Origin of the sequence: Bradyrhizobium sp. WSM1417 (assembly GCF_000515415.1) — a bacterium.
Lineage (GTDB): Bacteria > Pseudomonadota > Alphaproteobacteria > Rhizobiales > Xanthobacteraceae > Bradyrhizobium.
In genome coordinates, this window is the sequence record NZ_KI911783.1 from 5,804,498 (window position 1) to 6,255,709 (window position 451,212).

Genomic DNA, 451,212 nt, shown 5'->3' on the forward strand with positions numbered 1-451,212 from the left:
GATCTCGGCCATGGCGATCCCGGCGTGTCCTACAGCGTGCTGCTGGCCGCCGACGCTGCCGGCGCGCTGCTCGCCGGCATCGCACTGGAATCCTGGGGACGCCTCAAGGGGACGCCGCGCACCGCCATCATGCTCGCCATGCTGTGGAGCGTAGCGCTGCTCGGCTTCGCCGCGATGCGGATCTATCCGGTCGCGATCGTGCTGCTGTTCTTTGCAGGCTTTTTCGAGCTGTCGTTCAACACCATGGCGCAGGCGCTGGTGCAGCTGAACGCGCCGCACGACATCCGCGGCCGAGTCGTCGGCCTCTACAACATGGCGGGCCTTGGCATGCGGGCCTTCAGCGGCATCACCGTCGGCGTGTTCGGCGCGGCGATCGGCATTCACTGGTCGCTCGGGCTCTCGGCCGCGGTGCTGCTGGCGCTGCTATGTCTTCTCTATGCGTGCGCGACGAGGAAGACGTAAGCTCAGAGCTTGCGGTTGACTCCGGCGTCTCCACACCGCACGCTCGATACAGGGTTTGGGGAGATGAGACGTTGCACAATCGCTGGGGCATACTTGCGATCCTGTTCGTCGTTCGCCTCACCATTGCGTTCCAGTTCCAGAGCGTGGCCGCGGTCGCGCCGCTGCTGCAACAGAGCTTCGGCGTCGGACTCGCCGATATCGGCATCCTGATCGGACTCTATTTCACACCGGGCATCGTGCTGGCGCTGCCGGGCGGCGCGATCGGCCGCACCCTCGGCGACAAGCCCACCACGATCGTGGCGCTGCTGCTGATGACGGCGGGCAGTCTCGTCATGGCCACCACCGACGTCTGGGGCTGGCAGATGGCGGGCCGGCTCGCCTCGGGCGCCGGCGGCGTGCTGCTGACCGTGCAACTCACCAAGATGGGCACCGACTGGTTTGCGGGGAAGGAGATCGCCACCGCGATGGCGATCTTCGTCAACTCCTGGCCGGCCGGCGTTGCGATCTCGCTGCTGGTGCTGCCGGCGATCGGCACGGCGTATGGCGCCGGCGCCGTGTTTCTCGTGGCCGGCGCGCTGACCGCGACCGGCATTGTGCTGATCATTTTCTACCAATCGCCGCCGGGAGCAACCGCCAGCGCGGCCGGCTCCGGGCGGCTCGATCCGCTCGCTCTCTTGGCGGTGATCGTCGCGGGTGCGATCTGGGGCCTTTATAATATCGGCTTCGCCATGATTTTCTCGTTCGGCCCCTCATTGCTCGTCGAGCGCGGCTGGAGCATTGCGGCGGCGGGCTCGGCGATCAGCCTCGTGATGTGGCTGTCGGTGATCTCGGTGCCATCAGGCGGATATCTCGCCGATCGCACCAAGCGCCCCTTTGTCGTGGCGATCGCGGCGAGCCTCGTGGTGGCCGGTCTGCTCGCCTGGCTGACCCGGTCCGACGCTGTGATCGCGATCCTGGTCCTGGGCGGCTTGATCGGTGGCCTTCCCGCCGGCCCGATCATGAGCCTGGCCGCCCGCGTGCTCGTGCCGGAGACGAGGGCGATCGGGATGGGCGTGTTCTACACGCTCTTCTATGCCGCGATGATGCTGGGGCCGGCGGTGGCGGGCCGGCTCGCCAAATCGGCCGGCACGGCCGCGGTCGCGCTCGACCTCGGTGCGCTGACGGTGCTGGCCTGCCCGCCCCTGATGTGGCTTTTCGAACGCATTGTGTCTGTTCGTCATCGCCGCGCCCGATCCTAACGGGGCATTAACCCTGTGCACCTTAGGGTCGTCCCGGACTCCGCCAGGCGGGGGGTCGGGTTGTGAAAATGGCGTTGGCGCACAAAAAATTTCTTCCGGCCGCCGAGGAACGTCGGCGTTTCCAGCGGGTGAAGGTTCACCTGCTCGGCCGCTACATGCTGCCGGACCGCCGGGAATTCCCCTGCCAGGTGATCAACATGTCGCCGGGCGGGCTGGCGCTGCTGGCCCCCGGCATCGGCAATGTCGGCGACCGCGTGGTCGCCTATCTCGACCATATCGGCCGCGTCGAAGGCAAGATCACCCGCATCATCGACAATGGCTTCGCCATGACGGTCGGCGCGACGCCGCGAAAGCGCGACAAGCTCGCCGCACAGCTGACCTGGCTGGCCAACCGCGACATCCTCAATTTGCCGGAAGACCGCCGCCACGATCGTATCGTGCCGCGTAACCCGATCGCGGTGCTGACGCTCGAGGACGGCACCAAGATGACCTGCCGCATCATCGACCTCTCGCTGTCGGGCGCAGCCATTGCCGCCGAGAACCGGCCGCCGCTGAAATCGACGGTTCTGCTCGGCCGGGTGCAGGGCCGCGTCGTCCGAAACCTCGAAGACGGCTTCGCGCTCGAGTTCATGCATTCGCAGCCGATTGAAACTCTCGAAGAGAGCGTTACCGCGCGGTAAAGCGCGAAGGCACCAAAACCACTGCATTTCCAGTACTGAAGGCGGCCTCCGCGATGCGGACGCCGCCTTTTTCATGGGTCGTGACGAGGCTCGCGCGGGTTAACGCGGGCACTGTGGTGCGTGCAAACAGCGGTTCCGCCAGCGTTTGCGCGTTAATCGATAAAATTTGAATCAATTGCAGTCATATCGATTTTTATTCAAGTTTGACTCAAGTATAGATCGAATTCGGCGCGTATTTTACTTGTATTCGTCTCGACTTGACTTGACTGACTTAGCGGCAACTCAAAAGCTCCCTGCGCAATGTGGTCCCAACAAGAAACGGGGGCCGCAATGTTTGATTTCAGGGGACAGGGGAAGGGAATGGCGCTGGCCGCCATGCTCTTCGGAATGAGCGCGGCAGCGCAGGCCGGCGAAGGCCGTCTGCTCTACGCAAGCCTCGGCGACACCACGCGTGCGCCGATCGGCTGGGTCGAGTTCTGTGCGGATAATGCCGCTCAGTGCCAGGGCGCACCGACGCAAGCGCGCGACATCGTGATGTCGCAGGCTGCATGGCGCGACCTCGTCAAGGTCAATCGCTGGGTCAACGAGACCGTCAAGCCTTTGACCGACCAGGAGCACTGGGGCGTGATCGAAAAGTGGTCGCTGCCGTCGGACGGTTACGGCGACTGTGAAGACTACGTGCTGTTGAAGCGCAAGATGCTGATCGATGCCGGATGGCCGCGCGAGGCCCTGCTCATCACCGTCGTGCGCGACAAGAAGGGCGAAGGACACGCGGTGCTGACGGTGAAGACCGACAAGGGCGAGTTCGTTCTCGACAATCAGAACGAGAACGTCGTTGCCTGGACGGAGACCGGCTACCGCTTCGTCAAGCGCCAGTCGCAGAGCGATCCCAACGTCTGGGTCTCGCTCGGCGACACCAAGCCGGCGGTCTCCACCGCCAGCGCGAGAGATCAGTAGAGACAAACGAAAGAGATACGCGACCCGGTCACATCCCCACCCCTCCCCGTCCCAGACCGGTTCGCGCGCGGCCAGCCATCCCCCAATGGCTGGCCGCAACTTTTTTGGGGGATGTACTTCGCTCAGTCCTGCGGCGTCTGCCGCGACCAGGGCACGCGCGCGGCGGTGAAATCGCGCCACGTGCTTTGCAAGGCAGGCTGCCTCCCGATCGACGCGCGCGCCTGCCACCCGGCAATCGCCGCCGCGGCAATGGCGCAGTCGGGCTCGGCACCGAGCCCGTCGAGCAATGATGCCGTCACCGCCATGTCGTTGAAGGCGCCGAGCTGCTCCTGCAGGCCGGCCAGCCTGCGCGAGAATTTTCGCGTGGATTTGCGGTCCGCGAACAGCGGCAGCAGAAACTCGCTGAGATAGCGCAGCCGCTTGGTCGCGAGCCGCACGCGGTGCAGACCTTCGGCGGAAAGCGACTTGAAGCGGCGGCCGCGCCTGAGCACCTTCGCATATTGCTCCGACAGAATGCGCTGCGCGAAATTGACGGCGGGTTCGGCGAGTTGGCCGAGATCCTGCGCGGCGACGTCGTTGCGCCAACCCCGCGTCTCGATCCAGCTGCCGAGGCCGATCAGGAACATCGCGCAGCGGCGATCTTCAAGCGCGCCATGCGCCTTGCGATAGGCATCCGACTGGCGCTCGGCCGCAACCAGGCCCAGCGCATCGAAGCCTGCGATCGACGGACAGGCCCTCGCGATGGTCGGCAAGGTCTCGAGCCGGAACACATCCCAGTCGCGCGCGGCGGACAAATCCTGCGCCAGCCATTTGGCTTCGGTTCGCAGCGTATCGACGTTGCTCGACACGCCCGCCGAACGCATCAGATCCAGCACCGATCGCAGCCGGCGTAGCGAGACGCGCAGCTGATGGATTCCTTCCGGATTGCGGCCATCCTCGGCAGCCGGCAGCGACTGAAGCAGATGGAGGAAGCAGGAACGCAGGATTGTCGCGAACGCCTCGTCCAATGTCACCGACGGATCGAGACGAAGTTTTCGCGGACGCCGCGCCGAGGGCGGCTTGTCGGCGCCAAGATCGAACCCGCGCGCCGATTTGGTGCGGATGGACGGCATTACGTCGCCGTGCTCTGCAAGCCGCAGCGCGATCTCGTAGATCGCGCTCGCGCTGCCGCTCTTGAGCTCCAGCTCGATCTCGCTCACGGGCAGTGAACGGTCGCCGGCCGTCAACTCGCCCCGGTCGAAGGCGATCTCGACCGTGCCTGACGGCAGGTCAATCATCCGCGCATGACGATGGACATCGGCGGTGACGACCGCTTCGAGCGGCCGCGCTTCCACTCGGCCGCGAAGCTTCTCCGGAATGAAGGGCATCGCGAGAGCCAGATCAGGCGCAAGCGACGGTACCCCCGTCTCCCACTCACCACGGCGCAGCGGATCGTCCGCCGCATCGGTCTTGACGGTTTGCACGAAGCGCGCACCGCTCTGACGAACACGCAAGCTCAAGCCGTTGCGACGCAACGTCCGCTCCGGCGTGTCGTAATAGACGGACTTGAGATGTTTGCGCGTGCCCTTGTTGCGCGCGTTCGCCGCGATCACGGGCGCAGCGTTGAAATGCGCCATGCGATCGGCATCGACGAGAAGCTTGAGTTCGATCTCGCCGGCGGCGTGCGCCGCAGCGCTCGACGGGATTGGTTCCGTTGCCGGTTCCGCGGCATGCAATGGCGTCTGATCGATCACAGCGCCCTCGACGATCCCAGGTTCCGCGACGAGCTCGGCGGGTTCACGCTGCCTGAAGAAGCCGGCTGCGACTTGCGTTCTCTTGTTGTCCTTCGCAGCAGGATTGCCATCCCGCGCGCTCGGATGCTTGCGAACCGGCGTTGCGTCTGACTTCAGCATTTACAGGTACATGACAGTTCAATGACAGAGCGTCATCGTATAGCCGGTGCGGCTCGCGAGCACTAGTCACGTGACGTCGCAGCGCCCGACTTCCACACGAGACTACGAGCGACTTGACCACAGGAACTAAATTGCCGCCGGGCGCAGCAAGCGATCGAATTGTCTGCGAATCCCGCCCTTCTCGAAACCGAGATGAACGCGTCAGCGAGCTTGACTCATGCCAGCCTTCCCGCAATCGGTAGCGATGGCGTCGAGCGCGCTGCCCTGTCCCTCCGGTTGCTTCATCGGCTAGCGGCACAGGCAATCACAAGGAGCTGCCATGACGTCGTTCCGTCCCGTCATCGCGTTGTCCAGGGGCCTCGAAGTCCTGCGGGTGATCAACCAGGAACGGCAGTCGACCGTCGGCTCGCTGCACAAGGCGACGGGGCTCAACAAGGCAACCATCGTCCGCATGCTCGAGACGCTGGAGCACGAAGGCTATGTGGTGCGCCGGACCGAGCCGGCCAGCTACGCGCCGACGGGACGCGCGCTGCTGCTGAGCGCAGGCTATGACGAGCCGACCTGGATTGGCGGCATCGCCGAACCCATCCTCAACAAATTCCGCAAGCAGATCCACTGGCCGTCAGACATTGCCGTGCTCGATCAGGAGTCTATGGTCATCGCCCACACGACGCGCGTGGATGGATCGCTGCTGTTCAGCCGTCCGCCGGGTTTTCGCTTTCCTGTTCTCGGCACCTCGATGGGGCGCGCCTATCTCGCCTTCTGCGAGCCCGCCGAGCAGGAGCGCATTGCCGCTCGCCTTGCCCTCGGTCCCGAGCCCTGGAACGATCTGGCGCGCAATCCCGTCAGGCTTGCCAAAGTGCTGCGCACGATCCGCGACGCCGGCTTCGCGGTCATGGATGAGACCTACAGCCGCCGCGTCTTCGGCGGCGCAGTGTGGGCGATTGGCGTACCCGTCGTTTTGCGGAATCGGCTGTTCGGCAGCATGAACGTGATGATGCTTCGCGAGGCGGTCGGTCTGGAGGACGGCGTGCGGCGCTTCGTACCTCCGATGAAGAAAGTCGCTTCCGCACTTGCGGAGGCGCTCGGCGCCAAGCTTGCCGCGCCGGGTTCTCCTGCAGGTCGGCGATAATCATTTCACACAGTGAAACGATATTTTGATTTCTTGACCCTCCTCCTTGCCCGTGTGACACCTCGTTGCGGTGGCTGCCGGCTGCCCAATGACACAGGGAAAAGGGGGAGGCCGAAGTGCGGACATCCGCGAGAATTTGGGCTGCCGCGATTGCATGCCTGACGATAGCCGCTTCTGAAACGGCTTGGGCCGAGGCCTGGCCGACCCGGGCCATCAAGATCGTCGTCTCCACGCCGGCAGGCGGCATCACCGATGCCTTCGCCCGCGCCTATGGCGACTATATCTCGCAGAAGCTTGGCCAGCCGGTCATTGTCGAAAACAAAACCGGAGCCAGCGGTGCGCTGGCAGCACAGTCGGTAAAGGATTCCCCGGCCGACGGTTACACGCTGATGTATACGATCTCGTCCACCTTGCTCGGTAACCGGCTGCTGCTGAAATCGCTGGCCTATGATCCGGACAAGGATTTCACGATCGTCGCGGTGACGCCTTCGGGGCATCTGCCGCTGGTGGTCCATTCCGCCACGAATGCAAAGACGATCGAAGAGTTCGTCGCGTACGCACGTGGCAACAAGGTCACGGCCGGCTCATACGGGATCGGCTCGTTCGCGCACATTGCGATCGCCGAGCTCAACCGGCAATTCGGTCTGGACATTTCCATCGTGCACTACCGCGGCGAAGCGCCGATGTGGCAGGATTTGGCCGCCGGGGTGATCCAGGCGGCGGTCGGCAGCTATCAGGCTGCGCTTCCGGTGCTCGATACCGGCATCGGCCGCCCGATTGCCGTGCCGACACCGGTGCGCATGAAGAAGCTGCCCGAGACCAAGACATTTGCCGAACAAGGGGTCACCGGCAATGTCTTCCAGCTCATCAGCTTTACCGCGCTGGTGGCGCCCGCTGCGATGCCGGCAGACCGGATCGACATACTTGCCAAGCTGATGGTCGAAGGCGGCAAGACGGAGCGCGTGCAGAAGCTGCTCGATGCCTTCGGCGTCGATCAGCCGGCCATGGATCGCGCGTCCTCGCTTGCGCTTTACGAAAAAGAAGGGCCGATCTGGCTCGAGTCGATCAAGACGCTCGGATTGGAGCCGCAATAGCCGCCGCCGCGCTCGCCCGGGTGCGGACACCTCCTGGAGGTCAGTCCCCGAGCACATCCGCGAGCCGCAACTCGTCGGCGGCGGGATCCTTCAGGAACAGCTCGGCCTCGATCTCGTTCAGATGCGACAACATCTGCGCGCGCGCGGCCTCCCTGTCGCCTTTGCGGATCGCGGCGACGATCCCGGCGTGATGATCGGTGCCGCAGGCCGGCGTGTCGTGCCGGCGGTAGAGCAGGATGATCAGCGAGGAGCGCGCAATCAGCTCCTTGAGAAAACCGAGATAGATGCTGTGGCCACTCATCTCGGCGACGAGTCGATGGAAGTCACCGGAGAGGCGGACCAAAGCACGCGCGTCGCCACGCAGCTCCGCCTCGCGCTCTTCGGCAAGATGCCGCTGGAGACGCCCGATCCAGGCCGGCGACACCGCGTCAACGGCGTGATCGACGATCGTCGGCTCGATCAGGCGGCGCGCCTCGAACACTTCGCGGGCGTCCGCAGGCGTCGGCCGCGCGACGAAGGCGCCGCGGTTCTTCTCGATGTTGACGATGCCCTCATGGGCGAGCTGTTGCAGCGCGGTGCGAACCAGCGTTCGGCTTGTGCCGTAGATCTCGCCGATCTCGTCCTCACCGAGTTTCGTGCCGGGCAGCAGGCGATGCTCGAGGATCGCCGCAGTCACGCCTTCCCGGATGCGGCTGACGCGATCGCTCGCATCTGGCGCGTCGGATTTCGGTCGGGACTTGGCGGCCATGGGGGTGAGGACTCGATCGTCGAAGATGGCGGTGAATCCTAATCGACCAGCTGTATCCAATCACAGGCGAAACTTTATACAATTCGCGCCTGTTTTGTGTGCACGCAACTGCGAAGGCAGCGAGCCACCCAGACCCATGCGATTCAATCTAACGATCTGACTCCGCTGTACTGTTTTGGAATTCGGCCGGCCGAGAACGATTCAAGCGGGATTGGCATGGACCTTGCGGAGAGAGGCGCAGCATCGCCCTCGCCCCGGACACGCCATGGCCACTCCCGCCGCCCTCGAACTGGTCGCCGTCACCAAGCGCTACGACACGACGCTGGCGGTCGACACCGTCAATTTGAAGATCCCGGCCGGCACCTATTGCTGCCTGCTCGGCCCCTCCGGCTGCGGCAAAACCTCGACCTTGCGCATGATCGCCGGCCACGAGGCGGTCAGCGAAGGCGACATCATCCTGGGCCCGCAGAACGTCACCGATCTCGAACCCGCCAAACGCGGCACGGCGATGATGTTCCAGTCCTACGCGCTGTTTCCGCACCTCACCGTGCTCGACAACGTGGCGTTTGCCCTGAAAATGCGCGGCATCGACCGGGTGACGCGGCACAAGCGCGCCGGCGAGTTGCTCGAGCTGGTCGCGATGACGCCCTACGCGGCCCGCCTCCCCGCGCAACTCTCCGGCGGCCAGCAGCAGCGCGTCGCGCTCGCCCGCGCGCTGATCACCGAGCCGCAGATCCTGTTGCTCGACGAGCCGCTCTCTGCGCTCGATCCGTTCCTGCGGGTGAAGATGCGGGGCGAATTGAAGCGGCTGCAGCGCGAGCTCGGCATCAGCTTCGTTCAGGTCACGCACGGCCAGGAAGAGGCGATGGCGCTCGCCGACCACATCGTGGTGATGAACCAGGGCAGAATCGAGCAGCAGGGAAGTGCCCGCGACATCTTCCATCATCCCCGCACCGAATTCGTGGCGCGCTTCATCGGCGGTCACAACGTCCTCAGCGACGCAGGCAAACTCATCGCCGTGCGCGCCGATCAGCTCGGCATCGTGCCGTTCACTGACGGTGCCTTCGGCGCGCCGGCGCTGCTGACCCAGACCGAGTACCAGGGCTCCTACATCGCCGTCTCGCTCACGCTCGAAGACGGGACCGCCCTGTTCTCCCACCTTCCCGAGGCCGCCTTCGACGTCCACCAGTTCCGGCCGGGCGATCGCGTGCTGGCCATTTGGGATCCCGCCAAGGCGCAACGTCTGCAATAGCGCCGATCAATCACCGGAATGCGCAACAGAGGAGCGAGTGATATGACCGAAACGACCAGGAAGAAGGGCCTTAGCCGCCGCACGCTACTGAAGAGCACCGCGGGTCTCGCCGGCCTTGCCGCCGGCTCCGGCGCCATCACCGGCTTCCCTTATGTCATGTCGGCCGAGCCGAAGGTGCTGCGCTATCTCGGCACCGCCGTGAACGAGGGCGACGAGATCTCCAAGCAATGCCTGAAGGACACCGGCATCAAGATCGAATACATCACCGCGACCACCGACGACGTCACCAAGCGCGTGATGACCCAGCCGAATTCCTTCGACGTGCTCGACACCGAATATTTCGCGCTGAAGAAGATCGTGCCCTCTGGCAACATCCTTGCGCTCGACGCCAGGAAGATCAAGGAATTCGACAACATCACGCCGGTCTTCACCAAGGGCGTCACTCCCGGCGGCAAGAAGATCGGCGGCCAGGGCACCGCGCCCTGGAAGGTGCTCTATCTCGAAGGCAAGGATTCCAAGAAGTTCGCGACGTCCGCCACCGAATTCGTCACCCTGATCCCGACCGTCTACAACGCCGACACGCTCGGTATCCGCCCCGATATCATCAAGCGTCCGATCAGCTCGTGGGCCGAGTTGCTCAACCCTGAGTTCAAGGGCAAGGCCTCGATCCTCAACATCCCCTCAATCGGCATCATGGATGCCGCGATGGTCGTGGAAGCCACCGGCAAGTACAAATATGCCGACAAGGGCAACATGACCAAGGAAGAGATCGATCTCACCATGAAGGTGATGACCGAGGCCAAGAAGGCCGGTCAGTTCCGCGCCTTCTGGAAAGACTTCAACGAGAGCGTCAACCTGATGGCCTCGGGCGAGACGGTCATCCAGTCGATGTGGTCGCCGGCGGTGACGAAGGTCCGTTCGATGGGCATTGCCTGCACCTTCCAACCGCTCAAGGAAGGCTATCGCTCCTGGGCCTCGGGCTTCTGCGTCTCCAAGGGCGTCTCGGGTGCGAAGCTCGAATGGGCCTATGAGTTCGTCAACTGGTTCCTGTCCGGCTACGCCGGCGCCTATCTCAACCGCCAGGGCTACTACTCAGCCGTGCTCTCCACCGCGAAGGCGCATATGGAGCCTTACGAGTGGGCCTATTGGATGGAAGGCAAGGCGGCCGAGAAGGACATCAAGGCGCCCGACGGCTCGCTGCTGGAAAAGGCCGGCGCCGTGCGCGACGGCGGCTCCTACGAGGACCGCATGGGCGGCGTCGCGTGCTGGAACGCCGTGATGGACGAGAACGACTACATGGTCCGCAAGTGGAACGAGTTCATCGCAGCGTAATCTGATGGACACGTCGGAGGACATTTTGCAACAGGTATCCCCGGACCTGGTCCGGGGATCGGAGACGGCGCGCCGCAGCAAAGCGGCGCGGCTGTCGCCCTCCTTCATCTCCTGGCTCCAGGCCGGGCCGATGATGCTGGTGTTCCTCGCCTTCTTCCTGATCCCGCTCGTCTTCGTCGTCATCGTCTCGTTCTGGGATTACAACGAATACCAGTTGCTGCCGGCCTTCTCGGGCCGCGGCTACACCGACACGTTCGAGGGCTGCATCGCGCAGCTTCCCGATCTCTGCACGATCGCCAAGACTTATCTGAAGACGCTGAAGCTTTGTTTCCTCGTATGGGTCATCACCCTCTTCATCGGCTTCTGGGTCGCCTACTTCCTCGCCTTCCACGTCAAGTCGAAGACCTGGCAGATGGGACTGTCGCTACTCTGTACGATCCCGTTCTGGACCTCCAACGTGATCCGCATGATTGCCTGGATCCCGCTGCTCGGGCGCAATGGCCTTGTCAACTCAGGCTTGGTGAAGACGGGGCTGATCAACCATCCCGTTGAATGGCTGCTGTTCTCCGAGTTCTCCGTGGTGCTGGCGCTGGTGCACCTTTTCACCTTCTTCATGGTGGTGCCGATCTTCAATTCGATGGTGCGCATCGACAAATCGCTGATCGAGGCCGCCTATGACGCCGGCGCGACCGGCTTCCAGACGCTCGTCAACGTCATCATCCCGCTCGCCAAGCCCGGCATCGTGATCGGCTCGATCTTCGTCATCACCATCGTGATGGGCGATTTCATCACCATCGGCGTCATGGGCGGGCAGCAGATCGCGGCCGCCGGCAAGATTATCGAAACGCGGGTGAACGCGCTGCAATTCCCGGCCGCCGCCGCCAACGCCGTGATCCTGCTCGTCATCACGTTCCTGATCATCACCATGATGTCGCGCATCGTCGACATCAAGAAGGAGCTCTAGAGCATGAAGGAAGGACGCCCGCGCTCTTTCTACGTGCTTGCGATCTTCTTCGCGGCCTACACGCTGTTTCTCTACGGTCCGATGATCGCGATCTACGTGCTGTCGTTCCAGGGGCCGCAGGGCGGCCTCACCTTCCCGATGAACGGCGTGTCGACTTTCTGGATCGCAAAACTGTTCCAGGGCACCGGCATCGTCGATCTCGGCGCGGCCTTTCGCCGTTCGCTGCTGCTCGGCATTATTGTAATGATCGTCACCGTCGTGCTGTCGGTTGCCGCCGGCATGGCGTTTCGCCGCAAGTTCAAAGCGCAAGGCATCCTGTTCTACTCGGCGATCGCGAGCCTCATCGTGCCCTCGATCATCACCTCGCTCGGCATCTCGCTCGAATTCCGCATCATCGACGATCTGATCAAGGGCACCTTCAACGAGAATTTCGAGACCTCGATGGGCCTGCTCACTTCGGGCCTCGGTGCACATCTGACCTGGACGCTGCCGTTCGGCCTGCTCATCATGTTCGCGATCTTCAACCGCTTCGACCCGCGGCTCGAGGAAGCCGCGCGCGATCTCGGCGCGACGCCGTGGCAGGCCTTCCGTCATGTCGTGCTGCCGATCATCCTGCCCTCCGTGATCGGCATTGGACTGTTCGGCTTCACGCTGTCCTGGGACGAACTCGCGCGTTCCAGCCAGGCGATCGGGGCGGTGAACACGCTGCCTCTCGATCTCCAGGGCCTCACCACCACCGTGACGAATCCCGACATCTACGCACTCGGCACCGTGATCTCGGCCGTCTCGTTCACGGTGATCGCGCTTGCGCTCGGCACCATCCACATGCTCAACAAGCGGCAGGCGGCCAAAGGCTCGGACGCCGGCAAAGGGCTTGTCTGATCTGATGCGGCTTCACGTCGTCAACCCCAACACCACGGCGTCCATGACGGCGAAGATCGCCGCTGCGGCGCGCAGCGTCGCCCTGCCCGACACATTGATCGATGCGCGCCAGCCCGCGATGGGCCCGGTCTCGATCGAGGGATTTTACGACGAGGCGTTCGCGGTGCCCGGCATGCTCGGCTGCATCCGCGAGGCCGATCGCGACGGCGCGGACGCGCACATCATCGCCTGCTTCGACGATACCGGCCTCGACGCCGCGCGCGCCGCGGCAAAGGCACCCGTGATCGGCATTGGCGAGGCGGGCTTCCACATGGCGAGCCTGATCGCCGCGCGCTTCGCCGTGGTGACGACACTCGGTGTCTCCATCGTGCCGATCGAACATAATTTGCGGAAATACGGCCTCGCCGATCGCTGCGTCCGCGTCCGCGCTGCCGAGATGCCGGTGCTCGCGTTGGAGGAGCGCAACACCGATGCGCTCGCAAAAATCTCCACGGAAATCACAGCCGCGATCCGCGACGACCGCGCAGAGGCCATCGTGCTCGGTTGCGCCGGCATGGCCGATCTCGCCAATGAACTCGCCGCCACTCACGGCCTGCCCGTGATCGACGGCGTCGCCGCCGCGGTGACCTTTGCGGAATCACTGGTGCGACTGGGACTGAAAACCTCCCGGCTCGGACCCTATGCGGCGCCCCGATCCAAGACCTATTCAGGTCCGTTTTCGCCGTTTCAGCCCTGATCTCTTGCCCCTGACGGGCGTTCGGAGGCCTCAAGGCCTCATGATTGTTGGTTTTTTTGCTCTTGGCCTCTTTTTGGTCCCATTCATTGCCGAAACGTAACGCTTTCGGGACCCCCGGTAACCTGAGGTTGCCGGTCTTCGCCACTCACCAAGTTTCAATTTGGGTTTTGTCAGCGATGATCGATCTCGCAGAGGACGCACCGTCCAACCCGCTTCTTCGCCTCGGCGCCCAGCCGATCGCGCTGACCGCCGCCGCCCTCCTCCTGCTGATCGCCGGCGTGACCTCGATCGCGATCTGGCGCGCCTATACCGGCTCAGCCCCCGAGACCGACCGGGTGGTGGCATCGCGGCAGCTGCAGGCTCGCACCGCCCAGGCCTCCGAGCAACTGGTCGAGAAGACCAAGGGGCTGGAAGCAACCCAGCAGGAATCGATTGACCAGCTCCAGGTCGTGCAGGACCAGCTTCAGAGTGTGAAGCGCTTGCTCGCATTCCAGCAGGCCGACACCAAGCGTCTGTCCGAGCAGGTCACGACACTCAATGAGTCCATCGACGGCCTGCGGCAATCCTTTGCCAGCGCCCGAGCGACCGAGGCGGAGGCTCCCTCGGTTACCCGCAGGAAACCTGCACGGCATCGCGTCCAGGCCAGTGCACGCAAGCGCTCGCGCGGCTGAGCAGTCGGCGCCGCCTAAATTTTTGGACTTGTGAACTGGATCACATTCGCCCGTATGATTCCAAGCGATGCTCGCCGTTACCGGATGGCGTGAGCCGATTTCAATGTCCGGGGCTGGCAAGGTCGTTGACGGTATATTGCGTCAGCGACCTTGTTTTTTAACGGGTCATTCGCAGACGTCGACGGCACGGAATCGCCAGCCCGACGGCGTCATGACGCGCTTGCGCACGACGTAGCAGCCGCCATAGCCACCATCGTCGTAACCGGTACCATAGTAATAGGGATCGCCGTAATACGGCTGGCCATAGCCGTAATAGCTGCCGTAATAACCCGCGCCGGCGATACCCGCCCCGATGGCGATTCCCGGCCAGAAGCCGCCGCCGCGCCAGTGGCCGCCGTGACCCCAGCCGCCACCGTGGCCCCAGCCGCCACCACCGTGGCCGAAACCGCCCCGCGCCTGGGCGGCCTGTGGGGCTGACAGCCCGACTATCGCGACGGCCAGCGCCGTCAACATCATCTTGCGTAACATCACTCGATCCTCCGCGTGGAGACGCTCCACGCTTCAAAGCACGACCAAGCTAATTGGCTTGCGTCGTTCCTGACAGCCTCACTGTCTCACTTCCCCGCGAGCATCAGCAGCCGCGGCAGATGCTCTTGAGCTTCTTGTCGAGCAGCCGGTCCTCGGCGTTGACGGCGGCATCGGTCCCCCTACCCCCGCCTGCGCCGGTGGTGCCTCCGGATGCAGCATTCGCACCGGACGATTGGGCGGTGCCCAGACTGTTGGTGCCGGGCGCAGTCGCCGGAGAATTGGCCACACCTCCGGCCGATCCCGCCGAGCCGCCGCTCGCTTGCGCGAACGCTACGGCCGGCATCGCGGCAAGGGCGAAGATCACGATCACAGTCTTGATTGAACGGGCTGTAGGCAATCCGGCCATTGAAATCTCCTTCGCCGGTCAACCGCCGCAGCAATGACCGGTTCCGGAACAAATGACGTCGCATCAGCTTGAAACCGGAAGGCTCCGGAAACAGGAAGGCGCAGTCACGATGAACGATCGCGATGCTTTTGCAGAAGGCGAACGCGCAGCGCGTCAAAACATTCCGGCGGAAGCCAATCCGTACCAGGACGGCAGCGACGAGCATGCCCTTTGGTCCGCGGGCCACGAGAAGGTCGCAAGCGCACTAGAAGCACGCGAGTCCGAAGGAAGCTGAGCTCACCCGATCCGCTTGAGGCCCTTGGTGAAGCGCGGGCCGTTCGCGACGTAGAACTTCGCCGCGCTCCCCATCTTCTGCACCTGGGCGTCGTCGAGCGTGCGGATGACCCGCGCCGGCGAGCCGATGATCAGGGACCGTTCGGGAAATTCCTTGCCCTCGGTGATGACGGAGCCGGCGCCGACGATGCTGTTGCGGCCGATCCTGGCGCCGTTCATCACGATGGAGCCCATGCCGACGAGTGCGCCCTCCTCGATGGTGCAGCCGTGCAGGATGACGTTATGGCCGATCGTACAGTTCCTGCCGATGTGAAGCGGAAAACCGAGATCGGTGTGGCAGGTCGAGCCGTCCTGCACGTTGGCGCCCTCGCCGATCTCGATCCACTCATTGTCGCCGCGCAGCACCGCACCGAACCAGACGCTCGCGCCCGGCTTCAGGCGCACGCGGCCGATCACGGTGGCGGTCTCGGCGATGAAGTAGTTGCCGTCGGCGGGAAGGTCGGGCGCCTGCCCGTCGAGCTCGTAGATCGCCATGAGGGTCTCCTGTCGGGTCAACCCCAGCCATAGCGAAACGGCAGCCTCGACGCAAAGGCCTGCCGCGCAGGCAGCCCTACAGCAGGCGCATCAGACCAGAACGCCGGCCGCGCGAAGCGTCATCAGGACGAAGGTGCCGCTCATCATGCTCCAGAAGCCGGCGATGACGGTGGCCATCATCACGAATTCGACGCGACGGCTCTCCAGCTGCCTGCCGCGCAGGGTGTTGCGCATGATGATGAAGGGCGCCGCGAACACCAGGAACGGAACCGCCGCGAAAGTCTTCGGCGCCACGCCGTCCTGCAACAGACCGAAGCCGGCGGGCCGCTGTGCGACGGTCTGGTATCCGCTCACGAGCGCTCCCGCGAGCGCGAAACCGATGCCGATCGAGAAGAATGTGTTGAGAGCTTCAGGTGCCATCGGAACGGTCCGCCCTTACGCAACGCGAGGTGCCTTCCTGTGACAAAGAGTGCCGGTTAACGCTACATTATCCTTAAGGGAAGGTTAACGCCGCCAGCCGTTCCACGCAGGCCTCTCTCCCTTCCCTGCAGCGGGTGAACGCTCCGCGAAACCACCGCCGCGTGGCATATTCGCCGCTGATTCGTCGGCCATCGGCCGACTTCCGGCTCATTCGCGGCTCATGACGGTGTTTTCGGCAATTTCCCCTCAGTCTCCCCGGGCGCGCAGCCGGGCCCACGTGGTCCCGATCGTGCTCGGCGGCATTGCCGCGGTGTGCGCCGTCGCGCTCGTCGCCTATTTGTTGTGGCCGACCTGGGGCCCGAGCGGCGCGAGCGCCCCGGACAAGCTGCCGGTGAGCGTCGGTGGCACGCTGTTCAACCTGCCGACCACCGCGATCCGCATGAAGATCCAGCGCCACTCCGGGCCGCAGGAGCGGATCGATCTCGACTTCCTGTACCCTTCGCTCGAGCCGCCGGGCGCGCCGAAGCACGTCACCGCCGACAGCGTGGACGCGGCGATGCAGCCGATCGACCGCATCTTCCTGTCGATCGCCGCGCATCGCGATGCGCTCTCGCCCGAGCAGCGCGTAGCCACGATCTATCCGCGCTATCTCGACCAGGCCGCGGCAACGCCCCAGGACGGGTTGACGATGCGGATGTTCCGCGCCGATACGCCCTACGGCAGCGAGGATCTCTATTCGGCCGCAAGCCCCTCGCTGACCGCGCGCTGCACCCGCGATGGGGCGACGCCCGGCATGTGCCTCGCCGAACGCCGTGTCGGCGGCGCCGACCTCACCTTCCGCTTTCCGCGCAGCTGGCTGTCGCAATGGCGGGATGCGGCGGAAGCGATGGAGAAGCTGACGGCGCAGTTGCGGGGACCAAAGGGGTAAGCGGCCGCGCGGCCCGCGAGCCTCCAAAACAAAACTGCGAAAACAACCCCATGCACAGTAGCCAAGTGCCTGGCATGACTTCGTATTTTTTGGGGAAACTCGATCCCCTCCGATAATTCGTATTTTTCGAAAAACATTTGACGCGTCGGGCAAAACAGAGGCAGAATGGCAGGGTGGGAAATTGATTGATGGTGCGTTGCCCTCAGAGCGAGGGCAGATCGTATGTCATGATGACCCGCGTCTTGCCGAGATAATCAAGCTCCTCGATCGGCTGCCAGCGACGGGACGCGTAATAGGCCGGCAACGTCCCGACGTGTAGAGGTACAGCCGTCGATAGCCCAGCTCCGCGGTGCGAGCCACGGCGGCATCGATGAGCGCGTTGCCAACTCCCCGACTGCGCTCCGTCGCGGGCACGAACAGTTGCGCCATCCACGGCGACAGCGCAGGGCGTATCGTCATCATCGCTACTTGGCCTTGCGCCGGAGCGCCTGCTTGATACCCTCGCCATTGAGAAACCGGTGCGGTGATCGATGTGAACGATGCAGCAGCAAACCTCCCGCCGGGCGCCCAGTTGCTGGGACGGGAATGGCTTGGCTTCGACGAGAGCGGGCATGCACTGATCCGCTTCCAGGCTCAGCCGGCTTTCACCAACAGGCACGGGACGATCCAGGGCGGATTTCTGGCCGCGATGCTGGATTCAGCCACGGGAATTACCGCGCTTGCGGCCATCGCTGCGGACCTCACGCTCGTGACACGGAGCCTCGACACGCATTTCCTGAAGCCCGTCGGCGTCGGGACGATTACGGCGAGAGCACGCATCGTCGAGAGAACGGAGCGCGAGATGGTCGTGCAAGCCGATCTCGTCGATGTGCACGGGGTGACGGTCGCGGATGCCACCGCGCGACTGCGCATTCTCAGGAAGAGCTAACGATCAAAGCCGCGGGCAATTCAAACGCCGATCTCCTTGTGATCGCGCCAGCGATAACTCGGCAGATCCAGCTTGTCGGCAAGGTCTCGGCCAATAGCGAGTCTCGCCGCGCCTGGCAAGGAGAACGCCCTCACGACCTGATTGCGAAACCACAATCCCCATGACGTCCGCGGTGCAAATGCCGCGGCGAAGCGCTCGGCTCCGCGCTGCTTGGCGCCGATATAGCTGCGAAGGCGGGTCTCATAGGCGCTGAATGCTTCCTCGTGGCGCCCGTCGGCGCGTGCGAGTTCTCCCGCAAGCACATAGGCAGAGATCATGGCCAGAGCCGAGCCCTGCCCGGCGACGAGCGAGACGCAGAACGCAGCGTCTCCAATCAGCGCGACGCGGCCCCGCGACCAGCCGTCCATCCTGATCTGGCTGACCCGGTCGCAATACAAATCGTCGGCGCGCTCGAGTTCGTTCAGAATGTCTGGGCATTCCCAGCCGGCGTCGCGATAGAGATCACGCAGCTGTGCCTTTGCGGCAGGCCCGCCTGCATCGCCGCGAAACACGAAGAGGAACAAGGTGCGATCATCGCGCAGCGCGAAAAGGCCAATCATACGGCCCGGCCGGTTGTGCATCAGATACACATTCTCGTCGCGACGGCGATAGCCGCGGGTTTCGAATGCCGCGACGCCATAGCCGAGATTCCTCTCGAATGTCTCGATCGAGCCGAACGCAAGGCTGCGTACCTGCGAATGCAGGCCGTCAGCACCGACGACGAGATCGAAACGTCGGCTCCCGCCGCGCCGCAACTGGACGTCGACCCATTCGGACTGCTGCTCCAGGCCAACGATCTCCTCATCGAAGATCGTTTCAACACCATCGCGGACCGTACCGTACAGCAGGCGCGACAGATCGCTTCGTGCCAGAGTGACGTAACGCCCGCCTGTGAGATCGTCGAGGACGTTCGTACCAAATCCGGCGACTCGCCGGCCGCGATCGTCGACGATCCGCATTTCCCTGACGCGATAGCCGGCGCTTTCGATCGCCGGCAACAGCCCCATCCGCTCGGCGATGTCGTAGCCCAGTCCCCAGAAATCGATCACGTAGCCGCCACGACGAAGCGCGGGCGCGCGCTCAACCAGCGTCGGCTCGTATCCTCCGGCACGCAGCCAATAAGCGAGCGTCGGCCCGGCAATCCCCGCCCCGGAGATCAGCACAGTTCGCATGGACGGAATGTGGGAAAAGCGCCGGCCGATCGCACCGCCGCGTCAAACACTAAATGGTGAGGGCGGGAAGTTCCGCCTCACCAATCGGGTCGCATCACTCCTGGTCGACCAGATCGTCCTCGAGGATCGCCATCTGGAACTGGAACGAGCGATCGTCGTCCTCGTCATCGACGAAGAGCACACCGATGAATTCCTCGCCGATATAGACCTCGGCGGAATCATCCTTCTTCGGCCGCGGCACGACGCGGATCTTGGGATTGCCGAATACGCGCTTCAAATACGCGTCGAGCTTCCTAACTTCCTTGACGTCCACGGCAAGTCTCCAATCGAAATCTGGGTTGGCGCGGGTTTTAGGACGAGACGCGACCAACCGCCAGCATGAATTGCCAAAAGAATTGAGGGACGAAAGGGACGGAAAATCCGCCCCCTTCCGACAAGCTCGAAGTCCCGCCTCAGAGTCCCACCTCAAAGTCCCATGGCGTTGATCATCTGATCCATGGTGCGCGACGGCTCGGCGCAGCCGGCTTCGCCGACGACCTTGGCGGGCACGCCTGCGACCGTCACGTTGTGCGGCACGGGTTTGACCACCACCGAGCCCGCCGCGATGCGCGCGCAGTGACCGATCTCGATGTTGCCGAGGATCTTCGCGCCGGCACCGATCAGGACGCCGTGACGGATTTTCGGATGGCGATCCTCATTCTCCTTGCCGGTGCCGCCGAGCGTGACGCCATGCAGGATCGAGACGTCGTCCTCGATCAGCGCCGTCTCACCGCAGACGAAGCCGGTGGCGTGGTCGAGGAAGATGCCGCGGCCGATGCGCGCGGCGGGATTGATGTCGGTCTGGAATACCGCAGACGCCCGGCTCTGCAGATAGTACGCAAAATCCTTGCGGCCCTTCAGATAGAGCCAATGCGCGAGGCGGTGGGTCTGGATGGCGTGAAAGCCCTTGAAATAGAGCAAGGGATCGATGAAGCGCGAAGTCGCGGGGTCGCGGTCGTAGACGGCCACGAGATCGGCGCGAAAGGCGTTGCCGAGATCGGGATCGTCGCGCAGCGCCTCGTCATAAGTCTGGCGCACGAGATCGCCCGACAGCGCGGAGTGATCGAGCCGGTCGGCGACCCGATGGATCACCGCATCTTCCAGGCGACTGTGATGCAGCACCGTCGAATAGATGAAGGTCGCAAGCTCCGGCTCGCGATGGACGATGTCCTCCGCTTCGCCGCGGATCCGATCCCAGATCGGATCGAGCGTTGCGAGCTTTCCTCCCGGATTGACCTGATGCACTGCCATGAGATCTGCTCTTTCGAATTGGCTCGTTTCGGTGGTTCTATAACACAGTCTAGGCGACAAAGTCCTGACGGGCTTGCCTGAGAGTGAACAGTGCGTTGCTCCGCCGGGCATGCCAACGCGTTGAATCGCAACAGTTTCTTCCGAGACCCCGGGCGGCAAGGTCGGCTCAAAATGGTCAGGGTTTCGCCAAATTCAAGCCGGGCGGTGTCAAACTATTGGTGAATTCCGCCTCAACGGTGATTGCGGGCATGGTCCGAGTGAGGACGGAGCGGATTTGACCATCACCACTGATCATGCGCGCGCGGGCGCCGCGGGCTCACTCTGGCTGCGGCTCGCCGCGGTCGCCCTGCCGCTCCTGTTGATCGCGCCGGCGTTCTGGAACGGCTATCCGCTGTTGCAATGGGATACCGGAGGCTATTTGGCGCGCTGGTACGAGGGCTATCTCGTCCCGAGCCGCTCCACCGTGTTCGGCATCTATCTGCACTATGGCGAGAGTTCTGGTTTCTGGATCAACCTCGCGGTCCAGTCGCTGGCGACGCTGTGGCTGTTGCAGCTCACCTTGCGCGTACTCTCGATGATGCAGACGGTCCGTTTCGTCGCGATCAGCCTGCTCCTGATCCTGTCGACCGCGCTGCCCTGGCTTGCGAGCATGTTGCTCACCGACATTTTTGCAGGCCTGTCGGTGCTGTCGCTATTCCTGCTGGTCATCGGTGGGCAGCGGACCTCGGTGCTCGAAAAAATCTCGCTGTTCGTCTTCACCGCCTTTGCCGCCGCGACCCACAGCGCCACGCTCGGCGTGCTGCTCGGGCTCTGCGTCGCCGGCTGGATGGCGCGACCGTTGCTGGGGGGCCGGCTTCCGACCGCCGGATTGGCCCAAGCGAGCCTCACCATCGTCGCCGGCGGCCTGATGCTGGTATCGGCGAACCATGCCTTGTCGGGCAAATGGGCCTGGACGCCCGGCGGCACCGGCGTCGCCTTCGGTCGCATGATGCAGGACGGCATCGTCGCGCGTTATCTCAACGACCACTGCCCCCGCGAAAAGCTCAAGCTCTGCCCCTATCGCGACCAATTGCCGGCGACCGCCGACGAATTCCTGTGGGGCAAGAGCATGTTCAACACGCTCGGCCGCTTCGAGGGCATGAACGACGAGATGGGCACCATCGTCGTGGGTTCGCTCAAAGACTATCCGGCCTGGCAGGCCGGCGCGGCGTTGCGGGCGATGGGCCAGCAATTGCTGCATGTCGCGACCGGCGAAGGCACCAATGGCTGGATCCCGCACACCCGCGGCATCATCGAGCGCTATATCCCCTCACAGGCCGCGCCTATGCGGGCGGCGCGCCAGCAGAATTGGGCCCTCGACTTCGACACCATCAACTGGCTGCACGTGCCCGTCGCGCTGGCCTCGATGCTGGCGCTCGTCGTGCTGCTCGGCCACGCGCTCACACATCGCCGGCTGGACGATCTGACGTTGCTGGCGGCGACAGTCACGCTTGCGCTGCTCGGCAACGCCTTCATCTGCGCCGTCATATCCGGCCCCCACGATCGCTACGGCGCGCGGATGGTGTGGGTTGCGACCTTCACAGTGCTGACGGCGCTCGGGCGGCGACTTGGCGACGATGCTAAAGCGCGATGAGATTAGGATGCATCGTCATCGCGCTTGGTTCTTGTTTACGGAAGATTTCCAAAGATCAGCGATCCCTTGCCTTGCAACCTACCATCTAGGCGGAACCCGGGAGTCCGATAACAGCCTTACCGGACCCTAGCACTCAATTCCTCCACGCCTGCGAGGTCAGCTCGTGACCCCGTTGCAGACTTGCGGCCGCCGATCCGACGTCGCCTTTGGGCCGACGCAGATCGTAGCGTGATCAGGGTCACAGACCCACCACTTGCCTTTAGGCAGGCTACTAATATTCTGCTCATATTGTGGTTTGGGGCTCCAAGTGGGCGCGCTTCGGTTATTGGTTTTATTGCTTTTTGCGATCTGGCTTGGCGCCGCTCCGGCGCAGGCCGAGCGGCGTGTCGCGCTCGTGATCGGCAACTCCGCCTACAAGAGCGTGCCCCGGCTCGCCAACCCCGTGAACGACGCCACGCTGGTCGGCGGCATGTTCAAAAAGGCAGGCTTCGACGTTGTCGATACCAAGCTCGATCTCAGCGTCGTCGACATGCGCAAGGCGCTTCGTGAGTTTGGGGCCAAAGCGCGCGATGCGGACGTGGCCGTGATCTACTACGCCGGCCACGGCATCGAGCTGGACGGCAACAATTATCTGATCCCCACGGACGCGGCGCTGGAGACCGACACCGACGTGTTCGACGAAACCTTCCCGCTGGATCGGGTGCTGTTTGCCATCGAACCGGCGAAGCAGCTCCGTCTCGTCATCCTGGACGCCTGCCGCGACAACCCGTTCGCCAAGACCATGAAGCGCACCGTGGCCTCGCGCGCGATCGGTCGCGGCCTTGCCAAGATCGAGCCGACCAGCCCGAACACCATGATCGCATTTGCGGCCAAGGCCGGCTCGACCGCCTCGGATGGCGACTCCAGGAACAGCCCGTTCTCGACAGCTCTGGTCGAGCGTCTGCCGACGCCGGGCCTCGACCTGCGCAAGGCCTTCGGCTTCGTCCGCGACGACGTCCTCAAGAACACCGGCTACAAGCAGGAGCCCTATGTATACGGCTCGCTCGGCGGCGACGACGTCCCGCTGGTCCCGGCGAAGCCGGCAGCCGCTCCTGGACCGCAGGCAAGCCCTCAGGATGCGGTTCGCAGAGACTACGAGCTGGCCTTGCAGGCAGGCGAGAAAGACGCATGGCAGGCCTTCCTGCGGACGTACCCGGATGGCTTCTATGCTGACCTCGCCAAGGTCCAGTTGAGGAAGATCGAAGCTGAGCAAGCACGCGCCTCCGCCGCCGACAGGGCCCGGCAGGCCGAAGATGAGAAAGCACGGCTCGCGGCGGACCGCGCCAAGAAGGCCGAGCAGGACAAGGCGGCGGCTGCCGCGAAACTCGCCGAGGACGCCCGGCTCGCGGCCGAGAAGGCCAAGCAGGTCGAGGAGGCGAGAGCTGCCGCTGCTGAGCAGCGAAGGAAAGAGGCGGAGACGGCCGTCGCCAAGGCGCTTGCCGACAAGCAGGCGGCTGAAAAGGCTCTCGCAGACAAGATCGCGAGCGACAAGGCAGCGGCTGATCAGTCCGCAAAACTCGCGGCCGAGAAGAAGGACCAGATCGACAGCGAGCAGAAGGTCGCGGCCGTTGCGCCAGCGTCGTCGCCGCCGAGCCTGTCGCCTCAGGAGACCGCAAGGCTGGTTCAGTCCGAGCTGCGCCGGGTCGGATGTCTGTCCGCGGCTGCTGACGGCGACTGGAACGCCTCATCGCAGAGGTCGCTCTCGACGTTCAACAAGTATGCCGGAACCAAGTTCGACGCCAAGCTCGCGAGCTTCGAAGCTCTCGATGCGATCAAGGCCAAACCGGGCCGGGTCTGCCCATTGATTTGTGATCACGGTTTCAGAGCCGATGGCGACGCCTGCGTCAAGATCGCCTGCCGCGCTGGTTATCGCGTGAACGACGACAATGAATGCGAAAAGGCGCAGGAGAAGAAGCCGGTTGCTACACGTGACGATGCACAGAAGAAGGACGCCGAGCGAAAGCAGTCCGAGGGCAGCCCCTCAAGACCGCAGGCCAAGTCCAATGGTCAGATATTTTGTTCGACAGCTGGTTGTCGCCCCGTTCGACCGGGATGCCACCTTGAATTGAGCCGCTTGGCTGGAGTCGGACAATGGGAGATCTGCAATTGAGCACAGCAACGATTGTATGACGTAGCTCTATTGGGCAACGTCAGCGTGTGGCGCCGCCCTTAGCGAACTTCCAAATTCTTTGCGCATAATGGAGTGGACAGCTGTCCTGAACGGGTTGGACGGCCCCTTTATGGTGCGAGATTCAAGATCGTTCGGCGACGACGGGCCTGCGGACGAAACCTCAAGCGCGGCGTGACAGGAAATCGAGCACGCCGGTCTTGTAGACCTTGTCGCCGACCGCCCGCATGTGATCGCGGTTCGGAATGTCGAGCACTTCCGAACCCGGGATGATGGCGCCGAGTGCGCTGGCGGATCCTGCGACGTCGTCGGCGCTGCCGACCGCGATCAGCACGGGCACGTCGATGCGCGCGGCTTCGTCCTTCGTCATGAGATCGCGCGTGCCGCGCAGGCAGGCGGCCAGCGCCTTGCGGTCGGAACGGGTCTGGTCTGCAAAAGCACGAAACGTGCGGCCGACGGGATCGGTGACGTCGTCGAGCGAGGGCGCTTCCAGCGCCTTCGCGACGTTCTCGCCGGGCCCGGTGCCCTCGATCAGGCCGCCGATGCCGATGCCGCCGAGGATTGCCGAACGCAGGCGCTGCGGCTCGTTGAGGGAGAGCCAGGCCGTCATCCGTCCGCCCATCGAATAGCCCATGAGATCGGCCTGCGGGATGGCGAGGTGATCCATCAGCGCGAGCACGTCGCCGGCCATGGTCGGGATCGAGTACTGCGCGGGCTCGTAGAGCTTTGCGCTTTCGCCATGGCCGCGATTGTCGAGCGCAATGACGCGGCGGCCGTTCTTGCGCAGCTCCGAGACCCAGGTCGGATAGACCCAGTTCACGTTCTTGCTGGAGGCAAAGCCGTGCACCAGGATGATCGGATCGCCCTCGCCTTCGTCGAGATAGGCAATTTCAACGGCGCCGTTGTGAAAGCTCGGCATCATCAGTTCCGCAATCTTGAGGGGAAGAGGTATCTTAGGCCGAGACGGCAGCGCTTGCCAGAACGGCTTCGGCGGAGATCCGGGCCTGGCGAAGTCGCCGCGCCCGTCTGCGATCGCACCAGGCCTGGGTCAGGCGCTCCGTGGTCGCCTTGATCGAGGACAACAGGCCGAACAGCGTCAAGGCTGCACCGAACAGCCAGAGTGCGAGATTGAACGCCCCGCCGATCAGCAGCAGCGCGCCGCGGCCGAGCAGCTTCAGGATCGCGCGCGTCTTGCCGCCCTGCGCTTCCGCGAGCCGCGCCGCGCGTGCGACGTCCTTCGGACCTTCAGCGATGCGCAAGCTATCCATTGCGCCGCGCGTGCCGGTCTTCTCGACGACGCGCGTGACATCCTTGCCGAGCCGAACCAGCGCGCCGGCCTTCTCGGCGCGGAACGCCGCCTTGATCGCGCTCAAGGTCTGGCTCGGCCGCAGCACCGAGCCGGAGGCAACCGCGTTCTGGAGCATCGGCGTATCGACGACCTCGCGCGCGGACCGGCCGGCCCATGCCGCCAGTCCCTCGCCGAGCCGGCCCACCTTGCGCGCGTCCTTCACCAGCGTCAGCCCGGCGCGAACCGGCGCGGCACCGCCGACGGAGACGTAGGTCACGGCCGTAACCGCGAGACCCGCGGCCGCGAGGCCCAGCACCAGGCGATCGGTCTCCTCGCCCATGGCGAGGTGCTTGCCCTCGCGCACGACGTCCCTGATATCGCCGATGACGAAGAGATCGCCGGCCACGGTTCCCGACAGGCTCGCAACATCGTCCGCGTTGCCGGTGACGAGACCGGTGGCAAACCGTTTTGCGAAATGCGAGGTGGAATTTTCGGCTTTGACCGCATCGCCGACACGGCTCAGGAGGTCGTCAGGCAGCGCGATGTTGCGGTCGCGCGCCAACGCGACAAAACTGTCGGCAAGATCGGCATCGCCCGATGCGAGCGCGATCTCGATGTTGTCCTGAATCAGGCGGTCGTTGTGCCGCAGCAGCGCGTCGAGCTTGATCTCGGAGAGCGCGGCGGGATCGTCCTGGGCGGCCAGAATCGCGCCGGCCTCGCGGGCATGGGGTGCTACCTGCGCGAGCATGAAGCCGCACGCCACGATACCGGTCAATGCTGTGCTGATTCGCAACCACTTCATGCGGAGAGCCTGGACGGTCCTGAGATCGTTGACGCCTGACGGTTCGTCTTTCGTCGCAATTACGCTCGTCCACAGACATAGTATGCCAGAATTGCGACACAACGTCCCCGACGAAAGAAGGGCTTCTCTCAGGCCGCAAGATTGTGTCGAATTTGCATGAGCAAATGAGCATGGGGCATTGCGGGGCTTTCGGTTCCGCTGGGCTAGCAATCATCCACACCCACCAGTATGGTCCGCGGCGCCTTAATAATGCCGCGTCAGTCGTGATTGTGTCTGCCGCCATTGCCACTCCAGGATGAGTACGATGTCCGACCATGTCGTCCCGCACTTCCACAACGATGCCGGTGTCCCCGTCATCGAAATCGGCTCGCAAGAGTTCATGTGCGTGGGCGCCAACCCTCCGTTCGATCATCCGCACGTCTTCCTCGACCTCGGCAACGACAACGAGATCATCTGCCCCTACTGCTCGACGCTGTACCGTTTCGCCGCCGACCTGAAGGCGGGCGAAGCCCGTCCGCCGGAATGCGTCCTGAAAGACAAGGTGGCCTGACCGCTTCCATCGGCCAGGGGTGGCGCTCTCCCGAACGATTGTCATCGCCGGTGCCGGCATCGGTGGACTGACCGCTGCGCTTGCGCTCGCGGCCCGCGGCTTCCGCATCGTCGTACTGGAAAAGGCCGAGCGGCTCGAGGAAGTCGGCGCCGGTCTGCAACTCTCTCCCAATGCCAGCCGCGTGCTGGCCGAGCTCGGCCTCACCGAGCGCCTCAAGCTGCGTACCGTGATCCCGGAGGCGGTCTCGATCATGAGCGCGCGGGCCGGCGGCGAACTCTTGCGCATGCCGCTGGGAGAAGCCGCCGCCGCCCGCGCCGGCGCTCCCTATTGGGTGGTGCACCGCGCCGACCTGCAATCCGCACTCGCCGGCGCAGTCTCCGACCATCCCGATATCGACCTGAAACTCGGCGCGACCTTCGAAGACGTCGCGCCTCACGCCAAGGGGCTGACGGTCGTCCATCGCAGCGGCACGATCCGGCGCAGCGATCTCGCCAGTGCGCTGATCGGCGCGGACGGCATCTGGTCGACGGTGCGCCAGCATCTGTTTCCCGAGGTGCAGCCGCGCTTCTCCGGGCTGATTGCCTGGCGCGGCACGCTCGATGCCACGCAGCTGCCGAAGGACTACACCGCGCGCCGGGTCCAGCTCTGGATGGGCCCGAATGCCCATCTCGTCGCCTACCCGATCGCGGGCGGACGCCAGATCAACGTGGTCGCGGTGCTGCCGGGCACCTGGAACAGACCTGGCTGGAGCACGCCCGGCGATCCCCGCGAGGTGATGGACGCCTTCGCCGCGCCACATTGGCCGGCAGCGGCGCGCATGATGCTCGCCACGGTCGATAGCTGGCGGAAATGGGCGCTGTTCGGCGTCCCCGACGACTGCCCCTGGAGCCAAGGCCCGGTCGCGCTGCTCGGCGACGCCGTGCATGCGATGCTGCCGTTTGCGGCGCAGGGCGCCGGCATGGCGATCGAGGATGCCGCCGTGCTCGCGCAGCATTTGAGCCCTGAGGGCGCCGAGAGCACCACGGGCATCACGGCTGCGCTCAGACAATACGGCCGTACGCGCCAGACGCGCGTGCGGCGGGTGCAGCGGACCGCGCGGCAGCAAGGCCGCATCTATCATTTCACTGGCCCGCTCGCATACGCGCGCGATCTTGCGGTCCGCGCCCTCGGCCCGGAACGCATGCTGGCACGGCAGGACTGGATTTACGGCTGGCGACCCTGATGCGAGGCGCTGGTTTCAGCGCACTGCTCTTGTCGATTTCGGGGCAGGCTTGATCGGGCCAGGATCGGCCGCGGGCGCAGCGGCCGGCTTCGCTTCGGGCGGCGTTTCCCGGCACTTGTTGCGGCGCCAAGCGTCCTCGGCCATCTGCGCCAGCCCGCGGACCGCGACGTAGTCGTTACGATAGGCAAGCTCCGACACGACGGCGCCGCCCGCACCGGTCTGCGCCTTGTCCATCAGCCTCTGCAAATCAGCGGTGCGGGTGGCGAGCGACTTGCGCTCGCCTTCGAGCTGCTTGCAATCGTACAATTCGTACCTGGCGGGATCGGCAAAGGCCGGAGCAACCGTCTCGCTCATGCCCGCGCAGCCGGACAGCGCGAAGCCGGCCGCGAGCAGCGTGACCGCCACGCAGCAGGTGCGCCGGGGATATTGGATCAAAGCAGGCATTGGATGAAAGCTGACATGCCGGATGAATAGCCCCCGTGGATTGAGAATGCCTAAAGCAACAACAGATGTCCGGATTGAGGCTTTGCCTTGTGCCGCCGGCTCGCCTAAGGAAGAACCGCCCCTCCGGCCTGCAAACGCCAATTCCAGGCGGCCGGTAAGGGTCTTAAGTGACTGATCTCGTTGGATCAAGCGGGCATGGCGGAATTGGTAGACGCAAGGGACTTAAAATCCCTCGGTGCGCAAGCGCTGTGCCGGTTCGACCCCGGCTGCCCGCACCACGAGAGCTGCGCGGATGATCTCGCCGCGCGCCGCGGCCCCGAGCGCTGATACCTCATCAATCCTGTCGGCTCCTGCTCCGCCTGCCAGCTATCCCGAAACGTCGCTTGTGCAACGCAGCATTGAAGATAGATAAGGGCCTCAAATCAGAGGTGAGCTTCTTGTCCGACGTCAATGCCGACGATTGGGTGTCCTCGGGACACCGGCCGATGGGTTTTCCCGAATTCGTCATCGTGATCGCGTCGATCATGGCGCTGAACCCGCTTGCGATGGACATGATGCTCCCGGCGCTGCCCAATATCGGGTCGGCCTTCAACATCCCCGTCGCCAACCACCTTCAGCTGGTGCTGTCGACCTTCCTGATCGGCTTTGGCGCGGGACAGTTCGTCATGGGCCCGCTATCGGACCGCTTCGGTCGCCGCCCGGTGCTGCTCGGCGGGATGGCGGTCTATGCGGTGGCGAGCGTGCTGGCGATTGCCGCGCCGTCGTTCGAGACGCTGCTGCTGGCGCGCGCACTGCAGGGCTTCGGCACCTCGGCGACGCGCGTGATCGCGACCTCGATCGTGCGCGACTGTTACGTCGGCCGCCGCATGGCGAGCGTGATGTCGCTTGCGATGATGATCTTCATCGCCGTCCCCGTGATCGCGCCCTCGTTCGGACAGGCGGTGCTGCTGGTGACGGCGTGGCGCGGCATCTTCGTCGTGCTGATGCTCTACGGTCTGCTCGCGCTTGCATGGTCCGTGCTGCGGCTTCCGGAGACCTTGCCTGAGAGCGAACGCAGGTCGCTTGCGCCGGCCGACGTGCTCAGGGCCTACTGGCACACCGTGACCCATCGCCAAACCCTCGGCTACGCGCTCGCAGCCGGTAGCGTCATGGGTGCGCTGTTCGCCTACGTATTTTCGGCCCAGCAAGTATTTGTCGGCATCTATCACCTCGGCCATTATTTTCCGCTCGCCTTCGCCGCGATCGCGGCCGGCACCGCCATTGCCGGCTTCCTCAATGCGAGATTCGTCGGGACCCTCGGCATGCGCGTGATCTCGCACGGCGCGCTGACGCTCTACACCGCGGTGGCCGGTGTGATGCTGCTGACCGAAAGCCTGGGCGCCTTGCCGCTTCCCCTGTTCATGGTGCTCTCGGCGCTGATGATGTTCTCTTTCGGCATGATGGTCGCCAACTTCACCGCACTCGCCATGGAGCCGCAGGGCCACATCGCCGGCACCGCGTCCTCGCTCTACGGCTCGATCACGACGCTGATCGGCATCGCCGTCGGCATGGCGATAGGACAAAGCTTCGACGGCACGTTGCTGCCGTTCTCGGTCGGCTTCTTCGTGTCTTCGCTCGCTGCGCTCGCGATCGTGCTGGTGGTGGAGAGGGGACGGCTGTTCAAGCCGCATCATCGCGCCATCGGGTGAGGAACTTCGCGGCGCTCTCGATGTTGTACTGCAACATTTGAAAAGGCGCTTCAATGGAACCGAACAACCGTAAAGACCACGACGCCGCGGAGCGGGCGAAGACGGAACGCACGCCGTCGAGCGCCGAAAAGACCGCCTTCACCGTGCCGTTCGCAAGCGAAGGGCTCGAGCGGGTCCGCGACAGCCACTGCTGAGCAAGACGCCTATTCCGTTGCCCGCCTGCTGGCGCTGAAATCGTCCGCAACGCCCTCGGGTGCCGCGCCGCTTCCATGGGGCGGCACCATCAGCACAACCACTTCCCGCGTGAGACCGGGCCGGCCCCATAGCTGCGCCTGGACGACAAATTCCCGCCTGATGAAGTGCCCGGCACGCCCGGCCACCCGGTCCATCCATCGGTTGCAATCATCCTGGTCGCGGAAACAGAGCGCGGCCCAGCCGAGGTCCAGCGTCGTCTTGCGCGGCAAGCCCCCGGGATATTGATCCTCGAACGGCCGCACGTAGTGCGGATGGTCCGGGCTGTAGAAGGCGGACGCGAAGGCCAGCGAATCGTCGCCGCTGACGGCCGCGAGCGGCTCGCCCGTCAGCTCGCGCCACTCGCGTGTCAATCGGTTCGCCGCCTGCGCGTAGAAATTGCGCCCCTCCTCGTATCCGTGATCGTTGCGATAGACGGCATGGATCGGCGCGGCGACGAGGACGGCCGTGAGCGCGACGCCGGCCACGACCAAGGTGAGGTTGACGGTGTAAAAGCGCTCGATTGGATAATTTGTGCCGCAGACCACGAGAATGGCGAACAGAAACACCCCCTGCAAGGCCCAGAGCGACGGCAGATCGGTGCCGATCACGAGCGAGATCAGAACCGGCAGCGCAATCGTGCCGACGGCAACGTAAAAGAGAAGCCGCAGGCCCGGATTCATCGCTGCGAAATCGTCCGGAAACTGCTTCAGTCGCGCGCCGGCGATCAACATCCAGACGACGGCAGACACGCTGATGGCCGCCAACAGCCCCAGAAGGAAGTTCCAGGCCTCAAACAGCGAGCTCACCGCAGTGCCGTTGGCATGGTTCAGCGCGTAGGTGAAGGTCGGCGCCCCCGTCGTGGCGAGCCAATGGACATGCGGTGACAGCGCCGCAAGCCCGACGACGGCCGAGATCCAGGGCGAGGCGGAGCTGAAATAGGCGCCTCGTGCCGGATGCGCCAGCGCGGCAAACGTGAAGCTCGCGACAAGGAAGATCGAATAATATTTGCCGGCCATGGCCAGCGCCGTCGTGAATCCCACGGCGATCGCCCACGACACCGCTCGGGTCTCGAATGCGCGCAGGAAGCACCACGTCGCCAGTGGCCAGACGGCCAGCAGCACCGCGTTGGCGTTGAAGCGCTGGGCATGGAATTGATAGGCCGGCGTCAGCATCAGGAGCAACAGCACCAGGACGCGCTTGTGCCCCGTCACGAATTGCCGCGCGATCCGGTCGACGAAGACCAGCGCAAGCCCGGCATTGGCCATCGCCATCAATTGCAGCGACCAGTCGGTGAGCGGAAAAATGGCGCTCCAGCTCGCGGCAACCCAGCCGGTCAATGGCGGATGCTTGGGATAGCCCCACGCGAAATGCCGCCCCAGCGTCCAGGCCTCCAGCGTATCGGGGTGCAGACCGCCGCCGGCATAGGCGACCGCCAGATAAAGTGTCCAGATCGCGACGAAGCAGGCGATGAGAAGCGGCACGGCCCAGCCCGTCTCGACGCCATCGAGCCAACGCAGGAATGGCAGGCGCCATCGCGCCGGCGTGCGATCGGACCGTTCGGCCATCGCCTGGAATGCAAAATCGATCGGCACTGGAATCAAATGGAGGAAGGAAGATGATGCGCAAGGACGGCACATCTAGTTCAGTACGGAAACAAATAGCAATGATTGGAAACTGGAAAAGTTTGAATTCACCGCCTTCTCAGCCGGCGCAAGGTCGACAAACGACCAAGATCGACAAACGACAACGGCGCCGCTGATGACAGCGGCGCCGCATGATGATCCGGACGAAAGGGAAGAGCCTTCGCCCTACTCCGACTTGTCGACGTTCCAGAACAGCGGGGTCGCGGGACCGTCGAGCACGCCGGTCAGCGATTTGCGCCAGCCGCTCGGCAGGAGATACTGCCCCAGCGGGATGTAAATCACCTGCTCATAGGCTTCCTTCTGGATGTCAGCAGCGATCTTCTTCTGATCGTCGAGCGAGGCGGCGCGAACGAAGTCGTCCTTGAGCTTTTCGATCTTGGCGTTCTCGGCCCAGCCGAACCAGCCCTTCTTGCCCTGGCCGCCGATCGAGAGATTGGCGATCGGGTTGGAGACGTCGGCCGCGACCCAGTTGGTGAAGAACATGTTCCAGCCGCCCTCCTTCGGAGGCTTCTGGCTGGCGCGGCGGCTCACCACCGTCTGCCAATCGGTCGCTTGCAGGTCGACTTTGAAGCCGGCCTCGCGCAGCAACTGAGCTGCAACGATCGGCTGCGCCTTCAGCGTCGTGACATCGCCGGGGGCCATGATCACGATCGGGGTGCCGTCATAGCCGGATTCGGCGAGCGCCTTCTTGGCTTCGGCCATGCCGTTGCCCTTCACCAGGGTCTCGGCACCGGCCTCGGTCGCGAACGGCGTATCGCACACGAAGAAGGCGCCACAGACCTTCTGATATTTGGCGTTGCCGACGAGCGCGTCGAGAACGTCCTTCTGGTTTATCGCCAGAAAGGCAGCACGGCGCACTTTGACATTATCGAACGGCGGATAAAGGAAGTTCATCCGGCCGAGCGTCTGGAAACCGAACTTGTTCGAGACCTCGATCGTGATCTCCTTGTTCGCTTCCAGCAACGGGAGCATGTCGTAAGGCAGGTTTTCCACGAAGTCGATGTCGCCCGACTGCAAGGCGTTCACCGCGGTCTGCGAGTCCGGCATGGTGATCCACTCGACGCGGTCGACCTTCACCACCTTGCCGCCGGAGGTCCAGCTCGACGGCTCCTTGCGCGGCACGTAGTCGGTGTTCTTGACGTAGACCGCCTTCACGCCCGGCTGGAATTCCGACTGCACGAACTTGAAAGGACCCGAGCCGATCTGCTCGGGGATCTGCTTGTCCGGCGGCGTCTCGGCGAGGCGCTTCGGCATCATGAAAGCAACGCGGGAGGACGGCTTGCCGATCGAGTCGAGCACGAGGCCGTAGGGCTCCTTCAGCTTCAGCGTGATGGTCTTGGCATCAGTCGCCTCGATGCTGGCGGTGAAGTCGAGCAGCTTCTGGCCCATGCCGTCGACTGCGGCCCAGCGCTTGAGCGAGGCAACGCAGTCCTCCGCCGTCACCGGCGCACCGTCATGCCACTTCAGGCCGTCGCGCAGCGTGAACGTGTAGGTGAGCTTGTCGTCCGAGATCTTCCAGTCCGCCATCTGCGGCTGGATCTTGAAGGTCGAATCGGGCGCCACGAGCGTGTCGTAGATCATGTAGCCATGGTCACGCGTGATGTAGGCCGTGGTGAAGATCGGATCGATAATGCGCAGATCCGAATGCATCACCGCCGTGATGGTCTTGCCGGCCGCAAGCACCGGCGAGGCCAGTGCAGTCGAAAGCGCGACGACCGACAGCGCAAGTTTGGAGGCGAACGCGCGAGGCCCCCGGCGCATCAACTTAAACATCAAAAGTTCTCCTGACGTGAAACTGTTCAAAGGCAGGTTATTGATTGAGCATCCGGTTCGTTCTTTAGGCGAACTAACCTCATGCAATGCCTTTATCTTTTCGAGACTTGCAGACAGTGCCGAGCGCGTCAATCCGGTTTCGCTGCAAGCCCAAGCGGCGCGCGCACGGGCTCCACAAGGATCGGTTTGGCTCTACAACGCTCTCCGCCTGTCCTGCCCCGCGCCGATGCAATGCGCGTTCCATGTTCCAAGCCCAAGAGACATTGGAGAGACATTGAGATGAATCCAGCCAATCTTCCCTTCGATTCCGAAGCGATGCTCCAGGGCCTGCGCGGCTGGGTGGAATGCGAAAGCCCGACCTGGGACGCGAGCGCCGTGAACCGCATGCTCGATATCGCAGCGCGGGAGATGGCGATCATGGGTGCGACGATCGAGCGCATCGCCGGTCGCCAGGGCTTTGGCGGCGTGATCCGCGCACGCTTTCCGCATCCGAAGCAAGGCGAGCCGGGCATCCTGATCGCCGGACACATGGATACCGTCCACCCCACGGGCACCATCGAGAAGCTGAAATGGCGCCGCGACGGCAGCAAGTGCTACGGACCCGGCATCTACGACATGAAGGGCGGCAATTATCTTTCGCTGGAAGCGATCCGCCAACTGGCCCGCGCCTCGTTCACGACGCCGCTGCCGATCACCGTGCTGTTCACGCCCGACGAGGAAGTCGGCACACCCTCCACGCGCGATATCATCGAGGCGGAAGCCGCGCGCAACAAATACGTGCTGGTGCCCGAGCCCGGCCGCGCCGACAACGGCGTCACCACCGGACGTTACGCCATCGCGCGGTTCAATCTCGAGGCGACCGGCCGACCCAGCCACGCCGGCGCGACCTTGTCGGCGGGCCGCTCGGCGATTCGCGAGATGGCGCGGCAAATCCTCGCCATCGACGCCATGACCAGCGACGACTGCACCTTCTCGGTCGGCGTCGTGCATGGCGGCCAATGGGTCAATTGCGTTGCCACGACCGCAACCGGCGAGGCGCTCTCCATGGCCAAGCGCCAGGCCGACCTCGATCGCGGCGTCGAGAGGATGCTGGCGCTCTCCGGTACAACCAATGATGTCGCCTTCAAGGTGACGCGCGGCGTGACACGTCCGGTCTGGGAGCCCGATGCCGGCACCATGGCGCTGTATGAAAAGGCGCGCGGGATCGCCAAGTCGCTCGGCGCAGAACTGCCGCATGCGAGCGCCGGCGGCGGCTCCGATGGCAATTTCACCGGCGCAATGGGCATCCCGACTCTCGACGGCCTGGGCGTGCGGGGCGGCAACGGCCACACGCTCGAAGAGTATATCGAGGTCGAAAGTCTGGTCGAACGCGGCCGGCTGATGGCGGGGCTGCTCGCAACTCTGGAGTAACGGCGCGAGCCACGTCACCAAAACCGGGCCAGGTCACCAAAACAAGGTGACCGCACTGCAAAAACCGTGGCCCGGATGGCATGGGAATTGCTGAAATGTTAGGCTGGTGGCAGAACGCAGCCCTTCAGCCGCTGTCTCTGATTTGACTCTAATCTGACGGGATCCAACTTGCTCGGATATCTCCTTCGCCGAATTCTCGCCGCCGTGCCCGTGATGGGCGTGGTGGCGCTGTTCGTCTTCCTCCTGCTCCGCCTCACCCCGGGCGATCCCGCCGCGATTCTTGCCGGCGACAACGCTACGCCGGAGCGGCTCGAGCGCATCCGGACCTCGCTCGGCCTCAACGAGCCGCTGATCGTGCAGTTCATCACCTGGCTGAACAAGCTGCTGCATGGCGATCTTGGAACGTCACTCATCTCCAACCTTCCGGTGATGAAGATGATCGGCCAGCGGGTCGAGCCGTCGATCTCGATCGCACTGTCGACCATCATCCTCGCCGTCATCGTCGCTGTTCCCCTGGGCGTGATCGCGGCCTGGAAGCACGGCACCTGGATCGACCGCTTCGTGATGGGCCTGTCCGTGCTCGGCTTCTCGGTGCCGGTGTTCGTGGTCGGCTACATCCTGATCGAGGTCTTCGCGATCGACCTGCGCTGGGTGCCGGTACAGGGCTTCCGCAGCATCTCGAACGGTTTTGGGCCGTTCTTCGAGCGCATCATCCTGCCCACCTGCGCGCTGTCCTTTATCTACATCGCGTTGATCGCGCGCATGACGCGCGCGGCGATGCTCGACGTGCTCGGCGAGGACTACGTCCGCACCGCGCGCGCAAAAGGCATCAACGAAGTCGCCGTGATGATGCGCCATGCGCTACGCAACGCCGCCGTGCCCGTGATCACAGTGATCGGGACCGGCTTTGCACTTTTGATCTCCGGGGTCGTCGTCACCGAGAGCGTGTTCAACATCCCCGGCATCGGCCGCCTCACGGTGGATGCGGTGCTGGCGCGGGACTATCCGGTGATCCAGGCGATGATCTTGCTGACGTCGTTGATCTATGTCGTCGTCAATCTCCTGATCGACGTCGCCTACACGCTGCTCGATCCCCGGATCCGGTACTAGGGCTAAGGATAACAACAAGAATGTCGGTCGATACCCTTCCCCAGTCCTCCATCCCGATCACGTCGCCGCTGCGGCCACGCTTCGGATTCCTGACATCGACGCCGATCATCGCGGCAGCGACCATCTGCCTCGCGTTGGTTGTGCTGATCTCGATCCTGGCGCCGTTGATCGCGCCGTATGATCCGATCCAGCTTGCGCCCTCGCAGCGGCTGAAGCCCTCTTCAGCGCAATTCCTGCTCGGCACCGACGCCTATGGCCGCGACCTGCTGTCGCGCGTCATGTATGGCGGACGCATTTCGCTTCTGATCGGCATCGGCTCGGCGATCATGTCGATCGTCATTGGTTTGGCGATCGGCCTCGTCTCCGGCTTCTTCAAGCTGGTCGATTCGGTCATGATGCGGATCATGGACGGACTGATGGCAATGCCGAGCATCCTGCTGGCAATCGCCGTAGTGTCGCTGTCCGGCGCCAGCCTCTGGACCGTGCTGATCGCGATCACGATCCCCGAAGTTCCGCGCGTGGCACGCCTGGTGCGCTCGGTCGTGCTATCGGCGCGCGAAGAGCCCTATGTTGAAGCGGCGATCTCGGTCGGCACATCCCTGCCAAAGATCATGTGGCGGCATTTGATGCCGAACACGATCGCACCGCTGATCGTGCAGGGCAGTTATGTCTGCGCATCCGCGATCCTCACCGAGGCCATCCTGTCCTTCCTCGGCGCCGGCATCTCGCCGGAAACGCCGACCTGGGGCAACATCATGGCCGAGGGTCGCCAGTACTTCCAGCTCAAGCCGACGCTGATCTTCTGGCCGGGCCTGCTGCTCTCGATCGCGATCCTCAGCATCAATTTGATCGGCGACGCCGCCCGCGACGCACTCGATCCGCGCATGAAGCAGCGGGAAGGCAAATGATGACCGATCAAGTGATGACCAGCCCGATCCTCGACATCAACAACCTCGTCGTCTCCGTCGGCAAGAAGCCGAATGCTGCAAACATCATCGACGGCATCTCGATCCAGGTGCACGAGCGCGAGACGCTGTGCCTCGTCGGCGAAAGCGGCTCGGGCAAGTCGGTGACCTCGCTGACCACGATGGGCCTGCTGCCGAAGGGCACGCTGATTCCCACCGGCGGCAGCGTCAAGCTGGTCGGCGAGGAGATTCTCACCGCGACCGACCGCCGCCTGCGGCAGCTCCGCGCGACCCGGATGGCGATGATCTTCCAGGAGCCGATGACCGCGCTCAATCCGGTGATGCCGGTCGGCCGCCAGATCGACGAGGTTCTCCGCGCGCACACCAAACTCGATGCGAAGGCGCGCAAGAAGCGTATCCTCGACATGATGGAGCAGGTGCGCCTGCCCCAGGTCGAGCGTATCTTTGCCTCCTACCCTCACCGCCTCTCCGGCGGTCAGCGCCAGCGCATCATGATCGCGATGGCACTCGTGCTCGAACCGAAGCTGCTCATCGCCGACGAGCCGACCACCGCGCTCGACGTCACGACGCAGAAGCAGATTTTGACCCTGATCCGCGACCTCCAGCGCGATCACGGAACCGCCGTGCTGTTCATCACCCACGACATGGGCGTGGTCGCCGAAATCGCTGACCGCGTCGCGGTGATGCGGCAGGGCCGACTGGTCGAGACCGGAACGCTGGATTCCATCCTGCGCAATCCGACCATGGAGTACACCCGCAACCTGCTCTCGGCAGTGCCGAGCCTGGTGCCGCGCGCGGCGCGGCCTGAGACCAAGGAACCGGTGGTGCTGGAAGCCAACGAGCTCGGCAAGGTCTACCGCGAGCGCGCGTTCTTCGGGAAAGGCCGCGAAGTCGTCGCCGCCGATAAGGTCACGCTGACGCTGCGCAAGGGCCGCACGCTCGGCATCGTCGGCGAGAGCGGCTCAGGCAAATCGACCGTGGCGCGCTGCATCGTCCGCCTGATCGACCCGACCTCCGGCGGCGTCCGCCTTTCCGGCCGCGAGATCTCGGACATCTCGCGGCGGCTGTTGCAGCCGCATCGCAAGAAGATCCAGATCGTATTCCAGGACCCCTACCGCTCGCTCAACCCGCGCGTCACTGTCGGCGAAAGCATCGCGGAAGGTCCGATCAATTACGGCGTGTCGCATGCCGACGCAATGAAGCGTGCGCGCGAATTGCTGGAGCTGGTCGGCCTGCCCGCCGATGCGGTCGCGCGCTATCCGCACCAATTCTCCGGCGGCCAGCGTCAGCGCATTGCGATCGCCCGCGCGCTCGCGCTCGATCCCGACGTGCTGGTCGCGGACGAGGCGGTCTCCGCCCTCGACGTCTCCGTGCAGGCGCAGGTGCTGGAACTGTTCGACGAGATCCAGAAGCGGCTCGGCATCGCCATCCTGTTCATCACGCACGATCTGCGCGTCGCCGCTCAGATCTGCGACGAGGTCGTGGTGATGCAACACGGCCGCGTCGTCGAGCAGGGCCCGGCCGCCGAAGTGCTGACGCATCCGAAGGAAGCCTACACCAGAGCCTTGCTCGAGGCAGCGCCAGGCCGCGGCTGGGATTTTGCGAACTTCCGGCCGGTGTCGGAGGGCGTGGCGGCCACGGCATAGCAGCATGCTCCGGCGTCGTCCCGGCGAAGGCCGGGACCCATACCGCGTGATCTATCCATCGCGTGTGGCGCTTATCCCAAACATCCAATCTTCGCCAAACTGCTCCCTGGGGTTATGGGTCCCGGCCTTCGCCGGGACGACCCCGAGAACTTGGTGGCGTCTTTGGCTCCAACTAACACCCCATCCGCAGCATTCCCAAAACGGCTTGACGCCATGCATGGCGCGATTGCTTCCCGGCTTGCTCTCGCCGCAAGCACAGGGCTAACGTCGCGCACTTTCAATTGCTGGACTTGAGTTGATGACACGTATCGCCGTCGGTGGCTTCCTGCACGAGACCAACACCTTCGCTCCGACGAAGGCGACCTTCGCGGACTTCCAGCACGGCGGCGGCTGGCCGGCGATGACGCAAGGTCCCGACGTACTGAAGGTGATGCGCCGCATCAATGTCGGCCTCGCCGGGTTCGTCGACAGCGCCCAGGCCAACGGCTGGGAACTCATTCCAACGATTGCCTGCGGCGCGAGCCCTTCGGCGCATGTCACCAAAGACGCCTTCGAGCGCATCGTGAAGGTCATGGTCGATGGCATTGCTGCCGCCGGCCCGATCGACGCCGTCTATCTCGATCTGCACGGCGCGATGGTCACGGAACATCTCGACGACGGCGAAGGCGAGATTCTCGCGCGCGTGCGCCGCGTCATCGGCAAGGATATTCCGCTGGTCACCAGCCTCGATCTCCACGCCAACGTCACGCCCGAGATGATGGAGCATGCGGACGCGCTGATCGCCTACCGCACCTATCCCCATGTCGACATGGCCGAGACCGGCCGCGCCTCCGCGCGACACCTCGCATTGCTTCTGAAGACAAAGCAGCGTTTCGCAAAGGCCTTCCGGCAATTGCCGTTCCTGATTCCGATCAGCTGGCAGTGCACCAACGACCAGCCCACCAAGGGCATCTACGAAAAGCTTGCCGCGCTGGAGAGCGACGTGGTCCCGACCCTGTCCTTCGCGCCCGGCTTCCCCGCCGCCGATTTCCGCGATTGCGGGCCGAGCGTGTTCGCCTATGGCAAGACGCAAGCCGATGCCGACAGCGCGGCGGATGCGATCGTGAGGCTGATCGAAGGCCACGAGGACGATTTCGACGGCAAGATCTGGTCACCCGATGACGGCGTGCGCCACGCGATGGAACTCTCGAAGGGCGCCAGCAGGCCGATCATCATCGCCGACACCCAGGACAATCCCGGCGCCGGCGGCGATTCCGATACCACGGGCATGTTGCGCGCGCTGGTCCGCAACAAGGCCAGCGCCGCGACCGGCGCGATCTACGATCCGGAATCGGCCAAGGCCGCGCATGCAGCCGGCGCCGGCGCCACCGTGACGCTGTCGCTCGGCGGCAAGTCCGGCATTCCCGGTGACGAGCCCTATCGTGAGACCTTCGTGGTCGAAAAACTCTCCGACGGCCGCTTCATCGCGCCCGGGCCCTACTATGGCGGCCGCGAGATGGAGATGGGCCCGTCCGCCTGCCTTCGGATCGGCGACGTCCGAATCGTCGTGAGCTCGCACAAGGCCCAGCTCGCCGACCAGGCCATGTACCGCTATGTCGGCATCGAGCCGACCGAACAAAAGATTTTGGTCAACAAGAGCTCGGTGCACTTCCGCGCCGATTTCGAGCCGATCGCGGAAAAGCTGATGATCTGCGCCGCACCCGGCGCGATGCCCGCGGACACAGCCACGCTGCCATGGACGCGCCTGCGGCCGGGCATCCGCATCAAGCCGAACGGCCCCGTTTTCACTCCCTCCTCACGCTAACTGGACAGAACACATGCCCACGATCGATCGCATCGACGGCTATGCCGACGAACTCACCGCTATCAGGCGCGACCTTCATGCCCATCCGGAAATCGGCTTCGAGGAAGTGCGCACCTCCGGCATCGTCGCGGACAAGCTGAAGAGCTGGGGCATCGAGGTGCATCGCGGTCTCGGCGGCACCGGCGTGATCGGCGTCATCAAAGGCAAGGGTTCGAGCGGCAAGCGTATCGGGCTTCGCGCCGACATGGACGCGCTGCCGATGGAGGAGAACACCAATCTGAAATGGAGCTCGAAGATCCCGGGCCGCTTCCACGGCTGTGGCCATGACGGCCACACCACCATGCTGCTCGGCACCGCGCGCTACCTCGCCGAAACCAAGAATTTCGACGGCACAGTGCACCTGATCTTCCAGCCGGCCGAGGAAGGCCTCGGCGGCGCCCGCGCGATGATCAAGGACGGACTGTTCGAGAAGTTTCCCTGCGACGAGCTCTACGGCCTGCACAACGCGCCCGACCTGAACCATGGCGAGATCGCGATCCTGCCCGGCCCCGCGATGGCCAGTGCCGACTTCTTCGACCTCCGCATCACCGGCTACGGCGCGCATGGCGCGATGCCGGAGCGCTCCAAGGACGCGGTGATCATCGCGACCACGCTGGCGCAGGCGATCCAGACCATCGTCAGCCGCAACGTCGAGCCGCTGCAGGCCGCAGTCGTCTCGATCACGCAGATCCATGCCGGCTCCGCCTACAACGTCATCCCCGGCGAAGCGCATCTCTGCGGCACCATCCGCACCTTCTCGAAAGAAGTCCGCACCCTGATCAGCGAACGCATTCGCACGATCTGCGCCGGCATCGCGAGCGCCTATCAGTGCGTGATCGACGTCGATATCCGCGACACCTTCGATGTGCTGGTCAACCAAGTCGAGCAGTCCAAGGTGGTCGAGGAGGTCGCGCGCACCATCGTCGACCCCGCCAACGTGATAACCCGCGCCCAGCCGAAGATGGGCAGCGAGGATTTTGCCGACATGCTGCAAACCATTCCCGGCGCCTATTTCTGGGTCGGCCACGACGGCTCCGTGCCCGTGCACAATCCCGGCTTCGTGCTCGACGACAAGATTCTGCCGATCGGTGCCAGCATGTTCGCCCGGATCATCGAGACCCGGATGCCGGTGGGTGCCCATGCATAAAAAGGGTGTCGAAGAGGAAGTCACCTCGCTGCACGATCTCTCCGCGGTCGACCTGATCGCGGGCTATCGCGCCAAGCAGTTCTCGCCGAGCGAGGTGCTGGAAGACGTGCTCGCGCACGTCGCCGCGTGGGAGCCGCACCTCAAGGCGCTTTATGCATTCGATCCCGACGGCGCGCGCGAGACCGCGAAGGCTTCGACCGCGCGCTGGTCCGGGGGCGAGCCCTCCGGCGCGCTCGACGGCGTGCCGGTGACGGTGAAGGACAACATCGCGACCAAGGGCGTGCCGGTGCCGCTGGGCGCGGCCAGCGTCAAGCTCGTGCCGGCGGAGAAGGACGCACCACCCGCCGCGCGCCTGCGCGAAGCCGGTGCGATCATCTTCGCCAAGACCACCATGCCCGACTACGGCATGCTGTCCTCGGGGCTGTCCTCTTTCCATGCGCTCGCGCGCAATCCCTGGGACCTCTCCAAGAACCCCGGCGGCTCGAGCGCCGGCGCGGGCGCCGCGGCCGCGGCCGGCTATGGTCCGCTGCATCTCGGCACCGATATCGGCGGCTCGGTCCGCCTGCCCGCCGGCTGGTGCGGCCTCGTCGGATTGAAGCCGAGCTTTGGCCGCGTGCCGATCGATCCCGCCTATGTCGGCCGCGTCGCCGGTCCCATGACCCGCACCGTCGACGATTGCGCGCTGATGATGAGCGCGATCGCGAAACCCGACCGGCGCGACGGCACGAGCCTGCCCGCGGAGCCCCTCAACTGGAAGGGGCTGGAGAAATCCGTGCGCAAACTCCGCATCGGCTTGATGCTCGATCCCGGCGTTGGCCTCGCGCTGGAGAAAACGGTGCGCGAGGTCGCGGTGAAGGCGGCGAAAGCGTTCGAATCCGCAGGCGCCGTCGTCACCGAAGTCGACGGCATCCTCACGCGCGAGATGCTCGACGGCCTCGACAACTTTTGGCGCGCGCGGATGTGGGATGATCTGTCGAAGCTGACGCCCGCCGAACAGGCCAAGGTGCTCCCCTACATTTTCAAGTGGGGCGAGTCCGGCGCGAAGCTCTCGGGCGTCGACGTCATCCGCGGCTTCAACCAGACCATGGCAATCCGCGCGGCGGCATCAAAGCTGTTCTGCGAGCTCGACTATGTGATCTCGCCGACCGCGCCGAACGTGAATTATCCGGCGGAGTGGGCCTCGCCGACCAACGATCCCATGAAGCCGTTTGAGCACATCGCCTATACCGTCCCGTGGAATATGTCGGAGAATCCGGCGGTCTCCATCAACGGCGGCTTCGACGCCAAGGGTTTTCCCATCGGCGTGCAGATCGTCGGCCGCCGCTTCGACGATATCGGCGTGCTTGGCATGGCCAAGGCTTTTGAGAGCCTGCGCGGGCCACAGAGACCTTGGCCGAGCCCGCCGGCGAAGTAGAGCCTGGCCACCAAACGCCCAGTCCGCGCAAGACGGACGCTGGCGTCCATGCATGACGTCTCTTCGAGACAGAATTCAGGACAGGGAAGGAAACCACCATGGCGTATGAGACGATCAAATACGAGGTCGCCGAGCAGATCCTGACCATCACGCTGAACCGGCCCGACAAGCTCAACGCCTTCAACGCGCAGATGCAAGGAGAGCTGATCGACGCGTTCGACGCCGCCGACAAGGACGACGACGTCCGCGCCATCATCGTCACAGGCGCCGGCCGCGGTTTTTGCGCGGGCGCAGACCTGTCGTCGGGCGCCGACACCTTTGATCGCGACGCACGGCGCGGGCCCGTAAAACGCTTCGCCGACGGAAAGGCCGATTACAGCGATTCCCAGGTGCGCGACGGCGGTGGCCAGGTGACCCTGCGCATCTTCAAATGCCTCAAGCCTGTGATCGCTGCGGTCAACGGTCCCGCGGTCGGCATCGGCGTCACCATGCAGCTCGCGATGGACATCCGCATCGCCTCCGATGCCGCGCGCTTCGGCTTCGTGTTCTCCCAGCGCGGCATCGTGCCGGAGGCCGCCTCGAGCTGGTTCCTGCCGCGCATCGTCGGCATCTCGCAGGCGCTGGAGTGGTGCTATTCGGGCCGCGTCTTCCCGGCGCAGGAAGCCCTCGCCGGACGCCTCGTCAGCAAGGTCGTAGCTCCTGATGATCTGCTGCCGACCGCCCGCGCGCTCGCCAAGGAATTCGCGGCGAAGACGGCGCCGGTGTCGGTGGCACTGATCCGCCAGATGATGTGGCGCATGATGGGCGCCGACGATCCGATGGAGGCCCACAAGGTCGACAGCCGCGGCATCTACGCCCGCGGCCGTTCGGACGATGTGAAGGAAGGCGTGGTGTCGTTCCTGGAAAAGCGCCCCGCGCAGTTCAAGAACAAGGTGTCGAGCGACATGCCGGATTATTTCCCGTGGTGGACGGAGCGGGAGTACAAGTGACGGGAATGGGATCTTCTTGCTCCGCTGTCATCACCCGCGAAGGCGGGTGATCCAAGTATCCACCGGCGGACATTATCGCGATCGCTGGCGATTACTGGATGCCCCGCCTGCGCGGGGCATGACAGCCTTAGTCCATCAACAACGCCACGCGCCCGATCGCCTTGCGGTCGAGCAACAGCCGCATCGCCTTCGCAACGTCCTCCAGCGGCAGGCGGTGCGAGACGTTGGGGCGCAACTTGCCCTCCTCGGCCCATTGGACCAGCGCCTTCAGGCGCACCTCGCCGAGTGCGGGATTTTTCCGTACCGCTTCGCCCGCTCGCACGCCGAGCACGCTGGCGCCCTTGATCAGCAGGAGATTGGTTTTCGCCGAGCCGATGCCGCCGGTGAAGCCGATCACCAGCAGCCGCGCACCCCAGGCGATGCAACGCATCGAGCTCTCGAACACTTCGCCGCCAACGGGATCGAACACGACGTCGGCACCGCGACCGTCGGTGATCCGTTTGACAGCATCACGAAACGGCTCGCGGTCGTAGCGCACGAGATGATCGGCGCCCCGCGCCTTGGCGATCGCGAGCTTTTCGTCGCTGGACGCCGTCGCGATCACGGTCGCACCCAGCATCTTGCCGATCTCCACGGCAGCAAGGCCCACGCCCCCGCCGGCGCCATGCACCAGCAGCACCTCGCCCGGCGCAACCCGGCCGCGGTCGATCAGCGCGTGATAGGCGGTGCCGTGCCCGGCGAGATAGGTCGCGGCTTCCGCATAGTCGAACGTCGACGGCATCGGCGTGAGCTGCGACGGCATCACCACTGCTTCATCCGTGAAGGCACCGTGCCGCATCTTGACGATGACCTTGTCGCCGACGGCGACGCCGCTCGCCCCTGCGCCGACCTCGGTCACGTAGCCGGCCGCCTCCACGCCCGGCGTGAACGGCAGCTCCGGCTTGAGCTGGTATTCGCCAGCCGCCATCAGCACGTCGGGAAAATTCAAGCCGGCGGCAAGGATCGCGACGCGCACTTCGCCCGGCTTCAGGTCGCGCGACGGAAACTCTTCGAGCTGCAATTTTTCGGGCGCGCCGAGCGCGCGGCAGACGACAGCCCGCACCATCAGGCCGCGCTCGCCTTGCCGCGCAGCAGCGCCTCGCGGATCAACGGCAGGCGGTCGTTGCCGAAATACATGTCGGTCTTGCCGACAAAGATCGTCGGCGAGCCAAAGCCGCCGCGGGCGACGACCTCTTCGGTGTTGGCCTTGAGCTGGTCCTTGATCCCCTGCCCCGAAATGCCGGCGAAGAATTTCTGCTCGTCGACGCCGACCTTCCTGCAGATCTCGGCGAGCACCGCGTCCTGCGAGATGTCCTTGTCCTCGCCCCAATAGGTCTCGAACACCGCCGTGGCGAAAGGCACGGATTCCTGCCCGAGCCAGATGCAGCCGCGCATCGCTTTGACGCTGTTGACCGGAAATACCGTCGGCGGCATCTTGATCGCCAGACCGGCCGAGCGCGACCAGTCGGCGAGGTCCTTTTTCATGTAGCGCGCCTTCAGCGGCACCGGTGTCTCACGCTGCGCATAGACACTTGGGTTGACCGTATTGAAGATGCCGCCCACCAGGATCGGCCGCCAGATGATCTCCGCGCCAACCTCCCTGGCCAGCGGCTGGATGTTGTGGAAGGCGAGATAGGTCCAGGGGCTGGAACAGTCGAAGAAGAATTCGATCATGGCGTTTCCGGTCCGGCGCCGCCGGTTTCAAGGCGACTTTTGTTGTTCTGTACCTCGACGTTAAGACATGGCAGGAAGGGGCGCAATCATAACCCGCCGAGAGGGCCGCCATGCTGTTTCCAACCACGATCGCCGGCTCCTTGCCGAAACCGGAATGGCTCGCCGAACCCAACATGCTCTGGGCGCCCTGGAAGTCGCAAGGCGACGAGCTCGTCCGCGCCAAGCGCGATGCGACGATGCTTGCCGTCAAAGTCCAGGAGGATGCCGGCATCGACATCGTCACCGAGGGCGAGCAGGCCCGGCAACATTTCGTCCACGGTTTTCTGGAGAAGATCGAGGGCATCGATTTCGCCCACAAGGTCGAGATGGGCATCCGCAAGGATCGCTACAAGGCGATGGTGCCGCAGGTCGTCGCCCCGCTCCGGCTGAAGAGCCGCGTCCACGCCGACGAGGCGCGCGTCGCCCGCGCGCACACGAGGAAGAAGCTGAAATTCACCCTGCCCGGCCCGATGACGATCATCGACACCATTGCCGATCGCTACTATGGCGATCGCGTCAAGATGGCCTTTGCATTCGCCGAACTCCTCAACGAGGAAGCCAAGGCGCTCCAGGCCGACGGCGTCGATCTCGTGCAGTTCGACGAACCCGCGTTCAACGTCTACATGGACGAGGTCAACGATTGGGGCATCAAGGCGCTGGAGCGCGCCGCGCAGGGCCTGACCTGCGCCACCGCCGTGCATATCTGCTACGGCTACGGTATCAAGGCCAACACCGACTGGAAGGAAACGCTCGGCACGCAATGGCGGCAGTACGAGCAGATCTTTCCCGCGATCGACGCCAGCCCGATTCAGCAGGTCGCGATCGAGTGCCGCAACTCGAAAGTCCCGCTTGACCTGCTTGCCCTGCTCAAGACCAAGATCGTGCAGGCCGGCGTAATCGACGTCGCCAGCGACACGGTCGAGACCGCCGAGGATGTCGTGCAGGTCATCGACGCGGTGTCGAAATTCGTACCCAAGAGCAACATCATCGCCACCACCAATTGCGGCATGGCGCCGATGCGGCGCGATATCGCCGAAGCCAAGCTGATGGCGCTCGGCGCCGGTGCCGCGCTGGCACGCGAGAAGCTGGGTTAAGGATGTGATCCGACTGGCGTTCACCATCGCAGCGCTTGCAGCGTTGGCGCTGTCGGCGCGCGCAGAGGATCGTTCCGTACTTCTCAATTGCAAAGCAATCGTGGAGCGTACGTCGAAGGATGCGAATGTTGCGAGCGAAGCCGAGCTGACGCGCTGCCGCCAAGTGATCCGCGAATGGGCGTTACGGGATGCGCGGACGACAGTGGATGAAAACGGTAAGCCGCTGCGCTAGCTGCGCGCGGTCGGATGCAGCACAGGCTGATATCCAGCGATGATCGCGCGCAGCGTGGAAGGCGGCGTCAGCAACAACGGATCATCGAGGGCGCTCGGATGCGCGGCGTAGCCCGCAAATGACCACAGCAGCGCCTTGCCCTGCGCGATGAGGAAGCAGTCATCGCCCTGTTGCACCATCGCGCCGTCTGGCAATTCCGCGAGCGGCCTCGGCAGCGCATGCAGCCGTTTCTTGCCACGATCGAGCCGTTCCCGATGCAATACGGCATCCATCGCCTTGGCGCTGATGCCGCTGGCGCCGTTGCCCGTCTCCCATGCAACGCGAAAGCGTTTGGCATCGTCGCGGCGGCAGAAGAAGCAGGGACGGTGGCCTGCGGCAAAGGCGGTGGCCTCGTCGAGGAAGAACAGCTCGGTCCAGCTCCGCCGCGCCATCACCGGCCGCCGCCAGCCCCGGAATTCACACAGACAAACGATCCAGGCCGGCGACGACCAGCGCTTCTTCAGTAGCGTCTTGGTCGCGGGATCGTGGATGATGCCGCGATTGCCGGTGAACAGGCCGCGGTGCGGCGTCGCGATGATCTCGCCAGTCGGCGTGACGCGATTTTGCAGGGGCATGGTCGCCTCCGCCCGTCATTGCGAGGAGCGAAGCGACGACGCAATCCAGACTGTTTCCGCGGACACATTTCTGGATTGCTTCGCTGCGCTCGCAATGACGGCGATAATCACGCCGCCCCGTCGCGAAGCGGCGGGTGATAGGACAGCGCGGTGTCCCAGGGGAAGAAGATCCAGGTGTCCTGCGAGACTTCGGTGATGAAGGTGTCGACCAGGGGACGTCCCTTCGGCTTGGCGTAGACCGTGGCGAAATGCGCATCGGGCAGCATCGCGCGCACCAGCTTGCCGGTCTTGCCGGTGTCGACGAGGTCGTCGACGATCAGGAGCCCCTTGCCGGTGCCGCCGCCAAGCTTCATCACGTCTTCGGAGATGCCCTTCAGCACTTTGAGGTCGCCCTGCTTGTCGTGGTCGTAGCTGGCGATGCAGACCGTATCGATCACGCGCACGCCGAGTTCGCGCGCCACGATCGCGGCCGGCACCAGGCCGCCGCGGGTGATCGCGATCACCGCATGAAACGGACCAACCTCGTTAAGCCGCCAGGTCAGCGCCCGGCAATCCCGGTGGAACTGGTCCCACGACACCGGAAAGGGGCGGCCCGCCCGTTCTTCCGCACTCAGTTCCGGTGCTTCACCAGCCATCGTCGTCTCCTGCTTCGTCTGCCGGCAGCTAGGTTGCTAGCGGGTGATATTCAATCCCGCCAGCATTTCCTTCACCGCCGCCATTGCGGCTGCGAGCTTGTCCGCATCGCGCGAGCGCACCACCAGATTGGTGTTCGGCTTCTGCTCTTCATCCATGAAGGGATAGCTGCCGATGATGGTGTCGGGATGAGCGGCGGCGATCGCCCGCAAGGGGCTGCCGATGTCGCCTTCCCGCGCATTGGCGCGGACCGATTCGGAGAGCATGCGGACGCCCGATTTCAGCTTGGGCGAGACGATGTCCATCATCGCCTGCATGATCGACGGCACGCCCGCCATCACGATGACATTGCCGATCTTGAAGCCGGGGGCGAGGATGGTGGCGCTCTGGATCAACTCGGCACCATCGGGAATGCGGGCCATGCGCAACCGGGCCTCATTGAGGTCCTGCTCGCTCCAGCGCTCGCGGAAACGGGCGACCACCTCCGGATGATGGTCGATGCCGACGCCGAACGCCTTGGCGACGCTGTCGGCGGTGATGTCATCATGGGTCGGCCCGATGCCGCCGGTGGTGAAGACATAGGTGTAGCGATGCCGCAGCGCATCCAACGCGGCAATGATGTCGGGCTCGTCGTCGGAGACAACCCGGACCTCCTTCAGGTCGATGCCGATATTGGTCAGGTATTCGGCGATGAAGCCGATGTTCTTGTCCTTGGTCCGGCCGGACAGGATTTCGTCCCCAATGACCAGAATACCCGCCGTGACGATCTCGCTCATACCTCAAGTCCCTCACCTATCAGTCCGACTTTGCCGAGGTAACGCGTTGAAGTCACGCGGTTTTGCTGCCGAAATAAGCAGTCCTCAGCCATTTTTTCAGGCAAGCCGCCGGCCATCCCCGGCAAATGTCCTCTCCCCATGCTTTATCGCGCTGGCCCGGCCCTTGCTACCGCATGAAAGTCATGCACTCTTGCCGCATGGCCAGGACGTTGCGGTCTTCACCAGGGCCTCGCGGCCTGTCGAATGGCGCAACGCCTTGCGGAGACAAGTCGGGATCTATGGCAGTCGCGTTTGATGAAATGAATATTCCCGGTGGGGACCTTCGCCCTGCCTATCAGGAGCTGGCGCGCTGGCTCAAGGAGACGCCTCCCGAGGCGCTCGAATATCGACGCCAGGAGGCCGAGCTCCTGTTCCGCCGCATCGGCATTACCTTCGCGGTCTATGGGGACTCTGAGTCCACGGAGCGCCTGATCCCCTTCGACGTGATCCCGCGGATCATGTCCGGCAAGGAATGGTCGCTGCTGGAGAAGGGCCTGAAGCAGCGCGTGCGCGCGCTCAACATGTTCCTGCGCGACATCTATCACGGCCGCGACATCCTCCGCGCCGAGATCGTACCCGACGACCTCATCTTTCAGAACCCGGTCTTCCGTCCCGAAATGAACGGCCAGCAGGTGCCGCACGACGTCTACGTGCACATTGCCGGCATCGACATCGTCCGGGTCGATGCCGAGGACTTCATCGTGCTGGAGGACAATGCGCGTACGCCCTCCGGCGTGTCCTACATGCTGGAAAATCGCGAGATCATGATGCGGCTGTTTCCGGACCTGTTCGCCCGCCACAGGGTGGCTCCGGTCGAACGCTATCCGGACGAGTTGCTATCGGCCCTGCGCTCGGTGGCGCCGCAAAGCGCCTCCGGCGAGCCGACCGTCGCGTTGCTCACGCCGGGCGTCTACAACTCGGCTTATTACGAGCACTCCTTCCTCGCCGACAAGCTCGGTATCGAGCTGGTCGAGGGCCGCGATCTCATCGTCAAGAACAACGAAGTGTTCATGCGGACGACCGAGGGCGTGAAACGGGTCGACGTGATCTACCGCCGCGTCGACGACGACTACCTCGATCCCCTCACCTTCCGCCCCGACTCCGCGCTCGGCGTGCCCGGGCTGATGTCGGCCTATGCGGCCGGCAACATCACGCTCGCCAACGCCGTCGGCACCGGCATCGCCGACGACAAGGCGATCTACTCCTACATGCCGGACATCGTAAAATTCTATCTCGGCGAGGAGCCGATCCTGAAGAACGTGCAGACCTGGCGCTGCCGCGAGCCGAAGGACCTCGCCTATGTGCTGGACCATCTGAGCGAACTCGTCGTGAAGGAGGTGCACGGCTCCGGCGGCTACGGCATGCTGATCGGACCTGCCGCGACCAAGGCGACGATTGAAGCCTTCCGCGAAAAGCTCAAGCGCGAGCCCGAAGGCTTCATTGCGCAGCCGACGCTGGCGCTCTCGACCTGCCCGACCTGCACGGCATCCGGCCTCGCGCCGCGCCACGTCGACCTGCGACCGTTCGTGCTCACCGGCAGCAAGAGCACGACGATCGTGCCCGGCGGGTTGACACGCGTCGCCCTGAAGGAAGGCTCCCTGGTGGTGAATTCGAGCCAGGGCGGCGGCACCAAAGATACCTGGATCCTGGACGAGTAGAGAGATGCTGTCGCGTACCGCCGAAAACCTCTATTGGCTCGCCCGCTATGTCGAACGGGCCGAGTATCTCGCGCGCACCATCGATGCAACGCTGCGCGTCACCGCGCTTCCCGCCGCCTATATCGGCAAGACCAACGAATGGGACTCGGCGCTTTTGACTGCCGGCGTCGCCGCAAGCTTCTATCAGCAGTACGAAGAAGCCAACGAACGTAACGTCGTCGATTATCTCTCGTTCTCGGCGGACAATCCGTCCTCGATCAGGAATTGCATCGAGGCGGCGCGGCTGAATTCGCGCTCGGTGCGCACAGCGCTGACGAGCGAGATGTGGGACACCATCAACTCGGCCTGGATCGAATTGCAGGAAGTCTGGAGCAGAGGGACCTCCACGCGCGAGGACCTCGCGAAGTTCCTGCGCTTCGTGCAGGAGACCTCGCTGCGTTTCGACGGCTCGGCCTACCGGACCATGTTGCGCAACGACGCCTACTGGTTTTCGCGGATGGGCCTGCATCTCGAACGCGCCGACAACACCGCGCGCATTCTCGACGTGAAATACCATGTGCTGCTGCCCGAGGAGGAGCATATCGGCGGCCCGCTCGATTTCTACCAGTGGACCTCGATCCTGCGCTCGGTTTCGGCGCTGACGGCCTATCACTGGGTCTATCGCGAGACGCTGAAACCCTGGCTCATCGCGGATTTGCTCATCCTCAACGATTCGCTGCCGCGTTCGCTCGCAAGCTGCTACGGCAATCTCGTGCGCAATCTCGATCAGATCGGGGTCGCCTATGGCCGCCAGGGCCCAGCCCAGCGCCATGCCCGCGGCATCCGCAACCGGCTGGAACACAGCAATATGAACGACATTTTCCAGCACGGCGTGCATGAATTCATTCAGGAATTCATCTCGGACAATTCCAGACTGGGCGAAATCATCACGAAGCAGTATTTGATCTGATGTCCCCCGACTGATGAAAACGGGATATCGTCATGGCCGGGCTTGTCCCGGCTATCTACGTTCTTGCTTTCGCGTGCGAAGAAGATCGTGGATGCCCGGGACAAGCCCGGGCATGACGAGCTTCTTTGCGGCGGCAGTCGGGCCTAACCACTAACTTCACGGTCCACCATGCGCCTGCGAATCCTGCACACCACAACCTATCGCTACGAGCCGCAGGCCACGAGCGTCATCCAGATCCTGCGCATGACACCCGGCAGCCATGACGGGCAATATGTGGCGGAGTGGCAGATCGACGTGTCGACCGATACCAAGCTCGACACCCATGAGGACGCGTTCGGCAACGTCACCCATGTGCTGTCCTGCGGACCCGTCGGCGACATCAAGATCACCGCCGAGGGCCTGATCGAGACCCACGACACCGGTGGCGTTCTGCGCGGCGCCGACGAGCGCTTTCCGGCCGGCATGTTCTTGCGCGCCACCGACCTTACCACGGTCAATCCGGCGATGAATGCGGTCGCGCGCCAGCTGCGCAGCGAGGCCGAGAGCGACACGCTCGGCTTCCTGCACACGCTGATGACGCAAATCAGCGATCACATGACCTTCGACGAGGACCCGACCAACAGCGGCACGTCGGCGGCGGAAGCGTTCACGCTCAAGCGCGGCGTCTGCCAGGACTACGCGCACATCTTCATCGCCTGCGCCCGCAGCGGAGGCGTGCCGGCGCGCTTCGTCTCCGGCCATTTCCTGCGCTCCGACGGCACGGTGCATCAGGACGCGGGCCATGCCTGGGCGGAGGCCTATGTCGACGGTCTCGGCTGGGTCGGCTTCGATCCCGCCAACAGCATCTGCGCCACCGACGCCCATGTCCGCGTCGCGATCGGCCTCGATTATCTCGGCGCCGCCCCCGTGCGCGGCACCCGCTATGGCGGCGGCGCGGAGACGCTGTCGGTGACAGTCAAGGTCGAGCAGGCCGGCCGCGGCGGCCAGTCGCAATCGCAGTCCCAGCGGCAGAGCTGAACCACGCCACGCAAGCCCCTCGCCCGCGCACAGCTTCACCCTGCCGCCCCGCGGCAATCGGGGGTTGGAGCGGCCCTTGAAATTGGCTAGTAATTCGGCGCAAACGCGTTCGGGGACTGGAAATGACCTATTGTTGCGGAATTCTGGTTCGGGACGGTCTGGTGATGATCGCCGACACGCGCACCAATGCGGGCCTCGACAACGTCTCGACCTTCCGCAAGCTTCACATCTTCTCCAAACCCGGCGACCGCATCATGGCGATCGCCAGCGCCGGCAACCTCGCCGTCAGCCAATCGGTGCTCTCGACGCTGACTGAGGGCCTCGAAGACCCCAACACGGGTGAGATCGAGACGCTGATGAATGCGCCGACCATGTTCCAGGCCGCCCAGCGCATTGGCCGGGCGATCCGGGCCGTGCACGCGACCGAAGGGCCGGCGCTCAAATCCGAGGACGTGTCGTTCGACGTCTCCTTCCTGTTCGGCGGCCAGATCAGCGGCGCGCGCATGCGCCTGTTCATGGTCTACACCGCCGGCAATTTCATCGAATGCACCACCGATACACCCTATCTGCAGATCGGCGAGCACAAATACGGCAAGCCGGTGCTCGACCGCGCCATGCATTACGACGTCGAACTCTACGAGGCGCTGAAGACCGGGCTGATCTCGATGGATTCGACCATGCGCTCGAATCTCGGCGTCGGCCTGCCGATCGACGTGCTGGTGGTGCGCGCCGACGCCTGTGAGGCCGATCTCAACCACCGTATCGAGGCGGGCGAGCCCTATTTCCACGATTTGCGCTCGCGCTGGTCGGCGGCCTTGCGCGCCGCGCACCAGAACATTCCGCGGCCGCCCTACAAGAACGAAAAAGAATCCAAAACCTGACAGCTCAAGAGAAAAGGCAGGAAACGATGAGTGAAGCGAAAAAGATCGCAGTGGTGACGGGCGCCGGCACTGGAGTCGGGCGCGCGGCGTCACTGGCGCTGATGAACACAGGCTTCACCGTGGTGCTCGTCGGGCGCCGGCCCGAGATGCTCGAGGAGACGGCCAAGCTCGGCCCCGCCGGAAAGAGCCTCTGCGTCACCGCCGACATGACCAAGCCGGACTCGATCGCCGCACTGTTCGACAAGGTCAAGGCCACCTATGGCCGGCTCGACGTGCTCTTCAACAATGCCGGGATGGGCGCACCGCCGGTGAATTTCGAGGATCTCAGCCTCGAGCAGTGGCAGGCGGTGGTGAACACCAACCTCACCGGACCGTTCCTGTGCACCCAGCACGCCTTCCGCATCATGAAGGACCAGACCCCGCGCGGCGGCCGCATCATCAACAACGGCTCGATCTCGGCGCATGCGCCGCGGCCATTCTCGGCTGCCTATACCTCGACCAAGCACGCCATCACCGGCCTCACCAAGGCGTCTAACCTCGACGGGCGCATGTACGACATCGCGGTCGGCCAGGTCGACATCGGCAATGCCGCAACGCCCATGACCGACCGCATGGTCAACGGCCCCGGCGTGCTGCAGCCCGACGGCACGTCGAAGCAGGAGCCGCGCATGGATGCGAAAGCGGTCGGCGACGCCGTCGCCTACATGGCCGGCCTGCCGCTCGACGCCAACGTGCTGACCATGACCGTCATGGCCACCAAGATGCCGTTCGTGGGACGGGGCTGAACAACAAACGCGAAAACAACCCCATGCACAGTAGGCGCCCTATTGATTCATCTACGGTATTTCCGCAGTCGTCATTGCGCGCAAAGCTCTCTCCTTCGCCCTCTCCCCGTTCTTACGGGGAGAGGGTTGGGGTGAGGGGCTGCTTCAGCAAATCACGGTAGCAACTAGACTCGCGGAGAGTCCCCCTCACCCGGAATCCGCGCTACGCGCGAATTCCGGCCTCTCCCCGCAAGCGGGGAGAGGCGAAGAGTCCCTACTCCAGCCTCTCCACCTGCCGAAGGCTCGGAAACAGCTTCATCCACAGCAGCGCCACCGCGACCGTGCAGACGCCGCCCAGCACGGCTGCCGGCATGGCGCCGAACAGTGCGGCTGCAACCCCGCTCTCGAACTGGCCGAGCTGGTTGGAGGCGTTGATGAAGAGGAAGTTCACCGCACCGACCCGGCCGCGCATCTCGTCGGGGGTCGCGAGTTGCACCAGCGAGAAACGGATCACGACGCTGATCGTATCGGCCGCGCCGAGAACGGCGAGCGCGAGCACCGACAGCCACATCCAGGACGACAGCGCGAACACGACCGTTGCGACGCCGAACACGATCACGGCCTGAAACATGCGCAGGCCCACATGCCGCGAAATGGCGTGACGGGCCAGCACCATGGTCATCAGCAGCGCGCCGACCGCGGGCGCGGCGCGGAGGATTCCGAGTCCCATCGGACCAGTCTGGAGGATGTCGCGGGCATAGATCGGCAGAAGCGCGGTGACGCCGCCGAACAGCACCGCGAACAGATCGAGCGAGATGGTGCCGAGGATCGCCGGATTGCTGCGAATGAAGCGGACGCCGGCGAAGATATTGTCGGCTCCCGCCATATCCTTGGCGATCGCCTGCGGGCGCGGGCGGATGAAGCCGGTCAAGATCATCCCAAAGATCCAGAACAGCACCATCACCGCGTAGGCAAGATGCGGCGCGACCGCGTAGGCAAAACCGCCGAGCGCCGGCCCTGTGATGGTCGCGACCTGCGCCGCACCGCTGGAGACGGCGGTGGCGCGCTGGAGCGAGCCCTGCGGCGCAATCGCCGGCAGCAGCGCGGCAGTGGTCGGACTTTCGAAGGCTCCGGCAATGCCGAGCACGAAGGTGGCCAGGAAAATCTGAACTTCGCTGACCACCCCGAGATAAGTGATGATTCCGAGATAGAGTGCAGTCGCCGCCTCCACCAACTGGCAGAGCTGAACCACGCGCTTGCGCTCGTAGCGATCGGCGGCATGGCCTGCGACGAACACCAGCAGTGCCGTGGGCAAGAACTGCACGAGACCGACCATGCCGAGGTCGAAGGCCGAGCCGGTGAGGTCGTAGATCTGCCAGCCGATCGCGACCGCCGCGATCTGGCTGGAGAATCGCGACAGGCTGCGCGAGAGCAGAAAGAACAGGAAGGCGCGATGGGAGAGGAGCGCCCGGGCACTGACCGGCGGGTTTCTCGATATTGGCTGGTCTGGCATCGCCTCTTCGGTCACGCTCGGACTATCCGGCTCATGATGTCGACTTGCTCCGGGTGGCTGACGCGGACCTGCTTGTCAACAGCGGGAGGCTCCGACAATCTCCCGGCATTGCGTTTGCAACGCAGGGGTGGCCATAATCATCGGGGTTTGGGGACATCATGCTGCGGCTGCAATCGGCACTCGGCGTTTTCGCATTGCTGTTGATCGCCTTGGTCCTGAGCGAGAACCGCCGCGCGGCCTCGCTGCGCCAGGCGGCGATCGGCCTCGTCGCCACCTTCGTCACCGCGATCGTTCTGCTGAAGGTGCCTGTCGTCGCGCGCGCCTTCGGTGCCATCAACGACGCCGTGGGCGCGATCTCGGCGGCCTCGCGCGCCGGCTCCTCATTCGTGTTCGGCTATGTCGGCGGCGGTCCCCTGCCCTTCGACCTGAAAGCACCGGGTGCCGATTTCGTCCTGGCGTTTCAGGCGCTGCCGATCGTGCTGGTCATGAGCGTGCTGACGACGCTCTTGTTCTATTGGCGCGTGCTGCCGCCGGTCGTGCGCGGCATGGCCTGGCTGCTGGAGCGGACGCTCGGCGTCGGCGGCGCGGTCGGACTCTCGACAGCCGCCAACATCTTTCTCGGCATGGTCGAGGCGCCGCTGTTCGTGCGGCCTTATCTCGCGCGGATGACCCGCAGCGAGTTATTCCTGGTGATGACCGGTGGCATGGCCGGCATCGCCGGCACGGTGCTGGTGCTGTATGCGACGCTCCTTGCTCCCCTCATTCCCGACGCAGCGGCGCATTTCGTCATCGCCTCGGTGCTGGGCGCGCCGGCCGCGATCCTGGTTAGCCTGATCATGGTGCCCGAGACATCCGACAAGCGCACCGGCGGCGCACTGGAAGATCCCGACATGGAATTCTCCGGCACGACGGATGCGATCGTGAAAGGGACCGGCGCGGGGATCGAGCTGCTGATCAACATCGTCGCAATGCTGCTGGTGCTGGTGGCGCTGGTCTACCTCGTCAATGCGATCCTTGGCCTGCTGCCTGATATCGGCGGCGCCGCGATCTCGTTGCAGCGCCTGCTCGGCCTCGTGATGGCGCCGGTGTGCTGGCTGATGGGATTGCCGTGGGACCAGGCGATCACCGCCGGCGGCCTGATGGGCACGAAAACCGTGCTCAACGAGCTGATCGCCTATGTCGACTTCTCGAAGCTGCCGCCCGGCACGCTCGATCCGCGCTCGCGCCTGATCATGCTCTACGCGATGTGCGGCTTCGCCAATTTCGCCAGCCTCGGCATCATGATCGGCGGTCTCGGCGTGATGGCGCCGGAGCGGCGCGAGGAAATCAATGCGCTCGGGCTGAAGTCGATCGTGTCGGGAACGCTGACGACGTGTCTGATGGGAGCAGTGGTGGGGGTGTTGAGCTAGCTCTCTCCGCTCGTCACTCCGGTCGACCGCACAACTTCGACTTCTGCAATATACGCCGCACCTCAGGCAGCTTGGCACGGCACGGCTCGACCGCCATGGCCTTCGCCTCACCGTTTCGTCCCTGCGCCCACAGCAACACCGCCATCAAGCCCTGCGCCCCGATGCGCACCGGTCCACCCGCGACATCCGAAGCGGCGAGCGACATGGCAGTTCGCGCTTCTGTTTCAGCGGCACTGAGGTTCGCTTTTTCAAGGAAGAAGACCGCACGGAACAGATGAGCCCGCGGGTCTTTCGGATAGCGGGTGACGAGATCTGAAGACCGGCTCGTCATCTCGCCAGCGCTCGGCGGCACTTCCGATACGCGGATATACTGCACGGCATCAGCCATATAGGACGAATAATGAGCGGCGGCGAAGCCGGCGCAGATCAGAGATCCGACGAATCCTCCGAGCAACACCATGCCGGTGCTCCGCGGCAGGCTGTCATAGGACCAGAAGGCGAGCCACGGCACGATGGCAAGCGCACCGCCGGCCAGCGCACCACCTGCATGGGCAAAATAGTTGACATTGCCGGAGGCTCCAAAGGCAAGCGGCAGCAGAGCGGGAACACCAAAGAAGAGCGACGTCTTCAGTCTCGACATTGTTTGCTCGGCGTCCGCCTCTGGCTCGAAGCTCGCGACGAACAGCGCCGCGATGAGCCCGGTAATGGCGCCGGACGCACCGACGCTCACCGTGCCGGGGCCGTTGCCCAGAAGCGAGCCGGCCTCCCCGGCCACTGCACTGGCGACGAAGATCAGCGAAAACCAGCCACGACCGATCAGGCTCTCCAGCCTGACGCCGACGATGAACAGCGCAACGCAGTTGCCTATGAGGTGCCCATTGCTGCCATGCAGAAGCGGCGCAAGGCCGATCCGCCACCACTCGTTCCTTCCGACAACCAGATCGTAGCCGGACGCGCCCTGAGCGATCAGCGAACGGACATCGAGCGAGCCGTCCGGCCCAATGTCCATGGCGAGACTGCGTTGCAGAGCGTAGATCAGGAGCAGACAGAAAATCAGGCCGATGGTGAGGAAAGGGATATCGGCCAGAAGCTTGTTATCGCCCAAAAGCGTCCCTTCACTGGGCAGGGGCCGGGGAGCGATCGGTGCGGCGACGGGTTGAAGCGGCGCGGTTGAAATGATCCTCTTGGAGAAGGCGCTACGACGCCGCGTCGGCCAAAAGTGTTTGTCGCCATGAAAACATTTCCCGCATTTTCACAGCCTTGAGTTGATGCGAGAGGTATTTTCGACTGGTTACCGCCCGCCCTGCGGACGGCTGAAGCCATCCGTTTGGTAACTGCGCGGTTTCACGGATCGGGCGCCTTCTAACGATCGGCTGATTGTGGGAGTGCTGAGTAAGCCCTCTCTAAGCCAAAACTCCAGCCACGGTGCGAAATGCCATGACCGCGCGATCAATATCCGCATCGTCGATATGGCGATGGGTCACGCAACGCAATCGACGCCTGCCCCAGGGCCTCGCCCTCAGGCCCGCCCTTTCGAGAGCCCCCGACCACACGGCGCTGTCGCGCCCGGAGAGAGAGACATCAACCTGCACGATATTCGTCTGCGGGATTGTCGCGCTGATCTTTGGATGCATCCCGTTCAACGCATCACTCAGGACCCGCGCGCGCCGGTGATCCTCCGCCAGACGCGTCCCCATGACCTGAACCGCCTCCAGGCCGGCCGCGGCCAGGACGCCGATCTGACGCTGCGTACCTCCCAGCATGCGACGAAACCTGCGGCTGCTGTCGATCACTGCGCGTCGCCCGGCGAGCACGGCACCGGCGGGTGCGCTCAGGCCCTTCGACAAACACAGAGAAACCGTGTCGCAATGTCTCGCAATTTCGGCCGGCGCCGTTTCAAGGGCGACGGCGGCGTTGAACAGCCGCGCGCCGTCGAGATGCACCGGGACACCGCGGGCCGAGGCCATGGCGTGCACGGCCTGCATATGATCCAGCGGCAATACGGCGCCGCTCGCGTTGTTGTGCGAGGTTTCCATTGCGACAAGAGCGGTCCCGAGCTTGAGCCCTTCGCCCTGCAGGGCATCCTCCAGCAAGTTCAGGTCCATTGCGCCGGCGGTGCCGGCAATGGCGAGATAGAACTGCCCCGTAAACGTCGCCGCCCCTCGTTCCGAGGTGTACATATGAGCATTCGATTCCAGCACGATCTGTTCGCTGCGCTGGGACTGCGCCAGCGTCGCCAGCAGATTGGCCATGGTGCAGCTCGGCACAAACAGGCCGGCGTCCTTGCCCAACGCCGCAGCCGCGACGGCCTCCAGCTCCTGCACCGTGGGGTCACCGTCCAGCCCGTCATCGCCGAGCGGCGCAGAGGCCATGCGGGCATACATCGCCTCGGTCGGCTTGGTGACGGTATCGCTGCGCAGGTCGATGGGTGGCAACCCGGCGCCCGCCGGACTCGTGTCGTGTTGTTGTGCCATTGCGAGACCTTTAGAGCGCTTGTCGCGTCATTCGTAGACTGCCGGGTCGCCGGAATCGGTCGGGTTGGCCAGCGCCCGCTTGAGGGCGGCGCTCATCGGGAATTTCAGGTTGAGGCCATGCGGTGGAATTGGTGAATTGAAATATTTGTCGTAGAGCGCCGCAATCTGCCCGCTCTTCATCAGGTCGATCACGGCCTCGTCGACCATCTTTTTGAAAGCAGGATCATCCTTGGGTTGGACGATACCATAGGGCGCCGTCTCGAGACTCTTGCTCCCGATCAGGAAGTCATCCGGCGTTCTGGAGGAGGCGACCGTGGCATAGGCGAGACCGTCATCGTTGGCGGTGCCGGCCACCCGGCCCGTCGACACCAACAGGAAAGTCTCGGCGGTGTCCTTGGCCGGCACCACCGTGATGCTGAGATTTTCCCTGGCGTTGATCAGCGTAATCACCTTGAAAGTCTGACCGCCGGCCTGGGCGGCGATGGCCTTGCCGCGAAACGAAGCCGGGTCGTTGACATCGACGCCGCCATCCTTGCGCGCGACGAGGACGACCTGCGCAACGAAGGTGGTGGGGGCAAAGGCAACGAGTTTATGCCGCTCGATGTTATTGGTCGTGTTGCCGCATTCGAGATCGATCGTACCGTTGGCGAGCAGCTGAATACGTGTCGCCGAGGTTATGGGGTTGTAGCGAACCTCGAGCTTGGGAAGCTTGAGGGCCGTCTTGATCGCCTGCACCACCTGTTCACAGATTTCCACGGTGTAACCGATCGGCTTCTGGTTACTGTCGAGATAGGCGAAGGGCACCGAGGTCTCGGGGTACCCCAATGTGATCGAGCCGCTCTCACGGATCTTGTCCAGCCTGCCCGCGGCCAGTGCCTTGATCATCGTCGCTTTCATATGTCCCCCTCTTGTCGCGAATGCCGGTGACGCCGTCCACGGCGGGTGAGCAACCCCAGGACAGCTCCGTGCGAACAGCTCCGTGCTCTGGACTATCGTCCAAAAGCCCGATCTGATGAAATTCCAGTTTCATACTCTCCTATACGGAATTGATATGGCGACCAGACGCATGGGTCTGAAGCATGTGGAGGCTTTTCGGGCGGTCTTCGTGACGGGATCGATGACGCAGGCGGCTCAGCGCATGCATACTTCGCAACCCCAGATCAGCCGCCTGATCGGACAGCTGGAAGCGATCACGCAGTTTCCGCTGTTCGACCGCAGTGGCGGCCGCCTCCGCCCGACGGTGGATGGATCGCGCTTTTTCCAGGAGGTCGAGAAGACTTTCATCGGCCTGGCGGGACTGGAGGCCAGCGCAGCCAGCATCCGCTCGTTCGGCATGGGTCGGTTAAGTGTTGCGGCGATGCCGCGCCTGGCCGGCGGCCTGCTGACACGCATCGCGGCACGCTTCAAGGTGGACTATCCGCATGTGATGATCTCGATCCGATCCGGCACGGCGAGCGCCGTGCACGACTGGGTCAGTTCCGGGCTTTGCGACACCGGATTGGCAATGCTCTACGGCGAGGTTGCGGGGGTGCATGTCGAGCCGGTGCTCAAGACGCGTTGCGTCGCGATCATGCCGAAGACGCATCGTCTTGCGCAGAAGAAGACGCTGCGCCCTGGCGATTTCGCCGACGAGGCCTTCATCTCCTTCGCCACGGGGAGCCCACTCTACGATCGCATCGATACGATCTTCGCGCAGGCGGGCGTCACGCGCCGCATCGTTGCGGAGACCGATCTGGGCGCATCGGTCTGTGCCCTGGTCGCCGCAGGCCTCGGCATCAGCATTATCAACCCGATTGCCGCGCATGACGAAAGCTCTGGCGCGGCTCTGATCACGCGCCCCTTCAACCCGGCTGTCCCCGTTACGATCGCACTGCTCTATCCACCTTATGCCGCGCGCGCCCGGTTGATCGATGCCTTCAGCGAATACGCTCGCAAGGTCATGAGCGCGGAACTGGGCTATCTCGAGCGGTAGTGGACCGATCCGCCGCGAAGCTTGTGTGAGGCTGGTGCCCTCGCAGCTCCGATGGAGCGCAGCGCAATCCGGACAATCCTTCCATGTTAATCTCTTCAGGAGATTCGGGTGGAATTGATTCATGAGCAACAGCGCAGGCCAGCGTGCATTTCAAAATGCCCGACTTCAGAAACGGCAAAAAGCCGAGGTCGGGCCGTTGCTCGCGCGCGCCCTCCAGCTGCACAAGGCGGGACTTTTGCGCGAGGCAAAGGCGGGCTATCGCGAACTCCTGGAGCTCGCGCCCAACCAATTCATCGCGCTTCATTTTGCTGGGCGCCTTGGAGGCTGAAGCCAAAAACTATCAGCAAGCGCAAGTTCTGCTGAGCCGAGCGGTGGCCGTGGATCCACGATCTGCCGAAGCTCATATGAGCCTGGGCGTCGCGCTCAACGGGTTAAAACGTCACAATGAGGCCCGCGAGAGCTATCGAAAGGCCCTCGCCCTCCGACCCAACTACGCCTTGGCCCTGTCTAATCTCGGTAACGCAAGCGCGGCCCTTGAACTCTACCAGGAAGCGCTCGAGAGCTACGACAAGGCGCTCGCAATCGACGGAAAACTTTCCGAAGCCCATAACGGCCGGGGTTGGGCGCTCTGCCGTCTGCGCGCCTATGACGAGGCTGTCGCAAGCTTAAACCGCGCGCTATCGATCAAGCCTGACTATGCCTCGGCGCTGTCGAGCCGCGCCGTTGCATTGCGGGAGCTTCAGCGATTCGAGGAAGCCATGGCGGATTGCAATCGCGCAATCGCCCTGGCACCCGACGACGCGAATGGATGGCTCTGGCGGGCCAGCATCTTGCTCCTGACCCGGCAAGTTGCCGAAGCCTTGTCCGATTGCGAGAAGGCTCTCGCGGCCGATCCCGGCTTCTCTCAGGCCCACAGCCTGCTCGGCCAATGTCTCGCGGCACTTGGCCGGGTCGACGAAGCGCTCGCCAGTTTCGACAGAGCTCTCGACATCGAGCCGGATCAGAGCACGATCTCCAGCAAGATATTCACCCTCGACTTTATGGCCGACGCCAGCGTTGCGCAGCATCAGCAAGCGCGACGTGTATGGTGGGAGCAGATCGGTGCGAAGATCGCCTCAGCAGCGGCGGGACCACATGACAACAGCCGCGATCCGGATCGCCGTCTGGTGCTGGGTTATGTCTCGTCGGATTTTCATGCACATTCGGCGGCGTTCATTTTCAAGCCGGTCCTGCAGCACCATGATCGGGCACAGTTCGAGATCGTGTGCTACGCTTGTTCATCGAAAACGGATGCGACGACCCGCGAATTTCAGGGGATCGCCAATCGCTGGCGCGACGCCTCGCAATGGTCCGACGATCGCCTCGCCGCCCAGATCCGCGCCGATGGTGTCGATATCCTGATCGATCTGTCCGGCCATACCAGTGGAAACCGCCTCGGTGTGTTTGCGCGCAAGCCGGCTCCAGTTCAGGTGCATGGCTGGGGCCACGGCACCGGCACCGGGCTGCCAACGATCGATTATCTGTTCTCGGATCCGGTCGCGATTCCTGCCGCGGTTCGGCATCTGTTTGCGGAGACCATCGTTGACCTGCCGTGCTTTGTGACGCTGGCGCCGTTGCCGGCCGGGATTGCGCGGGCGCCGACGCCGGCGATTGCGAACGGCTTCATCACATTCGGTGTCTTCAACCGCATCAGCAAGATTTCAAACGAGGCGGTGGAAATCTGGTCCAGGATTCTCGAGCGGGTGGCGGGTTCGCGACTGCTGATCAAGGATACTGCGCTGGATGCTCAGCTGGTCCGCGACAATCTGCTGGCGCGGTTTGCGGCTTGCCGGCTGCCGGCCGAACGCGTCGATCTGCTCGGAGCCACGTCGCGAGACGAACATCTGGCGACGTTCAATCGCGTCGATATTGGCCTCGACCCATTCCCGCAGAATGGCGGCGTCAGCACGTGGGAAGCCTTGCAGATGGGCGTGCCGGTCGTGGCGAAGCTCGGTCATAGTCTGCCGAGCCGTGCTGCCGGCTCCATCCTCGCCGCACTGGGCCTGCCGGACTGGGTCGCGGATAGCGATGAGGCCTATGTCGAAATCGCAGCGAGCCGTGGGTCGCAGATCGGCGAGCTCGATAAGTTGCGCCGCGAACTGCCCGGACAGATCAGGGCTGCCGCCGCCGGCAACCCAATCTCATACGCGCAAGCGGTGGACGATGCCTATCGCGCGATGTGGAAACGCTATTGCAACGACGGCGGCTGATCTCCGCTTTGCCTACGCCTTCAACTCCACCGTCCTGAACTCCGCCGGCAGGATCACCTCCAGCAGCTCGACGTCGTCCGAATAGTCCAGGATCATGTGCTTGATCTTCGGCGGCTGGGTCCAGGCGCTGCCTTCTTTCATCAGCGTCTCGCCCTCTCCGTCCATATAGGTCTTTACCCAGCCCTTGAGCACGTAGACCATCTGGAATTCGACGTCGTGGAAGTGCAGCTTCGACACCTCGTCCGGATTGCAGGGGCCTTGCAGCCGGATCACGTGCGCTTGCGCCAGCCCGTGGCTCGCGGCGGCGATGCCGAGATCGCGATATTTCGCGTAGGTGCGCAGACCGTCGGCCTTGAAGTCTTCCTCACGGTGATGGCTGATGGCGATGCGCTGCTTGGGCCGCGCCGGTTTCTTGACGGATGACTTTACGGATGACTTGGCCGGTGTCGCGCGAGCTTTCGCCTCCACCGCCTTGCGCGCCGTGGATCGTGCTGCGGGTTTGGCCCCGCTTCGCTTCTTCACCGCCGCCTGCGATGCGCTACGCGATTTTGCTTTCTTGGCCATGGGCGGTCTCCCCTGTTGTTATGGGGAGAGGTTAGCACGGAATGCGAAATCATAGGACGGGTTAGCGTCAGCGTAACCCACCCCACAGCACCGCGCTCGCCTTCAATGCAGCCGGAATACGCCGTCGACCGCGCGCAGCTCGGCCGGCTTGATCAGCTTGGAATGCGCGACCGTGACCGAGAACAGCGGACCGTCGAGCTTCTTCTGCCAGAACGCCAGGAAATCCGTCAGCGCCGGAAATTTCGGAAACATGTCGTAGTTCTGCCAGACATAGGTCTGGAGCAGCGAGCGATGATCCGGCATCCGGTAGAGAATTTCGGCCGTCGTCAGCCCGTAACCCAGCACCTGTTTCCGGAAGTCGTCGGAAACAACCCCAACTCGCGAGACCATGCCAACCTCCTTTGCAGGAGCGCATATTCAAGGGGTGGCTTTCCGGTACGCGCCCTACGAGCCACCCGGTGGAGATGCGCTCACATGAGTGAAATGTGACGCAAACTGACAATCCATCTCAAGCCCAAAAGTTTAACAAGCTGTTGAAATTCAATGCGTTAGCAGCAGACGCGGCTCCGTGCTAATACGGGCGCCGAGCGCGATTAACGATGGAAAGAGATTTTGGCAGGCGGCACTTCCGAGTGCTATTTTTCTGCTACAAGCCCTTGCTCCCGCCAAAATCCTGCCCTATCTCAGCAGTGCCTGTGCTAGCACTCGCGGGCGCAGACTGCTAACAACCCAAAATTCCCTACTAATCCAAAAGCTTAGGAGAACTGCATGAAATTCCGTCCGCTTCACGACCGCGTCGTGGTCAAGCGCATCGACGCAGAAGAGAAGACCGCTGGCGGCATCATCATTCCCGACACGGCCAAGGAAAAGCCCTCGCAGGGCGAGATCGTCGCCGTGGGCCCGGGTGGCCGCGACGAAGCAGGCAAGCTGATCCCGATCGACCTGAAGGTCGGCGACCGCGTGCTGTTCGGCAAGTGGTCCGGCACTGAGGTCAAGATCGACAACGTCGATCTGCTGATCATGAAGGAAAGCGACATCATGGGCGTCCTCGACGTCCCCGCTTCCAAGAAGAAGGCGGCCTAAGCGCCCCTCTCTTATCCAGCTAAATACCTAAGGAAAAAATCCAGATGGCAGCAAAAGAAGTTAAATTCTCGGTCGATGCGCGCGACAAGATGCTTCGCGGCGTCGACATTCTCGCCAACGCGGTGAAGGTCACGCTCGGTCCGAAGGGCCGCAACGTCGTGCTCGACAAGTCGTTCGGCGCTCCCCGCATCACCAAGGACGGCGTCACCGTCGCCAAGGAGATCGAGCTCGAGGACAAGTTCGAGAACATGGGCGCGCAGATGGTGCGCGAAGTCGCCTCCAAGTCCGCTGACGCGGCCGGCGACGGCACCACCACCGCCACCGTGCTGGCTCAGGCGATCGTGCGCGAAGGCGCCAAGTCGGTTGCCGCCGGCATGAACCCGATGGACCTCAAGCGCGGTATCGACCTCGCGGTCGAAGCCGTCGTTGCGGACCTCGTCAAGAACTCCAAGAAGGTCACCTCGAACGACGAGATCGCCCAGGTCGGCACCATCTCGGCCAACGGTGACGCGGAGATCGGCAAGTTCCTCGCCGACGCCATGAAGAAGGTCGGCAACGAGGGTGTCATCACCGTCGAGGAAGCCAAGTCGCTCGAGACCGAGCTCGACGTCGTCGAGGGCATGCAGTTCGACCGCGGCTACATCTCGCCCTACTTCGTCACCAACGCCGACAAGATGCGCGTTGAGATGGACGACGCCTACATCCTCATCAACGAGAAGAAGCTCTCCTCGCTGAACGAGCTGCTGCCGCTGCTCGAGGCCGTGGTGCAGACCGGCAAGCCGCTGGTCATCGTCGCCGAGGACGTCGAAGGCGAAGCGCTTGCGACCCTGGTCGTGAACCGTCTCCGTGGCGGCCTGAAGGTCGCGGCCGTCAAGGCTCCGGGCTTCGGCGATCGCCGCAAGGCCATGCTGCAGGACATCGCGATCCTGACCGGCGGCCAAGCGATCTCGGAAGATCTCGGCATCAAGCTCGAGAACGTCACGCTCAACATGCTCGGTCGCGCCAAGAAGGTGATGATCGACAAGGAGAACACCACGATCGTCAACGGCGCCGGCAAGAAGGCCGACATCGAAGCGCGCGTGTCGCAGATCAAGGCGCAGATCGAGGAGACCACCTCGGACTACGACCGTGAGAAGCTCCAGGAGCGTCTTGCCAAGCTCGCAGGCGGCGTCGCGGTGATCCGCGTCGGCGGCGCGACCGAGGTCGAGGTGAAGGAGCGCAAGGATCGCGTTGATGACGCGATGCATGCGACCCGCGCGGCTGTGGAAGAAGGCATCGTCCCGGGCGGCGGCGTCGCCCTGCTCCGTGCCTCCGAGCAGCTCAAGGGCCTGCGCACCAAGAACGACGACCAGAAGACCGGCGTCGAGATCGTGCGCAAGGCGCTCTCCGCCCCCGCTCGCCAGATCGCGATCAATGCCGGTGAAGACGGCTCCGTGATCGTCGGCAAGGTCCTCGAGAACAAGTCGTACGCCTACGGCTTCGACTCCCAGACCGGCGAATATGTCGATCTCGTCAAGAAGGGCATCATCGACCCGACCAAGGTGGTCCGTACCGCGATCCAGAACGCAGCCTCGGTTGCGGCTCTCTTGATCACCACGGAAGCCATGGTCGCCGAGCTGCCCAAGAAGGGCGGCGCCGGTCCGGCGATGCCCCCGGGCGGCGGCATGGGCGGCATGGACTTCTGATCCAGCCACTCAGGCACAATACGAAATGCGAAACCCCGGCAGCGATGCCGGGGTTTTTGTTTTCTCCGCTCCTCATTCCGGAGCGGCGCGCAGCGCCGGGCCCGGAATGACGGGACGGCCTCACCACACCTTTCCCAGCCGCTCCATGTGCGGCTCGCCCTCTTGGTCGAGCGACCAGAATATCCGCGTCACCTTGCCGACCAGATTGTCCATCGGCACGAATCCGATCGACGACATCACGCGGCTGTCGCTCGAGTTGTCGCGATTGTCGCCGAGCACGAAGAAATGGCCCGGCGGCACGGTGTAGACGTCGGTGTTGTCGTAGTAGCCGTTGTCGACGCAGTCCTGCGTGACATAGAACGCGCCGTTCGGCAGCGTCTCGCGCCAGCGCTTGGCCTTTGCACCGTCATCCACGCCGCAGGTTGAGCCGGCAACCACCGCCTTCAGGGCAACGCGCGTCACCGGGCGATCGTTGAGGATGAGTTGGCCCTGCCGCATCTGGATGCGATCACCAGGCAGCCCGACCACGCGCTTGACATAGTCGACCGAGGTGTCCTTCGGCGTCCGGAACACGACGACGTCGCCATGCTCGGGCTCGGCGGCCCGGAAACGCCCGGATATCCATGACGGCGCGAACGGAAACGAATAGCGGTCATAGCCATAGGCATATTTTGCGGCAAAGACGTAGTCGCCGACGACCAGCGTCGGCGTCATCGAGCCGGACGGGATGTTGAACGGCTGGAACAGGAAGATGCGAAACAGAAACGGCGGCGACCACAGCACCGGGATCAGGAGGATCAGGATGACGATCGCCTTCCATTCCCGCACTTTGGCCTGCGGGTGGATGGTTTCGTGAAGAGTAGTCATGCGCCTGCCCTGATCAAGCCCGTGGTCGTCGCGAGATTACGCAACCTTTGCGCGCGCGCAATCCCATAACTTGGTCGCGCCGCGCACGGATCGCGTTCACGCCGCAATCAGCCGCGCGCGAGATCGCTGAAGCAGCGGCGGATCCATTCGATGGTGAGCCGCGTCGCCGGATCGCGCTTGAGATGGTTCTGCACCAGCAGCCAGACGTCGCGGCGCCCAGGCAGCAGTGTGGCGCGCAGCCGGCGATCGCCGAGCAAGTCGGCGCAGACGTGCTCCGGCAACACGCCCGCGGCCTGATGCGCGCGGATCAGGTTACGGATGACGCGAACGTTGTCGGTGACGCAGCGCGCATGGGCCTGCTTCATACGCAGGAACTGCATCTCGGGAATGGCACCGAGTTCGTCCGGATAGGCGCACAGCACCGGCTCGCCCTCGGTCGCAACAGGCTCGAAATAATAGAGCTTGACGTCACCGAGCCTGGAGATCGCGAAGTCGCCCTTGTCGGGCTTGCGCAGCCGGATAGCGAGATCGGCTTCCCAGCGCGAGAACTTGACGTTCTCGCTCGAGGTCAGGAATTGCAGCGTCAGGCCGGGATTGGCGCGCAGGAAGTCACTCGCGCGCGGCGACAGAACCTCCTCGGCGACCGTGTTGGTCGAGGCGATACGCAGACGTCCCACCGGGCCCGCCAGACTCTCGCCGACGCGACCGATCTCGGCGGCATGTGCGGCCATCGCCTCGACATGCGCCAGCACCGCCTCGCAATGCCGCGTCGGCCGACGCTGGCCGTCCACCGCATCGAACAGCGGCACGCCGAGATCGCGCTGGATGCGTGCGAGCCTGCGGCCGACGGTGGTCTCGTCGATGCGCAGCCGCGCGCTGGCGCCGGCATAGGTGCCCTCGTCCCTGACCGCGGCAATGATGCGCAGATCGTCCCAGTTCATGGCGATGAGCCTAGCAGGCACGAGCGGCACCTGCAAATTTGCAGCCATATGCTGCAATAGTCCTGCACATCGGCAGGCCGCCGCCGCGCTAGTGTCGTGCCATCCGATACCGCCAGGAAAGCCCGACCCGCATGACCGCCCCAAAAACCCTGCTTGAATTGTCCGGCGCCGATCTCAATTCGCCCAGGCTCGCCGATTCCTGCCTCGTGCTGATCGACATCCAGAATGAATATTGCGCCGGCCCGCTTGCCTTGCCGGATGCGGAGCCCGCGATCGCCGCCGCCGCACGCCTGCTCGCCCGCGCGAGGGCGAGCGGTGCTGCGATCTTCCATATCGCGCACAAGGGACGTGCCGGCAGTCTGTTCGACCGCGAGGCCGCGCGCGGCGCGATCGTCAGGCACCTGGCGCCGCTCGCCAGCGAAGCCGTGATCGAAAAGACGCTGCCGAACGCTTTTGCCGGCACGGACCTTCAGGTCCGACTGGCCGCAACCGGACGCAACAACATCGTGCTGGCCGGCTTCATGACCCATATGTGCGTTAGCTCGACCGCGCGCGCCGCGCTCGACCTCGGCCTGCGCACGACGATCGCAGCCGATGCCTGCGCCACACGCGATCTTCCCGACGGCTGCGGCGGAGCGCTCTCCGCAAGGACCATCCACGAGGTCGCCCTGGCCGAATTGTCGGATCGGTTTGCGATCATCGCGCAAACCGAGGCGCTGACCTGAGGGAGCGTGGGCGATGCTGCAACTCTATTTCTCCCCGATGGCCTGCTCGCTTGCGAGCCGCATCGCGCTGATGGAAGCGGGCCTCGATGCCCGCTATCATCCGGTCCATCTCCAGACCAAGCAGGTCGTGGAAAACGGCAGCGACTTTCGCGCAATTTCGCCGAAGGGCGCGGTGCCGGTCCTGGTGCTGGAGAATGGCGAACGGCTGACCGAAAGCGCGGCGGTGCTGCAATACATCGCTGATCTGAAGCCGCAGGCGGGCCTTGCACCCGCGTTCGGAGATCCCGACCGCTATCGGCTTCAGGAATGGCTCAGCTTCGTCGGGGCCGAGATCCACAAGGCGTTCCTGTTTCCAACCTTCTGGTACAAGGACGACGCCTCGCTCGCCAAGCCGCGTGCAAGGATAGCGCAGACATTGTCGATGCCTGCCACGCATCTGGCGGACCGCGAATTCCTCGTCGGCAACAGCTTCACCGTCGCGGATGCCCACCTCACCTGGGCTTTGCTGCTGCTCCGGCCGGCGGGAATCGACATCGCGCAATGGCCATCGTTGTCGGCCTATCTCGCGCGCATGCAGGCGCGGCCAGCCGTGCGCGACGCGATTGCGGCCGAAATGGCCGTGCGCAAGACGATGGCGGCGAGCCCAGCGTGACAGGATGTCACGGCCGGGAAATCCGAGCGTTTTCTCTGGCAGGGCATTGATGTCGGCGCGGCATGCGCTAATCTGGAGGGATATTTTTCGACATTTCCTTGGAAGGCATTCATGCGTGCTCTTTCCAGATTTCGCCTTGCCAGACGTTGTCTCGCCAAACTCTGCCTCGCCCTCCTCGCCTGCTGGCTGTGCCCTGGACCTGCATCGGCGGAAACGCGCGTCGCGCTGGTGATCGGCAACGGCGCCTATGCCAGTACGGCGAAGCTTCCCAATCCGTCGCACGATGCCGAAGACGTCGCCGCCTCGCTCAAGCGCAGCGGCTTCGAAGTGCTCCAGGGCATCGACCTGCGGCAGACCGATATGCAGGACCTGACCATCCGCTTCGCGCGCGCCGCGAGCAAAGCCGACGTCGCCATGTTCTACTACAGCGGCCATGCGATGCAGTACAACGGCGTGAACTATCTGATGCCTGTCGACGCCGTGCTGAGCGATGAAGCGGATCTGAAGCGCTTCGTGCGGGTCGACGATATCGTGAACGATCTGCAGCAGGCCAAGAACCTGCGCATCCTCATCCTCGATTCCTGCCGCGACAATCCGCTGGCCGAAACCTTGAAACGCTCCGCCGGCATGACGCGCGCTGCCTCGATCGGGCGGGGCTTGTCGAAAGTCGAAGCACCACGCGGCACGATCGTATCCTTCTCAACCCAGTCCGGGCAGACGGCGGCTGATGGCAACGGCCGCAACAGCCCCTATACGACGGCGTTCCTGAAGCACATCGAGGAGCCGCAGGAGATCGGCGAGGTCTTTCGCGACATCAGCAGCGACGTCTACGATTCCAGCGGCAAGACCCAGCTCCCGGAACTGTCGCTGTCGATCATCGGCAAGTTCTACCTGAACGGGCCGGTGTCGGTTACGGTGGCGCCAGCGGCTCCACAAGCTGCCCCCCGGGCTGACCCTTGCGCGGCAGCAGAGGCGCACTGGAAGGCCGCGGACGGCATCGGCACCCTTGGCGCCTACGAGGACCATCTCACGAGATTCCCGAATTGCATCTTCGCCACGCTTGCCAAGGCCCGAATTGAAGGTCTGAAGCAGAAGGTGGCGCTCGCGCCGGCAAGCGGCAACGCCCGTACCGCGAAGGACTTCGACGGCAATTGGGACGTGACGTTGAACTGCCCGCCTACCGGCAAGGCACAGGGCTTCACCCGGGCCCTGTCTGCCACGGTTGCGAACGGCGTCTTTCATGCCGACGCCCAGAGCCAGGGCGCCGTCAACCGCCTGGAGATCGACGGCCAGATCCCCGCGGACGGCAAGACGACCTTGAGCGCGCGCGGAACGACGGGGGCGAGCACCTACACGCTCAACAACCTCGCGCCCGGCTCGCCCTACGCCTTTACGGTGGATGCGCAGTTCGATCGCACCCGCGGCACCGGCAAGCGCAACGAGGCACGCGCCTGCGGCCTGGTCTTCGTCAAACGCTGATCGTGCATCGTGCAGCGTTCACACGCCGGTCTGGCTGATGAACTTGGTGTTGAAATAGCCCTCCATCGCCTCGGTGCCGCCTTCCGAGCCGTAGCCGGAATCCTTGATGCCGCCGAACGGCACTTCGGGCAGCGCGAGACCAAAACTGTTGATCGACATCATGCCGGCTTCGATCGCCGAGCCGATCGCGGCCGCCGTCTTGGCCGAGCTGGTGAAGGCGTAGGACGCTAGCCCAAAAGGCAGCCGGTTGGCCTCCTCCACTACCTCGTCGAAGGACGAGAACCGCGAGATCAGCGCGAGCGGGCCGAACGGCTCCTCGTTCATGGCGCGCGCATCCTTCGGCACGTCGCTGACCACGGTCGGCTCGAAGAAATGACCCTTGTTGCCGACGCGTTTGCCGCCGGTCTCCAGCTTTGCACCCTTGCCGACGGCATCCTGCACCATGCCTTCGATGGCGGTGACGCGGCGGGGGTTGGCGAGCGAACCCATTTTGGAGTCGGGATCGAGGCCGTTGCCGACCTTGAAGGACTTGGCGCTGTCGACAAAGGTGTCGACGAATTCACGGAACACGTCGTCCTCCACCAGCATCCTCGTCGGCGAGATGCAAACCTGCCCGGCATTGCGATATTTTGCTGCCGCCAGAATCTTGGCCGCCGATGCGACGTCGGCGTCCTTGAAAACGATCGCCGGCGCATGACCGCCGAGCTCCATGGTGGCGCGCTTCATGTGCAGGCCGGCGAGCGCATTGAGCTGCTTGCCGACATGAGTCGAGCCCGTGAACGAAATCTTGCGGATCACCGGATGCGGAATGAGATATTCGGAGATCTCCGAGGGAATACCGTAGACCAGGTTGATGACGCCGTCGGGCACGCCCGCGTCCGCAAACGCGCGGATCAGCTGTGCGGGCGAGGCCGGCGTCTCCTCCGGCGCCTTGACGATGATCGAGCAGCCGGCGCCGAGTGCGGCGGAGAGCTTGCGCACGACCTGATTGATCGGAAAATTCCAGGGCGTGAACGCCGCGACCGGGCCGACCGGCTCCTTGATCGCGAGCTGGTAGATGCCCGGCCCGCGCGCGGGGATCAGCCGGCCATAGGCGCGTTTGGCTTCTTCCGCAAACCACTCGATCACGTCGGCGGCGGCCATCGCCTCCATTTTGGCTTCGCCGAGAGTCTTGCCCTGCTCCATCGTAAGCAACGGTGCGATCTCGTCATTGCGCTCGCGCATGATCGCGGCGGCCTTGCGCATGATCCGGCAGCGCTCGAAGGGAGCAACGTTTCGCCAGATCTTGAAGCCGGCGCTGGCTGCGGCCAGCGCCTCGTCGAGGTCGGACCGTCCGGCATGGGCGACGGTGCCGATCACCTCTTCGGTCGCGGGATTACGCACCTCGATCACCTTCCCCGAATGGGCCGGTCGCCATTTGCCGCCAATGAAAAGCTGGGTGTTCGAATAGGCCAACGGATTCTCCTTTTAGGTCGAGCGGTGGACGGCCTCGTGACAAATCGCGTCCGCCGCCTTTGTCATGTCCGGCCCGAGATAAGCGCGACAGCGCGGATCTGCGACGAGCGCGCCAAAATTCGCCATGGGTGTTACGCCGCCGCCGGCCACGAACAGGAATCGTCCGGCGATCTCGGCGAGGATCTCGAGGTGCCAGGCGGCGGTCGGGTGCATGCAGAGCACGACCAGCCGGCCCTCGTCGCGCAGCTTGCGGAAGAAATCGAGCATGAAGCCGATATAACCATCCTGCAGGTTGAACTGCGGTTCGTCGAACAGGTGAACCAGCGGCGTCCGGGTCGGCGACGGCGCCAGGAAGGCGGACGGAATGCGCTTGCGGAAGCGCCTGACCTGATACGACTGATGATAGTGGATCGCGAGCCGGTCGCGCTCACGATATTTGACGCCAAGGATATCGGTGCCCGCGACCAGCACGCGCCCCGAGGTCGGCGCGTTCGAGCCTGTCATCATCTCAAACAAGGTTGTCTTGCCGGCGCCATTCGGGCCGACGACACCGACGATGTCAGGTTCGTCCAGCGACAGGTTTGCCTGCAGCGTGAATGACGGTCGGCGTATCACGCGGCCCCTTGTATAGACCTTCCGAACGTCGTCGAGAACGAGCAGCGGTGCGGCCACTTATTGTACTCCCAGCAAGCGCTGACGAAGCCCGCGGTCATCGCGCAAGGCCGCGGCCTCCCCGCTCCAGACGACCCGGCCGCGATCGATCACCGCGGCATGGTCCGCGACCGACAGCGCGATCTCGGCGTTCTGCTCCACGACCAGCGAGGCAATGCCCTCGTCCTTCATGCGCAGGATCGTCGCAAGCACGTCGCCGACGATTTTCGGGGCCAGTCCCTGGCTCGGCTCGTCGAACAGCACCAGTCCCGGCGAGCCGACCAGCGCGCGGGCGATCGCCACCATCTGCATTTCGCCGCCCGACAGATTTTCGCAGTCGCGCTCCATGAGATATTCGAGCGGCGAGAAGATCGCAGCGGCCTCCTTGAGGCTCCAGTGGCGAAAGCGCGTGCGCTTTTGCGCGATCGACAGGTTGCGCGCGACCGTCAATGTCGGACACAGCCGGCGGTCGTCGGGCACCCAGCCGATGCCGGCGCGCGCAATCTCGTGGGTCGGATCGCGCGTGACGTCGTGACCGTCGAAACAAACGGAGCCGCGGCGCGGACGCGTCAGCCCGAGAATCGAGCGGAGCATGGTCGTCTTGCCGGCGCCGTTAGGGCCGAGCAGCGCAAACACCTTGGCGTGCTCGATCGCGAGCGAGGCGCCGAACAGCGCCTGGGTCTCGCCGTAGAAGGTATCGATCGCGTCCACTTCGAGGATCATGCGAACTTCCCGAGATTGGAGCGCCGCACCCATTCGTTCTGCTGCAGTTCGTGTGGCGTTCCGCGCGCCACCACCTGGCCCCAATGGATGACCGAGATGCGGTCAGCCAACGAGAACAGGAACTCCATATCGTGCTCGATGGCGACGATGGTCAGCCGCCCCTTCAGGCGAGCAATCAGGGTTGCGAGCCGTTGCACCCCATCGGAGCCGAGACCGGAGGTCGGCTCGTCCAGGCACAGCACGCGGGGCGCCTGCGCCAGGGCGACCGCGATCTCCAGCGCACGCCGGTCGCCATAGGACAGGTCCTTGGCGCGGATGCCGCCCTTGTCTGCAAGCCCGACCGCTGCGAGCGCTTCGGAAGACTTCGCGGCAAACCGGCTGTCGCCCGCCGCTGCGCGCGCGACATCGTGGCCACGGGCGCGAAACTCGGGCAAGCCCATCATGACGTTGTCACGCGCGGAGAATTCGTCGAACAGGGTCATGATCTGAAACGAGCGAGCGATGCCCTTGGCGGCGATGCGATGCGGGCTGAGGCCCGTGACATCCTCGCCGCCGAGCAGGACCCGGCCCCGGTTCGGCTTCACCCGGCCGGTGAGGACATTGAAGAATGTGGTCTTGCCGGCGCCGTTTGGACCCATCACACCGTGAAACTCGCCCTCCGCAACCGCGAGATCGACGCTCTCCAGCACGACGCGATCGCCGAAGCGGACATGAACGGCCGCGGCTTCGATCATGTTCATCGCCCGCTCCCGAACAGCAGCCGCATCGCCGAGGTACCGCGCTGCCGTAAGGCGCCGAGTGAGTGCTGCTGCACGGCCGCGGAGATCGCGCCGGCAATGCCTTCGGGGCGGAACAGCACGATCGCGATGAACAGCAGACCAAAATAGAGCATCCAGGCATTGGTCAGCGCGCCGATCACGTCGCGGGCGGTCAGGAAGAGAAACACGCCGATCACCGGCCCCCAAAAGCTGACAAGCCCACCGCCGACGAGCGTCATCATCACGACGTAGCCGGATTGATGCAGGCTCATGACGTCAGGGAATGCGGCGAGCTGCGCCATGGCGAACAATCCGCCGGCAAAGCCCGAGACCGCGGCCGACAGCGCAAAGACCGCGACCTTGTAGAGCCAAACATTATAGCCGAGATGGCTTGCACGAACTTCGCTCTGCCTGATCGCGGCGACCACGCGGCCATAGGGCGAGTTCACCAGCCGCCACAAGGCAGCGGTGCCGACTGCAAAGACGGCGAGCACGAAATAGTAGAACGCAACATTGTCGGTGAGATCGAAAGACACCAGCCCGAAATCGGCCGGCAACCGTTTGATCTTGAGTAGGCCGTCTTCGCCGCCGGTGATCCGGTGCGATTTGATCGCCAGTGTCCAGAAGATCTGGCCGAAGGCAATCGTCATGAAGGCATAATAGATGCCGCGCCTGTGCGAGATGAACAGCGCCACCAGCACGCCGGCGAGGCCCGCCCCCGCGGCCGCGGCCATCAGACAAATCCAGAGATTTGCAACGATTTCGAGCTGACAGAGACCGAACGCGTAGGCGCCGATGCCGAAATACGCACCATGACCGAACGACGGAAGGCCGGCAGTGCCGAGCACCAGGTTGAACGCGAGCGCATAGAGCGACCAGATCAGGATCTCGATCCCCAGATAGGGATAGAGCCCGATCCGCGTGATCCAGAGCGGCACCGTTGCAAGCACGAGCCAGAGCACCAGCATCGTCGGCGTCACGAGGCGCGCGGCGTCCGGTGAAGATTTTGATTCCACAATCATTCCCTTTAGGCCTCGAGCACGCTCTTCTTGCCCCAGAGGCCACGCGCGCGGAACGTCACGACGGCAACAAGCAAGATGTACATCGACAACAGCGACCATTCGGACGCGTAAGCGCCGGCGAGGCCGACACACAGCCCGGCCAAAAGACCCGCCACGACCGCACCCCAAAAGCTGCCGACGCCCCCGAGCACGATCACCAGGAATGCAGGAATGACGGCATCGACGCCCATATGCGGGCGAATGCCCCAGATCGGTGCGACGATGATGCCCGCGATCGCGGCCAGCATCGTGCCGAACACGAACACCAGCAGCCGCAATCGTGACAGGTTGATGCCGAGCGCGCGAACGATCTCGCTGTCATGCGCGCCGGCTTTGACCGTCGCGCCGAACGAGGTCTTTTCGATCAACAGCCAGACCAGGCCGATGACCCCGGCGGAGATGCCCGCTGCGTAGAAGCGATAGGTCGACCAGATCAGGTCACCGAACAGGAAGCCGCCATTGATGGCGGACGGCACCTGCAGCACGTAATCGCGCGTGCCCCAGACCAGGCGGATCATCTCTTCGATCACCATCGCGGCGCCGAAGGTCAGGAGCAGCCCGTACAGCGGATCCTTGCCGTAAGTGCGCCGCATGCAGAGCTCGATCAGCATGCCGACCAAACTCACGATCACGGGCGCGATGACCAACGTGGCGGCATAGCGCCAGCCGAGCGGCAGCGCCAGCCACGCTTTCGCAAGTTCCGCCGGCAATGGCGGGCGCGGCCCGGTGAGCTGCATGGCGACATAAGCCCCGAGCGCGAACAGCGAACCGTGCGCGAGGTTGATCTGCTCCATCAGCCCGACGATGAGCATGAAGCCGAGCGCGATCAGCGCGAACAGCAGGCCGAGCGTCAGGCCGTTCAGGAGATGCGGAAGAAGGTCGAACAAGGTTTTTGGCTCTCGCAACTGGCATGTGTCACCCGGGACGCTGATGGTCCCGGTGCGCGGCGCGCGAGATTGCGCGCCGCTCGTTCTGCGACGTGACGCGCCGTCTCTAGGAGTCGACGGTCGGCACCTGGTCGTAGGGCGTGAGCTTGCACTTGCCAGGTGCCGCATCGTCAGCGGCGGATTTCGGCTCCGTCCAGCTGATGATCTCGAACAGATCGGTATTGTCGGCCGGTTTGGCGTTGCGTCGCGCTAGGTAGATCGCCTGCTGCATCTGGTGCGTCATCGGATCCATATAGGCGTCGAAATGCTGCATGCGGTCGGTCGCCGAGACCTTCAGGTTCTCAAGCTCCTTGATGATCTTGACGTTGTTGGTCGACCCAGCCCGCTCGATCGCACGAAGCAGTTCGCGCGTGGACATGTAGCCGTTGTAGGAGACATTGCCCGGCACCGGGATCGGGCCGTCCTTGTTGGCGGCCTGCCACTTCTTGACGAATTCGGCGACGCCGGGCAGCGGCAGCTTGTGATACCAGGTCGTGCCGAACACGCCGAACAGGCTGTCGGGCGCACCCCACACGTCGGGCCAGTCCTGCTGGTTGTTGATCCAGGCCGGCTTGCCGTCGAGCTTGAGCTGCGCCACCTGCTCGCGCAATGCCTTGATGTCGTCGCCGCCAACCGCGGTCGCCACAACGTCGGGCTTGGCCTGCTGGATCTTCAGCAGGTAGGCGGTGAAGTCGCGCGTGTTCTGCGGCACCAGCAGATTGTCGAGGATCTTGCCGCCGGCGCTCTCGACCTGCGTTCTTGTCGCGGCAGACGTCGTGTGACCCCAGACATAGTCGTTGGTCAGCAGCATCCAGTTCTTGCCGATGGAGTCCACCGCGTTCTTGACCGACGCTTTGGAAAAATTGGTGCCGTTGCCGTCCCAGACGAATTTCACGCGTGAGCAATTCTCCCCGGCTTCGCTCGGCGCCGAGGAGTTGGTGTTCATGTAGATCACACCGTATTTGCTGGCGACCTGCGTGATGGCGTTGGCGACACCCGAATGCAGCGCGCCGATCAGGATGGTGCAGTCCTCGCGGGTGATGAAGCGTTCGGCGACGCGGCTGCCGGTGGCTGGCGTCGTCTCGGTGTCCGCGGTGATGAACGTGACCTGGCGCCCGAGTACGCCACCTTTGGCGTTGATCTCGTCGATCGCCATCTTGATGCCGCGGAAATCATCCTGGCCGCTGTTGCCGTATTGACCGCTGGCATCGCAGGTCAGGCCAAGCTTGATCGGTTTGGCGCCTTGCGCCCAGGCATGATTCTCCCTCCACGGCCCAAAGAAGCTGCCGGTGCCGCCGATGACACTCGCCATCAAGCTGCCCTTCAGAACGCTTCGCCGTGAGATCTGACGCCCTCTCATCGTGTCCTCCCGTTTTCGAAGTCTTTTGCTTTTTTGTGGGATTAGAATATTCATTCCATCTCTTATGTAAAGTAGAATATTTGATCCAAACGATGAAATGCCGTTAAACAGGCGACCGATCCGGAGATCCGACTCGATGAACAAGGCGGCTGGCGCCATGAGTTATGACGAACTGCGCGGCGCGATTGCGCAGCGGCACCGGGCGCTGTCCGGCCGGCTGCAGCAGATCGCGGAGTTCGTGCTCGATCACCCGACCGACGTCGCGCTCGGCACCGTGGCGGAGGTGGCGCAGCGCTCCGGGGTGCCGCCGTCGGCAATCGTTCGCTTCGCGCATGCGCTCGGGTTCGGCGGCTTCACCGAGATGCAGCAGGTGTTCCGCTCACGCCTCGTTGCCGGCGTCGCGCCGAGCTACAAGTCGCGCCTCGCCCGCATGAAGAGCCAGGAGAAGTCAGTGCTCGGCCGCCAGCCGGCCGCGGTATTGTCGCGCTTCGTCTCGGAAGCCCAATCAGCGCTGGTCACGCTCAGCCAATCCGTCCATGCGCGTGAACTCGACGCCGCAACCGCGATCCTTGCCAAGGCACGTGATATCTATCTGCTCGGTCTGGGCGGCTCGTTCCCGGTTGCGATCCACCTCGCCTACGTGCTGCGCAAGCTCGGACGGCGCGTCGTCCTGCTCGACGGTCTTGGCGGCAGCATCCACGAGCAGTCGCACGCGGCGACATCAGACGACGCGCTGGTCGCGATCAGCTTCCGAAATTACTATCCGGATACGGCGCGGTTGTTTCCTGAACTCGTCGCGCGGGGCGTGCCCACGATTTCCATCACCGACAGCCTTTTGAGCCCGATCGTCGAGGGCGCGAGCGTCGTGTTCGAGATCCAGGATATGCCTGAGCCTGCGCTGCGTACGCTTGTCGCACCGATGTGCCTCGTGCAGGCGTTGGCGATCGGCCTCGACCTCGCAGCAGACTGACATTCACAACAGGAACAAGATCATGACATCGCATGACACCAACAAGCTTCTGGCAGGCAAAGTTGCGCTGGTGACCGGCGCGGGACGCGGGCTCGGCCGCGCTTTTGCAGAGAAGCTTGCCGCGCTCGGCGCTGACGTCGCTATCCACGGCATGCGTGAGAACGGGCCGGCCGAGTATGGCGAGGGCACCACGCTTACCGCGGTCGCCGCCGAGATCGGCCGCGAATTCGGCGTTCGCAGCCAGCGCGTGCTCGGCGATCTCACCAAGGGCGAGGACATCGCACGCGTCATCGCGGAGACCGAAGCGGCACTCGGCCCGATCGACATCCTCGTGCACAATGCCGGCGGCGATATCGCGGCTGGCGGCGGCAAGCCCGATCCGAACGATGCGGTGAACATCAAGGAGGCGGATGTGCGCGCGGTGCTGGAGCGCAATCTGCTCTCCACCATCCTGACATGCCAGGCGGTCGCGCGCGGCATGATGGAGCGCCGGCGCGGCCGCATCGTCACGCTTGGCTCCGTCGCCGCGTTCAAGGGGCGTACCCAGGGCTCGATCTATGCGGTGTCGAAGGCCGGGGTGACCCATTACACGCGATGCCTGGCCGACCAGCTCCGCCCCTACGACATCGCCGTCAATTGCATCGCGCCCGGGGATACCCGTACCGGCCGCTTTCTCGGCACGCGCGCGGTGGACCCGGATCGAATGGTCGAGACCGGCACACTCGACCGCATCGCGACCGTCGACGAGGTCGCGCGCGTTGTCGAGTTTTTCGCCGGTCCCATGGGCGCCTTCGTTTCCGGTCAGGTGCTGCGGATCGACGGCGGCGGGCAGTGCTGGCCGGGCTAAAACGCACCCGCGAGCGAAACAGAAAAGGGCCGCTGCAAGCGGCCCTTTTGCGTGATCTCGAATTGACTGAAGCTAGTCCACCCGCGCCAGCACCGCGAGCTTGCGGATGCCCTTGTTGCGGTAGGCGTCGAGGAACGCGTAATAATCCTTGAACGACACGCAGCCGTTGGAATCGCCGTTTGGCCCGAGCATGAAGGTGTGCGCGAGCAGGCCGTCGCGGCCGTAGATCGCGCTCTCGCCGCCAATCGGGGTCAGGCGCAGCGCAGGCACGCCGTGAAACAGTGCCTCGCGCGGCTTCAGCGTGTAGATGTGCGGCGGCGTCACGCCGCGCATGCGGACGCGCGAGGAGCGCGGGTCGTCGAGGTTGGAGCCGAGGCCGGAATGCGCCTCGAGTTTGGTGCCGTCGGGCAAGTAAACCGTTTTAGCGGAGATGTCGTAGACCGCGGTGTCGCGCTCATAGGGCGCCGAACCACCGAGCATGGGGTTCTGCTCCCTCGGCGCGATGGACGCGGTCACGCTGGCGTCGGCCGAGGCATAGGCGAGCAGCCCGCCGGACGGCTCGCGCTTGCCCCAGAGCTTTTCCACCATCGACTGGCGCGGTCCGGTAATCGACATCACCGCAGCCTTGGCGCGATCGGCAATCGATTTTGGCTTCGCCTCAGGCGCCGGCACGATCTCGGCCGGATCTGCCGAGGCCAGCTGCACCGGCGCGTCAGCGCCGCGCTTGGACTTCGCAGCATCAGCGATCTTGGCGGGACCTGGCTTCAGGACTTCCGCGACCCTCGCGATTACGCTCGGCTTCGGCGCGTCCTTGGCTTCGGCGACCTTGGTTGCGGGTGCGGCGCTGGCCGCATTCGATGTCACGCCTTGGGTCGCAGCCGCGGCAAAGCGATCATTGAACATCTCGCGCGAGATCGGCGCTGCCACCTGCAAGCGGTCGGGCAAGAGCGCAAAGGCGTCCTTGACGGCCTCACCGGCCTCGCGCAGCGCGAGCCTGGGCGCCCGTTTGATCACGGGCTCGTCGTAGCCGCTGCTGCCGACGGTCGGATAGACGCTGGCGGCAAAGATGTTGCTGTAGATGGTCCAGCCGGCGCCAATCACGACGCAGCCGATCACGGCGGCGCCAAGCACGTTTTGGGTGGTCATTTTCCGGGAAGGCTTCCGATAAGAAGTGCTCGAGAACCCTTTGGACTTTCGTGCCGCGATGCCTTGCGCAGCGATACTCGTACTCATTCGCCTTGCGTCCAGAACGGTGTCACTCAGTCCCCCTTCGAAGCGCCGCTGGTCACGATCCGGGAACAGCATTTCGCAGAGGGTCGGAGCGTCATTAGGGCCACTTTTAGTTAAATGCGGATTAAGTTCGGGCGGATGTGAGGCAACCCGTTCACGTCGTCCCATTTCGAGATAAAAGCCCGCAGAAGTACGGACTTAGGCGAAGCTGTTAACCATAATTCTCGGCCGGTTCGGCACCGTCATCGGACGTCCCCGGCCGCATCTCTAAACGCACCAACCAAGTCGTTTTCGTGGTCTCCAATACCCGGACGTTAACGGGGAATCATTGCGTGAGGCTGGTGCGCAATAGCCCGCTTCCACCTCTCGTGGCACGCCGCTCGCGCATCGCACCGGGCGCTCGCGCGGCACTGCGCCTTGACCGAAAGTTGATCGCGGCAGGCTGGAAAAGGCCGCAGCAAGGAAATAGCTGCGAGAGCGGCACTTTTCAGCAGCCTCCGCGTGTGATACGGTGCCGTATCAACATCGCCTTGAACTGTGCCGAGCACGCAAACGGAGGCTGGCATGAGAGAGTTCGTGCGCGCAGGGTTTTTCACTCTGGCGGGGTCGTTTCTGTTGATCGGACATGCGATTGCCCAGCCTGCTGCCAATGTTGGCTGTACGGCGGCGCCGTCTGCTGCCGGTACGCAGACCTGGCGCTGCGACAACGGCATCACGATCGTTGCGGAAAGCGGCGCCAGATTTAAACTTAAGGACGCCAACCGCGACGGACATATAGACTCCGTGGAGTTGAGCAGCAAAGCACTGCTGGTCGAGGTGCCCAAAAAGCCCGGCGGCACCCCCTTCAAGGTGCTGACGCCGCAGGCGATCGCCGCGGTGCGCGGCACGAAATGGGCGGTCGATGTCGCAGAGGCCAAGACGTCCGTGTTCGTCGCCGACGGTCGTGTCGGCGTGAGCCGCAGGAGCGGCGGGCGCGGCGTGGTATTGGGCCGCGGCGAAGGCGTCGATGTGGAAGCGACAGGCCCGTTGACGGTGAAGACATGGGGTCAGCCGCGCGTCGACGCATTGATGACAAGACTAGGTCAATAGACTAGGCCATAAGTTCGGATCACCGGGGCTCGGCCAACAGCATTTGGACGATAGAGAAAATTGCACACGACCACATGAGTAGCCGACGCGTTCAGATCCTGATGGCACTCGTCCTCACCGCGCTGTGGGGCGCGAGCATCTATGGCGGCCACGCCAACGGTCGTCTGCGCTTTCTCGATCGCCTCGAGGCGACGCTAACGGATTGGCGGACGCAGGTCCGCGGCGTGCGGGTCCCGCCCGATCTCGTCACCATCGTCGCGATCGACGACACCGTCGTGAAGCGCGGCGGCAGCTATCCGTTGCCGCGCGCCGATCTCGCCCGCGTCGTCGACACCATCGTGCAGTTCAAGCCGAAGGTCGTCGCGATCGACCTGCTGCTGGTCGACCGCAGCGCTGCGATCGGCGACGCCACGCTGGCAAATACGTTGGCTACGGGTCCCATGGTCCTTGCCGCCGCGGCGATCTTCCCGTCCGCCAGCGAGACCGTGGAGACCAGCGGCCAAGGCCCCCTCGCCGCCCTACCGCAGGCGGAACGATTCCTGCTGCCCTTGCCGGCGTTCGCCGATCATGCCGAGGTCGGCGTCGTCAACGTTGCGACCGGCCAGTCTGGCTCGCCGCTTTCGGTGCCGATGCTGTTCCGGACCAGCGACAAGGTCGAGCTGTCATTCCCGTTGCGGGTCGCGGCGCGCGCGCTCGACAAGTCGCTGACGATCGCGCCGGACCATCTGATGCTCGGCGACCGCGCAGTGCCCACCGATACCGACTTCGCGCTGCCGATCACCTATTACGGCCCGCGCCGGACCATCCGCACCGTCAGCGCGCAAAGCATCTTCGACGGCACGTTAAGTCGTGCGGCGATCGAGAACCGGATCGTCGTGATCGGCGCCTCGGTCGCCGGCGGCGGTGATTTCTACCCAACGCCGTTCGATTCCCTGATGCCCGGCGTCGAAGTGGTCTCCACCGCGATCACCCATCTCGTCGCCGGCGACAGCATCGTGCGCGACCGCAAGGTCCACATCGCCGACGCGCTCATCGCGATCCTGTTGCCGATGCTGCTGGTGGGCCTGCTCGCCTGGCGGCGCAGCGCGCTAGGCATCGTCGCTGCGGCCGCGGTGATGATCGCCTGGGCCGGCCTCAATCTGTTCGCGTTTACGCACGGCGTCTGGCTGAACGCCGCGACCACGCTCGCCGCCGCGGTGCCGCCGGTTGCGGTCTTTGCTGGCGTGCAATTGTGGGCCGGAGGCCGCCGCACGCAATATTTCGCCGCCAAGAGCCGGTCGCTCGCGCAATTCCAGGCGCCGGCCGTGCAGGAGTGGCTGGCGCGCGATCCGAACTTCCTGTCAACACCCGTCCGGCAGGACGCAGCAATGCTCTTCATCGATCTCTCCGGCTTCACGGCGCTGAGCGAGCGGATCGATCCGGGCGAACTCCAGGACATTCTGAAGGCGTTTCACGCGCTGATCGAGAAGACCGCGGTCGATTGCGGCGGCATGATCAGCGGCTTTCTCGGCGACGGCGCCATGATCCTGTTCGGCCTGCCCGGCGCGATGCCCGACGACGCCGCACGCGCGCTGAAATGCGCGATCGACCTGCATCGCGGCGTCGAACGCTGGATCGCATCGTTGCCGCCTGCGATGCGGGATCAGCTCGGCTTCAAGATCGGCGCGCATTTCGGCCCGATCGTCGCCTCTCGCCTCGGCGAAAACCATCAGCACATCACGGCGACGGGCGACACCGTCAACGTCGCGAGTCGGTTGATGGAGGTCGCCGTCCAGAACGGCGCGCGGCTCGCGCTCAGCGATACGCTGCTGGATGCAGCCGACTTCCAGGGCGCTCCCGACGGCGTTCTGTCGGGCCCCCTGCTGACGCAGGTCCGCGGCCGCTCCGGCGTCGTGACCGTCTGGTTCTGGCGCGACCAGGACAGGCCGAACCAAGCCGCGACCAAGGCCGAGATGATCGACTGAACCTTCGCCGTCGTCCCGACGAAGAGCTACCGCGCTTCCGGCGGTGGCGAGCGATCCAGCACGTCGCCCTTGGCGCCTTCGAGCAGATCGATGGCATAAGTCTCGATCACGAGCGGGCCGCGCTTGCGCTGCAATTGCGCGACCTGCGTCACCTTCGCAAAGAGGTCGTGGACGGCGGGATGGCCGTCAGAGCGCAGCTCGTCGACATAGATCAGCTTGCCCGCAAGCAGCTTTGGATCGGGCTCGGGCATGTTGGCCCAGCGGATGCGCTGGTTCTGCTGCGCCACGCAGCTGCCGCGCGGCAGATAGAAGGCGAGCCAGCCCGTCGTGCCGTAGTCCGGCGCAAGCACGCAGGTTGCACCATTGCGGGTGCGCACCGCTTCGATTTCGGCGGCGAGCTCGCGCCAGCCGACGCCGACGCTGCGCACGGTCGCATCGCGGCGATAGCCGGACAGCCAGCCCGTATTGGCCTGCACGATCAGCGCGGAAAACATCACGATGCCGGTGGGTGCGGCCCAGCGCAGGCAGAAATCCACCAGGCGGCGCTGACGCGGCTTCCACTGCACGAGATTGGTGGCGGCGGCCGCCGCGATGACGAAGGGCGGATAGACCGGCGCAAACCAGTTGGCCTCGACGCGGGCATGCAGGGAATGCCAGACGAAATAAATGACGATGGTCCAGAACATCGTCTCGATCAGCACGCGCGAGGCCAGCGCGCCGGCCCGGCGCCAGGTCAGCGCGTGCAGCCCCATCGCGCCGAGGATGAACACCAGCGGGGTTGCGAACGCGATTTGGGTCGGGATCAGCTCGGCAATGAAGACCGGACGAAAATCCTCGATCCTGGCGCGCCCGAGCTGCTTTGCGAACGAGACCCATTGATGATCGGCATTCCAGAGGATCACCGGCGCGAACAGCGCGAGCGCAACGAAACCGCCGAGATACGGCCAGGGTGAGAGAAACCAGTGCCGCAGTTTCGGCACGGCCGCGATCCAGATCAGGATCGCCAGCCCAAAAAACATCGCGGTGTATTTCGACAGGAGCGCCGCGCCGACGGCTGCGCCGACCGCGAGCCACCAGACGCCGCGGCCGCTCTCCAGCACTTTCGCGAGAAAGAACAGCACGAAGCTGGAGGCAACCAGAAGCGGCGCATCGGGCGTGACGATCAGCGTGCCGACCGAGGCCAGCAGCGTCACGTTGAGCAGGATGGCGCTGGTCGCCGCCACCCGCGCACCGCCGAACAGGATCGCGGCGGAGCGATAGACCGCATAGCTCATCGGCAGCGCGAGCAGGATCGAGACCAGGCGGACGCCGAGTTCGGTATCGCCGGCGATCAGGGTGCCGGCGCGGATGACGTAGGCAACCATCGGGGGGTGGTCGTAATATCCCCCGGCGAGGTTCTGCGACCACATCCAGTAATAGGCTTCGTCGAAGGTGATCGGCGTGAATGCGGCTGCGACGAGCCGCAAGCCGACCAGCGCAAGGATCACCAGCGCCGTATTGCGGACGATCCGCGCGTCAGCCCCGCCCATCGTGAGCTATTTCTTGCGCCAGACGAACAGTCCGGACATCGCGTAGTTCCACACCACGCCCATCAGCGCCCCGGCCGCACCAGCAAGCCACCAGATCGGCTCCTGGTCATAGACCGAGAAGGCGACGCCGACATTGGCGAGCAGGCCGACGCTGCACACGACGTAGAACGCGATCAGGCCGCGCAGCAGCGCAAAGCCCTTCAGCCGCTGGTCGCGATAAGTGAGGAAGTTGTTGAGGACGAAATTGCTGGTCATTGCGACGATGGCGCCGGAGGCCTGCGCTTCCGCGAACGGCTCCTTGAACAGCTCGAGCGATATGAACAGCGTCGTGAGATGCACCACGAGGCCGATCCCACCGACCATCGCGAACAGCAGGAAGCGTAACGAGACAGCATCGTTGGTGAACTTCGCCAGCACCAGGCCGAGAAAATCCAGCGCGACCATGGAATCGAGCTTGCTTTCGCCGTGCTGGCGCTCACCGAACGTGTAGGGGATTTCGATGGCGCGCAAGGTGCCGTTGGCGCTTGCGACGAGGTCGAGCAGGATCTTGAAGCCGTGCACGGAAAGTTTCGGCGCCAGCTGCTCGAAACGGTCGCGGCGAACCATGAAGAAGCCGCTCATGGGATCGGCGATCTCGACCCGCAGCATCTTCCTTGCGACCTCGGTCGCCAGTGCACTGGCGCCGGCACGCTGCTTGTTGAAGCCTTCGCTCTTGTAGCCCTCGATGTAGCGGCTGCCGACCACGAGCTCGGCCTGTCCGCTCGCGAGCAGCGACAGCATCTTCGGCAGTTGCGTCTCGTCGTGCTGGAGATCGGCGTCGATCACGGCCGCATAGGGCGCGCTGGAGGCCAGGATGCCCTCGATGCAGGCCCCCGACAGGCCGCGGCGGCCGATGCGGCGGACACAGCGCACGCGGCTGTCGCGCTGGGCCAGCGCGCGCACGACGTCCCAGGTGCCATCAGGTGAATTATCGTCGACGAACACGACCTCCCAAGCGATGCCGGCCAGCACTGCCTCCAGCCGCCGGTACAGCACCGTGACATTGTCGCGCTCGTTGAAGGTCGGGACGACGACCGACAATTCGGGCGCCGGCAAAGCCGCTTGTGGGACGTCGGAGCCCGGTCTGATCGCTTCATTCATGACGGCAGCGTATATCCGCCGCGTCCTGTGCTGCCAAGAACTTGTGCTGACAAGAACTTGCGCCAGCGAGCCGGGGTTTGTCTGGGGAGCGGCCCAAAAGGGGCCCAAAAATGCCAACGACCCCGGAACGGCGGGCCGCGCGTACATCCGGCGCAGCCTATGCTATTCCAAGGTCGTTCCAGCGCCGGAGTTTTTCGCTCAACGTCGCCGTTAGAGGCTAAATGGGAACGGCAACGCCGCTTTACAAGGGGCGAAAGAGGCCTTTTTCACGCCCTTATTGGTTCGGGACTTCCTTGATCACCGGCCCTCGCGGCACGGGCGCGGCAGGGGCCGCCGGCGCTGTAACGGCGGCCGGGTCGACTTTCGCGGGCCTGGGCGGCTTGCCGTATTGGCCGATCGGCCCGAAAACGACGGCCACCGCAAGCACGATCGCCGCGACGATCGCGCCCAAAATGCCCCCCACCGACTCAGACGACATGGAAACCCATCCCTGTTCCAGATGCGCTCAGTAATACCATGGATGAGCGCGCTGCCGGAAGGGCTTGCCGGAGGCGCCAGCCCAGGGGGCTATTTCTGCGGCGGCTTGTGCTTGACGAAGGCCATCACGATGTCCTTTTGCGCCGCCTCCACCGCCCTGTTCGCGGTCGCGAGATGGGCGCCGGCATCAATATCTGGATATTGCGTGGTGAGATAATCGAGCAGTGCCACCCGGTAGTATTGTCGCTCCGACGGACAGGCTCCGGCGACGGAGCGGCCAAAATCCTGTTCCGACAGGCCCTGATTGCCGTCGCGCGAATATTCCCGCGCCAGGCAATGCCAATAATCGTCGCGGCCCTGCATGGCGAGCTTCTGCGCACCCTTGGCATCGTCATCGTCGGCCATGACTGAAGATATCATGGCAGCAGATGTCATCATGACGAGCGCCGCTCCCACCATCAGCATCCGCATCTTGTTCTCCATTTTTCGCAGATCCCGTCGCGAGCTTAGACGGGACGTCGCAACTGGCCAATCACAACCGGTTTGATTAGGATGGAGGCCCTCCTCCCGTCATCCGAGATCCTCCCGTGGCCAAAGCAAAAACCGCGTCCAAAAAATCCGGCAATATCTTCATCGGCATCGGCGGCTGGACCTTCGAACCCTGGCGCGGGGTGTTCTATCCGGAGAAGCTCACGCAAGCCAAGGAGCTGTCCTACGCCGCCTCGAAGGTGACCTCGATCGAGATCAACGGCACCTATTATGGCTCGCAGAAACCGGAGAGCTTTCGCAAATGGGCGAGCGAGGTGCCTGATGGTTTCGTGTTCTCGGTCAAGGGGCCGCGCTTCGCCACCAATCGGCGCGTGCTGGCCGAGGCTGGGGATTCGATCAAACGTTTCTATGATTCCGGCGTGCTGGAACTCGGCGATCATCTTGGGCCGGTGCTGTGGCAGTTCGCGCCGACCAAGAAATTCGACGGCGCCGATTTCGGCAAATTCCTCGAGCTGTTGCCGCGCAAGCTCGACGGACGCGCCCTGCGCCACGTCGTCGAGGTCCGTCACGACAGTTTCTGCACGCCGGATTTCGTCGCGCTGATCCGCGAATTCGAGACGCCGGTCGTGTTCGCCGAGCACGGCAAATATCCAGCGATCGCCGACGTCGCCGGCGATTTCGTCTATGCCAGGCTGCAGAAAGGCAATGACGAGATCAAGACCTGCTATCCACCGAAGCAGCTCGATGCCTGGGCCAAGCGCTTTCAGGACTGGGCCGAGGGAAGCGAACCCGACGACCTGCCGAAGGTCGATAAGGCCAAGCCGAAGAAGGAGCCGCGCGACGTGTTCGCCTATGTCATCCACGAGGGCAAGGTGCGCGCGCCGGCCGGCGCCATGGAACTGATCGCGCGGGTGAGCTGAGGTGTTCCGCTGAAGGTGTCTCATGGCAAAGGCCAAAAAACTCTTCACCATCGGCTATGAGCAGACGCCGCCCAAGGCCGTATTGGACGAGCTAGAGCGATCCGGTGTCAAGCTCGTCGTCGACGTGCGCGCGGTGACGTCATCGCGCCGGCCCGGCTTTTCCAAGAGGCAGCTCGCCGCAGGGCTCGACGAACGCGGCATCGCCTATGTCCATCTGGCAGCGCTCGGCACGCCGAAGGAAGGCCGCCTCGCCGCCCGCAGCGGGCAATACGATGTGCTGGAGAAGGTTTTCTCAAAGCACCTGAAGACGCCGGAGGCCAGGGAGCAGATGGACGAACTCTCGGCGCTAGTGAAGAAAGCAGGTCCGGTCTGTCTGCTTTGCTACGAGCGCGATCACACCCACTGTCACCGCCAGATGATCGCGGAGATCATCGAGGAGCGCGATGGGGTAACGGTGAAGAATTTGGCGGGACGGCAAGCCTGAACGACTCTCTCCGTCATGGCCGGGAACAGAGAGTTACCCTTCTCCCGCCAGCCTAAACGTCCCTTCCATCATCTGCACGCATTGCCCGCCGACATGGGCGGAGACGATCTTGCTGTCCTGCTTGCGCACGCGCGTCTGCAGGATGCTCGGCCGACCCATGTCAAAGCCCTGCCCGACCGTGAGCTTCAATTCGCCATCGCGGATAGGATCGAGCTCGGCGAACAGCGCAGCCGCGGCGACCGTCGCGCTGCCGGTGGCGGGATCCTCGGCGAGGCCGCTGGCGCCGCGCATGAACATGCGCGCCTGCCGCTCGCAAGACGCCTCCGCCGCGGGCACATCGCGCGTATAGAACCACGCCGCGAAGGCGCCGTCGCACGGAAATACCTTGCCGAAGGCCGCCGCGTCGGACCTCGCCCGTTTGAGCGCATCGCGCGAGTGCACCTCAATCACCAGAAACGGCGTTCCAACACTGACAACCTGCGGCGCATGACGGTCGATCTTGATGTCGTCTGCACTGAGCGAGATGCAGCTCGCGGCATCAGCGGCAGACAATTGCGACAGGCGCGCCAGAGGTTGCGGCGCGGTGAGCTCAGTGCTGATCACGCGGCCCTGCTCTCGCGAGATATCGACCGGCACCAGCCCCGCCTTCTCCTCGAACCGCAGGCGCGGCTTCGGCTCCTTCGCGATCGTCGCAAGCACGAAGGCGGTACCGACATTGGGATGGCCCGCGAAAGGAAGCTCCCTGACAGGCGTGAAGATGCGCACCTCGGCATCGTTCGCCTTGTCGCGCGGCGGCAGCACGAAAGTCGTCTCGGAATAGTTGAACTCGGTCGCGATCGCCTGCATTTGCGTGGTCGACAACCCGCCGGCATCGAGCACCACGGCGAGCTGGTTGCCGCCGAAGGCGCGATCGGTGAACACGTCGACGGTGATGTAGCGGCGCTGCATCTTTATTTCCCTTACGCAATCGCAGCCGCAATCGACCGCGTCGCCGGCACTCTACAAGCCGGCGGCATCGTCCGTCATGCCCCAAAATTGAGTGCAATCGGAGCAATCGCGGTGATGCGTTGGAAGCCGAGAAGCGGCTTCCACAATGCAAGACCCAAAGGCTAGCAGAGATATTTCATCACACGCGCCTTCAACGAAACGCGCCCCCCTTCAACGAAACGCGACTCACATTTGAACGCGCAGGAGGCGGCCTCAACCCAGCTGAAAGACGAGCACCTTCTGCTCATAGCCGCGCACCTGGACCTCGCCGAGCGCGACGGCATCGCTGCCGTCCTCGCCCAGCGCCTCGCGAACGGCCGCCGAGATCAACAGTTGGGACCCGAACTCCTTGTTCAGCGCCTCCAGCCGGGAGGCGAAGTTCACGGTGTCGCCGATGACGGTGTATTCCTTGCGCCGGGGCGAGCCGATATTGCCGGCCACGACCTCGCCGAAATGGATGCCGATTCCGATTCTGAGCGGCCAGCTCGTCTGCGCGTTGATGCGCTCCATCGCGGTTAGCATCTCGCGGCCCGCGGCGACCGCGCGGTGCGCGGCGTCGGAAGTCTCCAGCGGCGCACCGAACAGGGCGAGAAAGCCGTCGCCCAAAAACTTGTTCACGATGCCACCCTCACGGTCGAGGATGTCGACCAGCACGGCGAAGGCGCCGTCGAGCCGGTCGACCACCTCCTGCGGGGTCCGCGACTGCGCGCCGGCGGTGAAGCCGCGGAAGTCGACGAACATCACGGCGACGCGGCGGAGGTCGCCGGCGGCGCTCGTGCCCGCCGCCATCAGCCGCTCCACCACCTGCGGCGAAACGTGCTGGCCGAACAGGTTGGTCACCCGGTCGCGCGCGGTCGCTGCGGCAATGCTGGCGGCGAACTGGCGGCGGAGTTGCGCACCGACCGCGCCTGCAAGCACGCCGCAGATCAGGATGATGGTGCTTCGCACCGCGTGGAAGTAGATCTGCGGCTCGCCGCTCCCGCTGGCGGGATCGAAAATCAGCGCCACGGTGAGCAACTCACCCGCAGCGACGAAGCCGGTGAAGGTGGACAGCCAGAAGTCGAGCCGCAGGGTCGAAAGAATGACGAAAATGAAATAGATCAGCGGTACGACGAAGCCGAGCGCCTGGCTCGCGCCCATACTGCGGATCTGCAGGATCAGGATGACAGTCGGCAGCGAGGTCTCGATCAGCGCGCCGATATAGCGCCGGATCACCGGCAGATCGCGGTCGAGCTTGAGGTTTCGCCTGATCTGGCTGTGGACCCAGACTTCGAACAGGATGAAGCCGGTCAGGAGACCATAGACCTCGGCAAGCCCCTCCGTGCCTCGCCAGACCCGCTGCACCACGGAGGAATCGACGAGATAGATCGCGGTGAGGAACACGACGATGACGCAGCCCGTCGTGATCAGCGCCCTCACCCGCACGAGTTCGGTCCGCAGCACTTCGCGCGTCAGCTCGCGCTCGAAGTCTTCGGACATCACGGCATGCTGCCGGGCCTTCCTGCTCGCAAAACTGACCATTCCGCCCCCTTGATTCCGGGGCATCTTGCCTCAATCCAGCGTGCGGCGGAAGCGCGTCACGGCGATGGTCATGGCGAGCAGCATCAGGACCGCCAGCGCCAGCGCGTCGAAACGCAAATTTTGCATGCTCGCGCCCTTCAGCATGATGGCGCGGACGATGCGCAAATAATGCGTCAATGGCAGGCACTCGCCGACATATTGCGCCCAGGCCGGCATCCCGGCGAACGGGAACATGAAGCCGGACAGCAAGATGCTCGGTAGGAAGAACATCATCGACATCTGCATGGCCTGAAGCTGGTTCTGCACCAGCGTCGAGATCGTGTACCCGATCGCCAAATTGGTCGTGATGAACAGCGTCGAGAGCAGCGCCAGCAGGAACAGATTGCCGAGCACCGGCACGCCGAATAGGCCGACCCCGATGCCGATGATGAGGAACGCCTGCACGAACCCGACCAGCACGTAAGGGATGATCTTGCCGAACATCACCTCGACCGGCCTGATCGGCATCGACAGCAGGGCCTCCATGGTACCGCGCTCGACCTCCCGCGTGACCGAGAGCGCGGTGAAGATGAGCATGGTCATGGTGAGGATGGTGCCGACGAGGCCCGGCACGATGTTGAGGCTCGACGCGGCGGCGGGGTTGTAGCGGGCATGCGCGCGTATCTCGAACGGCATCTCCGGGGGATCTCCGATGTAGAGATCGTGCTTGAGTGCGGTCTGCACGATCATGCCGAGCGAGCCGATCGCCGCGCTCGCTGCAACCGGATCGGTGGCGTCGGCCGCGACCAGCAGCGCCGGCTTATCGCCGCGCCGCACCGCCCGCTCGAAGCCGCGCGGGATCTCGACGCCGAACAGAACCTTGCCGGATTTCAGGAGATTGTCGAAATCCTCGACGTCGTGCACTTCGTAGAGAAAGCGGAAATAGGCGGTGTTCTCCAGCGCCTTCAGGATCGAGCGGGCGAGATCGGAATCCTCCTGAAGCAGCACCGCGCTCGGTAGATTGTGCGGCGTGGTGTTGATGGCATAGCCGAACAGGAGCAGCTGCATCACCGGCAGCATCACGATCATCGCAAACGACACCCGGTCGCGCCTGAGCTGGATGAATTCCTTGATCAGCATCGCATAGGAGCGCCTCCAGAAGCCGAAGCGCTCCCGGATCGCCTGCTGGGGTTCGGGACGATCGACCGCGCTCATTGGAAATTGTCCTTGGAACGGCCCATCAATTCGATGAACACGTCTTCCAATGACGGCGATGATTTGTGCCAATGCAGTCCGCTTTTTTCGCGCCACGGCGCGATGCTGGCCTCGAGCGCGGCGACGTCGCGGCCGGAGACGTGCAGCGACGTGCCGAACGGCGCCACCATGTCGATCCCGGCCTTGCCGGTGAGCGCAGCGGTGAGCTCGTTCAGGTCCTCGCCTGTCACAGTGTAGGTCGTCAACGCGGATTTCGCGATCACCTCGTCCACGGTGCCATGCACAAGCAGATGGCCATAGGCGATATAAGCGATCTCGTGACAGCGCTCGGCCTCGTCCATGTAGTGTGTCGAGACCAGCACGGTGAGACCGTCGGCCGCCAGTGCATGAATCTCGTTCCAGAAATCGCGCCGCGCTTTGGGATCGACGCCGGCGGTCGGCTCGTCGAGCAGCAGCAGTTTCGGATTGGGCAGCGTGCAGGCGCCCAACGCCAGCCGCTGCTTCCAGCCGCCGGAGAGCTCGCCCGCGAGCTGCTCCTCGCGGCCCGAGAGCCCCAGCCGCTTGATCATGTCGCGCGCGGCGCCGCGTGCATCGCGAAGGCCGTATAGGCGCGCGACGAATTCGAGGTTTTCGCGGACAGAGAGATCCTGATAGAGGCTGAAGCGCTGGGTCATGTAGCCGACCTGGCGCTTGATCTTTTCCGCATCGCGCCTGATGTCGTAGCCGAGGCAGGTGCCCTCGCCGCTGTCGGGCGTGAGCAGGCCGCAGAGGATGCGGATGGTCGTCGTCTTGCCCGAGCCGTTGGGGCCGAGGAAGCCGTAGATCGAACCCCGCTTCACCTGCATCGACAAATCGTGCACGACCTCGCGGCCGCCGAACGACTTGCTCAGGCCCTTGACGTCGACCGCAATGCCATTGCCGCCGTTCATCGCTTGTCCGCCACGGGGGTTTTTGGATTGAGATGGACGTCGATCGGTTGTCCGACACGCAGCGCATCGGGGCGCGACGGCCGCGCCTGGATCAGGTAGACGAGCTTGTTGCGCTCCTCGAGGCTGTAGATGACAGGCGGGGTGTATTCGGCCGATGTCGCGATGAAATAGATCTTTGCGGTGAGATCGGCGGCGCAATTGTCGCACGCGATCCGCACCGTGTCGCCGATCGCAAGCTTCGGCAGCTCGGTCTCCGGCACGAAGAAACGCAGCTTCATGTTGCCGGGAGGCATGATCGAGAGCACAGGCCGCTGCGCTGCCACCATCTCGCCCTCGCGAAAATAGATCTGCTGGATGGTACCAGCCACGGGCGCAAAGCCCTTGCGCCGCGCCATCCGCGTCTCCGAGGTCGCCACCCGCGCCTCGGCGACGCGCAAGGCAGAGACGGCCGAGTCGAGATTGGCCTGCGTGCCCGAGCCGGTCTTGCTCAGCGAGGCCGCGCGGTCATAGGTCTGCTGCGCGTTGGCAAGCGTCGCCTTGTTCTGGTTGAGATCGGCAAGCTGGAGATCGTCGTCAACGGAATAGAGGTGATCTCCGACCTTGACCTCGTCGCCCTCGCGGATGTTCAGCTTGGTCACGCGGCCCGCCTCGTCCGGGCTGACGAAGATCATGTCGGCCTCGACCCAGCCCTGGAAGCCGGGCTCGCGCTTCTCCTTGCAGCCGGCAAGACCGGTCGCGAGGACGACAACCGCGATAGCACAGAGGCGCGGCAGGTGATTCTGTCGAACCCTCACCCTGAGGAGCCGCGAAGCGGCGTCTCGAAGGGCGAGGAGCCACAGCCGGGCCTGCATCCTTCGAGACGCGCGTTCCGCGCTCCTCAGGATGAGGTGAGAGATGGTTCGTGACGACCTCATGTCGTGCTCCGCTCGCCAAAAATCAAATCGAGATGAACGCGCAGCATGTCCTGTGCGTCGAGCGGCGCGTGCCGCGCAAACAGGCTGTGCCAGATCACCGCGATCATCGCCGGCGCGACCAGGATCTGCGGATAGCGCGCAAGGTCCTTCTCGCGGATCTCGCCGCGGGCAACGCCGAGCTCGATCAGCGCGCGCATGCCCGCCATCCCGCGCGAAACCACCTCGCGGTAGTAGAAATCGGCTACGGAGGGAAACCGCGGCCCCTCGGCCACGATCAGGCGCACGAGATCTCCGCGCCTGGTGCCGATCACCTCCTTGAGGAAGTTGCTGGCAAACGTCTCGACGAGATCACGCACCGAGCCCGCCGGCGGCGGCAATGCCGTCAACCGGGTCACGACAGGCACGATCACGGTCCGGACCAGCTCCTCGAACATCGATTCCTTGTCCTTGAAGTGCAGGTAGATGGTGCCCTTGGCGACACCCGCGCGCTTCGCGATGTCGTCGAGCCGCGTGGCGGCAAAGCCCCGCGCGATGAACTCCTCCATCGCGGCTTCCACGATCGCCGCACGCCGTTCCGCCGCGCGCGTGGCACGGCTCGGTGCGGGCGCCGCGTCGTTGCCAGCGCGTGAATTGGACTTCGCGTTGGCGCGATCTGCGGACGGCGCGGCGGCTTTGGTCGGCTTCCTCGTCATTTGCTGTATATGACTGACCGGTCAGTCATAGTCAAGACAAGGATACAGACCCAATCAGCCAACAAATTAGTATTGACTAATTCATTAGCGCGCACTAATCTAATCTCATGATCGCAGCCTCTCCAAATCCCATCACCACCGTGATGCGCGCCCTTGCCGACCCGACCCGACGCGCGGTGTTCGAGCGCGTCTTCGAGAGCAAGGAGATCAGCGTCGCCGAGCTCACGCGCGGAAGCGGCGTGACGCAAGGCGCGATCTCGCAACATTTGAAGTCCCTCAAGCAGGCCGGCCTCGTCGCCGAGCGTGCCGAGGGCCGCAACGTCTATTACCGTGCCGCGCCTGAAGGACTCGAACCGCTGGTCTCCTGGATGGACCATTACGGCGTGTTCTGGCGCGAGCGCTTCCAGAACCTGCGTGACCTCTTGAAGGAGATCGATCCGTGAGTGCTGTTGCTTCCAACGTTCAAACCCAGGACATCGTTATTGACGAGGTCTTCCCTCATGCGACCGCGACGATCTGGAGGGCGCTGACCAGTGCCCAGCTCATTGCGCGCTGGCTGATGCCGCCGGCCGGTTTCGAGGCCGTCGAAGGCAACACTTTCACGTTCAAGACCAACCCGGCCGGCGCGTGGGATGGCACGATCCATTGCCGCGTTCTGGAGGTCGTGCCGAACCGGCGGTTCGCTTACGCCTGGAAGGGCGGTGACGAGGGCAATACCGGCTACGGCTCGGCGCTCGACACCGTCGTCACCTGGTCCCTCACGCCGGTCGAGGCAGGGACGCGCGTGCGTGTGGTGCATTCGGGCTTCGTGATGTCGAAGAACGACACCGCCTATCGCAACATGAGCGACGGCTGGGTGAAGGTGGTGCAGCGACTCGACGCCATCACCGGCGAAGACCAGTAAGGGGCATCGCGATGGACAAACCTTACACCGGCGGCTGCGCCTGCGGCGCGATCCGCTATTCGATCACGAGTGAGCCCCTGTTCAGCAATCACTGCCAATGCCGGGACTGCCAGCGCGAAAGCGGCAGCGGCCACGGCTCGTACATGACCTTCGCGCGCGCCGGCGTCACGGTGACGGGCGAGGCGAAGCACTGGGAGATGGTCGGCGACAGCGGCAATGTAAAGACGCGCGGTTTCTGCGCCCGGTGCGGCTTGCCTGTTTACCTGACCTTCGCGGCCATGCCCGACATCTTCACCATCCGCGCCGCAAGCCTTGACGAACCCGCCCGCTACGAGCCGCAAGTGGTGACTTATGCCGCGCGCGGACATGCGTGGGATCGCCTCGATCCCGACCTGCCGAAGTTCGCAGGCATGCCGCCGGGGTAAGGCATCGCAATTGGAAGCGCGCGCAAAAACCGCGCGCAGCGTCAGCTATGGAATTTCAAGCCGTCGACGATCTTGTCGATCACCTTGCGCTCGGCGCGCACGGCGAGACCGACGAGGTTGAGATCGGCCCGCGCCACCGCCCTCACCGCTTCGCGATTGGCGGCATCATGTGTGGTCTTGAACATGTCCTCGGTATAGACCGCCGGCTTGACGCTGCGCGTCAGCGCCCGATCGAGCGCCCGCGTCAATGCGGAACCGTCGGCACCATAGATCAGGATCGGCTGTCCGATCAGCGCGTGATAGTTCGTGCCCGACGCGTCTTCATAGGGGTCGCCAATGCAATCGGGAAACGCAGCCGCGATGCCGCTGGTGAGGAAGGCCGCGACGTTGAGCTTCTGCCAGGCTTGAAGATCGGTGCGGATCACGATGGCGATCTTGGTATCGAACTGCATGCAACTCCTCGACTGTCATTCCGGACTCGATGCTACGCAACATCGGAATGACGGCAACAGGAATCAACCCTTTGCGTCGCAGGCCCAGGCGCGGATCACGCATTCCTTGCCGCCATATTTGTAGCATTCGCGCGTCGCGGCATTGAGCGTGGCCGAGATCTTCGGCTTGACGGCATAGCCATAGGCGCCGCAGGGATTGGACAGATCGACCGACATCGCGGCGCAGGCGCGCTTCATCGTCACGGTCGTGCAATCGCCCTTGCACTGCTTCTGCGCCGCCGCACGCGCTTCGTGCTCGGCGCCATAATCAAAGGCCTGGCCATAGGCGCCGCACTTGCCGACCGCAAATGCGCCGGCGGCTTGCGCATCCGTGATATGGCGAGCGCCCGCGACGCAGACGGACAGCGCAAAGAAAAACATCGCGCAACGGCGCGCGACGACGTTCGAAGCCATGGAAAAACCCCTCCCCCCAAGGCAGGTGAAGTGGACTGTAAGCGCCGGTCGTTTCCAGATAGTGAACGGGGCGTTGAAATTGAGGCGTGCCACCAATTTCAGATCGCAGTCTGGGAAATGGTGGGCATGGCGCTACGCGCCTTAGTCCACCCTAGCTCAGCGTCAGCCCCGCCGTGCCGTTTCCAACGCCTGCGGCGTGTCGATGTCGAGGAAGGCGCTCTCGCCGTCGACCGGCACTTCGGCGACCGCTTCGGTGTGCTTGGCGATGAGATGGCGCGCGCCGACGTCGCCGTCGAGCGTCATCAACTCCTTGAAGAAGCGGCGCGACCACAGCACGGGATTGCCGCGGCGCCCCTCGCTGACGGGCACGACGATGAGATTGCCGCGGTCCGGTGCGAAGGCTTCGATGAGACGGTCGATCAGGCCAGCATCGATCAGCGGCATGTCGCCGAGGCAGACCACAGCGCCGTCGCAAGCTTCTGGAACGGCCGCGATCCCGGCCTTGACCGAGCTTGCGATGCCGCCGGCAAAATCCGGATTGTTGACGAAACGCACCTTCAGGCCTTGCAGGGCTTGCTCGATCAGCTCGGTCTGATGGCCGGTGACGACGATCACCTCGGACGCCTTGGAGGCCAGCGCCTGCTCGGTCGCGATCCGCACTAGCTTCTTGCCGTCGAGCTCGGCGAGAAGCTTGTTCGGTCCGCCCATCCGGGTCGAGCGGCCTGCTGCGAGCACGATGACCGCGACCTGGTTGTTGCCTTCGATCTCCGGTTTTGCGCGCGGCTGTGGACGCGTGACGATCTCCATCAGGAGGCCGCCAACGCCCATGCCCATCAGCTCGGACCGCGTCACCTTGATGCCGGCCAGCAGCCGCATCAGCACCCAGTCAAAGCCGTTCTCGACCGGCGAGCGCGCGCAGCCGGGCGCCCCCAGCACAGGCACGGTGCCGGCCCGGGCAATCAGCAGCAGATTGCCGGGATCGACCGGCATGCCGAAATGCTCGATCTCGCCGCCGATGCCGGTCACGGCCGCAGGGATCACGTCGCGGCGATCGGCGATCGCGGATGCCCCGAACACGATCACGAGCTCGGCGCCAAGGCCCAGCAATTCCTTGATCGCAGCCGACAGCGCCTGCTCCTCATGGGGGACCCGCCGCTCGGCGATGATGCCAGCGCCGGCTGGCGCCAGCCGCTCGGCGGTGACGCGCAACGTCTTGTCGATCACCTTGGATGACAGGCCGGGCAGCAGCGTCGAGACCACGCCGACACGCTTGATCACGTAAGGCGCGACCTTCAGAACGTCGCGACCCGCGGCCTTCACCGCGGCATCACGCAAATTTCCTTTGACGCCGAACGGGATGATCTTGACGGTGCCGACCATCTCACCCTCGACCACCGGCTTGAAGGCCGAGAGCGTGGCAAAGGTAATCGCCTCGTCGATATTGTTGATGCGGTCCACCGCGGCGCGATCGATCACCAGCACGCCCGCCCGCGAAGCGAACAGATTGGCGCGACCGGTGAAGGCACGCTCGACATGAATGCCATCGCCGCCGACGGCGAGCGCGATGCTTGCGGCAGCGATGTCCTCAGAGACATCGCCCGCCTCCATCCGCACCACCACGATGTCCTTGATGCCGGCGCGCTCCAGCGCCTCGACCTCGGTGGGCCCGATCGTCGTGCCCTTCTTCAGCACCAGGGGTCCCTGGCGCAGGGTGTGGACGGTCACCCCGCCGATCGCATCCCTGGGGCTCGCCGGGCCGAATTTCATGCGGCTTCTTCTTTTTCTTTGGGCGGCAGGCGAAGCACCGCCGTGATCTCGGCCATGATCGACACCGCAATCTCGGACGGCGAGACCGCGCCGATCGCAAGCCCGATCGGCGCGTGGATGCGCGCGATGTCAGAGTCCTTGGCGCCCTGCGCCCGCAGCCGGTCGCCACGCTTGGCGTGCGTCTTCCGCGATCCGAGCGCGCCGATATAGAAGCAGTTGCGCTCGAAGGCGTGCAGCAGCGCGGGATCGTCGATCTTTGGATCGTGCGTCACTGCGACGAAAGCGGTGTAGGCATCGACGTTGAGTGGCGGCAGCGCCGTGTCGGGCCATTCCGCGACCAAGGGAACGTCGGGGAAGCGCTCGGGGCTCGCAAAGGCCGTGCGCGGATCGACCACGGTGACGTCGTAGCCGAGCGAGCGCGCCAGCGGCGCCAGCGCCTGACTGATATGGACAGCGCCGACGATGACGAGCTTTGCGGTCGGCGCATAGACGTTGAGGAAGAGCTTCTTGCCGCCGGCCTCGACACTGGCGCTTTTGCCCATGCGAAGCTGCTTGTCGAGTTCAGCGCCCAAGGGATCCTTGGCGAAATCCTTGGCTTTCACCAGGCGCTGCTCGCCACTCTCGGTGTCGGTCACCAGGATCACCGGGCGGCGCGCGGCGCGCTCAGCATTGAGTTCGTGCAGGATCTCGAGCTTCACGGCTAACCGACCTTCTCGACGAAGACACGGATGGTGCCGCCGCAGGACAGCCCGACATTCCAGGCAGTCTCGTCGGCAACGCCAAACTCGAGCATCCGGGGCTTGCCGCTCTGGATCACATCCATGGCCTCGGTGACCACGGCGCCCTCAACGCAGCCGCCGGAGACGGACCCCAGGAACGTGCCCTCGTCGTTGATGACGAGGCTCGAGCCCGCCGGACGCGGTGCCGAGCCCCAGGTCTCCACCACTGTGGCGAGCGCGACGCCACGGCCGGCCTTCTGCCAGTCCTCCGCCGCCTTCAGAATATCCTCGTCGCGATCGAGCATGGCTACCTCTCAGGCTGCGGAGCGGATCAGGCTGCGGTGATGCGGCGGCAGCGGCCGGGAGAGCGTGGCGATCAGCTCCTGGATCGAGCTCAAATTATGTACGGGGCGGAATTCGTCAACGTGCGGCAGCATCATTTTGATGCCTTGGGCCTTGGCCTCGAAGCCGCCAAACCGCAGCAGGGGGTTGAGCCAAATCAGCCGCCGGCAGGAACGGTGCAGCCGGTCCATCTCGAAGGCGAGCTTGGAATCGGCTTCCCGCTCCAGCCCGTCGGAGATCAGCAGCACGATGGCGCCCTGGCTCAGCACGCGCCGCGCCCACAATTTGTTGAAATTGTGCAGGGAGGCCGAGATCCGCGTGCCGCCGGCCCAGTCCTCCACCGAGGCCGAGCAGCTCGCCAGCGCCTCGTCGGGATCGCGCTGGCGCAGCGCCCGGGTCACGTTGGTGAGGCGAGTGCCGAACAGGAACACCGAGACACGTTTCCGCGCGTCCCCTATGGCATGCAGGAAATGCAGGAACAGGCGGGTGTACTCGCTCATCGAACCCGAGATGTCGAGCAGTGCGACGATCGGCGCCGGTTTCTCGATCCGCCCGAGGCGATGGATGTCGATGATGTCGCCGCCGGTGCGCAACGAGGCGCGCAGCGTGCGGCGGATATCGAGGCGCAGGCCCCGGGGATCGGGCCGGTGCCGGCGCGTCAGAAGCTCGGCCTGCGGCAACCGCATCCGCTCGACGGCGCGGAGCGCTTCGGTGATCTCGGCCGCGCTCATCTGCGCAAAATCCTTTTTCTGAAGGATTTCCTTGTCCGAAACCGACAGGCGCAAATCCTGCTCCTGGTGCTGCGGCGTCTCCGTCATGCGCGGCTGCGACATCGCCTCCTGCACACGGCGCGAGCCTGCCTGCGGCTTCTTCTTGGCCTGCTCCGGCAACGGTACCGAATCCAGCATGTGCTTCCACTCTTCCGAGGCGCGGAAGAACAGGTTGAAAGCCTGTTTGAAGATCAGCGCATGCTCGTGGCGCTTGACGAAAATCGCCTCCAGGGTGGTGAAGACGTCGGCGCGGTTGCCGATGTCGATCACCTCAAGCGCGCTCATGGCATCGATGACCGCACCCGGCCCGACCGGCATGCCCGCCGAACGCAGCGCGCGGGCGAAGCCGACGATGTTATCGGCGAATTGCTCGGTTTGCTCAGGCGCAAGGTGGTTGATGGCCATGGTTCATCACTCTCAGCCGTCATTCCGGGGCGCGCCCTCATGGGCGCGAGCCGGGAATCCATTCAATCTACTCACTCTGCGGCCCAATGGATTTCGGGTTCGCGCTTCGCGCGCCCCGGAATGACGGCTAGTCGCTCGTCGCGTCCTTCAGTACCTTCTGCAAGGTATCGCCCTGCATCCGCGTGATGTCGTCCTGGTATTTGAGCAGCGCGCCCAGCGTGTCGCCGACCACTTGCGGGGTCAGCGAGCGGGCGTCGAGCTCCGACAGCGCGGTGGCCCAATCGATGGTCTCGGCAACGCCCGGCGATTTGTAGAAATCCTGATTGCGCAGTGCCTGGACGAAGCGCACGACCTGCTGCGACAATTTTGCGGAGATGCCCGGCACGCGCGACTTGACGATCGCGAGCTCGCGGTCGGCGTCGGGATAATCGACCCAGTGATAGAGACAACGCCGCTTCAGCGCGTCGTGGATCTCGCGGGTGCGGTTGGAGGTGATGATGACGATCGGCGGGCTCGGCGCCTTCACGGTGCCGAATTCGGGGATCGTCACCTGGAAGTCGCTGAGGATTTCGAGCAGATACGCCTCGAACGCCTCGTCGGCGCGGTCGAGCTCGTCGATCAGCAGCACCGGCGGCCCGGCCACGTCGGGCTCGAGCGCCTGGAGCAGCGGTCGCTTGATCATGTAGCGATCGGCGAAGATGTCGGACGACAATTGATCGCGATCGGTGTCGCCGGCGGCTTCCGCCATCCGGATCGCGATCATCTGCGCGGCACTATTCCACTCGTAGACCGCCGAGGAGACATCGAGGCCTTCGTAACACTGCAGGCGGATCAGCTTCCGCCCCAGGGCAGCCGACAGCACTTTTGCGATCTCGGTCTTGCCGACGCCGGCCTCGCCCTCCAAAAACAGCGGCCGGCCCATGCGCAGCGACAGATAGGTCACCGTGGCCAGCGATCGCTCGGCCAGATAGCCGCGCGACGTCAGGAGTTCGAGCATCGAATCGACCGATGCCGGCAATGCACCGGACGTAGTGGCCGCTGAGGTCATGAAAAAACCAGTCTCGCTACGCCCTCACCGGGGACAAGTTTGGGCCGAGGCGTGAGGATCACTCACTCCTTGGCGTTGGCGGCGTCAAGGGCACGCCGCGTCAGCACGCCGATGAGGTGCGCGCGGTATTCGGCGCTGCCATGGATATCGCTGTTGAGGCCGTCCGCCGGCACCTCGATGCCGTCAAGCGCCTTCGCGGCGAAACGCTTCTTCAGGGCTTCCTCGAACGCGGTGACACGGAACACGCCTTCGGAGCCGGCGCCGGTGACCGCGACCCGGACGTCGGAGGGACGCCGCGCCACGAACACGCCGACCAGCGCGTAACGCGAAGCCTGGTTGCGAAACTTGATGTAGGCCGCCTTCTTCGGTAGCGGGAACATCACCTTGGTGATGATCTCGTCGGCTTCGAGCGCCGTCGTGAACAGGCCCTGGAAAAACTCTTCCGCCTTGAGGCGGCGCTTGTTGGTGACGATGGTGGCGCCGAGCGCGAGCACTGCAGCCGGATAGTCCGCCGTCGGGTCGTTGTTGGCGAGCGAGCCGCCGATCGTGCCCTTGTGGCGCACGGCGGGATCGCCGATCTGGCCGGCAAGGTTCGCAAGCGCTGGGATCGCCTCGCCGACGATGGCCGAGCTTGCGACCTCGGCATGCCTGGCGGTGGCACCGATCACGAGCGCGCGGCCCTTCATCTCGATCGTGTTGAGACCATCGATATGGGAGAGGTCGACCAGATGCGGCGGGCTGGCGAGGCGCTGCTTCATGACGGGAATCAGCGTGTGGCCGCCGGCGATCACCTTGGCGTCTTCGTTCTTCACCAGGAGGTTGGCGGCCTGCCGAACGGTCCCGGGGCGATGGTATTTGAAGTCGTACATCTGAATGTCCTGATCGCAGAGTGCGCGCGAGGTTTACGCGAGATCGGATTTCGCCATCGCCTTGGCGCCGGCGGAGATCGAGGTGACGATGTTCTGGTAGCCGGTGCACCGGCAGAGATTGCCTTCCAGCTCCTCGCGGATGGTGTGGTCGTCAAGCTCGTTGCCCTTGCGATGGACGATGTCGATCGCGGTCATGATCATGCCGGGCGTGCAGAAACCGCATTGCAGGCCATGGTGTTCGCGGAAGGCCTCCTGCATCGGATGCAGCGGCGCGCCGTCGGCGGCCAACCCCTCGATCGTCTTGACCTCGTGGCCATCGGCCATCACGGCGAGCGTGGTGCAGGACTTCACGGCCTTGCCGTCCAGATGCACGACGCAAGCGCCGCACTGCGAGGTGTCGCAGCCGACATGGGTGCCGGTGAGCCGCAGATTCTCGCGCAGGAACTGCACCAGCAGGGTGCGGGGATCGACGTTGGCCGTGACAGGATTGCCGTTCACGATGAGGGAGATTTTTGCCATAAGCACTCTCTATCAGCGCCCCGACGGGTCCCGTCGAAGCGGTTCTTATAATTATTCCAACCCATCATATGGGCCATTATGCCCCGGGGCAACATCACCGGGAATGCAAGGCGCCATGACAAAACGCGGTATGCCGGAAGGCGATAGCGTTCAGCCCTGTACCGCCTTGGCGAAGTTCGCGAAAAATTCGTCGGCCAGTTTCTTGGCGGCGCCGTTGATCAGGCGCTGGCCGAGCTGCGCCAACTTGCCGCCGATCTGCGCCTCGACCTCGTAGGACAAAAGCGTGCCGCCGTCCTTCTCCGCAAGCTTGACCACGGCGCCGCCCTTGGCGAAGCCGGCCACCCCGCCCTCGCCTTCGCCGGAGATCTTGTAGCCGTTCGGCGGGTCGAGATCGGACAGCGTGACCTTGCCCTTGAAGCGCGCCGACACCGGACCGACCTTCATTTTCGCCGTCGCACGAAAGCCGCCATCGTCGGTCTTCTCCAGCTCCTCGCAGCCGGGGATGCAGGCCTTCAGCACCTCGGCATCGTTGAGCTTGGCCCACACGGCCTCGCGCGGCGCCGCAAGCTGGACTTCGCCGTTCATCGTCATGGCCATTGGGTGCCTCCCGGGATACCGAACTTGGATCGCGCAACTATAATGCAGCTCAAGTACCGCACGGAGGCGGCAAAAGAAAGGGTGGCCTCGGTCACGTGCAATGCATATTCGCAACTGCAAAAAGCTTGCGCCGCCGGTTTGGGATTGGCACAGGCGGGTCATGGTGGTTAGGTCCCGCACGATATGAGCACATCCCTCTCCCCCCTGCTCGCGCCGATGCTGTCGAGCGTGGCCATGCGCGCGGTCTGCGACGACCGGTCGACCCTCCAGAACATGCTCGATTTCGAGGCAGCCCTGGCCCGAGCCGAGGCGGGCACGGGTGTGATTCCCGCGGCCGCGGTGGGCCCAATCGAAGCCGCGTGTAAGGCCGATGCCTTTGACATGGCTGCGCTGGCCGAGGCCGCCACACGATCCGGCAATCTCGCGATCCCCCTGGTCAAGACGCTGACCGCCAATATCGGCAGGGCCGACGCAGGCGCCGCACGCTACGTGCATTGGGGCGCGACCAGCCAGGACGTCATCGACACCGCGACCATGCTCACGCTTCGCGCCGGCATCGATGCATTGGACGCCGATCTCAGCCGCGCCATCAAAGGCTTTGCCGCGCTGGCACGAGCCCACCGCAACACGGCCATGGTGGCGCGAACCTGGCTCCAGCATGCCCTGCCGATGCCATTCGGGCTGAAGGCCGCCGAATACGCAGCAAGCCTTGCCCGCGCCCGCTGCCGCTTGAGGCGGCTCTCCCGCGAGGGCCTCGCACTGCAATTCGGCGGCGCGGCCGGCACGCTTGCAGCACTTGGCGATAAGGGGCTCGTGATTTCCGAACGGCTGGCGCAGGAGCTGAATTTGCCGCTGCCCGAAGCGCCCTGGCACACCCATCGCGACCGCATCGCGGAAGCCGCATCGAGCTTTGCGATTCTCGCCGGCAGCTGCGGCAAGATCGCGCGCGACGTCTCGCTGCTGATGCAGACCGACGTCGCCGAGGCGTTCGAGCCTGCCGGCGAAGGCCGCGGCGGCTCCTCGACCATGCCGCACAAGCGCAACCCGGTGGCCGCCGCAAGCGCGCTGGGCTGCGCAACCATGGCGCCCCAGCTCGCCGCGACGATATTCGCGGCCCAGGTGCAGGACCACGAGCGCAGCGCCGGGCCGTGGCACGCGGAATGGCCGACACTGCCGCAATTGATGCTGGTCACCTCCGGTGCCCTCGCCGCCATCGTCGACATCGCCGAAGGCCTCGATGTCGATGCGGCGCGCATGCGCAGCAATCTCGATGCGACCCACGGCCTGATCATGGCGGAAGCGGTCACCTTTGCGCTGGCCGAGACGATCGGCAAGAGCGATGCGCATCATCTGATCGAGGCCGCGAGCAAACGCGCGGTGGCCGAGAAGAAGCATCTGCGCGAAGTGTTGTCGGCTGATTCGCAGGTCACCGCGCATCTGTCGCCGGAAAGAATTGCGGCATTGTTCGAGCCGATGGCCTATCAAGGCGCTTCCCAAGCCCTGATCGACCGCCTGCTCGACAGCCTCGAACGCGAATAAAGCAGTCCTGAGCGCAAATAAAACGGAGACGCCCGCATGCCCATGATCGATGCCGACGGTTGCCTGATCAACGTCTCCGTCGAGGGCCGCGACGGCGGGCCGACCTTGATGCTCTCGAACTCGCTCGGCTGCACGCTGCAGATGTGGGAGCCGCAGATGAAGGCGCTGACGCAGATATTCCGCGTCATCCGCTACGACCGCCGTGGCCATGGCAAGTCCAACGTTCCGCCCGGCCCCTATTCGATGGAGCGCTTCGGCCGCGACGTGCTCGCGATCCTCGACGACCTCAATATCGAGAAAGTGCACTGGTGCGGCCTGTCGATGGGCGGCATGGTCGGGCAATGGCTGGGCGCGAACGCGCCGGAGCGCTTCGGCAAGCTCATCCTCGCGAACACCTCCTGCTACTATGCCGAGCCGACCAAATGGCTCGAGCGCATCGATGCCGTGAAGAAGGGCGGCATCGCCGCCGTCGCCGACGCCGTTATTGCCGGCTGGCTCACCCAGGATTTCCGCGAGCGCGCGCCCGACATCACCGCCAGAATGAAGGCGATGCTGTTGGCCTCGCAGGTCGAAGGGTATCTCGCCTGCTGCGAGGCGCTGTCGACGCTCGACCAGCGCGCGCTGCTGCCGAAGATCAAGAGCCCGACGCTCGTGATCGCCGGCCGCCACGACATGGCGACGCCGATTTCGGCGGGTGAAATGATCCGCTCAAGCATTCCCGGCGCGAGCATGACCATCATCGACGCCGCCCACATTTCCAATGTCGAGCAGCCGCACGCGTTCACCGACGCGGTGGTAGGCTTTTTGACGCAACGCTGATTTCATAACGCCGTCATTGCGAGCGCAGCGAAGCAATCCAGAATCCCTCCGCGGCCACACTCTGGATTGCTTCGCTACGTTCGCAATGACGGAGAGGAGGATAGACCATGGACGACCAGAAACGCCGCGATGCCGGCATGAACGTGCGCCGAAAAGTGCTGGGTAATGCCTGGGTCGACAAGTCGATCGCGGGTCGCAATGCGTTCAACACCGATTTCCAGGACATGATCACGCGTTACGCCTGGGGCGAGATCTGGACGCGGCCGCATTTCGACGAGCGCACGCGGCGGGTGCTGGTGATCGGCACCATGGTTGCGCTTGGCCAATGGGACGAATTCCGCCTGCATGTGCGCGCGGCCCTCGCCGAGGGCGGCTTCACGCCCGACGACATCAAGGAAATCCTGCTGCAGCAGGCGATCTATTGCGGTGTGCCGGCGGCGAACCACGCCGTCAAGGAAGCCTCAGGGATTGTGCAGGAGCTCGGCCTGCTCAAGACCTAGCGGCGGGGTGGCCTCCACGGGCTTCTGAACGATCTTGGGCGCCGCCTCGGGCCGTTCGACCACCACGACGATGGCGGCACCGAGCAGGAGCAGAAGTTCGGTGGCGTGCAGCCGGAGAGCGGCCATCTCGCCGACCTTCGAAGCCATGATCATGCTCGCAAACGAGATCAGGCTGCCGATCGCAAGCGCGATGCCGAGCGCTTCGTCGCTGCCGCCGTTCTTGCGGATGCGGGGGATGCAGAGCAGCGCAAGGTAGATCGCAAAGAACGCCACCACCGTCACTCGCCCCAGTGCCAGCAGCCAGGCGGCGCGCACCGTGTCCATCCCCGCCATCTGGAGATGGTCGCTGAGGAAAAGCGCAACTGCGACGCTCGGCCGCTCATAGAGGCCGTGCACCGGCGCCACCATGATGTTGAAGGCAACGAGGGTCCAGACCGGGATGAAATAGGCCGCCAGAAGTGCGCCGTTGACCGAACCGATCCGCCAGTTTCCGAACATGCCGCTTCCCGCTTCGTTTGGCCCGCGCCTTCGATGGAAGGCCTTGCCGGGAGCTAACTCGCATCAGACTGTGGCGGCAATTTAAACCCTTTGTTTACCTTAATTGCCTCCCGATAGGCCTCTAATTGGGCGCCGGTTCCGCCCATTGCGGGGAACCGGAGCGCCCAAATGATCTCTGTAAAAGCCTTGATGCGGAGGCAGGGCCGGTTGCAGCCGCCAGTTCCCTCCTGTTACAAAACGAGAATGCTTAAGGGCTGCCGGGGCCCGAGAAGAAACAGCACTCTCTCTCGAAGAGCTCCCTTTGAGCCGCGTCAGATTTGGGTACGGCAGCCTATGGATTATTTCGCCCAGCAGCTCATCAACGGCCTCGTGCTCGGCTCGATCTACGGGCTGATCGCGATCGGCTACACGATGGTCTACGGCATCGTCGGCATGATCAACTTCGCCCATGGCGATGTCTTCATGATCGGCGGCTTCATCGCGCTGATCACCTTCCTTCTCCTGGTCTCGACCGGCCTGACTGCGGTCCCGGTGATCCTGTTGATCGTGATCCTGGTCTCGATGGCGGTCACCGCCCTGTATGGCTGGACCATCGAGCGCATCGCCTACCGTCCGCTGCGCCACTCCTTCCGCCTCGCGCCGATGCTGTCGGCGATCGGCATGTCGTTCGTGCTGACCAACTATTCGCAGGTGGCGCAAGGCGCACGGGTGAAGCCAGTGCCGCCAGTGATCACCGGCGGATATACGCTGCACGAGAGCGCCGATGGCTTCGTCATCCAGCTCTCCAACATCCAGATCGTGGTGGTCATCACCACCATCGTGCTGCTGGCGATCTTCACCTGGCTGGTGTCGCGCACACGGCTCGGGCGCGACATGCGCGCCTGCGAGCAGGACCAGACCATGGCGGCGCTGCTCGGCGTCAACGTCGACCGCACCATCTCCATGACTTTCGTGATCGGCGCTGCGCTCGCCGCAGTGGCCGGGCTGATGTACCTGCTCTATTACGGCCTGGTCGATTTCTTCATGGGCTTCGTCGCCGGCATCAAGGCGTTCACCGCGGCCGTACTCGGCGGCATCGGCTCGCTCCCTGGCGCCATGCTCGGGGGGCTCGCGATCGGGCTGATCGAGACGTTCTGGTCGGCCTATTTCTCGGTCGAGTACAAGGACGTCGCCGCGTTCTCGATCCTGATCGTCGTGCTGATCTTCATGCCGACCGGCCTGCTCGGCCGCCCCGAAGTCGAAAAAGTCTGACGGGACGCGCGCGTGAACACTCCCTCGATCAATACGGCCAAAGCTGCATCGGGCATCCCCGCTCTCCTGAAGACCGCCGGCGTCAACGCACTGATCGCGCTGGTGCTGTTCTCGCTGATGGTCGGAGTCCGCACCGAAGCCGGTTCCGACGGCCAGCTCACCTATTGGACGCGCTTCGGCGAGGTCGCCTCCCTCGTTGCCGCAGTATTCGGCGGCTCGATCATGCTCGAGCTGCTCAAGCAATGGATCGGTCCGAGCGGCGCTGAGAAGCTGGTGCCGCCGGCGGTGCAGAGCGGAATGTCGTTCCTCGGCCGCTATCTCGCACCGGCGCTCCTGATCTTCACGCTGCTGGTGCCCGTGATCTTCTATGACCAGCGCTACATCCTCGATCTCGCCATCCTCGTGCTCACCTATGTGATGCTGGGCTGGGGGTTGAACGTCGTGGTTGGCCTCGCCGGCCTGCTCGATCTCGGCTACGTCGCCTTCTATGCGGTCGGCGCCTATTCCTACGCGCTGCTTGCGACCAATTTCGGCTGGTCATTCTGGATCTGCCTGCCGCTAGCGGGCGTCCTCGCCGCATTCTGGGGCGTGCTGCTCGGCTTTCCCGTGCTGCGCCTGCGCGGCGACTATCTCGCGATCGTGACGCTCGCCTTCGGCGAGATCATCCGCCTCGTCATCATCAATTGGCAGGATCTGACTGGCGGTCCCAACGGCGTCTCCAGCATTCCCCGCCCCTCGTTCTTCGGCATCCCGCTCGACAACAGCGACAACGGGCTCGCCGCCAGGCTCGGCATCGAATATTCGCCGACCCACCGCATCGTCTTCCTGTTCTACCTGATCCTGGCGCTCGCGCTGCTCACCAACTGGGTGACGATCCGGCTGCGCCGCCTGCCGATCGGCCGCGCCTGGGAAGCCCTACGCGAGGACGAGGTCGCCTGCCGCGCGCTCGGCATCAACACCACGACTACCAAGCTCACGGCATTCGCGACCGGTGCGATGTTCGGCGGCTTTGCCGGGGCGTTCTTCGCGACCCGCCAGGGCTTCATCAGCCCGGAATCCTTCACCTTCCAGGAATCGGCGCTGGTGCTCGCCATCGTCGTGCTCGGCGGCATGGGCTCGCAGCTTGGGGTTGCGCTCTCCGCGCTCGCCATGATCGGCGGTTTCGAGCTGTTCCGCAGCCTCGAGAGCTATCGCATGCTGGTGTTCGGCATGGCCATGGTGCTGATCATGATCTGGCGGCCGCGCGGCCTGATCGGGCATCGCGCGCCGACCGTATATCTGACCAAGGCCCACGCGATCTCATCCGACCTCGTCAAGGAGGGGCACGGATGAGCCGCGACCAGATTCTCGAGGTCGACCGGCTCACCATGCGCTTCGGCGGCATCGTCGCGGTGCAGGACCTGTCGTTTGCCGCCGAGCGGAACAAGATCACCGCGCTGATCGGACCCAACGGCGCCGGTAAGACGACGGTGTTCAACTGCATCACCGGGTTCTACAAGCCGAGCGGCGGCGCCATCCGCCTCAGCCATGACGATGGCAAGGTGATCGCGCTGGAGCGGCTGAACGATTTCCGCATCGCCAAGCAGGCCAAAGTCGCGCGCACCTTCCAGAACATCCGCCTGTTTCCCGGCATGACCGCGCTGGAAAACCTGATGGTGGCGCAGCACAACGCGCTGATGCGCGCCTCCGGCTTCACCTTGCTCGGGCTCGTTGGCGCGCCCGTCTACCGCGACGCCGAGAAGCGGGCGATCGATCTCGCCACCGACTGGCTCAAGCGGGTCAATCTGCTCGATCGCGCCGACGATGCCGCCGGTAATTTTGCCTATGGCGACCAGCGACGGCTCGAGATCGCACGCGCGATGTGCACCGAGCCGGCGCTCCTGTGCCTGGACGAACCCGCCGCCGGCCTCAATGCGCGCGAGAGTGCCGCCCTGAGCGAGCTGCTGCTGTCGATCCGCAACGAACTCGGCACCTCGATCCTGCTGATCGAGCACGACATGTCTGTGGTGATGGAGATCTCCGACCACATCGTTGTGATGGACCACGGTGTGAAGATCTCTGAAGGCTCCCCGCGCGAGGTTCGCGACGATCCAAAGGTGATCGCCGCCTATCTCGGCACCGATGAGGAAGAGGCGGCGGCCGTGATGGAGGGCGGGTCGTGACGTCGCCCACTGCCCTGCTCGCGATCCGCGGCCTTCGCGCCGCCTACGGCAAGATCGAGGCGCTGAAGGGCGTCGACCTCGAGATCACTGCCGGCGAGATCGTGGCGCTGATCGGCGCCAACGGTGCCGGCAAGTCGACGCTGATGATGACGATCTTCGGCAAGCCGCGCGCCCGCGCCGGCCAGATCCTGTACGAAGGCCGTGACATCACCGAAGTGCCCACCCACGAGATCGCGCATTTGCGCATCGCGCAATCGCCGGAAGGCCGCCGCATCTTCCCGCGCATGAGCGTGGCGGAAAATCTCCAGATGGGGGCGGACGCCACCGAATGCACTGACGCGGAACGCGAGGCGACGCTACAACGCGTGTTCACGCTGTTTCCGCGGCTGAAGGAACGCTACGCGCAGCGTGGCGGAACCCTGTCCGGCGGCGAGCAGCAGATGCTGGCCATCGGCCGCGCCTTGATGAGCCGTCCTCGCCTGCTCCTGCTCGACGAGCCCTCGCTTGGTCTGGCGCCGCTGATCGCGCGCCAGATTTTCGATGCGATCCGCACCCTGAACCGCCAGGACGGCCTGACCGTGCTGATCGTCGAGCAGAACGCCAACCACGCGCTCAAGCTCGCCCATCGCGGCTATGTCATGGTCAATGGCCTGATCACCCTGGCCGGGACCGGTGCCGAGTTGTTGCAGCGCCCCGAGATTCGCGCCGCCTACCTGGAAGGCGGCCGGCACGGCTGAGGCCCCAAAGACGAACCCATGCTGCCGAATGTGGCGAGATATCTCTGCCCATGCCCGTATTTTGCCGGTGACTTCTCCTCGAATTCATTCAAGAATGGCGCCGGTTTGAACCGGGCATGCCCGGTAACTTCCACAGGCGACCACCCTCGAGGTATCTCATGAAATCACTGAAGCTCATCGGTCTGGCATTCGGCGCGTCGATTGCGCTGTCGAGCGCGGCATTCGCGCAGGATGTCACCGTCGCAGTCGCAGGTCCGATGACCGGCGGCGAGTCCGCTTTCGGCCGCCAAATGAAGAACGGCGCCGAGATGGCCGTAGCCGACATCAACGCCGCCGGCGGCCTCAACGGCAAGAAGCTCGCGCTGTCCGTCGAGGACGACGCCTGCGACCCGAAGCAGGCGCGCTCGATCGCAGAGAAGATCGCCGGCGCGAAGATCCCCTTCGTGGCCGGGCATTATTGCTCGTCGTCGTCGATCCCGGCTTCGGAAGCCTATGCCGACGGCAACGTGCTCCAGATTACTCCCGCCTCCACCAATCCGAAGTTCACCGATAGCGGACTGTGGAACGTGGCGCGCGTCTGCGGCCGTGACGACCAGCAGGGCCTGGTCGCCGCCCAGTACATCGCCAAGAACTACAAGGGCAAGAACATCGCCATCCTCAACGACAAGACCACCTACGGCAAGGGTCTTGCGGACGAGACCAAGAAAGCGCTCAACAAGGCCGGCGTCACCGAGAAGATGTACGAGTCCTACAACAAGGGCGACAAGGACTTCAACGCGATCGTCTCGCGGCTGAAGCGCGACAACATCGATCTCGTCTATGTCGGGGGCTACCATCAGGAGAGCGGCCTGATCCTGCGCCAGATGCGCGACCAGGGCCTCAAGACCGTGCTGATGGCCGGCGACGCGCTCGCCGACAAGGAATATGCCTCCATCACCGGCCCTGCCGGCGAAGGCACGCTGTTCACCTTCGGCCCCGATCCGCGCAATAAGCCGACCGCGAAGAAGATCGTCGAGGCTTTCAAGGCCAAGAACATCGACCCCGAGGGCTACACGCTCTACACCTATGCGGCGATGCAGGTCTGGTCGCAGGCGGCCAAGAAGGCCGGCACCACCGATGCCAAGAAGGTCATGGCGGCCATCAAGGCCGGGAAGTGGGACACCGTGATCGGGCCGATCGAGTATGACGCCAAGGGCGACATCAAGCAGCTCGATTACGTCGTCTACAAGTGGGACGCCAAGGGCGGCTACGCCGCGATCAGCGGCAACGGCACCTAAGCACGGTTGCCGGGGCCTGAAGGCCTCCTCTAATCATCATCGCGCCCCGGCTTGCCCCGGGGCGTTTCTTCCTGCGTCAGGGTCAGACGGCTGCAGGCAGCGCGCCATCCGCCGCGGCTTGGGCGTTCCTTAGTGCTTGAAGAAGATCGTTTGGCCGAAACGGCTTTTGCAGGCAGACCACGTTGGCGAGGTGGGGCGATTGTTCCATGAAGTCCAGCGCCGTCATCCCCGACACGGCAACGACTGGGAGGTTCGGTGCAAGCTCGCGCAGCGTCGTGATGACCTCGACGCCGTTGGTATCGCCAAGGAAAATGTCCACGATTGCCGCGTCGAAGCAGGTCTCGGTGAAGGCTTTCACCCCGGCTGCGCCGCTATCGGCCTCAACGACGTCGTAACGGTTGACGCGCAGCACGATCGCGACCATCGCACGGACGTCCTTCTGGTCGTCGATGATGAGAACGCGGGGCATAGGGAACAACTCCCGGATCCTGAATTCAAAATGCGTGATTCAAACCTGGAACCCGTAGCAGCGGGAGAGCATTATGGCACCGTCCAGTAAAGCGCATCTTACCCGATCCCCCGTGCGCGTTCTCCACAAAATTAAGTAAACTGTAACCTTCGGTTGAGTCGCGGTGGGTTTTGTCATGATGCGTGCCCAGAACCCGCTACCATGGACCAAAATTGATTGGGCCAAATGAGATTGGCAAAGATGCTCAAGACCGATCTGCGAGAGCTGCACGTGTCCGCGCCGACCGATCGGAGCACATTCCTTTCGACGCTGCCGGCCACCCCGAAAGATCGCACTGCAGCATTGGCGATCGTGGGCATCTCATCGATCCTGTTCGCAGTGGCCGTGCCCTTCGCAGGTATCCCGCTGCTGCCCGTGCCAGCCTTCGTCGCGAGCTATCAATCCGCGCTCGTCGTCGCGGACATCGTCACCGCGGTCCTGCTGCTGTCGCAGTTTGCGGTGCTCAGGACCCGCGCGCTGCTCGTGCTCGCGACGGGCTATCTGTTCACCGCTGCCGCGGCCGTGGTCCATGCCCTCACCTTCCCCGGACTTTTTTCGCCGACCGGGCTGCTGGGAGCCAACCAGCAGACCACGGTCTGGCTCTACATGATCTGGCACGGCGGCTTCCCGCTCTGCGTGCTGGCCTATGCCTGGCTGAAGGAGGCCGACGGCGGCGCCCGGATCGCGGGCTCGGCAAGCAAGGCGATCTACGCCAGCGCGGCCGGCGTCGCCGCGGTCATGATCGTCTTGACCTGGATCGTCACTGCCCAGCACGACCTGCTTCCGGTCCTGCTGCGCGATGGCCGTTACACGCAGATCATGATCGGCGTGGTGGCGTTTGTCTGGTCCTTGAGCTTTGCCGCGCTGGTCTCGCTGTGGTTCCGCCGTCCGCATTCGGTCATCGACGTCTGGCTCATGGTGGTGATGTGCGCCTGGCTGTTCGACATCGCGCTGTCGGCGATCGTCAACGTCGCGCGCTTCGATCTCGGCTTCTACGCCGGCCGCGTCTACGGCCTCTGCGCGGCGACCTTCGTGCTCGCAGTGCTTTTGATCGAAAATGTCCGCCTCCAGGCGCACACTCTGGGGCTCGTCGGCAGGTTGCGCCAGCAGTCGGCATTGGATCGCGACTATTATGGCAAGCGCCTGGCGCTGTACGGGGCCGTCGTCGAATCCGCCAATGATGCCATCATTACGAAGACCCTCGACGGTGTCATCACGGGCTGGAACAAGGCCGCCGAACATCTGTTCGGCTATGCCGCCGCGGAGGCCATCGGCCAGCCGATCGACATCATCGTGCCGGAGGACCGCAAGGCCGAGGTCAGGGGTATCCTGAACAGGGTCGGCGGCAATGAAACGATCGCCCAGCATGAAACGGTCCGAATTCGGAAGGACGGCCGGCCGCTCGACGTCGTTCTCAACGTTTCTCCGCTCAAATCAGCCAACGGACAGATCATCGGCGCTTCCAAGATCGCCCACGACATCACGGAAGAGAAGCAGGCACGAGAAAAACTGCGCCGCGAGGTCGAGGAGCGCCAGCGGATCTTCGAGACCTCGCAGGACCTGATCCTGGTCACCGACGGTTTTGGCAATTTCATCCAGGTCAGCCCCAGCGTGAAGACTATTCTCGGCTTGAGTCCGGAGGACATGATCGGGCACAGCGCCACCGAGTTCATTCATCCCGACGACCTCCAGAAGACGCGCGACGAGATGCGCGCGGCGCGGCGCGGCGCGGTCAAGCGCAGCTTCGAGGCGCGCTACTATCACTACGACGGTCACGAGGTCACGCTGAACTGGATGGGCACCTGGTCCGAGCCGGTCAAGCGCCATTTCTTCATCGGCCGCGACCTCACCGAGAAGCAGGCCGCCGAGGCGCAGTTCAGGCACGTCCAGAAGATGGATTCCATCGGTCAATTGACCGGCGGTGTCGCGCACGACTTCAACAATGTGCTGACTGTCATCACCGGCACGATCGGCATTTTGGCGGACGCGGTCGCTGATCGTCCCGAGCTCGCCGCCATCACCAAGCTGATCGACGACGCCGCCGAGCGCGGCGCGCAACTGACCAAGCATCTGCTCGCCTTCGCCCGCAAGCAGCCGCTCCAACCGCGCGAAATCGACGTCAACGCATTGACGCTCGAGGCCGCAAAGCTCCTGCATCCCACGCTCGGCGAGCAGATCACCATCATGCCGCAACTCACCGAGGATGCGTGGCCGGCACTGATCGACCCGGGCCAGCTTTCCACCGCGATCCTCAATCTCGCGCTGAACGCGCGAGATGCGATGCCCAACGGCGGCACGCTGGTGCTGGAGACCCGCAACATCTTTCTTGACGACGGCTATGCCAGCATGAATCCCGACGTGGTGGCTGGCAATTACGTCATGATCGCCGTCAGCGATACCGGCTCCGGAATCCCGCCGGAGTTGATCGACCGGGTATTCGATCCCTTCTTCACCACCAAGGAGGTCGGCAAGGGCACCGGCCTCGGGCTCAGCATGGTGTTCGGCTTCGTCAAGCAGTCCGGCGGACACATCAAGATCTACAGCGAGGAAGGTCACGGCACGAGCGTGAAGATCTACCTGCCGCGCTCGAGCGGCGTGCAGGAGACCGAATTCGAGGCGCTCCAGAACGCGCCCGTCACCGGCGGCCACGAAAAGATCCTGATCGTCGAGGACGACGCGCTGGTGCGCCAATATGTCGTCACCCAGATCAAGAGCCTGGGCTATACCGCCCTCGAAGCCGCCAACGCGGCCGAGGCCCTCGTCATCATCGACGCCGACAAGGACATCGACCTGCTGTTCACGGACGTCATCATGCCCGGCAACATGAATGGTCGCCAGCTCGCCGATGAGGCGGCTCGCCGCCGCCCCGACCTGAAGACGCTGTTCACCTCGGGCTACACCGAGAACGCCATCGTCCATCACGGGCGGCTCGATTCCGGCGTGCTGCTGCTGGCAAAGCCCTACCGCAAGTCCGAGCTCGCCAAGATGCTGAGGACCGCGCTCGCGGGTTGAGCCTGCGGCGCCCCTGCGATATCGCTGAAGCGGACGCCTTTCAGCCTGCGGAGCCGCCTTGAAAAACCTTCTCACCGATATCGCCGGCGTCCGCGTCGGCCATGCCGAGAATGCGAAAATTGCCACTGGCACGACCGCGATCATCTTCGACGCCCCCGCGGTTGCGGCCATCGATGTTCGCGGCGGCGGACCCGGCACGCGCGAAGACGCGTTGCTCGACCTCGCCAGCACCGTCGATCGCGTTGACGCCATTGCGCTGTCCGGCGGCTCCGCCTTTGGAATCGACGCCGGCGGCGGCATCCAGGCCTGGCTCGCCGAACAAGGCCGCGGCTTGCGGATTCGCGAGGCGGTGATTCCGATCGTCCCGGGCGCGATCGTTTTCGACCTGCTCAACGGTGGCGACAAGAGCTGGGGACGCTTCGCGCCCTATCGCGATCTCGGCTACGCCGCAGCGTTGGCAGCCAGCGACGATTTCGCACTGGGCAGCGTCGGGGCCGGCCTTGGAGCCACCACCGCAACCTTCAAGGGCGGACTGGGATCGGCCTCCGCAGTCCTGGCCAATGGTATCAAGGTCGCCGCGATCATGGTCGTCAACGCGGTCGGCAGCACAACCGTTGGCGAGGGGCCTTGGTTCTGGGCTGCGCCGTTCGAGGAGAACGGCGAGTTCGGCGGGCGCGGCCTGCCGTCCGCGTTCACGCCGGACATGCTGGCGATGCGTATCAAGGGCGGGCCTGCTGCGAGCGCGCGTGAGAACACCACGATCGGCCTCGTCGTCACCGATGCCACGCTGACCAAGGCCCAGGCCAAGCGGCTTGCGATGATCGCGCATACCGGGTTCGCCCGTGCGATTTATCCGGTGCATGCCCCGACCGACGGTGATGTGCTGTTCGCCGCCGCAACTGGCGAGAAGCCGATCGAGCCGCTGGTCGGCCTTACCGAACTGGGAACCGTCGCCGCCAACGTGGTCGCACGCGCGATCGCTCGCGGCGTCTACAATGCGACGGCCCTGCCGTTTGCCGGCGCAATGCCGGCGTGGAAGAATCGGTTCGAGTAGAAACGAAACGGTGGGCACGGCGTTTCCGTTTCCCTAACGGGCCAAGGTGCACCGCCATGCCGTCTTCCGTGATCCGGTTTTTCCGTTATGCGCCCGAGACGCGCGAGCTGAAAGTGACTTTCGTCAGCGGACGCCTCTATGTCTACGAGGAGGTTCCGCCCGAGGTCGCCGCTGCGTTCAGGAATGCGCGCTCAAAGGGTACGTTCTTCAACCACGAAATCCGCGACCGTTATCTCTACCGTGACATCACGCACGAATATGCCGGCTAGCCGTGAGCAAGGTTACACGCTCATCGACATCGACGAACCGACAGCCGCTGAGGCGCCTTGTCCCTGCCCGCCCTGCCGCTGCATCAACTGCGCGAACAGATCGTACGCCGAATTACGGGGGCTGGAGGCGCCCGGGACCGTCGTCGACATCTTGAAGCCGTCGGCGTAGGTGACGGTGGTGGTGGTCGAGCCGTCGGCGCCGGTCGTCGAGGTCGAGGTCGAGCCGCCGCTGGAGGGCGAGGAGGAATTCGAACCGCTGCCGGACGCATCGCCCGCACCTTGCGCGTGATGGTGGCCGCGATGGCCGCTCTTCAGTGCCTTCGACATCTCATCGAGGCTGACGCTGCCGTCGGTATTCGTATCCAGCTTCGAGAACACGTCGCCGGCCTGCGCGAGGTTGGTGCCGCCGGCGCCGAGCGCATTCTCGAATTCCGACTTGGTGATCTTGCCGTCACCGTCCCCATCGATCTGCGAGAACAGATCCTTCAGAGCGGCGTCGCGGCGCGTCGAAGACGAGGACGAGGACGAGAACGTCGAGCCCGCTGTGCTGCTCGTACTGTCCGCCGACTGCCTCTGCGCGGCGAACAGCGCGTTCATGGTCTCCGGCGAGATCTGCGGGGTCTTGCCCGCATTGACCGACGAGGTCGCGCCGGTCGTGCTGTTGCTGCCACTCTCGATCGCGAACGGATTGGTCGCAGGCTTTTGCGAGGACCCCGTCTTCTGCGTCGACGAGGACGATTTCGAATTCGTCAGCGACTGGATCGCGTCGAGCGCGCTCGATACGGCCCCAAGAGCGAACAACATTGCACAACTCCAACCGATGCGGCATGCCGCGGCCAATGTTCTGTTCAGGTGAAGTCAGCAAGCGCCGTGCCAGCGCAAAAAGCTCAATGAAATCCGCTTTCACCGCATTTTGCACGGCCGGGAACACCGGCAATTCATGCCGGTCGCGGCAGAAATTTCCGCCCACAGGAAGCACGCCGCCCCTGCATTGCCCGGCTGAGAGGCCCATGTTAGGCGAGTCCATCTTTCACGGCCGCCACGGGAAACAGCCATGACCCAAGCCTTCGCTCCCCGCCCCCTGGCAATCGCGCCCTCGATCCTGGCCTCGGATTTCTCCAGGCTTGGCGAGGAGGTGCGCGCCGTGGACGCCGCCGGAGCCGACTGGATCCATCTCGACGTCATGGACGGGCACTTCGTTCCCAACATCTCGTATGGCCCCGACGTCATCAAGGCGATGCGCCCGCACACCAAGAAGATCTTCGACGCGCATCTGATGATCTCGCCCTGCGATCCCTATCTGGAGGCCTTCGCGAAAGCCGGCTGCGACCACATCACCGTGCATGCCGAGGCCGGTCCCCATCTGCACCGCTCGCTTCAGGCGATCCGCGCTCTCGGCAAGAAGGCCGGCGTTTCGCTCAATCCGGGCACGCCGATCAGCGCACTCGAATACGTTCTGGACCTGGTCGACCTCGTGCTGGTGATGTCGGTCAATCCCGGCTTCGGCGGCCAAGCCTTCATCCCCTCCGCGATCGGCAAGATCCGCGACATCCGCGCGATGACGGCGGGCCGTCCGATCGACATCGAAGTCGACGGCGGCGTCGGCGCCGACGTCGCAGGTCCCCTGGCCGCAGCCGGGGCCAACGCCTTCGTCGCCGGCACGTCCGTGTTCAGGGGCGGCACGCAGGCCGCCTACAAGACCAACATCGCCGCAATCCGCAACGCCGCCGCGGGTGCACGCGGCGAGGCGATCTGAGGGCCCGCTCGGCTCCGCAGACGTACGGCTTCTACGGGTGTTGCGGCGCGCAATGCCTAAATTTGCAACCTTGATCCGTACTCCTCCGGGCTTCCCTGATTCGCGCAAATCACCGCTAGTGATTCTTGCCTGTTTTCGCGGGAGCACATCATGACGACGACCCTGGTTTGGACTGGCGTGGCGTTGTGGCTTGGTTTTTGTCCGTTTGTTGTGTTTGGTCCATCAGCCGGACCGGTGAAGGTCTCGGTACGCTCGGCCCGCATCGCCCGTCGCGACTGGTATCGGGCCTGACCCCATGCAGATCGCGCTCGTGAAGCGTCAGCCGAAGCGCCGGTGCCGCATCCCGCGGCGCCCGCATCCTGACCTCGATTTTTTCTTCGGTCGGCTCGAACGCACCGAAGGCGAGATGCGCGACGACACCGGGCCCGAGACGGACCTGGATCACCCGCTCCGGTCACCGCGCCGGCATTGAATTCTTTTCTGGACCAAGCACATGAAGCCGCATTGCCCGAACTGCCTGAAGGAAATGACCAAGGCATCCGCGTCGCGTAACCTGTTCAACTGCGAGCCCTGCCGCGAGATCATCCAGTTCTTCGGCGGTAGCGCGGATCACGGCGAGCCCGGCCCGCAATTCTCCTGGCCGATCCGCCGCAAGCGCTCCGTCCACACCGCTCACGCGGCCTGAACCTTCCAGGATCCAGAGCGCGGCCCTATCCGGCCTCTTCCCCCGCATCCGCAGCCATTCGCGGCGGCCGTACCACGGTGACGGTGCAGGCCGCTTCCGAGGCCACCTTGGCCGAGACGCTGCCGAGCAGCGTGCGGCGGAACGAGGTCTGCCGCGCGCCGATGATGACGTGGTCGACGTGGTTGACCTCGCAGAACTCCAGGATGGCCGCGGCGGGATCGACGGCTTCCAGCACGTGAGCCGACAGCCGGCTCTCATCCAGCTTGAGCGGCGTGGCCCAGTGTCTGAGCGCCACCAACCGGTCGATATGCTTGTTGGAGCCCTGCTCATCCAGCGTCCTGTCAATCGCGATGCGGTTGAGCTTCAGCACGTTGAGACATGCGAGCCGCGCCGACGGCAGCGTGGCGAGAATGCGTTCGGTGGTGACGCGCAACGCTTCGTTCAGCTCGGGGGCGCCTTCCACCGTGTCGAGCGCGACCGCGAGGATCGGGCTTGATGCGATCTGGGCTGCGACATCCGATTTCGCGCGCGGCTGCATGACGCCCTGGTTGAAGCGGCGCCGCCAAGCGACGCTTAACGGATCGCGCTTCATTCGCTCCGAGCGTGTGGTGAGCCTGATCTGGTCCGGATGGGTCAGATCGAAGGCGAGCTGCGACGCCGTCGGATAGCGCCGCACCGGCTCGATCTCAAGGCACCGCAGCACCACCTCCTGGAGCCAGGGCGGATAGTCGGCGCGCAAGCCGCGCGGCGGGTGCGGATCGCGCCACAGCCGGCGCCGCATCGCACGCAGCGTCTCGCCCTCGCCGAACGGCCGCTCGCCGGTCGTGAAAAAATACAGCAGCACGCCGAGCGAGAACAGATCGCTGCGCGGATCGTCGCGCACCCCTGACAGCCGTTCCGGCGCCATATAGGGCGCGGTGCCGTAAGGCAGGCGGAATTCCTCCTGCAACAGGTCCGGCAGATGGTTGTGATGCGACAGGCCATAGTCGATCAGCACCGCCTCGCCGCTCTCGCGGAACATGATGCTGCTCGGCTTGATGTCGTGATGGATCACGTTCTGCCGGTGCAAATCCGCCAGCCCCGTCGCGATCCTGGCGACGAGTTGCCGCGCCTCGTCATACGGCAGCGGCAGGTCGGGCAGCCGCTTGTAGAGCGTGGTCCCGGAGATGCGCTCAATCACGACATAGGCCTGGTGGGCGAAATCGCCGGTGCCGAAACATGAAGGCACGTGCGGCCCGGCCAGCCGCGGCAGGATCATCATCTCCATTTCGAAGGAGACGATCGCCGCAGGGTCCTCGCCCTCCGACACCCGCGGAATCTTCATCAGCAGCGGCACCTCGATGCCGGGATGGGTGACCGTCCACAGCGTCGCCATTCCGCCGGCATGGACGCATTCGCCGATCGTGTAGCCGTCGATCTCTGCGCCCGATTTGACGAGGGGTTTCGGCATCGGCCTCTAGCGCCCCTGCGACAGCCGGTCGGCGAGCCAGTGCGGCAGGCCGTTCTCACGGATCCGGTTCGCGGCCGTCTCGACATCATAGGGCGCGCGGCAATAGGTGATCAGGCATGAGACCGTGTCGAACAGCGCGAAAGCTGCGGATGGATCGCTATCGCGGGGCTGGCCGACCGAGCCGAGCACCGCAAGCCATTGCCGCCCGCGCAGCAGCGGTACGGAGACTTCGGTCTTGGGCACGAGTCCCGACATCTTCGCCGTCACCGACATCGAATAGATCGCCGGGCGGTGGATGTGGCCGCAGAAGGTGACATGAGCTGGCGTCGCGATCAGGCTCTTGGCGGCGTCCGTCGTCGATCGGACATAGTGCCAGCTTCGGGGGCTGGAGGCTTCCGAATGCACGAACAGGCGATCGCCGTCCTCCACCAGCATCGGCAATTCCGCCAGGAACCGCCGCTGCGCGGTGTCGAGCCGGCCGCGGGTCCATTCGATCGCGATTTGCGCCTCGGCATTCATGGTCTCGGCGGAGGAATTCACCGCCTGGTCATGATTGCCGCGCACAGCGACGGCGCCCTGGGCGACCAGCTCCATCGCGGTGTCCACTACCCATTCCGGATCGGCCCCATAGCCCACGAAGTCGCCAAGCAGGATGAACCGCTCGGCGCCACGCGCCCGCGCGACTTTCAGGCACGCTTCGAACGCCTGCCGATTGCCGTGGATATCCGAGAAAACCGCGAGAAGCACGCACCCTCCACCCTCGAACCTTATTGGGAGCCGATAAGGCCAAATTGAGGGAGGTCAAGAACATGCGCCAGCGGCGCGCGGTTTGCCAGCGCTGCCCTGTCGCGATGGTGAAGAGCCTATTGCTCGTCCTTCGGCGGCATCCGGGGCGGCGGAATCGGGGTGAACACGGCGCCCTGCGCGCCGGCCGGTGGCGCCAGGAATTCGCCGGTCGAGGAATCGCCTCCGCTCGTCTCCAGGATGGTCTTGGGCGTCACATATTCCCTGACCATGTCGATGAGGCTGCCATCGCCGCCGCCGAAATCGGCAGCCCGGCCGCCTTGCGGATGTCCCAGCGCGATCTCGTTCTCCGCCGCATGGGTCTTGTCGGCCAGCCTGTCATTGTAGGGCACACGAAAGGCGCGCGGTATGCCGCTCGGGCGATTGTCATCGTCGAGCTGCTCGACCCAGAGATAGATCGAGCCGGGATCGCCTTCCAGCGAATGCGGCTCGACGATGCGGGCCTTCAGCAGCTTGAAGGAGGTCGGCAGCCGGTCGGCGCTGGCCCAGCCGAGCAGCCCGCGCATTTCCGTGAAGCTGACGACATAGAAGGCGCTGGTCACGACCACCGCAACGGCCTTGATCGACCAGTGCAGCCGCGCATAGACCAACACGACCAGCAGCAGCGCGCCGATGACGGCGTAAGCTATCGAGAGCGTGAGGATGACCGTCTGCAGGCTAGTCACGGCGCACCCTCACAGCGTTCCTGCTCACGCCGGTGCTCGGGTCGAGATCGGCGCCGTTGCGCCAGCCGCTGCGGAACGTCTCGAGCAGCGATTTCGGCCGCTGGTCCACATTGACGACCTTGCCTTCGGCATCGAGCCGGAACCGCACCGCGGTCTTCTCGTCGCCGGTGTGATCGACCGTGAACTTGTTGTCGAAGATCACCTGCGCCGTCGGATTGAGTTTTTGCACCTTCACATTGGCCGTCACAGGCTCGCCGGTCGTCGCCACGAAATGTGAGACATTGACGGTGTATTCGCCGGGAACGATGCCCCGCACCGTGACGATCTCCTCGCGGATCGGCGAGGCAATCTTCTTGCCGTTGACCACAATGAAATCGTTGGCTCCGCCGCGATCGTCGCGGTCGAGCGTGAGGAAGCCGGCCTCGCGGTGGCGATACCAGGCGATATTGCCCACGGGATCCTGCACGAACAGGTCGAGATCGTCGGGGTGGCTGTCGGGCCAGTCCAGTGTGATCATGAACTCGGCCTTGGAGTCGATCTTCCCGTCCTTGGCGTCCGGCGAGACCGCGAGCAGCGCGAGGAAGAACAGGAAAGCGATCACCTGCAGCGCCTTGAACAGCATCACGCCAAGGGGATCGAACGGCTCCTCGCGCGGATAGAGACCGAAATCATCCATCATGGCGCGATTCCAGAACCCTTGCGCTCAAGCACCGGCGTCACATAGGTCTCGGTCAGCACCACCGCATCCGAGAACACCTTCTGGGTCGCGGCATCCAGCATGTAATACTGGATGCGGACCAGGATCGAACCGACCAGGCCCGCCAGCGTCGTGTACATCGCGACCGCCATGCCGTCGCTCATCAGCCCCATCGAGGACCGCATCGCGACCTTGTCGGCGGCATCCAACCCCGCGATCGGCGCCAGCATGATGATGAAACCGACGATGGTGCCGAGCAGGCCGAGCTTCATCAGCGTATCCGAGACGAAAGCCCCGAAGCCGTTGGAGCCGCGCAGCCGGTCGGCGAGCGTCCGCAGCAACAGCGTCTGGTCGACCGGGCGGTAGTCCTGCGCCGCAGCTTTGGTCACGAGGCTCTCGATGTGGTCCCGCACCAGCCCGCTCGGCAGCGCGACTGCCCCCGCGTCAAGCGCCCTGCCGCCCTCGGGCGCCGCGAGCACCGCGCGGCAGCGCCGGGCCGCCGCGCCCTCGCGGGCAATGGCCCGCGTGCGCAGGAAGCAATGACCGCAGGTGACGACATAGAGCAGCGCGATCACGCTGGAAATGTAGGTCCGGTCCGAGGTCAGCATCAGGCGGATCAGGCCGAACCGCCACAGCAGCACGACGGCGAAGATCGAAAGCCCGGTGAAGATCATCCAGAACAGGAGCGCGCTGCGCTCGGATGGGTCGGCAGCGGGCCCCGCGATCGGCCCAATCGTCATCGAACTCATGCTGCACTGCTCCTGGCCGTAAATTCCGCCCATTAGATCAAAGCCGCCGCGCCCGGTCCAAAGAGCCATGCCCAATCCGACTTGGGAAATTTGCCCGAGCTGCCATCTTGCCGTGCCTCGCAATTGGCAAGGCGCGGCGGCGTTGTTAGGCTGACCTTACCAAACTTTGGGGTGATCGCATGCGCCTTGTGCTTCAGCTTGTCGCCCGTCTGCTTCTCATCGTCGCGCTTTGCCTCGGGGCGGCGACCATCTGGGCCACGTTCGACGCCTATCGCAGCGTCGACCGGGCGACTGCGGCCTCCGCGCAGCGGGTCGCCCAGGCGCTGCAGGCCCTGTACTGGCACGAATTCCTGTTGCGTAGCAGCAGAACACGCGAACAGCTTCTGCCGGTTCCGGAGTGGCGCACGCTGGAGACGATGAAGCTGATCTCACCCGGCGTCTGCGTCGAATTCCAACCGGCCGTCGCATTCGAAAAGCCGCTCTGCGGCCAGAGCGAGGGGCTCGGCAAGACGCCGCCGCGCTGGTTCGCGTCGATTGTGCCGACCTTCCTCGGCAGCCATGCCGAAGTGATACGGCCCGTCAGTCCCCGCGCGGCGACCGCCGGAGCAGTGGTCGCGACGCCGGATGAAGCGGCCGCCATCTCGCTCGCCTGGGAGTACATCCTCAACGTGATCGACGTCGCGCTTTTGATGGCGGCGGCGATCGCGCTGCTGGCCTCGCTCGCGATCGCGCATGCGCTGGCGCCGGCGCGCACGATCGTGATCGCCTTGCAGCGCATGGCCCGCGGTCAGTATCGCACGAAACTGCCGCGCTTCCGCTCGATGGAGCTGGCGATGATCGGCAGCGCCGTCGGCGAACTCGGCGGCCGGTTGGAGGAAGCGACCGAGCAACGCGCGGCGCTGACGCGGCGCCTGATCGAGATCCGGGACGACGAACGCCGCGCGCTCGCCCGCGAGCTGCACGACGAGTTCGGACAAAATCTCTCGGCCATCCTCGCCTTCGCCAACACCATCGAGACGGCGAGCACGAAGGCAGACAAGCAAAACGATATCGTGCAGGACGCGCGGATGATCTCGCAGGCCACGCATCATCTGATGGCCTCGCTGCGCGACGCGCTGAAGCGCCTGCGCAATCCCCTGCCCGCCGAGCTTGGACTGGAGGCGAGCCTCGTGAATTTGGTGGATAGCTGGCGCTCGCAGAGCTCGGCGCGGCCGACGATCCAGCTCGATCTTAAGGGCGACCTCACCGACATCAGCGGCCCGGCTGCCACTGCCGCCTATCGCGTCGCGCAGGAATGCCTGACCAACGCGCTGCGCCACGGCGCGGCACGCGAGATTTCTCTGCACGTCGAGCGGCGCACGGGCGACGACGATGCATTGCTGATCCGTGTCGACGACGATGGCGGCGGCGACGCGGCACGCGTTGCGCAGTCGGCGGGCTTCGGCCTCACCGGCATCCGCGAGCGCGTCGCAGCGGCCGGCGGCTCAATCTCGATCCTGCCCGCCCGAGGCGGACTCAGCGTCGCCGCCACCATCCCGCTCGCCGCGTGAGGCCGGCATGAACGAGATTACGACAACAGGCATCTCCGTGCTGCTGGTCGATGACCATCCGATCGTACGGCAAGGCTATCGGCGCGTGCTGGAAAGCCAGGGCGATCTGCATGTCGTGGCGGAAGCCGACAACGCCGCGGACGCCTACAGCGCCTTCAAGGCGCGCGATCCCGACGTGGTCTTGCTGGATATCTCGATGCCCGGCGCGAGCGGGCTGGAAGCCATCCGCAACATCCGCGCGCGCAGCCGGCGGGCGCGAATCCTCGTTTTCACCATGCACAACGAGGCCGTGCTGGTGAAGGCAGCCTTCAGTGCCGGCGCCAGCGGCTTCGTCACCAAGAGTAGCGAGCCGTCCGCGGTCGTGTCCGCGATCCGCAGCGTCGCGCGCGGCGAACGCGCCATGAGCGACGACATCGCGCACATCCTGGCCGAGGACAGCCTGTCGGCGGGCTCGGCGCTGGATCAACTGGGCGAACGCGAGATCGAGATCCTGCGCCAGTTCGCCGGCGGCGCCACGACCGAACAGATCGCCGCGCATCTCAATCTCAGCGTCAAGACGGTGCAGAACTATCACTATCTGATCAAGACCAAGACCGGCGCGCGCACGGATGCGCAGCTCGTGCGGTTAGCGGCCAATTGTGGGCTGACGAAAATCTAGAGCGTGACGGCGAGCCGTTTACTGCGACCAGAATAACTGGTTCCCAACTGGCCATCCCAACGAAGGTCTCCAAATCTCTCTTAGATTGTGCTAGGCTTCACCACAGGCACCGCATCCAGCACCAAGCGGCCAGTGGATGTGTGTCCGGCTCGGATCTTTCGTCGAGAGCCAGTTTGGACGGCTCTCGAGGCCGCCCTCGTTCCCGTTGTATGTCTTGCACGACAACAGGAGACGCTTTCATGAACATCAGGGACAGTCTTCTTGCAGCACTGATCGCCTTCAGCGCTTTCGCGGCCGGGCTCACCGAAAGCGCGGCAGCTGACGCGAAAAACCAGATCACGATTCTCTATGACGCCTTCGGCACCAATGACGCGATGACAAAGGACTGGGGTTTCTCCGCCCTTGTCGAAATCGCGGGAAAACGCATCCTGTTCGATACGGGTAACGATCCCGAAATCTTCGCGGCGAACGTGAAAGCCAAGGGAGTTGATCTCTCGGACCTCGACTTTGTCGTTCTTTCGCACCGCCACTCCGATCATATGGCGGGCTTGTCCTACCTCCTGAGCATCAATCCGACCGTCAAGATCTACGCGCCAAAGGAAGGATTTGGCATCTACGGCTCGTCTCTGCCGTCCGGCTTCTACCGCAAGGACGAGGCTTTGCCGCCTGAGATGCGGTACTATGCAGGCAAGCCGCCCGCGGTGATGAAGTTCGGCAGGGCATGGGCACACGCGAACTTCGAACTGATCGATCAGACCACCGAGATTGCTCCCGGTATCACACTTATCTCGCTGATTTCCGACGCACCGGGCACGAGAGAGCTCAAGGAGCTGTCCTTGGCCGTCAACACGGCCGACGGCATGGTCCTTCTGGTCGGTTGCTCGCACCCCGGGATCGAGCGCATCGTCGAAGCGGCGACGGCTATCAATCCCAGGATTCATCTCATCGCGGGAGGATTTCATCTGGTCGTCGCACCTGACGAAGCGATCGCGAAAGTCGTTACCGCCCTGAAGGACAGGTTCAAGGTCGACAGCGTAGCCCCGGGACATTGCACCGGTGAGCCGACTTTTGCCGCGCTCAAGAAGGCTTTCGGCGACAATTATCTCTACGCAGGCCTCGGCACGTCGATTCCGGTTGCAACGGTTGCGGGCGTGAATGTCAGACGCGGGGAAGGTCCGACGCTTGACGACCTTGCGACCTACCGCAAACTCGCTGGGCGCGAAGACCCGTTCGGCATATTGCGGTTGCGCAGCTCGCATTTGGCACCCGCGCTTTAGGGCGCTGGCGCGCGGCTCGCACCTTTAGATTATGTATGGCCGGATGGGATTGGAACTGACGCCGTCGCGCGGTGGTTAGTAGCGGAGTGAGGGAGTTGCGCCATGAGTAAGGCTATCCGCGAAGCCATCCATCATCCCCCGATCATCACTGTCGGCGAGCTCATCGATGAACTCTGCCGTCTGCCAGACACAGCGACGATCCAATTCCACTGCCCCATTCTCGAACAGGAACTTGCGTTCTACCGCCTTCGAAAACGGTCAAAAGACGTGGTCGAAATCGAAGTCAATACCTATCCGGAAAGCCCGTCGGTCGTGCCATCGGCCAACGTCGCCTTACGTGCGCGAAAAAAGACCCATCATCCGCGCTCGCTCGGCAATGGCAGCGTTGCCCATAAGGTCTGAGATAGAACCGCGACAGGTCACGTCAGGTGTGACGGCTTCGGAACGCGTGAAGGAAGTTGGCCTACGCCTTCAGCCCGCGCAATACCAGCGCCAGCGTCGCATCGACCCGCGCCGAGAGATCGGCATCCTTCCACTCGTCGGCGTGGGCCGGATGGTGGAAGCGGACGGTGGCATCGAAGATCGCACGCGCGGTGGTCTTGACATCGTCCACGGCGAACACGCCCTGCGTCACGCCATCGGACAGGATCGCCGCGATCTGGTCGATCATGGTGTCCTTGTGACATTTGACGGCTGCACAGGCCTCACGCGCAAGGGTCAGATAGGTGTCGAACATCTCGGGGTCGTCGAGCACGCGCGAACGCTTGGCGGCGAACAGGGTGCGCAGCCAGCGGTCGAGCCGCGCCGGAGCCGGGCCCTGCTCTTCGGCGAGCTGGCGTAAGGGCGCATCGATCCGGTCCAGCCAGCGTTTGGCGACGGCCTCGCGCAGCGAGGCCTTGCTCGGAAAATGGCGGTAGACGCTGCCGTGGCTCACATCGAGCGCACGGGCCACGTCGACGACGGTGGCCTTGGCGAGTCCGTAACGTCGCAGCACGTCCTCGGTGACTTCGAGGATCCGCTCCGGCGTCAAGATAACGGCTTCGTTCATGCCAGCACCATGTTCCCGTTGAGGGCTCAGTTACCCGGCGATGGGGCTGCTTCCGAAGCGCCCGTACCGGTCGTTTCGGAAAGCTCTCGCCTTAATGAGGCAGTTTTGCAGCCTGCGCCGCGATCTGGCGCGCCACCAGTAAATTGAGCCAGTGCCCAATCGTCCCGGTCAAATTGATGATTTCGGTCGTCATTGTCGTAAGTCTCCAATCAACTGGCGGTCCCCGTTGTTCAATTGCGACCCTCAATCCGCCATTTGGGACGTTGGGCTTCCGGGATGCCGCCAGACGCCCAATCGGAGCGTCCGAGAACGGATATACACGTCTCGCTGACAGATTTCAATATCTGTCAGTCAATGATCCGTGATTGACAGTTAATATCTGCGAGCTTCCCCCTGAGGCCGGCCACCCATCGCCCCACCGCCGCCGGGCCGATGATCCTGTCCAGTCCAATCATCCCCCGCTACGTTGCCGGCGCCGTTTGTTTCGCCCTCCCCGCTCTGCTAGATCACGGCGTAAAAAGCATTTTGGCAGGTCGCCCCTTCCGGGTCGCCCGCCCACCTTCCTGGAGCAGTCCAATGATCCCCCGCTATACCCGCCCGGAAATGGCCTCGATCTGGGAGCCGCAGACCCGGTTCAAGATCTGGTTCGAGATCGAGGCGCATGCGGCGGACGCCCTTGCCGAGCTCGGCACAATCCCCAAGGAGGCCGCCAAAACGGTCTGGGCCAAGGCCAAGGACGCCAGTTTCGACGTCGCCCGCATCGACGAGATCGAGCGCGAGACCAAGCACGACGTCATCGCCTTCCTCACCCACCTCGCCGAGATCGTCGGCCCCGAGGCGCGCTTCGTCCATCAGGGCATGACCTCCTCCGACGTGCTCGACACCTGCCTCAACGTCCAGCTCACCCGCGCCGCCGACCTGCTGCTCGCCGACCTCGACAAGGTGCTGGCGGCGCTGAAGAAGCGCGCCCTCGAGCACAAGATGACGCCGACCATCGGCCGCAGCCACGGCATCCACGCCGAACCCGTGACCTTCGGCCTCAAGCTTGCCTATGCCTATGCGGAATTCTCGCGCGCCAAGGAGCGCCTGATCGCGGCGCGCAAGGAAGTCGCCACCTGCGCCATCTCCGGTGCGGTCGGCACTTTTGCCCAGATCGATCCGCGCGTCGAACAGCATGTTGCCAAGGCCATGGGCCTCGTCCCCGAGCCGATCTCGACGCAGGTCATCCCCCGCGACCGCCACGCGATGTACTTCTCGACGCTCGGCGTGATCGCGTCCTCGGTCGAGCGTTTCGCGGTGGAGATCCGCCACATGCAGCGCACCGAAGTGCTGGAAGCCGAGGAGTTCTTCTCCGAAGGGCAGAAGGGTTCGTCTGCGATGCCGCACAAGCGCAACCCGGTGCTCTCGGAAAACCTCACGGGCCTGTCGCGCATGGTGCGCGCCTATGTGACGCCGGCACTGGAAAACGTCGTGCTCTGGCACGAGCGCGACATCTCGCATTCCTCCGCCGAGCGCATGATGGGTCCCGACGCGACCGTGACGCTCGACTTCGCGCTGGTCCGCCTCGCCGGCCTGATCGACAAGCTGCTGGTGTACCCCGCCAACATGCAGAAGAACCTCGACCGCCTCGGTGGCCTCGTGCATTCGCAGCGCGTGCTGCTGGCGCTGACGCAGAAGGGCGCAAGCCGCGAGGACGCCTACAAGCTCGTGCAGCGCAACGCCATGCCGGTCTGGCGCGGCGAAGGCGACTTCCTCCAGCTTCTGAAGAAGGACGCTGACGTGAAGAAGTATCTCACGGACGCCGAGATCGAGGAGCAGTTCGACCTCGGCTATCACTTCAAGCACGTCGACACGATCTTCAAGCGCGTGTTCGGCGAAAGCTGAACGTCATCCCTAGCCCTGGTGAGCGCAGCGATACCCGGGACTTCTTCTTGCAAAGATCCCGGATGTTGCCTCGCTCATCCGGCAACAACAACAGAGACGGAGCCTCCATGCCCATCGTCAACCGCGTTGCCGCCCTCTCCGACGAAATGGCCGCCTGGCGCCATGACTTCCACGAGAACCCGGAGCTGCAATATGACGTCCACCGCACCGCCGGCATCGTCGCCGACCGCTTGCGCGAGTTCGGCTGCGACGAGGTGGTGACGGGCATCGGCCGCACCGGCGTCGTCGGTGTGATCCGCGGACGCAAATCCGCCTCGGGCAAGACCATTGGTCTGCGTGCCGACATGGACGCGCTGCCGATCATGGAGACCTCAGGGGTTGCCTACGCCTCCAAGGTCCCCGGCAAGATGCACGCTTGCGGCCATGACGGCCACACCGCCATGCTGCTCGGCGCCGCCAAATATCTCGCCGAGACCCGCAACTTCGACGGCAACGCGGTCGTGATCTTCCAGCCCGCGGAAGAAGGCGGCGGCGGCGGCAAGGCGATGGTCGAGGACGGACTGATGACGCGCTGGAACATCCAGGAGGTCTACGGCATGCACAACATGCCGGGCCTGCCCGAAGGACATTTCGCGACCACGCCCGGCGCGATGCTCGCCTCCTCCGACAACATCCAGATCACCGTCCACGGCAAAGGCGGCCACGCCGGTGCGGGTCCGCACAAGTCGATCGACAGCGTGCTGATCGGCGCACAGATCGTCAACGCGCTGCAATCGATCGTCGCGCGCAACGTCGATCCGCTGAAGTCCGCGGTCATCTCGATCACGCAATTCCACTCCGGCACGGCCTTCAACATCATCCCGGAGATCGCCGAGCTCGGCGGCACCGTGCGCACGCTCGATCCTGAAGTGCGCGATCTGGTCGAGCGCCGTATCGGCGAGGTCGCCGACAGCGTTGCGCGCGCCTATGGCGGTTCGGCGGAGACCAAGTACACGCGCATGTACCCGGTGACGATGAACCATGCGCGCGAGGCTGGCCTCGCCGCCGACGTCGCCCGCGACATTGTCGGTGCCGAGCGCGTCAACGACAAGTTCATTCCCATGATGGGCGCCGAAGACTTCTCCTTCATGCTGGAAGCGCGCCCCGGCGCGATGATCCTGGTCGGCATGGGCGACGGCAACGAGTGCCACCACCCGGCTTACGTCTTCAACGACAACATCTTGGGCCACGGCGCGTCCTATTGGGCGCGACTCGTCGAAACGCGGATGCCGGCGGGGTAGCGCAGGTCTCGTAGGGTGGACAAAGCGAAAGCGTGCCCACCAGAGCCTTCTCCGCTACGAATGGGGGCACGGCGCTTCGCGCCTTTGCCTACCCTACAACACCGCTCATCCCTGATATTGCAGCACGTGCATGCCGGCGTTCCAATCGGAGACAAACATCAGTCCGTCCGGCCGAACATAGGCGTCACAGGTCTTGGCCGCGAGCGCAACGTTCGGGCGCGGGTCGATGAGCTTTTTCGGTGTCGGCGGCACCCAATAAGCGATCTCCTTCGGTGCGAAGGCGTCCCTGATGTCGAACACCCTGACGCCGGCATTGTTGTAGGTCGCGAAGATCGTCTCCTCGCTCTGGAACGAGCCCGGGCGGTTCTCGTGCAGATTATGCGGCCCGAAGGTGCCGTTCGTGCAGAAGTCGCGGTCGCGCGGGGTCGGCAGGGTTGCAATCGGCACCGGGTTTCCAGGCGCGCGCACGTCGAGAACGAATGTATGGAACAGGCCCTTGGCGCAATTGTCCGCATTCGCTTCGTCCGCGACGATTGCGAGCTGTCGCTTGGGCAGCGGCAGCGGCGTATGCGTGCCGCCGGCGAAGGGCGGCGACCAGTTGATGTGGGACAGCAGCCTTGGATTCATGGGATCGCTGATGTCATGAATGGTGAAGCCGCCATCGCGCCAGGCGGCATAGCCGCGATCACCCGCCGTGATCATGTGATGGAGCGCAAAGCGCTTGCCCTTGGGCGTCGCCGGCTCGCCCGCCGCGCGGTTCATGCCCGGCAGCCACCATTTCGCGACGATCTCCGGCTTCGTGATGGTCTTGAGATCGACCACGCAAAGGATATGGTCGGTGAACTCGTCGAGATGCGCCGACACATAGGCGTAGCGGCCGCCCGGCCACCACAGCCGGTTGATGCCGAAGCCAGGCATTTCGAGGAACGCGATCTCGCGCATCTCGCCCGGTTTCGAGATGTCGTGGATCGAGAGGCCGCAGCTGAATTTCTTGGCCTTGGTGATGCTGTCGACCAGCGTGTTCTCGAAATAGCCGCGCATGTTGTCGTAGGACTGCATCGCGACGATGTTGGCGCCGTTCGCAAGCAGCAGCAAATCTTCCGCCACCTGCAAATGGTGGGTGCGGGTGTATTGTCCTGCGGTGAAGAAATTGACCGGCTTCAGCGCACGCGGATCGGATGCGTCCAGGATCGTCACGCCGTCGCTGAACATGTGCCCGACATAGACGTGCTGCCGGTTGAACATCACTTGCACGCTGTCGGGCCGTCCGCCGATGTCGCTGTAGGAGATGTGCTTGATGCCCTTGCCGATGCCCTCGGGCGGAATGTCTGCCTCTGAAGCCGATGCCGGCCTCGACCACCCGGACAGCGCGGCGGATCCGAACACGGCCGACAATTGCTGAAGGTGGCGGCGGCGAGAGAGTTGTGGCATCGGTTTTCCCCTTTTTTGGAGAATGATGCTCGCATGCGGCGAGGCATGCAAGCCTCGTGTCCTCGGCTCTCACCCGAGCATGCACCACCTCGCGCTGCATCATGAGCGGATCGCAACGATGATGCCGTCGATCTAATTGCACATCTCGGTGGTAACCATGACCCCGCGGAGGTCCTTCACCGTTCCGAGACGGCACCCCTTTCCGACCGGCCTGCATCCCGCATTGTTGCAGACCATCTGCCCGGTCGCTTGCGACTTTGGCGCTGCGGACTCGGCGTCTTTCCGGTCCTGATCTCGCCTTCTTGAATCTTCGCGCGTCGCCACCGGCTTCTTCTCCGGCACCTTCTCGCATTCGTTGTCGTCGCCGACGTGATAGCCGGCGCGGCAGGTGATCTTCGCGCATTGATCGCCGTCGGCTTTGAAGCCGAAATTGCATACGAGCGGGCAGACACGTCCCGGCTTCGCCTTCAGCGCATCGAGCGCGTCGACACTTGCAAGCTTCGCGTCGAACTGGGTGCCGGCATATTTGTTGAACAGCGTCAGCGAGCGCTGCGACGCGGCGTTCCAATCGCCGTCGGCGGTAGACGAAAGGCAACCGACACGGCGCAGTTCGCTCTGAACGGATTTCGCGAGATCACCGGGCGGCGGGGAACTTGGCGGCGGCGACAGCGCGGCCACCTTCCTGCTTTCGGCATCAGCCGCCTGCTTCTCCGCCGCCTGCTTCGCTGCGGCCTCACTCGCCGCCTTCTCAAGCGCCCGCTTCTCCGCCAGCGACTTGGCCGCGGCAGCTTCCGCCGCCTTTCGATCTCGTTCGGCCGCCTCCGCCTTGGCCTGCTCGATCTGCTTGGCCTTCTCGGCCGCGATCCTCGCCTCTTCCGCGACTTTGGCAGCGGCGGCGGCTTTCTCCTGCTCGGCCTTCTGGGCTCGTTCGGTCGCGAGCCTCGCCTTCTCCTGTTCGGCCAGACGCGCCTTCTCCGTCGCCAGCGTGCGATCCTCCTCGGCGGCAATCTTCTTCAGCTGGACACGGGCGAGGTTGGCGTAAAAGCCGTCCGGATAGGTCTGGAGGAATGCTTCCCAAGCCTCGCGCAGGCCGGCCTGAAGGGCAAGCTCGTAGTCTTTGCGCACACTGTCCTGCGGATTTGCCTGCGGACCGGCTGCCGCGGCCGGCCTTGCCGGCACCAGCGGCACATCGCTGCCGCCCAGGGAGCCATAGACATACGGCTCCTGCTTGTTGCCGGTCTTCTTCAAGACGTCGTCACGGACGAACCCGAACGCCTTGCGCAAGTCGAGCCCGGGCTTCGGCAGATGATCGGTCAGCGCGACCGCAAACGGGCTGTTGCGGGAGTCGCCATCCGACGCCGTCGATCCCGCCTTGGCCGCAAACGCGATCATCGTGTTCGGACTGGTCGGCTCGACCTTGGCAAGGCCGCCCCCAATCGCGCGCGAGGCCAGAGTGCGCTTCATCGTCTTGGCGAAGGGATTGTCGCGGCACGCATCGAGGATGACGAGCCGGAGTTGTTTGGCCGGTTCGACCGCATACAGCGCGCGATCCAGCGCGATCGTCTCGTCGAGGACATCGCCGTCGGTTTCCAGCATGGCATCGGTCGGAACGAGATAGTTGCTGCCGTCCAGCTCGATGCCGTGGCCCGCATAGTAGATCACCGCCATGTCGGCATCGCGCGTCCTGGCCGCGAACTCGCGTAGCGATCGCCGCATTTCGCTGGCATTGAGGTCCAGCCTGATCTCGACCGTATCGAAGCCCGCATTCCTGAACATGCCGCCGACCAGACCGGCGTCGTTCACCGGGTTCGCGAGCCGCGGCGCGTTCTTGTAGGCGGAATTGCCGATGACGAGCGCGACGCGCTTCTCCGCCTGCGCCGGCGCGCAGGCGCACAAAGCCGTAAATATGAATAGGAAGAGATATCGGGCGATTTTCACGCAATTCATCCGCGGTTTTGGATCGACTGCACGATCAGTTGCAGACTTCATAATTGCCGCTTCCTACGGAGGCGTTATATCTTCCGGGCGTGGCCCCGGCCACGAGTCTGCATCCTTTCTGCACCGGACGACAGCCGGACGAACTGCAAAAAATCTGCCCACTGGCTTCGGGCTTCGAGGGCGCCGATTCCGAGGCCTTCCGGTCCTGGTCGCGCCTCTTCGAATCCTCGCGCGTCGCCACCGGCTTTTTCTCCTGAATCTTTTCGCACTCGTTGTCGTCACCAACGCGATAGCCGGCGCGGCAGGCGATCTTCACGCATTGATCGCCGTCGGCCTTGGAGCCGAAATTGCAAATGAGCGGGCAGACCCGTCCCGGCTTCGCTTTCAGTGCGTCGAGCGCGTCGACGCTTGCGAGCTTGGCGTCGAATTGGGTGCCGGCATATTTGTTGAACAGGGTCAGCGAACGCTGCGATGCTGCGCTCCAGTCGCCGTCAGCGGTGGCGGACAGGCAGCCGACGCGGCGCAATTCACTCTGCACGGATTTTGTCAGATCAGCCGCCGACAATGTGGATGCCGGCGCCGGTGAAAGGGCTGCGACTTTTTGCTCGGCCTCAGGCATCTGCCGATCGGCCACAGGCTTTGCCGCCTGCTCCGCCTTCTCGGCGGCCTGCCTGGCAACAAGCTCGGCCTTGGCCTTCTCCGTCGCCTGCTTCTCGGCCTGTGCTTTTGCCGCGGCGGCTTCGGCCAGCTTGCGCTGCTGCTCCGCTGCCTCCGTCCTCGCCTGCTCGATCTGCTTCTGTTTCTCCGCTGCGACACGTGCCTCTTCGGCGGCCTTGGCCGCCGCGACCGCCTTGTCCTGCTCGGCCTTCTGGGCGCGTTCGGCAATGAGCCTTGCCTTCTGCTGCTCGGCCGCATTCGCTTTTTGCTCGGCCGACACGCGCGTCTCCTCGGCGCCGATCTTGTTCAACTGGCCCTTGGCGAGATTCGCATAGAACCCCTCGGGATATTGCGCCAGAAACGCTTCCCAACCGTCCCGCGTGGCCAGCTGCAGCGCGAGCTCGTAATCCCTGCGAATAGAATCCTGCGGGTTGGCCTGCGGCCCGGTCGCGGCCGGCTTGGTCGCAACCAGCGGCACATCGTCGCCGCCGAGCGAGCCGTAGACATAGGGCTCCTGCTTGTAGCCGGTGCTCTTGAGCACGTCGTCGCGCACGAATCCGAACGCCTTGCGCAAATCGAGGCCCGGCTTGGGCAAGTGCTCGACCAAAGCAACGGCGAACGGGCTATTCCTGGAGTCACCGTCAGACGCGGTCGAACCGGCCTTTGCCGCAAACGCAATCATGGTGTTGGGGCTGGTCGGCTCGACCTTGGCAAGCCCGCGTCCGATCGCGCGCGAGGCCAGCGTCCGCTTCATGGTCTTGGAAAACGGATTGTCGCGGCAGGCATCCAGGATGATCAGGCGCAGCTGCTTGGCCGGCTCGACTGCGAACAGCGCGCGCTCGACCGGGATGGTTTCGTCGAGCACGTCGCCATCCGTCTCCAGCGTCGCGTCGATCGGAATGAGATAGTTGGTGCCTTCCAGCTCGATGCCGTGGCCGGCGTAATAGATCACCGCCATATCGGCATCGCGGGTCCTGCCGGCGAACTCACGCAACATGCGCCGCATCTCGCTGGCGCTGAGATCCAGCCTGACATCGACGGAATCAAAGCCCGCCTTCTTGAACATGCCGCCGACCAGAGTGGCATCGTTGACGGGATTGCCGAGCTTGGGCGCGCTCTTGTAGGCGGAATTGCCGATGACAAGCGCAACCCGCCGGTCCGCATGGGCCGGTCCGCAGGCGAGGCCCATCGCCAAAATCAACAGAGCAAATATCCGAAACGGAATCACTTGCGTCCCCCCGGATGCAATTCCACGAGACTATTCGGACCATGGCTCAATTACCAATTCTTCCTATGTGATATTTGTCACATAAGGGGCTCTATCGGGGGTATGGATAATGCGGCGAAGCCTCGCCCTGCTTTCGAGCTGACGCCAAAGCCGTCTGTTTGGTCCGTTACGTTTGCACGACCTCGTGGCGCATCACGAACGGTGCAAGCAGTGCGTGCACCTCGCGGGCAACCGCCTCGCGCTGATCCGCCGGCAGGCCCGCCAGCGTCACGGTGGCGATCGAACCGTGGCTGCCGTGAGCGCCGACCCTGACCTTGCAGTCGATGCCGCGCTCGGTGAGCGGTGTCAGCACCTTCGTGAACACGCGCTGGGCTGCGTCCCAGCGCAGCTGCGGCTTGAACACTTTGCCGACGCCCGTCACCGGCATCGGATCGATCGGGATGACCTGCACCGGGACAGCCGCGCGCTCCGGCGTACGCTCGCGGACCCACGTCTCCAGCTCGCCCGGCTCGACAGTCGCGCCCGGCTTCAGCTGCACATAGCCCACCGGCAGCTCGCCGGCATAGGCGTCGGGCTGGCCGACCACCGCGGCAAAGCCGACGGCGGGATGGCGGAACATGATCTCCTCGATCGGGGCCGGATCGATGTTGTGGCCGCCGCGGATCACGAGATCCTTGGCGCGGCCGGTGATCCAGAGATAACCGTCAGCATCGAGCCGGCCAAGATCGCCGGAATTGACCCAGACCTCGTCGACGAAAGCACCCTTGTTGTGCTCGTCGTTGAGATAGCCGCCGAACACGCCGGGCCCGGCCATGATGACGACGCCGATCTCGTCCGGCGCGCAGTCGCGGTTCAGCTTGCCGTCGGCATCGAGCTGGACGATGCGGACCCGCGCGTAGGGCATGGGCAGGCCGACCGAACCGAGCCGGATCGGCCGCGACGGATAGGCCAGCGTGTGCACGCTCGAGGTCTCGGTCATGCCATAGACCTCGACGACCGGCAGCTTGAGCTTGTCCTGGATCGCAGACCCCACCGCGACCGGGATCGCCGAGCCGCCACCGGCTGCATATTTCAGGCTGGAGATATCGGCGTTGCCAGGCGGCACCGCGAGCGTCGCGGCGAGTACCGTCGGGACGCTCGAGAGCGCCTCCGGCTTGAAGCGCTCGACCAGTTGCCAGATGTTCTTCACCGCATTCGGATTGCGCCATCCGCTCGGCGACAACACGACCAGCGAACCGCCGGCCGACAGCGTCGTCAGCACCTGCGTCAACGAGCCTCCGACGTGAAACAGCGGCATGCCGAACAGCATGTTGGCGCCCGGCTTCGACTTCAGCAGCAGATTGAGTGCCCAGGCCTGATAGACTTGGTTGGCGTGGGTGTGCCGCACCAGCTTTGGCGTGCCCGTGGTGCCGCCGGTGTGGAAATAGGCGGCGATGTCGCTGCCCAGAATCTTGCGCCCGCTGTTAAGGTGGTCCGAAGGCTGCTGCTTGATCAGGTCGCTCAAGGCAAAGACTCCCTTCCCCGGATCACCGCCGCCAAACACCTGTACGATCGCCTTGAGATGCTTGAGTTGCGGCCTGATCTGCTCGACTTTCTGCCAGATGTCCGTGCCCGGCATCGGCCCGAGCGCCACCAAAATTTTCGTATTCGCAGCCTCGAGGATCTCGGCGATCTGGTGCGGCTCCAGCAGCGGATTGACGGGATTGGCGATGCCGGCGGCCTCCGCGCCGAACAGCGTTACGAACGCGTCCGGCACCAGCGGCAGCATGAAGCTGACGACGTCGCCCTTCTCCACGCCAAGTGCGTGAAACATGTTGGCGGCCTGCGTGACGCGCGCGATGAAGTCGCGGTACGTGACCACGACCGGCGTGTCGGCGGGATCGGCATTTTGCAGGAACTGGATCGCTGGCCCGTCGGGATTGCGGTCAGCCCCGAGCCTGATGGCGTCATAGGTGCTGTCGGCCGCGACCCGCTCGGCGTAAGGGACCTGCTCGAAGGCCCGGACCTCTTTGTCAGTCGCCAATTCCGGATAGTCGTCGCCGATGAACCGATCGAGCGCGTGGATGCCCGCCATGGAATTCCGTCCTCCCTCAGATGCATTTCCCCGCCCCCTGTCTTTTGACATTTTGGTTTGGCGAGACGCCGACCAGTCACCGGTCGCGCACCGATAGAATGATCGATGATTTGGCGTTCGTCCATGACTTAAGGCTACGGCAGTCGCATTCGGATAAGAGGCTTTGAACCTCCGCGTCCGGTCCGGGGACCAAGAACATGCATCGGACTCGCCTGCCAGCGCCCTGCCGCAAGACTCGAGGAAATCATGACGACGCCCCTGCGGGACCGCGCCACACGGCTGATCGTCGCACTCGCCATGATGGCCGTGCTCGCGCCGACCAGCGCGGCGCTTGCCGAGGACAGCCAGATCGACAAGATGCGCGCCAAGATCTCGGCCTTCATCAGCGACAAGATGGAGAAACTCGGCGGATCGCGCATCGTCTACAAGGTGGACACCGATGGCCTGCGCGCGAGCGTCGTCACGGATTTGCGCGACGACGTCTACAAGAACCTGCGCGAGGGCAAGATCGCCTTCTCCGGTCTCGCGATCCGCGACGGCGGCGTCGAGTTGAAGATTGCCGACGTCAAGGGCCGCGAGCAACTCGCACGCAAGCTCGCCTCGGCCGCGGAGGGATTGCCGTCGCATACACTCGCCGTGACCGACGGCGGCGACGGACTGGTCAGGCTCGCGCCAACCAATGCGGCATCCGCCGCGCGGCTGCACGAACTCGTCGAAGATGCCATCGCGATGATCGAGCAGCGTCTGAAGGAGGCCGGCGTCCAGCTCGCCAGCGTCCAGCCCGATGGCACCGACCGCATCCGCATCTTCCTGCCCGGTGTGATGGAGCCCGAGCGCGTCACCGCGGTCTTCGCCCGAAGGGTCAGGGTCGGCTTCCGCCTGATCGACCTCTCGATGCCGCCGGACCAGGCGCAATCCGGCACGCCGCCGGCAGGCACGGAAGTCCTGCCCGGCTTCAAGGATAAGAGCCTTTATCTCGTCGCCAAGGACAGCGTGCTCGACGGCGACGACATCAGCTATGCGGGCCCCGGGTTTGCGAGCGCCACGAAAGAGCCGATCGCCTCGTTCCGCTTCAACGGGCGCGGCACGCGGCGCTTTGCCCACATCACCGAAGAGAATATCGCAAAGCCCTTCGCCATCGTGCTCGACGGCAAGGTGATCTCCGCCCCCGTGATCCGCGAGCCCATCACCGGCGGGACGGGCCAGATCTCCGGCAATTTCACCCTGGAGGAAGCAAACAGCGTCGCCATGCTGCTGCGCGCCGGTTCGCTGCCCGGCCACCTCGGCCTGGTCGAGCAGCAGGTCGTGCCACCCGCCGCCAAGCCCTGAGGCGGGAGATCGCCCTACGCCCACGCCTGGTCCCGCCCGTCGGCCGCCGAGGTCCACCACGCCGAGGCTCCCAGCCGCTAGCCCCGAATCGCGGGCGCGCCACGGCCATACGCACCGCCAAACAGGCAATTGCCGAAACGCCCGATCAGGCTAAAATTTGCCCCTTGCGGCACGGCGGCCGAAAGCTTCATTCAAGCGGTCGTCGTTCGATTTCGGCTATGGTGTCGAGAATACGACCGTGACTGAAGGCCTTACGCGGGGATAGTACCATGCCGTCCGGCAGCGCAGACATTTCGTCGATCCTCGACCGCATTCTCGAGGCGGCGACGGATAACCTCAGGATCGCGAAGATCCTGGTCCAGATGGGCCTCGATCCGAACAACGTCACCTATGACTCGATATTCAATCGGATGCTGGAGATCTTCGTCCAGAACATCACGCTGGCCAATATGTTCGCCGCGGTCGGGGCCGGCTTCTTCGTCGCAACTCTTCTGATGCGGACCATGGTGCCGCTGCGCGTCGCCAACATGGTCGGCTGCGCGTTCTTCGCCGTCTTCGGCGCGCTCTCCGCCAACGTCTCGACCTTCCTGCTCTATCTCCTGCTGCTACCGATCAACGCCCTGCGCCTGCGGCAGATGCTCAAGCTCGTCAAGAAGGCGCGCCATGCGGCCGAAGGCGACATGTCCATCGAATGGCTCAAGCCGTTCATGACCGAACGCAAATATCGCCGCGGCGACACGCTGTTCAAGCTGCGCGATCCGGCCAACGAGATGTTCCTCACGGTCACCGGCAAGTTCCTGGTCAAAGAGATCAACATCGAGATCCTGCCCGGAACGCTCATGGGCGAGCTCGGGTTCCTCACGCCGGACAACCGGCGCACCGGAACGGTCGAGTGCATCGAGGACGGCCAGGTGCTGACGATCACCTATGACCGGTTGCTCGAGATCTACTTCCAGGATCCGCAGTTCGGCTATTACTTCCTGGTGCTGACCAGCCAGCGGTTGCTGCAGAACATCGAGCGCCTGCAGAAGCAGCTGGCAACCGAAAGGGCCGCCACCACGAACAGGATCGCGTGATCGATCGCCTCACCACTCAGTTCAACAGCAGCGCCATGCCCGGGTCGCCCTTCTCCATCGCACGCCGATAGCCCGCCCGCGCGCCGATGCAGCCGAGATATTTGATGACGCTCGGACAGCGCGACAAGTCATAGGGCTGGAAGTAGCGCATCGTCGTGAGCGAGAAAACTGTCATGATGTCGGCGGTCGTGAAGGCGCTGCCTGCAAGATGTTCGGCCTCGCGAAGCCTCGCGTCGAGAAGGTCGTAGGCTCGATCGAGACGCCCCTTCATCGCGAGCAGGGTCGGATTGTCCTTGGCGAGATCGAGCCGGCTCAGGATCATCATCCGCCCCATGCCGGGTTGCAGGGTGCCATTGGCGAAATGAAGCCAATACAGAAACTGCGCGAAGGCGGGATCAGTGGGACCGAGCACGAGTCGGCCGTTGCCATATTTCGCAACGATGTAGTCGACGACCGCGCCGGATTCCGCGAGCACCAGCTCGCCATCGGTGATCACAGGCGCCGTGCCGGCCGGATGCAGCGCCTTGTACTCGGCCGGAGCCAGCATGGTGACAGGATCGCGCGTATAGCGCTTCAGCTCGTAGGGGATCTCCAGCTCCTCACACAGCCAGACGATACGCTCGGACTGCGACTTGCCGAGATGATGGACGGTGAGCATGAGGCCTCCTGAAGACATGAAGCAGAACGTGGGATGCGCCACGAGAACGCACAGGTGCGGTTGCGACTACGCCTCGTCCGTCACCATCCGCGCCATGACGCGGTCGCGGCGGATGAAATGGTGCCACAGGGCGGCGATCACGTGAATGGCGATCAAGGCGAGCAGCACATAGGCAAAGAGGATGTGGCGGTCTTCATAGGCGCCCGCTGCCGCGCGGTCGGGAGCGGTGAATTGCGGCACGTGAAACAGGCCGAAGAAGTCCGAATAGTCAGGCGCGTGCGCACCGGAATGCGCCCAGCCGAGCATGGTGACGACGATGACGGCGAGGTAGAGCGCGCCGTGGCTGACATGGGCCGTGACCTTCTGCCAGCGCGAGGTCTCGGCCGGCATGGTCGGCGTCGGGTTGACGAGGCGCCAGACCAGGCGCAGCACCGTGAGCAGCAGGATCACATAGCCGATATCGGCGTGGATCGAACGGTAGAAAAAGCGTTCGGGACGCGCCGGGATGTGGTTCATCCACCACCCGAAGCCGATCATGCCGATGATGGTCAGCGCCAGAACCCAGTGCAGCCATCGGGAAATGCTGCCCCAGCCGTGACTGGTATTTCTGATCATGTCGGCTCTCCGGAGTTTTGCGGGCCTGTCCCTATCTGCGCCGCAGTCCGGCAGCTGATATCGGGTCCATGCGGCAATCGCGAAATCGAATCGGTCCAAATTAGCCCTAAGCGCCCCTGCCGCAAAACCGCCCCAAAAACCGAATGGTAACCATGTCGGGCTAGGGTGATCACGTGACCAATTCCCCGACGATTCTGGTGTTCGATTCCGGCCTTGGCGGGCTCACGGTCCTGCGTGAGGTCGTGGCCGCGCGCTCCGACGCGCATTACGTCTACGTCGCGGACGACGCCTTCTTTCCCTACGGCCACCACAGCGAGGACGAGATCATCGCCCGCGTGGTGCCGCTGATGGGGGAATTGGTCGGCACGCACGATCCTGACCTCGTCGTCATCGCCTGCAACACGGCGTCCACTTTGGTCCTATCGCATCTGCGCGCCGCTTATTCCCTGCCCTTCGTCGGCACCGTGCCGGCGATCAAGCCGGCCTGCGCGCAGTCGAGGAGCCGGCGCGTGTCGGTGCTCGGCACCAAGGGCACGGTGAAGCGCGAATATACCAAGGCGCTGATCCGCGATTTCGCGCAAGGCTGCGAGGTGACGCTGGTCGGTTCGCCGGAGCTGGCCGCGCTGGCCGAAGCAGAGCTCAGCGGCTCTCCCGTCAGCGACGACGCCATCCTCGCGGAGCTCGCCCCGTGTTTCGTCGGCGATGCCGGGGACGCCGGCGCACGCACCGATACCGTGGTGCTCGCCTGCACGCATTATCCGCTGCTGCTCGACCGGCTGAAAAAGCTCGCGCCCTGGCCGGTGGACTGGATCGATCCGGCGCCCGCGATCGCCCGCCGCGTCTCGGATCTGCTCGGCCCGCACACCGGCGGCATCGCGCAATCCGGCGCCGAAATGATCTTCACGTCGAACCGCGTGCATGGCCTTTCGGCCACGCTGACGCCGTTCTTCGGCGGCCGCATTCCGGCCTGACCTTGCGCCTCGACGGCGCGCTGCTAGGCTCCGCCGTCGTCGTTTCCTGCAGGTTCTTCCCATGTCCGTCCCGACCACGCCCCTCAACCGTCTCCGCCAGCTCTGGCGCGAGGGTCGTCCTGCCTTCGGCGCGATCGCGACGATCCCGAGCGTGCAGACCGTGCAGATCATGGCGCGCTCACTCGACTGGATCATCGTCGATCTCGAGCATGGGCCGATTGGACTGACCGAAGCACATGCGATGATCGCAGCCACGACCGGCACACCGTGCACCCCGCTGGTGCGGATCGCGGCGAACGAACCGTGGCTTGCGAAGGCACCGATGGACATCGGTGCCTTCGGCATCAATTTCCCGATGATCACCAATCGTGCGGAGGCCGAGAAAGCGGTGCGCAGCGTGCGCTATCCGCCACGCGGCGATCGGCTCTGGGGTCCGTTCCATGCGCCATTCCGCTGGGGCCAGTCGATGCCGGACTACATGGCCAGCGCCGACGACGAGATGATCTGCATGATCACCATCGAGCACGTCGACGCCGTCAACCGCATCGACGAGATCATGGCCACGCCCGGCATCGACGTTGCTGTGATCGGGCCCGGCGATCTCGCCACCTCCATCAACAAGCGCGGCCAGATGGACGATCCGGAATTGCTGGAGCTGGTGGCGCGGGCCGAGGCCGGCATCCTCAGAAGCGGCGTGCCGATCGGCGGTGTGGCGCGTACCGCAGACCAGGCCAATGCCCTGGTCGACCGCGGCTACCGCGCGATCGCGCTCGGTTTCGACTGGTCGCTATTCCAGCGCGGCATTATGGCAGCGTTCGAGGGGATCAAGCGCTAGCCTTGAGCCTTGCCGGGAGTTTTGCCGAGAGTCTTGCCGGGAACCACGGCGCTGCTAGGCTCAGTCGTTCCAGGGAGGAAAAACCATGCTCAAAAAGACTTTGCTCGCTCTCGCCTTCACCGGCCTCGCGGTTGCGGCCTTCGCCCAGCAGCCCGGCATCAAGCGCACCCCGCTCCAGAAGGTCGAATTTCCCGATGGCTACAACACCATCACGGCCATCGCGGAGGTCCCGGCGGGCGGCGCGGCCGGTCGCCATACCCATCCGGGCATCGAGACCGGCTACGTGCTCGAAGGCGAGCTCAATCTCCTCATCGACGGGCAGCCGGAAAAGACGCTGAAGGCCGGCGATTCCTACCAGATCCCGGCAGGCGTCGTGCATGACGCCAAAGCCCACGGCGATAAGGCTATGAAGGTGCTTGGGGTTTACGTCGTCGACAAGACCAAGCCGCTGGCCTCGCCGGCGCCCTGATGCGGCGAACCGACCGGCCCCACGCGGGTTGGTTCGTGCTAGAGCAGGCGGCGAGCGGGACCCCGCTCGCTGCACAAACTTTAATCAGGGGAAACCAAAGAGCGATGCGCGGGACGCCCAACACCATTTCGCTGCCGCGTCGCCTGATTATCGACCTCATGCACGCCTCGATGGGCGTGCCCTTCGTGTCTCTGTCCCGATCGCTCGATATCGGCCCTCTGCTGGAGGCCCGCGCGGGCGCGATGGCGCCAGCCGGCTGGGCGGCCATGTTCGTCAAGGCTTTTGCCCTGGTCGCCAGGGACGAGCCGGTCCTGCGTACCGTCTATGCCAAATGGCCCTGGCCGTCGCTCTACGAGCTGCCGAAGAGCGTGGCCTCGGTGGCCATCGCTCGGGTCGAGGGCGGCGAGGAATGCGTGATCCCGCAGCGAATCGTGGCTCCCGAGGCCATGCCCCTGGCTGCGGTCGACGCCGAGATCCGGCGCGCCAAGACCGCCCCGATCGACGAAATTCCCATGTTCCGCAAGATCATGCGGGTGACCCGTCTGCCGCTGCCGCTGCGGCGGCTGTCCTGGGCGATAGGACTGAGTTTCGGCCGGCAGCGCGGCAACTGGTTCGGCAGCTTCGCGGTGAGCTCGGTGGCCGCCTATGGTGGCGGCGAGCTTCACCCGATCACGCCCGGCCCCTTCATCGTCAGCTATGGGATGGTCGGGCCTGAGCAGACCATCCATGTCGTGATCCGCTGGGATCACCGGATCACCGATGCCGCCCCGATCGCCCGGGTCCTGACCCGGCTGGAACAGGTCCTGAACACTGAAATCGCTGCCGAATTGCGTGCGGCCGGGTCGAAGCCGATCCGGGCGGTCGGGACGTGAGTCCGGGCCATTCGCATTGACAGCGAGCCCCAAATCCTCCTAAAAGCCGCTTGCTCGCGGGCCGATTTCGGCCCGCGAAGCGTTTCGCGACCCGTGGTCCTGTCCCTTAAGCTTTGGGATTGGACCTGTCAGTGCCGGGCTAGCCCGTCACACAGGAGGGCGCGTTTCCTCAAACCATGTACCTGAAGAGGACGCGATGACTAAGCGCAGTGAGGCGAAGTACAAACTCGATCGCCGTATGGGCCAGAACATCTGGGGCCGCCCGAAGAGCCCCGTGAACCGCCGCGAGTACGGCCCCGGCCAGCACGGCCAGCGCCGCAAGGGCAAGCTCTCCGACTTCGGCGTGCAGCTGCGCGCCAAGCAGAAGCTGAAGGGTTACTACGCCAACATCTCCGAGCGTCAGTTCCACAGCATCTACGTCGAGGCCAGCCGCCTCAAGGGTGATACCGGCGAGAACCTGATCGGCCTGCTCGAGCGCCGTCTCGACGCGGTCGTGTACCGCGCCAAGTTCGTCTCGACGATCTTCGCCGCGCGCCAGTTCATCAACCACGGCCACGTCAAGGTGAACGGCCGCAAGGTCAACATCTCGAGCTATCTGGTCAAGCTCGGCGACGTGATCGAGGTCAAGGAATCCTCGAAACAGCTCGCCCACGTCCTCGAAGCCAGCCAGCTCTCCGAGCGCGACACCCCCGACTATCTCGAAGTCGACCACGGCAAGATGACCGCGAAATACATTCGCATCCCCCATCTCTCCGACGTGCCGTTCCCGGTGCAGATGGAGCCGCATCTGGTCGTCGAATTCTATTCGCGCTAAGATCTGAATATCGAAAGGCCCCGGTTCGCCGGGGCCTTTTTGCTTAAAGAGCCACACTTCAGTGGCCGTTTACTTTCAGGAGGCGTCGCATGCTCTACACCCCTCCCCCGATCGATCCCAAAGCGCCGCCGGTGCGCATCAATCTGCTGTCGGACACACAGACAAAGCCGACACCCGCAATGCGCGAGGCGATGGCGCGGGCGGAGGTCGGCGACGAGCAGGTCGGCGACGATCCGACCGTGAACGCGCTGTGCGAGCGCGTCGCCGAGCTGCTCGGCAAGGAGGCAGCCGTGTACATGCCGTCAGGCACGATGTGCAACGTCACCGCAACGCTGGTGCATTGCCGTCCTGGCGACGAGATCCTGGCGCACGAGAGCGCGCACATCATCGCCCGTGAAGGCGGCGCGCATGCCGCGATCGGCGGCTTTCAAGTCACGCAATTGAAGGGACCCGACGGCCAGTTCACGCCGGAGACCTTTCGCAGAGCGCTGCATCCGCGCACCCGCTACCAGCCGCCGCAGACGGTGGTCAGCGTCGAGCAGACGGCCAATATCGGTGGCGGCACGATCTGGAAGAAAGCCGCGCTCGACGAGATCGTGGCTATCGCGAACCACCATGGCCTCGTCACCCACATGGACGGCGCGCGCCTGCTCAACGCCACTGTCGCGAGCGGCATCTCCCCGCGCGACATGACCGCGGGCTGGGATTCGGCCTGGATCGACTTCTCGAAGGGCTTGGGCGCGCCGATCGGCGGCGTGCTGGCGGGCTCGCGCGCCTTCATCGATGCGGTCTGGCAGTGGAAGCAGCGGCTCGGCGGCTCGATGCGACAGGCCGGAATCTGCGCGGCGGCTTGCATCTACGCGCTCGACCATCACGTCGAGCGGCTTGCCGACGATCACGCCAATGCGCGCGCGCTCGCCCGCGGATTGGCGCAGATCGCAGGCGTCGAGGTGCAGGAGCCCGAGACCAACCTGGTGTTCTTCAAGCCCGATGGTGCCGGTATTCCCGGCGACAAGGTGGTCGCGGCGCTGCGCCAGCGCGGCGTGACGCTTGCGATGATGGACGGCCGCATCCGCGCCTGCACCCATCTCGACGTCAATGCGAGCCAGGTCGAGGAGACGATCGGATATATCCGCGAGATCGTGCGCGGAGCGTAATCACCGCCCCATCGCCTGGTAGATCAGCGTCTTCAGCGCCAGTTGAATCCGGCCGCGCTGCGTCGGGGTCTGCACCATGAAGATCCCGAACAGATCGTCCTCGGGATCGATGAAGAAGAACGTGCCGCCGACGCCGTCCCAGCGATATTCGCCGAGCGGCCACGCAGTTCCAGGGGGCACCGAGGTGCGCACGGCGAAGCCGAGACCGAAGCCGGAAGACCCGCCCGGATAATAGTTCTGGTCGCGCGCGATCTTCGTCTCCGGCCCGATATGATCCGAGGCCATCAGCGCGATGGTCTCCGGTTTGAGATAGCGCCGGCCCTCAAAAGTGCCGCCGTTGAGCAGCATCTGGGCGAAGCGGGCGTAGTCGCCGACCGTGCCGACCATGCCGCCGCCGCCCGATTCCCATGTCGCGGGCCGCCTGATATCGCGGACCTGCGTCGTCGGATTGATGTTGCGATCCTCCGGCATCGGCTCGGCGATGCGCGGGAATTTGGCGGGATCGGCAACGAAGAAGGCCGTCTCGATCATGCCGAGCGGATCGAGCAGCCGCTCCTTCTCGAACTGCAGCAGCGTCTTTCCGGCAATGATTTCGACGACGCGGCCAAGCACGTCGGTGGAATAGCCATAGTCCCACACCGTGCCGGGCTGCTCGACCAGCGGCAGCGTGGCGATCTTAGCGGCGAATTCGGCGTTGGTCAGATTGCTGTTGAAGAGATTGGCGTCCGCGTAGACCTCGCGCACCATACCGCCTCCGTAATAGCCGTAAGGCAGCCCCGCGGTGTGACGCAGCAGATCCTTGATCGTGATGGGTCGCTCCAGCGGCTCCAGCGCCAGCGCGACTTTGCCGTCCTCCGCCTTCTTCTCGATGCCGACCTTCATGCCGGCGAAGGCCGGAATGTATTTCGAGACGGGATCGTTGAGCGACAGCTTGCCCTCCTCGACCAGCATCATCGCCATCACGGAGGTGACCGGCTTCGACATCGAGTAGAGGCGGAAGATCGTATCCGCGCTCATCGATAACTCGGTCGCGACGTCGCGGACGCCGAAATTCTGGTAATAGACCGCCTTGCCGTGCTGCTGAAGCAGCAGGATGGCGCCGGGAATCTTGCCGGTGGCGACCTCGTTGCGGATGTAGTCGGAAACCTTCGCCAGCCCCGCGGGCGAGAGCGTGTGGACCGCACGCCCCTCGGAACCCGCCTTCGCAACGATGCCGCCGGCGAGAAGAACGAGCGCCGCGATCAATGCGCGGCGCCCGAACATGTCAATTCTCCATCGCTTCATAAACCAGCTGCTTCAATGTCCGCTGCACGCGCTGGCGCTCGGTCGGGGTCTGCTCCAGCAGCACGAAGAACATGTCCTGCTTGGGGTCGATCACGAAATAGCAGCCGGAGGCGCCGTCCCATTTCAATTCGCCGAGATCGCCGGGAGGCGGCGGTTTTGCGTTGCCGGGATCGGTGCGCACCGCAAGTCCGAGACCGAAGCCGAAACCATCGCCGGGGAAGTAGAAATAATCGCGATCGACGCCCGACTTGGGGCCGATCTGATCGGTCACCATCAGCTTGAACGTCTCGGGCTTGAGAATCGTCTTGCCGTCGAGGCTGCCGCCGTTGAGCAGCATCTGCGTAAAGCGCTCATAATCGGCCATGGTCGTCACCATACCGCCGCTGGCGAACTGGATCTTCTTAACCACCGTCGGATCGTTGATCCGCCCGACCCGGAAATCGCTGTCGTTCGGCACCGGCTGCGCCAGCAGCTTCTGCTTCTCGGGATCGGTGACGAAGAAGCCGGTGTCGACCATTCCGAGCGGGGCGAGCAGCTTCTCCCGCTCGATCTCGATGAGCGGCTTGCCGGCCGCGACCTCCATGACCCGGGCCAGGATGTCGGTGGAATGGCCATATTGCCACAGCGCGCCCGGCTGGTTGTGCAGCGGCAGTTTTGCGATGCGCTCGGCGAACTCCGCGAGGTCGAAATCGCCGGCATAGATGTTGGCGTCGCGATAGGCCTTGCGGACGAGGCTGTCGCCGTAGAAGCCGTAGGTGACGCCCGAAGTGTGCGTCATCAAATCGTGCACCGTCATCGGCCGGTTCGGCGGCACCAGCTCGAGCGACTTGGTGCCGTCCTCGGCCTTCTTCTCGACGCCGACTTTCACGTTGGCGAAGGACGGAATGTATTTCGAGACGGGATCGTCGAGCTTGATCGTACCTTCCTCGATCAACTTCACTGCGACGACGGAAGTGATCGCCTTGCTCATCGAGAACAGGCGGAAGATCGTCTTGTCCGTGATCGGCGCCTTGCTGGCCGCGTCCTGCACGCCGAAGACTTCGTGGTAGACCGGCTTGCCATGTTGCTTGATGAGGACGTTTGCCCCGGCGATCTTGCCGGTCGCGACCTCGTTCTTGAAGAACTCGGTGATCCTTGCGAGCTTGTCCTTGTTGAAATGCGCGCCGGCCGGAATCTCGTAGGTGCCCTCCGCCCGCGCAAGCGACATCGTACCCAACGACACAAGCGCGGCGCAGACCAGCGCGCGCAGTCCAGATCGTGAAATCATATCCCCTCCCCGGAACATGGCCGGGCGGAGTGTACCGACCGCGTCATCAGGCACAAGGGCCGCCGTGCCGCGCCAAAACGTCCGCGTGCAGAGCCGCGCTCTTTTCCGAGAAACAACAAAATATGACGTCGACGACCAGCGGCGCGGCGGGAAGGGCTTGAATGGTCGCATGGACCGCAATCTTCGCTGCCTGGTCGGCCGGAAAGCCGTAAACTCCGGTCGAAATCGCGGAGAACGCCACGGAGGTCAGCTGATTGGCCCCACAGAGCTCAAGCGCACGGCGGTAGCATGAGCCCAGCGCCTGCGCCTCACCGCGAGTGCCGCCGTGCCAGACCGGGCCGACCGCATGGATCACATGGGGCGCAGGGAGAAGGTAGCCCTTGGTGATCTTGGCATCGCCGGTCGCGCATCCTCCGAGCTTCCGACACTCGGCCAGAAGCTCGGGCCCGGCCGCCCGATGGATCGCGCCATCGACGCCGCCCCCACCCAGCAGCGACGTGTTGGCCGCGTTGACGATGGCGTCAACGCTCAGCGTGGTGATGTCAGCAACGATGACCTTGAGCTCCGCGCCGCCGATCCGGCGCGTCAGCTGGGTCACCTATCAGGCCGCGACAGCGACGCCCTTTTCGGTGAACAGCTGCTGCAATTCACCGGCCTGAAACATCTCGCGGACAATGTCGCAGCCGCCGACGAACTCGCCCTTGACATAGAGCTGCGGGATGGTCGGCCAGTTCGAAAAGTCCTTGATGCCGTTGCGGAGTTCGGCGGATTCGAGAACGTTGAGGCCCTTATAGCCGACGCCGATGTGGTCGAGAATCTGGACGACCTGGCCGGAGAACCCGCACTGCGGAAATTGCGGTGTGCCCTTCATGAACAGAACCACGTCGTTCGACTTCACTTCGTTGGCGATGAATTCCTCGATGCTCATATCCGTGTCCTTCTGGGGCGGAGCCCACTCCAATCGCTTCGGGCTGGCTCAGCCGATTTAACCCGATCCTTGCCTATATATGTAGCCCAAACCGTTGTGCATCCAAAGTAAAATGGCGGCGAGCGGCCCCTGGGCGGACCGCTCTAGGCAGCACCGGCCCATTGCATGATGGCACGAATATCATCGCCGGGGAGGACTTTCATACCGTCACGGAGCCCCTATCTAGGACGAACCCGGCGTTTTGGAACCCGGCAACGCCAACAACGTTCTCTTGTCCTGTCTGGAGAAAAACGTGACGAAACCAGCCTCCGCTACGGCCAGTCCGCCGCTTTCGTCACCGTCGGTCGACCCGAGCAACCTCGCCCGGCGGCTTGAGGATGCCTTTCTCACCGTCCGCAACGAGACCGAGCGCCGGGCCGCGCCGCTGTCGCCGGAGGACCAGCAGATCCAGTCCATGCCGGATGCGAGCCCGACGAAATGGCACCGCGCGCACACCACCTGGTTCTGGGAGCAGTTCGTGCTCGGCGAGCACTGTGCGGACTACCGGCCCTTTCACCCGGACTTCGCCTTCCTGTTCAATTCCTATTACGTCAGCGCCGGCCCGCGCCATTCCCGCAACCACCGCGGTGATATCACCCGTCCGAGCGCCGATCAGGTCGGCGCCTATCGAAAACATGTCGACGCTGCCGTCGTGACATTCTTCCGCGACGCCGGTGAGGACAAGCTTCGCGAGATCGCGCCGCTGGTCGAGGTCGGCCTCAACCACGAGCAGCAGCATCAGGAATTGATGTTCACCGACATCCTGCACGCCTTCGCGCAGAACCCGATCCCGCCGGCCTATGATCCGGACTGGCGCTTCCCGGCCGCAACGCCGGCCGGCGAGGATTGGCTGACGCTGAACGAAGGCATCCACACCGTCGGTCATGTCGACGAGAGTTTTCATTTCGACAACGAGAGGCCGGCGCATCGCGCCCTCGTCGGCCCGGTCAAGCTCGCACGCAATCTCGTCACCAATGGCGAATGGCTCGCCTTCATGCGCGACGGTGGCTACCGGACCGCAACGCTGTGGCTGATGGACGGTTTTGCGGCCGTGAACAACGAGGGCTGGGATGCCCCCGGCCATTGGCGCGAGATCGACGGCCAGTGGCATGTCATGACGCTGGCCGGCCTCAAGCCGGTCGATCCCGACGCGCCCGTCTGCCACGTCAGCTATTATGAGGCCGACGCCTTCGCGCGCTGGGCCGGAAAACATCTGCCGACCGAGATGGAATGGGAGGTCGCGGCCCGCGCGGGCCAGCTCAACGATGCCTTCGGCATCGTCTGGCAGTGGACGCGATCGTCCTACTCGCCCTACCCCGGCTATCGCGCCATCGAAGGCGCGCTCGGCGAATACAACGGCAAGTTCATGGTCAACCAGCTGGTGCTGCGCGGCTCTTCGCTTGCAACCCCGGAGGGGCACAGCCGTATCACCTATCGTAACTTCTTTTATCCGCACCACCGCTGGCAATTCACGGGACTGCGGCTCGCCGACTACGAGTAAATTCTCATCCGACGACAAATGCGCGCCGGACAGCGCGTTCAGGAGAGTATCATGAATGTGCACGCCAGCGCTTTGGCCGAAGCCCATCTTCCCGACGAGCAGACCACCGCCTTTGCCCGCGAGGCCATCGAGGATCTCTCGCAGCAACCGAAAAAGCTGTCGCCTAAATATTTCTATGATGCGGCCGGATCGGAATTGTTCGAGGCGATTACCCGCCTGCCGGAATATTACCCGACGCGCACGGAGCTTGCGATCCTGAAGGAGCGCGGCAGCGAGATCGCAAAGCTCATTCCGGAGCACGCGGCCCTGGTCGAATTCGGCGCAGGCGCGACCACAAAGGTTCGCCTGCTGCTCAGCCACTGCAAGTTTGCGGCCTATGTGCCCGTCGATATCTCCGGCGACTTCCTGACGGCGCAGGCGAACGGCCTGAAGCGGGATTTTCCGTCACTCGGCATCTACCCGGTGGCGGCCGACTTCACCACGCCTTTCGAGCTTCCCAAGGCGGTGGCGACGATGCCCAAGGTCGGGTTCTTCCCGGGCTCGACGATCGGCAATTTCGAGCCGCATGAAGCGCAGGCCTTCCTGAAGAGCGCACGCGCTATTCTGGGCCAGGGCGCGCAGATGATCATCGGCGCCGATCTCGAGAAGGAGGAGCGCCTGCTCCACGACGCCTATAACGATGCCGCCGGCGTCACCGCGCGCTTCAACCTCAATGTGCTGGTGCGGATCAACCGCGAGCTCGGCGGCAATTTCGACCTCTCCGCCTTCACCCATCGCGCGATCTACAATCGCGAGCGGCACCGCATCGAGATGCACCTGATCAGCAAGAAGAGCCAGACCGTGCGCCTGCTCGGCACCAGCTTTTCGTTCCGCGCGGGCGAGAGCATCCACACCGAGAACAGCTACAAATACAGCCTCGAACGTTTCGCCGCGCTGGCGCAGGGCGCAGGCTGGCGGGTGCGCGAGAGCTGGACGGATGCGGCGAAGATGTTCTCGGTGCACGCACTGGAGGCGGCGGAGTAAGCGCTCCGGCGCCAATGGTGCCGGCTCAATGCTCCTCGGCCTCTTCCACCTTCGATCCCAGCGAGACCGACTCCCACACCGCAACAACGATCATGATCACCGTCGCAGCGACCGACAGCCATAGCGGGGACAGTTCTGCGGCGAACCACCACAGCACCAGAAGCAGGATGATGCCAATCCCGTGCGAGAGCTGGAGGAAGCCGCGGATCGCGTGCTTGAACAGGATGGTGCCGACCAGGAACAGCAAGGGACCGCCGATCGTGCTGACGATGATCCTGATATCGGAATGCCCGACCGGATGCTTCAGCACCAGCTCGTCGGAGACCGCGGTCAGGATGATACCACCGACGATCGGCATGTGCAGATAGGTGTAGGCGAGCCGCGCCAACCGGCCGGATTCGGCGGATTTCGAGATGCGCTCGGCGCCGGCCTCGGCCCCCCTATGGAAATAGACCCACCACATCGCAATGCTGCCGACCAGCGCGGAGACGAAGGCCAGCATGTTATCCGCGGTCCAGTCCAGCTCGGCAAAGGTGGCGCCGTTGACGACGACGGCCTCGCCGAGCGCGATGATGACGAAGAGCGAGCAGCGCTCGGCCATGTGGCCGCCCTCGACGGCCCAGGCCTCGACCGACGAGAAGCCCAGCTTCGGCACCCAGAAGCGCACTGCCGGCGAGATGTATTCGATCGTCAGTGCCACGATCCAGAACCACAGCCGCGCCTCGTCATGGGCGAAGCCGCCGAGGATCCAGAAGATCGCGGAGACCGAGAGCCACGTCAGGATGCGGATCGCATTGTGCCGGACCGCCGTCCGGTGGCGCGGAGTCGCAAACATCCAGAAGGCGGTGCGCCCGACCTGCATCGTTGCGTAGGCGATCGCGAACCACAGGCCCCTTCCCTCGAAGGCGGTCGGGATCGTCGTCGACAGCACGAGGCCGCCCAGCATCATCAGGAAGATCAGGATCCGAACCGGCGTCAGTTCCGGATCGAGCCAGTTGGTAACCCAGGCGGTGTAGACCCACACCCACCATACCGCGAGAAACAGCACCGCGACGTGCACCGCACCGAGCGGCGTGAAATGGTGCAGCAGTGTGTGCGAGACCTGCGTGATCGCGAAAACGAAGACCAGGTCGAAGAACAGCTCGGCATTGGTGACGCGGCTGTGCTGGTTCGGCAGGATGACGCGAAACATCGCGCCGCGCGGATTGTCCGCAGCCATCGTCATGCCCCCGTCACGATCGGATCAGGCGCCCGGCACCCCGGTTTGCAGCGCCAGCGCATGCAACACGCCGCCCATCTGGCCGCGCAGCGATTGATAGACGATCTGGTGCTGCTGGACGCGGGACTTGCCGCGGAAGGTCTCCGAAATCACGGTCGCGGCATAGTGATCGCCGTCCCCGGCGAGGTCACGGATGGTCACCTCGGCATCGGGGATCGCCGCCTTGATCATCGCCTCGATATCGTGGGCGTCCATAGGCATTCGGGTCGTGCTCCTGTCTCGGCTGCAATCAGCCTTGTCGTCGAATCGCTGCCGGGGTCCGGATCTGCAAAGCCAAACTTGCCGGCGGGGCCAAACTTAGCGTGAACGGCCTTCTACGTCACGCCTTGCGGCACTATATCGGTGATCCGATCTGGATAAAGCCACGACAAAGTGCCGCGCGCGGCAGAGTGATCGAAAAAGGCGTGAAATCATGAAGCTTCCAGGGCCCGACCACCCCATCACCATCACCCCAAATCCCCGGCGCATCCGCGTCACGGCCGGCGATATCGTGATCGCCGAGACCACCAAGGCGCTGACGCTGAAAGAGGCGAAATATCCGGCGGTGCAATATGTGCCGCGACAGGACGCCAACATGGCGCTGCTGGAGCGGACCGACCGCGTCACCCACTGCCCCTACAAGGGGGATGCGAGCTATTACAGCGTCAAGGCCGACGGCAAGACGCTGGATAACGCGATCTGGACCTATGAGGCGCCATTCCCCGCGATGACCGAGATTTCCGGTCACCTCGCCTTCTATCCGGACAAGGTGAAGATCGAGGAAGTGGGGTAAGCCCACATAGGGCCTGCCGTCATGGCCGGGCTCGTCCCGGCCATCCACGCCCTTGGCTGCCGGCAAGCCCGGGCACGACGACTGGGAATGCCGACGCGAGCCCCGCTACGCCCTGAATATCGTGAGCCCGAGTATCAGCAGCACCAGGAAGATCACGACGAACACGTAGAACAGGAAGCGGGCGATGTCGGCGGAGGCGGCCGAGATGCCGGTAAAGCCGAGCACGCCGGCTACGATCGAGACAAGTAAGAAGATCAGCGCCCATTTCAGGATCGTCATCGCCAGCTCCGAAATTGTACCGCCTGCCGCGGTTCCCAAGCCCTTTTGGCGAACGCTAACTGCGTCGTAGGGAACTGGTTCCTAGCGGTCTCGGGAGCCTGCGGACGTCTCAAACGACCCTTGCTGAATCCGGTTCCCGGCGGCAAAGTCCGGCCGGGACGGAAAGCGCGACCGGGGCGGCCACGATGACGATGTCACATTCAGCGACGATCGGCGCAGAGGTGCACGCAGCGCCGAAGGCCAAGGCGCGCAATCTGTCGCTCGATCGCGCCCGCACCTTCCTCACGCTGGTGGTGCTGCTGCACCACGCCGTGATTCCCTACACCTATTTCGGGCACACCGATCCGGCGTCCTGGGCCGGTTTCGACGTGATCGTGCTGGCCACCGACAGCTTCTTCATGGCCATGTTCTTCTTCCTGTCGGGACTGTTCACCTGGCCTGGCATCGCGCGCAAGGCGCCGTCCGTTTTTCTCCGCGATCGCCTGTTGCGGCTCGGGCTGCCGTTCGCGGTCGCGGCGTTCACCGTCATCCCGCTCGCCTATTACGCGATCGCGCTGCGGCACGATCCCGGGCTGAGCTTCACGGCATTCTGGTGGAAGACGATCACGGTTGGCCCGTGGCCGAGCGGCCCGATCTGGTTCGTGTGGGTGCTGCTGGCGTTCGACCTGACCGCGAGCCTGCTGTACCGGGTCTCCGCGCATCTGGTCGACCCGGGCAACCGCGTGTCGCTGCGCGGATTCGACCAGCCGGCCGTATTCTGGCTGCTGCTCGTCGTCGTCACGATAATCGCCTACGTGCCGGCGCTGCTCTATTTCGGCGGCAGCAAATGGTTCGAGCTCGGGCCGTTCTCGGTGCAGGCCAGCCGCATCCCGCTTTACTTCGCCTATTTCTTCATCGGCGTCAGCGTTGGAGCCGCGAATTTCGATCGCGGCATCCTCAGCGCCGGCGGCCAGTTGCCGAAACAGCGCTGGCTGTGGCTGATCGCCACGCTGATCCCCTACTGCCTGATGTGGGTCATGATCTACATCAAGCGCGAGATACTCGGTAATCCAGACCCGCAGCCGCACTGGTACCAGGCCATCTACGGCACGTTCTTCGTGCTGTTTTCAGGCTCGATCCTGCTCGCGATTCTCGCCTTCTTCCTGCACCAGAAGTCGCCGGGACCGAACCTGCTCGACCGCATGCAGGCGGATGCCTACGGCATCTTCCTGGTGCACTACCCGATCGCGTTGTGGATCCAGTACGCGCTGTTCGATTACAGCTGGCCTGCGATCGCGAAGGCCGCGATCGGCTTCGTGCTCACGGTGATCCTGAGCTGGGGACTGACGGCGGCGTTGCGGAAGATTCCGGGGGCCTCGCACGTGTTGTGAGGCCGAGCTCTTTCCATTCGTCATTGCGAGGAGCTCTTGCGACGAAGCAATCCAGAGTGCCTCAGCGGTGAGGCTCTGGATTGCTTCGCTGCGCTCGCAATGACGGAGTGTGCGGCAGCCCCTCAGGCTGCCTTGCCGCCCATATACTCCGGCAGCCAGCGCTCAAACGAGGTCCGCAGCGCCTCGATCGTTACAGGCGCCTCGCCAGCGATCGCGACGGCGTCTCCGCCGGTGGTGCCGATCCGCACGCAGGGCACCTCGCAGCCGCGCATCTTGGCGAGCACGCGGCCGGCCTCGGCTTCAGGCACGGTGACGAGATAGCGCGCCTGGTCCTCGCCGAACCAATAGGCCTGCGGCACCAGCGCGGTGGGCGCCGCCAGCAGTTTGGCGCCGATGCCGCTCGCCATCGCCATCTCGGCGAGCGCGATCAGCAGGCCACCGTCGGAGAGATCGTGCACGGCGGTCGCGGTGCCCGCATGGATCATGCCGCGCACGCAGTCGCCGTTGCGCTTCTCGGCCGCGAGGTCGACCGGCGGCGGCGCGCCCTCCTCGCGACCGCAGATGTCGCGCAGGTAAACCGACTGGCCGAGCCAGCCGTGAGTTTCGCCGATCAGGAGGATCGCCTCGCCTTCGGCCTTGAACGCGAGCGAGGCCGATTTGGTGAAGTCATCGAGCAAACCGACGCCGCCGATCGAGGGCGTCGGCAGGATCGCGCGGCCATTGGTCTCGTTGTAGAGCGAGACGTTGCCTGAGACGACCGGGAAGTCGAGCGTGCGGCAGGCTTCCGAGATGCCCTTCAGGCAGCCGACGAACTGGCCCATGATCTCGGGCCGCTCAGGATTGCCGAAATTGAGATTGTCGGTGATCGCGAGCGGCTTGCCGCCGACCGCAGTGATGTTGCGCCAGGCTTCCGCCACCGCCTGCATGCCGCCTTGATAGGGATCGGCCTCGCAATAGCGCGGCGTCACATCGACGGTCAGTGCCAGGCCCTTCGGGCCGTCCTGCACGCGCACCACGGCGGCATCGCCGCCGGGACGCTGCATGGTGTTGCCGAGAATGACGTGGTCGTACTGCTCCCAGACCCAGCGCTTGCTGCACATGTCGGGCGTGCCGATCAGCTTTTCGAGCGCGGCACCGAGACCCATCGGCGCCGCCACCTCGCGCGCATGCACGACCGGCAGCGCGGCGGAGGGGACATGCGGGCGATCATAGAGCGGCGCCTCATCGCCGAGCTCCTTGATCGGCAAATCGGCCATGACGTCGCCGCCATGCTTGACCACAAAGCGCTTGCTCGGTGTGGTGTAGCCGACCACGGCGAAATCGAGGCCCCACTTCTTGAAGATCGCCTCGGCCTCTTTCTCCTTCTCGGGCTTGAGCACCATGAGCATGCGCTCCTGGCTCTCCGAGAGCATCATCTCGTAGGCGCTCATTCCGATCTCGCGCGTCGGTACCGCATCGAGATCGAGATCGACGCCGAGATCGCCCTTGGCGCCCATCTCGACCGCCGAACAGGTCAGACCCGCCGCGCCCATGTCCTGGATCGCGATGACGCAGCCCTTCTCCATGATCTCGAGACAGGCCTCGAGCAGCAGCTTTTCGGCGAAGGGATCGCCGACCTGAACGGTCGGACGCTTCTCTTCGGACTTGTCGTCGAACTCGGCCGACGCCATCGAGGCGCCGTGGATGCCGTCGCGCCCGGTCTTAGAGCCGAGATAGACGATCGGCATGTTCACGCCGGAGGCGGCCGCATAGAAGATCTTGTCGGTATCGGCGAGGCCGACCGCCATCGCGTTGACGAGAATGTTGCCGTCATAGCGGGTGTGGAAACGGACCTGGCCGCCGACCGTCGGAACGCCGAAGGAATTGCCGTAGCCGCCGACCCCGGCGACGACGCCGGAGACGAGATGCCTGGTTCTGGCATGCTCAGGCGCGCCGAAGCTCAGCGCGTTGAGGCAGGCGATTGGCCGCGCACCCATGGTGAAGACGTCGCGCAAGATGCCGCCGACGCCGGTGGTGGCGCCCTGGTACGGCTCGATGTAGCTCGGGTGGTTGTGGCTCTCCATCTTGAAGACCACGGCCTGGCCGTCGCCGATGTCGATCACGCCGGCGTTCTCGCCAGGACCCTGGATCACCCAGGGCGCCTTAGTCGGCAGACCCTTCAGATGGAGGCGCGAGGATTTGTACGAGCAGTGCTCGTTCCACATCGCCGAGAAGATGCCGAGCTCGGTGAAGGTCGGCTCCCGCCCGATCAGCTTCAGAATGCGCTCATACTCGTCGGGCTTGAGCCCGTGGGCGGCAATCAGCTCGGGGGTGATCTTGGGTTCGTTCTTCATGGATTCGAGGCTTTCGACGGCGGTGGGCCGTTCTTAGGAACATCGGACGGCTTGGAAAAGCCCTTTATGGCGCATTTTCCCGCTGTCCCACGTTTTGCGGCCGGGGGCTGCGGGAACAGGAATTGCACAGCGCGGACAGATCGGATTTAAGGGCAAACGACCCGCAATTGAAGGCCCATTTCCTTGCACGAATTGACCAAAGCGCCCCCGCCTCGCCGCCCCGACCTCCACGTCGCCACCGATGGGGAATTCCAGGGCTGGCGAACCTGGATTCGCGACAGTTTTGAGAGCCATATCGGCCCGTTCTGGCACAAGATCGAGGACGACGGCAGCGTCCGCTCGGCGTTCCGGGTCGAGAAAAAGCACCTCAACGGCTCCGGAAACGTCCATGGCGGCTGCTTCATGGCGTTTGCCGACTATTGCCTGTTCGCCATCGCCACCCACGAGCTGGATGGGCCGGCGGTGACCACCAATTTCGCCTGCGACTTCCTCGACGCGGCGCGCGAAGGCGAGCTGATCGAATGCGTCGGCGAGGTCTCCCGCGCCGGCGGCTCGCTGATCTTCCTGCGCGGCAAGCTGACATCAGGCGGGCGCCCCCTGTTCACCTTCTCCGGCACGATCAAGCGGGTGAAGCGGAAGCCGGCACCGCAGCCAAACGCATAGCTCGCCGCCTTCCCTTTTGGCGCCCCCTCGCCCAGACTTGTGTCCAGCGCTGTCGCGCCGGGGAGCAATATCAAGGTGCCGCAGAGCACATCGCCGACGGGTCGCGCAACGACCTCGCAATTGCCGTCCATGGCTGCCACAGGCGCGCGCAACTGGCGCGACTATGCGCTGCTGGTCGCGCTCGCTTGCTGCTGGAGCTCAACCTATCCGCTGGCCAAGCTCGCGCTGGATACGATCCCGCCTGTGACCTTCATCTCGGCGCGGTCGCTGATCGCGGCCGCGTTTCTGTTCGCGATCCTGTGGATGCGCGGCGTCAGGATCCCGACCGACGGGAAGGCCTGGAAGCTGTTCGCGACCCAGCAATTGATCAACTCGACCTTCCCCTTCCTGATCATCACCTGGTCGCAGCTCTATGTGCCGGCGTCGAACACGGTGGTGCTGGCTTCGACCACGCCGATCTTCGCCTTCCTGATCACCTCGCTGATCACGCGGCACGAGCCGGCCACGCTGCTGAAGCTCGCGGGCGCGCTCCTCGGCCTTGCCGGCACTATCGTCATCGTCGGCCTCGATGCGCTGCGCGGCTTCGGTAGCGAGATCGTGGCGGAGATCGCCATCCTGCTCGCCACCATCTCGTTCGCCTGCGCGACCATCTTCGGCCTGCGGCTGTCCGAATACGACCCGATGGTGGTGGCGGCCGGTTCGCTGCTGTTCGGCGGCCTCGTTCTGCTGCCGCCTTCGCTGATCATCGACCAGCCCTGGACGCTGCACCCGACGCCGACCGCGATCATAGCCACCATCGTCATGGGCATCGTCTCCAGCGCCCTGGGGCTGATGCTGTTCTACATGTGCCTGGGACGGCTCGGCACGTTGACGACGAACGCGCAAGGCTATCTGCGCATCCCGATCGGCGTCGGCCTCTCCGTGCTGCTGCTCGGCGAGAGCGTGCCGTCGAACCTGGCGCTGGGACTGGTGCTGGTCATGGCGGGCGTCGCCGCGATGACGGTGCCGACGGAGCGGCTGAAACGACGCTAGCTATTACTTGGCGTCGTCGGCCAGCATCTTGCGATACTTCTCGACGTCGCGCGTCACGAGCTTTTGCAGGACCTCGGGCGTGTGTTCGTCGGCGTCGGGTGCCACGGTCGAGAGATCGGCGAACCGTTTCTTCACCGCGTCGGTTTCGACCGCCGTGCGTGCGGCGGCATTCAGCTTGGCGATGACCGCCGACGGGGTGCCTTTCGGCGCGAACAGGCCGTTCCAGCCCTGCGCTTCGAATTCGGGCAGGCCGGCTTCGGCCGACGTCGGCAGGTCGGGCACTGTGGCGAGCCGGACGGTCGAGCCGACCACGAGCCCGCGCGCCAGCTTCTCGTTGATCGACTGCGAGACGGAGGCTGCCGCATCGCAGACGCCGTCGATCTGACCGCCGATCGCATCGGTGAGCGCGGGCGCGGCGCCGCGATAGCCAACCAGCGTCGCGTCGATCCCCGCGGCCGTGACGAAGCTCTTGCAGATCAGGTAGTTCGAGGAGCCGACGCCGGCATGGCCGAGATTGATCTTGCCCGGATTGGCCTTGGCGTATGCGATGAACTCTTTCAGGTCCTTCGCCGGAAAATCCTTGCGCACGGCGATGATGCCGAACGTCTTCGCCACCATGGCGATCGGCACGAAGGAGTCCGGCGTGAACGGCAGCTTTGGATAGATCGTATAGGTCGCGGCGTTGGTGCCGGCATTGCCGATCGCAATGGTGTAGCCGTCGGGCTCGGCACGGGAGGCACGCGCCAGTGCGGTCGAGCCGCCGGCGCCTGCGACGTTCTCGATCACGATGGTCTGCCCGAGCGCGATGCCCATCTGCTCGGCAACCGTGCGCGCGATCACGTCGGACGTGCCGCCGGCCGCGAACGGCACGATCATGGTGACCGGACGCTTGGGGAAATCCTGCGCGAACGCGGCCGTCGCGAACGCAACGACGGCGACAGCGGCCGACAGCCGCTTCAGCACGAACCTAATCACGCGGCCTTTTCCAGATGCGCGGTGAGGCCGGCGAACAGGCCGCGGCCGTCGGTGCAGCCCATGATGTCTTCGACGTGGTTTTCCGGATGCGGCATCATGCCGAGCACGTTGCCCTTGTCGTTGACGATGCCGGCGATGGATTGCGCGGCGCCATTGATGTTGCTGATATCGTCGATCGCGCCGTCGGCCGAGCAATAGCGGTAAAGCACGCGCCCCTCGCCTTCGAGCCGCTTGATGGTTTCGGCGTCCGCCGCATAATTGCCCTCGCCATGCGCGATGGGCACGCGGATCACCTGCCCTGCATTGTAGCCGCGCGTGAACGGTGTGTCGGAGCGCTCGACACGGAGATGCACGTCGTGGCAGATGAATTTCAGCCGTGCATTGCGCATCAGGACGCCGGGCAAGAGGCCGGATTCGCAGAGGATCTGAAAACCGTTGCAGACGCCGAGCACGAGGCCGCCTTTGGCCGCATAGTCGCGCACCGCGTCCATCACCGGCGCCCGCGCCGCAATCGCGCCGCAGCGCAGATAATCTCCATAGGAGAACCCGCCGGGGACCACCACGAGATCGGTCCCCGCAGGTAGCGAGGTCTCGGCGTGCCAGACCATCGCGGGCTCGCTGCCCGAGATCAGCCTCAAGGCACGCGCCATGTCGCGCTCGCGGTTGATTCCGGGAAAGACGAGGATGGCGGCTTTCATGGCAGAGGTTCCGAACGACGATTGAATGGGGTTGGCACGGCTGCCAAATCGGCAGCAGACATAACCATTTGACGGGGATTTTACCAGTGCTAGCCTTGCCCGCGAGCGTTGTGCACAGGCCATAGCCCGCCATTCGGCCGATCGATTCGCCCGGGATTAAAGCCATGAATGTCCCCTCGCTGCCCGCATCCCTCTCCGAGCCGGTGTCCACCGAGGGCGTCATCGCCGCCGGCGCCTATGTCGACGGCCGGCGTGTCGCTAATATCGCCATCAGCGAGGCCTCGAGCTGGCGGGCGAAGCCCGGCCACGTGGTCTGGATCGGGCTGCACGAGCCCGACATGGCGCTGCTCAGCGCGGTGCAGAAGCAGTTCGACCTGCACGAGCTCGCCATCGAGGACGCCAACCACGCCCATCAGCGACCGAAGATCGAGCAATATGGCGAGGCCCTGTTCATCGTGGCGCGTACCGCCCAACTGATCGAGGGCCGGATCGCCTTCGGCGAGACGCACATCTTCGTCGGAGAAGGCTATCTGGTCTCGGTGCGCCACGGCGCCTCGACGTCGTACACGCCGGTGCGCGAACGCTGCGAAAGCTGCCCGCGCGCGCTCGCGCGCGGCGAGGACTACATCCTCTACGCCATCCTCGATTTCATCGTCGACAACTACTCGCCCGTGCTGGAGAGCATTCACGAAGAGGTCGAAAGCATCGAGGACGACGTGCTCTCCAAGGCGATCAGCAAGGCGCAGATCGAACGGCTCTACATGCTGCGCCGCGACCTGCTGCGGCTCAGGACTGCAATCGGACCGCTGGTGGAGGTCTGCCGCCGGCTCGAGCATGACGAGCTGGCGATGGTGCGCGCGACGATGCAGCCGCTGTTCCGCGACGTCACCGACCACGTCAGGAACATCCAGGAGCGGATCGATTCAATGCGCGAGGTGCTGGCCTTTGCCTTCGAAGCAAGCCTGCTGGTCGGCCAGGCCCAGGAGACGGCGGTCTCCAAGAAACTCGCCTCCTGGCTCGCGATCATCGCGATCCCGACCGCGCTTGCCGGCATCTACGGCATGAACTTCAAGCACATGCCGGAGCTGGACTGGGAGTACGGCTATTACACGCTGCTCGGCGTGATGCTGACGGCGTGCGGTGCGCTGTACTGGCGTTTTCGTCGGGTCGGATGGCTGTGAGCCATCCCGTTCACCCGATCAGCTCGACCCGATAATTCTCGATCACGGTGTTCGCCAGCAGCTTGTCGGCGGCGTCCTTCAACGCCGCCTCTGCCTTGGCCTTGTCCGCGCCGGCGAGCTCGATGTCGAACACCTTGCCTTGGCGAACGCTGGCGACGCCGTCGACGCCGAGCGACTTCAACGCACCCTCGATCGCCTTACCCTGCGGATCGAGGATGCCCGTTTTCAACGTAACGGTGACACGTGCCTTCACGTCAGATCCCTCTTAGCTCTTCACCAGCACCGGGCCGGAACCGGCCGGACGCTCGTTCTCCATGAGAATGCCGAGACGCTTGGCGACTTCGGTATAGGCCTCGAGCAGCCCACCGAGATCCCTGCGGAAACGGTCCTTGTCGAGCTTCTCGTTCGACTTGATGTCCCACAGACGGCAGCTATCCGGCGAGATCTCGTCGGCGACGATGATCCGCATCATGTCGTTCTCGAACAATCGGCCGCACTCCATCTTGAAGTCGACGAGTCGGATGCCGATGCCGAGGAAGAGACCGGTGAGGAAGTCGTTGACACGGATGGCAAGCGCCATGATGTCGTCGATCTCCTGCGGTGTCGCCCACCCGAAAGCGGTGATGTGCTCTTCCGATACCATGGGGTCGTTGAGCTGGTCGTTCTTGTAATAGAACTCGATGATCGAGCGGGGCAGCTGCGTACCCTCCTCGATGCCGAGGCGCTGCGACAGCGAGCCGGCGGCAACGTTCCGCACCACCACTTCCAGCGGCACGATCTCGACTTCGCGAATCAACTGCTCGCGCATGTTGAGGCGGCGGATGAAATGGGTCGGCACCCCGATGTCATTGAGGTGCTGAAACAGGTACTCCGAGATCCGGTTGTTGAGGACACCCTTGCCCTCGATCACCTGATGCTTTTTCGCATTGAACGCGGTGGCGTCATCCTTGAAGTGCTGGATCAGGGTACCGGGCTCCGGGCCTTCGTAAAGAACCTTTGCCTTGCCTTCATAAATGCGACGCCGACGGCTCATGGGGATGTACCGTGTTTTGTTGAAATCCATGTATCTGGTGTGCTCCGGTTGACGAGACTACGACCCACAGCGGAGCTGCCGTGAACGGCCCGGAACCCCTGGAAACAGAACGGGAACCCAGCCCTAGGCAACCTATCCGATTGGCCGTCCCAGCACAATCGATCCGGCCGTCCGGCATCAAACTTATACCGTCTTGCCTGCGGCTTAACGGCTCGTTGTTTTGCCGATTCGTGCCCCCTATCTAGGCATGCACCGGGGCTCTCGCAACGAGGGCCAGCCGGGTCCATTCAGCAGGGAATTGGAAAAGGCATGAGCACGTTGGACAAGCGCGAGGAAGGCTTCGAGAAGAAGTTTGCCCTCGACGAGGAGCAGAAATTCAAGGCGGAAGCCCGCCGCAACCGGCTGCTCGGTCTGTGGGCGGCCGAAAAGCTCGGCATCAGCGGCGATGCCGCCACGGCCTATGCCAAGGAGGTGGTCGCGGCCGATTTCGAGGAAGCCGGTGACGCCGACGTCCTGCGCAAGGTCATGGCCGATTTCGCCGCCAAGAACGTCGCCGTCACCGAACAGGCGATTCGCGCCAAGATGAACGAGCTGATCGCGGTGGCGGCGGCCGAGGTGAAGGCCGGGAAATAAGGCGAAGCATCATTCCGGGGCCACGTCTGCGACGCGCCCCCGGAATGCCAACTAGCTATCCCTCCTTGAACCCGTATTCCGGCACGTTGCCGCTGGCGCCGTAATATTTGTACGGCAGGAATTTGCCGCTCATGGTGATCTTGACGCGGTCGCCCTTCGGGTTGGGCAGGCGCTCCATCACCATGTCGAAATCGATCGCCGACATGATGCCGTCGCCGTACTCCTCCTCGATCAGCGCCTTCCAGGCCGGACCGTTGACCATGACCAGCTCGTAGAAGCGATAGATCAAAGGATCGGTCGGCGGCATCGGCATGCCGCGCATCGGCGTCTCGTTCAGCATCGCGGTCTCGGCCTTCGTCAGGCCGAAAAGTTCAGCGGCGTTTGCTGCCTGCGGCTTGGTCAATTTCATCTGGCCGAGGATCGCACCTGTTATCAGCACCTCGGAATAGCCGCCGATCTGCTCGCAGATATATTTCCAGGTCCAGCCCTTCTCGCGCTTGATGTCGAGCAGCTTCTCGGTGAGGTCTTCGCGTTTCATGTCAGGGTCTCCCTTCAAAAGCATGATCCGGAAAAGTGTGAAGCGGTTTTCCCTAGATCATGCGTCTCCAAATTAGGCAGTCAGCCCGGGACTGGTCCCGGGTATCCAGGTCTGTCGTTGCTCGTCGCCACCGGACGCGACGGTCAGTCCGGGCTTGCCGATATGCACCACCGGCACATTGCGCGGATCGTGGCCGGGCGTCTCGGCTGCGAAAGTCTTGCTGCGCGTCACCAGGAAATCGACGATGTGGTTGCGCAGCGCGTAGTACAGCGGATGGCGGTGCAAATCGGTGCGGCCGCGGTCCCTCGGCAGCGGGTTCTCGACAACTTCCGCCAGCACCGCGCCGGGACCGTTGGTCATCAGGAAGATCTTGTCGGCGAGATAGATCGCCTCGTCGACGTCATGGGTGATCATGAACGCGGTCTGCCCGGTCTCGAGACAGATGCGCCGCACCTCGTCCTGCAGCGTGCCGCGCGTCAGCGCGTCGAGTGCCGAGAACGGCTCGTCCATCAGCATCATCTTTGGCGTAATGGAGAGCGCACGCGCGATGCCGACGCGCTGCTTCATGCCGCCGGAAAGCTCGGAAGGTCGCTTGTGTTCCGAACCCGTCAGGCCGACGAGATCGATGAACGTCTGCGCATGCGCCTTCACCTTGGCGCGATTCCAGCTCCGCCATTTCGAGCTCACGGCGTAGGCAACGTTGCCGAGCACGGTGCGCCAGGGCAGCAGCGCGTGGCTTTGGAAGATCACGGCGCGATCGAGGCTCGTCCCTGAAATGGCCTGCCCGTCAACGATCACCGCGCCCTCGCTCGGCGCGTCGAGGCCGGCGAGGATGTTGAGCACCGTGGTCTTGCCGCAGCCGGAATGGCCGATCACGCAGCAGAACTCACCGCGCGCCATCGACAGCCACAGATTCTCGAAGATCGTCGTTGTCGCGCCGCCCGCGCCCGGGTAGCGCTTTGCGATGGCTTCGATGGAGATGAATTTTTCGGTCACGGCCCTACTCCGGAAACGTGACCATGCGCGTGAAACGCGCGAGGATCTGGTCGAGCAGCATGCCGACCACCCCGATCAGGAGGATCGCGATGATCACATTGGTGATCGACAAATTGTTCCACTCGTTCCAGACGAAATAGCCGATGCCGGTGCCGCCGACGAGCATTTCGGCGGCGACGATCACGAGCCAGGCGATGCCGATCGAGATGCGCATGCCGGTCAAAATCGTCGGCGCCGCTGCCGGCAGGATCACGGTGAAGGCGCGCCTGATGGTTCCGACCTCGAGCGTTCGCGCGACGTTGATCCATTCCTTGCGTACGCTCGCGACCCCGAACACGGTGTTGAGCAGCATCGGCCAGATCGAGCAGATGAAGATGACGAAGATCGCGGAGATCGAGGAATCCTTGATGGTGTAGAGCGCGAGCGGCATCCACGCCAGCGGCGAGATCGGCTTCAGCACCTGGATGAAGGGATCGAGCGCCTTACTCAGCAGCGGCGACATGCCGATCAGGAAACCGAGCGGGATGGCGACCAGCACGGCGAGCAGATAGCCGGCGCCGACGCGCGCGATCGAGTAGCCGAGCTGGATGCCGAGCCCCTTGTCGTTAGGTCCGTTATCGTAGAACGGCCTCCTCACATGCTCCCAGAGTTTTGCGCCGACGTCGAGCGGCCCGGGCATGGCGGATTTGCCCTGGGTCGCGGTCAGGCCCATCAGCTTGGCGTATTCCGGGCTCATCGTAGCCACCGGTGCGGTCGAGCGCACGGCGAGATGCCAGACGCCAAGGAACGCGACGAGCAGCACGATCGAGACCAGGCCGGCGCGGACGCGAAGCGACGAGGTCACGACGCCTTCCTGATCTTGAAGCCCGCCAAGTAATCCTCCGGCTTGGCAGGATCGAAAGTCTTGCCCATCACCGCGAACGATTTGTAGCTGCCGGCTGGCGGCGCCAGGCCCATCTCGGTCATCAGCTTCCTGGTGTCGGTGGCGAGATACACCTGCTCGGCAACCGCCTTGTAGTCGACGTCGCCCTTGATCTGGCCCCAGCGCTTCATCTGCGTCAGCATCCACACCGCGAAGGACTGCCAGGGGAACGGGTCGAAATCGACGCGCTTTTCATCCGTCTTCACGCCGCCGAGGCCATCGGCATAGGTGCCGGTCAGGACCTGTTCCAGCACCGTGACCGGCGCGTTGATGTAGTTCGCCGGCGCGATCGCCTCGGCGATCTGCTTGCGATTCTCCGCCTTCGACGCATAGGCGGTGGCATCGACGATCGCGCGCGTCAGCGCGGCAAAGCTGTTCGGCGCCGTCGTGATGAACTCGCGGCTGGCGGCGAAGCTGCAGCAGGGATGTCCGTCCCAGATTTCCTTGGACAAGAGATGCATGAAGCCGACGCCGTCATAGATCGCGCGCTGGCAGATGTTGTCGGGCGCGAGGAAGCCGTCGATGTTGTCGGCGCGCAGGTTTGCCACCATTTCCGGCGGCGGTACCGAACGCAGCTGCACGTCGGCGTCGGGGTCGATCCCGTGTTCGGCGAGATAGTAGCGCAGCAGATAATTGTGCATGGAATAGTCGAAGGGGATGGCGAACTTCATGCCCTTCCAGTCCTTCGGGTCGCGCTTGTCCTTGTGCTTGCTCGCCAGCACGATGCCCTGGCCGTTGATGTTCTCGATCGCGGGCACCGCGAACGGAATGGCGTTGGCACCCAAGCCAAGCGAAATCGCGAGCGGCATCGGCGCCAGCATGTGCGCGGCGTCGTATTCCTTGTTGATGGTCTTGTCGCGGATCACGGCCCAGCCCGCCGTCTTGACCACGTCGACGTTGAGGCCGTGCTTGGCATAGAAGCCCAGCGGCGCCGCCATGATGATCGGCGTGGCGCAGGTGATCGGGATGAAGCCGACCTTGAGGTCCTTCTTTTCCGGCGCGCCGGCTTGCGCAAAGACTTCGGTGGCGGTCTGAAGCGGGAAGAACTGCGACAGCGCGGCCAGCGCGGTTGAGGCACCGACCGACTTCAGGAATGCGCGCCGCGCAACGTCCTGCGGAAACATCGCGCGCATCACGGCAGAGGCGACCACGCCCTCGTAGCGCTTCTCCTCGCTCTCGACGGGATCACAGCGCAATGCGGTGGCCTGCTCGTGCTCAGCCGCGGATTGATGCTGACCACAGGCACAGCCGGCTCGCAGGTTGCGATCGGGATCAAACGGATTGTCGAAAGTGGACATCGGACCTCCTGCGCGTCATTGCGAGGAGAATTACGCAAGGAGCATGCCATCACCTTCAGGCCGGCCAGTGCCTTGATGACGCAGCACTTTCACTCGCACTTGGTCATTACGAAAATTCGTGATAAACGATATTTCGTAGTTGAATAACGAGATTTCGTAATGGCAACGACGCCAATACTTGCCCACGACGATGTGGCCCCGAGCATCGATCCGCGCGTCGCGGCTTTCGAATCCTCGGTCGAAGCGACGCTGCTGATCGACCCCTTCGGCGACCAGATCGTCGATGCCAATCCCGCCGCATGCGCCCTGCTCGGCTACGACCGCGCGCTGCTGCGCCAGACCAGGGCGAGCACGCTGCATGCCGGTGAGCTTCCGGCGCTGACCGTGTTCACCCAGGCCGTGCTGCACAAGGGCGCCTACTGGACCACGGCGCTCAACCCGCGCCATGCCACCGGGCAAAATCTCCGGCTCGAATATGCGGGAAGCGTCCTGCCCCATGACGGGCGCACGCTGGTCCAGCTCACCCTCACCGATCTCGAAGCGCGCCGCCGCCGCAATGTCGATGCCGCAGCTGAAGACCACATGCGCAGCGGCATCTCGACCTGGCAGCGGGTCGAGCGCGTATTCCAGGACATCGAGCGCGAGAACCAGCTGATCCTGCGCGCCGCCGGCGAAGGCATTTACGGCGTCAACGCGGAAGGAAAGACCACCTTCGTGAACCCCGCCGCCGAGCGGATGCTGGGCTGGACGGCCGAGGAGCTGGTCGGCAAGGAAATCCATCCCATCATGCACCACACCCACCATGACGGGCGGCACTATCACAACCATGATTGCCCGATCTACGCGGCGTTCCGCGACGGCGCCGTGCACCAGGTCGACGGTGAGGTGTTCTGGCGCAAGGACGGCTCGCCGGCCTGGGTCGAATACACCTCCACGCCGATCCGCGATCGCGGCGTGGTGGTCGGCGCCGTCGTGGTGTTTCGCGACGTCAGCCAGCGCCGCGAGGCCGACGAGAAGCTGCACGCCGCGCTGGCCGAGGTCGATCGCCTCCGCGAGCGGCTCGAGCTCGAAAACGCCTACCTCCAGGAAGAAATCCGCATCGAGACCAATCCGCGCGGCATCATCGGTGGCAGCGAGGCGATCCAGACGACGCTGCGCCAGGTCAAGCTGGTGGCGCCGACCAGCGCGGCGGTGATGATCACCGGGGAATCCGGCACCGGCAAGGAGCTGATCGCGCGCGCCATACACGAGGATTCTACCCGCAGAGACCGGCCGCTGATCCGCGTCAACTGCGCCGCGATCCCGCGCGAACTGTTCGAAAGCGAATTCTTCGGCCATGTCCGCGGCGCCTTCACCGGCGCGACGCGCGACCGCATCGGCCGCTTCGAGCTTGCCGATGGCGGCACGCTGTTCCTCGACGAGGTCGGCGAGATCCCGCTCGAATTGCAAGGCAAGCTGCTGCGCGTGTTGCAGGAGGGCAATTTCGAGCGCGTCGGCCAAGAGCGCACCCGCGCGGTCGACGTCCGCGTCATCGCCGCCACCAATCGCGACCTCAAGCAGGAGGTGCAGCGCGGCCGTTTTCGCGAGGACCTCTACTTCCGCCTCAACGTGTTTCCGATCGAGACGGTGCCCCTGCGCGAACGGCGCGAGGACATTCCTCTGCTCGCCCAGCATTTTCTCACGCGCGAGAGCAAGGCGCTGAAATCGAATCTGCGGCTGTCGGAAGGCGATGCGCGGCGGCTCGCTCGCTACGACTGGCCCGGCAATGTCCGCGAACTCCAGAACGTGATCGAGCGCGCCGCGATCCTGTCGCAGAACGGCCGTTTGCGGATTGATCTGCCCGACTCCTCTGGCACGCAGACCCCAGCTGGCGCCACGCGGCAGAAGGCTGACGCGCGGCCCGCTGTGATGACGTCATCCGAAATGCGCGACCACGAGCGCGCCAACATCCTGGCCGCGCTCGAGAGCTGCGCCGGAAAAGTGTTCGGCCCCGGTGGTGCGGCCGAGATGCTCGACATCAAGCCGACCACGCTGGCCTCGCGAATCAAGGCGCTGGGAATCGCGCCCCGTCCGCGGGCCGGCGGCTAGCGGCGATCACGCCGCCTTGGTCGTCACCTCCGATGCGATCGGCAATCCCTGCTCGATCGGCAGCGACGGATCGCGCGACCATTCGTTCCAGGAGCCGAAATACATCCGCACGTCCTTCACGCCGGCGTTCTTGAGCGCCAGGAACGTGTTCGAGGCGCGAGCCCCCTTGAAGCAGTAGAGATAGACCGGCGTGGAGGGCGAGATGCCGACCGTGGCGCATTCCGCCAGGATCTCGTCCTTGGATTTGAAGCGCGGTCCCTCGGCGGTCGGCTTCATCATGCGATACCATTCCAGCCACACCGCACCGGGAATGCGGCCCTTGCGCGGGCAGAAATCCTTCCCATAAGGCGACGAGCTGTCGCCGATCCACTCGTCGACGTCGCGCACGTCGAGGATGGCGACACCCGGCTTGCCGACGGCCGCCAGCATGGTCTTGGCGTCGATCAGGATCTCACCCGCTTCAGGCACGAGTCCGAACGACGCCTTCACCGGCGCCGGGACATCCTTCGTCACCGGAAGACCTGCGGCCACCCAGGCATCGAAGCCACCATGCAGCACCTTGATCTTGGGATAGCCGAGCATGGTGAGCAGGTAGTAGCCGCGGCAGGACTGGCCGAAGCCGGAGTTCATCGACTGCTCGTAGATCACGGCTGTTTCCTTGCCGGACAGGCCCGCGCCGCCAAAGGCGTCGGCGAATTTGGTCTTCAGCTCGGCCATTCCCTCCGGAGTCGAGGTCGCAAGAAACGTGAATATCTCATGCACGTTCACGGCATTGGGAAGGTGCCCGGCGCCATAGGTGTCGGGGTTGCGGGTGTCGATTACGACACAGGGCTCGGTCTTCAAGAGATCGGCAAGTTCGCTGGCAGAGATCAGAACGTCCGTCATTGGCAGCCTCTCCGTTGAGGTTAGATGGTGGGTGGGCTCGTAGAACTCAGGAATCGGCGAGCATCTTGCGCAGCTGCTTGGTGGCAGGCGTGACGATCGCGACGAAATAGGCCTCGCGCAGGCGGCGCTGCGCGCGGTGGGACTTGAGGTAGCCGCGCGCGCCACAATGCAGCATCGCCGCATGCGCCGCGGCGACGCTGGCCTCGCCGGCGCGAAGTCGCAGCGCGATCACCTTGCGCCAGTAGGTCTCCTCTTCATTGTAGGGATCGCGCGCCAGCGCCATGGTCTCGGTCTCGAGCTCGGCGGCGAGTTCGCGGAAGTGCACCGGCTGTTGCGGCAAATAGCGGTTGATGTGACCGAGGGGATTGTCGACCTCGTCCATGATGTTGATGCAGTCCTTGATGAGCCCGAGCGCCATGCCGGCCTGCAGCAGGATGAATCCGGCGCGGATCTTCTTCACGAAGGGGCCGGCGGGATCGGCCAGGATCAGCTCGTCAGGCACAAAGGCGTCGCGGAACTGCACGCCGTAAGTGCCGGTACCGTCCATGGCGAGAAACGGCTTGCATGGCGTCAGCGTGATTGCGGGGTCGGAGCAGTCCGCGAGGAACATGACAGTGCCAGGCTCGTCCTCGCGTTCGAAGATGGTGCCGAAATAATGGCCCGGGCCGAGATTGGAGACCCAGGGCAGCGCGCCGCGCACGATGTAGCCGCCCTCGACCTTGCGCCCCTTCAGCTTGAGCTTTTCGATGCCGAAAAAGCTCTTCATCGGATTGGAAAGCCCGGTGCCGCCGAGCACGCGACCGGTCGAGAACGCATCGCCGAAACGCTTTGCCAGCTTCATGTTGGTGGAGTTGGCGGCGTACCAGACCAGTGTGTTCTGGCACCACGCCATGAAGGCGGTGCTGCCGCAGACCTCGCCGATCGCCGACATGGCCTGGATCGCACAGCGCAAGTCTGCGGGCCCTTCGTGCGGCACGTGACTGCCCCAGGCGCCGACCTCGCCGAATTGGCGCAGCACCTCGGCGGGATAGATGGTGCCGTCATCGATGCCGGCGGCGAGCGGCGCGAGCTGCTCCCGCGCAATCCGCGCCACCTCGCCTGCAATGGACGGTGCGGGCTGATCCAAAACTTCGGCCCGTGATAAAGCCAGTGAACCCATGGTCGTCTCCCGCACCTTGTCCTGTTGCCGTCTACGAGATGCCGACCTCGAGATTGACCGGGCGGGTGAAGGTGTTGGCGACCGGCGACCATTGCTTCACATGGGCGACCAGCGCATTGATCTCGTCCGGCGAGATCCCCTCACATTCCATGTCGACCTTGACGCGCACATCCGTAAATCCAACGGGCTTGTCCGAGATGTCACCGGTGCCCCACACCGCAGTGATGTTGAGGTCGCCCTCGAGCTCGAGCTCGAGCTTGTTGACGATCCAGCCGCGATGCACGGCGTTGGCGTGCAGGCCGACGGCGAGGCAGGAGCCGAGCGCGGCGAGCGAGGCTTCGGACGGATTGGGCGCGGTGTCGTCGCCCAGAAGCCCCGGCGGCTCGTCGACGATGTAGGGCGGCAGACTGCGGATATAGTTGGCGTGGCGGAATTTTCCTTCCGCGACCGTCTTGCACTTCAAGGTCTTGATGACCTTCGGATTGGCCTTGCCGTTGGCGATCAGTTGCTCGAGGCCATTCTTGTCGATGGGCGCGAGGCAACCCGTCAGCACTGTCTTTTGAACGACGGCAGTCATCATCTTCTCCCTGGCAGAAGTGGAAATCGGCAGGATACCGAACGGTCTGTTTCCTTGCACGGAGCGTGCCAGATGAGGCCAAAATCAAAAGGCGAAGTATTGGAGCCTCTTAGCGAACACTGCCTGCGGATTGATCAGCCGCCGTTTGCCCAAAGGCGATGCAGACGGGCTTTCCCGTGCGAATCTTTTCAGCGCGAACAGATGCGGCTTGCTGATGCGGCGCGGCTGCGGGTAAGTTTGGACTCATGGCCAAGCTTTCACTGAACAAGCCCTCCCCGAACAAGACGTCAAAGAAGAAGTCTCATTCGCCGCACGGCGGCGCCAGTGACGACGAGTCCGCGCGCGGACGCCTGCTCAACGCGGCGACGCATCTGTTCTGCAAGAACGGCATCAACGCCACCGGCATCGACGCGATCATCGCGGAAGCCGGCACCGCGAAGACCACGCTCTATAAATTGTTCGGCTCCAAGACCAATCTCATCAACGCGGTGCTGGAGAGCGAAGGCAAGCAGTGGCGCGAATGGTTCATCGGCGCCATGGAAGAAGGCGGCGGCGACGCCCAGGCCAAGCTCACGCGCATCTTCCCGGCCCTGAAGAGCTGGTTCGCGGAGGAGCGCTTCTACGGCTGCCCCTTCATCAACGCGGTCGGCGAGCACGACAAGGACGCCAAGCAGTTCCGCAACATCGCGCTGAAGCACAAGAAGATCGTGCTCGGCCACATCGAGAAGCTCGCCGGCGAGCTCGGATCGAACGAGCCCGTCGTGCTCGCGCACCAGCTCGGGCTGTTGATAGACGGCGCCATCGTCGCCGCGATGGTGTCGCGCGATCCGGGCGTGGCGGATACGGCAGCGCTGACGGCGGGTCCCCTGCTCAGCCAGCCCAAGGCAAAGAAGAAGCGCGCGGCGGATCAGTTAGAGGCGGTGTAGGTCGCCGGCCTCGTAGCCCGCATGGAGCGCAGCGGAATGCGGGGACACTGTCCCGGATTGCGCTCCGCTCCATCCGGGCTACAGCACTTTACGGCCCGCTCTCGCCTCGCGCGGCAACATATCTATGAATCTTTTGATCGCCTCCAGCACCGGTCCTTGATCGCCCGCAAAGAACCAATGATCATTGCCGTCGAGCTCGACGAATTGCGCACCTTTGATCCGGCTCGCCACATCGCGGCCGGCCGCGATCCGTACCGCCTTGTCGTCCCGACGGTGCAGCACCAGAGTCGGCATGGCAATCTGCGGCAAAAGCTGCCGCACGTCGGCGTCGCGAAACGCCTCAAGCACCGCCGAGATGCCGCCGGGACTTGAGGCCGCGCGCAATAGCCCGGCCCACCAGGCGCGGGCCTGGGGATCGCTCGCAAGGCTGGGCGCAAAGGTTTCAATCTCCACCGGACCTCCCCATTGCGCGATGAGGTGCTTGCTCCAGGCGTCGTACTGGCTTGCGCGCAACGCGTGCGGATAATCCTGCGACCAGCAGCCCTTGGCCAAGGCACCGAACAGGATGAGTCCGGCCACGAGACGCGGCTCGTCGACCGCAAATTTGATGCAGGCCGGCCCGCACTCGGATGCGCCGAACAGCACGACGCGGCGCGCATCCACTACCTGCAGCACGGTGCCGATGTCCTCCGCGGTGACGTCGATACCGGGGGCCGATCCAACCCGGTCGGACAACCCGATGCCGCGGCGATCGAACACGATCAGGCGCCCAAGCTTCATCAGCGAGGCCAGAAACGCCCGGCTTGCGGGGTGCTCCCAGGCGCGTTCCACATGCGACACGAAGCCAGGCATGACCAGGATATCGAGCGGACCGCTGCCATAGGCCTGATACGCCAGATGCACGCCGGCGCCCTTCACGTAGCGCGTCGCTGGAACGGCGTGTGCCGCCGCGGGACTCATTAACGCCTCGGTCTCGGCTTCGGGCCTAACACCAAGCTCGTCACGCAGCCGCTGCGTCAGTGCCGCGTGGTGCCGCTCTGCCGCGCTGCGGTCGCCCGCCACCAGCAGGCTGCGGATCAGATGCCGGCCGTAGACCTCGCTCAAAGGATCGAGCTCGACCAGGCGGGTCGCATGCGCGGCCGCGGCAAAGTAGTCGCCGCCGGCAGTCTTGTCCTGCACCAGACGCTCCAGCGCATGCATCAGCCGTCCCCGCAGCGCCTCGCGGCGGAAGAACGCCCAATCGTCGAATTCCGGACAATCCTCCGGCGAGAAGCCTGCGAGGAAATCTCCCCCGTAGACCTGGCAGGCCTCGTCAAAGTCACCGCGATCGCAGGCGCTCTCGAACAGATGTGCATCGACCGTCAAAGCCATTGCCGGAGACCATTGCAGACTGGTCCGGTCGGTCTCGAACACCTGCTGACCGAGCGTCAGCTCGACCCGGTGAAGCAGGCGCCGCAATCGCGCAAGCCCGGTCTCGCGGTCAGTTTCAGGCCACAGCAGCGTCGCCATGATTTCGCGGGCCACAGCGCCCTTGGCCTCCGCGAGATAGACCAGCAGCGCGAGGCCCTTGCGCAAGGCCAGCTTGATCGGGCGGCCGTCGGCGTGGACCTCCGGGAACCCGAACGTCCCCAGCGAGAAAGCCGTCATGAAAGTCCTCCCTCCCCTCGCGGCGCCCCCGGGGACGTACAGGGGACGGTCCAGCAGTAGCAATCGGGGCAGATCGAGCCTGCTCGCCGGCGAGCAATTCAGGCTCCTGCATGCGGCACGGCTGCATTAGGCACAATAGGAAAAAACATGATCTCGCGCCTCCTGATCCTGCTCTACGCCATCGTGAGCTACGTCATCTTCACGGTCTCATTTCTCTATGCGCTCGGTTTCGTCGGCAATTATGTCGTGCCCAAGTCGATAGATATGTCGATCGACGTCGGCAACTCGACGGACCTGAGCGTGGCCGTCGTCGTCAACCTGCTGCTGATGAGCCTGTTTGCAATCCAGCACAGCGTCATGGCGCGCCCGGCCTTCAAGCGATGGTCGGCAAAATTCCTTTCCCCCGCCTGCCAGCGCAGCACCTATGTGCTGCTCTCCAGCCTGATCCTGCTGCTCCTGTTCTGGCAGTGGCGCCCGATTCCGGCGCCGGTCTGGCAAACGAGCGGAACGGTGGCCTGGTTGCTGATCGGCGTGCATTGGCTTGGCTGGCTGATCGCGTTCGCCTCGACCCACATGATCGATCATTTCGATCTGTTCGGCCTCCGCCAGGCCTTCGTCGCGTTCCGCGGGAGCGAGATACCAGGTCAATCGTTCAGGACGCCGCTGCTCTACAAGATCGTGCGGCATCCCATCATGCTCGGCTTTCTGCTCGCGTTCTGGGCCACGCCCGAGATGACCGTCGGCCACTTTCTGTTTGCGCTCGCAAACACCGCCTACATCCTGGCCGCGCTTCAGTTCGAGGAGCGCGACCTGATCGCCGAGTTCGGCGCGACTTACCAGGACTATCGCCGGCGTGTTCCCATGCTGCTGCCGCGTCTCTTCGGAGCGCCCCGATGAAAGCGATTCTGTGCACAGCGTTCACCGGACCCGGCGATTTACGCCTCGGCGAGATCGACGAGCCGAAGCCCTCCGGCGACGAGATCCTGATCGAGGTCCATGCGGCCTCCGTCAGTTTCATGGACCAGTTGATGGTCTCGGGGCTCTACCAGATGCGGCCGCCGACGCCCTTCGTGCCCGGCACGGAAGCATCCGGTGTCGTCATCGCGGTGGGCGGCGCGGTCACGGCATTCGCTCCCGGCGACCGCGTGGCATGCAGCGCCTGGACCGGCGGCTACGCCGAACGGATGATAGCGAAGGACTCAAAGTGCGTGCTTCTGCCGGAAGGCGTCGCGTTCGAGGCCGCGGCGACGGTCCTGCACAATTACGGCACGGCCTATTATGCGCTGGTCGAGCGGGCCAGGGCGCAGCGCGGCGAAACGCTGTTCGTCACGGGCGCTGCCGGCGGAGTTGGCCTCGCCGCCGTCGATCTCGGCCGCCATTTGGGCTTGCGCGTCGTCGCCGGTATCGGCTCCGATGACAAGGCCGCCCTGGTTCGCAATTATGGAGCCAGCGACATCGTCAATTATCGTAGCGAGGATCTGCGCGACCGGATCAAGGCGATCACCGGCGGCGAAGGGATCGATGTCGGCTTCGACAATGTCGGCGGCGCGATATTCCAGCAGATGGCCCGGTCGATGAAGTGGGGCGGCCGGCTGATGCCGATCGGCTTCACCAGCGGCGAGATTCCTCAGCTCCCGATGAACCTTCCGCTGCTGAAGAACTATTCCATCCTCGGGGTCTTCCTCGGCGCCTGGGCGGAGAAATTCTCGCTCGAAGCGGCGCGCATGAACGCCACACTGATGCAACTGCTGGCCGGCGGGAAAATCCGTCCGCACGTCGACCGCGTCCTCCCTTTGGAGGAGGCCGGCGAAGCCATGCGTGCCGTGGCCAACCGAACGGTTCAGGGGCGAATTGTCCTCAAGATCAGGTAAAGTGCACGGGGAAGAGAGAACAAAACCGATGACACAGATCATCATCGACAAACGCTTTTGCGGTCCTCCGAACTCCGGCAACGGCGGCTATGTCTGCGGCCGGCTGGCCTGCCACATTCCCGGCGCCGCGGAGATCACGCTGCGCGCACCGCCGCCGCTGGACACGCCGCTCGATGCGGTCGCAACGGACGACGGCACATGGGAGCTTCGCGACGGCGACAAGATCGTCGCGACCGGGCGGCCGGCAAGCGTCGAGCTTGCGCGCGTGGAAACAGCCAGCTTCGAGGAGGCGTGCGCGGCCGAATTGTTGACCCCGGTGAAGCCGCACGAGCATCCGCTGCCGACATGTTTCGTGTGCGGGCCCGCTAGGGCAAAAGGCGACGGCCTGCGCATTTTTGCCGGCTCGTTCGCAGGTCATGCGCAGAAGGCCGTTCTCGCGGCGAGCTGGATCCCGGATCAGAATCTGGCCGCCGAGGACGGCCTGGTCGCCTCTGAATTTCTCTGGTCGGCACTCGATTGCCCCACCGGCTTTGCCTGCAATTGCGATCAGCAGAGCGGCAGCTTCGACAAGGCACCGTTGCTGCTGGGCCGGATGTCGGCGCGGATCGAGGCCCGCCCGCACCCCGGCGAGCCATGCATCATCACCGCCTGGCCGACGGGCCGCGACGGCCGCAAACGCACGGCCGAGGCGGCGCTTCACGATGAAGCGGGGAGATTGCTGGCGGTGGCGAAGGCAACGTGGATCGCGGTCGATCGCCAAGTGCAGCTCGGGCGTCCTTCGTAGGGTGACCACAGGCGCGCAGCGCCATGCCCACCGCTTCCGTCTAGCTACGTGAGATGGCGGCACGCTTCGCTTTGCCCGCCTTAGGAAGCCTGATCGAGGTCAGCGGCTCGCTCGCAGCGAAATGAGCTCAACGTCGGCTGCCTGCTTCTCGATGAAGGTCTTCGGGCAATCGGCCGCCGCCTGATCCAAGAGCCTAAGCGCCTCTTCCTTGGAGCCGTCTTGCAATGCGCGCTCGGCAATATAGAAATTTGCCTCGCAAAACTGCCACTTTCTCTTCATCGGGTCGGCGTCGTCCGCCGCGCTGAGCACTTGCTCCGGCGTCATCGTGCCAAGAAAGAGATTGACGATCGGCGTGGGCCATTTCGTCGCGTCCAGCTGCTTCGCAGCCTCGCTCAGCCGGCTCTGTTGGTCACTGCGCCTTGCAACGATTTCGCGCCACAAAACCGGATAGGCATCCTTTGGATTGAGCTGGATTGATTGATCGAGGTCAGCCAGCGATTTCGCGAAAGAGGCATTCTGCCAATAGACCCTTGCACGATGAAAGTACGCGCGCGCATCCTTGGCATCGAGTTGCACGAGTTGATCGTAGTCCGCAAGCGACCGGCCGAAGTCTCCTTTGGCCCTGTACGCGTTGCCGCGAGACGATATTGCATCCTTGTCCCTGGGATTGAGGCGAATCGCCTCATCGTAATCTGCGATGGCGCGGTCAAGATCGCCTTTCGCATAGTAGGCTACCCCCCGAGCGCGGAGCACGGGCCCGTCCCCTGAAGCGAGTGCAATTGATTCACCCGCGACGGACGTGGAAATGGGGTCACTTTCCTGACCTTGAATCCGCGTCTGCCGACCGCCCGAGATTCCTTGATCCTGATGTAGCAGCTGGATCACCCGGTCGTAATCGGCGATGGCGCGATCATAGTCGCCTTTTTGAGCATAGACGACGCCGCGGCAGCCGTAGGCAGTCCGGCTTTGTGGATTCAGCTCGATGACCCGGTCATAGTCGGCGATAGCGCGGTCGAGTTCGCCCAGCTGAGAAAAGGACTCGGCTCGGAAGTAGTAAAAATTCTCCTTCGTGGGCCTGATCGGCATGGTTTGAGCGAGTTCGGCCAATGCACGTTCTCTATTGCCCTTGGCGAAATAAACCCGACCACGGCACAGTTGGCCGCCGCCGGTTTGGGGGCTGATCTCGACCGCTCGATCACAGTCGGCCATGGCCCGATCCGGATCTCCCTTGCGAACGTAAGCAAGGCCTCGCTCGACATACGCTATGACATTGTCGGGATGGATCAGGAGAGCCTGATCATAGTCGGCGATGGCGCGAACGAAGTCGCGTCTCGCCGAATAGACGTGAGCACGTCCGATATATGCGTAGGTACTCTTCGGATCGAGCTCGATTGCCTTGGCGTAATCTGACAGCGCGGCCTCGGGCTGTCGCTTTTGAATAAACGCAGAGGCCCTCGCGATACGGGCGTTCAGATTGCCCGGATCGCGCTCGATGATCTGATTGTAGTCCGCGATCGCAAAGTCGATTTCGCCCTTCTGGCGGTAGAACACGGCGCGGCGGAAACGCGCCATGATCACAGCTGGCTGCATACCGGTCGCTGCCTCGATCATGGCAGTGCAGCCCGCAATGCGGTCATCGACACTGAAATTGCCGGCCGCGTTGCACTTCGCGCTCAAGAGCATTTCCGCACGAGCGCCCGATATTTCGAGCAAGGTCGCCGACGCCAATGCGCTTACGCCTGCTGCCGCACAGACGAGCGCGCGGCCTATCATTCCGAACATGCAGTCCCCAACTCAATTCCCGGGGACGATATTAGCAACCGATTATGCTGTTGCACAGCCCTCGGTTGCAGCGCTCGCAAACCGCGGCGTGCCCAAAGTCATGTTGTTTCCGCCATCATCCCCTGCAGCCGCACCAGCTCCGCCTCCAGATCCCGCTCCACGTCCGCGGCCCGCATCTCGATCACCCGATAGTCCCGCGCCTCCAGCCACGCCCGCCTCGCCGCACGATCCGCGACGATCGCCTCGTTCTCACCCGCGTTCACCAGCTCGATCGCGATCCGGTGCGGGAACGAGACGAAGTCCGGGATGTGCCGCCCCACAGGGGTCTGGCGCTTGAACCCGCCTGCAAAACGGCGATCGCGGGTCAGGGCTTGCCAGAGCAGACGCTCGGCATCGGTCGGGTTGCGGCGGAGCAGGCGGGCGAGTCCGCGCACGGTGGAGCCGCTGTCGGGCACCCCGCCGCCCTGCCCGTGCTCGGCCAAAAGCGCGCGCAGCCGCGTGGCCTGCTCGCCGTCGAGCACGCCGCCCTTGGCGGGGCCCTTGCGCCCTTCTGCGATCGCCATCACCACCCCGTGCAGGGTGTGCATGTCCTGCTTGGTCGGCTCCATCCGGCTGAAGATGTTGCGCAGATTGACGAGCATGGTGTCGCGCTTCTCGGCCGGGCGCAGAAATTCCACCCGGTCGAGCTCGCGGATCAGATTGTCGAAGAAGGCCTGCATCTGGTGCTGCGAGGCACGCTCGGAGCGCTCCGGCATGGCGTGCGGCAGCTCACCGGAGGTTGCCCGCTTGAACCATTCGTAGCCGACCAGCAGCACGGCCTGGGCGAGGTTGAGCGAGGCAAAGCCCGGATTGACCGGGAAGGTGATGATGCGGTTGGCGAGCCCGACCTCCTCGTTGGTGAGGCCCCAGCGCTCCCGGCCGAACAGGATACCGGCCTTGCCGCCGGCCGCGACGTGCCCGGAAATCTCGCTAGCAGCGGCTTCCGGCCCCACCACCGGCTTGGCTTGGTCGTGGGGGCGCGCGGTGGTGGCGAACAGCAGGTCGAGGTCGGCGACCGCCTCACCGACCGTGTCGAACAATTCGACCTTATCCAGAATATGGTCGGCCCCGGCTGCGGCGCGCTGGGCAGCGATATTCGGCCAGCCGTCGCGCGGGTTGACGATGCGCAAGGCGCCAAGCGCGAAGTTGCCCATGGCGCGCGCGGCCATGCCGATGTTTTCGCCAAGCTGCGGCTCGACCAGGATCACGATGGGACCGTCGAGGGAAAGGCCCGCCTTGCTCTTGTCAGTCCCGGACATCTCGCTTCGCTTTCACACTGGTTCTCAAGGTCTTGGACAGGCGCTCTTGATGCATTGATTCAAGGCCGGTCTTGACCCGGTCCTGACCTAGTCTCGACCCGGCTGCCCGTTCGCCTGTCGTTTGCCTGTCCTGACGAAATTCTCAAGGGAAATAACGGGTTGGATTCGACTTTTGAATCTCGCCGGAAACCTCAGCCCGGTCCCCGCGGCAGGGCTGCTCCCGCCCCCCATCTAGGGAGGCTGGATGAGCTAAAAGTGCATAATCCCTTGGCTTTCGCCGGGCGCGTCCCGGTGCTAAGAGGCGGCGGATATTCCCGTGGCGCGCCAAAGCGCCGTTCCCAAGAGGCTTCCCCGATCATGGCAAAAATCAAGGTGTCCAACCCCGTCGTCGAACTCGATGGCGACGAGATGACCCGGATCATCTGGCAGTACATCAAGGACAAGCTGATCAACCCGTTCCTGGATGTCGAGCTGCTCTATTTCGACCTGGGCATGGAGTACCGTGACGAGACCAACGATCAGGTGACGATCGACGCTGCCGAGGCCATCAAGAAGGTCGGCGTCGGCGTCAAGTGCGCCACCATCACTCCGGACGAGGCCCGGGTGAAGGAGTTCAACCTCAAGCAGATGTGGAAGTCGCCGAACGGCACCATCCGCAACATCCTCGGCGGCGTGATCTTCCGCGAGCCGATCATCTGCAAGAACGTGCCGCGCCTGGTTCCCGGCTGGACCAAGCCGATCATCATCGGCCGCCACGCCTATGGCGACCAGTATCGCGCCACCGACATCAAGTTCCCGGGCAAGGGCACGCTGACGATGAAGTTCGTCGGCGAGGACGGCACCGTCATCGAGAAGGAAGTGTTCAAGACCCCGGGCGCCGGCGTCGCGATGCAGATGTACAATCTCGACGATTCCATCATCGACTTCGCCCGCGCGTCGTTGAACTACGGCCTGTTGCGCAACTACCCGGTCTATCTCTCGACCAAGAACACGATCATGAAGATCTATGATGGTCGGTTCAAGGACATCTTCCAGGACATCTACGAGCGCGAGTTCAAGAAGGAATTCGACGCCAAGGGCCTGACCTACGAGCACCGCCTGATCGACGACATGGTCGCTTCGGCGCTGAAATGGTCCGGCGGCTATGTCTGGGCCTGCAAGAACTACGACGGCGACGTGCAGTCCGACACGGTCGCACAGGGTTACGGCTCGCTCGGCCTGATGACCTCGGTCCTCCTCACTCCCGACGGCAAGACGGTGGAAGCCGAAGCCGCCCACGGCACGGTGACCCGCCACTACCGCGAGCACCAGAAGGGCAAGGAGACCTCGACCAACTCGATCGCGTCGATCTTCGCCTGGACCCGCGGCCTGTCGCACCGCGCCAAGCTCGACAACAATGCCGAGCTCGCCAAGTTCGCGAACACCCTGGAGAAGGTCTGCGTCGACACCGTCGAGGAAGGCTACATGACCAAGGACCTCGCGCTCCTGGTCGGCGCCGACCAGCGCTGGCTCTCGACCACCGGCTTCCTCGACAAGGTCGCCGAGAACCTGGGGAAGGCGCTGGCGGCGTAAGCCGTCCGCAATTTCGCCCGACTGGGCCGGACATCATCACGGGCCGCGTCGCAAGCGCGGCCCGTTCGCTTATTTGGACCTTTGCGCGGAGATGCGACCATGTCGATCAAGCTTGCCGTCCCCTGCCTGTTGCTGCTCGCTGGACCGGCGCTGGCCGCCGACCCGCTCCCCGACGCCATCGCCGCGCCCGGCGAGACTGTCGTGCTCAGTGTCCACGCCGAGGGCGCGCAGGTCTATGAGTGCAAGGCCGGCGCCGACGGCAAGCTCGCCTGGGCCTTCCGCGAGCCGATCGCGACGCTGCTGTCCGAGGGCAAGACGGTCGGGCGGCACTATGCCGGACCTAATTGGGAGCATGCCGACGGCAGCGCCGTGGCAGCGAAGGCGGCCGGCAATGCGCCTGGCGCGACCGCAGCCGACATTCCCTGGCTGAAACTGGAAGTGACGACCCACCGCGGCAGCGGCGTCCTCACGCCGGTTACGACGGTTCAGCGCATCAACACCCATGGCGGCAAGCTCGAGGGTTCTTGCGACAAGGCCGGCGATTTCAAGAGCGCGCCCTATTCGGCCGAGTACGTCTTCCTGAAGAAAGGCTGAGCCCTCAGCGGTCGTTGGCCTCCTTCTCCGCCTGCGCCAGCTCCGCCACCGCAAGGTCGCCGCTGCCCTCCAACCGCGCCTTTGCCGTCCTGTGGACGTGCGCGGCGAGCGTCGGCATGCGTTCGATCAGGGCGTGAAAATCCTGGGCATCGAGCACCAGCAGGCGGGTCTTGCGCGTCGCCGTCACCGTGCCGCTGCGTTTTGTCTTATGCAGCAGCGCGATCTCGCCGAAGAAGGTGCCGTCCGCGAGCCGCACCTGCTGGTTCGGCAGCGCGATCTCGACCTCGCCGGCGGTGATGAAATACATCGACGAAGCCGCATCGCCCCGCCGCACCAGGATCTCGCCCTGCTCGATCGTGCGCGCCCGCAGCAGCCGCATGATGTCAGCGATCTCGGATGCGCTGAGATGCGAGAACAGCGGCACCCGCGCCAGCATGCCCCAGGTGACCACGAAGTCGCGCCGCTTCACCTCTTCCGCAAAGGCCGTCGAGATGATCGCGACCGGCAGCGCGATCATGGCAAAGCCGCTGATGATGGTGAAGACGGAGATGAACTTTCCGAGCGCCGTCACCGGCACGACGTCGCCATAGCCGACGGTGCCGAGCGTCACGATCGCCCACCACATCGCCTGCGGAATGGTGCCGAGCTTGTCCGGCTGCACGTCGCGCTCGATGGCGTAGAGTAGCGAGGCAAACGTCAGCACCGCGCCGATCAGGATGACGATGCAGCCGATCAGCGCCCGCCGCTCCGCATGCACGGCCGCGAGCAGCGAACGCATCGCTGGCGAATAGCGCACCAGCTTGAAGAACGGCAGCACGCCGAGGGCAGCCAGCGTCGCGTGCCGGCCCGTCGCCAGCACGATCGCGGCCGGCACGAACGCGAGCAGATCGATGATGCCGAGTGCGGAGAAGACATAGCCGATCCGGTCCGACAGCGCGGACGCCGGGCGCTGGGTATGGCCCGCCACGGTCCACAGCCGCGCCGCATATTCCAGCGCGAACACGATCACGGACAGGATGGTGATCGCCGAAAACAGCGCGCCGAATTGCGCGTCCAGCTCCGGCACCGAGGCAAGGATCATGGCGGCGACGTCGAGCACGATGACGCCAATGATCAGCTGGATGAAGCGCGACCCGACCGAGTAGGCCAGCGGATCGTGCTCCAGCAATTCGTAGAGGCGATCCCTCAGATTGGGATCGGTTGAGCCACGTCCTCGCGGAACGGGGCGCACCTGCTTACGCGCCGGCCGATTTTTGTTCAGTCATGGCTTTTTCGATCGCCGTGAGCGCCGCGGCCGCATTCGCGCCATCGGGGCCGCCGGCCTGGGCCATGTCGGGACGGCCGCCGCCGCCCTTGCCGCCGAGCGCTTCGGAGGCGACCTTCACCAGATTGACCGCATTGAAACGCGAGGTGAGATCGGCGGTGACGCCGACAACCACGCCAGCCTTGCCGTCCTCGGTCACGCCGACGATCGCGACGACGCCGGAGCCGATCTGCTTCTTGCCGTCATCGGCAAGGCTCTTGAGATCCTTCATCTCGATGCCCTCGACGGCGCGCGCCATCAACTTGACGTCGCCAACCTCGCGCACGCCGGAGGCCGCGCCGTTGCTCGAAGATGCACCCCCGCCCATCGCCAGCTTCTTGCGGGCGTCGGAGAGCTCGCGCTCGAGTTTCTTGCGCTCCTCCATCAGCGCGGCAATGCGCGCCGGGACGTCGTCGATCGAGGTTCGCAGTTCGTGGGCCGCGGTCTTCGCCAGCGCCATGGTGTCGTTGGCGTGTTTTCGCGCGTAGTTGCCGGTTAAAGCCTCGATGCGGCGCACGCCGGAGGCGACCGCGCTCTCGCCGGTCAGCGTGATCAGGCCGATGTCGCCGGTGCGCCTGACATGGGTGCCGCCGCACAGCTCGACCGACCAGCCGAGCGCGTTGGCGCCGCGCTCGCGCGCGGTCCGGCCCATCGAGACGACGCGAACCTCGTCGCCATATTTCTCGCCGAACAGCGCGCGTGCGCCGGCCTCGCGGGCCTCGTCCACGCCCATGACGCGGGTCGAGACCTCGTCATTCTCCAGCACCACGTCGTTGGCGATGTCCTCGACACGCGCGAGCTCTTCCGCCGTGATCGGCTTCGGATGCACGAAGTCGAAACGTAAACGATCCGGCGCGACCATCGAGCCGCGCTGTGCGATATGGTCGCCGAGCACCTGGCGCAGCGCCTCGTGGATGAGATGCGTGGCCGAGTGATGCGCGCGGATCGAAAAGCGCCTGCCGTGATCCACTTCGAGCTGCAGCGCGGTGCCGAGCTTCAGCTCGCCGCTCTCGACCGTGCCGACGTGAACGAAGAAATCGCCGAGCTTCTTCTGCGTATCGGTGACGCGGAATTTGATGCCGCCCTCGCCGGTCAATACGCCGGTGTCGCCGACCTGGCCGCCGGACTCCGCGTAGAACGGCGTCTGGTTCAGCACGATCGCGCCGGTGTCGCCGGCCTTGAGGCTCGTGGCTTCCTTGCCGTCCTTGACCAGCGCGGTCACCACGCCTTCGGCGCTCTCGGTCTCGTAACCGAGGAATTCGGTTGCGCCCAGCTTCTCACGCAGCGGGAACCAGATCGCCTCGGAAGCCGCTTCGCCAGACCCTTTCCAGGATTCGCGCGCCTTGGCCTTCTGACGCTCCATCGCATCGGTGAAGGAAGCCTGGTCGACGCTGATGCCGCGCGACTTCAGCGCGTCCTGCGTCAAATCGAGCGGGAAGCCGTAGGTGTCGTACAGCGTGAACGCGACGTCGCCGTCGAACATGTCGCCCTTCTTCAAGGAAGCGCTCTTCTCGTCGAGAATGGCGAGGCCGCGCGTCAGCGTCTTGCGGAAGCGGGTCTCTTCCAGCCGCAGCGTTTCCTCGATCAAATTTTCCGCGCGCATCAGATCCGGATAGGCCTGGCCCATCTCGCGCACCAGCGCCCAGACCAGGCGATGCATCAGCGGCTCTTGCGCACCGAGCAGCTGCGCATGGCGCATCGCGCGACGCATGATCCGGCGCAGCACATAGCCGCGGCCCTCGTTCGAGGGCAGCACGCCGTCGGCGACCAGGAAGGCCGACGAACGCAGATGGTCGGCGATGACGCGGAACGAGGCCACCGTCTTCTCGTCAGGTCCGCTTCCGAGCGCGGACGCCGTCGCATCGATCAAATGACGGAACAGGTCGGTCTCGAACACGCTGTCGACGCCCTGCATGATGCAGGCCATGCGCTCCAGCCCCATGCCGGTGTCGATCGAGGGACGCGGCAGCGCCACGCGCTCCTCCTTCGTCACCTGCTCGTACTGCATGAACACCAAATTCCAGAATTCGAGGAAGCGGTCGCCGTCCTCTTCCGGGGAGCCCGGAGGCCCGCCCCAGATGTGCTCGCCGCGATCGATGAAGATCTCCGAGCACGGGCCGCACGGGCCGGTGTCGCCCATCGCCCAGAAATTGTCCGAGGTCGGGATGCGGATAATGCGATCCTCGGAGAAGCCCGCGATCTTCTTCCACAGTCCGGCCGCCTCGTCGTCGGTGTGGTAGACCGTGACGAGCAGCTTGTCCTTCTTGAGCCCGAACTCCTTCGTGATGAGCGTCCAGGCCAGCTCGATCGCGCGCTCCTTGAAATAGTCGCCGAACGAGAAGTTGCCGAGCATCTCGAAGAAGGTGAGATGGCGCGCGGTGTAGCCGACATTGTCGAGATCGTTGTGCTTGCCGCCGGCGCGCACGCATTTCTGCGACGTGGTGGCGCGCTGATAGGGCCGCTTCTCGACGCCGGTGAAGACGTTCTTGAACTGCACCATGCCGGCATTGGTGAACATCAACGTCGGGTCGTTGCGCGGCACCAATGGCGAGGACGACACGATCTCGTGGCCGTTCTCGGCAAAGAAGTTCAGAAAGGTCGACCTGATCTCGTTGACGCCGCTCATGTTCATCCAATCGGGTGTGCTTGGACCCGCTGACTTGCCATCCAAACCGGTGATCTGGGCTGATATCTGCGGGTCAAAGCGCTTTTAGACAAGGCCAGCTTCGCTGTCCAGAAACTGTGCAGCCAGATCAAGGCGTTGCCGCAGTCGCGCAATCCCGTTGGAAAGCCGCCGATGCCGCGTTGACAGGCTTGGCCGGCCTGTGGTCTTTACCCATCTGTATCGTACGGCCACGTCGGGAGAGACCGGCACTGGTAGCCGGCGCCGAAGGAGCAACCGCCCCGGAAACTCTCAGGCAAAAGGACCGCGTGGCTTTGACAGCATCTGGAAAGAGGCGCCGACGGGTTTAGGTCCGGACAGCGTCCGCCGACGGGATAATACTCTCAGGCACAGCGACAGATGGGGCTTCGACTGGTGTCCACGGGAAATCGTTCCCGGGGAACCGCCGAGGGCCCCCCGATGCTTGCGCGTGACGACAAAGACTCCCTGAAACGTACCCCCCTTTACGATCTTCATGTTTCGCTCGGCGGCAAGATGGTGCCGTTCGCCGGCTATGACATGCCGGTGCAATATCCGGCCGGAGTCCTGAAGGAGCACCTTCATACCCGCAACGCAGCCGGCCTGTTCGACGTCTCCCACATGGGCCAGATCGCGCTCAGGCCGAAATCGGGCAAGGTCGAGGACGCCGCCCGCGCGCTGGAACGGCTGGTGCCGCAGGATATGTTGGCGATCGCGCCGGGCCGGCAGCGCTACGCCCAGTTCACCAATGCCGAGGGCGGGATTCTGGACGATCTGATGGTCGCCAATTTCGGCGATCACCTCTTCCTGGTCGTCAACGCCGCCTGCAAGGCCGAGGACGAGGCGCATCTCCGCGCGAATCTCTCGGACGACTGCGTCATCGAGCAGCTTGCCGACCGCGCGCTGATCGCGCTGCAGGGGCCGAAGGCGGAATCGGCGCTGACGAAATTATGTGCAGAAGCGCCCGCCATGAAATTCATGGATTCCGGCCCGCACAAGGTCGCCGGCCTCGACTGCTTCGTCTCGCGCTCCGGCTATACCGGCGAGGACGGCTTCGAGATTTCGGTTCCTGCCGGCGATGCCGAGCGCCTCGCCAAAACGCTGCTGGAAAACCCTGACGTGATGCCGATCGGCCTCGGCGCCCGCGACAGCCTGCGGCTGGAAGGCGGTCTCTGCCTCTATGGCCACGACATCGACACCGAAACCACGCCGGTCGAGGCCGCACTGGAATGGTCAGTGCAGAAGAGCCGCCGCACCGGCGGCGCGCGTGCCGGCGGCTTTCCCGGCGCGGCAAAGATTCTCGCCCATTTCGACCACGGCGCATCCCGCCGCCGCGTCGGCTTGCGCACCGAGGGCCGCGCGCCGGTGCGCGAGGGCGCGCTGCTGTTTGCGGATGCGACCTCCGCCGAGCCGATCGGAAAGGTCACCTCGGGCGGTTTCGGCCCGAGCCTGAATGTGCCCGTCGCGATGGGCTATGTGCCGACCGCCTCGAGCGCGATCGACACAAAACTCTTCGCCGAGGTGCGCGGCCAGCGCCTGCCGCTCACCGTCGCCGCCATGCCCTTCGTGAAAAACACCTACAAACGCTGAGGACTGAGAAAATGACCACGACGCTCTACACCTCCGACCACGAATGGCTCGCGATCGACGGCGATGTCGCCACCGTCGGGATCACCGACTACGCGCAGTCGCAGCTCGGCGATGTCGTATTCGTCGAATTGCCCAAGCTCGGCCGCACGCTGAAGAAGGCCGAAGCCGCCGCCGTCGTGGAATCGGTCAAGGCCGCCTCGGACGTCTACGCGCCCGTGACGGGCGAGGTGCTCGAGACCAACGCCGCGCTCGCCGCCGAGCCCGCGCTGGTGAACTCGGATGCGCAAGGCGCGGCCTGGTTCTTCAAGATCAAGATGGCCGACAAGAGCGAGCTCGGCGGTCTGATGGACGAAGCGGCGTACAAGGCCCACACGGCGTGAGATGATGCAGACCCAACCGATCGTCATGCCCCGCGAAGGCGGGGCATCCAGTAGCCACCGGCAGCACGGATTGAACCGAGAAGCCGCGGCGTACTGGATCGTCCGCCTTCGCGGACGATGACGACGACGACAGATGATCTAAAGCGAGGACCCATGATGACCGCGCACCGCAAATCCAACGGCGACACCACCGGCTTCGTTCGCCGCCACATCGGCCCCTCGGCGCGCGACGTCACCGCGATGCTCGAGGCCGTCGGCGCAAACAGCGTCGATGCGCTGATGGCGCAGACGCTGCCCGCTTCGATCCGGCAGACGACTCCACTCGATCTCGGCAGGCCGTTCAGCGAGACCGAGGCCATCGCGCATATGGGCGAGCTTGCCGCCCAGAACCAGGTCTTCACCTCGCTGATCGGCCGAGGCTATTCCGGCACGATCTTGCCCGCGGTGATCCAGCGCAACATCTTGGAGAACCCGGCCTGGTACACGGCGTACACGCCCTACCAGCCCGAGATCAGCCAGGGCCGGCTCGAGGCGCTGCTCAACTTCCAGACCATGATCTGCGACCTCACCGGGCTCGACGTCGCCAACGCCTCGCTGCTCGACGAGGCGACCGCGGCAGCCGAAGCGATGGCGCTCGCGGAGCGGCACTCACGGGTCGAAGCAAAGGCCTTCTTCGTCGACAAGGACGTGCATCCGCAGACGCTCGCCGTGATGCGCACCCGCGCGGAGCCGTTGGGCTGGACCCTGGTCGTCGGCGATCCCCTCACCGATCTCGACAAGACCGACGTGCTCGGCGCGCTGCTGCAATATCCGGGCAGTTCAGGCGCCGTGCGCGACCTCAGGCCCGCGATCGCCAGCCTCAAGGCCAGGGGCGCGCTCGCGATCATCGCCGCCGATCTGCTGGCCCTGACACTGCTCGCCTCGCCCGGCGAGCTCGGCGCGGACATCGCCATCGGCTCGGCGCAACGTTTTGGCGTGCCGATGGGTTATGGCGGGCCGCACGCGGCCTATATGGCGGTGCGCGATGCGCTCAAGCGTTCACTGCCCGGCCGCATTGTCGGCCTCTCCGTGGATTCGCGCGGGATGCCGGCCTACCGTCTCGCGCTGCAGACCCGCGAGCAGCATATCCGCCGCGAGAAGGCGACCTCCAACATCTGCACCGCGCAGGTGCTGCTCGCCGTGATCGCCTCGATGTATGCGGTCTATCACGGCCCCGAAGGCCTTTCGCAGATCGCACGCAACGTGCATCGCCGCGCGGCCGTGCTCGCCGCGGGCCTGCGCAAGATCGGCTTTGCGCTGCAGTCCGACAGTTTCTTCGACACGCTCAGCGTGGATGCAGGTAGCAAACGCGCCGAAATCGTCGCGCGCGCCGCTGCCGAAAAGATCAACCTTGGCGTCGGCGAAACTGCATTGCGGATCGCGCTCGACGAGACCACCACGCCCGCGACGGTCGAAGCGGTCTGGCGCGCCTTCGGCGGCCAGCTTGCCTATGCCGAGATCGACGCGACCACGCGCGAGGCGCTGCCGGAGGCGCTGAAGCGCGCGACCGCCTTCCTCACCCACCCTGTCTTCCATGCGCATCGCTCGGAGACCGAGATGCTGCGCTACATGCGCAAGCTCAGCGACCGCGACCTCGCGCTCGACCGCGCGATGATTCCGCTCGGCTCGTGCACCATGAAGCTGAACGCGACCACCGAGATGATGCCGCTGACCTGGCCCGAATTCGGCTCGCTGCATCCTTTCGCCCCGCGTGAGCAGGCCCGCGGCTATCACGCGCTGTTCGCGCGCCTGGAGACATGGCTGTGCGACATCACCGGCTATGACGCGATCTCGCTGCAGCCGAATTCGGGCGCGCAGGGCGAATATGCCGGGCTTCTGGCCATCCGCGGCTATCACGCGGCGCGTGGCGAGACGCATCGCAAGATCTGCCTGATCCCCTCCTCCGCCCACGGCACCAACCCGGCCTCGGCCGCGATGGTCGGCATGGACGTGGTGGTGGTCGCCTGCGAGAAGAACGGCGACGTCGACGTCAGCGATCTCCGCGCCAAGGCCGAGAAGCACTCGAACGACCTCGCCGCTGTCATGATCACCTATCCCTCGACCCACGGCGTGTTCGAGGAGCATATCCGCGAGATCTGCGACGTCGTGCATGGCCATGGCGGCCAGGTCTATCTCGACGGCGCCAACCTCAACGCGCAGGTCGGCCTTAGCAGGCCCGGCGATTACGGCGCCGACGTCAGCCATCTCAATCTGCACAAGACCTTCTGCATCCCGCATGGCGGCGGTGGCCCGGGCATGGGTCCGATCGGCGTCAAGGCGCATCTCGCGCCGTTCCTGCCGGGTCATCCCGCGACAGATGGGAACGCGCCGGTCGGCCCGGTCTCGGCCGCGCCGTTCGGCTCAGCCTCGATCCTGACCATCTCCTACATCTACATCCTGATGATGGGCGGCGAAGGCCTCAAGCGCGCCACAGAGATCGCGATCCTCAACGCCAACTACGTCGCAGCAAGGCTCGATGCGCACTTCCCGGTTCTCTACAAGAACGAAAAGGGCCGCGTCGCGCATGAATGCATCGTCGACCCCCGCGCGCTGAAGACGACGTCCGGCGTCACCGTCGACGACATCGCAAAACGCCTGATCGACTACGGTTTCCATGCGCCGACCATGAGTTTTCCGGTGCCGGGCACGCTGATGATCGAGCCGACCGAATCGGAATCCAAGGCGGAGCTCGATCGTTTCTGCGATGCCATGATCGCGATCCGCAAGGAAATCGCCGAGGTCGAGGCTGGCCGCTTCAAGATCGAGGCGTCGCCGCTCCGCCACGCCCCCCACACCGTGCACGACATCGCGGACGATGATTGGAAGCGTGCCTACACCCGCGCCGAAGGCTGCTTCCCCGCAGGCACCTCGCGCACCGACAAATACTGGAGCCCGGTCGGACGCGTCGACAACGTCTATGGCGACCGTAATCTGGTGTGCTCCTGCCCGCCTGTGAGCGATTACGCGGAGGCGGCGGAGTAAGATGCTGCGTAGGATGGGTAGAGCGTAGCGAAACCCATCTCTGCATTCCGTTCTAAGGATGGAAAGTGCGATGGGGTTCGCTTCGCTCTACCCATCCTACAGCCTACGGCACACGATTTATTTATCTAAGGCGCAACCAGCAATCGGCTTTCGCGATCCCATCGCCAAAGCCGTTCGTTGGTCAGTTCCGTGCCACCCCACCAGCGATAGATCCGGTTGTGGCGCCACATGTCGTCTTCGCGGGCAAAAAGTGAACGCCCGAGTTCAGTCAGCGTGACCTTCCACTCGCTCTTGCCGAAGTAGCGGGCCTCATTGTCGAACGCCGGATCGCCCAAGAGGACCGCCGGCGTCGAATGTGCCCCCAATTCGAGCAAAGCATCGCGCGCGTCGTTTTCGTCGAACACATCGCGCATCCACCACGCTTCGGTGACACGCCTCGGGTCCGTGTGCCCGTCGTTCACAAAGTCCAGAATATCCATTTCGCTGGCACCTAGGCCCGTCACGCTGTCCGGAAGCTCTTCGAGCAACGCAATGAGCGCCGGTCGAAGTCTCGGCAGCATCGTCAGATCCGTCATCAGAAGATCGAAACAGGGCTTTGGCGTTTCAGCCCGATAGGCCTGCCAGGCGCGGCTGGCCGTCACCAAATGGTTGTCGGTCACCTTGAAGCCCGGCAGCTTCCATTTTGCGACAGACTCTGCAGCATAGCTCGCGGCATGATCGTCTGTATGCACCAGGCTCAGCTTCGTTGTGATCTCCTTGTAGGGGCGAAGTAGGTCCAGCAGCCAGACCAGCACGAGCTGATCGTTTGGTCGAGGATCAACCCACAATTCGATCGAGTCAAACTTCGTGCAGAGTTCGAAGAAACCGATATCGCGCGTGCCGAAACCTTCCAGCCAGTCTCGACAAACGTCGTCGAGCCAATGATCGCCTGGATTGCAGTGCTTTGCCGACCGCCGCTCCAGCCCCATCAAAAGCTGCTCTGCGGAAGGCAATTTCCTCCAGACGAAGCGCGTGCAGAAGCCGAGCGCGATATTCGCCAGTTTGGACTGGCGCAGCGTGTCTGCCGCAAGATGGTTCGTGGTCAAAATCAAATGTGACAAGGTGATTTCTCAATCAAAAGACAACATGACAATCAGGGATGCCATCAGCAGCGCCCTCACATCACGTCGGCGCGATCAACGAGCGGGTCTCGGGGTCCCACCGCCAGAGTCGCTCGTTGGTCAGGTGAGTGCCGCCCCACCAGCGATCAATCCGGTTGTACCGGCGGAAATTCTGGTCGCCTCCCAGCACCGCCTTACCGAACTCGGTCAGCGTCAATTGCGACCGCTTGTACCGATCGAACTGACTGGAATCGTCGTGCATCTCTAGCGAAAACGGACCTTGATCCAGTCCGGACACCGCCGGCCTCTCGCACCGCGCAAGGCCGTCAAGCAGCGCTCCAACTTCCCAATAACCATACACATCCAGCTCGTTGCACTTCTGGTGGCCCGGAAAGACATCGAAAGGCTGCATGCCGCCTCGCCCGATGAGTTGGAGTATCCGCGCTTCCGTGGCTCCAAGGCCTGAGGCAGGACGCGGAAGTTCGTTGAGGAGAGCCCTCACGTGAGGGGCGAGTTGTGGCAACCAGCTCAAATTGGTCTTGAAGAGATCCCTCCAACCTTGCGGGGTCGGCGCGCGATAGGCCCGCCATGCACGCCTGGCCGATTTGAGTTGACGAGGTGTGATCGCAACAGCCGGCGGGTAGAGTTCGCTTCGCGGTGGGTCGACATCCCTGACACCCAAGAACAGGGAGCGCACGACAAAGTCGGGATTTGCATCGTGTCGGCGGGCCCAATGATCGAGCAGCCAGAGCAGGATCAATTGCGCATTTGGCTCCGGCCCTCGCCAAAACTCGACCGAGCCATATTCCGCGAGCAGTTCGATCAGTCCTCGATCCTTCGCGCCTGATTCCTCGAGACGCCAGGACGGCGTATCGTCGAGCCAATGAAGCCCGCGGGGCTGTGTCGTACGCGGCGCAAAGAATGCGTCCAGCTCTGCATCGGCCGGCAACGGTCCCCAGACCAGCCGGCGCTCGATGGCAATCACGAGGTCGGCAAGGCCCGCTTGTTGAATGGCGCCGGCGATGGACGAGTCTGTCGTGACAATGAGCCGCGTCATACCGTGGCCTCAAGGCTTCATCAAAACATGGCCGTAACGCCACAGCCGGTCGTTGGTCAGGTGCGTGCCGCCCCACCAGCGGTCGATCGGATTGTGGCGACTGAAATCTTCCTGATGGGCCAGGACAGCCTTGCCGAACTCGGTCAATGACAACCGGCTGCGGAGATAGACCTCGTGCCGAGCTCTTAAATTTTCGCGATCGATTGTGCGCAGTTCGTCGCCCAGCCCGGCCACTACGGGCCTGGGGCCGAGCGCGAGCCCCTCGAGCAACGAACCCAACTCAAATTCTCCGAACACATATGTTCGCCGTTGCGAGCGCAGGTGAAACAACGCATTCGTGTTCGCAAACCCTCTGGCAAGCATCTCCAAGAACCGCATCTCGGTCGCACCGAGTCCCGTCGAAGGCGACGGCAGTTCTGCCATGAGATCGAGCAAGGCCGGGCGCAGCATCAGCAATGCACTGAGATCCTGGTGAAGGAGATCGACGCACGCCTCAGGGGTCATTGCGCGGTAGGCCGACCACGCCAACCGGGCAGTCTCGAACTCTTGGGCCCTAACAGGCACGACATGAATGTGCGGCTCGGATGCAGCGAGATCCTCACCGTGTGCTGTCGTCAGCTCGGATGAGACAAGTCGAAGTCGAAGCTTTGGCACCAGCGAGGAGCAGGAGCTGAGGTGGTCCAGCAGGCAGACGAGCTGCAATTGATCCCGGGGAGCTGGGTCGAACCAAAGTTCAACCACGTCATATCGCTCGCAGAAGTCGGCAAGGGACAAATCTTTGCGGTCCTTGATGCCCTTGGGCCAGCGGATGCCCCAATCGGACCAATGATCACCCGGCCCGAGATTCGCCGAACGCGCCGCGAAATAGGCTGCGAGCTTCTCGGGCGAGGGCAGAGGTCCCCACTCAAAGTGAAACGAGTATGAGATGACAATCTCCGCCAACCCGGATCGTGCGAGCTGGCCTCCGGACGAACTGGTCAAGATCAGACGCTTCATCGCACCACCTGATCAACGCAAACGAAACAGGCGCCGAAGACGTCGGCAACTCAACGTCCTCAGCGCCCGCTCCTCGCGAAATCTATTCGACTAAGGCTTACTCGTCCGCCGGCTCCTCGCCGTCGGCGTCACGCTCGGGACTGCCGGCGAGAATCTGCTCGGCGATCAGGCCGGAGTTCTGACGGATCGAGGTCTCGATCTTGGCGGTGATGTCGGGGTTGGCCTTCAGGAACGCTTTCGAATTCTCGCGGCCCTGGCCAAGACGCTGGCTGTCATAGGAGAACCATGCGCCGGATTTCTCGACGATGCCGGCCTTGACGCCGAGATCGAGGATCTCGCCCATCTTGGAGACGCCCTCGCCGTACATGATGTCGAATTCGACCTGCTTGAACGGCGGTGCCAGCTTGTTCTTGACGACCTTGACGCGCGTGGTGTTGCCGACCACTTCGTCGCGCTCCTTGATCGCGCCGATGCGGCGGATGTCGAGGCGGACGGAGGCATAGAATTTCAGCGCGTTGCCGCCGGTGGTGGTTTCCGGCGAGCCGTACATCACACCGATCTTCATGCGGATCTGGTTGATGAAGATCACCATGGTATTGGACTTGTTGATGGACGCCGTCAGCTTGCGCAGCGCCTGGCTCATCAGGCGGGCCTGCAGACCCGGCAGCGCATCGCCCATCTCACCCTCGAGTTCGGCCTTCGGCACCAGCGCCGCGACCGAATCGATCACCAGCACGTCGACCGCGCCGGAGCGCACCAGCGTGTCGCAGATTTCCAGCGCCTGCTCGCCGGTGTCCGGCTGCGAGATCAGAAGCTCGTCGATGTTGACGCCCAGCTTGCGCGCATAGACCGGGTCGAGCGCGTGCTCGGCGTCGATGAAAGCGCAGATGCCGCCCTTCTTCTGTCCTTCCGCAACCGTGTGCAGCGCCAGCGTGGTCTTGCCCGAGGATTCCGGCCCGTAGATCTCCACGACGCGCCCCTTCGGCAGGCCGCCGATCCCGAGCGCGATATCGAGCCCGAGCGAGCCCGAGGAGACCGCCTCGACATCCATCGAGCGGTCGTTCTTGCCGAGCTTCATCACCGAGCCCTTGCCGAACTGCCGCTCGATCTGGGAGAGCGCGGCGGCCAGAGCTTTACTCTTGTCCATGGAAGATCCTTCGACGATACGCAGGGCAGTGGTGGACATTGGGTCGTGCTCCTTATGGCGAGGATTCGCTAGAGGGACAAACGGCTGGCGAGGCGGCGCGGCGATAAAATCAATGTACCCTATTTGTTCTAGGTTCGCAATATGTTCTTTTGCGGATTTGCGCGTTAAATGACGCGTATCAAGCCGGATGAGCTGCGCGCCGTGAGAATTCCGTAATCCTGCGGCACCGAACCTTTCGCGGTCTGCGGTCTTCTCTTGGACGGGACCGCAACTCTGGGGACCTCAGTAATGACGAACAACACGCATCACGATACGAACCGGCGCATTCCGCTGCTGGAAGCGGCGCGGGAGGAGATGAGCAAGTTCGAGCGCAAGGAAAACGAGTTCCGCAAGAAGGACCGCGAAGAGCGTGCCGCCGAACTCCATTTGCCGCTGGACGCGATCAGGGTTCATTAGGCCGCCGCGACGAGGGCATAGGAGCCGAGGCCGGCCCGGCGGACGCGCTAGGCGGTGGCGATGTTTGCCAGCGGCAACGCGCTGGCGACGGTGCCGGAGCGGCCGGGGGAATCGGCACGGGAATTGGGATTCGGATGGCCGTGAAGGCGAGTCCGAGCCAATATGGTATCTAAATACTACCAGTAAGCTATTGATTAAACGACGGAATTTTCTGACGGGCTACTGTGCATGGGGTTGTTTTCGCGTTTTTGAAAGGCGCGCATGGGCCTTTCCACCCCCAGAGCCGTATCCCGGCACCCAACCCCGCCTACAGCAGAACCAGCAACCCGATGCCGATCACCAGCACTACGAAGCCAGCCGCCGTCGCGGCGGCGAATGACCGCTCTACGTTGTCCATGATGCCACCCCGTTGCCGGTGGGCCACGTTTCCCCCATGGCAGCACCGTCGTTGCGAAATCTCGCCTGCGGTTGTGTCCTGAGTTGTGCGAACGGATGTCGAAATTGGGACCGGTGCGGGGCCAGTGTGCGGCCCCGAGCTCCGGCTTTCGCTGTCGCCGTCAAGCCTTGTCAGGCTGTCGTAAGCTGAGCCGGCTAGGGTCGCTTGGCTATGGTGTTGCAGCCCAGCACCTCAGCCTCCAATAACCTTTCCCCGCTTGGTTCTCCCAAGCGGGGTTTTTTCATTCCGGTTTTCTTGCCGATTTTCATGCCGGCCGGCCGGTTTGCGAGCCGCCCTCCTCCTGCGTCAGACGCAGCGAGAAGGCGCGGATCGCCGGCGCTGCGAGCAGCACGATCGGCAGCATCGCCGCCCATGCGATCAGCCACGACACCATCCAGTGCGCGAGGAAGTCCAGCGCGTTCCCTGCCGGAAAGCTCGCGATGCCCGCGGCGATCAGCGAGGTCAGTCCGGACTGGATGATTCCGAACACGAAATGAGAATAGCGGCGGGGAATGCCCGGCATGACGCGCCCATGTTGCTGACCGTGATCGGGCCAAGCAAGGCACATGCCGCCGCGTTCCGGAAGGCGCCCTTACCCATCCCAGGAACTCTGTTCTTGGCCGGAGAACCACGGGAGAGGTCTCGCGCCGCGGCTGGGCGGCCGGCGCGTGCGCTTGCGAGATAGCCGTGGGCTATCCGGGACTTACCGACAGATTTGGCTTTCCCTGGAATATTATGCCGCCCAGCATGTTCTCAGTGATGGAAGTGAATCGTGGGAGAAGGCCATGAATCACAGGGGCGTCGAGTTCACCGTCGCCAAGACGGCAATTCCCGGCATCTGGCAGTGGCAGTTCCGGATCGGCGAGCAGATCAAGACTGGCCAGACAGAGACCAAGATCGATCTGTTGGCGATCCGGCGGGTGCAGCTGCGGATCGATCGGGAGCTGAAGGCGATCGGGCGCAAAACCGCCTGAGCGGCCGGATCGAGATCGACGGCGGGCTGGCGCGCCCCGACGCGCCGCAGCCGTCATGGCCTAAAGCAGCGGCGCCCATGGGGCTATTCCGTAGCCGACCGGAATTGATCTGCCGACGGTTTGGGATTGGACTGCCAGCGATTATGGCCGTGGGGACGGAGCCATCAGGCGCGATCGGTGCGAACCATGCCGCTCTACTTTTTTCGAATCCGGAACGGCAGCTATTCCGGCTGCGCCGACCAGGCGTCGGAATTTGCCGATCGCGATCTGGCCTGGAAGGAGATGACCAGCGTCTGCGCCGACATGGCCGCCGGCATCGCCCGCAAGCTCCAGGAAAATTCCGAATGGAATATGGAGCTGCTGGACGAGGCCAAGGAGCCCGTGTTCCGGATCCGCATCACATCCGAAACCTTCGAATAGGGGCCGGCCCTAATCCGCGCTGGGCAGCCGCCGCATCGTGAATTCGATATCACCGCCGGGCAGCTCGCGCCAGGTCTCGACCGCGCTCATATAGCCGGCCTTGGGGTAGCGGGTGAAGAAAGCCTGCGCCCTCTCCCGTGCCGCCGCGCGTGGCAGCGTGAAGGTCTCGCGCAGATAACCGTCGCCGGCCGTCACGCCGGCCTTGCCGCCCATCCTGCGCCGGCGCGCCATCCGCTCGGCGAGATCCCGCGGACGATCGGCCATGTCCCGCCTCCTTTACGCAATACGCTCTCGCGCAATGTAGGAAGCAAGCCGGCCGAAGGGGAGTCCCGGCCGGAGGCCTCAGCCGCCTCCGATCGGGCAGAAGGTCAATTGGCAGCCGTGCCGGATTTCTTCTTCGGCGCACCGGTCGCGGCCGAGGCCTTTGGCGCTGCCGACGGCTTCGGCGGGTCGGAGCGCATGCCGCCCCAGGGATCGTTGGACGCCTTGGAATCCGGAATCTTCTTCAGCGTTTCCTTGTAGGCCCTGTCACGCTCGGCTTCCGCGGCCTTCTCCTCTGGAGTCTTGCCCGGGCCGTCCTGCAGCAAATTGAGATTGGGCATTTGCGCAGAGGCCGGTCCCGCCAGCACGGTCGGTCCCGCCAGAACAGCCAGCACCGCGGCCACACGGAAAAGCTTCATCATCGACTCCTTGATCATCCATGGCGGCGCGGGTCGCCCGCGCCTTGTCACCCCTGGCACAACGGCAGGGGCCGCTCGGCCCGCTAGAGCCGGTCCGATTTGCACGATTTCGGCGCGTGGAGCCAGTCGTCCCAGATCGGGCCGCACTTGGTGCACCCGTTCAGCAACAGGCCGAGCCCGGCCAGACAAAACACGAGGACATACCGACGCAACATCACCCACCCATACCCACTCCGTGGCATCATACCGGGCGAAGTCAGGCATTTTCAAGCCGACGGGACCCGCGGCAGACCGGCGACTTTGCCGCGCCGGTCCGCTCGAAACGCCGAACATCCGGCAATACAGGAGGGAACGACAGCAATGCCATCGCAGCCAGAAGCCGAGTTCGGCATCAGTGAGGCCCGACGCATCCTCGGCGAGGTCTTTGCGCCCTGGGTCCAGGATCTCAATTTGTCGGTCGAGCGCATCGAGCACCTGCCGCCGCCGGACGTGCCGGACTGGCAGCCGGCAGCGCTCCTGCGCATGCCGTTCTCGGATCGCCTGTGCCGCAACGGCGGCGTGGTCTGCGGCCAGGCGCTGATGGCGCTCGCCGACACCGCGATGGTGATCGCGAACCTCGCCGCCAACCGCGGCTATCGTCCGATGACGACGGTCGACCAGACCACGCATTTCATGCGCGCCGTCTCCTCGTCGGACGTGCTGGCCGACGCCCGCGTGGTGCGACTCGGACGCACCATGAGCTTTGGCCGCGTCACGCTGCTCTCGGCTACCGACAACAAGCCGGTGGCGATGGTGTCGAGCGCGTTCGCGATGCTGCCGGGGTGAGCATCATCCGAAAGAAGAAAGCCGCGTGAGCGCAAAGCGCACCGCGGCTCTCAATGGCGTCATGTCGAGACGGGAAACGCGGTTGTGATCGCGCGTCGTGCCGTCACGCGGGGGATGTTACTTGCCGAGCACTTCGTCAGCCGCGGTGACGATGCTGACGTTCGGATTTTTTCCGCAATAGCTGCCGAACTGCTTGGCGTTCTCGACGAATACGTCGGTATCGATGATCGCGTTCTCTTCGTCGCCCTTGTACCAGCCGTCCATCCAGGTCAGCACCATCTTGATGGTGTCGTCGCCGCTCTCCAGGAACTGCTTGCAGCTCATGGTCGCGAGATCGAGCTTGGTGGCGTGGGCGGGCATGGACGACAGCGAGAGCGCTGCAGCGAACAGAAGCGAAAACGTGGTCTTCATCAATATCTCCATCGGCGCGTAGCGCCACAAAGGACGGCTTGGGGGAATATCGGCGGAGTGACTTCCGCTTCGACGTCGTAAACGAAATCTGAAGCGCTGTGCAAGTAGCGCCAGTATTGAGTTTAGTTCAACGTAATTTCTATGCACTACTTCACAAATATCATTATGGATTAACGCGGATGATCGAGAAGCGTGCAGCGCAGCGGTACCGTGTTTTCAAGGGTGGAACGATCACCTTTGAAAACTGCGGCATCACGTGCACGGTGCGAAACATGTCGGCGAACGGCGCCGCAATCGAGCTCGACTCCACCGTCACAGTGCCGCAATTGTTCACGCTCGCGATCGCGCGCGACAATTTCGTGCGCAAATGCCGCCCCGTCTGGCGTAGCGAGAGGCGCATCGGCCTCGCTTTCGTACAGTAGTGCATACGATGTGAATGATCGTTCGCATCACATCCACAACACGATGATGATCACTTTGATACGAGGGCGATGGCCCGCGCGCAGACTCACATCGGCTTGCCGGTGTCGCGGTCGAGCACGACGACGAAACCTCGCCTGGCCAGCCTACTCGCTACCGGCCAACCGTTTGCCGCGCGATGCCTGGCCGCGACGAGAACAAAAGGAGCGTGATGAGAGCGGCCAAATAGCAACGGCGGCTCGCCAACGCCCGCCTCACCTATTTCGGCTTCTTGGCAGGTTCAGGCGGACGCGCCCCGCTCCATGGATCATACTTCTCCTTGGACTCCGGAATGCGCTCGAGTGCGGCCTTGTAGGCCTTCTCGTCGACCTTGGGCTTGTTGTCCGACTTCTGGCCGCCCTCGTTAGGCTGACGCCTGCCGCCGCCCATCTGCGCCTGCGCGGAGGTAACCGCCAGCACCAGCACGGCGGCCGCTATGACCAAAATCCTCATGGGCGCAATCCCCCTCGTCTGGGGCACAAACTAGCCGGCAATTATGGAATAGCCAATGCCGCGGGCTCCAGGGCCCCAGGAAATCTGGCTCCAAGAAATCCTGGCTCCAAGAAATCTTGGGTCCAAGAAATCTTGGGTCCAAGAAATCCTGGCTTCAGCAAATCTTGATCGGCCGGGTCTTCGTCGGATCGCATTCGTGCCTATGTTTTGGCCCGCAGGGGACCCTCACGGATGTTACGGATTATTGCTCATGCCGCGCTGCTGGCCAGTGCGCTCGCGCTCGGGGCCTGCGGCTTTGCCGACAGCCGCGCACCGGTGCCCGAGTTCATGCGCATGAAGGAAGCCGAGCAGCCGCCGCCCGAACCGCCCCCCGACGTCAGACGCGTCGTGCGCGGGCAGATCGAATTCGTCTTCCTCAGCACGTCCAACCCGCGTGAGGTGCATGTCGCCCCACCCCATCGTGAGGTGCGGGGACCGGGCTGGACAGCTTGCGTCCGCGCCCAGCTCACCTCGGCGACCGGCTCGCCGCTCGGTCCGCAGACCTACATCGTGACCATATCAGGCGGAAAGGTGATCGATCGCCGCCGCGCCGAAGCGGACGACATCTGCGGATCGGAAAGCTACGAGCCGATCTAGGAACAATCACGCCGACACGCGATCCAGTTCCGGGAAAAACCTGTAATTTTGCCGGAACGATCACGGCCTCCCCTTCTTGTTACCGCCGAGGGCAGTTTCGAGGAGGACATGATGAGGACATTCACGATTGCATTGCTGGCTGGTGTCGGAGCCTTGGCAGCGGTGAGCGGCGCGAAGGCCGCCGACGTTTACACGACCCGCGAATACACCAGCCCCGATCTCGTCCAGCAAGTGCGGCTGGTCTGTGACGATTCGGGCAATTGCTATCGCACCCGCGGCGGCTCGCGCGTGATCGTGCGCGACTCCTACGCGACCATGCCGCGCGACCGTTACTACGAGCGCCGCACCTATCGTGACTGGGACGATGGTCCGCGCGCCGGCGTCGGCATCCGCGCGCCCGGCGTCAGTGTTGGCGTCGGTGTCGGCGATCGCTGGTAGTCGATGAAGCCATGACAGACGGGACCGGACGAGATAACTCGCCCGGTCCTGCCTCTGCGATTCGCATCGCTGACATCAGGCGGCAAGCGTCTGCTGCTGGAACTGCTCGTAGGCCGCGATCGCGTCCGCGGCATACATCAGCGACGGCCCACCGCCCATATAGACGGCCATGCCGAGCGTTTCCTCGACCTCCTCGCGCGTTGCACCGAGCTTGACCAGGGCTTCGGTATGGAAGCCGATGCAGCCGTCGCAATGCGCGGCAACGCCGAGCGCGAGCGCAATCATTTCCTTCGTCTTCTTGTCCAGCGCGCCGTCGCGCGTGGCGGCCTGGGCAAGCGCGGCAAATCCCTTCATGGTATCGGGAATGTCACTGCGCAGCTTGCGCAGGTTGGCGGAGATTTGGCGGGTGATCTCGGGGTAATTCTTGTCCATGACCTACTCTCTGCGTTTACTCTAGGTGTCGAACGGGTCGGCCGGCGTAACGAGGCGCGTCAACGACGGCAGGTGAGCGATGAAGCGGGCGAGCACCATGCCTGCACTCATCGCAGCGACGAAGATGACGGCGGACACGGAGCCAAATCCGAGCGCGGTTAGCGCCGGCCCCGGACAGAAGCCCGCCAATCCCCAACCCACACCGAAGATCGCGGGACCTGCGATGATCCTGGGATCGATGTCGCTTCGCGTCGGAAGATAAAATCGTTCGGCGAAGTAGGGACGCGCGAGCTTTAGGACGCGTTTGAATCCGGTGAAAGTCACGGCCACCGCGCCGGCCATCACGAAGGCAAGGCTCGCATCCCACGTCCCCGCAGGAATGCCGCCGACGTCGAGGAAGTTCAGGACCTTCGCCGGATTCGCCATGCCCGAGACGATCAGGCCGAGGCCGAAGATCACGCCGATTAGGAATTGAACCGGTATAGCCATCGCCATCAGTTCCAGTGCCGCATCACGAGGACCGTCGCCATGCCGGCCGCCATGAAGGTCATGGTCGCGACCAGCGAGCGCGCCGAGAGCCGCGACAGGCCGCAGACGCCGTGGCCGGAGGTACAGCCACTGCCCCAGACCGAACCGAAACCCGTGAGCAAGCCGCCGACAATCAAAACGACCGGGGTCGCCTCGATCGTCTGCGCCGGCAGACTTCCGGTGACGAGCAGCACCAGCACGGGCGCGGAGACGAGACCTGCGACGAAGGCAAGCCGGCCCGGAAATTGACGGTCCTCATAAGGGGGAAACAGCCGCGCGGCGATGCCGCTGACGCCGGCGATCCGCCCCGTCGCCCACATCAGCAGAACGGCAGACAAGCCGATCAGCGCACCACCAACAAGGGAGGCGATCGGCGTAAATGATGTTGAGACCATGCGACCTCCGGATCGAGAGTACGCCCGGCGCGGGCACTGGATACCGTTACTTTAGCGCTTTCGTAATTTCGAATATACTAATATATAACTGGCCATGAAACGCAAGGTCCGCAATCAAGAGTTGGTCGCGCTTGAGGAGAAGGCCGAGGAGGCTTCCCGCCTCCTCACGGCCATGGGCAATCCGAAGCGGCTGCTGGTCCTCTGCAACATGCTGGACGGCGAGAAGTCGGTCGGCGAACTCGCCGACATCGCGGGCCTGTCGTCGGCCGCACTATCTCAGCATCTCGGCAAGATGCGTGCATTGAGCCTGGTCAAACCCAGAAGGGATGGTCAGACGGTATACTACAGCATCGCGAGCCAGGAAGTCCGCGCGTTGCTGGAGACGCTGTACCGCCTCTTCTGCACTTCCGGATAGGGTCCTCGCCCGCGCTAGACGCGAGGAACGCAGGATGACCGACGACACCATCATCGAAGGCCCGCTCTACGAGAAGCGGAAGAAGGTCTACCCGCAATCGGTCCAAGGGCCGTTCCGCCGCATCAAATGGGCGATCCTCTGCGTCACGCTCGGCACCTATTACCTGTTGCCCTTCATTCGCTGGAACCGCGGACCCGGCCTGCCGAACCAGGCTGTCCTGGTCGACTTGCCGCATCGCCGCTTCTATTTCTTCTTCATCGAACTGTGGCCGCAGGAGGTCTATTACTTCACGGGCCTGCTCATCATTGCCGCCATGGTGCTGTTCCTGATGAACGCGGTGGCCGGTCGTATCTGGTGCGGCTACATGTGCCCACAGACGTTATGGACCGATTTGTTCTATGCAGTGGAACGCTGGGTCGAGGGCGACCGGCGCGAGCGCATGCTAGGCGACAAGCGCTACTGGACCTTTGGTCACATCCGGAAGGTCGCAACCAAGCACTTTCTCTGGATCATGATCGCCTGGTGGACCGGCGGCGCCTGGGTGCTCTATTTCGCTGACGCGCCGACGCTGGTGAAGGAGCTCGCCACTTTCCAGGCCCCCTTCATCGCCTATCTCTGGATCGGCATCCTGACCGCAACGACCTACGTCTTTGCAGGTCACGCCCGCGAGCAGATGTGCATCTACATGTGTCCCTGGCCGCGCATCCAGGCGGCGCTGACCGATGAATGGGCACTCAACGTCACGTATCGCCGCGACCGTGGCGAGCCACGCATGTCGGTGAAGAAGGCGCAGGTCGCCCGCACCCATGGCGACATCGCGGGCGACTGCATCGACTGCCACCAGTGCATCAATGTCTGCCCGACCGGCGTCGACATCCGGCACGGCATCCAGCTCGGCTGCATCCAATGCGGCCTGTGCATCGACGCCTGCGACAGCGTCATGCGGGAGATCGGCCGGCGCGCCGGCCTGATCGGCTACGATACCGACATCAACCTGCAGCGCCGGAGCGAGGGCAAGGCGCCGATTTACCGCATCATCCGCGCGCGTACCCTGATCTATACCGCGGCCATTGCCGTCGTCGGCGGCATCATGCTCTACGCGCTCGCCACGCGCGCGACGATGGACGTCAACGTGCTGCACGAGCGTAATCCGCTCTTCGTTCAGCTCGCCGGTGGCGGCGTCCGCAACGACTACACCGTGCGCATCCTCAACAAGGGTGCACAGCGGTCGTTCGCGCTTGAGGTCTCCGGCCTGCCGGGCGCGACAATTCGCGTCGCCGGCATCGAGGCTGGAGCTGACGGCAAGCCCGTCGTCGAGGTTGGGCAGGATCAGACCCGCGAGGTCCGGCTGTCGGTGCAGGTCGACCCGACGCAGCTGCCGCAGACATCGCGCGACATCGACATCGGGATCACCGACACCGCCGGCGGCGGACGTGCAAGCGCCCGCGACCATTTCGTGCCGGGTGACCACTAGGCACTATCTCCCGCGGCATCCGGCGGCTCGCGGCCGGATGCTCAACGAGACGTTAATATTACCACTCGAATTGAAGCGGCGTCCCAACGGTATTTTCCAATCTTTGCGCTAAGCATGGCCTCCTGAACGGGGACGACGGGACGTGGTCGACATCGCGCACCAGGCTGCGATCAATCCGGCATCGGCAAAGCCTGCCGCGGCCTCGCGCGCGCGCGTCCCGCTTACGGCGATCGAGCCCGGCCAGTGGCGCGCACTCGCGCAGCGCGCGATCGAGCCGAACGGATATTACCTGCCGGGCTGGGAGCTCGCTGTGAGCGCAACCGCGCGCGGCCGCACCGATGCCTCGGCGCTTCCCGCATACGATGGATCGCGGCTGATCGGGCTGATGCCGGTGATCTCGCTCTGGCGTGCATGGAAGATCCCTCTGCCCGCGCTGGTGAGTGCGCACCCCTATGGCACGCTTTGCAGCCCGCTGATCGACCGCGATGCCCCGATCGAGGCAGTGACGCGCCTGTTGCAGCAGGCCCGAGCGACCGGAGCGCATGCGCTCGTGCTGAACGATGTGGCGCTCGATGGGGCGGCGATGACCGCCCTCAACCAGGTTCTGAATCGCGACGGCCTGAAGCCGCGCCTCCTCAGCTCCTACATCCGCGCCAGCCTCGACGCGACCCAGGACGGTGAGACGCTGCTACGCGACGCGCTCGGCACCAAAAAGCTCAAGGAGCTGCGCCGCCAACGGCATCGTCTCGAAGACCACGGCGCCGTCGTGTTCGATGTCGCGCACAGCCCCGACGAGATCAGGCCCGCGCTCGAGACATTTTTGCAGCTCGAAGCCAGTGGCTGGAAGGGCAAGCGCGGAACCGCGCTGGTCCAGCATGCCGGCGATGCAAGCTTCATCCGCCGCGCCGTTCCCGCGCTGGCAGAAACCGCGCAATGCGAGATCGTCACCCTTCGCGCCGGCGCGACGCCGGTAGCCGCTGGGATCGTGCTGCGCCATCAGGACCGCGCCTTCTTCTTCAAGCTCGGCATTGACGAGCGCTTTGCAAGATATTCGCCGGGCGTGCAGCTTACGCTCGAGCTCACCCGCCGCCTCTGCGCCGACCCGGCCATCGCCAGCGCGGACTCCACGGCGAGCGCCGATCACCCCATGATCAACCCGATCTGGCGCGGGCGCTTCGCCGTCGGCGACGTGCTGATACCGTTGCGGCGGAACGACCCCATCGTGGCGCTCGTTCACGGAGCGCTCGCGGCGCACGGCATCGCCTACGCGGCGGCGCGCCGCGCAGTTCGCCTGCTTCGTAAATAGGATGGCTCCTATTCCGCCGCCTGGGCGTTGATCTCCGCCGAAACTTCGCGGATGGCCCGCGCGAGCATGTTGGGATCCTGCGCGCCGGAGACGGCGTATTTTTGCGCGAACACGTAGGTCGGCACGCCGGAGATGCCTTTCTCGGCGGCTTCCTGCGCGTCCGCCGATACGCGCGCGACGTCCTCGTCGGTCACGAGTCGCTTGCGCACGTCGTCGGCATCGAGGCCGACATCGGCAGCCGCCTGCACCAGCACGTTCAAATCGGTGAGGTCGCCGCCGTCGCGGAAGTAGAGCTCCATCAGGCGCTGCTTCATCTCGGGCGCCTTGCCGATCGCCTCGGCCCAGAGGATCAGGCGGTGGCAGTCGGTGGTGTTGGGCTGACGCGCGACAAGCTCGGGCCGATAGACGAGCCCCTCTTCGCCCGCGGCCGCAACGACGCGTCCCGCAATGCCCTTATAGGCCTCGACCGAGCCGAACTTCTTGGTGAGATACTCCTCCCGGCTGATGCCCTCGGACGGCACCCAGGGATTGAGGAAGAAGGGACGGAAATTGAGCTTGATCGGAACGTCGGGCACCAGCGCCAGCGCGCTCTCGATCCGGTGCTTGCCGATATAGCACCAGGGGCACACCACGTCGGAAACGACGTCGATCTGGAGCGGCTTTAGGTTGCTCATGAGCGCCTCCTTCGGGCGTTGCGGGTTGTGCCCAAAGATAAGCCGAACCCATTCCGAGGCAAGGCCGCTAGCTCATGGCTGCTGCCATTTGTCGGAGCCGCTCGGCAGTGCGCTCGTCGGCCGGGAAGAAGGTTTCCAGGGCCAGCTCCGACAGCGTGATATCGACCGGCGTGCCAAACACCATGGTGGTGGAGAAGAAACTGAGTATCTCCCCCTCGTGGCGCAGCTTGAAGGGGATCGCGACATTGTCGCTCGACAGCGGCGCCGCGCGCGCCGGGATCGGATAGCTCTTCAGGTCGTTGTACAGCTTGATCAGCTCGGGATCGGCGGTCGCCTCGCATTGCCGGTGCAGCCGCTCCAAAAGATGCCCGCACCATTCCGCGAGATTGACCGTGCGCGGCGCCAGCGCCTCGGGATGGAAGGCAAGCCTCAGCACGTTGAAGGGCTGGCCGAGCAGTCGCTGCGGAATGCCGGCGAGCAGCGGCGCGAGCATGCGGTTGGCGGAGACCAGATTCCAGTGCCGGTCATAAGCCAGCGCCGGATTGGGCTCGTGCGCCCTGAGGACGAGGTCGATCGCCTGGCGGGCTGATTTCAAGGCGGGATCCTCCAGCGGGCGCTGTGGAAAGGCCGGGGCATAGCCGGCGGCGACCAGCAGCACGTTGCGTTCGCGCAATGGCACGTCGAGCCGCTCGGCGAGTCTGAGCACCATGTCGCGCGAGGGTGCGGCACGGCCGGTCTCGACGAAGCTCAAATGGCGCGCCGAGATTTCGGCCTCGCCGGCGAGATCGAGCTGGCTCATGCGGCGGCGCTGCCGCCATTCGCGCAAATGGTCGCCGATATGGACCGGTTGGCTGCGTTCGGCCTGCGCCGTGGATGCATGTGCGTTCATGGTCGAAAACCTACCACGCAGATTTCGGCCCTTCCATTACGTCGGAGGTAATCGAATTGGTCCTCGGGCCGGCGCATCTTGGGTCGCAACAGGAGACGACCATGATCGCACTGCTGCTCTACCGGACCGTCACAGACCAGCTAGTTCCCTGGGCCATGGCGCTCGCAACCCGGATGCTGGCGCGCAGCCTCAACATGCCCGAGCCGCTGGTGCATTCGGCCGGCGACTACGTCGTCGCGCAGGTCACGGCCTTCGAGCACAGCGTCGGCAGGAGCCTCTGCCCGTTCCGCCTCGCCCGCCTGCTTCGGGCCTGGTGGCGCGGATTGCACTGAGTTTCACCTCGAGCCCACCCCAACCATGGAGACCCACGATGATCGACGCATCCACCTTCCTTCGCCGCGCGCTTCTTGCCGACGCGATCTTCAGCGGCGTCGCCGCTCTCGGCTTCACGTTCGGCGCCAGCGCGTTCGCCTCGCTGTTCAACCTGCCCGAAGCGCTGCTGCGCGAGACCGGCTTGTTCCTGATCGCCTACACCGCGCTCGTCGGCTGGCTCGCCTCCCGCGCCTTGGTGGCAAAGCCGCTCGTGCTGCTGGTCGTGGTCGGCAACGCGGCCTGGACGGCCGGCAGCATCGCGCTGCTGCTCTCGGGCGCGGTGTCGCCGAACCTTGCCGGCGAGCTCATGGTCGTGGCACAGGCGATCGCGACCGGCGTGTTTGCCGAACTGCAATATGTGGGATTGCGCAGGAGCGGGAGTGCGTTGGCCGCGTGATGCCACATCACTTGCTGTCGTCGCATACGGAGAGGCCGCGGCGTACTGGATGCCCCGCTTTCGCGGGGCATGACAGCTGTGCCAGAAGCTCGAAATCAGGCTAGGCCCGCGCGCGGCCGTTCGCCTTGCCAACAGCGACGCCGTTGAGCTTCTTCTTTTTGGCGGCCGTCGCGCCCGCCTTCTGCGCTTTACGCTCCGCGCGCGCCTTCACCTTGGCGCGTTCGGTCCGCGCCTCGGCGCGCAGCTTCTTGCGCTTCTTCTCGCAAGATTCGCACTTGCAGCCGATCGGCTTCAGGTAGGCTTTGAAATAATCGGTGCCGTAGTCGTAATTGATCTCGTCGCCCGGCTCGATGTTCTTGATGGCGCGGATGAAAACCTTGCGCTCACGCGGCCGGACGTCGGATTCGGCGTTGGGCCGGCACGAGTGGTTGATATAGCGCGCGAGGTTCTTGCGCACCGAGCCGTCAATGGTCCAGCGGCCGTTGAGCTCGAACAGGTATTTGTTCTCGATGTCGTCGTGCTCGGGAATCCGGGAGTCCAGGATCGGTCCGTAATAACGGATGATCCGGGTGCCCTTCTTGATCGGCTTGGTGGCGAAGAGGCCGAGCCCGGTTTTCGAGCGGCCGACGCGATAAGGTTTGTTGGACGAGGTGGCTGGCATGATCACGAAAAACGAGGACGCGAACGAGGCTGAAAGAGCCCAAGCGAAGCCGCTCTTCTAGAACGATTCCGCGCCGCTGTCAGGTGTCTGTCGACCCTGTTTGAACCTTGCCCACAATCAAGACGTCTGATGGTACGGAGTTCCCGCTCGACAAAAGGCGTCGTCATGTTCCGCATCACCACCGCAGGCTTGGCCATATTGCTCCTGGCCATGTTGCTGATGTGCAGCGGTCTCGGCCGCGCCGACGCCCAATCCGTGGGCAGCCAATATACCTCGACGGCCCCGAAGGATTGCCGCCAGATCGGCAAGCCCAGCGAGCTCGACGGCAGCACCACGCGGGTCTGCGAGGGCAAGGATGGCCTCGTGGTCCTGATCGCCGAGGATGATCTTCGCGAAGTCGTCTCCGTCGGCCGCAATCGCAAGGCCGCGGCCGAGGAACCGGCGGCTAAAGTCTGGTTCGCTCCGTTCAACTCGTCCGAAACCACCGTCGAATGGCGCACCGCTGGGGCCAAGCCGTTTGCGATGATCCAGCGCTGGCACATCGCCGATGGCACCGATCCCGACAAGCAGGGGCGGCCGAACACCAAGGCCATGCTCATCGTGACCCGGCTGCCACCCGGCCCCGTCTGCCATGTCGCCTATGTCGACGCGATCGCCAATCCGAACGCCAATGAGCTCGCGCGCAAGGCCGCGGACGAGTCCGCCCGCAGCTTTACCTGCGGCAAGGACGACGTGAAGATCGTTGGTGCCAGCGGCCGCGCCGTCGAGCTTGCGACGATGCGGTAGGCGCCCGCTTGCAATCGATCAGGGACCCGGCGGCTTCCCCGTCACCGGCGACATCAGCATCGCCTCGAGCAGGCGTTCGGGAGTCGTGCCCTCGGGCAGGCGCCCCAGAATATCCTCAAGCCGCCCATCGAGCAGCAGCATGGTAAAACCGTGGACCATCGACCAGGCGCGCGCGATCGCGGCGCCCTGATTGAGCGTCAGCGCGTCGCCGCTGATCTGCTCCTGCCGCATCATGCCGACGGCATTGGCAAGCCCCGCGAAGGACGCCTCGGCGGCCTCGTGCAGCGACGGCCTGGAATAGTCGAGGCGCTCGGTACGGAACATGATGCCGTACATGCCGGGATGAGCCTGGGCGTAGGCGACATAGGCTTTCGGCCGCGCCAGCGCGCGCTCGAGCGGGGTGGTGGCGCTGTCAGAGGACGAGGCCATCGCCGCATTGAACTGGCGGAAGCCGACCGCCGCGAGCTCACTGAGAAGCCCGGTGAGGTCACCGAAATGATGGGTAGGCGCCGCATGCGAGACCCCCGCTTCGCGCGCCACCGCGCGCAATGTCAGGCCCGCGAGCCCGTCCCGCTCCAGCACCCGCTCGGCGGCCTGGAGCAGCGCCTCGCGCAGCGCGCCGTGATGATAGGGCGCCTCTGACTTGACGCTCGCCGGTCGTCGCGCGGGACGCGCCGGCGCACTCGCCTTTTTTGCGGTGCGCGCACCGCGCGCAGTTTCTGTCCTGATTTCGCTCTTGCCCATCGGCCAGCTATAGGACGCCATATTGACAGTGTAAAGATTTCGCTTGACCAAGCCCCCTCACACGGCTATTTCATCTTTACGATGTAAAGATAAGGAGGGATACGCCGTGCAGCAGGACGCCGTTGCCGAACGCCGCCACAACCTCGGTCCGATCCCATTCGAGGCCGACGCGCCCTTCCTGAAAATCATCGGTGAATTGCCGCGCGACCTGAACGGCACGCTCTATCGCAATGGCCCCAACCCGCAGTTCGACTCGCCTGGCGCGCACTGGTTCGTCGGCGACGGCATGCTGCACGCCTTTCATCTCGAGAATGGCCGCGCCAGTTATCGCAACCGCTGGATCCGCACGCCGAAATGGCTGGCCGAGCACGATGCCGGCCGCGCGCTGTTCGGCGGCTTCGGCCGCAAGCTGCCGGATGCGCCGGCGAACCTGACCGATGGCGGGGTTGCGAATACCAACATCATCTTCCATGCCGGCAAGCTGCTTGCGCTGGAGGAAGCGCATCTCCCGACCGAGATCGAACCGGGCACGCTCGCAACGCGCGGCTATCACAATTATCACGGCCGCGTCGCCGGCAGCTTCACGGCGCATCCCAAGATCGATCCCCTCACGGGCGAGCTGGTGTTCTTCGGCTACAACGCCGCGGGACCGCTGACGCCTGCCCTCTCCTACGGGTCGATCGACGCGTCCGGCAAGGCGACGCGCTTCGAACGATTCGAGGCGCCCTATGCCAGCATGGTGCACGACTTCATCGTCACCGAGAATCATGTGCTGTTTCCGATCCTGCCCATCACCGGCAGCATGGAGCGCGCGATGAGCGGCCGGCCGCCCTACGCCTGGGAGCCGGACAAGGGCGCCTATGTCGGCGTGATCAAGCGCAAGGGCAGCGCGAAGGACATCGTCTGGTTTCGCGCTGAAGCCTGCTACGTCTTCCACGTCATGAATGCGTGGGAGGACGGTGACCGCATCATCGCCGACGTCATGCAATTCGAGGAAGCGCCGCTGTTTCCGCATCCCGATGGGCGGCCGACCGATCCGGAGAAGTCGCGCGCCCGCCATTGCCGCTGGACGTTCGATCTCTCAGGCGACACCGACCGCTTCCAGCAGAGCTATCTCGACGATCTCACCGGCGAATTCCCGCGCATCGACGACCGCCGCGCCGGATTGAGGAGCCGTCACGGCTGGTACGCCTACGCCAATCCGAAGCTGCCGATGTTCGGCGCGCTATCCGGCGTCGTTCACGTCGATGGCAATGGCAAGCGCCTCGGCCATTATCTGCTGCCGGCCGGCGACACCATTTCCGAACCGGTGTTCGTCGAGCGGTCGAAAGATGCGGCGGAAGGTGATGGCTGGCTGCTGGCGGTGGTCTGGCGCGCGCGGGAGAACCGCAGCGACCTCGCCGTGTTCAACGCCGGAGATGTCGAGGCCGGCCCCGTCGCGCTAGTGCAGCTCGGCCATCGCGTGCCCGACGGTTTTCACGGCAATTGGGTCGGCGCGACCTAGTTCTCCTCTCGACATCGCTGATGTCACCAAAAGGTCTCTCATGCCTATGCCCTCGATCGCCGCGGACGGCCTCGCTGTCCTGATCCTGTTCCTGATCTGCGCCGGGCTCACGCTCCAGATGATCCGGCCGCGGCGGAGCGGCCAGACCGTCTTCAACGGCGGTATCTTGCTCGCCTTCGTCCTCTCGGTCGCCTGCGCGTTACCTGTCCTGTCGCACCTGTCCTGGGCGGGCTTAATCGATGAGATGGCCGATCAAGCCGTTGCAGCAATTCAATTTTTGGAAGTCGCCTACGTCATTTTTACACTGTAAAGATTTTGCTTGACCCCGGCTCGCTCCTGGCCTATTGATCTTTACATCGTAAAGATAAGGCCTGACCGAGGCGGACCATGGCGATTTTCCTGATCCTCGCGCCCTACGGCGCCTTCACCTTCCTGATGCTGATGACATCGGCCACGATCAGCGTGTTCGTGGCCTCGGCAATCTGTCTCGCGACCGTCGCGATCGATGTCGCGCGCGGCCGCTCGGTCAAGATCCTGGCTATGGGCTCGGCGCTGCTATTCGCCGCAATCGGCCTCCACCTCGCGCTGTTCGACCCGGCGCTCGGCACGCTCGGTGTCAAGCTGTCGGTCGACATCGGCATCTTCGTCATCTCGCTCGGCTCGATGCTGGTCCGCCGTCCCTTCACGCTGCAATACGCGCTCGAGGCCGTGCCGCCCGAGACCGCGGCGATGCCCGGCTTTCTCTACGCCAATTACGTCATCACCGGCGCATGGACCGCGGCTGCGCTGCTGATGGCGGCCGCCAATCTCGTGCTGCTCTATGTCCCCGGCCTGCCGCTCTGGTCGAGCCTTGCGGTTGCCTTCGCCGCCCGCAACAGCGCGATCTACTTCACAAAATGGTATCCCGAATATCGGCAGATCAAGTACGGTGCGCCGGCCAGCGCAATGCCCAACTCCCGCTGAACAGGATCGACGATGAAGGACGTATTCGCCCGCCTCGCCTCCGACCTCTTCTCCGCCATCGTCTTCCTGGTCATCTACCTCGTGACCGACAACGTCGTCCTGGCAACGTCGGTGGCGATTGCCGGAGCGATCGCGCAAGTGATCTATGCACGCGTCAAGGGGCAGCAGCTCAATTACATGACCTATGCGAGCGTCGCGCTCGTCGTCGTGCTCGGCACGGTCACGCTGCTGACCAACGATCCCCGCTTCATGCTCGCAAAGCCCTCGATCGCGCATTTCGCGATCGGCGCCATCATGCTCAAGCGGGGCTGGATGCTGCGCTACATGCCATCGATCGTCGTCGAGACCGTTCCGGAATATGTGACGGCTGCGGGCTATGCCTGGGCCGCGCTGATGTTCGTGATCGGCGCCGGCATGATCGCCGTCGCCTCCACAGGCGATCTGAAGCTGTGGGCGTTCTACATCACGGTGGTCGCGGGCGGCGCCAAGATCCTCGCCTTCGCCGTGCAATATGTCGTGCTTCGCCTCATCGTCACCAGCCGACGGCGCGCCGCCGCCCGCGCCTGAATGCCTCCAACGGAGCGTTAGGCGCGGGCGGCGAGTTGCGCTATACGCTCGGCCGGGACTGGTCCGCGGATCATCGCGGTCCGCCGGGATATTGGGAGACGCGAATGGCCGTCGACGGCAACTGGACTCTGACCCTGACGACCCCCATGGGCGAGCGTAAGGCGACGCTGAGCCTGACGGCTGCCGGCGGCACGCTCACGGGGACACAGGGTGCGGAAGGCGATACAGCCGAGATCTTCGACGGCACCGTCAGCGGCGACGCCGTCAACTGGAAGGTCTCGATCACCAATCCGATGCCGTTGACGCTCGAATTCATAGGAACCGTCTCCGGCGATAGCATGAGCGGGGAGATGGGCATCGGCCCGATGGGCAGCTTCCCATTCACGGGCACGCGCGCCTAAGCCGCGCGGCAACCGTGCGCGCGGTCCGTCTCATCGCGGCGGCGATCCTGTGTGTCGCGACCCAAGCGGCGCGCGCGGACGATGCCGAACCGGCGTGGCGGGCAAGCGCGCTCGCCATGGTGCCGGCAGGCTATGTCGCCGGCACCGCCTATCGCACCGAAGGGTCGACGGGCTACCTCGCTGTCTATCCGATCTCGTCGAACGATCCGAAGTCACCGGCAAGCGTGTTCGCTACGCGCCAAGCTCTCGTGGTCGCGCTGACGCCGGATGCGACACGCGCAGTCTCAGCCGAATTGAAGCCGCGTAGCGGGCCGGATCCTGACAACGACGACACTGAGTTCGCAAAGCTGCACGCCGATCTCGCCGCCAGGCGCTCAACGCTCCCCGACGGCACCGAGCCCTGCGATCTCGGCGCCTGGTCCGTGGACAAGGATCCCAGCGGCCTCAACGTGCGTGCCGAACCATCGATCAAGGCGCGTGTGCTCGGCACGCTTCCGCCGCCCTACCGGCTCAAGCTCGGCGGCAGCGAGAACACGCCCGATGGCGGCTGGCTCACCGAATTCCGCATCATCGGCTTCAAGAGCGGCTGGTTTCTGATCGAAGGCGCCAAGCCGCCGGGCAAGGACTACGAGGACGACAAGAAATACCCGCGCAGCGCGCCAAAGCCCTATGCCGGACGCGGCTGGGTCGCCTCCAACAAGGTCGGCGCGTCCTACGCCAATGGCGCGACACGCATGGGCGGCCTGTTCCAGGCGCCCTTCGTCGACGCGCAATGGATTCCGGCCCAGCGCGAGCTCGGCGGCCCGATCGACACCGACGGCGGACCGAAGCACATCTTTGCCTGCAGCGGCCTCTGGGGCCTTGTCGAGAGCCAGGACGGCGTCCGCGGCTGGTGGCGCGGGCTGTGCTCCAACCAGGTCACGAATTGCAGTTAGCTCTTCTCCCTCGCCCCGCTTGCGGGGAGAGGGTCGGGGTGAGGGGGAGTCTCCACAAGGACGGTGAGAGTCGGTCTCGCGGAGACTCCCCTCACCCGGATTGCTCCGGACGATGCTTCGCATCGCCGAGCGCAATCCGACCTCTCCCCGCAAGCGGGGCGAGGTGAAGAACTAACCCAGATTCAACTCCTTGAAGAAGTCGTTGCCCTTGTCGTCGATGATGATGAACGCCGGGAAGTCGACGACCTCGATGCGCCAGATCGCTTCCATGCCGAGCTCGGGATATTCGAGCACCTCGACCTTCTTGATGCAGTGCTCGGCAAGATTCGCCGCGGCGCCGCCGATCGAGCCGAGATAGAAGCCGCCATATTTCTTGCAGGCCTCACGCACGGCCGGCGCCCGGTTGCCCTTGGCAACCATCACCATCGAGCCGCCGGCGGCCTGGAACTGATCGACGAAGGAATCCATACGGCCCGCAGTGGTCGGGCCGAACGCACCGGAGGCGTAGCCCTCGGGCGTCTTGGCCGGGCCGGCGTAATAGACCGGATGGTTCTTGAAATAATCCGGCAGCGGCTCGCCCTTGTCGAGCCGTTCGCGCAGCTTGGCATGCGCGGAATCCCGCGCAACGATCATGGTGCCGGTCATCGAGACCCGGGTCTTGGTCGGGTACTTCGAGAACGTGGCAAGGATATCCTTCATCGGCTGGTTGAGGTCGATCTTGACGACCTCGCCGCCGAGCGACTGCTCGACCTCAGGGAGATACTGCGCCGGGTTGTGCTCGAGCTCTTCGAGATAGACGCCGTCCTTGGTGATCTTGCCGAGCACCTGGCGATCGGCCGAGCACGACACGCCAAGCCCGATCGGGAGCGAGGCGCCATGACGCGGCATGCGGATCACGCGCACGTCGTGGCAGAAATATTTCCCGCCGAACTGCGCGCCGACGCCGAGCGACTGCGTCATCTTCAGGATTTCCTGCTCCATTTCGAGATCGCGGAACGCGTTGCCGTCGGGCGAGCCGTGGGTCGGCAGCGCATCGAGATAGCGGGCGGAGGCGAGCTTCACCGTCTTCATGCATAGCTCGGCCGAGGTACCGCCGATCACGATCGCGAGGTGATAGGGCGGGCAGGCCGCAGTGCCCAGCGTCAACACTTTCTCCTTGAGGAAGGCGAGCAGCCGGTCCTTGGTCAGCACCGAAGGCGTCGCCTGGAACAGGAAGCTCTTGTTGGCGCTGCCCCCGCCCTTCGCCATGAACATGAACTTGTAGGCGTCATCACCTTCGGCGTAGATCTCGCACTGCGCCGGCATGTTGTTGGCGGTGTTCTTCTCCTCGTACATCGACAAGGGCGCGACCTGCGAGTAGCGCAGATTGCGGCGCAGGTAAGCATCGCGCGCGCCTTCCGACAGCGCCGCCTCGTCGTCACCGTCGGTGATGACGTTGCAGCCCTTCTTGCCCATGATGATCGCGGTGCCGGTGTCCTGGCACATCGGCAGCACGCCGCCGGCGGCGATGTTGGCGTTCTTGAGAAAGTCCAGCGCGACGAACTTGTCGTTCGGGCTCGCCTCGCCGTCCTCCAGGATCGCGCGGAGCTGCTTCAGATGACCCGGCCGCAGATAGTGGTTGATGTCGCCAAAGGCCGCTTCCGACAAGGCCCGCAGCGCCTCCCGCGACACCACCAGCATGTCTTTCCCCAGGACCTTCTCGACCCGCACGCCCTCGGCCGTGATCTTCTTGTAGGGCGTCTCGTCCTTGCCCAGCGGAAACAGCGGCGTGTGCTTGTAGGGCGGAACGGGCTTTGCGGGATCGGGGAAGGCGGTGGGAGCGTTCATGGGCTGGAATCTCGGGGTTTTGGGGCCCTCGCATGGGCCCCTTTCATAGAAGCGTTCTAAGCTTTTTTGCCGCAAAGGGAAGGCGCTCTGGTGCGGTCAGGGCATCCGGATTCGGCGGCTGGCGGCGGACACCAGGCCCTCATGATGCCAGTGAAGACCCTGGGTGCACCCCTTGCGCTACGCGCGGGACGACGGTTGAATGCGCCCGCTAAGGGGCTTTTCATCATGACATTGAACTTGCACGTCCGCGGCGCGATCCTGGTCGCCGCCGCCATCACCGGCCTTGTGACCCTCGCCTCGCCCGCTCGCGCGGACCGCTGCGACGACAGCGCCAAGGAGCTGGCGAACCAAGTCGATCGCCTCAAGGTGAATTTCCGCGCCGCGAATGTCGTCTACCTGACGCACCCCGCGGCCAAGGAATTGTCCGTGGCTTGCCGTGGCGACAAATATTCGATCGAGCTCTATGCCAAGGGCGATCGCAAGCCGAAACCGGAGTTCTTTGCGCTGGTGGGGTCGATGGCGGCGATCGTCTTCACCGTGACCAAGGACGATACGACGACGGGCGCGACACGTTGCCTGAAGCGGATGGGGCTCTTGCGCGGCGACAAGATCAGCATGCGTTACCGGCGTCTCAACATGGAATGCACCCGCACCAAGACGGATGCGTCCATCGCCATCACGCGCAGCAAGGACGAATAGGCGGCTCCCCGCGGGGTGTGCGTCTGACAGCACACCGCCCACTACAGACTCCGTCATTGCGAGCGTAGCGCAGCAATCCAGAATCCCTCCGCGGAGACAGACTGGATTGATTCGCTGCGCTCGCAATGACGAGGAGAGGTCCGAGAGCACATTCTAGCGCACCGGATCCCTCGCATTTTAACGATTGGCTTGAAGGAAATTTCGCTCCTCGCGGCGCAGGGTCAATGTTTCCATGTGCGAGGATTTCTGGATGAGCGTTTCCACCGTTTCGCCGCCGCCGATCGCGATCGTGGTGCCGAGCTACGACACGACCAAGCAGCAGGACGATCAGATCAAGACCAAGGACAACGACCCGACCTACAAGCCGCCGCCGCCTGCGCCGCTGCCGCCGGGTCAGGGTACGCGGATCGATCAGCTCGCCTGATCAGCCGCGTCGAAGATGAAATGCCCGATCCGGTCGATCGGGCCTTTCGCGTGTCCGGCCGCAACTTCGCCGGATAGCGGGACCAACATCGTGCGCGGCTACCCCGAGACCTGCGCATGATCGCAAGACTGCTGTTGCAGAGCACGATCATCACCGCCGCCATGGGCGCGCTGCTGTTCGCGTCCGCCGGCACCCTGCATTGGCCGTCCGCCTGGGTGTTCCTCGCGACCTCCGCCCTGCTCGGCCCGCTCTGCGGGTGGTGGCTTTACCGGGTCGACCCCGCACTGCTTGCCGAACGCCTGCGGCCGGTCCTGCAAAAGGACCAGCCCGCTGCCGACAAGGTGTTCATGACCGTCTTCGTCGTCGCGATGCTGGTCTGGCTGGCGGCGATGGGGCTCGACCGGCGCACGCTGTCCTCCGACATGCCGATGGCGCTGCAGATGCTCGGCCTCGCCGTGTTCCTGCTTTCGACGCTGTTCATCCTCTGGGTCTTCCGCGAGAACTCGTTCGCGGCGCCCGTGGTGAAGCTGCAAGCCGAGCGCGCGCAGCGCGTGATCTCGACGGGGCCTTATGCCCATGTGCGCCATCCCATGTACAGCGGCATGATCCTGTTCTTCGCCGGCGTGCCGCTGCTTCTGGGCTCATGGTGGGGACTTATGATGGTGCCGCTATTCCTCGTCTTGTTTGCGGTCCGCATTCGCATCGAGGAGCGCACGCTGCGCGAGGGCCTGCCGGGCTATGCCGACTATGTGACGCGCGTGCGCTATCGCCTGTTTCCTGGCGTCTGGTGAGCGCGCATCACTCTGCTGTGCACTTCCCGCCGGACCGGCTAACCATCCAATTCGCGGTAGCGGCGGAAGATGCCCTGCTCGTTGAAGGGAATACGGCGCTCGCTTTCGAGATACGCCTTGATGTTCGGCCGCGCCGCGACGCGATCGTGCAGGCCGACGAGGCCCGGGATATCGGCCTCGAACGCCTTCATCCGCTTCGGAAACGAATAGCGCAGCCCCGCGACGATCTGGAACAGCGAGAGATCGACATAGGTCAGCCTGCGACCGGTGACATAGGCGCCGCCATTGTCCTGAAGGAGCTGCTCGAAATAGCCGAGATATTTCGGCACGCGCTCGCCCCAGAAGTCGGCCGTGCGCTTCTTCGCCGGCGGCTTCTGATCTTCGTAGTAGAGCGAGGGCCCGAGCGGGTGATGGGTGTCGTGAATCTCGACCACGAAATCGGTGATCGTGAGCTGAAGCTGATGCACCCAGAGTTGACCGGCCTCCGACTTCGGGGCGAGGGCGTGGCGGGCGCCGAGATAGAGCAGGATATTCGCGGTCTGGCCGACGACGAGCTTGCCGCCTTTGAGGAACGGCGGCGCAAAGGGCGGCGTGCCCTCGTGCGCGTCCATCATCTTCATCATCGCAGCTGTGCCGCGTGGGCCGCGCGCCACGTCGACGTAGGCCGCGCCCGCCTCCTCCAGCGCCAGCCGCACATATTCACCGCGGCCCTGGATCTCGGGCCAATAATAGAGCTCGTATTTCATGGAAAGGGTCCGTGATTGCGTGGTGGCGAGTGTAGCACGCAACCACGAACGCCATGACGGCGGAACGAGTTCCGCGTCTCAATTCGACGCGAAGCAATACAGCAGGCCGTCGCCGCCGGTGCTCTTCAGATCGGCCTGCGAGCAGCCGCCGTCGGGGCCCCGCGAGGGATGCGAGCTGTTCCACGATTTCGACGGCTCGTCATCGCGCAGGCCTTGACGATCGGCATGGCCGACGACCGCCGCGCCTTGCGTGCTCGACGTCCAGTTCTTGCAGGTCTTGTCGTCATCCGCAGGAAATGCGCTGCCGTCGGCTTGCGAACCCGTGAGGATGTCGTGCCGGTTCGGCGTGTCGCCGCGGCCATTGATGACCTCGCCCTTCTCGCTGAGCGCGGTCTGCTTGGTGAGGTTATTGGCCGCCCCGTGCAGGTCGGCAACGTCCTTTGCGATCACAGCGCCCTTGGCGTTCTGCCACGGTCCCTTGCCGATGCGGTCGCGCGCGTTGACAGCCGGCTTGCCGTCGGCGGCCTGCGTGGAGAGATAAGCGCGCCAGGTTTTGCTGCCGGCGCCGCCGGTCTGGGCCAGCTTCTGGCACTGCGCATCGGCCCCCTCCAGGCCGCCGAGATCGGCGCCTTTACCAGGACCGTTGGAGGTCACGAAGAACGTCATGTCGGCCGACTGCGCCTGCGCCGATGGCGCTGCAAGCAAGGCCGCGGCGAGCGCGAGGCCTGAAATCGTCACGGATCTCTCAATGCGGATCATCCTGTCCTCCCTTTGTGTTGTCGTTGGCCGCCAGATTTCAACCCGACGCAGGCCCGCTTATTCCGATGCCGCGATGCGAGAGGCCCAAAAGAAAAAGGCGCCGTGCAAGAAGCACGACGCCTTGTTTCTCATGTCGTCTGCGATCAGTTGGTCTGCTGGATCGCCGACAATTCCCAAGAGCCGCCCGGACGTCGGGCAAAGGTCCAGACTTCGGTGGCCTCGCCCGGCTGCTCGCTGCCAGCGACAATTGCGCCGGTATTACGGTCGAGCGTCTTGTCGGTCAGCGCGAAGCGCAGCGCCACCGTCGCGTAATCGGTCTCGCCTTCGCGCCAGGATTCCGCGAGGTCGCCCTGCAACAGCTTCACGCCGCTGACCTTGTTGACGACATTGCGCGCGCGGTTCTGGCCGAGGTCCTGCTCGAAATAGGAGACCATTTCCGGCGTCGCCAGCGTGTGCAGCTTGGCCACGTCCTCGTTGGACCATGCGGACTGAACGTCGCCGAGCAGGCGCTCGAACGCTTCGTAGTCGTCCGGCTTGATCTCGAGCGGCGCGTTGTTATTAGCGCCGAAGCCGAAGCCGCCGCCAAGACCACTACCAAGACCACTGCGGTTATTCGCCTGCGGTCCCGGACCGGCACTGGCGTCAGCGTTGGCATAGGCCGCCTGCGGGGTGTGGCGGCGCTGCCACCACGACATCGCCAGCCGAACCACGACCACCACGAGCACGATCTGGATGATCAGGCCGATGATCGACGACAGGCCGCCGAGCCCGCCGAACAGGCCACCGCCGAACAGCATGCCGAGCAGGCCCGCGCCAAGGAAGCCGGCCGCAAGGCCGCCCATGAAGCCGCCGGCCCGGCCGAACAGGCCGCCACGCGCGGGGGCGGCGGCAGCCGAATTCATGCCTGCGCCCGGCTGGGTGTAGGTCCGATTGAACTGCGAGGTCGAGCCCGGCGCGGTCGTGGTCGATGGCGGGGCCGAATAGGTGCGCGAACCGCGCGAGCCAGACGACATGCCGCCACCGACGCGCGCGTCGGCGGACGAGATCGCCAGCGCAGTCGGCAGCGCAAGCGCCAGCACGACGGCAATCGTCTTGAAGATGCTGCGGGAGCGTTGCGAGAAATTCATGTTCGTTTCCCAGATCCCCGGCATGGGGACGTGCCCCTAAGATGGGCAGCCTTCCGTAAAAAGGAAGCCACTATCGGAACTTATGGCTGCGGCCCTCAGTCGCGGGGATGTGGCAAAAGCCCATATTTGGCGGCAGCTTGGCTGGCTGAGCGAAGGAGCCACGGTCGCGGGTTACCGGTCGCTTTGGTGCCGGCAGTTCCGCTTCCCATCGTCAATGCTTTGAAGCCCTCACCCCGCCTTCGCCATCGTCTCCTTCACGGCCGCCACGAGCTGGCTCAGCGTGAACGGCTTGGGCAGGAAGTCGAACTGCTGGCCTTCGGGCAGGCTCTTCTCGAACGCGTCTTCGGCGTAGCCGGAGACGAAGATGAACTTGATGTCGGGATTCTTCTCGCGCATCGCCTTGAGCAGCGTCGGGCCGTCCATCTCCGGCATCACGACGTCGGACACGACGAGATCGATTCCGCCGCTCTGCTCTTCCAGCACCTCCAGCGCCTCGACGCCGTTCTCGGCCTCGACGACGGTGTAGCCGCGCGAGCGCAGACCGCGTGCGTTGAGCGCGCGCAGGCCCTCTTCGTCCTCGACCAGGAGGATGGTGCCCTGTCCGGTGAGATCGGTGCGGGGCTTGGCGTCCGCCGCGGACCCGGCTTCCTTCGCGGCACCATTGCCGGCGCCAACGACCGGCGCCGGCTGCTCGACCTGCACCTCCGGCTCGGCGTGATGGCGCGGCAGGAAGATCTGGAATGAGGTGCCCTGCCCCGGTTCGGAGTCCACGTAAATGAAGCCACCGGTCTGCTTGACGATGCCGTAGACGGTGGAGAGCCCGAGGCCGGTACCCTTGCCGACTTCCTTGGTCGAGAAAAACGGCTCGAAGATCTTGTCGCGGATATCGGCGGGGATGCCGGTACCGGTGTCGGCGACCTCGATCCGCACGTAGTCCGCTGCCGGCATGCCCTTGTAGGCCAGCCTGGCCGCCTCCTCGGCGGTGACGTTGGCGGTGCGGATGATCAGCTTGCCGCCGTCGGGCATCGCGTCGCGCGCGTTGACCGCGAGATTGACGATGACCTGCTCGAACTGGGAGACGTCGACCTTGACCGGCCAGAGATCGCGGCCGTGGATGGTCTCGTGCTTGACCTTCTCGCCGATCAGGCGGCGCAGCAGCATGGCGAGGTCGGAGAGCGCATCGCCGAGGTCGAGCACCTGCGGCCGCAGCGTCTGCCGGCGCGAGAACGCCAGCAACTGCCGCACCAGCGTGGCGGCCCGCGTCGCGTTCTGCTTGATCTGCATGATGTCCTGGAACGACGGATCGGTCGGCTTGTGCGCGTTCAGCAGGAAGTCGTTCGCCATCATGATGGCGGAGAGCACGTTGTTGAAGTCGTGGGCGATGCCGCCGGCGAGCTGGCCGACAGTCTCCATCTTCTGCGACTGGTTGATCTGGTTCTCCAGCGCGCGCCGCTCGGTGGTCTCGAGCATGTGCACGATGGCGGCTTCCGCGTCGTTCTCACCCCCGTCGACCGGCGTGACGAAGAACTGGCCCCAGCGCTCCTTGGAGCCTTCCAGCGCGACCTCGACCGGCGCGATGTCGGCCTGATTCTCGGCGGCCTGGTTGATGGCCGCGATCAGCAAATGACGGTCGCGCGAATTGACGGCGCGGAAGATCGACTTGCTGGCGCTGTCGAGTCCCAGTGCCTGCCCGAGCTTGGCGTAACGCGCATTGGCGCGCACGACATTGCCGCCGCGGTCGACCGTCGCGATCGCCATCGGGGTGTGGTCGAAGAAGCGCATGAAGCGCACTTCGGCGGCGCGGTCCGGATCGCTGCGCTCGTCGCGGGCGCGGCTGATCACCAGCGTGCGCGACGGGCCTGGCGCACCGTCGGCGCCGAAGGCGAGCTTGTGATAGAGCCGCACCGGCATGGTCTTGCCGGTGCGCATGCGCAGGTCGATGTCGAAGACTTCCGTCTTGACCTCGCCCGGCACCGCCACGATCGCGGTCAGCAGCGAAGCGCCGTCGCCGGAGACGATGTCGGTCAGCTTCAGCCCGCCCGAGCCGATCTCGGCGAGGTCGTAGTCGAGCCAGTTCGCCAGCGTCGCGTTGACATAAGCGAGCTCGCCGGCCGGATTGACCGAGAAGAAACCGCAGGGCGCGTGGTCGAGATATTCGATCGCGTGCTGGAGTTCCTGGAACACGTCCTCCTGGCGCTCGCGGTCGCGGGTGATGTCGGCGATCGACCACACCGCGTATCTCGTCTCGCGCTTGCCGGTGCCGAGGGGCCGCACCCGCATGCGCAGCCAGCGGCCCTGGCTGCCGTCATGGCCGGAGATGCGCACCTCTTCCTGCTGCCGCTTGCCTTCGCGCGCGGCTTTCAACAGGCGGAACACCGCTTCGGAGACGTCGGGGTTGCCGATGAAGACGCGCTCGACGGGACGCACGTCCTGTGGGCCGGCAGCGCCGGTCAGCGTCAGATAGGCCGCATTGGAATAGACCACATGGCCCCGCGGGTCGGTCACTGCGAGGCCGTCGAAGGCGTGGTCGGCGATGCGCCCCATCACGGGATCGTCGAGATTGCGATCGACGAAGCGGATGATGCCGGCGGCGAAGGCGAACAGGTTGAACAGGCCGACCATCGCCAGCACGGCGAGGATGCCGAGGATATAGGGCTGGGCCTGCGCGCGCCCGAGCGTCATCAACCCGACGGCAACGGCGACGAGGCCGGCGGCCACCAGCAGCACCAGCGCAATGCTGCCCGAGCGCGGCGACGGCTCGTGCGCCGCAACGGGCTCGCGTGTGAGGTCGTGGTCGGTCTCGGCAGTCATCTCAAGCTGGCACAGCCTGTCGGCAGAGAATCAACGCGCTACAGGGCGCGCAGGGTCCTCCCTGCCTGAATCGGACCCGCAGGCGCAAGGGCAGCAGGGGCGAAAGGTACGCTGATTCCCAGATTACGGCCATTTCCAGTACTTTTCAGGGGTTTTATTGCCGGCTGGCACCGAATCCGCTCTTCAGACGCATGACATAGCCGATGACTTCGGCGACCGCATGGTAGTGCTCGGTCGGGATTTCCTCGTCGATCTCGACGGTGGCGTAGAGCGCGCGGGCGAGCGGCACGTTCTCGACGATCGGGATGTCGTGCTCGCGCGCGATCTCCCGGATCTTGAAAGCGAGGTTATCGACGCCCTTGGCGACGCAGATCGGCGCCGACATGCCGCGCTCGTAGGACAGCGCGATCGAATAGTGGGTCGGGTTGGTGATGATCACGGAGGCTTTGGGAACCGCCGCCATCATGCGCTTCTTGGAGCGCTGCTGGCGCAACTGCCTGAGCTTGCCCTTGATGTGCGGGTCGCCTTCGGACTGCTTGTACTCTTCCTTGATCTCCTGGAGCGACATCTTCTGCCGCTGGAACCAGCTGCGATACTGGAAGAAATAGTCGCCAATGGCGATGATCGCGAGCGCCGCGACCACCGCGGCGAGCAGATGAATGGTCAGGCTGGTGGAGGCGCCGAGCAGGGCGGCCGGATCGAGTCTGACCATCGCCTCCATGCGATGCCGCTCCGGCCACAGGATCACGGTCATGACCGCGCCGAGCACGATCAGCTTGCCGAGTCCCTTGAGGAAGTTCGCCGCCGCTTGCTTGCCGAAGATGCGCTTGAGGCCCTCGGCAGGCGACAACTTGCTGAACTTGGGCTTGAGGGATTCGGCCGACCAGACCAGTCGGTGCTGCAGCACGTTGCCGGCAATTGCCGCCAGCACCAGCATCAGCAGCGGCACGCCCACCGCCGCGAGCACCGCGACTTCGATCTGCTGCATCAGGGCGAGCAGAGCCCTGCCGTCGGTCTTGATCATCCAGGAATTGGCGAGCAGGTTGCGCATCGGCGCCAACAGCCCGCTGCCGACCGATCCCGAGAAGCTCGAGACCACGAGCGTGGCGCCCGCGATCATGAACCAGGTGTTGATCTCCTGGCTCTTGGCGACGTCACCGCGTTCGAGCGCCTCTTCGAGACGTTTTTGCGTCGGGTCTTCTGTTTGACTCTCTGGATCGTTGTCTTCCGCCATCGATCACCCGGTCACTTGAGTGGCATCATCTGGTGCATGACACCGATGAAATAGTCGAGATAGGTGCCCATCATCGCCGTGAGCACCACGGCGAGCACCAGGAAGCCGGCGAAGATCGAGAGTGGCACGCCGACGAAATAGACCTGCATCTGCGGCATCAGCCGCGCCAGCACGCCGAGCCCGATGTTGAAGACCAGGCCGAACACCAGGAACGGGCCGGAAAGTTGCAAGCCCAGGCGGAACGCGGCGGCAAAGGCGCGCGTCGCCAGCGCGGCGACATCGCCGCTCGACACGGTCTCGCCCGGCGCGAAGATCGTATAGCTGTCGTTCAGCGCCGCGATCACCAGATGATGGCTGTCGGTGGCAAACAGCAGCGTCACCCCCAGGATCGTCAGGAAGTTGCCGACCAGCACGCCCTGCTGTCCCTGCGTCGGGTCGACCGAGGTGACGAAGCCGAGCCCCATCTGCTGCGCGATCACGGCACCGGCAACCTGCAGCGCCGACAACGTCACCCGCGCGGTCGCCCCCAGCACGATGCCGATCACGATCTCATGCAGCATGAGGACCAGCAGCGGCGCGATCGAGCCCATATCGACCTGATAGGCGTTGCGATGCAGCGGCAGGATGATCAGCGTGAGCAGCAGCGCGATCGACAGTTTGATCCGTGTCGGGATATTGGTCTCGCCCAGGCCCGGCAACAGCATCACCATCGCGCCGACCCGGGCAAAGGCGAGCATGAAGGAGGCGGCAAGCGCCGGCAGCAGCGAGACGTCGATGCGCATGACGGGCGCATAGTGCCTCAGCCGCCGATGATTCGCGACGATATCCGCAGCATGTGGGAATGCAGCGCGTCGGCCATGAACGGCAAGGCCAACAGCATTGTGGCAAAGATGGCCAGGATCTTCGGCACGTAGATCAGCGTCTGCTCCTGGATCTGCGTCAGCGCCTGGAACAGCGACACGACGACGCCGACCACGAGGCCGACCACCATCAGGGGCGACGACACGATCACGATGGTCCAGATCGCATCACGCGCGACGTCGAGGGTTTCCGGTCCGGTCATTTCGCAGTTCCTTTGTCTTATTCCTCGCCTCCCACCGCTCTTGTGAGCGATGCGAAGGCCTATCCCCCGTCATTGCGAGCGTAGCGAAGCAATCCAGACTGCCGCTTCGGAAAGATTCTGGATTGCTTCGCTGCGCTCGCAATGACGATTGGGGCGGGCGCGAGCGCCAAAAATCAGATCGGCATCTTCATGATGTCTTCATAGGCTGCGATCACGCGGTCTCGGACCGAGACCAGCGTGGACACGGCGACGTCGGTGTCTGCGACCGCCGTCACCACGTCCATCACGTTGGCCTTGCCGGCGGCCATCGCCACCGTCTGCGCATCGGATTTGCGGCCGGACTCCAGGACGCTGCCGACAGTGTCTTTCAGAAGCGAGGCGAAGGACTGGCCGCTCGGCTCGCTGCCCTTGCCGGCGCCGCTGTTCTCCAGCACGCGAGCGAGGTTTGCATAGGCGTTGGCGGCAATTGTCGGTGTTGCCATGGTTCAAATGTCCTGTTCAGCTCTTGAGGATGTCGAGGGTGCGCTGGATCATCCGGCGCGTCGCGCTGATGATGTTGAGATTGGCCTCGTACGACCGCTGCGCGTCGCGCATGTCGGTCATCTCGACCACCGAGTTCACGTTGGGATATTTGACGTTGCCGGTCGCATCCGCCGCCGGATTGTTCGGCTCGTATTTGGTGCGGAAATTGGACTGGTCGGGCTTGATCCTGCCGAGGGTGACGACCTGCGCGTCGAGTGTACGGTCGAGCGCGGAGGAGAAGGTCGGCACCTTGCGCCGGTAAGGATCGCCGCCGGCGGTCGGCGACGTCGAATCCGCGTTCGCGATGTTCTCGGAGATCACCCGCATGCGCCCGGCCTGCGCCCGCAGACCGGAGGTCGCGATAGCCATCGAACGGGCAAAGTCGCTGCTGTCATTCGCCATGATCCGCTTCCTCTAGCTCTAGCCTTTGCCGATCGCAGTCTTGAGCAGGTGTAGGCTCTTCGAATAGAGCGAGGTCGCCGCCGCATAATCCATCTGGTTGCTGGCGGCCTTCATCATCTCCTCTTCGAGATTGACGGCGTTGCCCGCGGGGCGGGTCTCAAAACCCGCATTCTTGTTCTGGTCGAATCCGGAGGCCGCGCCTGACGGCGCCATGTGGGAACCGCTGGTGCGGGTAAGCGCCAAGGGGCCCATCGAACCCGTGACGGCGCCAGCCTTGTCCAGTTTCGGCTCGACCAGGTCGCGCGGCCGGAATTTGGGCGTATCGGAATTGGAGACGTTCTCGGACAGGACGCGCTGGCGCTCCTGGTGCCATTGCATCTTGGTGCGAAGCGCCGATAGCACCGGAAGATCGTTGATGGACATCGTTGCGGCTCCTTCCGCCTCGCAGGACCCATGGTCCGAAGCTAGGCAGAATTTGCCGCCTGTATGGTTAACAGCTGGTTAAGGAGGTCGCAGGCAGTTGTCCCCCGCCAGGACACCAATGCGCGTGCCCCGTGATTCTACGCCTCCAAAAGCGGCATTAACCCAACCGCTTGGCGGCGCGTGCACAGGCCAAGAAGTCGTTTTGGATCGAGCGATTCATGGGTTATTAAGAGTTGGGGACGGCAAAACTTGCCGTGGGACGTTAAGAAATCGCAGTTTGGGGCAACGTAAGCCGGTGGTTGGCGCATCTGACCACGGGCCCGAGACAAGCGCCATTTGTCGGGGACAAGTATGCAAGGCAGCCCTATCACCTTCATCGTCGCGTTCATCGTCGTTCTGGCGTTGATCGGCGTCGCTGCATGGCTGGTTCGCCGATTCGCCACCAGCCGGCTCGGCGCCAACACCCAGCGCGGCCGGATGCCCCGACTCGCCGTGATCGATGCCGCCGCGGTCGACGGCCGCCGCCGCCTGGTGCTGGTCCGGCGCGACAATGTCGAGCATCTGCTGATGATCGGCGGCCCCACCGACATCGTCGTCGAACCCAACATCGTGCGCGCAGCGCCCGGCCGCGACCAGCTCCCGCAGCGTCCCAACGCGGCCGAGCCGCCGCGTCTTGCGCCGATGCATGATACCAGCAGCTGGGCCGACGAAGCACCGCGGCCCGAGCTGCTCGATCATCCCGAGCCGCACATGCCCGAGCCGCCACCACGGCCCACGCGACCCTCCTTCGCCGACGAAGTGCGCCGACCGGCTCCCGCGATGGCCGAACGCCGCAACGAGCCGCCATTGGGCGGCTTCACCTCCGAGCCGATCGCGCCGCGCCCCGAGCGCGAGCTGCGTCCCGAACCTGTTCCGCCGCGCGTTGCGCGCAACGAACCTCCTCTGATGCCGCGTCCGCCGCGCCAGAGCGAGCCGGTGAAGGCGCCTCCAGTGCGCGCCGAGCGCGTCGCCGCGCCTCCTCCGCCTGTGCCGCAGGCTCCGCCCGTTCCGCCGCCGGCGCCCGCTCCCGCGGCGCCATCGAGCGCCGAGCAGAATCTCGCCGAGATGGCGCAGCGGCTCGAAGCAGCACTCCGTCGCCCCGCCGGCGAGACGCTTGCTCCTCCGGTCGCGCCGGAGCCCCCGGCCGCTCCTCCGCGTGTGGCCCGCAGCGAGCCGCCGGCACCACCGGCCGCTCCCGCAAAGCCGGCTCCGGAAAAGACCAGCTTTGAAAATCTTGAAGACGAGATGGCCTCGTTGCTCGGCCGTCCGAAGCCGTCTTCGTGAGGCTGCCGGCCCTCCCGCGTAGAGTTTTTCTTCTTTCTGTCCTGATGGGCGCGGCTTCGCTCGCGATGCCGGCGCATGCGCAGGACATCAGCATCAATCTCGGCGGCGGAGGCGCTGGCGGTGGCGGCGTCACCGAGCGCGCGATCCAGCTGATCGCGCTGCTGACGGTGCTGTCGATCGCCCCGTCGATCCTGATCATGATGACCTCGTTCACGCGCATCGTGGTCGTGCTCTCGCTGCTGCGCACCGCGATGGGCACCGCGACCGCCCCGCCGAACTCGGTGATCATCGCGTTGGCGATGTTCCTCACCTTCTTCGTGATGGGACCCGTCCTGCAAAAATCCTACGACGAAGGCATCCGTCCGCTGGTCGCCAATCAGCTCGGCGTCGAGGACGCGCTTCAACGCGCCTCCGTCCCCCTGCGCGGCTTCATGCAGAAGAACGTGCGCGAGAAGGACCTCAAGCTGTTCCTGGATCTCTCCGGCGAGCCGCCGCCCGCCACTCCCGACGAGCTCGGCTTACGCATTCTCGTCCCTGCCTTCATGATCTCGGAGCTGAAGCGCGCCTTCGAGATCGGCTTTCTGCTGTTCCTTCCCTTCCTGATCATCGACCTCGTCGTCGCCTCCGTGCTGATGTCGATGGGCATGATGATGCTGCCGCCCGCAACGATCTCGCTGCCGTTCAAGCTGATCTTCTTCGTGCTGGTCGACGGCTGGTCGCTGGTGGCAGGCAGCCTGGTGCAGAGTTACGGGGGGTAGCGGCGACCATGCACGCGACGCTCACCCGGCATGAAGATGCATCAGGTTGTCACCTTCGGCACCTCTCGAGAGGCGAGAGCTAGCGGGTTCCTACCGCGTCATCTTGATCTGCCGCACGACGGGGATCGTGGGCAGCGAGCCGGTGTGGTCGGACTCGTCCTTGGCCTGCGGAGAGGCCGGCGCGCGGGCGGTGGCGTCGGGGAAGCGCTGCTTCATCTCGCGCAGGAAGCCGTCGAGCGTGTCGACGCTGGCAGCCAGCTTGGCGATATCGGCGAATTCGGCGCTGGAGGCGCCGGTCGGCTTGCTCGCGATGTCGAAGGCGAGCCGATCGGCGCTCTCGCTCATCAGCGGCGCATATTTCTCGCGGAAGCGCGACATGCCGATCGAGTCGTCGGCGAGCGCATACCCGACGGCCGCGCGGATGATATCGCTTTTCTCCACCGCGTTGAGCGGCTTGAAGTCGCGGAAGCGCTCGCCGTAATAAAGCTCGATCTGCTCGGCGGATTCACGCCAGCGCCGCGCCGCCCAGAAGATGTCGGAGCGTAGCCGCAGCACTTCGCGCCCTGTAACGTTGGAGACGATGTCGAGCGCGAGATCGTGGCGGCCGACGTCGCTCTGGGCACGCGCCTCCAGCAGCAGGCGCTGCTGCCTGAGCTCGCCGGAGAGGTCGCTGATACGGCTCGCGCGCAACGCCGTGATCGCCATGTCGGGTCTGCGGTTGGCGAGATAGATCATGGACAGGCGTGCGGCGACCTGTGCACGCGCCGCGCCTTCGAGGCGGTGGTCCACCTGGTATTGCAGGAGCTCGGCGGCCTGGTCGAGCAGATCGATCGAGGCGAGACGGTCGGAGAGGCGCCGGATCAGTTCGTCGCCGCGGCGGCCGATCGGCGTCAACTCGCGGAACTCGTAGAACATCCCGAGCGCTTCGATCGGCGGCAGCTCGTCGCCCTTGGGCCCCAGGAAGATCTGCGTGAACAGGTCGGAGGCGAGGTCCTGCGCTTGGCGCGAGGCTTCCGCGTTCGGCTGCAGCTTTGTCGCGGTACGCGCCGCGGTGAGCGCGTCCCGGTAGCGCCCGTTCTCGGCAAACATCTGCGACAGCATCTGCAGCGTCTTGACCTCGATCGAGTCGCCGCGCCAGGTCATCGCGAGCGTTTCGAGCTCGCGCAACGCGTCTTCCTTGCTGATCTCGTCGCGCTTCTGCCGCAGCGCGACTTCGAGCTGCTTGGCCTCGGCCGCAGCCGGCCGGTCGGACGAGCCGACCGCGAACTTGTAGTCGTCGAGCGCGTCCTTGTCGTGGCCGAGCGCCTCGGCGAGCCGGCCGCGCAGCACGGCGAAGCCGGGCGCAGCCTCGGGCGAGACGCCGACCACCTCGAGCTCGCTGCGGCGCTTGGAGGCGCCGGCATAGTCCTTCACCTCGAGCGAAGCGCGCATCGCCTCCATCGTCACGATGCGCTGGATGTCGAGCGGCAGCGAGGCGATGGCGAATTCGACGTTCTTGAACTTCTCGCGCGCGTCCGCCCATTTGCCCTGGCGCGCATAGGCGAGCGCCTTCCAAAGCTGGGAATCGTGGCTGTTGCCGATCACGGGGTTGGCGAGGTCCTTCAGGCCCTGCGCCGGCCGGCCGATCAGGATGCTCGCGATCGCATGCATGATCAGCGCACCGCTCTCCTCCTTGTTGAGGGGATCGGCCAGCATCAATTCGGTGACGGCCTTGGCCTCGTGATACATCGCGCGCGACATGTAGAATTGCGCGAGGTCGAGCCGCGGCAGCGAACGCATCGCCGGCTCGACGTTGGAGATCGCAGTAATCAGCTCGTTCTGGCGCGCTATGAAATTTTCCGACTGGCCCTTGCGCCAGCCTTCGGGGCTGAAGACCGGCCGCACTGCGGTCGGCGCGCGCTCGGCGGAGATGTCGACCGGTGACAGCGTCAGCCCGCCCTTTTTGCCGAGGATGACCTTGTCGGCCCCGACCTCGACGCCGACCTCGTCGGAATTCGGCCGGATCGCGATGCCATGCGCGGATTCCAGCAGCGCGAGATCAACGAGATCCTGCCGCTTGATGAAGCCGCGCACCGGCCGCTGCGCGGTGATGATATAGAGCGTGTCGCCGGCGTCGGGATCGGTGAGCTTGTGCAGGAGCCCCGGATTGGCGAAGGGGATCGCGATGTTGGCAAGCGCTGGGTCGGTGATGTTGCGCGAGATCATCAGCGGCAGCGGCGTCGCCTGGATCTTGTCGGCGAGGGTCAAGAGCCAGTTGGTCTGTTTGCCGACCTCCTCGCTCGTCAACGAATAGACCAGCGGCCGGGTGAGACGGATGCGCACCGCCTGTCCCTTCTCGAGCGGGACGCGGCCGACCTCGCCAATCATCGCACCGCCCTTGGTGCGGATCGCCTCGATGTCGATCGGCTTCGCCGTATCGAACACCAGCCAGACGGTGTCGCCACGGCGGAACGCGGCCGCAGGCGTTGCGACCTGTAGCGGGAAGGTCACGCGCAGGCCGTCGCTGTCGCGGCGGACATCGACGCTGGCACCACTCGGCTGCGGAGCTGCGGGCGCCTCTGCTGGAGCAGCCTTGACGGCCTCCGTGGCCGGCTCCTTGACGGGTTCCTTGGCAGCTTCCTTCACGACCGCTTGAGGCGCGTCGGCCATGACCGGCTTGGCGGGCGCGACCGCAGTTTCTGCAACTGGCGCGACCGTCTTCGAAACTTCCTTGGGCGCTTGCGCGGCGGGCGCGGCTTCGGACGCAGGAGCCGGCACCGATTTCGGCGCTTCAGCGGGCGGCATGGCGGCGGGCGGTTCCGGCTTCACCTCGGGCTTGACGTCGATCCTGGCTTCGCGCGCGATCGTCTCGGACGTCGGCGGCGCGATCTCGCGATGCGCGTCCTTCGGCTTCTCGGCGGCCGGCTTTTCAGGCGCAGGCGCCGGTCCATGGGCGGCGGGCTTGGCTTGCGCGATCGCAGCTTCCGCCGAATTGGCCATCTTGCCCTTGTCCGGCTGGAAGGAGATGTCGACGACGTAGTTCTTCTCGTCGCGGAACGAATGCACGTCGGAATCGCCGATCAGCGCGATCTCGACACTGGTCTGGTCGATGTCGGCCTTCTGCTTGATCGAGGCGACGTTCGGCGGCGCTGCGACGACCGCGTCCGCCAGATCGAAATTGAGGTTGGCGTTGAAAGCGAGCGTGAGCTTCTGCTCGTTGAGCACGGAGGACACACCGACGCCGTCGGGCATCTCGAACACGAAGCGGACGAAGGTCGGCTGCACCGAGGCGCGCACGCGGATCTGCGGACGCTTCTTGCTCTCCGCTGCGGCGCGCTGGGCGCGTAACGCGCGTTCGGCGACGCGCGCGCGCTCGGCGAGTTCCTTGACCACGTCCATCGGCAGGCTTGGCGGCGGCCCCTTCCAACCCTCCGGCAAGAGGTCGATGAAGGTTCGTTCGCCGGCATTCATGGTGTTGACGGTAACGCGCCGCGCCAGCGACAGGCGGATGGCGCCGCCGTCGGGATCGCGGCGGGCGGAGTTGACGTAATCGGGCGCGCCTTCCGGGACGCGGTCGACGGGAACGTCGACCGCCCGGTCGAAGCGGATGACGAGAATCGAGCCGGCCGTCGTCACCTCTGACGGAACGTCCTCCCCGAGCTTGATCACGAGACGGGCAAAGCCGCCGCTGGCCGAGAAAGTCGCCTCGCCGCGGATAGCATCGGCCGCCCGGACAGGCGCCGTGACGCCGATCAGCAGGCTGGCTGCCAGCAGCGGCCCCGCGCGGACATGACGCGACAGCCTCCGCGCCAGGGCGCGGGCTCGCGACACAAATCCAGCGGCAGCCTCTCGCGCCATTGGCGGCATTTCTTCCGGTTCGACGGTCCACGCCGGCATTGCTACCGGCCCCTGCCCCAGACTGTAGATTTTGGCAATTAAGGACTTCTTAAGTATGAGCCCTCAATTCGGCTTTTGCGTCGGCTTGCCGTCGATCTTGGGCAGTTCGCCGGCCGAGGCGGACTGATCGCCGCCGCCATTGGCCCGGCGGGCCATCTCGACCGTCAGCCGCTCGGCGGCCTCCGGCGACATCAGTCCCATGATGTCCGACATTTTTCGCGGCGCGATCTGCGAGGCGATCTCGATCAGCACGCCCATCTCGAGCCGGTCAAAGACTCGCGCGGCGTCCTTGGGTTTCATGCCCTCATACATGGTCACGAGGCCCTTCATGCGCTGGGCTTCGGCGGCCTTCTGCTCGGCCTGCGTCGCGGAGATACGGGTTTCCACCGCCTTCATCTCCTCGACCTTGTTTTCGATGCGCTTCTCGGCGGATTTCAACAGGCTCTCGCGGATGTCGATCTCGCGCTGGCGGGCCTCGATCTCCTGGCGGCGCGACTGCAGGCGTTCCAGGATCGCGCGCTCCGAGGCGGAGATCTGCGGCTGGGCTTCCTCCTTGACCGCGGCGCCTTCGGACTTGGTATCGGGTGCGGCCGGCTTCGGCGCCTCCTTTGGCGCGCCATGGGTCGAGCCGGTGATGTCGGGATCCTCGCGGCCGGCCGGGAAGTTCAGATTCTCCTGCGCCCAGGATTTTTTGACCTGGCTCGGCTTGTAGTCGAAGACATAGCCGCCATTGATCACAAGACCCGTGACCTTCAGCGCGGCGAGGCCAGCGACGGCAACCAGCACAATCGGAATGACGCGGATGTTGCGAAAAGACTTCATACCCTGACTTTATGCCGCAAGACCGTTGGATCGCCGGCGTTCGGAGAAGGCTTCGGCCGCAGCCGCCACCGCCTTCGCCGACGAGGGCTTGGCTGCGGGCGCAGCGACCATTTCCGGGTTCGTCACGGGGCGCGCGGCGATCGCGATCTTGGACAGCCGCCGCACCACGTTGTCGGCTTCGCCGAGTTGCTTGTAGAGCTGCTCGGACATCTGGGTCGCCGCCGCAAGCTGGCTGCCGAGGTTCTCGTTGACGTCGCGCACGGCGAGCTTCAGCCCGCCGATCGCGCGCTCGGCGATCTCGGTTGCGGTGATCAGCTCGCCGATGACCGCCTTCAGCGAATGCTCGTCCGCCTTCAGTCGCGTCAGTCGCTTGTTGAGCGTGACGCAGTAGACGATGGTCAGCATCAGCAGAATAGCCACCAGCGTCTCGATCGCCATTCCTAGGGAGTGGTTCATGGGGCCTCCATCATCTTGTTCTGCTCGTCGACCTTTTCGAACATCGCAAGTGTCGTACTTGGCTTGCGCAAGGGTTTCGTCACCCGTATCGCGACGCGGTCGCCGACCCGGCCCATGCGTCCTTCGGTGATGGTAACGTCGCCGCAGCGGACGGTGACGCTGGCATCCGCGCGCATGTCCAGCGGCAGCGTGTCGCCGACCTTCAGCCGCATCAGCTGCTTGAGCGGAATGTCGGCTTCGTAGAGCACGGCGTCGACGGAGATCTCGGCCTGGACGATCTCGGTGGCGAAATGGCCTTCCCAGATCTGGTCGCGGCCGAACTTTTCGCCCATGAACATCTGGAGCAGGACGCCCCGAATCGGCTCGATGGTCGCGTAAGGCAGCAGGAGCTCGATGTTGCCGCCGCGATCTTCCATGTCGATGCGCAGGCGCACCAGGATCGCGGCGTTGGCAGGACGGCTGATCGCGGCGAAACGCGGGTTGGTCTCGAGCCGGTCGATGGTGAAGGTCACCGGCGACAGCGGCCGAAACGCCTGTTCGGCATCAGTCATGACGACTTCGACGAGCCGCTTGACCAATTCTGTCTCGATGGTGGTGTAGGGCCGGCCCTCGATGCGTAGCTGGCTCGAGCCGCGGCGGCCGCCGAGCAGCACGTCGATCATCGAGTAGATCAGGCTGGAATCGACCACAGCCATGCCGAAATTGTCCCACTCTTCGGCCTTGAAGACAGTGAGGACGGCGGGCAACGGGATCGAGTTCATGTAGTCGCCGAAGCGCACCGAAGTGATGCGGTCGAGCGAGACTTCGACGTTGTCGGAGGTGAAATTGCGTAAGGAGGTCGTCAGCAACCGCACCAGGCGGTCGAAGACGATTTCGAGCATCGGTAGACGCTCGTAGGAGACCATCGCCGAATCGATGATGGCGCGAATGCCGGAATGGTCGTCGAGCGTGACGTCGCCGACCGCGAAGCCGAGGAGGTTGTCGATCTCCTCCTGCGACAGCACGCGTTCGCCGGAATTCTTGCCGGCGCCGAGATCGCGGCTGCCATCCTCGACCATGGCGGCCCATTGCAGGGCCATGGTTTCGGATAGTTCGTTTTCGGCAGCAGCCTTCGCGGCCTCGGCGGGATCCTCGGAATCGAGCGAGGCCTCCCATTGGGCGGCAATTGCATCCTGGTCTGGTTGGTCGGTGCCTGCCATGATCCCTAGCCCGTCATGCTCACTGGATCACGACTTCCTTGAACAGCACCGCGCTGACCTGGACCGGAGCGACCGCCGCGTTGACGCGCTTGGTCAGCTCTTCCTTGAGGCGGAAGATGCCGGCGGAACCGTTGAGGTCCGAGGAGCGCAGCTCGCGTGCATAGGTCTGGAAGATGTCGGTGATGCGCGGCATCGTCGGCTTGATCGCCTCGACCTGCTTCTCTTCCTTCAGCTCCAGCACGATCTTGAGCTTCAGATATTGCACGCGCTCGCCCGGCGCGCCGGCGAGGTTGACCATGATGTCTGGAACCTCGACGAAAGACGGCGGCTTCGGCGGAGGCGCCGCCTCGGCGTGATGCTCGTCGTCGCCGTGACGGAAAAAGAAGAACCAGGTCGCGGCGCCGCCGCCGAGAACGGCGAGCAGGCCCACGGCCATGATCATCAGCTTGAACTTGTTCTTGGGCGGAGCCGCTTCCGCGCCCTCAGTGGCTGCGCCGCCTTCCGCTTCATTCTCTGCCATGATCGCCGCGCTCGCTCATCTCTCAAAGGGGTCGAAAGAGCGAAGCTCCTGGCAGACAGTGACGCGATACAAGTGCCCCAGCGCAGTGCTCCTCTTACGTCCAAACGCTACGGTAATAATGGTTAACGGAACCTTTCCATTGGGCCTTCGCTAGGAAAAATCTGCCGGGCAAACATGGCTAACAGATCCTTTCTGCCGCCTCCCCGCCCTCTCGAAAAACAGTCAAAATATTGAAAACACACCATTTTTCAGCTTGGCACGAGTTTCGCTGAGAAAAGATCGAGACCCAAGGTTTGGGAGAACCCGAGGTCTCGTTCACGGGATCGGCCAATGCGCTTGGGAGAGCGAGCTGGCGGATCTCACTCAGGGGAGATTTCCGATGCAGAACGCGCTTCTGATCGGCTTGTCACGACAGATGACGTTGGAACGGCAGATGGATGTCATCGCCAACAACGTCGCCAACGCCAACACCAACGGCTTCAAGGCCGACCACTCGCTGTTCGAGGAGTACCTCAACTCGAACGCACGTGAGGACAATTTCGTCGGCTCCGACCGCCGGGTCTCTTATGTGCAGGACCGCGGCACCTTCCGCGACGTCGGCCAGGGGCCGATGGAGCCGACCAAGAATCCGCTGGACATGGCGATCAGCGGCAACGCCTATTTCGCGGTTCAGGCCAATGGCGCCGAGCGCTACACCCGCGACGGCAAATTCTCGCTCAACAGCACCGGCCAGCTCGTCACCTCCGACGGCAACCTCGTGCTGGGCACCAGCGGCCCGATCACCTTCCAGCCGACCGACCACGACATCAACGTCGCGCCGGACGGCACCGTCACGGTGCTCGAGGGCACGGCCAAGAACGACTCGATCCGCGGCAAGATCCGCATGGCCTCGTTCGACGATCCGGCCAAGCTGACCAAGCTCGGCGCCAACCTTTACAACATCGGCTCCGCGGTCCCGCAGGCCGACACCAAGTCGACCGTGCAGCAGGGCTATGTCGAGAAGTCGAACGTGAACTCGGTCGGTGAGATGAGCCGCATGGTCGAAGTCATGCGCAGCTACACCGCCATGGCCACCCTGCTCCAGCAGCAGAGTGACATGCACAAATCGGCGATCGAGAAGCTCGCCGACGTTCCGGCCTGATTGAGGGAGAACTGACATGCAGGCGCTTCACACCGCAGCAACCGGAATGGCGGCACAGGAACTCAACGTTCAGGTGATCTCCAATAACATCGCGAACCTGCGCACCACCGGCTTCAAGAAGCAGACCGCGGCGTTCCAGGACCTGATCTACGAACACGTCCGCCGCGTCGGCGCCCAGTCGTCCGACCAGGGCACCATCCTGCCGGTCGGCGTCGACATCGGCGGCGGCGTCAAGACCGTCGGCACGCCGCGCAGCATGACCCAGGGTACCCTGTCGCAGACCGGCAACGACCTCGACATGGCCATCACGGGCGAAGGCTTCTTCAAGATCCTGATGCCCGACGGCAGCTATCAGTACACCCGCGACGGCACCTTCCAAATGGACAATCAGGGACGCATCGTCACGGCGCAGGGCAACCCGGTGCAACCGACGATCACGATCCCGAACAACGCCTCGGGCCTCACCATCAACGTGCAGGGCCAGGTCTCGGTGACGCTGCCGGGTTCGTCGACCTCGGCCGTCCAGGGCCAGATCGGCCTGACCCGATTCATCAACAAGGCGGGCCTCCAGCCGGTCGGCAACAATCAGTTCACCGAAACGCCCTCCTCCGGCCCGCCGCAGGACGGCACCGCCAGCTCCGAGGGTTTCGGCAACATCACCCAGAGCAGCCTCGAGCAGGCCAATGTCGACGTTGTCTCGGAAATGAGCGACCTGATCGCCGCCCAGCGCGCCTACGAAATGAACGCCAAGGTGATCAGCGCCGCCGACCAGATGATGCAGTCGACCACGGCGCTGTTCCGCTGAGGTAATGACGATGATCCGCACCACCCTCGCCACGATCTCCGCTCTCCTCGTGCTGGCACTGCCCGCACGGGCCGCCGACGATTTCATCGCGACGCCGACGCTGCGCGCGAGCATCACCGTGACCTCGGACGTGGTGCGGGTCGGCGATCTCATCGACAATGCCGGCTCGGCCGCGCTGATCCCCCTCTACCGCTCGCCCGATCTCGGCACCACCGGTGCGCTGCCGGTCGCGCAGGTGCTGGCGGTGTTGCGCGCAAAGCAGGTGATCGGCGTGATGACCGGCGACATCAAGGAGGTCCAGGTCACCCGCCTCGCCCGCACGCTCGTGAACAAGGACCTCGAAACCGCGGTCGCCTCGGCGCTCGAGCGCCGCTTCGGACTTGGCGATGCCGCCAACATCACCGTCACGTTCGACCGCGGCATTGCCGACATGCGGTTGGATGCCTCCAACACCGGCGTGCTGCAGCCGGTCGCAACCCGCTACGACGCCCGCAGCGGCCGTTTCGACATCGCCTTCGAGATCAACAACGACAACAATCCGGCGCCGACCAAGCTGCGTTTCACCGGCACCGCGATCGAAACGGTGGAAGTGGCCGTGCTGACGCGCGACATCGATCGCGTCGATCTTCTGAAGGCCTCCGACGTCGCCATGGAACGCCGGCCGAAGGCCGAGGTCACGGGTGAGGCCGCCTCGCGCGATCGCACGCTCGGTATGCAGCTCCGCCGGCCGATGCGGGCGGGGACGCCGATCCGCGTCGCCGACATCGTCAAGCCCGACTTCGTGCAACGCGACCAGAACGTCACCGTCATCTATCAGGTCCCCGGAATCTATCTCACCACGCGCGGCAAGGCGATCGAGAGCGGCGCCGAGGGCGACACCATCAGCGTGCTCAACCTGCAGACCAAGCGCACGCTGAGCGGCGTCGTCACCGGCCGCGGCCAGGTGACGGTCCAGGGCGCCAGCCAGGCCGCGCCGATGCCGGCCGCGGTCGAGCAGACCTCCTCGCTCAAGCGCGACGAGGCGCCCGCCCCCGTCGATACCGCAGCCCTCGTCCGGAACCTGGTCCAGACCCCGGCATCCCCGGCCCAGATCGCACAAGCCCAGATCCCGCAAGTTCGCGTTTCGCAAGCTCCAGCCAAGTCAGAGTAAGTCATGTCCACGTTCAGTTCGGCTTTTCGTCTCCGTCGCATCGCGATCTCCGCCCTGCTGCTGGCGACTTGCGCGCTGGCGAGCGGCTGCTCATCGATCGACCGTTTGTCGCAGATCGGCGAGCAGCCGAAATTGTCGGCGATCGACAATCCCACGACGCAGCCCGGTTACAAGCCGGTGCAGATGCCGATGCCGAAGCCGGAAGTCGCCTCCTACAATCCGAACTCGCTGTGGCGGAACGGCAGCCGCGCCTTCTTCAAGGACCAACGCGCCCATCAGGTCGGCGATCTCCTGACGGTGGCCGTGAACATCACCGACAAGGCCAATATCGAAAACGACACCCAGCGCAGCCGCACCAACAAGGAAGATTCCGGGATCACCGACTTCATCGGCGCCAAGACATTGGGCGCCCAAGCGCAGAAGGTGTTGCCCGGCCGCATCCTCACCGCCGACTCGACCGCGTCCAGCGAGGGCAAAGGAAGCGTGGACCGCAAGGAAGCGTTGCAGACCAACGTCGCCGCCGTCGTCACCCAGGTCCTGCCCAACGGCAACCTCGTTGTCGAAGGCAAGCAGGAGATCCGCGTCAACTACGAGATCCGCGAGCTCATCGTCGCCGGCATCGTCCGTCCCGAAGACATCCAGAGCGACAACACCATCGATTCCACCAAGATCGCGCAGGCCCGAATCGCCTACGGCGGCCGCGGCCAGATCATGGACGTGCAGCAACCGCGCTACGGCCAGCAAGTCATGGACGTACTGCTGCCCTTCTAGCCTTCTCCCGAGCTCCCACATCGTGTTCGCGAACCTAGGCGCGGACGACGATGTACGACGCGGCCCTCGCCAGCTCCCCTGGCGAGGGCCGCATGTATTTTGGCGATGGCTGCATGCAGCGCTCAGGCACGCGCGATTGTAGCGAAGCCGCTATCCCCCTCTCCGCCCTCTCAGCTGTCATCGCCCGCGAAGGCGGGCGATCCAGTATTTCGAGACGTCAGTGATGAACCGAGAAGCCGCGGCGTACTGGATTCCCTGCCTTCGCGGGGAATGACTGCGGAGAGTAACGCAGCGCCCTCACGTAAACTCCGCCTCCACGGTCCCCAACCCGTCCAGCTCCATCCGCACCTTGTCGCCGGCCTTCAGCCACAGCGTCTTCACCAGGCTCCCGGTGAGAACGAGCTGTCCTGCGTGCAGACCCTTGCCCTCGGCGGCGAGATGGTTGGCGAGCCAGGCGAGTGCGTTATGGGGATGGCCGAGCACGTCGGCGCCGGTGCCGTGGCTGACCTCCTCGCCGTTGACGATGGCGCGGCCTTTGACCGCCTTCAGGTCCGGCACCGACGAGCGCGGCACGACCTCGCCCAGCACGCAGCCGGCGGCGAAGAAATCGTCGGCGATCAGCGTCGGCGCGCCCATTGTTTCCCACTTCACATAGCGGTCGTCGACGATTTCGATCGCGGGATGATAGGCCTCGACGGCTTCGCCGACCCATTCGGCCGTGAACGGCGCCTCGCCGGCGGCGAGATTGCGCTTCAGCCGCACCGCGATCTCGCATTCGACGCCGACGCGGACATAGTCGGCAGCCGCGAGCTGCACGCCGCTGTCGTGCACGCCCTTCTGGAACACGCCGCCGCCGCATGGATGTGGAATGCCGATGTAATCCTGCATCACCTGGCTGGTGCAGCCGATCTTGTAGCCGACCAGCGGACCGGCATGCGGCAGCAGCAGATCGTGCACCGCGCGCTGGACCTGATAGCCCTCGGCTTCGTCAGCCGGAGGAACTTCGAGCGCCGCGAGCGGCGCATGGTTGCGGCGCGCCAGCGCGATCGCCTTTGCGGCTGCGAGAATTGTGTCCATCGGCGCCCGCTCCTACACACCACAATCAAGGGCGGTACTTCAGCATCCCCGCCGGGGCGTGACAAGCGCGAGGGCCGCGCGGCCGCACGTCATTGCCAGCCCGAGCTGGAATGAGCTACGGACGCTGATCGGCCACATCACGGCAAGCCTCATCGGCTGCGCTGGCGTTTAAGGAAATATTGAGCTGGTCCGGGCTTTATGGGGAACGCGCGCCTTGTAGCGTCGCACCAGGCCTGATTGCGGCGATGCTTGAAGCTGCTGGATCAGTGCCTCAGCATTCGAGTCGATGTCCTTGATGCGACTCGCAAAACCTCCCGCACTTGAACTGAAGGCTGTTTCTCATCCAAACTCACGTGAGCTCGGAGGAGTTGAGTCTAGCCCATTGATCGCGATTCACTTTTCGTGATTGCGCTCGCGCGCCGAACGCGCGGTTGCAAGCGACAGGCAAAACGCTGGCCACGGCGCGAAAAGGAGCGCCTTGCGTCCAAAAAACAAAGAACCGCATCGCTGCGGCTCGGACTCTATTCGTCGCGATAGACCTTCTCGCGTTTCTCGTGGCGCTCCTGCGCCTCCACCGAGAGCGTCGCGATGGGCCGGGCCTCGAGCCGCTTCAACGAGATCGGCTCGCCGGTGTCCTCGCAATAGCCGTAGGTGTTGTCCTCGATACGCTGGAGCGCGGCGTCGATCTTGGCGATCAACTTGCGCTGGCGGTCGCGGGCACGGAGTTCGATAGCGCGATCGGTTTCGGACGATGCCCGATCGGCGAGATCGGGGTGGTTCACGTTCTCCTCCTGCAGGGCCTGCAGGGTGAGTTTGGACTCTTTGAGGATCTCATCCTTCCAGGCGAGGAGCTTCAAGCGGAAGTACTCCTTCTGCCTATCGTTCATGAAAGGCTCTTTTTCGGTCGGTCGGTAGTTTTTCAACTTTTCCAAGGGCGGCCTATCTGTCTAAGCAACGACTCGTACGCGGAACGGGGTCCGCTGAGCGGGGCGTTATATAGCGGCCTCCTGTGACAGACAATGCTTCCCTGATCGCCCGACCGGCGCCCCCAAGCCCTTGCACAGGAAGGTTTATCCTGGAGGGCCCGGGAGCGGCCGACGGCCTAGTAGCCGACCGTGAAGCGCCGCCTCTCATGGGCCGGCCGCTCGATTTCGTCGGCGAGCGCGATGGCGTAATCCGCGAAGCTGATCCAGCTCTTCCCGTTCGCATCTGCGAGAAGCTGATCGTTGCCAAGCCGGAACTTGCCGGTGCGCTCCCCCTCGACGAACAGGGCCGACGGCGAGATGAAGGTCCAGTTCAGCTCCTTTTCCTGCCGCAGCAGGTCGAGAAAGGCCGAACCCGCCTCCGCTTCAGCCTTGTACTGAGCCGGAAAACCGGGAGTTGTCACCAGCTTGACGCCCGGAGCGACCTCCAGGCTGCCGGCTCCGCCGACGACGAGGTAACGGCCGACCTTGGAGTCCTTGGCCGCGCCGATCAGCTTGAGCGCGTCGCTGGCCAGGAAGTGCACGGAACTCACGGCGACGTCGTGCCCGGCCCACAGTTTGGTAAGGCCTGGCTGGTCGAGCACGTCCCCCTTGGTGGGGGTGACGTTCGGCAAGGCCGCGATCTTCTCGGGGTTGCGGGCGATGGCCGTGACCGCATGGCCGCGGCGGGACAGTTCCTTGGTGATCTCCGACCCGGCCCGGCCCGAGGCGCCGGCAACTGCGATTTGCATGGAAGGCTCCTGTGCTGTTTAGTAACCAATAGTTACTAGATATCGCAAAGAGCGCTGGTGTTAAGAGAGCACTTTGTGCTTACCTGATTACACAGAAGTAACCGGCGGCGGCCGGCCCATGAGCGGAATGGATCGCGAGGACCCGACGATGAAGCCAGACGTCTATGCAGCGAACTGCCCCACGCGACAGATCCTCGACCGTGTCGGCGACAAATGGGCGGTGCTGATCCTGCTGCTGCTGCGCGAGGAGCCGATGCGCTTCAATCAGTTGCGCCGCACGATCGAAGGCATTTCGCAGAAGATGCTGAGCCAGGTTCTCAAGTCGCTCGAGCGCGACGGATTGATCAAGCGTCACGCCATCGCAACCGTGCCGGTGACCGTGGAATACTCGATCACGCAGCTCGGCGTGACGCTCGCCGCAGCCGTCGATCCGCTGCGCGATTGGGCCGAACAGAATCTGAAAGACGTGCTCGCCGCCCAGCGCCGCTACGACGCGCAGCTGAAGGATGAAGCGGCGTAGGACGCTAGGCCTGCCCGGCCTTGGCGAGTTCGACCTCGACGCGCAGCTCGATCTCGGACAGCACCGAATCCAGGCCGGGATCGCCGGAGGACGATTTCAGGTTCGCCGCAGCATCACGCAGCCGCATCACGGTCGAGGCGTCGAGCTTGCCGGAGAGAAGCCCCATCTTGAGATCGTCAAGCACGTCGAGCGCGGTCTTTCCGCGCACGACCGAGCGCTTGCGACGCTCGACGGGATCCTCCTCGATGCCTTGCAGCGCGAGCAGCCCGTCGATGTTGGCGGCGGCCTTCGGTGCGGCGGCGCCCCGCGTCTCCGGCGCCGACGAGGTGTCGGGCAGCACGAAGCCGCCGGAGCTCGTCCGCCTGGCCTGGCTGGCCGGCGTTCCAAGCGTGGTGCCGTTCGGTCCGTAGATGCGCATCGGAAGCAATCCGGGTGATCGATGCGCCACATTCGCCGTTTTATGGTTAACGGCCCGTAAACAGCCCGGCAAAATCTGCCGACAGGCGGCAGTTTCGCTCCTCAGGGACAACACAGGCTGAGGTCGCTCGAAACAGATTTATTCAACCTAATCAGCGACCTACCCCCGCTGCCCCGAGTTGGCACAGCGCTCGCAAGGACAGCGTCGGACCAGCTCGTCATGGGAGTGTCGTGATGGTCCTTTGATTTGAGGAGCCTCGGGGAGCAGAGGATGCCAAGCGTTCGTTGGGTGAGACTTGTGGGGGTGGCCTGCGCCGCGCTGTCAGCGCTGGTGCTCTCGGTCAATTCTGCAAGCGCGACATCGCGCATCAAGGATCTCGCCAACATCGAAGGCGTGCGGCAGAACCAGCTCATCGGCTACGGCCTCGTCGTCGGCCTCAACGGCACCGGCGACACGCTCAACAACATCCCCTTCACCAAGCAGTCGCTGCAAGCGATGCTCGAACGCATGGGCGTCAACATCCGCGGCGCCACCATCCGCACCGGCAACGTCGCCGCCGTGATGGTGACCGGCAATCTGCCGGCCTTCGCCACCCAGGGCACGCGCATGGACGTCACCGTCTCCGCGCTCGGCGACGCCAAGAATCTCCAGGGCGGCACCCTGCTCGTCACCCCCCTCCTCGGCGCGGACGGCAACGTCTATTCGGTCGCACAGGGCTCGCTCGCGATCTCCGGCTTCCAGGCCGAGGGCGAGGCGGCGAAAATCGTGCGTGGCGTTCCGACCGTCGGACGCATTGTCAACGGTGCCATCATCGAGCGCGAGATCGAGTTCGCGCTAAATCGCCTGCCGAACGTCCGCCTTGCGCTGCGCAATGCCGACTTCACCACGGCCAAGCGGATCGCCGCCGCGATCAATGACTATCTCGGCGTCAAGACCGCCGAGCCGATCGACCCATCGACCGTGCAGCTTGCGATCCCGCCGGAGTTCAAGGGCAACGTCGTCGCCTTTCTCACCGAGATCGAGCAGCTCCAGGTCGATCCGGATCTCGCCGCCAAGATCATCATCGACGAACGCAGCGGCATCATCGTGATGGGCCGCGACGTCCGCGTCGCCACCGTTGCGGTCGCACAGGGCAACCTCACCGTCACGATCTCCGAGAGCCCGCAGGTCAGCCAGCCCAACCCGCTGTCCCGAGGCCGGACCGTGGTCGCGCCGCGCAGCAGCGTCAGCGTCACCGAGGACGGCAAGAAGTTCGCCGTGGTCAAGGACGGCGTCTCGCTTCAGCAGCTCGTCGACGGCCTCAATGGTCTCGGCATCGGCCCGCGCGATCTCATCAGCATCCTGCAGGCGATCAAGGCCGCCGGTGCGATCGAAGCCGACATCGAGGTGATGTGATGCAGACCGGCATGGTCAACACAGCACGGCTCGCCAGCTCCGCCTTCTCGGTAGAGAGCCGCAATGGCCGGCCGGACTTCGATCTCGCCGCGGCACTGCAAAAGGTCTCGCCGAAGCAGCAGGCCAAGGCGCAGAAGATCGCCACCGACTTCGAGGCGATGTTCCTCAACAGCATGTTCTCGCAGATGACCTCCGGCCTGAAGGGCGAAGGCCCGTTCGGCGACACCCCTGGCACCGGCGTGTGGCGCTCGATGCTGACCGAGCAATATTCCAAGAACTTCGCCAACGCCGGCGGCGTCGGCATCGCCACCGACGTCTATCGCACCCTGATCATGCAGCAGGCAAAAACGATCCGCACGGCATAAGGTCAAACGAGATGAACCACTTCAACGCCTCGCGTCAGCCGGTGCAAGCGCAGCGCCCGAACACCGCACCCGGCAGCGCCGAGGCGCGCAAGATCGCCGAGCAGCTGATGGATGCGATGAGTGCCCTGCTCGGCCTGATCGAGCGCGAGACCGAGCTCGTGCGCGCCGGCCAGGTCCGCGAGGCAATGACCCTCGAGAGCAAGAAGCAGGAGCTGTCGCGAAACTATGTCGGAGCCGTCACCCAGTTGAAGGCGAACCAGGCCCAGCTCGCCAAATCCGCGCCCGAGCTGCTCTCGACGCTGCATCGGCACCACGATGCATTCCGCGCGATGCTCCAGGTCAATCTCACCGTGCTCGCAACCGCTCACGCCGTCTCGGAGAGCGTCGTGCGCGGCGTCAACGCCGAGATCCAGAAGCGCAACGTGCCGAACACCTACACGGCCGCGGGACGCCGCGCCACGCCGGGCCCGCGCCACATCACGCCGCTCGCGGTCAGCCGCTCGCTCTGAGCGCGCGCAACAACAAGCGACAATTTTACGAAAAACCGCGCGACAACATCGTCGCGCGGTTAGGCACGTTTCCTTACCGGATGTTCAATCCCGGTGTTCCATGGTTGCGTATTGAGAGGGGTTGGGATTTGACTCACGTGAGGCAACCAGGAGGCTGCCATGAGTACAGATTTCAGCATCAGGCCGGTGGGGATACCGGTTGCCGTGCAGATCGTAACGACGTCGAATGCGGCGGCGAACGAGGCCGTGCAAACCGATCTGCCCGTGAGCCAGACAGTGGCTGCTGGCGATGCGAGCGCGCCTGCACGCAATGATTTGCGAAGCAACGAGAACGTCTCACGCCAGGTCGTGTTCGACCAGGCGGCGGCGTCGTTCGTCTTCCAGGTCGTCAACGACAGGACCGACGCGGTGGTGAACCAGTTCCCCGACGAAGCAATGCTGCGCCGGCGGGCCTATTTCCATGCGCAGGATTTGAAATCCGAGCCCTCGCGTCCGGCCAGCACGGACCGCAGCGCCTGACAATCAGGCGTCGAGCGTCGCAACGGCAACATCGAGATCGCTCGAACCGGTCGCGGGACCGGTGACGACGTTGTTGATCTGCGCCTTGCCGCTATCCGTCACTTGAACTTGATATTGCCGCCGCGGAACGAGCCGTGCTCGATCACGGACGGCCGGACAGACCAGCGGCGATATTGCGGTTGATCTCGATCAGCGGACGGAAGTGATCGAACTGCGGGCTCATCTGCAGCGCGGCGGTCTGGCTCAGCACGAACACGCTGATGTTGGCGATCTTCTGCCGGACCTCGATCGGCTGCGGATTGTTCTCGCGCATGGCCTCGCCCAGAAAGATCGTCCAGAGCTTGCGATTGAACATCAGGGCCTGCGTGGTCTGCTCGCTGAACGGCTCGGCGCTGTTGATCGCATCCTGAAGCTTGTTCGCGGCCTTGAGCAGGGTCTGCGCTTCGATGTCGCGAGGAGATGCGGTGGTCGTTGCAACACGCGCGTAGGCCGAGGCAGCGGAATTCGACATCAATCACACCCTGGAGGTTACCTAGCCCGTTGAACGCGCTTAAGGATTTCTTTTCCGACCCTAGGCAGCACCGCTTAAGATTTGCTTACATGTGTGCTTGGAAGCACTCCGGATTATTACGGGTCTCGGAGTTCTTCGTCATCGTGAAGCTAGACGCGCATGTGCACGCTGTAAACACGTCACGCGCGGTGTGCGTCGATCTCAGCTAATCCCGCCTTAGCGATCTCCGTAAAATGAACGGCGGAGCGTTAGCCCCGCCGCGAAATCGATGAGAGACCTTTCGCCGCGAAACTAGCGGAGCAGCTGCAGCACGCTTTGTTGCGACTGGTTGGCCAGCGACAGCGCGGACACCGCGATCGACTGGCGGGTCGACAGCGCCTGGCTGTTGGCCGCTTCCTCGTTGGTGTCGGCGAGCGTCAGGTTGGACGAGCCGGTCTGCAGCACGTTGATCAGGTTCTTGGAGAAGTCCTGACGCACCTGCACGATCGAGAGATTCGAACCGAGCGCCGAGCCTTCCGAGCGCAGCGTGCTCGAGGCGGCGTTGAGGCTCGCCAGCACCCTGTTGGTGGCACCGTTGTCGATGAAGTCGATACCGTTGACGAGGTTGCTGAGACCGAGGCCCGCCGCGTTGAAGACCACGCCGTTGATGCCGAGCGTGGAGCTGCCGGTCTCGTTGAAGATCAGTTTCAGCGTATCGCCGTTGAGCAGGTTGACGCCGTTGAAGGAGGCATCCTGCGAAGTCGTATCGATCTGCGCCAGGATGTTGTTGAACTGGTTGACCAAGTTCGAGCGCGCCGTCTGCGCGACCGGATCCTGGATCGGCGGCTGCGCGGTCGTGAACGCGACCACGCCCGTGATCGTGCCGGCGACCGCGCCCCCGGCGGTCACTGAACCTAGCGTCGAGGAAGCATACTCGTTGACGGTGGTGATCGTGAGCACGCCGTTGGCGTCGATCGTCGCGGTCAGATGGTTCGCCTGCAGCTGAGAATTCAGTTGATCGAGCGTCTTGACGGTGCCGTTGGTACCGTCACCGAAGGTCACGTTGACCGGCGTGCCGCCGTTGAACGAGGTAAAGGTCAGGGTCTTGCCCGAGATGCTGCCCGCTCCGGGCGCGCGACCAGCCGTGAAGGCCGTGCCAGTGCCAGTCGGACCGGTCAGTCCGAACGCGGACAGCGCGTTGCCCGTGCCGGTGATCGACAAATCCGCCGAGGTGCCGGTGCTGAGCTTGAGAGCTCCGTTGACGACCGAAGAAAGTGACGAACCGCTCGCCGCTGCCACGGCGCTGCCGCTGACGATGCCGGCACCCGAAGCCAGGTCGATCGCATTCAGCGAGTCCTGAACGCTTGCGCCCTGGAGATAAACGATGGAGTTGCCGTTGTTGTCGGTGACGATGTTGCCGATCTTGGTGGACCCCGTCGGAGCCGTAGCAGGAACCGCCGCGTTCTTGAACGACACCGTCTTGCCGTCAACGTTCAGCGTGGAGCCGTCATTGATGAGCGAGCCCAGCGTCGTGGGGCTCGTCAGACGTGCCTTGGTCACATTGACGTTGCCGGAACCGGTCGCGGTCGTCAGACCAAGCGCCTTGAGGAAGTCGGCCTTGCCGGTGATGCTGAGGTCGGCGCCCGTGCCGGTGGTGAGGGTGAGCTGGCCGCCGGCGACGGAGGCGACGGCGCCCGACGAGAGCGACAACACCGCAGTGCCGCCGGCGATGGCCGCCTTTTGCACGCCGGTCGCAAGATCGATCGCGTCCATCACGTCCTGGACGTTTGCAGCCGGGGCTGCGTTTGTCCCGAGGTAAACGGTCGAATTGCCATTGCCGTCGGTAACGACGTTGTTGTTCTTGCCGGAACCGGCGGGAACGCTGGCCGCCGCGGGCGCAGCGCCGGCCCGGAACGTGATGGTCTTGCCGTCGACGATCACGACGTCGCCGTCCGACGGCGCACCGTTCGCCGCAATGGTGGTGCCGCTCGGCGCGCCAAGCAGAGTCAGGCCCACGGCCAGGCTTGCTACCGTGCCGGCACCGTCGGGAGCGGCATTGCCGGTCAGGGCTTGCGAAATGCCGCCGAGCGTGGTCGTGCCAGTGATCGGAGTCGTACCGCCGGCAGTACCGTTGGTGACGACATTGCCGGTTGCGGTTGCGTAGGTGTAGCTCGTGGTGCCGCGAAGATCGGCTGGCGTAGCCCCCGGGATCGTGGTCGTGATGTTCGATTTGGTCGAATAGCCGACCGTGGTCTGAAGCGCCTGGTTCGCGATCGATTTGGCGCTGTCGATGAGCTTTTGCAGCGAGGTGATGCCGGTGTTGGCGGCCTGCAGCACCTGCACACCGTTGTTGATGCCGTCGAGCAGGTTGCTGATGTCGCTCGCCCGGTTGTCCAACCCTTGCGCGGTGAAGAAGTTGGTGGGATTGTCGAGCGCCGTGTTGACCTTCTTGCCGGTCGAGAGGCGCTGCTGCGTCGTGGCCAGCAGGTCGGCCGTCGACTGCAGTGACAACAGGTTCTGGCGAACGGACGCCGAGAGAACGATGTTGGACATTGGCTGGTCTTCCTCTTGAACCGGGTACGAATCGGGGCTCGCCGATCTGGAAAGCGGGCTTTTGTCCACTTTTAGGGGCTGTCCTTTAAAGTATGGTTAACGACGGTTTAAGGGATACGGTTAATGCCGAGTTAGCGCCCCCCTCCCGGCCCCGGCTGCACGTCTGCACGGTCTCCGCACACGCAAAAAAGCGGCGGAGCCGAGGCCCCGCCGCCATATTTATCTTGTGATTTCAGTTGCTTATTAACGGAGCAGCTGGAGCACGCTCTGCTGTGAGGTGTTGGCCAGCGACAGCGCGGAGACCGCGATCGACTGGCGTGTCGACAACGCCTGGCTGTTGGCCGCTTCCTCGTTGGTGTCGGCCAGCGTCAGGTTGGACGAGCCGGTCTGGAGCACGTTGATCAGGTTCTTGTTGAAGTCCTGACGCACCTGCACCACCGACAGGTTCGAACCGAGGGTCGAGGCTTGCGAGCGCAGCGTGCTCGAGGCCGCGTTGAGACTGGTGAGCACCCGGTTGGTCGCCGCGTTGTCGATGAAGTCGGTGCCCCGTACCAGCGAGGCCAGACCCAGCCCCTTCGAGTTGAAGGTCACACCGGTGATGCTCAGGCTCGACTTCGCAGTCTCGTCGAACACCAGCTTGAGCTGATCGCCGTTGAGCAGGTTCACGCCGTTGAAGGACGAGTCGACCGAGGTCGTGTCGATCTGCGACAGGATGTTGTTGTACTGGGCGACCAGGTTGGAACGGCTGGCCTGGGCAACAGCATCGACCGTCGGCGCGGTCGCGTTGGTCCAGGTCAGGGCCGTCGTGATCGTGCCGCCGATTCCGCCGCCAGCGACAGCCGATCCGATCGTCGAGGATGCGTAGTCGTTGATCGCGGAGACCGTGAGCAGCCCGTTGGCGTCGATCGTGGCGGCCAGGTTGTTGGCCTGAAGCGCCGTGTTGAGCTGATCGAGCGTCTTGACCGTGCCACCGGTGCCGTCGCCGAAGGTGACATTGACCGCCGTGCCGCCGTTGAAGGAGGCGAAGGTCAAGGTCTTGCCCGAGACACCGCCGGCCGACGCCGAGCGGGTCGCCGAGAAAGCGGTGCCGGTGCCGGTCGAGCCGGTGAGGCCGAGCACGGACAAGGCATTGCCTGAGCCGGTGATCGACAGATCCGAGTTCGCGCCCGTCGAGATGTGGAGCGAACCGGCAACCAGCGAGGACGCGGTCTGGCCGCTGGCTGTCGCCAGGGTTGCAGCACCCGAAGCGATGGTTGCTGCCTGAACGCCGGTGGCGAGATCGACCGCGCTCAGAATGTCGGCGACGGTGCCCTTGTTCAGGTAGACGATCGAGTTGCCGTTGCCATCGGTGACCACGTTGCCGGTGACGCCGGATCCCGTCGGCACGTTTGCCGCAAGCGGCGTGCCGCCGTTCTTGAACGTGATGGTCTTGCCGTTGACGTTCAGGGTCGATCCGTCGGTGATCAGCGAACCAAGGCTGCCCGAGACGGTTGTGCGGGCCGCCGTCAGGGTCGCGTTGCCGGAGCCGGTCGCGGTGGTCAGGCCGAGCGCCTTCAACAGGTCAGCCTTGCCGATCACGCTGAGATCGGCGCCGGTCGAACTATCCAGCGTGATCTTGCCGGCGGTGATGGCAGCCGGGGTCTGGCTGGTGTTGTTGGCGTTGATGGTGGCCACACCGGCCGCGATCGTGGCGCCGCGGGTGCCCGCCGCAAGGTCGATCGCCTTCAGGACGTCGCCGACCGTTGCGGTCGAGTTCGCCGCACCGCTGCCGAGGTAGATGACCGAGTTGCCATTGCCGTCAGTCGCGATGCTGCCGGTACCGCCGCCATCCACGCCGTAGCCGCTCGGCAGGCTGTTGGTCGATCCCGTGACGCCCGGAGCGGCGCCGGCCTTGAAGGTGATGCTGTGGCCGTCGACCGTGAGGGTCGTGCCGTCGGTGAACTGAGTGGCGCCAATCAGGCCCAGGCCGCTCGTTGCACCAGCCAGGCCGTCACCGTAGAGCAGCGTGCTCGCGGTGATGGCTGCCGCACCGCCGCCGTTGTTGTCGTTGACCGCAGCGGTTCCGACATACGCAGCGGCCGTACCACCAAGCGTGGTCGTCCCGGTCGCCGCGGTGACGCCGCCGGCAGCGCCGGAGAACAGCACGTTGGATTGCGCGGTCGCGCTGGTGTAGGTCGTGGTGCCGCGCAGGTCGGAAGCGGTCGCACCGGCGATTGTGGTCGAGACGTTCGACTTGCTGGAGTATCCGACCGTGGTCTGCAGCGCCTGGTTTGCGATCGACTTGGCGGAGTCCAGCAGCTTCGACAGCGAGGTGATGCCGGTATTGGCGGCCTGGAGCACCTGCACGCCGTTGGCAATGCCATCGAGCAGATTGTTGATGTCGCTGGCGCGGTTGTCGAGCGACTGGGCCGTGAAGAAGTTGGTGGGGTTGTCGAGCGCCGAGTTCACCTTCTTGCCGGTCGACAGACGCGACTGAGTGGTGGCGAGGAGATCGGCGGTGGACTGGAGCGAGAGCAGGTTCTGGCGAACCGACGCAGAGAGAACAATACCGGACATAACTCTTACCCTTCTGGTTTACGCGTCTTCGTTCGATCGCTTCGGATCGAGTGACGGGCACAGCCTGAGGGGACATGGCTAACAAAAAGTGAAACCTGGTCTCGCACCGTAAGCGCCGGTTCACCATAAGTCTCCAGGAGCACGCGGGATCAGCGATGATAACCTTGAAATTCCTCGCTTTTTGCGGCGTTTGCCTCTCGTTAACCATAACCAACGGTTACTTTTCGAGCTGACGGTTTGCCTCTCCATCGGAGCGCGCAAAAAGAAAGCGGCGGGGCCGAAGCCCCGCCGCCATGTCTTGATTGCGATGTCAGCCGCTATTAGCGGAGCAGCTGCAGCACGCTCTGCTGCGACTGGTTGGCCAGCGACAGCGCGGACACCGCGATCGACTGGCGGGTCGACAGCGCCTGGCTGTTGGCCGCTTCCTCGTTGGTGTCCGCCAGAGTCAGGTTGGACGAACCGGTCTGCAGCACGTTGATCAGGTTCTTGTTGAAGTCCTGACGCACCTGCACGATGGAGAGGTTCGAACCGAGGGTCGAAGCTTCCGAGCGCAGGGTGCTCGAGGCCGAGTTCAGGCTGGTGAGTACCTTGTTGGTCGCGGCGTTGTCGATGAAGTCGGTACCCTGCACCAGGCCGGCCAGACCCAGACCCTTCGAGTTGAAGGTCACGCCGGTGATGTTGAGGTTGGACTTGCCGGTTTCGTCGAACACCAGCTTGAGCTGGTCGCCGTTCAGCAGGTTGACGCCGTTGAACGAAGCATCCAGCGAGGTCGTGTCGATCTGCGTCAGGATGTTGTTGTACTGGGACACCAGGTTGGTACGGGTAGCCTGGGCAACAGCATCCGCAACCGGAGAGGTGGCGTTCGACCACGTCAGCGCCGATGTGAGCGTGCCACCGATGGTGCCACCCGCAGCAGCCGAACCGATCGTCGAGGAGGCGTAGTCGTTGGTCGCCGAGACCGTGAGCAGGCCATTGGCGTCGATCGTGGCGCTCAGGTTGTTGGCCTGAAGAGCCGTGTTGAGCTGATCGAGCGTCTTGACCGTGCCGCCAGTGCCGTCGCCGAAGGTGACGTTGACCGCCGCGCCGCCGTTGAAGGCGGAGAAGGTCAAGGTCTTGCCCGAGACGCCGCCCGACGCCGCAGAACGGCTTGCGGTGAAGGCGGTTCCGGTGCCGGTCGAACCGGTCAGACCGAGCGAGGACAGCGCATTGCCCGTGCCGGTGACCGACAGATCCGCATTGGCACCGGTCGAGATGTGCAGAGCGCCGGCGACGATCGAAGACGCCGTCTGGCCGGTGGCAGTGCTCAGGGTCGCCGTACCGCTGGCGTTGGACGCCGTCTGCACGCCGGTGGCGAGATCAACGGCGGTCAGGATGTCGGCGACGGTGCCCTTGTTCAGGTACACGGTCGAGTTGCCGCTGCCGTCGGTGACGACGTTGCCGGTGACGCCAGATCCGGTCGGCACGTTCGCAGCAGCGGGCGTACCGCCGTTCTTGAACGTGATGGTCTTGCCGTTGACGTTTAGCGTCGAACCATCGTTGATCAGCGAGGCAAGGCTGCCCGTAGCCGTCGTGCGGCTCGCGGTGACCGTTGCATTGCCGGAGCCGGTGGCACCGGTCAGACCGAGAGTCTTCAGCAGGTCGGCCTTGCCGGTGACGCTGAGATCGGCGCCCGTCGAGGTTTCGAGGGTGATCTTGCCGGCTGCGATCGCCGATGGGGTCTGGCTGGTGTTGGTCGTGATCGTTGCAGCACCCGCGGCGACGACAGCGTTCTTGACGCCGCTGGCGAGGTCGATTGCGGTGAGGACATCGCCGACGGTCGCCGTCGAGTTCGCCGCACCCGAACCAAGATAGATGATCGAGTTGCCACTGCCGTCAGCAGCGACATTGCCGCTGATGCCGTAGCCGCTCGGAACAGTCGCCGCGGTCGGAGCAGCGCCTGTCTTGAAGGTGATCGAGTGACCGTTGACGGTGAAGCTCGAGCCGTCGGTGAACTGCGTGGCGCCAATCAGGCTCAGACCTCCAGTCGCCGGGGCGGCGCCGTCACCGTAGAGCAGCGTGGTCGCGGAGATTGCAGCGGGCGTACCCTGGTTGTCGTTCACAACGCTGCCGGTGACTGCCCCGATGGTGCCGCCGAGAGTGGTGGTGCCGGTCGCCGCCGTCACGCCGCCAGCCGCGCCGGAGAACAGCACGTTGGAGAGCGCGGTCGCGCTGGAGTAGGTCGTGGTGCCGCGCAGGTCGGAAGAAGTCGCGCCGGCGATCGTGGTCGAGACGTTCGACTTGGTCGAGTAACCGACCGTGGTCTGCAGCGCCTGGTTGGCGATCGACTTGGCGGAGTCCAGCAGCTTCTGGAGCGAGGTGATGCCGGTGTTGGCGGCCTGAAGCACCTGCACGCCGTTGGCAATGCCATCGAGCAGATTGTTGATGTCGCTGGCGCGGTTGTCGAGCGACTGTGCCGTGAAGAAGTTGGTGGGGTTGTCGAGCGCCGAGTTCACCTTCTTGCCAGTCGACAGGCGGGACTGGGTGGTGGCGAGGAGGTCGGCGGTGGACTGGAGGGAGAGCAGGTTCTGGCGAACCGAAGAGGAGAGAACGATACCGGACATACTGTTACCTTTCTGGTAGCTACGCGTCCTGTCTGACCGAGATTGATCAAACGACGGGCGGACGGTTGCGTCCAAGCCTCTAACAATCCGTGAAATGAAACTCCGGGTTTGTCTGCTTCAGGCCTTCAAACCCGGTCCGAAGGCGCCAGTCCGAAATTTAGCCCGGAACCAGCGCCTTGAAATCCTTCACGTTTCCACGACGGCGGCCGGCGTTTACAACCCGTTAACCACATTGAGCAAGGATTGGACCCAAATCAGAGCCGGCAGCCGTCAGCGGGGGCACGCACGAGGCTCGTTACAAAAGGGTTGATGGAGAACAGGCATGGCTCTCAAGGTCGAACTCAAACCACACGAACGCATCATCGTAGGCAATTCGGTGATCACCAACACGGATCAGCGCGCGCGTCTTCTGATCGACGGCGAGAACGTGCCGATTCTGCGCGAGCGCGACATCCTCACGCCGGAGACCGCCGATACGCCGGCCAAGCTCGTCTATTTAGCGGTGCAGCTCATGTACATCTCGCCGGACCCGCAGACCCAGCACGGCACCTATTTCAACCTCGTGCGTGACATCGTCACCGCGGTGCCCAGCTCCTGGCCGATCATCGAGGGCATCAACAACAACATCATGAGCGGCGACCTCTACAGGGCGCTCAAGGAGGCTCGCAAGCTGATCGCTTATGAAGACAAGCTGCGCGACCAGTACGAAGCCAGCCATCTCAAGAGCGACGTCAGCTCGGCCGCCTGAGCACTTCCCAACATCTGAAACAAAACCGCCCCGGACCAGGTCCGGGGCGGTTTTGTTTTGAAGGAACCGCCATCACTGCGCCGCGAGCGGCGGTGCCTCGACCTCGATCACGCCGCCGCTGCGCCGGGCACCGAACTCCAGCACGGCCGCGACCAGCGCATCGATATCCCTCTCCTCGGTGCGGTGATTGACGATCGCGGCGCGGATCGCAAACCTGCTGTCCAGCGTCGTGCTCGAGGGCGCCGCGATACCGGACTCCTGGATGTCGGCAACGATCTCGCGATTGACCTCGTCGGCGGCGCGGTAACGGAAGCAGACGATGTTGAGATTGACCGACGCCAGCAATTCCAGCCGCGGCTCGGCGAGAACGCGCGTCTCCAGATATTTCGCCAGCGCACAGCTTCGCGCGATCACCGCACCGAGCCGATTTGTGCCGAACGTCTTCAGCGTGAACCAGGTCTTCAGTGCACGGAAGCCGCGCGACAGATCGGGGCCGAGATCGCAGGGCCAGATCGCGCCGGCCGCAAGTCCCCTCGCCTCGCGGCGCAGATAGGCCGCGGGCTGCGCAAAGGCCTGCCGATGCTGCTCGCCGTCACGCACCAGCAGGAAGCCGGCGTCATAAGGCACTTGTCCCCATTTGTGGAAGTCCAGCGCAATGGAATCCGCAAGCTCGATGCCGCCGAGCAGCGGCGCAAGTTCGGGGGACAGGACCGCGAGCGCACCGAAGGCGCCATCGATGTGAAACCAGATTCCCTCCTCGCCACACAGCTGCGCGATCGCCTTGAGATCGTCGACCGCGCCGATATCGACAGTACCGGCGGATGCGACGACCAGGAACGGTTTGAAGCCGACCTCGCGATCGATCGCGATCTGCGCACGTAGCGCGGCAACGTCCATGCGATGCTCGGCATCGACGCCGATCTTGCGCAGCGCATCGGTCCCGAGGCCGGCGATGTCCATCGCCCTCGAGACGCAGCCATGCGCGGCCTGCGATGTATAGGCGGTGAGAAGCGCACCGTCATTGCCGATGCCGTATTGCCGCGCCAGCGCGCCGAGCGCGCTCGTACGTGCCACCAGCACGGCCATCAGATTGGCCATCGACGTGCCCGTCACGAAGATGCCGCTCGCGCTTTCCGGGAAGGCGAACAGGCTGCGCATCCAGCGGACGATCTGGCGCTCGACTTCGATCGGCATGTGATCGCGGCCGCCGAGATTGGCGTTGAGGCCTGCCGCGAGCATTTCCGCGACCATGCCGACCGCGGTGCCGCCGCCATGCACCCAGCCCATGAAACCGGGATGGACGTTCCCGGTCGCATAGGGCGCGACATGTTCGGAGAAGTCGCGATAGACGTCGGCGAGATTGCTCGCCTCGCGCGGCACGTCGGCCTCGAATGCCGCGCGGACGCCGTCGGGAATCGGCTGCCACACCGGACGCGCGCGAACGTTGGCGATGCTGTCGATCGTCTCGTCGAGCATGCGATGGGCGAGCGCGCGAAACTCGCTCCAGTCCTGCGGATCGAGCGAAGTGTGCGTGACGGAGCTTTGCGTGTTGCGAATGATCTCGTTCATGCTGCACTCCCCTCACCCGCTCTTGCGTGCCGCGACAGCATCGTCGTGAATGCCGCGAAAATCTTGCGCATCTGCGGCGGCTTGTAGGGAAACACGGCGGGCGGATCCATGTTGTGCACGACAGCGGTGTTGTCGGCTTCGAACACCAGCAGTTCGCCGTTGCTGTTTTCGGCGCAATCGACGATGAAATAGTCGAGGCCGACACGCTTGCTCATCTCGTCAAGCGCGCTGCGATGACGCGCAGCGAAAGCGCCGTCGAAGTCGAGCATGAAGGCGGCTTCTTCGGCTCGCTTCTCCTCGCTGAACGCCATGTAGGCGTTGAGATACCAGATGTCCCAGCGGTCCGCGATCGCCATGTGGCAGGCGTAAGGCTTGCCGTCGACCATGGCGAGGCGATATTTGCGATAGAGCCCGTCGGGGTTCGCATAATCGACGAAGCGCGCGACGAAGAAGTTCTGCTCCTCGCGCTCGGCAAGGTAGGCTTTGAGCGCCGCGGCATCGTCGATCTTCGCGAGCCCGACACCGGCATGCGTGCCGCGTGGCCGCACGATCATCGGAAAGCGCAGCTCCCCCGTAATGCTCTCGCAGGCGATCTTGCCTTGCGAAAGCTCCAACAACTGCGCGCGCGTCGCGTGCGCGGTCACGGGAATGTCGAGACCGGGGATGCCCGCCAGCAACCGGAACAGTTTGTCGCGATCGAGATTGCCGATCAGCTCTGGACGATTGAGCAGTGGCCGCGGCCAGCGCGGCGCGGCCTGCTTGATGGCGGCGAGTGTCTCACGGCATTCCTCGGAATCAGAAGCGACCACGATGGCGATGTCGTGCTCGGGCAACGTCTCGGGAAGGCCGACGCCCTTGATGACGTAGAGCGTCAGCAGCTCGATATCGGAGCCTTCGAGCAGGAATTCGATCGGGGTATTGCCGCCCATGTCGATGTCAGCCGCGAGCGCGAGCACCCGCAGGCGGGGCTTCGCGACCGCGCAAGGGGTACGAAACAATTGGTGGAAGGAGAGCACCTCGCTCTGGATCACCAGCCCGGCCTCCTTCTCGCCGAGGAGCTGGGCGATCAGCGACAGATCCAGGCCCTCGCCGGCCTCAGCCGTCCCCTCCGCGATCCGCGCCAGAAGATGTTCGCGTAGCGGGTGCAAATCGCCGCCCTCGAAGGCCCGGCGCGTCAACTGCGCAAAGCCGATGCGGTCGGAATAGTTCGGCGTGGAAACGGAATGCTGCATCTCAAACCTCGAACGCGGATTTTTCCGGCATGGCCGCAGCAGCGGCACGGTCAAGCAGCAGTTCGATCTTAGCCAGGACGTGAGCGATACGATCGAGAATGTGCTGCAAATTGTGTTGCGCCTGCGCGGCGTCGGCGGACCAGGCTTCGGTGACGAGCCGCGCGCCCACACAGAGGCGCAGCACGGCCTGCGCGCATCGTCCGGCCGCTCCAGCCTGACCGGCTGTCCAATGAGACAGCGCTGCGCGGCGACCTGCCGGTCCGCCGCGCTGCCGCCGATCTCCTGGTTGATGTCGCGCTCCAGCGCGCGATGAACGGCGCCGGTCTCGGCGATCGAGACAGGCTTGCCCTCGCGCAGCAGCGTGAATGGAAAGATCGAACGTTGCGCGAACTCCTCGTCGTCCGCGACGCTCGTCTCGATTGCGCTTGGAACGGCGCGAAGCGCCGGCGACAACGCGATCATGCTGTCGATGCCGGCGGCAAGCTCGGCCAGCGCCCTGGCGCGAAACGCGCCGGGCACGGCATAATAGCTGCCGATCTCGCTGAGCGCCGCCTCCCAGCGCAGCCATTGACCGAAATTCGGCCGGCGCTCGAAGCGCGAGCGCAGTGCCGTCCAGGCCATCGGCCAGTCGCAGCGGCCGGCATAGTCGAAGATGCCGGGCGCAATCGTGCCGATCCGGCCGAGTGACCGCGACAGACCTTTCGGCACCAGCAGCGCACCGCTGAAGGCCGGCCCGCCGAAAAACTTCGAGCCGGTCATCAGCACCATAAAGCCGCGATCGAGATAGCAGCGCAGCCGGCGGCGGCCGAGCCGCGCCTGGCAGGCATCGACCACCACCTGAACCTTGCGCGGCCAGCGCCGCGCGATCTCATCGAGGCAGGCAGCACTCGGCGCGCGCCAGCCGAGTTTTGACGAATCCATGATCTGCAACAGAACGCGGCGGCCTTGCGCGAGGCTGTTCTCGACGGCACGCATGACCGCAGCATCTGCATCGGCGCACATCGCGAGGCCGGACGCGACATCGAGCAGCGGCACCGCGATGCTGTCGCCGGCGAGGCCCGCGACCGCGGCATCCTTGCGCACGACAATGCCGCTTGCCTTCATCGCGCTGAAATGATGTCCGCGCGCGGTATGGACCGTGCCGCTGCCGGTCTGGTCGGCGCCGACCACGATCGTCACCGGCGAGGCGCCGAGCACCGCGCGCGCCAGGAACAACGCGTGGAGCTGGGAATCCGTGCCGGACGGCGAGAACACGATATCGACACGCGGCGGGAGCTGGAGATGGCTGCGCAATTCCTCGCGCATGTCCTCGCAGCGCGCGTCGAACGCGATCTCGACCTCGTCGAAAAGGCACCTGTGCATCAGTTCTTCGCGCGCCAGGGCGGCGCGGTCATAGGCGGCTTGCGAGATGGTCGAGGCGGTCGAGGAGGCGAAATTCCAGATCTCCGGCTTCGGCGAGGCCGCACAGCCATAGGCGTTGACGCGATCACTCGGGTCGAGCGCCAGCCGTAGGTCTCCACCAGAGATCAGCAACGTATCCAGCGGCGTGAAGAGATCGCGCAGGCGATAGCGCGAGCCGCCGTCGAAGGCGCGATCCGTGCCCGACACACGGGAGGCGCCGACGTTCATCCCGAAAGGCTCACGCCGCATCGGCCGCCGCCGGCGCGGCTGCGAATTGCGAAGCGACGTCGCCGCGGAACACCGACGGCCCGACGTGATCGAGCGAGCTCTGGATGTCGGCCCAGATATCGCCGCCGATATCGGTCCAGCGCTTGCAGAAGGCGAAGTCCTCGGAAAGATAGGTGCCGGTGGCGGGGTCGATCATACACTCGAATAGCGCGAAGCGGTTGCGGCTCCCCGCCAGGGTATCGTGCGAATGCTCGCGGAAGAACTGCAGGGCCGCATAGTCCGGATGACGGCACATCGTCTCCAGCACGTGGCGCCGGATCATCAGGAAACCGGTCCCGGCGTAGCGAACGCGGGTAAAACCGTTGACCACCACGATGCGATCGGGGTCCTCGATCTCGAGCACATAGTCGAGCGAGGCGGCCGGCACATCGGCCCGGCCGGCCTGGATCGCCCGCTTCGCCTTGTCCCAGTTGACCCGCTTGATCGGATAGCAGCCGGCAACGACGTCCGCGCCGCACTCGATCAGCCGGAACACCTGCTCGGGCTTGAATCCGATGTCGGCGTCGATGAACAGGAAATGCGTCGCCTTGGGATCGTCCAGGAACATCGCGGCCAGGTTGGCCCGCGCGCGCGTGATCAGCGCGTCTCCATCGCGCAGCAGCACCGTGAGCTCGAGATTGGGCACGCCATGCACGGCGCGCTGGAGCGCGAAGATCGAGCTGGCGTAGATGCTCGACACCTGCCCGCCGAAACAGGGCGTCGCCACCACCAGCTGCATCTTGTCCGACATTGACGGCTCCGCCCCGCTCCAATCCTCACCAAGAGGTAAAGAGGCATGGTTAACGGCGCCTTAACGCACCCTTACAGGAACTTGACGAGCGAGAGCTGCGAGAGGTTCGAGGTCACCTGGTAGGACGCCTGCAGCGCGTTCTGGAGCGACAGGATCTCGCTCGCGACCTGGTCCGGCGAGGCCGATTCCGCCTGGTCGATGATGGTCTGGAGCTGCGCCTTGGCCTGGGTCTGGCGCGTGCCTGCGTCCTTCATCGTGTTCTGGGCCATCGCGAGGTCGGTCTGGATGTCCTCGATGCGCTGCTGGCCGGGCTGCTTGGTCAGGGCCTGCGTCACCCGCAGGCTCAGCGCGGCGACCTGCCCGCCCGAATATTGCCCGGTCGGCGAGGTCGAGAACGTCCCGAACACGGCGACCGCCTGCAGCTGCTTGCGGATCGCGTCCTCGTTCGCCTGCGCGCCATACTGCACCGTGACGGAATCATCGACCCGGGCCATCGCGGTGGAGCGCGGCGAGCCGGGGCCGTCATTGCCCAGGTACCATTGCACGGTGGTGGCCGAGCCGTTCACCAGCGTCGTCGCCGAGCCGAGGGGCGAAGAGCCGACGCGCAGCGGAGCCTTTGCCGCCGTGACCGGGGAGGTCGTGAAGCCGAGCGCCGCGAACGCCGTGCTGTTCGAGCTCGTGATGTTGAGGCTCCCGGGATCGTCGGTGTTGATCGTGATCACGCCGCCATGGATGGTCGACGGCTTCGTGGTGCCGGTGATCTGATCGATCTTGCCAAGCAGAGTTGTGATGTCGTCGGTGATGTTGATCTGGTTCGAGCCGCTGGCGCCCGAGGCGACAAAAGTCAGCGTCTGACCGTTCACCGTGATCGTATCGGGATTAACGACAGGCGGACCCGCCGACCCCGCCTGGAACGCCGCTGAGAGGACTTCCGGGCCGCCCGTGGTCGCAGTGCCGCTCAGCACAGTTGAACCGGTGATCTGAGGCGTCGACGCCACGCTGCCGCGCGTCACGCTGCTGAGACCGAGCGCCGTGGCCGCTGCGCCGCCGGTGACCGCGACGTCCGTGCCGGTGCCGGTCGCGATCTGGATATTGCCGCCGGCGCTCAGAGTCACGTTGGCGGCGGGGATGCCGGCGGCCGTCGCGATTGCATTCAAGATATCAGACACGTTCGCGGCGCTGCCCGAAGCCAATCCGATCGTGGTATTGCCGCTGGCCGTCGCGACCGTGGTGACGGTAGGGTCGAAGGTAATGGTATGGGCGCCGCTCGCGCCGGTGATGGTCAGGGTGGTACCGGTCGGAGCGTTGGCGAGCGCGGTGAGAATGGCTCCATTGAGATGGGGTGTCGCCGAAGGATCGAGCGACGTGGTCGTCGACGCAGCCGCCGGCGCGCTGTCCTGCAACGCGACCGAGCCCGTCCCGGTCGTCGAGGTATAGGAGCGCAGATTGCCGGTGGCCGCCACATTCGCGGTGGCTGATCCCGCCGTATTGAAGAAGTTGTCGCCGGCGGTGACGGCGGAGGCCGCTACCAACGAGGTGCCGGCAAGCTTCTTGATCGCGGTGTTTAGCGCGGTATTGAGGTTGGTCGCGGTGTTGTTCGGGTTGACCGGGACGCTTGCATCGATCGCAAAGCTGCCGACGGGCGTCGGTGTAGCGGTGGACGCCGTCAGGTCGATCTGCTCGGTCGAGCCGTCGGGCAGCGTGAACTGCACGCTGAGCTTGTCGCCATTTTTCGGATTGACGCCGTTGAGGTCGACCGAGAACGACACCGGCGAGCCGCTCGGGCCGGTGACCGTCGCGCCGGTCAGCGTCGAGGAGACTGCGGCGATCTTCAGGCCGAATGGCGATGCGGGCGCGTCCTCAGAAACCTTCACCGAGCTTGGCGTCGGCTGTGGCGTCGCCAGCACCAAACGGCCCATGCCGTTGGCGCCGAGGTCGGCGGCCTGGCGCTCCGCCATGACGGTCTTGAAGCCCGCCTGCGTCGTGGTGCCGTTGATGATGTCGCCGGCATTCGCGACCGACGGCGTGTTGAAGGCGGTGCCGGAGAACAGATAGCGGTTGCCGGATTGCGTGTTGAGAACGCCGACCATCGAGCCGAATTGCGCGGCTGCGGTGTTCTGCGCAACCGTCTGGCCGTTGACGTTGAGATCCTGCGCGGTGTTGGCCGAGCCCGTCTGCACCGTGTTGCGGATCGTGGTCAGCGACTGCAAAGCCGTATTTGCGAGGTTGATGCTGACGTTGACGTTGGTCATCGTGTCGGTATAGGCCGCGATGTTGGAGAGCTGCGCGCGCCCGGCGATCGCAAAGCCCTCGTTGGTCCCCATGCCGGAATAGTTCTGTGACAGCTTGCCGGTCGAGAGCTGCGTCGACAGATCGGTGAGCTGCTGGTTGATGTTGCGGATCTGCGAGCCGAGAACCGACGAGGAATAGTTGATGCTGCTGATCGACATGTTTCAGAGCCCTGTTACTTGTTACACTTGAGCCTGGAGCAGCGTATTCATCATGCTCTGCACCACCGACATGACATGAGCGTTGGCGGCATAGGCATTCTGCAGCTGGATCAGGTTCGACATCTCCGAGTCCAGGTTGACGCTGGCGGTCGAGTTGAACTTGGCCTGTAGTGTCGAGACCACGACGCTCTGGCCCTGCTGGAGCTGGGTCGCCTGGGTCGCGGCATTGGCCTGGACGCTCAGGAACTGCTGGAGGTAGTTCGAGACGCTGCCGGTGAAGGGCTGGCTCGCCGATCCCAAACCGGATTGCGGCGAATAGGAGAACACCGCCGAGGTGAGCTGCGAGTAGAGATAGTCCGAGCGCGTGGTGTCGCCGGTGGGAGTCACCGGCGAGGTGTTGTAGACCGACAGCCTGGTCGGATCGGTGGCGAGCTGCGTGTTCACGGCGATGCGCCCGGCAAGGCCGGTCATCTGCGAACCCGATGCCGTGATCGCGCCGGTGTAGAGCGCCTGCCCGCCATCGGTAAACAGCGGCAATTGCGGACTGCCCGAGGTCAGCGACGAGATCGTCTTGGTGATCGAGGCCGAATTGACCTTGGCGAGGCCGCTGTTGTCGTCGGTCACCCGCAATGTGGAGGCCGTCGCCGGCGACGGGGCGGCGGCGAACGACAGATGCGAGCCGGAAAGCGCGGTGTTGAGCGCCGAGGCGATCGCGCTCATGCCGCCGGAGAAGTTCACCCCGATCTGCATCGGATTGGCGTTGGTGGGGTTCTGCAGCGGCAGCGCCGCCGGATCAGTCACGTTGACCAGCGTGACCTGTCGCTTCGTGTTGGTGGTCGTGTCGGTGTAGCTGAAGTTGACGCTGTTGCCCGGCGCCGCCCCGGCAAGGTCGAGATCGAAGCCGGCCGGCGGGCCGGTGACCGTGCTGCCGGCCGTGGTCTTGTCCGACAACGCGCTCGACATCGTGGCGGCGAACTGGTCGATCTGGTTCTGCGCCTGCACCAGTGTCTGGTCGCGCAGCTTCAGATCGGCCGCGATCTGGCCCGAAGACACCACGTTGTTGGCGACGACGTCGACCGACGATCCGTTCGGGAGCTTGATGTTGAACGCGCCGACGCCGGATTTGGCCGGATCGATGTTGTAGAGCGAGGTCGCCGACAGCGCGCCGGCGGACGCAAAGGTGAATTGCGAGGCCAGCCCGGCGCCGACCAGCTGGATGCCGGTGGTGGTGTAGATGTTGGCCTGATTGGACCCGTCGGTGGTGACGTGGACGTCGACATATTTCGACAGATTGTTGATGGCTTGGTCGCGCTGGTCCATCAGCGTCGCGGCCGAGGGGTCGTGTTCCGACAGGCCCTGGAGTTTGGAGTTGATGTCGGCGACTTGCTGCATTGCCGCGTTGGCAGCTAGCGCCGAGGTGCTGAGATCCTGCTCGACGTTGGAGCGCAGCGACTGGATGCCCTTGGTGGTGAGGTTGAGCTGCTGCGCCAGCGTCTGCGCGGCGCCGAGCGCAACCGTTTGGGCCGACGACGAGCCCGCGTTGGTCGACAACGCCTGCAGCGCCGTGGTGAAACTGTTCAGCGCGGTTTCGAGCGTACCGCTGTTGCCGGGCGTGCCATAGACATTCTGAAGCTGCTTCAGAATGTTGGCCATCTGGTCGGCGTAGCCGCCGCCGCCGGTCTCGGTGCGCAGCTGCTTCTGCACATAGGTGTCGAGCTCGCGGCTGACGCCGGTCGTCGTCACCGTCGAGCCGAAGTCGCCGGTGGTGACCTCGATCTGGTTCGGCGTCTGGACGACGTAACCCGGCGTCTGCGAGTTGGCGACGTTCGAGGAAACGATCGAGAGCGCAGCCTGATTGGCACGCAGACCGCTCATCGCACTGGCGAGGGCTGAACTCAAACCCATGTTGACTTGCCGCCTTTGGTTACGTCACGCCCCAATCAGCGCAACACGTTCAAGAGGTCCTGCACCATCGTATTCGCCGTCGTGATCACCTTGGTGTTGGCCGAATAGGCCTGCTGGGTCACGATCAGCTTGGTGAATTCGTCGGCGATGTCGGTGTTCGAGCCTTCCAGCGACGAGCCGCTGATCGAACCGGAAGCGCCATCGATCGCGGCGCCCGACTGTTCGGTCGCTGAGTAAGCGCCGCCGTCCTGCGCCTTCAGGTAGTTGGTGCCGTTGAAGTGCGACAACGAGACCTGTGCGAGGTCGAGGTTCTGGCCGTTGGAGAAAGTACCGACCACGAGGCCGTTGTTGTTGACGGCGACCGAGCGAAGCTGACCGGCGGCATAGCCGTTCTGGGTGATGGTGTTGATGGTGACCGCGCCGCTGGTGCTGGCATATTGCGTCAGTCCGCCCGAGGAGATGTTGAAAGAGACCGAGCCCAGCGATTGGCCGCTGACGCTGACATTGTTGATGGTGATACCCGAGCCGCTCGGCGAGGTCAGCGAGCCGTCGGCGGCAAAGGTGAAGGCCTGGCCGGTATTGACCCAGCCGACGGTCGTGCCGGTCGCATTCGGGTCGGTCTGGTAGAACATGTTCCAGCTATCGGCATGGCCCGCGCCCAGCGAGGCGCTGTCGGTCTTGGCCCAGCGCAGTTGCAGGTTCACCGGCGTGCCGGCCGCGTTGTAGGCGGTCACCGCGCCACCGCTGATCGATTCCTTGGTGAAGGTGGCGATGTCATTGCCGATCACGCCGCCGGTACCGGCAACGCCACCACCGTCACGATTCTTGGTGATGGTCGAGGTGAAGCCGAGCGCGGCGAAGGCTGCGCTGTTGGAGCTCGCCACCGTCAGGTTGGAAGCTGTGCCGGTGTTCAGCGTGATCACGCCGCCACTGCTGACCGACGACCCCGTTGCACCGGAGAGCGCGTCGATCTTGCCGAGCAGCATCGTGATGTTGTCGGTGACGTTGATTTGGTTCGGGCCTGACGCGCCGGAGGCCATGAAGGTCAGCGGCTGACCATTGACCGTGATGACGTCGCCGGCGGAGAAGCCCGATGTGATCACCTCGGCGCCGCCGGCCGCCGCCGCGCCGCTCAGCACCGTGGCGCCCGAGATTGCTGGGGAGGACAGCACGTTGCCGCCGCGCGTTACGCTGCTGATGCCGAGCGCCGTGGCCGCCTGGCCGCTACCAACCGGTACGTCGGTGCTGGTGCCGCTGGAGATCACGATGTTGCCGCTGGGGTTGAGCGATGCGGTAACGCCGGGGCCGCCGGCCAACTGGATGGCGGAGATGATGCTGGCCACCGTGGCAGTCGTGCCCGCGCCGAGACCGATCGTGGTGTTGCTGCCGGCCGTCGTGACGGTGGTGCCGCCGTTGAACGTGATCGTGTTGCCGTTGACGGTCAGCACCTGGCCGCTGAGCGCGGTGAGGGTGGTGGAGGCGAGATGCGTACCCAGGGCGTTGTCGAGCGAAGTTGTGGTCGATGCGACCGCCGCAGAGTTGTTCTGGAGCGCCGCTGTGCCGGTCGCAGTGGTCGACGAGTACGGCGAGCGGATATTGCCGGTTGCGGCAGCGCCGGACGTTGTGGCGTTTGCATAGGGCGGAGGCGGCGTGCCGACCGGCAGCGGGTTGGCCGCGAAGTCCGATGGGTTCAGTCCGCCGGCCGCCAGCAGCGTCTTGGTCGCCGCCGTCGTGCTCGCCACGGTGTTCGGCTGGGTCGGCAGGTTCGCCGCGTACTGGATCGAGGTGGTCGCCTGCGCCGGAATGAAGTTGTTCTGGAATTTCAATACTGTCGCAACGTTGCCTTGCGGGTTGCCGGTCTTCGGGTCGACCGTAACACCCATCAAATAGTAGCCGGCGCCGTTGACCAGATTGCCGTTGGCATTGAGCTGGAAGTCGCCACGCCGCGTGTAATAGGTGACGCCGCTGAACACCGGCGCGTTGTCGACGACGCCCGTCGCCTTCTGGATCGAGAAGAAGCCGTCACCGGTGATCGCCATGTTGGTGGCGACGCTGGAGCCCGAGATGGTACCCTGCGTGGTGATGGTGGCCTTGGCGTTGGCTGTCACGCCGCCCGCGACCTGCTTGCTCGGGACCGAAGAGTCGGGAATGAGATCGACGAAGCTGGTGCCGATGCCCTTGTAGGCGGTGGTGGATGAGTTCGCGATGTTGCCGGAAATGTTCTGCAGCGCGTAGGACTGCGCCTGCAGGCCACCCACAGAGGTGTTCATTGCATCGAAGATACCCATAACTTTGTCTCCAGATCCGATCTCGGCGGCCGGTCGACCATGGCCGCAGTCGGAGGAGACTGTCGCAAGGGCTATGCCAATGCGGGTTTTCTCATGAAATCAATCGTTTAACGAAAAAGCCCCGGTCTGATGACCGGGGCACAATTGCCGGGAGCGGCAACAATTGCCGGGACGAAACCTAGGTTGCGGACGCCGCCGCGGGATGGAAGACCAGCCCGAAACCGTCGATGCAGTAGCGCAATCCGGTCGGCTTCGGACCGTCGTCGAAGACGTGGCCGAGATGGCCGCCGCAGCGCCGGCAATGCACCTCGGTGCGGAGCATGCCGTAGGTCCGGTCCTCGGTCTTGCCGACATTGCCCTCGATCGGCTGGTAGAAGCTCGGCCAGCCCGTGCCGCTCTCGAATTTGGTGTCGGAGGCGAACAGCGGCAGGTCGCAGCCGGCGCAGGCGAAGATGCCCTTGCGGTGCTCCTTGAGCAGCGGGCTGGAGCCCGGCCGCTCGGTGCCCTCCTTGCGCAGGATCTCATATTGCTGCGGCGTGAGCTGGGCACGCCATTCGGCGTCCGTCTTCTCGATCTCGAATTTCTGCGCGGCTTTCTCTCCAGCCTCCGCGGGCGATGCTCTGAGCCAGCGGAAGGCCGCAAGGCCGAACAGGCCGGCGACAGTCGTCAACAGGATGCGGCGGTCAAACATCTCATTCTCCATGCGGGAGCGTCTACGCCCTGAGATACGGGCTCTCACGGCCGACGTTACACGTCCGGGCGGAGTTTTTCTCACCTTATCGCGAGGCGCCGTCGTCCTGCGGGACCGGTTCCGCGGCTTCCGCCACAGGCTTCGGCGGTGGGGCCGGCCGGGGCCGAACCCCGGGCAGCGGACGGCGCGGACCGGTCCCGGCGGCCCGGTTGGCTTCGGCCAGCCGCGCCTCGCGTTCCCGGTCCTTGACCCTGGCACGCTCGCGGTAGCGGGCAAGCGAGCCTGCGGCGGCGGAACTCGCCCTACCCCAGATTCCGACCAATTGCCCGGCAACCCGCCCCGTCGTTCCCCCCGCCCAGACCAGCTCGAACGGTGAGAACAGCTTCCAGCGCTCGTCGCCCCACAGGATGCTGCGCGCGATCATCTGCCCGGCCATGGCCGAGATGTTCATGCCCTGGCGGCCAAACCCGCTTGCCACCCACAGGCCTTTGCGCAACTGGCCGATCTGCGGCATGCCATGCACGGTCTGGCCCGTGGCGCCGCCGAACATGTCGGTGATCTCGACATTGCCGAACTGAGGGAAGATCGACCGGATCCGCCGCCTGACGGCGCCTGCCAAGCGCTGCGGCCGCGCGGCCCAGGTGGTCTCCGGACTTTCCCACATCAGCCGGTCGCCGTCGACGATCCGGAAATGATCGACGCCGTCGGAATCCATCACCGATCCCTTGAAGGCGATGATCTCGTGCACGCGCTCGCCGAGCGGCGCGGTGATGCCGGCATAGCGCCAGACCGGCAGCAGCGTTTCCGACAGGCGCCGCAACGGCGCACCGAGATGGATGTTGCCGGCGAGCACGATATGGGTAGCGCGCAGCCGCGCCGACGGCGTGACGATCCGCTTGCGGATGCCGGAATGATCGATGCTGACCACCGGCGTATCCTCGAAGATGCGGGCGCCTGCGCGCCGCGCCAGCGCCGCAAGCCCATGCACATATTTGCGGCCGTCGACCTGGAAGGCCTTGGGATAGTAGACGCCGTGAAAGTAGTGATCGGTCTTGAGCACCGCGCGGACGCGATCGACCTGCCAGCCCTCGGCCTCGGTGTCGAAATCCTCGTTCAGCATCTGCAAGCGGCTGATCAGCCGGTCGCCGGCATCGACGTTGGAGACCTCGAGCACGCCGTCGGTCGGGCCGATCCCGGGCATGTTCTCCTCGGTGGCGTTGGCCCGGACGAACTCGGCGCCCTCTTTCGACAGCGTCCACAATTCCCGCGCGTCCTCGAAGCCGATCCGCTCGATCAGCTCGGCGAGCGGCAGCGCGAAGCCCGGCATCACGGTGCCGAGCTGGTTGCCGGAAGCGTTCCAGCCGATATGGCGGCCCTCGAGCACGGCGACACTGGCCCCCAGCCGGGCCGCCTCCAGCGCGATGGAGAGCCCTGCAAGCCCCGCCCCGATCACGCAGATGTCGGCGTCGAGATCAAACGACAGTCGCGCGCGTTCACGAAAGCCGGCTTCTTCCTGGGACACGCTTGTGAAAGTCTCGCTCATGTCGTTTCTTAGAGCATGATCCGGAAAAGTGTGCAGCGGTTTTCCGAAAAGACCATGCTCAAAACAAAAATTTAAAGCGCGATGGGAATTTGTCCTAATCTCATCGCGCTTTAGAGGACCGTGCAGGCCCTTGTCACCTTGCCCTCAACCGGCACCTGTAGATTATTCTGGACGCGTAACGATTCGAGAGTGCCATGCGCCGTTTGATGCTGCTGCGTCACGCCAAGACCGAGACCGACGCGCCGAGCGGCCGCGACCAGGACCGCCGGCTCGACGACCGCGGCCACAAGGATGCCGCCGAGATCGGCGACTGGATGGCCTCCCATCCCCCGTTTCCCGAGGCCGTACTGGTATCGCATGCCGTCCGGGCCCGGCAGACCTGGGACATTGCCTGGGAGACCATGAAGGACCGCGTCGCCGCGCCGCAGGTGGAGGTCCTGCCGGAACTCTACGCCGCCGATCCCGCCCAGATCCTGGAATCCATTCGCACTGCAACCATTCCGGCTGATCCAAGACAATTGCTGCTGGTCGGCCACAATCCGGGGATGCACGAGATCGCCCTGATGCTGACAGGCGGCGGCGATCCAGCCGCCGCCAAGGCGCTCACCGACAACCTGCCCACGTCGGGGCTTGCGATCTTCGATTTTGACGTCAAGGATTGGGGTGACGTGGCTTACCGCCGCGGCAAGCTGGTGCTGTTCGTCAGTCCAAAGCTGCTTCGAAGTTAAGGCTGCTTCGATCGGGTTGATCGCGCGACGTGCCAGCAAGACGTCCTGACTGGAAGATTTGGAGGCGCAGATGTTCAAGTCCATCCTCGTGCCCATCGACCTCGCCGACACCGACCTGGCCAAGCCGGCGATCGCGACCGCGGCAACGCTGTCGGAGACCTGGAGCGGCGTGGTGCGCCTGCTCAACGTGCTGCCGATGACGCCGGTGATGCTGGCCGAATACGTGCCGGCCGATTTTGACGAACAGCAGCGCCAGACCTCGGAAGAAGCCCTCGCCATCGTCGCACGCGAGTCCGGCATCGAGCCTTCCCGCATCTCCAGCGTGGTGCGCCAGGGCGGCATCTACCACGAGATCCTGGAGGAAGCCGTGCACATGAAGGCCGACCTGATCGTGATGACCTCGCACCGGCCGGCGATGCGCACCTATTTCCTGGGCTCCAATGCCGGGCATGTCGTGCGCTACGCAAAATGCTCGGTGCTGGTAGTGAGGCACTGAAGGTCGGAGCAATGTCGTGAGGCAATGGTGGCGGAGATGGACGTACGAGATCCCGCTCGCGATCGGCGGTGCTTTATGGGAGGTGCTGGTCGTGCAACTGGCCGCACTGCTGGACAGGCTGACGGTGCGGAAGGTGATCGCCTTCATCCCCGTCGTGATCCTCGTACTGGCTTACTACCACAGGATCCCAATCCCGCCGGAATTGATGCTCGTCGGCGACTTCCTCGCCTATATCGACATCTTTTCGGTGCTGATCCTGCTCGGCGTGCTTAGCCGCGTCACGACGATGCTGTTCGTCGTTAAACAGGCCGCCGCGCGTATCGCCAGGTTCGCAGGCAATTTCGCTGCACATTTGCCGCGCCGGGATGTCCGGCATCGGCGCCAACGCGGCGCAGCGACACCACCTCGCCGCAAGCCCGAGCACTCCGAAGACGATCGAGCTCTCGGCGGTGTTTGGGGCCAGGCGGCCTTCGCCTGAGCCATATACAAGCTCGTAGCCCGGGTGAGCGAAGCGAGACCCGGGACAGCTCGTGTCACGATTCCCGGATATCGCTTCGCTCATCCGGGCTACCATTGCATTGCCCGTCGGGCAAAACAGCCAAGCTGTCGGTCAACCCGCACCGCCAAAAATATTCCACTTTACCGAAATTCGGAAATCACGTATGTGTCACCGCAACCCGGCCCAAGGAAGAGGGGCGTATCGCGATCGTCACGAACGCGGGCCGGACAGCGGCGGACGCTGGGCCACACCGGCGCGAATGGCTTCGCAGGGCGGGCAACCGTGAGCGAAAGCGTCGCGCACACGACCGGTGTGATCCGCGTACGGCAAAACCGTGTCGTCCTGACGCCCGGGGTCTGTGCGTCAAGTCTTGTGGTGATGTAGCGGCCCGACCGGGCACGCAGCATCAGCGATCCATGAGGCGACGGGGGCAATAGTGCATCGCTCCCCGGGGAGAGCACGGCATAAGCCGTAAAACCGCTGCGCAGGGAAGGCCGGACGTTTTGGCTTCACCTGTATGCCGCTGTGCAGATTTTCCTACTGCAACCTCGCACAGTGGACCGCGGGTGCCAGCCGGCGCCCGGTCTTCCCTGCGCCCTCTTTCAACTGAGGGCAAGGCGATGAAGCAAAGCTCGGGCGAAACAAGCCGCGAGGATGCGAAGCTGTATCTACGATGAAGCGCGAGCTAAAGGAGCGACAGTGCTACCCACAAACGCCGTCATTGCGAGCGCAGCGAAGCAATCCAGAGTCTTTCCGCGGTGGGATTCTGGGATTGCTTCGCTGCGCTCGCAATGACGATGTCGAAGCAGGTGTGCTTGAAAACTCAGTCTGGTGCCCCGGACGCATCGCGTCCGAGACAAGAGCGAAGCGCTTACAGATACCGCGTCAGCTCTGCTTTGGCCTGACCGTAGACCGCGTCCTCGATCTGGCTGCGCGTGATCCCGATGTCGCGCAAGGCGCGGTCATCGAGGTCGTTCAGCGTCTTGACGGCGGAGCGGCGCTCCAGGGCGTCGAACAGCGCATAGGCGCCGTGGGCCAGCTTGCGGAAAAATCCGTCCGACGAGGATGAGCGTAAACTCCGCCCGGCGGTCTGCGAGATCGTGGTCATTGTCCTTCTCCGGCCTGTTGTCCACGCGGCGAAGCGGATGCCGTTGGCGCAAGCGCCCGAGCGCCTGCACCTCATTTGCCTCGGATTGCTCTCGCTCTCCTCGGCTCAATCGTGAAGCTTGATGGAACTTAAATGCTCCACTACACTACTCGGAGCAAGTGAAACATTGCTCTCGGTGCAATAATGTCCAAGTTCGAATACGTGAAGCTTGCCGATGCCATTGCTCTCGATATCTCTAACGGCACGTTAAGGCCGGGCGACCGGCTGCCGCCGCAGCGCAATTTTGCCTATGACCGTGGCATTGCGGTCTCGACCGCGAGCCGGGTTTATACGGAGTTGCTCCGCCGCGGCCTCGTCGTCGGCGAAGTCGGCCGCGGCACCTTCATCTCCGGCGCCATCAGGCGCGAGGTCGAGGCGCTGAGCGAGCCGCGCGACGCGCGGATCGATTTCGAGGTCAATTATCCGCTGCTGCCGCAGCAATGGGCGATGATCGCCAAGAGCCTTGCGGGCCTCGAGCGCGTCGACGCGCTCGAATCCGCACTGCGCGTCTCCACCAGCACGGGCACCAAGAGCGCGCGTAATGCAGCCGCCGCCTATCTCGCGCGCAAGGATTTCGCGCCGCAGGCCGAGCAGATCGTCTTCACCGCCAACGGCAAGCAGTCGCTCGCGGCCGCCCTCGCAGCCCTCGTTCCCACCGGCGGCCGCTGCGGCGTCGAGGCGCTGACCTATCCTTACGTCAAGAGCATCGCCGCGCGGCTCGGCGTGACGCTGGTCCCGATACCGATCGACGAATTTGGCGCGCGCCCCGACGCCGTCCAGAAGGCGCATCGCGAGGCGCATCTGTCGGCGCTGTATCTCCAGCCCATCATCCAGAACCCGCTCGGCGTCACTATGAACGCGACACGGCGCGCGGACATCATGCGCGTCGCCGAGAAGCTCGATCTCACCATCATCGAGGATGCCGTCTACGGCTTCCTGGCCGACGACACGCCGCTGGCCGCGCTCGACCCCGACCGCTGCATCGTGATCGACAGCCTGTCCAAGAAGGTCGCGCCGGGCCTTGCGCTCGGCATCCTAGTCGCGCCGCCGCGATTGCGTGAGAGCGTGATGAGCGCGGTCCGCACCGGCGGCTGGATCGCGTCCGGCCATGCGCTGGCGTCCGGGCAGCGGCTGATGGCAGACGGCACCGTCGCCGAGCTGACGCGGCTGAAACGCGTCGACGCCGCGCGCCGCCAGCAGGCCGCGGCAAGGCTGCTCGCCGGCTACCAGCTCTCCGCCGATCCACGCTCCTATCACCTCTGGCTCACGCTGCCGGCACACTGGCGCTCGCAGACCTTCGTCGCCGCAGCAGCACGGCGCGGCATCGCGCTGACACCGTCCTCGACCTTCGCGATCGCCCATGGCCACGCACCGAACGCAGTGCGGCTCGCGCTCGCCCCGCCCTCGTTCGAGCAGCTCGATTCCGGCCTGCGCACGATCGCGTCGCTGCTCGGCACCAAGGAAGAGGATTTCGACTCGACGGAGTAGCTCACGCTTGCCCCAAGCTCAGGCCTCCGGCCATTCCGCGATGAAGCCCCTCGCCTTGTAAGGCTCGATCTTGTCCCATTCGTGCAGCATGCGGCGGCGAAATTCGGGATCGGTGTGCCAGAGCGTCCGCGGCGTCACAAAGCTGTCGACCGTGAGCAGCATTTTCTCGACCTCCGGCCAATGCCGGTGCAGCGTCATCGGATAACGCCGCGCGGTCCAGGTGTTGCCGAGGCAAATCACGCTGCGGACATTGTGCAGCCCGAGCGCGGCGTCAATGATCGGCAGCGAGAGGATCACGTTCTCGCCGGTGTTTTGGGCACGATGTTCCTCGAGAATTCGATCAGCCGGAATACCCGTCGCGACCATCGCCGCCTTGATGATCGTGCACTCGGATTGCTCCGAGCCCGCCGTCAGACCGCCGCTGACAATCGACCAGCGGAACAAGCCCTCGCGCCACAGCCGCGCCGCAGTATCGGCGCGCAAGCCGACGTCCTCGCGGGTGCCGAATATGAACAGCAGGTCGGCCGGCCGCAGCGGCGTGTCGGTCAGATGCGTACGGTTGATCTCGGCGATCTCATCTGCCGAAGGCCTCCGCGTGCTGCGATCCATGGCTGACATGGCCGCAAGATGCGACACCGACGCAGGGGCGCGAAGTCACATTTGGTTGCGGCCCATTGCAGCTAGGGCAGCAAGGCGCTCGGCACGCGATCGAAGCTGTAGCTCCGCGGCTGGTTACGCCGCACGAAGCTGCCGATCTGCCAGGCGAACAGCGCTGCAAAACCGATGATGAACAGCGCGCCGGCGAATTCGCCGATCGCAAGCGCCCGGACCAGGAGCCCCGTCATCGCCACCGCAAGCACCGCAAGAAAAGCCAGCATCGTCGCGTAGGTCCTGCGGCCAAGGCCCGCGGTCAACTCGGCGCGGCTGCCGGCCTGCGCCATGCGCGCGTGCAACGCGACGATGAAATTGCGAAAACCATTGTCCTGCGGCGCCATCAGGGCCGCGGTCTGCCAGCTCGTCGAGAGGATCGCAATGCGGCCGCCACTGGCATGGCTGACATCGGCGCGAAAGCGGTGCTGCTGCATCGACACGGGGCGGAACGACAGCCGGATTGCACTGATCTCGTCATAACGCCACACCGAGCTACGGCCGGCGATGTGCCAGGACAGCCCCTGCTCCGTCAGCTCGAAGCGATGCGCCGAGCCGATCAGCGACGCCTTGTAGGCATAGCTCGCGCCCGCAGCCGCCTCAGCTCCCAAATCCTGCATCGTCACAATCGATCCAATCCGGGCGATCCAGTCTGCGATCCGCTTGCGTGAGCGCCCTGCCCCATCCTACAAGCGGGACATGGCTGAGACGATTTTTTTTCCGCGCCGCCTGATACTCGGCGCCGCCGTGATCTCCGGCGTGCTGCTCGCTCTCGCGGTGCACATGCTGGGCGCGCGCTACGGGCTCGACCTCGGCGGCCTCTGGCACTCGGACACCCACGAGTTCATACCGGCGGGCGCGGCGATCGCCTGGTGGCTGATCGCCTCCGTCGGCTTCTCCGGCGGCTATTTCACGGCGACCTTGATGCAGAGCGCCGTCTCGGGCCAGATCCCGCCGCGGATGCGGCAATTCCTGATCGCAGTCGGCGTGCTGCTGCTTGCGGGCGCGGGCCAGGTGGCCTCGGCGCCGAGCCCGGTGCCGACGGTCTCGGGCGTGCTGGCGGGGATTGCCGCGCTGGGCCTCGGTGCCGTGATGGCGTTCTGCGGCGCGCATTTCGCACTGCGCCGCGGCTGACCTCAGGCGGTCGCGCGCAACGGCGGCCGGTCCAGCATGATCGCGACATCGGAAGCGGGCCGCGGCTTGCTGAACAGATAGCCCTGCGCCTGGGTGCAGCCTTCGCGCCGGAGCAGCTCGAGTTGCCCGTCGTTCTCAACCCCCTCTGCCGTGGTGACGATGCCGAGGCTGCGGCCGAGGCCAGTCACGGCACGGATGATGGCCATGGAATCCTCGCGCGTCGCGAGTTCCGACACGAAGGAGCGGTCGATCTTGATCTTGTCGAACGGGAAGCTGCGCAGATAACTCAGGGACGAATAGCCGGTGCCGAAATCGTCGAGCGAGATGCGCACGCCCATTGCGCGCAGCTCGTGCAGGGTGGTCAGCGTCGCCTCGCTGTTCTGCAGCAGCACGGATTCGGTGATTTCGAGTTCGAGGCGGCGCGCGTCGAAGCCCGACAACGTCAACGCCTCGGTCACGGATGCGATCAGATTTGGGTTCCTGAACTGCACGGGCGACAGGTTGACCGCGACGTCGACATCGTCAGGCCAGGTGGCGGCGTCGGTGCAGGCGGAGCGTAGCACGAAATCGCCGAGATGGATGATGAGCCCGGTCTCCTCGGCCAATGGAATGAAGCTGAGGGGCGCGATCAGGCCGCGCTGCGGATGATTCCAGCGCAGCAGCGCCTCGAACGCGACGACGCGACCGCTGGCGACGTCGCGGATCGGCTGGTAGTACGGCTGGAACTCGTCACGTTGCAGCGCCGCGCGCATATCCATCTCCAGCAGACGCCGTGCTTGTGCGCGCGCATCCATGCCGGTCTCGAAGAACCGATAGGTGCCGCGGCCGTCAGCCTTGGCGCGATACAGCGCGAGGTCGGCGTTCTTCAACAGCTCGTCGGGATTGTCGCCGTCCTGCGGGGATAGCGAGATGCCGATCGAGACACCGATGATGATCTGATGGTCGTCGATCTCGTAAGGCGCCGAGATCACCTCGACCAGGCGGCCGGCAAGGGACCTTGCCGCGGTTTCCTCCGAACGTCCGATCTGGACCACGGCGAACTCGTCGCCACCGAGCCGCGCCACGGTGTCGCTCTCGCCGACAGTGGCCTTCAGCCTGCGCCCGACCTCCTTGAGCAGCGCGTCGCCGATGGGGTGGCCGAGCGAGTCGTTGATGTCCTTGAAGTGATCGAGATCGAGACAAAGCACCGCGAGTTGGTCGCCCGATGTGGTCCGTCGCAGTCCCTGCACGAGCTGCTCGTGGAACAGCACACGGTTCGGCAGGCTGGTGAGCGCGTCATGGCGGGCCATGTGCGAGATCTTGGCCTGGGCCTCCAGCCATTCGGTAATATCCTCGAAGGTCGCGACCCAGCCGCCACCCTGCATCGGCTGGTTGACGACCCGGATGGAGCGGCCGAACCTGGTCACGATGTCGGTCGTGGTGCGGCTCTCGCGCGCGTCGGCGACGAGGCGCGCGAAGAATTCGCCGGCATCGCCCTGCCACTGGCCCTTCGCCTGCTCCTCCCGCAGCACGTCGACCAGCAGTCGGCCGGTGAGCAGGATGTCGGTGCGGCCAAGCATCGCAGCATAACGCTCGTTGAACAGGATGATCTTGCCGTCCGCATCAAACATGCACAGTCCCTGCGACATGTTCTCGAGCGCGGTATCCAGCACGACCTGCTGGCGGCCCAATTCGCCCTTGGCGCGGCGGTCGAGCAGTGCGGCCACCAGCGCAATCGCGATGATCGCGACCGCGGCACCCGCGGTGAAGAAGGACAACGAGGCCGGCGGGATCGATAACCCGCTGGTCGCGAGCGTCGGATCCGGCGTCAGAACGACGGCGCCCATTGCGGTAAAATGATGTGCGACGATGGCGACCGTCAGCAGTGTGCTCGCGGTCAGCGCATGGAAGAGGTCGTCGCGCCGCGCAGCGACGAACAGCGCGAGCGCCGCGAAAACAATTCCGAACAGCACCGAAGCGGCAACCGTGCTCCCGATCCAGTCGACCCGTGCCGGCATCTCCAGCGCCGCCATTCCGGTATAATGCATCGTCGCGACCGCGGCGCCGACGATGGCACCGCCGAGCACGATCCACGGCGCGCGCGCGGAGGATGCCGCCAGACTCAGCCCCACGAAGGTTAAGGAGATCGCGAAGATCAGCGAAAGGATCGTCACCGGGATGTTGTAGGCGCCGGCACCGCCCGGCCCGTAGGCGAGCATCGCAATGAAATGCGTCGCCCAGATGCCGCAGCCGCTGACGGCGGCATCCAGGGCGATCCAGACCAGGCGCCCGGAGCCGTGCGTCGCGCGCGCCCGGTGAAACAGGCTGATCGCCGCCGCGCTTGCGAGCAGGCACACCGCGCCGCCAAGCGCGACGAGCCGCCAGTCGTGCTCCTCGGTGAGACAGTAGAGAACTTGATGCATTGCGGGCCCCTATCGACCCACACTTGAACCGACAGAGATGGACAGTCGGTAACCGGCTACGTGCCTGTTTCGGGGATGGTGAACGGAAGCTGTGTGCATTCGCTCGGATTGTTCATCCGCGCGCCGGCGCGCCGAGGCCGATCACGGCGGCGGCGAGCAGCAGCACGGCCGCCGACACGACCAGCGACAGGTGCAGGCCGGTCATGAACGCGCCCTCCGAGGCCACCAGCGAACCGAACAGCGCAACGCCGAGCACGCTGCCGGTTTGCCGCGTCGCGTTCAGGACGCCGGCCGCGATGCCGGAGCGCGCCTTCTCGACGCTGCCCAGCAGGGTCGAGGTCAGCGGCGGCACCAGCAGCCCAAGTCCGCTGCTGATCGCGATCATCTGCGCAAAGATCGCCCAATAGCTCGTGCCGGCTTCGATCCAGAGCAGGCCAACGCAACCGAGCGCCGACACGCAGGCACCGACGACGATGGTCGGGCACGCCCCGATACGCTCGGCCAGGCGCGGCGCCAGCAGATTGACCGGAAGCACCACGCCCATCATGGGCACGAAGGCGAGACCGGTCCACCACGCCGACAGGCCGTTGATCCTCTGGAAGTACAGGCTGAGCACGAAGATCAGGCCATAGATCGCGACGTTGACGAGCAGGCCGACGAGCGAGGTCAGCGCGAACAGCCGGTGGCCGAACAGCGACAGCGGCAACATCGGCTGTGCCGCACGGCTCTCGCGCCAGACGAAGAGCACGGCGAGAATTGCGGCTGCGACGAAGGCCGCGACCACGGCTGGATGGTCCCAGCCAAGCGCGCCACCTTCGATGATCGCGCCGGCGAGCGCCCCCAGCGCACCAATTGCCGCGAGCTGGCCCGGCAGATCGATCTCGCGCGAGCGCGCCCGCGTGGTTTCGCTGGCGTAACGCCAGCTCAACCACAGGCCAACGAGCCCGACCGGCAGATTGACCAGGAAGATCGCGCGCCAGCCGACCAGCGTGATCAGCGCGCCGCCGACGAAGGGGCCGGCAGTGAGCGCGAGGCTCGCACCGGCGGCCCAGATCGCAACGGCGCGGCCGCGCGCGCGGTCGTCCGGATAGGCATGATTGAGCAGGGCAAGAGAGTTCGGCACCAGGATCGCCGCCGCCAGCCCCTGGATCAGCCGCGCTGCGATCAGGGCAGCCGCATTGGGCGACAATGCGCAGGCGAGCGAGGCCGCGGTGAAGATGGCAAACCCCGCCATGAAGACGCGCTTGGCGCCGATCCGGTCGCCGAGCGCGCCGGCCGTCAGGATGAAGGCGGCAAAGGCAATGGTGTAGGCGCTGACAACCCATTGCAGCTCGGCGACGCCGCCGCCGAGCGTCCTGCCCATCGCGTCGAGCGCGGTGTTGACGATGGTGACGTCGAGCTGCACCACGCCATAGCCTAGGCTCATCGCGGCAAGGGTGAGGGACGTTGCGAGGCGGGAGCCGGCATGCGCCGCGCCGGCTCCGAAGGCTTCATATTTGAATTTGGCGGTGCTTACTCGCATGCTGCCACCTCGGTTGCAGCCCCATGCGAACGATACGCTTGCAGCCCCTCATCATGTTACGACAAGGATCGAATGATGGATGCTTGACGGATGCGTCATGTGCGAGCGTCGCGCGGACGACCGCGCGACGCTCTCTGCTGATCCTGGCTACGCCTGGTCCTAGCTGGCCGCGCGCAGATTCACCTTGCTCTCGGCGATCGTGGTCAGCTTCTTGTCGGTGGCCTTCTCCTCCTCGAGCGTCTTGGCGAGGACGCTGGCGCAGTCGTTCCGGCCGAGTTGCTTGGCCCAGGCGATCAGGCTGCCGTAGCGGACGATCTCGTAATGCTCCGCCGCCTGTGCCGCGTTGATCAGCGCGGCGTCGAGCACCGCCTTGTCGGCGACTTCGCCGGCGGTCTCGTCGGCTTCCTCGATGATGCCGTCGATCGCGGGGCAATCGACCGCCTTCACCTGCGCACCGTGCATCTTGAACACTTCCTCGAGCCGCTTGACGTGCTCCCTGGTTTCTTCAAGGTGCGTCAAAAAGCCCTGCTTCAGCTGCGGATCGGTCGCCTTATCCGCCATTTTCGGCAGAGCCTTGGTGAGCTGCTGCTCGGCGTAGTAGATGTCCTGGAGCTGATGCACGAACAGGTCGTTCATGGTTTTGATGTCTTTTGTGAACAATCCCATCGGTCCGATCCTCTCGGGTTGTGGGAACACGGAGGCACCGGCTCGCAGGAGGAGCCGGTTATTCCGCCATGTTCGATTGCTGATGCGGCACTAACGAGCGCGCGGCATCGTCGTTCCAAAAAAGCCCGCATCTCTTGCTGAACAATGCCGGCCATGCAGGATCTGAGACTATGTCACGGACGGACGCGACCGATCCCACGACTCATATGCTTAACGCGCGTCCGATGTGAACCGCGTATGACAAAGTCGCTGGTCCAAGCTGGTCCAAGGCAGAACCTATCCTTGTCAAGGGCTGCACAAGTCACTGTTTTTGCCTTAAATGAGCTACATCATGCCTAGCGATCCAAGCCCACATCGGGCACTGATCGCATCCGACCAGCCAATGTCTGGCCTGGTCGGTCTTGCCCCCCGCCGGGAGGATGAATGCACGGACTGCTGACCGCGCTGAAGCGCGGCTTCAAGAGATGGATCGGCTGGCGGCGACTCGGCGTTGCGGCGAGCGTCTTCATCATTGCGTTCGCGATCACCACGCTGGTACGGACGCTCAAGGGCATCGACACCGGGGTCATCCTGACCGCGCTGACCGAGATCCCCCGCGGTAACATCGGGCTGGCGGCGATCTGCGTATGCTTCGCGTTCTGTACGCTGACCTTCTACGATTTTTTTGCACTGCGAACGATCGGCAAGAAGCACGTGCCCTATCGCATCGCAGCGCTCTCCAGCTTCACATCGTATTCGATCGGCCACAATATCGGTGCCACCGTCTTCACCGGCGGCGCGATCCGCTTCCGGATCTATTCGGATTACGGGCTGAATGCGATCGACGTCGCAAAAATCTGCTTCCTGTCGGGCCTGACCTTCTGGCTCGGTAACATCTTCGTGCTCTCGATCGGCATGGCCATCCATCCGGATGCCGCCTCCTACATGGATCAGCTGCCGTCGTCGATCAACCGGCTGATTGCGATCGGCGGCCTCGCCTCGATCGGCGCGTATCTGGTCTGGCTGTGCATGGGCGAGAAGCGCCGCGAACTCGGCCAGAAGGGCTGGAAGGTGGTGCTGCCGTCAGCGCCGCTGACGCTTGTGCAGATCCTGATCGGCGTCGTCGATCTCGGATTCTGCGCGCTGGCGATGTACCTTCTGGTGCCGGCCACGCCGCAGATCGACTTCCTGTCGCTCTCCGTGGTGTTCATTCTGGCGACATTGCTCGGCTTTGCCAGCCACGCCCCCGGTTCGCTCGGCGTGTTCGACGCCGCCATGCTGGTGGCGCTGCCGGAGTTCGGCCGCGAGCAGCTTCTGGCCACGCTCCTTGTCTTCCGCATTCTCTATTTCGTGATCCCGTTCGGACTGGCCATCTCCATCATGGGCACACGCGAGCTCTGGATGAATGTGGTGGAGCCCTGGCAGGAGCGCCGAAGGCTGGCGGAGGCCTGCGCGCAGGCCAACCTGCCCAAGCAGGTGGCGGCGATGGAGCGCGAGCGGTCGCTGCGGCAGGCCAGCAAACGCTGAGCATGATCCGGAAAGCTGCGAAGCAGTTTCCCGAAAAGATCATGCGCCAACGATCGTCCGCTAGACGCCGGCCGACAAAACCGTCAGACCGATGTTGCAGGCGGAGAGCAGCTCTCTTATTTCCGCCTCAACTTTGCCGTTGAAAATGCGGGCCATGATCCCTGTATCACTTCGCCGTTTCCTCGCTTGTGCCCTGCTGCTCGCCGGGCTCCTGACCGCCTTGCCGCTGAAACAGGCGGCCGCGCAGGACGCGGGCGCAATGCAGATCAGCTGGGAGGTACGCAACCGCTTCCGGCTGTTCCGCGAGGAGCGCGACTTCCTGCTCCATGTCGAGAACGCGCGTAACCGCAGCATCCTCGCCGCCGAGCAATCGCTGGAGCTCCAGAGCGAGGGCCGCGGCTGGGCCCGCAACATGGTCAACCGGCTCTGCATCGACCTCCAGGGCCGGGTCAACCAGCCCTGCACCCGCGACAACACGAAGGAAAACTACCTCACCCCCCTCGACCATCCCGTCACTGTGCGCCTCGCCGGCGCGGTGCCGGTCGGCGCCACCTGCGCCTGGTCGTTCGACGACGGCGACGGGCCGCAACAATCCACCTTCGACTGCGCCGAGCCGATCAATCTGCGGGTCCGCTACGGCAAGCAGACGGTCGCGAGCGTCGACGTCTCCTCCGGCTCCGATCCGACCCAGCGGGTCCAGACCGAGATCCAGGTCCGCGACATCTTCGTCGCTGGTCTCGGAGACAGCATCGCCTCGGGCGAAGGCAATCCGGACCGGCCGCTGGCGCTGTCGGACGAAGGTTTTTGCTTCCGCTCCTATCTGGGCACCGCGGGCGCGCAGTATTACCGGCCGAGTCGCGCCGGCTTCAAGGGCGGCCGCGCCTGCGAAGCGCCCGATACGCTTGCCAACTGGCAGCGCTACAGCGCGCTCTGGTTCAACTCGCCCTGCCACCGATCGCTCTACAGCTACCAGGCCCGCACCGCGCTGGCGCTCGCGGTACGCTACACCCACGTCGCGGTAACCTTTCTGCCGCTCGCCTGCACCGGCGCCAGCATCAGCGACGGGCTGCTCGGCTCGCAGCGCGCCCGCGAATGCCCGCCCGGCAAGACCGGCGTCTGCAACATCAGCGTGAACGCGCAGGTCGCCGAGCTGCGCGAGGCGCTCACCGCCGCCAGGAAACGCCAGCCCGAGCGCACGCTCGACCTCGTGCTGCTCTCGGTCGGCGCCAACGACGTCTATTTCTCGGGCCTCGTCGCCGACGTGATCGTCGAGACCGCAACCGAGCGCGCGATATTCCGGCGCTCCGGCGTGATGGCGAGCGTCGATGATTCCCGCGATGCGCTGGCGCGCGAGCTGCCGCAGAATTTCGTCAAGCTGCGCGAGGCGCTGAAGCCGCTGGTCGGCGGCGACCTCTCGCACGTGGTCTACGTCTCCTACGCCAACCCGGCGCTCGCCGACGGCGGCGTGCCCTGCCGCGGCGGCCGCGCCGGCTTCGACATCCATCCGTCCTTCAACGCCGATCCGCAGCGCCTCGCCCGCGTCTCGACCTTCGTCGACACCGAATTCCTGCCGCAACTGAAGGGACTCGCCACCTGCACCCGCGGCGCGCTGTGCCGCGATCCCGAGGCCGACCGCATGACCTTCGTGGATTCGCATCAGGCGGCGTTCGCCGATCACGGCTTCTGCGCGCATTCGGGCAACGATCCCGAATTCGACCGCACCTGCTTTGCCGAGAACGGCCAGAGCTTCAATCCCGACATCGTGAGCGCGGCGAGCCAGCCGATGCTGTGCGGCCGCGGCGCCTCCGAATTCCGCGCCTATCTGCCGCGCGCGCGCTGGATCCGCGACGCCAATGACAGCTATTTCGCCGCGATGACCTATCCGCAAGGCTTGCCGGCAGCAAGCCAGCCGACCGACATCCACGACGCGACCTGGGGCGTGCTCTCCGCCGTCTATGGCGGCGCCGTGCATCCGAGCGCCGAAGGCCACGCCGCGATGGCGGACGCGGCACTGCCGGCCGCAAGCGCCGTGCTGGGGCTGGATGCGGCACCGCCGGGCGTGACACGCGGGCTGCTCGCGCCGCTGCTGCCGGGCGCGCGGCAGTAGACCGCAAAGCGGGCTCTCTCCACATCGTCATTGCGAGCGCAGCGAAGCAATCCAAAGTCTTTCCGCGGTGGAATTCTGGATTGCTTCGCTGCGCTCGCAATGACGAGATTGGGGCTCACGTCTCGGCACTCTCTCACAATCGTTCCTCCCACCTGCCGTTCCATCCATCCAAAAACGGCATCGATCGATACTGCCTTGAACTTGGACACTCTGCCGCGCGCACCTCTAGGAGTCGAAGGGGGAAACGTTTCGAGTTCTAAGGAGGCGCGCAATGAGCGCAGTGATGTCCGCAGCGGACGTGAGAAGGTCTCGCGTCAGGCTGTTCATCGTGACCATGCTGTTCCTGGTCACGACCGTCAATTATGCCGATCGCGCCACGCTGTCGATCGCGGGCCCCGCGCTCTCCAAGGAGCTGCATCTCGATCCCGTCGCGATGGGCTACATCTTCTCGGCTTTCGGCTGGTCCTATGTGGTCGCGCAGGTGCCGGGCGGCTGGCTGCTCGACCGCTACGGCTCCCGCCTCGTCTATGCCTTCAGCATCATCGTCTGGTCGCTGTTCACGACGCTGCAGGGCTGGGTCGGCTTCTTCAGCGCCGGCACCGCGATCACCGTGCTGTTCGGACTGCGCTTCCTGGTCGGTATCGCCGAAGCGCCCTCGTTCCCCGCCAATGCTCGCATCGTCGCGGCCTGGTTTCCGAGCAACGAGCGCGGGACCGCGTCGGCCTTCTTCAATTCCGGACAGTATTTCGCAACAGTGATTTTCGCGCCGCTGATGGGCTGGATCGCGCATGATTACGGCTGGCGCTACGTGTTCTTCGTGATGGGCGCGCTCGGAATCATCATGGGCCTGGTCTGGATCAAGACCGTCTACGGGCCGAAAGAGCACCCCGGCGTCAACGAGGCCGAATTCGACTACATCAAGGACGGCGGCGCGCTGGTCGATCTCGACGCGCCAAGAGACGATCTGAAGCAAGAGCGCGCGCCCGAGGCCGGCTCCGGGTGGGACCACATCCGCCAGCTGCTCTCCAACCGCATGATGCTCGGCGTCTATCTCGGCCAGTATTGCATCAACACGCTGACCTATTTCTTCCTGACCTGGTTCCCGGTCTACCTCGTCAAGGAGCGCGGCCTGTCGATCCTGCAAGCCGGCTTCGTCGCGACGCTGCCGGCGCTGTGCGGATTCATCGGCGGCGTGCTTGGCGGCGTCATTTCCGACGCCATCCTGCGCAAGACCGGCTCGCTGACGATGGCGCGCAAGATCCCGATCGTCGGCGGCATGCTGCTGTCGATGTCGATCATCGCCTGCAACTATGTCGACGGCCAGGCGCTGGTAGTCGGCTTCATGGCGCTCGCCTTCTTCGGCAAGGGCATCGGCGCGCTCGGCTGGGCTGTCGTCTCAGACACCTCGCCGAAGGAAGCCGGCGGCGTCTCGGGCGGCCTGTTCAACACCTTCGGCAACCTCTCCTCGATCAGCACCCCGATCGTGATCGGCTACATCCTGGCCGCGACCGGCTCGTTCAACGGCGCGCTGATATTCGTCGGCGGCAATGCGCTGGTGGCCGCATTCGCTTATCTCGTGGTTGTCGGCAAGATCGAGCGCGTGGTGCTCAAACGTTCCTCCTGAGGGCTCCCATGGGAGCTTGACCAGGCAACTTAACGGCGGCTTCACGGCCGCCGTCTTTGTTTTGGGAGTAATCGATGCTAGAAGCGCCGGGGAAACGCCTTATCCATCTAAGGCATGTATCGATGTTCGACCTCAATCAGCTCCGCTGTTTCGTCACGGTGGCGGAGGAATTGCATTTCGGCCGCGCCGCCGCGCGGCTGAACATGACCCAGCCGCCGCTGTCCCGGCAGATCCAGGTGCTCGAGCACATCATCGATGCGCCGCTGCTGGAGCGTACCAGCCGCTCGGTGCGCCTGACGCCGGCCGGCCGCAGCTTCCTGCCGGAAGCGCGGCGCATCCTGAAGCTTGCGGAAAGCGCCTCGCAGGTCGCCCGCCGTATCGCGCTGGGCAAGTCCGGCTCGCTGAAGATCGGCTTCACCGCGGCTGCCGCCTACGGCTTCCTCCCCGAGCTGGTCGCCGCCTGCCGCGCCAAGCTGCCCGAGGTGGACTTCTCACTGAAGGAGATGGTGTCGGGCGACCAATTCGAGGCGCTGACCTCGGGCCAGATCGATGCCGGCCTGCTCAGGCCCCCGATCGCGCGCCCCGAAATCGCCAGCCGCCGTGTCGTCGCCGAGCCCCTGCTCGCCGCGATCCCGAAAAAGCATCCGCTGGCGAATGCCGAGACCATCACGATCAAGGATTTCGACAACCAGCCCTTCGTGATGTATTCGCCCTATGAGAGCCGCTACTTTCACGACGTGCTGGTGGCGCTGTTCACCCGCGCCGACATCCTGCCGCGCTATGTCCAGCACCTGAGCCAGATCCACTCGATCCTCGCCATGGTGCGCGCCGGCCTCGGCCTCGCCATCGTGCCGGCGGCGGCGGCGAGCCTGAAGATCGCGGACGTCCGCCTGCGGCCGCTGAAGCTGCGCACCCGCGTCCCGGTCGAGCTGTTCATGGTCTGGCGACGCGACGACGAAAATCCGCTGCTATCGGCCCTCGTCAAGATCGCGAGCGAATTGTCCTCGGCGGAGGTGATGGAAGATTGATGCTGATTTCGCATCGGTCGATATAGGCTTTGGCTTGGACCCGCATCGAACGGTCTCCTAAACCACGGCGCATGGACGCGCAGCCTTTGCGTCCTCCACAACACGAGACCAGGGAGCAGCGCCCATGAGCAAGATGACCCCGCAGGAAATGGCCCAGAAGATCGGATCCGGCCTGCTGTCTTTCCCCGTCACGCCATTCAAGGCGGACTACTCCTTCGACGAGACGACCTACCGCGCCAACATGGACTGGCTCTGCGGCTATGACGTCGCAGGCCTGTTCGCCGCCGGCGGTACCGGCGAGTTCTTCTCGCTGACGGCGGCCGAGGTTCCGCAGGTCGTCAAGATCGCCGTCGACGAGACCAAGGGCCGCGTTCCCGTTCTCGCCGGCACCGGCTACGGCACCGCCACCGCGCGCGAGATCGCGATCGGCGCAGAGAAGGCCGGCGCCGACGGCTTGTTGCTGCTGCCGCCTTATCTCACCCATGCCGAGCAGGACGGCCTCGCCGCCCACGTGGAAGCGATCTGCGCCTCCGTGAAGATCGGCGTCATCGTCTACAACCGCGACAACGCCATCCTCCAGCCCGATACGCTCGCCCGCCTCGCGGAACGCTGCCCGAACCTCGTCGGCTACAAGGACGGCATCGGCGACATCGAGCTGATGACCCGCGTCTACACCAAGCTCGGCGACCGCCTGACCTATATCGGTGGCCTGCCGACCGCGGAGACCTTCGCGCTGCCCTATCTCGACATGGGCGTGACCACCTACTCCTCGGCGGTGTTCAACTTCGTTCCGGAATTCGCCACCAACTTCTACGCCGCCGTGCGCAAGCGCGACCACGCGACGATCCACGCCGGTCTGAAGGACTTCATCCTGCCGCTGATCGCGATCCGCAACCGCAAGAAGGGCTATGCGGTCTCGATCATCAAGGCCGGCATGAAGGTGATCGGCCGCGATTCCGGCCCGGTCCGCCCGCCGCTGACCGATCTCACCGAGCAGGAGATCGCGGAAGTCACGGCGCTGGTGAAAAATCTGCCCGCCATCCGATCGTCACAACAGGCTGCAGAATAACGGACGACACAGGGAGGAGCCTGCGATGGCCAAGACCGAGATCACTGGCGCACCGGTCGTCACCGCCATGCAGGTGATCCCGGTCGCGGGCCGTGACAGCATGCTCCTCAATCTGAGCGGCGCGCATGCGCCGTTCTTCACCCGCAACATCGTCATCCTCACCGACAATGCTGGTCACACCGGCGTCGGCGAGGTGCCTGGCGGGCAGAAGATCTGGCAGACGCTGCAAGACGCCCGTGATCTCGTGATCGGCAAGACCGTCGGCGCGATGAACAACATCCTCGCCGATATCAGGACCGCCTTCGCCGATCGCGATGCTGGCGGCCGCGGCAAGCAGACTTTCGATCTCCGCGTCATGATCCACGCCGTCACGGCCGTGGAGTCGGCGCTGCTCGATCTGCTCGGTCAGCATCTCAACCTGCCCGTCGCAGCCCTGCTCGGCGAAGGCCAGCAGCGCAACAGCGTCGAGACCCTCGGCTATCTCTTCTTCGTCGGCGACCGGCGCAAAACCAAGCTCGACTATGTCAGCGGCGAGACCGGCAAGAGCGAATGGTTCAACCTCCGCCATCAGGAGGCGATGACGCCGGACACCGTGGTGCGGCTCGCGGAAGCCACCCACGACCATTACGGCTTCGCCGATTTCAAGCTCAAGGGCGGCGTGCTGCGCGGCGAGCAGGAGATCGAGGCCGTCACCGCAATCGCCAAGCGCTTTCCGAATGCGCGGGTGACCCTGGATCCGAACGGCGCATGGTCGCTCGACGAGGCCGTCAGCCTCTGCAAGGACATGCACGGCATCCTCGCCTATGCCGAGGACCCCTGCGGCGCCGAAGGCGGCTTCTCCGGCCGTGAGATCATGGCCGAGTTCCGCCGTGCAACGGGCCTGCCGACCGCGACCAACATGATCGCGACCGATTGGCGGCAACTCTCTCATGCATTGCGTCTCGGCGCAGTGGACATTCCGCTGGCCGATCCCCATTTCTGGACCATGCAAGGCTCGGTGCGCGTGGCTCAGACCTGCCGCGACAACGGCCTGACCTGGGGTTCGCACTCCAACAACCATTTCGACATCTCGCTCGCCATGTTCACCCATGTCGGCGCCGCCGCCCCCGGCAAGGTCACTGCGATCGACACACACTGGATCTGGCAGGACGGTCAGGCCCTGACCAAGGAGCCGCTCCAGATCAAGGCCGGCAAGATCGCCGTGCCGGATAGGCCGGGCCTGGGTATCGAAATCGACAGGGCCGCCATCGACGCCGCGCATGACCTTTACAAGCAGCATGGACTCGGCGCCCGTGATGACGCTATTGCCATGCAGGACCTGATCCCCGGCTGGACCTTCGACGACAAGCGTCCCTGCCTGGTTCGTTAAAAACTCTGGAGGAAGCTATGACTGCGATCCTGAAGAACTTCATCGGCGGCGAATGGGTCGATGGCTCCGGCGTCACCAAGAACATCAATCCCTCCAACACCAATGATCTGGTCGGCGAATACGCCAAGGCCGACAAGGCGCAGACCGAGAAGGCCATCGCAGCCGCCAAGGCCGCCTTCCCCGCCTGGGCGCAGTCGACGCCGCAGGCGCGCTACGACGCGCTGAACAAGATTTCGCTCGAGATCATCGCCCGCAAGGAAGAGCTCGGCCGCCTGCTCGCTCGCGAGGAAGGCAAGACGCTGCCCGAGGGCATCGGCGAGGTCGCCCGCGCCGGCCAGATTTTTGCGTTCTTCGCCGGCGAGGCGCTGCGCATGATCGGCGAAAAGGGCGCCTCGGTACGTCCCGGCATCGACGTCGAGCTGACCCGTGAGCCGATGGGCGTCGTCGGCATGATCACGCCCTGGAATTTCCCGATCGCGATCCCCGCCTGGAAGATCGCCCCGGCGCTCTGCTATGGCAACACCGTGGTGTTCAAGCCTGCCGAACTGGTGCCGGGCTCGGCGCATGCGCTGTCCGAGATCATCACCCGTTCCGGCATTCCCGCCGGCGTGTTCAACCTCGTGGTCGGCTCGGGCTCCGTTGTCGGCCAGACCCTGATCGAGCATCCCGACGTCGCCGCGATCACCTTCACCGGTTCGGTGCAGACCGGGCGCAAGATCGCGCAGGCCTGCGTGACCTCGAGCAACATGAAGAAATTCCAGCTCGAGATGGGCGGCAAGAACCCGCTGGTGGTGCTCGACGACGCCGATCTGAAGACCGCCGTCGAAGTCGCCGTCAACGGCGCCTATTTCTCCACCGGCCAGCGCTGCACCGCGTCCTCGCGCCTGATCGTCACCGAAGGTATTCACGACCGTTTCGTTGCGGCGGTGACCGAGCGCCTGAAAGGCCTCACGGTGGACGACGCGCTCAAGGCCGGCGTGCATATCGGTCCGGTGGTCGACCAGAGCCAGCTCGACCAGGACCTGCGCTACATCAAGATCGGCCAGGACGAGGGTGCCAAGCTCGCCTGGGGCGGCGAGTTGCTCAAGCGCGAAACGCCCGGCCACTACCTCCAGCCCGCGCTGTTCACCGAGGCCAACAACAACATGCGCATTTCGCGCGAGGAGGTCTTCGGCCCGGTCGCCGCCGTCATTCGCGCCAAGAACTACGAGGAGGCGCTCGCGATCTCCAACGACACCGAGTTCGGCCTTGCCTCCGGCATCTGCACCAGCAGCCTGAAATACGCCTCGCACTACAAGCGCAACAGCGAGTCCGGCATGGTGATGGTCAATCTGCCGACCGCCGGCGTCGATTATCACGTGCCGTTCGGTGGCCGGAAGGGTTCGAGCTACGGTGCCCGCGAGCAGGGCTCCTATGCCCGCGAGTTCTACACGACGGTGAAGACCGCCTATACCTTCCCCGGTTGATAGATCGTGGATGTCGTAGGGTGGGTTAGCGCAGCGTAACCCACCTCTTCTGGTTCGACGGATGCAGACGGTGGTGGGTTACGCTGCGCTAACCCACCCTACACTTCGGAGTCCTTCCATGGACCAGTCAGTCGCAGCGAAAGAGCAGCCCCGCTACATCAAGCTCAACGATCGCGACAATGTCGCGATCGTGGTCAATGATTTCGGGCTTCCCGCCGGCTCCCGCTTCGCCAGCGGGTTGACGCTGCGCGCCTTCGTGCCGCAAGGCCACAAGACGGCACTGGTCGACATCCCGCAGGACGCCCCGATCATCCGCTATGGCGAGGTGATCGGCCATGCGCTCGCGCCGATCCTGGCCGGCGAATGGGTGGACGAAGCCCGCATCCGCATGCCGGAGGCCCCTGCCCTCGACAAGCTGGAAATCTCGACCGCTGTGCCCGCGCCGCTGCCGCCGCTGGAAGGTTTTACGTTCGAGGGCTTTCGCAATTCCGACGGCTCGGTCGGCACCAAGAACATCCTCGGCATCTCCTCCTCCGTGCAATGCGTCAAGGGCACGATGGAATATGCGGTGAAGCGCATCCGCGCCGAGCTGCTGCCGAAATATCCGAATGTCGACGACGTCGTGCCGCTGACGCATGCCTATGGCTGTGGCGTCGCCATCAACGCGCCTGATGCTGTGATTCCGATCCGCACGCTGCAAAACATCGCACAGAATCCGAATTTCGGCGGCGAGATCCTGGTCATCAGCCTCGGCTGCGAGAAGCTTGCGCCCGAGCGTCTGGTGCCGGAAGGCGTCAGCGATGCCATCGTCCGCATGCAGGACGAAGCGTTCGACGGCTTTGGCGCCATCGTCGACGCGATCATGACCCAGGCCGAAGCCCGCCTGAAGATCCTCAACACGCGCACCCGCGAAACCTGCCCGGCCGCCGATCTCGTCATCGGCCTGCAATGCGGCGGTAGCGACGCCTTCTCCGGCGTCACCGCGAACCCCGCGGTCGGCTTCGCCGCCGACCTGCTGGTGCGCGCCGGCGCAACGGTGATGTTCTCGGAAGTCACCGAAGTACGCGATGCGATCCAGCTGCTCACGCGGCGCGCCATCAACGAGGACGTCGGCCGCGCGCTGGTTCGCGAGATGGCCTGGTACGATTCCTATCTCGCCCGCGGCGGCGCCGACCGCAGCGCCAACACCACGCCGGGCAACAAGAAGGGCGGGCTTGCCAACATCGTCGAGAAGTCGCTCGGCTCGATCGTCAAGTCCGGATCAAGCGCGATCACCGGCGTGCTCTCGCCCGGCGAAAAGGCGACGCAGAAGGGCATGCTGTTTGCCGCAACGCCGGCGTCCGACTTCATCTGCGGCACGCTCCAGCTCGCCTCCGGCATGACGCTGCAGGTGTTCACCACCGGCCGCGGCACGCCCTACGGCCTTGCGGCTGCGCCCGTGATCAAGGTCGCGACCCGCAGCGAGCTGGCGCGACGCTGGAAGGACCTGATCGATTTCGATGCGGGAGGCATCGCCACTGGCGAGAAGACCATCGAGGAAACGGGCTGGGACCTGTTCCGCCTGATCCTCGACGTCGCCAGCGGCCGCACCAAGCCGTGGTCGGATCGCTGGGGCATCCACAACGATTTGACGCTGTTCAATCCGGCGCCAGTGACCTGAGCGCCGCGCGCGGACGCTGCCTCGCCGCGTGGATGCATTGGTGCCGTTTCGGCACGTAGGGCACCGACACGTCACCGCGCGACCACTCCCGCGAAACCGTCCGGAAACATTGGCGCGGAAAACTTCTTCCACGCTTCGTCGCTTCGACATCACGCAATCAAATATATCGAACGACGGCAATCGAATGTTCGCATACGAGCGAACCTGTTGCGGCATCGTCGCGACCTAACCTCCGATTGCCACTTCTCACGGAGATTTTCCAATGCGCGTTCTATCGATGATTGCCGTTGCCGCAGCGATGATTGCCAACTCGTCAGGCGCGTTCGCCGGCGAGCTTCCCTCTTACGAAGTGACGTCGTTTCCGATCTCGGCGACGCAAGTCCAGGTGCTCGGCGGTGCCGGCGTCGAGGAGCAGTCGACTGCGCCCGCGATGATCGTCGCCGGCATGCCCGCCTCGCCCGCGCAGATGTCGGTGCTGTCGCCACGCGTGAAGCGGCTTGCGAGCGTCAGCGCGAACAACGAGGCGCGCTAAGCCTCGACGTCATTCCGGGTTCGACGCTGCGCGTCGCCCGGGATGACGTTTCACTCTAGGTCATGCTGCCCGGCATGAAGCAGCGCACCCGCGGATGGCCGTCGATGTAGTGCTTCCACACCATGGTGCGGCCGATCTTGTTCGGCTCGGTGATGACGGCGCCGTCGGGCACGACCACCCATTCGCCTTCGAGATGCACGCGATAGCGGCCCTTGTCGGATTCCCAGTCGACATCAGCGACCACGTAGCCGTCGGCATCCGAGCAGCATTGGCCGTATTCGCTGTGCAGGCTCTCGAACCAGGGCTTTAACGGCGAGTTGGCGTAACGGCCGTCGTCGCGCGCCATCGTCGGGGCGGTCAGCAGCACCGTCAGAACCAGCAGCATGGCGGCACGCGGTATTGCACGTCTCATGTCGACTCCGCGGATCGAGGTCATCGCCGCGGGGCGATAGTTACCGTCCGCCTTTCGCGACTCGGCGAAGGCGTCAAGGACGGCGACTCATTCCCCCAACAGCTTTGCGGATAGCTATGCAAATCCGGCGCCACCGCGCATTCCGGGGAACTACTGGCGCGCGTCCGGCAGGCATTGGTCTTTCGACGGGTATGACCGCTACTCGCGCGCCAAGATCTCCGCTGTCTCAGCCGGCCGCCTGCGCGATTGCGCACGGGGGCCACGGACACCGCGCAAGAACGCGCAGAGGCTGCGGCGTACTGGAGTCCCCCGCCTTCGCGAGCAATGACGGCGGTGTATGGAGCTACGGAAGTTCAGACGGCACAGCGCGCGACGTAGACCCTACTGCTTCGGCGCCGGCGCCATCATCGCGCCGCCCTTCTTCGCCGCGGGCACGGGCTTGGTCGCGGCGGTCGCTTGCGCCGGGAGATATTTCGCGACGATGGCGGGATCGACCTGCGCGATGTTGGCGTCGGGAAGACGCGTCCAGGTCTCGTCCTTGCCGAACAGGGAAATGCCGAGGAAGCCGCGCATCGTCAGGGTCTGCCCATCCGGGCTGACCGACATCTTGGCCTTCCAGATGTTGCCGTCACGCGGATTGACCACGTTGCCGCCGTCATACTTCAAGCCGTCGCGCTTCATGTCGCGGATGAAGGAGAGGCCAAGCACCGGCGCGTTCTTGCGATCGTCCGTGCATTTCGCGCAGACCTCGTTCGGGTCGTCGCCTGGCCGCGGAAAGGTTTTTGCGATGACGCCTTCGAAGATGCCGTTGTGGTCGATGAAGAGAAACCATCCCACCGTCTTGCCGTCTTCGACCTTCTGCCAGAGGCCTGCGGCGGTCGGCTGCTGCACTTGCGCTGCAACGGGGCTCACCGCACCGAGCGACATCGCGAGCGCGAGGAGCGAGAACAGCCGAAAGCTGGAAAAGAGAGTCCGCATTATCATCACCTTGCTGAGCCAATCGCCTTGCTAAGCCGCCTACTGCAATGGCCGCAGACTACGGCGATTTCGCGAACTGTTCCAGCGCCAGAAACATGGGGCATTGCCCCCCGCCGTCAGTTGACGCCGAGCTTCTTTTGCAGGCTGGAGGACGAGGTCGTGTACTGGAACACGAGCCGCTTCTCCGGATAGACGTAGCGATGGGCTTTTTGCGACATCAGCGCGCCCTCGTGGAAGCCGCACAGGATCAGCTTGATCTTGCCGGGATAGGTGTTGATGTCGCCGATCGCGAAGATGCCCGGCACGTTGGTCTCGAACGCGGACGTCTCGACCGGCACCAGATTGTTCTCCAGCGCGATGCCCCAGTTCGCGACCGGACCGAGCTTCATGGTCAGCCCGAAGAACGGCAGCATGGTGTCGCAGGTGATTTCGGTCACGCTGTTGTCGTTGCCCTTGACGGTGGCGCCGCTCAGCTTGCCCTCGTTGCCCGACAACGCGGTGACCTGGCCGAGGCGCAGATCCATCTTGCCGGCTGCGACCAGCGCGCGCATCTGCTCGACGCTGTGGGGCGCGGCGCGAAAATCGTCGCGACGGTGCAACAGCGTGATGCGCTTTGCAATCGGATGCAGATTGAGGGTCCAGTCGAGCGCGGAATCGCCGCCGCCTACGATCAGCACGTTCTTGTCGCGGAACGTCTCCATCTTGCGCACGGCGTAGTGCACCGAGCTTCCTTCATAGGCTTCGATCCCCGGCACCGGCGGACGCTTGGGCTGGAACGAGCCGCCGCCGGCAGCGATCACCAGCACCTTGCATTCGAACACCTTGCCGGCGTCCGTGGTGCAGCGGAACAGGGGATCGCCGATCTTCTCCACGGTCTCGATCATCTCGCCGAGATGGAAGGTCGGATGGAACGGCTTGATCTGCTCCATCAGCGCGTCGGTGAGGCCCTGCCCCGAAACCTGCGGAATGCCGGGAATGTCGTAGATCGGTTTTTCCGGATAGAGTTCTGCGCACTGGCCGCCGACCTTGTCGAGGATGTCGACGAAATGCGTCTTCATGTCGAGAAGGCCCAGCTCGAAGGCGGCGAACAGACCGCAGGGGCCGGCACCAATAATCAGCACATCGGTTGTGATCGCGTCGCTCATGTCGTCTCTTTATCGGTGGATATCGGTGGGACGGCGCCCTGTGGGCCGAGGGGACCCTGCCTGTCTAGCCAACGGGGATGGATCAGGGAAGGCATAAAAGCGGGAGCGCCCCGCAGCCGCGCCCACTTGCCGGGTCAGGATAACTGGGCTGTAACGGGCAACGCTATGACGGAGATCAATCGGTGAACGCACCAAGCCGCCTCGATACGACGCCGCGCCTGGAGGATTATCCTTTTCGCCTCAGCGACAACGTCCGCTTCGGCGATCTCGACCCCAACCAGCACGTCAACAACGCGGTCTACGCCACCTATTTCGAGACCGGCCGTGTCACGCTGATGAAGCTCCCGGAATACGGCCTGACGCCGCCCGGACTTGCCTGGATCATGGTGCGGCTCGACATCCATTTTCGCGCAGAGCTGCACTGGCCGAACACAATCGAGCTCGGTCTCGGCGTCGTGAAGCTGGGACGAACGTCGGTGACGTTCGAGCAGGTGGTGTTTTCGGAAGGGAAGTGCATTGCATCGGCGACATCGGTCGCCGTGATGATCGACGAATCGTCGCGGCGGCCAACGCCGCTGATCGCGGAAGTGCTCGAGAAGCTCAGGCCCTGGCACAAGCGCGGCATCGAGGTCGCGCCGCCGAGCACATGATAGCTAAGAAAGTTAGGCCTGGCGTTCCGGCGTCGCCACCACGAGGCCGTCGAGATCGTCGGAGACCTTGATCTGGCAGGACAGGCGCGAGTTCGGGCGCACGTCGAAGCCGAAGTCGAGCATGTCCTCTTCCATCGGCGTCGGGCTGCCGACCTTCTCGCGCCACGCTTCATCGACATAGACATGGCAGGTGGCGCAGGCGCAGGCGCCGCCGCATTCGGCCTCGATACCGGGAATGCTGTTGCGGATGGCGGCTTCCATCACAGTCGCGCCGTTCTCGACGTCCACCGTACGGGTTTCGCCCTTGTGATCGACAAAGTGAATTTTGGCCATGTGTGCTCGTGCTGCCGCGATCTAGGGAATGAAGGAGGGTCCGGGCTGTCCTATAACGGGTCGATCAGCCCGGCGCCATAGCGTTTTGTTGAAGTCGAGAATACCGTTTCGCGGTAAGAAAACCCGTCAAAACAAAAGACTAGAGCACAGTTGTGGCCCTGTCGCCCTAAGGGTTCAGGATCGCCTCGATGGCGGCGCGCGCCTCGGTCACCGCCTCTTTCAGCGCGGCGAAGGCGTGTGCCCGGCCCTGGCCGGTCTGAATCGCGGTCTCCAGGCTGGCGGCGGCATCCGCGACCGCAAAGGCGCCGATCCCGCGCGCCGAGCCCTTGAGCTTGTGGGCCAGTGCGCCAGCCTCAGCCGGGAGCGCTGCCATTGCCGCGATCAGGCGCACCGCCTGCTCGGCAAACATCCCCAGTACTTCCTGTTTCAGCTCGGAATCGCCGAGCGTCATGCGGGAGAGATGATCGAGGTCGAGCGGGCTGTCGATGGGTGCAAGCGGCGGCGAGGGCATCCAGTCCATCCGTTGCAGTTCAGGCATCATGGCGCAGGCCCCGGCATCGCGCGATGTCCGCCGGTCCGGCGGCCAAGTTCCCTCCACCCAAGCACGGAAATGGTTAACGAAATGTTCCGGCCGTTTTGCGCAAATCTGCCTGTTTATTGACGAAAAGTTGCCGCAATCCGGCGAGTCCGGTGGAGAATTGCATTTATTGCTAAGGCCTTACGGCGCGATCCTGTTAACGATGATTAAGAATGTCTTAATCCCGGGCATTTCATTCGCGACGCTCTGCCAATAGGATGTTGGAGAAATTGGCGGACAAGCCGTCCGGGTGGGGATGGCTCGGAGATCCGCGCAAGCGGCATGATCCGGACTGTGGGCTTGCGTAGCGCGCAGAGCTTGCGGGGGGACGCGTACAAGTAACGAGGGCTCGGACTGAACATGGCAAACACTCCGAAAAAGGTCAAAGACCCCACAGAAGATGCGCTTTCTGCAATCCAGGAAGCCCTGAACATCAGCGACACGGCGGCGGACACCAGCCGCAACGCCACGATGCGCAGCGAAACGTCGCCCCCGGTCGCGCCACCGGCTCCCCCGATGTTCGACGAACCGAGCTTCGACGCGCGCCCCGCCGCGAACGAACGCGCGATGTTCGACCAGGTCGAGGAGCCGCGCTCCTCGCGCCGCGCCGCCAATGACGACCGTGCGACCATCGGCCAGCTCTTGCAGACGTTGCAGACGGGACGCCCGACCCGCAACATCTACACCGGCGCGACGATCTTCACCATCATCTGGCTGGCGGCCTGCGCCGCGCTGACGGTCGGCTTCCTGCCTTCTATCCAGGCGGCGATGGGCCAGAGCGGCGGCGTGTTGGCCATTGCCGGCCTCGTCACGATGTTCTTCGCGCCGATCATGCTGTTCTTCTTTCTGGCGAGCCTCGTCTGGCGCGGCCAGCAAATGAGCTCGGTCGCGCAGGCGATGGCGCAGGTTGCGATCCGCTTCTCCGAGCCGGAAGGCTCGGCTTCGGATTCGATGGTGACCGTCGGCCAGGCCATCCGCCGCGAGGTTGCGGCGATGGGCGACGGCATCGAGCGCGCCATCGCGCGCGCCGGTGAGCTCGAGACGCTGGTGGCCAACGAGGTCGCGGCGCTTGAACGCGCCTATTCCGACAATGAAGTGCGCATCCGCGCCCTGCTGCAGGACATCGCGCATCAGCGCGACAATCTGGTCGGCCAGGCCGAGCAGGTCCGCAGCGCCATCTCCGGCGTGCAGATCGATTTGCGCCATGACATCGCGCTGATCTCGGACGCGATCGCCTCGCGCGTCGACGAGGTCGCCAAGTCCATCACCGGCGCGCTCGAAGAGCGCGGCGCCCACATCACCGGTGCACTCAGCAACGCCGGCGACAACATGATCCTCGCGCTCGGCGAGCGCGGCGGCGACCTGCTCGACCGCCTCGAGGAGGCCAGCAACGAGACCACGCGCGCCGTGCTCGATGCCAGCGAGCGGCTGACCACCAGCCTCAACTTCAAGACCGGCCACGTTCACGACGAGTTCGTCGACCTCGCCGACCGCGTCCACGAAATGCTCAACGAGCGCATCGACCGCATCACCGGCGAGTTCGAGCAGCGCTCCGCCGCGATCGTCGACGGCATCTCCGAGCGCACCGAGCAGGTGCACGATAGCCTGAAGAATTCGTCGGACTCGCTGCTGCTCGAGCTCGAGCTGCGCTCCAACGATCTCTCCGCCAAGATCGACGACGCCGGCAACCGCCTCGCCGGCCAGATCATGACCTCCGGCGACAAGGCGAGCGAGGCGCTTGACGCCACCGTCAACACGCTGGTCGCCAAGGTCGTCAGCCAGACCGAGACCGCGCACGATTCGCTGTCGCTGCAGATGAGCGCCTTCGACGAGCTGGTGAAGAACCAGGGCACCGAGCTGGTCGAGAAGTTCGCCCGCGACTCCGGCACGCTGGGCGCATTGATCACCCGCCACATCTCCGAGTTCGACCGCACCGTGAAAACCTTCGGCGGCGAAATTGTCGATCGGATGGGGCAGCGTACGCAGGACATCCATGAGTCGCTGAAGACCTATGTCGACAATTTCGACACCCGCTTCACCTCCAACGGTGGCGCGATTACGGCTGTGCTCGACCAGCGCCTGGTGCAGTTCGAGACCACGGTCGGCGAGCGCGTCAGCAACCTCGATGCCTCGCTGAACGGCAAGATCTCCAGCCTCGACTCGACGATCGACGGTCACATCAAGACCTTCGACGAGCAGCTCGTCGGCCGCGTCGCTGCGCTCGAACAGTCGTTCGATACCCGTGCGAAGTCGGTCACCGAGACCATTGACGGACGGCTCAACACGCTCGCCTCGTCGCTGACCGACGGTGCCGCGCAGGCGATCCAGTCGATCGACTCCCGCCTCACCCATCTCACGACGTCGCTGACCGACGGCGCATCGCAGGCGATCGAGACGATCGACAACCGCCTCAACCACCTCACGACGTCGCTGACGGATGGCGCATCGCAGACCATCCAGACGATCGACACGCGCCTCACGCATCTGACGACCACCCTCACCGGCGGCGCGTCGCAGGCGCTCGAGTCCATCGACACGCGCCTCACCTACCTGACCACCGCGGTGACGAACGGCGCCTCGCAGGCCGTGCAGTCGATCGATACCCGCCTCACCCTCCTGACCTCGACGCTCACGGACGGCACCGCGCAGGCGATCGAGGCGGTCGACCGCCGCATCACCGGCGTTACCGAGATCATCGACGGCCGCAGCATGCACCTGACCGACACGGTCACGGCGCGCTTCCAGGACATCCAGCAGGCCATCGAGACCAAGGTCGGCTCGGTCGCCAGCGACATCGACGTGCGCGTGGCGCAGTTCGAGGACCTGCTCGGCTCGCGCGTCGAGGCCGTCGCCGGCCGCATCGAGAGCAGCGGACGCCAGGCCAGCGAGGACATGATGTCCCGTGCCGAGATGATCTCCACCGCGATCCGCTCGCATGTCGAGGACGCCGAGCGCTCGCTCACCAACCTCGTGGTCAACACCAGCGAGACCATCCAGACCGGTGCGCGCACCGCGCAGCAGTCGCTGATGACGGTTTCCTCCGACGTCAACGCCCAGCTCAAGATGACCTCCGCCGAGGTCGAGCGCGCGCTGACCGCGGTCGGCACCGGTGCCGCGAACTCGATCCTGACCAGCGCCCGCGAAGCGCAGTCGACGCTGGTCGCAGCATCCGGCGATGCCTCCAACCAGATCAAGGGGCTCGCGGCCGACGTCGAACGCACGCTGTCGTCGGCTGGCTCGGCGACCGCCGCCTCGATCCTGGCCGGTGCCCGCGAGGTGCAGACCACGCTCGTCACGGCGTCCTCGGATGCGGCCAACCACGTCAAGACCCTCACCGCCGACGTGCAGCGCTCGCTGTCGATGGCCGGCACCACCACGGCGGAATCGATCACCGCCGGCGCCCGCGATGCGCAGAGTGCGTTGATTGCGGCCTCGAGCGAGACCGCCAACCAGATCAAGGCGCTGTCCTCGGACGTGCAGCGCTCGCTCTCGATGGCCGGCACCGCGACGGCAGAGACCATCATGACCGGCGCCCGCGAAGCCCAGAGCACGCTCGTCAACGCGTCCTCGGATGCGGCGAGCCAGGTCAAGTCCCTCGCCGCCGAAGTGCATCGCTCGCTCTCGCAGGTCGGCCAGTCGACCGCCGAGACGATCACGACCAGCGCCCGCGATGCCCAGAGCACCCTGCTGGCGGTCTCCGCCGAACAGACCGGCCAGGTCCGTTCGCTGGCGGCCGAGATGCAGCGCGCGCTGGCGACCGCCGGCGGCGCCACCATCGAGGCGCTCACCAGCGGCGTACGCGAGGCCCAGGGCACGCTGATCTCCGCCTCGACGGACGCTGCGAGCCAGATCAAGTCGCTGACCATCGACATCGAGCGCACGCTGACCTCGGTCGGCGCCGACACCGCCTCCACCATCCTCAACAGCGCGCGTGAGGCGCAGACCTCGCTGACCTCGACCTCGGCGGATGCCGCAAGCCAGATCCGCACGATCTCGAGCGAGATCGAGCGTACGCTGAGCACGGCCACCGCGAACGCGACCAACGACATCCAGACCAGCGCGCTCAACGCCCAGAACGCGTTGATCAACGCCTCCAACGAGGCGAGCTCGCGGGTCAAGTCGAGCTCGGCGGACGTCGAGCGCTCGGTGCTCGCCGCCAGCAGCAGCTTCGGCCAGGCCATGACCGGCAAGACCGACGAGATCGTCACCTACGTGCAGCAGCAGTCCGACCGTCTCGCCAACATGATCGACGCCAAGCGCGGCTCGCTCGTGGACGCGATCGGCTCCAAGACCAGCCAGCTCACGCTCGACATCGACCGCGTCACGTCCGACGCGCTGAAGTCGATCGAGACGCGCGGACATGCGTTCTCGCAGACCATGATGGGCAACGGCTCCGAAGTGGCGCGGACCATCAACTCGGCGAGCGAGATGGCGACGGGTGCCGTCAACAAGTCGCTCAAGGACCTCGAGCAGGCCTCCCGCGCGGCAATCGACCAGTCGCGCCAGGTCTCGATCGCGGCCGTCACCGAGATGCAGGAGACCAGCAAGATCCTGCGCACCGACACGGTCGCCCTGTTCGAGCGCCTGCGCGAAGGCAACATCCTGCTCCAGGAGGTGCTGACCGGTGCGCACGACAACCTCAACTCGCTCGAGCGGGCGCTGGTGACGCGCGTCGCCGACTTCGTCTCGGCGATGAACGACGTCACCTCGCGCAACGGCGCTGCGACGCAGAACCTGGAAGACCAGCTCAACGTCTTCAACAGCAAGACCACGCGGGCGCTTCAGGATCTCGGCGAGCTGTCGACCCAGTTCGACGCGCACGGCAAGGCACTGGTCGAGGCCGCGCAGGTCGTCGAGCAGAGCAACAAGAACACCACCGCCTCGCTCGCCGAACGCAAGGAGGCGCTGGAATCGCTCGTCACCACGATCGACCTGCGCACGGCCGATCTCGATCAGCGCCTGTCGCGCTTCACCGGTCTGCTCGATGAATCGCTGGCGGCCGCCGAAGAGCGTGCCCGCGACATCGCCCGCGTCGTGGCCGAGACCGCCGGCGCAGGTTCCGCCGCAATCACCCGCCAGTTCGAGGCGGTGCGGTCGGCCTCCGAAGAGGAGCACCGGCAGACCGTCGAGGCCATGCACGACATCTACCGCCAGACCACCGACGAGGCGGATGCGATGTTCAAGCAGTCGACCGAGAAGTTCACCAACCTCGTCTCCAGCATGAAGCAGATGGCGTTCGAGATGCACAACGAGCTCGAAGCCACCCGCAACGAGCTGCGCCGCGGCGTGCTCGAGATGCCGCAGGAGGCCGCCGAGAGCACTGCGCAGATGCGCAAGGTGATCGTCGACCAGATCGAGGCGCTCGCCGAGCTCAACCGCATCGTGGCCCAGCACGGCCGCGGCCTCGACGTCTCCACGACGGGCCGCGCCAGCGTGCAGCGGCAGGAAGAGCCGATGCTGGCGGCCGTCGGCGCGCGCAGCACCGAGACGCGCATGCGCGAGAGCGCCAGCGCCTCGACGCTGCCGCCGCCGGATCTCGGCATGCCCGCCTCCTCGCGCCGCACCGAAGCTCCGCCGGTTGCACCCGCGGGCAACGACCAGGGCCGCGACGGCTGGCTGTCGGACCTGTTGAGCCGCACGGACGCCAACCAGGGTGCGCCGACCGGACGTGAGCCCCAGCGCGGCCGCCAGGCTGCACCGGCGCCGCAGCCGCAGGCTCCGCAAGGTGGCGGCAATCCGCTGGAATCGTTGTCGCTCGACATCGGCCGGCTGATGGACCGCAACCTCGCGTCCGAGATGTGGGACCGCTACCAGCGCGGCGAGAACAAGGCCTTCACCAAGCGCCTCTACACGCCCGCCGGCCAGAAGGCCTTTGACGAGGTCGCCCGCAAGTATCGCTCCGACCGCAACTTCAAGGCCACGGTCGATCGCTATGTCGCCGAGTTCGAACGCCTTCTCGACGAAGTCGCCCGCGACGGCCGCGGTCCGCAGGAGCTGCGCAACCACCTGACCTCCGAGACGGGCCTGGTGTACACGCTGCTTGCGCACGCAGCGGGCCGGCTGGGGTAAGCGGTTCGCAGCGATAGCGAACAGCGAATGAAAGACGGAGCCCTCGCGGGCTCCGTTTTGTTTTGGGAACGTCGTTGCGCCTCCACAAACTCGTCATTGCGAGGAGCTCTTGCGACGAAGCAATCCAGACTGCTTATGCGGAGGCAGTCTGGATTGCTTCGCTTCGCTCGCAATGACGGAGGAGAGGGTCGAGTGCAACGCGCCTACTACCGCCTGCGCTCCGGCACCGCAGGTTTCGGCGGCTCGGGCGGCGGTGGCGGCGCAGCCGCCGGTGCGTTGTTGCTGGCGCCGAACAGGACGCGGGTCGGATTGCGGTCGAAATTGTTGACGGCGCGGCTGATGTCGCCGAGCGTGCGGCGGCCGTCGGTCATCAATGCGCCGGAGCGCTTGTCGAAATCGTCGGCCAGTTCGCGGATCGACTTCACCGCCTGGAACAGCTCGCCGCCGTCCTTGCCGCCGGCGAGCGTGTTGAGGCCGAGCATGAGGCTGTCGGCCTTGAGCATGACGCCGTCGACCTTGGCCATCACGCCGTCGATCTTCTCCGAGTTGCGGGCGAGCGAGTTGGTGAAGGTCTCGAGATTCTTCAGCGAGTTCTTCACCGACTCCTGATTGTCGGCGACGATCTTGTTGATGTTCTGGAGCGTGCCGCGGATCGCCTCGGTGACGTCCTGGAGCTTGTTGGGATCGGCCGTCAGCGTGGGGATGCCGTCCTCGTCGAGCGGCGGCGACGGCGCGGCCTCCTCGCCGCCCTTGAGCGAGATCGCGGCAACGCCGGTCAGGCCCTGGAATTCGAGGCCGACCAGGGTGTCCTTGCGGATCGGGGCGTTGTTCTCGACCATGGCGAGTGCGACAACCCGCCGCGGGTTGTCGAGCTTCACCGAGACCACCTCGCCCACCCGGATACCATTGAAATTGACGCTGCCGCCGTTGCGCAGGCCCGCGGCCGGGCCCTCGAACACCACGCGCAGCGGGCTGCGCTGCTTGGTCGTGTGCAACGACTGAAACCACAGCACGAAGCCGATCGCGGCGGCGATCACCGCCAGCGTGAACGACCCGATCAGCACGTAATTTGCGCGCGTTTCCATCAGCTACTCCGGCACCTCAGCCCATCACCGCGCGAGCGCGCTTGCCATGGAAATATTGCCTCAGCCAGGGATGCTGCGAGGCCTGCATGTCGGCGATCGACCCTGCCGCAATGATCTTACCGTTGCCTAAAACGGCGATGCGGTCACATGCTGTGTAAAGGCTATCGAGGTCGTGGGTTACCATGAAAACGGTCAGCCCCAAAGTCCGCTGCAGCGTCCTGACCAGCTCGTCGAAGTCGCCGGCGCCGATCGGGTCCAGGCCCGAGGTCGGTTCGTCCAGGAAGACGAGATCCGGGTCGAGCGACAGCGCGCGCGCCAGCGCCACGCGCTTGATCATGCCGCCCGATAGTTCCGAGGGAAAGCGATCGGCGACCTCGGGCTTGAGACCCACCATGGTGAGCTTGGCGATGGTGATCTCGTCCATCAGCCGCTGCGACACCCGCAGATATTCGCGCATCGGAAACTGGATGTTCTGCCGCACCGTGAGCGAGGAGAACAGCGCGCCCTGCTGAAACAGCACGCCCCAGCGCCGCTCCACGTTGCGACGCTGCGATGTATTGGAGGCATCCAGGTCGACGCCGAACACCTCGATGCTGCCTGCGACCTTCGGCACGAGGCCGATGATCGTGCGTGTCAGCACGGACTTGCCCGCGCCGGAAGGGCCGACGAAGCCCAAAATCTCGCCGCGCCTGACGTCGAGGTCCAGCCCGTCGAGCACGCGCGTCGCGCCGAATTGCACGGTGATGTCGCGGACGCGAATGATCGGGTTCTGAATTTCGGGAGCCATCGTCACATCCCGATCGCGGCGAAGAAGATGGCGAACACGCCGTCCATGACAATGACGAAAAAGATTCCTTTCACGACAGACGACGTCGTGTGCTGCCCGAGCGATTCCGCGCTGCCCTGCACCGCCAGCCCCTCGACGCAGGCGACGATGCCGATCACCGCGGCCATGACAGGTGCCTTGACGATGCCGACGATGAAATGGTCGATCGAGATGGCGTCGCGCAGCCGCAGCAGGAAAGCCTCCGGCTGCACGCCCCCATAGAGCCAGGCGACGAGGCCGCCGCCATAAAGCGCGGCCATCGCGCCGAGGAAGGCCAGGATCGGCAGCGCCAGCACCAGCGCAAGCATGCGCGGCAGCACCAGTACCTCGATCGGGTCGAAACCCATGGTGCGCAGCGCGTCGATTTCCTCGCGCATCTTCATCGAGCCGAGTTCGGCGGTGTAGGCGCTGCCCGAGCGGCCCGCGACCATGATCGCGACCAGCAGCACGCCGATCTCGCGCAGCACCAGCACGCCGAGCATGTCGACGACGAACAGGTCGGCGCCGAACCTGCGGAAATGGAAGATGCCCTGCTGGGCGATGATGCAGCCGATCAGGAAGGTGATCAGCACGACGATCGGCACCGCGCGCCAGCAGACCTGCTCCAGATGATGCACGGTCGAGGTCAGGCGGAACGAGCGCGGATGAATCAGGGTGCGCGCGACCGCCGCGAGCACCGCGCCGAGCATGTCGATCAGGCCTGCGACCGTGCCGGCAACCCCGGCCACGGCCCGGCCGATCTGCTCCAGCATGCCGGTGATGGTGATCGTGCTGGGGTCGATGACGGGCGTCGCCCTGACCCGCCGCACCTCGTCCACGAGGCTCGAATAATTGGCGGAGAGGCCGGCGATCTGCGCCTCGACGGCGCCCTGCGTCAGGCTGCGGCGCAGCCGCTCGATCAGCCAGGCGCCGAAGGTGTCGAGCTTGGAGACCTCGGAAACGTCGATGAAGATGCTTTGCGGGCCGCCGGCGAGCTTCTCGGCGTCGGCCACCATCCGCTCCAGGACCGGCGCGAAGCTCGCGGTCCAGGTTCCGGTGGCGCAGAGTGCCAGCGCATTGCCCTTTGCAATCCGTTCCAGCTTCGGATCGCCGTTCAAGATGTCCGCTCCCGTGCCGGGGCGCGAGAAACGGTTGAAATCAGATGGTTGCGCACGCGCCCTTACCCGGAGAAGGTATCCCCAACTGGTTAACCTTAGTTGCTAGAGGTAACCAGCAGGTTCAGATTTCGCCAGAGTTCAAAATGACTTCCAGCAAAGTTCCTGCCCTCGCTGCGCGAATCGAGCGCTTTCCCATCGCGGGCAGTTTCACCATCAGCCGGGGCGCCAAGACCGAGGCCGTGACGGTCGTGGCCGAGGTCAGCCGGGACGGCCTGACCGGCCGCGGCGAATGCGTGCCCTATTCCCGCTATGGCGAGACGCCCGAGGCGACCCTTGCCGCCATCCAGGCCATGCAGGCGGCCGTGGCCCGCGGCCTCACCCGCGAGGCCCTGCAAGCCGCCATGAAGCCTGGAGCGGCCCGCAATGCCCTGGACTGTGCCCTGATCGATCTGGAAGCCAAGACGGCCGGCTTGCGGGCCTGGAGCCTGCTCGACCGCCCCGCGCCGGGCGAGCGCACCACGGCCTACACGATCTCGCTGGGCACGCCCGAGGCCATGGCGGCGGCGACTGCCAAAGCGGCGCACCGGCCGCTGCTCAAGATCAAGCTCGGCGGCGACGGCGATCCGGAGCGGATCACGGCGGTGCGCGAGGCGGCGCCCGAATCCGAGTTGATCGTGGATGCCAACGAGGCCTGGACCGAGGCCAATCTGGAGCACAATCTTGCCGCCTGCGAGGCCGTCGGCGTCACCCTGGTCGAGCAACCGCTGCCCGCCGGCAAAGACGACGCGCTGGCGCGGATCAAGCGGCCGCTCGTGGTCTGCGCCGACGAAAGCGTGCACGACCGCAACTCGCTCGCAGCCTTGCGCGAGCGCTACGACGCCGTGAACATCAAGCTCGACAAGACCGGCGGCCTCACCGAGGCGCTGGCCATGGCGGACGCCGCGCAAGCGCTCGGCTTCGAGATCATGATCGGCTGCATGGTCGCAACCTCGCTGTCGATGGCGCCTGCAATGCTGGTGACGCCGCAGGCGCGCTTCGTCGATCTCGACGGCCCGCTGCTGCTGGCGCACGACCGCGATCATGGCCTGCGTTATGATGACAGCCTGGTCTATCCGCCGGACTCGTCGCTCTGGGGGTGAGCTTTCAGACGGTGCCGCGCCGACCAGATCAGCAGCGCGCCGGCAGCGGCCATTGCGGCCATGACGTAATAGAGGCCGTCGCCGATGCGGGCGTAAATCGCGCCTGACGCGATCGAAGTTGTCGCACCCAGAAGCCCGTTGCACGCGGCGTAGTAGCCCTGCCCCCGCGCGATCTGATGCGACGGCACGCGCTGCACCAGCAGACTCATGGTGCCGAGAATGGTCATCCCGAAGGTCAGGCCGTGGCCGAGCTGCACGACCGCCAGCAGCACGAGCGGCGGATCGTGCGCGGTGACGACCCAGCGCACAACCGCGCTCGCGCCCCCGATCGCCATGAGCGCGGACGGATGCAGCGAGAAGCGCGGCGACAGCGCGAACACGATGATCTCGGCGATCACCCCCAACGTCCAGAGCCCCGCGATCGTCAGCCCGCCGAGACCCTGGGCCTGCCAATTGATGGCCGAGAACGTATAATACGCGACATGACTGCCCTGGATCAGCGCGGCCGAAACGATGATGGCCCAGAAGCCGGCATCACGCAGCAGCGCCTTGCCGGCATGCGCCACTGTCGTCCTTGGCCTGACATCGTCGAGCGGCTGCAGCAGCATGCCGGCGGCGACCGCAACAACAGCCCAGGCGACGATGATCCAGATCAGATCGCGCGCCGCGATGTGGTCCACGAGATAGCCGCAGGCGAGCGAGCCGGCCGCGAAGGCTGCCGAGCCCCACAGCCGCACCGGCCCGTAATCGAGGCCGTAGCGGGCGACACCACGCAGCGCATAGGCGTCGGTCAGCGGCATGGTCGGCGTCCACATTATGCAGGTCAGCGCATAGATCAGGAACAGCGCCAGCGGCTGCTGCTGCAAGCCGACCGCCGTAAACCCGATCGCCGTCGCCAGCACGGACACCATCATGCCGGCGCGAATCGCATGTCGCTTTTCGGCAAAGGCGGTGACCTGCGGCAGCGTGGTGAAGCGTGTGATCGCAGGCAGCGCGTTGATGAGGCCGATCCAGGCCGCGTCGATGCCGATCGCCTTCAGCCAGACCGGAAAGAACGGCAGATGCGTTCCCGACACCGCGAACACGGCCGAATAGAAGAGCGCGAGGCTCACGGCGAATCGCCGCTTCCGAGATGCTGCGATGGGGATTTGTGATTCGCCTGCCATCAAACCAATTGCGATTCGGCCGATATCGTGGTGATCGTTACAGTAACGCGTACTGATTTGCGCGACGAGATTGACATGGCCAACGAAGCATTCGCCCTCTCGCCTATGTCTGCCCGCGCGGCCGAGCCGAACGAGCAGGATTACGACGCGATCCGCGAAGCCTTCCTGGAGACCGCACGCGGCCGCTGGTTCCTCGGCGAATACGCCAAGCGCAACCGCAATGCGGATACCCGCATGGTGCTCGACGCGGTCGCGAAAATCGAAGAAACCCTTGCGGCACAGCGCCAACCCGTGGTCGAGGACCGCCTGCCCCAGGCGCTGGTCGCGATCCGGCACGCGATCCGCGAAGCCGAGACGATCGCGATCGCGGCGTTCGATCCCGGGGCGATCGAGGCGAGCCTCGCACCGATCCCGCGCGGCCTGCGCATCATCAAGGAGATCTCCTGGCGCTGGCGCGAGATCGGCGCCGACGGGCGAATCTGCGACCTGATTGATTCGCAGCTCGCCTCGATCGAGGCGGCCTGTGCGCAGGTTGCGACCATCGACCCCCGCGCCGACCTCAAGGCCGCATTCGATCTGCTCAAGAACCGGATCGACCAGACCGACGCTGACGCAACGCCGCAGGCCGCGCCCCCCTCGCCGGCTCCGGTGCAGGACGCACCCTCGCCCGTTGCGGAAGCTCCGCCTGCCGAGGCCGCGCCTGCGGCGATGGCCAGCGAAGCAACCGTGGCTTTTACGGAGGCGCCGCAGGACATCGCGGAGGCGATCGGGCCCGAAGCCGCCGTGGAGGCGGTCGACGTCGCTGCTGCCTTCTCTGTTGCCGAGCAGGCGACGGACGTCGCCCTGGAGCAGGCGACCCTCGCCGAGAGCCGGATCGCGCCTGAAGACATCGCTTTTGAAGAGCCGGCCACTGAGGCCTTCGCGGAGGTGACGGACGAATTTTCGCTCGACGCCGCCGCCGAGGACGAAGCCATCCTCGAGGCCATCGCGCTGGAGATGGCCGCGCCAGATCCGGAATTCGACGAGATCATCGAACCGGTCGAGATGGAAGCGACGGTTCCGGAGCCGGTGGTTGTGGAGGCCGCAGCGCCCATCGCAGCCGAGATACCGGAGCCGATCGCACCAGAGCCGGTCGCACCGGAGCCAGTCGCCGCCGCAGCGATCGTGGAGGAGCCTGTAGAGGAAGCGCCGATCGCGATGGAATCGCTGGCGCGCCTCACCAACGCCATTGCGGAAGCCGCCGCCGAAGTGATGGAGCAGCCGGCGCCGGTGATGGCCGCCACCGCCACATTCGGCGCGGCGCAGGCCACGACGCTGCCGATGCCCTCGCCGGTTCCGGAAGCCTCGCTCGGCGCCACCATCCTCGCCAGCGGCATCCTGCAAAAGCCCCGCGCCGCCGCCAACGATCCCATGGCGCCCATCCGCCGCATGACCCAGGCCGAGAAGATCGCGTTCTTCTCGTAAGGGGGCAACCATCTCCTCCACCGCAGACACCCTCACCCTCTGGCGTCCCGTCGGTCCGAAAGAGCTGGAGCTGATCCAGCAAACGGGCATGCGCGCGTTTCCGCCGCGCCTGCCCGACCAGCCGATCTTCTATCCAGTCTTGACCGAAGACTACGCCATCAAGATCGCGCGCGACTGGAATGTCCCGGCGAGCGGCTCGGGCTTCGTGACACGTTTCGAGGTCGAGCGCAGTTTCGTCGCCAAGTACGACGTGCAGGAGGCGGGCGGCCGCTCACATCTGGAGTACTGGATTCCGGCCGAAGACATCGGTGCCTTCAACGCCGCAATCGTCGGCCTGATTGAGGTCGTCCGCAGCTTCCCTTAGCCGCCGCGCGCTCAGACCATCACCCGCAATTCCACACCGCACCGATCGGCGTCCGCGTCCAGCACGGCCCAAAACTGCCGCCATTGTAGCGGCCGCCGCCGAAGCCGGGCCGGCCGAAATAGCGCCACTCACCATCCCAGCCGTAATATTGCGGGACCGGATCGATGTACCAATGGCGCCGGTCGCTGGGCGACATCCGCCGCATCGCTTCCTTCTGCTTATAGAGCGGAATGCTGTTGCTCAGCGGCTGGCGATAGCCGGGCAGGAAGCCATAGCCATGCCAGGCTTGCTTGGGACGCTTTTGGATCGAAGCAGCCGGCGCGACAGCCGGCAGCAGCGACAGGACGATAGCGACAGATAGACACATAAGGCGCGACATGGACCGACCATAAACAGTCGGATGCCGGCAGGCCATTCAAATTCGGGTGGGCGATGTAACAAAGCCCATCGCGAAACCGAAGAGATCGGGAACGGAAATCCATCACCGAGGGTCAGGGAAACATGATTGGCGAAGTGATTGTCATTGGCGATCTGCAATTGCGTGACGGCGCCTCTGTCGACGAACACGACCGGCTCGGCGCGCGCATGTACGACATCGTCAGCCGCCTCCCCGGCTTTCTGTCGGTCAAGTCGTTCAAGGCCGACGACGGCGAGGAGCTTACCGTCTTCCGTTTTGCCTCGGAGGAAGCGCTCGAAGCCTGGCGCACCCATCCCGAACATGTCGAGACGATGAAGCGGGGACATGCCGAATTCTATGCCAGCGGCTTCCTGCAGATCTGCAAGGTGATCCGCGAGGTCGGACCGTTCGCGCACGCGTGACGCGGTTCCGCATCGTTCGATCGTGCGCTACTAGCTGATCACGCCCTTCCTGATCAGGAAGCATCCATAGCCCCTGCTGTCGCCGACCTGCACGACGCCAAAGCTCGCCGCCGCCGCGCGATAAAAATCCGGCCGCGAGAGTTTTCCGGGCGTGACCGGCCGGCCGGCGGCGCGTTCGATTTCGGCGAGCACCGCGCGCTGCACGTCGGGGACGCGGTCGGGATCGTCGACCGGCATCATCACGCGCACCGGATCGGGATCGAAATCGTCGAGCGGATAGACCGACATGATGGCGCGGATCGCGGTCTCCATGCGCATGCCCGGCAACTGGATCAGGCGCCGCGAATGCGTGCTCTGCGCGATGCGTGCCGCCGGGTGATTGGCATCGACGAAAACGAGGTCGTCGCCATGGCCCATGGAAGCCAGCAGCCAGAGCAGGTCGGGCGTGAGGATCGGATCGATCGATTTCAGCATGTGACGGACTGTCCTCCCATTGCGCGCCCACCTTGGCAGGTTCCAAGCGTGATTCAGATCACGCAGCCTAGCATGGTGATGGGGATCACGGACCTCAAACTCGAACGCGGCCAAGCTTCCCGGCAACCAATCTCGTATCGAGATCAGTGCCAAAGGAGCACGCCATGTTCCGCCTAAAACCCTTCCTGATGACGGCCAGCCTGCTGGGAAGCCTGTTCGGCTTCGCCTGCGGCCCTGTTTCCGCGCAAGTCGCCCCGGTCGAGCCGGCCCCCACCGCGCTGCAAGGCCCGGAACAGCGGGTGGCGCTGGTGATCGGCAATTCGAACTACCAGAACGCGCCGCAGCTCGCCAACCCCGACAATGACGCGGAGTCGATGGCGAAGTTCCTGAATTCGGCCGGGTTCGAAGTGGTCGCCGCGACCGACCTCACCCAGAACGACATGCTCCGCGTGGTGCAGGACTTCTCCGCCAAAGTGTCAGCGCGCGGTCCGAACACGGTTGCGATGGTCTACTACGCCGGTCACGGCGTGCAGCTCGCCGGCGAGAACTACCTCGTTCCCGTCGACGCCAAGGTCTCGAGCCAGACAGAGCTCGTCAACAACTCCGTCCGCCTGGTCGACGTGATGTCGACGCTGGAGACGATCCCGAGCCGTATGCGCATCGTCATCCTCGATGCCTGCCGCAACAACCCGTTCCCGAACGTGAATGATGCCGGTCGCGGCTTGGCCATTGTCGATGCGCCGAACGGTTCGATTGTCGGTTACTCGACCGCGCCGGGCGCGGAAGCGCAGGACGGCACCGGCGGCCACAGCCCCTACACGCAGGCCTTCCTGAACGTCGCGCGCGAGCCCAACGTGCCGATCGAACAGCTGTTCAAGCGCGTGCGCCTCGAAGTGAACCAGACCACCAGCGGCGCGCAGATCCCGTGGGAGAGTTCGTCGCTGACGTCAGACTTCACCTTCTTCGGCGACACCGCTGTTGCCGCCAACCGCGCGCCGGTGAATGCGCCTGTGGTGCAGATGGCCTCCAACCTGCCGAGCCGCTCGACCCGCCAAGCCTATGATTACGTCGTGTCCGAAGCCCGGCCGGAGTACTATCAGGAGTTCATCACGATGTATCCGCACGACCCGCTGTGTGATCACGTCCGCTGGCTGCTCAACAACCTGCTGCTCACGCAGGCCTGGCACAAGACGGTGCTCGCGAACTCGCCGGTCGCCTACAAGAACTTCTACGACAGCTACGGCAACACGCCCTATGCGCAGGTCGCGCTGAAGCTCCAGATGCAGCCGAAGCAGATCCCCTTGATGCAGGCGACCAAGTTCCTGGCGCCGCAGAATATCGCCCCGACCTTCAAGATCGGCAATCTCGGCCAGCCCAAATACATGCCGCTGCAGCAGGGTAATGGCGGCGCGCAAGTGAACGGCAATTTGCCGATCGTGCAGAAGTCGGGCGACAACAACGGCATCGGCAAGCTCGGCAATGGCGGCCAGATCTTCAACCTGCCGGCGGGCAACAACCAGCCGAACGGCACGCCGTCGCAGACCCCGGGCAAGATCGTCACCCTGCCCGCGCCGACCAACAGCACCAACAACAATGGCGGCATCGGCAAGATCGTGACGCTGCCTGCGACCAACAAGACGCCGAACGGCACTGCCAACGGCACAACTAATGGCAATCCTGGCAAGGTTGTGAGCATGCCGGTGAATGTCGGCAAGGGCGGGACGACCATCGATACGAAGCCCGTCAACGTTCAGACCCAGACCAACCCGATCCGCATCAACAACGGCGCGAAGATCAACAACAACCCGGTGAACAAGGTGCAGGTGCAGAACAACAACCGCCCGCAGTTCAATGAGACCAATCGCATGGTCAACAATGGCGGCAACAACTTCCGGCAGTCGATGAACCAGAGCCAGGGCGGTAACGGCGGCAACAACCACCGCGGCTTCATGCACTGATCGCGGTCGGCCACACATAACAAGGGCAGAGCGGTGACGCTCTGCCCTTCTTCATATCAGAAGATTAGATTATCAGGCCACCAGCTCGGAAAACAGATCGGCATCGACATTGCCGCCTGAAAGCACAATGACGACGTTCTTGCCGGCAACATCAAGTCGTCCCGCAAGCAGCGCGGCAAGACCCACCGCTCCGCCCGGCTCCACCACGAGCTTCAGCTCGCGATAGGCAAACGCGACGGCCGCGCCGACTTCCTTGTCCGACGCGGTGACGCCGCGCGCGAGCAGCTTGCTGTTGATTGCAAACGTCATCTCGCCGGGAATCAGGGCCATCAGCGCATCGCAGATGGTGCGGCCTGCCGGCCCGTGCGGCTCGCGATGACCTGCGGTCAGCGACAGGCCGTGATCGTCGAATGCCTCGGGTTCGGCGACGACGATTTGCGCCAGCGGAAAACGCGCCTTCACAGCCGTTGCAACGCCGGCGATCAGACCGCCGCCGGAGGCCGGGGCGACCACGATGTCGGGCGCGAGACCGAGTGCCGCCATGTCCTCGGCGATCTCGCGGCCGGCGGTGCCTTGGCCGGCGATCACGAAGGGATCGTCGTAGGGCCTGACCAGCGTCGCGCCGCGCTTCTCGGCGATGCCGCGCGAGATCGCCTCGCGGTCGTCGCGGTCGCGGTCGTACAGCACGACCTCGGCACCGTAGGATTTGGTACGCTCGCGCTTCGACGACGGCGCATCCGCAGGCATCACGATGGTCGCCTGCATGTCGAGGATCTTTGCCGCCGCCGCCACGCCCTGGGCATGGTTGCCGGAGGAGAACGCGACCACGCCGCCGGCGCGCTTGTCCTGCGGGATCGAGGCGACCTTGTTGAAGGCACCGCGGAACTTGAACGAGCCGGTGCGCTGGAGCATCTCCGGCTTGAGATAGACCTTTGCGCCGACGCGTTCGTTGAGCACGGGAAAGGACAACAGCGGCGTGCGGACGGCGAAGGGGGCGATCACGCGCGCTGCGGCATCGATATCGGCAGGGCCGATCGGGAGGAGCTGTTCTGTCATGCCTGATGTTATCGCGGCGGATGAGGCGCGGGCAAGGCATCTCCGCGCGAGCATTCTGGGCTCTCAGGCGACGAATCGCGCCGGCTCCGCCCCGTTCCGGCCGGGCATCACGGCGCCGACCGCCAAAATGCTGTCGACAAAGGCCCGGGCCGAGGCCTCCCAGGTGTAGTTGGCGGCGAATTCGACGCAGTCCTGTCGGGAGATGTCGAGCGCGGCGAAGCAGGCGCTGCGCAGATCGTGATCGAGCGCGCCGACCGGCGCGTCGCCGATCACGTCGCGGGGCCCCTTCACCGGAAACGCCGCGACCGGCAGGCCGCTCGCGAGCGCTTCGAGCAGGACCAGGCCGAACGTGTCGGTCTTGCTCGGAAACACGAAGACGTCGGCGGCGGCGTAAATGTCCGCCAGTTCCTCGCCGTGCTTTTCGCCGAGGAAGATCGCGTCCGGATAGGCCTCCTCCAGCGCGACACGCGCCGGGCCGTCGCCGACGATCACCTTGGTGCCGGGCAGGTCGAGGTCGAGGAACGCCTCGAGATTCTTCTCCACCGCGACCCTTCCGACCGAGAGGAACACCGGCGCCGGCAGGCACAGATCGATCGCGCGGGGATGGAACAGATGGGTGTCGACGCCGCGAGGCCACAGCGCGACATTGTCGAAGCCGCGCTCGGTCAGCTCGCTGGCGAGCGCGGGCGTTGCCGCCATCACGGCGCGGCTGGGGCTGTGGAATCGGCGCAGCGCCCGCCAGATCAGCGAGCCCGGCACCGGCACGCGGGCGCGGACATATTCGGGAAAGCGGGTGTGGAAGCTGGTCGTGAAGGGCAGCTTGCGCTGGCGGCAATAGCGGCGGACCATCAGGCCGATCGGCCCCTCGGTCGCGATGTGGATGCTGTCGGGGTGCGCCTCTTCGATCAGCTTCGCGATTCTGCCCGGCCGCGGCATGGCCAGCCGCACGTCACGATAGCTCGGCATCGCAAAGGTGCGGAACGATTGCGGCGTCAGGAACGAGAATTCGACGTCGAGGCTTTTGGCGGCGTCCGCAAGTTTGGTCAGCGTCCGAACCACACCGTTGACTTGCGGGTGCCAGGCGTCGGTCGCGACCAGGATGCGCATCAGGCTGCCTTTGTCATGCGGCTCTGGCTGCGACCTGCGGGACCTGTGCCGGCTTCTCGGCCTGGTCCGCCCAGGTGATGATCTCGAAATGGCCGTCGTCGTGCTCGACCAGCGCCGTGCAGCTCTCGACCCAGTCGCCGCAATTCATGTAGCGGATGCCGCCCTCGTCGCGGATCACCGCGTAGTGGATGTGGCCGCAGATCACGCCGTCGGCGTCGTGGCGCCGCGCTTCGGTGGCGAGCGCCTGCTCGAACGCGCCGATATAGTTGACGGCGTTCTTGACCTTCTGCTTGGCCCATTGCGACAGCGACCAATAGGGCACCTTGAACATGCGCCGGAAGAAGTTGACGAAGCGATTGAGCTGGATCGCGAAGTCGTAGGCCTTGTCGCCGAGATGCGCGAGCCAGCGTGCGTTCTGCACCACGAGGTCGAAGATGTCGCCGTGGATGACGAGATAGCGCTTGCCGTCCGCGCCGGTGTGGACGGTGTTCTCGACCACGTCGATGCCGCCGAAATGCGTGCCGTAATAGTTGCGCAGGAATTCGTCGTGATTTCCGGGGATGTAGATGACCTTGGCGCCCTTGCGCGCCTTGCGCAAAAGCTTTTGGACCAGGTCGTTATGCGATTGCGGCCAGTGCCAGCTCGATTTCAGCGCCCAGCCGTCGACGATATCGCCGACGAGATAGATCGTATCGGCATCATGGAAACGCAGGAAGTCGAGCAGTAGGTCGGCTTGAGAACCGCGGGCTCCGAGATGAACGTCGGAGATGAACAACGTGCGAAAGCGCCGCTCGGGGCTCTCGTCACTCACATCGTAACTTCCCATGCGCCAGCCTGTAACAATGTCCCGTGACAGGGGGATGACCAATTGAACCTTTGAGGCACCTTCGGATACGAATCGCGCTTGCCTCGCCCACCCCGCGAATATCAGTCGCATGCGACAATCAGGCGACATGGCGTCGCAGCGCCCTCCGCAAGAACCCGGAGCTGCGGCGCGCTCGCGAGCGACGTCAGTAGAATTTATGGAAATGATGGATCGGGCCGTGGCCGTGGCCGACGCTGAAGCGATCGGCGGCCGCGATCGCGGCGCTGATCCAGGTCTTGGCGTTGCGCACGGCGCGCTCGAGATCCTCGCCCCTGGCGAGCCCGGCGGCGACCGCCGAGGACAGCGAGCAGCCGGTGCCATGGGTGTTGCGAGTGGCAACGCGCGGCGCGGCGAGCGCGATCGTGGTGCTGGCATCGACGAGATAGTCGATGCTCTCGGCGCCCGCGCCGTGCCCGCCCTTGATCAGGACCGCCCGGCAGCCGAGCGCCAGCAGACGGCGCCCCTGGCTCTCGATCTCGGCCTCGCTGGCCGCGACCGGTTCGCCGAGCAGAGCCGCGGCCTCGGGCAGATTGGGTGTGATCACCGAGGCCAGCGGCATCAGCTTGATGCGCAGGGCGTCGACGGCATCGGACGCGAGCAGGCGATCGCCCGATGTCGCCACCATCACGGGATCGAGCACGATATGCCGGGGCGCCCAGCGCGACAGCGCGGCCGCGATCGCATCGATGCTGGCGGTTTGCGCCACCATGCCGATCTTGACCGCGCCGACCTCGAGATCGGAAAACACCGCGTCGATCTGCGCGGTGACGAATTCGGCGGGCACCGCGTGAATGCCGGTGACGCCGCGGGTGTTCTGCGCCGTCAGCGCCGTGATGGCGGACGCGCCAAAAACGCCCAGCGCGGCAAAGGTCTTCAGGTCGGCCTGGATGCCGGCGCCGCCGCTCGAATCGGAGCCGGCAATGGTCAGCGCGACGGGGGGCGTCATGGGGCGATTTTCCGCGTTTTCGAAGCCATGGCCCGTCCTAGCGCGCCGCCCCCAGCCCAGCAAGTTCGCTTGCTAAATCCGGCCGGGTTTGGCCTATTAGCCGCCAGATATGCTTTCGGAGTGAACGCGATGGTTCCCTTTTTCGTCCAGATCAAATGCAAGCTCGGTCAATCCTATGTGGTCGCCAATGCGCTTGCCGAAGCCGAGATCGCCTCCGAGATCTATTCCACGGCCGGTCAATACGACCTGCTAGTGAAGTTCTACGTCGACAACGACACCGATATCGGCCACTTCGTCAACGAGAAGGTGCAGGTGCTGCCCGGCATCCAGGACACCCTCACCATCATCACCTTCAAGGCGTTTGGCGCGAGTTGACCGTCCGAAAAAGGGCGGGCCTGATCAGGCGCCGCCCTCCTTGCGCTTGGGGCGCGGCGGACCGTCCACCGGCGGCAGCGATTTGAGATAGTCCGCCATCGCCGCGAGATCGTCGTCCGGCAATTGCGAGGTGTTCTTGATCACCCGCGTCATCGCGCCGCCGACGCTGTCGCCGTCGGGCAATTCGCCGGTCTTCAGGAAATACGCAATATCCTTCGCGCTCCACTCGCGAAGGCCCTTCTGGGTGATGTTGGGCACCCACCCCTCGCCTTCCGGATTGGGACCGCCGGCGAAGCGTTGTCCGGCGATGATGCCGCCGAGCGCATTGCGTGGACTGTGGCACTCCGCGCAATGGCCAAAGCTGTTGACGAGATAGGCGCCGCGATTCCACTGCGGCAACTTCGTGCCGTCGGCGACGAAGGGTTTGCCGTCCAGAAACAAGAATTTCCAGATGCCGACGTTGCGCCGGATGTTGAACGGAAAGCGCACGTCGTGGTCGCGCACCTTGCCTGCAACGGCCGGCAGCGTTTTCAGGTACGCAAAGAGATCGAGCACGTCCTCACGCCTGGCGTGCTGATAGGACGTGTAGGGAAAGGCCGGAAAATAATGCTGTCCGTCGGGCGAGACCCCGTGCATCACCGCGTTGACGAATTCGGCCTCGCTCCATTTGCCGATGCCGTCGGTCGGATCGGAGGAGATGTTCGGCGCGTAGAACGTTCCGAACGGCGACTTGATCGCGACGCCGCCGCCGAGCCTGAGACGATCGGGCTGGTCGGGGACGGCATGGCATGAGGCGCAGCCGCCGGCGTTAAATATCACCTGGCCATTGGCAAGATCAGGGACGCGGGCAGGCGCGGTGCCGGCGGCCGCCACCACCGGCGCGCTGAGCCACCAATAGACGCCGGCTGCGGCGAGTGCGGCAAGCAGCGCCACGGAGATTGTTCGTCGCAACATGCGGTCCTTTCGTCGTCGCGGCGAAGCTTATGACCGATGTCCTCGCGGCTCCAGCCACGAAGAATTTAGCCCACCGCGGCCGGAAACGGGAATAAACTGAAATGCCGGCTGTTGGAAGTTTGGCAGCCCAAACGGGTCAGCAGGGAGAAAAATCATGAACAAGATCGTCATCGCGATGTCAGTGCTTGGCGCCGTTGCTTTTGCGGGTTCGGCCAGCGCGGAAAAGCTGAAAGCAACGCTCGACGCCAAGTCCGAGGTCCCCGCAACGACCAGCAGCGGCACCGGAACGGCCGATCTGGATTACGACGCCGCCAGCAAGAAGCTGTCCTGGAAGGTCACCTATTCCGGTCTGTCCGGCCCCGCCACCGCCGCGCATTTCCACGGACCCGCCGAGCCCGGCAAGAACGCCGGCGTCGCGATCCCGATCCCAGGCGCTGCCACCAGCCCGGCCGAGGGCTCGGCGACACTGACCGACGCGCAGGCCGCCGATCTGCTCGGCGGCAAGCTCTACGTCAACATCCACACCGCGGCCAATCCGGGCGGCGAGATCCGCGGTCAGGTGACGAAGTAAACTTCGCACAGACCAGCAAAAAGGGGCGGCTGCCATCGCAGCCGCCCTTTTCGATTCCCGTAACGCTGGCGCAGGCGTCACACCTCAGGCTCGGCTGCGTTCAGCGCCTGCGCGAGGTCGGCGATCAAATCCGACGGGTGTTCGATGCCGATCGACAGCCGGATCGTGGAATCGAGCACGCCGATCTTCCTCCGGATGTCGGCGGGAACGCCGGAGTGGGTCATGGTGGCGGGCAGGCTCGCAAGCGACTCCGTTCCGCCGAGGCTCACCGCCAGCTTGAGGATCTGCAGTGCGTTGAGGAATTTCATGGCCGCGGCCTTGCCGCCGACAATGTCGAACGAGAACGTCGATCCCGCCCCTGTGCATTGCCGCGCGAACACAAGTCCGTCCGGCGACGCCGCCTCGTGATGACCGAGATAGTGCACCTTGGCCACTTTGGGATGATCACGCAGATAGTCCGCCACGAGGCGCGCATTCGCATCGGCCTTTTCCATGCGCAGGCTCAGCGTCTCGAGCGACCGGTTGATCATCCAGCAGGAATGCGGATCGAGCTGGGTGCCGATGGCGCCCCGCAGCGCCTTGATGCCTTTCACGACCGCCTTCGCGCCGAGCGCGGCGCCCGCGATCAGGTCTGAATGACCGCCGACATATTTCGTGAGCGAGTACAGGGAAATATCGGCGCCGTGCTCGATCGGCCGCTGAAACACCGGCCCGAGCAGCGTATTGTCGCAAGCGATGATCGGAACGTGTCCTTGGGTCTTTCCGATGGTGTCGGCGACACGCCGCATCATCGCGATGTCGACCAGCCCGTTGGTCGGGTTGGCCGGAGTTTCGATCAGGATCATCGAAACCCTTCCCTTGCGCATGGCCTCCTCCGCGGCCTGGCCGACCACGGCTTCATCGACGCCATCGGCAAAGCCGACGGCGCCGATCGACAGACGCGCAAGCGTATTCGTCAGCAGCGTTTCCGTGCCGCCATAGAGCGGCTGGGAGTGCAGAATGACATCGCCGGGGCGGACGAACGCCAGGATCGTGGTCGCGATGGCCGCCATGCCGGACGAGAACAGCGCGCAGCTCTCGGTGCGCTCGTAGATCGCGAGCCTGTCCTCGACGATTTCGCTATTGGGGTGATTGAAGCGCGAATAGACCAGGCCCGCGCCCATCCCTTCCGGCGGCTCGCGCCGGCCGGAGACGAAATCGAAGAAGTCCTGCCCGTCCTCGGCCGTCTTGAACACGAAGGTCGAGGTCAGGAACACCGGCGGCTTGACCGCGCCTTCCGACAATTGCGGATCGTAGCCATAGGTCAGCATCAGCGTTTCCGGATGCAGCATATGGTTGCCGATGTGCGTCTTCGACGGGAACGGTTTGACCATGGCTTGTCTCGCTGTTGCTGATTGAGCTGCTCGCCGCGGGTTGGAACTCCTGATGTCATGAATGAGTCAGGAGCGGGATGCATCAGCGTCAAAAGCTCACGCCGATGCCGCGGCGGCTGGAGCAAAGATAACTGCTTCGGCGGCGATCCGTCAGGCCTTGCGAACAGAATTTCCAGCGCTGCGCGCCGACATGAAAAAAAGCGGCTGCTGTCGCAACCGCTTTTTCCCGATTCCCAGTAGCCGGATGGAGCGCAGCGCAATCCGGGCTACGAACCTTTTTCTTCCGTCAACCGTTCTTCACGCGAAAGGTCTCGTGGCAGCCGCCGCATTCCTTGCCGACCGCGGGGAAATTCGCCTTGAGCGAGTCCAAATCCTTGATCTTGCCCTTCGCCTCGCCAACAACCTTGGCGAAGCTCGCGACCTTGGCATCGAACCCGGCCTTGTCCTCCCACACTTTCGGCGAAGCGCTGTAGTCGCCCTCGGGCTTCATGCCCTTGGCGCTCGCGGGAAACAGGTTCGGCAGCTTCTTGGCGGTGTCCCCGAACTGCGCCAGTGCGCTGTCCACCGTGGCCTGATCGTAGGGCTTCTCGCCCTTGACGATCGCCGCCACCGCGCCGGCGTTCTTGCCGTTGCCCTTCATCAGCATCTGGACTTCCTTGACGGAGTCCTGCTGTGCCCAAACCGCGCCCATACCGAGCAAAAGCGCGCCCCCAACAACCAACACTCGCTTCATTCGCAAAATCCCTTTCCTTGATGCAGGATCGTGCTGACCCCTCAATGGGGCCAACACCGCTTGGCAGATTTCATTCCGTGAGAAATTGTCACAGGCTGTGACGGCGATGGTGCTCGTTGACGGCGATCCACACCCGCTCCGGGGTCGCCGGCATGTCGATGTGGTCGATCTTGTATTCGCGCCAGAGCCCGTCGACGATGGCGTTGACGACCGCGGGGCAGGACCCGATCGCGCCGGCCTCGCCCGCGCCCTTCACCCCCAGCGGATTGGTCTTGCAGGGAACGTTGGCCGTCTCGAACACGAAGTCCGGCCCGTCCGCCGCGCGCGGCAACGCGTAGTCCATGAAGGTCGCTGTGACGAGCTGGCCGTCGCCCGCGCCATAGACCACCTGCTCCATCAACGCCTGGCCGATGCCCTGCATGGCGCCGCCATGGACCTGGCCGGCCAGCAGCAGCGGATTGAGCGTCATGCCGAAGTCGTCGACGATCACGTAGTTGACGATTTTGATGATGCCGGTGGCCGGATCGATCTCGACCTCCGCGACATGGGTGCCGTTCGGATAGGTGCCGTCGGCGCTGGCAAAGGTCGCGCTCGCATTGAGCTTCGACGGATCGACGCCGGGACGCTTGGCGAGATCGGCGAACGAGATCGAACGGTCGGTGCCGGCGATGCGCACCAGGCCATCGGTGATCTCGAGATCGCCGGCACTCGCTTCCAGCGCCTGTGCTGCGATCTCCTTGAGCCGCGCGCCGAGCTCACGGGTCGCACGCTCGACGCTGACACCGCCTGACGGGATCGAAGCCGAGCCGCCGGTCCCGAGCCCGGTGGCGATCATGTCGGTGTCGCCCTGGTGGACGTGCACGCGCTCGGGCGCCACGCCGAACTGCTCGGCAACGATCTGCGCATAGGCGGTCTGATGGCCCTGCCCGCTCGACTGGGTGCCGATCAGGACAGTGATATCGCCATTGGGGTCCATCCGCACATTGGCGGTCTCCTCGCCCATCGTGCCGCAGACCTCGACATAGCTCGCAAGTCCGATGCCGCGGATCAGACCGTTCTTCTTGGCCGACTTGGCGCGCTTGCCGAACTCCTTCCACTCGGCGATCTCCATCGCGCGCTTCAGATGCGCGGCGAAGTCGCCGGAATCGTAGACCTTGCCGGTCGCGGTCTTGTAGGGCAGCGTCTTCGGCTGGATGAAATTCTTGCGGCGGATGGCATCCACCGTCATGTCGAGTTTTCGCGCGCAGGCGTCCACCAGACGTTCGATGACGTAAGCAGCCTCAGGTCGCCCCGCACCGCGATAGGCATCGACCGGCACGCTGTTGGTGAAGATGGTGCGCACCCGGCAGTGGAACGCCTGGATGTCGTAGAGGCCCGGCAGCATGCCGGCGCCGCCATGCGGGATATAGGGCCCGAAGGTCGACAGATACGCGCCCATGTCGCCCATCAGGTCGCAATCCATCGCGAGGAACTTGCCGTCCTCGGCCAGCGCCATTTTTGCGGTGGTGACGTTGTCCCGGCCCTGCGCGTCGCCCATGAAATGCTCGGTGCGATCGGCCGCCCATTTCACCGCCTTCTTCAGCTTACGGGCGGCGACTGCCAGGAGGGCGTATTCCCGATAGGGAAACAGTTTCGTGCCGAAGCCGCCGCCGACGTCGGGGCAGATCACCCGCATCTTGTCGGTCGGAATGTTGAGCACGTTCTGGCAGAGGATGTCGCGCAGGCGATGGCTGCCCTGGCTACCGACCGTCAGCGTCAGATGGTCGCGCTTGGCGTCGTATTCGCACACCGCCGCGCGCGTCTCCATGAAGTTCGCGACGACGCGCGGATTGACGATCGAGATCTCGGCCACGGCATGCGCCTTGGCAAAGGCAGCTTCGGTCGCTTTCTTGTCACCGATCGAGACGTCGAACAGCACGTTGCCAGGCTTGTCCGGCCAGACCTGCGGGGCGCCCTTCTTCACGGCGTTGACAACACCGGTCACCGCCGGCAGCGGGCTCCATTTGACCTCGATCGCCTCGATCGCGTCGCGGGCCTGGTCGATGGTCTCGGCCACGACGAAGGCGATGGAATCGCCGACATGGCGTACCTCGTCCTTGGCGAGGATCGGGTAAGGCGGCCCGGTAAAGGGATCGGTCTCGAGATTGAACAGGCAGGGCAGATTGCCAAGATCCCCAACGTCATCGGCGGTCAGGATCAGCGCGACGCCGGGAAGCGTGCGGGCGCGGCTTGCATCGATGGTGTATTTGGCATGCGCATGCGGTGAGCGCAGCATCAGGCAGCGCAAAGCGGCCTGCGGCGCATAGTCGTCGGTATAGCGGCCCTTGCCGCGGATGAGCGCGTCATCCTCCTTGCGCAACACGCTTTGGCCAACGCCAAACTTGATGGGAGCCGCCATTTTCTCGTCCCGTTTCTCATGGTTGTTTTGCCGACATATTGCCGTGGAAAAACTGGCAAGGCAAACGGGTTTAGGCGGGCCGCGCCTGTCAAGGCCGATGATTCGAAGCCGCCCTCGACGGGCTTCGGGCGACCGCGCCCCTCAATTGCTGAATTTCCTGACCATGAGGTATTTGTCATACGTGATATGACCTATGCGGACTGCAGCGGGATCCGTGCCGTAGACCTCGAATCCGTTGCGCTTGTAGGTCCTGATTGCAGCAGTTGCTTCGAGCAGAACCTCAAGATGTACCTGCTCGACGCGTGCCTCGGCATGGGCAAGAAGCTCCTTGATGAGTCGATCTGCGATTCCTTTACCTCGGCCGTCTTCCCTCACGTAAACCGTGAAGATGTGACCCCTGTGCTGCGACCGAAGAGCTGGCGACACGTAGAAGCCCGCGACTCCGATCAGATTTCCCCGCCAGAAGGCCCCAAGGATCGCTCCGCTGAGCCAATGGCGATAGGCAGTCAGCATCGCCTCTCCGCCTTCGTCCTCTTCAGCAGAACCAAATGTTTGAGGGTGCGTCCGAAGCGCCTCCGCGCGAATGTCGCGAAAGATCTCCAGATCGTCCACAGTCAATCGTCGGATGTCCGCGTCCATCAGGGCAGCGGCCGAATGGGGCGTCATGATCGCCGTCCTTCTAGTGCCTCAGCTAGGATTTATCGTCATTTACATCACACCACGGCCCCACGGCTGCGACGCGCGATCTCTCAGGGCATCGATAGCCCGTTCCGGCGTGAAGTAGTCGATCTCGCCGCGCGTCAGGCCGATATCCATCAACTCCCGGTCACTCAGGTCCCGCAAGGCGATTTGTGGGCCCTGCCGCCCGCGCCAGTCCTGGAGCGCACGCCAGTATCGCGCGAGCAAGCCTAGGATGCTGCGCGTCGATGCAAGTTCGAGGGGGAGCCCCTCGGCCTCGGATGTGATGTTCGTCTGTTGGGGTGGCATCGCATGCTCCTGCTGTTGTGCCGGCAGGGAGCGTGGCCAAACAAAAGGCCCCGTCCGATGCCGGCGGGGCCTGGTGGAAAAGATGTCGTCGTCGAATTCTAGCGCGCGACTCCTTCCACGGCCCAGCCGAAGCGGGTCATGTGAATGCAGTTGAGTTTGCGCACTGATTTGATCATAGGCTGCGATTACCACAGCAATCGCGCAAAATCAAGAGATGTGTGGAGGTTCGCTGCATCCTGGAGGCGAGTCCTCACCCGAGGGTGCCGGGCGCCGAAGCCGACGACGCCCGTCAACGCCCTTCACGCCTTCGTCTGCTTCGCTTCCACGTATCGTGCGAAGTTGTCGAGGATGGCCTGCCAACCGCCTTGCTGCTGCTCGACCGAGTGCGTCGATTCGCCATCGAAGACAACGCGAACGAGAACGCCGTTGGGGCCGGGCACAAACTCGACTTCGGCTTTTCGCTCGCCGAACGCGTATTCGATCCGCTTGTGCTCGAGGATTTTCGTGTAGGTACCGGCGAAGTCAAAACCCATGCTGCCGTCCTTGGCCTCCATGCGAGACGAGAAGACACCGCCTTCTCGCAGATCGACGGTGGCCTTGGTCGTATGCCAGTCGTCGGACGCGGCGTTCCACTTCATGATGTCGGCCGGCGTCGTATAAGCGCGCCAGACCTGATCGATGGGGGCTGCGACGTTGGTTTCGACGGTGATCCTCATAAACAGTGCTCCTGGTTCGATTTTTGCCGGTTCGAGGTGACGGCATCACGTCAATTGTGCGGGGTCCATCCGCCGCACTTCCGAGATGTGTCCATCCAAGGACGATCGAGACTGGTCCGTGCCGACAAGGTCGAGCCGTCAATGCGTTGAAATATGAAAAAGTTAACCCCGCACCAGCGAGACCAGCCAGCGGCGGCCGAACAGCGCAAGGATGGCGAGCGCATAGACGATCGTGCCCCCGACGGCCAGCAGAAGCAGCGTCAATTCGTCCCGGAAGTGCATCGACCCCAACCAAGGACCGCCAAAGCGCGCGATCAGCCAGAAGGCGGCGGCCAGGATGATCCCGGTCAGCAGGAATTTGGCGAGCGACAATAGCCACGCGCGGTCCGGCACGAGAAAGCCTCGCCGCACCGCGAAGAACAGCACCAGCAGCAGGTTGGTCCAGACGCCGACGGCGGTTGCCAGTGCAAGCCCGATTTGGGCCAGCGATCCCATCAAGGCAATTTTCAAGGCGACGTTGACCGCGATGCCGGTCAGCGACGCCCGCACCGGTGTCGCCGTGTCCTTGCGCGCATAGAAGGTCGCGACGGCGCTACGGATCAGCACGAACGGGATCAGACCGATGGCATAGGCCGCGAGCGTGGCGCCGGCGGCGGCGGCATCGGCTTTCGAGAACGCACCGCGGGCGAACAGCGCGCGCATGATCGCGTCGGGCACGGTGAGGAAGGCGGCGACGAACGGCACCGAGAACAGCAGCGTGAAATCGAAGGCGCGGCGCTGCGCCTTCATCGCGCCGTCATGGTCGTTGGCCGTGATCCGCCGCGACATCTCCGGCAGCAGCACCGTGCCGATGGCAATGCCGATTACCCCGATCGGGAGCTGGTTGAGACGGTCGGCATAATACAGCGCCGACAGAGCGCCCGCCGGCAGGAAAGTCGCGATGATGGTGTCGGCAAACAGCGCGAGCTGCGTGCCCATCGAGCCCAGCGTCGCCGGCCCGAGCGCCCTGAAGAATGCGCGGACGTCTTCGTCGAGCTTGAGCGGCGCAAAGCGCGGCAGCCCGCCATGGCGGGCGAGATCGCCGGCGAGCAGGACATATTGCAGGAAGCCGGAGATTAGGACGCCCCAGGCGGCGGCGTGGCCCGCGCTGGGAAACCAGGCGGCGAGCGCCAGCGTCATCATCATCGAGATGTTGAGGAAGATCGACGCCGCCGCAGCGCTGGCGAAGCGCTGCATCACGTTGAGCATGCCACCATAGAGCGTCACCAGCGTGATCAGCAGCAGATAGGGAAAGGTGATCCGGGTCAGCTCGATCGCGAGCTTTCGCTGTTCGGCGTCCTCGGAAAAGCCCGGCGCCAGAAGGCTCATGGCCTGCGGCATGAACAGCCAGGCGACGATCAGCAACACCACCTGCGAGGCCAGCAGCAGCGTGAAGATGCGGTCGGCGAACAATCTTGCCGCCCCCTCCCCGCGCTCGCCATGGACGTGCGCGTAAGCCGGCACCCAGGCGGCATTGAAGGCGCCCTCGGCGAAGATGGCACGGAAATGGTTGGGCAGCCGCAGCGCCACGAAAAAGGCGTCGGCCACGGGGCCGGCGCCGAGAATCGCCGCGAGCATGATGTCGCGGGCAAATCCCGTCAGCCGCGAAAGCAGCGTGTAACCACCAACCGTGAAGATACGTCCGAGCATGCGTCTGTTTTAGAGCATGGCGAGATTAGGTCTAGGTGCAAGCTGCGGCGCAGGTGCGCTCCCTCCGCCGCCTGCGGGGGAGGGCTGGGGAGAGGGTGTTTCCACAAGCGATCTCCCAGAGGAGAGAGCCCTCACCCGGATCGCTGGCGCGATCCGACCTCTCCCGCAAGCGGGAGAGGTTAAGCCAGCCAGCAGCAGCGAGATCAGCCCGCGATCGCGCCGCGCACGGCCGCGATGATTCGCTCCTGATCGGCTTCGGTCAGGTAGGCGTGCATCGGCAGGCTGATGACGTCCTGCGACAGGCTCTCGCAGCCCGGCAGGCCGCCCTCGGCCACCGGGTACTGCTTGTAGGCCGTCTGCTGATGCATCGACTTGCCGTAATAGATCGCCGTCGGCACGCCCTGGGCCTTCAGCGCGGCGGCAAAGCCGTCGCGGTCGGTGCCCTCAGGAAGGCGGATCGTGTACTGGGCCCAGACCGAGGTGTTGCCGGGAGCAACGCGCGGCACGGTGACCACATTGCTGAGTCCTCGTGCGTAGCGCTCTGCGACCTTGTTGCGGGCGGCGATCTCGTCGTCGAAGATCTTCAGCTTCTCGATCAGGATCGCGGCCTGCATGGTGTCAAGCCGGCCGGTCAGGCCGAGGCGGACGTTGTCGTATTTGTCGACGCCCTGCCCGTGCACGCGGATGCTGCGCAGCGTCGCCGCGAGCTCGTCGTCATCGGTGAAGATCGCGCCGCCGTCCCCGAAGCAGCCGAGCGGTTTTGCGGGGAAGAAGCTGGTCGCGGTGGCGAGCGCCAGGGTGCCGAGCTTGCGGCCCTTGTAGCTAGCGCCAAAGCCTTGCGCTGCGTCGTCGAGCACGAACAGGCCTTCGGCCTTGGCGATTTCGGCGATGGCGTCATGATCGGCAGGCTGGCCGAACAAATCGACCGGAATGACCGCGACCGGCTTGAGGCCGGCCTTGCGGGCGGTCGCGATGCCGCGCTTGAGCGATTCCGGGCTCATGTTGAAGGTGGCTTCGTCGACGTCGACATATACAGGCGTCGCGCCGGTCCGCGCCACCGGCGAAGCGGTCGCGATGAAGGTGAAGGACGGACACAGCACGGCGTCGCCCGGCCCGACATTCTTCGCCATCATCACCATCAGGATCGCGTCGGTGCCGCTGGCGCAGCCGATGACGTGCTTGGCGCCGCAATAGGCCGCAAGCTGTTTCTCGAGCTCGGCGACTTCAGGGCCGTTGACGAACTGACAATGGTCGAGAACGCGCTTCACGGCTGAATCGAGCGAGTCGCCGAGCCGGCGGCGCTGCGACGCGACGTCGATGAAGGGAATGGGTTCGGAACGCAGATGCTGGTTCATGGCCGGGTTCTTGGCGCCTTCTTGAGTGGTCGGCATGGATGAGGAATCAGCCGGCGACGCGCCGCGGACCCTTGCGGGCCGACGACGTGGCGGCCGGCCGCGACGGCGTTTCCAGGCACTGCGTGGCGATCTCGAGGCTGGCGACGCCTTCGTCACCGGTGACCGCCGGCGTCTCGCCGTTGCGCACGGCCTTGAGGAACGCGATCAGCTCGGCGCGGAGCGGCTCGTCATGGCCGACCGGCAGATGCCGCATCGAATAGCTGCCGTCAGGCTTGAAGCCGAAACATTCGGTGACCTGGCGCGTCAGGAGATCGCCCATCACGTATTTGCCGCGAGTCGCAACCGTGACGCTGCGTGCCTTGAACGGCGTCAGCCAGTTGGTGTTGATGTGCGCGAGCACGCCGTTGGCGGTGCGGAACTGCAACAGCGCGATGTCCTCGCGCTCGGCGACCGCACTCGACAATTGCGGCTGCACCTCGACGATGTCGGACTCGGTGAACCAGCGGATCAGATCGATGTCGTGCACGGCAAGATCGATGACGACGCCGACATTGGACATGCGCGGCGGGAACGGGCCGACGCGCGTGATCGCGATCGACAGAATATCCTCGCCCGCGATCGCCTGCTTGACGGCGGCCACAGCCGGATTGAAGCGCTCGACATGGCCGACCATCAGCGTCACGCCGGCCTTTTGCGCAGCCGTGACGATCTCGCGGCCTTCCGCGACCGTGGACGCAATCGGCTTCTCGACCATCACGTGGATGTTCTTGGCGATGCAGGCGAGCGAGACCTCGTGATGCAGATGGGTCGGCGCCGCGATGGTGACGGCATCGACGCCTTCGGCCAGCAGCTGGTCGAGCGTCTCGAAGCTCGCGCAATTGGCAAGCTCCATCGCCCGGGTGCGATGTGCCGGCGAAGGATCGACGACGCCGACGAGGTTGACGCCGGGAAGACCGCTAAGCACGCGCGCGTGGTTGCTGCCCATCACGCCGGCGCCAATGACGCCGACGCGCAAGCCGGCCTTTGCCGGTGCAGATCCTGTGGAACTCATTTGAGCAAACCCCGATTCAACGCAAATCCCCGGGGCGCTTCTAGCACGGGCGCCACATTTGTGGCGAATGCGGAGCTAGCGGTCCGGACACGATTTGATTCAAACAGTTACACGTTCCCGGGCCTTAAGCCTCTGAAAGAGACCGCTCTTTTGGTCCGGGTCGCGTGATTCGGAGTGTGCTGGTTACGACCTTTGATAGTCGTCTTCAATCCGGATGATGTCGTCTTCCCCGAGATAGCTTCCGGTCTGGACCTCGATCAGCTCCAGCATGATTTTACCGGGGTTCTCCATCCGGTGCACCGCGCCCATCGGGATGTAGATGGACTCGTTCTCGTGCACGCTTTTGACGGTCTCGTTGACGGTGACGCGGGCGGTGCCGCGGACCACGATCCAGTGCTCGGCGCGGTGATGGTGCTTCTGCAGCGACAGCCGCCCGCCCGGCTTCACCACGATGCGCTTGACTTGGTGGCGCTCGCCATTGTCGACCGACTGGTAGCTGCCCCAGGGCCGATGCACCTTGAGGTGCTCCTCGGTGACCTTCGGCGCGACCGCCTTGAGTTTTGTGACCAGCCGCTTCAGCCCGTTGGCATCCTTCTGGCGCGAGACCAGCACTGCGTCGGCAGTCGCAACCACGACGAGATCGTCGACGCCTTCGAGCGCGACCAGTGCAGAGTCGGTGGTGACGTTGCAATTGCGGCTATCTTCGAACACGGCGGTGCCGTGCGAAGCATTGCCTTGCGCGTCCTTGTCGGACAATTCCCACACCGCGTGCCAGGAGCCGACGTCGGACCAGCCGCACGACACCGGCACGACCGCGGCGCGCGCGGTCTTCTCCATCACCGCATAGTCGATCGAGATTGCCTTGGCCGCGCCGAACGCCTCGGGCTCCAGCGTCACGAAGCCGAGATCTCGGCCGGCATGGGTCACGGCGCTTGATATCGCCTCCACGCTCGCCGCATCGACCTTGCGGTATTCGTCGAGCAACACAGTGGCCGGGAACATGAAGTTGCCGCTGTTCCAGAGATAGCCGGAATTGACATAGTCGGCGGCCTTCACCGCATCCGGCTTCTCGACGAAGCGCGCGACCGCGTGCACCTCGCCGGAGATGACCTCGCCCGGGCTGATATAGCCGTATTCGGTCGCCGGCCGCTCCGGCTTGACGCCGAAGGTGACGATGCGCCCGGCGCTCGCGGCGGTGAGGCCCTGGCGGCACGCCGCGACGAAGGCGGCGTTGTCCTGCACCACGTGGTCGGCGGCGAGCGCGAGCACGATCGCCTCACTCGCGCGGTTCTGCGCGAACACCGCGCCGGCGGCGATCGCCGGGCCGGAATCGCGCCGCATCGGCTCGAGGATCACGTCTGCCTCAATGCCGATTTCCGCGAGCTGCTCCAGCACCATGAAGCGATAGGATGCATTGGTGATGACGATCGGGCGATCGAACAGCGAGGCCTCCGAGACGCGCAACAGCGTGTCCTGAAAGGTCGAGCGGGTGCCGAACAGCGGCAGGAACTGCTTGGGGCGCACCTCGCGCGAAGCCGGCCACAGCCGCGTTCCGGCACCGCCGCACATGATCAGGGGGATGATGCGTTTGTCCATCGTCATTTCAAACCTTGAAGTCGTTCCGATACCAGGTGACAAAATTACGAATTCCGTGCGCGATCGGCGTTGACGGTGCAAAGCCGGCGCCGCGCATCAGATCCTCGACATCCGCGAACGTTTCCAAAAGGTCTCTCGGCAGCAATTCTTTGATCGCCGTCCGACCCAGCCCCTGCTCCAGAATCCGACGACTTGCATCAGCTCTTCCGGATGGTGGTTGCCGACATTGTAGACCTTAGACGGCGCATTTGCGGCGGCCGGCTCATCGGCGGGCACCAAGCCCATGAAATCGGCGGCGCCCGTGACCAAAATCGCCTGATTCCTCATCCTGTTCCCAAGGTCTGCTTCGCCCAATCAGTCGCTCGGTCTCTCGCCCGCGGCGTCCCTTTAGCCTCCGCATCGACGGGGTCGCAATAGCTCCGCTGCCCTGCATGAGGGCTCTCGATCACCGCTATTGCAAGATCGGCGCCAAAACCATACCAAAGCGGCCGAATTCGGCGCCTTGCGTCGGGTTGCTCAAAACCCTTGTTCATGCGGACGAAATGCGCCGAATCCTGCTGTCGACGGCCAAGATCCTGATTTCCGGAGCGCTGCTCTACCTGGCGCTGCGCAAGGTCGATCTTTCCGAACTGTTTTCGCGCTTCACCGTGACCAGCCTGTTCTGGATCGGCTTGGCGATCGCGATCGCGTTCCTGCAAATCTTCGTCGGCGTGTTGCGCTGGCGCGAGGTCAGCGCCGCATGCGGCGCCCCGCTCGAGCTCGCCCGTGCCATGCGCTACAACGTGATCGGATCGTTCTTCAACCAGACCCTGCCCTCGGCAATCGGCGGCGATGCGGTCCGGCTGTGGCTCGTCGCGCGCGCCGGCGCCGGCTGGCGCGCTGCGACCTACTCGATCTTCGTCGATCGCGCGATTGGTTTGATCGCGCTCGCAATCATGATCGTGGCAAGCCTGCCCTGGAGCTACAGCCTCATCGCCGATCCGCACGGGCGCTCGGCGCTGCTGTTCGTCGACCTCGCGGCGCTCGCGGGTGGTCTCGGCTTCCTGGTCTTCGGCGCGCTGAAATGGCACTGGCTGAGAACCTGGTGGGCCACGCATCACATCCACGCCTGTGCCGTGATCGCCAACCGCGTGATCTTCAGCCGCTCGCGCGGACCGGCCGTCGTGATCCTGTCGCTCGCCGTGCATGTGCTGGCCGTCGTGGTCGCCTGGTGCGTCGTGCTGTCGATCGCGGCGCCGGTCGGCTTCAGCGACGTCTTTATGCTCGTGCCGCCGGTGATGCTGATCACGATGATGCCGATCTCGATCGCCGGCTGGGGCGTGCGTGAAGCCACCATGAGCCTCGCGTTCGGCTTCGCGGGGCTGGCCGCCAACGAGGGGGTCAACGTCTCGCTGCTGTTCGGCGCCGTGTACTTCATCGTCGGCGCGATTGGCGGCCTGGTCTGGATCCTCAGCGCGGAGAAAGCCGCGCAGGGATCGGCGCCGCTCGGGGTGCCGGAGTGAACGCGGCCGTTGACGCGCTCGGCGCCGTACCTTCGCTGCTGGCCCTTGCGATTGCCGCACTGCTGTCGGGCGTCATCACCTGGACCAGCCGCCCCCTGCTCCAGCGTTACGCATTGGCGCGGCCCAACGCGCGGTCCTCTCATCGCATCCCGACCCCGCAGGGTGCTGGCATCGCCGTGATTTCAGCGACGCTGCTGGTCGCATCAGCCTGGGCAGCCTGGGCGAACATCGCGATTCCGCCGGCGCTGATCGCTGCAACGGTCTTGATCGCCCTGGTCGGATTTGCCGACGACATCAAGTCGCTGCCGGTGCTCGTGCGCCTCGTGCTGCAGGCCGCAGCTGTCGGCGCCGTCGTGTTCACCACGCCCGAGACCGCGCGCATCGTGCCGGCGCTGCCGCTCGCGCTGGAGCGCGGGCTCATCCTGCTGGCGGGCGTGTGGTTCGTGAACCTCGTCAATTTCATGGACGGGCTCGACCTGATGACGGTGGCGGAAGTGGTGCCCGTCACCGCGGCGCTGCTGCTGCTGGGACTGCTCGGCGATTTGTCGTGGCCGGCCGCGCTGATCGCCGCGGCGCTGTGCGGCGCCATGCTCGGCTTTGCGCCGTTCAACAAGCCGGTCGCAAAAGTCTTCCTGGGCGATGTCGGCAGCCTGCCGATCGGTCTTTTGCTCGGCTGGTGCCTGCTCGAGCTCGCCTGGCGCGGGCAGCCCGCCACGGCGCTGTTGCTGCCGGCCTATTACCTCGTGGATTCGACCGTCACGCTGTTCCGGCGCATCGCAAGGCGCGAGCAATTCTGGTCGGCGCATCGCTCGCATTTCTACCAGCGTGCCACCGACCACGGCTTCACGGTCTCTCGCGTGATCGGCGAGGTGTTCGCGCTCAATCTCGTGCTCGCCGGGCTTGCCATCGTCACCGCTCGCGCCGGCTCGATGACGATCACGCTGACCGCGCTGCCGGCGGGCGCAATCGCGATCGGCATCGTGCTGCGGCGGTTCTCCCCCCCTCAGGCGTCCTGATCCGTCAGCGCCAGCCGCAGCCCCTCGTCGAGAGACACCGCCGGCTGCCGCCCGGTCGCGGTCGCCTTGGCGAGGTTGAGCTCGAGCGAGCCGATCAGGCTGTCATTCGTATCCTGCCGGCCCATCACGCGCAGCAACGTCCCGAGCAGGTCCTGCGGCATGCCGAACAGCCGCGGGTTCTTGCCGGCAGCCTTGGCCAGCCGCGCGATGAACTCGGGCGTCGAGACCTGCTCTCTGTCGGCCACCAGGAAGATCTCGAAATTGCTCGCGGGATCTGGATGAGAGAGCCGGCGCAGGATGAACGAGGACAGGTTCTGCACGGCAAGGAAGGCGCGGTGATTGCGGATCGCGGCAAAGGGCAGCGGCAGCCCGAGGTTCACTGCACGCGTCAGCAGCGCGAAATTGCCCTTGGCGCCCGCACCATAGACCAGCGGCGGCCTGATCACCGAAACTTTCATGGCGCTGTCGCGCGCCAGCGTCTTCAAGCCCGCTTCGGCCGCGGCCTTGGACATGCCGTAGAGACCGCGCGGCGTCAGGACATCGTCCTCGCTGAACGGCGCGCGGCCCTCATTACTGCGACCGTGCACGAGAACGGTGCTGATGAAAATGAACTGCCGCACGCCGGCCATCGCCGCGCTGCGCGCCAGGTGCAGCGTACCGGCAATGTTGACGTTGCGGTAGAGCTGGACCGCGTGCTCTTCGTGCTTGTGATGCACCCGTGCGGCGAGATGAACGACGGCGTCGACGCCTTAAAGCGCGGCCTGCCAGTCGGTTTCGGGGCCGATCGATTCGATCACGACCTCGTCGCCCATGCCTTCCGGCCTGCGGACCGCGCGGCGGATCGACCATCCCTCGCGCACCAGTGCGGGCACGACATGACGGCCGACGAAACCGCTCGCACCCGTCACCAGCACGACTGGCTTGCGCTCGTTCATCGTTGCTCCGGTAGTTCGGGGTTGCGCAACAATTCGTCGACCAGAGCGGCATAGGCGTTCATCGCGGTGACGCGATCGAACTTCGCCGCCGCCTTCACCGCGCGCTCCGCAATGGCGACACCGTCAGAGCAAGACGCCGCGCGGATCGCCTCGGCCAGTTGATCGGCCGGGCCGGGCGTCACCACCCAGCCCAGCCCGTTCTCCACCACTGTCAACGCGGCCTCGGCCTCCGGTTCGGAGACCAGCACCACGGGACGGCCGACCGCCAGCAGATTGTAGAACCGGCTCGGCACCGAAACCCCCGCAACGTCCTTCCGGTACGGAATGATCCAGAGATTGGCCGCCGCCAGGAATGCCTCGAGCTCGGCGTCCTCGACCCGCCCCACGAAGGAGACATTGGGCAATTTCGCCTCAGTCTGCAACTGCTTCAACCGTTCGAAGCCGATGCCCCAGCCGGAGAGCACAAAGTGGATGCCAGGCTCGGCCCTCAAAAGGCGCGCCGCCTCGAACACGATCTCCGGATCATGGGTGAAGCCGAGATTGCCCGACAGGCCGACAACGAAATCCGCCGAGAGCGCTTTGCGGAATGGATTGTCCGCCGTCACCGGCCGGCGTGCGGCCACGAGCGTCGCCCAATTCGGGATGAAGCGGATCTTGTTCCGCGTCATGCCGGAATAGCTCAGCAGCGGCCGTTCCGCATCGCGGCCGATGGTGATGACGGCATTGAGCGCACGAAACATCAGGCTGTTGGCGGCACGCATCGTCATGGCCACGATCGAACCGGGCTTCAGCAGGCCCGCCATCACCAGCACGTCCGGGAAGAGGTCGTGCATGATCAGCGCCGAGCGCGCGCCCTTCAGCCTCGCCGCCGCCGCAACTGCGTAAGGCAGCATGAACGGTGCGGTGACGGTGAGCACGACGTCGCCTCGCCTCAGCTCCCGTGTCAACGCCAGGAACGTGCGCGCCGCGAACAGCAGCTCGGAGGCGCCGCGCCGCACCAGCGCCGCCTTGCCCGCCATCCGGTTCTTGACGCCGACGACCCGCGGCTTGCCCGGGCCGGTCTGCGAGGCCGGCAACGGGCCTGACGAGCCCGACAGCACCACGACCTCGTGATCCCCGGCGATGCGGCAGGCGATCTCGGCCATGATCGCCGCCGTCGTGCTCGGATCAGGCGGGTAGTGCTGGCTCGCCACCACGATCTTGCCCCGAGGCTGCATGATCAGGCCGCGGTCGACCCGAATTCCGGAACCGCGTCCTTCAGAATGGTTCTGATGGTGGCCCGATCGTCGCGCGCGATCGCCTGCTCCAGCGCCGCAATCCATTTGCGCAGCGTCTGCATCGGGGGCTCGTTCGGCTGCGCGGCCATGATGCCGGCGACGCCGATCTCGCGGGTCGGCTCCTCGGAGGCGAACAGGATTTCGTGCAGGCGTTCGCCGGGCCGCATGCCCGTGAACACGATTTCGATGTCGTAGCCGGGTTGCAGGCCCGAGAGACGGATCATGCGCTCGGCAAGATCGACGATCTTCACCGGCTGGCCCATGTTGAGCACGTAGACCGACACGTCCGAACGCTGCGTTCCGAGCGCATGCGTTGCCGCCGTGATGACGAGATCGCAGGCCTCGCGGATGGTCATGAAGTAGCGGACCATGTCGGGATGCGTGACCGTCACGGGACCGCCGGCATCGATCTGGGCCTTGAACTTCGGCACCACCGAGCCGTTCGACGCCAGCACGTTGCCGAACCGGACCGAGATCAGCCGCATCGATCGCCTGGCGCCGCCGTGACCCGCCGCAAGTTCATGGTCGAGCGCCTGGCAATACATCTCGGCGAAGCGCTTGGTGAGGCCGAGCATCGACACCGGCTCGATCGCCTTGTCGGTCGAGATCATCACCATGGCTTCGGCGCCGGCGCTGTGCGCGGCATCGGCAACGTTGATCGAGCCGAAGATGTTGGTCTTGACGCCCTCGCTCCAGTCGCGCTCGAGGATCGGCACGTGCTTGAGCGCGGCGGCATGGAACACGATGTCCGGCTTGAACTCGGCCATCAGGCGCATGATGCGCTCGCGGTCGCGGATGTCGGCGATCCGCCCTTCGATCGAAGCGGCGGTGCCGAGCGCCGCGAGCGTTTCCGTGATCGCGTAGAGCGCCGGCTCGGAATTTTCCACGATCAGAAGACGCGCGGCGCCGAACGCGACGACGCGCTCGCAGATCTCGGAACCGATCGAGCCGCCCCCGCCGGTGACGATCACCGCCTTGCCCTCGATCAGGGCCTCGAGCCGCGCATAGTCGATCTTTTCGCTCGGCCGCAGCAGCAGGTCCTCGACGGCGACGGCCGTGAGCCGTGGCGTATCGCCGCTCTCGAGCGAGGGCATGCGGCTCACGATGACGCCGAGCTTGCGCGCCCGCATCAGGATCGATTCGGGATGGGCCTCCGGCTCGAATGCCGTCGGCGTCATCACGACGCGCGCGATCCCTTTGCCGCGCTTGGTGAAGTCGGCGACGACATCCTCGATGTCGTCGACGCCGCCCAGAACAGGGACGTTGCGGATGGACTGGCCGCGATCGGAAATCGACGGCGAGAGCACACCGACCGGCCAGATGTGCTTGATCGCCCCGCTCTCGATTCCGCGCAACAGCACCTCGGCATCCGCGGCGCGGCCGATCAGCAGCGTCGGCGCGGCATCTCCGGTGCGGGCGTGACGCCGAACCCGCGTATAGCGGAAATAGCGGTAGGCAATGCGTAACGCGCTGAGGAAGGAGATCTCGATGAACCAGTAGAGGACGATGGTCACCTTGCCGAGGAAGAAGGTGCCGCGGACGTTGGGGGCGACGAAGATGTAGTCGAGCACCAGGAGTGCAACCGTCAGCACCGTCGCGACGCGGATGATGTTCAGCGCGTCGGGCAGCGAGATGAAGCGCCATTTCGTCGTGGTCAGGTTGAAGACGAAGAACACGACCACGCTGAAGGCGAGGAAATAGGGCAGGATCTGGATCAGCAGCGGCAGGCGGTCGACGAAGCCGTCGCCGCCCTCGAAGCGCAGATAGAAGGCGGCGAAGAGCGCCGCCGTCGTCGCCAGCAGGTCGTGGAGCGCGATCATGAAATTGCGCAAGGTGAGATGCGAAAGACGCGTCATCCGCTGACCGAAAACCCAGTTAAATGCAACCTGATCGCGCTGATAACCCATCTCGGCCGGACATGCCAGTCAAGGCTTGCCGGTCAGGTTTGCCGGTCAAGGTTTGCGATCCGGGCGGCCGTTCAGGAACCGGCCACTGTCGCCTTCGCTTCGGCCTGCTGGGCCCGGATCACCATGCCGCCGGCAGCGCCGACACCGATGACGTACATCCAGCCTTCGTGGAAGTCGAACAGATGGGAGTTGAACAGCGAGGTGAAGACGTTCTGGACCACGACCAGGAGGCCGACCCAGTTTGCGAGCCCGTCGCCGCGAAACAACCGCAGATGCAGGATCCAGATGGCGTAGAGAACGGCGACGCCGATGATGCCCCATTGCACGGCCACGTTCAGCGTCTGGTTATGCGGGTTGCCGATCACCTCGGCGGACGCCAGGTTCTGATTGCCGGGCGTCGCGGCCCGCTCGAACAATCCACGCGTTGAGCCGGTGCCGTGCCCCTTGACCGGCGCCTCCGCGAAGAAACCGAGGGATTTTCGCCAGAATTCGAGCCGCAAGCCGGCCGAAGTCGACTCGCCTTTTTCCACATAGCGTGTGTAGTCGCTGGCAAAGCTGTCGGCGGTCTTGCGCAATTGCGGCGAGGCCTGCCAGGCGAGAACCGCGCCCACGAGCAGGGCCGCGGAGATGATCGCGATGCTGCGCCATCTCAGATGAAGCAACGCAAACACGCCGAACAGGACCGGAATGGTGACGAGCGCAGTGCGCGACACCACCACGAAGGCCATATTGACGAAGAAGGCGAGCGCAAGCGCCGTGAGCAGCCCTGCGATCCAGTAGCGCTTCTGACGAAGCAACTGCACGATCGGATAGGCGAGCGCGACCGCGCAGAGCGCAAACTCCTGGCTCTGGTCGATGTAGTTCTTGACGAAGATGCCGCGCTCGCCGCGGTCGGATTTGAGCGCGAGGTCGGGGTAGAAGGCGACCAGCCAGGACATCACCGACAGCAGCGCGCAGGACACCAGGAAGGCGACGAACACCCAATGTCCGCGCGGCGAGCGCGTAAAATGATAGAGCAGGACCGGCAGCACCAGCAGCTTGACGGTCGGATTGACCGCGTAGAAGCGCGCGCCCCAGGCCGCGTCCGACCACAGCGTCCCGACCAGCGCGAGCAGGACCAGCGCAATCGGCGCCGCACAGATCGGACGCTTGAGCGATTGCAGGAACTCACGGACGTCGAGGAACGGCACCATGCAGAGCAGCATCAGGACATTGAATATCGCCGCAAGCGACGTCGACCATGGCAGCGAGGCCGCGGTCAGGATCGCAAACAGGTCGACCGTCTCGGACCAGGCCGCCGGACTGCGCAGACGCCGCCACAGCACCTGGCCGGTCGTCTCCCCGGCGAGGGTCGTCACTTGCTCTCCCCCCGCGCGCGATGAACCAGCGCCGTCGTGCTGAAGCCCTGGAGAATGTCCACCAGCACCACCGTCCCGCCCGCGGCTTCGACAACCTCATGACCGACCACCTGCTCGCGGGTGTAATCGCCCCCTTTGATCAGCGCGCTCGGCTTGATGCGGGTGATCAGGTCGATCGGCGTATCCTCATCGAAAATAACCACGAGATCGACGGCTTCGAGCGCCGCCAGCACTTCCGCACGCGCTCGCTCGTCCTGAACGGGGCGGTCGGCGCCCTTCAGCCGCCGTACCGAGGCGTCGCTGTTGAGGCCCACGATCAGGCGGTCACACGCGGAGCGCGCCGCTGTCAGCACCTTGACGTGGCCGGGATGCAGGATGTCGAAGCAGCCATTGGTGAAGCCGACGCGCTGGCCTTGCTTCTTCCATTCCGCGAGCTGCGCGTCGAGCGTATCAGGCTCGAGCACGATCTTCTCTTCGGCCGCGAGATAAGCATGCGGCAATATCTTTCGCTTCAGCTCGGCCGCACTCACGCTGGCGGTGCCCTGCTTGCCGACAGCGACGGCGGCAGCGGCACTGGCCATGCGTAGCGCCGTGTCCCAGTCCGCGCCCGTGGCGAGCGACACCGCGAGCGCCGCCGCAACGGTGTCGCCGGCGCCGGAGACGTCGCGCACCTTGACCGGGAACGCCGGGACGTGAACGGCCTCGCCGTTGCGCGGCACCAGCGTCATGCCGTGCTCGCCTTGCGTGACCAGGATCGCTTCGCAATCGGCGAGCCGCATCACGTCCTCGCTGGCATCGACGATGCTCTGCGGCGTGTCGGCGCGGCTTCGGGTTGCTTCCGAAAACTCCTTGCGATTGGGCGTAAGCAGCGTCGCGCCGCGATAGATCGCCCAATTCAGGCTTTTGGGATCGACGATCACGGGCTTGCCGAGTTTTCGCGCGGCGTCGATCGTGTGGCGGATGACGCGGGCGGTCAGCACGCCCTTGGCGTAGTCGGACAGCAACACGACGTCAGCGCGCGCGATCTGCGGCAGGATCGCTTCGATCAGCTTGGTCTCGATCGTATCGGAAGCAGGCTGTGCCTGCTCCCAATCCGCACGCAGCATGTGCGTGGAAAAATGCTCGGAGACGAAACGGACCTTTCGCGTGGTTGGACGCGAGGGGTCGCACACCAGCACGCTTTCGATTGCGCCCTGCTCCGCAAGCGTCGAGGCGAGCTGCCTGCCCGCATCGTCCTCGCCGACGAGGCCGACGAAGATGCAGCGCGCGCCGAGCGCGGCGACATTGCGCGCGACGTTGCCGGCACCGCCGATATGGATCTCGCTGCGCTGTGCCGCGATGACAGGCGCCGGCGCTTCCGGCGAGATCCGCGACACCTCGCCATAGACGAACTCGTCCAGCATGATGTCGCCGATGCACAGGACCGTGCGGCCCGAGATGGCTTGCGCGAGGGCATCGAAATCGAGAATGGGCGTCGGCATGGTGATGGGCCTCAGCGGAAGCGGTCGGGCCGGTCGAGATAATCCCCGACATAGGCCTTCACCGCGTCCTCGAGCGTCGTGAAGCCGCCATTATAGCCGGCGCGGTGGAGGCGATCGACCTCGCTCTGGGTGAAATACTGGTAGCTGCCGCGGATCTGCTCGGGCATGTCGATGAATTCGATGTTAGGGCTGGCGCCGAGCGCGGCATAGGCCGCCAGCATCAGATCCCTGAAGCTGCGCGCCTTGCCGGTGCCGACATTGAAGATGCCGGACACCGAGGGCGTCGCCAGCAGCCACATGATCACGCGCACGACGTCGTCGACATAGATGAAATCGCGGCGCTGGTCGCCGTCGGCGATGCCCTCGCGATGCGACTTGAACAATTGCACGACGCGGCCCGCTTTGACGTCGTCGAAGCGGCGCGCCAGCACGCTCATCATCGAGCCCTTGTGGTATTCGTTGGGACCGAACACGTTGAAGAATTTCAGCCCGGCCCATTGCGGCGGCAGCTTCTCGCCGTTCGCCGCGCGCTCGGCGACGGCGAGATCGAACAGGTGCTTGCTCCAGCCGTAGAGATTCATCGGCCGCAATTTCTTCAGCGCAGGGACCGAGGCGTCGTCGTCAAATCCTGCCTCGCCGTCGCCATAGGTCGCCGCCGAGGAGGCGTAGATCAACGGCACGGCGTTCGCCGTGCACCAGTCCAGGAGGCGCATCGACAGGCGGAAGTTGGTCTCGAACACCAGGTCGCCGTCGGTCGCAGTGGTCGCAGAAATCGCCCCGAGATGGATCACGGCATCGAGCTTGCGACCCTTCAACCAGTCCGGCAGCTCAGCCGGCGGCACGATATCCACAAGCTGCCGCTTCGCGAGATTGCGCCATTTGCCCTCGGTGCCAAGGAAGTCACAGACCACGACGTCGCTGCGGCCAGCCTCATTCAGCGCGGCGACGACATTCGATCCGATAAAACCGGCCCCGCCGGTCACCAGCAACATTTCACCTAGCCTGCCCGATGTTTTGCGACCCGATCTTGCCCTAGCGCATGATCCTCAAAAGTGTAAGCGGTTTTGGGATGGCCGCTCTGCCGGCTTTACCTGCCGGCCCGGAGCGGCTAACCGAACCGCCACATCAGCGCACCCCGGCCCTATTAACGAATGAACCAAGATTCGCAACTTAGTGGAGAGGCAGATCGGGGCGACACGCGCCCGATCCTGATCGTCCCCTACATGTGGATCGGCGATTTCGTCCGGAATCACACCGTCGTGCGGGTCCTCAACGAGCGCTGGCCGAACCGGCCGGTCGATCTGCTCACCACGTCGCTGTGCGCCCCCCTGGTCGATTACATGCCCGGCGTGCGCGATGCGATCGTCTGGGATCTGCCGCGCGGCCGGCTCGCCGTGGGCCGCCAGCTCGGCCTGGCGAAGCTCCTGCGCGAGCGGAACTACGGCACCGCCCTGGTGCTGCCCCGGACCTGGAAGGCTGCCATCGCGCCCGCTTTGGCCGGGATTCCGGAAAGGGTCGGCTTCGTCGGCGAGTTCCGATTCGGCCTGCTCAACCGCTGGCGCTGGGGCGAAAAGAAGCTGCCCCGCTTCATCGACAAGAACGCCGCCCTCGCCCAGCCCGATGGCGCCCTGCTGCCGCCGGAATGGCCGGTGCCACAATTGCGGGTCCCGGCCGAGGACATCGTCCGCTGGCGGCAGGCCAACGGCCTCAGCGCCGGCGCTGCCGTAGCACTCGCCCCCGGCTCGGTCGGCGTCTCAAAGCGCTGGACCTACTATCCCGAGGCCGCCCGCCTGCTCGCCGAGCGCGGCCTCGAGGTCTGGGTTGTCGGCGGCCCCGGGGAAAAGGGCCTGGCCCAGGAGATCGTTGCGGCCGGCGGCGCCGGGACCGCCGGCGGCCCTGGGGTGCGGGACCTCACCGGCAATGATCTGCGCAACGGCGTGCTGGCCATGGCTGCAGCCGGCGTCGCGATCTCCAACGATTCCGGCCTGATGCACATCGCAGCCGCCCTGGGCACGCCGACCATGGGCATTTTCGGCCCGACCAGCCCCTACCTCTGGGCCCCCCTCAACGGCCTCGCCGCAACCGTGGTCCAGGACAAGAGCGTGCTGTCCTGCCAACCCTGCCAGAGCACGATCTGCAAGATGAACGACCACCGCTGCATGCGAGATATCGCGGCGAGCGAGGTGGTGGAGATTGCGCAGCGGGTGCTGGGTGAGGTGGGGATGCAGGCTGGGACCTGAAGGCGTCGAGGCTGCACCGATGATGACATCATGCCGGTGTTTTGCCCGACGAGTCAAACTGGTTTCGTAAAATCAGAAGCTCATCAACCCCAACCGCCAAGCCATTGATTTCGTTGCCACCGGCTACTGTGCATGGGGTTGTTTTCGCGGTTTTTGTTTTTGATGCCGCTACGGCAGTGGCTCAAAGCAGCGGCCGATAGACCTCACCGATCCGCGCGGCCTCGGCATCGAGGCTGAATCGTTCGAGCACCCGTGCCCGCCCGCGCTCGCCCATCGCAGTTGCCGTGGCCACGTCACGCATCAGCGGTTCGACCGCCGCAGCCAGCGCATTGGCATCACCGGTTGGGATCAGGACGCCGGTCACGCCATCCTCGACCACCAGTTCGGCCGCACCGGCGCGCGCGGCGACCAGCGCGCTGCCCGCCGCCATCGCCTCGATCAGCGTCAGGCCGAAACCTTCGTTGCGCGAGGTGAAGGCGTAGACGGTCAGCCGCTGATACCAACGTTGCACGTCTTCGATCGGCAGTTCGCCAGTGATGACGATGCGCGATTGCAGGCCGGCGGCCTCGATGCGCTTCTTCAGGTCGTTGGCAAAAGCGGTTTGCTCGGCCGTGACCTGGCCGACGATGACAGCGGTGAAATCCGGATAGCGCGGCAGCAAACGGCACATCGCATCGACGAACACATCGGTGCCCTTCTGCGCGCGCACCCGGCCGAAGCAGCCGATCGCGTAGCGGCCCGGCAGCGCGGCTTCCGCGAAGGCCGCAGCGCGATCCGCCGGCGGCGCATAGATTTCGGTGTCGACGCCGTGCGGGATCACCGTCGCCTTCACTTTCAGGAACGAGGCCGAAAGATCCGATGTCGCGATGATCGCGTCCATGCGCCGGATCAGCCAGCGCGTGATCCAGCTATGATGGCGTTGCGCCGCCGAAGTGAAGACGAGCTTGAGCGGCCAACCGAGCGCGCGCAACAGCACGCCCGCGATCATCTCGTTGTTGCGGCGCGCGTGCCAGATCACCGGCGCCTTGCGGCGCCACAATCTCAGGAGATCGGCACCGCCCAGGCGCGCGATCCCCTCCGGCGCGTCGGAGCCGAACCACGCGGCGCGATAGAGCTTTGCCAGCCGCGGCGCCACCATCCGGTTGGTCGCGGTGACCCCGGAATAGCGCCTGTGCAGATTTGGCACGATCACTTCGAGATCGCTTGGGGAATTCGCCACGCCACGCTCCGTTTCGAAAGTCCCTATACGCAACATTAAGCATAGTGACCAGTTCAGCCGCGCCGATACCCACTCTTCACCACGTAAACGTTAGCGTGGAGCGTTGATCGAAGACGGGTGAGATCATGACTGTGCTTGTCACCGGCGGTGCCGGCTATATCGGAAGCCACACGGTTCTGGCGCTGGCGGAAGCCGGCGAGGACGTCGTCGTGATCGACGATCTCTCCACCGGTTTCTCGGCCTATCTGCCCGAAGGCGTGCCGCTGTTCATTGGCGATGCCGGCGACGAGAACCTGCTCGAAGGCGTGATCGCCCAGCACAACATCGAGAGCATCATCCATTTCGCGGGGTCGGTGGTCGTGCCGGATTCGATGCGCGATCCGCTCGGCTATTACCGCAACAATTTCACGACCGCGCGCAACCTGCTCAATGTCGCGGTCAAGCGCGGCATCGACCGCTTCATCTTCTCCTCGACCGCGGCGGTCTACGGCGATCCGGACCAGGTGCCGGTGCCCGAGCATGCGCCGACACGGCCGCTGTCGCCCTACGGTTCGTCGAAGCTGATGACCGAGATCATGCTGCACGACGTCGCCGCCGCCTACGGCATGCAATACGTGGCCCTGCGCTATTTCAACGTTGCGGGTGCCGATCCGCAGGCCCGCATCGGCCTCGCCACCGTCGGCGCCACGCATCTGCTCAAGATCGCGGTGGAAGCCGCGACCGGCCAGCGCGCCAAGATCGACGTGTTCGGCACCGACTATCCGACCCAGGACGGCAGCTGCATCCGCGACTTCATCCATGTCACGGACCTGTCGCAAGCGCATCGCTCGGCGCTCGCCTATTTGCGCAACGGCGGCGCCTCGACGACGCTCAATTGCGGCTATGGCCGCGGCTACTCGGTGCTGGAGACCATCGACGCCGTGCGCCGTGTCTCGGGTCGCAGCTTCGCCGTGCAATACGCCCCGCGCCGGCCCGGCGACATCATGACCATGGTCGCCGACACCAGCCGCATCCGCGGCCTGCTCGACTGGAAGCCGCAATACGACGACCTCGAGACCATCGCAGCCCATGCGCTGGCCTGGGAGGACAAGCTGTTCCGCGAGCGTCACGGCGAGCTCCGCCACGCCGCCTCGGCCTAGATTCCATTCCAGCGCAAGCCCTTAATTGGGCTTGAAAAGCGCTGGCTTAGCGGGCACAGAGGCAGTTCGATCCCTGACGTGCGGGCAGGCTTTCCTTGCGCCGTCAATGGACTGCGGATGGCTCAGTTTCCAAAGAAAATCACCGACGATCCCTATGCGGCAGCGGTGCTGATTCGCCGCCTGGTCACGGAACAGGGGATCCTCTACTGGCGGCGCTATCTCGTCGCCTTCGCGCTGATGGCGCTTGCCGCCGGATCGACCGCGGGCGCGACCTACGTGCTCGGCCAGGTCATCAACCAGGCCTATGTCGACAAGAACATCCCGGGCATCGCGATGTTCTCGGGCATCACGGTGATCCTGCTCTTCATCAAGGGCGTGGCGACCTACGGCCACATGGTGATCCTGACCAAGATCTCCAACGCCATCCTCGCCACCAACCAGCGCCAGCTGTTCGCCAAACTGATGCGCGAGAGCGTCGGATTCTTTTCCGAGCGGCATTCGTCGGAATTTCTGGCGCGGCTGACCGCCGGCGCAAAGTCCATCACCGATGTCCTCAACATGCTGGTCAATGCGGTCGGGCGCGACCTCATGATGTTGCTCGCCATGATCGGCGTGATGGTGTGGCAGGATCCGGTGATGTCGTTCATCGGCCTCGTCGCCGTGCCGCCGGCGATGCTGGTGCTGCGCAAACTGGTCAAGCGCATCAAGGGCCTCGCCTACAACCAGTTCACCGGCACCGCCGACATCCTGGAGACGATGCAGGAATCGCTGCAGGGCATCCGCACGGTGAAAGCGTTCACGCTCGAAGACACCATGCAGACCCGCATCGACGAGAACATCGCGATCGTCGAGCGCAACGCCAACAAGATGGCCCGCGTGGCCAACCGCTCCAACCCGTTGATGGAGATGCTCGGCGGCTTCGCGGTCGCCGGCTGTTTGCTTTATGGCGGCTATAGCGTGGTCGCGCTCAACGCCACGCCCGGAGCATTCTTTTCCTTCATGACCGCCTTCCTGATGGCGACCGAGCCGGCAAAGCGGCTGGCGCGGCTCAACATCGACCTTAACAGCCAGCTCGTCGGCGCCCGCATGCTGCTCGAAGTCGTCGACAGCCCCGCGAGCGAGCATTCCGACGACGACAAGCCGGCGCTGAAACTCTCGAACGCACGCATCGAGCTGCGCGACGTCAGCTTTTCCTATCGCAACGGTGAGACCGTCCTCAACCGCATGAGCTTTGTTGCCGAGCCCGGCAAGGTCACCGCGCTGGTCGGCCCCTCCGGCGGCGGCAAATCGACCGTGCTGGGGTTGCTGCTGCGCTTCTACGAGGTGACGCAAGGCGACATCGTGATCGATGGCCAGTCGATCGGCGCGGTCTCGCGAAAATCGCTGCGGGCCCAGACCGCCTATGTGGGCCAGGACGTCTACCTGTTCCGCGACACCATCCGCAACAACATCGCCTTCGGCCGCGCGGGCGCGACCGAAGAACAAATCATCGATGCTGCGAAAGCTGCCTGCGCGCATGATTTCATCATGGGCTTCCCGCTCGGCTACGACACGCCCGTTGGCGAGCACGGCACGCAGCTGTCCGGCGGCCAGCGCCAGCGCATCGCTGTCGCGCGCGCGCTGATCAAGAACGCGCCGATCATCCTGCTTGACGAAGCCACCGCCGCGCTCGATTCCGAGTCCGAGCGGCAGGTGCAGGAAGCGATCGAGCATCTCTGCCAGAACCGCACCACGATCGTGATCGCGCATCGCCTGCACACCATCATGCACGCCGATGCGATCCTGGTGGTCGAGGGCGGCGAGATCGTCGAGCAGGGCCGGCACGACGAGCTGCTCCGCCGCGGCGGCCGCTACGCCTCGTTCTTCCGCCTGCAGCATCACGACGCCGGCGCTCTGGCGCCGATCAGCGCAACCGCATAGAGTTCCTTTCACCTCAAGAGCAGCGAGATCGCACCATGAACGCCGCCTCCTACGTCATCCCGCTTCCGCCCCAGGCTTCGCTTCCCGTCGTCGGGGAAAGCGGCCGTTATCCCGTACGCCGCATCTGGTGCGTCGGCCGCAACTATCTCGAGCACATCCGCGAGATGGGCAATGACGAGCGCGCCCCGCCGTTCTTCTTCGCCAAGCACGCCGACATGCTGGTGCCCGATGGCGCCACCATTCCCTATCCGCCGCTGACCAAGGATCTCCATCACGAGGTTGAACTGATCGTCGCAATGAAGAGCGGCGGCCTCAACATTCCCGCCGAGAAGGCGCTCGACCATGTCTACGGCTATGCCGTCGGCATCGACCTGACCCGCCGCGACCTCCAGATCGCCTCGCGCAAGAAGGAGCGTCCGTGGGAGGTCGGCAAGTCGTTCGACCATTCGGCGCCCTGCTCCGCGGTGCAGCCTGCATCGAAGATCGGCCATCCCGCCAAGGGCAAGATCTGGCTCACGGTCAACGGCAAGGAAGCGCAGAAGGGCGACCTCACCGAGCTGATCTGGAACGTGCCCGAGATCATCTGGCAGCTCTCGCAGCAGGTGAAGCTCGCCGCCGGCGACATCATCATGACGGGCACGCCGGCCGGCGTGTCGCAGCTCCAGCCCGGCGACAAGCTCGAATGCGGCGTCGACGGCGTCGGCACGCTGAAGGTGAGCATCGGTCAACCGGAATAAGGCTGAGCTCGAGATTACGGGAAAGCAAAGCCCCGGGCGTCGCGTCCGGGGCTTTTTTGCGGATTCAAGTTCGTCGCTCGTACGCCCCCGCCGCGTTGATGTCCTTTCCGGTGTAATCGGTCATCATCGCGGTCGCGACCAGCGTCACGACCGCGCAAATCGCGATGTAGACGGCGATCGCGGTCGCCGAGTGGAACGTGCCGTACAGCCACGTAGCGATCAGCGGTGCGGGGCCGCCGGCGATCACGGATGCGAGCTGATAGCCTAGCGAGGAGCCGCTGTAGCGCAGGCGTCCGGTGAAGCTCTCGGCGATCAAGGCGGCTTGCGGTCCATACTGCATGTCGTGCGGAATCAGCGACAGGATGATCGCGAGGAAGATGATGGTCAGCGAGCCCGTATTGAGCATGGCGAAATAGACGAAGCCGAAGATGCCCGTCACGGCAGCGCCGAGCATGTACATGTTCTTGCGGCCGATCTGATCGGAGATATGTCCGCACAGCGGGATCGACACGAACGACAGCACCGAGGCCGAGAGCACCGCGGTCAGCAGGAAGTCGCGCGATACGTGCAGGGTACCGATGCCATAGGAGAATACGAACGCCGTGAAGATGTAGAACGGCGCCTGCTCCGACATGCGCGCGAACGCAGACAGTAGAATCTCCTTCGGGTATTCCCGGATCACCGTGAGCATCGGCGTGCGATCAACCTGGCGCTCGGCCACGAGCTTGGAGAACACCGGGGTTTCGAGAATGCCGAGCCTGATATAGAGGCCCACGCCGACCAGGATGATGCTGAGCGCGAAGGGAATACGCCAGCCCCATGCCAGGAACTGATCACCCGCCATCTGGCTGAACACCAGCACGGCAAGATTGGCCAGGAAAAGCCCGCAGGGCACACCGAACTGCGGCCATGATGCGATCAATCCACGGGATCGGTCGTTGCGCGCCCATTCCATCGACATCAGGACCGAACCGCCCCATTCACCACCGACTCCGACGCCCTGAATGAACCGCAGCACGGTCAGGATGACGGCGCCCCAAATACCGATGCTGGCATAGGTCGGCACGACCGCCACCGCAGCGGTCGCCAGTCCCATCAAGAGCAGCGTCGCGATCAGCGTGGATTTACGTCCGATGCGGTCGCCATAATGGCCAAAGATTGCCGCGCCGACGGGCCGCGCGGCGAATCCGACCGCGTAGATCGCAAACGCCTCCAGCGTGCCGACCCAGGGATCGGAGTGAGGAAAGAACAGTTTTGCGAAAACCAGACCCGTGACGGTGCTGTAAAGAAAGAAGTCATACCACTCGATCGCGGTCCCGATTGTGGAGGCGATCACGGCGCGGCGAAGCTGGCGCTGATGCTCGGGGGCAGAAAGTCGGGTGGCGTCGAGATCAAGTGTTGCCATGGGAGCGCATCCTCAGATTGGCCCCCGCTTGCGTGTTTTCACCTGTTATTTGTTGCCGAAAAACGACGCTGGGTTCCAAGAGTTCCAACCGACTTGGAATGAGAGGCTAAAACTTTAGTCGGCCGATATGCCCGGCGAGGCGCACTACCAGGCCTTCACCGGCCGATCGGCGTGGCTTGCCTGCGGCACACCGCGATTGAGCGACATGTGGGAATGCACGCACAGCCAACCATCGCCATGTCTTGAAAACACCATCGTGGCCCGGCCGGGGCGCGGAAACGCGCTGCCGTCGGGATGATAACCTGTGCTCGTCCAAGGCACGATCACGGTCGCCATCGTGCCATCGGACGATGCCAGAATCGAGGCCTGCTCGATAACGAAACGGAAGTCGCCCGTCTTGGGCCAGACGTTGTCCCATTGCGTGGTGACCCATTGCTCGAGGCCGGGAATGACGTCGTTGTGCGTGCCGAAGGCCAGCACATCCGGATGGAACAGCGGCCGCGCCGAAGCGTAGTCGACCTCGCGGACATAACCTGCAAAGGTCTCCAGCCATTGGCGAAAGAACTGCGTGATCTCGGCATTCGCGGTCGGCAAGGAGGCCATTGCCTGCTCCATGTTCGGCAACTCAATCGCGGCAATCTTTGTTGCCATGAGGCGAACCGTCCAGCAAGATGTGTGGAGAGCACCGGTGGAGATCGATCGATGAACCGGGCCGATTTCATGGAGCCAGACTCATGAGACGCCTTCTCCTGCTTGCGGCCACGCTTATCGTCTCGTGCAACGTTGCCAGCGCGCAGTCCAGTCAGCCCTATGCCGGCCTTGAGCATCGCCCCATCAAGGCGCTGTCGCAGCATCAGATCGACGATCTTCGAGCCGGACGTGGCATGGGCCTGGCGCTTGCCGCCGAACTCAATGGATATCCCGGCCCGAGCCATGTTCTTGAACTCGGTGATCGGCTCGATTTGACCGCGGATCAGCGCATCCAGGTTCAGCGCCTCTTCGATGCCATGAAGCAAGAGGCGGTCCCGCTGGGTAACAAGCTGGTCGAGCAGGAAACGGAGTTGGACCGCCTCTTCTCCGCCCGCGTCGTGACATCGGAGTCACTCAAGGCGGCCCTCGTTGCCATTTCGGAAACCCAGGCACTGCTCCGCGAAAGCCACCTCAAATATCATCTGTCGACAACTGCCTTGCTCGACCGGAGCCAGATGCAGCGATACGCGGAGCTGCGCGGTTACCAACGCCCTGATGGCTCCGAAGCACACAAGCACCATCACTAAACGCGGTCATCGCAGCGCCGACAGCACGACCGCGTGATCGCGCTTCAGGTCAGCGGGCCGGCACCCGCCCTCGGCTACAGCTTCAACCACATCAATCTCGGCGACAGCACCGAGAAGCTGATGGCGCAATTCGGCGGCCTCTTCCATGTCGGGCCGAGCGGGCTGGAGAAGACCGAGCTCTGGACCTATCACCCATGGCCCTTCTCATTCGAAGTGCAGGCGGACCGTGTCACGTCAATCCGGATCAGCGATCCGACCATCCAGTAATAGATTGTACGGGGCCCTGGTCACCCCCGGGACAGCGCCTGGAGACCCTTGAAGGTCAGGCGCTTGGGGTCGGTGACGCCGGCGAGATACAGGCGGCGGATGAACGCGATGACGGCGTCGCGGTCGCAATCGGTCAGCGCGACGACGGCGTCGACCGCGATTCTCTGGGCTTCCATTGGGCTCACCTCGGCCTTGCAAGTAACCCCGGCCGAGACAGGCTAGGACTCCGCGGTTAATCCGCCGTTAACCGTTCGGGCAGCATGGCCGATTCACCCGACCCGCCGTATACGCGAAACAACGCATTGCCCGTGCGCGCAGCGGCTCACCGGGAACTGATGCCCTTCTTGAGCTGAGCAAACTGCTTCTTCAGGCGCGGCACCGCAAAGTCCGTGAAGGTCCGGACCTTCGGGACCGAGAGCCGGCCCTGCGGACAGATCAAATGCGCGGGCATCTCGGGATCCTCGTCGCCGGCCAGGACGATCTCGAGCTCGCCGCGCGCGACCTGCTCACCCACCTGGTACGAATACATGCGCGCCACACCGCGGCCGGCGACGGCCGAGGCCACCGCCGCATAGGTGCTGTTGACGACGAGCCGCGGCGTGAACTGCACCGTGCGGGCAGCCGACGAGCCGGCTTGCGGCGCAAAGGTCCAGGAATTGGGAAGGTGGCCCATCGCGACGATCTGGTGCTTGGCGAGGTCGCCCGGCTCGGTGATGCGCGGGTGCTGCTTCAGATAGCGTGGTGATGCCACCACGACGCGGCTGATCTCGCCGACCCGCATCGCGACCATTGCCGAATCCGCGAGATGGCCGATGCGGAGCGCGACGTCGACCCCCTCCTCGATCAGATTCACCGCGCGATCGAACAGCAGGAGTTTTGCCGACACGGTCGGATAGGCATCGAGAAACGCATCGAGGATCGGCCGCAGCACCATCTCACCCGACACCACCGGGGCAGTGATCGTGAGCAAGCCGCGGGGCGCCGTGCGCGGTCCGGCCGCGATGTCGTCGGCCTCCTCCAACTCGGTGAGCACGCGCCTGCAGACCGCGACATAGCGCTCGCCCTCCTCGCTCAGCTTGATGGAACGTGTGGTCCGGTGCAGCAGCTCGGCACCGACCCGCTGCTCCAGGAAAGCAATGGCGCGGCTGACCGCCGCCGGCGAACGGCCAAGCTTGCGGCCCGCAGCCGCAAGGCTGCCCTCGTCGACCGCAAGGACAAAGACCTTCATCGCATCCAGACGATCCATGCGTTTCCCGCCAGCCCATCGAGCTCCGAATGCAAGCTAGGCGTTCGCTCCCGCTGCGACAACCACCGCCGAGCGCCGGTCCGGCATTCGTTCGCGCCGCGAAAGAGTGTCTGCCGGACAGCGCGTATTCGCAGCCGGGCTGCCGCGTCGTACCTCATCCGCCAAGCCAGCCCCCGCTGGCGCAGGTTCTGAAAGCCAGCAACAGGAGCCCATCATGGGTATCGAACAGAAGGTTGCCATCATCACCGGTGCTTCGCAGGGCATCGGCGCTGCCTTAGTCCAGGGTTTTCGCGATCGCAACTATCGCGTCGTCGCGACAGCGCGCTCCATCAAGCCGTCGGGCGATGACGATGTCCTCGCCATTGCCGGCGACATCGCCGACCGGAACACCGCCGAGCACGTGGTCTCGCAAGCCGTCACCCGCTTCGGCCGCGTCGACACGCTGGTCAACAACGCCGGCATTTTCGTCGCAAAGCCGTTCACGCAGTACACGGCGGAGGACTATGCGGCGGTGATGGGTACCAACGTCGCGGGCTTCTTCCACGTCACGCAGCTCGCCATCGCCGAGATGGAGAAGCAGGGGTCCGGCCACGTTGTCCAGATCACGACCACGCTGGTCGACCAGGCCAATTCGAACGTGCCCTCGGTGCTGGCCTCGCTGAGCAAGGGCGGGTTGAGCGCCGCCACCAGATCGCTCGCGATCGAATATGCCAAGCGCGGTATCCGCGTGAACGCGGTGTCGCCCGGCATCATCAAGTCGCCGATGCATCCCGTCGCGACGCACGCCCAGCTCGATGCGCTGCATCCTGTCGGCCATATGGGCGAGATGTCCGACGTCGTCGACGCAGTGCTCTATCTCGAGGGCGCCTCCTTCGTCACCGGCGAAATCCTGCATGTCGACGGCGGCCAGAGCGCCGGCCACTGAACGCACCAGCGCCTTCGCGCACGCGAGGACGGCATGAGACGCAGATGCCAAGCAACAAGTCCAACCCGACCGCATCAGCGGTCGGGTTCGACATCGGGCACTTCTTCACAGGCGTCGTCGTGCTCGCACTCGCGATTGATCTTTGCGCTGCCGCTTGCCACGCGCAAAGCATAGAACGCCGAGGTCGTTGCGATCAGGAATATTGCATCACGCCGTCGTCGATCCGGCCGAACCGCAAGGAGACGATGTCGAGCGCGTAGTTCTGGTAGAGCCGCCACGGCTGCTTCGAACCTTGCTTCGGCATCTTCGCGACGGAGCGCTGCACATAGCCCGAGGTGAAATCGAGCGATGGCTGCGCGGTAATCGTGGGATCGTCATTATGCGGCATGCACTGCCGGAAATTGTGCCGGTCCATGTAGTTGATCAGTCGACAGACATACTCGCAGGTGAGGTCGCATTTCAGCGTCCATGACGCGTTTGTGTAGCCAAACGCGGAAGCCATGTTGGGCACGTCGGCATACATCATGCCCTTGTAGGTCAGCGTGCTCGCGAAATCGACGGCGCGGCCGTCGACGCTAACCTCCAACCCGCCGACCACCTGGAGCACCAGCCCCGTCGCGGTCACGACGATGTCCGCCGCAAGCTCGCTGCCGTCCTTCAGGCGGATACCATCGTGCGTAAAGGTGTCGATCTCTTTGGTGACCACGGAGGCGCGCTGCTCGCGGATCGCTTTGAACAGATCGCCATCCGGCACGAGGCAGAGCCGCTGATCCCAGGGATTGTAGCGCGGCGTGAAATGGGTCGCGACGTCGTAGTCGGGGCCGAGCGCCATCTGCACGCCCTTGAGAACCAGCTCCTTCACCTTCGCAGGGCGGCGTCGACTGAGCTGGAAGAAGAACATCCCCCACATCACGTTGCGCCAGCGGATCAGGTGATAGGCAAGGCGCGTCGGCAGATTGCGCCGCAATTTGTTGGCGACGGGATCCTGCGCCGGGCGCGACACCACATAGGTCGGCGAGCGCTGCAGCATGGTGACCTGCGCGGCCGTCTTGGCCAGCTCCGGCACCAGCGTCACCGCGGTCGCGCCCGAGCCGATCACGACGACGCGCTTGCCGGCGCAGTCGATGTCGTCGGTCCATTTCTGCGGATGCACGATGCGGCCGGCGAAATCCGCGACGCCCGGAAACTCCGGCGTATATCCGGCCTCGTATTTGTAATAGCCCGAGCACATGAACAGGAAATTGCAGGTGAAGCGCACGAGTTCGGCCGCGCCCTCGCCGGTGATGCGCTCGGCCTCGACGGTCCAGCGCGCCTCACTCGTCGACCACGCCGCACGTTTGACACGATGGTGGAAGCGGATGTGCTTCTCGATGCCGTTCTCGGCCGCGGTGTCGCGAACGTAGTTGAGGATTTGCGCGCCGTCGGCGATCGCCTTCGGATCGGTCCACGGCTTGAAGGAATAGCCGAGCGTGAACATGTCGCTGTCGGAGCGGACGCCGGGATAGCGAAAGAGGTCCCAGGTGCCGCCGATGCAGTCGCGGCCTTCAAGAACGACGTAGGTCTTGCCCGGGCATTTGGTCTGAAGATGATAGCCCGCGCCGATGCCGGACAGGCCGGCACCGACGATCAGCACGTCGAAATGGTCTTGAGCCATTGTTTCCTCCGCTGCCAAGGATTGTCTGACCGGGATCATTGCTCGTCAACTGGCAATCGGCCTGAGACAACCGCGAAGAAACACGTGCGTCGCGCTCGAGACAACAAAGCCCCGGATCGCTCCGGGGCTTTGCGTCGAAAGTAGATACGATCAGCGGATCAGTAGCGGTAGTGGTCCGACTTGTACGGACCTTCCTGCTTGACGCCGATGTAGTCGGCCTGATCCTTGCGCAGCTCGGTGAGCTTGACGCCAATCTTGGCGAGATGCAGCCGGGCCACCTTTTCGTCGAGCGACTTCGGCAGCACGTAGACTTCCTTCTTGTACTTGCCGTCCTTGTTGTTGGCGAAAAGCTCGATCTGCGCCAGCGTCTGGTTGGTGAAGGAGGCCGACATCACGAAGGACGGATGGCCCATCGCATTGCCGAGGTTCACGAGGCGGCCCTCCGACAGCATGATGATGCGGTGCTTGTCGGGGAATTCGATCTCGTCGACCTGCGGCTTGATGTTGGTCCACTTCAGGTTACGCAGACCCGCGATCTGGATCTCGTTGTCGAAGTGACCGATGTTGCAGACGATGGCGCGATCCTTCATCGCGCGCATGTGCTCGATCGTGATGATGTCCTTGTTGCCGGTCGCGGTGACGAAGATGTCCGCGCGGGGCGCAGCGTCTTCCATCGTCACGACTTCATAGCCTTCCATCGCCGCCTGCAGCGCGCAGATCGGATCGACTTCGGAGACCATGACGCGACAGCCGGCCTGGCGCAGCGAGGCGGCCGAACCCTTGCCGACGTCGCCGAAGCCCGCAACCATCGCGACCTTGCCGGACATCATCACGTCGGTGCCGCGGCGAATGCCGTCGACCAGCGATTCACGGCAGCCATAGAGGTTGTCGAACTTCGACTTGGTGACGCTGTCGTTGACGTTGATGGCCGGCCATAGCAGCGTGCCGGCCTTCTGCATGTCATAGAGACGATGCACGCCCGTGGTGGTCTCTTCGGAAACGCCCTTGATGCTCTTGGCGATCTCGGCGAAGTAGCCCTTCGGCTTCTCCTTGAGCTGCTTCTTCAGAAGCGCGAAGAAGACTTCCTCTTCTTCCGAACCCGGCTTGTCCAGGAACTTGGTGTCGCCGTTCTCGGCGCGCAGGCCGAGATGGACGTACATGGTGGCGTCGCCGCCGTCATCCAGGATCATGTTCGGGTGACCGCCGCCGTGCCAGTCGAACAGCTTGGCGGTGTAGTCCCAGTATTCGGTAAGGCTCTCACCCTTGACGGCGAACACCGGAATGCCGGCGGCTGCGATCGCCGCCGCGGCGTGGTCCTGCGTCGAATAGATGTTGCAGGAGACCCAGCGGATGTCGGCGCCGAGCGCTGCCAGCGTCTCGATCAGCACGCCGGTCTGGATCGTCATGTGCAGCGAGCCGGCGATGCGCGCGCCCTTCAGCGGCTGCTTCGGGCCATACTCTTCGCGGGTGGCCATCAGGCCGGGCATCTCGGTCTCGGCGAGCGAGAGCTCCTTGCGGCCGAAATCGGCGAGCGAAATGTCCTTGACGATGTAATCGGTGAAGCCGGGCTTCGCATTCATTGCGGGCGTCCTGTTGTTGAATTGGTCGTTCCGGGTCGCCCTGGAGAGGCGAACCCGGAATCTCGATGCGATGGATTAAGAATTCCGGGTTCGCCACTGTCGCGGCGCCCCGGAAATGACGTCGGCGATCAGACCGCGCGCTTGAGCGCTTCGACGAGATCGGTCTTCTCCCAGGAGAAGCCGCCCTCGTTGTCGGGGGTACGGCCGAAATGGCCGTAGGCGGAGGTGCGCGCGTAGATCGGGCGGTTGAGATCGAGATGGCTGCGGATGCCACGCGGGGTGAGATCCATCGCCTTGGCGGCGGCCTTCTCGAGCTCAGCCTCCGACACCTTGCCGGTGCCGTGGGTGTCGATGTAGATCGACAGCGGACGCGCCACGCCGATGGCGTAGGCGAGCTGCAGCGTGCATCGGTCGGCAAGACCGGCCGCGACGATGTTCTTGGCGACGTAGCGGGCGGCGTAAGCCGCGGAGCGGTCGACCTTGGTCGGATCCTTGCCGGAGAACGCGCCGCCACCGTGCGGGGCCGCGCCACCATAGGTGTCCACGATGATCTTGCGGCCGGTCAGGCCGGTGTCACCATCAGGACCGCCGATGTAGAACTTGCCGGTCGGGTTGATGTGCCAGATCGTCTTCGCCGTAATCCATTCCTTCGGCAGCGCCTCGCGCACATAGGGCTCGACGATGTCGCGTATCTGCTTGGACGAGATGTCCTCGACCAGATGCTGGTGCGACACCACGATCTCGCGCACGCCGACCGGCTTGCCGTTCTCGTACTGCACGGTGACCTGGCTCTTGGAGTCCGGGCCCAACACTTTCTCGCGGCCGGAGTGGCGCGCTTCGGAGATGAGGCGCAGGATCTTGTGGGCGTAGAAGATCGGCGCCGGCATCAGATCGGGCGTCTCGTTGGTGGCGTAGCCGAACATGATGCCCTGGTCGCCCGCGCCCTCTTCCTTGACCTCGCCCGGCTGCAGCGCATCGACGCCCTGGGCGATGTCGGCCGACTGCGGATGCAGCAGGATCTCGATGTCGGCCTTCTGCCAGTGGAAACCTTCCTGCTCGTAACCGATGTCCTTGATCGCGGCGCGCACGACACCTTCGATCTGCTCGTTGGTGACGGATGCGGGACCGCGGGTCTCACCGGCGATCACGACCTTGTTGGTGGTCGCGAGTGTTTCGCAGGCGGCGCGGATTTGCCAGGGATCGATGCCTGCTTTCGGTCCTTCGCGGTAGAACAGATCGACGATCTCGTCTGAGATCCGGTCGCACACCTTGTCCGGATGGCCTTCGGACACGGACTCGCTGGTGAAGAGATAGGACGCGCGCATCAGTAACCCCTTGTTCCGCCGCTAGCTGGCGGGCGTTTGCGATGTTTAGCTTTGAATGATGTCAATCACGCCGGCGCGAGATGACGTAGGATTCGTCGAGAAACCAGAGCCCATTGTACTTTCGCAGCACGTCCCTGGCGGCATCCAGAGTGCGGCCGTTTTGAGTCATTTCCGTCAACCGGTCGTCCTCAATCTGAGCCACATACACCGCCGCATTCCAGGCTGCAAAGGCCGTCGAGGTTCCGATAGTGCCCGTCACCTCGTTGGGCAGCGCTTCCATATCATACCTGAAGATCGAGCGGTTATCTGCGTAAGCATTAAAATTTAGGTCGCGGCCCACCGAGCCGAGCTCGTACTTCACCGCGCGCAATAGCTCATGACGGCTCACCGAGAAAGGATTTTCTCCGGGCCAGATCGCCTGGATCATCTCCATGCCCGGATCCTGGCCGTGGGAGTGAATTCCGATCAGGCGGCCGCCTGCCCGCAAGGCCCGCGCCAGGGGCGCAATGATCCGTTTTGCCCGGAAATTGACCGAGGACAGCGCGCGGTATGGCTGGGATGCAATGACGAGGTCGAAATTGGCCTCGGCCTGACCCGGCCGTGGAATGGTCGAATCGAGCAGAAATCGCTGGTCTTCACGGTAGAGCACCAGCACGACAGGCCGTTCATAGAGCGGCATCCCCGTGCGCGGGCTGACCGCCGCGCGCCAGTTTTGCTCCAAAAACGGCTTCAACTCCGCGATTTGCGTCTCGAACTCGCCCGAGGAAGCCCCCCGCAGGGGGACCTCATGCCAGACTGTCGCGGCTGCCGCCGCGGGCGATGCCGGCGTGAGCCAGGGCGCCTCCGCGTAAAGCATGTTGGTAAAAACGAACACCGAGGCCGGATGCTCGAAAATGCGATCCGGCACCTTGTCCAGCGTCAGGCGGAGGTCCTCGAGACTGAGCTCCTTGCCGGCGACGTAGAACGGCATGTGCGGAAAGCGCTGATGCATCGCGCGCAGCACGCGCGCCAGCACCGTGCCGTCGCCAACGCCGGCATCGAACACGCGCAACGCCGGGGGCCGGGGATGGATGCTGGCGAGCTCCAGCGCCACGCGCTCGGCGACGACCCGCTTCTCACTGCAAGTGTGGACGAACAGCAGGTATTTCTGGCGGTTCTCGAAAAAGCGGAAATTGCCGCGCGGATCGCGCTTTTCCGGGGGCACCTGAAGCCCCCGCGGCGGCGGCACGCCGCCGGCCATCGATGCGGCCATGTAGGCCTGGATCCGGTCCAGGGTATCGATCGTGATGCGCTTGCCCTCGCGCAGGCGGTGCACGAGCTTCCCATCGTTCACCGCGCGCCGGCCGAACGTCGACTCCGCCATGTCCGCCTTACGGCAGAACTCGGTGATTTGGCTCAGGATTTCGTCATTCTTCATAAAGTGGGACGCAGTGGGCAGAAGGATTGGGTAAGGCCTCGTAGCAAAATCTGCCCACCGGGGGAATAGGGGATAGAGTCGCCGCCGTTGCCGTGTGCACAACAAGGAGGCCGTGAACCACCTTCCCTTGCCGGGCAACAAACAGACGCCCCTCCTCACCGGGACCACCGCCAATGCGTCGCCTGCTCGTCGCGCTCTGCCTGCTCGCCGCAACCCAGGGGTCGGCGCCCGCATTTGCGCAGGCGCGCAACCAGCTTGGGCCGCTCTGCACCACCGACACCACGCCGGCGGACCAGATGATCGACGCCTGCAGCAAGATCATCGCGCTGAAGGTGTTCAAAGGCGAGCAGCTCGCGACGGTCTACTTCTGGCGCGCGGTGGGCTGGAATAAGAAGGGCGACTACCCAAAGGTCATCACCGACGCCACGGAAACGATCCGGCTTCAGCCGAACCAGGCGGCCTATAATCTCAGGGGATCGGCCTACTACGACAGAGGCGAATACGAGATCGCGATCGCCGATTTCGACGACGCGCTGAAGCTGGGCCCGCCCAGCGGCATCATCTTCCACAATCGCGGCAATGCCTGGCGCGGCAAAGGCGATTACGCCAAGGCGATCGCCGACTACGACATGTCGATCAATGCCGACCCTAGATCGGCATTCTCGTACCAGAACCGCGGCATCGCGAAGGAGGCTCTTGGCGATCTCGACGGCGCTCTGACCGACATCAACCAGGCGATCCGGCTCGACCCGACGCTGCCGCAGCCGCTGATCAACCGGACCGCGATGTGGCGTGTCAGAGGCGATTACGATCGCGCGATTGCCGACGGCAGCGAAGCGATTCGGCTCGCGAAGGAGAAGCCGCCGGTCAACATCATGACGCCGCCGAACAGCGTGCTGATCTCGGGCTACACCCATCGCGCGCTGGCCTATGAGGCGAAAGGCGATTACGCGCACGCGAGCGACGACTACAAGGCAACGCTGGCGATCGCGGCGTCCGATGCCGGCAGCAAGGCCAATCAGGCCACGGCAAAGGTGCGGCTGTCGCTGATCACCGACGCAAGCGCACCGATCCCGCGCGATGCGCCGTCAACGACGATCGAGCCGGCAAAGGCACCGGCTCCCCAGCAGACGGGTGCCGCGCCGCTCCCCTCGCCTGCTCCGGCCGCGCGCGGCACGCGCATGGCGCTGATCATCGGCAATGGCGCCTATGCGCATGTCAAGGCACTGCCCAATCCGCCCAATGACGCGCGCGCCGTTGCGAAGAGCCTGCGCAACATCGGCTTCACAGTATCGGAAGGCGTCGATCTCGACCGCGCGGCGATGCAGAAGATGACGCGTGACTTCTTGCGGGAGGCGGCACGGGCGCAGGTCGTGGTGGTCTATTATGCGGGCCACGGCGTGCAGGTCGACGGTCGCAACTATCTCATTCCCATCGACGTCGAACTCAAGCCGGGCGCGAGGATGACGGACGCGATGATCGACATGGACACGATCATGGCCGGCCTCGACGACCAGGTCCGCACCAACATTTTGATCTTCGATGCCTGCCGCAACAATCCGATGGCACAGCAGGTCGCATCAGTCGGCACCAGCCGCGCCATCGAAGCTGCCTCGGGCCTCGCAGCGCCAACGAGCCTCGGAGCCGGTGCGACGCTCGGCGCCGGCACGCTGATCGCTTTCGCCACTGCGCCGGGCCAGGTCGCGCTCGACGGCGAAGGCGCCAACTCGCCGTTCTCCGCCGCGCTCTCCCGCCATCTCGGCACGCCTGGGCTGGAAGTGCAGCAGATGCTGACGCGGGTGCGGGCCGAGGTGGTGTCGACCACGAAGAACAAGCAGGTGCCGTGGTCGAACTCGTCGCTGCTGGGCGAGGTTTATCTGGCGGAGAAGTGAGGGTCGTGTGCCTCACCCTCAGCTGTCATCGCCCGGCTTGACCGGGCGATCCAGTACGCCGAGAAGTCAGCGATTCTCCGAGAAGCTGCGGCGTACTGGATTCCCCGCCTGCGCGGGGAATGACAGCGGAGCAAAGAGGCTTATTGCCCCCACACTTCCTTTGCGATCTCCACCGCGAGGCTGAGCTTGGCCCACTGCTCCTCTTCGGAGAGGACGTTGCCCTCTTCCGTCGAGGCAAAACCGCACTGCGGGGAAAGCGCAAGCTGCTCCAGCGGGGCGAACTTGGCGGCTTCCTCGAGACGGCGCTTGATGGCCTCCTTATTCTCGAGTTCACCGAACTTCGAGGTGATGACGCCGACCACGACGACCTTGTTGCCCTTGGGCAGGAAGCGCAGCGGCTCGAAGCCACCGGCACGGTCGCTGTCGTATTCGAGGAAATAGCCGTCGTAATTGGTGCCGGCGAGCATGGTCTCGGCAACCGGCTCATAGCCGCCTGACGAAATCCAGGTCGAACGGAAATTGCCGCGGCAGACATGCGTCGTCACCACCATGTCGGCGGGCTTCTCCGCCAGCGCGTAATTGATGACGCGCGCATAGATCTGCTGGAGCCCCTCGGGATTGTCGCCCCGCTCGCGCGCCTTCTGCAATTCGTCCGGCGAGCAGAGATAGGCCCACACGGTGTCATCGAACTGGAGGTAGCGGCAGCCGGCCTCGTAGAACGCCTTCACGGCCTTGCGGTAGGTCTTGCCGAGGTCTTCGTAGAAGGCGTCGAGATCGGGATAAACGTCCTTGGAGATCGCCTTGCGGCCGCCACGGAAATGCAGCACCGCCGGCGACGGGATCGTCATCTTGGCGGTGACGTGGGCCTGGTCGGCGACCTTCTTCAGGAAGCGGAAGTGGTCCAGCATCGGATGGTCATCGGGGAAATCGAGCTTGCCGATCACGCGGACCGCGTCGTGCCGCGTCTCGACACCGGCGAACTGGATGCCGGTGTCGGGGTGGAACATTTCGCAGCCGGTGAGCTTGGCCAGGAAATCGAAATGCCACCAGGAGCGGCGGAATTCGCCGTCGGTAGCGAGCTTCAGGCCGAGCGAGGCCTGCTTATGCACGACCTTCTCGATCTCCATGTCCTCGATCTTGCGCAGATCGTCGGCCGAGATCTCGCCCTTCTCAAGCCTGGCGCGGGCTTCCTTGATCTTGGCGGGGCGCAGGAGGCTGCCGACCTCGTCGGCGCGGAAGGGGGCTTTGGTTCGCTGCATTTCTTACTCCCAGTTATTTTTAGTGGGCCGCCGCCCCTGCGACGCCGAGGTGGCGCTCGAGGACCGACGGGTCGGCCTTCAGCGCGGCGCTCGGGGCGTCGTGGACGATCGTTCCGCGCTCCAATATCACAACACGGTCGGCCAGCCCCAGAATCTTTTGGGCATTCTGCTCGACGATAATCGAGCAGATGCCGCCCGCCCGGGTGATGGTCCCGATCGCCTTCAAGAGCTCCTCGACGATGATGGGGGCAAGGCCCTCGGTCGGCTCGTCAAGGAGAAGCACTTTCGGATTGAGGGTCAGCGCGCGGCCGATCGCCAGCATCTGCTGCTCGCCGCCGGAGAGCTGGTTGCCAAAATTGCTCCGCCGCTCCTTCAGCCGCGGGAACATCTCGTAGACCCTCTCGACAGTCCAGGGACCGGGCTGGGCCACTGCGGACATGTTCTCCTCCACCGTGAGCGAGCGGAAGATGTTACGCTCCTGCGGCACCCAGCCGATCCCGGCGCGCGCCCGCTGGTCCGGCCGCAAAGTCGTGACGTCGGTGCCGGCCAGCCCGACGGTGCCGGAGAAGCGACGGGTGACGCCGACGATCGAGTTGATCAGCGTGGTCTTGCCGGTGCCGTTGCGCCCCAACAGCGCCAGCACCTGGCCCTCGGCGAGACGCAGGGACATGTTGGGCAGCACCACGGCCTCGCCGTAACCGGCGCGAAGGGAGTCGATCGCGAGCAGGTCAGACATTGACCGCCTCCTCGCCGAGATAGACCGCCTTGACCTGCGGGTCGCGCGCGACCTGCTCGGGCGGGCCCTCGGTGAGCAGCGCACCGGAGACCAGAACAGAAATGCGGTCGGCGAAGGAGAACACGAGGTCCATGTCGTGCTCGATCAGCAGCACCGTGACGTCGCGCGGCAGGCTGCCTACGACGGCGAGAATGTCATGGCGCTCGCTCTCGGGCACGCCGGCGGCGGGCTCGTCCAGCAGCAGCACGCGCGGCTTGGCGGCGATCGCGACCGCGATCTCGAGCAGGCGCTGCTTGCCGTAAGGCAGCGTCACGGTCTGCTCGTTCATGACGTCGAGCAGGTGGAAACGCCTCAGGAGGTCCGCGATCTCGCCATTGACGTCGCTGCGCGTGCCCATCCGCCGCCACCAGTCGCCGCCATGACCGAGGCGCTCGGAGACAGCGAGACCGATGGTCTCGAGCGGGGTCAGGTCGGGATAGAGTTGGTTGATCTGGAAGGTACGGGACAAGCCGCGCAACACGCGCTTGTGCACGGGCAGATCGGTGATGTCCTGGCCTTCGAGCAGGATACGGCCCGAGTTCGGCTTGAGCACGCCGGTCAGCTGGTTGATGACCGTGGTCTTGCCGGCGCCGTTCGGGCCGATCAGCGCGTGGCGGGCGCCTTGTTCGATTTTGAGCGACAAGTCGCGGGTGACGCGCAGACCACCGAACTGCTTTTCGAGATTCTGGGTTTCGAGCGCGATGGTCATGCATCGCTTTCCGGCACGGCGACGACGGCCTTGCGCCCGGCTATCTGCTTGATGACCAGATTGGGCACATACAGCATCCAGCGATGCAGGCGCTGGCGGCCGACCAGGACAATCACGACCAGCACGAGGCCGATCCAGAACTGCCAGTATTGCGGGGTGATGGTGGAGAACAACTCCTGCAGCATGCGGAACAGCACCGCGCCGATCAGCCCGCCATAGAGATAGCCGGTGCCGCCGATGACGAGCACCAGCATCAGGTCAGCCGAGCGCTCGAAGGCGAACACGTCGAGCGAGGCGATCGCGGTGGTCTGGGTGAACAGTGCGCCTGCGATGCCGGCATAGAACGCCGCGAGCGTGTAGATCGCAATCAGGCGGCGGTTGACGGGAATGCCGATCGCGGCCGCGCGCACTGGATTGTTCTTGATCGCCCGCAACGACAGCCCGAACGGCGAATGCACGACGCGGCGGGCGAACAGGAACAACAAAAACAGAACGGCGAGCGAATAGAAGAAGCCGGTCTTGCCGAACATGTCGAACGGGATCTCACCGAAAATCGGCTGCATCTCGATACCCTGCAGGCCGTCGGTGCCGCCGGTGATGTTGGAGAAGCGTTCGGCCAGCGCCTCCAGCAGCAGCGCGATGCCGAGCGTGACCATCAGCCGAGTCAGGTCGACGCCGCGGATCACCAGGAAGCTGGTGGCGAAGCCGAGCACCATCGCGACAAGGCCGGCGACGACAAGCGCAAGTACGGGCTCGTTGATGATCCCGTGCAGCGCAAGAAGCCCGGCGGCGTAAGCACCGACGCCGAAGAAGGCGGCATGGCCGAGCGAGACGATGCCGGCATAGCCGAGGACCAGATCGAGCGACATCGCAAACAGCGCCAGCCGCAGGATATCCGTCATGATCAAATAACGCGTGGGAAATACGAAGCCGCAGGCCAGCACGATCAGCCAGAAAGCGGCCTCGCCATAATGCCAGCGTGCCTGGCGCTGGGCGTGATAGCCGACGTCGGAGGAGGCGCTCATCGGCGAACTCAACGCGCGGCCGTGCGGCCGAACAGACCGTTCGGGCGCCAGATCAGGATCACGATCATCATGGTGTAGATCACGAAAGGTCCCATCTTCGGAACGTAATATTTGCCGGCGACGTCGCCGATGCCGAGCAGCAGCGAGGCCAGAAACGGGCCGGTGATCGAGGACGAGCCGCCGACGGTGACCACGATCAGGAAGTAGATCATGAACTTCAGCGGAAAGTACGGGTCGAGGCCGAGGATCTCGGCGCTCAGCGCGCCGCCGAGACCGGCCAGGCCGCAGCCAAAAGCAAATGTGAAGGCGAACACCTGCGGCACGTTGATGCCGAGACCACTCGCGGCGCGGGGATCGTCGACCGCGGCACGCAGGCGGCTGCCGAACCGCGTCTTCGCGAGCACCATCTGGAGAGCAATGGTGAGCAGTCCGCAGATCACGATGATCATCAGCCGGTAACGGCCGATGCCGACGCCGAACACGTCGAACTGGCCCTGGAGCGCAGCCGGCAAGTTGATGAAGACCCGCGAGGAGCCCTGGATGTAATCGACGGCCGCGACCGACATGAACGTGAGGCCGATCGTGAACAGCACCTGGTCGAGATGGCTGCGCGCATAGAGGTTTCGGTACAGCGTGCGCTCGAGCACGATGCCGATCGCGGCAGAGGAGACGAAGGCAAGCGGCAACGCAGCGAAGAATGGCCAGCCCATCCGGTTGACCAGCACCATGCAGACATAGCCGCCGGCCATGGCGAAAGCGCCATGGGCAAGATTGACGAAGTTCATCAAGCCGAGCGTGACCGCGAGCCCGCAAGCCAGCACGAACAGCAGCATGCCGTAGGCAACGCCATCGAACAGGTTGGTGAGGATTGAGGTCATCGTCTCAGCTTGGAGTTGGGCGTCATGGCCGGGCTTGTCCCGGCCATCCACGTTCCTGGTTCGGCTCTCGCGTGGATGCCCGGGTCAAGCCCGGGCATGACGAGAGTGGCGGGCGAGATCCCCGATGCGTGCTAATGCGCGCTCGGGGATGACGCGCTTTCGCGCGTCACTTCTTGGTTTTGCCGAGATCCTTGACGGCCTCGAAGGTCGCGAACTCGACGTTGTAGAGCTCGCCGTCGACCTTCTCGACCTTCCGGATGTAGATGTTCTGCACGATGTCGCGGGTCTCGGGGTCGATCGAGATCGGGCCGCGCGGGCTCTCCCACTTCTGGCCCTTCATGGCTTCGACCAGCTTGGTGCCGTCGGTGTCGCCATTGGTCTTCTTCAGCGCTTCGTAGATCAGGTGAATGCCGTCATAGCCGCTCACCGCCATGAAGCCCGGCCGGTTTCCGTACGCCTTCTTGTAGGCCGCGACGAAATCCTTATTCATCTGCGAGGGATGCGCCGCGGAATAGAGGTGAGCGGTGACCGTGCCCAGCACGGCGTCGCCCATATTGTTGAGGAGGTCGTCGTCGGTCACGTCACCCGGTCCGATCACCTTGATGCCCGCCTTGTCGAGTCCGCGTTCGGCATACTGCTTCATGAAGTTGCCGCCCTGGCCGGCCGGCACGAACACGAAGATCGCGTCAGGCTTGGCATCCTTCATACGCTGGAGGAACGGTGCGAAATCGGGATTGGCAAGCGGCGTCTTCACCTCTTCGACCACCTCGCCGCCACCGGCGGTGAAGTTCTGCTTGAAGAAGTTGAGCGCGTCATTGCCCGGCGCATAGTCCGAGGTCAGGGTCGCCACCTTCTTGATGCCGTTTTTCACCGCCCAGTCGGCGATGATGGTCGAGGACTGCGCCAGCGTGAAGCTGGTCCGCACGATATAGGGCGAGCGCTCGGTGATGATGGAGGTGCCGGCCGCCATCACGACTTCCGGGATCTTGGCTTGCGTGGCCAGCGGCGCCGCCGCGAGCGCGGCCGGCGTCACGCCGAAGCCGGCGATGAAATGGACCTTGTCGTTGACAATCAGCTCCTGCGCGGCAGTCTTGGTCTTGTCCGGAATCGCAGCATCGTCCTTGAGGATGATCTCGATTTTCTTGCCGGCGACGGTGTCGCCCTTCTGCTGCATGTAGAGCTTGATCGCGTTCTCGATCTGCTTGCCGGTCGAGGCCTGGCCGCCGGTCATCGGCAGGATCAGGCCGACCTTGACGCTGTCCTCGGCCTTGGCCGGAGCGATGGCAGCGAGGCCCGCGATGGCGGTAGCTGCTGCGGCCCAAATAGTCCTACGAGACAGTTTTTTGCGTTCGAACATCAGATGTCCCTCCCCTTCATTCCTGATCTCTTGTGCGCCGGACCGAGTGCCCGGTCCTTGCCTTAAGTCGAGCTCACGCACGCGTGATGTCGCGCGCAACATGGCGTCTTCCGCGCCCTTATTGTCAATCGGACGTTTGGCGACCATTCGGCGCAAGCCAAGCGTTCCGATTGCCGTCGGCCAGAAGCGATATCGGGTCACGTCCGGCATCGTGACTGCGATCGCTTTCTTTTGTACAATTGTACAAAATTAATGGACCTGTCAACGAAAAAGCCCCCTCTCCGACCGAGCGACTTTGTCGCGAGCCCTTGCCGCAGTCTAGAAACGCTGCCAGCCGGGTGCATGGAGGATTTCGTCTTTTGTTTGCAGAATCTGAACATCGGCAGGGCTGGGTCGATACACTCCGGTATCAAATTACCTACCTCGAATAAGTCTATTTTACCTGTTGAAGGCTACTCTCCCGACGACAGCCTGACCTGGCGTCCAACACGACTGACCTCGCCTCCGTACAATGCCCAGATCCGCCCGTCCCCTCCTGATCCTCCTCGCGCTCTCCGCGGGCCTGTCCGGCTGCGGCACCGTCAACGAAAAGCTCTCGTCCGGCATGGGCGACTACGTCCCGCAATGGGCCGGCGGCTTGCCGGCGGACGCCCCGCCGCGGGCGGGCACGCCGCAATACGATGCCTTCATGAAGGAGCGCGAGCGCAAGCGGCTGATGCCGGCAGCGGATCGGGAAAAGGAAGAGCAGGCGCAGAAGAGCGCAACGGGCTCGGCGTCCGGCACGGCGGTACGTTAAGTCGTGCCCCTCGACGCTTGCGGCGAGAGGTGAGGCAAATCAATCCACGAACACCACGGTCTTGCGGCCGTTGAGGATGACGCGGTCGTTGAGATGGTAGCGGATCGCGCGCGCCAGCACGCGGCGCTCGATGTCGCGGCCCTTGCGGACGAGATCCTCAGGCGTGTCCCGATGGCTGATGCGCTCGACGTCCTGGTCGATGATCGGGCCCTCGTCGAGGTCGCGCGTGACGTAATGCGCGGTGGCCCCGATCAGCTTGACGCCACGCTCATGGGCCTGGTGATAGGGTTTTGCGCCTTTGAAACCCGGCAGGAACGAGTGATGGATGTTGATGCAGCGTCCCGACAGATTTGCCGAGAGGTCGTCGGACAATATCTGCATATAGCGGGCAAGCACGACGAGATCGGTCCCGGTCTTGGCGACGAGATCGAGGATCTGCGCCTCCTGCTCGCGCTTGGTCTCTCTCGTAACAGGCAGATAGTGGAACGGAACCCCGCCGAAATCGAGCCCGTCATAGACTTCGCGCGGATGGTTGGAGACGATTGCGGCCAAAGTCATCGGCAGCTCGCCGGTCCGCCAGCGATAGAGGATGTCGACCAGGCAGTGATCGGACTTCGACACCAGCAGCATCACCTTGCGATGCGCGGCCCGATCGCGCATCTGCCATTCCATGCCGAAACGCTCGGCGATTGCGGCAAAGCCGGTCTGGAGCGCCGACAGCTCCACGGCGAGATCGGCGGCGGTGAACACCACCCGCATGAAGAACTTGTTGGTCTCGGTGTCGTCGAACTGTTGGGCGTCGAGGATGTTCTGTCCGGAATTCGCCAGGAAGGTCGACACCGCCGAGACGATGCCGGGACGATCCGGACAGGACAGGGTCAGGACATATTGATGATCGGGCATGGTCTTTGAAACAATGGGCCTTGATGAAGGTTTGGGCAGCGGCAGCGGAACGAGCCGCGATTTGCGCCCTGCTCTATCACCGACCCCACCCTTGCGCCAATCCCGACCGTGGAGTCAGGATGAACGCACCATTGCTTTGACTGACCGGAGTAGGCTCATGGCCGACCGCTTGAACGGCACCCGCATCCTGATCCTGGAAACGCGCGAGGAGGCGCAGTTTTCGAAGCTGCTGGCCGAGCAAGGCGCCGAGGTCGTGCAATGCCCGATGTTCACCATCCAGGATGCACCGGACCCCGCCCCGGTCGAGGCCTGGATCCGGCGCGCCATCGACAAGCCCTTCGACGACCTCGTGTTGATGACCGGCGAAGGGCTGCGGCGGATCATGAAGCTCGCCATCGCGCGAGGGCTCGACCAGGCTCTCATGGCGGCGCTTGCCAGATCAAGAAAATTCACCCGCGGCCCCAAGCCCGGCAAGGCACTGCGCGAAATCGGACTCGAGGCGCAGCAGACCACGGACAAGCCGACCACCGAGGGCGTGATCGAGATGCTCGCCAAGCTCGATCTGAAGGGGCACCGCCTCGGCCTTCAGCTCTATCCCGACAAGGATCACAATGCGCTGACCGATGCGCTTGCCGCGCAAGGTGCCGAGGTCGATGCCGTGCTACCTTATGCTTACGATTCCAAGGCGGCGGATGCCAACATCGTCACCGCGATCGACGACATGGCCGAAGGGCGAATCGATTCGATCGCGCTGACCAATCTTGGCCAGGTCCGCCGGCTCATCGAAGCTGCGAGAGCCCATGGCAGCGAGGCGAAGCTGCGCGCGGGCCTCGAGCGGACGCTGATCGCGTCGGTCGGGCCGGCGGTCTCGGGCGAGCTCACCGCGCATGGTTTGCGCACAGACGTCTCGCCTGCCGATGAAGCCTACTTCATGCGGCCGCTGATCTCGGCGATGGCCACTGCGCTCCTGGAGCGGAAATCGAGAACCGCTGCGAGCTAGGAGCAGAGCGCGGGAGCGGCCTGCAGCTGCCCCCGATTGACACAAGCGTCACCGGCGCTACGGTCTCGCACAGAAGAAGAAACAACAAGGCAAGGGAATCGCCGTGATACGCGCCATCGCGCCTTGAGCACACCCGCACGCCCCTCCGCGCTCGCGCCGTTTCGTATCCGCAATTATCGTTTCCAGTGGCCGTCCGATCTGCTCACCTCCTGGGCATTCGAGATCGAGACGCTGGTGCTCGGCTGGTACATCATGGTCGAGACCGGCTCAGTGCTGCTGCTCACCGTGCTTGCATCGCTCCAGTTCGTCGGGACATTGGTGGCGCCGGTGTTCGGCATGATCGGCGACCGCATGGGTCATCGCGATCTCCTGGTCGCGATGCGTCTTGCCTATATGGTGCTCGCGTCGACCATCATGACTCTGGCACTGACCGGTCACCTGACCCCGCCAGGCGTCATGATCATCGTCGCAATCATGGGCCTGATTCGCCCTTCGGACCTCGGCGTTCGCGGCGCGCTGCTTGCCGAGATCATGCCGGCCGAGCAACTGGTGGGCGCCATCAGCGTTGCGCGCACGACCCAGGACAGCGCGCGCATCGCCGGCGCATTGACAGGCGCCGGACTGTTCGCGGTCCTCGGCATTGGCCTCGTTTACGTGGTGATCGTCTGCCTCTATTTCGTGGCCGCGCTGCTCATGCTCTGCCTGACCCGGCCGGAACGGACCATTGCCACAACTGATCTTCCGGCAGACAGCCGCGCTGTTTCGAGATTGCTGGGCGATTTGAAGGAAGGGATCGTCTACGCCTGGAATGGACCGGGAATGCGCGCGGCGCTGTGCGTCGCCTTCCTCGCCAACCTGACCGCATTTCCCTTCACCGGCGGATTGCTGCCCTACATCGCACGGGACATCTTTCATACCGACCAGACCGGCCTCGGTTATCTCTCCGCGAGCTTCGCCGTCGGCTCGCTGATCGGCTCCATCACGCTCAGCCTCGTCAGCGGAGTGCGCATTGCCCGGCTCCTGATCGGCGCGACGCTGGCCTGGTACGCCATGCTGCTGGTGTTCGTCGAGATCAGGACCATGCCGGTGGCGATGGCCTGCCTTGTGCTCGCCGGCATCGCCCAGAGCATGTCGATGATATCGGCTGCCGTGATCCTGATGCGGACGGCCAGCGCACATCTTCGCGGCCGCGTCATGGGCGTGCGCATGATGGTGATCTACGGCCTGCCGATCGGGCTCCTCGCGGCCGGCAGCCTGATCGACATCATCGGCTATACCGCGACGGGCTCGCTCTATGCCGTCTCGGGGTTCATCGCAATGATGGCGATCGCCGTGCGCTGGCGTGCCGACCTCTGGCCGGTGCACGCCCCCGCCAATACGCGATGACGAACGAGGAACTCTAGTCCCCGTAACCGCGCAACCGCTCGATATCGAGGATCGTGACGCCGCCATACTCCAGCCGGAGCAAGCCCTCTTTCTCCAGCCGGTTCAGCGCGCGGTTGGCATTCTGGCGGGACATGCCGGAAAGCGCGCCGATCTCCTCCTGGGTGATCTCCAGATGCGCGGTGGATTCCGGATAGAGGATCGGATTGAACAGCGAGGCGATGCTGCGAGCAAGCCGCGCAGTGGCATCCAGCGTGCGGTTGACCTCGAGCATGCCGATGAACTGGCCGAGCCGCTCGTTGAGCTGGCGCACCAGGAAGCGGTTGAAACCGACGCTATTCTCGAACAGCCACATGAAGGCGCTGCGTTCCATCAGTGCGACGCGGCTGTTGCGCAGCGCGACCACGTCATAGCGGCGCGGCTCGTTCTTGAGCACGCTACCCTCGCCGAACCAGGCCCCCGCCGTCAGCCCGGCAAGACTCGTCTCCTTGCCGTCGCGCGAGACCCCGCCCATCCGGGCAAGCCCAAAGACCATGCCGGCCCAATAGTCGAACGTGTCGCCGCGCATGAAGACGGTCTCGCCGGTGCCGTAGGACCGCTCCGTGATCCCGGCACGAGCGACCGCGATCTCCGCTTGCGTGAGCTCGCGCGACCAGGCAGCGACGCGCTTCAGTTGATCCTCTGAAATCATGATCCCGAAGCCAGCCGCACCGTTCGTCACTCCTGTTATGCTGCAATGCAGCATGACCGTTTTGACTACCATCCGACGAAAAACGGAGGTTGCTCCCACCCGAAAACTTTTGTCGCAGAATTGTCAGGCGGGAGACATTTCAAAATAGCGCTTTCCCCTATTGAGGACCACCTCGGGCGATGCGGCTTTTGATCCCAAACGGGAACGAGAGCGGCGCGGCTCCGGTCGAGACCATCTGCTGCATGGCCTCACCGGCACGGTCGTACTAGGATCGCCCGACAGAACGGATGAAGAGCGCCACTGAATGCGCCATCACGGGGAGGGATCTGTTTGGTGGCTACCAGTCTTGAAGTGCGCGGCGTGTCCTTGCGATTCGGCGGCGTCCGTGCGCTGACCGACGTCGGCTTCGCCATCAGGGAAGGCGAGCTGTTCTCGATCATCGGCCCCAACGGTGCCGGCAAGACCTCGATCGTGAACTGTATTTCCGGCCGCTACAAGCCGACCGAAGGCCAGCTGTTCTACCAGGGCCGCGACATCACCGGCCTGACGCCCAACGCGCGCGCTTCGCTCGGCATCGGCCGCACCTTCCAGAACCTGGCGCTGTTCCACCACATGAGCGTGCTCGACAACATCATGGTCGGCCGGCATCACCTCCTGAAGAACAATTTCCTCACGGGCTCGCTGTACTGGCTCACCGGCGCGCGCAAGGAAGAGCTCGAGCACCGTCGCAAGGTCGAGGAGATCATCGACTTCCTCGATCTCCAATCGGTCCGAAAGGCGCAAGCCGGCACCCTCTCCTATGGCCTGCGCAAACGCGTCGAGCTCGCCCGCGCCATGGCACTGGAGCCGCGCCTCATTCTCCTCGACGAGCCGATGGCCGGCATGAATTTCGAGGAGAAGGAGGACATGGCCCGCTACATCGTCGATCTCAACGAAGAGTTCGGCATGACCGTGGTGATGATCGAGCACGACATGGGCGTGGTGATGGACATCTCCCACCGCGTCATGGTGCTGGATTTCGGCCGCAAGATCGCCGAAGGCGATCCGGCCGCCGTGCTCGCCGATCCCCACGTCAGGCGCGCCTATCTCGGCGAAGAGGACGAGGTGCTGGTCGATCCTGACGATGCTCCGCCGGCGCAGGAGAGCGCGGCATGATGGATTACGCAGGCCGCGTCGCGCAGGCCGATACCTATCCGAAGATGCTTCGGCTCAATGCGAAGGAGTACGGCAATGAGATCGCGTTGCGCGAGAAGGATCTCGGGCTGTGGCGCCCCTTCACCTGGAACGCCTACCAGAGCCGGGTGCGCGATTTCGCGCTCGGCCTGATCGAACTGGGCCTTGGGCGCGAAGATGTCGTCGGCATCATCGGCGACAACCGGCCGGACTGGGTCGCGGCGGAAATAGCAACCCACGCGATCGGAGGCTTGAGCCTCGGGCTCTATCGCGACGTGCTCGACGAGGAAGCCTCTTATCTCCTCAATTATGGCGAGGCGCAGCTCGTTTTCGCCGAGGACGAGGAGCAGGTCGACAAGCTGCTTACGCTGGCCGACCGCGTCCCAAAGCTGAAGCACATCATCTATTCCGATCCGCGCGGCATGCGGAAATACGACGATCCGCGCTTGATGTCAGCGGAGACGTTTGCCGAACTCGGCCGGGCGCGGGCTACGCGCGAGCCGGAACTTTACGACCGGCTGGTGGACGCGACCAAGGGCGAGAACGTCGCGATCCTCTGCACGACATCAGGCACCACCTCGCATCCAAAGCTCGCAATGCTCGCCGCCGGCCGCGTGCTCGGCCATTGCGCGACCTATCTCGCTTTCGACCCGAAAGGGCCGGATGACGAGTACGTGTCGGTGCTGCCGCTGCCCTGGATCATGGAACAGGTCTATGTACTCGGCAAAGGTCTCTTGTGCCGGATGAAGATCAACTTCGTCGAAGAGCCCGAGACCATGATGAACGATCTGCGCGAGATCGCGCCGACGTTTGTCCTGTTTGCGCCGCGCGTGTGGGAATCGATCGCCGCCGACGTCCGCGCCAGGGTGATGGACGCAACGCCCTTCAAGCAGAGCCTGTTCGACATCGGCATGAAGAGCGGGCTTGCCGCGCTCGAACAGGGCGAGCGTTCCGGCTTTGCCGACGCGATCCTGTTCCGTGCATTGCGCGACCGCCTCGGCTTCACCCGCCTGCGTTCAGCCGCAACCGGCGGCGCGGCACTCGGGCCCGAGACCTTCAAGTTCTTCCAGGCCATGGGCGTGCCGCTACGTACGCTCTACGGCCAGACCGAGCTGCTGGGGGCCTACACGCTGCATCCCGCGGGCAAGGTCGATCCCGACACCACCGGCGTGCCGATGGCCGACAGCGTCGAAATCCGCATCGACAATGCCGACGTTCACGGCGTCGGCGAAATCGTGGTGCGGCATCCCAACATGTTCCTCGGCTACTACAAGAACCCGGAGGCGAGCGTCGCTGACCTCAGGGATGGCTGGATGCTGTCCGGTGACGCCGGCTATTTCAACGCGAATCGCCAGCTCGTGGTCATCGATCGCATCAAGGATCTCGCCGAGACCTCGCGCGGCGAGCGCTTCTCGCCGCAATTCATCGAGAACAAGTTGAAGTTCTCGCCTTATATCGCGGAAGCCGTGGTGCTCGGCGCAGGCCGGGACGCGCTCGCCGCAATGATCTGCATCCGCTACTCCATCATCTCGAAATGGGCGGAGAAGAACCGGCTCTCGTTTACGACCTACAGCGACCTGGCCTCGCGGCCCGAGGTTTATGCGCTGCTCAAGAAGGAAGTCGAGACCGTCAACGCCACTCTGCCGCCGGCGCAGCGCATCTCCCGTTTCCTGCTGCTCTACAAGGAGCTCGACGCCGACGATGGCGAACTCACCCGCACGCGGAAAGTGCGCCGCAGCGTCATCAACGAGAAATACGAAGGCATCATCGACGCAATCTACCGCGGCCAGGCCGACATCCCGGTGGACACCGTGATCCGTTTCCAGGACGGCAGCACGCAGCGCGTACGTACAACGCTGAGGGTTGTGGACCTGGGTGGCCACGGGCACATGGCGGAGGCGGCGGAGTGAGTCTGTTTCGAAGCAAGACCGCGATGCTGGCCGATGCGCCCTCTCCCCTTGTGGGAGAGGGCATCTCCGCTATCCACCACATCCTCACTCGGGTGAGGGGTCCTCTCTCCGCACCTCCCCTGCCGAGCCAACCCCTCACCCGTCTTCGCTTCGCGAAGCCACCCTCTCCCACAGGGGGAGAGGGGAAGAGCGCGCCGGATTTGTCAGCGAGCACCACTTCATGAACACCGCCTTCCTCATTCAGCTCCTGGTCAACGGCCTCGTGGTCGGCACGCTCTATGGCGTGGTCGCGATGTCGTTTGTGCTGATCTACAAGGCTAGCCAGGTCGTCAATTTCGCGCAGGGCGAGCTCTTGCTTGTGGGCGCCTGGGTGTGCTGGACGCTGCTCGCGAAATACCAGGTGCCGTTCTGGATCGGCATGCCGATGACGTTGGTGTTCATGTTCGTGTTCGGCATCGCGGTGCAGGTCCTGATCCTGCGACCGATGATCGGCGAACCCATCATCTCGGTCATCATGGTGACGATCGGCCTCTCGACCGTGCTGCAGGCGACGCTCAAATGGATGTTCGGCGTCAATCCGCAGCCGTTCCCGCGCGTGTTCGAGAGCCAGTCCGTCAGCCTGCTCGGGCTTCAGATCCAGACCGTCTATGTCATGAGCCTCGTCGTCTCGATCGCGATGATGATTGGCATGGCCTGGTTCTTCCGCGCGTCAAAGTACGGTCTTGCGATGCGCGCCACTGCGTTCAACCAGCAGGTCGCGCAATCGCTCGGCATTTCCGTGAAAAGCGTGTTCGCGATGGCCTGGGCGATCTCCGCAACGGTGTCAGCGGTGGCGGGCGTCGTCGTCGCGGTCGTGAACGGCGTATCCTCGGGCCTTGCCGCCTACGGCATTAAAGTGTTTCCGGCTGCGATCCTCGGCGGGCTCGATTCCGTCGGCGGTGCCGTGCTCGGCGGCATCATCATCGGATTACTCGAGAACATCGCGCAATATGTCGACAGCGAATACCTTCACTGGGGCAATCTCTACGAGATCGCGCCGTTCTACGTCCTCATCATCGTGCTGATGATCAAGCCCTACGGCCTGTTCGGCACCCACGACATCGAACGGATCTGATCCATGGCCGGCCCCGCCCTCATCCCTGCTGGTGATTTCCGCACCTCTTACGCGGCCGACACCACGATCTTCCCGACCGCCACCAGCCGCAATTTTGCGATCGCTGGCGTGCTGGCGCTGTGTCTCGTGCCGCAATTTCTTGGCGGCTATTGGCTCAGCATCCTGATCCAGATCGGCATCTTCTCGATCGCTGCGCTGGGGCTGAACATCCTGGTCGGATTCACCGGCCAGATCTCGATCGGCCACGCCGCTTTCTTCCTGCTCGGCGCCTTCACGTCTGCCTACATCTCCAACAGCACATCGATCCCGGTGTTCTTCGCGATCCCCCTCGCGGGCGTCGTCACTGCGCTGGTCGGGCTGATCTTCGGCATCCCAGCGGCGCGGCTGAAGGGGCTTTATCTTGTGATCGCGACACTCGCGGCACAATACATCCTGCTCGACTTCTTCTCCCGCGCCGAATGGTTCACCGGCGGCTCGGTACCGGCCAGCGCCAATCCGTTCTCGATCTTCGGCTACACGCTGCGCGGCGACAGGCAATATTTCTACGTCGTACTCGCCTACGTAGTTGCAAGCTACGTCCTCGTCACCAATCTGATGCGCACCCGCGACGGCCGCGCGCTGGTGGCGATCCGCGACCATTATCTCTCCGCGGAGATCATGGGCATCAATCTCACCAAGTATCGCACGCTGTCATTTGGGCTCGCCGCCTTCTTCGCCGGCATCGCCGGCGCGCTCTATGCGCACTACCAGCTCGTGGTGTCGCAAGAAGGTTTCGGCATCGAACGCTCGATCCTGTTCCTCGCCATGATCATTATCGGCGGCACCGGTTCGATCATGGGCACGCTGATGGGTACCGCGTTCGTGGTGCTGCTGCCCGAGACGATGGAGTTCCTCAGCGTGGCGCTGAAGGGCGGCGCGATCGACAAGGCGCTGTCGCTGAACAACAACATCACCTTCCTGCGCGAGATCGCGATCGGGGTGATCATCATCGCGTTCCTGATGTTCGAGCCCGACGGGCTCGCCCATCGCTGGCGACAGATCAAGGCGTACTGGAAACTCTACCCGTTCTCGCATTGAGCGCGGGCAACTCTCTAACCAACAAATAAACAGGAGGAGGCAACCAATGAAGACAAAATCCTTTTTGAGCACCGCGTCGCTTGCGCTGGCGATCGCCGCATTCTCGTCAGGCGCGCAGGCGCAGATCGCGATCGGGCATCTCGCCGATTATTCCGGCGGCACGTCCGACGTCGGCACGCCCTACGGCCAAGCCGTCGCCGACACCTTCGCCTGGGTCAACAAGAACGGCGGCGTAGGCGGCAAGCAGATCAACGTCGATACCAACGACTATGGCTACCAGGTGCCGCGCGCGATCGCGCTCTACAAGAAGTGGTCGGCGCCGGACTCCAAGGTCGCGGCGATCATGGGCTGGGGCACGGCAGACACCGAGGCGCTGACCGGCTTCCTCGCGCAAGACAAGATCCCCGATCTCTCCGGCTCCTACGCCGCCGCCCTCACCGATCCCGAAGGTGTCAGCGGCAAGGCCAAGCCCGCGCCCTATAATTTCTTCTATGGTCCGAGCTATTCGGACTCGCTGCGCGCGATGCTAATGTGGGCAGCCGAAGACTGGAAGGCCAAGGGCAAGTCCGGCAAGCCGAAATTCGTCCACATGGGGGCCAACCACCCTTATCCGAACGCGCCGAAGGCCGCCGGCGAAGCCATGGCGCAGGAGCTCGGCTTCGAGGTGCTGCCCCCGCTGGTGTTCGCGCTCGCGCCGGGTGACTACAGCGCGCAGTGCCTGAGCCTGAAATCCTCGGGCGCCAACTACGCCTATCTCGGCAACACCGCCGCGTCCAACATCTCGGTGATGAAGGCCTGCAAGACCGCCGGCGTCGACATCCAGTTCATGGGCAATGTCTGGGGCATGGACGAGAACGCCGCCAAGACCGCGGGCGATGCCGCCGACGGCGTGATCTTCCCGCTGCGCACGGCGGTGAGCTGGGGCGGCGATGCCCCCGGCATGAAAACGGTGATGGAGATCTCGAAGATGTCCGACCCGACCGGCAAGGTCTATCGCCCCGTGCACTACATCGCGGCGGTCTGCTCGGCGCTTTACATGAAGGAGGCGATCGATTGGGCCGCCAAGAACGGCGGCGCCACCGGCGAGAACGTCGCCAAGGGCTTCTACCAGAAGAAGGACTGGGTGCCGGCCGGGATGGAAGGTGTCTGCAATCCCTCGACCTGGACCGATAAGGACCACCGCGGCACGCTGAAGGTCGACCTCTACCGCACCAAGATTGCGGGCGCGACCGACGGCGACCTCAACGACCTCATGGCCAAGGGCGCGATCAAGCTCGAGAAGGTCAAGACCGTCGAGCTGCCGCGCAAGCCGGAATTGCTGGGCTGGTGAGCTTAGCCCTCACCTCACACACAAATGTCATCCCCCGCCTTGTGCGCAGCGCGCACTGGAGCGGGGGATCCAGTACGCCGGGGCCTCTCCGCGAGTCTCAGGCGTCTCTGGAATACTGGGTCGCCCGGTCAAGCCGGGCGACGACAGCGGAGTACGAGGCATGACCGAAATTCACGAAGCAGCAGCTCGTCCCTCCCCCGGCATCGTACCCGCACCGCCTCTCCTTGCCGTGCGCAACATCGAGGTCGTCTATGACGACGTCATCCTGGTGCTGCGCGGTCTCAGCCTCGACGTGCCCAAGGGCGCGATCGTGGCGCTGCTCGGCGCCAACGGCGCCGGCAAGTCGACGACGCTGAAGGCGATCTCTGGGCTGCTCAAAACCGAGGACGGCGAAGTCACACGTGGCGAAATCTTGTTCGAAGGCGAGCGGATCAATGGCATCGACCCCGACAAGATCGTCCGCCGCGGCATCTTCCAGGTGATGGAGGGCCGGCGCATCGTCGCCGACATGACCTCGCTGGAAAACCTCAAGCTCGGCGCCTTCACCCGCCGGGACCGCGACGTTGGCGCCGATCTCGACATGGTCTTCAACTATTTCCCGCGTCTGAAAGAGCGCACCGGGCTTGCCGGTTATCTCTCCGGCGGCGAGCAGCAGATGCTCGCGATCGGCCGCGCGCTGATGGCTCGCCCGAAGATGATCCTGATGGACGAGCCCTCGATGGGCCTGTCGCCGCTGCTGGTGAAAGAGGTGTTCTCAATCATCCACAAGATCAACCGTGACCTCGGCGTCACCATTCTTCTGGTCGAGCAGAACGCCCGCGCTGCGCTGTCGGTGGCAAGCCACGGCTACATCATGGAGCAGGGCAAGGTCGTGCTCGACGGCACCGCGGACGAATTGCGCGACAACGAGGACGTCAAGGAATTCTACCTCGGCGGCGCCGGCGACCAGCGCAAGAGCTTCAAGAACCTCAAGAGCTTCAAGCGGCGCAAGCGCTGGCTTTAACCATCCAATACCTGTTCCGCTTCCGTGACTGCGCAGAGAACATGATAGAACGACGACGCAGGAATGGTGTCGATCAGCGATTTGCCGTCGCGCTCGAACTGGTCGTACCAGCCGCCCCGCACGGGATGACTGAGATAATGGCGTTCGAGCCGCGCCAGAGCCATGCGCGCCTCGTCCGCCGCGCCCGCCTCGCCGGATTCGGCCTGCGCGATCCACGCCTTCGCGATCTCGGTCTGTGGCCACAGCCGGCGCGTAGTGCGGCGAATGTTGCCGGCGTCGTCACCCTCGTCGATCAGGCAGCCGGTGGCCTCGTCGCGATAGCGCAGCGCGGTTACCAGCAGCTCGGCGCGCCGCTGTCCGGTCGGGCAGCCCGTGATGCGTTCGAACCCCTTCAGCAACCAGACCCATTCCGCCTGGTGGCCGGGCTCGATGCTGACCGGCGCGATCTTCGACCAGTCCTCCTCGAAATATTCGCCGAGCGCGCGCGTCCGCTTGTCGTAGAGATTGGCGAGGAACAGTGCGAAGAACTCGCCGGCGCGGTTCTGGAACGACAAATCGTGGGTCGCGTCAAAGCACGCGATCATCGCCTCGAACAGATGCATGTGCGGGTTCTGCCGGCGCGGCAGCGAAACCGGAAGACCTTCGTGGACGCCGCCGTGCGGCGAGCGCAGATGACCGTCGAGGAAGGCGAGCAGCGCGTCGATCTCTGCGCGAATTTGTGCGTCCTGGTCGAGCGCGTAGACTGTCGCGAGCGCAAACAGGATGAAGGCGTGGTCGTAGGCATCGCGGCGGGCGTCCAGCACCGCGCCCTCCGGCGTCAGACGGTGCACGTAGCCCGGCCGGCCGTCGGGCGCCTTTGCTTTGGCGAGCAGATGCTCGAGCCCCTTCAGTGCGATGGCGCGCCCCTCAGGGTACCAGCCGATCTGCGCAGCCTTGGCGTAGCACCAGATCTGACGGGCCTGCACGAACACGCGCCGCGGCGCGGCGCTGTCCGCCGTGCCGTCACGATGCAGCCGATCGATGAAACCACCCGCGCCATGGTCCCAGCCGACCGTCGACCACAACGGCAGCGCCTCGTCGATCATGCGGCGCTTCAGGCGCGGCACGACGTCCGACGCCTCGTCCGCCGCACTGATTCCCTCGTCCGCCATCGCGTCCTCTTCAAACCTCGTCCATGGCCGTCTGATACCCATGCCGGCGGCGGTGCGCAACGGATGCCAACACGGAAAGATCAGCCATGACCGCCCATTACGACGCCCTCGAGACGCGCGAGCAAGCCGCGCGCGAGGCCGATCTGTTCGCCCGCCTGCCCGGCGTGCTGCGCTCTGCGATGACCGCGCCCGCCTATGCCGATCGGCTGAAAGGCGTGGATCCGGCTACCGTGACCTCCAGGGCGGCACTGGCGGGCCTGCCGGTGCTGCGCAAGTCGGAACTGCCGGCCCTCCACAAGGCGTCCACGCCCTTCGGAGGGTTCGTCGCGGCGGCGCCCGGCTCGTTCGCCCGCCTCTTCACCTCCCCCGGGCCGATTTTCGAGCCGGAGGGGCGGCAGGCCGACCCCTGGCGCGGCGCACGGGCGCTGTTCGCGGCCGGGTTCCGGCCCGATGACATCGTGCTCAACACCTTCAGCTACCATCTCACCCCCGGCGGCTTCATCTTCGATGCCTCGGCCCGCGCGCTGGGTTGCGCCGTGATCCCGGCTGGTCCAGGGAATACCGAGCAGCAATTCGAGCTGATCGAGGCCTATCGTCCCGTCGGCTACAGCGGCACGCCGGATTTCCTGAAGATCTTGCTCGATGCTGCCGCAAGCTCGGGCCGCGACGTCTCCTCGATCAAGCGCGCGGTGGTCTCGGGCGCGGCCTTCCCGCCCTCGCTCCAGGTGGAGATCAAGGGGCGTGGCATCGACGCCTACCAAGCCTTCGGCACCGCCGATCTCGGCCTCATCGCCTTCGAGACCGTTGCGCGCGACGGCATGGTCGTGAACGAGAACCTGATCATGGAGATCGTCCAGCCCGGGACCGGCGATCCCGTGGCGCCCGGCGACGTCGGCGAGATCGTCGTGACCTCACTGGACCCGCACCATCCCTGGATCCGGCTCGCGCTCGGCGACCTCACCGCGACAATGCCGGGCACCAGCCCCTGCGGGCGCACCAACATGCGCATCAAGGGCTGGATGGGCCGCGCCGACCAGACCACCAAGGTCAAGGGCATGTTCGTCCGCCCCGAGCAGGTCGCCGAGATCAGCAAGCGCCATTCCGCGCTCGGAAGATTACGCCTCGTCGTCACGCGCCAGGGCGAGGCCGATGCAATGACGTTGAAAGCGGAGACGGCGGTCGCGAACGACGGGCTGCGCGAGGAGATTGCAGGCACCTTGCGCGCAGTGACGAAGCTCGGAGGCGAGGTTGAATTGGTGAGACCCGGCGCGCTGCCGAACGACGGCAAGGTGATCGCGGACGAGCGGTAGAGCTGACCTTGTTCGGGTAACAGCGAATATTTTGCAAAAAACAAGTTCTGTTCCGGCGAAACTTGCGCAAAACGCCCGGATTATCCGAGGCTTACGCGCTTCCCAGATGCAGGGTGGTCGAAAATAACAGGGAATTCCGAGCTGCGATCAGGGAATTTCCCGTCCAGCAACAGGGAAGCTGCGGAGCCAAAGCAGGGAAGCCACTCGGGTAGGCCTTGGAGAAACGCCCCAAGGGCCTTCTGAGCTCCCGACCTGCCAACGCTCGGGGGTTCGTCATCCCAAACCAGCAGGATCGCAAACTAGCAGGGTCATCTCGGATCTGCCTCTCACGTCGGAGTCCGGCCATACTTGTCACGCCCTTGTGATAAAATCCGAAAACGCAATAGGAGGCCTCTGCATTCGCCAATTGGACTCGACCGCTACCCCCATGGCCCCCCGAATCCGCAATATCGGATTTTGAGCGTTTACCAACGCCATCGGCCCCGTTCTGCCGCAGCTCCATCTTGGGATAGCGTTCTCCGGACCAACCCAAGGAGAAATGAGCATGGGCATTCCGTTCGATCAGCAGCAGCTTCGCAACGATCCGCCGTGGTCCGTCCGACACGAGCTTCCCACCCGCAAGCGCCGCGGTCGCCCGTCCAACCATCCGGCACAGCAGGACTTTACGCTCGAGCAGATCGACAGGATCTATCCGTGGCTGTGCGGGCGGCTTAGGGCACATCAAGCTGTTCAGGACCGCACCACCGATCATGTCGCGACCAGCGAACGCGCCTACCGGCTGTTGGCATTTTGGGCACGCAAGCGCCTGGCGAATATAGATTGGACGACCCTCCGCAATAATCACAGCTCTTGGAAGGGCGGCCGCCTTCACCCCGAAGAACGCTGCACGGATTCGGAGGACTTCGATGCGGAGATTGAACGCCAGTTTTCGCGCCCTTCCGATCGTGCACCGTAACCGCCAATTTCCGTGAGCGAAGTGCGAGCCGTGATCTGCAAAAACACCTCTCCGGGGCAATCCGCCCAGAGCGAACTCAACAGGAGAAAACCTTGCAGATCGAGGACATGTCAATTGAAGCCTTGAAGCCTTACGCGGGGAATGCGCGCACCCATTCTGCAAAGCAGATCAAGCTGATCGCACAGAGCATCGAACGGTTCGGCTTCACCAATCCAATTCTTATCGATGATGCAGGTCAGGTGATTGCGGGCCATGGACGCCTCGCGGCTGCAAGCCTGCTCAACCTAAAGACAGTCCCCTGCGTCCGCCTCTCGCATCTTAGCGAAACGGATAAGCGGGCGTACGTTCTTGCGGACAATCGCGTAGCTGAAAAGGCGGGCTGGGATAACGCGATCCTTGCTATCGAACTTAAGCAGCTGGCGGAGGTGGGGTTCGATCTCGATCTGAGCGGTTTTGAAGCCGCCGAAGTGGACTGCATCATCGAAAACTTCGACGATGACATGGAGCAGCCTGAAGACCGCATTCCTGACCGTGGTGAGAGTCCCATCGTGAGTCGCCTCGGAGACATATGGCGGCTGGGTAAGCACGTTCTATTCTGCGGTGATGCAACGAACCCCGCCGTCTACGAAACTCTCATGGATGACGAGCGGGCCGATTTCGTTTTCACCGATCCGCCGTACAATGTTCGCATTGGCGGCAATGTATCGGGGCTGGGGGCGATCAAGCACCGCGAATTTGCGATGGCTTCAGGAGAGATGAGCGAGGAGGAATTCACCCGGTTCCTCTCCAAGGCCTTCCGGCTGCTTTGCCATTATTCGAAGGACGGCTCGATCCACCAGATCTGCATGGACTGGCGGCATATGCGGGAAATGTTGCTTGCAGGGGATCGGCACTATCCGGAGCTCAAGAACCTCTGCGTTTGGAACAAGACGAACGCCGGCATGGGGTCGTTCTACCGCTCCAAGCATGAGCTGGTCTTTGTCTGGAAGAACGGATCGGCTGCCCATACCAATACCTTCGAGCTGGGTCAGCACGGACGCTATCGGACCAATGTCTGGGATTATGAAGGCGCGAGCAGCATGCGGCTCGGTCGCATGGACGAACTGAAGCTTCATCCTACTGTGAAGCCCGTGGCGATGGTGGCCGAAGCCATGAAGGACTGCTCCAAGCGCGGTCAGATCGTGCTTGATCCCTTCTGTGGGAGTGGGACGATCCTGATTGCAGCGGAAAAGACTGGCCGCATTGCGCGAGCCATCGAGCTTGACCCCGCTTACGTCGATGTCGCGGTCCGGCGTTGGGAGCAGTACACTGGAAAGAAGGCCTGGCTTTATCCAATGCAGGAAAGCTTCGAGGAGCTGGCGGAAGTCCGGGGGGCCTAATCCATTTGGTTTCAAAGCGCCCACCCGAGCCTTTCGACCCAGACGCCGGCGCTATCGGAATTCCCTCGGCATTGTCGTGAGCGCTGAGTCTGCTTCGGTCGTGCTATTTGTCTCCCAGCTCAAACCAGCGCGAGGACGCATGGACGACCACGCCAATTCAATCACGCCCACAGAGCCCGATGGTGCTTCGCCAGGTTACGAGATCGGGTACAAACGTCCGCCCAAGCATGCGCAATTTCCCAAGGGAAGAACAGGAAACCCTAAGGGCCGTCCAAAGCGCCCCGATGGGATTAGCCTAAAGGAGCTCTTCGATGGTGTTCAACGCACAAAGGACGGGAGCACGCTCTCTCGAAGAGAACTAATGGTGCGCCGAATCCTTCACGATGCGATGGCAGGAGATTCTCGTGAGTTTAACAGGTTTATCGACCTCATGGAGCGCTCCGGACTAATCCGGCGAGCCACTCCGAAGAGCACAGGTCCCATTATCGTGAAGCGCGTTTAGGCTATCAGTTCGAACGTTCAAGTCCCGCAGGCGCACGACAGGATGAGCTAGGGAGACATTGAATGGACGGCAGAATGGATGAACGACAATGACCGAACGTACGAAAGTGAACTGCGGGCAAACCCGTCGTGCCTCTTGCAGGAACGCGACGGAAAGCGTGATCGCCATCTTTAAGCGGCTCGCAATGGAGTCCGTGATGCTCACCACAGATGGCCGTCGGCAAAAGGTCCCCCGAGCCGTAGCTATCCTCTTGAAAAACTACAATGCGGCTCTTCAAGGCGACAAGAGCGCCCGGAACAATGTCTGGCGCCTTTTGGAGCGAACCGGAGAGCTGATCGACCAGAATGATCCGGCAATAGCAGGCAAGCCAATAGTCGTTCCCGAGAAGATTTGGGATACGGAAAAGCTCCTGGAGGAATACGGCATCAGCATCGTTGAGGGTAAACCTAGCCGAACAGCCTGATTAGCGCTTCGCCGCGTTGCCGGCCAATTCCATCGCTAGATCCAGAGCTGCGACTCCAATCTGATCTGAAGACTGAGATCTGCAACGCCGGTCCATCCAAACAACAATCGCGGAGAAATCGCCGCCACCGACAATTTCCCTCTCGGCACTCACGTTTAGACCGCTGACGAAGCCCACGACCCAGGATTCAAAGGCTGCCTTTACGACTAAGTTCTTCTTCCTATTCAGCCAGGCGGTACAAGATTGCGAGCCAGCGCCCACAATCGTTGATCCGGCGTTCAGCGACGTCGGCAAGAGTAGCATCATCACTATGGCAAGCGCTCGTCTCATCTCTTCCTCGACCGAAAACGGCTACTTCCAAGGAGGCTCTATCTGATGCTTTGCCCGACGGCGCAAGCTCAGGTTTTTCGATTTGCCTGCGCATGCTGAATGGACGCTTCTACGGCCGATCGCTATCTCAGGCTCGAATCCGGCCAGTGACGAACCTCATTGGCGCGGCGGGATCGACGCGAGTTCTGCCGCACCATTGCGTAGAGCACAAACAGGCCGATGGTGATCGCGACAGCCAGCAGTGGGAAAATGTAGTTCATGCAGCCTCCAAGACTTGAAATACTAGCAGCGCGACCAATCGGCGCGACGCTCTCCGGCCTGAGACCCTACACTGCCAGTTTCCTACTCAGCTCGTGGTTCTCATCCGGCATTCCGCTTGAAATGTTTGAGCCCCCGCCGTTGCCGCGAGAGAGCAGCCTTCTCATACCGTTCCAAGCTCGACAAATATCTCATTTGCTTTGGTTCCGCGCCCTCGATCACCGCCAACATCAGAATTAACCTAAGAGCTCGCAGGCGATCCTGGCGGCTCCTAGCTTGAGCCAAATCTTGACCTGCGACATGCATGTCCGTACCTTTGAAGCCTTCCGCAAGGACTGCATCGAAACCAGAACCGGCGGGTTCGTCCCAACGAGATAAGCCATGCCGATAGGCGTTGCGGCTCGATGCTGCTTTGCCGACGCTTGTTTGCGGCCCGGTACTCCTCGCTGCGTTTGCGCGATTGGCTTCGATTTGTCGCTTTGACGCCAACTTGCCTCCTTGATTTCACTATCTCGCAATCAAGCGATCCGCTTTATCGCGAAGACCACGGCCTCAATCCTCGGTTGCCGCGCCTCGGCGATGCGACGGAGGATACGACGGATCCGGCAACAACGGCGCAATGAACGTATGTAGGTTTGATCCATCAAACAGATAGGCGGCTATTCCGGCCGCTTGTGCCGCAGCAAGATCGCTCTGCTTGTCGCCGACCATGAAGCTAGCATCGATATCCACCGAATACCGCTCAAGGAGGGCTCTGATCATCCCCGGCTGCGGCTTACGACAGCTACAGAGGACACGGTAACGCTCAACCAGACCATCGGGGTGATGGGGGCAGAATTCGAACGCATCGATACGGGCACCAACCATAGCAAGTTCACGCAACATCCATTCGTGCAGATTGCGAACATGCCGCTCCTCGTAAAACCCCCTCGCGATTCCTGATTGGTTCGTCACGACAAACGCAAGATACCCAGCGTCATTGACTGCTTTGACGGCCTGCTGGGCTCCTTCCACCCACCGGATCTGGCCGGGTTCGAAAGCGTAGCCGTCGTCCTCATTGAGGACGCCATCACGATCGAAAAATACTGCCGGACGCTTCAAATCTCGTAGGCCCAAGTCGGAGGGGACACCCTCTGATCTTCCGACAATCACGGCTTCATTTCAACATGTCATGCGACCGGACAACATCGTTCGCTGCGAGCGCGCCCTTTTGCATCCACGTCTTTGCTGTTCATGCGTGAATTGGCTTCGTTTTGTCGGGATTATACCGATCAGCCTCGTCCCGTCCCCGCCCTAAGCGCGTGAGAACAAGAGCCATTCCTGCCGCTAAAACGAGCAAGATTGTTGCTGCAGAAAGGACTGGCCTTCATCCGCGATTGGAGCGTTACTGATTCGACTGGGCGCCACCTTCGATCGTAGCGCCGGTATCTCGCCTCGCGGAAGCGGGGCTTCAGGCAGTGCGGCATGTAAAGCCGCTTGTTTTTGCGAAGGAGATACCGGTGACAACAGTTCAATCAAACGGCGCTGATGCGCCCAATCACATTATCAGATTTAACCCCAATGACCGCCGCCACTTCATCGGCGGCTCGGATGCGCGTGTCATCATGGGCGACGATCAGGACAAGCTCATTCGCCTGTGGCACGAGAAACGTGGAGAGGTCGCACCAGAAGATCTCTCGGATAATCTCATCGTCCAGCTCGGCACGATAACAGAAGTCCTCAATCGCGCCTGGTACCAGCGCTCGACCGGACAAACCATTTCGGACATCCAGAAGCGCGTTCGGCATCCCGTGCACAAATGGATGGCGGCAACACTCGATGGCATGGTCGAGCAGACTGGAGCGGTGTTCGAGGCCAAGTTCATGCTGCCCTGGGCGTTCACGGAGGAGGCCGCCGCCGAAAAGCACATGGCCCAACTGCAGCATAATATGTGGGTGGTCGCCGCTCGCTCGTCCGTACTCTCGATCATCACCGGCGGTGGCAAATGGGTTGAGATCAAAATCCACGCCGATCCGCTCTATCAGCATTTGCTCCTCACGGCCGAGAAGAAGTTTTGGCGCTGCGTTCAGAGTGGCGAACCGCCTCTGCTCTTCAACATCGAAACGCCGCGACCAAGGCTGGAGGCCGTTAAGGTCGTCGATATGTCTTCGTCCAATGCCTGGGGCGAGTTCGCAGCAACCTATCTCCGCAGCAAGGACGCCCACGGGGAGCACGAGCTCTCCAAAGCTGAGTTGAAGAAGCTCGTGCCCGACGATGCCAAGGAGGCAAGCGGGCACGGGATCAAGGCCAAGCGCTCCAAGTCCGGCGCCATCAGCTTCGACGCTCTCGCCTTGGAGGCTTCCGATGCATCAATCCAGTGAGCGGATCGGGGCGATCGCGGGTGCCCTCGCCCGGGCGCAGGCCGAGCTAACCAACCCGGAAAAGACCCTCACCGCGATCATCCGCTCCCCCTTCCCGCGAGAGGACGACCGGACCTTCCGCTACGCCTCCTTGGCCTCGGGCCTGGACATCGTCCGCAAGACGCTAAGCCAGCAGGAGATTGCAACCGTCCAGACTACACGGATCGACCCCGCGAGCGGGCAGGTGCATCTCACGACCCTGTTGGCCCATGCCTCCGGCGAATGGATTTCCTCCGATTGGCCGGTCTGCGCCGCAAAGGAGGTTGAAGCCCCCCACCGTATGGGCGCCTCGTTGACCTATGCCCGCCGATATGCCCTGTTCGCTCTTGTTGGAATTGCCGGTGAGGACGATCTGGATGCGCCCGATGCGGTCGCTGGCCCTCAGAGTGCCATCCAACCTCAAGCCGCTCCAGCTGCCCAGCGGAGGACGTCCAAGGGCACTTTGAACCGCCCTGCGGTTCTATCAACGGAACGCTCGGCCGAGTTATTGGACCGGCTTTTGAACGAGCTTGCCGTTCTGGATGCCGGCGACGGCCTACTCGCATGGGCCAGGACGAGCCTCCCTCTCAAGAACACCCTACTAGAGGCGGACGCTCACGTTCTAGAAGCTGCCTTCCAGATGAGGTTCGAGCAAGCTGTTGTCAGCGAACGCGAACAGCAGGCGAAGGCAGGATCCTGTATCGGGACCGACAGGGATCATCCACAGATCCTCAACAGTGACGACCGCCAAGGTACCGACGCTAAAACCGCCAACTCGCAACCAGTCGGCCTCGCGTTTCCGAAAGAGTTGCCACGGAAGAGAAGCAAAGGCCACCTCGCGTTCGTTCGCAGTCAGGGGTGCCTGGTCTGTAACAGGAGTCCTTCGGATGCACATCACCTGAAGTTCGCGCAATCACGCACGCTGGGACGCAAGGTCAGCGATGAATTCACTGTTCCACTCTGCCGGTCGCATCACCAAGCCCTCCACCGACACGGCGACGAGAAGGCGTGGTGGGCGAACCTACAGATCGCACCGCTATCAATTGCAAAGGAGCTATGGATTGTCAGTCCGGTCCATCCGACGGACGCAGCAAACATCACCTTGCCTGTGCCCGCCCCCATTTCCTGAGACGCCTCGGCAATGAACGCTGAACTTGAACGACTTCAGACGCAGACTGTGGCTGCGATGCCAACCGAGATAGAGGCCATGCGCCCGCCGCCCCAGCTTCTTCCGGGAGAGAGTATCGACCACTATCATAACCTTCAGGCCGCGGTCTTGCGCGATATCAATCCTCGATCAGCGATTGAGTGGCTCCTGGCTTTCGACATCGCCGAATTGTCTTGGGAGATGCTGCGGTATCGCGTTTTGCGCAACAGGCTTCTCAGCACCTACCGGCAAAAGGCGATCGAAACAATGCTTCGTCGTGTGGACGTAGCCGGCATCGCGCCCGCCCTGCAAGACCTTGCCGAGATCTACACCATAAAGAACGCCCTGGATTGGCGACTCGACCCATCCGCTGCGCTCGACATCGAAGCCCGACTCGGAACTCAAGGTTACGACCAATACGCCATCAGCATGGAGGTCTACGTTCAAGCACGTGAGACCCTTCCCCTATTCGATTCGCTGTTGAACGGAGCACAACTTCGCCGCCTGCTGTTGTTGAAGGAGGTAAACAATCTGCGCCGAACTAGGGTGGATGTTAGGGTTGCCGCCGAGCGCCAGCGCCGATCGAAATCTACTGGGTTGGCGCGAACTCCAGGCAGATGAGGCCTGACCTTAATCCAGTTTGAAGTTCGTTCTGACCCAAGACGAGGTCCAGAGCATGAAGCGCAAGCGGTTTGCGGAAGAACATATCATCGGGGTTTTGAAGGAGCACGAAGCGGTGGTTCCGGTCGCCGATCTCTGCGGCAGCATGGTGTCAGAGATGCCAAATCCACATGGAAGGCCGGGTTCGCAGGATGGTCGTCTTGGAGGCCAAGCGACTGCGGTCGCTGGAGGACGAGAACACGAAGCTGAAGCGCGTTCTGGCTCACGCCATCTTGGACAATGCGGCGCTAAAGGATCCCCGACCACCTTAAGCCGGCGCCCCTTTGCGCGCACCCAGCTCGCTAACGGGTGGCGGCCGTGAAAGACGGCATCATGAGCGCGATTCGCTCAAAGATCCGCGCGTTTTGAATCAAAAGATTATGTTATTTAACTAGATGGGTCGGAAACCACCAAACCTCACGTGCGGCACTGGATCGCCGGTCGCCTAGCCGGCCTTTAACTGTTTTTTCTTCCCAACGAAATCCCACTGAAACAGACTAGGTCGATGCTGGCCGGATCGAAACCCGGGGTACGAGCATGCCAGCCCTGATGGACCTGATCTGGCGGCGCGTTGCCTACACGATGCTGATCGGCATGCGGTCCAGGTTAGTTAGGCAATTACCGAGGAGGTCGCGCGAGTGCGAGCGGCCGCGAGTCCGAAACAGGAACGAAATTGAACCTTCTGATCTTAATTCCCGCGCACGGAGGATACAGTGATGACTGCAACGATTGTTTTGGTTCTATTGGGGATTGTCGGTATTGACGTCGCACTCGGGTACGCTTTGGCCCGCTGGAACATCGATCTTTGATGGATATCCGGGAGCCGAAAGAGGCCGCAGCTAGTACTGCGCCAATAGTTCGGCGTAAATGCCCAAGATTGCGGCCGTGAAATAGACGTAGACACACCACATCATCCATGTGCGGGGAATGAGCTTAGCTCCTTTGGGCGACGCGACATCCAATATCTAAGCTACCCAGGGGCGCCGCGCCAGTGTGAGCGCGGGCGTTTGTTGCGGGGCCAAATCCCGATTCAGTGTAGCAGTTTGGCAACAGCACTTAGCGCGGAGCGCTGCTAAAGCACGCCGGCAATTCGCGGAGTCGAGCATGTCAATCGATCGCAAACAGACAGTCGAATGGAACGGCGAGACCTTGACTGGGTGGGTGGCCATCGATGGAACGCCAAAGAAAGTCTCGGCAGATCGTGCAACGATCCACGCTCAAGCTCCCGGGTTCAGTGATGCGTTAAGTAGGGAAATCGACCAGCACCGGGTCGAGATTTTCGAGAAGCTGCTGCCTTACTTTCGGCGGCACGGCTAGCTCCCTGAAAGATTTAGCCCACCGGGTCGGGCAAAGAAAACCCGCCGACCTTGTGAGCGAGCGGGAGTGGGTCGCAAGATTTTAGATGGGTGGGCACCCGATCTCTTTGGAATCAGACATATCATGATCGCCCGCCAGCGTGAACTGGCGGCCTCAGTGTGTGGGAGCTTCGCCTATAGTCTCAGATTACCTGCTGACTCCTTTCCGCGATCGCTCACGATTTCGTAGCTCACCTTTGCACCTTCCGCCAAACTACTGAACCCGGCCTTCTCCACAGCTGAAATGTGCACGAAGACGTCCTTACCGCCGCCGTCGGGCTGAATGAAGCCATAGCCTTTGCTCGCGTTGAACCATTTCACAATGCCTGTCGCCACGGACGTCTCTCCTGAAAAATGAACGTCATAACATGACAGAAGCTGAGAAAAACGGAAAGCCAGCATCTCACGATTCTAATGCACTTTTATTCTCGGCGTTGACGGCATCTCAGACTTCAACGCGCTGCACTCCCGAAAGCACGAATACGAGGCGCAGCTCTAGGCCTTCGACGTGCTGGCGCTGGCCGGTGACGATCTTCGCGACCTGCCGCTCCACCTGCACCAGGCCAACCTCCAGAGACTGCTAGCGCGACGGCCGGACGGGATCACCGTGGCGCCGTTTGAGCGGGGCGAGATCGGTCCTGACCTGTACCATGCCGCTTGCCGCGTGGGCTTGGAGGGGCTGGTCTCCAAACACTGCAATCGGCCGTACCGCGGCGGCCGACAGAAACATTGGGTCAAGGTCAAGAACCGGAGCCATCCGGCGATGACACGCTTGATGGAAGCCTCCAGATGAGAGAGCTTGGTCAGATTTTGATCGCCGGGGGATGCGGAGCACTGATCCGAGACGCCCGGGGGCATGTTGGGTTGATGAGCGGTAATGCCGAACTGAAGCAGCTAGTAGTCCGCCGAAACCGATCGTATATGGTGCGACGATATCCCACCGCGCGAATCGATCAGTGATGCGTTACGCTCCTTTGTTGTGCTTGCTCCTGACTGCCTGTTCTTCAATGTGGGCCGACACGTCAGGGCCCGTGCCGGAGTTACAGCCGGTGCAGGCACCCACCGAAGAAGCGATAAAAAAGGGCGTTCAGATTGCCGCCAAAGCAGCAAAGCTAGCTACGCCGGTTGAGGTCTCAGCCCTACGGAAGGCTGACCACGGACCAGGCGATTACTTTGTCTGCCTGAGAGAGGCGAGCCCGTTGCCTGACCAGCCACGCCCGACGTATTCCGTGTTCTTCGATGACGGGTACAAGGACTTTAGAATGTCCGTCATCCTAGAAAAGTGCGAGCAGCAGTCGTATTCGGCGACGAACTGAGACCTGAGGACGGAGGCTCGCCGGCAGTCCCTATGCCTCGCTCTGTCCGACGACACACGCCTACCCACGTCCTCTGATATCGAGCCGTGCTTGGTATGCGCCGAATGCGGCAACCGAGGGGCTCAGGTCAGACCGGATTTTGGCACCGGCAATCCGCCGCAGTTTGCGGGATCTAACGCGGCTTCGCCAGCCGCGGTCGCGCTTTCGCTCAGCCCAAAACGATAGTTTCAACTCTTATGTTCGCTTGTCTGATATCGAGCCACACTTCGTTTGCGGCGGATGCGGCAACCGATGGGCTGACGTCAGGCTGGATTTCAGCAGTGGCAGGCCGCCTCAATTTGCGGCCTCGAGCGCCCGTTGGCTACCCGTAGATCTCAGTCCCGAGTGAGTTGTTGGGCAGAAGACACCACCCCGGCAACAAGGGGAATGGCCAAGGCACCGTCTGATGTGTGCTGATAACCCGGCGCGGTGGAGGCGTTGTTAGCAAGCTGCTGCCGTTTTTCGACATGCCCGACCATTAACGCCGGATCTGGTGCCATTCTCCGCGCCCGGTTTCACCTTGACAAGCTTTGAGCATTGCCGAGCGCAGCGGTATCGCCCGGACACCTTACGCCTGAGGCGGCAAATTGGCAGAAATACGCACTTGCTTCACCGCCTTGAATTACCTTCGTAGGCGAAACTATCGTGCCGATCATCGCCGCCAAAAGCGGAAGAAAAAGACCGACAGTCGTGGCAGCAGTTGCAGTTATGAAACCTGCAGCAATTGCAGATTGCTCTTTCATATCGACTCCCTGAAATCGGCCAGCCGGATCACCCGCGTGCTGTGACCTTCGAAACGGTTTGCTAGATTTCCGGGTCTCCAGGCGATAGAAGATAAAGTCTCATGGTTAAATAATTGCTTACAGCTCCCCCTTAGACTAATCAGGTAAACGACCTTGGTCAGCATTCCCAATCGGCGCGAGGATGGACGTCTCAGAGGCCAAGCGACTGCGGTCGCTGGAGGACGAGAACACGAAGCTGAAGCGGCTTCTGGCTGACGCCACGTTGGACAATGCGGCGCTGAAGGATCTCCTGGGAAAGAAGTGGTGACGCCCGCAAGGAAGCGGAAAGCTGTCGCTCATCTGGTGGATGCCCGTAGCAACCATTAAGTCTGGATGACGTTTTCGCGCCAGGGCGTACCTCTGGCAACGACAGTGTTGGCATAGATCAGGAGCTTCCTGGCGCAAGCCACCATAGCGACGTTGTGGGCTTTCCCCGCGGCCGTGAGACGGCTGTAGAGGTTGATCAAGGCCTTATTCCAGCGGAAGGCTGCGGGGAGCGCGGCGGCGTAGAGGGAGCGCCGAAGACGGCCCCGGCCCCCGGCGATGTGACGCTGGCCTTTGTATTTCCCGCTGTCGTCGTCGAAGGGAGCAAGACCTGCGAGCGCCGATGCCTGCTCCCGGTTGATGCGGCCGAGCTCGGGCATCCGGATAATCAGGGCAAGCGCGGTGCGTTCGCCAATGCCCGGAACGCTTATGACGAGATCAAGTCGGGCAGCCAGGTCGTGGTGATCGCGCAATTGCTTGGCAATGAGGCGTAGCTGCGCCAGTCTTCGCACCTTGAGCCGCGCAATGTCGGCGAGAACCATTCGTTTCAGGCGCGGTTCGGCAATGTGCTCGAGCCGGGTCTTGAAGCGAGCGATATCCTCTTCGATTTGCTCGACGAAGGTCAGGCCGTCGGCAAGTGCCGTCAGTCGCTGGTCCGCCCCTATCTCATGTGGTTCGATTGCGGTCGCACATGCGGCAATCAAAGCCGCATCGAGCGCATCATTTTTAGCCCTCTGGCGGTGCATGCGCGCAAAGGCCCGCACCTGGATCGGTTGGAGAACCAGAACGAGAAAACCTGCCGCCTGCAGGTGCCTGACCACACCACGTTCGTAACCACCGGTCGCCTCGATCCCGACGCGTTCGACTCCGGCCTTTGTCAGCTCCAAACGAAGTTGTTTCCAACCCCGCATTGAGTTTGCGACTTGTAAACGCTGAGTCTGTCCGCAAATCGCAACGTCCAGCTTGTCTTTGGCCGTATCGATGCCGGCCACAATCATGCTAGTCTTTTCCATCTTCCTCGACCCTGCCTTGTGAAGCGAACCAAATTGTTCCGGCAACCATCCGGGTCCGATGAAGGTGCTGGCGCGATCACGCTACGGGGCAGCCACAAACTGCTCAGGATGGGTACGATCCGATCGCCAGCGGCCTGCTGCGGATTGCAGTCCGCAGCAGGCCATTCCTCACGGAACGGGTCGATGATATTCGATTCCGCTATTACAAGGATGACCGAACGGCGGGCGTGTAAAGTCATGGGCTGCTGCCGTATGACGATGAGATACCGGATGACCCGTGCCGACGATATCGGTCTTCGCCAGCGCATGAGGGCGATCGCCCAGCAGCGCCGCCGCTTCGCTACCGGCTGCATGTTCTGCTCAGGCGGAGGGGTATCTGGTCAACCACAAGAAGCTCTTCCGGCTCTATCGGGAAGAGAAGCTAACGTGCGTCGCCCAGCATGGTGGTCAGCGACAACGGCAGCGAGCTCACCAGCAACGCGATTCTCGCATGGGCCGACCAGGGCCGTGTCGCGTGGCACGACATCGCGCCGGGCAAACCCATGCAGAACGCCTTCATCGAGAGCTTCAAAGGTCGGCTGCGGGATGAGTTTTTGAACGAGACGCTGTTCACGTCATTGGCCCAAGCCCGCGTCGCGCTTGGATGCTGGCGGGCCGACTACAACGATACGCGACCCCACTCGCAGCTCGGATGGAGAACCCCGTCCGAGTTCGCGATGACCTGTCACTCACCGCCCAGCAGGCAAATCCAACGGCAAGGACGAACTCAGAACTGGATAAAACCTAGGGGCAAGGTCACTCTTAAGGTCTGCGCTGATCTTCAATCACTGGCTCAATTCCGCCTTAACCGGACGCAACATTTCAGGCTGCTTGGTCAACCGAGACTTAGCTCCTGTTATCGCTCCGACAGCCTAAGATGGGAGCACCGCGATCTCGAGGAGCCCACGGCTAACGCGCGCAAAAAGCAAGGAAAAACCGTACCAATCTGCTTTTTGCAACCTGGTGCGCGGCGCTCGGTTGTTCTCTTGCGGAACGAACAGCTCCGTCATTCTCGTTCCGCTCTCCGGTAGCACAGTCGCACACAGGCCGATGTTCGTGGCAAATGCACGCTAGCGATCCATCGCCATTAAGAATGGTCATAATGCAATTCCCGACCAATAAACCCATCAAAGGACGCAATGTCCCTCGCAACACTGCAGGACGAACGCGGCCTCAGCTTGGAACTATAAGCTAAGGCACTCTGTGTCTAGACAGGTGGACCACGGAACCTGGCGGTCCCACACAACTTGCTTTCGGGGCCCGACCTTGCGATGGTCCGTGCGGCGAGAACGGCAGATTCTCGCAATCTTGAGCTGCCCCTCTGTTGCAATTATGGCGACGGGCAAGAGCGGCGGAGGCGGCTAAATTGAAGGCGTACGATGCGAACTTTTGAACCATGCTGGATGAATGCTGTCCCGCTGGCAGTTAACTGAGTCATGCAACGGATATCCCAACTCACTCGACGCAACATTTTTATTGCGCTGCACGATCTGCTAGCCACCGGCTTAGCACTATTCGGCGCGGTCTATCTTCGATTCGAAGGGCGTGATGGTTTTTCTGCAAGCCTGCCCCTGCTGCTTGAAATCCTTCCTTACTTCCTGGCTTTGACGGCGGTTGTTTGCCTCAGCTTCGGACTAACTGCAACGAAGTGGCGGTTCTTTTCCCTACCGGACGCCATCAATGTCGTGCAAGTATCTACCGTTCTCACCGTAGCTCTCCTCGCGGTTGATTACATACTTGTGGCCCCCAATGTACTAGGCACATACTTCATCGGTAAGATAACTCTGGTACTATTCTGGTTTCTTGAAGTTTTCTTTCTCAGTTTTCTACGAGTCGCTTACCGTTATTTTCGCTATACGCGAGTTCGTCGGCATGCACGGATTGGCGAAGCCACGCCAACGCTTTTGATCGGCCGTGCCGCGGATGCCGAAGTTGTCCTACGTGGGATCGAGAGCGGAGCAATAAAAGGCATCTGGCCGGCCGCCATCCTTTCGCCCTCAAACACCGATCAAGGACAATTAGTTCGCGGTTTGCCCGTCCTAGGCAATACAGAAGACCTCGAGGAGGTCACGAACGATTTTGCGCTGCGTAAGAAGTCGATCGGACGCATTGTCATGACACCTTCGGCCTTTGAAGCGGAGGCGCAGCCAGAGGCGACTATTATGCGAGCTCGCCGCCTCGGCTTGATAGTCAACCGACTGCCTTCGCTGGAGAGCGGAGACGTACCGCGTCTTACGAACGTTGCTGTCGAAGATTTACTGCTCCGCTCTAGCGCGCAGGTTGATTACACCTCTCTGGAGAAGACAATAGCTGGCACCTCTGTTATTGTTACAGGCGGGGGAGGCTCGATTGGTTCGCAGATATGCGAGCGGGTTTTAGCATTCGGGGCCGCGCGGCTGTTAATCGTCGAAAATTCCGAACCGGCTCTGTACGCGGTTTCGGAAGCTCTGGAAGCTCTCCATAGCGGTGCTACTATCGAGGGACGCGTCGCTGATATCCGTGACCGCGAGCGCATGATGCAGCTGATGGCTGCGTTCAAGCCTGATCTTGTCTTTCATGCAGCGGCATTAAAACATGTCCCTATCCTCGAACGCGACCCTGGTGAAGGCGTTAAAACCAACATTTTTGGGTCGATCAATGTGGCTGATGCAGCTGTTGCGGCCGGCGCCAAGGCAATGGTGATGGTTTCCACCGACAAAGCCATTGAGCCGGTTTCAATGCTGGGCATGACCAAGCGCTTCGCTGAAATGTATTGTCAGGCGCTCGATCATGAGCTGGCCCTAGAAGAACACCCCGGAAGACTGCCTACACGGCTTATATCTGTCAGATTCGGTAATGTTCTGGCCTCGAATGGATCAGTTGTGCCGAAATTCAAAGCGCAAATTGAGGCAGGCGGCCCCGTCACGGTTACGCATCCTGACATGGTAAGATATTTTATGACGATTCGAGAGGCCTGCGATCTCGTCGCCACAGCGGCCGCACATGCGCTCCTCACAAAGCGATCGAAGGTTTCGGTTTACGTACTGAACATGGGCCGACCGGTTAAGATCTTGGACCTTGCCGAACGCATGATCAGTCTCTCAGGCCTTCAGCCGGGCCGCGATATTGAGATTATCTTTACTGGTATGCGTCCTGGGGAACGCCTGAACGAGATCTTGTTTGCTTCCGAAGAACCCGCGGTCGAAATAGGGATAGCGGGTGTCTTGGCCGCTAAACCGAACCAACCTCCTATGCATGAGTTGCGCAAGTGGATCACGTTGCTCAGGCGGGCGATTAAGCAGGATGACTCGCTGACGCTTCGGACCGTCCTCACGGCAGCCGTACCGGAGTTTAATCGTCTAGATAGTCGCATTGCCTCACCGGAAGTTCGTACTTCGGAATAAAGAAGCTCGCCGGTAGACTGACGGGATTGTCGGTAACGGAAAGGTCGATGCCTTGGCAAATAGATAGCCCGCGACTATTGAGCGGCTCGACGCGATCGACGATGCAAGGAGTAGGTACAGGCCAACTCGATCGCGCCAAATCGAGCTGATCCGACCCTGTTTGTGGTCTTGGTCCAATGAGATCTTACGACCCGGGCCGACATCACATCAGCATTGGTACGCCTTTGAAAGCGCTGCGGCGGCAGAAGCTCGATAGGGCAGAGCGCCCTTTTCCTTAGCGCGTTCGAATGCCTCAAACGCTTACGGGAGGGTAGAGAGTTTGGACAACTTCGTTCATGCCCGGCGGCGGGAAGGCCGGCAGCGGCTTGTCCCGGCGCGACACGTCGATCAGCTTTGGATCCGCGCCGTTCGTCGCGAGGATTCGATGAACGCCGTCCAGCGCCAGCGGCTTGTTAGCGATCGCGATGATGGTCAGGAGGATCAGCTCTAGATTCAGGACCAGGCTGCGCTTTTCAACATAGAAAAGGCCAAGACGACTTTTCCATGGACGAATGATTTGCTCGTAAAGCAGGTCAGGATCGGAAGAACCGCGCAAGATTTCACCTTCATCGGAGAATACGATCGAAGCGAGATCGGTAATTCCAGGTCGCACAGTCAACAGCTTTTTCTCGTCCGAGCTGTAACCACCAACGGCTTGGAGAACGTTCGGACGGGGGCCAACGAGGCTCATGTCTCCCTTCAGCACGTTCCAAAGCTGCGTGATTTCGTCAAGCTTATATCGTCGGATTAAATGCCCGACACGCGTGATCCGCATGTCAGTATTGGAGGTCGAAGCAACGCCGGTGCGATCGGCATTCTTGACCATCGAACGCAGCTTGACCATCTCGAAAGCCCGCCCGCCGCGTCCGGCACGTTCGGCGACGTAGAACGGAGAAGAGCCATCTTGCCACCAAACCGCTATCATCGCCGCCAGAATGACAGGCGAAAAGACGATCAGGCCGATCAGCGAGAGAACGATGTCGCATGCGCGCATCGAGACGGAATACATGACCTCCAACCGGCCTCTCTAGCCGCTCCCTAACCAAATAACTCGCGAACTGCCTCACAAATCGCCGACGCATCGACCTTGTAGTAATTGCGCAGAAACTGCTGATCTCCGACTACTGCGGAATATACACCGGCCAAACCCAGACGTCTGAATTTGACACCGATTCCAGTCTCGACGCAGACTTCGGCCACCGCACCGCCCAGTCCACCACTCACTTGATTTTCCTCGACGGTGACAATCGCCTTCGTCGTCGCGATAGCATCACGAATTTCTTCAGCGTCAACAGGGGTCAATGTGTGCATGCTCACGACCCTCGCAGAGATATTCTGTTTCGACAATTCATCGGCTGCGCCAAGTGCATCGGCCACAACGCCGCCCGCGCCGATAATCGTCACGTCTCGCCCCTCGCGTACACGCCGCGCTTTCCCAAGCTTGTAGGGAATGCCCGAGACGGATGTATCGATTGGAACCTGCTTTTCGATACGGAGATAGCCGACGCCCGGCGCAGCAATAAGGGCACGCACGGCGTGGCGGGTTTCGAACCGGTCGCAAGGCGCGACTACAGTCACCCCCGGAAGCGCGCGCATGATCGAGATATCCTCGGTCGCGTGGTGCGACATACCGAGATTCCCATAGGTGAATCCACCACCGCTGCATATAACGTTAACGTTTGCGCCGTGATAAGCCGCATCGTTCCGGATCTGCTCAAGACAGCGAAGCGTGGAGAAATTGCCAATGGAATAAGCGAATATCTTCCAACCATCCAGCGCAAGACCAGTACTGATCCCGATCATATTTTGCTCAGCAACGCCGACATTAATAAAACGATCCGGAAACCGCGCGATAAATTCGTCGAAGATACCAAAGCCGAGATCGGCAGTCACGAGCATGACGCGCTCGTCCTCTCCAGCAAGCTCAACTAACGTACCAATAAAGCCGTCTCTCATGGCTAGGGGCGCGCCCTTTCAAGCTCCGCTACCGCGGCCACATACTCGTCACCCTGCGGGGTGCGATAGTGCCAAAGCACGGAATTTTCCATAAAACTAACGCCGCGTCCCTTGATTGTGTGGGCGATGAGAAGGCTCGGCTTGCCGCTCTCGAACGGGACACGGGCAAGCTGGCGCACCAGTGCCGCGTGATCGTGACCGTCGATCTCCTCCACGGCCCAGTTGCAGGCCACCAGTTTGTCTCGCAGCGGCTCGAGCCGCAGCGTATCGTCGACTGAACGCAGACTCTGGAGCTTGTTGTAATCCACGATCGCGACGAGATTGTCGAGCTTGTGATGCGCCGCGAACAGGAACGCTTCCCAGTTCGAACCTTCATCGCATTCGCCGTCGCTCATTAAAACGAAGGCACGATGCGATGCCTTGCGCTTCTTTGCGCTCAGCGCCATTCCGGTTGCGACCGACAGCCCGTGCCCCAGAGAACCGGTCGAGAGTTCTATTCCCGGAATGCCTTTGTGCGAGATGTGGCCCGATAAAAGCGAACCGTTGATGCAGTATTTCTTCAGCTCTTCGGTCGAAAAGAACTGCATCTCGGCCAGCGCTGCGTAGAGAGCGCAACCCGCGTGGCCTTTGCTCAGTACAAAACGGTCGCGTGCAGGGTCACTTGGATTGAGCGGATCGACGGACAGAATGGAATCGTACAGCACCGCAACGATATCGGAGATCGAAAAAATCGAGCCGATGTGAGATGTCTTTGCGCGATTGACCATATCGACGGCATGACGGCGAATTCGCCACGCAAGCTCAGCCGAGGACTCCCAGCGATTAGCCTGTTCGGGATGTGTGCTACCGATCATGGTCCGAAGGTCCTCAGTATCGCGCCGCCGAGCCTTGACAGCCGGACTAGTCTATTACCGCATAAGCAATATAGGGATCGAAGGAAAGACGCCTCAACTGCAGCTTCTGGCGCTGACAGAATTCAACCATGGCCAGCGTCTCGCCTGGCCACAGTGGATTGTCCAGTTCGTCGAACGCTATGATGGCCCCCTTCGGCATTCGTGGAACGAAACTTTCCAACGCTACCTTAGTCCCCTCGTATAGATCGAAGTCGAGGAACAGCAGCGATACCACAAGGTGCGGATGCTCGTTAACGAACTGCGGGATGGTTTTGGCGCCATCGCCCTTGATCAGCTTGACCTTTGGGATGTGTCCGATGAAGCGCGTGGAATCGTGAATCGCACTGAGTTGCATGATTTCGTCGTAGCTGTCGGCGGCGAGATCACCTGCCTTCACATGTTTGCTGGCATCCGCGATATCCTTCGAGTCGAGATCGGGAAATCCGCCGAAAGTATCGAAGCCGTAGATTCTGCGCGTCAGATTGACCGGCTCCATGATGGCCGAAAGCTTGGCCCAGGTCATGATTCCGAACCCCTGATGCACGCCACATTCGATAATCGAGCCCTTGACCTCGACGACTTGCTTGAAAATCTCGTAAAGTGCGAGGAAACGAGTCAGGTTCTGCCGCCGGACATACTTCGGGAAGTTCTCGATCTTCTTTTCCCACGGCAGCGCATTGGCTTCGAACAACAGCTTGTTGCCCGCAGCCTCGTGCTGCTCCGCCTCGGTACGAAAGCCGCCGGCCACCGCGGGCTCGTTGTGAGTCATATTAAGCTCTCGAATACAGGATCAGCGTTCAGGCGTTCCACGCCGATAGAATTCTGCAATGGCGCTGCTGATATATGCCACGGCCTCGTCATCCACTGACACATTCATGGGCAAAAGCAAATACCGTTGTGTCATGCTCTCGGTGTACGGCACATTGCCGCTGAGCCCCAGCTTCTCGAACTGGTGAATGGTATAGCCGCCCCACTGGATGATTGTGCCGACGCCCCGGTCCTGAAGATACGCCTTAAGTTCGTCGCGATCTTCCGCCTCGATCTCGTAGTTCTGGAAAATGTCATAATGGTCCGGCTCGGAATCAGGAGGCGGCGGCAGCCTGAGTTTCTCGATAGTCTTGAGACGCTCGTGATATTGCCGCGCAATCGAGCGGCGACGTTCGACTTCCTTGTCGTAGTAGCGGAATTTGACGTTGAGAAGTGCAGCCTGAATGTTGTCGAGCCGCGAATTATAGCCCCAGGCCTCGACCTTGCCGGATTTTCCGCGGCCATGATCGCGCAGCATACGGGCGTTATCTGCGATGGAATCGTCGTCCGTGATGATGGCACCGCCATCTCCGAAGCAGCCGAGCGTCTTCGACGGGTAGAACGAAAAAGCCCCCACTGCGCCGAACCGGCCCGCCTGTTTACCTCGGAATTTCGCACCCAAGGCCTGGCAACTGTCCTCAATAACCTTGAGGCCATGTTTCGCCGCAACTTCGCAAATCGCGTCCATGTTGGCCACGCGACCATTCAGCTGGACCGGCATGATCGCGCTAGTTCGGTTCGTGATCGCCTTCTCTGCGGAGGCCACGTCCATCAGGTGATCCGGGCCGCAGTCGACGAGAACAGGTACCGCACCCGCGTGATGTGCCGCAGCCGCGCTTGCTACGAAGGTATGCGACGGCACCAGAACTTCATCCCCCGGCCGGATCCCGGCAGACCTAAGCCCGATCAAGAGGGCCATCGTTCCGTCGGCGACTCCGATCGCATGCTTCGCGCCGGTATATTCGGCGAGCGTCCTCTCGAAGTCATCCAGATCCTTCTGCATAATGAAGGCGCCGCGCCCGCTCGCATTCCGAAATGCCTCGACGAACTCGGCCTCATAAAGACGGAACAGTGCCGGATAGTCAAAAAACGGTATCTTCTTCATTTGTGATCCGTGCCGAGGCACACTCCTGAAATTCAATGACGCTGGGCTGCGCAGTAGACTACCCTGTGCCGCCGGTCGGGAACGCCAGCCGGAATTGGCACCGCCCGCTCATATTCGATCATCCCTTCGCTAATTTCGATCGGCATGCGTACAAGGGAGCCGAACACGATCCGCTTCAAGAACTTCTTCCCGTTCATCGTCTTCGGCATCAAATTCAAGCCCACAACCGCTCTCTTCACTGGAACCAGCGCCCGCTGCCATAGAGGCGCGGCTTCATAGGTCCAGTAGCCGAAAAAGGTTGTCGTAAACGCGTCCGGATCGAACAAGCGGCCGAGTTCCTGTACGCCATGGTAGGTGTGCGAATAGGGGCTCGGATTGAAATCCGGCATGTCTTTATTAGAATTCGTAACCAGGACATAGCCGCCTGAGCGAAGCACGCGGCGGCATTCAGCAACGAACGCTGAAGGGTCCGGCAAGTAGTACAGCGCTTCGAAAATAACGATCACGTCGAGCGAGTTGTCCCCGAAAGGCAGCGCCTGTGCGTCGATCACTTGGGTCGGAACCCGGCGGCCATAATGGGCAGTCACCCGTGCCACCAATGTGGGATTGATATCGCCAGCATAGATAGTTCGGGCCCGCTGCGCCAGGTAGCCCAGCCCGAAACCGCTACCGCAAGCAACTTCCAACACATCCTTCTCTTCGCAATATGCTGCCGCCCAATAATAGCGATGACAAGCGCTCGCAACCTGCTGTCGAGTCACCTCATCGCCAGCAAGTTCCGTGATCGTGCTGAAATCCGCAGCCGTTTGCATGCGACTATCAAATCAACTGTTGTTCGAATGGGTTACAGGGTGCGGGGCAGCGACGACACCAGCGCCCTACGGGTCTTAAAGCAACTGTCCCCGATTTGCAACAAGCCCAATTCCGGCGATTTTTGGTAATATGCAGAGATCATTGCGCTTTCACCGCGAGTGCCATATGGCTCCCACAGGTTGATCTCCGGATCCGAGATGGAATCAGAACGCGCTCCATGACACTTCACTCGCTCCCTGGGTACGCGCATGGCGCGTTCTGGAAAGTTCTCGCGCTTCTGGCAAAGGCGGCATTCGTCTTCCTAATCATTCCGCGGTTAGCAGATGGCGTTTTCGGTGGATATAGCCTCGCCTCGACTATTACGATGCTTGTGGCAGTCGGGTTGTCCCTCGGGGCACTCGATGCGCTTCCGGTGTTCACGCGCGGCCGGAAGGCTATCGAACGGAGCTTGGCCCCGCTCTTTCATATGGTCCTGATCGCTGCAGGCCTTTGTCTCGCGGCTTATGCGATTGTAGGCGGCATCGTGTCGATCGCTGCTGCTGTGGCGGCCGCCAATCTCAGCTACTTGATCTTATCGGGCATCCTGCGTTCAAGCCGGCCGCATTACTATGAACTGCTGATTAACTTGCCCATTCCTCTTTTCGTTGGACTTTGCGCATTTCTTCTGGCTCCCGATCTCGAACGACTCCTTTTGCAGTTTGCATTGGCACACCTGGCGGTTGTGATTGCGATTGGCGCCTGCGGCGGCCTTCTATCCCCAAGCAGCCATAGGCAACGCATCTACTCGATCTCGATCGTGCGTCGCCTGCTGAAGACGGGCAACATCAAGAGCGTGTCGGCGATCCTCCTTCTCGTTGACTTTAGAGCTCTGATTTTGGTGCCCGGGATCCTGTTTGCCACCGTGCCCGCCGACGCGCTGGCCATGGCCCTCACGCTAGCGGAGGCTGTTTGGCAGCTTGGCATGGTCGTTGTGAACCGAAATTATTCGCTCTACTGCAAGGGGGTGGGAACTCTTAGAGATTCGGTCAGGACTGCCTGTTTGCTCCTTACCTGTTTTGTCCTTTTAGGATGTGCGTTCATCTTGCTCCCGATACCGTTCACCATCCGCCGCTTCGACTGGCACTTGATCGGCTGGGCGCTTCTGTTTTTCGCTGCAATGATTAGTCTGCTAGAATTACGTTACTTTTTTTGGTCTCGCGGCCAGTACGACTATCAAATTGTGCTGGCGCAAGTTGTGATCGCGAGCGTTCAGGTTGTCGTTGTCGCAACTCTGCCGGAACAATTCTGGCTTCCTGCCTCAGCTCTGATGGCTCTGGCGGGAACCGTGGCATTGTTGGCTCACCTCCTGCGAACCAAACTTGGCCTCTCAACACCAGCGGGGTCTCCAAAAACCACCCATTGCTAGTCTCACCTACTCCTGTTGACCCGTCTAACTTTTGTGTGCGATTTGAAAGCACCCTTGCAGAAGTGATTTCTCCAGCTTCTTTGACGTTGGCCGTTTGCACCGGCGCACCTCGGTGGGACCGAAATGCTGCACAACATCTCCTTGCCTAAACTGCTTGAACGGCGAGACCTCCTTGGGGCATTCGCCTTCGCGGTCGCAGCAATCTCCGGCAAGCTTTCTGCAACGAGGTTCATGGGCGAGGTATTCCCTCCGTGGCTTCTTGAAGTGCGGCTATGGACCACCATCGTGGCCGTAATTCTCCTGCTCCCGTTCGCGCGCTTGATCGACTGGAATCGCTGGAATAGCTTCTCTTTCTGCGGTGTTTTCGTCCTGATTGTCTATCTGATCCTACGCGCACCATTCGGCGCCGCCGACCTCACGGCCCGGAAAGTTGTCGACCTGATCTATCTGATCATTCTCTGCTACTTGGCTGTAATCGTCGCTTCGGATGCAGCCAGATACAAGATTTGCGGCGCGACGGTTTTGATCGTCAGCGGAGCCCTCTTTCTGCTTGCTCTGACGGGCGTCGCAGCGAACCCGGAATTGAATGGGTTGGGTTGGGCCGCAGTCGGAGGTCCTTTGACATTTTACCGGCTCGAATTCCTGGGTTTCAGTTGTGCTTTGTGGATGATTTTGCACAACAAATGCCATCTAGCTTTCGGAAGTATGCTCCTTGGCGTTTTTCTGTTTGCGACTTTGGCCTCGCTGTCGAAGGCTGCTTATGGAGCGGCCGCGATTGCTATTCTGGTGCTGACGGCAGGACTGATCGCACAACGTAATTGGCGCACCCTCACGATGCTTGTGACGATCTCCATCTTTGTTTTTCTCGGTTGGCATGAATTTCTGGCAAGCAAATTCTACATGCGCGCCAATACTGCGTTCGCCTCCCAGCAAACCGCTCCAACCGAAAGTGATCTCGCACAAATAGAAAAGCGCTATCAATTGGTAGTTCCTTCAAACAAGACCAAGAGCGCCCTTCATGAGCCTGGGATCACAGAATCCGAAAAAGGAGCCGCTGCAGGCCACTTTCTTGCTCCTGGTTTCAGTTTCTCGACTGAATTTCGCTGGTGTGTCTTGGACGATCAGAACGGCGGCGAGAAAGCCAGAGTGACTTGCCATGAGAGGACATTGATCGACCAATCTCAGCGCCTGTTCTTCCTATTTAAGGCCCTAGAGCAGCCCACACTGTTCGGTCACGGAATCGCGAACTTTCGTGTGCTAGCGCTGAATCCCGGCGCGGGGTACAGGCTTGAGCAGTACAACTACCCGCACAACATCATCCTTGAACTACTCTACGATTCTGGAATCGTGGGTGTCGGTCTTCTTGTCGTTGCGCTAGTTTTCGCGCTTGCAGGGTTCTTTCGGTTTGTCGGGCGCGAGCCCGCCTTGCTTGCCATCGGGGGTTTTGGATTGTTTATGTTCATTTCTGCCTTGGCAGGCGGCGATTTCTACGATTTTCGGCTGTTCTGGTTGGTTGCATTGATGTGGAGTACATACGCTGGCGCTTGGAGTCAGGATGCACTGCTGATGCAGGCTACGAATAAAGAACATCTCGCCTGACAGCCGCTTTAGGCAGAGACGATATGAGTTCCAATCAATCCTCGCTTGCCGCAAGCGTTGCGCGTATCGACCACAAGACGCGCCCACTTGACCAGCGCTGCATAATCGACGTCGTCGTGATCAGTGGCGATCAGCACCGCATCATATGAATCGATTTCCGGACCGAACGCGATAGATTTCCTGTTGGCCAGGTCTCCGTGTTCTCGCGTCGGAGGAATAATCCGAACATGGGGGTCATAGAACTCGACAGTTGCTCCGCGCGCTTCAAGTAACTCGATCAAGACGAGAGATGGGCTCTCCCGGATGTCATCGATATTCTTCTTGTAAGCCAGCCCCAGCACTAGAATGCGCGAGCCATTTAACCCCTTCCGGAACTCACGATCGAGCGCGATCGCCAGCTCGCTGATAACGTGGCTAGGCATGTTGGAATTGATTTCGCCGGCCAGTTCGATAAACCGCGTCGCGATTCCGAACTCTCGAGCTTTCCAGGTGAGATAGAAAGGGTCGATCGGGATGCAGTGACCGCCGAGACCCGGGCCGGGATAGAATGGCATGAAGCCAAACGGCTTGGTCTTGGCCGCTTCGATCACTTCCCAGATGTCGATTCCCATTTTTTTGTATATTATCTTCAGCTCATTTACGAGGGCAATATTGACGGCGCGGAAAATGTTCTCGGTAATCTTTACCGCTTCAGCGGTTGCAGCTGACGATACTGGAACTGTCTTCGCAATGAAGCCGTCGTAAAGGGCGACCGCCAGTTCGCGTGCGAGTAGATCATCGCTCCCAATGACTTTTGGAATCCGAGTGGTGCTGAAATCCGGATTGCCGGGGTCCTCGCGCTCGGGAGAAAATGCTAGAAAGAAATCGACACCGTTGCGGAGTCCGCTTTTTTCGAGGATGGGCTGCAACACCTCACGAGTTGTCCCGGGAAACGTTGTCGATTCCAGAACTACCAACTGGCCTGCACGCAAATTCGCGGAAACCACAGCCGCTGTGGACTCTACAAACGACAGATCAGGCTCGAGATGCGCCGTCAAAGGAGTCGGAACGCAGATGAGGATGGCGTCGGCTTCGCGTAGGCGGGAAAAGTTTGATGTTGCTTGGAAGCGGCCGCTCTGGTTGGCCAACGCTATCTTGCTGGCTTCGATGTGTTTGATATAGCTTTGTCCATTTGCCAGTAGCTCCGGCTTTTCAGGATCAATGTCAAAGCCAATCACGCGCGAACCAGATTCGGCTATAGCGATGCAGAGCGGAAGGCCGACGTAACCAAGCCCTATAACGCCGACAATGGCCTTCCGGCTGCGAAATCTGCCCACGAGATTATCAACTGACATGTTCAGCTTTCTTTCGTATGTAAGTGCCGCTAGGTACACACTAAGGGCTTGGCCAAGAACATAAATCGTCTGTGGAATAGCCTATAAAGCCATCGGACGATGGGACGCAACATCCTTCTGAGGGGACGCCGTAGCGGCAATGTGCTCAAGATGCAGGCAAAAGCTGTCGTAGATTCTTTCAGGATCGAAGAGTTCTTTGTAAACCTCTAGCGCCTTCTGTTTTTTCATCCCGAAGGAAAGACGGTCGGCCGATATAAGTTGCAAGCACTTGGCGACCGAAGTCTCATCGCCCTCACTGTAGAAGTACCCCAAACCGCGCATCTCCAACAGCGAACGGACCAGCCCCGTTAGACCGGTCATGATCGGCAGCCCTGCACCGAGGTACTCACCCACCTTGTTAGGATAATGCACGACAAAATCTGCCGTCGAAAAATAGGGTACGATACCATAGTGGCACCGCCGCAGTAGGACATGGATTTCGGCGGCTGTTCTCCAGCCTGCGAAAACGATGTGCTTTTCGTTCCGGCCCAATCTGCGCAATTCCTCGTCCTGATCCCCCTTACCGCAAATGACGAGTTTCGCCCTTTGCTTTTCGGCCACCGGAAGCTGGACCGCCCCCTGTACCAAAGTTTTCAGGTCCAGCCGATGACTTAGTGTCCCGGCGAAACATCCAATGATATGGTCACTGCTGGATGCAATGCCCATCTCATCCCAGAACCGTTCTGCATCGCGGATATCCGACTTCGCCGGCGGAGTTGGATTGATTGCTAGGTGAAAGGCTCGATCGAGGGGGCCGCGCCGACGACTGCCTCGCTGCAACGCCCAATCCACGAAGCCATCAGTCACACCGAGAACCGCAGTCGCATTCCGAACGGTATAGCGAAGCGAACGGTTCCAATAGGCCAAAGCCGGAATCGCCGCAAGGCGGGTAAGGCCGGACGTGTGATCGGCGATGATGTCCGGCCACATATCTCTGAAGTCGATAGCGATAGGAATATTTTGCGATACGGCAAACCGAACAGCGGCTTCGGCCAGTTCGATTGGAGGATATCCGCAAAGAATGATGTCAGGACACGGCAGCGTCGGCGCAAGGCGAGCGAATTCGCGAGCATTCTGAATTTGACTTACGATACGACCGAATGAGACATTCTTTGGGTAGAGTCGACCGTACAGCAGCACTAACTTGTAACCTTCCGGTCTGTCCGCAATCGACGTTGTCGAAGCGCGTTGCTCCTTTCTCTGGTGATTGACCGTGGAATTCCACCATGTCACTTCGTGCCCACGGAGAGCCAATCGTTCCGCCATAATACCGGTTCTCAGGAGACGCGGCTTACCGGCATCCGAGGGTATTTCCTCTCCTGTGTTGACTAACCATATTCGCATGTAAAATCACCTACGGAGGATTGCTAAATTCGCGGTGTCGGTCGCCGCGACCGGAAGATCGTTGCTACAAGGAACCCTAATGTAAGTTTTGGCCATCAACGTAATTCGACGGCCGATGCAAATCTATTTGAGGATCGGCTTCCAGAGAATATGAGTTTCATCTTCGTATTCTGTGTGGCTCTCCACTACCTCCGTATAGGCGGACGGAAAGTTCAGGCCCAGGGCTCTCATGACCGTGTCGGGAATCGACCGATGGCCCTTTGGAGCTGTTAATACCCATGCGCCACTGAGTTGATCGCGCGGCACAGTTTCAAGCGCCCGTCTCGTGAATTCTTCACTGTTAGGATAACCACCCAACAGCCAAGCGGAGCCGATCGGCAATCCGTCTAAAACGAATATTGTAGTGGGAGCGGTTCCCGTCAGGTCGATGATCGGTGTCAACCTTTCAAAGCCCGACGCAATCGCTGCCTTTTCAATTCGTTGGAAATAGCTAGCGGAGGCGGGGTCGAGACAGATCGGGAGACTTGAATGTCTGATAGAAACGCACTCACTTTGCTCCCACAGCGGATGCATCAAACGATAGGGGTGCGATGCCGCGCCGACCAGTGCCGCAAACGTGGCGAAAACGTATCCCACCCCTATCCATTCGACGAGTCGAGCATACGTAGTCGGAAACAGAGCGATTGCTATTAGGAATGCAGCTCCGATCCAGAACACCGAAGCAAGCCCGCTCATTAGATCAATCGCGTTTCCGCTTCCAAATCCGAAGGCGATCGGAATCCAACAAAGCAGCAGCGCCGTCCAGCACGCTGCCGCTCTGGCGTCATCATAGAGGGATCGGCCGATTAAAGCTAGCAGCGAACTGGCCAAAATCACCATCGCTAGAACAGACGATAAGCCCTGCCAGACAAGCATCGAAATTAGAAAAAGAACGGTGATGAAAGCGAGATTGGCCTTCGATGTTCGAAGGATGTAGGCCGCCAGAACCGCGATGACCGTAGTCAAAGGTATTAGGCGCGCGACCGATCGATTACCCTCGTCAGCAGCAATTGTTACTCCGATGCAGATGGAGACTGCAATGAGAGCAAGCGCGACGAACAGATGGACGAATGGCCCCGCTTTGTTCATGCCTCCCAATTGAACGACCACAACAGCAATTGCGGTCGCACCGAGAAAGAAAGCCCAGTCGAAATACGAAAACGTGTACCAAAACTGATCCTTGACCGAAGGCAAGAACGGAGGCCTCAACAGACTAATTAGGTCAAAACCCAGGCCGTAGCGCGCGATCAAACCTTGGAAAGACCCGCCAATCACGTGCGCGATCGCCGCGCTGAAAATGAAGGTCAGGAAGGCCGCCCACATCACCGACACAAAAGCTTCGCGCCGCTTATGAACAGCCAGAAAAACCATGGCGAACAGCGCCATTGGGAAGACAGTCGAAGGCCTTGCCATCCAGATCGCAATCGCGCCGAAGCTGGTTAAGGCAGCACTCGACAACATGCGAGGGCTATAACTGCGGCCAGCAGCGCCGACGCTAAACAACAAACCGGACGCGAACAACAGGCATCCTGCAAAATTCAGGAGATTGTATCCAGGCGAAGGCAGCCACCAGCTGTAAAAAAAAAGCGCGACGATCGACAGAAAAAACAGAGCAGACACCGGCAGATTCGGGCCCTTGGGTAGCAACCTGTACGCATAAGATCCGACGCCGCAACCGAAAACAAAGCCAGATCCCAAGACCATCACGCCCGCGACTAAGCGCCACGCGACGATGTCGTCTGGAAAAATTAGCGCGAGAGGATGAAAGAAAAACCCGGTCGCAGTGAGAAAAAAAGTGTATTCCCAGGGATGCTTGGTCCAGTTCAGGTAAAAACCTTCGTCGGTCAGATCAAGCCCCCGCATTAGCAATGCTGCAAAGAGGACGAGAGTCAGTGCTGCAAAGATACATCCAGCAATGCGCCACCAGTTCCAGGCCCGCTGTACTTTGATGATATCTGACTTCGAACCCACGCAGCATCCCTGTCGCAATTGGCTCCGCCCCGGCCGGCGACAGCAATCTGGGCTCTGATTAGGCCGGAATGCAACAAATTGCAAAATGTTCCACACGGCAGGATTTTATGGTATCCGGGGCAACTTACTCCGAACGCATCAGTCGAAGCGACGGCAGCTTACCAAACAGTGAAATTGAACGTGTTGCGATTGACAGGTACGGCAGACAGCCAACGGAATGCCCGACTAGCAAAGGTGCGTGGAGCACTCTGCTGTCCTGCATGTCGCGCGGATCTCCTCGACTTCCCTTCTTTCCTGCGCTGCTCTTCATGCTCCGCAGAGTATCCCGTCAGGGACGGAAAAATTTACTTCATCGAGGTTCCCAATGCGACCGACGAACTTGACAGCGTCAAGTACCGGCTCAAGAAGGCCCTTGGGAAGGCCTACTACTCTGTGGGCATTGCAGTGTTCGCGCCGACGTTTCCGTTCAACTATCGGGCCGCCGTTCTGCGGTTCGTAGAGCCGGACAAACAGCTCGTCATCGATATCGGAGCCGGCAATCACCGTATAGATCAGCGGATCGTTACTATCGATCTGTTCGATTACGTAGCGACGGACATTGTCTGCGATCTGAGCAGCCTGCCGTTCCGGGATGAATCCGTCGACGCTTTCATATCGCGGTCCGTTCTTGAGCACGTCCCCCGACTGACGCAGATTTGCAAGAATCTTGCGCGAGCGACGCGCAAGAACGGTTTGGCCGCGCACCTGATCCCTTTCATGTTTCCGTTTCACGCATCCCCACATGATTATCAGCGGCTCACCCATATCGGCGCCGCCACTCTCTTTCCAGGTTTTGAGCTGCTTGAGCAACGTAACGCAACGGGACCCTTTACCCTACTTACTCTGCTATTGACCGAACTTTTTGCCGTGATTTTCTCGCTCGGCAACGAGCGCCCAAAGGCTTTTCTTTACCTCACTTTCTGTTTGATCTTTTTTCCAATTAAGTTTCTGGATTTTCCGTTCGTCGGACGACCGTCCATGCTGGGAATTGCGCCGACAATTTTCACCGTGACACGCAAGACAAGAAGTCAAACGCCATGCCCCCTGTGACGACGGTGCGAGAGCACACTCAAACCGCGGAGACGCCGCTTGAGGATCTGATCTTCAACTATGCGAGACAAGATGCAGATGCACCGCGCGGTCGCAATCTCACTTCGCACCTCCGGCGGCTGGAAGCGGAGTCGATCGAGATCATGCGCGAAGTCATTGCCGAAATGGCCAACCCTGTCTTCCTGTATTCCATCGGCAAGGACTCGACGGTGATGCTTCACCTCGCTCTAAAAGCCTTCTTCCCGGACAAGCCGCCGTTTCCCTTTCTTCATATCGCAACGACCTGGGACTTTCAGGACATGATTACATTCCGCGATCTAATAGCGATCGCGCTTGGTATCGAACTGAGGGTCCATACCAACGAAGATGGCTTGCGACGCGGCATAAATCCCATCGCTTCCGGTGCAAGCACGCATGCGCAGGTCATGTGCACGGAAGGTTTGCGCCAAGCCTTTGACAAGTGGAAGTTCGACGCTGCTTTCGGCGGCGCCCGCCGCGACGAAGAAAAAAGCCGCGCCAAGGAACGGGTATTTTCGTTCCGCAACACTTCTCATGCGTGGGATCCCCGCAACCAACGTCCCGAACTCTGGAATCTATACAATACGAGACTTAAGGATGGGGAATCGCTCAGGATTTTTCCCTTGTCAAACTGGACCGAGCTGGATGTCTGGACTTACATCAAGCTGGAAAAAATCCCGGTTGTACCGCTATACTTCTCCCGCGTAAGACCCATACTCCATCGCTCGGGCGCTCTCATCATGCGAGACGACGAACGCATGCCCTTAAATTTAGGCGAAACGCCTGACATGATGCCCGTTCGATTTCGGACTCTTGGATGCTATCCGCTCACTGGCGCAATGGAATCGCGAGCTGTGAACGTCGACGAGATCATTTTGGAAATGCAGACCTCGGCGATGTCGGAGCGTCAAGGACGCCTGATCGACTATGATGAGGCAGCATCGATGGAACGGAAGAAGCGAGAGGGGTACTTCTGATTACCGGGCCTTCCAACGAGACATTCGATCGCGAACCGACGCGCGAAGGCGGACTGCTCCGCCTTCTGACCTGCGGATCGGTCGATGACGGCAAATCGACCCTGATCGGCCGCCTTCTTCTCGATTCGCAATCGATCTTTCAGGATCAGTTGTCCGCCGTCGAGCGAGACTCGGCCCGCCATGGAACGAATGGAGAGGACGTCGATCTCGCGCTGCTTCTCGATGGCCTCGAAGCGGAGCGTGAACAGGGCATCACGATCGACGTCGCCTACCGGTTTTTCACGACCCGAAACCGCAGCTTCATTGTCGCGGATACGCCGGGGCACGAACAATATACGCGCAATATGGCGACCGGCGCCTCGACCGCCGATCTTGCGATCATTTTGGTCGATGCCCGCAAAGGCCTCCTCACCCAGACAAAACGGCACAGTTTCATCTGCGCACTGCTCGGCATCCGGCACGTCGTTCTCGCCGTCAACAAGATGGACCTCGTCGGCTATTCGCAAGAGGCATTCGACCGGATCGTCGAAGCCTATCGTACGTTCGCCCAGCCCCTGGAGTTTCGCTCGGTCGCGGCGATTCCGATATCCGGCCGTTTCGGCGTGAATGTCGTCAGCCGTTCGCCGTTGACCCGATGGTATGAAGGTCCCACCCTCGTGGACCATCTTGAACATGTCGATGTCTCCGCGCATGCCGACGTCCAGCCGTTCCGGTTTCCGGTCCAGCTTGTAAGCCGCCCGCATTCGGATTTCCGCGGCTATGCCGGCACCGTGGCGAGCGGATCGGTGAGCCGTGGCGACGACGTCGTCGTGGCGAGATCGGGACGCAAAACCGTCGTCTCAAAGATCGTCACGTTCGACGGCGAACGTGAGCAGGCCAAGGCAGGCGACTCGGTCACGCTCGTGCTTGGCGACGAAATCGATATCGCGCGCGGGGACGTTTTGGTCGACCCTCAGAACAGGCCAGCAGTCGCTGATCAATTCGCGTGCAAGCTGATCTGGATGGATGACAATCCGATGCTGCCGGGACGATCCTATCTCCTGAAATCCGGCACCCAAAAGATTCCGGCGCGGATCACGACGCTGAAGCATCAGGTCGACGTCAACACGCTCGACCAGAGGGCCGCCCGGACGTTGAGCCTCAACGAAATCGGAATCTGCAATATCGCGACATCGGCGCCGCTGGTCTTTGATCCCTACGCGGACAACCGGCGCACGGGATCATTCATCCTGATCGACCGGTTCACCAACACCACGGCCGGCGCCGGCATGATATCTTTTCCGCTTCGCCGCGCCACCAACATTCACCATCATGATCACCTGATCAGCAAGACGCAACATGCGGCGCTGAAACAGCAAAAACCCACCATCCTTTGGTTCACGGGATTGTCGGGTTCCGGCAAATCCACGATCGCCAATCAGCTCGAGAAGACGCTTCACGATCGCGGCTATCACACGTTCCTTCTCGACGGCGACAACATCCGTCACGGCCTCAACCGCGACCTCGGGTTCACCGACGCCGACCGCGTTGAAAACATCCGACGCGTCGGAGAGGTCGCCAAGCTTCTGCTGAACGCCGGGCTGATCGTCATTTGCTGCTTCATTTCACCGTTCCGGGCCGAGCGGGACAGCTTGCGCGAGTTGGTCGGCGCAGACGAATTCCTTGAGATATTCGTCGATACGCCGCTCGAGGAATGCATCCGGCGCGACCCGAAAGGGCTCTACGCGGCGGCCCTTGCCGGCAAGATCAAGAACTTTACGGGTGTCGATTCGCCCTACGAACCTCCGGAAAAGCCGGACATTCACATCAGGGATACTGAGGAAGCGACCGATGCCGCCTCTCGCGTCGCAGCATGGCTGCTCCCCCGGATCAAGAGCGTCTAGTCCACAACTATGCCCTTCCGGCCATGGACTTGGTCCGGGATGAAAGTTAAGCAGAGGTTCATTCCAGAGGCCAGCAGGCACATTCCGTACGGTTCGAGATGACCAGCGAGAGACCACGTCCAGCGCGGCTGACCTTGATTACTCCGGTATTCAATGAATCGCCGAATATCGAAGCGTGCGCCGAGGCGGTCAACCGGGTGATCTTCGCCGATCGCGACATCGACGGCCGCGTGATTTTCGTCGACGATGGATCATCCGACGACAGTTGGGCCAGGATCGAAGCGCTGGCCCGGACATCACCTCGTTTTTCCGGGGTTCGACTGTCGCGGAATTTCGGCGCCCATTACGCACTGACGGCTGGCTTCGATCATGTCGAGCCGGATCAGGACATTGTGGCCACGCTGGCTTGCGACCTGCAGGATTCCCCCGAAACAGTTCTCGATTTCATCCGGGAGTGGCGCAACGGCGCCGACATCGTCTGGGGCGCACGCCGCGAACGGGCCGATAGCTGGCCGCGCAAAACCGCGTCGCATATCCTGAACTACGTGCTAAAGCGCTATGCGATGCCGAAGAACTCGAGGTTCAGAACCGGCAGCTTCCTCCTGTTGGATCGCACCGCGTTCGACTGCTTTCTGCTATATCGTGAACATAACCGCGTCACGTTCGCGCTCGTCGCCTGGACGGGTTTCAATCAGGCGACAGTTCCTTACGATCGGAAAGCGCGCGTCCACGGCACCACGCGATGGTCGTTCGGTCAGATGCTGAACACGGCCTACGACGTCTTTATCGGCTTCTCGCCAGTTCCTGCGAAGTTCGTTGCGATGCTCGGCTTCAGCGTCTTCACTGGCAGCATACTGTTCCTGCTCTATCTCTTGATAAGCTGGTCGATCACCGACGTGGAACCCGGCTGGACCGGAATCATGACCATGATGACCGTGCTGTTCGGATTGCTGTTCATGATGGTCGGCATGCTTGCCGAATATCTCTATCGCATCTTCATCGAGACAAAGAAGCGCCCGCTCTATTTCGTTTCGAAGCGAACCAAGCCGTCACCGATAAGGCCGGCAGGCGATGTCTGAGACCTCGCTGACCAAGGTACGGCTAAGCGGCCAGGACCTACCGGCGGCGGCGTCCTGGGCCGACGGGCTCGATATCATGTTGCCGGCCCAGATGGCCGCGCTGATCGGCCATGGCCACGTCGACTGGAGCGACTTCACCGTGCAGGCGCAAGCGCAGGCCAGCGCGGTGCACCTCCGGGAACGTAATGCCTACCTGTCGAGGCCGCCGGCATCGGCACGGCTGCCGGTGAACTATCGAACTATTCCGGGGCCACTCCGCCGCGCCATCGGGCGCGGCATCGGACGGATGCAGCGCTATCGGCAATCCCGGTGGGCCAGTTTCCCGGGCTGGCCGGTGGACCTTTCGGCGGATGCCGCGGCAGATCTCGGTGGCGTGCCGTTTCCAAGGCCGGCGCGAACGCCGGTTCTGCTCACCCACGACATCGATAGCGCGGAAGGACTGACCAATCTGGTCAAATGGTTCCTGCCGATCGAAGAAGCCAGCGGCGCACACTCGGCTAACTATATCGTGCCCTGCGCCTGGCCGATCGACAGACGCCTAACCTCGGAGATTGACAGTCGCGGTCATGAAATCGGCATTCATGGCTACGATCATTCGAACCGGACGCCCTTCGCGCCTGCGGCAGAACGGCACGCGCGCCTCGCAGCCGGTGCACAGGTCGGAGCTGAATTCAAAACAGCCGGGTATCGCGCCCCATCGCTGGTGCGCACGAAGGTCATGATCGAGGAGCTTGCGTCGCACTATCGCTATGACAGCAGCATTCCGACGTCCGGCGGGCTGTTTCCGGTTCCCAACAACGGGTGCGCCAGCGCCCGTCCCTGGAAGATCGGCACTATGTGGGAGCTTCCGCTCTCGATGCCGCGCGACGGCAGCTTGCAATTCCTTGGCTATAGCCCTGCCCGGATCCTGTCGACATGGATCAGAGCCGCTCACCTGATCGCCAGCAGCGGCGGCATCGTATGCCTCCTGACGCACTGCGAGCGCGGCTTTTCCGGAAATTCGCCGATGCTCAAGATCTATCGGGACTTCATCGAGACAGTCGCGGCCGATGACAGCTTCGAATTCCTGCGGCCGATCGATCTCGTCGAACGCCTGGATCGGCAATCCGCGTGACCGGCGAAGCGGGCCGACCGTTTGAAAAGGCGGCCTTCTCCGGGCGCAAGGATAGCATTCGCCTGTTCCTCGATGCCGCGCTTGCGCGCATGCCTGAGAGCGACGCGCTTCGCGTTCTGGATCTCGGGTGCGGGGCCGGCGATCTCCTTCTCGCGGTTCGCCGATACAGACCCCGCGCATCCCTGACCGGCATCGATATCTCGCCTCTCAACATCCAGGCCGCTGTTGCGCGCGCCAAAGCCGACCCCTACGGCCTTGAGAGTGTAACATTCGAGGCTGCTGATTATTTACGAGCTCAGTTCGAAACGTTCGGCGTCATCCTGGCGGAAAGTGTGCTCCACCTCATCGCCGATGATCATGATGGGCTTGCCGCCAAGCTTGCGGCGGATCTGGCTCCGGGCGGCCTCCTTATCGCAACAATGCCGCAGGATAATTTGACGAACCGGATACTGATCGGTCAGCGACGTCTGTGGCGGGCGATGCCGCCGGCCGCCGACTCCCTTGCCGTCAAAATCGCTCGGACAATCCATCCGACTGAGCCCGCGCATATCATCGCGGAACGCGTTCGTTATCTGCGGATCATCCCTGAACGTCTGCACGGACCGCAATGGATTAGGCAAATGCAAATGGCAGGCCTCGATCTGGTGGAAGATTCAAACTGGCCGCGGGCAACAATCCTCAAGCCAATCCATCGCCTGCTGGTTTTCAAGCGACAGATGTCGGCAGGTGAAAACTAAACCGTCGGCACCGAACACACGCGCCGCGATCGCGACCTCAATCCGCGAAAAACGAGAGGACTTCGAGAACCCGTTCCACGTCCGCATTCGTCATGCCGGGGAAAATCGGCAACTGCAGCGACGACGAAGCCACGGCTTCTGTATGCGGCAGCTTGGCATTCATATGACGATAGGGTTCTTCAAGGTGCGAGGCCATTACACCACGACGCGTCGCCACGCCATGCCGATAGAAGTGCTCCATTAGCGCATTTCTCGTCGATAACTGGCCGTCGCGCACCCTGACCTGGAACGATTGCCAGTTGGGCGTGACATGCTGCGGTACGGTCGGCGCGACGACGACCGCGTGATTCTTCAAACCATCGAGGTACGCCTGTGCAATCGCACGGCGGCGCGCAAGAAAGGCATCGAGTTTCCCGATCTGCGCGACTCCGACCGCAGCCTGAATGTCCGTAATGCGAAAATTATAGCCGATCTCCGGATAGGATTCGAACGTGGTCGGCGAACTCGCATGCCGCTGATAATCGCTGAGCGACATCCCCTGATGGCGCAAGCGGCGCAATTTCGCCGAGAGCTCGCCATCTTTGGTGACAATCATGCCACCCTCGCCAGTCGTAATTACTTTTCGGGCATGAAGGCTGAAAACCGAATGCGGCGCCTGCGAGCCGACCGGTGCCCCGCGGAATTTGCTCCCGAACGAACAGGCGGCGTCCTGAATAAGGATAAGGTTGTTGGCCGCCGCGAGCGCCTGGAAGCGGTCGATATCGCAAGGCAAACCTACCTGATCGACCGGCAGAATGGCATGCGTCTTTGGCGTGATCTTCCGCTCAGCGTCATCCGGATCGATATTGAATGTCACCGGATCAATATCCGCGAAAACGGGCGTGGCGCCCGCGTGCACGATGACGTTGACGGAGGCGATAAACGTCAGAGAAGGTACGATGACCTCATCGCCTGGACCGACTCCCAGCGCCTTCAGCAACAGAAATGCTCCTGTCGTCCACGACGAAACCCCGACAGCAGCTTCGGCGCCGCAGGCTTCGGCAAACCGGTTCTCGAACTCGGCCAGCCTGGGTCCGCCAACCACCCATCGGCTACGGATCGCCTGCGCCGCAGCCTCTTCTTCCTCGAGGCCGAAGCAAGGCTGGCTGAATGCAACGTCAGGAGACGACGACATCGACATCGCCTTCCATCACCCAGTTTTCGATCTTTTCTTCCAACAGATCCTTCGGATCGATCGTTCCGCGAACCCAATCGATGTAATCGCGCACCCCCTCGCGAAGCTCGATTTCGGCACGATAGCCGAGCAAGGTCTTTGCCTTTACGGTGTCGGCGTGCAGATAAGCTACATCGCCCGGGCGGTCGCCACGATATTCGATCGTTAGATCATTTCGCGAGAGAGCCGTCAGGACTTCCCGGGCTAGGTCACTCACCGTGACCGGCATCCCGCGGGCGATGTTGACGCGGTGGCCGATGACGGCATCCGTTTCGCCAGCAAGCCTGATCCCACGGGCGATTTCGGTCACATAGGTAAAGTCGCGCGCGTTGGTGCCATCGCCGAATACAACCGGGCGAAGCCCGTTCAGAACTCGTCCGACGAAGCGCGGCAATACCTCGGCACGAACCCCAGTCTGGTACGCCCGGGGGCCATATGCATTGAAGGGCCGCACAACGGTCGTAGGCAGCCCGTAGGTTCTCAGGTAAGCTTCGGTGTACAACTCGCCCGCCAGCTTCGACGCGCCGTAAGCCGTCATCGGGCAGCAGACTGTGAGGTCTTCGTGCAGCTCCGCGCGTGACGCATTGCCATACACCTCCGAGCTGGAGCAATACACGAAGCGACCGATGCGGCGGCGTCGCGCTTCCTCCAAAAGGGTGATCGTTCCGGTCGCATTCACATCGTGAGATTCCATTGGGCGCGTGAGAGACCGGCGCACACATTGAGTCGCAAGATGATAGACTATCTCGCAGTTCTCGAACGCATCCGCCACCGCCCGGGGATCTGTCACCGACCCGCTCAGGATGCGAACGTCACCATTTCCGTTCGCCTCAACGAGGTTGCTTTCAGAGCCGACAGAGAAATCGTCCAGAACGGTTACTGGTCTTCCCTGTTCGATAAGCTGATCGACCAGGTGACTACCAATGAATCCGGCGCCGCCGGTTACGAGAATTCGCGCCGTCATCGCGGCTCTTCCCGCTGCGACCGCACGCGCTTCAAATTGCTGTCCAGGCGCGCCTGGGCCAATTCCAGGGTCCGCACGATCTTCAATCCTTCGCTCCCATCCATGATGGAGGATGCCTTGCCCTTAATGACGTCGGCAAAGTGCTGGGTGACGCCAACGAGCGCCTCCATCTTCCGCAGCCGCGGTGAATGGATATCGCCGATCCGGTATTGCGGAATGATCATCGAGCGCTGCTCTTCAGGCTGAAAATGGATGCCGGAACTGTAGATCTTGATCTTCTGGTCTTCGTCAAGATCGTCCCACACGAGCATCTTGTCGGTTCCGCCAATCGTGAAGCGGCGGATCTTGACCGGGGACATCCAGCTCAGATTCAGATGCGCAATGCAGTTCTTCCGGAAATGCAATGTGAGATACGCCATATCCGGCGCATCCTGATTCACGTGGCAATAGCCCGAGGCCTCGACGTCAATCAGTTCGTCATCGATTAGATGATTAATGATCGAAAGATCGTGCGGCGCCAGATCCCAGAGGCAGTTCACGTCCGGCTGGAACAGACCGAGGTTCACGCGCAACGAATCGAAGTAGCAGACTTTACCGAGCGCTGAACGCGCAACCAGTTCCTTGATCATCTGGACTGCGCCGGTGAACAGAAACGTGTGGTCGACCATCAGAACGAGAGAATTCCGCTTGGCCCGCTCGACGAGATCGCGAGCCTCATCCGACGTTGCACACATCGGCTTCTCAACCAGCACATGTTTTCCAGCATCGAGCGCACGGCGCGCGATGTCGTAGTGACTTGCGACAGGAGTCGCTATGACCACTGCATCAACCTCAGGAAGGGCGATGAGCGTTTCAGGGTCGTGGAATGTGCGGATATCGGGAGATGAGGCCGAGATGCGATCGCGGGTCTCGAGCTTTTTATCGGCAACTCCGATGACGCGGCAATCCGTATTGCTGCGAAAATTTCGAAGCAGGTTTGGTCCCCAGTAGCCATAGCCCACCAATCCAATTCCGATAGTCATTGTGCCGCCATCCACCTCAGCGCGCGATGCGCAGATCCCGCATATATATCAGACAAACTGTTCGCTACGGGCCTGCCGGCGGCCACAGGGCTGTCAGGTTAGCTAGCTAAACTCCCCAACCGGAGACATCAACGCCGGTCAGATCGTGAAAATCCCGGATTTCAGGAGCGAAATGCTCACGAAGCCGCTCCGCGGTTCGGGGATCGATGGGCTTATCGGCTTCCGTCGCGTTGACGCGACCTGTCTGCAGAACGGACCACGGCAGTTGTTCCAACCCTGCAAATGCCTGGATACCAGCAACGAAGCGCTCCGGACTGCTGAGGATATCTTCAAAAATGAAAAACCCGATGCGCTCGCGGCCCAAGGCGTCGATCCAGGCTCTCGCAAAGCTCCCATATCGCCCGCGCGTGGTGTAGTCGAACGGCCGTGCGGCTTCCCTTCCTGGTGGCAGCGGACTGGGCCGCTTGCCCTCGAGATTCAATGCTTCCTCGAAGTCCAGCGTCTCAAGACCATTCTTTCGCGACCAGAGCCAGTTGGAATAAGCACGATCGACGGGATTACGCAGCAAGATGATCAGCTTGGTTTTTGGCAACAATCGCGCGAACCGCACCCGCGCATCTTCATTCTCAAAATAGTTGGTGGTCTTCTCGATCTTCACCGAGTTCGGCGCGGAATTGGCGAAATAGTTATCGTACCTTTTTAGAATCCCGGCATCGCCATCCAGATGCCCCGTCAGCAGAACTTTCGGCTCCGGGGCGATCGGCTTCGCCAGATGCACCCGGGGATGCTTGTCGAGGACTTCGCACAGGAACGTCGTGCCCGAACGCGGCGCTCCGCCAATGACGACGTCGGGCAAAATCGGCATATAAAATCATCTCCTGCGGATCGCGGCCGCCCGCGTTCCGGATCAACGATAGAACGTCGCGACGGTCTTGACGACGTAATCAAGCTGCTCATCCGTCATTCCGACAAACAACGGCAACGAAAGACCTTCGTCTGCCCACCTGTCGGACACGGGATAGGCTGTACCGGGTTTCACATAGGCCGACATAGCGGGCTGTCGGTGCAATGGCACCGGATAATGCAGGCCCGTCTCGATCCCGGATTTCGACAGCGCGTCACGGAGCAAATTTCGCGACGGCGTGCGCACGACGAAAAGATGCCAGCAGTGCGTCTGATGCCGAACAGACGGGATTTCGAGCGGGAGCCCCTCAAGCTTTGCAATATACTGATTGGCGAGTTCGGTCCGCCGCTTCGTCCAGGCGGACAACAGCGGCAGCTTGTGCGTCAGAACGACGGCTTGCAGCCCGTCCATCCGATAGTTGAACCCGAGTTCCGCATGTACATATCGATCGGTCTGCGCATGATTGCGCAAGGAGCGTAAGCGGCCCGCGTATCTATCATCTGAGGTCACGATCAATCCGGCTTCGCCCGCGGCCCCGAGATTCTTGCCCGGATAGAAGCTGATGCAACCCAATTCCCCCAGCGAGCCAGTCGAACGCCCGTTCCAGGTTGCTCCGATCGACTGCGCGGCGTCTTCGATCACCTTCAGGTCGTAGTCAAGGGCGAAGCTGAGAACCGCATCCATGTTCGCCGGCTGACCGTATAGATGGACAGGAACAACGGCGCGCGTCCGCGGAGTTACAAGTCGACGGGCGACCTCGACGTCGATTGTTCCGGTCTCGTCATCGACATCGCAGAAGACGGGGATTGCGCCAATGTACAGGATACCCCAGGCGCTGCCGATAAACGTGTGAGCAGGCAGCAGGACCTCATCGCCGCTCCTTACGCCGGCGGAGAGAAGCGCGAGATGAAGCGCCGACGTTCCGGAATTGACGCCGATCGCGTGCGGAACCCCCAGCCATTCCGCGATCTGACGCTCGAAGGCTTCGACGAACGGGCCCGACGAGAACTGGCTGCTGGCAAACACCCGGTCAAAATCAGACCTGACGCCCTCTTCGATATGACGCCACTGCCATGTCAAATCGTTGAAAGGTACTTTCACAAGTTATCCAGTATGGCTAGCGTATATTGCGCTTATCGCGGATATCGCCGATCACCCGCGCAGGGTTTCCAGCCACGATGGCGAATGGCGGGACATCATTCGTCACGACGGAGCCGGCGCCGATCAATGAAGAGGCCCCGATTCTGACAGGCAGGATGACAGCCCCGCTGCCGATTGACGCGCGGAGCTCCACCGAGGTGCGTGACATCACCCACTCGTCCGTTATTCGCCGCCCGCACTCGTCTGTAGCACGGGGCAGAAGATCATTGGTGAACACAACGCCATGACCGACGAAAACCTCATGCCCGATGTCGACGCCTTCACAAACGAAAGAATGAGACTGAATCTTGCAGAGACGGCCGATCACCGCCCCCGCTTGAATTTCGACGAAGGGACCAATGAACGTGTCGTCTCCTATGCAACATCCATAGAGATTTACTAGATCTGGTAAAGGAATCCGCGTCCTTTCTCCCAGTTGAACATTGGCAGCAATGGGCAAGCGACCGCTCCTTCTTCGGCCTTCAAATGCCAAGTTCGCTAAGCCCGGTCAACCAAATACAACTGTCGCGTTCAGATATCCGTCGGGCTTGATCGGTAAGTTCTCTTTTCGTTCCAGTTGCAATAGTCCTAAGATTGTGAGGTTCTGAACTTAAATTGGGCAAGTCGATGAAGCGGCACGTTCTGTTTTTATGCACTGGGAACTATTATCGAAGCCGCTTTGCGGAAGAGGTGTTCAATCACTGCGCCAAGCTAAATGGCTTGGATTGGATCGCATACTCGCGCGGCCTAGCACTGGAAAGGGGCGCCTCGAACGTAGGTCCCCTGTCCCCGCATACCCAAGGTGCGCTCAAGGACCGCGGCATCCTTCCTCGGGGTAAGGATCGCCTCCCCAAAGCATGCACAATAGACGACCTGCATCGTGCGCACATGGTTGTGGCGCTGGATGAGACCGAACATCGCGAGTTGGTTCATGCACGGTTTCCGGAGTGGAAGAGTCGCGTCAACTACTGGAACATTCACGATGTAGATCTCAGCGAACCAGTGAATGCCCTCGCATTGATTGATCTCGAAATCTCGCAGCTCATCGACCGTCTACGGGGTGGACTCACCTCATAACACTGCCTTAGCGTCTCAAACTCTTCAACACCTACTTGGACCTTAATTTGTTGAGCCTGACACAAAAAACGCAGTCTTTGAATCGACTAGGGCGCGATTGGAACTGCATTTCAAACCGATCTAGGATCGTAGATTATCTTACAATCTTGATGGCGGCGTCCCTGCCTTGGTCGACAACGATCTTTGGCATCTTTGCGACACTTTGGCTGATCGCGGTCGCCACCGTAATCGACATGTCTCATTTTTTGAAGCACCTCCGCCGTCCCGCCTGCTGGCTCCCAATCTCATTGTGTAGCCTTGCAGTGGTCGGGATGTCATGGGCCGACGCTCCGTGGGAGGCGCGGTTTCATGCTACAGGATCAATGACGAAGCTAGTGGCTATTCCGCTCCTTATTTATCACTTCGAGCGCTCGGAAGGCGGAATGAAAGTGCTCCTCGCCTTTCTCGCCTCGTGTACAATTCTGCTTGCGCTGTCATGGCTTAACTGGTTCGAGCCACGGACCATCCTCCTGTCGGTTAGAACGGTTGGTGTTCCCGTCAAGAACTGGATCACGCAGGGCGTCGAATTCACGCTTTGCATTTTCGGTGCCACCGCTCTGGCCGCGACGATGTGGAGGGATCGTCGACCGTATCTCGCGCTTGGCTTCCTCGCTTTGGCGCTCGCGTTTCTGCTTAATCTCGCTTTTGTGGCATCATCCCGAACTTCGCTGATTTCGCTTCCTATCTTGCTGTTGATTTCGACCGTCAGATATTTGGACTGGCGTCGCGCCCTCCTCCTGTACCTAGCGGCTTTTGCCGTTGCGATACTCACCTGGTGCCTTGCCTCGAATCTTCGGTTGCGCATCGAAAGTCTCCAGCAGCAATACACATCAACAAACGGCCAACCGACCTCCGTAGGTATACGATTGCTGTATTGGTCCAAGGCGCTGACGTTCATCCGCACTGCCCCACTGGCTGGTCACGGCACGGGCTCTATACGCACGATGTTCGAGCGCGATGCAGCTGGAAAGACGGTAGTCGACGAGCAGATCGTCGCGAATCCGCATAACCAGAGTCTCTATTTCGGCATCGAGTGGGGCCTGATTGGAGTGGTCCTGCTGTACTGGATGTGCATCGTGCACTTTATGACGTTCACAGGAGCGCGCTGGATCTCCTGGCTCGGAATGATCGTGGTGAGCCAAAATATCTTCGACTCGCTCTTCAATTCGCACATTTCGGACTACGTGGAGGGCTGGATCTACGTGCTTGGAGTGGGCACTGCCGGTGGTATGATTTCGAAGCTCAGCAAACCACACCCGGATGCCGTTTCCGCCAAGTGATGGATGATCAGTAAGACTCCAATCCCATCGATCAATCGCCCTAAGGACAACCGGCCGCAAGCCGTTCGAAGGTCATCACCGGCCTGTGCCGAGCTCGCGCCGAAATTTGCCTATGTTCTCGGCGAGATCCGCGCCGCAACTATGGAAAACCATGACCATCATCCTTGGTTATGCTTGTATATTCGTGGCATGTTTCGCGTGAAAGAGAATCTGGTTCTCGTCTCCACAACATCTTGCTCCTCCAGTTACCCCTTGAAGTATCGAAGTTGTGCCTCTCCGATCGCCACCTGCCGCCAATGCAGCACCGGCAGGAGCATCCGCGAACTCATTTTTAGGTCTTCCTGGCTGCGCTCAGCTTCCTAAGCGAGGCTGACTGGCGTTGTCCCGGCACCTCATAGTAACCCTCCCGTTGATGTTCGCGCGAATGGCCTGGAACGCACTTCAGCGAAGATGGCGGCATCGAACTCGACAACGCTGAGGTCGAACGATCAATCCGTGTTGTCAATCTCGGCCCGCACGCGCTGTTTGCGCGATCCTACGGCGACGCTGAACACTGGCTCTAATCTCGTCGCTGATGTGAGCTGCAGACTCAACGAGGTCGATCCGCTCGCCCATCTGGCCGAGATCCTGACCGGGACTCCACGACTATCCAAATCACATCCGCCAGCTACTACCTGGCACCTACGCCTGAAGCCCTCAAAACCCGTCGCCCGAGAACGACACTTACTCTGACTTAAGATGGAAAGTCGACAAGAACTCCGTTCATTATCGCCCGCCCGTTTATCACCGCGCTCGGCGTTCAGCTAAGGAAGAAGCCGTCGCTCGATACGAGATGATCGACGTGACTATCAGCCTGGTAGTGCACCGTCGTATCAGGTCGGGCATCCGAACGAAAAACTATTGTTGTTTGTGGACTATCATGGATGTCTTGGTTCGAGTGATCGTATGGAGCCGCCGGTGGATATACCGCTAATGCAGGTGAGCGACTGTTGTTGAGAGGCGGAGCTCCCCAATCTTCCCATGGGGAGAAATTAGAGCCTGTCGAAAGCGCCACATACGCGGTCCCTCTGTTGAATTGAAGTAGATCAAATTTGCCATCCCCATTAAGGTCTGAGAACTTATCGCCAGAAGTGGCACCGATGGCCCAGTCTTTCCAAGGGCCGAATTTTGTACCGTCTGACGTCGCCACAACCTCTCGCCCATTATAAATTTGCACTAGGTCCGCCTTGCCATCTCCATTGACGTCGACGAACTTGTCACTAGAGGTTGCTCCGCCGGTCCAGTCACGCCACGGCCCAAACTTCGTGCCGTCCGATAGTGCAACTACCTCTCGCCCATTATAGCACTGCACGAGGTCGGCCTTGCCATCACCATTGACGTCCGCGAACTTGTCGGCTTCCGTCGTCCCACTCGCCCAATTCGCCCAGGAAAGAAACTTGGTACCGTCCGAGAGAGCGACGGTCTCCTGACCGTTGTAGAACTGCGCGAGATCCGCTTTTCCGTCCCCATTAACGTCGACCAGCTTGTCGGCCGCAGTTGCGCCACCTGTCCACCCCTGCCAAGGTCCGAACTTAGTTCCGTCGGACAAGGCGACGACCTCTCGGCCGCCGTAGAACTGCACGAGGTCAACCTTACCATCGCCGTTGACGTCCACGAACTTATCGGTCGCAGTCGCCCCTGTGGCCCAGTCCACCCACGGACCGAACTTGCTGCCTTCGGACAACGCAACCACTTCTCGACCATTATAGAACTGTATGAGATCTGCCTTGCCGTCTCCGTTGGCATCAGCCCGAACATCCGAAGAAGTTAGCCCCGTTCCCCATGGACTTTCAGCGGAAAAAGCCGACCCTGTCGACAGTGCTATGAAGCCAGTCTGGCCAACAAGATGAAGAAGGTCCGCTCTTTGGTCGCCGTTAAAGTCAGCAATGAATATGTTATCCGGGTCAAACGAAGTCACAGAAAGGGTACTGGTGCCATCACCGAACTGAAAATTCTCCACACCCGTCACCGTATCTGTCCCATCGGGCGAGCCGGAACGCTGGTCCACAATGGTGAAAGTCTGCGTCATCGAATTGTAGGAGATGGCGTAGTTGGCTTCGTTGCCTGAATAGACTGCCGTGTCGGTGCCCGAGCCTCCATCGATTGTGTCGTTCCCTCCCCCGCCGGTGATCGTGTCATTTCCGCCACCGCCCTTCAGCGTGTTGGCGATGGCGTTGCCCAGGATCGTGTCGTTGCCTGACCCGCCCGTGGCGTTGTCGATGTAGGACCGCGCGTCGTTGTTGTAGAGATAGGAATTGTAGACGTTGCCCGACGCGTAATGGCCGTTGCCGAGATTGGCGAGTTGAACCGACGAGAACAGAGACGACGCACCTGGATTGAGGTTGATGCTCAGGTTCGTCGTGTAGTTCGACAGGTCGTAGGTATCGACGCCGCCACCATCCCAGATCGTCTCGTAGATGCGATTGGCCGAGCCACCGGCACCGCCATTGTCGGCCGGCTGGCCAACGCCGTTGATGAACTCCTGCCCGGTGGTGGAGCTCCATGTATAGACGGTGGTCCCGCCCTGGGTGGTGTAGTCGGCGCCGTACATCGTCTGCAGCGCTAGGATATCGTTGGCCATATAGGTCTGCGGATATCCATAGGCTTCGTTGGTGTAGCCGCTCGTGGTCGAAGCACCGACATAGCTGCGATAGCTCATGACGGTGTATTCGCTGTCATCATGCGCGCTCGGCACCGCGACATTGGCGGGTCCGCCTGCCTCCTGACTGTGCTTCAAGCCAAGGGCGTGTCCGAGCTCGTGCAACGCAGTCGTGAAATAGTAATTGCCGAGCGCAGCCAGCGAATAGTTATAGCCGGTTCCGAACCACACATCGCCGCCGGACGCGTAGTTGCCAGGGTAATAGGCGTAGGACGTCGGGTTGGCCGCCGGCGACTGCGCGACCATGATGTCGGCGCCGTTCGTCCCGGCGTACTGGATGTTGGCATTGGTGTAGCCGAGGATCAGTCCAATCGCGTAATTGATCGCCGCCTGCATCTGACTCGGCGCCGAGGCAAAACCCGAGGTCGTCGGCTCACTGCTGCCGCCGCTGTAGGGACTGGCGTAGTCGTTTGCAGCGTCCGGAAAGCTGTAGGTGATCGCGCCGGTCCATTTATAGCCTGAAAGCAGGCCGTCGATCTCGGCGTTGTTGGTGGCACTGACGTTGACGGCGGTGGCCAAGGGAATCTCCGAAGCAGCAAACCCCGTTCGATTCGGGGCGCGTCAGGTGATTCTAGCTTGAGAGTTAAACGTTTGGTTTAATTTGGGCGAACCGGTCCGGACTCCTTCCGTAAGGCCGTGTTAGCCATCAAATCCCGTAGTCATACGGGCCAGACCAAGGGATGTCGGTTCCGGCGACTTACTTGTTGCGAGTGAAATCATGAAACGAGGTCTATTCTCGGCCGGTCTGTTCGGCGCCCTGATGGCGCTTGCCGGGCCGGGCCATCTACCTTTCGGAGGACTGCCTGCCATGGTCGGAGAAGCCAATGCGGATGGGAGCGGCAAACAAGGCTGCACCGCGGGGCGCGCGCCCTCCGTTCCAACCGCCCGCGACCCCTCGGCTGCGGTCGCGGAGGAGTACGAATCCGCCCGTCGCAAGGGAACGCGGGAGGCGTTCGAGCTGTTCATTGCGCGCCACGGCGATGACCCGCTGGCCGAGCAGGCGCGCGCCGAGCTGAAACAGCTGGCGCGCTGATCCTTCGCGGGCGCCCCTCAGGCATTGCACTTCGACAGGCGGCATCCCCGCGGCCCTGACCTGCCGCGTGATGTCTTGCCGCATGGTCATTCGGCACTATGGTAGGCCCGCAATTTGTCCCGGAGCCCATCAAGATGCCCTTTCCGCATGCCTCGGAAGCCCTGTCACGCTTCACCGTGCTCGATCTGACCCGCGTCCGGTCCGGGCCCACCTGCGTGCGGCAGCTCGCGGACTGGGGCGCCAACGTGATCAAGATCGACGCGCTCACCGCGGATGCCGGCGGCGAGCAGCCGGGCGGGCCGCGGCGGGGCTCCGACTTCCAGAATTTGCATCGCAACAAGCGGGCGATGACGCTTAACCTGAAGGACGAGCGCGGGCTCGCCGTGTTCAAGCGCCTCGCTGCCAAGGCCGACGTTGTGGTGGAGAATTTCCGTCCCGACGTGAAAAAGAAGCTGGGCATCGACTATGAGGGCCTCGCCAGGATCAATCCACGCATCGTCTACGGCAGCATCTCCGGCTTCGGCCAGGACGGGCCCTACCACAAGCGGCCGGGCTTCGATCAGATCGCGCAAGGCATGGGCGGGCTGATGTCGATCACGGGCGCGCCGGGCGAAGGCCCGATGCGGGTCGGCATTCCGGTCGCCGACCTCACCGCCGGTCTGTTCTGTGCCATGGGCATCCTCACCGCACTGCTGGAGCGCGAGGTTTCTGGCAAGGGCCAGTGGGTGCACACGTCGCTGCTGCAGGCCCAGATCTTCATGCTCGACTTCCAGGCCGCACGCTGGCTGATGGAAAAGGAAGTGGCCAAGCAGGCCGGCAACAACCACCCGACCAGCATTCCGACCGGCGTGTTCAAGACCTCGGACGGCTACATCAACATCGCCACCACGGGCGGCCGGATCTGGGAGCGCTGCGCGCAGGCGATCGGCGCGCCGGAACTCTACAGCCATCCCGACTATCTGACCGCGCCGGCCCGCTCCAAGAACCGCGACGCGCTCAATGCCGAGATCGAGAAGCGTACCTTGACGAAGTCCACCGAGACCTGGGTCCGTGAACTCAACGAGGCCGGCGTGCCCTGCGGGCCGATCTACGCCATCGACCAGATGTTCGAAGACGAGCAGGTCAAACATCTCGGCATTGCGCAGGAGGTGCCGAATGACGAGGGTCGCGACATCCGTCTGGTCGGCCAGCCCCTGACGCTGTCGCGCACGCCGAGCAGGATGGTGGCGCGGCCGCCGGAATTCGGCGAGCAGACCGACAAAGTGCTCGCAGAATTCGGTTTTGATCAAGACGAAATTGTAGCTCTCAGGGCGGCGAGGGTCGTGTAGATTCAAAGTGAGCGCGCAGAAAGCGACATGAAAAAGCACGCGAAAGCACGCTCGTCTCAGGTCGCCTAGTGAACGCGCTCGCGCACAGTCCGGTACCCGGCGCGTGTCGCCTTGGAACAAGGTGGTCAGCGAACGGAAGACGCTCGTTCAGCCTGCGTTTACTGACCGGCTCCTCGTTGAAGGTCGCGAGTTCACAATTGTGTCTGCGGGGCGCACCCTGGGGACGGCCTTGTGCTTATGGGTGAGGCCGTGCTTTTGTGGGGCGGATGCTCGAGCGGTACGGTCCGGTATGATACTAAGTACACACGCGATTGTTGGCGGCGCCATCGCTTATATGTTGCCCTCCCATCCAATCGCGGTCGCTGTCGCTGGATTTGCGAGCCATTTTGTGATCGATGCAATTCCACACTGGGACTATCCCCTTCAAGCAATCTCAGTTCGCAAGGATGCCGATAACCAACTGTTGAAGGCGGATCGTCGATTGTGGATGGACCTGCTCACGATTGCGAGCGATGCATCGACTGGATTCGCGCTGGCGATCCTTCTATTTTACCCAAGCGCGCCGATTTGGCTGATCGCGCTGGGGGCGGCCGCCGGCATGCTGCCCGACCCGCTCCAGTTCGTGCATAGCCTCTACAGGCGAGAACCGCTCGTGATGCTTCAACGCTTCCATGTCTGGATACACACTAAACGTAGGCTGAACTGGCAGATTGGTATCGTGTCGCAGGCCGCCTTCGCCGCACTCGTTGCGGCAACCGCGCTAGTCGCGAAGCAATAAGCGAATAGAAGACCATGCGGTTTTCTATCGCCTCCTCGATTGTAGATGTCCGAGGAGACGATCGAGTACCGGCCAAAACAGCAGCACGATCGCCAAGGTCGTGATCGAGCCGACCAGGCCGTTCGACCAGAACACCTTGAGGTCGCCGCCGGCCCCGATCATCGACAGTCGGAAGGCATCCTCCGCCCGGTTGCCGAGTACGAGCGCCAGCGTGAACGGAGCGAGCGGAATGCCGATCTTCTTGAAGACGTAGCCGACGACGCCGAAGCCGAGCATCAGCCAGATGTCGAACATCGCGTTCTGGATCGCATAGGCGCCGATCGCGCATGACACCACGATCATCGGCGCCACCGCGGCGAACGGCACGCGCAGGATCGAGGCGAAGATCGGCACCGTCGTCAGCACCAGCACAAGGCCGACGACATTGCCGAGATACATCGAGGCAATCAGGCCCCAGACGAAATCCTTGTGCTCGACGAACAGCAGCGGTCCGGGATTGAGCCCCCACACCATCAACCCGCCGAGCAGGATCGCGGCGGTGCCGGAGCCGGGAATGCCGAGCGCCAGCATCGGCAGCAGCGCCGCGGTGCCGGAGGCATGCGCCGCCGTCTCCGGCGCGAACACGCCCTCGATGCGGCCCTTACCGAAGCTCTCGGTGTCCTTGGAGAAACGCTTTGCCAGGTTGTAGCCCATGAAAGAGGCCGCGATCGCGCCGCCCGGGGTAATGCCGAGCCAGCAGCCGATGAAGGAGGAGCGCAGCAGCGTCACCCAGTATTTCGGCAGGTCCTTCCACACACTCAGCACGACGCGCAACGAAATGCTCGCCGCGTGTCCGCGCAGCGCCAGGCGCTCCTCCATCGTCAGCAGGATCTCGCTGATGCCGAACAGGCCGATGACGGCGACGAGGAAGTTGATGCCGCGCAAAAGCTCGGACGAGCCGAAGGTCATGCGCAGATTGCCTGACACCGTGTCCATGCCGATGCCGGCGAGCAACAGCCCCAGCGACATCGAGATGAGGGTCTTGTGCTTGGCCTCGCGCCCGAGACCGACGAAGGAGCAGAAGGTCAGCAGATACACCGCGAAGAACTCGGGCGGGCCGAATTTCAACGCAAAGGACGAGATCATCGGGGCGAGGAAGGTGATCAGGAGCACCGCGACCAGCGAGCCTATGAAAGAGGACGTGAACGCAGCCGTCAGCGCCTCTGCCGCCCTGCCCTGCTGCGCCATCGGATAGCCGTCGAAAGTGGTCGCGACCGACCAGGCCTCGCCCGGGATGTTGAACAGGATCGAGGTGATCGCGCCGCCGAACAGCGCGCCCCAATAGATGCAGGACAGCATCACGATCGCCGAGGTCGGGTCCATCGTGAAGGTGAGCGGCAGCAGGATCGCGACGCCGTTGGGTCCGCCGAGTCCGGGCAAGACGCCGACGAAGATGCCGAGCACCAGCCCGACCATCATCAGCACGAGCGTCTTCCACGTCAGCAGGACCGCAAAGCCGTGAAGCAAGAGACCGAAAGCTTCCATCGCGGGCCCGCCTAGTAGCCGAAGGCCGCTTCGAGCGGCCCTTTCGGCATGATGACGTCGAAGGCGATGTCGAAGGTAACGAACATGATCGCCGTGAATACGACAGCGGTGAGCAACGACTTCCACAGCGCGATCTTGCCGACGAGACGCATGAAGCTGGCGATCAGCAGGAAGCTCGCGACATAGAGGCCGAGAAACTGCGTCGCCAGGCAGAACAGCAGCGTCGGCACGAACACCGCCATCACGCGGCGGGCTTGCGCGCGCGTGACGAAGGTTTCGGGTGCCGCGCGGTGCGCGACCAGCGCCACGATCAGGCCGTAGAGGCTGGCACCACCGAGAATGACAGAGAGATAGAACGGGAAATAGCCGGGCTCCGGCCCGGTCGAATCCCAGGAGGCGCCGGTGCGCCAATTGTCGTAGCCGAGCGTGGCGGCCAGCGCGAGCAACAGCAGACAGACGAATATCTCGATCGTGCCGGAGGAGACGACGGAAGGCGAGTCGTCTTCGGGCGCGGTCGGATCGTCGACGACGATTTCAAGATCGGTTTGGGGCATAAACGAACAACAATCGCTGTGGCCAATCCCCTCTCCCGTCCACGGGGAGAGGGTTAGGGTGAGGGAAGTCTCCACGAGGACGGCGATAGACGGACTCGCGGAGAGTCCCCCTCACCCGCATCGCTTCTTCGATGCGATGCGACCTCTCCCCGCAAGCGGGGCGAGATGAAGCAATCACTTCGCGACAAACCCGGCTTCCGTCATCAGCGACTTGTTGACTGCATCGTCCTCCTCGAGGAACTGCACCATGTCCTTCCCGGTGAGGAAGATCGGCTTCAGCGCCTGCTTTTCCATGTAGTCCTTGTATTCCGCGGTCTGCGTCACCTTGTGGAACAGCTCGACATAGAACGCCTGCTGTTCCGCCGTGACCTTGCCGGGCAGGAACATCGCGCGCAGCATCAGATACTGGACGTCGACGCCCTCCTCCTTGCAGGTCGGGATGTCGGCCCAGGACTGCGTCTCCGTCACCTTGCTGGTGTAGGAGATTCGCTCCTTGTCAAACACGCAGAGCGGACGCACCTGGCCCGCGCGCCAGACCTCAAGATTCTCGGATGGATTGTTGACGTTGGATTCGGTGTGGTTGCCGACCAGCTGGGTCGCGGCCTCGCCGCCGGACTTGTAGGGCAGATAGGAGAATTTTGCGCCGGTCTTCTGCTCGAGGAACACGGTCAGCACGTGATCCTCGCGCTTGGAGCCGGTGCCGCCCATCTTGAACGGCGCGCTCGCCCCCTTCGCGGCCGCGACGAACTCCTTCACCGTCCTGGGGCCTGTGCTGTTGTCCCACAGCACGAACTGGTCGAGTGCGATCACCGAAACCGGGGTCAGCTCACGCCAGTTGAACGGGATCTTCGCCGACAGCGGCAGCATGTAGATCAGCGAATAGGCGATCAGCACCTTGTTGGGGTCACCCTCGCTGGACTTCATGTACATCAGCGCTTCCGCGCCGGAAGCCCCGCCCTTGAGCGAGACCACGATCGGCTGCTTCATCAGATTGTTCTTCTGGATGGCGGCCTGCATCATCCGCGCCATCTGGTCGGAGGCGCCGCCCGCGCCCGCCGCGACCACGATCTCGACCGGTTTGGTCGGCTCCCAGCCGGCAAACGCCGGCGTGCTCAACGATAGCGCCGCTGCGACGCCAACAGCTTTCACTAGAATTCGCACCGTTTCGTCCCCTGGTTATTGTTGGCTTTGTATTTGCCAGGAATTTATCGACGCATTGTGCGGACTAATGCGAGCGAGTTCAAGCAGGCGGGCATGCCGCTGCCTATGACTTTCGGCTGACGAAGCCAAGCCGGAGCCGCGCTACTTGCCCTTCCAGTTCGGCGTGCGCTTGTTGAGGAAGGCGTCCATTCCCTCGCGGAAATCTTCGCTCATATAGGCCTTGAGGATCAGATCCTCGCCCTCTTCGCGCGACAGCGTGCGGCGGATGCGGCGCACCGCCTCCTTGGTCGCTTCAAGCGTCAACGGGGCGTGGCTCGCCACCAGCCTGGCGGTCTCGTCGGCGCGGCGCTGCAGCGTCTCGACGTCGGGAACGATCTCGTTGAGGAGGCCGAGGGCCAGTGCTTCCGGTGCCTCGACGAGGCGCGCCTTGAAGATCAGATCCTTGGTGCGGGCGGGGCCGACCAGCGAGACGACGCGGCTGATGTTCGACATCGACAGGCAGTTGCCGAGCGTGCGCGCGATCGGAAACCCGATGCGCGTCGTTTCAGTCCCGATGCGGAGGTCGCAGCACGCCGCAATTCCGGCGCCACCGCCGGTGCAGGCCCCCGCGATCGCCGCGATCACGGGCACGCGGCACTGCTCCAGCGTGCCGAGCACGCGATCGATGCGGGCCTCATAGTCGAGCGCATCCTGCGCGGTTTTGAACGCACGAAACTGAGAAATGTCGGTGCCGGAGGCAAACGCCTTGTCGCCGGCGCCGGTCAGGATCAGCGCCTTGATCGAGCGGTCGGCGTTGATTTCCTGGCAGATCTCCGCCATGCGCTCGTACATGGCGAAGGTCAGTGCGTTGCGCGCCTGCGGGCGGTTGAAGGTGATCCGCGCGATGCCGTCGGTGACGGAGTAGAGCAGGTCTTCGTTGGCGGTCGTCGGTGCGTTCATCGCGCGCTCTCTTTTCTCTAGGTTAGTTCAGGCAACCTGGACCTTCAGGCAACCTGAGCTTTGGTCATCGGCACCGCGTCGCGTCCCTTCAGGACGTCCATGGCCGCCAACACGCCACCGCTCCGGTGCGGGATCTTTGCAAGATCGAGGCCCATCTCGACGCCGGCGAGCGTGCCCATCAGCATCAAATCGTTAAAATGGCCGATATGGCCGATGCGGAACACCTTGCCCTTGACCTTGTTCAGGCCGGTGCCGAGCGACATGTCGAAGTTTTCCAGCACCACCTTGCGGAAGGCGTCGGCATCGTGGCCATCAGGCACGCGCACGCCTGTGAGCGCCGGCGAATGCGCGGCAGGATCGGCGCACTGCGTCTCCAGGCCCCAGACCTTGATCGCGGCACGGGTCGCCGCGCTGTGGCGCTTGTGGCGGGTCCAGACGTTCTCGAGCCCCTCCTCTTCCAGCATCTTGATCGCCTCGCGCAGGCCGTAGAGCAAATTGGTGGCCGGCGTATAGGGGAAGGTGCCGAGCTTGTTGAAGCCGATGACCTCCTGCCAGTCCCAATAGGAGCGCATGCCGGGGTTGGCCTTCGCCACCGCGAGCGCCTTCTCCGAGACGGCGTTGAAGCCGAGGCCGGGCGGCAGCATCAGGCCCTTCTGCGAGCCGGCGACCGAGACGTCGATGCCCCAGGCATCGTGCTCGTACTCCATCGAGCCGAGGCCGGAGATGGTGTCGACCATCAGCAGCGCGGGGTGCTCGACCCGGTCGAGCAGCTTGCGCACCTCCAGCGGCGGCGTCACGCAGCCGGTCGAGGTCTCGTTGTGGACGACACAGACCGCCTTGATCGTGTGCTGCTTGTCGGCGGCAAGGCGCTTCTCGATCTCGGCGAGATCGGCGCCATGGCGCCAGTCGCTCGGGATGAAGTCGACGTCGAGCTTGAACTTATCGGCGATGCCGCGCCACAGCACGGCGAACTGGCCGGTCTCGCACATCAGGACCTTGTCGCCGGGTGCGAGCACGTTGACCATCGCAGCTTCCCAGGCGCCGGTGCCGGACGAGGGGAAGATGATCACGGGCTGCTTGGTGCGGAACACCCGCTGCATTCCGGCGAGGACGGCGAAACCGAGCTCGGCGAACTCCGGACCGCGATGGTCCAGCGTCGGCATGTCCATCGCCCGCAGCACCCGGTCGGGCACGTTGGTCGGTCCTGGAATCTGGAGAAAATGCCTTCCAGTATGCACGGTCATCGGCGTCCTTCCCGGTCTTGCCTTGATTTTGATGGCCGCCGAATAGCACCATTTGACCGGCTTGTCCCCTCTCCTAAAGGCGCCTCCCATGCATAACCGGCGGGCGGCCACCCCCTACTCCGCGGCCAGCACCTTACCAGACGGCAGGCCGCTTTCGGCCTCCGTGAACGGGCGCTCCGGATGCATCAGGAAGGCGGAAAAGCCGCCGAGCAGCAGCAGACCCATCGACATCAGGAACGGCAGGTACCAATTGCCGGTCGCGTCGATGACGAAGCCCGCGACCAGCGGAGATACGATGGCGGCAAAGGCCGAGCCGGTGTTCATGAGTCCCGAGGCGGTCCCGGAATGTTTCGGGGCGATGTCCATCGGGATCGACCACATCGGGCCGATCACCAGCTCGGCGCAGAAGAAGCCGGCCGACAGGCACAGCGCGACGATCGTGATGTCGTGGACGAACAGGATCGGAAACAGCGAGAGCAGCGCCCCGGCAAATCCCGTAACGGTGACGCTCAGCCGCGCCAGGCGGACATTGCCGGTGCGGTCGAGGATCTTGTCCGAGAGCACGCCCCCGACGCTATCGCCGATCACGCCGGCAAAGAACACGCCGGAAGCGAACAGCGCCGAATTCTTGATGTCGAGATTGTAGTTGTTCTTGAAGAACAGCGGCAGCCAGTTGAGATAGAGCCACAAGCACCAGCCGTAGCAAAAATAGGTCAGCGTCACCGGCCACATTCGCCTCAACAGCGGGCCCCATGGCACCTGCGGCCGCTCGCGGGTCGGGCGCGGCGGCAGTGCGGCGAGCTCGGCCTCGGTAATGGAGGCGTGCTCCTTCGGCTCGTTGCGGAAGTACCAGACCCAGACGACGCCCCAGACGAGACTGACGAAGCCGAGCGCGACGAACGCGCCGCGCCAGGTCAGCCACAGGATCAGCAGCGCCACCACCGGCGGCGTTACCGCATTGCCGAGCCGGGCGAAGGAATGGGTCAGCCCTTGCGCAAAACCGCGGCGGTTCGCGGGCGTCCAGTATTGCATCGCACGCGTCGCGGTCGGAAAGGTCGCGCCCTCACCGAAGCCGAGCGCAAAACGGGCGATGAACAGCGCGGCGAGGCCATGTACAAAGCCGGTCGAGATGGTCGCTACCGCCCAGATCATGCCGCACCAGAACAGCGTCTTGCGCGGCCCGAAGCGATCGCCGACCCAGCCCCCGATCACCTGGAACAGCAGATAGGGATAGGCGAAGGCGGAGAAGACGAGGCCGAGCTGGGTGTTCGACAGACCGAGCTCCTTCTGGATCTCGCTCGCCGCGGTGCCGATGTTCACCCGGTCGACACAGGTGATGAAGTACATCGCGCAGAGCATCGCCAGCACGACATGCGTGGCCTTGAACCGAATTTTCATCTCCACCCCTCCGTGTTTATCTTTTTTAGTGGTTGTCGCCCGCGTGTCCCCGCGCGGTTTAAGTGCCGACCACTTTCAGATGCGGCGACGCGTTGCGCTGCGGGCGCTGCTCCAGCAGCTTCATCGCAGCGTCGACGCCACCGGAGCGGTGCGGCACGCCCGCGACCGACAAGCCCATCTCCACGCCGGTGAGCGCGCCGAGCAGCGTCAGCGCATTGCATTCGCCGAGATGGCCGATGCGGAAGACTTTGCCGGCGACCTTCGACAGGCCCGAGCCGAGCGACATGTTGTAATTGTCCAACACGATCTTGCGGAACTGATCGGCGTCATGCCCCGGCGGCATCAGCACTGCCGTGAGCACCGGCGAAAATTCCGACGGCTCCTGGCAGAGGATCTCGAGGCCCCAATGATTGACGGCAGCACGGGTCGCGGCAGCCAGCCGCTGATGCCGCGCGAAAACGTCGTCGAGCCCCTCTTCGAGCAGCATCGCGATCGCCTCGCGCAAGCCGTAGAGCAGATTGGTCGCCGGCGTGTAGGGGAAGAAGCCGTTTGCATTGGGCTTGAGCATCTCCTCCCAGTCGAAATAGGAGCGCGGCATCCTGTTGGTCTTCGCCGCAGCGCGCGCCTTCTCAGAGATCGCGTTGAAGCCGAGGCCGGGCGGCAGCATGAAACCTTTTTGCGAGCAGCTGACGCTGACATCGACCTTCCATTCGTCGTGGCGGTAGTCGACCGAGCCGAGCGAGGAGATGGTGTCCACCATCAGCAGCGCCGGATGGCCGGTGCGATCGATCGCGGCGCGAATCTCGGCGATGCGGCTGGTCGCCCCGGTCGAGGTCTCGTTGTGCACGACCATCACGGCCTTGATCGCGCGCGCGGTGTCGTCAGTGAGTCTCGCCTCGATCACGGCCGGATCGGCGCCGCGGCGCCAGTCGCCAGGAACGAAATCGACCTCGATGCCGAACCGTCCCGCCATTTGACGCCAAAGGGTGGCGAAATGGCCGGTCTCGACCATCAGCACCTTGTCGCCCGGCGACAGCGTGTTGACGATCGCGGCCTCCCAGGCGCCGGTGCCCGACGAGGGGAAGATCACCACCGGGCCGGCGGTCTGGAAGATTTTCTGGCTGCCTTCGAGCACGGCGCGGCCAAGCTCGCCGAATTCCGCGCTCCGGTGGTCGATGACAGGCATGTCCATGGCGCGCAGGACGCGCTCGGGGACCGGGCTCGGGCCCGGAATCTGAAGGAAATGGCGTCCCTGATGCATGAAAACCTCCCTGTCGGCGGATTTTAGCCGGCTCTGGAGCCTATTTTGCATTCATTTTTTGTACTTTCAACAGATTTTTGGTATTCGATTGTGGACATCGACGCGACCAAACAGGCAAACTACTGTGCTGCAAATGAAATCCACGATTCCCGACACCGGGGTTCCGATTGCCCCGCCCGCCGCAAATGGCGGCGACCGCCAAGAGGCCTCGCTTCACGGCGAGATCCTGCTGCGGCTGCGCGACTACGTGGTTGAGGGCAACATTCCCGACGGCGCGCGCGTTCCCGAACGGCAGCTCTGCGAGATGTTCGGCATCTCCCGCACGCCGCTGCGCGAGGCCTTGAAAGTGCTCGCCGCCGAGGGCCTGATCGAGCTGCTCCCCAACCGCGGCGCACGGGTCCGCCAGCTCAGCCAGCGCGACCTCGAGGAGCTGTTCGACGTGATGGCGGGGCTGGAGAGCCTTGCCGGGCGCCTGGCCTGCGAAGCCATTACGGATGCGGAAATCACCGCGATCGAGCAGCTGCACTACGAGATGTACGGCCACTATCTGCATCGCGACATGCACGGCTATTTCCAGACCAACCAGCGCATCCACGAAAGCATCGTCGCGGCCGCGCGCAGCGAGACGCTGAAGACCGCCTACGCCAACTTTGCAGGCCGCATCCGCCGCGTCCGCTACTCCGCCAATTTCGCCCGCAAGCGGCAGCGCTGGGCGGAAGCGATGCGAGAGCACGAGGCCATCCTCGATGCGCTGCGCCGCCGTGCCGCGAGCGAGCTCAGCGACATCCTGTTCCAACACCTGCGCAACAAGCGGACGGCCGCGCTCGAGCACCTGACCGAGCCCCAAGCGGACGCTCCGGCCTCCCCTTGAGGATAGCCGGCTTGCTCATTTTGAATTCATAATATAATCGATGAGAAACAAGAATGAATACTCCAGCCCGGCCGTGCGCCTCGCTGGATCAGTCCGGGACCAGGGATGACAAACGCCTCCTCGCTCGAACGGCGCCTGCGCGCGGAAATGACCGGCGACGTCCTGTTCGATCGCTTCAGCCGCGGCCGTTACGCCACCGACGCCTCGTTCTATCAGATCGTGCCCGCGGGCGTGGTTGTGCCCAGGACCATGGACGAGGCCTTGCGGGCGCTGGCGATCGCCCGGGACGACGGACGGAAGGTCACCCCGCGCGGCGGTGGCACCTCGCAATGCGGCCAGACCGTCAATGACGGCCTCCTGGTCGATCTCTCGAAGCACCTGAACCGGATCCTGTCACTCGACGTCGAAGGACGCACCTGCGTGGTCGAGCCGGGCATCGTGCTCGACGACCTCAACCGCCAGCTGAAGAAACACGGCCTCTGGTTTCCGGTCGACGTCTCCACGGCCTCGCGCGCCACCATCGGCGGCATGGCCGGCAACAATTCCTGCGGCGGGCGTAGCCTGCGCTACGGCACCATGCGCGACAACACGCTGTCGATGGAGGCCGCGCTTGCCGATGGCACGCTGAGCCGCTTCGGCGAGGTGTCGCGCGATCTTTCCGATCTCGATGCGAACGACAGCGCCCGCGCCCTGTTCCGCGATATGCTCGATCTCGGCGCCCGCGAGGCCGGGGAGATCGCCGCACGCTTTCCTAAAGTGCAGCGCCGTGTCGGTGGCTACAATCTCGATGCGCTGGTGCCGCGCAATGCACGCAACAACATGGCGCATCTGCTGGTGGGCTCCGAGGGAACGCTTGCCTTCACCACCAAGGTCGAGCTGAAGCTGTGGCCTGTGATCCGCAACAAGGCGCTCGGCATCTGTCATTTCGGCAGTTTTTACGAGGCGATGGACGCGGCCCAGCATCTGGTCAAGCTCAAGCCGATCGCGGTCGAGCTGGTCGACCGCACCATGCTGGCACTCGGCCGCGACATCGCGATGTTCCGGCCGATCATCTCCGCCGCGATCAAGGGTGATCCGGATGCGGTGCTCGTGGTCGAGTTCGCCGAGGAGGATCAGGCGGACAACCTCGTGCGCCTTAAGCAGCTCGGCGAGCTGATGGGCGATCTCGGCTTCGGCTGGAACAACGACAAGCGCAAATGGGGCGGCGTGGTGGACATCACCGAGCCCGCGCTCCAGAGCGGGATCGCCGATTTCCGCGCCGCCGGCCTCAACGTCATGATGTCGATGAAGCAGGAGGGCAAGCCGGTCTCCTTCGTCGAGGACTGCGCCGTGCCGCTGCCGCATCTCGCCGACTACACCGCGCGGCTGAGCGAGGTGTTCGCCAAGCACGGCACCAGCGGCACGATGTATGCTCACGCCTCCGAAGGCTGCCTGCATGTGCGGCCGGTGCTGAATTTGAAGCTGGAGAAGGACGTCAAGGCGATGCGGTCCATCGCCGAGGAAGCCTTCGAACTGGTGCGCGAATACAAGGGCTCGCATTCCGGCGAGCATGGCGACGGCCTGGTGCGCTCCGAATTCCACGAAACGATGTTTGGCGAGCGTCTCGTCGTCGACTTCCGGGAGGTGAAGCAGCGCTTTGATCCCGAGGGCGTGCTCAACCCCGGCAAGATCGTCGACGCACCGAAGATGGACGATCGTTCGCTATTCCGCTTCAAGCCTGAGTATCGCGTCGCTGAGCTCAAGACAAAACTCGACTGGTCCGCTTATCCCGGGGCCGGCGGCGGCTTTCAGGGCGCGGTCGAGATGTGCAACAACAACGGCGCCTGCCGCAAGCTCGAGGGCGGCGTGATGTGTCCGTCCTACCGCGCGACGCGCAACGAGAAGGACGTGACGCGGGGTCGCGCCAACACGCTGCGGCTCGCGATCTCCGGTCAGCTCGGCGCGGGCGCACTTTCTTCCGACGAGATGATGGAGACGCTAAAGCTCTGCGTGTCCTGCAAGGCCTGCCGCCACGAATGCCCAACCGGCGTCGACATGGCCAAGATGAAGATCGAGGTGCTCGCCGCGCGCGCGGCTTCGCATGGCCTGACCTTGCGCGACCGGCTGGTCGGCTACCTCCCGCGCTATGCCGGCCTCGCATCGCGCTTTGCGCCCCTGGCGAATTGGCGCAACCGCAGCCCGCTGCTGCGAAAGCTGTTAGAGCGCTTTGCCGGCATCAGCGCGCGGCGGGCGCTCCCCGCGTTCCGCAGCGACGTGTTCGTGCCGCCGGCCGAGTCGGTCGGGCTGGAAGCGGGCCGCGAGGTCGTGCTATTCGCCGACACCTTCAACCGCATTTATGAGCGCGAAAACCTCGAGGCGGCCCTGCGCGTACTTGCGGCCGGTGGCTATCGCGTGCATTTGCCGAAACCCGCAAGCGGTAGCCGTCCGCTGTGCTGCGGCCGCACCTTCCTGTCCGCCGGTCTCGTCGACGAAGCCAGGTCCGAACTCGATCGTCTCGTCGCCGCATTCGCGCCCTTCGCCACGCGCGGCGTCCCGATCGTCGGGCTCGAGCCGAGCTGTCTTTTGACCCTGCGCGACGAGCTCGCCTCGCTGCGCAAGGACGACGACGCCAAGGCCGTCGGCGCCCATGCGCTGACCTTCGAGGAATTCCTGGCGCGCGAGGCCGAGGCGGGCCGGCTGCAATTGCCTCTCGGCGCGATCGCCGACAAAGCCCTGGTGCACGGCCATTGCCATCAAAAATCCTTCGGCGCGTTCAAGCCGGTCGAGCAGGTGCTGCGCCTCATCCCTCGCCTTGAGGTCGAGACCATCGAGTCGAGCTGCTGCGGCATGGCCGGCGCCTTCGGTTATGGCGCAGACACCTACGATGCCTCGATCGAGATGGCGGAGCTGTCGCTATTGCCCGCCGTGCGGCGCGCGGACCAGAAGACAGTCGTCGTCGCCGACGGCACCTCCTGCCGGCACCAGATCCACGACGGCGCCCAGCGCGAAGCCCTTCACGTAGCGCGCGTGCTGGCGCTGAGCCTCGATCGTGCGAAGACCCAATCCACAACCCCTCCCATTGCAAAGGAAACCAGCCATGGCTGACCTCACCCTCGACACCGCTCGCAAGATCCTCGACGCCGCCTTCGCGAAATCCGCGGAGCTGAAGCTGAAGCCGCTGGTCGTCACCATCCTGGACGCCCGCGGGGTGCTCAAGATCGCCGCGGCGCAGGACGGCACCAGCCTGATGCGCGCCGAGATCGCGCACGGCAAGGCCTACGGCGCGCTCGCATTGGGCATGGGCTCACGCGCCCTCTTCCAGCGCGCGCAGGAGCAGGCCTATTTCATCGACGCCGTGAACACCATGGCCAAGGGCGCGCTGGTGCCGGTGCCCGGCGGCGTGCTGATCATGGACGGCACGACGCTGCTCGGCGCCGTCGGCGTCTCCGGCGACACCTCCGACAATGACGAGGCGTGCGCCTTGGCCGGCATCCAGGCCGCGGGGTTGAAGGCCAACGCGGGATAGCGATCGTTCACGCACCAGGAGCCCCACGCTCGCCAAGACCTTTGGGGGCACGCCGGCTAGGAATGCTGGTCGAGGGTTCGTGTTCCTAGACTGTTACGGGCTTAACCCGAGACAGATTATCCCAGCATTTCCACTGCAATGTTGAGAGGGAAACGAAGGCATGTGCGGAAGAGAAATCAATCGGCACTACATCTGTTCACGGGCGTTCCGCGTTTGCTTTCCTGCCGGGCCGATGAAGAGGCTCGTAAGGTTTCCACGCTGAACGAGAAACTTGGGCCGCTGGTTATCGCCTCATCTGTACTTTCGACCTTCGTATGGGAAAGCAGTTCGCGGCATTGTTTTCCTAAGTGCGACAATGATGCACTCACGTAGAAACCTGCAAGTAACGGCTCCTTGGCTCCGGGCATGATGGACTAGCTATGACCCGACCGCGAGCCGACCAGCAGAAAAGCGGCGGCGCTCAGCGTGGTATGCCGAGCGCCGCCAGTCACAGGGAGAGGTCAGAACATCCACTTCATCAATAGTGTCGCCACAACGATCATGATTGCTCCTCCGACACGTGTGGCAATCTGAGCGAATGCCATCAGGTTCATTCGATCGGCTGCGCCGAGGATCGCGACATCTCCAGTGCCGCCAAGTCCGGAATGGCACGCGGTCACGATCGCCGCCTCCACCGGGTACATGTTCAACCATTTGCCGACGAAGAAGCCAGACAAGATCATCGTCAGAACGGTCGCCGTGCAAATCCCGATATATCCGGGATTGAACGATGCGATGAGCTGTTGCCAAGAGACGAGTAGCGTTCCCATCGCGACCAAGATTGCGAACGTCAGGTTTGTCGACATGAACTTGTTGATTTGATAGGCGCCAAGTTCCATCTCGTTCGGCAATATCCGGGTCAGCTTCAGGACAATGGCAGCAATAATCATCATGATCGGCCCAGGGATGCCCGCGTAGGGGGCCAAAATGACGCCAAAAACAAACAAGCCGCACGACAACACGATACCCGCGCCGAGCAGAGAGAGATCGATTGGACGATCCGGCTGCGCCTCGCCGAGAAGGTCGTCGTCCCCGATCTTGACCAGCGTTCCTCGACCACTAAGATCACGGCGTTTCTCACCGAGCCGTGCTAACAACCCGGCACTGAC

At 63.6% G+C, this 451,212-nt stretch carries 431 protein-coding genes, 1 tRNA gene, 6 pseudogenes and 1 riboswitch (2 of these 439 only partly in view); of the genes and pseudogenes, 208 read left to right on the top strand and 230 right to left on the bottom strand.

The window, feature by feature from the left end:
• The 4 genes from BRA1417_RS0128545 to BRA1417_RS0128560 form a co-directional block, all read left to right on the top strand.
• Positions 1-462, top strand: partial view of an MFS transporter gene (locus BRA1417_RS0128545; protein ID WP_027518709.1) — the end only. 780 nt of this gene lie to the left of the window's left edge; 462 of the gene's 1,242 nt are visible here — the last part of the coding sequence; its start codon lies beyond the left edge, outside the window; the stop codon is at positions 460-462.
• A 71-nt stretch (positions 463-533) separates the two neighbouring features.
• Positions 534-1,700 (top strand): CynX/NimT family MFS transporter, encoded by a 1,167-nt coding sequence (locus BRA1417_RS0128550; protein WP_027518710.1) that lies wholly within the window; start codon positions 534-536, stop codon positions 1,698-1,700.
• Positions 1,701-1,768: 68 nt separating this feature from the next.
• Positions 1,769-2,380, top strand: a complete 612-nt coding sequence (locus tag BRA1417_RS0128555; RefSeq protein WP_007602573.1) for a PilZ domain-containing protein — start codon at positions 1,769-1,771, stop codon at positions 2,378-2,380.
• Positions 2,381-2,710: 330 nt separating this feature from the next.
• Positions 2,711-3,337: a transglutaminase-like cysteine peptidase gene (locus BRA1417_RS0128560; RefSeq protein WP_027518711.1), complete on the top strand. Its 627-nt coding sequence runs from the start codon at positions 2,711-2,713 to the stop codon at positions 3,335-3,337.
• Positions 3,338-3,459: 122 nt separating this feature from the next.
• Here BRA1417_RS0128560 and BRA1417_RS0128565 read toward each other — a convergent pair whose 3' ends face one another.
• Entirely contained in the window at positions 3,460-5,229 is a 1,770-nt protein-coding gene (locus tag BRA1417_RS0128565) for a CYTH and CHAD domain-containing protein (protein ID WP_027518712.1), read from the bottom strand.
• A gap of 319 nt (positions 5,230-5,548) precedes the next feature.
• On the opposite strand from BRA1417_RS0128565, the gene BRA1417_RS0128570 reads away from it, so the two are divergent.
• A complete protein-coding gene (locus BRA1417_RS0128570; RefSeq protein ID WP_027518713.1) occupies positions 5,549-6,361 on the top strand; it encodes a helix-turn-helix domain-containing protein in 813 nt (270 codons plus the stop codon).
• A 116-nt stretch (positions 6,362-6,477) separates the two neighbouring features.
• Entirely contained in the window at positions 6,478-7,455 is a 978-nt protein-coding gene (locus BRA1417_RS0128575) for a tripartite tricarboxylate transporter substrate binding protein (protein WP_027518714.1), read from the top strand.
• Between the two features lie 40 nt (positions 7,456-7,495).
• Here the strand turns inward: BRA1417_RS0128575 and BRA1417_RS0128580 are convergent, their stop codons facing one another.
• A complete protein-coding gene (locus tag BRA1417_RS0128580; RefSeq protein WP_027518715.1) occupies positions 7,496-8,203 on the bottom strand; it encodes a GntR family transcriptional regulator in 708 nt (235 codons plus the stop codon).
• A gap of 265 nt (positions 8,204-8,468) precedes the next feature.
• Here BRA1417_RS0128580 and BRA1417_RS0128585 point away from each other — a divergent pair, with 265 nt between their 5' ends.
• The 6 genes from BRA1417_RS0128585 (at position 8,469) to BRA1417_RS0128610 (ending at position 14,040) form a co-directional block, all read left to right on the top strand.
• On the top strand, positions 8,469-9,455 hold the full coding sequence (locus BRA1417_RS0128585) for an ABC transporter ATP-binding protein (protein WP_027518716.1): 987 nt from the start codon (positions 8,469-8,471) through the stop codon (positions 9,453-9,455).
• A 42-nt stretch (positions 9,456-9,497) separates the two neighbouring features.
• Positions 9,498-10,787 carry a PotD/PotF family extracellular solute-binding protein gene (locus BRA1417_RS0128590; RefSeq protein ID WP_007602563.1) on the top strand — a complete coding sequence of 430 codons (1,290 nt, stop codon included), beginning with the start codon at positions 9,498-9,500 and terminating at the stop codon, positions 10,785-10,787.
• A gap of 4 nt (positions 10,788-10,791) precedes the next feature.
• Entirely contained in the window at positions 10,792-11,751 is a 960-nt protein-coding gene (locus BRA1417_RS0128595) for an ABC transporter permease (protein WP_027518717.1), read from the top strand.
• 3 nt (positions 11,752-11,754) lie between these two features.
• The gene (locus BRA1417_RS0128600) at positions 11,755-12,633 is read left to right on the top strand and encodes an ABC transporter permease (RefSeq protein WP_027518718.1); all 879 of its coding nucleotides are present in this window, start codon (positions 11,755-11,757) and stop codon (positions 12,631-12,633) included.
• A gap of 4 nt (positions 12,634-12,637) precedes the next feature.
• Entirely contained in the window at positions 12,638-13,369 is a 732-nt protein-coding gene (locus BRA1417_RS0128605; protein WP_027518719.1) for an aspartate/glutamate racemase family protein, read from the top strand.
• A 176-nt stretch (positions 13,370-13,545) separates the two neighbouring features.
• Entirely contained in the window at positions 13,546-14,040 is a 495-nt protein-coding gene (locus BRA1417_RS0128610; RefSeq protein ID WP_027518720.1) for a hypothetical protein, read from the top strand.
• A 165-nt stretch (positions 14,041-14,205) separates the two neighbouring features.
• Here the strand turns inward: BRA1417_RS0128610 and BRA1417_RS0128615 are convergent, their stop codons facing one another.
• Both BRA1417_RS0128615 and BRA1417_RS0128620 read right to left on the bottom strand, forming a co-directional pair.
• On the bottom strand, positions 14,206-14,568 hold the full coding sequence (locus BRA1417_RS0128615) for a hypothetical protein (protein WP_027518721.1): 363 nt from the start codon (positions 14,566-14,568) through the stop codon (positions 14,206-14,208).
• A 103-nt stretch (positions 14,569-14,671) separates the two neighbouring features.
• Complete coding sequence (locus BRA1417_RS0128620) at positions 14,672-14,974, bottom strand: hypothetical protein (protein WP_027518722.1); 303 nt, start codon at positions 14,972-14,974, stop codon at positions 14,672-14,674.
• Between the two features lie 109 nt (positions 14,975-15,083).
• On the opposite strand from BRA1417_RS0128620, the gene BRA1417_RS45015 reads away from it, so the two are divergent.
• A complete protein-coding gene (locus tag BRA1417_RS45015) occupies positions 15,084-15,248 on the top strand; it encodes a hypothetical protein (RefSeq protein WP_198034864.1) in 165 nt (54 codons plus the stop codon).
• 2 nt (positions 15,249-15,250) lie between these two features.
• Here the strand turns inward: BRA1417_RS45015 and BRA1417_RS0128630 are convergent, their stop codons facing one another.
• Together BRA1417_RS0128630 and BRA1417_RS0128635 are read right to left on the bottom strand one after the other, a co-directional pair.
• Positions 15,251-15,781: a gamma carbonic anhydrase family protein gene (locus BRA1417_RS0128630; RefSeq protein WP_027518723.1), complete on the bottom strand. Its 531-nt coding sequence runs from the start codon at positions 15,779-15,781 to the stop codon at positions 15,251-15,253.
• 90 nt (positions 15,782-15,871) lie between these two features.
• Positions 15,872-16,201 (bottom strand): hypothetical protein, encoded by a 330-nt coding sequence (locus BRA1417_RS0128635; RefSeq protein ID WP_027518724.1) that lies wholly within the window; start codon positions 16,199-16,201, stop codon positions 15,872-15,874.
• A gap of 220 nt (positions 16,202-16,421) precedes the next feature.
• Here BRA1417_RS0128635 and BRA1417_RS0128640 point away from each other — a divergent pair, with 220 nt between their 5' ends.
• Positions 16,422-17,129, top strand: coding sequence for a hypothetical protein (locus BRA1417_RS0128640; RefSeq protein WP_027518725.1), 708 nt, complete (start codon positions 16,422-16,424; stop codon positions 17,127-17,129).
• A gap of 532 nt (positions 17,130-17,661) precedes the next feature.
• On the top strand, positions 17,662-18,057 hold the full coding sequence (locus BRA1417_RS0128650; protein ID WP_245286281.1) for a PaaI family thioesterase: 396 nt from the start codon (positions 17,662-17,664) through the stop codon (positions 18,055-18,057).
• Positions 18,058-18,077: 20 nt separating this feature from the next.
• Here BRA1417_RS0128650 and BRA1417_RS0128655 read toward each other — a convergent pair whose 3' ends face one another.
• From BRA1417_RS0128655 to cysE, 3 genes are all read right to left on the bottom strand, one after another.
• Entirely contained in the window at positions 18,078-19,268 is a 1,191-nt protein-coding gene (locus tag BRA1417_RS0128655) for an FAD-binding domain (RefSeq protein WP_027518727.1), read from the bottom strand.
• Positions 19,269-19,362: 94 nt separating this feature from the next.
• Positions 19,363-19,581: a DUF3126 family protein gene (locus BRA1417_RS0128660; protein ID WP_007602550.1), complete on the bottom strand. Its 219-nt coding sequence runs from the start codon at positions 19,579-19,581 to the stop codon at positions 19,363-19,365.
• 152 nt (positions 19,582-19,733) lie between these two features.
• Entirely contained in the window at positions 19,734-20,558 is an 825-nt protein-coding gene (gene cysE, locus BRA1417_RS0128665; protein ID WP_007602549.1) for a serine O-acetyltransferase, read from the bottom strand.
• A 274-nt stretch (positions 20,559-20,832) separates the two neighbouring features.
• Between cysE and BRA1417_RS0128670 the strand changes: the two genes are divergently transcribed.
• Both BRA1417_RS0128670 and BRA1417_RS0128675 read left to right on the top strand, forming a co-directional pair.
• Entirely contained in the window at positions 20,833-22,191 is a 1,359-nt protein-coding gene (locus BRA1417_RS0128670) for a hypothetical protein (protein ID WP_027518728.1), read from the top strand.
• 307 nt (positions 22,192-22,498) lie between these two features.
• A complete protein-coding gene (locus BRA1417_RS0128675; RefSeq protein WP_027518729.1) occupies positions 22,499-24,340 on the top strand; it encodes a caspase family protein in 1,842 nt (613 codons plus the stop codon).
• A gap of 181 nt (positions 24,341-24,521) precedes the next feature.
• Here the strand turns inward: BRA1417_RS0128675 and BRA1417_RS0128680 are convergent, their stop codons facing one another.
• A complete protein-coding gene (locus tag BRA1417_RS0128680; RefSeq protein WP_027518730.1) occupies positions 24,522-25,277 on the bottom strand; it encodes an alpha/beta fold hydrolase in 756 nt (251 codons plus the stop codon).
• Between the two features lie 34 nt (positions 25,278-25,311).
• Positions 25,312-26,448, bottom strand: a complete 1,137-nt coding sequence (locus tag BRA1417_RS0128685; protein WP_027518731.1) for a hypothetical protein — start codon at positions 26,446-26,448, stop codon at positions 25,312-25,314.
• A gap of 304 nt (positions 26,449-26,752) precedes the next feature.
• Between BRA1417_RS0128685 and BRA1417_RS0128690 the strand changes: the two genes are divergently transcribed.
• Together BRA1417_RS0128690 and BRA1417_RS0128695 are read left to right on the top strand one after the other, a co-directional pair.
• The gene (locus BRA1417_RS0128690) at positions 26,753-26,998 is read left to right on the top strand and encodes a zinc-finger domain-containing protein (RefSeq protein ID WP_007602543.1); all 246 of its coding nucleotides are present in this window, start codon (positions 26,753-26,755) and stop codon (positions 26,996-26,998) included.
• Positions 26,999-27,017: 19 nt separating this feature from the next.
• Positions 27,018-28,220, top strand: coding sequence for an FAD-dependent monooxygenase (locus BRA1417_RS0128695; protein ID WP_027518732.1), 1,203 nt, complete (start codon positions 27,018-27,020; stop codon positions 28,218-28,220).
• Positions 28,221-28,235: 15 nt separating this feature from the next.
• Here BRA1417_RS0128695 and BRA1417_RS0128700 read toward each other — a convergent pair whose 3' ends face one another.
• Positions 28,236-28,664 carry a hypothetical protein gene (locus BRA1417_RS0128700; protein WP_027518733.1) on the bottom strand — a complete coding sequence of 143 codons (429 nt, stop codon included), beginning with the start codon at positions 28,662-28,664 and terminating at the stop codon, positions 28,236-28,238.
• A gap of 189 nt (positions 28,665-28,853) precedes the next feature.
• Here BRA1417_RS0128700 and BRA1417_RS0128705 point away from each other — a divergent pair.
• From BRA1417_RS0128705 to BRA1417_RS45020, 3 genes are all read left to right on the top strand, one after another.
• A tRNA-Leu gene (locus tag BRA1417_RS0128705) sits at positions 28,854-28,942 on the top strand.
• Positions 28,943-29,101: 159 nt separating this feature from the next.
• Positions 29,102-30,352 carry a multidrug effflux MFS transporter gene (locus tag BRA1417_RS0128710; RefSeq protein WP_027518734.1) on the top strand — a complete coding sequence of 417 codons (1,251 nt, stop codon included), beginning with the start codon at positions 29,102-29,104 and terminating at the stop codon, positions 30,350-30,352.
• A 53-nt stretch (positions 30,353-30,405) separates the two neighbouring features.
• Positions 30,406-30,546, top strand: a complete 141-nt coding sequence (locus BRA1417_RS45020) for a hypothetical protein (protein WP_198034865.1) — start codon at positions 30,406-30,408, stop codon at positions 30,544-30,546.
• Between the two features lie 9 nt (positions 30,547-30,555).
• On the opposite strand, the gene BRA1417_RS0128720 is transcribed toward BRA1417_RS45020, so the two are convergent.
• Both BRA1417_RS0128720 and BRA1417_RS0128725 read right to left on the bottom strand, forming a co-directional pair.
• The gene (locus BRA1417_RS0128720; protein WP_371260006.1) at positions 30,556-32,187 is read right to left on the bottom strand and encodes a glycosyltransferase family 39 protein; all 1,632 of its coding nucleotides are present in this window, start codon (positions 32,185-32,187) and stop codon (positions 30,556-30,558) included.
• 207 nt (positions 32,188-32,394) lie between these two features.
• Positions 32,395-34,002, bottom strand: coding sequence for an ABC transporter substrate-binding protein (locus BRA1417_RS0128725; RefSeq protein WP_027518736.1), 1,608 nt, complete (start codon positions 34,000-34,002; stop codon positions 32,395-32,397).
• Positions 34,003-34,281: 279 nt separating this feature from the next.
• Here BRA1417_RS0128725 and BRA1417_RS0128730 point away from each other — a divergent pair, with 279 nt between their 5' ends.
• The 8 genes from BRA1417_RS0128730 to BRA1417_RS0128765 all read left to right on the top strand — a co-directional run bounded on the left by BRA1417_RS0128730 (position 34,282) and on the right by BRA1417_RS0128765 (position 44,487).
• Positions 34,282-35,412, top strand: a complete 1,131-nt coding sequence (locus BRA1417_RS0128730) for a M20/M25/M40 family metallo-hydrolase (protein WP_027518737.1) — start codon at positions 34,282-34,284, stop codon at positions 35,410-35,412.
• A gap of 168 nt (positions 35,413-35,580) precedes the next feature.
• Positions 35,581-36,522, top strand: coding sequence for an ABC transporter permease (locus tag BRA1417_RS0128735; RefSeq protein ID WP_007602533.1), 942 nt, complete (start codon positions 35,581-35,583; stop codon positions 36,520-36,522).
• Positions 36,523-36,542: 20 nt separating this feature from the next.
• Entirely contained in the window at positions 36,543-37,430 is an 888-nt protein-coding gene (locus tag BRA1417_RS0128740; RefSeq protein ID WP_007611875.1) for an ABC transporter permease, read from the top strand.
• Between the two features lie 14 nt (positions 37,431-37,444).
• Positions 37,445-39,094, top strand: a complete 1,650-nt coding sequence (locus tag BRA1417_RS0128745; protein WP_027518738.1) for an ABC transporter ATP-binding protein — start codon at positions 37,445-37,447, stop codon at positions 39,092-39,094.
• Positions 39,095-39,392: 298 nt separating this feature from the next.
• Positions 39,393-40,898: a M81 family metallopeptidase gene (locus BRA1417_RS0128750; protein WP_027518739.1), complete on the top strand. Its 1,506-nt coding sequence runs from the start codon at positions 39,393-39,395 to the stop codon at positions 40,896-40,898.
• 13 nt (positions 40,899-40,911) lie between these two features.
• Positions 40,912-42,084, top strand: coding sequence for a M20 aminoacylase family protein (locus tag BRA1417_RS0128755; RefSeq protein ID WP_027518740.1), 1,173 nt, complete (start codon positions 40,912-40,914; stop codon positions 42,082-42,084).
• Complete coding sequence (locus BRA1417_RS0128760; RefSeq protein ID WP_027518741.1) at positions 42,077-43,498, top strand: amidase; 1,422 nt, start codon at positions 42,077-42,079, stop codon at positions 43,496-43,498. The genes BRA1417_RS0128755 and BRA1417_RS0128760 overlap by 8 nt, the downstream gene beginning before the upstream one ends.
• Positions 43,499-43,596: 98 nt before the next feature.
• Positions 43,597-44,487, top strand: a complete 891-nt coding sequence (locus tag BRA1417_RS0128765; RefSeq protein WP_027518742.1) for a crotonase/enoyl-CoA hydratase family protein — start codon at positions 43,597-43,599, stop codon at positions 44,485-44,487.
• A 127-nt stretch (positions 44,488-44,614) separates the two neighbouring features.
• Here the strand turns inward: BRA1417_RS0128765 and BRA1417_RS0128770 are convergent, their stop codons facing one another.
• On the bottom strand, positions 44,615-45,592 hold the full coding sequence (locus BRA1417_RS0128770; RefSeq protein WP_027518743.1) for an NADPH:quinone oxidoreductase family protein: 978 nt from the start codon (positions 45,590-45,592) through the stop codon (positions 44,615-44,617).
• The gene (locus tag BRA1417_RS0128775) at positions 45,592-46,200 is read right to left on the bottom strand and encodes a 2-hydroxychromene-2-carboxylate isomerase (protein ID WP_027518744.1); all 609 of its coding nucleotides are present in this window, start codon (positions 46,198-46,200) and stop codon (positions 45,592-45,594) included. The genes BRA1417_RS0128770 and BRA1417_RS0128775 overlap by 1 nt, the downstream gene beginning before the upstream one ends.
• 110 nt (positions 46,201-46,310) lie before the next feature.
• On the opposite strand from BRA1417_RS0128775, the gene BRA1417_RS0128780 reads away from it, so the two are divergent.
• Positions 46,311-47,333: a methionine synthase gene (locus tag BRA1417_RS0128780; protein WP_027518745.1), complete on the top strand. Its 1,023-nt coding sequence runs from the start codon at positions 46,311-46,313 to the stop codon at positions 47,331-47,333.
• Between the two features lie 4 nt (positions 47,334-47,337).
• Complete coding sequence (locus BRA1417_RS0128785; protein ID WP_027518746.1) at positions 47,338-47,565, top strand: hypothetical protein; 228 nt, start codon at positions 47,338-47,340, stop codon at positions 47,563-47,565.
• Here the strand turns inward: BRA1417_RS0128785 and BRA1417_RS0128790 are convergent.
• From BRA1417_RS0128790 to BRA1417_RS0128800, 3 genes are all read right to left on the bottom strand, one after another.
• Positions 47,562-48,179, bottom strand: coding sequence for a hypothetical protein (locus BRA1417_RS0128790; RefSeq protein ID WP_027518747.1), 618 nt, complete (start codon positions 48,177-48,179; stop codon positions 47,562-47,564). The genes BRA1417_RS0128785 and BRA1417_RS0128790 overlap by 4 nt on opposite strands.
• A 107-nt stretch (positions 48,180-48,286) precedes the next feature.
• A complete protein-coding gene (gene gpt / locus BRA1417_RS0128795) occupies positions 48,287-48,814 on the bottom strand; it encodes a xanthine phosphoribosyltransferase (RefSeq protein ID WP_007602504.1) in 528 nt (175 codons plus the stop codon).
• Positions 48,815-48,850: 36 nt separating this feature from the next.
• Complete coding sequence (locus tag BRA1417_RS0128800) at positions 48,851-49,588, bottom strand: molybdopterin-binding protein (RefSeq protein WP_027518748.1); 738 nt, start codon at positions 49,586-49,588, stop codon at positions 48,851-48,853.
• A 278-nt stretch (positions 49,589-49,866) separates the two neighbouring features.
• On the opposite strand from BRA1417_RS0128800, the gene BRA1417_RS0128805 reads away from it, so the two are divergent.
• The 5 genes from BRA1417_RS0128805 (at position 49,867) to BRA1417_RS0128825 (ending at position 54,917) form a co-directional block, all read left to right on the top strand.
• Positions 49,867-51,285: a circularly permuted type 2 ATP-grasp protein gene (locus tag BRA1417_RS0128805; RefSeq protein WP_027518749.1), complete on the top strand. Its 1,419-nt coding sequence runs from the start codon at positions 49,867-49,869 to the stop codon at positions 51,283-51,285.
• A 4-nt stretch (positions 51,286-51,289) separates the two neighbouring features.
• Positions 51,290-52,234, top strand: coding sequence for an alpha-E domain-containing protein (locus BRA1417_RS0128810; protein WP_027518750.1), 945 nt, complete (start codon positions 51,290-51,292; stop codon positions 52,232-52,234).
• A 168-nt stretch (positions 52,235-52,402) separates the two neighbouring features.
• Positions 52,403-53,251 (top strand): transglutaminase family protein, encoded by an 849-nt coding sequence (locus BRA1417_RS0128815; protein WP_027518751.1) that lies wholly within the window; start codon positions 52,403-52,405, stop codon positions 53,249-53,251.
• Between the two features lie 122 nt (positions 53,252-53,373).
• Complete coding sequence (locus tag BRA1417_RS0128820) at positions 53,374-54,132, top strand: proteasome-type protease (protein ID WP_027518752.1); 759 nt, start codon at positions 53,374-53,376, stop codon at positions 54,130-54,132.
• Positions 54,133-54,158: 26 nt separating this feature from the next.
• Positions 54,159-54,917, top strand: coding sequence for an SDR family oxidoreductase (locus BRA1417_RS0128825; RefSeq protein WP_018455301.1), 759 nt, complete (start codon positions 54,159-54,161; stop codon positions 54,915-54,917).
• Between the two features lie 253 nt (positions 54,918-55,170).
• Here the strand turns inward: BRA1417_RS0128825 and BRA1417_RS0128830 are convergent, their stop codons facing one another.
• Positions 55,171-56,409 carry an MFS transporter gene (locus BRA1417_RS0128830; protein WP_035969574.1) on the bottom strand — a complete coding sequence of 413 codons (1,239 nt, stop codon included), beginning with the start codon at positions 56,407-56,409 and terminating at the stop codon, positions 55,171-55,173.
• 158 nt (positions 56,410-56,567) lie between these two features.
• On the opposite strand from BRA1417_RS0128830, the gene BRA1417_RS0128835 reads away from it, so the two are divergent.
• Positions 56,568-57,818, top strand: coding sequence for a NupC/NupG family nucleoside CNT transporter (locus tag BRA1417_RS0128835; RefSeq protein ID WP_027518754.1), 1,251 nt, complete (start codon positions 56,568-56,570; stop codon positions 57,816-57,818).
• Positions 57,819-57,831: 13 nt separating this feature from the next.
• On the opposite strand, the gene BRA1417_RS0128840 is transcribed toward BRA1417_RS0128835, so the two are convergent.
• The 3 genes from BRA1417_RS0128840 to BRA1417_RS0128850 form a co-directional block, all read right to left on the bottom strand.
• Positions 57,832-58,923 (bottom strand): rhomboid family intramembrane serine protease, encoded by a 1,092-nt coding sequence (locus BRA1417_RS0128840; protein WP_245286282.1) that lies wholly within the window; start codon positions 58,921-58,923, stop codon positions 57,832-57,834.
• A gap of 298 nt (positions 58,924-59,221) precedes the next feature.
• Entirely contained in the window at positions 59,222-60,292 is a 1,071-nt protein-coding gene (locus tag BRA1417_RS0128845) for a low specificity L-threonine aldolase (RefSeq protein ID WP_027518756.1), read from the bottom strand.
• A gap of 27 nt (positions 60,293-60,319) precedes the next feature.
• Positions 60,320-61,189 carry an amino acid ABC transporter substrate-binding protein gene (locus tag BRA1417_RS0128850; protein WP_027518757.1) on the bottom strand — a complete coding sequence of 290 codons (870 nt, stop codon included), beginning with the start codon at positions 61,187-61,189 and terminating at the stop codon, positions 60,320-60,322.
• Positions 61,190-61,343: 154 nt separating this feature from the next.
• Here BRA1417_RS0128850 and BRA1417_RS0128855 point away from each other — a divergent pair, with 154 nt between their 5' ends.
• The 3 genes from BRA1417_RS0128855 to BRA1417_RS40965 all read left to right on the top strand — a co-directional run bounded on the left by BRA1417_RS0128855 (position 61,344) and on the right by BRA1417_RS40965 (position 64,513).
• Positions 61,344-62,264 (top strand): LysR substrate-binding domain-containing protein, encoded by a 921-nt coding sequence (locus BRA1417_RS0128855; protein ID WP_027518758.1) that lies wholly within the window; start codon positions 61,344-61,346, stop codon positions 62,262-62,264.
• A gap of 121 nt (positions 62,265-62,385) precedes the next feature.
• The gene (locus BRA1417_RS45740; protein WP_245286283.1) at positions 62,386-62,592 is read left to right on the top strand and encodes a hypothetical protein; all 207 of its coding nucleotides are present in this window, start codon (positions 62,386-62,388) and stop codon (positions 62,590-62,592) included.
• Positions 62,582-64,513 (top strand): tetratricopeptide repeat protein, encoded by a 1,932-nt coding sequence (locus BRA1417_RS40965; RefSeq protein ID WP_245286284.1) that lies wholly within the window; start codon positions 62,582-62,584, stop codon positions 64,511-64,513. Before BRA1417_RS45740 ends, BRA1417_RS40965 begins: the two co-directional genes overlap by 11 nt.
• Positions 64,514-64,525: 12 nt before the next feature.
• On the opposite strand, the gene BRA1417_RS0128865 is transcribed toward BRA1417_RS40965, so the two are convergent.
• Together BRA1417_RS0128865 and BRA1417_RS0128870 are read right to left on the bottom strand one after the other, a co-directional pair.
• The gene (locus BRA1417_RS0128865; RefSeq protein WP_027518759.1) at positions 64,526-65,077 is read right to left on the bottom strand and encodes a cupin domain-containing protein; all 552 of its coding nucleotides are present in this window, start codon (positions 65,075-65,077) and stop codon (positions 64,526-64,528) included.
• Positions 65,078-65,179: 102 nt separating this feature from the next.
• Positions 65,180-65,467, bottom strand: coding sequence for an usg protein (locus BRA1417_RS0128870; RefSeq protein ID WP_007602477.1), 288 nt, complete (start codon positions 65,465-65,467; stop codon positions 65,180-65,182).
• A gap of 378 nt (positions 65,468-65,845) precedes the next feature.
• On the opposite strand from BRA1417_RS0128870, the gene BRA1417_RS0128875 reads away from it, so the two are divergent.
• Together BRA1417_RS0128875 and groL are read left to right on the top strand one after the other, a co-directional pair.
• A complete protein-coding gene (locus BRA1417_RS0128875) occupies positions 65,846-66,160 on the top strand; it encodes a co-chaperone GroES (RefSeq protein WP_027518760.1) in 315 nt (104 codons plus the stop codon).
• A 44-nt stretch (positions 66,161-66,204) separates the two neighbouring features.
• Complete coding sequence (gene groL, locus BRA1417_RS0128880) at positions 66,205-67,845, top strand: chaperonin GroEL (protein ID WP_027518761.1); 1,641 nt, start codon at positions 66,205-66,207, stop codon at positions 67,843-67,845.
• 120 nt (positions 67,846-67,965) lie between these two features.
• Here the strand turns inward: groL and lepB are convergent, their stop codons facing one another.
• Both lepB and BRA1417_RS0128890 read right to left on the bottom strand, forming a co-directional pair.
• Positions 67,966-68,712, bottom strand: a complete 747-nt coding sequence (gene lepB / locus BRA1417_RS0128885; RefSeq protein ID WP_027518762.1) for a signal peptidase I — start codon at positions 68,710-68,712, stop codon at positions 67,966-67,968.
• A gap of 107 nt (positions 68,713-68,819) precedes the next feature.
• Positions 68,820-69,653 (bottom strand): LysR family transcriptional regulator, encoded by an 834-nt coding sequence (locus tag BRA1417_RS0128890; protein ID WP_027518763.1) that lies wholly within the window; start codon positions 69,651-69,653, stop codon positions 68,820-68,822.
• A 131-nt stretch (positions 69,654-69,784) separates the two neighbouring features.
• Between BRA1417_RS0128890 and BRA1417_RS0128895 the strand changes: the two genes are divergently transcribed.
• The 3 genes from BRA1417_RS0128895 (at position 69,785) to BRA1417_RS0128905 (ending at position 72,509) form a co-directional block, all read left to right on the top strand.
• Positions 69,785-70,378 (top strand): cysteine hydrolase family protein, encoded by a 594-nt coding sequence (locus tag BRA1417_RS0128895; protein WP_027518764.1) that lies wholly within the window; start codon positions 69,785-69,787, stop codon positions 70,376-70,378.
• A gap of 13 nt (positions 70,379-70,391) precedes the next feature.
• Positions 70,392-71,030 (top strand): glutathione binding-like protein, encoded by a 639-nt coding sequence (locus BRA1417_RS0128900; protein ID WP_027518765.1) that lies wholly within the window; start codon positions 70,392-70,394, stop codon positions 71,028-71,030.
• 111 nt (positions 71,031-71,141) lie between these two features.
• Entirely contained in the window at positions 71,142-72,509 is a 1,368-nt protein-coding gene (locus tag BRA1417_RS0128905) for a caspase family protein (protein ID WP_027518766.1), read from the top strand.
• A gap of 18 nt (positions 72,510-72,527) precedes the next feature.
• Here BRA1417_RS0128905 and BRA1417_RS0128910 read toward each other — a convergent pair whose 3' ends face one another.
• The 7 genes from BRA1417_RS0128910 to BRA1417_RS0128940 all read right to left on the bottom strand — a co-directional run bounded on the left by BRA1417_RS0128910 (position 72,528) and on the right by BRA1417_RS0128940 (position 79,395).
• The gene (locus BRA1417_RS0128910) at positions 72,528-73,964 is read right to left on the bottom strand and encodes an NAD-dependent succinate-semialdehyde dehydrogenase (protein ID WP_027518767.1); all 1,437 of its coding nucleotides are present in this window, start codon (positions 73,962-73,964) and stop codon (positions 72,528-72,530) included.
• A 12-nt stretch (positions 73,965-73,976) separates the two neighbouring features.
• Positions 73,977-74,636 (bottom strand): ATP-binding cassette domain-containing protein, encoded by a 660-nt coding sequence (locus BRA1417_RS0128915; protein WP_027518768.1) that lies wholly within the window; start codon positions 74,634-74,636, stop codon positions 73,977-73,979.
• On the bottom strand, positions 74,637-75,338 hold the full coding sequence (locus BRA1417_RS0128920; protein WP_027518769.1) for an ABC transporter ATP-binding protein: 702 nt from the start codon (positions 75,336-75,338) through the stop codon (positions 74,637-74,639).
• A complete protein-coding gene (locus BRA1417_RS0128925; protein WP_027518770.1) occupies positions 75,335-76,078 on the bottom strand; it encodes an ABC transporter ATP-binding protein in 744 nt (247 codons plus the stop codon). Before BRA1417_RS0128925 ends, BRA1417_RS0128920 begins: the two co-directional genes overlap by 4 nt.
• Positions 76,075-77,118 (bottom strand): branched-chain amino acid ABC transporter permease, encoded by a 1,044-nt coding sequence (locus tag BRA1417_RS0128930; protein ID WP_027518771.1) that lies wholly within the window; start codon positions 77,116-77,118, stop codon positions 76,075-76,077. Before BRA1417_RS0128930 ends, BRA1417_RS0128925 begins: the two co-directional genes overlap by 4 nt.
• Positions 77,119-77,123: 5 nt before the next feature.
• Positions 77,124-78,044, bottom strand: a complete 921-nt coding sequence (locus BRA1417_RS0128935) for a branched-chain amino acid ABC transporter permease (protein WP_027518772.1) — start codon at positions 78,042-78,044, stop codon at positions 77,124-77,126.
• Between the two features lie 106 nt (positions 78,045-78,150).
• Positions 78,151-79,395, bottom strand: a complete 1,245-nt coding sequence (locus BRA1417_RS0128940; protein ID WP_035968863.1) for an ABC transporter substrate-binding protein — start codon at positions 79,393-79,395, stop codon at positions 78,151-78,153.
• 184 nt (positions 79,396-79,579) lie between these two features.
• Between BRA1417_RS0128940 and BRA1417_RS0128945 the strand changes: the two genes are divergently transcribed.
• The gene (locus BRA1417_RS0128945; RefSeq protein ID WP_027518774.1) at positions 79,580-80,413 is read left to right on the top strand and encodes a MurR/RpiR family transcriptional regulator; all 834 of its coding nucleotides are present in this window, start codon (positions 79,580-79,582) and stop codon (positions 80,411-80,413) included.
• Between the two features lie 22 nt (positions 80,414-80,435).
• The gene (locus BRA1417_RS0128950) at positions 80,436-81,260 is read left to right on the top strand and encodes an SDR family NAD(P)-dependent oxidoreductase (RefSeq protein WP_027518775.1); all 825 of its coding nucleotides are present in this window, start codon (positions 80,436-80,438) and stop codon (positions 81,258-81,260) included.
• Between the two features lie 72 nt (positions 81,261-81,332).
• Here the strand turns inward: BRA1417_RS0128950 and BRA1417_RS0128955 are convergent, their stop codons facing one another.
• The gene (locus tag BRA1417_RS0128955; RefSeq protein ID WP_027518776.1) at positions 81,333-82,406 is read right to left on the bottom strand and encodes a DUF2778 domain-containing protein; all 1,074 of its coding nucleotides are present in this window, start codon (positions 82,404-82,406) and stop codon (positions 81,333-81,335) included.
• A gap of 648 nt (positions 82,407-83,054) precedes the next feature.
• Here BRA1417_RS0128955 and BRA1417_RS0128960 point away from each other — a divergent pair.
• Together BRA1417_RS0128960 and BRA1417_RS0128965 are read left to right on the top strand one after the other, a co-directional pair.
• A complete protein-coding gene (locus BRA1417_RS0128960; protein ID WP_027518777.1) occupies positions 83,055-83,579 on the top strand; it encodes a FecR domain-containing protein in 525 nt (174 codons plus the stop codon).
• Between the two features lie 74 nt (positions 83,580-83,653).
• Entirely contained in the window at positions 83,654-85,543 is a 1,890-nt protein-coding gene (locus BRA1417_RS0128965; protein ID WP_027518778.1) for a CHASE2 domain-containing protein, read from the top strand.
• A gap of 26 nt (positions 85,544-85,569) precedes the next feature.
• Here the strand turns inward: BRA1417_RS0128965 and BRA1417_RS0128970 are convergent, their stop codons facing one another.
• The 4 genes from BRA1417_RS0128970 to BRA1417_RS0128985 form a co-directional block, all read right to left on the bottom strand.
• Entirely contained in the window at positions 85,570-87,072 is a 1,503-nt protein-coding gene (locus tag BRA1417_RS0128970) for a glycosyltransferase family 39 protein (protein ID WP_027518779.1), read from the bottom strand.
• Positions 87,073-87,078: 6 nt separating this feature from the next.
• Positions 87,079-88,212 (bottom strand): glycosyltransferase family 2 protein, encoded by a 1,134-nt coding sequence (locus BRA1417_RS0128975; RefSeq protein WP_027518780.1) that lies wholly within the window; start codon positions 88,210-88,212, stop codon positions 87,079-87,081.
• A 274-nt stretch (positions 88,213-88,486) separates the two neighbouring features.
• The gene (locus BRA1417_RS0128980; RefSeq protein WP_027518781.1) at positions 88,487-88,690 is read right to left on the bottom strand and encodes a hypothetical protein; all 204 of its coding nucleotides are present in this window, start codon (positions 88,688-88,690) and stop codon (positions 88,487-88,489) included.
• An 89-nt stretch (positions 88,691-88,779) separates the two neighbouring features.
• Positions 88,780-89,160, bottom strand: coding sequence for a hypothetical protein (locus BRA1417_RS0128985; protein ID WP_027518782.1), 381 nt, complete (start codon positions 89,158-89,160; stop codon positions 88,780-88,782).
• 116 nt (positions 89,161-89,276) lie between these two features.
• Here BRA1417_RS0128985 and BRA1417_RS0128990 point away from each other — a divergent pair, with 116 nt between their 5' ends.
• The gene (locus BRA1417_RS0128990) at positions 89,277-90,098 is read left to right on the top strand and encodes a DUF72 domain-containing protein (RefSeq protein WP_027518783.1); all 822 of its coding nucleotides are present in this window, start codon (positions 89,277-89,279) and stop codon (positions 90,096-90,098) included.
• 22 nt (positions 90,099-90,120) lie between these two features.
• Positions 90,121-90,582: a DUF488 family protein gene (locus tag BRA1417_RS0128995; RefSeq protein WP_027518784.1), complete on the top strand. Its 462-nt coding sequence runs from the start codon at positions 90,121-90,123 to the stop codon at positions 90,580-90,582.
• A gap of 33 nt (positions 90,583-90,615) precedes the next feature.
• Here BRA1417_RS0128995 and BRA1417_RS0129000 read toward each other — a convergent pair whose 3' ends face one another.
• From BRA1417_RS0129000 to BRA1417_RS40970, 6 genes are all read right to left on the bottom strand, one after another.
• Complete coding sequence (locus BRA1417_RS0129000) at positions 90,616-91,530, bottom strand: PhzF family phenazine biosynthesis protein (RefSeq protein ID WP_027518785.1); 915 nt, start codon at positions 91,528-91,530, stop codon at positions 90,616-90,618.
• 252 nt (positions 91,531-91,782) lie between these two features.
• Positions 91,783-93,090 (bottom strand): adenylate/guanylate cyclase domain-containing protein, encoded by a 1,308-nt coding sequence (locus BRA1417_RS0129005; RefSeq protein ID WP_027518786.1) that lies wholly within the window; start codon positions 93,088-93,090, stop codon positions 91,783-91,785.
• 30 nt (positions 93,091-93,120) lie between these two features.
• Positions 93,121-94,284: an ABC transporter permease gene (locus BRA1417_RS0129010; protein WP_027518787.1), complete on the bottom strand. Its 1,164-nt coding sequence runs from the start codon at positions 94,282-94,284 to the stop codon at positions 93,121-93,123.
• A complete protein-coding gene (locus BRA1417_RS0129015; protein WP_027518788.1) occupies positions 94,281-95,213 on the bottom strand; it encodes an ABC transporter ATP-binding protein in 933 nt (310 codons plus the stop codon). Before BRA1417_RS0129015 ends, BRA1417_RS0129010 begins: the two co-directional genes overlap by 4 nt.
• Positions 95,210-96,127, bottom strand: a complete 918-nt coding sequence (locus BRA1417_RS0129020; RefSeq protein ID WP_245286285.1) for an HlyD family secretion protein — start codon at positions 96,125-96,127, stop codon at positions 95,210-95,212. The genes BRA1417_RS0129015 and BRA1417_RS0129020 overlap by 4 nt, the downstream gene beginning before the upstream one ends.
• The gene (locus BRA1417_RS40970; RefSeq protein WP_027518790.1) at positions 96,124-96,819 is read right to left on the bottom strand and encodes a TetR/AcrR family transcriptional regulator; all 696 of its coding nucleotides are present in this window, start codon (positions 96,817-96,819) and stop codon (positions 96,124-96,126) included. Before BRA1417_RS40970 ends, BRA1417_RS0129020 begins: the two co-directional genes overlap by 4 nt.
• Positions 96,820-96,926: 107 nt before the next feature.
• Between BRA1417_RS40970 and BRA1417_RS0129030 the strand changes: the two genes are divergently transcribed.
• Genes BRA1417_RS0129030 through BRA1417_RS0129040 form a run of 3 tightly spaced genes read left to right on the top strand, consistent with a single transcriptional unit; the run spans position 96,927 to position 98,148 of the window.
• Positions 96,927-97,262 carry a helix-turn-helix transcriptional regulator gene (locus tag BRA1417_RS0129030; protein ID WP_027518791.1) on the top strand — a complete coding sequence of 112 codons (336 nt, stop codon included), beginning with the start codon at positions 96,927-96,929 and terminating at the stop codon, positions 97,260-97,262.
• Positions 97,259-97,723: an SRPBCC domain-containing protein gene (locus BRA1417_RS0129035; protein ID WP_027518792.1), complete on the top strand. Its 465-nt coding sequence runs from the start codon at positions 97,259-97,261 to the stop codon at positions 97,721-97,723. Before BRA1417_RS0129030 ends, BRA1417_RS0129035 begins: the two co-directional genes overlap by 4 nt.
• A gap of 11 nt (positions 97,724-97,734) precedes the next feature.
• Positions 97,735-98,148, top strand: a complete 414-nt coding sequence (locus BRA1417_RS0129040) for a GFA family protein (protein ID WP_027518793.1) — start codon at positions 97,735-97,737, stop codon at positions 98,146-98,148.
• A gap of 41 nt (positions 98,149-98,189) precedes the next feature.
• On the opposite strand, the gene BRA1417_RS0129045 is transcribed toward BRA1417_RS0129040, so the two are convergent.
• From BRA1417_RS0129045 to BRA1417_RS0129090, 10 genes are all read right to left on the bottom strand, one after another.
• Positions 98,190-98,600 (bottom strand): DUF2000 family protein, encoded by a 411-nt coding sequence (locus BRA1417_RS0129045; protein WP_027518794.1) that lies wholly within the window; start codon positions 98,598-98,600, stop codon positions 98,190-98,192.
• Positions 98,601-98,663: 63 nt separating this feature from the next.
• Positions 98,664-99,053, bottom strand: a complete 390-nt coding sequence (locus tag BRA1417_RS0129050) for a DUF4189 domain-containing protein (protein ID WP_027518795.1) — start codon at positions 99,051-99,053, stop codon at positions 98,664-98,666.
• A 162-nt stretch (positions 99,054-99,215) separates the two neighbouring features.
• Positions 99,216-100,820: an NTP transferase domain-containing protein gene (locus BRA1417_RS0129055; RefSeq protein ID WP_027518796.1), complete on the bottom strand. Its 1,605-nt coding sequence runs from the start codon at positions 100,818-100,820 to the stop codon at positions 99,216-99,218.
• Complete coding sequence (locus BRA1417_RS0129060) at positions 100,817-101,518, bottom strand: XdhC family protein (RefSeq protein WP_027518797.1); 702 nt, start codon at positions 101,516-101,518, stop codon at positions 100,817-100,819. Before BRA1417_RS0129060 ends, BRA1417_RS0129055 begins: the two co-directional genes overlap by 4 nt.
• Positions 101,519-101,520: 2 nt before the next feature.
• Positions 101,521-101,844 carry an XdhC family protein gene (locus BRA1417_RS0129065; protein ID WP_007602422.1) on the bottom strand — a complete coding sequence of 108 codons (324 nt, stop codon included), beginning with the start codon at positions 101,842-101,844 and terminating at the stop codon, positions 101,521-101,523.
• 9 nt (positions 101,845-101,853) lie between these two features.
• Entirely contained in the window at positions 101,854-103,056 is a 1,203-nt protein-coding gene (locus BRA1417_RS0129070) for a VWA domain-containing protein (protein ID WP_027518798.1), read from the bottom strand.
• A 127-nt stretch (positions 103,057-103,183) separates the two neighbouring features.
• Positions 103,184-104,104 carry a MoxR family ATPase gene (locus BRA1417_RS0129075; protein WP_027518799.1) on the bottom strand — a complete coding sequence of 307 codons (921 nt, stop codon included), beginning with the start codon at positions 104,102-104,104 and terminating at the stop codon, positions 103,184-103,186.
• Between the two features lie 62 nt (positions 104,105-104,166).
• Positions 104,167-104,973 (bottom strand): xanthine dehydrogenase family protein subunit M, encoded by an 807-nt coding sequence (locus tag BRA1417_RS0129080; protein WP_027518800.1) that lies wholly within the window; start codon positions 104,971-104,973, stop codon positions 104,167-104,169.
• Positions 104,974-105,006: 33 nt separating this feature from the next.
• Entirely contained in the window at positions 105,007-105,492 is a 486-nt protein-coding gene (locus BRA1417_RS0129085; RefSeq protein WP_007602418.1) for a (2Fe-2S)-binding protein, read from the bottom strand.
• Positions 105,493-105,642: 150 nt separating this feature from the next.
• Complete coding sequence (locus tag BRA1417_RS0129090) at positions 105,643-106,089, bottom strand: carbon monoxide dehydrogenase subunit G (RefSeq protein WP_018455582.1); 447 nt, start codon at positions 106,087-106,089, stop codon at positions 105,643-105,645.
• A gap of 183 nt (positions 106,090-106,272) precedes the next feature.
• On the opposite strand from BRA1417_RS0129090, the gene BRA1417_RS0129095 reads away from it, so the two are divergent.
• From BRA1417_RS0129095 to BRA1417_RS0129105, 3 genes are all read left to right on the top strand, one after another.
• Entirely contained in the window at positions 106,273-107,628 is a 1,356-nt protein-coding gene (locus tag BRA1417_RS0129095; RefSeq protein WP_027518801.1) for a 3-carboxy-cis,cis-muconate cycloisomerase, read from the top strand.
• Between the two features lie 36 nt (positions 107,629-107,664).
• Positions 107,665-108,447 carry a 3-oxoadipate enol-lactonase gene (gene pcaD, locus BRA1417_RS0129100; protein ID WP_027518802.1) on the top strand — a complete coding sequence of 261 codons (783 nt, stop codon included), beginning with the start codon at positions 107,665-107,667 and terminating at the stop codon, positions 108,445-108,447.
• 107 nt (positions 108,448-108,554) lie between these two features.
• Positions 108,555-108,947, top strand: coding sequence for a carboxymuconolactone decarboxylase family protein (locus BRA1417_RS0129105; RefSeq protein WP_027518803.1), 393 nt, complete (start codon positions 108,555-108,557; stop codon positions 108,945-108,947).
• Here BRA1417_RS0129105 and BRA1417_RS0129110 read toward each other — a convergent pair.
• The gene (locus BRA1417_RS0129110) at positions 108,909-109,445 is read right to left on the bottom strand and encodes a hypothetical protein (protein WP_027518804.1); all 537 of its coding nucleotides are present in this window, start codon (positions 109,443-109,445) and stop codon (positions 108,909-108,911) included. The genes BRA1417_RS0129105 and BRA1417_RS0129110 overlap by 39 nt on opposite strands.
• Positions 109,446-109,778: 333 nt before the next feature.
• On the opposite strand from BRA1417_RS0129110, the gene BRA1417_RS0129115 reads away from it, so the two are divergent.
• The 5 genes from BRA1417_RS0129115 (at position 109,779) to BRA1417_RS0129135 (ending at position 114,872) form a co-directional block, all read left to right on the top strand.
• Positions 109,779-110,696: a branched-chain amino acid ABC transporter permease gene (locus BRA1417_RS0129115; protein WP_007602412.1), complete on the top strand. Its 918-nt coding sequence runs from the start codon at positions 109,779-109,781 to the stop codon at positions 110,694-110,696.
• Between the two features lie 12 nt (positions 110,697-110,708).
• The gene (gene livM / locus BRA1417_RS0129120; protein ID WP_027518805.1) at positions 110,709-112,028 is read left to right on the top strand and encodes a high-affinity branched-chain amino acid ABC transporter permease LivM; all 1,320 of its coding nucleotides are present in this window, start codon (positions 110,709-110,711) and stop codon (positions 112,026-112,028) included.
• Positions 112,025-112,858 carry an ABC transporter ATP-binding protein gene (locus BRA1417_RS0129125; protein WP_027518806.1) on the top strand — a complete coding sequence of 278 codons (834 nt, stop codon included), beginning with the start codon at positions 112,025-112,027 and terminating at the stop codon, positions 112,856-112,858. Before livM ends, BRA1417_RS0129125 begins: the two co-directional genes overlap by 4 nt.
• On the top strand, positions 112,855-113,595 hold the full coding sequence (locus BRA1417_RS0129130; RefSeq protein ID WP_027518807.1) for an ABC transporter ATP-binding protein: 741 nt from the start codon (positions 112,855-112,857) through the stop codon (positions 113,593-113,595). Before BRA1417_RS0129125 ends, BRA1417_RS0129130 begins: the two co-directional genes overlap by 4 nt.
• A gap of 158 nt (positions 113,596-113,753) precedes the next feature.
• Positions 113,754-114,872, top strand: a complete 1,119-nt coding sequence (locus tag BRA1417_RS0129135; protein ID WP_007602405.1) for a branched-chain amino acid ABC transporter substrate-binding protein — start codon at positions 113,754-113,756, stop codon at positions 114,870-114,872.
• Positions 114,873-114,954: 82 nt separating this feature from the next.
• On the opposite strand, the gene BRA1417_RS0129140 is transcribed toward BRA1417_RS0129135, so the two are convergent.
• Positions 114,955-115,341, bottom strand: a complete 387-nt coding sequence (locus tag BRA1417_RS0129140; protein ID WP_027518808.1) for a response regulator — start codon at positions 115,339-115,341, stop codon at positions 114,955-114,957.
• A gap of 240 nt (positions 115,342-115,581) precedes the next feature.
• Between BRA1417_RS0129140 and BRA1417_RS0129145 the strand changes: the two genes are divergently transcribed.
• Genes BRA1417_RS0129145 through BRA1417_RS0129155 form a run of 3 tightly spaced genes read left to right on the top strand, consistent with a single transcriptional unit; the run spans position 115,582 to position 119,715 of the window.
• Positions 115,582-118,392, top strand: coding sequence for a PAS domain S-box protein (locus BRA1417_RS0129145; RefSeq protein WP_027518809.1), 2,811 nt, complete (start codon positions 115,582-115,584; stop codon positions 118,390-118,392).
• A 58-nt stretch (positions 118,393-118,450) separates the two neighbouring features.
• On the top strand, positions 118,451-119,446 hold the full coding sequence (locus tag BRA1417_RS0129150) for a P1 family peptidase (RefSeq protein ID WP_027518810.1): 996 nt from the start codon (positions 118,451-118,453) through the stop codon (positions 119,444-119,446).
• Positions 119,447-119,502: 56 nt separating this feature from the next.
• Entirely contained in the window at positions 119,503-119,715 is a 213-nt protein-coding gene (locus BRA1417_RS0129155; RefSeq protein WP_027518811.1) for a KTSC domain-containing protein, read from the top strand.
• 12 nt (positions 119,716-119,727) lie between these two features.
• Here the strand turns inward: BRA1417_RS0129155 and BRA1417_RS0129160 are convergent, their stop codons facing one another.
• The gene (locus tag BRA1417_RS0129160; RefSeq protein ID WP_027518812.1) at positions 119,728-120,519 is read right to left on the bottom strand and encodes an EF-hand domain-containing protein; all 792 of its coding nucleotides are present in this window, start codon (positions 120,517-120,519) and stop codon (positions 119,728-119,730) included.
• Positions 120,520-120,769: 250 nt separating this feature from the next.
• On the opposite strand from BRA1417_RS0129160, the gene rpe reads away from it, so the two are divergent.
• The 4 genes from rpe to BRA1417_RS0129175 all read left to right on the top strand — a co-directional run bounded on the left by rpe (position 120,770) and on the right by BRA1417_RS0129175 (position 122,156).
• Positions 120,770-121,471, top strand: a complete 702-nt coding sequence (gene rpe, locus BRA1417_RS0129165; RefSeq protein WP_027518813.1) for a ribulose-phosphate 3-epimerase — start codon at positions 120,770-120,772, stop codon at positions 121,469-121,471.
• A gap of 150 nt (positions 121,472-121,621) precedes the next feature.
• Entirely contained in the window at positions 121,622-121,762 is a 141-nt protein-coding gene (locus BRA1417_RS45025; protein ID WP_198034866.1) for a hypothetical protein, read from the top strand.
• 4 nt (positions 121,763-121,766) lie between these two features.
• On the top strand, positions 121,767-121,943 hold the full coding sequence (locus tag BRA1417_RS45030; RefSeq protein WP_198034867.1) for a hypothetical protein: 177 nt from the start codon (positions 121,767-121,769) through the stop codon (positions 121,941-121,943).
• Positions 121,944-121,964: 21 nt separating this feature from the next.
• On the top strand, positions 121,965-122,156 hold the full coding sequence (locus BRA1417_RS0129175) for a hypothetical protein (RefSeq protein WP_007602380.1): 192 nt from the start codon (positions 121,965-121,967) through the stop codon (positions 122,154-122,156).
• A gap of 25 nt (positions 122,157-122,181) precedes the next feature.
• Here the strand turns inward: BRA1417_RS0129175 and BRA1417_RS0129180 are convergent, their stop codons facing one another.
• From BRA1417_RS0129180 to BRA1417_RS0129200, 5 genes are all read right to left on the bottom strand, one after another.
• Positions 122,182-123,606 carry a bifunctional serine/threonine-protein kinase/universal stress protein gene (locus tag BRA1417_RS0129180; protein WP_027518814.1) on the bottom strand — a complete coding sequence of 475 codons (1,425 nt, stop codon included), beginning with the start codon at positions 123,604-123,606 and terminating at the stop codon, positions 122,182-122,184.
• A 6-nt stretch (positions 123,607-123,612) separates the two neighbouring features.
• Complete coding sequence (locus BRA1417_RS0129185; protein WP_027518815.1) at positions 123,613-124,353, bottom strand: metallophosphoesterase; 741 nt, start codon at positions 124,351-124,353, stop codon at positions 123,613-123,615.
• 116 nt (positions 124,354-124,469) lie between these two features.
• Positions 124,470-125,075 (bottom strand): hypothetical protein, encoded by a 606-nt coding sequence (locus BRA1417_RS0129190; protein WP_027518816.1) that lies wholly within the window; start codon positions 125,073-125,075, stop codon positions 124,470-124,472.
• Positions 125,068-125,754: a hypothetical protein gene (locus BRA1417_RS0129195; RefSeq protein WP_027518817.1), complete on the bottom strand. Its 687-nt coding sequence runs from the start codon at positions 125,752-125,754 to the stop codon at positions 125,068-125,070. The genes BRA1417_RS0129190 and BRA1417_RS0129195 overlap by 8 nt, the downstream gene beginning before the upstream one ends.
• Complete coding sequence (locus tag BRA1417_RS0129200) at positions 125,751-126,521, bottom strand: MotA/TolQ/ExbB proton channel family protein (RefSeq protein ID WP_027518818.1); 771 nt, start codon at positions 126,519-126,521, stop codon at positions 125,751-125,753. Before BRA1417_RS0129200 ends, BRA1417_RS0129195 begins: the two co-directional genes overlap by 4 nt.
• A gap of 179 nt (positions 126,522-126,700) precedes the next feature.
• Between BRA1417_RS0129200 and BRA1417_RS0129205 the strand changes: the two genes are divergently transcribed.
• From BRA1417_RS0129205 to BRA1417_RS0129220, 4 genes are all read left to right on the top strand, one after another.
• Positions 126,701-128,071 carry a sensor histidine kinase gene (locus BRA1417_RS0129205; protein ID WP_027518819.1) on the top strand — a complete coding sequence of 457 codons (1,371 nt, stop codon included), beginning with the start codon at positions 126,701-126,703 and terminating at the stop codon, positions 128,069-128,071.
• Positions 128,072-128,078: 7 nt separating this feature from the next.
• Positions 128,079-128,729 (top strand): response regulator transcription factor, encoded by a 651-nt coding sequence (locus tag BRA1417_RS0129210; RefSeq protein WP_027518820.1) that lies wholly within the window; start codon positions 128,079-128,081, stop codon positions 128,727-128,729.
• Between the two features lie 239 nt (positions 128,730-128,968).
• On the top strand, positions 128,969-130,006 hold the full coding sequence (locus BRA1417_RS0129215; RefSeq protein WP_027518821.1) for an MBL fold metallo-hydrolase: 1,038 nt from the start codon (positions 128,969-128,971) through the stop codon (positions 130,004-130,006).
• A 102-nt stretch (positions 130,007-130,108) separates the two neighbouring features.
• Complete coding sequence (locus BRA1417_RS0129220; protein ID WP_027518822.1) at positions 130,109-130,408, top strand: hypothetical protein; 300 nt, start codon at positions 130,109-130,111, stop codon at positions 130,406-130,408.
• A gap of 61 nt (positions 130,409-130,469) precedes the next feature.
• On the opposite strand, the gene BRA1417_RS0129225 is transcribed toward BRA1417_RS0129220, so the two are convergent.
• On the bottom strand, positions 130,470-131,054 hold the full coding sequence (locus tag BRA1417_RS0129225; RefSeq protein WP_027518823.1) for a TetR family transcriptional regulator: 585 nt from the start codon (positions 131,052-131,054) through the stop codon (positions 130,470-130,472).
• Between the two features lie 576 nt (positions 131,055-131,630).
• On the opposite strand from BRA1417_RS0129225, the gene purB reads away from it, so the two are divergent.
• Complete coding sequence (gene purB, locus BRA1417_RS0129235) at positions 131,631-132,938, top strand: adenylosuccinate lyase (protein WP_027518824.1); 1,308 nt, start codon at positions 131,631-131,633, stop codon at positions 132,936-132,938.
• A gap of 107 nt (positions 132,939-133,045) precedes the next feature.
• Positions 133,046-134,218 carry a M20 aminoacylase family protein gene (locus BRA1417_RS0129240; RefSeq protein WP_027518825.1) on the top strand — a complete coding sequence of 391 codons (1,173 nt, stop codon included), beginning with the start codon at positions 133,046-133,048 and terminating at the stop codon, positions 134,216-134,218.
• Positions 134,219-134,323: 105 nt separating this feature from the next.
• Here BRA1417_RS0129240 and BRA1417_RS0129245 read toward each other — a convergent pair whose 3' ends face one another.
• The 4 genes from BRA1417_RS0129245 to BRA1417_RS0129265 all read right to left on the bottom strand — a co-directional run bounded on the left by BRA1417_RS0129245 (position 134,324) and on the right by BRA1417_RS0129265 (position 141,546).
• Complete coding sequence (locus BRA1417_RS0129245; protein WP_027518826.1) at positions 134,324-135,649, bottom strand: LVIVD repeat-containing protein; 1,326 nt, start codon at positions 135,647-135,649, stop codon at positions 134,324-134,326.
• A 132-nt stretch (positions 135,650-135,781) separates the two neighbouring features.
• Positions 135,782-137,596 carry a caspase family protein gene (locus tag BRA1417_RS0129255; protein WP_035968867.1) on the bottom strand — a complete coding sequence of 605 codons (1,815 nt, stop codon included), beginning with the start codon at positions 137,594-137,596 and terminating at the stop codon, positions 135,782-135,784.
• A 25-nt stretch (positions 137,597-137,621) separates the two neighbouring features.
• The gene (locus BRA1417_RS0129260) at positions 137,622-139,433 is read right to left on the bottom strand and encodes a caspase family protein (RefSeq protein WP_051448394.1); all 1,812 of its coding nucleotides are present in this window, start codon (positions 139,431-139,433) and stop codon (positions 137,622-137,624) included.
• 205 nt (positions 139,434-139,638) lie between these two features.
• Positions 139,639-141,546, bottom strand: a complete 1,908-nt coding sequence (locus tag BRA1417_RS0129265; protein ID WP_027518829.1) for an acyl-CoA synthetase — start codon at positions 141,544-141,546, stop codon at positions 139,639-139,641.
• A 246-nt stretch (positions 141,547-141,792) separates the two neighbouring features.
• On the opposite strand from BRA1417_RS0129265, the gene BRA1417_RS0129270 reads away from it, so the two are divergent.
• Both BRA1417_RS0129270 and BRA1417_RS0129280 read left to right on the top strand, forming a co-directional pair.
• Positions 141,793-142,875, top strand: coding sequence for a preprotein translocase subunit SecD (locus BRA1417_RS0129270; RefSeq protein ID WP_027518830.1), 1,083 nt, complete (start codon positions 141,793-141,795; stop codon positions 142,873-142,875).
• A 269-nt stretch (positions 142,876-143,144) separates the two neighbouring features.
• On the top strand, positions 143,145-143,951 hold the full coding sequence (locus tag BRA1417_RS0129280; protein WP_027518831.1) for a Crp/Fnr family transcriptional regulator: 807 nt from the start codon (positions 143,145-143,147) through the stop codon (positions 143,949-143,951).
• A gap of 16 nt (positions 143,952-143,967) precedes the next feature.
• Here the strand turns inward: BRA1417_RS0129280 and BRA1417_RS0129285 are convergent, their stop codons facing one another.
• Entirely contained in the window at positions 143,968-144,609 is a 642-nt protein-coding gene (locus tag BRA1417_RS0129285) for a glutathione S-transferase family protein (protein WP_027518832.1), read from the bottom strand.
• Positions 144,610-144,675: 66 nt separating this feature from the next.
• Entirely contained in the window at positions 144,676-145,224 is a 549-nt protein-coding gene (locus BRA1417_RS0129290) for a cytochrome b (protein WP_027518833.1), read from the bottom strand.
• Positions 145,225-145,397: 173 nt separating this feature from the next.
• Between BRA1417_RS0129290 and murI the strand changes: the two genes are divergently transcribed.
• The 6 genes from murI to BRA1417_RS0129320 all read left to right on the top strand — a co-directional run bounded on the left by murI (position 145,398) and on the right by BRA1417_RS0129320 (position 150,342).
• Positions 145,398-146,195: a glutamate racemase gene (gene murI, locus BRA1417_RS0129295; RefSeq protein WP_027518834.1), complete on the top strand. Its 798-nt coding sequence runs from the start codon at positions 145,398-145,400 to the stop codon at positions 146,193-146,195.
• Between the two features lie 61 nt (positions 146,196-146,256).
• Positions 146,257-147,030, top strand: a complete 774-nt coding sequence (locus BRA1417_RS0129300; RefSeq protein WP_007612103.1) for an HpcH/HpaI aldolase/citrate lyase family protein — start codon at positions 146,257-146,259, stop codon at positions 147,028-147,030.
• A gap of 85 nt (positions 147,031-147,115) precedes the next feature.
• Positions 147,116-147,499 carry a cupin domain-containing protein gene (locus BRA1417_RS0129305; protein ID WP_027518835.1) on the top strand — a complete coding sequence of 128 codons (384 nt, stop codon included), beginning with the start codon at positions 147,116-147,118 and terminating at the stop codon, positions 147,497-147,499.
• Between the two features lie 104 nt (positions 147,500-147,603).
• Positions 147,604-148,371: an acyltransferase gene (locus tag BRA1417_RS0129310; protein ID WP_027518836.1), complete on the top strand. Its 768-nt coding sequence runs from the start codon at positions 147,604-147,606 to the stop codon at positions 148,369-148,371.
• Between the two features lie 196 nt (positions 148,372-148,567).
• A complete protein-coding gene (gene rpsD, locus BRA1417_RS0129315) occupies positions 148,568-149,185 on the top strand; it encodes a 30S ribosomal protein S4 (RefSeq protein ID WP_007602315.1) in 618 nt (205 codons plus the stop codon).
• 89 nt (positions 149,186-149,274) lie between these two features.
• A complete protein-coding gene (locus tag BRA1417_RS0129320) occupies positions 149,275-150,342 on the top strand; it encodes a low specificity L-threonine aldolase (RefSeq protein ID WP_027518837.1) in 1,068 nt (355 codons plus the stop codon).
• On the opposite strand, the gene BRA1417_RS0129325 is transcribed toward BRA1417_RS0129320, so the two are convergent.
• Genes BRA1417_RS0129325 through grxD form a run of 4 tightly spaced genes read right to left on the bottom strand, consistent with a single transcriptional unit; the run spans position 150,343 to position 153,821 of the window.
• Complete coding sequence (locus tag BRA1417_RS0129325; RefSeq protein WP_027518838.1) at positions 150,343-151,605, bottom strand: serine hydrolase; 1,263 nt, start codon at positions 151,603-151,605, stop codon at positions 150,343-150,345. It lies immediately after the preceding gene.
• A gap of 1 nt (position 151,606) precedes the next feature.
• Entirely contained in the window at positions 151,607-152,893 is a 1,287-nt protein-coding gene (locus BRA1417_RS0129330; RefSeq protein ID WP_027518839.1) for a serine hydrolase, read from the bottom strand.
• Between the two features lie 46 nt (positions 152,894-152,939).
• Positions 152,940-153,491, bottom strand: coding sequence for an O-acetyl-ADP-ribose deacetylase (locus BRA1417_RS0129335; protein WP_027518840.1), 552 nt, complete (start codon positions 153,489-153,491; stop codon positions 152,940-152,942).
• 3 nt (positions 153,492-153,494) lie between these two features.
• Entirely contained in the window at positions 153,495-153,821 is a 327-nt protein-coding gene (gene grxD / locus BRA1417_RS0129340; RefSeq protein ID WP_027518841.1) for a Grx4 family monothiol glutaredoxin, read from the bottom strand.
• 241 nt (positions 153,822-154,062) lie between these two features.
• Between grxD and egtB the strand changes: the two genes are divergently transcribed.
• Together egtB and egtD are read left to right on the top strand one after the other, a co-directional pair.
• On the top strand, positions 154,063-155,361 hold the full coding sequence (egtB, locus tag BRA1417_RS0129345) for an ergothioneine biosynthesis protein EgtB (RefSeq protein ID WP_027518842.1): 1,299 nt from the start codon (positions 154,063-154,065) through the stop codon (positions 155,359-155,361).
• 51 nt (positions 155,362-155,412) lie between these two features.
• Positions 155,413-156,384 carry an L-histidine N(alpha)-methyltransferase gene (gene egtD, locus BRA1417_RS0129350; protein ID WP_027518843.1) on the top strand — a complete coding sequence of 324 codons (972 nt, stop codon included), beginning with the start codon at positions 155,413-155,415 and terminating at the stop codon, positions 156,382-156,384.
• A 25-nt stretch (positions 156,385-156,409) separates the two neighbouring features.
• On the opposite strand, the gene BRA1417_RS0129355 is transcribed toward egtD, so the two are convergent.
• The gene (locus BRA1417_RS0129355; RefSeq protein WP_027518844.1) at positions 156,410-157,603 is read right to left on the bottom strand and encodes a low temperature requirement protein A; all 1,194 of its coding nucleotides are present in this window, start codon (positions 157,601-157,603) and stop codon (positions 156,410-156,412) included.
• A gap of 24 nt (positions 157,604-157,627) precedes the next feature.
• Positions 157,628-157,864 carry a BolA/IbaG family iron-sulfur metabolism protein gene (locus BRA1417_RS0129360; protein WP_007602284.1) on the bottom strand — a complete coding sequence of 79 codons (237 nt, stop codon included), beginning with the start codon at positions 157,862-157,864 and terminating at the stop codon, positions 157,628-157,630.
• Between the two features lie 211 nt (positions 157,865-158,075).
• On the opposite strand from BRA1417_RS0129360, the gene BRA1417_RS0129365 reads away from it, so the two are divergent.
• Positions 158,076-158,435: a DUF427 domain-containing protein gene (locus tag BRA1417_RS0129365; RefSeq protein ID WP_027518845.1), complete on the top strand. Its 360-nt coding sequence runs from the start codon at positions 158,076-158,078 to the stop codon at positions 158,433-158,435.
• A 105-nt stretch (positions 158,436-158,540) separates the two neighbouring features.
• Here BRA1417_RS0129365 and BRA1417_RS43075 read toward each other — a convergent pair whose 3' ends face one another.
• Positions 158,541-158,714 (bottom strand): DUF1328 domain-containing protein, encoded by a 174-nt coding sequence (locus tag BRA1417_RS43075; RefSeq protein ID WP_007612121.1) that lies wholly within the window; start codon positions 158,712-158,714, stop codon positions 158,541-158,543.
• Positions 158,715-158,905: 191 nt separating this feature from the next.
• Between BRA1417_RS43075 and BRA1417_RS0129375 the strand changes: the two genes are divergently transcribed.
• On the top strand, positions 158,906-160,084 hold the full coding sequence (locus BRA1417_RS0129375; protein WP_035968874.1) for an acyltransferase: 1,179 nt from the start codon (positions 158,906-158,908) through the stop codon (positions 160,082-160,084).
• 122 nt (positions 160,085-160,206) lie between these two features.
• Here BRA1417_RS0129375 and purL read toward each other — a convergent pair whose 3' ends face one another.
• Positions 160,207-162,417, bottom strand: coding sequence for a phosphoribosylformylglycinamidine synthase subunit PurL (gene purL / locus BRA1417_RS0129380; RefSeq protein WP_027518847.1), 2,211 nt, complete (start codon positions 162,415-162,417; stop codon positions 160,207-160,209).
• A gap of 183 nt (positions 162,418-162,600) precedes the next feature.
• Between purL and BRA1417_RS0129385 the strand changes: the two genes are divergently transcribed.
• Entirely contained in the window at positions 162,601-163,080 is a 480-nt protein-coding gene (locus tag BRA1417_RS0129385; protein WP_027518848.1) for a PaaI family thioesterase, read from the top strand.
• Positions 163,081-163,155: 75 nt separating this feature from the next.
• A complete protein-coding gene (locus tag BRA1417_RS0129390) occupies positions 163,156-164,112 on the top strand; it encodes a DMT family transporter (RefSeq protein ID WP_027518849.1) in 957 nt (318 codons plus the stop codon).
• Positions 164,113-164,115: 3 nt separating this feature from the next.
• Here the strand turns inward: BRA1417_RS0129390 and BRA1417_RS0129395 are convergent, their stop codons facing one another.
• Both BRA1417_RS0129395 and purQ read right to left on the bottom strand, forming a co-directional pair.
• Positions 164,116-165,087 (bottom strand): tripartite tricarboxylate transporter substrate binding protein BugD, encoded by a 972-nt coding sequence (locus BRA1417_RS0129395; RefSeq protein WP_027518850.1) that lies wholly within the window; start codon positions 165,085-165,087, stop codon positions 164,116-164,118.
• Positions 165,084-165,785, bottom strand: a complete 702-nt coding sequence (gene purQ / locus BRA1417_RS0129400; RefSeq protein ID WP_027518851.1) for a phosphoribosylformylglycinamidine synthase subunit PurQ — start codon at positions 165,783-165,785, stop codon at positions 165,084-165,086. Before purQ ends, BRA1417_RS0129395 begins: the two co-directional genes overlap by 4 nt.
• A 164-nt stretch (positions 165,786-165,949) precedes the next feature.
• Here purQ and BRA1417_RS0129405 point away from each other — a divergent pair, with 164 nt between their 5' ends.
• Positions 165,950-166,966: a magnesium and cobalt transport protein CorA gene (locus tag BRA1417_RS0129405; protein WP_018455523.1), complete on the top strand. Its 1,017-nt coding sequence runs from the start codon at positions 165,950-165,952 to the stop codon at positions 166,964-166,966.
• Between the two features lie 10 nt (positions 166,967-166,976).
• Here the strand turns inward: BRA1417_RS0129405 and purS are convergent, their stop codons facing one another.
• Both purS and purC read right to left on the bottom strand, forming a co-directional pair.
• On the bottom strand, positions 166,977-167,219 hold the full coding sequence (purS, locus tag BRA1417_RS0129410) for a phosphoribosylformylglycinamidine synthase subunit PurS (protein ID WP_007602264.1): 243 nt from the start codon (positions 167,217-167,219) through the stop codon (positions 166,977-166,979).
• A gap of 12 nt (positions 167,220-167,231) precedes the next feature.
• Positions 167,232-167,999, bottom strand: a complete 768-nt coding sequence (gene purC, locus BRA1417_RS0129415; protein ID WP_171944915.1) for a phosphoribosylaminoimidazolesuccinocarboxamide synthase — start codon at positions 167,997-167,999, stop codon at positions 167,232-167,234.
• Between the two features lie 309 nt (positions 168,000-168,308).
• Here purC and BRA1417_RS0129420 point away from each other — a divergent pair, with 309 nt between their 5' ends.
• Entirely contained in the window at positions 168,309-168,632 is a 324-nt protein-coding gene (locus BRA1417_RS0129420; protein WP_027518852.1) for a DUF1476 domain-containing protein, read from the top strand.
• Positions 168,633-168,687: 55 nt separating this feature from the next.
• Here the strand turns inward: BRA1417_RS0129420 and cynS are convergent, their stop codons facing one another.
• The 4 genes from cynS to BRA1417_RS0129440 form a co-directional block, all read right to left on the bottom strand.
• The gene (cynS, locus tag BRA1417_RS40975; protein WP_051448395.1) at positions 168,688-169,170 is read right to left on the bottom strand and encodes a cyanase; all 483 of its coding nucleotides are present in this window, start codon (positions 169,168-169,170) and stop codon (positions 168,688-168,690) included.
• Positions 169,171-169,242: 72 nt separating this feature from the next.
• Positions 169,243-170,166, bottom strand: coding sequence for an ABC transporter ATP-binding protein (locus tag BRA1417_RS0129430; RefSeq protein ID WP_027518853.1), 924 nt, complete (start codon positions 170,164-170,166; stop codon positions 169,243-169,245).
• A gap of 4 nt (positions 170,167-170,170) precedes the next feature.
• Positions 170,171-171,010 (bottom strand): nitrate ABC transporter permease, encoded by an 840-nt coding sequence (gene ntrB / locus BRA1417_RS0129435; protein ID WP_027518854.1) that lies wholly within the window; start codon positions 171,008-171,010, stop codon positions 170,171-170,173.
• On the bottom strand, positions 171,007-172,386 hold the full coding sequence (locus BRA1417_RS0129440; protein WP_027518855.1) for a CmpA/NrtA family ABC transporter substrate-binding protein: 1,380 nt from the start codon (positions 172,384-172,386) through the stop codon (positions 171,007-171,009). The genes ntrB and BRA1417_RS0129440 overlap by 4 nt, the downstream gene beginning before the upstream one ends.
• A 159-nt stretch (positions 172,387-172,545) precedes the next feature.
• Here BRA1417_RS0129440 and BRA1417_RS0129445 point away from each other — a divergent pair, with 159 nt between their 5' ends.
• Positions 172,546-174,474: a sigma 54-interacting transcriptional regulator gene (locus BRA1417_RS0129445; protein WP_027518856.1), complete on the top strand. Its 1,929-nt coding sequence runs from the start codon at positions 172,546-172,548 to the stop codon at positions 174,472-174,474.
• 6 nt (positions 174,475-174,480) lie between these two features.
• On the opposite strand, the gene BRA1417_RS0129450 is transcribed toward BRA1417_RS0129445, so the two are convergent.
• The 3 genes from BRA1417_RS0129450 to BRA1417_RS0129460 are packed head-to-tail and all read right to left on the bottom strand — an operon-like array spanning position 174,481 to position 177,095.
• Positions 174,481-175,359, bottom strand: a complete 879-nt coding sequence (locus BRA1417_RS0129450; RefSeq protein ID WP_027518857.1) for a sulfurtransferase — start codon at positions 175,357-175,359, stop codon at positions 174,481-174,483.
• A gap of 46 nt (positions 175,360-175,405) precedes the next feature.
• Complete coding sequence (locus BRA1417_RS0129455) at positions 175,406-176,518, bottom strand: acyl-CoA dehydrogenase family protein (protein ID WP_027518858.1); 1,113 nt, start codon at positions 176,516-176,518, stop codon at positions 175,406-175,408.
• A 31-nt stretch (positions 176,519-176,549) separates the two neighbouring features.
• Positions 176,550-177,095, bottom strand: a complete 546-nt coding sequence (locus BRA1417_RS0129460) for an OsmC family protein (RefSeq protein ID WP_027518859.1) — start codon at positions 177,093-177,095, stop codon at positions 176,550-176,552.
• 245 nt (positions 177,096-177,340) lie between these two features.
• On the opposite strand from BRA1417_RS0129460, the gene BRA1417_RS0129465 reads away from it, so the two are divergent.
• Positions 177,341-178,021 carry a TetR/AcrR family transcriptional regulator gene (locus tag BRA1417_RS0129465; protein WP_027518860.1) on the top strand — a complete coding sequence of 227 codons (681 nt, stop codon included), beginning with the start codon at positions 177,341-177,343 and terminating at the stop codon, positions 178,019-178,021.
• 78 nt (positions 178,022-178,099) lie between these two features.
• Here the strand turns inward: BRA1417_RS0129465 and BRA1417_RS0129470 are convergent, their stop codons facing one another.
• Complete coding sequence (locus BRA1417_RS0129470) at positions 178,100-179,668, bottom strand: alpha/beta fold hydrolase (RefSeq protein ID WP_027518861.1); 1,569 nt, start codon at positions 179,666-179,668, stop codon at positions 178,100-178,102.
• A gap of 147 nt (positions 179,669-179,815) precedes the next feature.
• Between BRA1417_RS0129470 and mddA the strand changes: the two genes are divergently transcribed.
• The 3 genes from mddA to BRA1417_RS0129485 are packed head-to-tail and all read left to right on the top strand — an operon-like array spanning position 179,816 to position 182,323.
• Positions 179,816-180,565 carry a methanethiol S-methyltransferase gene (mddA, locus tag BRA1417_RS0129475; RefSeq protein WP_027518862.1) on the top strand — a complete coding sequence of 250 codons (750 nt, stop codon included), beginning with the start codon at positions 179,816-179,818 and terminating at the stop codon, positions 180,563-180,565.
• On the top strand, positions 180,562-181,539 hold the full coding sequence (locus BRA1417_RS0129480) for an NADPH:quinone oxidoreductase family protein (RefSeq protein ID WP_027518863.1): 978 nt from the start codon (positions 180,562-180,564) through the stop codon (positions 181,537-181,539). Before mddA ends, BRA1417_RS0129480 begins: the two co-directional genes overlap by 4 nt.
• Positions 181,540-181,567: 28 nt before the next feature.
• Positions 181,568-182,323, top strand: coding sequence for a hypothetical protein (locus tag BRA1417_RS0129485; RefSeq protein ID WP_027518864.1), 756 nt, complete (start codon positions 181,568-181,570; stop codon positions 182,321-182,323).
• A 99-nt stretch (positions 182,324-182,422) separates the two neighbouring features.
• On the opposite strand, the gene BRA1417_RS0129490 is transcribed toward BRA1417_RS0129485, so the two are convergent.
• Positions 182,423-184,105 carry a tetratricopeptide repeat protein gene (locus BRA1417_RS0129490; RefSeq protein WP_027518865.1) on the bottom strand — a complete coding sequence of 561 codons (1,683 nt, stop codon included), beginning with the start codon at positions 184,103-184,105 and terminating at the stop codon, positions 182,423-182,425.
• 98 nt (positions 184,106-184,203) lie between these two features.
• Positions 184,204-185,403, bottom strand: a complete 1,200-nt coding sequence (locus BRA1417_RS0129495) for a TrmJ/YjtD family RNA methyltransferase (protein WP_027518866.1) — start codon at positions 185,401-185,403, stop codon at positions 184,204-184,206.
• A 357-nt stretch (positions 185,404-185,760) separates the two neighbouring features.
• Here BRA1417_RS0129495 and BRA1417_RS0129500 point away from each other — a divergent pair, with 357 nt between their 5' ends.
• Together BRA1417_RS0129500 and BRA1417_RS0129505 are read left to right on the top strand one after the other, a co-directional pair.
• On the top strand, positions 185,761-186,975 hold the full coding sequence (locus tag BRA1417_RS0129500; RefSeq protein ID WP_027518867.1) for an NADP-dependent isocitrate dehydrogenase: 1,215 nt from the start codon (positions 185,761-185,763) through the stop codon (positions 186,973-186,975).
• A gap of 99 nt (positions 186,976-187,074) precedes the next feature.
• Entirely contained in the window at positions 187,075-187,569 is a 495-nt protein-coding gene (locus BRA1417_RS0129505) for a DUF3455 domain-containing protein (RefSeq protein ID WP_027518868.1), read from the top strand.
• A 4-nt stretch (positions 187,570-187,573) separates the two neighbouring features.
• Here the strand turns inward: BRA1417_RS0129505 and BRA1417_RS0129510 are convergent, their stop codons facing one another.
• Positions 187,574-188,800, bottom strand: a complete 1,227-nt coding sequence (locus tag BRA1417_RS0129510) for a cyclic nucleotide-gated ion channel (RefSeq protein ID WP_027518869.1) — start codon at positions 188,798-188,800, stop codon at positions 187,574-187,576.
• Between the two features lie 4 nt (positions 188,801-188,804).
• Positions 188,805-191,498, bottom strand: coding sequence for an alanine--tRNA ligase (gene alaS / locus BRA1417_RS0129515; RefSeq protein ID WP_027518870.1), 2,694 nt, complete (start codon positions 191,496-191,498; stop codon positions 188,805-188,807).
• Positions 191,499-191,721: 223 nt separating this feature from the next.
• Positions 191,722-191,811: riboswitch (glycine riboswitch) on the top strand.
• A gap of 143 nt (positions 191,812-191,954) precedes the next feature.
• On the opposite strand from alaS, the gene gcvT reads away from it, so the two are divergent.
• From gcvT to gcvP, 3 genes are all read left to right on the top strand, one after another.
• Positions 191,955-193,103 carry a glycine cleavage system aminomethyltransferase GcvT gene (gene gcvT / locus BRA1417_RS0129520; RefSeq protein ID WP_027518871.1) on the top strand — a complete coding sequence of 383 codons (1,149 nt, stop codon included), beginning with the start codon at positions 191,955-191,957 and terminating at the stop codon, positions 193,101-193,103.
• A gap of 11 nt (positions 193,104-193,114) precedes the next feature.
• Positions 193,115-193,483 carry a glycine cleavage system protein GcvH gene (gene gcvH / locus BRA1417_RS0129525; RefSeq protein WP_027518872.1) on the top strand — a complete coding sequence of 123 codons (369 nt, stop codon included), beginning with the start codon at positions 193,115-193,117 and terminating at the stop codon, positions 193,481-193,483.
• A 156-nt stretch (positions 193,484-193,639) separates the two neighbouring features.
• Positions 193,640-196,504 (top strand): aminomethyl-transferring glycine dehydrogenase, encoded by a 2,865-nt coding sequence (gene gcvP, locus BRA1417_RS0129530; protein WP_027518873.1) that lies wholly within the window; start codon positions 193,640-193,642, stop codon positions 196,502-196,504.
• Between the two features lie 125 nt (positions 196,505-196,629).
• On the opposite strand, the gene BRA1417_RS0129535 is transcribed toward gcvP, so the two are convergent.
• From BRA1417_RS0129535 to recA, 4 genes are all read right to left on the bottom strand, one after another.
• Positions 196,630-197,604, bottom strand: a complete 975-nt coding sequence (locus tag BRA1417_RS0129535) for a hypothetical protein (protein ID WP_027518874.1) — start codon at positions 197,602-197,604, stop codon at positions 196,630-196,632.
• Between the two features lie 61 nt (positions 197,605-197,665).
• Positions 197,666-198,661 carry a hypothetical protein gene (locus BRA1417_RS0129540; RefSeq protein ID WP_027518875.1) on the bottom strand — a complete coding sequence of 332 codons (996 nt, stop codon included), beginning with the start codon at positions 198,659-198,661 and terminating at the stop codon, positions 197,666-197,668.
• A gap of 9 nt (positions 198,662-198,670) precedes the next feature.
• Positions 198,671-199,657, bottom strand: coding sequence for a hypothetical protein (locus BRA1417_RS40980; protein WP_027518876.1), 987 nt, complete (start codon positions 199,655-199,657; stop codon positions 198,671-198,673).
• A 97-nt stretch (positions 199,658-199,754) separates the two neighbouring features.
• Entirely contained in the window at positions 199,755-200,843 is a 1,089-nt protein-coding gene (recA, locus tag BRA1417_RS0129550) for a recombinase RecA (RefSeq protein WP_026233157.1), read from the bottom strand.
• A 249-nt stretch (positions 200,844-201,092) separates the two neighbouring features.
• Between recA and BRA1417_RS44355 the strand changes: the two genes are divergently transcribed.
• The gene (locus BRA1417_RS44355) at positions 201,093-201,260 is read left to right on the top strand and encodes a hypothetical protein (protein WP_198034868.1); all 168 of its coding nucleotides are present in this window, start codon (positions 201,093-201,095) and stop codon (positions 201,258-201,260) included.
• A gap of 701 nt (positions 201,261-201,961) precedes the next feature.
• Here BRA1417_RS44355 and BRA1417_RS0129565 read toward each other — a convergent pair.
• A complete protein-coding gene (locus BRA1417_RS0129565) occupies positions 201,962-202,219 on the bottom strand; it encodes a DUF2798 domain-containing protein (protein WP_018456377.1) in 258 nt (85 codons plus the stop codon).
• 262 nt (positions 202,220-202,481) lie between these two features.
• Between BRA1417_RS0129565 and BRA1417_RS0129570 the strand changes: the two genes are divergently transcribed.
• Positions 202,482-202,670 (top strand): hypothetical protein, encoded by a 189-nt coding sequence (locus BRA1417_RS0129570; RefSeq protein WP_027518877.1) that lies wholly within the window; start codon positions 202,482-202,484, stop codon positions 202,668-202,670.
• Positions 202,671-202,856: 186 nt separating this feature from the next.
• The gene (locus BRA1417_RS0129575; protein WP_027518878.1) at positions 202,857-203,090 is read left to right on the top strand and encodes a hypothetical protein; all 234 of its coding nucleotides are present in this window, start codon (positions 202,857-202,859) and stop codon (positions 203,088-203,090) included.
• Between the two features lie 9 nt (positions 203,091-203,099).
• On the opposite strand, the gene BRA1417_RS0129580 is transcribed toward BRA1417_RS0129575, so the two are convergent.
• Both BRA1417_RS0129580 and BRA1417_RS0129585 read right to left on the bottom strand, forming a co-directional pair.
• Positions 203,100-203,354: a hypothetical protein gene (locus BRA1417_RS0129580; protein ID WP_027518879.1), complete on the bottom strand. Its 255-nt coding sequence runs from the start codon at positions 203,352-203,354 to the stop codon at positions 203,100-203,102.
• 104 nt (positions 203,355-203,458) lie between these two features.
• Positions 203,459-203,770, bottom strand: coding sequence for a hypothetical protein (locus tag BRA1417_RS0129585; protein WP_027518880.1), 312 nt, complete (start codon positions 203,768-203,770; stop codon positions 203,459-203,461).
• Between the two features lie 360 nt (positions 203,771-204,130).
• Here BRA1417_RS0129585 and BRA1417_RS0129595 point away from each other — a divergent pair, with 360 nt between their 5' ends.
• Positions 204,131-204,595: a PaaI family thioesterase gene (locus tag BRA1417_RS0129595; protein ID WP_027518882.1), complete on the top strand. Its 465-nt coding sequence runs from the start codon at positions 204,131-204,133 to the stop codon at positions 204,593-204,595.
• A gap of 117 nt (positions 204,596-204,712) precedes the next feature.
• Here BRA1417_RS0129595 and BRA1417_RS0129600 read toward each other — a convergent pair whose 3' ends face one another.
• On the bottom strand, positions 204,713-205,006 hold the full coding sequence (locus BRA1417_RS0129600) for an HdeA/HdeB family chaperone (protein WP_007602202.1): 294 nt from the start codon (positions 205,004-205,006) through the stop codon (positions 204,713-204,715).
• A gap of 179 nt (positions 205,007-205,185) precedes the next feature.
• On the opposite strand from BRA1417_RS0129600, the gene BRA1417_RS0129605 reads away from it, so the two are divergent.
• Positions 205,186-205,428 (top strand): PilZ domain-containing protein, encoded by a 243-nt coding sequence (locus tag BRA1417_RS0129605; RefSeq protein ID WP_027518883.1) that lies wholly within the window; start codon positions 205,186-205,188, stop codon positions 205,426-205,428.
• 256 nt (positions 205,429-205,684) lie between these two features.
• Here the strand turns inward: BRA1417_RS0129605 and BRA1417_RS0129610 are convergent, their stop codons facing one another.
• Positions 205,685-205,918, bottom strand: coding sequence for a hypothetical protein (locus BRA1417_RS0129610; protein ID WP_027518884.1), 234 nt, complete (start codon positions 205,916-205,918; stop codon positions 205,685-205,687).
• A gap of 231 nt (positions 205,919-206,149) precedes the next feature.
• On the opposite strand from BRA1417_RS0129610, the gene BRA1417_RS0129615 reads away from it, so the two are divergent.
• Together BRA1417_RS0129615 and BRA1417_RS0129620 are read left to right on the top strand one after the other, a co-directional pair.
• Positions 206,150-206,554 (top strand): hypothetical protein, encoded by a 405-nt coding sequence (locus BRA1417_RS0129615; protein ID WP_027518885.1) that lies wholly within the window; start codon positions 206,150-206,152, stop codon positions 206,552-206,554.
• Positions 206,555-206,662: 108 nt separating this feature from the next.
• Positions 206,663-206,992 (top strand): hypothetical protein, encoded by a 330-nt coding sequence (locus BRA1417_RS0129620; protein ID WP_035968878.1) that lies wholly within the window; start codon positions 206,663-206,665, stop codon positions 206,990-206,992.
• A 75-nt stretch (positions 206,993-207,067) separates the two neighbouring features.
• On the opposite strand, the gene BRA1417_RS0129625 is transcribed toward BRA1417_RS0129620, so the two are convergent.
• From BRA1417_RS0129625 to BRA1417_RS0129635, 3 genes are read right to left on the bottom strand one after another with little or no spacing between them, the layout of a single operon-like run.
• Positions 207,068-207,424, bottom strand: a complete 357-nt coding sequence (locus BRA1417_RS0129625; protein ID WP_027518887.1) for a carboxymuconolactone decarboxylase family protein — start codon at positions 207,422-207,424, stop codon at positions 207,068-207,070.
• 21 nt (positions 207,425-207,445) lie between these two features.
• Positions 207,446-207,913 (bottom strand): YeeE/YedE family protein, encoded by a 468-nt coding sequence (locus BRA1417_RS0129630; RefSeq protein WP_027518888.1) that lies wholly within the window; start codon positions 207,911-207,913, stop codon positions 207,446-207,448.
• Between the two features lie 5 nt (positions 207,914-207,918).
• On the bottom strand, positions 207,919-208,347 hold the full coding sequence (locus tag BRA1417_RS0129635; protein ID WP_027518889.1) for a YeeE/YedE family protein: 429 nt from the start codon (positions 208,345-208,347) through the stop codon (positions 207,919-207,921).
• A 94-nt stretch (positions 208,348-208,441) separates the two neighbouring features.
• Between BRA1417_RS0129635 and BRA1417_RS0129640 the strand changes: the two genes are divergently transcribed.
• The 3 genes from BRA1417_RS0129640 (at position 208,442) to BRA1417_RS0129650 (ending at position 211,542) form a co-directional block, all read left to right on the top strand.
• Positions 208,442-208,762, top strand: coding sequence for a helix-turn-helix transcriptional regulator (locus BRA1417_RS0129640; protein ID WP_027518890.1), 321 nt, complete (start codon positions 208,442-208,444; stop codon positions 208,760-208,762).
• A 34-nt stretch (positions 208,763-208,796) separates the two neighbouring features.
• Positions 208,797-210,236: a cytochrome c oxidase accessory protein CcoG gene (ccoG, locus tag BRA1417_RS0129645; RefSeq protein WP_027518891.1), complete on the top strand. Its 1,440-nt coding sequence runs from the start codon at positions 208,797-208,799 to the stop codon at positions 210,234-210,236.
• Between the two features lie 142 nt (positions 210,237-210,378).
• Positions 210,379-211,542 carry a GNAT family N-acetyltransferase gene (locus tag BRA1417_RS0129650; protein WP_027518892.1) on the top strand — a complete coding sequence of 388 codons (1,164 nt, stop codon included), beginning with the start codon at positions 210,379-210,381 and terminating at the stop codon, positions 211,540-211,542.
• 8 nt (positions 211,543-211,550) lie between these two features.
• Here the strand turns inward: BRA1417_RS0129650 and BRA1417_RS0129655 are convergent, their stop codons facing one another.
• Together BRA1417_RS0129655 and BRA1417_RS0129660 are read right to left on the bottom strand one after the other, a co-directional pair.
• The gene (locus BRA1417_RS0129655) at positions 211,551-212,216 is read right to left on the bottom strand and encodes a DsbA family oxidoreductase (RefSeq protein WP_027518893.1); all 666 of its coding nucleotides are present in this window, start codon (positions 212,214-212,216) and stop codon (positions 211,551-211,553) included.
• 67 nt (positions 212,217-212,283) lie between these two features.
• Positions 212,284-213,105, bottom strand: a complete 822-nt coding sequence (locus BRA1417_RS0129660) for a helix-turn-helix domain-containing protein (protein WP_027518894.1) — start codon at positions 213,103-213,105, stop codon at positions 212,284-212,286.
• 101 nt (positions 213,106-213,206) lie between these two features.
• Between BRA1417_RS0129660 and BRA1417_RS0129665 the strand changes: the two genes are divergently transcribed.
• Together BRA1417_RS0129665 and BRA1417_RS0129670 are read left to right on the top strand one after the other, a co-directional pair.
• Complete coding sequence (locus BRA1417_RS0129665; protein WP_027518895.1) at positions 213,207-213,437, top strand: hypothetical protein; 231 nt, start codon at positions 213,207-213,209, stop codon at positions 213,435-213,437.
• A 38-nt stretch (positions 213,438-213,475) separates the two neighbouring features.
• Entirely contained in the window at positions 213,476-213,874 is a 399-nt protein-coding gene (locus BRA1417_RS0129670) for a hypothetical protein (protein WP_027518896.1), read from the top strand.
• 100 nt (positions 213,875-213,974) lie between these two features.
• On the opposite strand, the gene BRA1417_RS0129675 is transcribed toward BRA1417_RS0129670, so the two are convergent.
• Positions 213,975-214,535 carry an SET domain-containing protein gene (locus tag BRA1417_RS0129675; protein ID WP_027518897.1) on the bottom strand — a complete coding sequence of 187 codons (561 nt, stop codon included), beginning with the start codon at positions 214,533-214,535 and terminating at the stop codon, positions 213,975-213,977.
• A 165-nt stretch (positions 214,536-214,700) separates the two neighbouring features.
• Between BRA1417_RS0129675 and BRA1417_RS0129680 the strand changes: the two genes are divergently transcribed.
• Positions 214,701-215,321, top strand: coding sequence for a hypothetical protein (locus BRA1417_RS0129680; protein WP_027518898.1), 621 nt, complete (start codon positions 214,701-214,703; stop codon positions 215,319-215,321).
• 18 nt (positions 215,322-215,339) lie between these two features.
• Here the strand turns inward: BRA1417_RS0129680 and BRA1417_RS0129685 are convergent, their stop codons facing one another.
• Positions 215,340-216,065 carry a TetR/AcrR family transcriptional regulator gene (locus BRA1417_RS0129685; protein WP_027518899.1) on the bottom strand — a complete coding sequence of 242 codons (726 nt, stop codon included), beginning with the start codon at positions 216,063-216,065 and terminating at the stop codon, positions 215,340-215,342.
• A 106-nt stretch (positions 216,066-216,171) separates the two neighbouring features.
• Between BRA1417_RS0129685 and BRA1417_RS0129690 the strand changes: the two genes are divergently transcribed.
• The 6 genes from BRA1417_RS0129690 (at position 216,172) to BRA1417_RS0129715 (ending at position 220,435) form a co-directional block, all read left to right on the top strand.
• Positions 216,172-217,569 carry a carotenoid oxygenase family protein gene (locus tag BRA1417_RS0129690; protein ID WP_027518900.1) on the top strand — a complete coding sequence of 466 codons (1,398 nt, stop codon included), beginning with the start codon at positions 216,172-216,174 and terminating at the stop codon, positions 217,567-217,569.
• A gap of 40 nt (positions 217,570-217,609) precedes the next feature.
• A complete protein-coding gene (locus tag BRA1417_RS0129695) occupies positions 217,610-217,879 on the top strand; it encodes a hypothetical protein (protein ID WP_027518901.1) in 270 nt (89 codons plus the stop codon).
• 77 nt (positions 217,880-217,956) lie between these two features.
• Positions 217,957-218,532: a hypothetical protein gene (locus tag BRA1417_RS0129700; RefSeq protein WP_027518902.1), complete on the top strand. Its 576-nt coding sequence runs from the start codon at positions 217,957-217,959 to the stop codon at positions 218,530-218,532.
• A gap of 12 nt (positions 218,533-218,544) precedes the next feature.
• Positions 218,545-219,099 carry an inner membrane-spanning protein YciB gene (locus BRA1417_RS0129705; RefSeq protein ID WP_027518903.1) on the top strand — a complete coding sequence of 185 codons (555 nt, stop codon included), beginning with the start codon at positions 218,545-218,547 and terminating at the stop codon, positions 219,097-219,099.
• Positions 219,100-219,203: 104 nt separating this feature from the next.
• Positions 219,204-219,500 (top strand): hypothetical protein, encoded by a 297-nt coding sequence (locus BRA1417_RS0129710; protein WP_007602176.1) that lies wholly within the window; start codon positions 219,204-219,206, stop codon positions 219,498-219,500.
• A gap of 14 nt (positions 219,501-219,514) precedes the next feature.
• Positions 219,515-220,435 carry an SH3 domain-containing protein gene (locus BRA1417_RS0129715; RefSeq protein ID WP_027518904.1) on the top strand — a complete coding sequence of 307 codons (921 nt, stop codon included), beginning with the start codon at positions 219,515-219,517 and terminating at the stop codon, positions 220,433-220,435.
• 171 nt (positions 220,436-220,606) lie between these two features.
• Here the strand turns inward: BRA1417_RS0129715 and BRA1417_RS0129720 are convergent, their stop codons facing one another.
• Positions 220,607-222,262 carry a fumarate hydratase gene (locus BRA1417_RS0129720; RefSeq protein ID WP_027518905.1) on the bottom strand — a complete coding sequence of 552 codons (1,656 nt, stop codon included), beginning with the start codon at positions 222,260-222,262 and terminating at the stop codon, positions 220,607-220,609.
• A gap of 225 nt (positions 222,263-222,487) precedes the next feature.
• Between BRA1417_RS0129720 and BRA1417_RS0129725 the strand changes: the two genes are divergently transcribed.
• The 3 genes from BRA1417_RS0129725 to BRA1417_RS0129740 all read left to right on the top strand — a co-directional run bounded on the left by BRA1417_RS0129725 (position 222,488) and on the right by BRA1417_RS0129740 (position 224,176).
• On the top strand, positions 222,488-222,961 hold the full coding sequence (locus BRA1417_RS0129725; RefSeq protein WP_027518906.1) for a hypothetical protein: 474 nt from the start codon (positions 222,488-222,490) through the stop codon (positions 222,959-222,961).
• Positions 222,962-223,211: 250 nt separating this feature from the next.
• On the top strand, positions 223,212-223,385 hold the full coding sequence (locus BRA1417_RS45035) for a hypothetical protein (RefSeq protein WP_007612258.1): 174 nt from the start codon (positions 223,212-223,214) through the stop codon (positions 223,383-223,385).
• A 116-nt stretch (positions 223,386-223,501) separates the two neighbouring features.
• The gene (locus BRA1417_RS0129740; protein ID WP_027518907.1) at positions 223,502-224,176 is read left to right on the top strand and encodes an isoprenylcysteine carboxylmethyltransferase family protein; all 675 of its coding nucleotides are present in this window, start codon (positions 223,502-223,504) and stop codon (positions 224,174-224,176) included.
• 38 nt (positions 224,177-224,214) lie between these two features.
• On the opposite strand, the gene BRA1417_RS0129745 is transcribed toward BRA1417_RS0129740, so the two are convergent.
• The 10 genes from BRA1417_RS0129745 to flgB form a co-directional block, all read right to left on the bottom strand.
• Positions 224,215-224,922, bottom strand: coding sequence for a glutathione S-transferase (locus tag BRA1417_RS0129745; protein WP_027518908.1), 708 nt, complete (start codon positions 224,920-224,922; stop codon positions 224,215-224,217).
• A 78-nt stretch (positions 224,923-225,000) separates the two neighbouring features.
• Complete coding sequence (locus tag BRA1417_RS0129750; protein ID WP_027518909.1) at positions 225,001-225,681, bottom strand: lectin; 681 nt, start codon at positions 225,679-225,681, stop codon at positions 225,001-225,003.
• Between the two features lie 143 nt (positions 225,682-225,824).
• On the bottom strand, positions 225,825-226,832 hold the full coding sequence (locus BRA1417_RS0129755; RefSeq protein ID WP_027518910.1) for a Tim44-like domain-containing protein: 1,008 nt from the start codon (positions 226,830-226,832) through the stop codon (positions 225,825-225,827).
• Positions 226,833-227,036: 204 nt separating this feature from the next.
• The gene (cckA, locus tag BRA1417_RS0129760; RefSeq protein WP_027518911.1) at positions 227,037-229,619 is read right to left on the bottom strand and encodes a cell cycle histidine kinase CckA; all 2,583 of its coding nucleotides are present in this window, start codon (positions 229,617-229,619) and stop codon (positions 227,037-227,039) included.
• Positions 229,620-229,773: 154 nt separating this feature from the next.
• Positions 229,774-230,853, bottom strand: a complete 1,080-nt coding sequence (flhB, locus tag BRA1417_RS0129765; RefSeq protein ID WP_027518912.1) for a flagellar biosynthesis protein FlhB — start codon at positions 230,851-230,853, stop codon at positions 229,774-229,776.
• An 11-nt stretch (positions 230,854-230,864) separates the two neighbouring features.
• Positions 230,865-231,635 carry a flagellar biosynthetic protein FliR gene (gene fliR / locus BRA1417_RS0129770; RefSeq protein WP_007602155.1) on the bottom strand — a complete coding sequence of 257 codons (771 nt, stop codon included), beginning with the start codon at positions 231,633-231,635 and terminating at the stop codon, positions 230,865-230,867.
• 17 nt (positions 231,636-231,652) lie between these two features.
• Positions 231,653-231,916 carry a flagellar biosynthesis protein FliQ gene (gene fliQ, locus BRA1417_RS0129775; RefSeq protein ID WP_007612284.1) on the bottom strand — a complete coding sequence of 88 codons (264 nt, stop codon included), beginning with the start codon at positions 231,914-231,916 and terminating at the stop codon, positions 231,653-231,655.
• Between the two features lie 173 nt (positions 231,917-232,089).
• On the bottom strand, positions 232,090-232,398 hold the full coding sequence (gene fliE / locus BRA1417_RS0129780; RefSeq protein ID WP_007612285.1) for a flagellar hook-basal body complex protein FliE: 309 nt from the start codon (positions 232,396-232,398) through the stop codon (positions 232,090-232,092).
• 16 nt (positions 232,399-232,414) lie between these two features.
• Positions 232,415-232,840: a flagellar basal body rod protein FlgC gene (flgC, locus tag BRA1417_RS0129785; protein ID WP_027518913.1), complete on the bottom strand. Its 426-nt coding sequence runs from the start codon at positions 232,838-232,840 to the stop codon at positions 232,415-232,417.
• 18 nt (positions 232,841-232,858) lie between these two features.
• Positions 232,859-233,263 (bottom strand): flagellar basal body rod protein FlgB, encoded by a 405-nt coding sequence (gene flgB, locus BRA1417_RS0129790; protein WP_027518914.1) that lies wholly within the window; start codon positions 233,261-233,263, stop codon positions 232,859-232,861.
• Positions 233,264-233,614: 351 nt separating this feature from the next.
• Here flgB and BRA1417_RS0129795 point away from each other — a divergent pair, with 351 nt between their 5' ends.
• Both BRA1417_RS0129795 and fliP read left to right on the top strand, forming a co-directional pair.
• Positions 233,615-234,586: a flagellar biosynthetic protein FliO gene (locus tag BRA1417_RS0129795; RefSeq protein WP_027518915.1), complete on the top strand. Its 972-nt coding sequence runs from the start codon at positions 233,615-233,617 to the stop codon at positions 234,584-234,586.
• Positions 234,583-235,344 (top strand): flagellar type III secretion system pore protein FliP, encoded by a 762-nt coding sequence (gene fliP, locus BRA1417_RS0129800; protein WP_027518916.1) that lies wholly within the window; start codon positions 234,583-234,585, stop codon positions 235,342-235,344. Before BRA1417_RS0129795 ends, fliP begins: the two co-directional genes overlap by 4 nt.
• A gap of 90 nt (positions 235,345-235,434) precedes the next feature.
• Here fliP and BRA1417_RS0129805 read toward each other — a convergent pair whose 3' ends face one another.
• The 5 genes from BRA1417_RS0129805 to fliL all read right to left on the bottom strand — a co-directional run bounded on the left by BRA1417_RS0129805 (position 235,435) and on the right by fliL (position 242,217).
• Positions 235,435-239,220, bottom strand: a complete 3,786-nt coding sequence (locus BRA1417_RS0129805) for a hypothetical protein (protein ID WP_027518917.1) — start codon at positions 239,218-239,220, stop codon at positions 235,435-235,437.
• A gap of 63 nt (positions 239,221-239,283) precedes the next feature.
• Entirely contained in the window at positions 239,284-240,042 is a 759-nt protein-coding gene (locus tag BRA1417_RS0129810) for a MotE family protein (protein WP_027518918.1), read from the bottom strand.
• Between the two features lie 9 nt (positions 240,043-240,051).
• Positions 240,052-240,498, bottom strand: coding sequence for a DUF6468 domain-containing protein (locus BRA1417_RS0129815; RefSeq protein WP_027518919.1), 447 nt, complete (start codon positions 240,496-240,498; stop codon positions 240,052-240,054).
• Complete coding sequence (gene fliM / locus BRA1417_RS0129820) at positions 240,495-241,697, bottom strand: flagellar motor switch protein FliM (RefSeq protein ID WP_027518920.1); 1,203 nt, start codon at positions 241,695-241,697, stop codon at positions 240,495-240,497. Before fliM ends, BRA1417_RS0129815 begins: the two co-directional genes overlap by 4 nt.
• Positions 241,698-241,716: 19 nt before the next feature.
• Positions 241,717-242,217 (bottom strand): flagellar basal body-associated protein FliL, encoded by a 501-nt coding sequence (gene fliL / locus BRA1417_RS0129825; protein ID WP_027518921.1) that lies wholly within the window; start codon positions 242,215-242,217, stop codon positions 241,717-241,719.
• Positions 242,218-242,596: 379 nt separating this feature from the next.
• Here fliL and flgF point away from each other — a divergent pair, with 379 nt between their 5' ends.
• Genes flgF through flgH form a run of 4 tightly spaced genes read left to right on the top strand, consistent with a single transcriptional unit; the run spans position 242,597 to position 246,084 of the window.
• A complete protein-coding gene (flgF, locus tag BRA1417_RS0129830) occupies positions 242,597-243,358 on the top strand; it encodes a flagellar basal-body rod protein FlgF (RefSeq protein WP_027518922.1) in 762 nt (253 codons plus the stop codon).
• A gap of 16 nt (positions 243,359-243,374) precedes the next feature.
• On the top strand, positions 243,375-244,163 hold the full coding sequence (gene flgG, locus BRA1417_RS0129835) for a flagellar basal-body rod protein FlgG (protein ID WP_007602131.1): 789 nt from the start codon (positions 243,375-243,377) through the stop codon (positions 244,161-244,163).
• Between the two features lie 10 nt (positions 244,164-244,173).
• Positions 244,174-245,313, top strand: coding sequence for a flagellar basal body P-ring formation chaperone FlgA (gene flgA / locus BRA1417_RS0129840; RefSeq protein ID WP_027518923.1), 1,140 nt, complete (start codon positions 244,174-244,176; stop codon positions 245,311-245,313).
• A gap of 3 nt (positions 245,314-245,316) precedes the next feature.
• Entirely contained in the window at positions 245,317-246,084 is a 768-nt protein-coding gene (gene flgH, locus BRA1417_RS0129845; protein ID WP_027518924.1) for a flagellar basal body L-ring protein FlgH, read from the top strand.
• Positions 246,085-246,381: 297 nt separating this feature from the next.
• Here flgH and BRA1417_RS0129850 read toward each other — a convergent pair whose 3' ends face one another.
• The 3 genes from BRA1417_RS0129850 to BRA1417_RS0129860 all read right to left on the bottom strand — a co-directional run bounded on the left by BRA1417_RS0129850 (position 246,382) and on the right by BRA1417_RS0129860 (position 248,875).
• Positions 246,382-247,161, bottom strand: coding sequence for a 2-keto-4-pentenoate hydratase (locus BRA1417_RS0129850; RefSeq protein WP_027518925.1), 780 nt, complete (start codon positions 247,159-247,161; stop codon positions 246,382-246,384).
• Positions 247,162-247,682: 521 nt separating this feature from the next.
• A complete protein-coding gene (gene dksA / locus BRA1417_RS0129855) occupies positions 247,683-248,048 on the bottom strand; it encodes an RNA polymerase-binding protein DksA (protein ID WP_008554760.1) in 366 nt (121 codons plus the stop codon).
• 215 nt (positions 248,049-248,263) lie between these two features.
• Positions 248,264-248,875, bottom strand: a complete 612-nt coding sequence (locus BRA1417_RS0129860; protein WP_027518926.1) for an NAD(P)-dependent oxidoreductase — start codon at positions 248,873-248,875, stop codon at positions 248,264-248,266.
• Between the two features lie 148 nt (positions 248,876-249,023).
• Between BRA1417_RS0129860 and BRA1417_RS0129865 the strand changes: the two genes are divergently transcribed.
• Entirely contained in the window at positions 249,024-249,395 is a 372-nt protein-coding gene (locus BRA1417_RS0129865; protein ID WP_027518927.1) for a helix-turn-helix domain-containing protein, read from the top strand.
• Between the two features lie 4 nt (positions 249,396-249,399).
• Here BRA1417_RS0129865 and BRA1417_RS0129870 read toward each other — a convergent pair whose 3' ends face one another.
• A complete protein-coding gene (locus BRA1417_RS0129870; protein ID WP_027518928.1) occupies positions 249,400-249,813 on the bottom strand; it encodes a flagellar assembly protein FliX in 414 nt (137 codons plus the stop codon).
• 270 nt (positions 249,814-250,083) lie between these two features.
• Between BRA1417_RS0129870 and BRA1417_RS0129875 the strand changes: the two genes are divergently transcribed.
• From BRA1417_RS0129875 to BRA1417_RS0129890, 4 genes are all read left to right on the top strand, one after another.
• Positions 250,084-251,208 (top strand): flagellar basal body P-ring protein FlgI, encoded by a 1,125-nt coding sequence (locus tag BRA1417_RS0129875; RefSeq protein WP_007602120.1) that lies wholly within the window; start codon positions 250,084-250,086, stop codon positions 251,206-251,208.
• Complete coding sequence (gene flgJ / locus BRA1417_RS0129880) at positions 251,208-251,573, top strand: flagellar assembly peptidoglycan hydrolase FlgJ (RefSeq protein WP_007612314.1); 366 nt, start codon at positions 251,208-251,210, stop codon at positions 251,571-251,573. Before BRA1417_RS0129875 ends, flgJ begins: the two co-directional genes overlap by 1 nt.
• A gap of 11 nt (positions 251,574-251,584) precedes the next feature.
• Positions 251,585-252,082: a hypothetical protein gene (locus BRA1417_RS0129885; protein ID WP_027518929.1), complete on the top strand. Its 498-nt coding sequence runs from the start codon at positions 251,585-251,587 to the stop codon at positions 252,080-252,082.
• Positions 252,083-252,241: 159 nt separating this feature from the next.
• Complete coding sequence (locus tag BRA1417_RS0129890; RefSeq protein ID WP_027518930.1) at positions 252,242-252,601, top strand: hypothetical protein; 360 nt, start codon at positions 252,242-252,244, stop codon at positions 252,599-252,601.
• 142 nt (positions 252,602-252,743) lie between these two features.
• Here the strand turns inward: BRA1417_RS0129890 and flaF are convergent, their stop codons facing one another.
• The 4 genes from flaF to BRA1417_RS0129915 form a co-directional block, all read right to left on the bottom strand.
• Positions 252,744-253,112 (bottom strand): flagellar biosynthesis regulator FlaF, encoded by a 369-nt coding sequence (flaF, locus tag BRA1417_RS0129900; protein WP_007602113.1) that lies wholly within the window; start codon positions 253,110-253,112, stop codon positions 252,744-252,746.
• Positions 253,113-253,403: 291 nt separating this feature from the next.
• On the bottom strand, positions 253,404-255,644 hold the full coding sequence (locus tag BRA1417_RS0129905; RefSeq protein WP_027518931.1) for a DUF1522 domain-containing protein: 2,241 nt from the start codon (positions 255,642-255,644) through the stop codon (positions 253,404-253,406).
• Between the two features lie 243 nt (positions 255,645-255,887).
• Positions 255,888-258,200, bottom strand: a complete 2,313-nt coding sequence (locus BRA1417_RS0129910; RefSeq protein ID WP_027518932.1) for a DUF1522 domain-containing protein — start codon at positions 258,198-258,200, stop codon at positions 255,888-255,890.
• Between the two features lie 320 nt (positions 258,201-258,520).
• Positions 258,521-260,800, bottom strand: a complete 2,280-nt coding sequence (locus tag BRA1417_RS0129915; protein ID WP_027518933.1) for a DUF1522 domain-containing protein — start codon at positions 260,798-260,800, stop codon at positions 258,521-258,523.
• 322 nt (positions 260,801-261,122) lie between these two features.
• Here BRA1417_RS0129915 and flbT point away from each other — a divergent pair, with 322 nt between their 5' ends.
• A complete protein-coding gene (gene flbT, locus BRA1417_RS0129920) occupies positions 261,123-261,548 on the top strand; it encodes a flagellar biosynthesis repressor FlbT (RefSeq protein ID WP_027518934.1) in 426 nt (141 codons plus the stop codon).
• A gap of 72 nt (positions 261,549-261,620) precedes the next feature.
• Here flbT and BRA1417_RS0129925 read toward each other — a convergent pair whose 3' ends face one another.
• The 9 genes and pseudogenes from BRA1417_RS0129925 to BRA1417_RS0129965 form a co-directional block, all read right to left on the bottom strand.
• On the bottom strand, positions 261,621-263,117 hold the full coding sequence (locus BRA1417_RS0129925; RefSeq protein WP_027518935.1) for an aspartate aminotransferase family protein: 1,497 nt from the start codon (positions 263,115-263,117) through the stop codon (positions 261,621-261,623).
• Positions 263,114-264,349, bottom strand: a complete 1,236-nt coding sequence (locus BRA1417_RS0129930) for a RimK family alpha-L-glutamate ligase (protein WP_027518936.1) — start codon at positions 264,347-264,349, stop codon at positions 263,114-263,116. The genes BRA1417_RS0129925 and BRA1417_RS0129930 overlap by 4 nt, the downstream gene beginning before the upstream one ends.
• Position 264,350: 1 nt before the next feature.
• Positions 264,351-265,999 (bottom strand): annotated as a pseudogene (locus BRA1417_RS40990) (hypothetical protein).
• Positions 265,989-266,768, bottom strand: coding sequence for a hypothetical protein (locus tag BRA1417_RS0129940; protein ID WP_027518937.1), 780 nt, complete (start codon positions 266,766-266,768; stop codon positions 265,989-265,991). Before BRA1417_RS0129940 ends, BRA1417_RS40990 begins: the two are co-directional and overlap by 11 nt.
• Positions 266,769-266,839: 71 nt before the next feature.
• On the bottom strand, positions 266,840-269,218 hold the full coding sequence (locus tag BRA1417_RS0129945) for a flagellar hook-associated protein (RefSeq protein ID WP_027518938.1): 2,379 nt from the start codon (positions 269,216-269,218) through the stop codon (positions 266,840-266,842).
• 21 nt (positions 269,219-269,239) lie between these two features.
• Positions 269,240-271,123, bottom strand: coding sequence for a flagellar hook-associated protein FlgK (flgK, locus tag BRA1417_RS0129950; protein WP_027518939.1), 1,884 nt, complete (start codon positions 271,121-271,123; stop codon positions 269,240-269,242).
• 35 nt (positions 271,124-271,158) lie between these two features.
• On the bottom strand, positions 271,159-273,411 hold the full coding sequence (locus tag BRA1417_RS0129955) for a flagellar hook-basal body complex protein (protein ID WP_027518940.1): 2,253 nt from the start codon (positions 273,409-273,411) through the stop codon (positions 271,159-271,161).
• 178 nt (positions 273,412-273,589) lie between these two features.
• Positions 273,590-274,102: a peptide-methionine (R)-S-oxide reductase MsrB gene (gene msrB / locus BRA1417_RS0129960; RefSeq protein ID WP_007612345.1), complete on the bottom strand. Its 513-nt coding sequence runs from the start codon at positions 274,100-274,102 to the stop codon at positions 273,590-273,592.
• Between the two features lie 85 nt (positions 274,103-274,187).
• Complete coding sequence (locus tag BRA1417_RS0129965) at positions 274,188-275,645, bottom strand: FAD-binding oxidoreductase (protein WP_027518941.1); 1,458 nt, start codon at positions 275,643-275,645, stop codon at positions 274,188-274,190.
• Positions 275,646-275,839: 194 nt separating this feature from the next.
• On the opposite strand from BRA1417_RS0129965, the gene BRA1417_RS0129970 reads away from it, so the two are divergent.
• From BRA1417_RS0129970 to BRA1417_RS0129980, 3 genes are all read left to right on the top strand, one after another.
• On the top strand, positions 275,840-276,373 hold the full coding sequence (locus tag BRA1417_RS0129970; RefSeq protein ID WP_027518942.1) for a histidine phosphatase family protein: 534 nt from the start codon (positions 275,840-275,842) through the stop codon (positions 276,371-276,373).
• Positions 276,374-276,443: 70 nt separating this feature from the next.
• A complete protein-coding gene (locus BRA1417_RS0129975; RefSeq protein ID WP_027518943.1) occupies positions 276,444-276,869 on the top strand; it encodes a universal stress protein in 426 nt (141 codons plus the stop codon).
• Positions 276,870-276,885: 16 nt separating this feature from the next.
• Positions 276,886-277,347 (top strand): hypothetical protein, encoded by a 462-nt coding sequence (locus BRA1417_RS0129980; RefSeq protein WP_027518944.1) that lies wholly within the window; start codon positions 276,886-276,888, stop codon positions 277,345-277,347.
• A gap of 892 nt (positions 277,348-278,239) precedes the next feature.
• Here BRA1417_RS0129980 and BRA1417_RS0129985 read toward each other — a convergent pair.
• Positions 278,240-278,476 carry a DUF1127 domain-containing protein gene (locus BRA1417_RS0129985; RefSeq protein ID WP_027518945.1) on the bottom strand — a complete coding sequence of 79 codons (237 nt, stop codon included), beginning with the start codon at positions 278,474-278,476 and terminating at the stop codon, positions 278,240-278,242.
• Positions 278,477-278,659: 183 nt separating this feature from the next.
• On the opposite strand from BRA1417_RS0129985, the gene BRA1417_RS0129990 reads away from it, so the two are divergent.
• The gene (locus BRA1417_RS0129990; protein WP_027518946.1) at positions 278,660-280,003 is read left to right on the top strand and encodes a PLP-dependent aminotransferase family protein; all 1,344 of its coding nucleotides are present in this window, start codon (positions 278,660-278,662) and stop codon (positions 280,001-280,003) included.
• Between the two features lie 18 nt (positions 280,004-280,021).
• Here the strand turns inward: BRA1417_RS0129990 and BRA1417_RS0129995 are convergent, their stop codons facing one another.
• On the bottom strand, positions 280,022-280,621 hold the full coding sequence (locus BRA1417_RS0129995; protein ID WP_027518947.1) for a YdcF family protein: 600 nt from the start codon (positions 280,619-280,621) through the stop codon (positions 280,022-280,024).
• 62 nt (positions 280,622-280,683) lie between these two features.
• Positions 280,684-281,271 (bottom strand): hypothetical protein, encoded by a 588-nt coding sequence (locus tag BRA1417_RS0130000; protein WP_027518948.1) that lies wholly within the window; start codon positions 281,269-281,271, stop codon positions 280,684-280,686.
• Positions 281,272-281,350: 79 nt separating this feature from the next.
• Between BRA1417_RS0130000 and BRA1417_RS0130005 the strand changes: the two genes are divergently transcribed.
• On the top strand, positions 281,351-281,785 hold the full coding sequence (locus BRA1417_RS0130005; protein WP_027518949.1) for a hypothetical protein: 435 nt from the start codon (positions 281,351-281,353) through the stop codon (positions 281,783-281,785).
• 2 nt (positions 281,786-281,787) lie between these two features.
• Here BRA1417_RS0130005 and BRA1417_RS0130010 read toward each other — a convergent pair whose 3' ends face one another.
• The 3 genes from BRA1417_RS0130010 to BRA1417_RS0130020 all read right to left on the bottom strand — a co-directional run bounded on the left by BRA1417_RS0130010 (position 281,788) and on the right by BRA1417_RS0130020 (position 286,375).
• On the bottom strand, positions 281,788-284,187 hold the full coding sequence (locus BRA1417_RS0130010; protein WP_027518950.1) for an EAL domain-containing protein: 2,400 nt from the start codon (positions 284,185-284,187) through the stop codon (positions 281,788-281,790).
• Positions 284,188-284,299: 112 nt separating this feature from the next.
• Positions 284,300-285,709: an MFS transporter gene (locus BRA1417_RS0130015; RefSeq protein ID WP_027518951.1), complete on the bottom strand. Its 1,410-nt coding sequence runs from the start codon at positions 285,707-285,709 to the stop codon at positions 284,300-284,302.
• Positions 285,710-285,868: 159 nt separating this feature from the next.
• A complete protein-coding gene (locus BRA1417_RS0130020; RefSeq protein ID WP_007612365.1) occupies positions 285,869-286,375 on the bottom strand; it encodes a ferritin-like domain-containing protein in 507 nt (168 codons plus the stop codon).
• A gap of 423 nt (positions 286,376-286,798) precedes the next feature.
• On the opposite strand from BRA1417_RS0130020, the gene BRA1417_RS0130025 reads away from it, so the two are divergent.
• The 9 genes from BRA1417_RS0130025 to BRA1417_RS0130070 all read left to right on the top strand — a co-directional run bounded on the left by BRA1417_RS0130025 (position 286,799) and on the right by BRA1417_RS0130070 (position 298,736).
• Positions 286,799-287,881: a YbhN family protein gene (locus BRA1417_RS0130025; RefSeq protein WP_027518952.1), complete on the top strand. Its 1,083-nt coding sequence runs from the start codon at positions 286,799-286,801 to the stop codon at positions 287,879-287,881.
• 154 nt (positions 287,882-288,035) lie between these two features.
• Positions 288,036-289,988 (top strand): hypothetical protein, encoded by a 1,953-nt coding sequence (locus BRA1417_RS0130035; protein ID WP_027518953.1) that lies wholly within the window; start codon positions 288,036-288,038, stop codon positions 289,986-289,988.
• A 271-nt stretch (positions 289,989-290,259) separates the two neighbouring features.
• Positions 290,260-291,612 (top strand): MFS transporter, encoded by a 1,353-nt coding sequence (locus tag BRA1417_RS0130040; RefSeq protein ID WP_027518954.1) that lies wholly within the window; start codon positions 290,260-290,262, stop codon positions 291,610-291,612.
• Positions 291,613-291,734: 122 nt separating this feature from the next.
• On the top strand, positions 291,735-292,640 hold the full coding sequence (locus tag BRA1417_RS0130045; RefSeq protein ID WP_027518955.1) for a LysR substrate-binding domain-containing protein: 906 nt from the start codon (positions 291,735-291,737) through the stop codon (positions 292,638-292,640).
• 124 nt (positions 292,641-292,764) lie between these two features.
• Positions 292,765-293,709 (top strand): 5-dehydro-4-deoxyglucarate dehydratase, encoded by a 945-nt coding sequence (gene kdgD / locus BRA1417_RS0130050; RefSeq protein WP_027518956.1) that lies wholly within the window; start codon positions 292,765-292,767, stop codon positions 293,707-293,709.
• Positions 293,710-293,734: 25 nt separating this feature from the next.
• Positions 293,735-295,078: a glucarate dehydratase gene (gene gudD, locus BRA1417_RS0130055; protein WP_027518957.1), complete on the top strand. Its 1,344-nt coding sequence runs from the start codon at positions 293,735-293,737 to the stop codon at positions 295,076-295,078.
• Between the two features lie 17 nt (positions 295,079-295,095).
• Positions 295,096-296,544, top strand: a complete 1,449-nt coding sequence (locus BRA1417_RS0130060) for an aldehyde dehydrogenase family protein (RefSeq protein WP_027518958.1) — start codon at positions 295,096-295,098, stop codon at positions 296,542-296,544.
• A 118-nt stretch (positions 296,545-296,662) separates the two neighbouring features.
• Positions 296,663-298,204, top strand: a complete 1,542-nt coding sequence (gene garD / locus BRA1417_RS0130065) for a galactarate dehydratase (protein WP_027518959.1) — start codon at positions 296,663-296,665, stop codon at positions 298,202-298,204.
• Positions 298,205-298,466: 262 nt separating this feature from the next.
• On the top strand, positions 298,467-298,736 hold the full coding sequence (locus BRA1417_RS0130070; protein ID WP_027518960.1) for a hypothetical protein: 270 nt from the start codon (positions 298,467-298,469) through the stop codon (positions 298,734-298,736).
• A 55-nt stretch (positions 298,737-298,791) separates the two neighbouring features.
• Here the strand turns inward: BRA1417_RS0130070 and BRA1417_RS0130075 are convergent, their stop codons facing one another.
• From BRA1417_RS0130075 to BRA1417_RS0130085, 3 genes are all read right to left on the bottom strand, one after another.
• Complete coding sequence (locus BRA1417_RS0130075; RefSeq protein ID WP_027518961.1) at positions 298,792-299,148, bottom strand: hypothetical protein; 357 nt, start codon at positions 299,146-299,148, stop codon at positions 298,792-298,794.
• Positions 299,149-299,529: 381 nt separating this feature from the next.
• On the bottom strand, positions 299,530-300,126 hold the full coding sequence (locus BRA1417_RS0130080) for a DUF2147 domain-containing protein (RefSeq protein WP_027518962.1): 597 nt from the start codon (positions 300,124-300,126) through the stop codon (positions 299,530-299,532).
• Between the two features lie 116 nt (positions 300,127-300,242).
• Positions 300,243-301,271 (bottom strand): NAD(P)/FAD-dependent oxidoreductase, encoded by a 1,029-nt coding sequence (locus tag BRA1417_RS0130085; protein ID WP_027518963.1) that lies wholly within the window; start codon positions 301,269-301,271, stop codon positions 300,243-300,245.
• 182 nt (positions 301,272-301,453) lie between these two features.
• Between BRA1417_RS0130085 and BRA1417_RS0130090 the strand changes: the two genes are divergently transcribed.
• The gene (locus BRA1417_RS0130090; protein ID WP_027518964.1) at positions 301,454-301,921 is read left to right on the top strand and encodes a thioesterase family protein; all 468 of its coding nucleotides are present in this window, start codon (positions 301,454-301,456) and stop codon (positions 301,919-301,921) included.
• Between the two features lie 12 nt (positions 301,922-301,933).
• Here BRA1417_RS0130090 and BRA1417_RS0130095 read toward each other — a convergent pair whose 3' ends face one another.
• Positions 301,934-302,254 (bottom strand): 2Fe-2S iron-sulfur cluster-binding protein, encoded by a 321-nt coding sequence (locus BRA1417_RS0130095; protein WP_007602043.1) that lies wholly within the window; start codon positions 302,252-302,254, stop codon positions 301,934-301,936.
• 166 nt (positions 302,255-302,420) lie between these two features.
• On the bottom strand, positions 302,421-302,795 hold the full coding sequence (locus tag BRA1417_RS0130100; protein ID WP_027518965.1) for an Hpt domain-containing protein: 375 nt from the start codon (positions 302,793-302,795) through the stop codon (positions 302,421-302,423).
• Positions 302,796-303,191: 396 nt separating this feature from the next.
• On the opposite strand from BRA1417_RS0130100, the gene BRA1417_RS0130105 reads away from it, so the two are divergent.
• The gene (locus BRA1417_RS0130105; RefSeq protein WP_027518966.1) at positions 303,192-308,900 is read left to right on the top strand and encodes a negative regulator of septation ring formation; all 5,709 of its coding nucleotides are present in this window, start codon (positions 303,192-303,194) and stop codon (positions 308,898-308,900) included.
• Positions 308,901-309,106: 206 nt separating this feature from the next.
• Here the strand turns inward: BRA1417_RS0130105 and BRA1417_RS0130110 are convergent, their stop codons facing one another.
• The 3 genes from BRA1417_RS0130110 to BRA1417_RS0130120 are packed head-to-tail and all read right to left on the bottom strand — an operon-like array spanning position 309,107 to position 311,908.
• The gene (locus BRA1417_RS0130110) at positions 309,107-309,985 is read right to left on the bottom strand and encodes an MlaD family protein (protein WP_027518967.1); all 879 of its coding nucleotides are present in this window, start codon (positions 309,983-309,985) and stop codon (positions 309,107-309,109) included.
• A gap of 16 nt (positions 309,986-310,001) precedes the next feature.
• The gene (locus BRA1417_RS0130115; protein WP_027518968.1) at positions 310,002-310,772 is read right to left on the bottom strand and encodes an ABC transporter ATP-binding protein; all 771 of its coding nucleotides are present in this window, start codon (positions 310,770-310,772) and stop codon (positions 310,002-310,004) included.
• Between the two features lie 2 nt (positions 310,773-310,774).
• Positions 310,775-311,908 (bottom strand): ABC transporter permease, encoded by a 1,134-nt coding sequence (locus BRA1417_RS0130120; RefSeq protein ID WP_027518969.1) that lies wholly within the window; start codon positions 311,906-311,908, stop codon positions 310,775-310,777.
• A gap of 143 nt (positions 311,909-312,051) precedes the next feature.
• Here BRA1417_RS0130120 and dgcA point away from each other — a divergent pair, with 143 nt between their 5' ends.
• Complete coding sequence (gene dgcA, locus BRA1417_RS0130125) at positions 312,052-313,047, top strand: N-acetyl-D-Glu racemase DgcA (RefSeq protein ID WP_027518970.1); 996 nt, start codon at positions 312,052-312,054, stop codon at positions 313,045-313,047.
• Here dgcA and BRA1417_RS0130130 read toward each other — a convergent pair.
• The gene (locus BRA1417_RS0130130) at positions 313,017-314,213 is read right to left on the bottom strand and encodes a major facilitator superfamily domain-containing protein 6 (RefSeq protein WP_027518971.1); all 1,197 of its coding nucleotides are present in this window, start codon (positions 314,211-314,213) and stop codon (positions 313,017-313,019) included. The genes dgcA and BRA1417_RS0130130 overlap by 31 nt on opposite strands.
• Before the next feature lie 75 nt (positions 314,214-314,288).
• Here BRA1417_RS0130130 and BRA1417_RS0130135 point away from each other — a divergent pair, with 75 nt between their 5' ends.
• Positions 314,289-315,677, top strand: coding sequence for a hypothetical protein (locus BRA1417_RS0130135; RefSeq protein WP_027518972.1), 1,389 nt, complete (start codon positions 314,289-314,291; stop codon positions 315,675-315,677).
• Positions 315,678-315,747: 70 nt separating this feature from the next.
• On the top strand, positions 315,748-316,041 hold the full coding sequence (locus BRA1417_RS0130140; RefSeq protein WP_198034932.1) for a hypothetical protein: 294 nt from the start codon (positions 315,748-315,750) through the stop codon (positions 316,039-316,041).
• 19 nt (positions 316,042-316,060) lie between these two features.
• On the opposite strand, the gene BRA1417_RS0130145 is transcribed toward BRA1417_RS0130140, so the two are convergent.
• Positions 316,061-316,420: a hypothetical protein gene (locus tag BRA1417_RS0130145; RefSeq protein WP_007612410.1), complete on the bottom strand. Its 360-nt coding sequence runs from the start codon at positions 316,418-316,420 to the stop codon at positions 316,061-316,063.
• A gap of 122 nt (positions 316,421-316,542) precedes the next feature.
• Between BRA1417_RS0130145 and BRA1417_RS0130150 the strand changes: the two genes are divergently transcribed.
• Entirely contained in the window at positions 316,543-316,860 is a 318-nt protein-coding gene (locus tag BRA1417_RS0130150; protein WP_027518974.1) for an antibiotic biosynthesis monooxygenase, read from the top strand.
• A gap of 30 nt (positions 316,861-316,890) precedes the next feature.
• Here BRA1417_RS0130150 and BRA1417_RS0130155 read toward each other — a convergent pair whose 3' ends face one another.
• Positions 316,891-317,334 (bottom strand): RbsD/FucU family protein, encoded by a 444-nt coding sequence (locus BRA1417_RS0130155; RefSeq protein ID WP_027518975.1) that lies wholly within the window; start codon positions 317,332-317,334, stop codon positions 316,891-316,893.
• A 164-nt stretch (positions 317,335-317,498) separates the two neighbouring features.
• On the opposite strand from BRA1417_RS0130155, the gene BRA1417_RS0130160 reads away from it, so the two are divergent.
• Complete coding sequence (locus tag BRA1417_RS0130160; protein ID WP_027518976.1) at positions 317,499-319,292, top strand: caspase family protein; 1,794 nt, start codon at positions 317,499-317,501, stop codon at positions 319,290-319,292.
• Between the two features lie 72 nt (positions 319,293-319,364).
• On the opposite strand, the gene BRA1417_RS0130165 is transcribed toward BRA1417_RS0130160, so the two are convergent.
• From BRA1417_RS0130165 to thiD, 4 genes are all read right to left on the bottom strand, one after another.
• Complete coding sequence (locus BRA1417_RS0130165) at positions 319,365-320,348, bottom strand: threonine/serine dehydratase (RefSeq protein ID WP_027518977.1); 984 nt, start codon at positions 320,346-320,348, stop codon at positions 319,365-319,367.
• A gap of 63 nt (positions 320,349-320,411) precedes the next feature.
• Positions 320,412-321,455 carry a glycosyltransferase family 1 protein gene (locus BRA1417_RS0130170; RefSeq protein ID WP_027518978.1) on the bottom strand — a complete coding sequence of 348 codons (1,044 nt, stop codon included), beginning with the start codon at positions 321,453-321,455 and terminating at the stop codon, positions 320,412-320,414.
• Between the two features lie 13 nt (positions 321,456-321,468).
• On the bottom strand, positions 321,469-322,281 hold the full coding sequence (locus BRA1417_RS0130175; RefSeq protein WP_027518979.1) for a UDP-2,3-diacylglucosamine diphosphatase: 813 nt from the start codon (positions 322,279-322,281) through the stop codon (positions 321,469-321,471).
• 184 nt (positions 322,282-322,465) lie between these two features.
• Positions 322,466-323,266 carry a bifunctional hydroxymethylpyrimidine kinase/phosphomethylpyrimidine kinase gene (thiD, locus tag BRA1417_RS0130180; protein WP_027518980.1) on the bottom strand — a complete coding sequence of 267 codons (801 nt, stop codon included), beginning with the start codon at positions 323,264-323,266 and terminating at the stop codon, positions 322,466-322,468.
• A 129-nt stretch (positions 323,267-323,395) separates the two neighbouring features.
• Here thiD and BRA1417_RS0130185 point away from each other — a divergent pair, with 129 nt between their 5' ends.
• Positions 323,396-323,641, top strand: coding sequence for an Lrp/AsnC family transcriptional regulator (locus BRA1417_RS0130185; protein ID WP_007602021.1), 246 nt, complete (start codon positions 323,396-323,398; stop codon positions 323,639-323,641).
• A gap of 24 nt (positions 323,642-323,665) precedes the next feature.
• Here BRA1417_RS0130185 and BRA1417_RS0130190 read toward each other — a convergent pair whose 3' ends face one another.
• Positions 323,666-324,595, bottom strand: a complete 930-nt coding sequence (locus tag BRA1417_RS0130190) for a cytochrome c (protein WP_027518981.1) — start codon at positions 324,593-324,595, stop codon at positions 323,666-323,668.
• 154 nt (positions 324,596-324,749) lie between these two features.
• On the opposite strand from BRA1417_RS0130190, the gene BRA1417_RS0130195 reads away from it, so the two are divergent.
• Positions 324,750-325,166: a CHRD domain-containing protein gene (locus tag BRA1417_RS0130195; RefSeq protein ID WP_007602019.1), complete on the top strand. Its 417-nt coding sequence runs from the start codon at positions 324,750-324,752 to the stop codon at positions 325,164-325,166.
• 77 nt (positions 325,167-325,243) lie between these two features.
• Here BRA1417_RS0130195 and BRA1417_RS0130200 read toward each other — a convergent pair whose 3' ends face one another.
• The 11 genes and pseudogenes from BRA1417_RS0130200 to BRA1417_RS46355 form a co-directional block, all read right to left on the bottom strand.
• Complete coding sequence (locus tag BRA1417_RS0130200) at positions 325,244-326,539, bottom strand: cystathionine gamma-synthase family protein (RefSeq protein WP_027518982.1); 1,296 nt, start codon at positions 326,537-326,539, stop codon at positions 325,244-325,246.
• A 286-nt stretch (positions 326,540-326,825) separates the two neighbouring features.
• Positions 326,826-327,272, bottom strand: a complete 447-nt coding sequence (locus tag BRA1417_RS0130205; protein ID WP_027518983.1) for a cytochrome c — start codon at positions 327,270-327,272, stop codon at positions 326,826-326,828.
• An 88-nt stretch (positions 327,273-327,360) separates the two neighbouring features.
• Positions 327,361-329,670: a xanthine dehydrogenase family protein molybdopterin-binding subunit gene (locus tag BRA1417_RS0130210; protein WP_027518984.1), complete on the bottom strand. Its 2,310-nt coding sequence runs from the start codon at positions 329,668-329,670 to the stop codon at positions 327,361-327,363.
• 141 nt (positions 329,671-329,811) lie between these two features.
• On the bottom strand, positions 329,812-330,336 hold the full coding sequence (locus BRA1417_RS0130215; RefSeq protein WP_084462303.1) for a GNAT family N-acetyltransferase: 525 nt from the start codon (positions 330,334-330,336) through the stop codon (positions 329,812-329,814).
• Positions 330,337-330,378: 42 nt separating this feature from the next.
• Complete coding sequence (locus tag BRA1417_RS0130220) at positions 330,379-330,657, bottom strand: DUF1127 domain-containing protein (RefSeq protein ID WP_027518986.1); 279 nt, start codon at positions 330,655-330,657, stop codon at positions 330,379-330,381.
• Between the two features lie 299 nt (positions 330,658-330,956).
• On the bottom strand, positions 330,957-331,373 hold the full coding sequence (locus tag BRA1417_RS0130225) for an SRPBCC family protein (RefSeq protein WP_027518987.1): 417 nt from the start codon (positions 331,371-331,373) through the stop codon (positions 330,957-330,959).
• A 162-nt stretch (positions 331,374-331,535) separates the two neighbouring features.
• The gene (gene murJ / locus BRA1417_RS0130230; RefSeq protein ID WP_027518988.1) at positions 331,536-333,062 is read right to left on the bottom strand and encodes a murein biosynthesis integral membrane protein MurJ; all 1,527 of its coding nucleotides are present in this window, start codon (positions 333,060-333,062) and stop codon (positions 331,536-331,538) included.
• Positions 333,063-333,265: 203 nt separating this feature from the next.
• The gene (locus BRA1417_RS0130235; RefSeq protein ID WP_027518989.1) at positions 333,266-334,453 is read right to left on the bottom strand and encodes a DegT/DnrJ/EryC1/StrS aminotransferase family protein; all 1,188 of its coding nucleotides are present in this window, start codon (positions 334,451-334,453) and stop codon (positions 333,266-333,268) included.
• A 10-nt stretch (positions 334,454-334,463) separates the two neighbouring features.
• Positions 334,464-335,468, bottom strand: a complete 1,005-nt coding sequence (locus BRA1417_RS0130240) for a Gfo/Idh/MocA family protein (protein WP_027518990.1) — start codon at positions 335,466-335,468, stop codon at positions 334,464-334,466.
• 183 nt (positions 335,469-335,651) lie between these two features.
• Positions 335,652-337,064: a mannose-1-phosphate guanylyltransferase/mannose-6-phosphate isomerase gene (locus BRA1417_RS0130245; protein WP_027518991.1), complete on the bottom strand. Its 1,413-nt coding sequence runs from the start codon at positions 337,062-337,064 to the stop codon at positions 335,652-335,654.
• Between the two features lie 7 nt (positions 337,065-337,071).
• A pseudogene (locus BRA1417_RS46355) lies at positions 337,072-337,340 on the bottom strand (UDP-glucuronate 5-epimerase); the annotation flags it as partial.
• A 266-nt stretch (positions 337,341-337,606) separates the two neighbouring features.
• Here BRA1417_RS46355 and BRA1417_RS0130255 point away from each other — a divergent pair.
• Positions 337,607-338,566, top strand: coding sequence for a lysylphosphatidylglycerol synthase transmembrane domain-containing protein (locus tag BRA1417_RS0130255; RefSeq protein WP_027518992.1), 960 nt, complete (start codon positions 337,607-337,609; stop codon positions 338,564-338,566).
• Positions 338,563-339,582, top strand: coding sequence for a glycosyltransferase family 4 protein (locus BRA1417_RS0130260; RefSeq protein ID WP_027518993.1), 1,020 nt, complete (start codon positions 338,563-338,565; stop codon positions 339,580-339,582). The genes BRA1417_RS0130255 and BRA1417_RS0130260 overlap by 4 nt, the downstream gene beginning before the upstream one ends.
• Here the strand turns inward: BRA1417_RS0130260 and BRA1417_RS40995 are convergent.
• The 6 genes and pseudogenes from BRA1417_RS40995 to rfaD all read right to left on the bottom strand — a co-directional run bounded on the left by BRA1417_RS40995 (position 339,570) and on the right by rfaD (position 347,532).
• Positions 339,570-340,517 (bottom strand): annotated as a pseudogene (locus BRA1417_RS40995) (NAD-dependent epimerase/dehydratase family protein). The gene BRA1417_RS0130260 and the pseudogene BRA1417_RS40995 sit on opposite strands and share 13 nt — an antisense overlap.
• The gene (locus tag BRA1417_RS0130270) at positions 340,514-341,734 is read right to left on the bottom strand and encodes a glycosyltransferase family 4 protein (RefSeq protein ID WP_027518994.1); all 1,221 of its coding nucleotides are present in this window, start codon (positions 341,732-341,734) and stop codon (positions 340,514-340,516) included. Before BRA1417_RS0130270 ends, BRA1417_RS40995 begins: the two are co-directional and overlap by 4 nt.
• A gap of 2 nt (positions 341,735-341,736) precedes the next feature.
• Positions 341,737-343,650: a nucleoside-diphosphate sugar epimerase/dehydratase gene (locus BRA1417_RS0130275; protein WP_027518995.1), complete on the bottom strand. Its 1,914-nt coding sequence runs from the start codon at positions 343,648-343,650 to the stop codon at positions 341,737-341,739.
• Between the two features lie 122 nt (positions 343,651-343,772).
• Positions 343,773-345,059, bottom strand: coding sequence for an O-antigen ligase (locus BRA1417_RS0130280; protein WP_027518996.1), 1,287 nt, complete (start codon positions 345,057-345,059; stop codon positions 343,773-343,775).
• Positions 345,056-346,540: a D-glycero-beta-D-manno-heptose-7-phosphate kinase gene (gene rfaE1 / locus BRA1417_RS0130285; protein WP_027518997.1), complete on the bottom strand. Its 1,485-nt coding sequence runs from the start codon at positions 346,538-346,540 to the stop codon at positions 345,056-345,058. The genes BRA1417_RS0130280 and rfaE1 overlap by 4 nt, the downstream gene beginning before the upstream one ends.
• An 11-nt stretch (positions 346,541-346,551) precedes the next feature.
• A complete protein-coding gene (rfaD, locus tag BRA1417_RS0130290) occupies positions 346,552-347,532 on the bottom strand; it encodes an ADP-glyceromanno-heptose 6-epimerase (RefSeq protein ID WP_027518998.1) in 981 nt (326 codons plus the stop codon).
• Between the two features lie 159 nt (positions 347,533-347,691).
• On the opposite strand from rfaD, the gene waaF reads away from it, so the two are divergent.
• Positions 347,692-348,780, top strand: coding sequence for a lipopolysaccharide heptosyltransferase II (waaF, locus tag BRA1417_RS0130295; RefSeq protein WP_027518999.1), 1,089 nt, complete (start codon positions 347,692-347,694; stop codon positions 348,778-348,780).
• Between the two features lie 181 nt (positions 348,781-348,961).
• On the opposite strand, the gene BRA1417_RS0130300 is transcribed toward waaF, so the two are convergent.
• On the bottom strand, positions 348,962-349,999 hold the full coding sequence (locus tag BRA1417_RS0130300) for a glycosyltransferase family 4 protein (protein WP_027519000.1): 1,038 nt from the start codon (positions 349,997-349,999) through the stop codon (positions 348,962-348,964).
• Between the two features lie 125 nt (positions 350,000-350,124).
• Between BRA1417_RS0130300 and galE the strand changes: the two genes are divergently transcribed.
• The 3 genes from galE (at position 350,125) to BRA1417_RS0130315 (ending at position 353,795) form a co-directional block, all read left to right on the top strand.
• A complete protein-coding gene (galE, locus tag BRA1417_RS0130305; protein ID WP_027519001.1) occupies positions 350,125-351,138 on the top strand; it encodes a UDP-glucose 4-epimerase GalE in 1,014 nt (337 codons plus the stop codon).
• A 117-nt stretch (positions 351,139-351,255) separates the two neighbouring features.
• A complete protein-coding gene (locus tag BRA1417_RS0130310) occupies positions 351,256-353,058 on the top strand; it encodes an ABC transporter ATP-binding protein (protein WP_007612475.1) in 1,803 nt (600 codons plus the stop codon).
• Positions 353,059-353,093: 35 nt separating this feature from the next.
• Positions 353,094-353,795, top strand: a complete 702-nt coding sequence (locus BRA1417_RS0130315; RefSeq protein WP_027519002.1) for a fumarylacetoacetate hydrolase family protein — start codon at positions 353,094-353,096, stop codon at positions 353,793-353,795.
• Positions 353,796-353,859: 64 nt separating this feature from the next.
• Here BRA1417_RS0130315 and BRA1417_RS0130320 read toward each other — a convergent pair whose 3' ends face one another.
• Positions 353,860-355,200 carry an MFS transporter gene (locus BRA1417_RS0130320; protein ID WP_027519003.1) on the bottom strand — a complete coding sequence of 447 codons (1,341 nt, stop codon included), beginning with the start codon at positions 355,198-355,200 and terminating at the stop codon, positions 353,860-353,862.
• Between the two features lie 144 nt (positions 355,201-355,344).
• Positions 355,345-355,803 (bottom strand): nuclear transport factor 2 family protein, encoded by a 459-nt coding sequence (locus BRA1417_RS0130325; RefSeq protein ID WP_027519004.1) that lies wholly within the window; start codon positions 355,801-355,803, stop codon positions 355,345-355,347.
• Positions 355,804-355,934: 131 nt separating this feature from the next.
• Here BRA1417_RS0130325 and BRA1417_RS41000 point away from each other — a divergent pair, with 131 nt between their 5' ends.
• Positions 355,935-356,477 carry a periplasmic heavy metal sensor gene (locus BRA1417_RS41000; protein ID WP_035968890.1) on the top strand — a complete coding sequence of 181 codons (543 nt, stop codon included), beginning with the start codon at positions 355,935-355,937 and terminating at the stop codon, positions 356,475-356,477.
• Between the two features lie 33 nt (positions 356,478-356,510).
• Complete coding sequence (locus BRA1417_RS0130335) at positions 356,511-356,744, top strand: hypothetical protein (RefSeq protein ID WP_027519005.1); 234 nt, start codon at positions 356,511-356,513, stop codon at positions 356,742-356,744.
• 20 nt (positions 356,745-356,764) lie between these two features.
• On the opposite strand, the gene BRA1417_RS45040 is transcribed toward BRA1417_RS0130335, so the two are convergent.
• Positions 356,765-356,920: a hypothetical protein gene (locus BRA1417_RS45040; RefSeq protein WP_198034869.1), complete on the bottom strand. Its 156-nt coding sequence runs from the start codon at positions 356,918-356,920 to the stop codon at positions 356,765-356,767.
• A gap of 146 nt (positions 356,921-357,066) precedes the next feature.
• Positions 357,067-357,990 (bottom strand): LysR family transcriptional regulator, encoded by a 924-nt coding sequence (locus BRA1417_RS0130345; RefSeq protein WP_027519006.1) that lies wholly within the window; start codon positions 357,988-357,990, stop codon positions 357,067-357,069.
• Positions 357,991-358,204: 214 nt separating this feature from the next.
• Here BRA1417_RS0130345 and BRA1417_RS0130350 point away from each other — a divergent pair, with 214 nt between their 5' ends.
• On the top strand, positions 358,205-358,915 hold the full coding sequence (locus BRA1417_RS0130350; RefSeq protein ID WP_027519007.1) for an SDR family NAD(P)-dependent oxidoreductase: 711 nt from the start codon (positions 358,205-358,207) through the stop codon (positions 358,913-358,915).
• A gap of 193 nt (positions 358,916-359,108) precedes the next feature.
• Here the strand turns inward: BRA1417_RS0130350 and BRA1417_RS0130355 are convergent, their stop codons facing one another.
• From BRA1417_RS0130355 to BRA1417_RS0130370, 4 genes are all read right to left on the bottom strand, one after another.
• Positions 359,109-360,569 (bottom strand): NAD(P)/FAD-dependent oxidoreductase, encoded by a 1,461-nt coding sequence (locus tag BRA1417_RS0130355; RefSeq protein WP_027519008.1) that lies wholly within the window; start codon positions 360,567-360,569, stop codon positions 359,109-359,111.
• Between the two features lie 158 nt (positions 360,570-360,727).
• The gene (gene ahcY / locus BRA1417_RS0130360) at positions 360,728-362,149 is read right to left on the bottom strand and encodes an adenosylhomocysteinase (RefSeq protein WP_007601979.1); all 1,422 of its coding nucleotides are present in this window, start codon (positions 362,147-362,149) and stop codon (positions 360,728-360,730) included.
• A gap of 128 nt (positions 362,150-362,277) precedes the next feature.
• Positions 362,278-363,474, bottom strand: coding sequence for a methionine adenosyltransferase (metK, locus tag BRA1417_RS0130365; RefSeq protein WP_027519009.1), 1,197 nt, complete (start codon positions 363,472-363,474; stop codon positions 362,278-362,280).
• A 61-nt stretch (positions 363,475-363,535) separates the two neighbouring features.
• A complete protein-coding gene (locus BRA1417_RS0130370) occupies positions 363,536-364,891 on the bottom strand; it encodes a hypothetical protein (protein WP_027519010.1) in 1,356 nt (451 codons plus the stop codon).
• A gap of 173 nt (positions 364,892-365,064) precedes the next feature.
• Here BRA1417_RS0130370 and BRA1417_RS0130375 point away from each other — a divergent pair, with 173 nt between their 5' ends.
• A complete protein-coding gene (locus BRA1417_RS0130375) occupies positions 365,065-366,783 on the top strand; it encodes a caspase family protein (RefSeq protein WP_027519011.1) in 1,719 nt (572 codons plus the stop codon).
• 140 nt (positions 366,784-366,923) lie between these two features.
• On the opposite strand, the gene BRA1417_RS0130380 is transcribed toward BRA1417_RS0130375, so the two are convergent.
• The 6 genes from BRA1417_RS0130380 to BRA1417_RS0130405 form a co-directional block, all read right to left on the bottom strand.
• Positions 366,924-368,042 (bottom strand): cobalamin-independent methionine synthase II family protein, encoded by a 1,119-nt coding sequence (locus BRA1417_RS0130380; RefSeq protein WP_027519012.1) that lies wholly within the window; start codon positions 368,040-368,042, stop codon positions 366,924-366,926.
• 19 nt (positions 368,043-368,061) lie between these two features.
• The gene (locus tag BRA1417_RS0130385) at positions 368,062-368,778 is read right to left on the bottom strand and encodes an ABC transporter ATP-binding protein (protein WP_027519013.1); all 717 of its coding nucleotides are present in this window, start codon (positions 368,776-368,778) and stop codon (positions 368,062-368,064) included.
• Positions 368,771-369,526, bottom strand: a complete 756-nt coding sequence (locus BRA1417_RS0130390; protein WP_027519014.1) for an ABC transporter ATP-binding protein — start codon at positions 369,524-369,526, stop codon at positions 368,771-368,773. The genes BRA1417_RS0130385 and BRA1417_RS0130390 overlap by 8 nt, the downstream gene beginning before the upstream one ends.
• Positions 369,523-370,551, bottom strand: coding sequence for a branched-chain amino acid ABC transporter permease (locus BRA1417_RS0130395; RefSeq protein WP_027519015.1), 1,029 nt, complete (start codon positions 370,549-370,551; stop codon positions 369,523-369,525). Before BRA1417_RS0130395 ends, BRA1417_RS0130390 begins: the two co-directional genes overlap by 4 nt.
• Positions 370,552-370,559: 8 nt before the next feature.
• Positions 370,560-371,429, bottom strand: a complete 870-nt coding sequence (locus BRA1417_RS0130400; RefSeq protein ID WP_027519016.1) for a branched-chain amino acid ABC transporter permease — start codon at positions 371,427-371,429, stop codon at positions 370,560-370,562.
• A 166-nt stretch (positions 371,430-371,595) separates the two neighbouring features.
• Complete coding sequence (locus BRA1417_RS0130405; protein WP_027519017.1) at positions 371,596-372,786, bottom strand: ABC transporter substrate-binding protein; 1,191 nt, start codon at positions 372,784-372,786, stop codon at positions 371,596-371,598.
• 511 nt (positions 372,787-373,297) lie between these two features.
• On the opposite strand from BRA1417_RS0130405, the gene BRA1417_RS0130410 reads away from it, so the two are divergent.
• On the top strand, positions 373,298-373,582 hold the full coding sequence (locus BRA1417_RS0130410; RefSeq protein WP_027519018.1) for a hypothetical protein: 285 nt from the start codon (positions 373,298-373,300) through the stop codon (positions 373,580-373,582).
• A gap of 39 nt (positions 373,583-373,621) precedes the next feature.
• Here BRA1417_RS0130410 and purU read toward each other — a convergent pair whose 3' ends face one another.
• Positions 373,622-374,485, bottom strand: coding sequence for a formyltetrahydrofolate deformylase (gene purU, locus BRA1417_RS0130415; RefSeq protein WP_027519019.1), 864 nt, complete (start codon positions 374,483-374,485; stop codon positions 373,622-373,624).
• A gap of 157 nt (positions 374,486-374,642) precedes the next feature.
• Between purU and BRA1417_RS0130420 the strand changes: the two genes are divergently transcribed.
• Together BRA1417_RS0130420 and BRA1417_RS0130425 are read left to right on the top strand one after the other, a co-directional pair.
• Positions 374,643-375,485, top strand: coding sequence for a uroporphyrinogen-III synthase (locus BRA1417_RS0130420; RefSeq protein WP_027519020.1), 843 nt, complete (start codon positions 374,643-374,645; stop codon positions 375,483-375,485).
• Between the two features lie 123 nt (positions 375,486-375,608).
• A complete protein-coding gene (locus BRA1417_RS0130425; protein ID WP_027519021.1) occupies positions 375,609-376,871 on the top strand; it encodes an MFS transporter in 1,263 nt (420 codons plus the stop codon).
• 13 nt (positions 376,872-376,884) lie between these two features.
• Here the strand turns inward: BRA1417_RS0130425 and BRA1417_RS0130430 are convergent, their stop codons facing one another.
• Positions 376,885-377,559, bottom strand: coding sequence for a Crp/Fnr family transcriptional regulator (locus BRA1417_RS0130430; RefSeq protein ID WP_027519022.1), 675 nt, complete (start codon positions 377,557-377,559; stop codon positions 376,885-376,887).
• A 333-nt stretch (positions 377,560-377,892) separates the two neighbouring features.
• Between BRA1417_RS0130430 and BRA1417_RS0130435 the strand changes: the two genes are divergently transcribed.
• From BRA1417_RS0130435 to BRA1417_RS0130460, 6 genes are all read left to right on the top strand, one after another.
• Complete coding sequence (locus tag BRA1417_RS0130435; RefSeq protein WP_027519023.1) at positions 377,893-378,714, top strand: ABC transporter ATP-binding protein; 822 nt, start codon at positions 377,893-377,895, stop codon at positions 378,712-378,714.
• The gene (locus BRA1417_RS0130440) at positions 378,711-380,642 is read left to right on the top strand and encodes a long-chain fatty acid--CoA ligase (protein ID WP_027519024.1); all 1,932 of its coding nucleotides are present in this window, start codon (positions 378,711-378,713) and stop codon (positions 380,640-380,642) included. Before BRA1417_RS0130435 ends, BRA1417_RS0130440 begins: the two co-directional genes overlap by 4 nt.
• A 220-nt stretch (positions 380,643-380,862) precedes the next feature.
• Positions 380,863-381,756 carry a branched-chain amino acid ABC transporter permease gene (locus BRA1417_RS0130445; RefSeq protein WP_027519025.1) on the top strand — a complete coding sequence of 298 codons (894 nt, stop codon included), beginning with the start codon at positions 380,863-380,865 and terminating at the stop codon, positions 381,754-381,756.
• Between the two features lie 3 nt (positions 381,757-381,759).
• On the top strand, positions 381,760-382,833 hold the full coding sequence (locus BRA1417_RS0130450; RefSeq protein WP_027519026.1) for a branched-chain amino acid ABC transporter permease: 1,074 nt from the start codon (positions 381,760-381,762) through the stop codon (positions 382,831-382,833).
• 46 nt (positions 382,834-382,879) lie between these two features.
• On the top strand, positions 382,880-384,163 hold the full coding sequence (locus BRA1417_RS0130455; RefSeq protein WP_027519027.1) for an ABC transporter substrate-binding protein: 1,284 nt from the start codon (positions 382,880-382,882) through the stop codon (positions 384,161-384,163).
• 160 nt (positions 384,164-384,323) lie between these two features.
• A complete protein-coding gene (locus BRA1417_RS0130460) occupies positions 384,324-385,166 on the top strand; it encodes an ABC transporter ATP-binding protein (RefSeq protein ID WP_027519028.1) in 843 nt (280 codons plus the stop codon).
• Here the strand turns inward: BRA1417_RS0130460 and BRA1417_RS0130465 are convergent.
• Complete coding sequence (locus BRA1417_RS0130465) at positions 385,163-386,317, bottom strand: AGE family epimerase/isomerase (protein ID WP_027519029.1); 1,155 nt, start codon at positions 386,315-386,317, stop codon at positions 385,163-385,165. The two genes, BRA1417_RS0130460 and BRA1417_RS0130465, sit on opposite strands and share 4 nt — an antisense overlap.
• Positions 386,318-386,403: 86 nt before the next feature.
• On the opposite strand from BRA1417_RS0130465, the gene BRA1417_RS0130470 reads away from it, so the two are divergent.
• The 5 genes from BRA1417_RS0130470 to BRA1417_RS0130485 all read left to right on the top strand — a co-directional run bounded on the left by BRA1417_RS0130470 (position 386,404) and on the right by BRA1417_RS0130485 (position 390,926).
• Complete coding sequence (locus BRA1417_RS0130470) at positions 386,404-387,627, top strand: phenylacetate--CoA ligase family protein (RefSeq protein WP_027519030.1); 1,224 nt, start codon at positions 386,404-386,406, stop codon at positions 387,625-387,627.
• A gap of 544 nt (positions 387,628-388,171) precedes the next feature.
• A complete protein-coding gene (locus BRA1417_RS0130475) occupies positions 388,172-388,582 on the top strand; it encodes a hypothetical protein (RefSeq protein ID WP_156948986.1) in 411 nt (136 codons plus the stop codon).
• Between the two features lie 92 nt (positions 388,583-388,674).
• On the top strand, positions 388,675-389,961 hold the full coding sequence (locus BRA1417_RS0130480; RefSeq protein ID WP_245286286.1) for a DNA methyltransferase: 1,287 nt from the start codon (positions 388,675-388,677) through the stop codon (positions 389,959-389,961).
• Between the two features lie 139 nt (positions 389,962-390,100).
• Positions 390,101-390,463, top strand: coding sequence for a DUF5681 domain-containing protein (locus tag BRA1417_RS46065; protein ID WP_256379203.1), 363 nt, complete (start codon positions 390,101-390,103; stop codon positions 390,461-390,463).
• Between the two features lie 88 nt (positions 390,464-390,551).
• Complete coding sequence (locus tag BRA1417_RS0130485) at positions 390,552-390,926, top strand: hypothetical protein (protein WP_027519033.1); 375 nt, start codon at positions 390,552-390,554, stop codon at positions 390,924-390,926.
• On the opposite strand, the gene BRA1417_RS0130490 is transcribed toward BRA1417_RS0130485, so the two are convergent.
• From BRA1417_RS0130490 to BRA1417_RS0130505, 3 genes are all read right to left on the bottom strand, one after another.
• Positions 390,927-391,256, bottom strand: coding sequence for a hypothetical protein (locus tag BRA1417_RS0130490; protein ID WP_027519034.1), 330 nt, complete (start codon positions 391,254-391,256; stop codon positions 390,927-390,929).
• A gap of 122 nt (positions 391,257-391,378) precedes the next feature.
• Positions 391,379-391,516, bottom strand: coding sequence for a hypothetical protein (locus BRA1417_RS44360; protein WP_156948987.1), 138 nt, complete (start codon positions 391,514-391,516; stop codon positions 391,379-391,381).
• A gap of 550 nt (positions 391,517-392,066) precedes the next feature.
• A complete protein-coding gene (locus BRA1417_RS0130505) occupies positions 392,067-392,615 on the bottom strand; it encodes an HAD-IIIA family hydrolase (RefSeq protein ID WP_027519035.1) in 549 nt (182 codons plus the stop codon).
• A 440-nt stretch (positions 392,616-393,055) separates the two neighbouring features.
• Between BRA1417_RS0130505 and BRA1417_RS0130510 the strand changes: the two genes are divergently transcribed.
• The 5 genes and pseudogenes from BRA1417_RS0130510 to BRA1417_RS0130530 all read left to right on the top strand — a co-directional run bounded on the left by BRA1417_RS0130510 (position 393,056) and on the right by BRA1417_RS0130530 (position 397,016).
• Positions 393,056-393,874 (top strand): YqaJ viral recombinase family protein, encoded by an 819-nt coding sequence (locus BRA1417_RS0130510; RefSeq protein WP_371260026.1) that lies wholly within the window; start codon positions 393,056-393,058, stop codon positions 393,872-393,874.
• A complete protein-coding gene (locus BRA1417_RS0130515) occupies positions 393,858-395,021 on the top strand; it encodes an ERF family protein (RefSeq protein WP_027519037.1) in 1,164 nt (387 codons plus the stop codon). Before BRA1417_RS0130510 ends, BRA1417_RS0130515 begins: the two co-directional genes overlap by 17 nt.
• Before the next feature lie 12 nt (positions 395,022-395,033).
• Positions 395,034-395,660, top strand: coding sequence for a hypothetical protein (locus tag BRA1417_RS41005; RefSeq protein WP_051448396.1), 627 nt, complete (start codon positions 395,034-395,036; stop codon positions 395,658-395,660).
• Positions 395,661-395,715: 55 nt separating this feature from the next.
• Positions 395,716-395,956: pseudogene (locus tag BRA1417_RS41010) on the top strand (transposase); the annotation flags it as partial.
• A gap of 847 nt (positions 395,957-396,803) precedes the next feature.
• On the top strand, positions 396,804-397,016 hold the full coding sequence (locus BRA1417_RS0130530; RefSeq protein WP_027519038.1) for a hypothetical protein: 213 nt from the start codon (positions 396,804-396,806) through the stop codon (positions 397,014-397,016).
• Between the two features lie 173 nt (positions 397,017-397,189).
• On the opposite strand, the gene BRA1417_RS0130535 is transcribed toward BRA1417_RS0130530, so the two are convergent.
• Positions 397,190-397,390, bottom strand: coding sequence for a cold-shock protein (locus BRA1417_RS0130535; RefSeq protein ID WP_027519039.1), 201 nt, complete (start codon positions 397,388-397,390; stop codon positions 397,190-397,192).
• Positions 397,391-397,562: 172 nt separating this feature from the next.
• On the opposite strand from BRA1417_RS0130535, the gene BRA1417_RS41015 reads away from it, so the two are divergent.
• Positions 397,563-397,847, top strand: a complete 285-nt coding sequence (locus BRA1417_RS41015; protein ID WP_371260007.1) for a hypothetical protein — start codon at positions 397,563-397,565, stop codon at positions 397,845-397,847.
• Between the two features lie 1,077 nt (positions 397,848-398,924).
• Here the strand turns inward: BRA1417_RS41015 and BRA1417_RS44365 are convergent.
• The gene (locus tag BRA1417_RS44365; protein WP_156948988.1) at positions 398,925-399,152 is read right to left on the bottom strand and encodes a hypothetical protein; all 228 of its coding nucleotides are present in this window, start codon (positions 399,150-399,152) and stop codon (positions 398,925-398,927) included.
• A 181-nt stretch (positions 399,153-399,333) separates the two neighbouring features.
• Between BRA1417_RS44365 and BRA1417_RS44370 the strand changes: the two are divergent.
• A pseudogene (locus BRA1417_RS44370) lies at positions 399,334-399,494 on the top strand (IS3 family transposase); the annotation flags it as partial.
• Between the two features lie 20 nt (positions 399,495-399,514).
• Here BRA1417_RS44370 and BRA1417_RS0130555 read toward each other — a convergent pair.
• Positions 399,515-400,453: an IS110 family transposase gene (locus BRA1417_RS0130555; protein WP_245286133.1), complete on the bottom strand. Its 939-nt coding sequence runs from the start codon at positions 400,451-400,453 to the stop codon at positions 399,515-399,517.
• Between the two features lie 225 nt (positions 400,454-400,678).
• Between BRA1417_RS0130555 and BRA1417_RS43100 the strand changes: the two are divergent.
• Positions 400,679-401,196, top strand: a pseudogene (locus BRA1417_RS43100) (integrase core domain-containing protein); the annotation flags it as partial.
• A gap of 747 nt (positions 401,197-401,943) precedes the next feature.
• Positions 401,944-403,890, top strand: coding sequence for an SDR family NAD(P)-dependent oxidoreductase (locus BRA1417_RS41035; protein WP_035968896.1), 1,947 nt, complete (start codon positions 401,944-401,946; stop codon positions 403,888-403,890).
• A gap of 292 nt (positions 403,891-404,182) precedes the next feature.
• Here the strand turns inward: BRA1417_RS41035 and BRA1417_RS0130570 are convergent, their stop codons facing one another.
• The 6 genes from BRA1417_RS0130570 to BRA1417_RS41845 are packed head-to-tail and all read right to left on the bottom strand — an operon-like array spanning position 404,183 to position 409,502.
• Positions 404,183-404,938, bottom strand: a complete 756-nt coding sequence (locus BRA1417_RS0130570) for a sugar transferase (RefSeq protein ID WP_027519042.1) — start codon at positions 404,936-404,938, stop codon at positions 404,183-404,185.
• 29 nt (positions 404,939-404,967) lie between these two features.
• Entirely contained in the window at positions 404,968-405,885 is a 918-nt protein-coding gene (locus BRA1417_RS0130575) for a transketolase family protein (protein ID WP_027519043.1), read from the bottom strand.
• 2 nt (positions 405,886-405,887) lie between these two features.
• Positions 405,888-406,739: a transketolase gene (locus BRA1417_RS0130580; protein ID WP_035968898.1), complete on the bottom strand. Its 852-nt coding sequence runs from the start codon at positions 406,737-406,739 to the stop codon at positions 405,888-405,890.
• A gap of 46 nt (positions 406,740-406,785) precedes the next feature.
• Complete coding sequence (locus BRA1417_RS0130585; protein WP_027519045.1) at positions 406,786-407,547, bottom strand: TylF/MycF/NovP-related O-methyltransferase; 762 nt, start codon at positions 407,545-407,547, stop codon at positions 406,786-406,788.
• Between the two features lie 21 nt (positions 407,548-407,568).
• Positions 407,569-408,690, bottom strand: a complete 1,122-nt coding sequence (locus tag BRA1417_RS41040; RefSeq protein WP_035968899.1) for a DegT/DnrJ/EryC1/StrS aminotransferase family protein — start codon at positions 408,688-408,690, stop codon at positions 407,569-407,571.
• 32 nt (positions 408,691-408,722) lie between these two features.
• Positions 408,723-409,502: a class I SAM-dependent methyltransferase gene (locus BRA1417_RS41845; RefSeq protein ID WP_051448397.1), complete on the bottom strand. Its 780-nt coding sequence runs from the start codon at positions 409,500-409,502 to the stop codon at positions 408,723-408,725.
• Between the two features lie 218 nt (positions 409,503-409,720).
• Between BRA1417_RS41845 and BRA1417_RS0130600 the strand changes: the two genes are divergently transcribed.
• Both BRA1417_RS0130600 and BRA1417_RS0130605 read left to right on the top strand, forming a co-directional pair.
• Entirely contained in the window at positions 409,721-410,908 is a 1,188-nt protein-coding gene (locus tag BRA1417_RS0130600) for a hypothetical protein (RefSeq protein ID WP_027519046.1), read from the top strand.
• Positions 410,909-411,031: 123 nt separating this feature from the next.
• On the top strand, positions 411,032-412,507 hold the full coding sequence (locus tag BRA1417_RS0130605; RefSeq protein ID WP_027519047.1) for an O-antigen ligase: 1,476 nt from the start codon (positions 411,032-411,034) through the stop codon (positions 412,505-412,507).
• A gap of 8 nt (positions 412,508-412,515) precedes the next feature.
• On the opposite strand, the gene BRA1417_RS0130610 is transcribed toward BRA1417_RS0130605, so the two are convergent.
• The 3 genes from BRA1417_RS0130610 to BRA1417_RS0130620 all read right to left on the bottom strand — a co-directional run bounded on the left by BRA1417_RS0130610 (position 412,516) and on the right by BRA1417_RS0130620 (position 417,234).
• Complete coding sequence (locus BRA1417_RS0130610) at positions 412,516-413,841, bottom strand: nucleotide sugar dehydrogenase (protein WP_051448511.1); 1,326 nt, start codon at positions 413,839-413,841, stop codon at positions 412,516-412,518.
• Between the two features lie 81 nt (positions 413,842-413,922).
• Positions 413,923-415,146, bottom strand: a complete 1,224-nt coding sequence (locus BRA1417_RS0130615; protein WP_198034870.1) for a glycosyltransferase — start codon at positions 415,144-415,146, stop codon at positions 413,923-413,925.
• Positions 415,147-415,347: 201 nt separating this feature from the next.
• Positions 415,348-417,234 (bottom strand): hypothetical protein, encoded by a 1,887-nt coding sequence (locus BRA1417_RS0130620; RefSeq protein WP_156948989.1) that lies wholly within the window; start codon positions 417,232-417,234, stop codon positions 415,348-415,350.
• Positions 417,235-417,312: 78 nt separating this feature from the next.
• Between BRA1417_RS0130620 and BRA1417_RS0130625 the strand changes: the two genes are divergently transcribed.
• The 6 genes from BRA1417_RS0130625 (at position 417,313) to BRA1417_RS41850 (ending at position 424,131) form a co-directional block, all read left to right on the top strand.
• Entirely contained in the window at positions 417,313-418,323 is a 1,011-nt protein-coding gene (locus tag BRA1417_RS0130625; protein WP_198034871.1) for a methyltransferase domain-containing protein, read from the top strand.
• A 143-nt stretch (positions 418,324-418,466) separates the two neighbouring features.
• On the top strand, positions 418,467-419,318 hold the full coding sequence (gene cysD / locus BRA1417_RS0130630; protein ID WP_051448512.1) for a sulfate adenylyltransferase subunit CysD: 852 nt from the start codon (positions 418,467-418,469) through the stop codon (positions 419,316-419,318).
• Entirely contained in the window at positions 419,315-421,201 is a 1,887-nt protein-coding gene (cysN, locus tag BRA1417_RS41050) for a sulfate adenylyltransferase subunit CysN (RefSeq protein WP_156948990.1), read from the top strand. Before cysD ends, cysN begins: the two co-directional genes overlap by 4 nt.
• A 98-nt stretch (positions 421,202-421,299) precedes the next feature.
• Positions 421,300-422,280, top strand: a complete 981-nt coding sequence (locus BRA1417_RS0130640) for a glycosyltransferase family 2 protein (RefSeq protein ID WP_027519053.1) — start codon at positions 421,300-421,302, stop codon at positions 422,278-422,280.
• Positions 422,281-422,371: 91 nt separating this feature from the next.
• On the top strand, positions 422,372-423,394 hold the full coding sequence (locus BRA1417_RS0130645; protein ID WP_156948991.1) for a hypothetical protein: 1,023 nt from the start codon (positions 422,372-422,374) through the stop codon (positions 423,392-423,394).
• Complete coding sequence (locus BRA1417_RS41850) at positions 423,391-424,131, top strand: trans-aconitate 2-methyltransferase (protein ID WP_027519055.1); 741 nt, start codon at positions 423,391-423,393, stop codon at positions 424,129-424,131. The genes BRA1417_RS0130645 and BRA1417_RS41850 overlap by 4 nt, the downstream gene beginning before the upstream one ends.
• Positions 424,132-424,168: 37 nt before the next feature.
• Here the strand turns inward: BRA1417_RS41850 and BRA1417_RS0130655 are convergent, their stop codons facing one another.
• The 6 genes from BRA1417_RS0130655 to BRA1417_RS0130680 all read right to left on the bottom strand — a co-directional run bounded on the left by BRA1417_RS0130655 (position 424,169) and on the right by BRA1417_RS0130680 (position 429,834).
• Positions 424,169-425,311, bottom strand: coding sequence for a DegT/DnrJ/EryC1/StrS aminotransferase family protein (locus tag BRA1417_RS0130655; RefSeq protein ID WP_051448399.1), 1,143 nt, complete (start codon positions 425,309-425,311; stop codon positions 424,169-424,171).
• A complete protein-coding gene (locus BRA1417_RS0130660; protein WP_027519057.1) occupies positions 425,289-426,308 on the bottom strand; it encodes an NAD-dependent epimerase/dehydratase family protein in 1,020 nt (339 codons plus the stop codon). The genes BRA1417_RS0130655 and BRA1417_RS0130660 overlap by 23 nt, the downstream gene beginning before the upstream one ends.
• Complete coding sequence (locus tag BRA1417_RS0130665; protein ID WP_035968903.1) at positions 426,305-427,330, bottom strand: Gfo/Idh/MocA family protein; 1,026 nt, start codon at positions 427,328-427,330, stop codon at positions 426,305-426,307. Before BRA1417_RS0130665 ends, BRA1417_RS0130660 begins: the two co-directional genes overlap by 4 nt.
• Before the next feature lie 106 nt (positions 427,331-427,436).
• On the bottom strand, positions 427,437-428,195 hold the full coding sequence (locus BRA1417_RS41855; RefSeq protein ID WP_051448400.1) for a sulfotransferase: 759 nt from the start codon (positions 428,193-428,195) through the stop codon (positions 427,437-427,439).
• Between the two features lie 42 nt (positions 428,196-428,237).
• Entirely contained in the window at positions 428,238-429,335 is a 1,098-nt protein-coding gene (locus BRA1417_RS0130675) for a DegT/DnrJ/EryC1/StrS aminotransferase family protein (protein ID WP_027519059.1), read from the bottom strand.
• 16 nt (positions 429,336-429,351) lie between these two features.
• Positions 429,352-429,834, bottom strand: coding sequence for an acyltransferase (locus tag BRA1417_RS0130680; RefSeq protein ID WP_027519060.1), 483 nt, complete (start codon positions 429,832-429,834; stop codon positions 429,352-429,354).
• 167 nt (positions 429,835-430,001) lie between these two features.
• Here BRA1417_RS0130680 and BRA1417_RS0130685 point away from each other — a divergent pair, with 167 nt between their 5' ends.
• Positions 430,002-430,451, top strand: coding sequence for a low molecular weight phosphatase family protein (locus tag BRA1417_RS0130685; RefSeq protein WP_027519061.1), 450 nt, complete (start codon positions 430,002-430,004; stop codon positions 430,449-430,451).
• Positions 430,452-430,873: 422 nt separating this feature from the next.
• Positions 430,874-431,770 (top strand): O-antigen ligase, encoded by an 897-nt coding sequence (locus BRA1417_RS0130690; protein WP_245286287.1) that lies wholly within the window; start codon positions 430,874-430,876, stop codon positions 431,768-431,770.
• A 799-nt stretch (positions 431,771-432,569) separates the two neighbouring features.
• On the opposite strand, the gene BRA1417_RS43105 is transcribed toward BRA1417_RS0130690, so the two are convergent.
• A complete protein-coding gene (locus BRA1417_RS43105) occupies positions 432,570-434,987 on the bottom strand; it encodes an FG-GAP-like repeat-containing protein (RefSeq protein WP_156948992.1) in 2,418 nt (805 codons plus the stop codon).
• Positions 434,988-435,186: 199 nt separating this feature from the next.
• On the opposite strand from BRA1417_RS43105, the gene BRA1417_RS0130700 reads away from it, so the two are divergent.
• From BRA1417_RS0130700 to BRA1417_RS0130710, 3 genes are all read left to right on the top strand, one after another.
• The gene (locus tag BRA1417_RS0130700; RefSeq protein ID WP_027519063.1) at positions 435,187-435,501 is read left to right on the top strand and encodes a hypothetical protein; all 315 of its coding nucleotides are present in this window, start codon (positions 435,187-435,189) and stop codon (positions 435,499-435,501) included.
• Between the two features lie 134 nt (positions 435,502-435,635).
• Positions 435,636-436,829: a CaiB/BaiF CoA-transferase family protein gene (locus BRA1417_RS0130705; RefSeq protein ID WP_027519064.1), complete on the top strand. Its 1,194-nt coding sequence runs from the start codon at positions 435,636-435,638 to the stop codon at positions 436,827-436,829.
• Between the two features lie 388 nt (positions 436,830-437,217).
• Positions 437,218-437,607 (top strand): hypothetical protein, encoded by a 390-nt coding sequence (locus BRA1417_RS0130710; protein ID WP_245286288.1) that lies wholly within the window; start codon positions 437,218-437,220, stop codon positions 437,605-437,607.
• Positions 437,608-437,631: 24 nt separating this feature from the next.
• Here BRA1417_RS0130710 and BRA1417_RS0130715 read toward each other — a convergent pair whose 3' ends face one another.
• The 7 genes from BRA1417_RS0130715 to BRA1417_RS0130745 form a co-directional block, all read right to left on the bottom strand.
• On the bottom strand, positions 437,632-439,131 hold the full coding sequence (locus tag BRA1417_RS0130715; RefSeq protein WP_027519066.1) for a tripartite tricarboxylate transporter permease: 1,500 nt from the start codon (positions 439,129-439,131) through the stop codon (positions 437,632-437,634).
• Positions 439,132-439,142: 11 nt separating this feature from the next.
• Entirely contained in the window at positions 439,143-439,685 is a 543-nt protein-coding gene (locus BRA1417_RS0130720) for a tripartite tricarboxylate transporter TctB family protein (RefSeq protein ID WP_027519067.1), read from the bottom strand.
• 174 nt (positions 439,686-439,859) lie between these two features.
• A complete protein-coding gene (locus BRA1417_RS0130725) occupies positions 439,860-440,846 on the bottom strand; it encodes a tripartite tricarboxylate transporter substrate binding protein (protein WP_027519068.1) in 987 nt (328 codons plus the stop codon).
• Positions 440,847-440,987: 141 nt separating this feature from the next.
• Positions 440,988-441,785: an enoyl-CoA hydratase/isomerase family protein gene (locus BRA1417_RS0130730; protein WP_027519069.1), complete on the bottom strand. Its 798-nt coding sequence runs from the start codon at positions 441,783-441,785 to the stop codon at positions 440,988-440,990.
• Positions 441,786-441,829: 44 nt separating this feature from the next.
• Complete coding sequence (locus BRA1417_RS0130735) at positions 441,830-443,029, bottom strand: alanine--glyoxylate aminotransferase family protein (RefSeq protein ID WP_027519070.1); 1,200 nt, start codon at positions 443,027-443,029, stop codon at positions 441,830-441,832.
• A gap of 114 nt (positions 443,030-443,143) precedes the next feature.
• Positions 443,144-444,427 carry an MFS transporter gene (locus tag BRA1417_RS0130740; protein WP_027519071.1) on the bottom strand — a complete coding sequence of 428 codons (1,284 nt, stop codon included), beginning with the start codon at positions 444,425-444,427 and terminating at the stop codon, positions 443,144-443,146.
• A 58-nt stretch (positions 444,428-444,485) separates the two neighbouring features.
• The gene (locus BRA1417_RS0130745; RefSeq protein ID WP_027519072.1) at positions 444,486-445,688 is read right to left on the bottom strand and encodes an alanine--glyoxylate aminotransferase family protein; all 1,203 of its coding nucleotides are present in this window, start codon (positions 445,686-445,688) and stop codon (positions 444,486-444,488) included.
• Positions 445,689-445,821: 133 nt separating this feature from the next.
• Here BRA1417_RS0130745 and BRA1417_RS0130750 point away from each other — a divergent pair, with 133 nt between their 5' ends.
• From BRA1417_RS0130750 to BRA1417_RS0130760, 3 genes are all read left to right on the top strand, one after another.
• Positions 445,822-446,559, top strand: a complete 738-nt coding sequence (locus BRA1417_RS0130750) for a GntR family transcriptional regulator (protein ID WP_035968905.1) — start codon at positions 445,822-445,824, stop codon at positions 446,557-446,559.
• A gap of 105 nt (positions 446,560-446,664) precedes the next feature.
• A complete protein-coding gene (locus BRA1417_RS0130755; protein WP_027519074.1) occupies positions 446,665-449,643 on the top strand; it encodes an FAD-binding and (Fe-S)-binding domain-containing protein in 2,979 nt (992 codons plus the stop codon).
• Entirely contained in the window at positions 449,636-450,064 is a 429-nt protein-coding gene (locus BRA1417_RS0130760) for a heme-binding protein (RefSeq protein ID WP_027519075.1), read from the top strand. Before BRA1417_RS0130755 ends, BRA1417_RS0130760 begins: the two co-directional genes overlap by 8 nt.
• A gap of 500 nt (positions 450,065-450,564) precedes the next feature.
• Here the strand turns inward: BRA1417_RS0130760 and BRA1417_RS41070 are convergent, their stop codons facing one another.
• On the bottom strand, positions 450,565-451,212 hold the 3' portion of the coding sequence (locus BRA1417_RS41070) for a 2-hydroxycarboxylate transporter family protein (RefSeq protein WP_035968908.1). 675 nt of this gene lie beyond the right edge of the window; only the last 648 of its 1,323 coding nucleotides appear in the window; the start codon falls outside the window, past its right edge; its stop codon occupies positions 450,565-450,567.

Excerpts from the sequence above, each read along its gene's own strand:
- BRA1417_RS44360 (WP_156948987.1), bottom strand. The coding sequence starts at position 391,516 with ATGAACTACATTTTCCCACTGCTGGCTGTCGCGATCACCATCGGCCTG.
- waaF (WP_027518999.1), top strand. The coding sequence starts at position 347,692 with ATGAACCAAGATTCGCAACTTAGTGGAGAGGCAGATCGGGGCGACACG.
- BRA1417_RS0129500 (WP_027518867.1), top strand. The coding sequence starts at position 185,761 with ATGGCAAAAATCAAGGTGTCCAACCCCGTCGTCGAACTCGATGGCGAC.
- BRA1417_RS0130755 (WP_027519074.1), top strand. The coding sequence starts at position 446,665 with ATGACAAACGCCTCCTCGCTCGAACGGCGCCTGCGCGCGGAAATGACC.
- BRA1417_RS0129010 (WP_027518787.1), bottom strand. The coding sequence starts at position 94,284 with ATGAGCGCGGTCGATCGTCCCGAACCCCAGCAGGCGATCCGGGAGCGC.
- BRA1417_RS0130105 (WP_027518966.1), top strand. The coding sequence starts at position 303,192 with ATGGCAAACACTCCGAAAAAGGTCAAAGACCCCACAGAAGATGCGCTT.
- BRA1417_RS0130440 (WP_027519024.1), top strand. The coding sequence starts at position 378,711 with ATGATGGATTACGCAGGCCGCGTCGCGCAGGCCGATACCTATCCGAAG.
- BRA1417_RS0128805 (WP_027518749.1), top strand. The coding sequence starts at position 49,867 with ATGGCAGTCGCGTTTGATGAAATGAATATTCCCGGTGGGGACCTTCGC.
- BRA1417_RS0128690 (WP_007602543.1), top strand. The coding sequence starts at position 26,753 with ATGTCCGACCATGTCGTCCCGCACTTCCACAACGATGCCGGTGTCCCC.
- BRA1417_RS0128755 (WP_027518740.1), top strand. The coding sequence starts at position 40,912 with ATGCCCACGATCGATCGCATCGACGGCTATGCCGACGAACTCACCGCT.
- BRA1417_RS0130370 (WP_027519010.1), bottom strand. The coding sequence starts at position 364,891 with ATGAAGAATGACGAAATCCTGAGCCAAATCACCGAGTTCTGCCGTAAG.
- BRA1417_RS0129125 (WP_027518806.1), top strand. The coding sequence starts at position 112,025 with ATGAGCCGCGACCAGATTCTCGAGGTCGACCGGCTCACCATGCGCTTC.
- flgA (WP_027518923.1), top strand. The coding sequence starts at position 244,174 with ATGATCCGCACCACCCTCGCCACGATCTCCGCTCTCCTCGTGCTGGCA.
- BRA1417_RS0130390 (WP_027519014.1), bottom strand. The coding sequence starts at position 369,526 with ATGACCATCGCGCTCGAAACCCAGAATCTCGAAAAGCAGTTCGGTGGT.
- BRA1417_RS0128605 (WP_027518719.1), top strand. The coding sequence starts at position 12,638 with ATGCGGCTTCACGTCGTCAACCCCAACACCACGGCGTCCATGACGGCG.
- BRA1417_RS0129710 (WP_007602176.1), top strand. The coding sequence starts at position 219,204 with ATGGCCGTCGACGGCAACTGGACTCTGACCCTGACGACCCCCATGGGC.
- BRA1417_RS0129985 (WP_027518945.1), bottom strand. The coding sequence starts at position 278,476 with ATGACCACGATCTCGCAGACCGCCGGGCGGAGTTTACGCTCATCCTCG.
- BRA1417_RS0129285 (WP_027518832.1), bottom strand. The coding sequence starts at position 144,609 with ATGCTCACCGTCCATCATCTCGGCAAGTCGCAGTCCGAGCGTATCGTC.
- BRA1417_RS0129745 (WP_027518908.1), bottom strand. The coding sequence starts at position 224,922 with ATGAAATACGAGCTCTATTATTGGCCCGAGATCCAGGGCCGCGGTGAA.
- BRA1417_RS0128685 (WP_027518731.1), bottom strand. The coding sequence starts at position 26,448 with ATGAAGTGGTTGCGAATCAGCACAGCATTGACCGGTATCGTGGCGTGC.
- flgK (WP_027518939.1), bottom strand. The coding sequence starts at position 271,123 with ATGGGTTTGAGTTCAGCCCTCGCCAGTGCGATGAGCGGTCTGCGTGCC.
- BRA1417_RS0130095 (WP_007602043.1), bottom strand. The coding sequence starts at position 302,254 with ATGGCCAAAATTCACTTTGTCGATCACAAGGGCGAAACCCGTACGGTG.
- msrB (WP_007612345.1), bottom strand. The coding sequence starts at position 274,102 with ATGTTTGACCGCCGCATCCTGTTGACGACTGTCGCCGGCCTGTTCGGC.
- BRA1417_RS0130685 (WP_027519061.1), top strand. The coding sequence starts at position 430,002 with ATGAAGCGGCACGTTCTGTTTTTATGCACTGGGAACTATTATCGAAGC.
- BRA1417_RS0129810 (WP_027518918.1), bottom strand. The coding sequence starts at position 240,042 with ATGAAGTCTTTTCGCAACATCCGCGTCATTCCGATTGTGCTGGTTGCC.
- BRA1417_RS0130135 (WP_027518972.1), top strand. The coding sequence starts at position 314,289 with ATGGCCAACGAAGCATTCGCCCTCTCGCCTATGTCTGCCCGCGCGGCC.
- BRA1417_RS0129065 (WP_007602422.1), bottom strand. The coding sequence starts at position 101,844 with ATGCTCGATCGCGACGAGGATATTCTGAAGGCGGCGGAGGACTGGCAG.
- BRA1417_RS0130585 (WP_027519045.1), bottom strand. The coding sequence starts at position 407,547 with ATGACTCACAACGAGCCCGCGGTGGCCGGCGGCTTTCGTACCGAGGCG.
- BRA1417_RS0128920 (WP_027518769.1), bottom strand. The coding sequence starts at position 75,338 with ATGATCCTCGAAGTGGACGCGATCGATACCTTCTACGGCGAGACCCAG.
- BRA1417_RS0130740 (WP_027519071.1), bottom strand. The coding sequence starts at position 444,427 with ATGAAAATTCGGTTCAAGGCCACGCATGTCGTGCTGGCGATGCTCTGC.
- BRA1417_RS0129680 (WP_027518898.1), top strand. The coding sequence starts at position 214,701 with ATGTTCCGCATCACCACCGCAGGCTTGGCCATATTGCTCCTGGCCATG.
- BRA1417_RS0130310 (WP_007612475.1), top strand. The coding sequence starts at position 351,256 with ATGGCTCAGTTTCCAAAGAAAATCACCGACGATCCCTATGCGGCAGCG.
- BRA1417_RS0130275 (WP_027518995.1), bottom strand. The coding sequence starts at position 343,650 with ATGACGCGTCTTTCGCATCTCACCTTGCGCAATTTCATGATCGCGCTC.
- BRA1417_RS0128965 (WP_027518778.1), top strand. The coding sequence starts at position 83,654 with ATGAGTAGCCGACGCGTTCAGATCCTGATGGCACTCGTCCTCACCGCG.
- BRA1417_RS0128875 (WP_027518760.1), top strand. The coding sequence starts at position 65,846 with ATGAAATTCCGTCCGCTTCACGACCGCGTCGTGGTCAAGCGCATCGAC.
- BRA1417_RS0129685 (WP_027518899.1), bottom strand. The coding sequence starts at position 216,065 with ATGGGCAAGAGCGAAATCAGGACAGAAACTGCGCGCGGTGCGCGCACC.
- BRA1417_RS0129070 (WP_027518798.1), bottom strand. The coding sequence starts at position 103,056 with ATGGCCATCAACCACCTTGCGCCTGAGCAAACCGAGCAATTCGCCGAT.
- BRA1417_RS0129755 (WP_027518910.1), bottom strand. The coding sequence starts at position 226,832 with ATGCCGGGGATCTGGGAAACGAACATGAATTTCTCGCAACGCTCCCGC.
- BRA1417_RS0128820 (WP_027518752.1), top strand. The coding sequence starts at position 53,374 with ATGACCTATTGTTGCGGAATTCTGGTTCGGGACGGTCTGGTGATGATC.
- BRA1417_RS0128590 (WP_007602563.1), top strand. The coding sequence starts at position 9,498 with ATGACCGAAACGACCAGGAAGAAGGGCCTTAGCCGCCGCACGCTACTG.
- ccoG (WP_027518891.1), top strand. The coding sequence starts at position 208,797 with ATGACCGACGACACCATCATCGAAGGCCCGCTCTACGAGAAGCGGAAG.
- BRA1417_RS0129975 (WP_027518943.1), top strand. The coding sequence starts at position 276,444 with ATGTTCAAGTCCATCCTCGTGCCCATCGACCTCGCCGACACCGACCTG.
- BRA1417_RS0130000 (WP_027518948.1), bottom strand. The coding sequence starts at position 281,271 with ATGCAGGATTTGGGAGCTGAGGCGGCTGCGGGCGCGAGCTATGCCTAC.
- BRA1417_RS0129580 (WP_027518879.1), bottom strand. The coding sequence starts at position 203,354 with ATGGCCGATCGTCCGCGGGATCTCGCCGAGCGGATGGCGCGCCGGCGC.
- BRA1417_RS0130640 (WP_027519053.1), top strand. The coding sequence starts at position 421,300 with ATGACCAGCGAGAGACCACGTCCAGCGCGGCTGACCTTGATTACTCCG.
- BRA1417_RS0129970 (WP_027518942.1), top strand. The coding sequence starts at position 275,840 with ATGCGCCGTTTGATGCTGCTGCGTCACGCCAAGACCGAGACCGACGCG.
- BRA1417_RS0129055 (WP_027518796.1), bottom strand. The coding sequence starts at position 100,820 with ATGAAATTCGGCCCGGCGAGCCCCAGGGATGCGATCGGCGGGGTGACC.
- BRA1417_RS0129965 (WP_027518941.1), bottom strand. The coding sequence starts at position 275,645 with ATGAGCGAGACTTTCACAAGCGTGTCCCAGGAAGAAGCCGGCTTTCGT.
- BRA1417_RS0128560 (WP_027518711.1), top strand. The coding sequence starts at position 2,711 with ATGTTTGATTTCAGGGGACAGGGGAAGGGAATGGCGCTGGCCGCCATG.
- BRA1417_RS0130720 (WP_027519067.1), bottom strand. The coding sequence starts at position 439,685 with ATGCCCCAAACCGATCTTGAAATCGTCGTCGACGATCCGACCGCGCCC.
- BRA1417_RS0129630 (WP_027518888.1), bottom strand. The coding sequence starts at position 207,913 with ATGGCTATACCGGTTCAATTCCTAATCGGCGTGATCTTCGGCCTCGGC.
- BRA1417_RS0129700 (WP_027518902.1), top strand. The coding sequence starts at position 217,957 with ATGGCGATTTTCCTGATCCTCGCGCCCTACGGCGCCTTCACCTTCCTG.
- BRA1417_RS0129455 (WP_027518858.1), bottom strand. The coding sequence starts at position 176,518 with ATGGGTTCACTGGCTTTATCACGGGCCGAAGTTTTGGATCAGCCCGCA.
- purC (WP_171944915.1), bottom strand. The coding sequence starts at position 167,999 with ATGAGCCGTCGGCGTCGCATTTATGAAGGCAAGGCAAAGGTTCTTTAC.
- BRA1417_RS0128870 (WP_007602477.1), bottom strand. The coding sequence starts at position 65,467 with ATGGTCTCGCGAGTTGGGGTTGTTTCCGACGACTTCCGGAAACAGGTG.
- BRA1417_RS0128595 (WP_027518717.1), top strand. The coding sequence starts at position 10,792 with ATGGACACGTCGGAGGACATTTTGCAACAGGTATCCCCGGACCTGGTC.
- BRA1417_RS0128950 (WP_027518775.1), top strand. The coding sequence starts at position 80,436 with ATGACATCGCATGACACCAACAAGCTTCTGGCAGGCAAAGTTGCGCTG.
- BRA1417_RS0128945 (WP_027518774.1), top strand. The coding sequence starts at position 79,580 with ATGAACAAGGCGGCTGGCGCCATGAGTTATGACGAACTGCGCGGCGCG.
- BRA1417_RS0129930 (WP_027518936.1), bottom strand. The coding sequence starts at position 264,349 with ATGCAGCATTCCGTTTCCACGCCGAACTATTCCGACCGCATCGGCTTT.
- BRA1417_RS0129440 (WP_027518855.1), bottom strand. The coding sequence starts at position 172,386 with ATGTCCACTTTCGACAATCCGTTTGATCCCGATCGCAACCTGCGAGCC.
- flgF (WP_027518922.1), top strand. The coding sequence starts at position 242,597 with ATGCAGAACGCGCTTCTGATCGGCTTGTCACGACAGATGACGTTGGAA.
- BRA1417_RS41035 (WP_035968896.1), top strand. The coding sequence starts at position 401,944 with ATGCAACGGATATCCCAACTCACTCGACGCAACATTTTTATTGCGCTG.
- BRA1417_RS0128555 (WP_007602573.1), top strand. The coding sequence starts at position 1,769 with ATGGCGTTGGCGCACAAAAAATTTCTTCCGGCCGCCGAGGAACGTCGG.
- BRA1417_RS0129050 (WP_027518795.1), bottom strand. The coding sequence starts at position 99,053 with ATGGCTTCGAACGTCGTCGCGCGCCGTTGCGCGATGTTTTTCTTTGCG.
- BRA1417_RS0129910 (WP_027518932.1), bottom strand. The coding sequence starts at position 258,200 with ATGTCCGGTATTGTTCTCTCTGCGTCGGTTCGCCAGAACCTGCTCTCG.
- BRA1417_RS0130485 (WP_027519033.1), top strand. The coding sequence starts at position 390,552 with ATGACCGAACGTACGAAAGTGAACTGCGGGCAAACCCGTCGTGCCTCT.
- BRA1417_RS0129600 (WP_007602202.1), bottom strand. The coding sequence starts at position 205,006 with ATGAAGACCACGTTTTCGCTTCTGTTCGCTGCAGCGCTCTCGCTGTCG.
- BRA1417_RS0128580 (WP_027518715.1), bottom strand. The coding sequence starts at position 8,203 with ATGGCCGCCAAGTCCCGACCGAAATCCGACGCGCCAGATGCGAGCGAT.
- BRA1417_RS0129360 (WP_007602284.1), bottom strand. The coding sequence starts at position 157,864 with ATGCCTATGGACGCCCACGATATCGAGGCGATGATCAAGGCGGCGATC.
- BRA1417_RS0130700 (WP_027519063.1), top strand. The coding sequence starts at position 435,187 with ATGAAACGAGGTCTATTCTCGGCCGGTCTGTTCGGCGCCCTGATGGCG.
- BRA1417_RS0128565 (WP_027518712.1), bottom strand. The coding sequence starts at position 5,229 with ATGCTGAAGTCAGACGCAACGCCGGTTCGCAAGCATCCGAGCGCGCGG.
- BRA1417_RS0130110 (WP_027518967.1), bottom strand. The coding sequence starts at position 309,985 with ATGGAAACGCGCGCAAATTACGTGCTGATCGGGTCGTTCACGCTGGCG.
- BRA1417_RS0129020 (WP_245286285.1), bottom strand. The coding sequence starts at position 96,127 with ATGAGGTCGTCACGAACCATCTCTCACCTCATCCTGAGGAGCGCGGAA.
- BRA1417_RS0130245 (WP_027518991.1), bottom strand. The coding sequence starts at position 337,064 with ATGGACAAACGCATCATCCCCCTGATCATGTGCGGCGGTGCCGGAACG.
- BRA1417_RS0128630 (WP_027518723.1), bottom strand. The coding sequence starts at position 15,781 with ATGGCGATCTACGAGCTCGACGGGCAGGCGCCCGACCTTCCCGCCGAC.
- BRA1417_RS0130035 (WP_027518953.1), top strand. The coding sequence starts at position 288,036 with ATGATCCCTGTATCACTTCGCCGTTTCCTCGCTTGTGCCCTGCTGCTC.
- BRA1417_RS0130070 (WP_027518960.1), top strand. The coding sequence starts at position 298,467 with ATGCGCGTTCTATCGATGATTGCCGTTGCCGCAGCGATGATTGCCAAC.
- BRA1417_RS0129570 (WP_027518877.1), top strand. The coding sequence starts at position 202,482 with ATGAATCACAGGGGCGTCGAGTTCACCGTCGCCAAGACGGCAATTCCC.
- BRA1417_RS0130240 (WP_027518990.1), bottom strand. The coding sequence starts at position 335,468 with ATGAGTTCCACAGGATCTGCACCGGCAAAGGCCGGCTTGCGCGTCGGC.
- BRA1417_RS0130235 (WP_027518989.1), bottom strand. The coding sequence starts at position 334,453 with ATGCCGACCACTCAAGAAGGCGCCAAGAACCCGGCCATGAACCAGCAT.
- BRA1417_RS0130400 (WP_027519016.1), bottom strand. The coding sequence starts at position 371,429 with ATGACCTCAATCCTCACCAACCTGTTCGATGGCGTTGCCTACGGCATG.
- BRA1417_RS0130660 (WP_027519057.1), bottom strand. The coding sequence starts at position 426,308 with ATGACGGCGCGAATTCTCGTAACCGGCGGCGCCGGATTCATTGGTAGT.
- BRA1417_RS0129505 (WP_027518868.1), top strand. The coding sequence starts at position 187,075 with ATGTCGATCAAGCTTGCCGTCCCCTGCCTGTTGCTGCTCGCTGGACCG.
- BRA1417_RS0128610 (WP_027518720.1), top strand. The coding sequence starts at position 13,546 with ATGATCGATCTCGCAGAGGACGCACCGTCCAACCCGCTTCTTCGCCTC.
- BRA1417_RS0129085 (WP_007602418.1), bottom strand. The coding sequence starts at position 105,492 with ATGGCAAAAATCTCCCTCATCGTGAACGGCAATCCTGTCACGGCCAAC.
- BRA1417_RS0130750 (WP_035968905.1), top strand. The coding sequence starts at position 445,822 with ATGAAATCCACGATTCCCGACACCGGGGTTCCGATTGCCCCGCCCGCC.
- BRA1417_RS0130045 (WP_027518955.1), top strand. The coding sequence starts at position 291,735 with ATGTTCGACCTCAATCAGCTCCGCTGTTTCGTCACGGTGGCGGAGGAA.
- BRA1417_RS0129925 (WP_027518935.1), bottom strand. The coding sequence starts at position 263,117 with ATGAACGAGATCATTCGCAACACGCAAAGCTCCGTCACGCACACTTCG.
- BRA1417_RS0128770 (WP_027518743.1), bottom strand. The coding sequence starts at position 45,592 with ATGGTGCGGGCTGTCGTCTGCCGCGCGCTCGGCGCGCCCGAAAAATTG.
- BRA1417_RS0129490 (WP_027518865.1), bottom strand. The coding sequence starts at position 184,105 with ATGTTCGGAATGATAGGCCGCGCGCTCGTCTGTGCGGCAGCAGGCGTA.
- BRA1417_RS0129290 (WP_027518833.1), bottom strand. The coding sequence starts at position 145,224 with ATGATCAGAAATACCAGTCACGGCTGGGGCAGCATTTCCCGATGGCTG.
- fliR (WP_007602155.1), bottom strand. The coding sequence starts at position 231,635 with ATGCGCATCGACGTCTCGCTGCTGCCGGCGCTTGCCGCCTCCTTCATG.
- metK (WP_027519009.1), bottom strand. The coding sequence starts at position 363,474 with ATGCGCGCGTCCTATCTCTTCACCAGCGAGTCCGTGTCCGAAGGCCAT.
- BRA1417_RS0129705 (WP_027518903.1), top strand. The coding sequence starts at position 218,545 with ATGAAGGACGTATTCGCCCGCCTCGCCTCCGACCTCTTCTCCGCCATC.
- alaS (WP_027518870.1), bottom strand. The coding sequence starts at position 191,498 with ATGAGCGGCGTCAACGAGATCAGGTCGACCTTTCTGAACTTCTTTGCC.
- groL (WP_027518761.1), top strand. The coding sequence starts at position 66,205 with ATGGCAGCAAAAGAAGTTAAATTCTCGGTCGATGCGCGCGACAAGATG.
- BRA1417_RS0128730 (WP_027518737.1), top strand. The coding sequence starts at position 34,282 with ATGAATCCAGCCAATCTTCCCTTCGATTCCGAAGCGATGCTCCAGGGC.
- BRA1417_RS0130085 (WP_027518963.1), bottom strand. The coding sequence starts at position 301,271 with ATGAGCGACGCGATCACAACCGATGTGCTGATTATTGGTGCCGGCCCC.
- BRA1417_RS0130530 (WP_027519038.1), top strand. The coding sequence starts at position 396,804 with ATGTCAATCGATCGCAAACAGACAGTCGAATGGAACGGCGAGACCTTG.
- BRA1417_RS41845 (WP_051448397.1), bottom strand. The coding sequence starts at position 409,502 with ATGCAAACGGCTGCGGATTTCAGCACGATCACGGAACTTGCTGGCGAT.
- BRA1417_RS0130345 (WP_027519006.1), bottom strand. The coding sequence starts at position 357,990 with ATGGATCGTCTGGATGCGATGAAGGTCTTTGTCCTTGCGGTCGACGAG.
- BRA1417_RS0129585 (WP_027518880.1), bottom strand. The coding sequence starts at position 203,770 with ATGAAGCTTTTCCGTGTGGCCGCGGTGCTGGCTGTTCTGGCGGGACCG.
- BRA1417_RS0128970 (WP_027518779.1), bottom strand. The coding sequence starts at position 87,072 with ATGGGCGGGGCTGACGCGCGGATCGTCCGCAATACGGCGCTGGTGATC.
- BRA1417_RS0130445 (WP_027519025.1), top strand. The coding sequence starts at position 380,863 with ATGAACACCGCCTTCCTCATTCAGCTCCTGGTCAACGGCCTCGTGGTC.
- BRA1417_RS43075 (WP_007612121.1), bottom strand. The coding sequence starts at position 158,714 with ATGACGATCCTGAAATGGGCGCTGATCTTCTTACTTGTCTCGATCGTA.
- flaF (WP_007602113.1), bottom strand. The coding sequence starts at position 253,112 with ATGTCGAATTCCGCTGCCTCGGCCTACGCGCGTGTTGCAACGACCACC.
- BRA1417_RS0129575 (WP_027518878.1), top strand. The coding sequence starts at position 202,857 with ATGCCGCTCTACTTTTTTCGAATCCGGAACGGCAGCTATTCCGGCTGC.
- lepB (WP_027518762.1), bottom strand. The coding sequence starts at position 68,712 with ATGACTACTCTTCACGAAACCATCCACCCGCAGGCCAAAGTGCGGGAA.
- BRA1417_RS0128570 (WP_027518713.1), top strand. The coding sequence starts at position 5,549 with ATGACGTCGTTCCGTCCCGTCATCGCGTTGTCCAGGGGCCTCGAAGTC.
- purU (WP_027519019.1), bottom strand. The coding sequence starts at position 374,485 with ATGCCCGATCATCAATATGTCCTGACCCTGTCCTGTCCGGATCGTCCC.
- BRA1417_RS0129255 (WP_035968867.1), bottom strand. The coding sequence starts at position 137,596 with ATGAATTGCGTGAAAATCGCCCGATATCTCTTCCTATTCATATTTACG.
- BRA1417_RS0130350 (WP_027519007.1), top strand. The coding sequence starts at position 358,205 with ATGGGTATCGAACAGAAGGTTGCCATCATCACCGGTGCTTCGCAGGGC.
- BRA1417_RS0130490 (WP_027519034.1), bottom strand. The coding sequence starts at position 391,256 with ATGAGACGAGCGCTTGCCATAGTGATGATGCTACTCTTGCCGACGTCG.
- BRA1417_RS0129200 (WP_027518818.1), bottom strand. The coding sequence starts at position 126,521 with ATGAGTTCGATGACGATTGGGCCGATCGCGGGGCCCGCTGCCGACCCA.
- BRA1417_RS0129470 (WP_027518861.1), bottom strand. The coding sequence starts at position 179,668 with ATGACGGCTTTCTCGCTGGGGACGTTCGGGTTCCCGGAGGTCCACGCC.
- BRA1417_RS0128725 (WP_027518736.1), bottom strand. The coding sequence starts at position 34,002 with ATGTTTAAGTTGATGCGCCGGGGGCCTCGCGCGTTCGCCTCCAAACTT.
- BRA1417_RS0129280 (WP_027518831.1), top strand. The coding sequence starts at position 143,145 with ATGCCGTCCGGCAGCGCAGACATTTCGTCGATCCTCGACCGCATTCTC.
- gcvH (WP_027518872.1), top strand. The coding sequence starts at position 193,115 with ATGACCACGACGCTCTACACCTCCGACCACGAATGGCTCGCGATCGAC.
- BRA1417_RS0130465 (WP_027519029.1), bottom strand. The coding sequence starts at position 386,317 with ATGGCGGACGAGGGAATCAGTGCGGCGGACGAGGCGTCGGACGTCGTG.
- BRA1417_RS0128895 (WP_027518764.1), top strand. The coding sequence starts at position 69,785 with ATGACCGCCCCAAAAACCCTGCTTGAATTGTCCGGCGCCGATCTCAAT.
- BRA1417_RS45740 (WP_245286283.1), top strand. The coding sequence starts at position 62,386 with ATGAGCAACAGCGCAGGCCAGCGTGCATTTCAAAATGCCCGACTTCAG.
- BRA1417_RS0130385 (WP_027519013.1), bottom strand. The coding sequence starts at position 368,778 with ATGTCTGACCTGCTCGCGATCGACTCCCTTCGCGCCGGTTACGGCGAG.
- flbT (WP_027518934.1), top strand. The coding sequence starts at position 261,123 with ATGGCTCTCAAGGTCGAACTCAAACCACACGAACGCATCATCGTAGGC.
- BRA1417_RS0130150 (WP_027518974.1), top strand. The coding sequence starts at position 316,543 with ATGATTGGCGAAGTGATTGTCATTGGCGATCTGCAATTGCGTGACGGC.
- BRA1417_RS0129540 (WP_027518875.1), bottom strand. The coding sequence starts at position 198,661 with ATGACGCGGCTCATTGTCACGACAGACTCGTCCATCGCCGGCGCCATT.
- BRA1417_RS0129300 (WP_007612103.1), top strand. The coding sequence starts at position 146,257 with ATGTCCGTCCCGACCACGCCCCTCAACCGTCTCCGCCAGCTCTGGCGC.
- BRA1417_RS0128930 (WP_027518771.1), bottom strand. The coding sequence starts at position 77,118 with ATGATTGTGGAATCAAAATCTTCACCGGACGCCGCGCGCCTCGTGACG.
- BRA1417_RS0129870 (WP_027518928.1), bottom strand. The coding sequence starts at position 249,813 with ATGCGCATCTACGGACCGAACGGCACCACGCTTGGAACGCCGGCCAGC.
- BRA1417_RS0130185 (WP_007602021.1), top strand. The coding sequence starts at position 323,396 with ATGGTTCCCTTTTTCGTCCAGATCAAATGCAAGCTCGGTCAATCCTAT.
- BRA1417_RS0130655 (WP_051448399.1), bottom strand. The coding sequence starts at position 425,311 with ATGTCGATGTCGTCGTCTCCTGACGTTGCATTCAGCCAGCCTTGCTTC.
- BRA1417_RS0128600 (WP_027518718.1), top strand. The coding sequence starts at position 11,755 with ATGAAGGAAGGACGCCCGCGCTCTTTCTACGTGCTTGCGATCTTCTTC.
- BRA1417_RS0129635 (WP_027518889.1), bottom strand. The coding sequence starts at position 208,347 with ATGGTCTCAACATCATTTACGCCGATCGCCTCCCTTGTTGGTGGTGCG.
- BRA1417_RS0129720 (WP_027518905.1), bottom strand. The coding sequence starts at position 222,262 with ATGAACGCTCCCACCGCCTTCCCCGATCCCGCAAAGCCCGTTCCGCCC.
- BRA1417_RS0129240 (WP_027518825.1), top strand. The coding sequence starts at position 133,046 with ATGCCCATCGTCAACCGCGTTGCCGCCCTCTCCGACGAAATGGCCGCC.
- BRA1417_RS0129605 (WP_027518883.1), top strand. The coding sequence starts at position 205,186 with ATGATCGAGAAGCGTGCAGCGCAGCGGTACCGTGTTTTCAAGGGTGGA.
- BRA1417_RS0128750 (WP_027518739.1), top strand. The coding sequence starts at position 39,393 with ATGACACGTATCGCCGTCGGTGGCTTCCTGCACGAGACCAACACCTTC.
- BRA1417_RS0130380 (WP_027519012.1), bottom strand. The coding sequence starts at position 368,042 with ATGCAGCGAACCAAAGCCCCCTTCCGCGCCGACGAGGTCGGCAGCCTC.
- BRA1417_RS0129815 (WP_027518919.1), bottom strand. The coding sequence starts at position 240,498 with ATGAACCACTCCCTAGGAATGGCGATCGAGACGCTGGTGGCTATTCTG.
- BRA1417_RS0129220 (WP_027518822.1), top strand. The coding sequence starts at position 130,109 with ATGAGTAAGGCTATCCGCGAAGCCATCCATCATCCCCCGATCATCACT.
- BRA1417_RS0130025 (WP_027518952.1), top strand. The coding sequence starts at position 286,799 with ATGCACGGACTGCTGACCGCGCTGAAGCGCGGCTTCAAGAGATGGATC.
- BRA1417_RS0129215 (WP_027518821.1), top strand. The coding sequence starts at position 128,969 with ATGAACATCAGGGACAGTCTTCTTGCAGCACTGATCGCCTTCAGCGCT.
- BRA1417_RS44355 (WP_198034868.1), top strand. The coding sequence starts at position 201,093 with ATGACGAACAACACGCATCACGATACGAACCGGCGCATTCCGCTGCTG.
- flgJ (WP_007612314.1), top strand. The coding sequence starts at position 251,208 with ATGCAGACCGGCATGGTCAACACAGCACGGCTCGCCAGCTCCGCCTTC.
- BRA1417_RS0129225 (WP_027518823.1), bottom strand. The coding sequence starts at position 131,054 with ATGAACGAAGCCGTTATCTTGACGCCGGAGCGGATCCTCGAAGTCACC.
- BRA1417_RS0130100 (WP_027518965.1), bottom strand. The coding sequence starts at position 302,795 with ATGATGCCTGAACTGCAACGGATGGACTGGATGCCCTCGCCGCCGCTT.
- BRA1417_RS0128825 (WP_018455301.1), top strand. The coding sequence starts at position 54,159 with ATGAGTGAAGCGAAAAAGATCGCAGTGGTGACGGGCGCCGGCACTGGA.
- BRA1417_RS0129305 (WP_027518835.1), top strand. The coding sequence starts at position 147,116 with ATGCTCAAAAAGACTTTGCTCGCTCTCGCCTTCACCGGCCTCGCGGTT.
- BRA1417_RS0129365 (WP_027518845.1), top strand. The coding sequence starts at position 158,076 with ATGAAGCTTCCAGGGCCCGACCACCCCATCACCATCACCCCAAATCCC.
- BRA1417_RS0129155 (WP_027518811.1), top strand. The coding sequence starts at position 119,503 with ATGCCGTCTTCCGTGATCCGGTTTTTCCGTTATGCGCCCGAGACGCGC.
- BRA1417_RS0130190 (WP_027518981.1), bottom strand. The coding sequence starts at position 324,595 with ATGTTGCGACGAACAATCTCCGTGGCGCTGCTTGCCGCACTCGCCGCA.
- BRA1417_RS0128905 (WP_027518766.1), top strand. The coding sequence starts at position 71,142 with ATGCGTGCTCTTTCCAGATTTCGCCTTGCCAGACGTTGTCTCGCCAAA.
- BRA1417_RS0130220 (WP_027518986.1), bottom strand. The coding sequence starts at position 330,657 with ATGCCACCCCAACAGACGAACATCACATCCGAGGCCGAGGGGCTCCCC.
- BRA1417_RS0128615 (WP_027518721.1), bottom strand. The coding sequence starts at position 14,568 with ATGTTACGCAAGATGATGTTGACGGCGCTGGCCGTCGCGATAGTCGGG.
- BRA1417_RS0129915 (WP_027518933.1), bottom strand. The coding sequence starts at position 260,800 with ATGTCCGGTATCGTTCTCTCCTCTTCGGTTCGCCAGAACCTGCTCTCC.
- BRA1417_RS0130200 (WP_027518982.1), bottom strand. The coding sequence starts at position 326,539 with ATGGTCAAACCGTTCCCGTCGAAGACGCACATCGGCAACCATATGCTG.
- flgC (WP_027518913.1), bottom strand. The coding sequence starts at position 232,840 with ATGGCGAATGACAGCAGCGACTTTGCCCGTTCGATGGCTATCGCGACC.
- BRA1417_RS45025 (WP_198034866.1), top strand. The coding sequence starts at position 121,622 with ATGACGACGACCCTGGTTTGGACTGGCGTGGCGTTGTGGCTTGGTTTT.
- BRA1417_RS0128745 (WP_027518738.1), top strand. The coding sequence starts at position 37,445 with ATGACCAGCCCGATCCTCGACATCAACAACCTCGTCGTCTCCGTCGGC.
- BRA1417_RS0130165 (WP_027518977.1), bottom strand. The coding sequence starts at position 320,348 with ATGACAGAACAGCTCCTCCCGATCGGCCCTGCCGATATCGATGCCGCA.
- BRA1417_RS0130570 (WP_027519042.1), bottom strand. The coding sequence starts at position 404,938 with ATGTATTCCGTCTCGATGCGCGCATGCGACATCGTTCTCTCGCTGATC.
- BRA1417_RS0128790 (WP_027518747.1), bottom strand. The coding sequence starts at position 48,179 with ATGCCCCTGCAAAATCGCGTCACGCCGACTGGCGAGATCATCGCGACG.
- BRA1417_RS0129955 (WP_027518940.1), bottom strand. The coding sequence starts at position 273,411 with ATGGGTATCTTCGATGCAATGAACACCTCTGTGGGTGGCCTGCAGGCG.
- gpt (WP_007602504.1), bottom strand. The coding sequence starts at position 48,814 with ATGGCTGGTGAAGCACCGGAACTGAGTGCGGAAGAACGGGCGGGCCGC.
- BRA1417_RS0129640 (WP_027518890.1), top strand. The coding sequence starts at position 208,442 with ATGAAACGCAAGGTCCGCAATCAAGAGTTGGTCGCGCTTGAGGAGAAG.
- BRA1417_RS0129140 (WP_027518808.1), bottom strand. The coding sequence starts at position 115,341 with ATGCCCCGCGTTCTCATCATCGACGACCAGAAGGACGTCCGTGCGATG.
- BRA1417_RS0129905 (WP_027518931.1), bottom strand. The coding sequence starts at position 255,644 with ATGTCCAACATCGTTCTCTCGGCGTCCGTTCGCCAGAACCTGTTGTCA.
- recA (WP_026233157.1), bottom strand. The coding sequence starts at position 200,843 with ATGTCCACCACTGCCCTGCGTATCGTCGAAGGATCTTCCATGGACAAG.
- BRA1417_RS0129080 (WP_027518800.1), bottom strand. The coding sequence starts at position 104,973 with ATGTACGACTTCAAATACCATCGCCCCGGGACCGTTCGGCAGGCCGCC.
- flgH (WP_027518924.1), top strand. The coding sequence starts at position 245,317 with ATGTCCACGTTCAGTTCGGCTTTTCGTCTCCGTCGCATCGCGATCTCC.
- BRA1417_RS0130115 (WP_027518968.1), bottom strand. The coding sequence starts at position 310,772 with ATGGCTCCCGAAATTCAGAACCCGATCATTCGCGTCCGCGACATCACC.
- BRA1417_RS0130605 (WP_027519047.1), top strand. The coding sequence starts at position 411,032 with ATGCTGCACAACATCTCCTTGCCTAAACTGCTTGAACGGCGAGACCTC.
- BRA1417_RS45040 (WP_198034869.1), bottom strand. The coding sequence starts at position 356,920 with ATGGAAGCCCAGAGAATCGCGGTCGACGCCGTCGTCGCGCTGACCGAT.
- BRA1417_RS0130170 (WP_027518978.1), bottom strand. The coding sequence starts at position 321,455 with ATGCGCATCCTGGTCGCGACCGACGCCTGGCACCCGCAAGTCAACGGT.
- BRA1417_RS46065 (WP_256379203.1), top strand. The coding sequence starts at position 390,101 with ATGGACGACCACGCCAATTCAATCACGCCCACAGAGCCCGATGGTGCT.
- BRA1417_RS0129940 (WP_027518937.1), bottom strand. The coding sequence starts at position 266,768 with ATGTCGGACAAGATGCAGCTGGTGGTGGCGACGCCCTGTTTCGGCGGG.
- BRA1417_RS0128700 (WP_027518733.1), bottom strand. The coding sequence starts at position 28,664 with ATGCCTGCTTTGATCCAATATCCCCGGCGCACCTGCTGCGTGGCGGTC.
- BRA1417_RS0128890 (WP_027518763.1), bottom strand. The coding sequence starts at position 69,653 with ATGAACTGGGACGATCTGCGCATCATTGCCGCGGTCAGGGACGAGGGC.
- BRA1417_RS0130145 (WP_007612410.1), bottom strand. The coding sequence starts at position 316,420 with ATGTCGCGCCTTATGTGTCTATCTGTCGCTATCGTCCTGTCGCTGCTG.
- BRA1417_RS0128925 (WP_027518770.1), bottom strand. The coding sequence starts at position 76,078 with ATGAACATGATCGAAGCCGCGGCCGTTCATGTCCGCTTCGGCGATCGC.
- BRA1417_RS0129615 (WP_027518885.1), top strand. The coding sequence starts at position 206,150 with ATGTTACGGATTATTGCTCATGCCGCGCTGCTGGCCAGTGCGCTCGCG.
- BRA1417_RS0128815 (WP_027518751.1), top strand. The coding sequence starts at position 52,403 with ATGCGCCTGCGAATCCTGCACACCACAACCTATCGCTACGAGCCGCAG.
- purB (WP_027518824.1), top strand. The coding sequence starts at position 131,631 with ATGATCCCCCGCTATACCCGCCCGGAAATGGCCTCGATCTGGGAGCCG.
- BRA1417_RS0130475 (WP_156948986.1), top strand. The coding sequence starts at position 388,172 with ATGGGCATTCCGTTCGATCAGCAGCAGCTTCGCAACGATCCGCCGTGG.
- BRA1417_RS0130735 (WP_027519070.1), bottom strand. The coding sequence starts at position 443,029 with ATGACCGTGCATACTGGAAGGCATTTTCTCCAGATTCCAGGACCGACC.
- BRA1417_RS0129095 (WP_027518801.1), top strand. The coding sequence starts at position 106,273 with ATGAGCACATCCCTCTCCCCCCTGCTCGCGCCGATGCTGTCGAGCGTG.
- BRA1417_RS0129795 (WP_027518915.1), top strand. The coding sequence starts at position 233,615 with ATGCAAGGCAGCCCTATCACCTTCATCGTCGCGTTCATCGTCGTTCTG.
- BRA1417_RS0129850 (WP_027518925.1), bottom strand. The coding sequence starts at position 247,161 with ATGGACACAATTCTCGCAGCCGCAAAGGCGATCGCGCTGGCGCGCCGC.
- BRA1417_RS0129260 (WP_051448394.1), bottom strand. The coding sequence starts at position 139,433 with ATGGGCCTCGCCTGCGGACCGGCCCATGCGGACCGGCGGGTTGCGCTT.
- BRA1417_RS0129110 (WP_027518804.1), bottom strand. The coding sequence starts at position 109,445 with ATGTTCGGAAACTGGCGGATCGGTTCGGTCAACGGCGCACTTCTGGCG.
- cynS (WP_051448395.1), bottom strand. The coding sequence starts at position 169,170 with ATGAAACGCGAAGACCTCACCGAGAAGCTGCTCGACATCAAGCGCGAG.
- garD (WP_027518959.1), top strand. The coding sequence starts at position 296,663 with ATGGACCAGTCAGTCGCAGCGAAAGAGCAGCCCCGCTACATCAAGCTC.
- BRA1417_RS0130600 (WP_027519046.1), top strand. The coding sequence starts at position 409,721 with ATGACACTTCACTCGCTCCCTGGGTACGCGCATGGCGCGTTCTGGAAA.
- BRA1417_RS0129045 (WP_027518794.1), bottom strand. The coding sequence starts at position 98,600 with ATGCAGTTCGATACCAAGATCGCCATCGTGATCCGCACCGATCTTCAA.
- BRA1417_RS0129725 (WP_027518906.1), top strand. The coding sequence starts at position 222,488 with ATGACATTGAACTTGCACGTCCGCGGCGCGATCCTGGTCGCCGCCGCC.
- BRA1417_RS0129355 (WP_027518844.1), bottom strand. The coding sequence starts at position 157,603 with ATGGCTGCGGACAATCCGCGCGGCGCGATGTTTCGCGTCATCCTGCCG.
- BRA1417_RS0130745 (WP_027519072.1), bottom strand. The coding sequence starts at position 445,688 with ATGCATCAGGGACGCCATTTCCTTCAGATTCCGGGCCCGAGCCCGGTC.
- BRA1417_RS0130225 (WP_027518987.1), bottom strand. The coding sequence starts at position 331,373 with ATGAGGATCACCGTCGAAACCAACGTCGCAGCCCCCATCGATCAGGTC.
- BRA1417_RS0129015 (WP_027518788.1), bottom strand. The coding sequence starts at position 95,213 with ATGAACGGCGGCAATGGCATTGCGGTCGACGTCAAGGGCCTGAGCAAG.
- BRA1417_RS0128585 (WP_027518716.1), top strand. The coding sequence starts at position 8,469 with ATGGCCACTCCCGCCGCCCTCGAACTGGTCGCCGTCACCAAGCGCTAC.
- BRA1417_RS0129270 (WP_027518830.1), top strand. The coding sequence starts at position 141,793 with ATGACGACGCCCCTGCGGGACCGCGCCACACGGCTGATCGTCGCACTC.
- BRA1417_RS0128765 (WP_027518742.1), top strand. The coding sequence starts at position 43,597 with ATGGCGTATGAGACGATCAAATACGAGGTCGCCGAGCAGATCCTGACC.
- BRA1417_RS0129210 (WP_027518820.1), top strand. The coding sequence starts at position 128,079 with ATGAACGAGATTACGACAACAGGCATCTCCGTGCTGCTGGTCGATGAC.
- BRA1417_RS41040 (WP_035968899.1), bottom strand. The coding sequence starts at position 408,690 with ATGAAGAAGATACCGTTTTTTGACTATCCGGCACTGTTCCGTCTTTAT.
- BRA1417_RS0130430 (WP_027519022.1), bottom strand. The coding sequence starts at position 377,559 with ATGATTTCAGAGGATCAACTGAAGCGCGTCGCTGCCTGGTCGCGCGAG.
- flgG (WP_007602131.1), top strand. The coding sequence starts at position 243,375 with ATGCAGGCGCTTCACACCGCAGCAACCGGAATGGCGGCACAGGAACTC.
- pcaD (WP_027518802.1), top strand. The coding sequence starts at position 107,665 with ATGCCCATGATCGATGCCGACGGTTGCCTGATCAACGTCTCCGTCGAG.
- BRA1417_RS45035 (WP_007612258.1), top strand. The coding sequence starts at position 223,212 with ATGAGCGTTTCCACCGTTTCGCCGCCGCCGATCGCGATCGTGGTGCCG.
- purQ (WP_027518851.1), bottom strand. The coding sequence starts at position 165,785 with ATGAAAGCCGCCATCCTCGTCTTTCCCGGAATCAACCGCGAGCGCGAC.
- BRA1417_RS0128810 (WP_027518750.1), top strand. The coding sequence starts at position 51,290 with ATGCTGTCGCGTACCGCCGAAAACCTCTATTGGCTCGCCCGCTATGTC.
- BRA1417_RS0129865 (WP_027518927.1), top strand. The coding sequence starts at position 249,024 with ATGAAGCCAGACGTCTATGCAGCGAACTGCCCCACGCGACAGATCCTC.
- BRA1417_RS0129180 (WP_027518814.1), bottom strand. The coding sequence starts at position 123,606 with ATGCCGAAACCCCTCGTCAAATCGGGCGCAGAGATCGACGGCTACACG.
- kdgD (WP_027518956.1), top strand. The coding sequence starts at position 292,765 with ATGAGCAAGATGACCCCGCAGGAAATGGCCCAGAAGATCGGATCCGGC.
- BRA1417_RS0129875 (WP_007602120.1), top strand. The coding sequence starts at position 250,084 with ATGCCAAGCGTTCGTTGGGTGAGACTTGTGGGGGTGGCCTGCGCCGCG.
- BRA1417_RS0128985 (WP_027518782.1), bottom strand. The coding sequence starts at position 89,160 with ATGCGGATGCTGATGGTGGGAGCGGCGCTCGTCATGATGACATCTGCT.
- BRA1417_RS0129480 (WP_027518863.1), top strand. The coding sequence starts at position 180,562 with ATGAAAGCGATTCTGTGCACAGCGTTCACCGGACCCGGCGATTTACGC.
- BRA1417_RS0128940 (WP_035968863.1), bottom strand. The coding sequence starts at position 79,395 with ATGGCGAGTGTCATCGGCGGCACCGGCAGCTTCTTTGGGCCGTGGAGG.
- BRA1417_RS0129040 (WP_027518793.1), top strand. The coding sequence starts at position 97,735 with ATGGACAAACCTTACACCGGCGGCTGCGCCTGCGGCGCGATCCGCTAT.
- gcvP (WP_027518873.1), top strand. The coding sequence starts at position 193,640 with ATGACCGCGCACCGCAAATCCAACGGCGACACCACCGGCTTCGTTCGC.
- BRA1417_RS0130455 (WP_027519027.1), top strand. The coding sequence starts at position 382,880 with ATGAAGACAAAATCCTTTTTGAGCACCGCGTCGCTTGCGCTGGCGATC.
- BRA1417_RS0129205 (WP_027518819.1), top strand. The coding sequence starts at position 126,701 with ATGCGCCTTGTGCTTCAGCTTGTCGCCCGTCTGCTTCTCATCGTCGCG.
- BRA1417_RS44365 (WP_156948988.1), bottom strand. The coding sequence starts at position 399,152 with ATGAAAGAGCAATCTGCAATTGCTGCAGGTTTCATAACTGCAACTGCT.
- BRA1417_RS0129495 (WP_027518866.1), bottom strand. The coding sequence starts at position 185,403 with ATGTCCGGGACTGACAAGAGCAAGGCGGGCCTTTCCCTCGACGGTCCC.
- BRA1417_RS0129160 (WP_027518812.1), bottom strand. The coding sequence starts at position 120,519 with ATGTTGTTCGCTCTTGGGGCCGTATCGAGCGCGCTCGACGCGATCCAG.
- BRA1417_RS0129485 (WP_027518864.1), top strand. The coding sequence starts at position 181,568 with ATGACACAGATCATCATCGACAAACGCTTTTGCGGTCCTCCGAACTCC.
- BRA1417_RS0130175 (WP_027518979.1), bottom strand. The coding sequence starts at position 322,281 with ATGGGAAGTTACGATGTGAGTGACGAGAGCCCCGAGCGGCGCTTTCGC.
- BRA1417_RS0129265 (WP_027518829.1), bottom strand. The coding sequence starts at position 141,546 with ATGGCGGGCATCCACGCGCTCGATCGGTTCATCGGCGACGACTATCCG.
- BRA1417_RS0130730 (WP_027519069.1), bottom strand. The coding sequence starts at position 441,785 with ATGAACGCACCGACGACCGCCAACGAAGACCTGCTCTACTCCGTCACC.
- BRA1417_RS0128855 (WP_027518758.1), top strand. The coding sequence starts at position 61,344 with ATGGCGACCAGACGCATGGGTCTGAAGCATGTGGAGGCTTTTCGGGCG.
- BRA1417_RS0130460 (WP_027519028.1), top strand. The coding sequence starts at position 384,324 with ATGACCGAAATTCACGAAGCAGCAGCTCGTCCCTCCCCCGGCATCGTA.
- BRA1417_RS0130205 (WP_027518983.1), bottom strand. The coding sequence starts at position 327,272 with ATGAAGCGAGTGTTGGTTGTTGGGGGCGCGCTTTTGCTCGGTATGGGC.
- BRA1417_RS40980 (WP_027518876.1), bottom strand. The coding sequence starts at position 199,657 with ATGAAGCGTCTGATCTTGACCAGTTCGTCCGGAGGCCAGCTCGCACGA.
- BRA1417_RS0128995 (WP_027518784.1), top strand. The coding sequence starts at position 90,121 with ATGGCAAAGGCCAAAAAACTCTTCACCATCGGCTATGAGCAGACGCCG.
- BRA1417_RS0128635 (WP_027518724.1), bottom strand. The coding sequence starts at position 16,201 with ATGGCACCTGAAGCTCTCAACACATTCTTCTCGATCGGCATCGGTTTC.
- BRA1417_RS0129195 (WP_027518817.1), bottom strand. The coding sequence starts at position 125,754 with ATGATGGATGATTTCGGTCTCTATCCGCGCGAGGAGCCGTTCGATCCC.
- BRA1417_RS0130410 (WP_027519018.1), top strand. The coding sequence starts at position 373,298 with ATGCCCAGATCCGCCCGTCCCCTCCTGATCCTCCTCGCGCTCTCCGCG.
- BRA1417_RS0129995 (WP_027518947.1), bottom strand. The coding sequence starts at position 280,621 with ATGTCAGCCATGGATCGCAGCACGCGGAGGCCTTCGGCAGATGAGATC.
- rpsD (WP_007602315.1), top strand. The coding sequence starts at position 148,568 with ATGACTAAGCGCAGTGAGGCGAAGTACAAACTCGATCGCCGTATGGGC.
- BRA1417_RS45020 (WP_198034865.1), top strand. The coding sequence starts at position 30,406 with ATGGAACCGAACAACCGTAAAGACCACGACGCCGCGGAGCGGGCGAAG.
- BRA1417_RS0129325 (WP_027518838.1), bottom strand. The coding sequence starts at position 151,605 with ATGTTCGGGCGCCGCGCATTGATCGCGGCGCTCGTTCTTCTCGCCGGC.
- BRA1417_RS0129805 (WP_027518917.1), bottom strand. The coding sequence starts at position 239,220 with ATGCCGGCGTGGACCGTCGAACCGGAAGAAATGCCGCCAATGGCGCGA.
- BRA1417_RS0128960 (WP_027518777.1), top strand. The coding sequence starts at position 83,055 with ATGAGAGAGTTCGTGCGCGCAGGGTTTTTCACTCTGGCGGGGTCGTTT.
- BRA1417_RS0130320 (WP_027519003.1), bottom strand. The coding sequence starts at position 355,200 with ATGGCAACACTTGATCTCGACGCCACCCGACTTTCTGCCCCCGAGCAT.
- murJ (WP_027518988.1), bottom strand. The coding sequence starts at position 333,062 with ATGCTCGGACGTATCTTCACGGTTGGTGGTTACACGCTGCTTTCGCGG.
- BRA1417_RS0130715 (WP_027519066.1), bottom strand. The coding sequence starts at position 439,131 with ATGGAAGCTTTCGGTCTCTTGCTTCACGGCTTTGCGGTCCTGCTGACG.
- BRA1417_RS0128780 (WP_027518745.1), top strand. The coding sequence starts at position 46,311 with ATGCTGTTTCCAACCACGATCGCCGGCTCCTTGCCGAAACCGGAATGG.
- BRA1417_RS0129990 (WP_027518946.1), top strand. The coding sequence starts at position 278,660 with ATGTCCAAGTTCGAATACGTGAAGCTTGCCGATGCCATTGCTCTCGAT.
- BRA1417_RS0130015 (WP_027518951.1), bottom strand. The coding sequence starts at position 285,709 with ATGCGAGTAAGCACCGCCAAATTCAAATATGAAGCCTTCGGAGCCGGC.
- BRA1417_RS0130355 (WP_027519008.1), bottom strand. The coding sequence starts at position 360,569 with ATGGCTCAAGACCATTTCGACGTGCTGATCGTCGGTGCCGGCCTGTCC.
- BRA1417_RS0129405 (WP_018455523.1), top strand. The coding sequence starts at position 165,950 with ATGAATGTCCCCTCGCTGCCCGCATCCCTCTCCGAGCCGGTGTCCACC.
- BRA1417_RS0130325 (WP_027519004.1), bottom strand. The coding sequence starts at position 355,803 with ATGGCCTCCTTGCCGACCGCGAATGCCGAGATCACGCAGTTCTTTCGC.
- BRA1417_RS0129740 (WP_027518907.1), top strand. The coding sequence starts at position 223,502 with ATGATCGCAAGACTGCTGTTGCAGAGCACGATCATCACCGCCGCCATG.
- BRA1417_RS0130020 (WP_007612365.1), bottom strand. The coding sequence starts at position 286,375 with ATGGGATTGTTCACAAAAGACATCAAAACCATGAACGACCTGTTCGTG.
- BRA1417_RS0128740 (WP_007611875.1), top strand. The coding sequence starts at position 36,543 with ATGTCGGTCGATACCCTTCCCCAGTCCTCCATCCCGATCACGTCGCCG.
- thiD (WP_027518980.1), bottom strand. The coding sequence starts at position 323,266 with ATGACGCCCCCCGTCGCGCTGACCATTGCCGGCTCCGATTCGAGCGGC.
- BRA1417_RS0130760 (WP_027519075.1), top strand. The coding sequence starts at position 449,636 with ATGGCTGACCTCACCCTCGACACCGCTCGCAAGATCCTCGACGCCGCC.
- BRA1417_RS0129245 (WP_027518826.1), bottom strand. The coding sequence starts at position 135,649 with ATGCCACAACTCTCTCGCCGCCGCCACCTTCAGCAATTGTCGGCCGTG.
- BRA1417_RS0130270 (WP_027518994.1), bottom strand. The coding sequence starts at position 341,734 with ATGCAGCCTCGGGGCAAGATCGTGGTGGCGAGCCAGCACTACCCGCCT.
- BRA1417_RS0129090 (WP_018455582.1), bottom strand. The coding sequence starts at position 106,089 with ATGGCCATGACGATGAACGGCGAAGTCCAGCTTGCGGCGCCGCGCGAG.
- BRA1417_RS0129890 (WP_027518930.1), top strand. The coding sequence starts at position 252,242 with ATGAGTACAGATTTCAGCATCAGGCCGGTGGGGATACCGGTTGCCGTG.
- BRA1417_RS41855 (WP_051448400.1), bottom strand. The coding sequence starts at position 428,195 with ATGCCGATTTTGCCCGACGTCGTCATTGGCGGAGCGCCGCGTTCGGGC.
- BRA1417_RS0130470 (WP_027519030.1), top strand. The coding sequence starts at position 386,404 with ATGACCGCCCATTACGACGCCCTCGAGACGCGCGAGCAAGCCGCGCGC.
- flgB (WP_027518914.1), bottom strand. The coding sequence starts at position 233,263 with ATGTCCATCAACGATCTTCCGGTGCTATCGGCGCTTCGCACCAAGATG.
- fliL (WP_027518921.1), bottom strand. The coding sequence starts at position 242,217 with ATGGCAGAGAATGAAGCGGAAGGCGGCGCAGCCACTGAGGGCGCGGAA.
- cckA (WP_027518911.1), bottom strand. The coding sequence starts at position 229,619 with ATGACTGCCGAGACCGACCACGACCTCACACGCGAGCCCGTTGCGGCG.
- BRA1417_RS0130195 (WP_007602019.1), top strand. The coding sequence starts at position 324,750 with ATGAACAAGATCGTCATCGCGATGTCAGTGCTTGGCGCCGTTGCTTTT.
- egtD (WP_027518843.1), top strand. The coding sequence starts at position 155,413 with ATGAATGTGCACGCCAGCGCTTTGGCCGAAGCCCATCTTCCCGACGAG.
- BRA1417_RS40970 (WP_027518790.1), bottom strand. The coding sequence starts at position 96,819 with ATGACGAGGAAGCCGACCAAAGCCGCCGCGCCGTCCGCAGATCGCGCC.
- BRA1417_RS0128850 (WP_027518757.1), bottom strand. The coding sequence starts at position 61,189 with ATGAAAGCGACGATGATCAAGGCACTGGCCGCGGGCAGGCTGGACAAG.
- fliE (WP_007612285.1), bottom strand. The coding sequence starts at position 232,398 with ATGGCAACACCGACAATTGCCGCCAACGCCTATGCAAACCTCGCTCGC.
- BRA1417_RS0128845 (WP_027518756.1), bottom strand. The coding sequence starts at position 60,292 with ATGGCACAACAACACGACACGAGTCCGGCGGGCGCCGGGTTGCCACCC.
- BRA1417_RS0130690 (WP_245286287.1), top strand. The coding sequence starts at position 430,874 with ATGAAAGTGCTCCTCGCCTTTCTCGCCTCGTGTACAATTCTGCTTGCG.
- BRA1417_RS0129625 (WP_027518887.1), bottom strand. The coding sequence starts at position 207,424 with ATGGACAAGAATTACCCCGAGATCACCCGCCAAATCTCCGCCAACCTG.
- BRA1417_RS0129175 (WP_007602380.1), top strand. The coding sequence starts at position 121,965 with ATGAAGCCGCATTGCCCGAACTGCCTGAAGGAAATGACCAAGGCATCC.
- BRA1417_RS41005 (WP_051448396.1), top strand. The coding sequence starts at position 395,034 with ATGAACGCTGAACTTGAACGACTTCAGACGCAGACTGTGGCTGCGATG.
- BRA1417_RS0129135 (WP_007602405.1), top strand. The coding sequence starts at position 113,754 with ATGAAATCACTGAAGCTCATCGGTCTGGCATTCGGCGCGTCGATTGCG.
- BRA1417_RS0130395 (WP_027519015.1), bottom strand. The coding sequence starts at position 370,551 with ATGAGCGCCTCCTCCGACGTCGGCTATCACGCCCAGCGCCAGGCACGC.
- BRA1417_RS0129000 (WP_027518785.1), bottom strand. The coding sequence starts at position 91,530 with ATGCAGCGCCGCTACATCACCGTCGACGTGTTCACCGATCGCGCCTTC.
- BRA1417_RS0129750 (WP_027518909.1), bottom strand. The coding sequence starts at position 225,681 with ATGATCCGCATTGAGAGATCCGTGACGATTTCAGGCCTCGCGCTCGCC.
- BRA1417_RS0128955 (WP_027518776.1), bottom strand. The coding sequence starts at position 82,406 with ATGACCACCCAAAACGTGCTTGGCGCCGCCGTGATCGGCTGCGTCGTG.
- BRA1417_RS0130040 (WP_027518954.1), top strand. The coding sequence starts at position 290,260 with ATGAGCGCAGTGATGTCCGCAGCGGACGTGAGAAGGTCTCGCGTCAGG.
- cysD (WP_051448512.1), top strand. The coding sequence starts at position 418,467 with ATGCGCGAAGTCATTGCCGAAATGGCCAACCCTGTCTTCCTGTATTCC.
- BRA1417_RS0128655 (WP_027518727.1), bottom strand. The coding sequence starts at position 19,268 with ATGCGAACTGTGCTGATCTCCGGGGCGGGGATTGCCGGGCCGACGCTC.
- BRA1417_RS0130575 (WP_027519043.1), bottom strand. The coding sequence starts at position 405,885 with ATGAGAGACGGCTTTATTGGTACGTTAGTTGAGCTTGCTGGAGAGGAC.
- BRA1417_RS0130255 (WP_027518992.1), top strand. The coding sequence starts at position 337,607 with ATGCGCCGAATCCTGCTGTCGACGGCCAAGATCCTGATTTCCGGAGCG.
- BRA1417_RS0129660 (WP_027518894.1), bottom strand. The coding sequence starts at position 213,105 with ATGAACGCACATGCATCCACGGCGCAGGCCGAACGCAGCCAACCGGTC.
- gudD (WP_027518957.1), top strand. The coding sequence starts at position 293,735 with ATGGCCAAGACCGAGATCACTGGCGCACCGGTCGTCACCGCCATGCAG.
- BRA1417_RS0130615 (WP_198034870.1), bottom strand. The coding sequence starts at position 415,146 with ATGGCGGAACGATTGGCTCTCCGTGGGCACGAAGTGACATGGTGGAAT.
- rfaD (WP_027518998.1), bottom strand. The coding sequence starts at position 347,532 with ATGTTGCTGGTGACCGGCGGGGCCGGTTTTATCGGATCGAATGTCGTC.
- BRA1417_RS0129670 (WP_027518896.1), top strand. The coding sequence starts at position 213,476 with ATGATCGACGCATCCACCTTCCTTCGCCGCGCGCTTCTTGCCGACGCG.
- BRA1417_RS0130010 (WP_027518950.1), bottom strand. The coding sequence starts at position 284,187 with ATGCATCAAGTTCTCTACTGTCTCACCGAGGAGCACGACTGGCGGCTC.
- mddA (WP_027518862.1), top strand. The coding sequence starts at position 179,816 with ATGATCTCGCGCCTCCTGATCCTGCTCTACGCCATCGTGAGCTACGTC.
- BRA1417_RS0129695 (WP_027518901.1), top strand. The coding sequence starts at position 217,610 with ATGCCTATGCCCTCGATCGCCGCGGACGGCCTCGCTGTCCTGATCCTG.
- BRA1417_RS0129460 (WP_027518859.1), bottom strand. The coding sequence starts at position 177,095 with ATGACTGCCGTCGTTCAAAAGACAGTGCTGACGGGTTGCCTCGCGCCC.
- BRA1417_RS0128760 (WP_027518741.1), top strand. The coding sequence starts at position 42,077 with ATGCATAAAAAGGGTGTCGAAGAGGAAGTCACCTCGCTGCACGATCTC.
- BRA1417_RS0128775 (WP_027518744.1), bottom strand. The coding sequence starts at position 46,200 with ATGATCGAATTCTTCTTCGACTGTTCCAGCCCCTGGACCTATCTCGCC.
- rfaE1 (WP_027518997.1), bottom strand. The coding sequence starts at position 346,540 with ATGCCGACGCCCATTCTCGATTTCGATGCCCTCGCGCAAGCCATCTCG.
- dksA (WP_008554760.1), bottom strand. The coding sequence starts at position 248,048 with ATGAACGATAGGCAGAAGGAGTACTTCCGCTTGAAGCTCCTCGCCTGG.
- gcvT (WP_027518871.1), top strand. The coding sequence starts at position 191,955 with ATGCTTGCGCGTGACGACAAAGACTCCCTGAAACGTACCCCCCTTTAC.
- BRA1417_RS0130645 (WP_156948991.1), top strand. The coding sequence starts at position 422,372 with ATGGCCGCGCTGATCGGCCATGGCCACGTCGACTGGAGCGACTTCACC.
- BRA1417_RS0130665 (WP_035968903.1), bottom strand. The coding sequence starts at position 427,330 with ATGACTATCGGAATTGGATTGGTGGGCTATGGCTACTGGGGACCAAAC.
- BRA1417_RS0129030 (WP_027518791.1), top strand. The coding sequence starts at position 96,927 with ATGATCGCAGCCTCTCCAAATCCCATCACCACCGTGATGCGCGCCCTT.
- BRA1417_RS0130210 (WP_027518984.1), bottom strand. The coding sequence starts at position 329,670 with ATGGCGGCTCCCATCAAGTTTGGCGTTGGCCAAAGCGTGTTGCGCAAG.
- BRA1417_RS0129620 (WP_035968878.1), top strand. The coding sequence starts at position 206,663 with ATGATGAGGACATTCACGATTGCATTGCTGGCTGGTGTCGGAGCCTTG.
- fliQ (WP_007612284.1), bottom strand. The coding sequence starts at position 231,916 with ATGACCGGACCGGAAACCCTCGACGTCGCGCGTGATGCGATCTGGACC.
- BRA1417_RS0129595 (WP_027518882.1), top strand. The coding sequence starts at position 204,131 with ATGCCATCGCAGCCAGAAGCCGAGTTCGGCATCAGTGAGGCCCGACGC.
- BRA1417_RS0128800 (WP_027518748.1), bottom strand. The coding sequence starts at position 49,588 with ATGAGCGAGATCGTCACGGCGGGTATTCTGGTCATTGGGGACGAAATC.
- grxD (WP_027518841.1), bottom strand. The coding sequence starts at position 153,821 with ATGAGCATCGAGGAATTCATCGCCAACGAAGTGAAGTCGAACGACGTG.
- cysE (WP_007602549.1), bottom strand. The coding sequence starts at position 20,558 with ATGGCAGTGCATCAGGTCAATCCGGGAGGAAAGCTCGCAACGCTCGAT.
- BRA1417_RS0130515 (WP_027519037.1), top strand. The coding sequence starts at position 393,858 with ATGCATCAATCCAGTGAGCGGATCGGGGCGATCGCGGGTGCCCTCGCC.
- BRA1417_RS45015 (WP_198034864.1), top strand. The coding sequence starts at position 15,084 with ATGAACGATCGCGATGCTTTTGCAGAAGGCGAACGCGCAGCGCGTCAA.
- BRA1417_RS0130610 (WP_051448511.1), bottom strand. The coding sequence starts at position 413,841 with ATGTCAGTTGATAATCTCGTGGGCAGATTTCGCAGCCGGAAGGCCATT.
- fliM (WP_027518920.1), bottom strand. The coding sequence starts at position 241,697 with ATGGCAGGCACCGACCAACCAGACCAGGATGCAATTGCCGCCCAATGG.
- BRA1417_RS0128865 (WP_027518759.1), bottom strand. The coding sequence starts at position 65,077 with ATGGCCAAGAAAGCAAAATCGCGTAGCGCATCGCAGGCGGCGGTGAAG.
- BRA1417_RS0130130 (WP_027518971.1), bottom strand. The coding sequence starts at position 314,213 with ATGGCAGGCGAATCACAAATCCCCATCGCAGCATCTCGGAAGCGGCGA.
- BRA1417_RS0130580 (WP_035968898.1), bottom strand. The coding sequence starts at position 406,739 with ATGATCGGTAGCACACATCCCGAACAGGCTAATCGCTGGGAGTCCTCG.
- BRA1417_RS0130315 (WP_027519002.1), top strand. The coding sequence starts at position 353,094 with ATGAACGCCGCCTCCTACGTCATCCCGCTTCCGCCCCAGGCTTCGCTT.
- BRA1417_RS0129565 (WP_018456377.1), bottom strand. The coding sequence starts at position 202,219 with ATGCCGGGCATTCCCCGCCGCTATTCTCATTTCGTGTTCGGAATCATC.
- BRA1417_RS0128830 (WP_035969574.1), bottom strand. The coding sequence starts at position 56,409 with ATGCCAGACCAGCCAATATCGAGAAACCCGCCGGTCAGTGCCCGGGCG.
- BRA1417_RS0130060 (WP_027518958.1), top strand. The coding sequence starts at position 295,096 with ATGACTGCGATCCTGAAGAACTTCATCGGCGGCGAATGGGTCGATGGC.
- BRA1417_RS0130450 (WP_027519026.1), top strand. The coding sequence starts at position 381,760 with ATGGCCGGCCCCGCCCTCATCCCTGCTGGTGATTTCCGCACCTCTTAC.
- BRA1417_RS0130075 (WP_027518961.1), bottom strand. The coding sequence starts at position 299,148 with ATGAGACGTGCAATACCGCGTGCCGCCATGCTGCTGGTTCTGACGGTG.
- BRA1417_RS0128980 (WP_027518781.1), bottom strand. The coding sequence starts at position 88,690 with ATGTCGTCTGAGTCGGTGGGGGGCATTTTGGGCGCGATCGTCGCGGCG.
- rpe (WP_027518813.1), top strand. The coding sequence starts at position 120,770 with ATGACCCAAGCCTTCGCTCCCCGCCCCCTGGCAATCGCGCCCTCGATC.
- BRA1417_RS0128975 (WP_027518780.1), bottom strand. The coding sequence starts at position 88,212 with ATGAATGAAGCGATCAGACCGGGCTCCGACGTCCCACAAGCGGCTTTG.
- BRA1417_RS0129075 (WP_027518799.1), bottom strand. The coding sequence starts at position 104,104 with ATGACCTCAGCGGCCACTACGTCCGGTGCATTGCCGGCATCGGTCGAT.
- BRA1417_RS0128640 (WP_027518725.1), top strand. The coding sequence starts at position 16,422 with ATGACGGTGTTTTCGGCAATTTCCCCTCAGTCTCCCCGGGCGCGCAGC.
- BRA1417_RS0129310 (WP_027518836.1), top strand. The coding sequence starts at position 147,604 with ATGCGCGGGACGCCCAACACCATTTCGCTGCCGCGTCGCCTGATTATC.
- BRA1417_RS0129655 (WP_027518893.1), bottom strand. The coding sequence starts at position 212,216 with ATGAGCAACCTAAAGCCGCTCCAGATCGACGTCGTTTCCGACGTGGTG.
- BRA1417_RS0129445 (WP_027518856.1), top strand. The coding sequence starts at position 172,546 with ATGGCAACGACGCCAATACTTGCCCACGACGATGTGGCCCCGAGCATC.
- BRA1417_RS45030 (WP_198034867.1), top strand. The coding sequence starts at position 121,767 with ATGCAGATCGCGCTCGTGAAGCGTCAGCCGAAGCGCCGGTGCCGCATC.
- BRA1417_RS0129465 (WP_027518860.1), top strand. The coding sequence starts at position 177,341 with ATGGCCAAGCTTTCACTGAACAAGCCCTCCCCGAACAAGACGTCAAAG.
- flhB (WP_027518912.1), bottom strand. The coding sequence starts at position 230,853 with ATGGCGGAAGACAACGATCCAGAGAGTCAAACAGAAGACCCGACGCAA.
- BRA1417_RS0130155 (WP_027518975.1), bottom strand. The coding sequence starts at position 317,334 with ATGCTGAAATCGATCGATCCGATCCTCACGCCCGACCTGCTCTGGCTG.
- BRA1417_RS0129375 (WP_035968874.1), top strand. The coding sequence starts at position 158,906 with ATGTCACATTCAGCGACGATCGGCGCAGAGGTGCACGCAGCGCCGAAG.
- BRA1417_RS0130215 (WP_084462303.1), bottom strand. The coding sequence starts at position 330,336 with ATGACGCCCCATTCGGCCGCTGCCCTGATGGACGCGGACATCCGACGA.
- BRA1417_RS0129665 (WP_027518895.1), top strand. The coding sequence starts at position 213,207 with ATGATCGCACTGCTGCTCTACCGGACCGTCACAGACCAGCTAGTTCCC.
- BRA1417_RS0129675 (WP_027518897.1), bottom strand. The coding sequence starts at position 214,535 with ATGCCAGCCACCTCGTCCAACAAACCTTATCGCGTCGGCCGCTCGAAA.
- BRA1417_RS0128680 (WP_027518730.1), bottom strand. The coding sequence starts at position 25,277 with ATGCCGAGCTTTCACAACGGCGCCGTTGAAATTGCCTATCTCGACGAA.
- BRA1417_RS0128900 (WP_027518765.1), top strand. The coding sequence starts at position 70,392 with ATGCTGCAACTCTATTTCTCCCCGATGGCCTGCTCGCTTGCGAGCCGC.
- BRA1417_RS0129005 (WP_027518786.1), bottom strand. The coding sequence starts at position 93,090 with ATGGTCAGTTTTGCGAGCAGGAAGGCCCGGCAGCATGCCGTGATGTCC.
- BRA1417_RS0130405 (WP_027519017.1), bottom strand. The coding sequence starts at position 372,786 with ATGTTCGAACGCAAAAAACTGTCTCGTAGGACTATTTGGGCCGCAGCA.
- BRA1417_RS0129320 (WP_027518837.1), top strand. The coding sequence starts at position 149,275 with ATGCTCTACACCCCTCCCCCGATCGATCCCAAAGCGCCGCCGGTGCGC.
- BRA1417_RS0130375 (WP_027519011.1), top strand. The coding sequence starts at position 365,065 with ATGCGTCGCCTGCTCGTCGCGCTCTGCCTGCTCGCCGCAACCCAGGGG.
- BRA1417_RS0129105 (WP_027518803.1), top strand. The coding sequence starts at position 108,555 with ATGGACGACCAGAAACGCCGCGATGCCGGCATGAACGTGCGCCGAAAA.
- BRA1417_RS0129945 (WP_027518938.1), bottom strand. The coding sequence starts at position 269,218 with ATGTCGATCAGCAGCATCAACTATTCCTCGTCGGTTCTCGGCTCGCAG.
- BRA1417_RS0129145 (WP_027518809.1), top strand. The coding sequence starts at position 115,582 with ATGCTCAAGACCGATCTGCGAGAGCTGCACGTGTCCGCGCCGACCGAT.
- BRA1417_RS0129450 (WP_027518857.1), bottom strand. The coding sequence starts at position 175,359 with ATGACGGACGTTCTGATCTCTGCCAGCGAACTTGCCGATCTCTTGAAG.
- purL (WP_027518847.1), bottom strand. The coding sequence starts at position 162,417 with ATGAAGAACGAACCCAAGATCACCCCCGAGCTGATTGCCGCCCACGGG.
- BRA1417_RS0128835 (WP_027518754.1), top strand. The coding sequence starts at position 56,568 with ATGCTGCGGCTGCAATCGGCACTCGGCGTTTTCGCATTGCTGTTGATC.
- BRA1417_RS0130005 (WP_027518949.1), top strand. The coding sequence starts at position 281,351 with ATGGCTGAGACGATTTTTTTTCCGCGCCGCCTGATACTCGGCGCCGCC.
- ahcY (WP_007601979.1), bottom strand. The coding sequence starts at position 362,149 with ATGAATGCGAAGCCCGGCTTCACCGATTACATCGTCAAGGACATTTCG.
- BRA1417_RS0128620 (WP_027518722.1), bottom strand. The coding sequence starts at position 14,974 with ATGGCCGGATTGCCTACAGCCCGTTCAATCAAGACTGTGATCGTGATC.
- galE (WP_027519001.1), top strand. The coding sequence starts at position 350,125 with ATGACTGTGCTTGTCACCGGCGGTGCCGGCTATATCGGAAGCCACACG.
- BRA1417_RS0129420 (WP_027518852.1), top strand. The coding sequence starts at position 168,309 with ATGAGCACGTTGGACAAGCGCGAGGAAGGCTTCGAGAAGAAGTTTGCC.
- BRA1417_RS0129330 (WP_027518839.1), bottom strand. The coding sequence starts at position 152,893 with ATGATTTCACGATCTGGACTGCGCGCGCTGGTCTGCGCCGCGCTTGTG.
- BRA1417_RS0130705 (WP_027519064.1), top strand. The coding sequence starts at position 435,636 with ATGCCCTTTCCGCATGCCTCGGAAGCCCTGTCACGCTTCACCGTGCTC.
- BRA1417_RS0129860 (WP_027518926.1), bottom strand. The coding sequence starts at position 248,875 with ATGCAAATCGCAGTTGCCGGCGCCTCGGGCCGGGCCGGGTCGGAGATC.
- BRA1417_RS0130555 (WP_245286133.1), bottom strand. The coding sequence starts at position 400,453 with ATGATTGTGGCCGGCATCGATACGGCCAAAGACAAGCTGGACGTTGCG.
- dgcA (WP_027518970.1), top strand. The coding sequence starts at position 312,052 with ATGACTTCCAGCAAAGTTCCTGCCCTCGCTGCGCGAATCGAGCGCTTT.
- BRA1417_RS0130080 (WP_027518962.1), bottom strand. The coding sequence starts at position 300,126 with ATGCGGACTCTCTTTTCCAGCTTTCGGCTGTTCTCGCTCCTCGCGCTC.
- BRA1417_RS0129885 (WP_027518929.1), top strand. The coding sequence starts at position 251,585 with ATGAACCACTTCAACGCCTCGCGTCAGCCGGTGCAAGCGCAGCGCCCG.
- BRA1417_RS0129115 (WP_007602412.1), top strand. The coding sequence starts at position 109,779 with ATGGATTATTTCGCCCAGCAGCTCATCAACGGCCTCGTGCTCGGCTCG.
- BRA1417_RS41000 (WP_035968890.1), top strand. The coding sequence starts at position 355,935 with ATGAGACGCCTTCTCCTGCTTGCGGCCACGCTTATCGTCTCGTGCAAC.
- BRA1417_RS0130420 (WP_027519020.1), top strand. The coding sequence starts at position 374,643 with ATGGCCGACCGCTTGAACGGCACCCGCATCCTGATCCTGGAAACGCGC.
- BRA1417_RS0130160 (WP_027518976.1), top strand. The coding sequence starts at position 317,499 with ATGTTCCGCCTAAAACCCTTCCTGATGACGGCCAGCCTGCTGGGAAGC.
- BRA1417_RS0129610 (WP_027518884.1), bottom strand. The coding sequence starts at position 205,918 with ATGAGGATTTTGGTCATAGCGGCCGCCGTGCTGGTGCTGGCGGTTACC.